The sequence below is a fragment of the Paenibacillus harenae genome (assembly GCF_030812415.1).
Taxonomy (GTDB): domain Bacteria; phylum Bacillota; class Bacilli; order Paenibacillales; family Paenibacillaceae; genus Pristimantibacillus; species Pristimantibacillus harenae_A.
In genome coordinates this window covers 230531-691903 of the sequence record NZ_JAUSST010000004.1, presented here as the reverse complement: position 1 = coordinate 691903, position 461373 = coordinate 230531, and the positions used below count along the sequence as shown (strand labels likewise).

The window sequence follows — 461373 nt, the reverse complement described above, 5'->3', positions numbered from 1 at the left end:
AAATCAAACAACGGCGGATCAAGACTTGGAAATATCAAAGTCTTAGATTGCCGCCGTTGTCATTAAATGTATTGCGTTAAACTGCCCGTTCGTATCAGGAACCAAATGAATCATAGAAAAATCCCCTCAAGTCAACAGCGTTGAATCCATGAATACCATGGACACTTATTTCACTGTCTGCCATGAGGGGAAATAACCACGGTAACGTTATTTCACGTCCTTATTCCTTATCAAAATAAACGATTTTTCCTGTATCTGCGGATATATACACCGCTTCTAATATTTGCGAAACAATCATTGCTTCCCTCGGTTTAACCAAGGGTTCGGTATCGTTCACGATACTGTGAATCCATTGTTTGGCTTCATACTCGAAATCGGTCATTTCTTCTTCCCTGAATAGTTCTCTTGCATTCGGATTCACATCGATTTTATTCAGGAACAAGCTCCCGTCCCTCTCGCCATTGATCCGCAGTTCATTTTTAGCAAAATCCGCTCCTCCCTTCGTTCCGCAAAGCAGGTTGCCGCCGCCTTCCGCAATATTAAGAGCCCAACTGGTTTCAATGATGACCGTGGCTCCATTTTTAAATTTCACATACCCGAACGCCGAATCTTCTACCTCGAATTCGTTTGGATCCCAGGCTCCCCATTCGTTCGCGGCATTTTCGGTATGCTTCAGTTTATGGAAGACGCTGCCGACTACACTCTCGGGTTCATAGTTATCCATCAACCAAAGGATCAGATCAAGGGAGTGGGTTCCAATATCGATCATGGGACCGCCCCCCTGTTTCTCTTTATCCAGAAACACGCCCCATGTAGGTACGCCTCTTCTTCGGGTAGCGACAGCTTTTGCAAAATAGATATCTCCAAGTTCCCCATCGGCGATCATCTTTTTTAAAAGTTGGCTTTTGGCGTTGGAACGATTCTGGTACCCGACGGTTAGCTTCTTGCCTGTTCGCAAGTGGGCTTCGTACATCGCTTTGGCCTCCGCACCCGTGACGGCCATTGGTTTTTCGCACATGACGTGTTTGCCGCTTTCGAGAGCATCAATTGAAATAGTCGCGTGAGAGCTGTTCGGTGTTAGCACATGTACGACCTCAATATCTTCCATGGCAAGCAGATCCTTGTAATTCGCAAACACCTTTGCGCCTTGCGTGCCGTATTTTTTGGCGGCTTCCTCGGCTTTTTCCGGCAACAAGTCGCAGAAGGCCACCATCTGTACATGATCTAACTTGGACAAACAAGGCATATGTTTGCCGTTCGCAATCATTCCGCAACCGATGATCCCTACTTTCACGGTTCTCATAGAATTCCCTCCCCCGCGTTATTTGAACTCTACCGTTCGGTTTTCCCTATGAGCGATGTATGCCGCTTCCAATAGCTCCGTCAATTTCGTCCCCTCTTCCAGTCCGAAGGGCATCGGCTTGTCATGAAGCAATGCATCTGCCCATTGGATGATCGGGAGCGGCTGCTCTTTAGGGAGTTGATTGGGGGAAATCCATCCGGAAAAAGGTAAATCGAGCTTCTTCGAAATGACTCTAACTGTATCATCTGAGATCATCAAGGTGCCCTCCGTACCGTAAATCTCAAGGGCAGAAGGTGTTTTGTACGTAACAAGGCTTGTTTCGACCAGTGCGACCGCGTTGTTTACGAACTCAATTGAGCACTGCGCATTATCTTCCACTGCACGATTGGTGAAATAATGAAACATGGATGTGATTCTTTTGGGCTTACCGAGCAGCCAACTGGCGATGTACATCGGATGACAGCCCAAATCCATCATGGCTCCGCCCCCTGTTTGCTTCTCATCATACCAGTACTCTGGGAGCCAATTATTCAAAGCACCGTCGTGGCCGTTACGAATGCGCAGAACCGTAATGTCCCCTAATACTTGGTCGTCTATCAGTTGCTTAGCGAACAATTGGTGCGGCCTTGTGCGAGCGGGAAATGAAATGCAGAACTTGACGCCTGCTTTCCGTACCGCAGCAGAAATCCGGTCGCATTCTTGGGCGGTAAGAGCCATGGCTTTCTCGGTAAAGATGTGTTTTCCGGCCTCAGCGGCAGCTACCATTATATCTGCGTGCATGCTTGTAGGGGCATCAACCACGACTCCATCGATGTCTTCCCGTTGTAAAAGAGTTTCCAAATCCGCTTCAAAATCCGTTCCCAATTGGGCAGCCCATTCTCTTCCGCGTTCAGGCTGTTCGTCCCAGACTGCCGTGAGCTTAACGCTACCATGAAATTGTAACCTTCTTGCGTAATCATCTGCATGAACATGCCATTTACTTAACATCGCAACGTTCAACATGCGATTCCCCTCCGTAATCATTTATTTTTACTATGATTCAGTTTTCTTCAAAGGGAGGTGGCGTATCATTTGCTCCGAATGGCGCATCAGGCCTAAAGTAACCCCACGATTCGAAAATAAACTTATCGAGTTCAGTGAATGCGCCTGCCGAAACGATCGGGTTTAACATGCGTTGTCCCCTACCTTATAAAGTTATTTGGGATGGCTGTGACACCATCCCATGAGGATTAACTTCCTGCATTAGAACCCTACATCATCTCTTTCTGCAGCTTTTTGAGCCACGAACTCTGACATTTCTTCCACGCCGGCAGCTCTAAATTTTTCTTGAACACTATGAAGAATATTTAGAGCTTCTTCATCTGACGCCGCAAAAAATGCTTTCTTAAATTCCTCATCGAAATTCAAACTGCTGGTTTTATCTCTAAATCCCTGATATTGAGGCCAATCTCTTGCAAGGTAGCTGGCGCTTACTTTGTCTATGATTTTGATAGGCATTTTTGCCGAGAAACTCTCCTCCAATTTTTGCCACTCCGTTTTTTGATCTTCGGGCGTAGGCCAAGTAACTTCAGAGGAGAATGCCCCTATGAACCTTCCTGGAAGATAATTGAGCCCTGCGTCTCTTTTCAGATCCGGGTTTTCATCGAATTGTTTTTTCACATCAGGATTCCATTGGGGTAGCCCGTTTTCCATGGTGTAGTGCGTTCCTTCGATCCCGAAATACGCAAGCAATCGGCCTTCTTCGCTGTTGACATAATCAATGTACCGCAATGCCGCATCGGGATCTTTGATGTCAGCGCTTAAGAAAAGGGCAGGGAAACCGGAACGGCCGGGTTTTTCCACTTGCGTTCGAATGTCTCCGCTCTTATTCTTCATCGGTCCCAGTAGTTCATATTGCATTTCCGGATTCGTCTTATAAAGCGTTTTTTGCAAATCAGCTAACATAGGTTGGGCTCCGAATACGGCAAGCTTGCCGGTAGTAAGCTTTTCATTCGCTGTCGTACTCGTATTGTTGAAGGCTTCAAGATCAAACAATCCTTCCGTTAACAACTTTCTCATGTATAACAACCTGGCTTCATGATCCTTGGATTGCGTCCAGTGGATCAGTTTTCCATCCACTTCACGGAAGTCCGAAATCGTGTAATCCGTCCACCCGGCAAGGAATTGGCCGTAATCCCATCCATTCCACATGGTTCCGGCCGGGATGACCGGCTTCCCGCCAATATCCTTGAAACCGCCATTTTTTATTTTGACCAATAGATCATATAGTTCTTCTTGCGTATCGATATCCTCCGCTTTTACATTTAAAGCTTTCAGGATATCTCCCCTGGCAAAAAGGCCGTAATTCCAATTATGAATGCTTTCAGGGGTTCCATCCGGTGTCTCCGTAGGAATGAGATAAGCTTTGCCTTCAAATTCGGGACTATTGAGATCGAACTCGGCAAAATCCTTCGCAATCCCGGTAGTCACAAGTCTTTTAATATTCGGGTATTTATCGAGATAAGGGGTTAAATCCAGAAGCTGTCCTTCCATCGCCGCCTTCTTGATGACTTGACCTTCTCCTCCTGTAGTAGACCAGAAAGGCGCGTTAACAATATCCGGAACCGTACCGGAAGCAAATATGGTATTTAGTTTTTCTACTTCGCTTGTCGTGATGGATTCCAGGTTTAACGTTACCCCGGTTTTCTCCCTAATTTTTTGGGCTACGGGATTATTCTTCTGGTCCTGCGGGAAACTGGCTCCGCCACCGTTCCAAGCACTTAGAAAAGTCAAGGTTACCGGCTTCATTTCTTCAGTGCCTGACTCATTCGGATCCGTGTCAACCGTGCCTGCATTCTCTTCTTTGCCTGATCCCATGCATGCCGTCATTGTCACTAAAAGCAGTAAAGCGATTAGTGTCATGCCAAAAACACCCCTACGCCTGTTCTTCCTCATACTGCAATCCCCTTCCATTGGAAGTTTTTATATAAAAGACATAGCCTTTTATACCAACTACTCCTTAAGAGAACCTACCAATACGCCTTTTACAAAATATTTCTGAAGAAATGGATACACGCAGATGATCGGGGTCGTTATAATAATGACGAAAGTCATCCTCAAGGCTTCCGGAGTTACTCCTCGCAGCTCCATCTGAGTCTCGGTCATGTTTTGAATAGCAGATCCGCTATTTCCCGACGACGATGTCATCGACTGGAAAGACGCTTCGCTGATCATCTTGTTAAGGAACGTAGCTGCAGGCTGCAGGTTTTCATTCTGTATGAAAAACTGACCTGTAAACCAGTCATTCCACACTCCCACCCCGACAAACAAAGCGATGGTAGCAAGCACCGGCATCGAAAGAGGCAGTATGATTCTTGCAAATACCGACAACTCGCTTGCTCCGTCTATTCGGGCCGATTCCGACAGACCATCAGGAATCCCGTCAAAGAACGTTTTCATAATAATTGCATTGAAAAAACTATATAGGGAAGGCAACACCAACACCCAAAACGTATCCAGGATGTGTAATTGCCGGAACAGGATAAACGTCGGAATAAGTCCTCCGCTGAACAAAGTGGTAAAGAAAAAGAAGAAGACGATATATTTTCTTCCGGGCAAACCTTTCCGCGAAAGTGCGTAGGCTAATAAGGCCGTCAAAAATACGGAGGCAACCGTTACCACAAGGGTTCGGGCAATGGAAATATAAAACGAATTTAGGATCAATTCGTTGCTAAATGCTTTATCATAGTTTTCTAATGTAAACACTCTAGGAAAATAATAGATTCCACCCTTCATCGCATCGTAGCCGTCATTGAAAGAAAGGGCTAGAAAATAGATAAAGGGATATAGTGCCGTAGCGCAGAATAAAAGCAGCACCGAATAGTTAAGCGTCATATACATTTTATCTGCTGGCGTCAGCCTTCTTACACCCATACACTCACCTCCTCATCCTCAGTGCTGGCTTATTACCATAACGATACGTCGCTCACGCGTTTGGATATATGATTGACAGCAACAATGAGAAGCAGCGAGATCGCAGACTTGAATAAACCAATTGCCGTGGAATAGGCCAATTGCCCCTGTTGGAGGCCTGTTTTTAAGACATAAGTGTCCAATATCTCCGAGACGCTTAATGTTGCCGGGGACTGCATCAGCCAGATTTGGTCAAAACCCGCGTTCAGTATTCCGCTGAGGGAGAATATAAGCAATATGCCTATCGTTGGAATAAGGCATGGAAGCGTGATCTTAAATAGTTTGCTCCAGCGGCCTGCCCCGTCGATTTCCGCAGCTTCATACAAGTGCGGATCGATATTAGTTAACGCGGCTAAATAAATGATCGAACCCCAGCCTATACCTTTCCAGATGTCGGAAATGATTACCAATGGATAGAATAATTCCGGCTTTCCCATAAAAAAGATAGGATCCAAACCCATTTGGTACCGAATGTCATTGATAAGTCCTACGTTCGGAGACAGGATTTTTTGAAGTAAGGTAACGACGACGACCCACGAAACGAAGTGCGGCAGATAGGAAATCGTTTGAAACACTCTTTTCATTTTTTTGTGCATGACAGCATTGAGCATTAAGGCTAGGATCAATGGAGCTGGAAATCCGAAAATAAGTTTAAGGGCACTAATGGATAACGTATTTCGGAGTACATCGTAAAAACTGGAATCGTTTAAAAACTGCTCGAAATATTTAAAGCCTTCCCACGGACTCCCCAATATCCCCAGATTGAATTTGAAATCTTTGAACGCTATTATAATGCCGTACATCGGATAGTAAGCAAAAACCAGAAACCATATGATGGCAGGAAGCAAAAATAAATAGATATGCCTGAAATTCCATATTTTATTTAGTTTCCTGTTCTTTTTTAATTGCTCAAATCCAGGGATAACAACACCTTTTGGTACCACTCTCCGAACACCTCCTACGTCTTCTAGCTGTTGGATACGCCCTTCCAATAAATCCGCAAGCCATGCTTCAGACATCTGAAAGATTCCCGATAGCCTAGGAAAAGAGCCAATGCCGATCGTTTTCGATGTTTCGACGGTACGAAGCGGAACATTTAATTCATACCCGCGCTTATTCACTTCTGCTTCTCACAATTGGCGTGATCCGAACGGACATTCACCGGGAAGGATGTTCGGAGCATCTTACTCGATTCCTTCCAATCTAATTCCGTTACGAAATCAATTCTTCTGCTTCCTGCGGTAAGAACGACTTTCTGCAACAGTCTGGATTGGCCAAACCTGTAATGCATCAACAAACCCGCAGTCGGACCATCGACAGTCCCATAGTTCCCCCCAACGATCTCCGGCAAGAAGTTCTAATTTTTCCCCTGAATACCTCAGTATTGAACCGGCTCTGGCGTTACCCAGACTGTAACGTTTAAATCCGAAAGCGGAACATAGATGGACTTCTCCATGCGCCTTAACATTGATTTCAAAGATTCCGGTCTTACTTTTTCGTAAGGCATAAAGCGACTGTCTCCCCCCTCCTTAATTGCAAGCGGTTACATTCTCTGGTTTAAATATATTCAATATGGTGTGGGAATAATTCCTTAATTTTTATTTCCTCATATGGATAAAAAGCAACCTTCAGATCGAAGAAAGAGTTCTGGTGGTTTCATTAAATAACTAATTGGGGGTTAAATGAGAAAGAAAGCGGCTGTTGACCAGGAGGAAGGGAGGCTCCCGGTATTTCCATTATATTCAATATATACATACGGAATTGTTTGAAGACTTCTGCTGGATTTGATTTGGGGGGCTTATTATGGGGGGATTTCATGAGAGAAAATTGAAGTTGACCTAGTAGAAGAGTCCGACAGCTCCCTTTCATTGTCAGGTTCGAATAGAAAGCGCGTCGGACTCGTTATTAGGTTACATATAGGGAGAAGCGGGTGTTGATATCATGAAGTGGAGAAAACGTTTTTTCCCGTCGTCTCGCCAATCACCAATTCCGGCTCCACTAGAGTTTTAAAGTATTTTCCTTGTTGCCCGTCATCACTGTTAATGACCTCAAGCAGCGTGTAAGCCGCGCGGTAGCCCATATCGTGTTCAAACTGTTTAACATGTGTGAAAGTGCTGTATCCCTCGATTATTGAAGTCGGATCGTCAAAGCTGATGATGGATATGTCTTCAGGCACCTTCAATCCGGCTTGACGCGCAATTTGATAGATTTTCACTCCAAGACTTCCATTAAGCGTAATATAGGCCGTTGCCATACGATTTTGGATATAGCGGTACAGTGGATGTGTTTCAGCTTGCTCAAGACTTCCGATTTCAAAACCGGTTACGATGTGGGCAGGGTTAATCAGTGATCCCTTTTCCTTGAAGGCATTCATGTATCCATCGATCCGCTCTTGAACGGTAACGGTTTGTATGGGCGAATCGGAGCATATGGCGATTTCACGATGCCCCAGCTCCCACAGGTAATTTACAGCCATGTTAACGCCGAGCCTGCCGTCTGATGCTATATAATGTGTTTCCACCCCTGGAAGGTAACGGTCGATGAGAACGAACGGAAACCCGGCAAACTTCATGCTTAATATTTCTTCGTTGAATAATTCCTCGTCAACCGGGAAAATCAGTAACCCTTCCACTCCGATTTTACTACATGTCTTGATAGCCTCTTTTTCCTTATCAATGTTGCCCTCCGATAAATAGATAACGCAGCGGTAATCGTTCTCATTTAGTGCTTGCTGAATACCTTGTATAAGTCTAATGGTAAAATAGTCATAAATGCTGGGCATAATGAGGCCTATCATCCGCGTCCGCATTTCTTCGCTAGTATTATTGATATGCTTTACGGCACTTTTGGGAGATGTCGTCGGAATTTCATATTCAGAAACGCTTACGAAAGTCCCCTTTCCGGGCACCCTGGTTATGATTCTTTCGTTAACCAAACCGGACAGGGCATTAACGACAGTAATCTTGCTTACTCCGAAACGCTCCATGAGTTCCTTTTCCGTAGGTATACGGTCTCCAACCTTCAATGCTTGCGATGATATCAAGTCGCGTAAATACTCTTGAACCATCTGATACAAAGGTATTCTTTCCGATGAGTTCATCCGAATCACCACATTTCAATCAATATATTCAATATATAATTTACGAAAGACGCAATCGTTTTATTCCTTGTCACTACACAAATTATATGGCAACTGAGCTTAAAATCTCAATATCTCCGCAGCGACTAATATGTCACTGGCGAATACCTTGTCTCTCGTAAATGGCCGCTTATCCCTGCCTCGGTAGGTATATTTAATGAGTCTGCTCTTTTTCGGTTAAATTGTAACGAGTATCATCTTCCTTCATCCAAAAGCAGTTTAGCTTGCAAAGCATAAAAAAAAGCGCCACCTTCTTCAAGGTGACGCTTCGCTGTCACTTCTTCGCCTTATAAAACTCATGATACAGCTTCATCAGAGCCCGCTTCTCAAAGCGTGACACATAGCTTCGCGAGATGCCCAGCTCCTTCGCGATCTCCCGCTGCGTCCGCTCGTCGCCGCCGTGGATGAGGCCGAAGCGGCCGATGACGACTTCTTTTTCCCTATCATCCAAATGGGTGGAGTACGAGATATTCCTTGCTTCACTCGGCGCCAATCTCCTCGCGCTCTATAACCTTTTCCCGTCGGAAAAGGCCGCGAGCTGCGCGAGCTTGAGGAACGACGAGCTGATTGTTGTTTCCGCGAGCCAACATAATCACCTCCTTGTTCGAAGTAGTTTGTAGACGCATAGGAGCGAATATAGACGCGGACCCTCATTTACCGGGTAATCACCGTGGCGAGCGATGATACAATCGGGAATGAGGAAGTGAGAATAATGTTTATTGAGCCTATGCAGCATGAAGGACTATCTCCCGATCCGATTGGATTCGGAAGATAGCCCTTTCGACTACCGACCCGTTATAAGGAGTGCATCCCGAAGTAAATAGTCTGCCGCTTCTTCGGCGATATGCTTCCCGCGCTGCGCTTTCACTTCGTTGATAAACGCCTCAAGCTGGCCAGCCTCCAGCTTCTTCAGCAAGCTGTTGGAAATGCCGTCCGAATCGATCGACCCGTTTTCCGCAAAAACCGTCACTAGCTCCTTGAGGGTTTCCTGATCGACTTCAATCGTGAAAGTCAACGTTACTGTGGCAGTATTCCCCGCCAAATCGGTTGAAGTCACGGCTAGCACGTGTGAACCCGGCGCCAGCGTATATAGCGGCACTGGCGAACCCGGCACATAAGGATTCGCATCCAGCGTGACCGTCGTCTTGCTGCCGTCAACTCCTGACAGATTGTCGGTTAGGGCAACCTGTACCGAGAACTCGCCGGCATTGCCGAGCGTACTTCCGTCTGTGAGTCCGATTACGGTGATCGTCGGCGCGGCGGAATCAATCATCACCACGCTAGTGCCGGTCACCCCGGACCCGTCGCCTGCGGAGGCCGTTACTCGGACGGTACCATCGGTGACTGCCGTAAGCAGGCCGGTGCCGTCGATCGTCGCAGCGCCGGCCGCCGTGCCGCCAAGTTCGGAGACCGTCCATGTGACGCTTCGATCGGTCGCGTTGTCCGGTTTCACGGCTGCGGTCATCTGCAGCGTGCCGCCGAGCTGATTGATGACGGACGCGCCGTTCTCCCCGCTGACGTTAATTTCCGTTACGGGAACGAACTGAACCACAACACGAGCGTGCGACTGACTTAGTACTTCGCCGTCTTCCGCCAGTACATAAATAATGTATGGACCGGGCAACATGGGCGCGGTCATCTCGAGCGCGTCGCCGGAGGCCACTGTTTCATCGTCGCCTCCATCAAAATGTCCGCCGCTCGACGAGGAAATCCATATCTTTTTTGTCGCGTCGTCCAAATCGTACGCAAACCTGACTGTCCCGCCGGGGGCTACTGACACGTCAGCCGGGAGCAACTTATTTGCCACCGATACTGTGGTGGTAAAGTTGAAGGTTATTTCAGGCATCGAAGTGCTGCCTACCAAGGTCCAGCTTCCTGCGGTGCTGATTTCGTGCCCATCCGCCACGGGCTTGCCGTTAAGCGTAAAGGTGTAATCATCACTCAAAGTCAGTTTAAGAGGCTGTACCGCTGAAACTTCGTAGCTTTTCCCATCTTCCACATTGGTTGCTGGCTTGCTCGCGTCGACGTATGCCGTATACTTGGAAGTGGCCGTTTCTCTGTCGTCCCCATATACGATATATAGTTTGTATTGTCCTGCGGCAGATGGAGTGTTGATTGTCTTTGCGTTGCCGGCAGCTTTTGTCATAGTAACGCCTTCTTTAAAGACAGTTGTGTTCGCGGGCGCGAGCCAAACAGTGTCTTCAGCTTTTAGCAGACCCCTGCGGCTCAGTTTTTCACCGCCTACAGCCACGATGACGTTGGAAGCCAACTCAAACTCGGTATCGGCAATGAGGCTTCTTGGGATCATATGAGTGTATTCGTTGGCAAGACCCGAATTCAAAACGATTTCGTTGCCCTTAACCGGCCAAATGCGGGCTTCGCTTTTGTAATTGTCGTGAGTAATCCTAGGGGCGCCATTCTGGTTGTTATTCCCGTCCACGTAACCTTCGACGGCAATCATATCGCTTTTGCGCTTCCAGTTGTTAAACTCAAAAAGACGGCTCTGTCCGGGGGCATGGGAGAGCTTTGACTGCACGACGTTGCCTATCATCTTTATGAACGTACTGCCTTCGTCGGGATGGAACCCGTTCGTCCAGTTGTTGGAGGTCGTGGGTTTGCCAGTTGGATTCGGGTTAAGGAAGTTGTAGTTCATCTCGGTGTAATTCGTCCAGTTGTCAGGATGCCAGTTACTATTCTTGTCGGTGACGGGGTTGTTTGTCAAATTGTTGATGGTGTCCCATGTCCCTCCGCCCGGCAAATTACCCGGATCGCCCTGCCGTCCCAGTGAGTAAATGGCTCCGGAGTCGTTAACTACCGTGCAAATTTCCTCTATCCGGTTATAGTTTATTTTGTTATTCCTGGAGGTCGTAGTGATTACTGGAGACCTTGCGATACTCGTTTCATGCGTACCATGGTAAGGGCCGCCGGTCTTGTTGGTACCTTGGGCGGTAAAACCGAATCCATCGTATTCGTCCCAGCCCCAGCCGATGCTCATGGCGCCGTAAGTGGTGTCATAAATGTAGTTATGCAGTACCTGCATGTTAGTTGTGTAGAAAGAGGCTAGTGCGTTGGCGCCCGGGAATCCGTAGCACGTCCTGTACAAAAAGTTATTTGTAATATAAATATTCTCCGGCACGGCTTCCGTACCCGCCGTAAATTTTTCCTTATTAACGCCGGCCCAGTTCCTTATTGGCGTGCCAGAGACCGAAACACTAGATTCATGCTTAATCGGCTCATCGTTTTCATAGATATGCTGCGGATGTCCGATATTAATGCCGGAAGCGAGCGTATCTACGATATAGTTGCCCGTGACTTCGATATCCTTGACATCGTTTTCCACATGGATGCCATTAAATCCGGTAAGCCCGATCTCGCCGTTCAGCACTTTGATGTTCCTCGCTGCGTTGATCATTACCGCTGCCGGCGGTATGTCATACCCTCGGTAGAAAGTCTCATGCCAGTTTATGCTGCTGGGGAAGTAAACTGTGTTCACGATAGAGCCCTGAACGGACGCGAAGCCGCGGGAACTGGTCGTTACCGGACCGGATCCGTCGCTAAGTGTATATGTGCCCGTCAGTTCATACAGTTTGTAGTCGGTATGGGCAAACTTCAGCCCGTTAAAGGTTATGTTTTTGACACGTCCATCATCCGAGCCCTCAACAGGGTTCAACCGATCTCCTACAGGGATTCCTCTTATGTCAAGGACCGTCTCAAGCCTGGGAATGACCACGTCGGCGGTATTGATATCCTCGCCTTCAAGCGGGATGTAATAAAGCGTGCTTTCCGCCTGGTCGAAATAGAAATCTCCGCGTTTGTTGAAGAACTCGAAAGCGTTGCGGATTACTTGATTGTTACCTGGATTGTATTGCGTGTTATTACTCAAAGACTGTGAAATCGCCCCATACGGCATCTGGAACCGGAGCATGACACCGCCGGGCTTGTTGCTGGCTGCCGGCGCCTGTTCGATCGACGCGAAGGTGACGAAAGGCCTCGCCCATCTGGCGGTGGAGCCGCCCATGCTTTCGGCTTCGATGTTTTGGGGGTTTTTCGTTTCCGCCGTCAGACCTACGCTGGCATCGAATACGATACCCGCCCGGATGTTGCTGCCGTTCTGCCACGCCCAAGGGTTACCGGCAGCGGTAAAGCTGACTGTGGGGGTGCCGGTGACGGTTCTGTTGGCCGAAACTATTTGCGGGCTCAGCGTCATGTTGGCGCGCTTATCGTTTACATAGATCGCGCGCAACTTTTCGCTCCGGTTAAGGGTCGTTTTATACGCCGTTAAGCCGCCAGTCTGGGTAAGGCCAACAGCTTCTGTCCATACGCCTTTTTCCAGCATTTCACCGGCGCTGATTACCGGCTTCGCACCCGGCGCCGCCTCATAGCGAATCGTGCTACTTGCACTTCCGGAATCATCCTTGTTGAAAACCAGGGTTTCATCAAGCGAATAAAATCCATCCGCAATTTGAACGACGATATCACCGCCGGTCTTAGGCAGAGTCCTTACTACTGCTTTTGCCTTGGCAAGCGTTTTGTACGGCTTTTCTTGTGTTCCGTCACCTGTGTTATCATTGCCATTTGTAGCAACATAGATAGTTGCACTTGGTGCACTGTCAGCCGCGACTACCGCCCCTGAAAATGGTAGCATGGAAAATACCATTACCAAAGTCATAATCCAAATTAATGCTCTTTTTCTCACTTCCATAAAACCTCCTTGGATGTAAGTAAAATTTTATACACATTACCGCCTAAGCGGTATTAGTGCCGGTTTCTCTGCTATATTTGTCAATAATAAATACAGGCCGTTTTTTAAACGGTGTCCCCTCCTCTTTCTTCGAATTCACTTCAAAATGGCCCCGGCTGTCAATGCGTTTTCGATCTTTTCGTTGCCTATTAAATAAACGATGATCATAGGCAAACTGGACAGCAGCATACTCGCGCCAATCAGCCCCCAATCCGTAACTCCCACATTGATAAAGAAACCAAGCAACCCGACAGTAAGCGGCCGGAATTGATCCTTGGAAGCAATAATAAAAGCAAGCGGAAATTCGTTCCAGATTCGAATGAATATAAGAACGCATTGCGTCACGAGCGCCGGCATCACGATTGGAAATATGATTTTAATATACGTTTGATAGACATTCGCTCCGTCTATGCATGCCGCTTCTTCCAGCTCCTTGGGCAAAGAACGGAGAAAGGCATACAGCATCAGTACGCAGGAAGCGATTGCGAAGCCGGAATACGGCAAGATAAGACCCAAATAACTATTTTTGATATGCATCCATTTAACCAGCTGGAATAAAGGAATAACGACTACTTCGATTGGGACAATTAAACCCATAGATACATAAAACAGCATCGCCGAATTGAATTTCCATTGCATGCGGCTGAGGCAATAAGCAAGCATGCTGCCCGATGTCAACGTAATGGCAATTGTGCCTGCGGTATAAATCAAGCTGTTCTCGAAATACGTATAAAAATGATATTTGGACAGCGCTTCGCTGAAGTTCAGCCAGTCCCAGGAAGACGGTACGCCAAAAGGATTGTCGTAAGCTTCGCTTTTTGACTTCAACGACATCGTTACCATCCAGTACAAGGGAAACAGAAACGTGCACCCGACGGCTGCCCAAAACACTCGACTTAATACTTTCAGAAAGCTCCCCCCTAGCTTAAAACTCCAGTTTTTCCCTGGCAACGTACCTTTGAATGATAAAGGAGATCAAAAGGCATTCCAGAATAAAGATAACGGCGATCGCAGTACCTTTACCAAATTCGGAAGTATCAAATGCCGTATAATACATCTGGTAGATGACCGTCCTGGATAGGTCTCCCGGGCCTCCTGCCGTCATGACTCGTACATGCGAATAAAATGCCATTGAGCCTAATGTAGACAGAATGAGTACGTATTTGATTACATTCTGCAGCAAGGGGATCGTAATTCGTAAGCAAACTTGAACAAAATTGGCGCCGTCGATCAAAGCCGCTTCATAGTAGCTCTTGGGTATGGTCTTGATTCCTGTATAGAACAGCATCGCGTTCAGTCCAATATATTGCCACAGGAATGTCAGCCCGATGCTGGGCATTACCGTTTTCTTCTCCGTCAACCACGAATGCGTCCAGGCGCTCAACCCTAACGAATTGAGAATGTCGTTAAATAAACCCCAATTCGGTTCGTAGAACGCCAGCCAAATCTGGGCAACAACCGTGACCGACAAGATAGCGGGGAACATCGCCGCCATCTTGAAGAATCGACGAAACTTCGGTGTTTGAACATCCATAAAAAGCGCAAGCATCATGGATAGGGGCAGCCCCAGCAATAATGAGATGGCTACAATGAGATACGTATTCTTATGAGCGGTCCAAAAGGATGGGGAAGCCATCACTTCTTTGTAATTATCTAAACCAACAAAACCCAAATTTCTAAATCCGTCATGCTTATGCAAGCTCATCCAGATCTCCGGCAGCAAGGGGTATACGCAGAATACGGTAAACAGCAGCAATGCCGGGGAAGCAAACACAAATATGGACATTTTGGTGCTAAAGTACTTGTTCATCGCTCTCTCCACCATTTAATTTGTGTCTAAACCCCCTCGGGTCTAACCGAAGGGGATTTAGCTGTTATCGCATCTTTTACTTGTCAAACCACGTATTTTCGCCCCAGATCTTGTTCATCGCCACATTAAAATCTTCGGCTGCGTACTCGCCCGTCAATAAGTTCGCTCCTTGCGTGGACATTTCGGCTGACGTCCTCGCATCTAGCGAATTAAGAGCCAAGGACGCGATTTTATTAGGGATCGGATTGTACCAGTCAACGAACTTCTGCATAAGCGGGCTCCTGTCCATTGCCTGGTTGCCGGTCTGCAAGGATATCGGGGCGCCGGTCGATTCGAAGTATAACGCGTCCGCCATGGCTAGAAATTCGGCAAGCTTGACTGCCTCTTCCGGGTGCTCGGTTTTGCCGTTGACCGCATAACCGTTAACCGGAGAACCCCAGAACTGTACGGTCTCTGCAGGGTCATACTTATCGCTGGCGCTTGGGAATGGGAAAAAATCAACCGTTTCGTCTTTTGCGAGATTCGGAAGCTCCCAAGTAAACATCCATAACATAGCCGCCTTTTTGGACGTAAACATCTCCATCGCCGGACCGTAATCCAAATTGGCAATGCCGTCTGGAAACACGCCTTCCTTGACCAGCGTTTCGATGCGAGCCGCTCCTTCCTTGACGGATGGATTGGCGAAGTCCGTATTGTTGCTGACGAGGTCCGCCATCGCCTGCGGGTCCCCGATTTGAATCATTTGCTGCAGCATGAAGAGCTTTGGCCCCCACCCGTCCTTGCCGGGAGTTACGGCCGGAACCATGCCCTTGCTCTTGAGCGTCTTCGAGATTTGAATCAGCTCATCGAAAGTGGTCGGCACTTTAACCCCGGCTTCCTCGAACATATCTTTATGATAGAAGATGACGGGGGTGAAATACGTGTCCGCTCCGGAAGACAGGCTGTAGATCCCGTTATCGACATGCTTTAACGCATCCGGCACCGCGTATTTGTCCAAGAAGCCGTCTTTGGAAATATAGGATGTCAGATCCAGAATGCTGCCTGTGCTCTTCAACGGCGTAAAGTAGCCCGCATCATTCCAGAATACGTCCGGCATATCCCCAGATGCGTTCAACGTCTTCAATTTGTTTGCCATATCCTCGCCGCCGCCGCCGGGCTCAAACTCGACTTCAATATTGGGAAGCGCTGCGGCAATGTTCGGTTTGATGAATTTTTCCATGATGTTGTTACGATTCTCGTCCGTCGTAAGCGTTATGACTCTCATCTTGATTTTTTTGCCGTCCGTCTCCGCAGCATTCTTGTTATCTTCCGTGCTTGATGCTGAGGGCGACGGATTGTCGGACGGCTGGTTGGACTTTGTTTCATTCCCGCTGCTGCATGCCGATGAAACCAGAAGAATACTTGCCATAAGGAACATAGCTGCTGCCTTTGACTTCGTTTTCATTGTTTACCTCCCCTATTTGTCAAAGCGGATATCGGGTTGACTTTAGCTATTGAAAGCGGTATCAACCTTGAGCTAATTTTACGAATCTTCCCAAATTTAGTACAGAGATTATTCTCGGGTCAGCAGTAAAATTAACGGCAAAAAAATAGACGATAGAGGTAAAGTTTTCACTTTCACCCTAACGTCTGTATTGAAGTATAGGCTATCGGATTTGATTCACATATTTGCTAGGCGTGATTCCCATATGTTTTTTGAAGCATTTGCTGAAATAGTTGGCGTCCGCATAGCCCACCCGATTCGCTACGTTTTGGATAACCTTCTCTCCCTGATCAAAAAGCTCTTTTGCTTTAATGATCCGTATTTCGGTCAGGTAGTCATTGATCGTGAAGGTCGATTCTTTTTTGAACACGAAGCAAAGATGATTGTAATTCATATGAACGCTTTTTGCGATATCTTCGATTCGCAATTCTTCGTTGCCGTAGTGCCTCGAAATATACGATTTGACCTCCTCTATGACTTTGACGGCTCTATTGGGTTTGCGGCTATGCACATGATTCATGGCCTCTAGAATCAAAGCACGTATCCATTCCTCCAGCTCGTTGAAGGTTTTCATCCGCTGAACGTGTTGTATCATATCGGGTTGGGTCGTATTTCGGAAGACATCTTCAAAGCTTTGCGACGATTCGGCCAAAAATTCCAGGCATGTGGATACGATTTCGATTCCGGCGAGAAGCAGCATTTCCATAGAAGCTTTTTGGACGCGAGCATCATGAAAAAAACTTGAGAGCCACTCTTCCGTCTCGGACAAGTTCCCGATTCGCATGAACATCAGCAAGCCGCTTCTTTTTTCCACCGAGAACAATCCGACCTTCATCCCGGTTTCCGCAATCAAGGAATGTGCGAACACCTTGTTGCCACCCCATACAAACCGATGCTTCAAGGCGATTAACGCTTCCTTGTATGAAACCGAAATCGACTCAAACGTTTCGTAGCCATTCCCTAAGCCGATCGTTACCGTACAGGCCAAATCGTTCTGTACGTTCAATCGAATTCGTTCGCAAATCGTTTCCAGCTTGTTGAAGGAGCCGTCAGGCGAACCTATGATCAGAACCAGACGAGCATCATGATCGTGACAGCCGATACACTGAAAGGCGTTTTGCATATCATTTTGAGCGATTTCTTGAACCTTGGCTTTACGAATCGGCATACCCTCCTCAAGATTCCTCTCATCGCTTGAATCCAGATCGACGACAATCGCCCGATAATGCAACCCTTCCAACTTTATTCCCAAATCATTTAATCGATCCCGTTCGGATCGCGATCTAGAGATACCGTTGCCCTGCAGCCAATCATTCAGCACTTGCTCCTTCATGACAGACAAGCCTTCGCTCGCCTGCTTTCTTAAATCGTCCAACTCAAGCTTGCCCAGACGCTCCATTCGTATCAGCTCCTTCATATCCAGTAAGGAACTTTGGAGTTCTTCTTCGTTAATGGGTTTCAGCACGTAATTAAAAACGCCCAATTGCACGGCCTGTCTGGCATACTCGAATTCGCTGTGACCTGACAACACCAAATATTTTGTTTTCCGGTCGCGCTCCTTGGCTTTGTGTATAAACTCCAATCCATCCATGATCGGCATATTCATATCGACCAACACGACATCAGGCTCTACCTCGCGCATCAGCTCCAGCGCTTCCGCTCCGTTTTTTGCTTCCCCCGCGATTTGAAAGCCCAGCTCACTCCATGGCAGCGAAATCTTCAAAGCTTGCCTGAAGTAATATTCATCATCGACGATAAGCACTTTGTACATGGTCTTTCCTCCTGTTCTATTCAATCCTTATCTTGCGGATAATAGAAATGCCAGCCTCATGGATGCGGGCAGGAGCTACTGATGACGAAGAGGCAGTACGATTATAATTTTCGTATAAACGCCGTATTCGCTTTCAACTTGCAGTCCGTATCTATCCCCGTACAGCATTCGGATTCGTTTGGATACGCTTCTGATCCCAAATCCGCCAGTTTCATCGGGAACGCCGGAACCTGTCATTATCGCCTTGATTTGATTCTTGTGCATCCCAGCCCCGTTATCGTATATTTCGATTTCCACGTTGTTGCCGCAGCGCCTTCCTGTAATGCGTATGATTCCTTTTTCCTTTTTGAGCTTCAACCCGTGATAGATGGCATTTTCCACAATTGGCTGCAAGGTTAGCTTCGGTATCGAATATGTCATAATTTCGTTGTCGATTTCCATCGTATATGCCATATATTCCACATAACGCAGCTGCTGAATTTCCAAATAGCTCTCCGTTAAACGCATCTCTTCACCTATCGATATGATATCGTTGCCTTTGCTTAACGAGATCTTATAGAAATTTGCCATGTATTGGGCCGCCGTTATGGCTTGCTTCCCAAAGCCCAGCTTAATGAGCGAGATAATCGTTTCAACCGTATTGTATAAAAAATGAGGCTTCACTTGCGATTGCAGCAATTTAAATTCTATCTCGGCCTTTGTCCTTTGTTTCTCGACGTTCTCGGCCATAAGCGCCTCAATGCGATCCATTAAATTATTAAAGCCCTCGCTTAAATATCCGATCTCGTCTGTTGATTGGTAGGAGCTTCTGACTTGCATCTTTCCCGTTCGGATTTCTCTCATTGTCTTGGCAAGCTGAAAGATGGGTCGCGTGATCGATCGGGACAATAGGAAGGACACCATTAATGCCAGCAGCAAGCATGCTGCGCCGATCCCGATAATCAATTGATTGATTTCCTTCCGCTCCGAAGTAATAACATCCATAGGGACAGCGCTTACAATCGTCCATTTCAACTTTTCGAAGCGATGGGTGAATATCAACATTTCTTGACTTCCGCTACCCTGGGTAAAGCTTGCGTCTTTACCATTGTCGGGAATGCTTATGGAGACGGCTTCCTTGAAATCCCGGTATAACATGGCTTTATTCTGTGCGGAGATAATTCGGCCTGCGGAATCGACGATATAAAATTCCCCACCCTTATTTTTCCCTTCCTCGTAAATCGAGGCAATAGTCGTTTCTTTCACGTACAAAAAAATTCTGCCTATCGTTTTACCGGTATCTTTGTGAATGACCGTTTTGTAAACCGCAAATACGTTGTCTTCACCTTCATACAAGAATCTGAATTTGATCAAATCTGTCCAAGTGGGTAAATAGAAACGATCATCCGCTCCATAACCGTCACCGAATATGCGGGATGCGTATGCGTTATCGGCAAACCCGACGTCCACCCAGTGATGATTCGAGGTGAGGATGCTTACCGCTTTGATTTTTGTGTTAGGCTCCACAATATTGCTGATCGTCTCTGAAAGGGTTTTGTTCATCGAGAGGTTATTTAAACCTTCAACCGGCTTGCTCGCATAGAACTCATTATTCAATAATAAATCGTTATAAAGCACGTTTTGCAATCGATAATCGCTAGCCAGAATTTTTGAATAATCTTCAATTGTAGATACCAAGGTTTGAAGGTTGTTTTTGATGAGCACAAGCTCCCGGGATGAATTATTGATCTCTTTCTCAATTATGGCCTTCTGTGAAATCGTGTTGGCAAAGATCGACTGGGTGGAAATAAATACGAAAATGATTAATATATTCGCTATGAATATTTTATTTTTAATGGAAATCCCGCGTATATACTTCGAGAACCCTTTCATAGCGCGATTACTTCCTTTCTCTTCCATACGACAAGAATTATACTGGAAACAACAATTATGTAAGAAGGTTGATCTGAAGTGCGTGGAGAGAGCGCCTTTACATATAAGATATTTATGTGGGGGATTACTTTTTAAGGATAGCACAGGTTTAATAAGTGTCAAATTGAAACGTTCTGAAGCGGTTGATCCATTTCCGTTCCGTCACCGCATCCTTTACGCTTACCATGGGCGGCTGTACCGCACCGTCTCTCTGAACGTCGCGGTTATAACGAATCATGCCCAGTTCAGAAGGCGTGCCTCCAACCTCTCTTGCAGATATCGTGAAAATAAGTTGTTTCATGGTAATCTACAGTTGGATCATTTCATGTACCGCCGAAAAACCAATAAAAAGTACCCAATCTTGCAATGAAGCAAAGTTGGGCACTTTCGGTTTTCTATATTTAGAATCAAGCTCTATATTTGCTAGTGGCTATCTAATCATTGTTCAGAGTGCAATAAAGTTATTCAGAATCTCATTTTTATCATGAATAATAAATAGTATATAACTGGTAATCCTACGATAGCAGATAATATGGTGATTGCAGTTTGTACTTTCTTCTCATCTCTTAATAAAAATAGTAAAGACTTATACCCTACAATACCAATCCATCCACCTAAACCATTTAGAATTATATCATCAATATCTGCTGCTCCAATGCCTAAAAGCCCCTGAATGATTTCAACAAATAAACTCACCATAAATATAAACAACAGATTGATTATTACTTTTTTATTGTTCTTAAATAATGACACATATACACCAAGGGGAATAAAAATAAGTATATTGCCAACCACATTACCAAAAGCGAATTTTTTTAAATTAGCAGAGCTGCCAGATATATATTCACTTATGCTATAAAAAGGAATAAGATTAATTGATCTAACTAAAGTCCTTTGGCTATTAAATAACTCCGAAATTGATACTCTCGATAAGAATAATATTTTAATTAACAAAAATATGTAACAGATGAAAACACCATATAAAAAGACTGTTTTTATTCGTTCACGTTTACTCATAATATCTCCTTTTTCACCCCTTCGCAACAAAAGATATGCTCGTAAGCATACCTTGTCGGTCAAAGTTACAGCTATGATTGATTACATCTTCTTGTAAGTTCATCCTTAGAGTTTAGACGCTCAAAATTGTAACTTAGTTGTGGTAAACTGTCCAATAATTCAATGAAAGACAGCTGCGGATTGTTTGTCTACAGCTGTCTTGTTGTTGAGCTAAAGTTCCTCGTTTAGCATTCAATACATAGGTGTTTGCCATGTTGATACTGCTGTAAAAGAATAAAAAAGCGATACCGCTGTGACCGGTATCGCTATTCTGCTATATTTCGTAACTTTGAATTTCCTGCTTCATGGCAATAATAATTGACAATTGATTCTTAGGGTAACCTAAAACCTTGGTTTTGGTCGTGCACATACCGCACCCGCAATGTGTTTTTCCTTTAGAAAGGCTGCCTTCTTTTCCAGGAGCAACATACCAATGTCCCAATTTAACTCGCTTCATTTTCTTATCGATCACGCGTTTCCGATGGTGACGATAATAAGCCCTGTCTCTCACACATATCACACTCGCTCTGAGTTATTCACTCAGCCTGAAAATCACCTCAGAGAAGGTTTTAGATGACTTTCAGGCTGAGTGTTGCGATATGTGTGTTTTGAATAAGCATGATGATCATCCTTTAGCTGTGTTGTAGAAACAGATTTATTATAGCATACCGACGAAGATTGATAAAAACTCCAATTTGTCTCCAGCTATACGCTTAATAAAATGGGCAGGCCCTGCTCATCCATGAGTGTTATTCAACTATTCATCAGTCTCATCGTTTGTATTGCAATACTTCTGACTGGCTTCAGCTGCCAGTAATTAAAGCGGATGAACCATAAAACTATAAATCCACTAACGTCGCTTGTTAATTCATACCAATCAAACACAACATCAATACATGGCGACCAATCCGTCTTCATCCGAGACTACAAATGACATGTAGTCCGTTACTATTTGAAATAGTTTGGTCTACTGTTGTATAAATTAAAAAAACGCCACCTTCAATTAAGGTGACGTCCTATTATTACTTCTTCGCCTTATAAAACTCATGATACAGCTAGCTTCATCAACGCCCGCTTCTCTATCCGCGAAACATAGCTCCGCGAGATCCCCAGCTCCTTCGCGATCTCCCGCTGCGTCCGCTCGTCTCCGCCGTGGATGAGGCCGAAGCGGCCGATGACGACTTCCTTCTCGCGTTCATCCAATATATCGAGATTCTTGTATATTTTCGATTTCTCGATCTTCAATTGCACTTTATCCGCCACATCGTCGGCTTCCGTGCCGAGGATGTCGATCAACGTAATCTCGTTGCCTTCCTTGTCCGTACCAATCGGATCGTGAAGGGACACGTCCTTGCTCGTCTTCTTCAAACTTCGCAAATGCATCAGGATTTCATTCTCGATACAGCGTGCCGCGAACGTCGCCAGCTTCGTTCCTTTGCCGGTCTGGAAGCTCTAGATCGCTTTAATGAGGCCGATCGTGCCGATCGAGATTAGATCCTCGAGGTCCTCGCCTGTGTTATCGAATTTTTTGACGTTGTGGACACAACCCGATGTCAATCCCAAATGACCTTAATCCAGGCGAATTGATGATCAAATCTTATTCACCTAGGAATGCAACGATCTCCGGATACAGCATGTCTGCATGCGTAAGATTTAACATATGGTCTCCGCCTTCAATCGCGACGAAGCGAGTGTTTTCCAGCTTACGAAAATGCTTTTCGATCTTCACATTGTCTTCATGGTCTCGCGTGCCGCGGACGAATAACGTCTTCGCACGCAGCTCGTGTAATCTCTCGATTGCGGGAGGGGTTGGCCATACCACGTTAAAGCTTGGTCGTCCAAACAGTATCCTTATGTTATGATCCGTCATCGCGTGCAGCAATTCACGCAGGGGACTATCTTTTATGACGGAGTAGGAAGAAGAGGTAACGACTAACTCAGTCATTTTGGCAATATCGGGAGCGGCTTCTTGTATGGCTTGGAATGATGCAAGAACGTCCGGTGACTGGACGAATCCCCCTAAGGTAGGCGCAATCAATACGAGTTCTTGAACGCGCTCGGGATAGGCTAACGCGAATTCCGTCGCGATCTGTCCGCCGAGCGAATGGCCGATCAATACGGCTTTGTCGATGGATAAGTTGTCCAGGAAACAAGCAACGTCAGTCACATAGTTGACTGTCTCAGTTGGGGGAGGCGATTGTCCGCAGCCCCGAGCGTCGAATGTGATCACTTGATATTTGTTAGCCAGTTGCGGAGCCAAATAGGACCAATCCCTGCTATCGCATCCCCCGCCGTGGATCATCACTATCGGCTTGCCTTGACCTTGTACTGCGTAATGCCAATCCATTCAAACCCCTCCAATTCACAATAAGTGTACATTGCAAATTTACCATTGAATAACCATTCAGTCAATATAAATTGACGAAGCAGCTCATGTCGATTATGATAGAGTGAGAAATCATGTGAGGTGCGTCATCATGCCAAGAACCCCAGAAGACAACGAAAGAATCCGTAACGCCGCCAAAGTAAAAATACGAGCCGCCGCAATCGAAGTCTTTATTGCAAAAGGATTCCACGGCTCCTCCATTGAGGATGTCGCGAAAAAAGCAGGCATCTCAAAAGGGTTGCTGTATAACTACTTCAAGGGAAAATCAGACCTTCTTGCGGAACTGATTCAAACTCGCGTAGAAGAAATTACACAAGTGATGGAAGAGGCAGCTCGTCTCACTTCACCTAAAGAACGACTCCTGTATATCGCGCGGCACGCCATTCTGAACGTTGAGGAACAACCGAGGGCATACCGTTTCTATTTACACCTGCAGACCCATCCTGAAGAGGATTCCATTATATCCACTTATACCCGGCCACTAAAAGACGAAATGATCCGCCAGTCCCGAGTTCAAGTCGAGATATTCCGGAAATTGAATTCACCTAATCCGGAGATGGATTCGGTTCACTTTTCAACTGCGTTGCACGGGATCATGTTAATGTATTCCATGTATCCGAACGGTACACCATTAGAAGCATTAAATCGCGAGATGGTTGCCGCCTTCATAGAACGATTTAATTGACGACATATAGAAAGGACCGCACCAATAGAGCGGTCCCAATCATCTCACTTCTTCGCCTTATAAAACTCATGATACAGCTTCATCAGAGCCCGCTTCTCAATGCGTGACACATAGCTTCGCGAGATCCCCAATTCCTTCGCGATCTCCCGCTGCGTACGCTCGTCACCGCCGTGGATGAGGCCGAAGCGGCCGATGACGACCTCCTTCTCGCGTTCATCCAATATATCGAGATTCTTGTATATTTTCGATTTCTCGATCTTCAATTGCACTTTATCCGCCACATCGTCGGCTTCCGTGCCGAGGATGTCGATCAACGTAATTTCGTTGCCTTCCTTGTCCGTACCGATCGGATCGTGAAGAGACACGTCCTTGCGCGTCTTCTTCAAACTTCGCAAATGCATCAGGATTTCGTTCTCGATACAGCGTGCCGCGAACGTCGCAAGCTTCGTGCCTTTGCCGGTCTGGAAGCTCTCGATCGCTTTAATGAGGCCGATCGTGCCGATCGAGATTAGATCCTCGAGGTCCTCGCCTGTGTTATCGAATTTTTTTACTATGTGGGCTACAAGTCGTAGGTTGTGCTCGATAAGCAAGTTACGCGACCGTGCATTTCCTTCAGCCATCAGTTGCAAATGCTTTGTTTCTTCTTCCTCTTGAAGCGGTTGTGGAAAAGCGTTGTTTTTCACATAAGACACTAGCAGCGACAACTGCTTAATGAACAACGCAATAGCAGCGAACAAACCCATATTACGTACACCCCCATGCTGTATTGGCAAGGTCGAGGCTGCTGCCTCCCCTGGCAAGAACGTCAGTTGTACATTGTATGTGGGCGAAGGCCTATACGTGCATGTACAGTATAGGCTAATTATTTTAACTGCTCATCTTTCTCTTCACGAATTATAAAAAATTGACGTTGATGACTGTCTGTTTCCGCTCCATTTATGAAAACAATTCACGCGAAACTAAACCAGCCAATCCCTTACAAGCGGATGACTGGTTTAGTTGTTAAATCTTTGATGTTTCGTCGTAGACCATGTGCACTCTTCTTTGCCCGTCGCCTTTACTTTTATTCCTTGGACGCGCCAGCTACCAAGCCGGAAAAAATATATTTCTGGAATACAAAGTAGATCACCAGCGCCGGCAGGATCACCCAGATTACTCCGGCACTTAAACTCCCCCAATCCAAAGTCCGGTCACCCTGAAATACCATCAATGTGGTGCTTAAAGTCCTAAATTTGTCCGAGGGAATATAGAGATACGGAACATACATGTCATTGCTGATTTCCACAAATTTGATGATCGCCACGGTAAGCGCTGCGGGGATGATCAAAGGAAATATGATTTTTCTAAATATGGTGAAATACGATGCTCCGTCCAACATAGCGCTTTCGTCTAAAGATTCGGGAATTTTATCAATAAACTGCTTGTAAACAAAAATTTGCATGAGATCGGCACCCACATAGATGAGAATAGGAGCCCAAAGCGTGTTGTATAAGCCTAGGTTTTTGACGATAGAAAAACGCGCGACCTCAATCGTTGTAAACGGGACGATCATCGCCACCATAAATATGCTCATGACCAGTTTTTTTGCCTTGAAGTCGAATCTCGCAATAATATAAGAAACCATAGCGCCGATTATAACATTCAGCAGAACGCTCGTTACCGTAATTAATAACGTATTTTTGAGCGCGAGCAGAACTTTGGCCTGCTTAAAGGAATCGGTAAAGTTGTTTAAATTCAAGGACTTGGGCAATGCAAATACCGTACCTTGAACCATTTCCGGCGGCGTTTTGAACGCGGATAATAAAATGACCGATAACGGGATGAAGACAATTGCAACAATGGCGATCAAAACCGCATATTTAATGACTGTAGTCAGAGAAAGCCTGCGCAGCCGACGAACTTGTTTAGACTCTTCCATTAAATCACCCACTGATCCTGATAATCTTCTTCTGCAGTATATAGACGACAACGGTTATAAACATTAACATAATGCCCAGTGCTGAAGCCAGTCCCACATGACTGAATTGGAAGGCTTCCTTGACGGTGTACACCACGAAGGTGGAGCTCTCGTAACCTGGTCCTCCGTTAGTCATCAGGAAAGGAATCTCGAAGGCAGCAAGCACTCCCCGGACATTCAGGAAGAGAACAAGTTCAATAATCGTTTTGATCCCTGGTACCGTAATATGCCGAAACATTTGGAATTTGTTCGCGCCATCGATTTCTGCCGCCTCGTAGTATTCTTTGGGAATCGACATGATCCCCGCAATAAAAAAGACGACATGCTGTCCGCAATACCTCCACAAAGATACAAATACTAAGGTGAAATTAATAACTCGGTAATCCCCCAACCAGTCCTGCTTCAGGCTGCTCAGATGCAGGGCGTCTAATATGGCGTTGAACCCTCCGCTTGGCGAAAAGAAGAACGAGAAAGCAAGCGCTACCGCCACACCATTAATTATATAGGGCATAAACACAATGGATTTGAAAAATCGGCTCCCAATGACCGCGCCGCACAACATGGAAGCGACGGCAATTTCAAAAGGAATTGCAGCAAGGTGGCCGATGAAGTAGTACCCGTTGTTTCTTAAGGAAAGCCAAACATCTCCCGAATCCAGAAATATAGTCTTGAAGTTATCGAGCCCGATATACTGGAAAGACTTTGAATACCCGTCCCAATCCGTCAAGCTGAACTGAAACAGCTTGAATGTCGGCAAAAGCATAAACACGCCGAGCAAAGCGAGCGGAATAAACAAAAAGGAGAAAATGATCAATTTTCTTTGAAGACTATAATTCATCCAGCCGCACTCCTTTTATGAAAGAAGATTGCTGCGTCCATAGCGCAGCAATCTTCTCCCGAAGCTTCTATTCACTATTGAATGCCAAGTTTTTTTCTTGCCGATGTCCATTTTTTATTCAAGTCTTCAAAGATCGGTCTGAAATCTTTCCCGGCCAGCATCTGTTGGCCGATGGCGTTGCCATCCCATTTCGTTTCGTTAGAAAGCTTCACGGCGTCTTCGTTGCCATCCTTTATAAAGAAAGGAGTCACGTTAAGCGTTTTCGCCGTAGTTGTAAATATATTGTCCGCTTCAATTCCATTAATGGTTGAACTCATCGTTCTTTCCGTCAGGTACTCCTTGTAGATTTCCTGGCTGAAATACCATTCGAGCACTTTCTTCGCCTCTTCGATATGCTTGCTGCTTTTCGAGATTCCGAATGGCAGATCCACCACGGTTACTTGCCTGTTAGTTTCGCTTTTGTCGTTTACGACCGGAAGCGGGAAGAGTCCTACGTCGTCGATATCTCCACCATACTTGACATAATCCGGATAATAATACTGTCCGATAACGATCATTCCCGCTTTTTTGCTGGCGAACAATTGACCTGCTTCCGAATAGCCGATGCCGAGGGCTTTACCGGTCGCTCCTGTCTTGTATAGCTTCTCAACCATTTCAAATGCTTTGTAGTAATTGCCATCGGGACTGAAAGGCGTATCCGTCTTCGCTGCTTCGGAAGCGGTGTTGTCGTCGTTGAAGAATGTGTTCGGGCCAAAACCTATAAACGGATATTGTGTCCAGGCATCTTTCGCTCCCAGCGCCACGCCTTGGTATTTGCCGCTGTCTTGAATTGCTTTGGCGACGCTGACAAATTCGTCCCAAGTTTGCGGCACCTGCAGCCCCAGTTCCGAAAATACCGATTTCCGATAATAGACCCATTCTGAAAATTGTTTCATCGGCAAACCATAATATTTACCTTCGCCAGCCTTGTTGACTTCAAGCTTGTCCACGGCTTTATTCATTTTTACGAGCGGATCGTCAGCATTCCAAAGGTACAAAGAATCTTTCAACTGTAGCACATGATCCGGTTTCATATAGAACAGGTCAGGCAATTCGTTTGCAGCTTGTCGAATCTTTAAAGTTTTTAACAACTCATTCGAATCCTTGACGGACTGAATGTCCAGCGTGACGTTTGGCAGCGCTTTTTTGAAGGCATCTTCTTGGCTCTTCTTCTGCCAGTAATCCAAATCTTCCGCGAAGATCTCTACGGTTAGTGTAATGTGTTCTTTGCTGGGCGAAGCCGATTCCACCTGATTGCCTGATCCTTGCGAACCTTGCGCTTCTTGTGCGTCCTGGTTGGTACCGCATCCCGCCAATGCCGTTGCCGTGATTGTAAGCGAAGCCAGCGCGATGCAAATTCCTTTAAACTTTTTAGCAATTCCCATGGTGTATCCCCCTATTATCAATTATGAGCAGTGTTGTCGCCGCCTTGATCTAAATTATAAGTATACGGCGTTTGAGCAGCCATGATTTATCTTGTCTCTTTTTGATGCTTCTTTACCTGCTTACAAAAGATCACTCTTGAAACATTCTTGATTTTATATTGCTTAGTTTTTGAAAAACTCAACATCATCGAAATTTATCCATTGATTGGCACTGGCATCAGACCAAAAACCAACTGTAATTTGACCATTCGTTACGTTAATGTTAGGGATTGTTATTTGAGTATAATAACTAGAAGTCGGTATGTTAGCTGTAAGTTCGGCAGAACCAAAATCTTTAGCACTCATCCATGCTTGATTCTGACCACCGCTTCCTTTTACATATGCTCGAAGCGTATAAGTCCCATTAGCCAAACCTGTAAAACTCTGGTATGTGTAAGCCTTGTATGAAGTGTTTTTCCAATGTGTACCATGCCAATTGCCAGAATGGGCACCACCAACGGTTTCAACATATGAAGCATTGGTACTATTTGTCCATGTCGTCCATGACGCTGGCGAGGCCGTCCATGCTTGATCCGCTTCGAAGCTTGGGTTTTGAATTTTATTAAGAATAGTATTGGAAGGCAAAACATCTGTGAATTGGATTTGCCACTCTTGAGAGGCAGATTCATTATTCGCTAACTGCCCGATTTGTGCCCCATTGGCAATCGAGCCTTGATTTACGTTCAGATATCTTCCGCTGTTTTTATTTTTAATTTTATAGAAGCCGTTTGTTTGAAGCTCTAGCGTCCATAACTGCTCGTCCCCTGAGTAATACGGCCACTGAATGGCATTTCCGCCATCTCCAGTCCAACCACTGCCCATGGATAGTGCCTGATTGCTTTTTGTATTAATAATTCCATAATAACCATTCCCCGCGTTTATCAAATACCAATTCTGATCCGTGCCGTATGTGTCAGGCCATTGAATGACATCCGTTCCATTTTCCATGGATCCGCCACTAACTGCCATAGGCTTTATACTGTTTTTATTCACTAGTTTATAGGAATAACCTGGCCCAACTTGAAGTGTCGTTTTTTCAAAAGTGATCCTGCTCTTATTCGTGCCCGGAAGATCAATATTGTTAATATGATAAATGGATTGTCCATCAGGCGATAAGGCCATGCTGTGACTGTATCCCGTCATATTGTTTGATGTATAGGTAAGCGGTCCTTGCATCCTGTACCAAGGCCCTATTCCGTAATTATAATTCACAAAGTAATCGCTGCCACGGGAAGAAAGCGGAACTTGGAATTTGCCTGAAACAATTAATGTACCCTTCGGTCCTCCTACAGGTGACCAGACGACATAGGGACTCGAGCCAGGAGTAACGCCATCAACCGATGTAAGCTTTGTTCCTACATTTAACGGATCTCCCCAGTTGACTCCGTCGTTTGAAAATCTAAAATGAATAGGATTTGCATTCATGCCGACAACTTCATACACCATCATATATTGACCATTTCCCATCTTAGTTACGACAGGCATCCCAGGTCGCAGAGATGAATCTGCCAAAGCTACATCTTCAACAACTGGCCCCCAAGTGTATCCTCCATCCGTCGAAACCTGGTGAACAAGCTTTTGGCTGTGCAATTCATGCTGCCGTTCATCCGAATAATAACATACTAAATTACCGTAATTATCAATTGCAAAAAACGGTTCCCATATCGGGTGATCATAGTCGCCGGCTTGTGCAATGTTACTCATAAATTGCCATGTAAGCCCATGATCATCGCTTCGATATAGATCTATTTTTCCATATCGGTGCGCCCAATTGCTACCAAATTGAACACTGTACCCTGCAGCCAATATGGTCCCCGCAGGAACATTGCCAATCGTCTGCGGCATCTCGAACAATTGCGGCTGCCAAACCATTCCCCAATTGTTTTGCGTATCCACGATATCAGATAGGTGGGTCCAAGTTTTCCCGTCATCCGTGCTTCTATAGATTGGAAATACCGGTTTATTGCCCGTGTTGCCAGGGGATTGCTCAAAAGTGGCTAGTAAGGTGCCATTCGCTGAACCGCTATGGTTAAGTCGAATAAGTCTAGGATAGTTTGCTCCAGCATCGTTACTATCAACGACTATATTAGGATCCGGTATAAAAATATCAACTTGATTGCTAGCCGCAAAAATTGAACTTGTAAACAATAAGCAAAAACATACAACCATCATGGAAATTGAAACTAGTTTTTTTGACCTCATTTTTTTTATCCATCCTTTTCAATAAGATAGCCTGATTTTATGATAACGCTTCCATTTTGGACATGATCTATTTTGCTGCTTTTTGATCTATTTATACTCCCAACGTTTCCCTATTCATTTTTATTATAAACATAGCTGTAATATAGCGATGTGTGTGATAGCATATGTCTTATAAAATTTACGATCGTGGCAGGTGACTAGCTATATTCAAACTCATTAAACGCAGAGTGCTTGTGAAGTTTATCGTCATCTTTCTGCTCTTTATCCCCGCTCCACTGATCCTTGCCGGAGAAATGTTATATTTGACTTTTGTAGATACGTTGATCAGTAATAATACGAATAAAAATCTTCAGCTCACGGAGCTAATCGCGAAAAAAATCGATGAAAATGTACTTCGTTATATATATTCCGCTTCCAGTATCATTTCAGAGAACAATGTCATGAATGCCTCGCCTGGCATCATCGAAAACATTAACAAGTGGCGCGCGGCAACCGGCGATTACCAGAAACTAATTCTTTCGCGTCAAATCAACAGCCAGCTCAGCTATTTTTTTAATTACACGACTGATTTGACTGGCATCACTTTTATCTTCAAAGATAACGAGTACTATACCTATAACGCGCCGATCCCCGTCGAACCCGCTTTGCTGAAAAGCGCCTCCTGGTATTCGAATATGAAGGATAACAATGAAAGCATCCGCGTTCTGGGGAGACTCAAAAATTCGTTGTATACCGGAAGCCGAGATAACGGCGAATACTCCATCGCGATTGCATCTTTCGTCAATAACGCAGCATACGTAAACCCTTCGGAAGTCGAATTGATTTACATCACGTTCAAGGAGAACACTTTCGAAAAGGTATACTCCGGCATCCAATTAAGCAAAGTGGGCAGGATAGATATACTGACGCCGGAAGGCGAACCCGTCTCTTCGAAAGACGACAAAATCACAAGCATTCAGAGGCAACAGCATCTTTTCTCCAAAGACTACGGATCATTGAATTATCATCTGGATAACGATAAATTATTAATGACTTATTACACCGTCCCGTCAACCCATTGGAAGGTCGTCAATACCATCTCGTATAACGAGCTGACCCAAGACGTTAATCGAGTCATGCTTATCATTATCGGAGTGTTTGCGTTTATCATATTGTTGTTTGTAACCGTATTCTTTACTTCGATTACCAGGACGGTTGTCAATCCGGTTAAAAAGCTTATACGCCAAATGTCCCTTGTCGAGAAGGGCGACCTGAACTCCATCGTCCCTGTACACGGACAAGATGAACTGGCCCTTTTGAATAAGACCTTTAACCGGATGGTCGGAGAAATAAACAATCTGATCACCAACATTGAAATAGAGAAAACGGAGAGATTACAACTTGAAATCAAATCGTTGCAATATCAGATAAATCCGCATTTTTTGCTCAATACGCTCAACTCCATCACGATGATGGCCGATATCCACGGAGTGGACAATATCAAAATGATGACAGAAGCCTTATCCAAACTGATGATCAACACCTTGTCTCGGGACGGTGTATATACAACGATCGCCGGGGAGTATGAAACGCTTCAGAGTTACGCCTATTTCATGAAATTCAGATACGGAGATCGGTTTGATATTACCTTCCACGTATTACCCGAAATAAGGCAGTGTTACATGCTGAAACTGCTGCTGCAGCCGATTGTAGAGAACTCCATTCTGCATGGCATGGTCGATGTGTTCGAGAAACTGGAAATCGGAATCTTTGCTCGGAAAGTGGGCCAATCATTAGAGATCCGTGTGGTTGATAACGGAATCGGCATGACTCCTATTCAAGCGGCAGGACTAGTGCAAAATAGAAGGGAAACCAACTCCAATCACGGTTTTAACAAAATAGGGGTAAACAATGTCCATCAACGAATAAAGTTGAACTTCGGAGAAGCATATGGACTGACGATTCAAAGTGAGCAGGGCAAAGGCACTACTGTTATACTAACGCTTCCGTTGATTAATGATGATTCCCTACCTACAAGGAGTGCGGCATATGCATAGAGTCCTACTCATCGATGACGAACCGCTAGTCAGAATGACGATCAAATCATTAGGTCCGTGGGAGAAATATGGCTTCGAAATGGCAGGCGAGGCACATGACGGTGTAGATGCATTGGACAAGCTCAAATCCGAAAAGAGCTTCGACATTATCCTGACGGATATCAGCATGCCGAAAATGAACGGGATTGAGGTTATCCGGCAAATCCGAAAGTGGGACGATCAGATCCCTATTCTTGTCTTGAGCGCCTTCAACGACTACCCGTTTGTTCGACAGGCCTTCATGCTGGGCATTCAGGACTATATTCTGAAATCCGAGTTGAACTTCGAATCGTTGCTTAAGCTGATGCGGAAATCGTCCGATCTGATCTCGGCCTCGAAGCAAAACCACGAGGAACAACGGAGTAACAATGTGTATTTAAAGCAAAAATTTCTAGAGAATTTGTTGAATGGATTGATCCCAAGTGACATCGACAATAAAATCGCTGCCTATCAGATTCAGCTAACAAAGGCGAATTTGAACGTTAGCATCGTATCGGTCGATAATTATAAAGTCATGGAAGACAAATACGACAGTGTCGTGCTTACAAACATCAACCTCTCCATATTGAACGTGTTCAATCAAAAGACTTCGGAATTCAAAATGGGCGAGTTAATCGTGATTGGAAAAGGTAAATACGCATTAATCAGCAGTATTAATGATGAGAATAGCATGGCCGTTGTGCATCGGAAGCTAAGCTACTTCCTTAACAACGTGAAGCAGGCACTGTTCATGTTCCTGAATATATCCGTAACCATCGGCGTCAGCAGCACTCATAATGGTTATCTGCACATCCCTTCTTTGTATGTGCAGGCTCTGGCTGCTAACGAACTAAAACTGCTATATGGGAAAGGGCAAATTATCTACGAACACGATCTCTCCCAGATCGAAAATACTTCGCACGGAAGTCTGGCAGACAAAAAAAGAGAGATCATCCAAGCTTTGTTTAGCCAAGACCGGCATCAGTTGAAAGCCGAGATTCAAAATATGGTCCAATACACGAAAAGCCTGAACCCCGTGAATATCAATACGGCCCATAGCCTGTATTTGGAGTTTATATATATTATTATGGGTCATTTATATCAAAAAGATATTTTTGCCGAGGATATTTTTAAGAAGGACATTAATTTTATGGAACATATTACTAAGTATGAAACACTTGATGAAATGAACGGGTATCTTGAACATATTTTATTATCGATATTTGATGAAATTAGCCATAGAAATGAACATGTCTCCTCTAAAATCAGGAAAGCAAAAGAATATATGAAGCAGCTTTACCGCGAGGACATCACGTTGAAGTCGGTTAGCGAGCAAATTCAAGTCAGTGAAACCTATCTGAGCCGATTATTCTCGTCAGAAACAGGAGAAAGCTTTATCGGCTATTTAACCCGCCTGCGAATCGAATCGGCTATGGATCTGCTCAAAAACAGCCAACTTTCGATTCAGCAAATTAGCGAGCAGATCGGCTATGCCAACCCCGAGCATTTTAGCCGGATTTTTAAGAAGAACGTAGGATGCAGCCCGAATAAGTTTAGAAATGAGATGTTTTCGAAAAATGAATGAACGGCCTCTCATGATAAAAGCCCCATGGCGGCAGAACCCTTGTTCATTATCGAATAGGGGTTCTTCACGTAAATCAATAGGAGCAGCAATGAATTTGTTATCCGTACAAATCACGGAACTGCTGGGGGGTCATTCCGATCATCCGATGAAATATGCTGATAAAATAGCTGCTTTGGCTAAATCCCGTCTCATATGCGATCTGTTTAATGGCGAGCGGAGTAGATACCAGCAAGTTCTTGGCCAGCAAGATGCGGCATTCTGTCAAGTAATGCGCGGGTGACTTTCCTACGGCCTCTTGAAAAATACGGGTAAAATGGTACGTACTGTACCCTGCTTTGTCGGCAATCGACGTCAAATTCAACTTCCCGGTACAGTTGGCCCGGATATAGTCGGCGACTTCGAACATCTTCTCGCGGGTGCCGTTTCCCGCCGTGCGGCGATGATGTCCGGCATCATGCATGAGTGCGGAAAGCGCCTCGTACAGAGCCGCTGATGGAGCTATCGATTTTTTACTTTCATTCTATTCGTCACGAGAATTTACACTATCATTTCCCTGTCGAAACAGAATTGCAATTAATTAATTGCATCCGAAGCGGTGATCGGGAGCAAGTCATCCAGCTACTTACGGGATTGTTTGATAAGAATTTTCGCAACGAATCCATAGCTCCCGAATTGGGAAGATGTTTGCTATTCAGTCTCTCCGGAACTTTGTTGCGTATATTGAATTCAGATACTCCTACCCTTCAGGGATTTGCTGAGGGCGAAATAGATCCGGTTCGTCAGTTACTTTCCAGTAAAACAACCGACGAGATGTTTGTGAAGACCAAAGAGTTGTATTTATTGGTCACCGAATCTTTTAAACTAGAGCGGCGTGATCACGATGAACAACTCCTCCAACAAATCCAAACCTATATTGATGCAAACTTTGCTGATCCTAACATGAGCTTAAATTTGTTATCCGAACATCTGCAGATTACGCCACAATACATCTCGCAATTTTTCAAAAAGATGAGCGGTTGGAATTTTAGCGATTATTTGACAAGAGTTCGGTTAAATCACGCCAAAAAACTTATGGCAGATTCTGAGCTGACCAATGCTCAAATTGCAAGGATGGTCGGATATACAAGTGATACCGTGTTTATTCGAGTTTTCAAAAAGGTAGAAGGCCTTACCCCGGGAAAATATAGAGAAACGAAACCATTTTGACGAGCACGGACGGGACCGTTACCAGGGATCCGGAGGAAGTTCTCATACGGCTGGTATGAAAATCCAACTCGAATACGAGCTGAAAACCGGACAATTCTTACAAGTGGATGTTGGCCTTGGCCTCGGAAAAATCAAAGACGGTTTATATGGTTTAAAACGAGCGATAACGGTGGAAATGAACGACCTCGTCAGCAACTAGTCATAAATATCTCTGAGTTAAAAAGATAGGGCACCCTGCCGGGCGCCCTAAGCTGTTTTATTCGCAATTGCATTTTATTTCTGGACTTTCACCGTCGTTTCACCGATTATCAGAATGCCGTTGACATACCCTCTAAAATGCAGTGTAACCTCGGAAGCCGTCCAATTGAAATCGGAACGTTCGAATTTGAATTGTCCGAGCTTCGCCTGATTGTAGTAACCATTATTGCTGTTAAGTGCCTTCACGCCATTTAGAGTTGCGGTATTTAGATTGAAGCCTTCAGAACTGTACCCGTCCGGCAAGTCTACCCTGACCGTAAACACGCCTTTATTGCCTTTAATGACATTAGGAGTCACCGCAATGGTGGCCTGAATGTATACAACAAATTGCTTTTCCAACGTAGTGCTCAGTCCCGCAGCGTTAGTAACGGTCACGGTTACGGTATAGACACCCGGCTTGTCCAATACAATCCCGCCGTTTTGCTCTACATCCTCCGCTGTTCCGTCCGGACGGGTGACGGTCAACTTATTGGATGCGATTCCCGAGAGCGTATCAACTGCCGAGTACGTCAACTGCAGCGTCGTCCCTGCCTGGTACTCTTCTTTAAGATTCATTGTGACGAGCGGTGCGGTCTTGTCGATTTTCACCAAAGCCGTATTCACAGCCTCGATGTTGCCGGCCGTATCAACCGAGTAGAAAGCAATTTTATGAACGCCTTCGTCTCTGACAGTAAAGGAACTGCCTTCTGCATATACTGAACCGTCGATCGAGTAGAACGTTTGGGCTATGTCGCTTTGCGTATCTGTTGCGGTTAATTTAACGTTCACTTCTTCTTTCGACCAGTCTGCAGGAGCGTCCGAATTCGTAACAGGAGACGTTCGGTCGATCTTCACTTCGACGGCTTGAGCCGCTTCCTTATTGCCCGCTTGGTCAACCGAGTAGAAGCTGACTTCGTTAACACCCTCGGTTTCTACCGTAAACGAGGTGCCTTCCCGATAATCGGAGCCGTTTATCGAATAATATGTTTTCGATACGCCGCTATGTGCGTCCATCGCGGTTAATCGGACTGCCGCTTCTTTCACCCATAACGCAGGAGCATCCGAAACCGTCACCGGCGCCGTGCGGTCGATTTTCACTGCGATGGTTTTAGCAGCTTCCTTATTGCCCGCCTGGTCAACTGAGTAGAAGCTGACTTCGTTGACACCATCGGTTTCTACCGTAAACGAGGTGCCTTCCTGATAATCGGAGCCGTTTATTGAAAAGTATGTTTTCGATACGCCGCTTCCAGCGTCTGCTACGAGCAGGCTTACCTCCGCTTTATCTTTGATCCAAGCATCGCTTGCGCTCGCAGATGTCTCAGGCGCTGTCCGGTCGATTTTCACTTCGATGCCTTGAGGCGTTTCGGTGTTGCCGACTTTATCCACTGAGTAATAAGAAACCTTGTTTATGCCTTCTTCGATCACCGTAACAGAAGTTCCTGCCGAATATTCACCACCGTTCAGGGAATAGAACGTGTTCGCGACTCCCGTTTCGTTATCGGTGGCCGATAAGGCAACGACGACCTGGCTTTGATTCGTCCAGCCGGCAAGGACATCCGCTTTCGTCACCGGCGCTTCTGTATCAATAATCAGCTTGGCGAGGACGGTGTTCGATGGCTCCGACCCTCCGAACGAGTTGCTGTACGATGTCACAAAGTATTCGTGGTCCCTATATGATAAATCCGATACCGTGTAAGACAGATTATTCAGCTTCTCTATCAGCAAAACCGGTTCTCCGTCTATGAGTTCATATACGTTGTATCCGTTCGCGTAGGTAACGAAACTCCAGGATATCCGAGCTTCTGTGCCGCTTAACAGCTTCAAAGAGGCAACCGGAGGCTGCATGACCGGGAAAACGATCGTTTCGGTCACACGGTTCGAAGATGCCGATTCACCGAAACGAGTGCTATAAGCGGTCACTTCATACTGATGGGTATCCTCTGACAGATTGAATACTTTATAACTTAGATCCTTACCCTTATAAATTAACTTCCGGGTACCTCCTGTCAAATCATAAACGCGATATTCGTTTGCCCATGCAACAGCAGGCCAAGATAACGTAATATTGTTCGCGTTAAAAACACTCCCTGTCAGCACGGGTGGAACAACAACCGGCCATACAAGCGCAAAATCGGAGATGCTGCCGATCGGTGATTCACCATAGCGTTCGCTGTAAGAATGCACCACGTAGCTGTAATCGCCAGCAGGCAAATTGACATACGTAGCGGTCGTGCCGGTTAACGTGCTTTTCAATACTTTTTGCCCATCGACTACTTGGTATACCCTATAAGCCGTCGCATAAGCTGACGCATTCCATTTCAAGGCAATGTCGTTCCCGTTTGAAACGGTTTTCGTTAAATTGCCCGGCGCTTGCATCACCGGCCAAATTAAGTTGAACTTAAGTTCGCTGCCTTCCGGCGAATCGCCGAAACGGCTGCTGTAGGAGCGTACCGCATAGGTAATCTCACCCTCCGGATGGTTCGCGAATGCAATTGTCGTTCCGGTTTGGGTTTTCTTTAACACTTCTTGTCCGTCGATTATTTGATAAATCTTATAGCCCGACGCAAAGGGAACGGCATTCCATTTCAAGGTGACGTCGTTGCCGTTTGTAACGCTTTGCGTAAAACCTCCAGGTGCTTGCATGGTTGGCCAGACCAACGCGAATTCGAGCCTGCTGCCTTCCGGCGATTCGCCGAAACGGTCGCTGTAGGAGCGCAGCACGTAAGTGTAGTCGCCCTCAGGCTGGTTCGTCAACGTTATATTTGTAGCGGTCTGAGATTTCACCAGCACCTCTTGCCCATCGACAAGCCGATACAGGTTGTATGCCGATGCATAGGTAACCGCGCCCCACTTTAAGGCGATGTCGTTGCCGTTTGCAGTGCTTTGAGTAAAATTACCCGGAGCCTGCATGTTTGGAATATGAAGCGTAAAAGTCACTTGGCTGCCTTCCGGCGATTCGCCGAAGCGGTTGCTGACGGCATGAACGATATAGGTGTGGTCGCCGCCTGTTATATTCGATTGCGTCGAAGTCAAGGTTGTAACCGAATTCTTCAGAATCTTTTGACCGTCAACAAGTTCATAAACTTTATAGGAGTTCGCATAAGTGACGGCCCCCCAAGTTAATACGGCGTCATTTCCATTCACAATTTTATAGGCAAAACCATTCGGAGCAGCCACCGTGGGATGTTCCAGTATGAACGTAATTTCCGCACCTTCCGGAGATTCGCCCAAAATGGCCGAAACAGAGTGGATCTCATAGTTTAACAAGCCCTCAGGCTGGTTCGTATAGGTGACGGTTGTGCCGGTTGTTGTGCTTTTCAGAATCTTTTGTCCCTCTACCACTTGATAAATCTTGTAGCTGGTAGCGTAAGATGCGGCCGTCCATTTCAGAGTGACGTTATTGCCGTTAGCGATACTATAAGTCGGATTCACCGGTGCTTGCATGACTTGTCCGTTCAGCGCCATCGTCAGCTTGGTTCCTTCCGGCGATTCTCCTAAACGGGTTGAAACCGAATGGACTTCATACGTATATTCGCCCGGCGACATGCCGGTATACGTGACGCTTAGGCCCGTTACCGTGTTTTTAAGCACCTTTTGCCCATTTACGATCTGGTAAACCTTATAGCTTGACGCATACGCTGAAGCTTCCCATGTCAGGGTGAAGTCCGTCGCGTTTTTAATCGTTTGTATCAAATTGGCCGGCGGCTCCATCGTCGGGAAAACCAGCGGAAAAGAGACTTGGCTGCCTTCTTGCGATTGACCGTAACGAGTCGAGAAGGAATGTACCTCGTAGACGTAATTACCGGCCGGCTGGTTGGTATAAGTAACCGTGGTGCCTGTTACTGTGCTTTTCAGTACTTTTTGCCCATCGATAACTTGATAGACTTTGTAGCTGTTCGCGTTTGCCGCGGTCGTCCAAGTTAAGACAATATCATTAATGTTCTGCAGCTTGTAGGTTAAGCTACCCGGCGGCTCCAATGTCACGGCACCTAGCGTGAAGGATACTTTATTGCCTTCCGCCGATTCACCGAAACGGTCGCTGTAGGAGTGAACCTCGTAGGCGTAATCGCCGGCCGGCTGATTCGCAAGCGTAACCGTTGTGCCGGTTACCGTGCTTTTCAGTTCTTTTTGGTCATCGATGACTTGATAGATTTTATAGCTTGTGGCATAAGTCGCAGCAGTCCAAGTTAGGACAACATCATTGATGTTTTGCAGCTTATACGCCAAATTGTTAGGTGCAGCCATAGCAACGGAGCCAACGGTCACGGTTACCCGGCTGCCTTCCGCAGATTCTCCGAAACGATCGCTGTACGAATAGACCTCGTAAACATAATCGCCGGCCGGTTGTTTCGTAAACGCCGCCGTTGTACCGGTCACCGTAGTTTTTAAAACCTTTTGACCGTCAATAATTTGATAAACTTTATAATCCGTGGCGTAACTGACACCGTTCCATTTTAGGTTGACGTCGTTGATGTTCGCAATGGTAAAAGTGAAATTTCCGGGTGCCGTCATAGCCGGATAAACAATGGCAACTTCAACCGGAGCGGAAAGCGGCGATTCACCAAAAACGGAATTCGATGCGGTAACCGCGTACTTGTAAGTTCCCGCCGGTGTATTAGTTATCGTATATGTACGTGCCGTCTGCGTTTTGACCAGAGTCGTTTGGCCGTCGGCTTGGACTTGGTAAAGATTATAGCTTTGGGCATTAGGGGAAGCATCCCAGCTAAGAGAAATGTCGTTTCCGTTCTGAATGGTAGAGATCAAGGTCGGGGCATTCATATCCGGGTATGTGATATCCACCGTGATCGGCGCGCATGGACCGGACTCGCCATCCGGGCTTAAGGTTGATACCACATAAGTATACGACCCTTCCGGCAGGCTGTTAACCGTGAAGGAGGTTGTTGTCGATGTACCGCGTGAGACGAGTTGGCCATCCGTAATTTCATAAACCTTGTAGCCGGTAGCTCCAAATACGGCGCTCCATGTCAGCTTGATGTTTGACGGCGTCAAAAGCTGATAAGTCAAATTGCTGGGAGGCAGCATGTTGTTGTTTGTCTCGGCCGCAAATACGTTTGCAGCGGGAAACAAAACCTGAATCAAAAGAAGCAGCGATACCAGGAAGGAAAACTTGTTAGCAGCTTGACGTTTTTTCATGATTGTCCTACCTTTCTTTGTTTAAACGGGATATAGGGCAAAAAAAATAAACCTTTGACAAGGTTCATAGTAAACTGCCTATGATTCCTTGTGGCAACCGGCTGCCTTCCACTAAAGCGTGGTTCAGGTCCTTGGCTTTGCGTCTCATGATTTCTCATGATTTGCCTTTTTCACTTGGTTGTTGCAACTGAGACTTTAACTCTATAATACGGTGTTGAATCTAGTAGTGTGAATAGGTACAAAGAACTAGAATAGGTTATATTGACTATATTTCCGTGAATAGAGGCTTATATTAGTCGGCCCGAAGCCTTTCATACGATCATGCAACCTAATGCAGCAAGCAGCCGTTATGTAAAAGAGATACAAAAATGACGGGGGCGATTGAATTGAAGGTTTTTATTCCGATCATGGCGTTTGTTCTGCTTGTCGCTTGCTCCGGTCGCAACGAATTGCCGATTGAGCGTTCTACTGCCATTGCATACATCGAAGAAAAAGGGTACAAGGTCATCTCGTACGAAGGACAATCATCAAGCTATGAGCTGACTAAAGAGAAGTTAATCCGTCTTCCCTATATGATGTATTGGGGGCTGATGCCCTTTGATCCCGCTGACTATATTGGCAAGACTGTCAATATCGAAAAGTTTATCGTGACGAACCACCCGCTCGCTAAAGGGAAAGTGGACGTATATGTCTACGAGGTCAATTCCGTGCCCATCGGCGGAACGTCCTTTCCGCACGGCGATAAGTCGGATGGAGGTTACTGGTCGCTGGAAGGCAAGACGCTGGAAGAGCTGCAACCGAAGTCTTTCCAGGACTGGCGGGAAGAATGGGTAAACAAATATTCAGAATAAATAGCGAGTCACGTACGAAAAAAGACCATTCGAGCACAGGCAGCTCTAATGGTCTTTTCGCTAACTTAACGATTGCGCAAGCTCTTCAAAGCTCCGCTCCACGCGACAACCTGGTCCAACATGGCATTCATATTTTTCAACTGCGCGTCGGACGGTTTAAACGTTTTGTACTGTTCGAAATCCGTGAAGAGGGAAAAGGTTGGATTGGCGCGGACATCGGCTACCGATAATTCGCCCAATATCCCCCGCAAATGCTCTGCGGCGCGGGCGCCTCCCGCGGAGCCGTAGCTAATGATTCCGGCTGCCTTGTTGTTCCATTCTTTGTACGCGGAGTCGAGCGCATTCTTCAAGGCACCCGTTATGCTATGGTTGTACTCCTGAACGATGAAGACATACCCGTCGAGCCGATCAATAGCCTGCTGCCATGCCTTGGGGCCCGGCTCATCGCCGCTTCCTTCCCCGTAAAACGGCAACTGATACTCGCGAATATCGACGATCTCGTATTCCGCATCCGCCCGTTTGTCCGCTATTCCTTTCACCCATTCGCCTACTTGCGGACTAAGCCGGCCTTGCCTCGTGCTGCCAAGAATAATGCCGATTAACAATTTCCCCTCATTCATTGACGATCCCCTCCTTGTTCCTTAATCCATAGTAAGAACGATTTTACCTCTGCCGTGCCTGGTCTCGATCAACCGATGCGCCGCTTCGGCCTGTTCAAGAGGGAACGTCTGGCGTATCGTCGTGCGCAGCTTTCCATCGGCGTGAAGCTCGGCAAGCTCGGCGAGTCTGGCCGCAGAGCGAACGCCGCGGACAGCGGGGATGCCAAGCTCCTCGATGATGTCGTAAGCCACGAATGTGCAGATTCGGTTTCTGTCCGCCACCAATTGGACCGATGCCCGAACGCCTTCGGCGCCGGCCGTGTCGAAGGCTGCATCCACACCGCCCGGAGCGAGCGCGCGTACCCGCTCGACCAACCCTTCTCCGTACGTTACAGGAATCGCGCCCAAGGAACGAACGTAATCGTGGTTGCTTTCGCTTGCCGTACCGATGACCGTCTTCGCGCCCCACAGCTTCGCAAGCTGCACGGCATAAGAACCGAGCGAGCCGGCGGCGCCATGTATCAATACGGTATCTCCTTCCCCGACGCCGATAGCCCGAAGAGCGATATAGGCGCCTTGACCGTTACCCGTCAAACCGCCTGCTACCTCCCAAGACATGCTCGCAGGTTTCTTTACGATCTGGTCAACGCCGACTACAACATATTCGGCATAACCATTCAACAACGTAAAACCGAGCACTTCGGTGCCAACCGCGAACCCGTCCACGTCCTCCCCAACTTGATCGATGATGCCGGCGAATTCATTTCCCGGAATTTTCGGCAATTGGTCGCTCACCCCTGGCGGCATCCACCCGCTCCGTATACTGCAATCGTAATGCTGCACCCCCGCCGTTTTGACGCGAACCCTTACTTGTCCCGGACCCGCCTGAGGATCCGGAAACTCCATTACTTCCATCACTTCCGGCCCGCCGTAAGAACGAAACGCTGCTGCTCTCATCTCAATCTCCTCCACGAAAATAAATATTAGAATATTCAAACTTTCATCGTCATGCGATCCCTCGCCGATCTGCCGAACTTATACCAATAGAACAACAGAATGCAAATATGCAGCATCCCAAGAACGAAATAAAGATTGCTGTATACGAATGCCTTCGGTTCCATGATCATCGGATTCCAACTCATGCCGGACCCTTGATCCACGATCTTTCCGTATATGCTTGCCGAGACGGCACCGGCCATGAAATTAGACATGGCCAGCAGTCCCATTCCGACCCCGATCCGCTCCTTCGCCAGCGTCCGTGAAATTTGGTTGGACAAAGCCATGTACAGGAACGACTGCCCAACAACACCGAAGATCAGGAAACCCGCAATCGCTATCGGCGATTGTTCCGCGAATGAAGACATTAAGGCAAAGCAGAGCAACAACATGGCGGACGCAGAGAAAAAAAGAAACGGTATTCCCTTCACATCCGCCAGCTTGCCGCCCCTCCTTCCCAATATCGCCGCCGCAGCGGCCGCCGGCACCATCACGAAACCCGTCATTCCCGTATCCAAATGATGGACCTGATTCAATAGCTGCGGGGTCAGAAAATAAAGCGAATACCCGATGCCCGTTGCAAGGAAGGCCAGCGTTAACCCAAACGCATATCCTTTATTGCGAAGCAATCCCAAGGGAACAAAAGGCTCCGACGCGTACCGGATTCGCTTGACGAACGAGACGAACAAGACTGCACAGCCAATAACCGCTAACCAAGCTTCATACGTAATGGCAAGAAGCAGCAATGCAGCCGCTCCCACGAGCAACCCGCCTCCGAGCCAATCGATGCGACCGGCTTTCACGGTCTCATCTTTCAGAAATTTTCGATAATAAGGCAGCGCGATTAAGGTCAGGACCGGCATGAAGAACAGCCATCGCCAATGAAGAGAACTGACCACGAGCGCGGCAACCACCGGGCCAAGCGCACTGCCGATCGACATTCCGGTCATCGCGATTCCCAATGCCCGCCCGCGATGTTCTTCCGGATAATAGCGTACGGGAATGATGCTTGCCGCAGCCGGAATGACTGCCGCTCCCGCAGCTTGTATAACCCTGCCGAGGAGAACCATCCAATAAGCCCCAGCGAACAAACCGAATAGAGAGCCAAGCGCCAACAAAGCGAAACCAAACGTCAGCACGTTTTTCAGTCCGTACGTATCCGCCAGCTTGCCATAGATAACGGTCCCGACCGCGTAGACCAGCAAATAACCTGACGTTACCCAACTGACCTGGGCGATGGAAAGCTGAAATTGTTCGGCGATATCGGGCAATACGATGTTGAACATCGTTGCGCTCATGACGGAGATGAGCAGTGTGGATGCGAGAATGTAGATGATCCGTTCCTCTTGTTGCTGCTTGACTCGTATTTCCACTTCTCCTAACCCTCTTTCTCTTGCATAAGCCTATTTCCCGGGAAAGTATGACGTATTCTCGCTTGCGTAATGTTATTTTATAGCCGATAATCAATAAATAAAAATACATCTTTGAACATATAACTTATTCCATTCAGTATATAAGAGGAGGATAAGACATTGGAAATGTTGCAATTGCGGTATTTTCAGAAAGTAGCCCGAATGGAGCATATGACGAAAGCCGCCGAAGAGCTGCGAATCGCTCAGCCCGCTCTGAGCAAAACGATTGCCAGGCTGGAGGAAGACCTGGGCGTTCCTCTATTCGATCGTATCGGCAAGCAAATAAGGCTGAATGCGCTTGGCAGAACCTTTCTGGAAAAGGTGGATGCGGCGCTTGAGCTGCTTGAAGAAGGCCGTCGCGAGGTGTCCGACCTGGGAGGCCTGCAGTACGGCAGCATTCGACTGGCCATGACGACGCTGGATCGCTTATCGGATCCGCTCGGCGCTTTTCTTGCGCATTTTCCCGACGTCAATATCCAAATCACGCAAGCGGCGACGGGGGAAATGGCTCGAATGCTGGGGGCCGGAAGCATCGATATCGGCTTTACGGCATTGCCTATCGAACAAGCGGGATTGACCTCCGCAATCGTCCTTAAGGAAGATGTATATCTCGCCGTCCCGCGCGACCACCGCTTCGCCAATCGCGGTTCGATCCATCTCAGCGAGGTTGGCGACGAGCCGTTTATCGGTTACAAGGAAGGGTTTGTCATGCAAAAAATGAACGAAACCTTTTTCCGTAAAGCCGGCATATCGCCGAAGTTCGTCTGCCAAGTCGATGAACCCGCGGCTATCGTCAGCCTCGTTCGCGCCGGTCTGGGCGTAGCTATGTTCGGTTGTAAGAGCGGCGAAGCAGCCGGCATTACGCTGCTGCGCGTCGAGTCCCCCGTATGCCATCGCAGCTATCGAGTTTACTGGTCGGAGAACCGCTATTTGTCCCTGGCAGCCCGCAAGTTTCTTGCCTTTATCGAAGATTATTTTCGTGAAGACGCTACCATGCAGCATTCACCGTTGGCAAAATAAAAAAGACCGCATGGAGCTGAGCTCCCTGCGGTCTTATCGTATGCCTATTCCTCTATCGGCTTCATCGTACGCAATATCCCATAGATGCCGTTCGTCTGCTCTTCCGGCACGAACTTGATCTCTACTTGGCTCTTGCCTCCGATAAGCTCGGCCGGGATCGGGTAATGCTTCGTATCGAATTCGCGCCGCCACCATTCGGGACCGGATCTCTCGCTGACAAACAATTGATCATCCACATAAATATTCATGACGCGGTCGCGATTGTGGCCGAAGTACATCACTTGCAGCACATTGTCGCCCGCCGGATCGACGTTCAGCTTGTAGCTGAACCAGCCGCCGCCATGCGCCAGCCTGCCGTTCTGACCGTCCCATGCGCCGCTGAACGTCTCCTCCCCCTTGATTTCATGCTGGAGCTCGTATTGATCGTTGCCGACTTGGACGCTGTCGATCGTAGCATCCTTCACGAGCTGCTCCCATCTGCCCCGCTTCAAATGCCGCTTCAGCTCATCGGAACCCGCCTCGACGATGTTCCAGTAGATGCCGTAACGTTCATGGTGCTGCTTGTAATGAGGGGTGAAGATCAGTCGATCGTCCTCATCGGTATTCCGAAGTCTGAACGTCAAGGAATCCGCATCTTTGACGACATGCTGCCCGGCGCCTTCCAGCCACTCTTCAGGCGTCATGTCCGTCGGGATAATAAAGTCTTTGACGAGCATCCTGCGCGTCGGGACGCGAACCATAATGCCTGTCGAAGCTTGCGTCATATCCTCCGTTCCAAGCGCTGCGCTCAGTACAACCGGACCGTATTGGAAGCCTACGACGTTCCGGTTATCCGGCAAGCGAGAGACGATCAGCTTCATCGGAAGCGTCAGCTCCAGCGTGTCGCCGTGGCTCCATGTCCTGTCCACAACGATGAAGCCATCAACGGCTTCGGCTGCTGCCGAAGCGCCATTCAGCTTCACGACAATGTCGCCTCTAACCCAATAGGGTACGCGGAGACTCAGTTTGAGCGGCTTCGCTTGTCCGTCTTCGATTTCCACTGTAAACGTCGTTTGATCGCTCTCCGGTATGCCCGAATATTGCGTAATCCGCACGCCCTGCTCGCTCCATTGCAGCGTCGAGCTCACATATTGATTCACGAACAGCTCGTTTCCTTTATGGAAGTAGATGCTGTCGTTCAGCTTCGTGAAACTTTCCATCCCCGTGCCCGTGCAGCACCAGAAATGCTCGAACGGCGAGCTGTATATTTTGAAATAACCCGTCGCCATCGGCTGGAAGTACATCGTCATGCCCGTCTCCGGATTTTGCGAGGAGAGGATCGCGTTCACGTAGTTCGTCTCGTAGAAATCGGCATACTTCCGATCCTTCGTCAGCTTGAACAGCTCGCGGGTCAGCTTGAGCATATTGTAGCTGTTGCAGGTTTCGCACGTAACATCCGTTCGCTTGCCGTTCAGTATATTCGGCTCGCCGAAGTGCTCCGACTCGCTATTGCCGCCCGTCATATAGCTATGGTTGTAAACGACGATATCCCAGAACTGCTTCGCCGCCTCCAGATAAAAGACTTCGCTCTCGCCAAGCGCCAGATAACGGTTCAATGCGCCAAGAAACTTCGGAATCGTCGTATTGGCGTGTTTGCCTTTCAGAATATCCCGGCCTTGCGCGGTCGCTTCGAACAAGGGCAGTTCGTCGAACTTATGCGCTGCGTCCAGATGCTTCGCGTCGCCCGTTATTTTGTACAGGTCATATAAGCAATCATTCATTCCGCCGTATTCCACCGCAAGCACCGTTGCCTGCAGCTCATCCGACCAACGCGACGTGCGCGAGGCCACCCAATCGCCTAACCGGACGACGGTATCTAAGGCAACCTTGGACCCCGTAGCCCGATAGACGGAGATCAGACCCGCGATGATCTTGTGCATCGTATACCATGGCACCCAGGCCGGCTGCCTGTTCTCGACATTGTCGATCAGCTTCTCGGGGAACGCCGACAAGTATCCGTCATCGAATTGGCATTGTGCCAGCTCGGATGACAAATAGGCAAGCTTCTCCAGCAGTACGGGATCTTTCGTATTCGCATAGGCTTGCGACAGCGCCGTCAAGTAATGTCCAAGCGTATGCCCGCGAATCTCCGTATTTTCCCATCCCGGATAAATCTCGGCTTTAGGCTCAAGCCCCCGATTCGAACGAAAACCGGCCAACAGGCGGTCGATGTTATAGCTCTTCAAATAATCGAGCTCTTTCGCAAAGGCATTGACGTGATAAGCTCCCGTCAGCACCACCCTCTCGAGCCCGAAGTCCAGCAAATCGTCCCGTTGCAGCGCCGCTTCTTGTATGTTCATAACAAATCCACCTTCCGTATACCGTTAATATAGCGCTCTCATTGCTATCTACAGAATAGCGTTATACGGCGTGCAAGATAAGTGGCGAAACGTTCGAATTAGTGTAAAAAAGTCAGATCTTTATGTGCGCCTCTCTCAGACAAAAACATTAAACTATAGGGTTGTTATAGCTCATAACGCCTGTTATCCTATTAATGACACGTTTAATAAAGTGTGAAAAGGTTAGATAAGGAAGGTGAAGCGTCGAATGCTCGGATATAAGCTTAACGTGGAAAAACCGCTAGCCTTGAAGATGACGGGCAAGTTCGTCTCTCCGTCTTCCGATTGGATTCATATGAGCAGGATCCTTACGGATTACGAGCTGTTCGTGCAGACGAAGGGGCAATTATATATTGCGGACGAAGAGGAGCAGCATGTGCTTCAGGAAGGCGATTTTCTTCTCATGCCGCCCCGCACCAAGCAATTTGGCTACCGGAAGTCGGATTGCAGCTTTTATTGGATGCATTTCACGGTGGATGACTCCCTTACGGGTTGCTGCGATGTCGAGTCCTATGCTCCCGAGATGGGAAGTATTATCATCCCTCGCCAAGGCACGCTCAATAACGACAAAATCGTCGTTCTGATGAAGCAGCTGCAGGATTCCGTGCGAAGCTATCAGGATCAGACATTGAACAATTATATGGCAACAAGCATCCTGTGCGAGCTCTATAACCAAGCCTACTTGTCCAAAAACGCGCCGAACAAGAAGCTGAAGCAACTTCAGCTATACAATGATATCGTCGATTATATGACGTGGAATCGGTTCGAACAGCTGAAGGTCTCGCAGATCGCCGATCATTTCGGTTACAATTCCAAATACTTGTCCCATCTGTTCTCGACAATCGCCGGCGTGTCGCTCAAGCAATATATCATGCAGCAGAAGATCGAAGCCGCCTCCTTCCTGCTGACGGACACGAACCGCACGATCAATGAAATCGCGCTGCAGCTCGGCTACCACGACAGCCAGCATTTCATGAAGTCGTTCAAGCAAATGACGAACCTGACCCCGACGGAATTCCGCAATTCTTCGGCCAACCGGCTGCTGTTCTATGTCTAGCCCGTTTGAAAATGAGGCTATACATTTCGCTGCCGATCACGAAACCGCCAATGGATAGCTCTCGAATTGGCGGCTGAACGAAATGAGCGCGCCGGCAGCCGCATGCAACTCGATCTTGCTTCGAAGGACTATCGGACCGGTCAACCAAATCCCGGCCGGTATAAGAACGCGTCCGCCTTCCGCCGCAGAGCAAGCTTCGATAGCCCGCTCGATGGCGTCCGTGTTATCCGTTAATCCGTCCCCTATTGCACCGTATAACGTAATATCGAAGATCCGACCGGGGATGTTCGGCAGCATAACCGCCGGAAATTCCGCCTCATCGTTATTAGCCGCTCCCTTATAAGCAAGTTCTTCCCGGCTCATGCCTGCCGCCCCCCTGCTTCCAAGCTGACCTTCTCGACTTGCTTCGGCTCCGTTACGCGAAACCAATCGAAGTCCGCATAACCTCCCCGCTCCTCCCGGCCTTCATGAATGGCGAAGATTCCAACTTTCGCCCCTACCCAGCGACTTTCCGTCGCGGCGAACGGCCTCTCGCCGATCGGCTGGAAGCTCTCCCCGTTCACGCTATAGCTAAATTCGCACATAGCCCCGGAACGAATGGATACGCTCAGCCACACTTCTCCTTCTTCCAAGCCGATCCGATTGTGCCATAATACCGATTCCGCACTTTCGTCCCCTTCGGAGTATCCAAGCGCCAGCTCGCCTTGCTCATCGCGAGTGACATAGAAGCTTGCATGCTTGAAGCCGAAAATAACGAGGCCCGCTTTGTCCCGAGCAGAAAGGCTGCAGCAAGAAAGCTTCACGCTCGCATCGAACGCCTCGGCGGGAAACTTCTGCATCAGCAATTGAGGCACCGCATACAGCGACTTGCCGCTTTCCGGCGGAACAGGCCACGCATGCAACCGCAGATGACTGGCCCGCATGCCCGGCGTATACCAGCTCTCAACCGGATTAGCCTGCCACTGCCACTGCAGTCCAAGCGCCATCCCGTCGAACTCATCGGTCGTCTCAGGACATGCCGGCGATGCTCCGCCAACTTCTACATTCGGCTTCCGATACCGGTTAACGGGTTCGCCGATGCCGTCCCCGTTGCGATCCTCGCCCATCATCGGCCAATCCTCCACCCACGAAACGGGCTGCAAATGGACGATGCGGCCGTAAGCTTCTTTATCCTGAAAATGCAGAAACCATGATTCGCCTGATTCCAGCTCTACCCATCCGCCCTGATGCGGGCCGTTAACGTCGCTGTCGCCTTGGTGCAGCACAACCTTATCCTCATAAGGTCCGTACGGGGAGCTTGACCGAAGCACCGTTTGCCAGCCTGTCCTAACGCCCCCCGCCGGAGCGAAAATATAATAATAGCCGTTCCGTTTGTACATCTTCGGCCCTTCCATCGTCGGGTGGTTCTCCGTGCCGTCGAAGACGATTCGCCCTTCGCCAAGCAAGCGGCTGCCGTCCGCCGCCATCTCGCATAATCGCAATACATGCTTTATTCCGCTGCGGCTGTTCGCGAACGCATGAACCAGATAGGCTTTGCCATCCTCATCCCATAATGGGCACGGATCAATTAAACCTTTCCCTTCCTGCATGAGAAGCGGTTTCGTCCATTCCTCGCCAGGATGCTTGGCCGTCGTCATGAAGATGCCGACGTCGGGGTCGCCGTAGAAGATCCAGTACTTGCCCGCATGGCACCTTATGCTCGGCGCCCATATGCCATTGCCGTGCTGCGGCCGGTCGAAGCCGGGCAAATCCATCTTTTGAACGGCATGATTGATAAGCGTCCAATTGACAAGATCCCGCGAATGCAGGATCGGCAGTCCCGGAAAATGGCTGAAGCTGGAGGCCGTCATATAGAAATCGTCTCCGACGCGTATGACGTCGGGATCCGAGTAATCGGCATGGAGCACCGGATTGCGGTAGGTTCCGTCCCCTTGATCGGATACCCATGGGCTCTGCTTTTGCTTCCCGGCTGCGTTCATACTTCTTCCCCCTTATATTCGAACCAATCAAAGTCGGCATATCGATCTGCACTCGAACGCTCGCCGCACGACGTCGCGTAGAGACCGATATACGCGCCGACGAAGCCGCCGGCAACATCCGAGCTTAACAGCCTGCCGTCTACATCCGCCGCGAGTATCTCCCACTGCTCCGCCTGCTTTGCATAGTCGAAACGATAGAGCTGTCCGTCTGCTTCTACTTTCAAATAAAGCTTGCCAGCTTCGCAAGCCCGCTCGGCTATGAATCTCTCGATTCCGTCCCGCCGCTCGATAAGTCTTACAGCGGTCATTCCGTCCACCATGCCGTATTCGGCACGCAGCTGAAAATCATGGTTTTGCAGCAGGACAAGCCCCGCAGCCTCTCCATTAGCGGCAGGAGCGAATTCCATAACCGTTCGTGCCGCGAATCGCATATGCTGCTGACGACGTCCGATGAAGCTCGGATTTTCCGCCCTCGCAATGGACTCCGGCTTCAGCCGAAGCCGCAAATAGCCCTGCCGCTCCGTCAAGCTTAGAAACTCTCCTCTAGGCGTCCTGATGTAATTCCATCTGTCGTCCAGCACCTCGCGGTCGAAGTGGTCGCATGCCGGCAAGCTTGGGTAGCGATGCTCCGGCAGAGCAGGCCGCCGCGACTCCATCTCGACGATCCCCTTGCCGGGGTTGACGACCGGCCAGCCATCCTCCCAAGCGACCGGCACGAGAAACGTTTCCCGGCCTAGATTGCGGTAGGGGCCGCCGAATGGTCGTGATGCAAGGCATACCATCCACCATTCGCCTGCCTGCGTTTCCACAAGATCGGCATGGCCGACGTTGACGATGCCGCTGCTTTGCCCCAGATGGCGATGCGTCAAGATCGGATTCGCTTTGCAGCCCTCGTACGGTCCGGTTAAACGTTCGCTTCTGGCTACGGTCACCGCATGGGTAAAGCCGGTCCCGCCTTCGGAGATGAGCAAATAATAATAGCCGTCCCGCTTGTAAATATGCGGTCCCTCCTGCGCGTGCGCATACTTAAGCGCGCCGTCCCAGAGGCTGAACTTGTCGCCGATCATCGTCCTGCGTTCCAGATCGTATTGCTGCAGCCATATTTCCATATGCTTCGGATATTGCTGCCCTTCGGGCGGAACGCGGTTGGCGGTCACATACGCTTTGCCGTCGTCGTCGAAGAAGAACGAGCTGTCGATGCCCGGCGCGTCCGGCATCCAGACCGGATCCGACCAATCGCCGGCCGGGTCCGCGGACGTCACGTAGAAGTTGCGACGCGCACCCGTTTGACTGACGACGAACGTCGTAATCATATAGAACATGCCTGCATGGTAGCGGATGGTCGCCGCATAGATCCCTTTCGAGCATGGCGTGCCGTCCAGATCGAGCTGGGAAGGACGGTCGAGCACATGGCCCAGCTGCCGCCAGTGGACGAGATCCTTGCTATGAAACAACGGTACGCCCGGATAATACTCGAAGCTGGACGTCACCATGTAATAATCGTCGCCTGCCCGGCATATGGAAGGATCGGGGTAAAAGCCCGTCAATATCGGATTGCGGAACGCATCTTTCGTTTCCATTTAGAGCCGCTCCTCCCCGCCGCGCATGCCTAATTCGTCCATCCCCGCGCAAGCCAAGACGAATGCTCCGACGCCATGCAAGTCGTTCTCGCTTACCGGCCGGGCAACGTAGTAATCGTATTCACCCGCGGATGTGCCGATACAAATATCCGGAACGATTATGCCTCGTTCGTCGTGTTTCAATCTCTCTATCAATCCTTTATAGCCTCTTCTTGCCGCGGCGATCTCGGCTTCCGCGAGACAGCCGTGTTTCGCCGCTTTGGCTATCGCGTAGACGAATAAACTCGTGCATGACGTTTCCAGCCAATTGTCCGCCCGGTCCCCCTTATCCACGATCTGGAACCATAGTCCGCTAGTCTCGTCTTGAAAAGGCAGCAGCGCCCGAACGAATCGACCGAGCGTCTCTCGCCATTGGGCAGCCGCCGGGTGCTCGGCGGGCAAGCAGTCCAGAAAGTCGGCAAGCGCCATGCCGTACCAGCCGAGCGACCGTCCCCATAGCTCCGGCGAGCAGCCCGTCTCCGGGTTCGCCCAAGGAAAGCTGCGGATTTCATCCCATGCATGGAACAGCAAGCCCGTCTTCTCGTCGGTCATATGCTTCCGCATAAGGCGCTCCCACTTTACGACCATATCGACCAGCCCGCCGTCGTTCTCGTACCGCTTCGCATATTCAAGGGCGAAGACGCCTCCCATATATAAGCCGTCCAACCACATTTGGCGAGGGTACTTGTCTTTATGCCAGAATGCTCCTTCGGACGTTCGGTTAAGCGACCCGAATAGACCGCGCAATCTGTTCGCCGCCTGGCGATACCGCGCATCGCCGCTTTTCTCTTCCAAAGGAAACAGCAGCAGCCCCGGCATAATGGCATCCAGCTCGTCTCTTGCAAACAGCAAATTGCCGCAATCGTCGATTAAACCGTCGGCATAACGTTTTGCATAATCGTAGTAAGCATCATTGCCGCCTTTGCTCCACACCTGAAGCATGCCATGCAAAAAAATACCCTGATGATAGTGCCATCTGCCCGCCGGCGGCAGTTGCTCCGGCGAATAGCGGGCGACGATCGAATCGCAGGCCGCCTGCGCCCATTCCAGCGGCGCCGTCGACTCCTTGTCCGTGATGGACATTATCCGGTTCATACGCTTTCCAGCTCCTTTTTTTATGCGATTTCAGCTTATCCTTTGATCGACCCGATCAGCGCGCCCTTGGCGAAATGTTTCTGCAGAAACGGGTAGACGATCAAGATCGGCACGGTCGCGACGACGATGACCGCCATCTTGATCGTTTGCGCCGGAGGCGCGACATAGTCGTTTCCGAAGTCCGAAGTGTCGCCCGCAAGGCCGCTGGCCAATACGACGATTTGCCGCAAAATGACCTGTACCGGCCACTTGGCCGCATCATCCAAATAAAGAATGGCCGGGAGATACGTGTTCCAATACGTAACCGCATAAAACAACGAAATCGTTGCGACGGCCGGGATGGACAGCGGAATGACGATTTTCGTAAATATGCCCCAATAGCCCGCGCCGTCGATTTTGGCCGATTCCTCCAGCCCGTCGGGCAGGTTCTGAAAGAAATTGCGCATAATGATCAAATTAAACGCATTAATAGCGGTCGGTACGACGAGTGCCGCGTAGCTGTCGATTAACCCCATCTCCTTGACGACGAGGAAGCTCGGAATAAGGCCGCCGTTGAACAGCATCGTGAACACGACGATGAACATTATCGCGCTTCTTCCAAGTAAATGCGGCTTCGATAAGCCGTATGCCATTAGCGCGGTCAACAGCATGCTGAACAGCGTGCCGAATAAAGTGACGCCAACCGAAACGCTCAGCGCCTTGAAGATGACATCCGTCGAAAATATGAACTTATAGGCTTCGAGCGACCATACGGTAGGAATAATGACGAATTGCTTGCGGGCAAGCTCGCCTACCGTCGTGAAGGAGCCCGCGATGACATGAATGAAAGGCAATATCGTAATGGCTGATAGAATGAACAGCAGTGTGTAATTGACGGCGTCGAACAGCCGTCCTCCGATCGATTTATCCTGCAGCATAGGCTGCGCACCCCCTTTCGATTAATAAACCCCGTCTTCTCCGGCTTTCTTCGCGATCCAGTTCGCGCCCATAATGAGGACGAGGCCAACGATCGATTTGAAAAATCCGACAGCCGTGCTGAAGCTGTATTCCCCTTGCTTCAAGCCTGCCGTATACACATACGTATCGAAAATTTCCGCCACTTCCTGATTCATCGAATTAAGCAGAAGGAAAATATGTTCGAAGCCAAGCTCCAGAACGTCGCCGATTTTCAAGATGAGCAGCACGATGATAACGCTTCGGATCGACGGGAGCGTGATATGCCAAATTTGGCGCAGGCGGTTCGCGCCGTCCATGCGCGCAGCTTCGTAAAGCTGCGGATCGATCGCGGCCATCGCCGCCAAATAAATAATCGTACCCCATCCGGCCTCGCGCCAAATGATCTGAAGCACGTACATCGGCCGAAACCATTCATTGCTCATCAGAAAATTGATCTTCTCGAAGCCCATCCAGGCGAGCAGCTCATTAATAAGGCCCCTGTCCATGGACAGCATAATGAAAGAAATCGATACGATGATTACCCACGACATGAAGTGCGGGATATAAACGACGGTCTGAACGAACCTTTTGAAGAACGAATGCCTCACTTCATTAAGCATTAAGGCAAGAATAATCGGTATAGGAAAGAAAAACAGCAAATTCATGGCGAATAAAATGAGCGTATTGCTAAGAATGATCAAAAAATCGGGCTCGCTGAACAGCCGCTCGAAATGCTCGAAGCCGACCCATTCGCTCTTCATAAGCCCTTCGTAAGGCTTGTAATCCTGAAAGGCGATAACAATGCCGCCCATCGGCAAGTACTTGAATATAACGAAAAACAAGAGACCCGGAATAATCATCAGGTAAAGCGTCCGATCCTTCCACATCCGTCCCCACTTGCCCGTTGTTCGTTTTTCGGCCGCAGCCGTAATCGAAGCGGTCTTGACTGTTGCAGCCTTCATCCTTATTCCATCCTTTCTTTGCCAAAGATTGAGACGGCTGCGCGATCTGGAGCCGGCGCATCCTGCCGGACGACGTCCGGTTTGCCCTGATCGGCAGCCTGCCTCACTCGGATCTCATTACGCGTTGTACTCGTCGATAATCGCCTGTCCGCCGTCCTTCAGCCATTTGTCTACCGCTTTCTGGAAGCCAGCCTCGTCGATATCGCCCATCATGTACTTGTAAGTCGCGTCCTTAACGATTTCTTGCAGTCTTTCGCCTTTCTCGATATTCGTCTTCGACTCCAGCGAGAGCGTCGGATCGTCGATCAAAATGTTTTCGTTATCTTTAATAAGCTCCTCGGATTTGGCTTTGACCGGCATCGGGAACTTCGGATCGAGCAGTTCCTCGATCGTGCCTTGTCCGCCGATTTGCAGAGACAGGTAAGGCTTTACTTCGCGGTTGGTCAGATCGGTATCTTCCGTCGGAATAGCGCTTCCGCCATCGATCTTATGATGCTCGCCCTCGATACCCCACTGGATGAGGTTCGCCGCTACCGGCGACATCATATGATCGAAGAAGCTAAGCACCTGCTTCAGTTCGTCTTCCGATTTGATCGCGCTTTTCGGGAACAGGAATACCGAGCCGTATCCTCCGGTCGACCATATTCCGGTACCTTTTGGTCCCTCGATGCGGTTTTGGATGTCCAGCTCTCCGCTTGCGTTCACTTCCTTTACCTTATCCGTCAAGCTTTGCACGTCACCCATCGCGCCGATGTAGACGCCGGCTTTGCCGCTGGCGAACAAGCTTTGCTGGTCGTTCTTGGACGTTACCGGGAAATCCTGATTGATAAGACCTTCCTGGTGCAGCTTTTTGAAAAAATTCATCGTTTCGATATATTCGGGGAACATGAATTCGGGAGCCAGCTTGCCATCCTTCTCGCCCCAGTTGTTCGGCGTGCCGAAGTACGAGCTGACCGTCTTGAACGCTCCGTAGATCAGATCGCTGCGGTCCGTTAAGCCGAACGTATCATCCTTGCCGTTACCGTCCGGATCTTGTTCCTTGAATGCTTTCATTAAGTTGTAAAGCTCATCGATCGTTGTCGGAGCGGCAAGCCCCACTTTATCGGCCCAATCCTTGCGGAAAATAACGCCTTGGCGCGAAAGCGCGTTTTCACGGTATAACGCGTAAATTTTGCCGCCGACCGACGTGTTGTTCAGTACATCCTTATTAAGCTTGGACAAATTCGGATAAGACTCGAGCAGCGGTCCGATTTCCCAGAACTGGCCGTCCTTGATCGCATCGCGGAACAAGTTCAGGGAAGCCGCGTTTTTTAATTGAACCGCTTGCGGCAGAGACCCCGTTGCGAAAGAAGCGTTCATCTTATCGTCGTAGCTTCCGTCCGGCACCCACTGAATATCGAGCTCCGTATTCGAAATATCCTCCAGCATTTTTTCGATTTTATCCGACGGAACCTCCGGCTCGTGCAGATCCAGCATGATGGATAGCTTGAACGGCTCTGCCGGCTTCTCTGTCTGTTTGTCCGTTGCTTGCGCGCCGTCAGTCGGCTTCGCGCCCTGATCGTTCTTATCGTTGCCCGCATTGTTGTTGCCGCAGCCTGCCGCAAGCGTCATCGATAGCGCCGCAGCCAAAATAACGCCTTTCCGTTTCATAACCGTATTCATCGTTCGACCTCCAATTTTTGTTTGTGCTGGCCTTGCAATCCGAGCATAGACCATGACCCTCCATTCCGAATATAATCCCGGGATTTGACGGTGCAATCCGGCATGCCATGCGGCTTTCGGACGACTGCGGAAGCACTGAAGCAAATCCAAAGATTATGCTGATCATCCAAAAAAAAGCCCTGCCATGAGCTGGCTAAGCTCTGGCAGGACTTCCCATTCGTTCATCTATGAACCGGCAGCTTGCTTCCGTTTGTAAGCTTGCGTAAACTCCTCGATCATTTGATCTCCGCCCTCTTGCCGCCACTTGCCGACTGCCGAGTCAAACCCGGCAGCGTCGATATCGCCCAAAATATAATGGTAGGTAGCGTCGGCGATAAATTCGAGCAGCCTCTCGCCCTTATCGTTATAGGTGGCGGAATCGAGCGATACGGTCGGATCGTGGATAAGGATGTTTTCGTTATCCTTCACGAGCTTTTCGGCCTTTGCCCTCACCGGCAAAGACATGCCGACGTCCAGCATTTCGGGAATGGAACGATCTCCGCCGACCAGCAGCGCCAAATACGGCCTAACCTCATTGTTCAGCTTCACGTAATCGGTGATTGGCTCGGCTTTGCCTTCCGCCAGTTCATAATGCTCGCCTTCGATGCCCCAATAAACCAAATTGGCTAAATCGGGCTCCATCAAACGATCGAAGAAAGCCAACACCTCTCTCAGCTTCTCTTCCGTATCGATAGCCGATTTCGGAAACAGAACGACCGAGCCGTACCCGGGCGTAGACCATACGCCATAACCTTTGGGCCCTCGAACACGGTTCTGGGCGTCAAGCTCCGCCAAAGGCTCTAGTTCCGACAACTTCGCATGCAGGCTGACCGCATCACCAAGCGCTCCGATATATACGCCCGCCTTTCCTTGAATAAATAGCTCCTGCTGATCGGTCTTGCCGGTAACCGGAAACGCCGCATTCATCAAGCCTTCCCGATGCAGCCTGCGTAAAAAATCCATCGTGTCCTTATACTCCGGAAACATGAATTCGGGAAGCACCCTTCCATCCTTCTCTCCCCAGCCGTTAGGCGTGCCGAAATAGGAGCTTATCGTCTTGAAGGCGCCGTATATGAGATCGTTGCGGTCCGTTAACCCTATCGTATCCTGAATCCCATTGCCATCGGGATCCCCATTCGTGAATCTCTCGATCATCGTATACAGTTCTTCTACCGAAGCAGGAGCTGCGAGACCCAGCCTGTCCGCCCAATCCTTGCGATAAATGATTCCCTGCCTCGACAGCGGCCGTTCCTGGTACAAGCCGTATATTTTGCCGTCTACCGACGTATTGTCCAGCACCTCTTGTTTAAGCCTGCTTAAATTCGGATAATCGCTCAGCAGCGGGCCTATCTCCCAAAACTGCCCGTTGCGGATCGCGCTTCGGAACGTTAACAACGATGCCCCGTTCTTTAAAAAAACCGCCTGCGGCAACGTTTCCGTCGCAAGAGCGGCGTTGACCTTCTCTTCATAGCTTCCATCCGGTACCCATTGAATAATTAACTGGGACCCCGTTCGTTCCTCGATCATCGTCTCGATTCGATCGGAAGGGACAATGGTTGTATGCAAATTAGCAAGAATCGTAATCGCTTTGCCTCCGCTTTCGAAGGTATTGCGCTCCTGCGTGATATTGCTGCCTCCAGCCGTAGCGCAGCCGGATACGAACAAGGCGAAAAGGAGTGGAATAAGAAGCGTTCTAATCACTATTTTCATATTTTCAGCCTCCCAATGCCGAAATATAACGAATATGTTAAAATGGTAGAATCTATGAGCGGAAAGGCTGGAAATGTCGATGAAGCATAGCCTCTATACGAAATTGCTCCTGTTCGGATGCTTAATCAGCATTGTCCCTTTGACGGCTTTAGGATTTTTCTCTTCCATGAAATCCTCCGACGCTATCCAGCGCCATGTGAATGAAAGCAGCATTCAAATCATGAACCAGCTGAACGGCAACATGGAGCAGGTGCTTCGTACGATCGATTATACGCTTAACTATGTCATCAATACGAATCAACTGCAAGAAGCGTTATACCGTCCGATTACCTATAAGGACTTTCAGCTGTATAACCAGTTGAAAGAGGAGCTAAGCCTGCTGCAATCGCCCGATACGCGGGTAACGGATGTCATCATCGCCAATTCGGCATCCAATTGGGTGATTAATAATCGGGGTCTCTACCCGTTCGATGAATACGCTTCCAACAATCATATTACTACATTAATCGACCAGCCGGGCAAGAGCTCATACTGGACGATGCTCGCGACCGGCGACTTCGGCTCAAGCGATACCCAAAGCTACGGCTGTCCGCATACGCTCGCGCTCGTGAAGAAAATGCCGCTCCATACGTCCGACAAGCGCGGTGCTGCCATCGCTACCATTCCAAGCTGCAATCTCTCAGCCATGATCGACAAACCAAACGATTCGCGCGAGGTCATGGTGATGGACGAGAATTATCGGATTATCGTGCATAACGACCGTTCCAAGATTGGCACTTTACTGACGGCGAGCGGTTATGTAGAAGAGTCCGAGTTAACGAAGTTTTCCGGACGCGCCGGCCAATTCCAGAACGAAATGACGTCCATCACTTACGTTCGCTCCGATTTTAACGGGTGGACCTATGCTTCGTTCACCGATCTAACCGAATTCAACAAGGAAGCGCGGTCGATCGGCTGGTTTACGTTTTATGTTTGCCTATTCATTATTTTGATTGCCGTTCTACTTGTATGGCAAGGCAGCCGCAAGGTTTACTCGCCTATTCGTTCCATTTTCGAGAATGTCGCCGGTCGGTTGCCCGATATTCGCGCGCAAAATAAAAACGAGCTTCAAGTCATCGACGAGCATATTCGCGAGCTGTTTCACTCGAACGCCAATTTGCGCCATGAGGTTAACCAGAACAGCCGGCAGGTCCGAACCTATTTCTTGCTTAAAATGTTCCAAGGACAGCTCCAACCGGCGGAAATCGAAGAGAAAATCAAGCTTTTCGGCTATGAGGAGCAAACATCCTCTTGGGAGCATATGGCGGTATTGACGCTCCAGATCGATATTTTGAACGATACCCGTTATGAGCAAAAAGATTTGGATCTGCTGCTGTTCGCCATTACGAATATAATTGAAGATACCGTTCCGCCAGCCAACCGCCTGCACCCTGTCATTATCGATCAGACTCAGGCAACGCTTATCGGCAGCGGCCAAATGACTATAGATGAATTCCATAACTATATTTATAATTTGACCGAACAGATCAAAGAGAGCATGAAGCTCTACTTGCAGCTCGACGTCAGCATCGGAATAAGCCTGCCGTTCCGTAACCCGAGGCAAACCGCGCGCGCTTATCGGGAAGGTCTGGAAGCGCTGAAGCATCGGCTCAAGCTCGGCAAAGGAGTTATTATTCCCTACTCAAGCTTGAACGAAGGCAATCATACGCGCGTTTATTTCTATCCCTCTCAGCTGCATAACGAGTTGATCGACGCCATCAAGCTTACGGAAGAGACCCGTGCCCGCGAGCTGCTCAAGGAATGGCTGAGTGAGGTGTTATTGAAGGACCGTTCGCCGCAAGAATATCAAATATCGCTCATTAGGCTGCTTAACGACCTGATGGTCGTCATGCAAGAAGGAGGCGTTCAGCTGGACAAGCTGAATGCCAGGGAAGCGTCGCTCTACGAAGAGCTGATGCAATTATATGTTCCTTCGGAAATCGAGGATTGGTTCCAGAGACGCATTATCGGGCCGTTGATCGCCGTCTTCCGCGATCGCCAGCAATCCCAATACCAAAATATTTCGGAGCAAATCATCGAAATTATCCATCGCGAGTACGATACGGCCATCACGCTTGAGGAATGCGCATCCCGGCTCCATTACAACGTTTTCTACTTAAGCAGCGTCTTCAAGAAAGAGACGGACATGACCTTCAGCGATTACTTGTCGCAATACCGCCTCAAGCTGGCGACCAAATGGCTAATCGAGACGGACATGTCCGTCAAGGATATCGCCGAGCGGCTGAATTTCACCAATTCCCAAAATTTCATACGGGCGTTCCGCAAGCAAGAGGACATAACGCCGGGCCAATACCGCAGCAAATACGCCCGCCCCGACGCCTAACGTCCATCCGCATGCACAGGAGGATATCCCATCAAGAAACTTATGGGATATCCTCTTCACTTTTTAAACGTGCAGCCTCTTCAAATATCAATACTGCTCTGATTACTGCCCTTGCTTATTTCCGCTTTATCACACTCTCCCCTTTGCTCAGAAAATAGATTAAGAAGCCCCTTAGTTGTTGGAAATAGTGAGATAAAAAAGAAAGATATGTTGAAAGCTCAGCCTGAACGGATGGGAGAGTGCGATAACCTACCGCATTATTTCTTTCATGAAAAGACGAACAGCTGCCATCATTCAGAAATTCACTTTATCGGATGATTCGCTTCTGTTTTGCTTCCTTCAGCCAGGAAGGAAATTCATTCAGCAGCCGATCGTAGAGCTCTTCGTCCGACACCTTCTCGATCGCGTCCAAATGGATGAAGTTGGCGTTATCTACGACCCGCCCCTCCATCGTGTCCAGCTTCTTCAGCACCTCGAAATCCGACTGACCGATGCCGACGAACTGCCAGAAGATCGGCAATACGGAAGCGGAGGTGATAACCTTCTTAATCTGCTTTACGACGCCGCCGTCATTTATGAATATCAGGAATACGGGGTTCTGGGAGTCTTCTTCCTCCGTATACTTGCGAATTACATCCTCCATGACGGGCGGCTCGTTGTTCCGTCCGAACTTATGAATCGCATTATTATTCAATATATGCGTCTCCACATAGCGGCCTAGCTCCCGCTCTGTTACCGAAGGAAGCCGGCTGAATTCCGTATCGTATACCCACACGTCAAGCGACTTATTGTCGTCGAATTGGGTCGCAACCGCTAGAATCCGTTCGACGACCTCCTGAACAGTGCCGTTTCGGTACAAAGGCTGCATCGACCCGGTAATATCGAGGACGATCCCTACTCTGGCTACGACGCCGGTCAGCTTCTTTTTCTCGAGCGTGAATTGAACCGCTTTTTTGCGCAAATCGATAGTGGACGGAATCGCCGTCTCAACGGCTGCCGCTGCTTCCAGCGTGTCAGCTGGTGCCTCCACCTCTAAGCCGAAGCTTCTACATAAAGCGGCGAGCCCGCCATAGAAGCCGCTTCCGATAGCGCTGAACTTCCACTCTCCATTATGCCTGTATAGCTCGCCAATCACGATAGCCGTCTCTTTCGTCAGATCTCCGCCGTATTCGTATCTAAATATCTCTTCACCGGTAACCGAGTTCGTCAGCTGAACATATAACCCAGATACGTCCTGCATGTAGTGGCCGGACCGTTCGCCTTCGTGTATTGTCAAGGTAAAAGAGATCTTCGACACTTGCCCGGACACTCGGTTTAAAACAATCTTAATGGCTTCCTTCGCTCCCTTGTCTGTTGATTCGGCATGCATCAAAGCCCCGTCGCGCGTTAGCGGATTGCCATAAAAAATAAAATCCTCGTCACGCTCGCAGCGACCGCGGTCCGATAATAGAAACGCGGCTGCATCTATGCCCATGGCGGCATTCGCCGTTGTCCACCCAAAGTGCAGAACCAGTTCAGCCACGTTTCTTCCCTTGGTTACGTCCGTTTTTTGCCCTTTTAGCAGTATCATCGCTTTGTCTCCCTCTGCCGCATCGATTATCGAAACCACTCTGCTATCTGTCTGGCGAGCTTATCCTTATTTGCCTCGAACTGTATCCATCGATGTCCGTTCGCACCCGATGGATGCGGAAAATCAAACAAACACCGCTCGCGAGCCAACAAGCCCTTCGCTGCGAAAGACTCTATCACCTCGGCGACCGCCTTGCCAAGCGGGATGACGAGCGCATCCTTCACTGCTTGAAGCTCCGCCAGGCAGATTCGTTCCGCATACGGATAAAGCGTCTCCGACTTCAAAATCGACGGACTATGTCCGGTATAGTTATTGGCGTTCACGAAGACCGGGTAACGGATAGCCGAAGTCGTATGGAGCAGATCCCTGTCCTCTTCGAACAATACGACGCTGCTTGGAACGTCCAGCGCCTTATTCAGCTCCAGCTTGTCCAGCATCTCGATGAGATTCCGGCGCATCGTACCCGCGAAGCTGGCTTGTTTCTTCGCCTCGCGGTCAATTTGATCGAGCGGCACGCCCGCTTTCAAGCAATCCCGCGCGGTCTGAAAGGCGATTTGCATTTGCGTAAAGCCCGGTGTAATGCCGATAATGAACACTTTGGCGTTCTCATTAACGTATTCGTAGGGAATATAATAGAGCTTCATTCCATGAGAAGGATTCGCGTCTATCAGCAGGTCTTGCACAAGGAGCTGCCCCTTCGACAGCGGGCCGTTCGGCAGCGCACGAATGAAATCCGAATAGTGGTCCAGCAGTTTCTTCTCCATGTTGACTATCTCCCTCTTGCCTTGTCTGTCGCATCCAATACTTCTCCGGCCTTGCCATGCAGGCACATATATTGCTATTTTACCATATTCCAGGCAGCCTGGCTCTGAGGCGATACTGCCCAATCGTTCACCGCGCTGCTCACATAAAGTGAATGAATAATAGAACGGAGAAGAAAGGAATATGAACGATGAAGCTGTTTCTCGACGATAGAAGGCCTTGCCCCGCAGGCTACCGGTTGGCCCGTACGGCTGACGAGTGCATCTCGCTTATCAAAGAAAACGAGATCACCGTGCTTTCGCTCGATTACAACCTGGGCATCGGCCAGCCCAAAGGATACGCCGTTGCCAAATATATCGCCGCCAACGCCTCTTATCCTCCCAAAATCATTATTCATAGCAATGATCGGATTGGGAGAATACGGATGTACCGCCTGCTTCGCAAGCATATGCCTAGCCATGCGAGCATATCGATCACGATTCGCCCCGGCAAATGACTCTTTGAAAATTAGAAAAAAAAAGGTACAGCCCCCTCATTTTTAGTGAGTGACTGTACCTTTCCCTCGTCAACAGGGCTTTATCAGCGGCCTCGTCAACAGCTCCTCGTACATGCGAAGCAAGTCTCTATATTTGCTTGTTCTGAACAATCGAATCATTCAATCGTGATAAGAATAGCCGGGTCCGTTCATGAGTCGGCCTTTCAATGACTTGTTCCGGAGTCCCTTGCTCAACGATCACTCCGTTGTCCATAAATACGACTTGATCTGCCACGTCTCTCGCAAATTTCATTTCGTGCGTCACGATGACCATTGTCATCCCTTCGCCCGCCAGTTCCTTTATAACCTTTAGCACTTCTCCGACCAATTCCGGATCTAACGCCGATGTCGGTTCATCAAATAGCAGCAGCGCAGGATCAGTACCCATTGCACGGGCAATCCCAACCCGCTGCTGCTGTCCACCGGAAAGCTGATGGGGGAATGAATCGGCTTTTTTTTCTAAACCAACCTTCCTCAGAAGCTCCATCGATTTAATGCGTGCCTCTGTTTTCGGCTTTTTCTGCACAATAACCTGCGCCTCCATCACGTTCTGCAATGCAGTCCTGTGCGGAAAAAGGTTATAGGATTGGAATACCATGCCGGTCTGTCTGCGAAAAGCAAGTACGTCCGCAGCATTCGGTTTGGTCTGAGGGGAAAAATCAAGTCGGGAACTTCCGATGCTAAGCATCCCCTCGGTGGGATGCTCCAGCAAATTTACGCTTCGCAGCAGGGTCGTTTTCCCTGAACCGGAAGGTCCGATGATAACCATGACTTGACCTTTTTCAATAGTAAGATCTATGCCCCGAAGCACTTCATGATCCCCAAAGCTTAATTTCAGATTTTCTATTTTAATCATGGGTTTCTCCTTAGGATTTTGCACGTTAGCAAGATCCGTCATCGTAAGCATTCACTATCCTTTACCTGGCGGAAAATCGTTCAAACCGCTTCTCTAAACGGCGCTGCAAATAGGAAAGCACTGTGCTGAATAACAAATAGATCAAACCGGCTTCGCTATACAGCAATAATGGTTCATAGTAAAATGCCGTGATTTGCTGGGATTTCGAGAACAGCTCCGACATCGTAATGACCGCCGCCAGCGATGTGTCCTTTAATAGACTGATAAAGGAATTCCCCAGCGGAGGCACGGAAACACGGGCCGCTTGCGGCAAAATAACCCGGCGCAGCGCCTGTGAGCGCGTCATCCCAACGGAATAAGCCGCCTCCCATTGCCCTTTGCCTATGGATAGAATCGCGGCGCGAATAATTTCGGAGCCGTACGCTCCTACGCTGATTGAAAATCCTATAACGGCCGACGGAAAAGCATCAATGACAATACCGATGCTCGGCAGACCATAAAAGATAACAAATAATTGCACCAGCAATGGCGTACCCCGAATGATCCAAACATAAAACTTGGCGATAAGAACAAGAACCTTCCAATTGGAGAGCCGGGCGAGCGCCGTTAGAAATGCCAACGCAAAACCAATCGCGAAGGAAATCAACGTAAGCGGAATTGTAAAAGCTACCCCTGCTTTCAGCAGAGGTAGGAATGAATCAATAAAAATTTGAATGAGTTTTTCTGTTCTCTCGCTCATAAGTGTTTACCTTCGCCTGCTTATTTCGATACGTCTGCACCGAAATACTTTTGTGAGATTTCTAAGTAAGTTCCATCCGCCTTCATGTCTGCCAACGCTTTATTGATTGCTTCTACCAATTCCTCATTGCCCTTGTTTACCAAGACAGCGCTTGGAGTAGCTTCATCCGTCTCGGCAACAACCTTGATTTTTGCGTCCGGTCTTTGTTTCTTGAAATCCAGGAACGAAAGTCCGTCGTTGATCGTCGCATCAATCCGGTTAGAGAGAAGCAGGTCGATAGCTTGGTTAAAACCATCGATTTGTACGATAGTTGCGCCATTTGCCTCGGCGATATCCTTCAAATTGCTAGTTAAAGATTGTCCTGCCTTTTTACCCTCGAGATCCGCCAGCTGTTTAATGTCCTCGTTAGCTTCGTTTACGATGAGAACGGCTTTAGAAACGATATAAGGGTCGGAGAAATCATATTTCACTTTCCGATCTTCCTTGATGGACACTTGATTGACTACAACATCGAAGCGGTTAGCATCGAGTCCGGCAAACATGCCATCCCATTTGGTTTCGATAAATTCCGGCTCTACGCCGAGACGTTTCGAAATTTCTTGCGCGATTTCCACGTCGAAGCCGGTAAGCGTACCGTCTTCATCATGGAAAGTAAACGGTGCATACGTTCCTTCTGTTCCAATGCGGATTTTACCGTTTGCTTTTATCGTTTCAAGCAGGTTGTTAGCTGCCGGTTCCGTAGCATTCTGATTGTTTTTCTCATCCGATTCGGTACCGCAAGCTGTAAATATGAGCGTTATGACCATAATAAGTGAGGCTATTGTAATCCATGATTTTTTCATTTCCGTTCCCCTATCTGTTTTTTGTTTATTTTGCCCTCATTCGAGAATCATAACCACTTATGATTTGGGCGCTGCTATTTCGGTAAAACGTAATTCCGATCTTATCATTTGTTGCTTTAGCTCGTCAATAGTTATTTCCGACATATTAAGTAGGAATTAAAGGTTATTGAATAAATGATTAATAATCAGCCCTTGAAACAAAAAAAACCTTGCTGCCCCAAGGTTTTTTGACAGAAATCGCAAAAAGGTTCCCTTCAAGAATCGTTTTAGGATCGATTGGAATAAACGACCGGCGACGCCAGCATGGGTATGCAGGTTATAACGGACCCGGTAATACGCTCACCATCTGAAAATATCCCGGCACCGGCTTGTAACCAAGCTTTCGGTTAATCGCCAGCATCGGTCCGTTCAACGAATCGTTATTGGTCCGAATATATCGGAAACCGCGTTTGCGAGCGATATCGATAGACAGCTTCTTAAGCGCCATCGCGATTCCACGACCGCGGTAAACAGGGGCGACGCAGGTAAACTCGTTATATACGCTTTGAGTCGTTTCGAACGTCCGAAGTTCCACTGCGCCAACGATCGTCTCCCCGACCATAGCAACTAGAAGCAATGACCGGTCGAAATCGTCCCGGTCCACGGTCCGCTTGCGCCATTCGCTGTACCACATGAACTCGCCCTCGAAGCCGGGGATATCCGCATGAGTAGCAAAATAGAGATTGTAAATCTCACGCTCCGTTTCCTCTCCCGACAGATCGGCAAGCGACAGCATACGGATCTCGCCCAATTGCGCGTCTGCGAGACCGAAGTCGACTTGCGTGCCCTGGTCAACGTCTCGATCGGATTCCAGCTCGATAACCGACTCGAACAAATGCCGCCCTTCAGCAAAACCTCTCGCGCATGCAAATCGCACCGATTCGGGATCGTCGTCCCGCACATCGGCTACGATTTTCCCCGCTCCGACCTCGTGGGAATAGCTCATCAACGCCTCATAGATCGCGCCGCCGACACCGCTGCGGCGCTTCTTCCGATCGACAATGATTTGGTCATACAAGACGCCCGGCGTCGACCAAGGCGCTCGCCAAGCGTGGCCGTAACCGACAAGCCGGCCCTCGTCGCTAATCGCGACCAGCCGCAGGCGATCATGACCGGTGAGACATCCTTGCTCGTCACGGTCAAGCGACCCTGTCAGCGGGATGAGCGCATCCTCGTCTCTCATCTTCTCTACCGTTACTTCCTCCGAATAATGCCCGGTCATGATAGCGGCTACCGCTACATAATCATCCGGAACCGTCATCTTCCTGACAACAATCGTCATGGATCAATCCCCTTCCTTCCTGTTACTTACAACTGTAACTGACCGGAATGAGCCTCTCAAGGGATTTGTTGTTTTAAAATGGATTGGTGCCGGTCCCTAAACAGGATTCGTGGCTCTGCGGCCAGTCCAAACCTGACAAAGGCGTAACGGTCTTGATAAACTTGTGTATCCGAAGCCAAATCGCGATCCGTCCATCCGACCTTATTCGTGAAGCTGTCCGGTCCGATCTTAAGCGGCTCGCCTTTGATATGATGATGAGGACCGAGCAGATTCCGGCAGCTCCCCGCCAGCTCCAGCTCAATCCGATTGTCTCCCGGCACAAGGAAAGAACCGATCTCCGCTTCGAATGGCTCCCATAGAAAACTCTTAACCTCGCTGTCGTTGACCCGAAGATTCGTCACAATGGCATCCGGCGCTGCATGGAACGACCAGATGACGTCGGAATCGGACGGCATTTCCCTTTCCCCAACGTGCACCGTCTGTTCAAGCGTCAATCGCCCCGCAAAGAAAGGAAAGCCTTGCCGTATGAAGTCACCGCCATCAAGCAGCGTTGGTCTGTCCGTCAATAAGAACGGACCATCGGCAACAACGGTTCCGCCCTCTCCTTCAACGAACGGCATCAGCGGTTGCACGCCGAAATCGCCCACCAAATAGACGCTCTCCAGCTCCGTATCGAACGTAAGCTTATTGCCCTCCGATTCGAACTCCTTCGCGCGCACCATCGCTTCGTACGTTTCCGGAGCATTATAAAACTCCGATTCGATAACGAGCCTGTTCTCCCCCGCTTGCACCTTGCCGCCAACATCGATCTTCCTGAACGCGGTATCGATCCACCAACCGCAATCTTCATTGGGGATCGCAATACCGTTCAGCGTGATGCTCGCCTTGTTAAGCCGTTCCATAACCAGATACAGCTCCCGTTTACGATCGGTATCGGACGCGACGTAGAAACCGAATTCGCAAGCGATTCGCATGGAGAGGCCCGACTGCAGCAGCTTTTCCTGCAAAAAGATAACCGGCTGCGGCTCGCTCCACTCGCCGCCCTCGACGCTTAAGCGGCATGTATCCAGCGTCAAGCTATTGAGATCGGCATGCTTCACCTGCCACACCGCATCTAGTCGCACTTCCCTTTGCGATGAGGAAATTCCATCCCCGCCGGAGGACTGCTCACTACCATCCGCGGAGGAGCTCGCTTGCTTCAACATGTAGGACTGGGCTGCTGCCAACGGCAACCTGATGGAAACGAATCCATCCGCTTGCTCCTGCGCCAGCTCCTCTTCTGCGCCCGTTTCCAGATCGAGCAGAGTTACGCGGCCTTCTCGGCACAGCTCGATGACCGCATCGCCGCAGCCCGACTCGCCCGAGTTCACGATATAATACAGCCATGAATCGCCGAGCTTCATCGTCTGAACGTTCACCGTGTCGGAAGCAATAACCTCTCCAGACACTCCCTTCATGCGCACGAACGGAGCAACTACTCGAGTTACGACATCGCCAATCGCTGCCGCATCATCCGAAGAAACCTTATTCGCTATAGCCAACAACCGATCCAGCAGTTCATCATGCTTGCCCTCCAGCATAGTCGGATATGGCGCGACCATCGTAACGCTGCCGCCTTGCTCCAGCAAATCGATCAGCAGCTCCGCCGTCGACCTGCTCCATGTCACGCTTGGCGGAATAATGACCGCCGAGTAACTCGCCTCACCGACGATAAGCCGCCCGCCTTCGATCCTGCCATGCCGCTCAAGCACGCTTTCGCTGCCGTAATCATGCTCCAAAAACGAGCGGCATAGCTGCCGTGAAAGTCCCGCGAAAGCTTCGTGGTAAGGACGAATGGCCGTGCTGTCGAAGCCCTGCTGCTCCACCCAAGCCGTTCGTATCGGATGCAGAAGCAATATGCCGGCCTGTCTCTCTCCTTCCGCAAGGAGCATGGACAGCCTGGCGAAATAGTCGTTGTATTGCCGATACTCCGGCCACCACGGCTGCTGGTAAAACAAGGACGGCGGATAATCCCTCTTGCGCAGTCCACGGAGGCTGTAGCTCTGCAAATGCTGGCACATCAAATTAATGCCGTGCACGAACTGCCACTCGCCGATCCGCTTCAAGTCTTGCAGGCTGACGTTCCAGCCGGAGCAGCCATAGCTCTCCGTAATCGTCCGTTTCTTGCCAAGCTGGCGCGCGATCGAGCCCACCTGCTTAGGAACGAGCGGCTCCTCGCCAACGAAGCGACCCAGCCAGTCGCAGCCCGGAATTTGCATATATTCGTAGAAGGACATCAGGTCGCCGACCGACGTCGCTTGCCCCATAAGCGTCTGCTCGTCTACCACATGTCCCGTAAGAGACCAGCCTTTTTCCCCGCACCAATCGCCGATTTGCTTCGCGTAGCTTGCAGTGAACAGCTCGGTTACGCAGGACCAGAACCGATAACGATGCTCCTTCGCATCGGCGGCATCCAAGAACAAGCTGGGAAGAATATCGAGCACGCTGCTGCCGTTTCGCTTGCGGTACGCCTCTTCCAAGTTGAACGACCAAGGAATTTCTCCCCTACCGAACTGCGGCTCGTCTGTGAACACGCCCTTCAGCACATGCTTGAACTCCTCGCCGAAGGCAGCCCAATAAGCTTCGTATGTGCTATCGATGAAAGCGCGGACCGCTTGCCCGTTTAAAGTGTCGATATAATAAGGGTTCACTTTCCAATAGATTCGAACCTCGGCTTCCGCGATTCTCTCCTCGGGCACTCGCACGTTGCCTTGCTCTGTCAAAGTGTAATAGCCGAGATCGCTCGACCTGTCCTCCCCGCTGAAAGGCGCCCTTTCCATAGCCAGCCTCTTCTGCTGATAAGCAAGGCCAAGAGCCGGTACGCTCCCCCCGCCGAAGCCGCTTGGCCAGCCGTTCTCGTCATAGAACCACGGCTCCATGCCCAGCGATTCCGCTTTCTTGATGCATGCGCGGACGGCGTTCATCCACTCCTCGCCCATGTAAGGCGTTTGAAGTCCGCCTCTCGCATGCATGAAAAAGCCGCCGATCCCGGCGCGATTCATCTCCTCGATCTGGCGTTCCAGCTCATCAATCTCCAGCTTGTCGTTCCATGACCAAAGCGGAACGGATCTATAGCCGTTATCCGGCTCGCGCAGCTTATCCCAATCCCACTCTTCATCAGCCCTCTTCATTGCCCGTTTCCTCCTCTACTCTTTCTTTTACCCTTTCAAAGACCCTGCGGTCATCTGCATAAACGATTTGTTAGCGAATACATATACGACGAGGATCGGCACGATGGACAAGCATGCCCCGGCCATCATGTAATGCGTTTGCGCAGCCGCCGATACGCCGTATTTCAGGTTCGCCAGTCCGACGGTAAGCGTCTGCAGCTCGGGCTTGCTCAGCGTGAAGACGAAAGGCAGCAAATATTCGTTCCATGCCCCGCGGAATGCGAAAAGGCCGGCAACGCCGAGGCCGGGCGCCAGAAGCGGAAGAACGATACGCGCATAGACCGAAGCCGGCGAGCAGCCGTCGATTCGTGCAGCCTCGTCAAGCTCGCGCGGGATGCCGCTCATGAAGCTCAGCAAAATAAAAAAGGCCGAGGCGTGCGCGCTGATCAGAATAAGAATCACCCCCCACAACGTGTTATGAAGCTTCAGATCGATCATCAGCTCGAATTGCGGACGAAGAACGACCGCGCCGATCGATACGAACATCGTGAAGGCTTGAATGCCGATATATATTTTTTTGCCGAAAAAGCTCATACGGTTAACGACGTAAGCAGCCATTGACGCAACGATCAGCGTACCCGCCGTCGCCATCGCCGCGACGAACAGACTATTGAATGAATACGTCCCGAACCCGGCCGTGCTCCAAGCTTCCTTGTAATTGCCGAACTGCCAGCTCAAGGGCAGCAGCGTCGCGCCGGCCGTCAGCTCGGCATTCGTCTTGAGCGAGCCAAGCAGCGTAATGACGATCGGGAACAGAGTAAGGAAAAGCACGACCAGCAGAAAAGCCCAAGTGATCCATCTCCATCCGTATCTCATGATGCCCTCCTCCTTAGTCGTTCCGGCTCATGCGCCGCGAACCGTAGAAATAGACGATCGTAATGGCCCCTACGATAAGCGCCGTCACGAACGCTACCGCGCTGCCGTAGCCCATCTCCTGGACCTGGGTGGCTGCAGAGCCGCTGGCCGTAGGGAAAAACAGCTTAAACACATACAAGAACATGACGTTCGTCTTGCCGATCGGACCGCCGTCCGTCATAACCATAATGCTCTCATAACCCTTAAGCGCGTTGATGATCGCCAGCATGACAATCATCTGCATGACGGGTCCGAGCATCGGAATCGTAATATACCTGAACTGCTGCCACCTGCCCGCCCCGTCCAACGACGAGCTCTCGTATACGTCCTGCGGAATGTTTTGAAGTCCCGCCAGAAAGAGCAGCATGTAGTTGCCGAGCGCTCCCCATACCGCGACCAGGATGACGCTAAGCATCGCGTGATCGACGCCCAGCCAATCGACCGGCGAACCGATCAAGTTGTATTTCATTAGAAACTGATTCAGAATGCCGTTGTAAGAATTGAATATCGCGAAAAATACGACAGCCATGACGGCCGTGCTTATAATCGTCGGCATGAACAGCAGCGCCCTTATTACGCCGCGCCCTCTGAGCCCGCGATTCAAAATAACGGCCAGCAGCAGCGCGAGCGGCAGCGAAAGAGCCAGCTTGCCTCCGGCATAGATGAACGTGTTCAGGACGGAGTCCCAATATTCGTGATCGGTCCATATTCTGGCGAAGTTATCCAAGCCGATGAACCGTTCTTCGCCATAGCCCTTGTAGTCAAAGAACATATACCTCATCGCCCAGACGATCGGATAGATGCCGAGGACGACGGTCAGAATAGAGCTCGGCAACAGGAAACTGTAAGAGAACACAACATTCTTGGCTTTATTCATATCCGGTTCCACTCCTTAATCGGGGTATAGAAAAGGACGGGAAGACACGCTCCCGTCCCTTTGCCAGTCTCCGTCTTTATTTGGCGAATTTGCCTGCCAGCGCCTTCGGATCGAAGTTTGGATCAGGCTCGGCTTTCACTTCGCCGTTCTTCACCGCTTGAGCCAGCGCCGCATTATAACGCTCGTTCAAGTCTTTAATAATCGCGTCGAGATCTCCGCCGCTGACCATGTATTTGAAGAAGGCGTCATCAGACTTCGTGCCTTGCACAGCTACCACAGGATAGACCGGCCACACGCCGTCGTATGGGTTCGGGAGGAATCCCTCGATGCCCTTCACCTGTGGCGTTGCCGCAACTTCGCTGACCGAAGGCACCATGGAAATGCCGAAGCCCTTCTCCTGATACTGCTGCAACAACGATTCCGAGTACATGTAAGACATGAACTTCCAAGCGGCTTCCTTCTTCGTCGTCTTTGAGCTCAAGGCCAGCCATTGTCCGCCCAAGAAGCCCGACGCCCCGTTAAAGCTGCCGTCGATCGACGGAGCAGGCGCCGCGGCCCACTCGATCTTCGCCGGGAATTGCGACGTGTAGACGCCCGCTTCCGCGGAGAAGCTCAGGTACATGCCGATCTTGCCTTCCGCGAACTGCGCGCGAAGCGGATCGATGTCGAGCGATTCGACGCCCGGCAGCATGCTGCCGTCATCTTTGATCTGCTTGAACGCCTCGATAATCGGCTTGAAGTGGCTGAAGTCGTATTGCGCCGTTTTGAAATCGTAGCCGAAGCCGCCGAAGCCGCTTACCTCTGCGATCACGCGCGACGAACGGCCGAACGCGCTGCCCGGATTTTTGAAGTTTTGCGCGAATCCGTACGCGCCGCTCTCCTTGCCTGCCGCCGTCAGCTTCTTGGCAACGTCGACCAGCTCGGCTAACGTCGTCGGCGGCGCCGTGACGCCCGCCTTCGCGAACAGCTCCTTATTGTAGATGAGACGCATCGTCGTTCCGTAGTTCGGAAGGCTGTAGCGTTTGCCTTCGAAGCTGTTCAGATCCGGCATTTCCGGAAAAGCCGCCTTGTGCTCTTCCTTCAGAAACTCGTCGATCGGCGCCAGGTAACCTTTCTTATAAAACGTTTGAATCGTATTTTCCTTCACGCGGATGACATCCGGCGGCTCCGACGTCTGGAACGACATATCGAGCGCCTGGTCGAAATCATCCCCTTTTATGACCAGGTCAACCTCGATATTATCTTTGTTCGTCGCATTGTACTCATCGACGACTTCCTTAATAAATTCCGAATCATGGCGGTCGCCCGTCCAGTAGCTGATTACCGTTTTTTCGCCCGAGTCGCTTCCGCCGCTTTCGGCTCCGCCGTTCTCTTCCGTTTTTTTGCCGCTGCAGGCTGCCAGGCTGCCCGCCATGACGACAGCCGCCAACGTCATCGTTAGCCATCTCTTTTTCATGCTTGTTTTGCCTCCCTTTTTGGTTCTGCCAGTTACCCGGTTAGATGTTGGACACTTCTTATTATAGAAGCGCAGGTCCGGCGGCATAATGCGGTAAACCGCACATGAAGGGCAGAAATCTTCATCTCTTTGCATCCTTACACGAGGCTCCAGTCACTTTTTGCAAAAAACAGCTCCATTCCGGCCGTAGCCGGAAGAAGCTGCATTGCGGTCTTTCCTCCCCGCCGCTACCCTTTGCCCTGCTCGAGTTCAAGCGGCGCGTCGGCGATGCCCGTACTGTATATTTTGAATTCGGAAGGCGTCATGTTCGTATGCTTCTTGAACGCGTCGCTGAAGTAACGCCTGTGCTCGTAACCGATAAGCAAGGCGATCTCCTGCACCTGATAGCCGCCAATGAGCAAATCCTTTGCCCGTTCCATCCGCTGGTGAATGACGAATTGCTGGTAGGAGATGCCCAGCACCTTCTTGAACAGGTTCGAGAAGTAGCCTTGGCTGATGTTGAACCGCTTGGCGCAATGCTCCAGCGACAAATCCACATGCAGGTTATCGCAAATATAGTCCTTTGCCTCGTAAATCAGCTTGCTAGATTCGTCTAAACGCTCTTGCCGCGTCCAGCCGCATGCCTCCTCGCATAACCCTTGAACCATCTCCCTCATCTCCATGAAGGTCGAGCTAGTCCCGGCCGTCCCGGCCAGCCACCGCTTCTCCAGTTCATGCACCCTTGCTTGCGGGAACAGCTCCTGCATCGTTCGGCAAATCTTCGCGGACAGCTCGAAGCACAGGCTTTCCACATGCTGGGGAGCCGGCAGCGGCTCGCTCTGAAGCATATCGTTGAAGATCCGCTCCAATAAAAGCCGGCATTTGCCGCTGTTGCCGGACTTCAGCGCGAACAGGAATTCCTGTTCCGCCGCAAGCGAATAGTTCGGAAGCAGGCTGAGCGCTTCGCCTTCGCCCTTAACGACCGTGTAACTTGTCACCCCGTTGCCGTCGGTATAGAAATGATAGGACAAAGCGCTGACAGCCTGCTGGTACGCATCCGGCAGCTCTTGAATCGACCCGACGCACAGCCCGACCCCGATGGAAACCGTTGAATGGGTATACTGCTGCGTATTCCGTCTGCAAGCCTCCGAAATGCTCTCCGCTTCCTTAATGTCGCTGCAGTTCATGATGCAGACGAACCGGTTCGACGCTTCCCGGAAGACGACGCCTTTCGTTCGCTGCGATACCGTCTCCTCCAACACGTTCTTCAAGCTGAAGCGCATAAGCTCGATCTCGCGCGCGGGCCTTGCCTTATACTTCTCCATAAAATGATCGAATTCCACGACGAACACGTTGAAATGAGCGGTCTCCAGCCCGATGCCGAGCTGTTTCCACTGCTGGGCCGCCTTCTCGGCGCCGAACGGATGGTGGATCAACAGCGATAGATGCTCCTGCTGCAGCATCGGCAAGCCCAATCGGCGCTCCCGCTCCATTTCCCGGCGCCGCTCGTTTTCCTCCCGCTCGTCCAGCAAAGCTTTCTTCGCATTCAATACCGTCTTCACGATTTCATCGATGGAGAACGGCTTCTTCAAAAAATCGAATGCGCCCAGCCGGATCGCCTGCTGTGCGTAGGCGAAATCGGTGTATGCGCTCAGGATGACGACTTTGGTGGCGGGAGCTACGGACAAAATGGCCTTCGTCATGGCAAGGCCGTCCATCTTCGGCATGCGGATGTCGGTCAGCACGATGTCGGGCTTCGTCTCCTCGATCAGCCTGATCCCTTCTTCCCCGTCGAGCGCCGTTCCAGCGACCCCAATGCCATGCTCCTGCCAAGGAGGCTTGCGCGACACCATCTCGACTACGCTGCGAATATCGTCGATGACGACGAGTTTAATCTCGTTTCCGGTTTCGTTAGCCATGCCACTGAATCTCTCCTCTTCTCATCGGAATCCACAAGTCCGTCCTCGTCCCGCCCGCTGCGGGACTGCAAAGCTCCATCCGTGCTTCGTCCCCGTAATAAAGACTCAGACGATTCGTTATGTTATACAGCGCGAACCCTTTGCCAGACGGCGATCCGCCAGGCGTCTTCATGCTTTCGGCCACGAGCTGCGGGTCTGTCCCCGATCCGTTATCCCGGATGACGATATGCAGCAGCTTGCCGCCTTCCTGGCAAACGTCCAGATGAATCCGGCCTCCGGCCCGTCTGTCGCGGAAGCCGTGCTGGATGCTGTTTTCCACGATCGGCTGCAATATGATCTTCGGCACATAGTAGGCGAGCAGCTCCGGGTCTGCGACATGGACTTCGTAACGGAATAGATCCTCGTAGCACATCCCTTGAATCGCGCAATATTGCTCCACATGGGTCAGCTCGTCCTCCAGCGTATTCCAATCCTTGCCGCCGCTAAGGCCAAGCTGGAACATCGTCGACAGGGCCATAATCATTTTGTTGACTTCCTCGTTCTCCCCCATCTCCGATTTGCAGTAAATCGTATTCAGCGTGTTATACAGAAAATGCGGCTCCATCTGGGCGGTCAACGCCCGCATCTCCGCTTCCCGCTTGCCTGCTTCGCTCGCCCGCACGTCTCGAAGCAGACGGTTGATTTCATCCAGCATTCGGTTGAATTGAAAGCCTACCTGCGCGACCTCGTCCCTCGACTTGCTCTCGAATCTGACGGTCAGCCTGTTGTCCTCGACCTCGCGCATAAGACGCTGCAGCCTGTAAAGCGGTCGAACCAGCAAGCCGGTCAGCTTGCTCGATACAAACCATGCCGCCAGCAGGAACAGGAGCATCAGATAAATCGTCGCTTGCTGGACGTCCTTCATCTGCGCGAGCAGCTTGTCCCTCGACTGGATGCCGAACAGCAGCCAATCGTTCACCGTCGAGGAGCGCGAATAATTGACCAAATATTCCGTCTCGCCGAACGAATGGAAGAACGAGCCCTGCCCCTCCACCGTTACGTTGCGAAGGAACGGCTCGTCCCTGCGCATATTATGCTGAGCGGACCACGAGGTTCGCATAACCTCGTTGCCCGTAGAATCCACAATGAAATAGCTTCCTTCCTTTTGCGAGGAGCCTTTATTCATCATGCCGATCAGCCCGCTTTCGCTGATGTTAACGATGAAATACACGTTTGTATTGGAAAAATAATCTTGAGTGCCTTTCGTTACGAAGCTAAGCACGCGGCTCTCGCCCGTGAAAAACAAGTCCGTATGGCCTCTTAGCCATAGGCCCGCATTATTGTCTTTGGCCAAATAATACAAATTGGATTCATAAAAGGATAGATTCGGAGAGCGCCGTTGGGATAGAGGATAAAAATCGCCGATCGGCGTCGCGACTAGAATGCTCTCGATGAGCGGCTCATTGAACATTGCCTGCGAGAATTGGTATTGCATTTCGGAGAGATGAACGTAATAGTTGGATATATGATTGCCCTGCACGTCTTGCATCAACAGATTGAACGAGTCGCTCAGCATAATGGAGCGAACCGATTTGGATACGCTGTACAGCTTGTCATCGAGCAGCTGCGTCGTCTTGCTGACCGATTCGCGGCTGGAAGCGAAGGCGTTGCGCTGCAGCTCCTTCGATGCGATCAAGTAGGAGGCCGTTCCTACGATTCCGATTGCAAGCGCAATTAACAGCAGGAACGCTATGCCGATCCGCTGCCTGAATGAAAGTCCGTAATAGACGTCCGATACCGCTGCCTTAACCCGCTTAACCCACGAAATCGTCAACTTCCGCACACCTCCCGCTTGCGAACCATTGTACATGATCGAATGCTGTTTCGTAAATTTATTCGTGAAAGTCATCGAAATAGAAATAGACAGGGAAGCATCCGCCTCCCCGCCTATTCCCCTGTCCATTCGATCCGGTTTCCGCTTAATTCATTTTCGTAAGCATGAATGCATCGTGAGCAAGCGTATAGGAGATACTGCCCGGGTCTTTGCCGGTGATCTGGAATCGGAAAGTCTTGTTGCCTGACGTGCTGAAGGTTACCGTGCCAAGCCCCACTGTATCGTAGCCTTGCGGGCTTCCGTAATGGTCGACCGGGACGCCTACGGCCGCCCCGTCGATATACAATTGTGCCGTGCCTCTCTCGGGATGCTTCTTGATTCTCGCGCTGACCGCGTACGTTCCCGCTGCCGGCACAGGCACCGTATATTCAACCCACTGGCCTACGCCGCCGAAGCCGTTATAGCTCAACGAGCCGCCGCTTGCAGCCGAATCGGATCCGGTCGTCACCGTTGCCCCTGCCGATAGGTTCGTAGCCAAGCTCTCGCTTTCGAAGGTGAGCGGCTTCTTCGTTAAGGCGATATAATCCGTCGCTAACGTGTAGGCGCCGCTGCTTGCGTTCTTGCCCGTAGACTGGAAGCGGAACGCCTTCGTACCTGCGGTGCTGAACGTTACGTCTCCCAGATCGACCGATACATACCCCTGCGCGCTTTGATACTGGTCAACCGGCGCTCCTTGAGCGGCCCCGTCGATGTAAAGCTGCGCGATTCCGCGATCCGGATGCTTCTTCACTTGAATCTTCACGTTATATGTCCCTGCAGCCGGCACATTAAGCGCGTATTGCACCCAGCCGCCGACGCTGACCGGATTGGCATAGTTCAATGCGCCGCCGCTTGCGGACGTATCGGTGCCGTCCGTATTCGTTCCTCCCGAAGACACCGTCGTCGTTGCGCTTTCCGCCTCATATTTGACCGGCTCGTAGATTTGCGGCGGAAGCTGCATATCCGGCGACCGGTACGTCAACCGGATCGTATCCGTCGCAATCGTATACTGCGAGCTGGCCGGATTTTTGCCCGTAAGCTGGAAGCGGAAATTTTTGTCTCCCGCAGAGGTGAATGCGTAATCCCCCAGATTTACTTCGACATAGCCTTGCGTGCTGGCGTATTGGTCGATCGGCGTGCCTACCGCCACCCCGTCGATATACAGCTGCGCAATGCCGCGATCCGGATGTTTCTTCACCCTTACCTTCACGTTGTACGTGCCGGAGCTTGGCACGTTGACCGTATAGTCGGCATAGCCGCCCACGGCGTTGGTATTGGCGTAGCTGAGCGATCCTCCGCTTGCCGCCGCGTCGCTTCCGTTCGAGGAAGTGCCGCCGCTGGAAAGCGTCAAAGGCAGGCCTTCCGCCTCATGCTTGAAGCCGGATTCTACCGTTACGCTGCCGCTGCCGCCGGAGCCGATCGCGACATCGGCGATAATTGTTTTGTTCGCCGTACGATCATACACAACTGCTTTCCCCGTCTTGCCCACCGGTCCTGTCGCGTTAATCGTAAGGCTGGAAGTACCTGCAGACGTGGTAAAAGAAGTTATATACTCGTCGGCATACAGTACCTGCATGTCGGAGCCGTTGTCCTCTTGAATCCAGAACGCCTTGCCTCTGGACGTGTTTTCCTTGAAGTTGACGGTCAGACCAGGCGACTTCAACTCGGCCCCCGTGAATCTGCCCTTGTATTTGTAATGGATAGCGCCGCTGTCGTTCATCGTGACGTCTTCCACCAAATACGTCTTGTTGTCGTCGAGCCAGCGCAGGTCAAGCGTGAACTCGTCCGGCGCCGCGGCCTCGTTGCCGGCGGTTGCGATGACAAGCGCTTTGCTCATATCGTCCGGGGCGTACATCCAGGCGTAAGGACCCGACGTATCGTAGTTCGGTCCGGCGTACAGCGGCCGGATGATGCCGTCCGTAAGTTCTTTGATGCGCGGGTTTTTCCGCCAATCGTTGAACTTCTTCAGCGTGCTGATGCCGGCCGCGCTCCACGTTCCCGGATCCTTCGCGAACTTGATGACGCGGGCGGGCATATACGAATAATAATCTTCTACCTTGCCGGTCGTAAGCCCGCCGTAATAAACGGAGTTAAGCGGCAAATACCCGAAGCTGTTCGTTGCGATCAGCATGCTCTTATCAACGTTGCCTTTCGATGATACGAAGCCGTTGTCGCCGATATGCAGCAAGCCGACATTACGGTCTCCTTGCGTCGGATAAATATCGACCTCGCTTGTCAACTTCGTCAAGAAGTCGGGATGACGCGAGACGATATCGTTGTTGTAATCTCGGACAAGCACGTTTTTGCGGTATACGCTATCGCTTGGATGTGACGTTGACGTTGCTGCCGTGTTCGGCCAGAATTCGGTCAGATCGATCATCTGATGAGACAGATGGTAGTTCGGAATCATGTAGTCTTCGACTTGGCTGCGCTTGAATTCGATATTGGCCGGGTCGGCCAAATCCCGGCCCGCATTATGATTGTCTCCGGTCATGCTGAACCAGATGCCGAAACGCATCCCTGCGTCAACGATCGTGTCTGTCAGCGCGGCAAGATTCGTCGTGAAGGAGCTCGCGGCTGTCGTCGTATCTCTCGTCGTGTTCCAGAAGTCGTCGACCATGACCATGTCCATGCCGGCCTGCGTCGCCTTCGGAATAACGGTGTTGCGATAATAAGCTTCGTTCCGGTTGTTCAGCCATTCCCAATCGTTGGTCGTGAAGACGGACGTCGTATGATGGTATTTGAACCTTTTGCGGAAATGCTCCTCGACGGCCATCCTGCCGTCCATGCTATCGCCCTTGAAAGCGGTCATGTTGACGGAAATATATTCGAATTGCTCGTTCGGGAACAACACGAGCTGCAGAGATCCGGGATTCGTCGAAACCTTGACGCCGGATATGCCGCTCCATGCGTTAATGCCCGCGAACGGGAAGTTGTCCGGCGCGCCTTGGGTCTTCCAGTTCATCTCCGGCTGAAGCGTCCAGCCATCGCCGGTGTTGTATCTCGTGATGGCGTTTTTCCCCGCGTTCATCGGCAGCGCGCCCGTTGTGCTGCTCCAGGTCATGTTCGGAACGTAATGCAGCGTGTGGGGATCGTTCGGAAAGTTAAGCGCGATAATGTCCGAAGCCGTAATCGTTTTATTCGACGTGCTGTTGTTTTTGATCAGGTTGGAGTATTTGAGACCCGCACGATCGTTATACATTTCGAATCGCAGCGTTACCGTTACGTTCTGGGGCGAAGTTCTTGTTATCGGGATTTCAAGCCTTTTGCCCCAAGTTGTGCTGAATAAAGAGATGTTGCTGATCGTATCCGCCCCTAGCGTCCATCCGCCGTCGTTGGAATACAGATCGCTTCCGCCGTAGTTGTAATAAAATAAATAATTGCTGCCGCTTCCGGTTAAGTATTCCTTGCCCGCTTCCTTGTTGTAGAAGCTTGTCATCTGTGCGCTGCCGCTTGCGAAGGAGAGCACGACCCTTAGCACGTCGTTTTCCAGCGTCCATGTATTGCCGCTCTTGGTGATCGTCGAACCGGCTGCTTCTGCCGTCTGAACCGATCCATTCGGTACAAACGGAATACTCGACATGCTTAACACGACTGCGAGAATGAGACAGAACAAACTGCGGATACCATTCTTTAACACAATTGCAACCCCTTTCGATAGTCGAATGAATAAACCCGCAAACCACAGCGCAATTGGGTTCCCATTGATGAGAGTCTTCGCTGTAATTTGCGGGTATGAAGCCGTTGTTTTTAGATGTTGTTTCTGCAGCCTAGCCTTACTCGCCGAGCGAGGTCATGAAGGTCACGTATTCCGCTTCGGCATCCGCTGTAGCCGGGTACCATTCCTTCTCCAGGAACTCCTTGAACTGTTGCTCGTTGATTGCGCCCGTAATAAACTTAATTTCGTTATCGTCCTTCTCCTTTACGAGATCCGGAATCGTGCTGTTCAAGTTCGCGATTTTCGGCGCTCTGACGGCAGGCACGTTCACGACAGTCATTTGGCCGAGTGCCGCGTCCAGCTGCGTTTTGTACAGATTAATGCGTTCCGGCGTCGTTGCGTTGACGATCGATGCGCCTTCCCCGTTGATCGCATTGGCCGGTGTCATATAGCTGCTCGTAAGCGTCGACAGCAAAGTCGTTTGCTCGTCGGTACGCGTTATCGCTTTCGTAGCCGGATCATAGCTGTCATACGTAACGCCCTTCACGCCCAATTGGAACAGCGCGTTCGCTTCGGCTGTATTGCCCCAATCCAGAAAAGCGAGAACGTCATCGACGTTTTTCGATCCTTTCGGGATCATCCAGCCGCCCCACATCGCAGGCGTAACCCAGTCGGCGGCAACGCCGTTCGCATCCTTCAATACGCCATGGTACGTATACTTTTTGTCGGATTCAGGGTCTTTGCTAATGTTGCCGAGAACGGTGCTTTGATGCGCATAAATGATGCCTATTCGGTTCTGGTTCAGCTTCTCTTGGTCGACGTAAATTTTGTTGATCAGGAATTCGGGATCGATCAGCTTCTCGTCGTTCAGCTTCTTCAAGTACGTCAAGTAAGGAAGGTAACCCGACATTTTCTCTCTGATCTTGTACGTTCCGTCTGCGTCCTTCACGCCGTCCACCACCGGAAGACCGAAGGCTGCAGTCAGGAAGTTCGATGCATTCCAAATCGTATTGCGGCCGAGGTCCGGTCCGGAGAAACTTAGGCAATAGGTGTCCTTCTGGCCGTTGCCGTCCGGATCCTGTTCCGTGAACGCCTTGCACACGCTGGTCAGCTCGTCGAGCGTCGTCGGCGCTTGCAGACTCACTTTATCGAGCCATTGCCGGTTGATCATGTAGCCCCAGTGGTTGACGGCATTCGTTCTCGGAATGATGTACGTTTTGCCGTCGTTAACCGATTTGACCGCGTTCCACATGTCCGGCGAAATGTTTTTCATCAAGTTCGGATAATTCGCGATTTTGTCGTCGAGCGGCTCGAGCAAGCCGTTCTGCGCCCATTTCTCCATATTCGCGTCGGCGCCGTTGCCCGCTGTACCCCAGTTGTAGATCACGTCTGGAAGATCGCCGGACGCCATCAGCACCTGCAGCTTGTCGACGTAGTTGTTGATCGGCGGCGCTTCGATTTCCAGCTTCACGTTCGCGATTTTCTCGACCTCGGCTATAACCGGGTTATCTTTGAGAACGATCTCCGCGTTAACCCTGTTGAACATTTTGATCGTAACCGGCTTATCATCCGCTGGCTGCTCACTTGCTTCATTGGACGATTTCGGCGCGTTCGTGCTGCCTTCATTCGAATTGCCGCCGTTGTCGCCCGAGCTGCAGGCTGCCAACGCCATAGCCAGAATCAACAAGGAAATGAGCGTTTTAGCGGTACGGTGCTTTTTTGTAACCATGTCCTTCTCCCCTTTAGTCATCGTATTATATTAAACCGCGGCGCTAACCGCAGATTTAACCGGTAGAATCGGAAAAACGCCCGCTTTTACCCTTTAATAGAACCGACGAGTATGCCCTTCATGAAGTACTTCTGCATGAACGGGTACACCAGAATGATCGGCAGCGTGGAGAAAATAATGATCGCCATCTTGATCGTAAACTCGGTTACGCCGGACGTTCCCGCGTCCATCACGTCCTTGGCGACGCCGCCGCTGTCGACGACCATGTCCCTGACGATGAGCATCAGCGGCCACAGGTCTCTCTTGGACGTATAGATGATGGCGTTGAAGAACGTGTTCCATTGCGTTACCGCATGAAAAATAACGAATGTGGCGATGGCCGGCTTCGACAGCGGCACGATGATGCGGAACAAGATCCGCAGCTCGTTCGCGCCGTCAATGGAGGCTGACTCTTCCAGGCTTGGCGGAATGTTGCCGATAAAGTTTTTCATCAGCAGCAGGTTATAGGCACCGAGCGCGTTTGGCAGCACAAGGCTCCACAGCGTGTTATACATGTCAAGCGATTTGATCAAGTAGAAGTTCGGAATTAGACCGCCGTTGAAAAACATCGTGAACGTAATGAGAACGAGCGCGAAGCTCCGGCCCTTCAAGTCCCGCTTCGAGAGCGGATAGGCCGTAATGATCATAAGGAAAATGTTGATGCACACGCCGAGCACCGTAATGATGATCGTATTGCGATATCCGGTCCACAGCTGATCCATCTTGAAAATTTGGGTATACGCGCTGAACTCCAGCTTATTAGGGATCAGCTTTAGCGGATTGGCCAAATATTCGTTATAAGGCGTAACCGAGAAAGCGGCTACATAAAAGAAAGGAAAGAGACAGGCAAGCGCGAACAACGTGAGGCATGTGTAATTGACGATGTCGAACAGCTTATCCCCTCTGGATCTGATATTCATGAGATATTACCTCCTGTCGATATGCCGCAGGCAACGGATGTCCGCATCACCATATCCCGTCTTCCTTCATAAACTTCGCAATCCTGTTGCTGGCGAGCAGGAAGATCAGGCCGATGACGGAGGTGAACAAGCCGACCGTGGCGCCGAAGGAGAACCTTCCGCCGAGTATGCCTACCCGGTACGCGTACGTTTCGAACACTTCGGAGACGCCTAGATTCATCGGATTCTGAAGCACGAATATTTGCTCGAAGCCGTTGTTCATGATGTGGCCAAGCCGAAGTATAAGCAAAATGATGATCGTCGATTTGATGCTAGGTATGGTCACGTACCATAGTCTCTGCAGACGGCTGGCGCCGTCGATGCCTGCCGCCTCGTACAATTCCGAATTGATGGAGACGATCGCGGCCAGGTAGATGATGCTTTCCCAGCCGGAGTCCTTCCAAACGCTGCTGAGCACGACGAGCGGGCGGAAGTAGTCATTGTCGGCTAGGAAGAAGATCGGCTCGATTCCGAGCTGCTTCAGAAACAGATTGAGCACGCCCCAGGATGGCGACAGGAAGTTGACCAAGATGCCGCCGATGACGACCCAGGAGATGAAGTGCGGAAGATAAATGATCGTTTGCGTTATTTTCTGATAAGTCCGGTTTCTCATTTCGTTCAGGAATAAAGCTAGAAGGATCGGAAACGGGAATCCGATGGCCAGCTTCAGGAAACTTAAATACAGCGAGTTCCAAAAAACGGTATAGAAATCGCTCAGCCCGAACATGTACCGGAAGTTCTCGAAGCCGATCCAAGCGCTGTTCCAAATGCCCTTGGCAAAGTTGAAATCTTTGAAAGCGATAATGACCCCGTACATCGGCACATAGTTGAAGACGAGAAAATAAATAATGCCGGGCATCAGCAGCAGGTACAAATATTTCTTTTTGTTCAAATAACGGAATGACTTCTTCATGCTTGTCGCAAACAAATTGCACACCTCCATCCTTTAAGCGAAATAACTATTTCAGGACCAGGCTGAGCAGATCGTCCACATGCGCGCTTGCCAAGCATTCGTACGTGTCTCCCGCCCCGTAGTAGATCTTCACCTCGCCCGAATCTTCCAGGATCATGCCGCCCGGGAAAACGACGTGATTACGGAATCCCCCGTCCTTCTCGTAAGAAGCATCCGGCGCGATCAGCGGCTCTTCGTACAGCCCGACGATTTTCTTCGGATTATCGAGGTCAAGCAGCATAAGTCCTGCCGAATACCGCTTCTTCCAACTATCCTCCCAGCCGTTCTTGCCGCGGGACGGGTCGATGTCGACCGCATGGAACGTCGTCAGCCAGCCCTTCTTCGTCTTGATCGGCGGCGCTGCCGGTCCAAGCTTCGTATTCGCGAACGGCACCCGTTCGACGGGGAGCAGCAGGTCGGAATTGCCCCAATCCTTCAAATCGGCCGAATCCGAGATCCAGATGTCGAACCGTTCCTTGCCTTCGCGGCTGTAGATCGTGAACGGTCTCTCCAGTCTTACATAGCGGCCGCCGATCTTCTCGGGGAACAACACCATGTTCCGGTTATCCGGCGCGCTCATGCTCAGCACTTCGAAATGCTCGAAATCGTCGGTCACCGCGATGCCGCCGCGTATGCCGTGCAGCGTATCGACCGCGAAGCACATGTAGCAACGCCCATCGATGACGGTTAACCTCGGATCGTAAGTACGTATGATCTCCTCGTCCCTTAGATCGAAGATCGGATCGGGTCTCACATCCCATCGGGTGCCGTCGCGGCTGAACGCCAGGCCGAGGTTCGTCGTTCCGTAGTGGGAGAGCGTTTGCTTGTCCGGTTGACCGTAATCGTTACGGAACACCATGACGTATTGGCCCTGGAATTTGGTTACGCCTGCGTTGAATACGAGCGCGGGATTGTAAGGAACATCCTCTCTCGTGAGAATGGGATTGTTCGGGTGACGCAGGATGACCGGGCTTGATGCTAGCTCTCCGATCAAGCCGATTGGCGGTAATGACATGGATAAATCCTCCTTGATGTTCTGCAAAATGTTTAGCGCTTACAAACACAGTTTATGGTATAATCACACCGTGAATGGTGCAAAAATTGTTGTCAACACACTAATTTTTACTCGAATTTTAGGAGGGTTCATCATGACGATTTTTCCGATGAACAAAGACTTATCCGATTATGAAATGATTGCTGCGGATTTCCCCTTCTATGTGTCTATCAACGAGGTCCGCCACTCCTTCCCCGCGCATCGTCATGACTTTCTGGAATGCTCGCTCGTGATCGAGGGCGAAGGCCATGAAACGATCAACGGCATCCGTCATCCGATGAGGCGAGGCACCTTCACCTTTTTGCTCCCCTATCAGGTTCATGACATCGTTACGTATTCCCAGGCTCCGATCCGGCTGTTCAACTGCATGTTCGCCATGGAGCTGCTCGTCTCATCGGTTAAGACCGGCTCCCCGTACTTGCAATCGCTGCTAACGGAAAATCAACAGCCGTTCTTGCATCTGGAGAACGACGAATTGGTGCAGTTCGAGAAGCTGATGCTGAGCCTTTATAACGAATACAACCAGACCCATCACTTCCGCAACGAGCTGCTCGCCTTGAAGCTTCATGAAATCCTAATGCTGTTCCAGCGGATTCGGGTGTCGCGGCAAGGCACGGACTCGCAGGAGCGGGCTTACCTTGCGGGCAACGGCTCGATCTGGCCCGTTATCGAATACATTCACTATCACTACCGCGAAGATCTGTCGTTATCCGGCTTGTCCGAGCACTTCCGCATTCCTCCATCCAGACTTAGCGTCGATATCAAGAAGCATGCAGGCATCAACTTTCTCCATTTGCTTCACAAAATCCGAATTCGCCATGCCTGCGCCTTGCTCAGCGCAACCGACATGAGCATTCTCGATATCGCGCTCGAAGTCGGCTTCAGCTCGTACAACGTGTTCGGCCGTCTATTCCGCGAATACAAAGGGATTACCCCTACCGAATATCGCCAATCCAAGCTCAACGCTTAACAACAAAAAAGCTCGTCTGCTAATAAGCAAGACGAGCTTAAACGTTGTCCCCATGTTCGTTGCGGTGCGTGGTTGCCGTCGTGACGATCGGCTATATTGGATAATTGCATTAACTTTTGCCGATGTAGGGGGCATATCGAGTCTATGTTGGATATCGGCATTAACTTGGTTTCGGAAGGCTCCAATCGAGCCGTTCTAGAGCGAAGTTAATGCAAACACTGAAAAGCTTATCCCCTCACGCCAACCAATCCAATAACGGACGATATACGCCGTGAAGGAAAACGAATAGTCCCGCTCCCACCAATGAGCCGATAAGCGCGCCATTGAGCCTGATTCGCTGCAGATCGATCTCCACCTTGCTCTCGATGAACGTAACGAGCTTCTCCTCGGTGTAATCCTCAAGCGTCCTGCGCACGATAATCCCGACTAAAGCATGCTGTGTCTCGATCAGCTTGCCTACGAACTGCTGAACGTAGCCCTCCAGCCAATCCATCGAAGATTGGCTGCTCTTGAACCAGTCCCAATAGCCCTGAACGAACTCGCCGACCCATCGCTTAATATCTTCATGATTGACGGAGCGTTGATCCAACACGATATATTTCAGTTCCGCATCCTCGGTCAGCATTTGCTTGAAAGAGCCGAGCAGCGATTGAATGGACGGTAGAAGTGAAATCTTATCCAGCACATCGTTCTTCCAGCTGTTTACGGTGTCGGACAGATCCTGGCTATGCTGAAGATCCTCAGCCAGCTTATGCACCATATCCGATACCAGAACGCGAAGCTCATGCTCTGGACTGCGAAGCTGCTCGATGAAAGTCAGCATATCGCGGTACATCGCTTCCGCCGCATCGTCTATATTGAGAGAGTCTGTCGATTCCGCGACGATGACGGCCATTCTCTTGAACCATTTCGACACGGTGCCGCCCGTATTCTCGAACTTGTCCTTCTCTTTATGCATCATATTCCTGATGGCCCGCTTTGTCTCTTCGACCGCTATCCGCTGTGCCGCGAAATCGACGATCTGCCCGATCCAGCCTTGGAGATCGCCCTTCTCAAGCACCCACTTGAGCGCCGTTCCGGCATATGGGGAGACGTTCGCCTTCCGCAGTCCTTTGCGCGCCTGCTCGTCCAGCATAACCGATACGCCTTCCAAGTCGATCTTGGACAGTAGCGTTGCAATAATGCCCCATCCTTGTTCCGATACGAAACCGTCTGGCCTGCGATCTACCCATCCGACCAACGCCTCAACGATGTGGAATTGCTTTATTTTGTCCTTGAGCGACTCCTTGCTAAGCAGTTGCTCTTCAACCATGCGAACAACGCTGTCCACCAGCTTATCGCGATTCCTCGGTATGATCGCCGTATGCGGAAATTTCTTCATGCCAAACGGATGCCGGAACAGCACGGTCACCGCGAACAAGTCTGCCAAAGCGCCAACGAGACCTGCCTCGAACGTGTACAGCAGCATGCGCGCCCACCACGACTCAGGGTAAGCAACGACGCAGCATAACGCTGCAATGAACAGAACGGACAACAATACGAGACTCCCATTCGCCCACTTCCTCATGGTCATTGTATCCTACCCCCCAAGCGATGATGTAACCCGTTCGACTACGTAGGTCAACAAATACAGTACCGCACCGATAAAAGCGCCGACAAGCGTGCCGTTGATCCGGACATATTGCAAATCACGTCCTGCATGCTCCTTGACCTGCTTTATGAGTTCTTCCTCCGAATAGGTGCCGAGTTTATCCTTGACCAGCTTGCCGATGTAATCATGTTTCTGTTCAATAATGGCATACAGCTTCGTCTTAATCGTCTGATCAATACGGTCCAGCATCTCCGGCTTATTCTCCATATGGTCGACAGTTTGCCGCAGCTTGTTCGTGATCCACGGGAAAGCGCCGCTTACGCCAGTTGTGCCTGATGCGGCAGCTTGCCTGAACGACTCGAGATTTTCCGATATATAGGCATCGACGTGAATATGGCCCTTCAAGCTGTCCACCAGCTTCATCTTGCCTGCTTCGATCCGATCGCGCAAATGTTGATCCGTACGAAGACGGTGCACATATTGTTCAATCATCTGCTTCAATTGGATCCGGTGCGGATTATCGGCATCCGACATCTCTTCCAAATAGCCCGTCAGCCAGCTCTGAAGCTTGGCGCTGATCGCCGGCGCGCTCAAGCCTGCTGCCGAATTGACCCACTTCCGGCGCGACATCCCTTTCTCGTACGATTGGAGAGCCGAATCGATCAGCCGCTCTGCAATCAACCGGAACGAGGGAGATCTAACAAGCTTAACCAGTTCCGCCGCAAAAAACTCCACGATTCGGTCGTCATAGCGGTTGCGAAGCGTCCATTCTCCAACATCCGCTATAATCTCCGACACTTGAACGGCATCGGCGTGATCGAGCAAGTAGTTCTGAACGACGCTTGCCAAATCCTTCAGATCGGCTTTGGCCAATACATCGCCGGCCAGCCTTTGGAGGATGTCGTTAACGGCCTTCTCTCCATGATGCTCCGTCAAGTAGTTCAGCAATACAGCGCCGATATTATGCTCATCCAATCTTGCTCGTATGTTCGGGATTGATAGCAGCTCTGTCTGCACCATATGGACAAGCTCGTTAATGAGCCGCTCCCGATTCCGCGAAATAATGTTCGTCCCCATCCAATCGGGCCACTTCACGCGAAGCGGCTGCCCGAACAGCGCGGTAACGGCAAACCAGTCCGCCAGTCCGCCGATCGCCGCCGCGCTGGACATGGCGAAGAGAAATCCGCCCACGAACGTATGCTGAAAAGGAAAAGCGGCCAGCATGCCGACAAAAGCGCCAGTCAGCAGCATACCCGCCCATTTGTTCACGCTCAACTTTGTTACCCGCGTTCCCGATTTCATGCAAGCTTCACTCCAGAAGTTATTTTAAATATAGGAAAGTATAAGTTTCACTTCTCTACTCACGCCTATATTTTTCACGAAACCCCTAGTCCTTTATCTAGGACTGCGAGGCCGTTTCATCTCATTCCATTGTAATACTTTACGGGAAGCATTGCCATTGGTCGCGCGAAGAGCCAATATCGGTAAAAAATAAATAAAAGGCTGTTCCGCACGAACTTTCATTCGGCAGAACAGCCTTGGTCTTAATGGTTATTATCTCGCACCCGGTGCAGGTGCGTTCTCTTGCACTCGGTTCGGTGCAATGTTGTTGCCATTGCCGCCTTGTCCGGCACCGGATCCTGCTCCATTGCCGTTGCCGCTTTGGCCCGCACCGGAACCAGTGCCACTACCGTTGCCGGTTCCGCCATGAGGACGGTTGTTCTCCGGACGTTGTTTTGGCATTGGTCTGTTTTCGCCGCCAGGAGCAGGCCGTTTCTCGATACCTTGACCGCCGCCGATACCGCCTTTGCCTCCGCCTGTACCACTGCCAGCTCCGTTGCCTGCGCCGCCACCAGCTCCGCCGCCTGCGCCATTGCCAGCTCCGCCGCCTGCGCCGCCACCAGCTCCGCCGCCTGCGCCATTACCAGCACCGGCGCCTGCGCCATTACCAGCTCCGCCGCCTGCGCCATTACCGGCTCCGGCGCCTGCGCCATTACCAGCTCCGCCGCCTGCGCCATTACCGGCTCCGCCGCCTGCGCCATTACCGGCTCCGCCGCCTGCGCCATTACCAGCTCCGCCGCCTGCGCCATTACCAGCTCCGCCGCCTGCACCGCCACCAGCTCCGCCACCAGCTCCGCCGCCTGCGCCATTACCAGCTCCGCCGCCTGCGCCATCACCAGCTCCGCCGCCTGCACCGCCACCTGCGCCGCCACCAGCTCCGCCGCCTACGCCGCTGCCGTTGCCGATCGAATTCGCCTTGCTCTGCGATTTGCCCTTTGCCTTGCTCGGCGATTTCAACGCCGTATACGAATACATGATCGAGTCTAGCGTCGTAGCGTCAACCGAGCCCGTTATAGGCAAGCCGTGCTTCTTCTGAAAATACTTAACGCCTCGAACCGTGTCTGCATTATAGTAGCCATTAATTTTGCCGCTGTAGCTGCCCAAAGACTTCAGCATCCCTTGGATGACGTATACTTCCGGTCCTTGCGCGTTTTTGCCAACCGCAAGACCCGTATGCGGCATGCTGAACGTCAATGCGACCGCCAGAAGCGCCGCCCCCAAGCATTTACCTACGATCCGGCCGAGACTTGTACCTTTTTTGCGCGGACGGGCCGCTTCCTTATGATGTTGCATCCAACTAGACACCTTCCTTTGTGTAAGGTTTATTCTCGTGATCCCCAAATTACTATCCCCAATAATTCAAAATGCTTGCATTGATGGATAACTATTTTTAAAAAACAAAATTGCTACTGACCAATAGACGAACAATCGCTATGTTATAAAAAGAAAAAAACGGGAGGCATCTGCCTTCCCGTTTTCCTTAACTCTATATTTAAATTAGTCCGCTTGTACGATCTTGATTAAGTTCGTTGCGCCCGTTTTGCCGATCGGCACGCCAGCTGCAATCACCGCATAATCGCCCGATTCAAGCAATCCGCCTTGGCGACCCTTCGCTAACGACGACTGGAACAGTTCGTCCGTAGAAGCCGGACGGTCGCCCTTCACCGGAATAACGCCCCATACAAGCGAAAGTTTATGCAGTGTTTTCTCATCAGTCGCAATGGCCATAATAGGCGCTTCAGGACGATACTTCGACACCATGCGGGCCGTGAAGCCGCTCTCCGTAGGCGCGATGATCGCTTTCGCCCCAAGCTCGCGGGAGGAGCTGACAGCCGCTTGCGAGATCACCTCGGTAATCGATGTCGCTTGGCGCTCGGCTTGCTTCTGGAAGTGGCTGGCATAGTCGAAAATACTTTCGGCGCGCTCTGCGATCGACGCCATCTTAAGCACCGATTCAATCGGATATTTGCCGGCAGCCGTCTCGCCAGACAGCATGATCGCGTCCGTTCCTTGCAATACGGCACTTGCCACGTCGCTTACTTCAGCGCGCGTAGGACGCGGATTCACCTGCATGGAATCGAGCATTTGCGTCGCGACGATTACCGGCTTGCCTGCGCGATTGCTCTTTTCGATCATTTCGCGCTGGATAAGCGGCACGTCTTCGACAGGAATTTCTACGCCGAGGTCGCCGCGGGCAACCATAATGCCGTCGGATGCTTCGATAATCGCGTCGAGGTTGATGACGCCCTCTTCGTTCTCGATTTTCGAGAGCACCTGAATGTGGCTTGCGTTCGACTCTTCCAGAATTTTTTTGATTTCATAGATATCCTCGGCTTTGCGAACGAATGAAGCGGCGATCATATCGACGCCTTGCTCGATGCCGAAATTAATGTGCACGATGTCGCGTTCCGTTACGCCTGGAAGCGTCGTGTGAACGCCTGGCAGGTTCACGCCTTTTCTTGGCTTAATGACGCCGCCGTTAATGATCGTGCAGACGATTTCCGTTCCTTCCACCGATGCGATCTCGAGTTCGATCAAGCCGTCATCGAGGAGGATTTTGCCGCCAATGCTTACGACTAAAGGCAGTTCCGAGTAGTTAACCGAGATACGCTCAGCCGTTCCCAAAATCTCTTCCGTGGTCAGCGTCAGCATATTGCCTTTGACGAGCTCGTAAGAGTCGCCTTGCAGCTTGCCGATACGAACCTCAGGTCCTTTGATATCCATCATCACGGATACGACGCTGCCTGTTTCCTCCGCTGCCGCGCGAATCGTTTTAATTCGTTGACTGTGATCCTCAAGCTCGCCATGCGCCATATTGAGGCGCGCAACATTCATGCCCGCTTTGATCATTTCTTTCATCACTTCGCCGGATTGGCAGGATGGTCCCATTGTGCATACAATTTTCGTTTTTCTCATCTGTCTATCCTTTCAAGAACACGTTAGTTTTTTCATTAATTATAAAAGGATAGGTATTCCTTTGAAATAAACTATAGTACACTACATGTAATATAGTACTTTATTCGAAAGAAGGTTTACGTGCCGATGCTGGAGCTTAAGACCGTACGTCGGGACCAAGGCATGGACTGGTATGAGGAAAATAACGGCATGGAGGATTCGTTTTCCCTTGTGCTCGTCACCTATGGCAAATGCGTCTATTGGATCGAAGACGAGAAGGTTATTGTCGAGAAGGGCGAGCTGCTTCTCCTGCCTGCCCGAACCCGTTACTACGGCAAAACAATCCCGACCGTCTTCCACGAAAAATATGCCGTCCGATTCGACACGCTCGTAGGCGAGGAAACGAAGCTTCCTATTCTGACTAGCAGACGGTGGCTGAAATCCAAGATAGGCTATTACGAGCTTATCCTCGATTTGCTCAAGGCGGCCTATACGGAGTGGGAGGAAGGACTGCCTTACGCCTCGATGAGAGGCCAAGCTAAGGTGACCGAACTGCTCGTCTTGTGGAGCAGGGAACTCGAGCAAAGCGCCTATTCGCTAGGCGCCCAGGCCAATGTCGAGCGCATGAAGAGCTACATCGGCGAACACTATCGCGAGAAAATAACAAAGGAGCAGCTAGGCGCCTGCATCCGCGTAACGCCTAACTACGCCGCTACCCTTTTCAGCAAAATGACCGGCCAGACGATCAGCGAATACGTCCATGCGGTGCGCATCCGCACGGCGATCTATATGCTGAACGAATCGTTGCTTACCGTAAGCGAGGTCGCGGCATATTTGGGCTACAACGACGTCTCTTATTTTCATAAATTGTTCAAAAAAACGACGGGCTGCACACCCGCTCAATTCGCGCATAACCGTCCGAGCGGAACACGCTTATAACGGGAGAGCGACGCTTAAAGTTTGCTGAACCCGCGCCGAAATGGTGCAATACGGCTCCACATCCGATAATGAGGTTAGGTGCTGAGAGGGGAAATGAACGATGCCTGCAACGAACAGGAAAGGAATTCGACTGCTGCTCGTAGATGACGAGCCTCATATACTGGAGTTTTTGGAGCTCGGGCTCATAAACGAGGGGTTTGAAATATACACCGCGGCCGATGGTGAAAGCGCGCTTGCGCAATACCGGGAGAATCAGCCGCATATTGTCATTTTGGACGTCATGATGCCCGGCATGAACGGCTTCGAGGTATGCGACGCGATCAAGCGGTCGGGCAATCAAGTAGCCGTTATTATGCTTACGGCCAAGGATGAGGTCGAGGATCGCGTGAAGGGGCTGACGCTCGGCGCCGACGATTACTTGGTGAAGCCATTCAGCTTCAGCGAGCTGCTCGCCCGAACAGGGGCAAGGCTTCGCAACCAATTTCCGAATTTGCTGAGCGAAGTCGCTTACGGTCCGTTCCGGATCGACGACCGCCGCAAGGAGCTTATTTATAGAGACAACGTGCTCGAATTATCGCCTACGGAATACGAGCTGCTTACGTATATCGTCATGAACAATGGCGTCGTGCTGAGCAAATCGCTTATTTTGGACAAAGTATGGGGCTACGACTTCGGCGGCGAAGAGAATATCGTCGAGGTTTACATCCGTTCGCTTAGAGACAAGCTCGGCGACAAGGAACACCGGCTTATTCGCACGCTGCGCGGGGCTGGCTACCGATTGGACCTGCCATGAAGCAGCCGTGGATGCGCCGAATACGGCGTATTGTTGCCCCAAAATCCCTTCGTTACCAGCTATTAAGCAGAACGCTTCTGTTGCTGGCGGCGCTGTTGCTGTTGATCGGCGTCTTGCAGTATGTGCTGATGAAGGATTTTGTCTATGAAAATAAAGCAAACACGATCAATGCCCAGCTCATGTCTATGCCAATGGATTGGTTCGGCGCTAGCGTCAGCAAGCAGGATAACAGGGACGGCAAAGGGAATGTTTTGCGAAATGATTCGCCCAGGCAACGGCCTCAAGCGCCGGTTTTCTATCAGCCGGGCATGTCGTTCGCTTTTGTCGACAACGACGGAGACGTGGAAGACTTAACCGAGGATAGCGAGCTTGCATCGCCGCAACTGTCCAAGCAGCAATATACTGATATTATGGCAGAACTCGTTAATAGCGATTCGATTAGCTACCGGATCGTGAGCGATGACAGCGGCCATGAGCAGCTTGTCGTATTCAGACTGGTTGGATCGTCTAAAAGGATGGCTGGCCTTATTCAGGGAGGAGCGGAGACAGCCTCGCTCCAGAAGCTGCTGCTGACGCAGCTTGCGATCTTCATTTCGCTTGCCGTTCTGGCACTGGCAGCCGGATTATCGCTCTATTTGCCGCTCCTTCGCAAGACATTGACGCCGTTGTCGCGAGTGGTACGAGCGGCCTCGGATACGGATGCCGGCAATCTGAACATCCGTCTGCCTGTGCAGCAGGGACAGTTGGAGATCGACCGGCTGTCCGAAGCGTTTAACGGCATGCTCGCGAGGCTGGAGTCGTCGTTTGAGGCCGAACGTCGAACGACGGAACGGATGCGGCGTTTCATTGCCGACGCATCCCACGAGCTGCGCACGCCGCTTACCTCGATCCACGGCTTCATCGAGGTGCTGCAGCGCGGCGCGGCAGCCAACCCCGAGCAGTTGAACCGCGCGCTTGCAAGCATGGGGCTCGAATCGCAGCGGATCAATAAGCTCGTGGCTGATCTGCTCACGCTCGCGAAGCTCGATCAAGCACCCGAGCTCGTCCTCTCGCCCGTACGGCTCGATGAGGTTCTTCGCGAGATGGAGCCGCAGCTTCATCTGCTTGCCGGCAACCGAAGCGTGCAGATTGAACTGACTGCAGAGGTCACAGGTCACTTTCATGCCGACAAGCTCAAGCAGGTCGTACTGAACCTGTTCCTGAATGCCGTCCAGCATACCGGCCCCGAGAGTGGCAGCATTACACTCACCCTAGGCGTAAGCGGCAATAAGGCGCTGCTTAATGTTACAGATAACGGCACCGGCATCGCTGCCGAGCATATTCCGCACCTGTTCGAGCGATTCTACCGCAACGAATCGTCACGTACGCGCAAGAGCGGCGGCGCCGGCCTCGGACTTGCGATTACGAAGTCGCTCGTCGAGGCTCATAACGGCTCGATCGACGTATCGAGCGAGCCGGGCGTCGGCTCGCAATTCCGCGTGCTGCTGCCGCTCGGGTAAACAAAACGTGAAGGGCTATGTCGCACAAACTTACGCTTGCGACATAGCCCTTTTCTATCTCCGTCTCGTTGCATTTCTTGCAACAGAATGGGTCCAACTAAATTCCGCTAAGACTTCCGAACGATTTTTTCATCCTCGATTTCATAAACCACATCAGCTACGTTCTCTAATAGACGGAAATCGTGCGAAATAAAAATAATTGTACCTGCGTAGTTCTTCATCAAACGCTCTAGTGCTTCAACTGCAGGAAGATCGAGAAAATTGCTTGGTTCATCCATGAGCAAAATGTTATATCGCCCCAGTAGCATTTTAGCCAGCTGCAATTTAATGATTTCTCCGCCGCTTAACATAGATAACTCTTTGCGCACATCATTTTGAGAGAATCCCATAGATGCCAGTACCGCGCGAATTTCCGATACCTGATAGTCGCAGTTTTCCAGCATGAACTCCATAATACCTTGATTACGGTTAAACTTGTAGCCATTTTGAGCAAAATAGCCAATTTCCGCTTTAGGCGACAAGGAAATGCCGTCTTCTCGATCAAGTATCATTTTGAAAAGCGTTGTTTTACCTGTTCCATTCGCGCCCGTTAACGCTATCTTAGCGCCCAACGGAAATTGGAAAGACGCTTTTTCAAATATAACCTTGTCCCCGAGCCGTTTGCTGATCTCTTTCCCCGTGATCGGAAACGGATTGTGAAGCTCCAGAGCTTGGCTCAGTCTGAAATGGACGGCACGCGTCGCTTCGGGCGGTTTCACGTCACCAAGCGATTCGATTCTACGCTCCATATTTTTAGCGGCATTATGAAGCTTCTTTTGTTTGCCGCCAACCGTTTTTTGATGACCAAGACGTCCTCCGCTTTCAGAGCTGCTTTTCCTAGAAGTCCCCTTTGCCTTTTGATCCATCTTCCGAGCCTGATTTTGTTTTTCGGTGATTGCTCTCTCTAGCCTGTCTCGCTCAGCGGTAAACTGCTTATATTGTGCTGCCTCGCTTTGCCGCTCTTCTTCCTTCTGGGCAAGGTATTCGGAATATCCGCCCCAATACTCGGTAATTTTCCCGTCTTTCAACTCCCAAACCTTATCAACAACTTGATCTAGGAAATAACGGTCATGGCTTATTAAGAGTAATGCACCGGAATAATATTTAAGCTGATCGATCAAAAAGTCTATTCCGTCACGATCTAGGTGAGACGTCGGCTCATCCGCAAAAATACCATGCACTCCTCCTGAAAGAGCCTGTGCAATTTTTAGCCGCGATTCTTCGCCACCGCTCATATGCTCTACTTCTAATGCGTCGACTCCCAGCTTACCCATTAAAGTGTAATCCTTTACCTCTTGCACGACTACATCATCCATCTGCGGGATATAAGAAAAATGACCTTCCCGGATGATTTTTCCATGCGGTAAAGGAGCTTCGCCCAGCAGTAGTTTTAACAATGTGCTTTTCCCTGCTCCGTTCGCACCAACCAGTCCGATGCGATCATAATCATAAAGTTCCAAATCATCGATTTCTAAGATATCGCGCCCCATATATTCAACATGAATGTCTTTTGCTTTTATCAATAACATCATATAAGCCTCCTTCTTAAATCGCAGTTTTTAATTCGCAGGATATCCTGCGATTTAATTAGCGAGGGCTATATAAAGAAGAACCAATGCATCCTTCGCATAGTGTCAGCTCCTTATCAGGTTCATTCTCTCCGTATCTTTTATGGTCTGATTGTTTTTTGGCAATAAAAAATACAGATCCAAGTCCACGATGCGGGAATAGATCTGCATTTATCACGTGAGAGAACACGGCGATATATAGCTTAGCAAAAAAAAGCTAACCCAATCGCAATCTATGTTTCCATACGTAAAAATAAGCAGCTCAAAAAAAGCCCACAATTGTGGATAAAAATTCCGCTTTTTTATTGCCAGCTTATCTTAAACGCATTGAATGTAACATAGATAACGAGCCTCCTCTTCATTTATACGGTGAATACTAACATTGACTGCTCAAACTGTCAATTGAGTATTATAACCAAGTTCAGCTTATAGTCTTGTACCGTTCAGCGCGCCATCGGCGCGATATTCGCTGGGCAGCCTGCCGACGAGCTCTCGGAACAGCTTGCTGAAGTACTTGTCGTCCTCGAAGCCGATAGCGAACGCGATCTCGTATACCGGCGTATCCGTCTCGAGCAGCAGCGTCTTCGCGCGCTCAATCCGCATCCGCCGGATCATGACGCCGAACGGCTCTCCTGCGAATTTCGCGAAGCATTGGCTGAAATAGCTGCGGCTCATCTTCACGTAGTCGGCGACATCGGCTTGGCTCAGCTTGCCGCTCGAATGCTGACGCATATAGACGATCGCCCGAATCAAGCAGAGCATGACCTCCTTCGAGAAGCCCAGCTCCATCATGCGCCGCTGCGCATGGTCGGAGAAACGTCTCAACCACAACCGCCAATCCGCCCAAGTCTGATTGCGTCGAATATCGCTTCGCATCGCCAAGCTCTCGATCTCCTTCAACAGCAAGCCGCGCCATTCCGCGCATAACCTTTCTCCGAAGGCCGCGACGCATCCCGACGACGGACGCAGCTGCTCAATCTTTCCTGTGAAGTTTTCCCAGTCTCGCGCATTTAGCATCCATTTCAAGTCAAGCAGCTCGCTCGCCTCGAGTACGCCGGCTCCCTGTCCCTTCAGACGGCGAGCACCCACAGCCTGCAGATCGTCATAACGAAGCTCCAGCGGTTCGTCGGCCGAACGCAGCTTATAGAACAGCTCATCCTCTACCGACTCAGCCAGCACCAGCTTCACCTCTTCAAGCGGTTGGCCACACAACCCGGCTATCCACACAGGCTGCCAACGATTGCTTAAGCTATGCGCCAGCTCCCGATTCGCTTCTGCTCGAGACATTGCATGCATAATCGGAACGAGCCACATCTGCTTAACCGCAAGCAAAGGATTGCGCTTTACGATAGTCAGCCGCAACAATTCATTGCTGCTCTCCTCTCGCAATCGAGGATAGAACAGAAGCGCATCCAACGACTGCAGCTTTTCCTCCTCTGCTCCAAGCAGCCGTTCGCCCAAGCTGCCGATCTCCCATTCCAAACGGGCGACGATCCGGCTCATTACCTCATCCGCGCTCTCCGGCTCGAGCAGCGTCTTCACTATATAATCAATAGCGCCTTGTCTTAGCGCCTCTTGGACATAATCGAATTCATGATGGCAAGTGAGCACGACCGAACGCACTCGCGGATAACGCTGCCTAACCTGGCTAATGAGCTCGAAGCCCGACAGCCTTGGCATCGTAATATCGGTGAACAGCAGATCAACCTCGGTCTGCTCCAGCAGTTCCAGCGCCGCCTTCCCGTCAGCCGCTTCGCCAACGATGACAATTCCGAACGAGGCCCAGTCGAATAACGCAATAAAACCTTTGCGAACCAGTCTTTCATCGTCGACGACGATCGCTCTAATCATCCAAGCCCTCCTTCGTAATGCGCTTACAGTTCCATTTTCGTCCAATAGCAAGTCAAGGTCAATATGCGATTATGCCCAAGAAAAACAAGAGCGAGGAAAGCCTGCTTTCCAGCAAACTCTCCTCTCTCTATCCCTGCTATATGCTAGCTCTAGCTGTATAAAACCTACTCTTGCTTGCGGTATTCAAACACTTTTTTGTTCTGCTCCACGCCCCATGCGAGTACTTCTTCATAGCCGAGGCCTTTCGCTTTGTCGATCATTTCCGTGCGAAGCTTCGTGAACTCGGCATCGTTTTTCGCGAATACCATTTTCCACGAATATTGCTTGATAACGTCGGCGACTTGGCCGCGTTTTTGCTCCAGCTCATCGCTTCTAACAGCCGGCGCGGTACCCGTGAAGATTGGTTTCAATACGGCGATTTTATTGTTCTTGATCAAATAATCCTTCGCCGTCAGAGCGCCGCCGTTCGCTGCGCGCCAGTTCTGATCCAGCTTCGTCGGCGACTTCTCGAGCACCGAGGTCCACAGGTTGTAGTCGTACGGCTCGCCCGTGTTCGGATTAATATTCGTGTTCTTGAACGATGTATTGTTGATTTGGCTTTTGCCGTCCTTGAACGAGCCGCCGCCGAACTCGTCTGGCACGACGGTATCGTTGGCCGGAAGCGCTTCGACGCCGAAGTCCGTCAATACAGGCTTGCCGTCCTTCATTTCCCAAGTCAGCCCTTCCGGACCGTTGTTGCTGACCATCATTCCCTCAGGGCTGTACAGCCAATCAAGGAATTCAAGGATACGCTCCGGATGCTTCGCTTTCGAACCGATAGCCCATACGCGGTTGCCGCCGTATGGATCATATCCATAAGAGAATGTGCGTTCTTCGTCGAATGGCACAAGCGCGAAGCCTTTGCCTTCGTTCAGATGCTCTTGCGTGTTGTACGTATCGTCAAGCCATGGGAACCAAGTGAAGAGCAGCTGTCCGTCCTTCATTTTGTTCACGACGTCCTCGAACTTCTGCGTTACTGAATCCGAGTCCAACAGACCCATTTGGTTCGCGTTATAATACAGCTTTAGTGCGCGGAGGTAATAGCCGTCCTCGTCCAGTACGCCCTGATATTCGCCCGAATCGGCCGAAACGAGCGAGAAGCCGCCCGGGTTGAAGCCGTCGCCCTCGTCGAAGCCGTGCAGACCTGCCCAAGCCTTCGCGTTCATCATCATGTTGCCGTCCCAATCCGCCCATAAGGAGAAGGCGTATGTCGGACGACCGGAATCGCTCTTGGGCTGAAGCTCTTGCATCTGCTTAAGCACCGGCAAGTAGTCTTCCATCGTCTTGATCTGCGGGCGGCCAAGCTGGTCGTACAGATCCCAGCGCAGATTCGGGTGATAGGTCAAGTCCAGTCCTTCGGACGGGCCGTCTTTGTCGTCGCCTACGTCGAAGCCGATACCGTAGACGCTCGATCCGCCGCCGAAGTTCGCTTTATTCTTCTCGATCGCTTTAGGCGCATATTGCAAAATATTTTTGCCGTACGTTTCGAGCAATTTGTCCTTCGTCCAGTCCACAAGCATGCCGGCCTTGATCGCATCCAGATACTTTTGGCCGTCGTCGCCGAATACGACGAGATCGCCAAGATCGCCCGACGCCATCATCGTCGCGAACTTCGTATCGCCGCCGCCCTCCAGGTTGGAAGCGATAATGTTCAGCTTAATGTTGAACTTATCCTTGATCAGCTTTGCATACCACCCGGATTGCTCGCCAGCGAAGTTCGAAAGCATCGAGAAGACGTCGATCGTAATCTCCTCGCGCTCTTCCTTGGGCGGTGTCGTTTCTCCCGCATTGTTCGTGCCCGCCGGCTTGTCGGTTGCCGTATTGCCATTATTGCCGTTGTTCGAGGAACAAGCTGCCGCCGTGCTTACGATTAGAATAAACGCCAGAAATACTGCCAGTGTTTTACGAATGGGTTTCAATGCGATGAGCCTCCCTTTTTTTATTCCAAAACGATTGGTTCTTCCCGCGTGTGTCTCCCATGCTGCATCGCCAGCTGCCGCGCTCACCTCCCTTCGGCATCTCCGCCTCCAAGTCTGCGCCTATCCCTTAACCGCCCCGATCATAATCCCCTTAACGAAGAAACGTTGGAAGAACGGATACACGAACAAAATCGGCAGGACGACAATCATCGATACCGTCGTGCGGACGGAAGTAGCCGTCTGCATATTCGTCAAGTCGATGTTGGTGCCAGACCCTTGCGAATTGCGGATAATGGCCGCGAGCGAAGTCGACTCGTTCAAATATTTGTACAGAACGAATTGCAGCGTGTAATATTTGCTGTCGGTCATGAGGAACAGCGTGTCGACGAATGAATTCCACTGGCTGACGGCCGAGAATATCGCGATCGTTGCGGCAATCGGCGTAATGAGCGGCATGATGATCCGGCTAAAAATCGTCAAGTATCCCGCACCGTCCATCTCCGCCGACTCTTGCAGCACCTCGGGTATCGATTCGACGAACGTCTTGACAAGAATGACGTAGAAAGGCGATACGATGGCCGGAAGAATGTAGGCCAGGTAGTTGTTCGTGAGGTTCAAATTCATCATGATGATGTACCATGGAATGATGCCCGCATTGAAATACATCGTTACGATGACGAATCTGTACCAGAATTGTCTGCCCCACATCTTCCGCTTCGTGAACAGGAAGCCGAGGAACGCCGATGCCGCCACCGTCAGAAGCGTTCCAACGACCGTCCGGCCTACCGATACGAGGGCCGCCTGCGACAGCCCTTTCACCTGCAGCACCTCGATATAGTTGGTCAGATGGACCATTTTCGGATAGAAGGTAACGAGTCCCCTAGAGCTTAAGTCATTGCTGCTGATCGTATTGATAAACAAGTAGTAGAACGGGAATATGCAAATAATCGTGAAAGCCGCGAAAAAAGTATAGTTAAGCACGTTGAACAACAGATCTCCGTACTTGCGCTGCGTATGCATAAACTGCCTCCTCCCGGTTAGATGATCGACTCTCCGCGTACCATTTTGGACAGACGATTGGCTATGAATAGTAAAACGATGCTAATAATCGACTTCAGCATGCTGACCGCCGTCGCGAACGAGAAGTTGAAGCCGAGCAGCCCCGTATTGTACACGTACAAGTCGAGCACCTCGATCGTATCCCGGTTGAGCGCGTTCTGGAACACGAAGTATTGCTCCATCCCGTTGTTGATCAGATTTGCGATCGATAGCAGCAGCAGGACGAAGTAGGTCGGCATAATCCCCGGCACCGTAATATGCCAGATCATGCGGAAACGCCCCGCGCCATCGACCTTCGCAGCATCGTACAGCTCCTGATCGATCGATGCGATCGCCGCTATGTACATGATCGCGCCCCAGCCGAGCCCTTTCCAGAGCCCCCAAAGCGTCATTTTGAGCCATATCCATTCCGAGGAGGCCAGGTAATTTACCGGCGCTTCCTGCAAGCCGATCGCCATCATGAACTTGTTGATGACGCCGTTGTCGACGGAGAACATCATGAACGCGATCGCATAGACGAGCACCCAACTGATGAAGTTCGGCAGCGTCGTGAAGATTTGCACCGTCTTCTTATACCAGGTCGTCTTGATCTCCGTCAGGAAGATCGCGAACAGCACCGGAAAGACCGAAGTGATAATGCCGAGTCCGCTCATCGCCAGCGTGTTGCGCATGACGCGCAGCACTTCCTGCGTCTGGGTCGGATTGGATACGATCGATCTGAACCACTGCAGACCGACGAACTGCGTATCGAATAGCGAGAAGCCCGGTCGATAATTATAGAACGCGTAAAGCCAGCCGTATAACGGAAAATAGCTGAATACGAGTATGAGCAACAGAAACGGCAGCGCGAACAGAAATAACCGGAATCGGTCGGATATGATGCTGCCGCTGCTTCGCGACAACGAGCTCTGCCTTCGGATGGCCGTCTTCATGCAATCCCTCCTCCTTAAGTGTGACAACCCGCAGCCCTATCCTTCGGCAGAAAGCTCTTACCGCGAGTTGGCTTAGGGCTTCATCTTGTGCTTGCCTTCTTTAAGTATATAGGCTCGCAGCTCCACGACGGGAGTGACAGCGGTTTCAAGATTGATGTTTCCTGTTGTCTTCTAGCAAACAGGATTCACACCCGAGTAAACCATTTTCTTACGGACTTATCGTTTGATGGATTGACAACATTATCCTATTGATACAGAATAATTTGAACTCTACTCATAGGAAGGTGCGTACTCGAAGATGTTTATTTTGCAATTATTGCGCGTCATCGGTTATTTGGGAGCCTTTATGTTCAGCGCTGTGTCTATCGGGTTATTGGATGACAACAATATCTCGGCTCTCGTTGTAGGATTGCTAATTACGTTCGTTTTCGTGGCGGTCATTATCGTTACATCAAGGAAAATAAAAGGCATTCGCAAAGCCCGTCAAGCTGAAATCGAGCGCAAACAACCAAAGCAGTTTTGGCTTATCTTTATTATGAAAGACGAGGATGACGAATGCGACGATGAGCTGCTTGATTCGTTTTTCGAATATGACAATGTCCGAGATTACTTCGTGCTATCGATCAACGAAGCGCGAGAAGCCTCATGGAGCTTCAGCGTGGCGGCCTATCCGACTTATTTGATCGCGAATATCGACCCGAACGACCGGTTCGGAGACAAAACCGCGGACATGCTGAACGCCCCCCTTCTCAAAACAAGCGATGCCTCGGCTATTAGACGCTATCTAGAGGAGGAACGTAGAAGACATGAGGAATGGCTCCGATTAAACCCTTAATCGAACGAGGACAAAAAAGAAAAAGAATCGACAGTCATGGACGAGTGATCATCCCCTGACTGCCGATTCTTTTTTTGATCTACTCAAGCGAAAACGTTGCTTAACCGGTATTTATTATACCACTTTGTTTTTTAGTTGTTTTCGCATCTATATCCTCCGTTAGATAATATGTCTCCTCAATAAACGGATTTTGCGGGATTAGCTGGAAGCGAGACAGGTATTGTCACAGTTGGCCGGCGGATTTAGCGCCTTGACTACGAAGCCATTCAATCAAATTAGCTGCGGAACTACGTTGCGCTGCGTCCAGTGGGGTCAATCCATCCCAAACCGAAATCCAGTTCAATTCGGCACCACGTTCGAGAAGGTATTCCGCAGAGCGTTGCTGTCCACCGTGACAAGCACACCAGAAGGCGACGGTGATCTTGTCCGGAGGTGAAGGGCACCTTGCTCCCCAAGGGTATTTTTCCGAAAATGCGGCACCGGCGAAGTAGGCCTCAATGGCATCCATCAGTCCTAGCGCAGCCGCATGCCAGATTGCGATCTGAGCTCCACGTTTAACCAATCTATCCGCTGCACGCCACTGTGCGAATGCCACTGCATCGTCGAGTGGGGTGCCACCGGCAATCACTGCACCAGGCGCTTCGATGTCGGCGCCAGCATCAAGAAGAGCGTCAATCACTTCAATGTCATCGCAGCTCGAAGCCCAATGAAGCGGTGTCTCAGTATGCGTCCCCGTGAACCGTGCGTTCACGTCGGCTCCGAACTCGACTAACGTACTCACTGTTTCCGCACCGTTAGGAAAGTGCCCGGGCCAGTCGGTCACTACGTGCAACAGCGTCCGAGACATTCCGCAACTTTCGTCTTCATTCTTATTGTCTCTTGCGATAATTCTTGCCGTTGCCAAGCCCGGATTCTCGGCAAGTAGCCGCTTCAAAGATGGGATATCGCCCGTGTGGATCATATTTATAACGGTTACTGCAATCGTTTCATTCTCGTAAATTAGGTCCATGTCCAGATCACCTCATATACATTTGATCGACTTTGTCCGGAAACGAATGAGTGGTTTTACACTTTTATAGCGAACCACACCGTCCGTAAGTCTTTTTCAATGATCGGAAGACGGGTTTCGCCCATTTTACTTTCAATATAAAACAAGAGATCTTCAAGCTCGTTATCCTTCTATCTTGAACGATTAAGTCTACGCCGATAACGTGCGATGCACCATACTTACAAAGGATTCAGTGTAAATGCCTCCGGCGCAATCATCAGCAGCTCTAGTGGTATAGGTCATTCTGTTTCTTTCTTCGTGGAAGTTAATAGGCATTTTAACTCTCCATTTGTTTCATTTGTCGAAACTATGTTTCAATATAACGTAGATTAACCATACCATAAAATCCCTGTTAAAGTATAAAAAATAAAATCGAATAACGGAAACTAAATGCAAAAACAGCCCTCCATATTGAATATAGAGGGCTGTTATTTTTCTTATCAGCTGAAATGCTTAGATAATCAAGCTTCGGTGTTTTTGTCGATGATAATGGCGCTGGAGGTTTCTGCATCCCATGTTACATCGGTGTTCAGTGCTTCGCTCAGAAACCGCAGCGGTACAAAAACTCTGTTGTTTTTAATTTTACCGGCAACGTCAAGCGTAACGGTTTTCCCATTAATCGTAGCGATTTTACTGCCTAACGTCATTTTGACCTCGACACCGTCACGCGTAACGGTCACCGTTTTCGAAACATTGTCATAAGTAACTACGGCGTTCAGCGACTCGGAGATCGCCCGGAACGGAACAAGCGCGCGTCCGCTCTCCACAACGGGAGATAATTCGGTACCAAGCGTTTTGCCATTTACATAGACCTTCACACTTTTGTCGCCGAGCTTCACTTTTATTTTACTGAGTTTCTTATATTCTTCAATATTTGCAGGATCCTGCGAGACAACCTCCGCTTGCACTTCTTCCGCAGCTTTTAGTTCTCCATCTTCCTCCAATGTTTCGACCAATATAGCTAAACTAGTATCAGCATTCACATCAATGTTATATTTTGTTTTAAGCAGTTCGGCAATTCGAACGCCTGCGGGTTTATCCTTGACGTTTTCATACGCATTTTCAAGACCTTTCGAGCCATCGTTCTTTCCTTCGTCATAAACGGAATCGGTTACAGTAGTCGTTTTTGCTTCTACTTTAACCGTTTCTTCATTTTTGCCTTGATTTCCAGGTGCGGCAAAAGCAGTGGTAGCCATCAGGCTAAGGGAGACTACACCAGCCAAAATTACAGATTTTTTCATTTTTTATTACCTCCGTGAGTATGTATTGTTTGCAACACCTACAACTATTCGAAGGCATCAAGCTTTTTGAGGGTACAATGAAAATATTTAAGTGATCTATGAATAAAAGCTTGGAATTCGCCCGTATCGATCGAAATATGACCCCAACGCAATCGAACGGATATAGACTATAGCTTGAGAACTGAATGGTTTAAGATCTTGAAATATATTTTCAAACCTCTTTTGCTAAATATTTGATGAGGTCCCAGAGGAGCCGTCATTGTTATGTTATAAGGGCTTCGTCTTCCAGTCTCGATATTATTTCATCAACCGTTTCTTCGGGGGTCAAATGAGACGAATCCAACCACATTCCGATTCTAGGCGTTTCATCTCGCAACAGCGTATCCAACCCTTCAACAGTCCAAGCACCATAACCTTTTTTTAAACGGGAAGATTCTCTTAGTGTTACAACCGCCGGGTCTGGACAAAGAACCACCACGTACATCGGGCGACTTTGCATATAGGATATAAAATCATTCAACATCGATCCGATTACGACATCTTGAACGACCACTGTAAATCCGGCTTGAACATATAAATCCGCGGATTGTGCAGCCAGCCGATATCGTAGCCGTAGTTGATCCAATTCATCACTCCCGGCATCTGGCTGAACCTCTTTGCGATTATTAACAATCATTCTCCGGAAAACATCTCCGCGCAAATGCACCGACTTCTTGAAGCGTTCGGAAAGCAACTGCGCTACTGTCGATTTTCCACTCGCCATTACCCCGGTTATTAAAATAACGCCATGAGCTTCTCTCGCCATAGAGCTATATCTCCTTTCTCTTTGTCCATAACGTACGATCAAATCCTGGCATGGAATCATTGTGATATCCATTATCTTATATTTCAAGCAAATCGCGTGCAAGTCAAAGTCTTGTTATAACTGATCTCGTTTCATCCGCGCATATTTTCCAGTGGAATTGGTATTCTAACTATGTTCGACCAACATCTTGAAGGAGGAATGACCTTGGCAGCGCATTTAGGGGCTCACGAAACGGTTGAAGCCCATGAGATTTTGACGTCCACTATCAATGCCATCAATACGATGCAGCTTTACCGTCCTTTTGCAAAGGATCCTAGACTCGCTCAAATGATGGACAAGCAAATGCAATTCGCGATTACCGAATACAATCATGCCGTCCAAACGCTACAAAACTTGAACGGACAACGACAAATGACATCCCCCTCGGCTGCTTACCGCGGAGATCAAAATTTCACGCCGGTGTACGGGCTTGACAATCCAGCCGTACAAAGTCCGAATATGTCCACGGCACAGATGGACGACAGGGACGTAGCCAGCTGTCTGCTTGGACTTCATAAGGCATCGGCAACCATGAAAATCATTGCCGCGTTGGAATGCGCGAATCCGCAATTAAGGGCTATGATGCAACAAGGAGCGATGAACTGCTCGGAGCAAGCTTATGAAGTATGGCAATATATGAACCAATCAGGGTACTATCAAGTACCTACGATGAAGGAAATGACGACGAATACCGTACTTAGCGGCTATGAAACGGCTAATCCGACGGCAACGGGGTTTTATCAAAACCAGCCGATGACGAGGACGCAATAATCCACAAAAATAAGCTTCCGATTGGGACAATGGGGGGGTTCCCCCGTCCTTATCGGAAGCTATTTTAATGCCATTCAAACTATCTGCTACTGTTCTATATCTATTTCGTTTCCTTCACGAGCTTCAAGGTGCGAATCGTCTTCAAAAAACGCGGCACGGCCGTTGAGGCGTCGTCCTTTCCGTAGCGGAAGCGGATTCCGTATCGTGTCCCCCAAAAAGGTGCAAGCGCATCATTCGTTTTCTTCAGATCGGCTTCTCCTCTTGGGCTTACCGGGATGATCGTCACCACGATTGACCCGCGCAAATCTTAAACGAGAATTTTAAGAGCGCTTTTCCCGAAGCGGCCTTTGACCATTTATCCCATTTCCTAGGATCATTCCAAGGAAATTTCTTAAGATTGTCCATATGCTTATCAACGGACTTATTGTCCATTTCCTGCGCTGCTTTCCAATCGAATGAAAAACCCTCCTCATCGTCATAAGTAAGAGGTCCTATGTTTCCTTGACCAATGAAATCGGAGTTGGAGCAAATACTTCCTCCGTTGCCTAATCCATTGAGATCGAACGATTCACCTAGTTTTATGTTTGCTAAAGGTCCTATTCCGAATTCGCCGCTGGCTTCGAAAGTCGCGGTTCCGTTAGCAGGAAGCTCCGAATAAGGATTAATGTCTGACATCTCGCTTCCTCCTACTCCAAAGCCAAGTTCTGCACAAATTCGCCAGCCTTCCAGGTTACCATAGTATTCCAACCCGCCGCCAGGGCCCATAAAGAAATTCCCTCCCCAAGCAAAAGTACCGCTTGGATCGCGCTTATTGATCGGATCGTTATTTACATAAGAATACAGGTTTGCTTGGCCGCCTTCATAGAGAACCGGATCTCTTGAATTCCAACGTCCCGATGCCGGGTCATAATCACGAAGACCGAAACGAACGAGTCCCGTTTTCTTGTCCTCAATGCCACCGCCATACCCAAGCGCAAGTTCAAACTCAGGGTTTGAATCGGACAGCAACATCCCGTAGCTGTCATAGCGAAGCTTCTTCACCAAGCTGCCCGCTTCATCGTAAATACGCTCTGGGGTACCCACTTGGTCCGTTATGACATAGTAACGTTGGTCGTTACGCTCTATGGCCATGATTTGACCGCCCGGGCCGTACAAATACGCTGTAACAACCCCGCCAGGATCGACGGAATGCGTAACTTGGTTCTGATCCTTCGGATTGCCGTACAAATATTGGATTGTTCCTTCGGCACTGACACGGGACGTTCTTCTGCCCAGAGCGTCATACCCGTAGCGAATCACTTTGCCGTCGATCGCAGCCTCTAACAGCTCGCCCTTCACGGTGTAATAGAAGGTATCGTTTCCTCTTTGCGAAAGCTGGCCGTCTGCATCATACTGATAGGACACGTTGCCTACTTTCTCAAGCTGGTCAAAATCACCGATGACATGATTGGTTGCCGCAGAGCCTGTAATCTCGCGGCTCGTAAGGTTTTTATTGAGATCATAATTGTACTTTTCTACCGTAGTGCCCTCTACGCTGCTAGTGCGAGTAACGGTCTTCAGTTGTCCATCCCCGTCATAAATATACGAATACGCAATGGTTTCATCCGGCAGCGTAACCGTCTTGGATTCCATCAATCCGCGGTTGTTATACACGCCGCTCAATCGATAAACCTCTTTTCCGTTCTGCGTGTTAACAAAGCCGTTTACTCTTCCCATTGAATCGTAGCTGACGGAGACATTCATCTTTTCATCCTCTACAGAGCTGAAACGTTTGCCGACTTCCTCATACTTATAATGGAATGGTCCATATTGGGAAATCGTATTATTCGCATTCCAATGGATAGGCATATCGAAGGAGACCGGACCTGTCGATGAATGGAAAGCGGCATGAATGTTTGAGAGATTCGCAAGATTGTCATAGCTGTATCCGAATTTCCCCTGGGCAATGCCCTTCCATTCCATATCCTTTAAAGCCGTGCTTCCAGCTTCATACGTATAAATAAATTGCTGCCTATCCATTCCAATGATACTCTCCGTTTTCTCCAAGCGGCCTTGAGGATCGTAACCGAATGTTCGCTGGATATCAGGGTCGTTCGTTTCAAGCAGATAGTTATTGCCTGGATCCCGGATATATTCAATTTCCCGTTTACTGTTCAAGACAGATCGATCCTTCAGACCAGCAGCTGAATAGTAAGTGGAACCCGCTAGCGTGTCGCCTAGCCACAATCCTTCAAAGAGGCCGTTACCGTTAAAGCTTCTGCCGTATTCTGCGCCATCAGGCATGATAAGCTTCGTAACGTTGCCATTCTTGTCATATTGGTTCCGATATACTTTACCCTCTGGCGTTGTAATGCTCTCCACCCGATTCAAAGCATCGAACCCGAAGGTCCTCGTATACCCGGAAGCATCGGTTACGGACTCTATACGGTTCTTGGCATCATACGTATACTCTTCAAATTGCGAGCCTTGCGTAGTCCTCTTCAATCGGCCTTGCTCATCATAAGAGTACTCAACAGGCGCAATCTTGCCATTGCCCTCTTCCTCTCTTACAAGACGGTTTTCCTCGTCGAAAGTATACACGTACAGCTCGCCGTTCGCCCCCGTATAAGTGTTCTTGCGTGCTGCAGAATCATAATGCGACGAGCTGACAACGCCATCCGTATTTACCGTCGTTTTTGTCGTAACTACACTCAGCGGATCAAGAGGATTCGACAATGTTACCTCTTTTGACATGGTTGTAGTCGATGTTTTCCCATTCGCTGCTACGAGCTTCATTTCTTGAGGGTAACGGACAGCCATCCCCCACTGCGGATCAACCGCCATTTTCGTCGTACTCGTAGATCCGTCCGGATACGTCGTGACAACCGTTCCATCGTTATTCGTTGCGGTAACGATCGAATGACCCGTAGGATCCGTCGCTATAAACGACATCTCGTTATCGCTGTACTTCACCTGGTATTTGCTGACCCGGTTATCCGGATCGGTAAACGTGACGATATGGCCGTCATCAAGCTCCTTACGCTCTAAGATTTTTTCCCCAAACTCAGGAGTAACGGCCTTCACCAAGAAGCCTTTATCATCGTACGCATAGCTCTTCTTATTGTTCTCGGGATCCGTGAACGATTCCATCAGCCCGCGTGAATCATACGTCATGGAGTAGGTGTCTCCCAATGAGTTCGTCACTTCCCGCAATTGCCCCTGGGCGATATGGAGCTCCGTACGTTGTCCGTTAGGGGCCACAATGGCTTGAGGCACACCTGAAGCGTCTCTCTCCAATATAATCTCGCTGCCATCCGAATCCTTCAATCCTATTAGACGCCCTTCCGCATCGTAACTATAGTCTACGAGCACCTCTCCGTTTAAGCCAAGCACGGTTTGAAGGTGGCGGCCTGTTGAGCTGTCGAATTTGTATCCGACAGAACCGGTTGAATCCGGAACAACGACCGCGCTAGACGTCGATTTGGCCTTAGAAACCTTCAACCATTTAGATCCGGTCCAGAAGTAGATGGTCCCGTCCGGCTGTACCGACATTCTCAGGTCGGCGTCGACGTTCAGGGCATTCGGTCCTGCGATCGATTTAATCTTCTCTACCGTCTCCGGATCCCATGGGTGGATGATCCCCTCCGGGGTGATCATATAGATTCGGTTAAGCTCCATCTCCATGACATAAATATTCCCGCTGTCATCCAGTTGGAATTCCCGTCTAGGTTTCAACACGGCCTCCTTGGCATCCATGCCGTTCGTTATACTGGATACAAGCCCTGTGGAGGCATGGAAGTACCATTCCCAGTATGGGATGCTTGCATAATTGAACGGTCTTACTTTTCCGGCAATGTGTTTGATCTCACCGGATGGAGAGACGGAGCGAAAAAGAGATCGAGTGTCCCACAAATCTTGTTCTTTACAGCCATCGGTGTCTGTTGCGCAGACCAAAGTCCCAATGGTCGTGTAAATCGTTCCATCATTTCCGATTCTAAAATCGCCTATATTCCCGAAATTCCTTTTGGTAACGTTCCCTTTAAATGCCGGGATATTGCTAAGCAATTCCGCACGTTGATTAAGGACATAAGTCTTATAAGCGAACAGGGAGTATATTCGGCCATTAGGATCGATTCGATTAAGTTTATGGCCATTATTATAGTTCTTGAAATATAAGCTCCCGTCCGGTCCGACCTCCGGGTCACTTTCTCCGTTCATGCTTTTAATCGTTACTTCGGTTGCTGACATGCCATCCTCGTAATCATTCAGTCCGACTTCCCCGCCCCCCGCGAAATAAACAAGATTCGCTTCATGAGGCAGCTTACGGAAAATTCCGAAGCTTGAAATCGTAAACATGGTCCCATCGCTGCCTACTGCAATAACCTCATGCTCCATGGCGCTTTCATGCACTTTTTCTTTAATGCCGTTGGAGGTAATTCGGTAAATCGCATGTTTTATATTATTGTAAGGTCCTTCTGCGATGGTATAGTACATGTCCCCGTCCTTGCCATACACCATATGCTGAGCAAACGCGCCGACTGGCAGCGTATACGTGCTAGGCAGCAAGGCCGTCCAGTCCTCTACAACAAACGTGTCGTACTCTTTCAGAAACTGGTGGTCGCTAAGCTTCCAGCCGGCGATGCCCATGTCTTGAAAAACATCCGTCGGACTTTCGATATATCCGTTCCATTCTTGCTTGACGGCAATTTCGTCCCTGCCGTTTACGTACTCCGTATCAAGCGTGTTCGATACCCCTCCGCCGGCATCCGCAACGTTACCGCCGGGAATTCTGCCGAACACAGAGCTTTTCTTATCTGGATCATTGTAATCTTTTCTTGCCGCTTCAATATCGTTCTTGTAGATATACCTGAGCTCGGAGAAGTAAGGATGCTTACCGATAAGCGGTCTACCGAACGCATCCGTTCCATCCCATACCAGCTCGAATTTCTGATTCTTCTCCAATCCGAAAGTCTTAGAAATTTTGTTGCCTGCAATGTAAAAATCGAGTTCGACCCGAATAAGCCCCTGCGGCAGCTCTCGGCTATCCGTGATCGGTATTTTTATTTTGTTCTTATCTTGATAACCAACGGAACGCTTGCTGTCATACGAAAGCTTGAAAGGAGTTCCCGCGATATCGATCACTTGGCCTAAAGACTGCTGCTCGCAGCCAATGATCGACCCTTCCTTGCATTCGATGGGCTCATCTTTCTTGTCCGGCGTCTTAGGCGAAAGCTTATCTTCCAGATGCTTAAACCAATTTTCTTTAAGCTCTGGCGAAACATAAGGCGGTTTAATAACATCCTCAGGCAAAGCTGCTCGAACCTGATTAAAGTCGAATGGCGAGAAATGGTTAACGGGAACTCGCCAGAAGCTTTCTCCTGCCGAAAACATAGCAGCTAAACGCACTCTCTCCGCTTCGGGTAAATCCAGCTGCGAGAGCTTATCTTCTCCATCGATGACATTGTCGCCATCCACGTCGAGATGCGCGATTCCATTCTCAATCTTTATGACCTTTATAACTACGCCGTCCTCCTGCGCTTCCCATGCCCCGTTAGAACGGTTGTAGTATCCATTAGGCACAATGATTCCAGCTGGATGGTTCAAGAAATTATCCACGTATACATAAACAGGCTTGTTAAAGGCAACCTCCTTCGCGCCCGCTGCGATAGCCTCGTCTACCGAGAGCTCAACCGCATAAGTGTAAGCAACCATATTGGTTAACTCTCCAGGCATCGCCTCTTGGCCCAATTCGCCTACCGTATATTCCGTGGCACGAACGCTCAAGGAAGCAAGCTCCTTAACCGTCCCGTCTTCGAGCTTCATCGTGGCCGTCGTTCCTGGCGCGAAGAGCAGACTCGCTTGTCTTGTTCCGTCCTGGTCCGTTACCGGATTCGCTTTAGCGATCTGATAGTCCGTTCCATTCGCTTCGATTTCCGTAACCTTCGTATCGAGGGCTGTCATGACGGCTTCCGGCAGGAAAGAGAATGCAAGAGGCGATGTTTCCGCTTTGCGTTGAATCGTCATGTACCCTGGTTTTTCGTATTGTACCGTTACCGTAGAACGGCTGTCAGCCGCAATGTCGAACTGTCCATCCGCACGGCTGTACGTACGCCCAACCTCCGATTGCGCATGAACGGTAATCTTAACACCGGATAACGGCTCTCCCTGCGTGCCTTGAACCTTGCCTCTAATAATCGTAACTCGGTCCTCGTCAATCGCTCCCGCTTGGACTCCTGCTTGAGTCGCTTGCGCTCCTTCATATAGGAACGAAACCCGGTCGGCAAAAGAAGTTCTGCCCGTTTGCGATAACGGAGGAGCAACCGCTATCGGATCGGCAGGCATAAATACATCTTCCGCTAGCTTGCCGATCGCCGTATCCGACTTCACCGATTCCTTCCCGTTTGCGCTTATTGCAGCGACTGCAAAGGTATAGGTATCTCCATTCGTCAGCCCTTCAACCATGTACTGATTCGTTGTACCAGCGTCGAGGGGAGGGCTCCAATTCACGCCGTTATCGCTGGATACATACACGCGGTAGCCCGCCAAACGATCATTTACTATGGGGTCCCATGTCAATAAGGCTTGGCCCACTCCCGGCTGTACCTTAAGGCGCTCGGGCACAACAAATGCGGAATAACTTACACTCACAGCTTCCGATTTCAGCGATTCGTTGTTCACTAGGTCAACGGAAGTTAATGCAAATACATAGGTTTTACCGCTAGCCAGTGTTGTAACGGTATAGTTCGTTGCTTTACCTACGGAGATTGCAGGCTGCCACGCAACTCCGTCGTTGTCTGAAATGTATAATTGATAATGGCTCAGGTCTTGATCCGCAACTGCGCTCCAAGAAAGGATAATATCCCCGTTAACGTCTACTGCTTCCAAATCTGCGGGAACGGCCGGCGGCGTTTCGTCCGGGCCTGAGGGCGTAGTAGCCTCTACCGCTTCCGAAGGCGCCGACTCGTTGCCCGACGTGTCGTATGCGGTCACCTTAAAGGCATAGGTAGTATCGTCTTCGAGATTAAGTACGATATGATGGTTATAGCTGCTCTGTTCCACATACGGTTCAGCTCCATCCCTGAACACATAGACTTTAAATCCGGCAAAATCCGTTTCATTCGCATATATGCTTCCATCCCAAGACAGATCTACCTTCTTGTTGCCTGCAACGGCTTTAACGCCTATAGGTATAGGCGGCGGAATCGTATCTTCTTCATGCACAGGCGTAGCCTCCACAGGAGAAGAAAATACGGACTCATTGCCAAACATGTCCTGTGCGGTTACATAGAACGTATATTTCACGCCGTTTTCAAGATTGGCCTGGATAAACGTCGTTTTCTCTTGTATAGATGAAATTCGCGCAGGGGGGCTTCCGTCGTTTCCCTTCATGTAAAGGTTATAAGTCCGTAAATCCCCTTCCAAAGATTCATTCCACGCAAGAGTAACTTTAGCGTCCCCGGGAACCGCTTGTAATCCAACAGGGGCCTCAGGAGCCGTTCGATCCATGTCAAGCGTAGGAATCGTTGTTTTTCGATTGGATTTAACCGATTCTTTCCCTTCCGTATCCACGGAGGTTAAGGCAATTGTATAGTGTTGATCTGGGGTAAGGCCTTCCAATGGGAAGAATGCCGCCATGCCGAGAGCAGGAATCGGTTCATTCCAGGTTACGCCTCGGTCTTTGGATACATAAAGCTTATGACCGGCAAGGGCGGCGTCATTAACCGGCTCCCAGATAACGATTACTCTTCCTCCGTCTTGAGGAATAATTTGTTTTAATGTCGGAGGCGCGATCGTTTCCGTCGGGATGGAAGAAACGGGCGTACTTGCGACTGCCGAGGATTTGGCGGATTCATTGCCTGTATAATCGACGGCTGATACGGCGAAGGTATACTCTCTCCCGTTCTCTAATCCAAGAATCGTATAGGATGCGGAAAGACCGACATTAAACATGGAGGTCCAGGTTGCGCCTTTGTCCAAAGAAACATGTACATTGTAATGGGACAGATCAAGTTCGGGGACGTCGGTCCAATCCAGCGAAATTTGGCCGTCGCCAGGAGTTGCTTCCAGGTTGCTTGGAACGCTAGGCGGGGTCGTATCCTCAGGCTGCGTTTCTTCCGATACAACGAAGGAACCTGCCTCGGAGTTCCAGCTATACTGCTCGCCCCAACCCGGTTTGAAAATCCCCATTCGAATGACATACGTGCCTAGTTCCGCATCGGCTGGAACTTTCCATAATAACGGATAAGTCGAAACAAATTCATCGTCAAGAAATTGCTCATCGAAGAACATCTGATGCACCTTCGCTCCGGAAGGGTTGAAAATCTCTACATCTACCAAAGCAAGCGAATCCGAGGAAGGCTTCACCTTCGATCTGATATCAAGAAGGCCGCCTGCCGTTAATTGCTCCGGTATGGCAAGGGCGGCTGTTTCATACGCGTCTGCTCTGCCGGGAGTCGGCCCCGATTGCAAAGAAACGACTTGGAGCAAGGTCAAGTTGGTTTCTTTGCAATACGAAACATTACGGTCGTGACTAAGGACCTCGGCTCCAACGCGGTATTCGCCTGCTTGAATCCCTCGCGGCACCGTCCAAAGAAGGGCAAATGACTTTTCCTCATTAGCATTGAACGCTACATCCGTATAACGTTGCTGCGATACAACAAACTGAGCGGCATTATATACCGTAATCTCTACAACGGAGTCCGTAAGCTCGGTCGAGCTCTTGGCGTGAACATTAACTTGCGCGGCCTCTCCGGTTGCAACGGGATTCGGTGTCGCGTTCGCCGATAACGAAACGACTTTGGCGGGGGTGTCCGACACCTCTATAGCAGCAGCGCCGGCATGCCAGGTTAGCTGTTCCTCCCACCCCGGCTTCATAATGCCCAGGCTTACCAGGTACGTTCCATGTGCTTGTGCGGCAGGAACCTCCCAATTGAACGGGAATGATCTGGATACGCCTGCCGTTACTTCTTGGTCGTCAAGAAACTGTTGATGGACCTTGTTCCCGGAGGAGTCGAAGATTTCCAAATCCACTAAGACTCGCCCGGTACTCGGTGCGGTTACAATAGCGTTTAACGTGACGGTTTGTCCGGGTTGTACCGAACTCGATGAAGTGATAACCGAGGTGATAAATGTTGCGGCCGCTTGGCTTGCCGCCAATGCGCCTATTGGCATAATGCTCGTGACAAGTACAACTAACGTTGTTAGCGCACAAATCCATCTGGAGTACCTATGAAATATTGCAAACATCTTTCTCCCTACTTTCTTAATCGTTTTTGCATAAATTACCGTCCTGCAGCAAGCGATTCCCGCTGTGACCGGGGCGTCAATCTTCCGGTCCAAATGCAAAAGCCCATTCCGACGTAAGCGAGTCCCCAGAAGAAAGCGAAGTATACGTTGTCCTCCACCGGAAGGAATGCGCCGAGGAGCATGAGCATGTATAAGCCCGCCACCCAACGGGGGAATACCTTGGCGCGGAACGTCATGATGGCGAATAGCAGCGTGCCTCCGGTTAGACCGATCATGCTGCCCATGCCGGTAATCGCCATAACCAAACTGTCGGTTTTCGGGGCGGATGGCCCCAGGATGAACACGGCAAACAACAAAGCCGTTGTCAAAACGTTGCCGATCGTAATGCCGAGTACGCTAATAAATCCAAGCAAGCCGGTTTCCTTCGATTGCACGAGATAACCGGCGATCGAGCCGACCGCCATAAGAATGCATGCCGCATACCCGAAGGAAAGCTCCTGCATACTGTCCGTTCCCCAGATGATCGCCGTAGGCGTCATGCCGATTCTCGCGATCCCCGCCAGCAAGCAGATCAGGCCCAGCCACCTTAATGCCCGTAACTCATTCATTTTTCATTCTCCTCGTCTTCGATTGATTTGCTTGCCTTAATCCTATACGCGCGGGAATCACGGGCAACAGGGCATTGAATACCCCATTTTACGGGAAACTGCCGATTCCCGAATTCGGGAAATTCGGGAATGCGGACGGGAATTCGCAACCCTCTCATATTCAAAACAACCTTCGACCGCTATAATAAAAACATGAAAAAAATTAGAGCCTATCAAGTCTTTGTCGGACTGTTTTTTATCGTTACAGCAACCTTATATGCAAGCTGCATTCCTATCTATTACGAAGCGCTGCTGTCGCAATGCATCTCGAACGGATGCGGAGCGTCGATTCCTGCCTTGACCTTGGAACCCGGGGGCCTCACCATAACGGAGATTGCATTCCTCCAAGTAGCGATCGACTGTTCCTACACGCTGGTGTTCTATTCGTCAGCCCTGATTCTTCTGTGGAAAAGCGCACGGGAACCGATGGGTTTACTCGCCGCGCTGGCGATGATCGCCTTCGGCACTTCTTTTCCGTCGCTCGTCGTGGTCGGATCGGCGGAAGCGGCATTCACTCATTACTGGTTCCTTGGGGTAGCTGCCGCAGGTTGGATCGCGATATCGTTGTTCTGCCTGCTTTTCCCGAACGGTTCATTCGTTCCTTCATGGTCGAGGTTCGTCATGGCGCTCATAGCGTTCGTGGATATCGCGAACATCTTCTTCGAAGGGAGCTTGTGGCAAAAACTTCATTTCCCTATGTACATTCAGTTCATCTGGTATTTGTCGACGACGTTTCTCCTGATCTATGCCCAGGTGCACCGTTTCAGGCGAATCTCTTCGCCCGAGCAGCGTCAGCAGACCAAGTGGGTTGTCTACGGCGTTGCGGTCTGCTTCATAGGATTTGCGGTGATCAGCATGCTGTTCAACCCCGCTTTCTATAACGGCAATGCCGCTTACTTCCTCTATTTAAATGCGGCGCTTCACCTTTGTCTGTCGGCTCTGCCCGTTACCCTTACGCTCGCCGTTCTCAGGCGGAGGCTATGGGACATTAATCCCCTCGTTAACCGGACGATCGTCTATGGCGCGCTGACCGTATGCATTGTCCTGCTCTATACCGCCGTTGTGCTTTATCTCGGGAAGCAGTTTGTATCATTGAACCATTATGTCGTCTCTATGATTGCAACGGCGCTTGTCGCGGTAGCGTTCGCGCCCCTTAAGGAATGGCTTCAACGACAGGTGAATCGGCTGATGAAAGGCCGTCATGATGATCCGTACGCCGTTCTGTTAGAGCTAGGCAGCCAGATGATGCAGCCGCTCGCGCCCGATGCGATGCTTACGGCGATTGCCCGTCAGGTTCAAGGCGCGCTTCGTTTGCCTTATGCCGGCATTGCGATAGACATCGAAGGGCAAGAGGCCATAATAGCCGAAGCGGGCGAGCGCAAAGAAGGGCTTGAACTGCATGCCTATCCGATCGTCTATCGGGGTAAATCGATTGGCACGTTGTATGCGGCGAATCGCTCGGCGGGGGAAAACTTTTCACCGGAGGACCATATTTTCCTTGAAGTACTGCTTCGGCAAGCCGGGCCGCTTGTGAACAATGCGGATATGCTGCAGGGGATGAGGCGGCTGGCGGAGGATCTTCAGGATTCCCGCGAAAAGCTGGTGCTCGCCCGGGAAGAGGAACGCCGACGAATCCGCAACAATTTGCACGACGATCTAGCGCCGAGATTGGCGGCACTGGCGCTTAACGTGGCGATAGCGCGCAAATACATCGACAAGGATCCTGCCGTTGCGGTCGCTAAGATGGATGAGCTCAGCCAAGTCATTCGAGCGACGGTCCAAGATATTCGCTCCCTGGTGAACGATTTACGGCCCCCTGCGCTCGATGAACTCGGTCTTGTCGGCGCGATCCGCGCACGGATGGACGAGATGGCGAAGCCTTCCCGGCTAAGCCCGGACGGTTCGTGGGCAAAGCGGCTGCATATGCAGATCAAAGCTCCGTCGGTCCTGCCATCATTGCGTGCCGCGGTCGAAGTTGCCGTCTACCGGATTGTGACGGAGTCGATGGTAAATGCGGTGAAGCATGCGGATGCGACCGTCTGCCAAGTCGTGCTGGCCGTAACGGAGGACGGTCGACTGCTGGTGGAAGTGACAGACGACGGTATAGGCATCGGCTCGACGGGGCGTCCGCCTTTGACGGGGACGACCGGCGGTATCGGGCTCATATCCATGCGCGAGCGGGCTGCGGAGATCGGCGGAGAATGCGTGATTGAACCGCTGGACACGGGAGGAACGAGGGTACGCGCGATGCTGCCTTTGCAATAGAGAAGGAGGATGGGACTGATGAGAATCATTATAGCCGAGGATCACCCGATGTTTCGGGGCGGCGTTCGCAGCTTGCTGGCGACGACGGACGATTTGGAAGTTGTCGGGGAAGCGTCCGAAGGCGACGAAGCGGTGAAGCTGGCAGGCGAGCTGCAGCCCGACCTTATTCTGATGGATATCCGCATGCCCGGAATGAATGGCATCGAGGCGACCGAACGGATTAGAGAACAATATCCGGGTACCGAAGTATTGATCCTTACGATGTTTCAGGATGATCAGTCGGTCTTCACCGCCATGAGAGTTGGCGCCAAGGGTTACGTGTTGAAGGATGCGGATGAGGAGGAACTGCTTCAGGCGATTCGTATGGTGGGAAGCGGACGCGCCGTATTCAGTACGGGAATCGCGGAGAGGATGATGCATTATTTTGCCACGCAGGACCCGCAAGCAGCGACGGCTTCCCATGGCGAAGAGGCGGGGGAACAAGGAATCGGAAGGCATGGACTGCTGCGAGATCCGGCCTTTGCCGAATTAACCCGCCGCGAAGCGGAAATTTTGGCCAGAATCGCACTCGGAGACACTAATGCCCAGATTGCCGACCGCCTCCACATCAGTGCCAAGACCGTTGCCAACAACGTGTCGAACATTCTGAATAAGCTCCAAGTCATGACCCGGCACGAAGCAAGGAAGCTGGTCGAGCAGTCACGGCATATCTAGCCATTTTAACGTAGCGGATTTCATTGACTCGAATAAGGCCAGAGCTCTCGATCGAGATATCCTGGCCTTCATTATGGGAACATAATTATTTCAGGAACTCGTCGACTTTGGCCTTCATTGAGGTTATTGTCGTTTTTTTATATTGCAGTCCTAATCGGAGAACTTTTATTTTTTGAGACCGAGATAAGTTTTTGAAACGCGGATCTTGTTTGAGGAATCTTTTTATAATGGACCAACTGCTTCCGACTAGCCGTTCAGGATTGGCATAGGGAACATGATTAGCCAGTTTTTGCTTCCTGAAATGGTGAATAAGCGAAGATAGCTTAGAGGAAACCTTGCTTTCATCGACCAGACATGCAACGTTTTTTTTATTAGTATGCTTTTTGAGGTAATCAAAATGACTGTGCCCGCTTATTACAAGGTAACCACCCTCTTTTTTGCTCTTGCGAACAATGAGCATGTGCATGCAATCCTGGGCCGTTTTACGCAATTCCTTGATCCGTTGAGTAATTTTGGCGGACATGTCGCCGGGTTTAATTCTGTTAAGGGGTAAATACCTTACTGTATAGCGCATAGGGTAAACTCGCCCTCCTTTTTGCATTTATGTAGTTTATGCCGATCCTTAGCTCTCGAACACTCTACCTTATAACCAAATGGATCGTTAAGTCGCTATCGTTCTGCATAGCCGTCATTCAAGTCTGATCCAACGGCCGGGGATTCGAAGACTACCGATGGCGCCCCGCTCTTCATTCGCATACCTAATAATGATGTCGCTGCAGTCATAGAACCGAATATTGTTAGATAGGATGGTTACGCCGTCTCCCGGCGCAGTCTGCCCCGCTATGGTGATGTTGGACTTGTTTTTCAATATAATCTGGGGGGTGGTGATTTCTCCAGATATATCGAATACGATGGTACGAGGCGTGTCCCCCGCTGTCGTAAGCGCGTCATAGAATGTTCCCGGACCCGTAAGCTCATAAATTATTGTTCGATTATCCATCCCATTCCCTTTTCCGATACGTCTAAATCAATACTCCCGCCCCCTCTTCTTATAGTCACGGTCATCATAACCCTGGTGAAGAGGCGGCTCAATTGATACATCCTCCACCGGATGCACAATTCCGATAATTCATTGGAATTGAAGAAATTGTATATTCCGGCGGCGATCGGTTGGTCGGAAACGATAACTGGCTCACTGTCCAAATGAGAAAAAAGGTTGATCTCCCGAACGGGATGATCAACCTTTTTCTCATTCTAATCCGTTTCATACGGATTAGGGATTATTTCTTAGAAAGCTTCAGCTTACGGCTTGCGAATGCAAAAGCCGCCAGTGCAGCCGCCGCAATGACAACGATCCAGCCCGTCATCGAGCCCGATGCAGCGTTTTGAACGTTTGCTTCCGCCGCCGAAGTGCCCGTATCCGCTGCCGTTGAAACGGCCATTTCCGATGAATCCGCAGCCGGGGCATCAACGCTAGTCGTGCTCATTTCATTATCGGTCGCCATTTGCAGCGTATTGTTCAGCGTCACTGCTTGAACACCCTCGACAACCTTGACAAGCTCCGAGTCGAACGCCGCATTAAGATAGGCTGCTTTCTCTTCCGTGAAGTCCTGAATGCCGATTTCAATGAAATCGCCAACCGGACCGGTATTCGTCACTTGGATCCCTTTCTCGGCCAGCTCATCGGCATGGTCGACGAACACATAAGCATCGACCTTCGCATGCATTTCTTTCAGCTCGCTGCTTGCATAACCATCCGAATTTTGCTCGGCTGCATATACGGATCCAACTGCCGGTCCTGCAGCAATCGGCACGAGGGCGATACTGGCGGCGATCATTAATTTAGCTGCCCATTTTACTTTTACATGGTTTACCATCATTTTCATATTGTATTCCTCCTAGTATTGGTCAATTGGTTTTTGTTGCGGAGCCTGCGACGCTAAGCGCTTCCCCGCGGGTCAGATCTCCCATAATGGAATAAAGCCTGCCTTCCATCACCCAGTAGAGCACGGTATAGTCCTCCTTCAAGGAGTCGATATAACCGACCAGGTCGCCGATCTGGACCGTTTCTAAACCTGCGGTCGCGTCGGTTGCTTCTGTTTTTTCTACGGTGAATAAAAAAGCGCCGTTGCTGCCCGTGTAAGTGAAAATAAGCCTGTCGATAATCCCGTCCTTATCTCCAAATGCGCCAATCTCTTTCTGCAGCTGATACGATTGAGGGACTTCGGCCGGCATATACAGCTTCTCTCCGAACAGCGCTTCGGCTTCCGCGACGCTTTGCGGCGCAGGGGCCTCTATGATCTCTGGAGCAACCAAAAGATTAGTCGTATCCTCGGGAATCATATTCATTAATTGTTGCGAAGCCAGAACGAAGAGAATTGCCGCAGCCGCCGTCATGAATCCGATCGTCCAACGTTTGCTTCGGCGAACCCGTTTTGGAGTATCCGGCAAATCTTGCTTTTGTTCGGAATGAATGCTGTTTCGCACTCGTTCCTTCAGCCTCTCGTCAAACTCCATGCCGGCAAATAACGTTTCATCGGCTTCTGTCTTGTATGTTTCTCTAAGCCCCGGCTTCTCCTGATTCATGAATCCAGTCCCTCCTTTCGCAAGTAATCCTCTAGCTGCTGTCTGGCCCGATGCAGCCTGCCTCGAATTGTTCCCTCCGATGCGGCTGTGGCTTCTGCAATTTCTCTCGTGTTCATGTCCAAATAATAATACAAATAAAGAACCTCTTGATTTTGCTCCGACAGCTTCAGGACGTGCTTGAAAATCAAACTGTTGCTCATTCGCTTCAAAACTTCTTCCTCGACGCTAACCGTTTGGCCCCTTTCCATCAAGCCCGGATCGGTCGGCTGCTCGGCGTACATTTTTAAACCTGTCTTGTCGCGGCATAGATTTACGGTTATTCGGGTCAACCACGTCTTCACGCTGCTCTCTCCCCGAAATGTCGACCAGTTCCGGTAGGCCCGGATAAATACTTCCTGACTTATATCTTCCGCCATATGTGTATCTTTCATATAAAAATAAGCGGTTCGGAGCACGGTGTTCCCGTACGCGGACATCAGTTGCTCCAATGCTGCTGAAGGTTCCATGGAGAAGCCTTCTCTGTCGATTCGGCCGGCCAGCTTCACCGTTTCACTCACCTCCACCCTATTAGACGGGTTCAGAATCAATTCCGCTGCACGTTGCCGCAAAAAAATTTTGAAATATAATTTACGATGTATAAATAACCAATCACTCCACATAATAAATGCAATTCCAATATAGGGGTGAGCATACATGAGCAGAAGAAGTTCAAATCAATTAGTTGTTCCGCAAGCTAAAGCAGCACTTGACCGAATGAAATTTGAAGTAGCACAACAGTTTGGAATTCAATTAACGGAAGGTTACAACGGAAATATAACTACTCGCGAGGCAGGTACGATTGGCGGTAATATTACAAGAACTTTAGTTCAGCTGGCAGAACAACAATTAGGAGCAAGAAGGTAGTAAATGAAAAAAAAGAGCCCTCCGGAAATTTGGAGGGCTTTAGACTGTCGAGAAAATCTCGGCAGTCTATTTTTTGTCCGTTTATTTCATTACGCCTTATCAACCTGATCCTCAATTAGATGATGAACTCGTGCATTAATTGTTCCGTTGTACTACAATGCGCTTGCGAAGGCCGATTGCAGTGATGGCTGCACCAAGTACAGCAGCGGCTACCGGAACCCATAGAGCCGTTCGAAAGCCTTCCAACGTTGCCCGGGGTGATCCATCGGCTCCAGCAGCGATGATGCTGACGGCGGTGACTACTGAAAGACCGAGCGCTGCGCCGAACTGAATCGACGTGCTAAGAAGACCGCCGGCAAGTCCTTGTTCTCCTTCCGCGATACCATCCGTAGCTGCGATGGTGAGCGGCCCATAGGTCAGGGCAAAAGCGATGCCGGTAAGAATCATGGTCGGAAACATGGCCGCATAGCTCCAGTCGAGTCGAACCGGTAAGAACAGCGCATAGGACACTGCAGCAAGACTTAGCCCCGCCAATATGACCCTCGCGTTGCCGAATCTGCTCACAAGCCGTGGCGTGACCGTTGGTGCCAATATAGCATCGACACCTACAGCTAAAAGCGCAAGACCGGTCTCGAGCGCCGACCAGCCGCGGAGCTCCTGCAGGTAAAGGACTACGACGAACTGGAAGCCGAAGAAGGAGCCGGCTAACAGAACCGCGCCAAGATTGGCACGTACTAGCGCGCCCGAACGGAGGATGCCGAGCCGCATCAGCGGCGATGCAGAACGCCGCTCGATTACGAGAAAGGCTGCCAGAAACGCAAGACCCGCGATGAACGTTCCGACTGTCCATCCCCATTCCACTTCGGGCGCATTAACCGCCGTTGACACAAGGAAAAGCATCGCCGCCGTAATGGTAATCGCTCCGCCGAAATCGAAGCCGTGAGGCGAGCGTTCCGGGCTTTCCGAACGCGGGATGAGACGGATGGCGGCAAGCAGAATGATTAACGCCAGGATGACAGGCGCATAGAACACCCACCGCCAGTCGACCACTGTCAACAGGCCCCCGACGACAAGACCGAGCGAGAATCCGGCAGCCGCCGTCCCTGCATAGACCAAGAGCGCCTTGTTGCGCTTCGGGCCTTCAGGAAAGCTCGTCGTGATGATCGAGAGCCCTGCAGGAGTCATGAATGCAGCTGCCACGCCTGTCACGAACCGGGCGACTATGAGCATCCACCCCTCGGTGGCGAATCCTCCTATGCCGGAGAAAACAAGGAATATGCCGAGCCAGGCGAGGAACATCCGCCGTCTGCCAAGCAAATCTGCGGCCCTCCCTCCCAGCAGCATGAAGCCGCCGTAACCAAGCACGTAAGCACTCACTACCCAACTAAGTGCGCTAGTAGACATGCCTAGTTCGGTGCGGATCGACGGTAGAGCTACGTTTATCATCGATACGTCGATTCCTTCAAGGAAAATGGCGCCGCACAGAACGAAGAGCAACCCCCAAGATACTTTACCGCTCGTATTTCCATCCAGACTCGATTCTGTTTTCTTCATTTCGAAACTTCCCCTTTCAGATCGGCTTGCATCAAGTCATAATCGTGCCTCGACAGCCATTCATGACTTCCGATCCATTCGTAATGGTATAAGGGGATTATGTAGCATATAATGTAAATAAGGAAGAACGCACTTTATTGTGCTATAAACACCGAAAAGTAATATAGGTACCGAAAAGTACCTTTGAATTCACGTTTATAAACAGGAGGAAACCATTCATGGAACCGCAACCGAAGCGAAGATACATTATCCCGGCGGAAGCAACGATCGAAGTTATAGGAGGCAAGTGGAAGACGCTGATTTTATGCCACTTGTCATACGGACCTAAACGATCGAGCGAGCTTAAAAAGGCAATGCCGGACATTACGCAAAAAATGTTAACGCAGCAACTGCGGGAGCTGGAGGATGATGGAATCATCTTCAGGACGGTCTTCAATCAAGTACCGCCGAAAGTGGTCTATGAAATGACTGAAATAGGAGAGTCGCTGCAACCGATCCTGGATCAAATGTGCGAATGGGGAGAAAAATTTATTCAGGGGAAATTTTACCAAAACTCCTGACTCAGCGATGAGTGAATAACATAACAATGAGCCGGCCCACTACGTGAACCGCGCTCATTTTTTCGTTCTAGTTTTTAGCGAAATTCAATCCCAAATTATAGGCTTGCGCAAGCAGCGCTTCCGTATGCCCGGGCCTATCCTCTAATGTTTCATATAAAAATTCGACCTTTGAATTCGGAATCCCCGCATAGTTAGCCAAACCAACGTTGAGATAATGAGTGATCATTTTGTCATAACCCCTTTTCTCCAGATGTCCGGCAGAAGCAGCCGCCAGGCTTAGCCACAAAACATGTTGATGATGAAGTTTGCTTGAACCATACGCGAATCCGTTGTTCCATACGCGGTCAATATACCCCTTTAACATGGCAGGCATGTTATACCACCATAGCGGGAAAATATAAGCCAGCGCATCGTGCTTCTTCATTCGTTCGATCTCCGTCTCCACCTCGGGGGAGTACCGCTTATGGTTACCTGTCCAATCGGGCTCATCTGCTTCCCACAGTACAGGATCGAAGCCGCTGCGATGCAAATCCAATACCTCCGTCTCATGACCTGCTTCTTTAAGGCCTTGCGCGAACCGATCCGCAGCTGCGAAGGTCAGCGAATTTATTCTAGGATGCGCGACAACCGTCAGTACTTTCATTTAGGATACCTTCCTTCCTTAAAGTAAGAGTTTCAGGTTTCATTATGGAAGAGAAACGGTTATTAGAACAGTACGCACTTTTTAGTTCCGCAGGCACCAATCGGTGCCTATATAACCATTTGGTGTTATTATCACAAAAAAGTGCGTACTTTCCAATTCGCGGGTCTTCACCTAAACTTTGTTCGAAGTCATAACCAAACCTTTCAAGGAGGATTCATTATGAACAAGTTCACGGGAAAGAAAGCCGTCGTTACAGGCGGTACCCATGGGATGGGATTAGCGATATTGTTGCTTCCTCTCTTTCCGCAATCTGCGAATCCTATGATTTCTTCCTCATTGTTTAATGCGACAAATACAGTTATTTAAAAACTCATCAGAAATAATGTGTTTATGAGTAGATTTCCTGCTATCAACGTGAACCTTTGCAATACCTTTTGCATCCTCTAAACTAGCTTTTCTTATATACATTGAATCCCCTCATCCGCATAACGAAAATGAAAAACGCCCAGTACCAACACAGACGGATTGTCGCTCATGCTCACCATCCCTCCTGGTTTCGTATACCTAACACAAAGTGCTCGGACTTCTTCGTCATCCATACAAGAAAGAGACAGGTTAGCAATATGCCAACTGCCTCATCAAATACATATTGAACAAGTCCCCGAACCCGATTGGATTGGGAATAAAGTCCAATTTTCATTAAACTCTTCTTATTCATGATTCAATAACCGGATTATCGAGTATGATTTGGAAAGAGGATTTGCCGGCTTTAACGGGGAAAGTCTGGTAAGGAGGGATTGAGACGGATACGATATGGCGGATCCGAAACGGACTCAGAGACTACGCGGAAGCTATTTGCCAATTCGCACGAGAAATACCGAAGCGTTATCCGTGGCTCAAAACCGTCTATGCGATATGGTGCTGGCTGTCGCTGCTTCTGTTCATCGCGGGCTTGTTCTTTTTTCGCGATTCGCGGACGATGCTGGTGCAGTACCTGTGGTCGTTCTATGCAATGCTTCAGTTCTGGCTATTATGCCGGAGTAAAACCTTTACTTGGAAAAAGACCGCCATGTTCATGCTGCTCGGTGTCGTTCTCGTGATCCCGATTACGGCATGGACGCTTATGACCGCACACGGCTTGATCGGCGGCAAGACGTCGGACACCTGGTCGATCGCGGTGGTCACCCCCATCGTGGAGGAGGTATGGAAGCTGCTTCCTCTGGGTCTGTATCTTTTCTTCTCGCGACGGGCCTCATCGATGAGCCTGGGCGACTATACGCTGGCGGGAGCTGCTGCAGGCGTCGGCTTCCAGCTCATGGAGGAGCTGGGCCGCAGGTGGCTCAACTCCGGGATCATTGGTCGGACCTACGGTTACAGCACGACGATGCTGGGAGGAGAGACGATCCACTGGGATTTCTGGGCACTATTTCCCGGTCGGTTCGAAGAAAGCTTTTTCCCGAGCCTCATGACGGTCAGCCATCCCGTTCACACAGCGATGGTCGCTCTCGGCATCGGGATGGCCGTGCGCTTCCGAAAGCGGCTGACGAATGCGATCTATTCCCTGCCTGCGCTGCTGCTCGCCTGGTCGATCCTCGACCATGCCGCTTATAATGGTCAGTACTCTTTGCCGGACTGGTTTATGAAGATCCACGATTGGACCGGGAGCGGCTATCAAACGAAGGACTTTTTTCTGCTGATGCTAGTACTGGGGTTGATTCTGGATTACATCGCGCTCAACCGGGTAAGGAGCCTGCTCCCGATGATGGCGGGCGAACGGTTCATTGACCCGTTCACCGAGCTGCGGCATATGTCGGCGGCCTTCTTCCGGAGGAGGGAAAGATTCGCCAGCGTCATGGCCTGGACGAGGGAACGCCGGGAAATGGGATTTTCTTTGCAGTACGGCAATACCGAGGCCGTTTCCGTCCAAGAAGATTTGCGCGGCCGGATGCAGCATCATTACCGGATGGCGGCAGGGCTAAGTCTGATCGCGCTATTGATCGGTACAGGCCTGTTTGCGGGTTTCGCGGCCTATTGGCAGGCACCTGTGCAACCTGACGACAACGCTTGCTTCTCCTGCATGTTCGACTCGCTGCAAAACTGGTGGGACCGCCTCAGCTTCCGGGAAAAGGGAGCCATCGTGCTTGGGGCATTCGTCCTCTCCCTGCTGTTCGTCGGCTTCTGGCCGGCGCTCGGCATCGCGCTGACCGCGGCGAGCATCCCGGGAAGCGGCCATGAGATCGCGAAGAACATCCGCGATCCGAAGCGGCTGCTCACGCCCGAGAATGCCGCCGCGGCTTTGCTCGCACTCGCGCTCAGCCGCGTGCCTTTTGGCCGCTTGGCCAAAAAAGGCGAGGAGCGGCTCAAGGAATGGCTGGAGAAGCTGCTCGGGCGCCGGATCAAGCCTGAACCGGACGTTCCCCGCAAGACGGATGGGGATAAACCTGAAGAGAAACCCGATCCCGACGAGCAAGAGCAGGCTCCGCCGAAAGACTCTGACGATTACGTGCACTGGAGTAAAGCGAAGTACAAAGGCGTCGAACTGTACGACAGCCGAAATGGCGCGCTAGGAGAGTTCGACGGCATTGACATCGAGAACGGCATTTTCTATGAAGCCAAGTCGGCCGAAGGATTGAATCGCATTCATCCCAAAACCGGCAAGCCGCAGCAGACGCCGCAGCAGTTTACGGATAAACAGCTCTACCAGAAAACGCGAACGCGGATCAACAACTTGATCGAAAAGGCGGTCGGTACGCGGACAACGCCGGACGGAACATCCGACATTCCGACCTTGGAGGAAATCAAGGGAATCCGCAACTTCCAGTTCCAGCTTGACGGAGACACGCCGGAGCTGCGCGCCGCGGCAGAGAACAGCCTGAACCGTCTGCGTCAGGAATTCCCGGATTACACATTTACGATAAGATTTGGAGTGAAGTAACGATGTCGATTAGCGCTTTTATCATCGATCCCGAGGACGAATTCGAACGCTCGTTCATGCTGCCGGTTGCGACGGAGGCCTTTTATAAAATGTACTGGGAGCCGGCGGCCGAGGAGCTGGGACTCCAGTGGACCGCATTGTTCCAAGGCGGAACGGATGTGGAAAGCGAGGATGTGCAATCGATTCTGAAAGAAATATCCTTGTTGAAGGACTGGGTAGCTTCTAAAATGAGCGGCGACGCCCAGGAGCATATGCTTCGCAGGCTTGAGCTGCTGGAGAGAGAGCTGCCGGGTGCGTTTCGACGCGGGGACGCGGTTGTATATATCGGGTAACGCATGGCCGCGATCGGTTTTAACCGCAAATAAAAAAACAGTTCAACTTGTCTAGTTGGACTGTTTTTTTCGCTGCTGCTTTATATGTATTATTTGTGCAGCTTAATGCGGTGGTGTCATTCGGTTAAAATAATCCTCGACGAATGAGATTAGCCGTTACGGGGGCTTTGCCAACTTCCCTCGACCATACGGATAATTGGCCGATATGGTGGATTTCATGGGCGATGACATGCCGCATGACTTCCCCATATTTGAAGTTAACGGTCTCCCCAGCAGATGTTATTTCCGATAACTCTATCGATTCCATTTCATTGGTCCATGACATGACGAAAGGACGAACTTCCTCATGAAACCTGGCTGATAAATCCGTCACTTTCTGCAAGCTTGCATAGTCTTCGAACGGCTCAGTGAACTCCGGCTTCCCTTGCAGACCGGATATCCAGCTGAATTCCACATCCGCAATATGAAACAACGTGTGCAAAATGCCTCCAACCCCGCCGGTCCGCTTCTTGAGCAGATCTTCTTCGGAAACGTCTTGGCACCAAGCAAGCCAATCTTTTCGAACTTGCCAGTTATACTCGAATAACTTTAACATTTGTTTTGCCTCCTATTAAATCCCTGCATTTTGCACATATAACAATGTAAGGCTCTGATTTGTGACATCGGAAACGAACGACTTACCAACCAAGGTTTATTAAGGTGTACACGATCAAGCCGAATGAAATAATTAACGATATAACAGTCATCCGTTTCATCCAGATCGGCATACGCTTATGTCTCAACAACCGGTAAACGGAATAGAAAGACGTAATCACCGTTACAAGGATCATCGTTCTTCTCAGCCAGACAATCCCGGACATGGTGGCCATCATATTCGTTGAACCACCCATAATTAACAGAATCCCTGTGTGAAGCCAGTGATGGGAAGAAGCTAGAAACGATAGCAAAATCGAGGAAATAGAGGTTGCTACTGCCGATGCAGCATCATTCTTATGTGCGTGGCGATGATTCATATTGCTCTCCCCTCACTCTCATTAGTGAATCCGTAAATCGCTGTATTCCTTCATAAAACATCATTTGCTCGGTTTCAGAAAGGTTTTCAAGAATCTCGTTATAAAATTGTACCGACTGGTCACGCACTCTTCGAATTGTATTCGTTCCTTTTTCAGTAAGCTCAACAATAACTTCACGGCGATTATTCTCATTTAATTCCCTTGATACAAATCCGCCTTTAACAAGCCCATCAACCAATCGGCTGACTGAACTTCTCTCGAGTCGCAGCTTTTCGGCTAGTTCCGTAATCGTTAAACTTTGTTTCTCCAGTTCCTGAATTGCAAACACCTGGGATAAGGACATCGAAAAGCCGCAAGGCGTTGTTGTTTGTTCCAGCAGCCCGAACGATCTGATAAATTGTTGGACGGTATCTCTTAATAGCAAAACTTGTTCCTTCTGCACATGGCTCCACCTCCAATGGTGTATTGATCAATTGTTGTATTATACACGTAATATATATAAAGAAGTTCATTCTTGTCAATTAAAATCTTTCATCATCATCCCATTTCCATTTCCCGTCAATTTTCCAGCTGATGATAGCATCTACCATTTCGGTTTTGTCTGGCAAAGATAATCTTATTAAATCTTTTTTATGCAATATGCAATATAATCGTTTATAAATGGAATGGATGCAACTGATAAAAAAAGAGCAACCACTGCAATTGCTAAAATAATTTTGAATGTTTTTTTCAAGTTAACACCTCTCTCAGAATCCCCACCGAACCAAACATAAGCACTCATCAATTACGATTTTCTTTACTTCCTTCGTGAATAGTTTCATTAAGAGATGAATGAACCATTTTGTTCATACAGAAAAAAGCCACCGTTGCTTGCCGGCAGCCTCGTCCTAATGTTCATTGAGTCTAAGTTACCCGTTGCGTAATGGATGTTTATGTTTCTGGAACGCTTTTTACGGGTTAGGTCGATTTGGCGATAATATACCTGAAATTTTCGATATACGAATCCTTTTTTGCCTCTACACGCCGTAAGTGGTCGTAAAAACTATCAGCGAATTTAAAAACGTGGCCGTAATCCCACTCTTGATCACTATAATCTTTAGTCCAAAACGCGATCTCTGTCGGAAGCACCTCTGCGCGCGCCGCTCGTTGCAGAGGCATATGATCAACCGGGGAAACCAGCCTTATCGAATCTTCCGGTTTCACATGCTTGCTGCTGCGCAAAGCTTTAATCAGCTTCAAAACAGGTTGCACGCCTCTCTTGAAAAATGAAACATGGCCAAGGTCAAACAAAAGGTTCAACGCATGGGAGAAAGTCAGCATGTGCCCGATCAAGTCATGATGCGATTCGGCACGATAGATAATCAAGAATTCGGCTAATTCGTTCAGCACTAAAGTGGAAAGCTCTTTCGGATTCGATAGCGTTGGAAATCCGTCTTCGTCTGCAATCGGCATCCTCTTCACATCGGAAGCGGAAAACCCGATCCATGAGCGCCCCGGAATCGTCCTTTCAAAATTGTTAATAAGTCCGGTTATTCCGGCTATGTCGTCGGCGCTTCCCCAACCGTTAAGTTCCCGAATAGCCCTTAAACTTGCCGCGCTATAAATGACATTGTGGCCAACCCAATGGAGCTGATCGATCGTTTTATCCAACGCCCCAAGAATGGCTGCAGTCGCTTTCTCCGCATCGCACGCAGAGACGGAGCGCTCCTGCCGCGTGCCAATAACCTTGTCGACCATCCCTTTGGCTTGCATATTAATGAGTCGGGCCATATCGTGATTAAAGTCGTTGTCTTTAACAAAAAAATAGCTGGCAATAGCAGCCGCGCCCAAATGTGCCTGCCAAATATCGCCGGTTTCTTTTTTGCATGACGAAATAATCGATAACCCGTCCTTCAAAATGGTTGGATTCAACATCGTTTCAGCTCCTCGAGTTTTTTATGGTTAATACTACCAAAAAATTTCAAGGGAGACATCGGTAATTCAGGGTAGAAATCGCTACATCTTTTGTCGTAGGTCCTGTCGCTTGCCATACGTATAGGACATACCAGAATGATCTGACCGGATTAGTTAAGAGACCTCAAGTGGCTGGAACAAGAACGGCGCCCCGTCCACATAGGCTTTCAGTATCGCTTGTGCATAGGGCTGCTCTTCAATCAACCCTTCTGTCTCAAGCGGATTCTCTGCATGGAAGCTGTATGCCTCGATGATCGCCACGATGAAGAAGCACTCCAGCTTCGGAATGGCTTCGTCGTCCAGTTGTCTGATTCTTTCATATCCTTCGATGAAATAAGCTCTTTGCGATGGAAGCAGCCCCATGATCGACTGAGCTATGTCATAGAGATGATAGCCGAAGCCGCACCTGCCGAAATCGATGGGATACGGTTCGTCATCCCGAAAAACGACGTTGCCAATATGTAAGTCTGCATGGATCATCCCGTAGTTCCGTTCATGACTTGTGAACGTGCCGAGACGATCTGCCGCTTTATTGGCGGCCTTGGAGTACAACTCAAACGCTTCTTCCGAAATGAAATGTCTGTGATGCAGACTCAGATGCGCCCAGTCCCGATCAAAACTTTGGCTGCCCCAAGAAGGGCGCGCAAAGCCGGAGGATGGGCTAAAATCAGTGCTTGCCTCGTGAAGATTCGCCATCATCGCCCCCATTTTCCGGATTGCCTCCTCTGTTAATGCCCCTTTCTCCAAGCGTTCTCCCTCGATCCATCTCAACAAGGTCGAATAGAACCGCAGTCCGTCGCTTGTCGCCGCATCCGTCACGAAAGCTCCTTGCCGATTCGGCACGGCTGCGGGCAATATAAGACCCTTGCTCTTCATCTCCGACAACCATTCCAGTTCGGAGATGGTTTCCTCGCGCGGTTTGCCCGGTGGGTGAATGCGGAGCAAGAACTGTTCTCCCTCGTCGGTCACTATGCGGAAGGTGACATGTTCGGATACTTGAATGAAATGAATGGAACTCCAGTCTACTTCGTATTCCTGTAAGGCAATAAGCGCTGCTTGCTTTGTTTGCTTCAGCGTTTGGCACCTATTTGTCTCGGTATCGATCCGAAAGCCGGTATTCATCGAAAATCCCCTTTATTGACCGTTTTTCATCATTGTAACAGTCAAGAAGGCTGTTATCGCGGTAAATTTTCTATTAAACTGTATTTTCTCTGCCGGTGTTTGCTGCAGCTAAGACCTGTAATTTGTCGTACGTTTCCTTAGCTATAGATTTCATTTCCGTTCATTTACCTGATCGTTCTTTTTGTCTGGCGTAAAAATCCGCCGCCTTCTGGCGATTGCCGCAAAGGTCCATGCTGCACCAACGACGTTTACCGCTTTTGGACGTGTCAACGAAATGGAGGATGCAGGATTCATGCTCGCACTTCCGGATCCGTTCCGGAGGATATTGGGCAACCGTTTCGACCAGAGATTTCAATACCGCATAACTGATCCGGTCCTCTGAACTGCGACCTTCGTGGATTAGATAAGGTACGTCGTTCGACCGTTCCGTCCGAACGTCCACAATGAGCTCGCTTGACTTCTTCGCGAGTCTGGCAAATGTTTGATCAGACAAGCGACCTTCCCCGTGGAGATCGGTGATTGCTTCCAGGCAAATGTTTCGGAGCAATATTAGTGCGTAGTGAATTGATGCCTTGCCCGATTCGACTGTGAGTTCTCCTTCAAGCAATCCGTTCCCCTCAAGCCATTGCAGCATGTTACTCGGATCTTCAAGAACATCTACACTTTGATTGTCTTGCATAACGATCGTATTGGCCAAATTGATCCATACTGCACCTCCGAGTGTAATGGCCTTTTGTTCCATAAACCATTCTCCTCCACATTCAGTCATCTGTGATGCAGCCATGGCTCTACAGAGTTACGGTCTCCGTAGCCTTTATCATGCTGATGTTCACTTTTCCTTCCGAAGCTGCCGCAAGTCGGTCCGCAATGTCAGGGGTCTCATTATAGATAGGCGGATTTTGCATAGTTCCATAATGAATGGGCACAAGCCTAACGGCGCCGAGAATAGCGGCTGCAGCAACGGCCTGCTCGGGTGTCAGGCAAATGGGCTGACCGCTAGGCATCATTCCCGGCAGTCTAAGCACTGCACCGTTGACCGGTAAAAAAGCCGCATCGAACGGTCCGTAATTTTTGGCAAATCCCCACCAAAAGCCGTGCCACAGCGTATCCCCGCAATGAATAACCTTGCGTCCGCCCCCCTCAACGACCCAAGCAGACTGGACGTCTCCGAGACCATCAACGGAAGGAAGTGCAGTCACCTTCACATCGCCCCCGATCTCGAAAGACGTACCGACCGCCACGCCGTTTACGTTCGTCAGGCCTGCAGCCCGGGCGGTCTCCGCCACTTCATTTGGCACATAAACAGGGATCGCAGCACCATAAGCTTTGATAATCGCATCCGGGTCGAAATGATCTTCATGCAAATGAGTTATCAATACAGCATCCGCATTGCCGAAAAAGCTAAGCGGATACATGGGCTCATGAGCGCCGCCGAACTCCTCGAGAATTCGGGAAATCGGATCGATGACAATTACAATGTCGCCTTCTGAGATGCGGATACCGGCCCAAGGCAATCTTTGAATGATCATATACAAACATCCCCCTATTATTATAACTTGTATAATTTGTTTTTACCGGTTTTACGATGCAATCATATCACATGACCTATAACCTGTAAACACATTGTTTAAAGGTTATATACTATCATAAGGATTTACTATTAGCTGAACAGGCTCATCTGACCAATCTTCTGCCTATCCGCCATATGGCCAGACCGGTTGCCCACAGGATCAGAGCGGAGCCAAAGCCTGTTATGAACATATATGAAGCGACCTTGTGCTCCCCTAATGTGAACTCCGCAGGCACGAACAGCCACGTAACGATAGCGAGCAAACAAAGGAGCGCGCCTGTCCAATAATAAAGTCTGACTTGAAACAGAGGTGCCAACGGGAAGAAATGAACGCCGACAATAATGGCTTACGAGTAAATCGCGTGATCTTTCTCATCCCTTGTTAGTTGAGCTTTCCGTTAATATCTTTATTCGGTGCTGCCCATACCAATTGAACCGTATCAAGCAGATAATGCTCCACTTTGTTCATTCGAATATTGGACTGTTGGAAAATTCGGGTCAAGTTTCGGTTCAGATGACAGCCGGAAACCTTAATAGAAACCGGATCGATCGCCGACTGTAAATAACCGACGAATCGATTTGAACTAATTCCGTGTTCCATCAGAAGAATCAGCCCGTCACGTTTGCACCATTTATTGAATGACGTCAATACCTTTACAGGATCCTCGTATCCGCATAGAGTCAATGTGGAAACAACGGTGTCATATGAGTCGTCCGGAAACGAAAGCGATTCAACGTCAGAATGAATGAATTCCGCCCGAATACCGCTTTCGGCAGCGGCTTCCTTTGCTTTGTTTAACATTTCCTTGCTGAAATCGACTGCCGTTACCACGACGTCTTCGGTATAAAATTGAAAGTTGGCTCCTGCACCGACCCCGATTTCCAGAACCGTTCCTTTTGCGCAACGGATCAATTTTTCACGCCACTTTTTTTCCGTCTGCTTTCTCCTTCTCATTTCGTACACATTTGCTTGCTTATTGAACTTTTGAATTAATTTCTCATTGCTCATGCAATCTCCCCAGGAATACAGCAAACGAAAAAGGAGTTGCCGCCAAGCAAGCTCCTCGCTATCGTTATCCGTTATTCAATTTTTCAATGCATCAGAGCCTTTCATGCACGACTTCCGTCCCCGCGATCAAATCATGAAGCGACCGTTTGTCCTCGCGGGCTCCCACCATCGTCGCGCTCACAATAGCAGCAATGCCGAATGTAATGGCATATAGTAAGCCGGCCACCACATTTCGCAGCAGCATCGTTCCAAGACCCGGCGGCAGTCCGTCGCTGACTTTCACGATTCGAATACCGCAGATCCGTTTGCCAATCGTATAGCCATTCCAGAAAATTGGAGTAAGCAATGTATATAGGAAAGATAAAATATCCGTGACATACTCATCTCCTGGTCTTCCAGTGATAGCAAGCGCAATAATGGTCATTGGCACTCCAATGATAAGCGCGTCAAGAATTATTGCTCCGAATCGAATCCAGAAACCAGCAGGGTCATTTGTGTTCAAATCAGTGCCCCTCTCCATGGAATCCATTGCAAATAAGCTGCCCTAGTCGGTATTCCGAGCGCTTCGCCTAACTCTCGCTTAAGTATATTTCACGAATCGAATTATCATTCTCATCTCTGTTTAGAAATCTGTACTTCCGCTAACCAGAACGGTATGACGCTTACCTTTACGACAGTACCTGTACTAAAAGTGCATACTTACATATTTGCAGTGCACTCTTTATACTCAAACAAAGGAAGATATAAGTAGAATTAAGGAGGACAAATCTTTGAAAACTCTCGTTGTCGTAACACACCCAAGCATGGAATCATCCGTCATCAACAAGCGGTGGGTAGAAGAACTCAAAAAACATCCGGAAAAGTATACGGTTCACGAATTGCATAAGGTTTATCCTGATGGAAACTTAGACGTGGGATATGAACAAAAACTAGTTGAATCGCATGGTAACCTTGTTTTACAGTTCCCTATATTTTGGTTTAATTGTCCGCCTCTCCTAAAAAAATGGCTTGACGATGTATTAACTTATGGGTGGGCTTATGGTTCACAAGGAGGCGATAAATTAAAGAATCGGAACGTTGCATTAGCTGTATCTGCCGGAATTAAAAAAGAAGATTATAGCGAAAAGGGAAGATATGGCTACACGCTTGAACATTTATTATCTCCTTTTGAAACTACTTTCCTGTACTGCAATGCAAATTATCGTTCGTTCTTTGCGTTTTATGGTACGGAAAGTGCGCCAGGTGAAAATGTGCCAGGTACAGAAAATGAGTCTCCCGCAAGCGAATTGGAAAAAAGCGCACTAAACTATTTGAATTTTGTCGATAACTTGCAATTGATAGAGGAAAACTAAGCCTCCATGGCTGGTGAGGGTAAGCTGTTTTTCTCTCCCCACTCGCACATCATATTTAACAATGGAATAAGGGAAAGTCCGCGTTCAGACAATGAATATTCAACTTTTGGAGGCACTTGGGGAAACTCCTTGCGTATGATTAGGCCATCTGCCTCCAGCTCTTTTAACATGATGCTTAGCGTTTTGAAGGAAATGCTGCCGATACATCGCTTCAGCTCATTAAACCGCATTGTCTGATTTTCGGATAGCCAATACATAATGACCATTTTATATTTACCGCCTATTAAGGACAACGTGTATCCAAAGCCGGTATCTTTTACTTTCACGCCAGTCGGAACACAGGTCTCGCGCATAAGTTACACTCCTTTTGATAGTTTTGGAGAAGGATTTAAACCACCTTAGCTCCATGAGAAATAGAAAACAATACCGGTTGCTCTCTGTCTATCCTCATCCCCGCAACGGAATCATTCATTAGTAGTTTCCCTCCGTTTAACGAGCTGCTCGCAGCAGCCGGAACAGCTGGCGAACGGTTTGCTCCAGCAACTCCTCCGCCTGCTCCATGCAAACTTCCAAAGCAACGGGCGCTTTGACGATGGAGAAACAGCCGTCGAACCTCTCTTCCAGCTCGCCAAGCTCATCGCCCAGACTGCCGGACAGAAGCATGCACTTCGTTCCCGTCTCTGACGCCGCAGCCGCTACTTGAACCGGAAGCTTGCCATATATTGTCTGGTTATCGCTGCGTCCCTCGCCCGTTATGACCCAATCGGCATCCCGAATGCGTTCTCTGAGCGATACGGCATCGATCAACCACCATGCGCCGGAGACAACTTCCCCGCCCAGGGCCAGCAACGCAAAGCCCAGTCCGCCTGCGGCTCCCGCGCCGGGAGCTAGCCGCCAGGATGATCCGGCTGCGCCTTCTATGCGATCGGCGTAAGTCGTCATTGCTCGTTCAAGGCTCGCCTGCTGCTCCGGCGAAGCTCCCTTTTGCTTGCCATAGACCATCGTCGCCCCGGTAGGACCGCATAGAGGGTTGCTCACATCGGTCGCGATCTTGATCGTACTCTCCTTTAGACGGGAATCGATCCCGCTCCATTCGATGGATGCAATAGACGCCAGATCGCCCCCGTTCCCGAGAAGCCGGTTGCCTGCGCGGTCCGTAAACGAGGCTCCGAGTGCAGCCAGCATGCCCATCCCGCCGTCATTCGTCGCGCTGCCCCCGAGACCTACGACGAAGCTTCGAATCCCCCGGTCAAGCAGCTGGATAATCGCTTCACCGACTCCTTTGCTGCTTGTACGACATGGATCTCGCTCGCTTTCCGGCACCATCGTAAGGCCGCATATCGAAGCAACCTCCAGTACGGCTGTTGATCCTTCGGCTTTCTCTGCATGAATGAGTCCGATCGTAGCAGCCGTCTCCATCCCCAGCGGACCTGTTACTTGTAGCGCGGCATACGAACCGTCACCCGCCTCGACCACTGCGGCAACCGTGCCTTCCCCTCCGTCGGCGAGCGGAATAACGTCGCACGCGGCATCCGGAAAGACCGAACATACCGCTCTGGACGCCGCCCTGCCGGCTGCCTCCGAGCTAAGGCTCCCCTTGAACGAATCGAATGCCAATACAACCTTCATATCGCAAACCTCCTTTGCCTTTACGCCTCCTGCTTCTCTCTTATGAGCAGCACGAGCGCATATTGCAACGCCGCCATGACGAACAGCACGATCGGCATCCAGACCGATTCCAGATCGGCGGCTAGCCAGATTAGCAGCGTGATCGAGACGACGCGGCCGACGTTCAGGAACAGCTCGCGCATGACGACCGATTCGACGCGAAGCTGGCCCTTGAGCGGCAGCGTGCCGATCAACCGGTAGTAATAAGAAGTCAGCGTGTTGATAGCTAGCGGATTGCATATGGAGAAGAGAATCATGAACACCGCAACCGACCAGAACTCCATTCTTATGAGCAGGAGAGCCGAACCGATAACAACCCCTGTCGTCGACAGCATCACGTATTTGCGTACATGCTCCTTCTGAGCAAGTCTCGATATGACGTAACCGGTTGCTACCGTAAGCGAAGAGAAGAACACGCCGAGATAGCCGACCCAATCCTCGCGGCCTACCGTCTGGAACAGCATAATATTGGGTAGAAACAGCATGATGCCTTGGAACAATCCGAGCACGAAGAAGCTGTACAGAGCCTTAAGCCAACGTCTGTTTTTGCTCATGACGAGTCCCATGAACTTCAAATAATACGCCTTGTGATGAGATCGCACCATCGGAATTCGGAAGCTGACGATAGCGGCGATCACGAACATAATGAACGCGAGCATGAAGATCACGATATATCCTTGCAGCCCTTCGCTCCTCTGAATGATGAAGCCCGCCAACGCAGGACCGGCTAATCCGGCCGAATTAAACACGACCATGTTGATCGCAAGGAAACGAATCCGGTTCGCGTCCGTCGATACATCATATTGAATGACCAGGTAACCGGCCCAATACAGACCTGCGGCTATGCCGTTGAAAATCGCGAACGCTATGTAATATTGTGCCACCTGCTCCTGGGCAATAACCACCATTAAGTAGAACAAGGCAATCAGAACGATGCCGAGCCGATAAGTGACCATTCGGTCGCGGCGCTTCGCAAGCCAGCCTCCAAGCGCGAACGTAGGCGGCGTCAGCAAAAAAACGACGATGTTGTATATGCCGTTGACCGTCAAATCCTGCGTTAGACGCCAAAGGTATAAGTTGAGAAACAACCCCGACATCGATGCGCCGAACTGGAAGCAGCTATGGATGATCAATGCTGTGACGGCATCCTTGCTCAACCTTCGTTCGGGCGGAAGCGGTTCTCTCTTCGAAAACCCCCATTTTGACCTTAACCCGGTACTCATGCTCGTGCTCGTCCTTCCCATATGCCGCATCCCCCGATTGACCATCTCATTAGCAACTATTGTCTTTGCGTCCATTCTATCATAGGACTGCCGATCGGCATCGCCCCCCGAAAGCGCTCTCTTCTCGAAAAAGCGGGATGTCGTCGCATAAGCGAAACTCTGCTCCCTGTTTACTCCTTCTTAATCAATCGTTCGGCTTATTAAACGCCCATTTCCTGCTTGAAAACCGCAAATATAGATAAATCCGGCCAATGAGGAAGAATAGTCTGCCGCAAGCGAATCGCATACTAGTTTGATCCCGCCCGAAAGGAGGTATGCAGACGTGTCCAAACAGCAAGGCCATGGCGCCAAGAACACGACGACGAAATCGTCCGACAAAAAAGGCAACGCATCCGGCAACAATCACTAGCACGACGTTCTCTTCTCCGGCAGCATAACAAAGCGAATTGAGAAACGCCCCATTTTCATGCTCTCAGCAAGAGCAAAATGGGGCGTTTTTTTATGCGCTTTGAAAGGGATCGAGCGAACGTTGTCGAATATTTTATCGTAATGAGATAGAAGCATGAACTTATTATATGATGAGAATGTGGTGATTCTTTTTATGAACGGTCTGAACTATACGGTTATCGACTTTGAAACAAGCGGACTCGATCCGGCTAAGGATCGCGTTATCGAGATTGCGGCCATCCGCTGCGTAGGCGGCGAGATCGCCAGCGAATTCAGCACGCTCGTTGCTTTCGACGGCAAGCTGTCGCCGAAGATTACCGAGTTGACAGGCATTACAGACAGAATGACGGCCGGCGGCATGGATGAGGATACGGCGTTCCGCATTCTGAACCGAATGATCGGCGACAATGTCCTCATCGCGCATAACGCCCTGTTCGACCTTGGCTTCCTGCACCATTCTCTCATGCGCATCGCCGGTCGATCGTTCCGCAATTCGTTCATCGATACGCTGACGATGAGCCGTTTCCGTCATCTCTATCCGCATACGCTGAAGGATATGTGCGACAAATACGGCATTCCGCTCATCGGCGGACACCGCGCCTTGAACGACGTCATCGCTTGCTGGGAGCTGTTCCGCGAGATGGACAGAGAGCAATCCGCGGCAAGCGATCTGAATAAGCTTGGTTATATTAAGAAATACGGCCCCCCGGCCTGGAGCCCGGACAATGCCACGCTCGTACCCGTCGAGCTGCAATACGCCCCTCGTTTGGGCTAGAGCGTCAGCTTGGGCGCGCTACACGTTGGCGCGCTCTTTGCCTTTATCGGATTCGCCGGCATTTTTGTTCGCCGCATCGCGATCCTGCTGCATTTCCTCTACCGTCTTCACTTTCAATCGAGCCGCTCCCGCATAATCCCTCGTCGGCAGCAGCGGACCTTCCTCCAAACGTTTCTTCGCGGCGGCAATGGCTTCCGTATACTGCGGCAGCCATTGCTCTTGCGCTACCAGCATTTCATCGACCATTTGCCAAATTTCCTTCGGATTGCAGACGGCGCCGACGAGCGGATCCATCATGAAAGCTTGGCGCAGCAGCTTATCGTCGCCATGAACGGCTGCTTCAACCGCCAGACGCTGTACCGAAATGCTCACATTGCATACGGCTGCCGGACCGAGCGGCAGATCGCCCACCGTCGGCATCGAGATGCCGTTGCGATCCACATATCCTGGAGCTTCAATGATTGCATCATTAGGCAAATTCGCAATGACGCCTTTATTCTCGACGTTGAAGTGACCGCGGTAGACGCGTCCCGTCTCCAGTCCCTCGATAATGTAAGAGCCATGCTCATGGCTCCGCAGCTCGCTCTTAAATTCATTGGCCGGGTCTTTCATCCAGTTCGGGAAGTCTGTCTCGAACCAATTGCGCCCTTCCGTACATACGCGCAGGTAACCGCCCGTCTCGCCGTTAATCCAATAGCCGAGGTCGATCCAGTCCATAATTTCCTCCGGGCGCTTCCGGTACCATGGCACGTACTCGCTCAGATGCCCGTTCGACTCCGTGCTGTAATAGCCGAAGCGGCGCAGCATATCGATACGAACCTTCTCCGTACGGCTAAAGTCCGGATGCGATTCGAACGATTCAAGCAGCTTGCCGGTCAGATCCTCGCCGTTATGCTTGATCTGGATGTACCACGTCTGGTGGTTGATGCCCGCGCATATAATATCGACTTCTTCCTGCTTAAGGCCGAAAGCTTCGGCGATTTGCCAGTGGCCGCCCTGTACGCCATGGCATAGGCCGACCGTACGAACGCCGCCATATTTATTGCATGCCCATGTCATCATCGCCATCGGGTTCGCGTAATTAAGCAGCAGCGCATCGGATGCCGCAACCTCGCGAATATCTTGGCAAATGTTAAGCATTTCGGCAATGCCGCGTTGACCGTACATGATGCCGCCCGCGCTCAGCGTATCGCCCACGCACTGATCGACGCCATACTTAAGCGGAATGTCGACATCGGTTGCGAACGCTTCAAGTCCTCCGACGCGAATCGTACAAATTATATACTTGGCATCCTTCAGCGCTTCCCTGCGGTCGGTCGTCGACTGAATCCGAATCGATAAGCCGTTCTCGTTAATGTCGCGCTGGCACAGCTCCGTTACCATGCTTAGATTATGTGCGTTAATATCGGTAAAAGCGACGTCAATGCTCTGAAACTCAGGTACTGCAAGCAGGTCGCGCAGCAAACCTCGCGTAAAGCCGATGCTGCCCGCTCCGATAAAAGCGATTTTGAATGATGACATACATTCACCCTCCGATTCATGTTTACGTATTGTAGTTCAAGCTCAACTACATTGTAGCAACGATATATCGGAAGCGTTATCAATATTGTGACCACCTCAGCGGCAACCTGTCAGAAATCGTCACTTTCCAATTCCTTCGGGGTTGCTCCAGCCGTCCATATTATGCGTATGGAACGAATTGCGGTAAGCGATCGGCGTCTGGTTCGTATACTTCTTGAACATCGCATGAAAGTACTGCCGGCTCTGCGCTCCCACATAATCGCATATATCGGCAATCGCGATATCGGTCTGACGCAGCAGCATCTTCGCCTTCTCCATCCGCAGCTCCGTCAGGTACACGGTAATCGTCTTACCCGTATTGGCCGTGAACAAGCGGTGGAGGTAGCCGGGATGCAGATTGACGGCAGCGGCAATATCCTTCACCTGTATATCCTGATCGTAATGATGATGCATGTATTCTGTAGCTTGCTTCACGTAGAGATCGGCGGCGTTCGCGCCTTGCTTCAGATCGTCGCTGTAAATACGCGCAATCGTCATGATCAATTGGGCAAAAAGAAGCTGCGTCCGCACCCGGCTGGACTTCTCCCGGTTGTCCAGCTCAAGCACGAGATTTTTCAACACCGGATAGAGATCATTCGTGTCCCGCAGCACCAAATAAGACGACGGCTGAGCAACCAAAACCTTCACATCCTCGTCCTCGGAAGCCAGCTGCCGTATCGAAGGAAACGCCGTTTCCTTCTCGCGCATATCGAATTCGACGTTCAGCATCCGGCAGGGACCGCGCTCGTCCACGATAAGGCGATGCGGCTCGTTCGCGTCCAGGATGATGAATTCGTTTTTCTTTAGCGAGATGGAGCGCTCCGAACGCCGCGCCGTGGCCGCGAGCTCGATCCGGCACTCGCCCGTAATCACATACATAATTTCGATCGAATCATGCCGATGATCGCTCATCGAATAGTTGGACCATTGCTTGAAATAGTAGGCGTATACATGCGGATGTACATTTTGATCCAGCCACTCCGGCTTGAACAGTGCGCCGCTCACAACCGATTCCCCCTGTCTTCCTCGTCCTCATCAGCATAGCAAACCTATCGAAAGAATGACATACCGCCAAAGCACATCTCCGACAGTAACCGCAACGTAAGCAATAACGGGAAATACGCCCGTTAATTCCAGCTGGCCTATCTTTATTGCCCGAAGCAGAAGTTTACTAGCCCATAGTCTCACCTTCACAGTAACTGTGACACAAACAATAACGGGAACCACTCCCGTTAATTTCAGCCAGTCGAGCAGCATTTCGAAAATAACTGGAAAATCCCTTTAATCCCCGAATATCCACCCGAACTGAGCCACTATAGCAAAAATAACTGGAGAAATTCCAGCAATTCCTTCGAATGCTGCTCATTCGTCGAAAATAGTGGGAGTTTTTCCAGTTATTCAGTGCTGTGTTCGGTGTTCGGTGTTCGGTGTTCGGTGTTCGGAGTTATATTTTGCTTGTGTTGCTTAATGTGCGTCCTGTTTGTTGCTACCCATGCCCAGCGTATAGTCTACCGTCTGCTCCCATCAGAAGCCAGCTTCACGATCGCCTTGAGCGCCGTATCGATCTCGCGTTCGACTGCCTTCGCGACGACATCGGTGTGCGGATCGTATTCGCCCGCAAGATCGGAGTCGGCGTAGCCGTCCAGCGCGAGGATCGCGCCCGCTCTAACGCCGCGCAAAGAAGCGACTACATATAACGCCGCAATCTCCATCTCCACCGCTAGCACGCCTGCCGCTTTGTACTGTTTATGCGGAATGTCCACGACGCCGGAGAAGAACACATCCAGCGTAACCGTAATGCCTTTCTTCACGATGCCTTCGCTCTCCAGCGCGGATTCGTACAGCGCGGCGACGATGTCGCTGTCGGCAACGGCCGGGAAGCCGGCCGGCGCGAGCTGATGCGTCAGTCCTTCCGCGCGAACGGCAGCCGTGCTCACGATAAGGCTTCCGGCCGGATGGTCGGCCGAGTACGACCCCGCTGTTCCAACGCGGATCAACGTGTTCACGCCGCCGCGGATCAGCTCCTCGAAGCAGACGGCAGCGCCCGGCGAGCCGACGCCATGACTGACGACGGCCAGGGCAACGCCTTCGTATTCGCCCACGAACGTACGATACTCGCGCGCGAACGCCAGCTCCTTCGCATTCGTCAGCTTGCGGGATATAAGCTCCGCACGCCGAGGGTCGCCGCATACGATCGCGTATGCCGGCAAATCTTCCGGGTTCACTTGCAATATAGGCAACATCGACATGCGTTAATCAAACTCCTTCTTCATCCATTCATCCTCGGGCATCTCGTCCTCTTCGCTCGTGAACCGCTGCTCAAGGAACGGATCGGCATAGTTATGGAAGCCGTTACGCTCCCAGAAGCCCGGCCGGTCTTCTTTCATGAACTCGATGCCGCGAATCCACTTGGCGCTCTTCCAGAAATACAAGTGCGGTACGAGCAGGCGCATCGGCCATCCATGCTTGTCGGTAAGCGGCCCGCCGTCGAATCGATGCGCCAGCAGCACCTCCTCGCGAAGCATATCCTCAAGCGGCAAGTTCGTATCATAGTCCTCGTCCGCATGGATCATCACATACTTAGCCTCCGGCTTCACGCCAAGCAGCGGCAGCAGGTCGATGAAGCGTACGCCTACCCACTCCGTATCGAGCTTTGACCAGCGCGTCACGCAGTGTATATCGCATATGGAGGTCGTCTGAGGCAAAGCAAGCAGCTCATCGAAGCTGAAGCTGCGCTCCTCTTCCACCTCGCCGAATATGCGAAGCGACCATGTGCTCAGATCGTATTCCGGCACATCGCCTTCATGCAAAATCGGAAATCGCTCCGTAACGGTCTGGCCCGGCGGCACGCGATGAGCAATCTCGGGCGCAACGGCCGCCTGCTTGACCGCCTTCACCTTCTTCAGTCGTTCTGCTTTATTATGCATACTCCGTACCTCCTCTGTCTTGCAGGCAAGCCGGCCTTATCGCGAGCTTTCGTTCGCCTTGCGCGCTTCCTGCATATAGCTTTTGTTTTTGAATATAAGCATAGCCACGATCGTCACCACATAAGGCAGCATCATTGTAAAATGGGTCGGCAGCGAGAAGCCCTGCAATCTTAGGCTTAGCGCGTCCATAAGACCGAACAGCAAGCTGGACGCCGCAACGCCAAGCGGATTGGACTGTCCGAGCATCGTCGCAACGAGGGCGATGAAGCCCCTGCCAGCCGTCATGCCTTCCGTGAACATCGTCACGTTGCCGAGCGACAACTGAGCGCCGGCAAGTCCGCAGAGCACTCCGCACAGCAGCACCGCTCCGTATTGAATGCGCGTGACCTTGATGCCAAGGCTTCTCGCCGCGGTCGGGTTCTCCCCGGACGCCAGCAAACGGAAGCCGGTAACCGTCTTGAAGAAGAACAGCTGCAGCCCAATGGCCAGGACGATCGCTAAGTAAACGAGCGGCGTATGGCCGGAGAGCACATCGCCGAGCCATGGAATATCGCGCAGCAGCGGGATATCCCACTTGGGCAAGCCAACCATGTCCTTGTTATAATAAGCGCCCTTCACATCGAATATAACACGCAGCATAAACGTCGTTAATCCCGCTGCCAGGAAGTTAAGCGATATGCCGACAACGATGACATTCGCTTTCAGATGGATGCTCATATACGCGAACAGCATCGAGAAGATGACCGTGCACAGCACCGCGAAGATGACGGCAAGCCACACATTGCCCGTATAGTAGTTGCCGACGATTGCCGAGAATGCTCCGGTCAGCATTAGTCCCTCGAGGCCGACATTGAACAGACCGACACGGGCGCAGATTGCGCCGCCGAGCGCCGCGAGCAGAATCGGCGTCACCAGCCGGAGCATGGAAGCAAAGAGCGAGACATCAAACAGTTCCATTGTCACCCCTCGCTTTCTTGCGTTTTATGAAGGAATACGTAATCTTCGCCGAAACGAACAAGATCAACACCGCTTGAATGATGCTCGATACCTCCAGGGGCACTTCGGTATTCCGCTCCATGCCCATGCCGCCCGTCTGAAGTCCGGCCAACAGGATCGCGGCCACTGCCGTTCCCAGCGGATTGGAGCCCGCGAGCAGCGTCGCCATAATCCCCGACCATGCATAGCCCGGCGTCGTCAATGCACCGTCGATATACCGGTACTGCGTGCCCAGCACCTCGATAGAGCCGGCAAGTCCCGCGAAGCCGCCGCTCACGAACATGCTCAACATCATCATCCTGCCCCGCTGGACGCCGCCGTAGCCTGCGAACAACGGATTGCCGCCAAGCATGCGGATCTCGTAGCCCTTCACCGTATACTTCATGAAGAAAAACAAGAGCAGCGCTCCGGCGAAGGCGATCAGGAAACCGGCATGAAGGCTCATGCCGCTGAACAGCTTCGGCAGCCAAGCGCTATTGTCGATCATGACAGTCTGCGCCATAGCCGCAGATCCCGTCTTGTCTTTCAATGGATAAGATACGATATAACCGGCGAATAAGGTCGCAATATAGTTAAGCAGCAGTGTCGTAATAAGCAAATTCATCCGGAACCTGGCGTCCAGCCAGCCTGCGAACGCAGACCATATTCCCCCGGAAATAATGCCTGCCATAAGAGCGGCAATCAGCTTCAGCCAGCCCGGACCGGGCAAATAAATGGCGGTAAGCGCGGCGCTCAGCGCACCTAGCACCATCTGACCCTCCGAGCCCATATTGAAAAATCCAGCCCGGAAAGCGAGCGCTACGCCAAGACCGATGAGTATGATCGGCGTTGCCCTCGATAGCGTATTCGTCACGAAGAAGAAGCTGCCGAAAGCCCCATTCCACATCTCTCCATACGTCTCCAGCACGTTGCCGCCGACGACGGCAATCGCAATCGCGCCGGCGGCCAAGCCGACGATTATCGCAAGGAGCGGCTGGATGAGCGAGCTACTAAGTTGTTTCAGCTTTTCCATGCCGTTTCCCTCCCGCCATTAATATACTGATCTGCTCCTCAGTAGCCGATTGCGATGCAAGCTCTCCTACGATGCGCCCTTCGTACATAACGAGGATCCGATCGGAAAGCTTCAATATTTCAGTCAGCTCCGAGGAGACGAGCAGGATGGCGCCGCCCTCGTCGCGTTTCTTCAATAACTCGCCATGAATGATCTCCATCGCGCCGACATCTACGCCTCTAGTCGGTTCTGCTGCGATTAAGAACGGCGTAAGCTGCGCCAGCTCTCTCGCGACGATCAGCTTCTGCAGATTGCCGCCGGATAAATATTGCGCTTTCGTCGATAACGATCCCGTCTTAATGCCGAATCGCTTCACCCACTCGGCGACCATCTCGCGTATCGATGCGCCGCGCAGCAAACCGTACTTCTGCTGCTTGTTCGCATGCCCCATCAGGCCGTTCTCGGTTACGGTCGCATCCTTCGCGACGCCCCATTGGTAACGGTCTTCCGGAATATGGGCGAGACCTCGCTCACGGATCGTACGCACCGACGCCCCCGCCGTCTCTTGTCCCAGCAGCTTGATCGAGCCGCTGTCAATCTTCGCAAGTCCCGCGATTGCTCCGATAAGCTCCGATTGCCCATTGCCGGATATACCGGCAATGCCGACAATCTCGCCTTCCTTCACGTGCAAGCTGATCCCGTCAAGCGTCGGCTTTGTCCGGTTACCGCGAATCGAAATGTCCGCTACCTCCAAAACCGGCTTGCCGGGAGCAGCCGTCTTGCGCGTCAACTGGACCAATTCGCGGCCGACCATCAACCGCGACAGCTCGTCCTCGTTCGTATCCGCCGCGTTCATCGAGCCCGTAACCTTACCGTCGCGGAGAACGGTAATGCGGTCGGCTACTTCGATAATCTCTTGCAGCTTATGGCTAATAATAATGAAGCTCTTGCCTTGCCGAGCCAGCTCCTTAATGGCAATGAGCAGCTCCTTCACCTCAAGCGGAGTAAGTACGCCGGTCGGCTCGTCCAAAATAATGATTTCCGCGCCTTGATGCAGCACCTTCAATATTTCGACGCGCTGCTGAACGCCTAAGGAGCACTCCTCCACCTTCTGCGCAGGATCAACAGGCATGCCGTACCGCTTGCTTAACGCATCGACATCGGCAATCGCCTTCTTGCGGTCGAAGCCGACGGTCTTGGACGGCTCTCGTCCGATTACGATGTTCTCCGCTATAGTGAATGAAGGGAACAGCATGAAATGCTGATGAACCATGCCAATCTTATTCGCGATTGCGGCCGCGGGGCTGTCGAACGAGACCGCTTGTCCGTTCAGTCTGATTTCACCGCTCGTCGGGCTCTCCATCCCGTACAAAATACGCATCAGCGTCGTTTTGCCGGCACCGTTCTCGCCGATCAAAGCATGGATCTCGCCCTTCTGGAGGTTGAAGCTTACGCCGCTATTGGCCGCGACGCTTCCATACGATTTTGTAATATTGTCCATTTGCAGCAGCATTAAGGCGTTCAGCTCCTTTCCTCTCTAATCACAACAAAAGAACCGCCTCTACTTAAAGCAGAGGTAGGTTCTATTGAAGGAGATAACTAGTCGGCTGCGGGTCGGCAGCCAGAATTCGCATTATTTCGCAAGCGGGTTCTCCACTACGAGTTTGCCGGAGATGATGTCTTCAGCGATTGCTTTCACTTTGTCGACATTTTCTTGGCTGATGAAGCTGTTAAGCGGAGTTGCCGTTTCTTTCGTCACGTAAGTGAGACCTACGCCGCCTTCTTTCAAGCCGTAATCGGCAGCGCCATAGCTGAAGTTGCCTTCTACGAATGCTTTAACCGTCTCGTAAGCAACCGCGTCCGTTCCTTTCAGTTGGGACAGAACGACATGCCCAGGATCTTCGTCCGTACGGTCTGTATCTTGGCCGGAAGTGAAGAAGCCTTTTTCCTTCGCCGCTTCGAAGACGCCGTTGTCGCCTACAGCAGCCATACCTGCGATGTAGTCAGCGCCTTTGTCGAATTGCAGCAAAGCAAGCTCTTTCGCTTTCGCTGGGTCAGCGAAGTTGCCAACGTAGTTCACAAGGAACTGCGCTTCAGGGTTCGTGCTCTTAAGACCTTGCTCGAAGCCCGAAGTGTATTTGCTAAGCAATGGGGCATCCATCGCTACAATCGCGCCTACCGTGTTTGTTTTCGTGGAAAGACCCGCCAGCGCGCCCATCAAGTAAGCCGCCTCGTGCTCGCGGAAGTTAACGCTGCGAACGTTCGGAAGATCTACGACCGTATCGATAATCGCGAAAGGCTTGTCCGGATTTTCGGCAGCTACTTTTTTCAAAGCGTCTTCCGCTTGGAACGTAGCCGTGATGATCAAATCATAATCTTCCGCTACTGTTGCGCGAAGGTTTTGTTCGAATCCGGCAGGGTCGGTCGACTCGATCGTTTTCACTTCCGCGCCGAATTCCTCGCCCGCTTTTTTGAAGCCTTCATCCATCAACACGAAAAACTTGTTAACGCCGATTTTCTCAGGCAATACAAGCGCGATTTTTTTAACTTCCTTGTCGTCGCCAGCCTCGTTGCCCGAAGCCGTGCCATTATTGGGCGTGTTGCCTGCATTATTGTTTTTGTCAGCACCGCAAGCCGCGACAAGGCCTACCATCAGAATCAATGCCAGAGCCAGTACGATAGTTTTCTTCATCCTAATCTCCCCTAAGTAATTGATGTCTAATTCCTTTTAATCCTAGTTGTATTATCGGAATTTGTCAATCCTAATGATTCGACAAATTTCATTTCTATTCTACATCATTATCGGGACTAATGGGTGATAAAAGTCGAATAATACATCGATTTGTAACAAAATCATACGCTTTCGCCGGTATAAAGAACTTCATGCAGCAAGCCTACAGCACTACCCATTACTCCTGCCTCGTCTTCTCCAAGTTCTTGCTCATCATATGGAACAGATTCAAGCTTTGCTGCATCTCTTCCACGGTCATGCCGTCGAATAGTCGAATCATCATTTTATTGCGCACCTTCTCGATGAGCTCCACCATCTTCTTGCCCTCTTCCGTCAGATGAAGCATAACGACGCGCCGATCTTGCTCGCCCCGCCTGCGCTCGATGTAGCCTAACTCGATAAGCCGATCGGCTATTCCGGTAACGCCCCCGCTCGTAATCATCAGTTGCTCGGCGAGCGCAGATGCCTTAAGCGATCCGCATTGCCCCAAAATAACGAGCATTCTGCCATGCGTAATGCCTAGTCCATGTACGTTATAGCTGTTCCACTCCGAATTGATTTGTCTCCGAACTTGACGGAACGACTCGTCGAGCTGTTTCATCAATTCCAATTTGCCGTTATTATTTTCGCCCAAACCCGCCATCTCCTCTAATTGTCGTAAATGGCTTACTTTTTAAAGAAGTATAAGTTTAGATGGCAGGCGGCGTCAATCTTGGATACTTGCGACGCGATCAAAAAAATGCCGTCCTTAAGTTTTCCTTAGAGGACGGCATTCCTCACGCTGCATAATCCGTTCGTATATTACTCTGCTTGCATGAACCGTAACGGCGACTTCCCGAGCAACCCGTCTCTGCAAGCATGCCACACTTCGCGCATGAGCCGCTGCAACGGCCAAGCTGCCGTAGACGCGGCGGTAACGGCAATCCCGTGCCGATGCGTTCGCGATACTCCTGCGATTACCGTGTGACCGACGGATAACTCGCCAACGCTGAATTCATCAAGCGTATGCCGCAGGAGCTCCAGATGAGCTGAAGTGACGCGGTCCGAGAACAAATAAAACGTTGCCAGATGCGTCATTTCCCCCATGCAGCCTGCATCCTCGAGCCGTTGCAGCCGCGGCTCTATGCGCTGACGCTGCGCGAATAGGAGTTCCTCCCCGTAATAGACCGACAACGAATTGCGGTACCCCATATAATCGAAGCGCTCGCCCCGCAGCGTCCGTCCTGGACAGAGGACATCCGCTTGCATCCATATGGCGCCGGGACGAAGCCGCACGATTGTCTCATTCGCGAACGACGCATTTTTGAACAGCATAATTGGCTCGGGCATATTCTCGACAACGGCGTTCTCGGCAAGCTCGAAAGTCTGGCGCATCGAGGAACCGCAGCCGGGCATGCTCGGATGGACTTTCATGTATGACTGATTGGTCAGCATCACATGCGCGTCAGCTTCGCAAGTCCAATCCAACTCGTAACGATCTCCGCTAAGCAGACCGGGCGATACATCCATCACGATGACTGCAAGCTGCCCGTCGACCGGAAACGCCTTAGCGATCTTGATCGGGGCCGTATGATATTTGCCTGCCACATACGTCTGTTCTCCGGCTACAGCGAATGAGGCGCGAAGTTCCGACACCCTTACCGGCTGTCCGTTCCCGGATATGCCGAGCAGCCCTATGCTTGACTCGTCAGCCGCATGACGTTCCGGCTCCATTAGGAAGCGGAGTGACGATGGCTTGAAGGTGTGCTGTCCAGTTGAATCGTATGCGTATGAGCGCGGCCGCGCGCGTGTGCGATCTCATGCTCCAGCCAACTAACGATTTTATCTACGCCGTCGCCGCCGTGCATATTGGAAAATACGAACGGGCGATTGCCCCTCATCCGCAGCGAATCGGCTTCCATCACTTCAAGGCTTGCGCCGACATAAGGCGCCAAGTCGATCTTGTTAATGACGAGCAGGTCGGAGCGCATAATGCCGGGGCCCCCTTTGCGCGGAATTTTCTCGCCTTGCGCCACGTCGATAATGTAGATGAAGCGGTCGACGAGCTCCGGGCTGAAAGCTGCCGCCAGATTGTCGCCGCCGCTCTCGATGAAGATAAGCTCAAGCGGCTGGAAGCGGCGCTCCAGCTCCTCGATGGCCTCGAAGTTCATCGAAGCGTCCTCGCGAATAGCCGTATGCGGGCAGCCGCCCGTCTCTACGCCAATAATCCGATCTTCCGGGAGGACGCCCGTATCGAACAGAATCCGCGCATCCTCCTTCGTATAAATATCGTTCGTAATAACGGCCAAGCTATATTTTTCATGAAGCTCTCTTGTCAGTCGTTCCACCAGTGCCGTCTTCCCTGAGCCTACCGGTCCGCCAATGCCGATCCGAATCGGTCTTGAAGCGTCAATAACCGGGCTTTCCCATTCTTGATGCGTATGTCCTTGTCCTTGGCACATTGTCATTCCTCCGTTTTCTTTTTGATCGTTTATTGATATATAGCCGGTGGTTTGCTGGTCAATGGTCGATGGTTTGCTGTCAGGGCTGCTATGTTGGATTTCTGCAGGATAGAGCACACTTAGGAAGCCCGACTTGCCGCTATACTGGTTTTTCGCATTAACTTGGCTCTTGATAGGTTGGAATAAAGTTTTACGAAGAAAAGTTAGTGCAAAAATCAATCATAGGCTCAGAATGCCCCTAAAATCGGCAAAAGTTAATGCAATTATCCAACATAGACGCTAATGCAGCGGTTACGCCTGACCATTCTACTTTTATACTCCTTTAAGACATAAATAATCGCGAGTACAGACGTTCATGCCGCATCATGGCAAGCTCAGCCATCGGCATATTCGAGTAGGCCTCTTCGGGCTGCAACCGATCGGCGATGGCGAGCGCGTCCTCCGTTAGCGGGATCAGTCTCGCGATGAGCGATTGTCCCTCCGTCTGCCCCATCGACATAAGCCGAAGAGCGCTATTGACGCATGTGACGATGCAGGTGTAGAAGTAGCCTTGAATCGCACGCTCCAGGGATACACCAAGCTGCCAGCATGCATATCCGTGTACAAGCGGATGCGTTGCGAAGCAGCCGCCTTCCTTAAGCGCAGCTTGCAGCGGACTCCAATCGAGCTGGGGATGTATCGCGCCGGCAAGCTGCAGCAGCCGTCGCCCCATTTTCTCCACGCCGCCGCGCGTCTCCGACGAGACTCGCTGAACATGCACAAGCCGCTCGATTGCCCATAACGACTCCCAATTGCCGGTTGATCCGTCTCGGTATACCGCTTTGATAATCATCGCGTCGGATGTCGCCCAGCTTTGGAGCAGCATTGTCTTCGCATAGTCGAACAGCCCAGAGGATGTCGTCAGCCTGCCGTCCTGCACGAGCGTCTCCAGACCGAAGGAGTGCGAGAATGCGCCGATCGGCAGCGCCGAATCAAGCAATTGCTGCATGGCCAGCCAACGTACATTGTCGTTCAAGTGGCTCCCATCCCTTCTCGATTAGAACAAGAAGTAACGCTGCGCCATCGGCAGCACTTCGGCCGGTTCGCAGGTCGCATGCTCCCCGTCGACCGTCACATGGTACGTCTCCGGATCGACCTTAAGCGCAGGCGTAGCGTCATTGTGAATCATGTCTTTCTTCGTTACCGTACGGCAGCCTTTCACCGGCTCGATCCGCTTCTGTAGACCTAACTTCTCGGCGATGCCGCGATCATACGCCGCTTGCGACACGAACGTAATCGAGCTGCTCTGCACGGCCTTGCCGAAGCTGCCGAACATCGGCCTGCCGAATACCGGCTGCGGCGTCGGGATCGAAGCGTTAGGATCGCCCATCTGCGCGTAAGCGATCATGCCGCCCTTCAGAACCAAGTCGGGCTTGACACCGAAGAACATCGGCTGCCAGATAGCGAGATCGGCGAACTTGCCCGGCTCGATCGAACCGACAATATGCGAGATGCCATGCGTAATGGCCGGATTGATCGTATACTTCGCGATGTACCGCTTGATACGGAAGTTGTCGCTGCTCTCGGAATCCGGGGCAAGCGGTCCGCGCTGCTGCTTCATTTTATCGGCTGTCTGCCACGTCCGGATAACGACCTCGCCCACACGGCCCATCGCCTGCGAATCGGAGCTGATCATGCTGAATACGCCCATATCATGCAAAATATCTTCCGCGGCAATCGTCTCCGGCCTAATCCGCGAATCGGCAAAAGCGACATCCTCCGGAATGCTGCTGTCCAGATGATGGCAGACCATCAACATATCGAGATGCTCTTCTATCGTATTGATCGTGAACGGCCGAGTCGGATTCGTGGAAGACGGCAATACGTTGAGCTCGCCTGCAGCGACGATTATATCCGGCGCATGCCCCCCGCCCGCTCCCTCCGTATGGTACGTATGTATCGTTCTGCCGCCGATGGCCGCCAGCGTATCTTCGACGAAGCCCGCTTCGTTAAGCGTATCGGTATGAATCGCGACTTGCACATCGTATTGATCGGCTGTCTGCAAGCAGGCATCGATCGCCGCCGGCGTCGTTCCCCAGTCCTCATGCAGCTTCAGACCGATTGCGCCCGCTTCGATCTGCTCGATAAGCGGCGCGGTGAACGAGGCGTTGCCTTTGCCCGTGAACCCGATGTTCATCGCGAATTGCTCGGCTGCCTCCAGCATGCGGCTCATATGCCATGCGCCCGGCGTAACGGTCGTCGCATTCGTTCCGGTTGCCGGTCCTGTCCCGCCGCCGATCATCGTCGTCACGCCGGACGACAATGCCGTCTCGATCTGCTGCGGGCATATGAAGTGAATATGCGAATCGATGCCGCCCGCCGTAATAATCTTGCCTTCACCGGCAATTACCTCGGTGCTTGCGCCAACGATCATATTCGGCGTCACGCCGTCCATTATATCCGGATTGCCCGCTTTGCCGACGCCGACGATGAACCCGTCCTTAATGCCGATATCCGCCTTCACGATTCCCCAATGATCAATAATGACGGCGTTCGTAATGAGCGTATCGAGGACGCCCTCGTCTCTTAATGCGCCGCTGGACTGCCCCATGCCGTCGCGAATGACTTTGCCTCCGCCGAACTTGCACTCGTCGCCGTAAACGGTGTAATCCTTCTCGATCTCCGCCCACAGCTCGGTATCGGCCAGTCTTACCGCATCCCCCGTCGTCGGGCCGAACATGGCCGCATAGCTTTGCCGGTCCATTCTGCTCATGTCCGCTCTCCTTCCCATGCGGCCAGCCTCTCCCGCACTTCGTCCGGCATCCGGCCCATCTCCGCCTTCCCGCGGCTGAGGCCGTTCAGCCCATAAGCGAGCTTGAAGCCGCCAAGCTCCACAAGCGTAATCGGCTTCTCCTCGCCGGGCTCGAAGCGTACCGCCGTACCTGCTGCAATGTCGAGCCGCATCCCGAACGCTTCTTCCCGATTAAACGTCAATGCGCGATTCACTTCGAAGAAATGATAATGAGATCCAACCTGCACGGGCCGATCGCCTGTATTCACGACGATGAGCTGCATTCTTCTACGTCCTGCGTTAAGCTCGATCTCTCCCGCAGCCGTCCGATATTGTCCTGGTATCAAGGCCATGCCTCCTTCGCTCTGATTCCGTCCGCTAAATCGTGCGGCTAACCGCTTATCGGATGATGAATAGTCACTAGCTTCGTACCGTCCGGAAACGTCGCCTCTACCTGCACCTCATGGATCATCTCCGGAATGCCCGTCATCACCTGATCCGGCTTAAGCACCTTCGTTCCATATTCCATAAGCTGCGCTACCGTCATTCCGTCCCGGGCGCCCTCCATGATTTCGGAGGTAATGAGAGCGACGCTTTCGGGATAATTCAGCTTCACGCCGCGGTTCATTCTGCGTCTAGCCAGATCTGCCGCAACCGTTATGAGCAGTTTTTCTTTTTCGCGTTCGGTTAACTGCATCGTGTCACCTCTTCTTTTTCTCTAATGTTTCCATTATAGTCACCGCAACTTGGGAAGTAAATAATCTGTGTTATATTTCATGACATGAGTATACATGATTTTCCACTTCAAGCTATTTTACACTTGCAAAAAACGACATGAATTAGACCCAAAAACCAGTTGCTTCTATTTATTGCGACCTTGACGGGCGAAAATCTAACACCGTTCATCTCTAGCATGCAAAAAAAAACAGCTGCCGCATAATGCCAGCAACTGGACTGCAATTCATTCTATGTGATAAGATCCCGCATTCGCTTAACGGCCAATGCTGATGATCGTCTCTCCCATTAGCCCGAGACTATTCTGCACGGTAGCGAGCAGTCCCCCGCTCTTATCGTGGAAGCCAAACTTGAACAGCTTCTGCGTTTCCTCGAAACGCGACTCCGATGTTGCCGAGCCCATGACGACGGTAATCAGCCTGCGTCCGTCTTGCTTAGCCGTCCCCGTGAAGCAGTAACCGGCCTCGGGCGTATAACCCGTCTTCAGTCCATCGTTGCCCGGATAGGCGAAGGGCATATCTTCGAGCATCAGATTCGTTGACGCCAGCCGGTGCCCTGAGCTGGCAAGCTTGATGCTGCTCCGGCTCGACACCTCAAGCACCTCCGGGTATTTGTTCAACAGATGCCCGGCGAGCAGCGCTACATCGGATGCGGTCAGCATCGTATCTCCGTCCGACGCCGATTCGGCGAAGGCTGTAAGATCGTTACGGTTCAGACCTGTCGCATTCGCAAACAACGCTTGCTCGGACATGCCGATCCGATCCGCTCGGCTATTCATCAGCTTTACAAATTCCGGCTCGCTGCCCGCCGCATGTTCAGCGATCGCTACGGCTGCATCGTTGGCGGAATGAACGGTCAACGCTTCGAACAATTCCCGCACGGTGAAGCTCTCTCCCGCGTTGAACCCCACCTGCGAGCCGGGCACGCCCGCGGCGTACCGGCTTGTCGTCACAGGTTCGTTCCATTCCAGCTTGCCTTCGTTCACGAGCTCGAGCACGATAAGCTCCGTCATCATTTTCGACATGCTGGCCGGAGGCAGCGCCACGTCCGCGTTTTTCTCGAACAGCACCTCGCCGGTGCCCGCGTCCATCATAATGGCGGCCGTTGCCCCTACATGAAGCGCAGCAGCTCCTGTCTTTCCATGCCAAACGGTCATCATATAAAAACACGCTATAGCGACGGCAGCGATTCCCATTGCTTTAAAGGCGCCCCCATTACGGCCCCGGTAGGCTGGTCCCGATTGTTGTCTCATCATGATTGATACCCCTCTCCAACATGCATGGCTTCATTATAGAAGCGGCAGTTTAAGGAGAACGTAAATAAATCATAAGAAAACCTTAAAATCGTCCCACTATTCCTTTAAAATCGGCAGCGTCACCCGGAATGCCGTTCGGATCGTATCGCTCACCGCATCGATATGACCGCCATGCTTCTCGACAATGCTCTTGGATATGGCAAGGCCGAGGCCCGAGCCTCCCGCCCACTCGGTTCGCGACTTATCCGCGCGGTAGAATCGCTCGAAAATATGCGGCAGGTCAAGCGCCGAGATCGGCTCGCCGTAGTTGATGACTTCAACGGTGGCTTGCGACTTAGACTCATCGCGCTGGACACGCAGCTCCACCAGCTTGCCCTCCTTGCCGTAAGCCATCGCATTGGCAATTAAATTTTCGAAAACACGAACGAGCATCACCGGATCGCCGCCCACGATCATCGAATTTTCAACCGTATGCAGTCGTCCTTCCATTCCCGCCTCTTGCAGCGGCATGTGATACTGGACAAGCAGTTGACCGAGCACTTCGATCAGATTGAAGCTAATATGCTGCATCGCGACGGTGTCATGCCTCATGCGCGTATAATCAAATAGATCATTGATGAGTACATTAAGCCGCTGCGACTTGTCGTATGCGATCTGTACATAATGGCGAAGCTCTACCTCATCCCGATAGCGATCCTGTTCGATCAAACCCAAGTAGCCGAGAATGGAAGTAAGCGGAGTGCGAAGGTCATGCGATACATTCGTAATCAATTCATTTTTCGCCTGCTCCGCTCGCCGCTCTTCCAAGAGCGCTTGGTCGAGCCGTCCTGCCATACGGTTCAAATTGCCGGCCATTGGACCAAAGGGCGACCGCGAGTCTACTTCCATTTGGTAATCGAAATCAAGTTGACCGCTTGCGATACGATTGACCGTTTCATTGATCCTGCCTAGATAGCGAAACTGCAGCCATTGAAAAATGAGAAAATAAATCAAAAAAAACATGATGCCCGCTGCATATGTCAACAAGTCCATCCCGAAGAAATAGACAATATCTTTTAATATCGATCGAAATACAGTTCCCGAGACAAGTATCTCCACGACGATCCTGGCTGCGGCAACCGTAATCAAGCTCAAAAAAACGCTCAGTGCCATATGCCATGTCAAGCGCCACATAAGACGCAAAATAATATTACCCTTCAATTTTGTAGCCGACCCCCCATACCGTAATAATGAGCTTCTCGCCAAGCTCCTTTTCGAGCTTATCCCTTAGTTTGCTGATATGCACCATGACGGTATTGTTCGAATCGTAATATTTCTCCTTCCATACCTGTTGGAAAATGTCCTCCGCGCTGTAGACGCGGCCCGGGTTGCCGGCAAGCAAATAAAGGATGCCGAACTCGGTGGACGTGAGGTGGAGCGCCTTACCGTTCACTTCCGCCGTATGGCTAAGCCTGTCGATCCGGAGCGGACCTAATCGCAGCTCGCGATCCTCGCGGGCTGACGCGGCCGCTTCAGCCGGCGGCGTGTTGTACTGGTACGAACGGCGCAGCAGTGATCGTACCCGCGCCAGCAGCTCAAGCGGATTGAACGGCTTGATCATATAATCGTCCGCGCCGGTCATTAGCCCCATTATTTTGTCCATATCCTGCGTCTTTGCGCTTAGCATTAGAATCGGGACGGCTTGATCCTGCCGAAGCCTTCTGCATACTTCAAGACCGTCCATCTTGGGCATCATAATATCAAGAATGACGAGATCGAACGAGTGCTTCCCGAATAGATCCAGCGCTTGCTCGCCGTCATAAGCTTTCACCGTCTCGAACCCTTCGTTTTTCAAATAAATTTCGATCAGATCGGCAATTTCCCGTTCATCGTCTACAACCAATATGCGTCGATCCACTTTTAACCACCCTTTCGCCTCCGGCAGATTCTGATGAGCCAACTATACAGGATTCAATTCGACATGTCGTGCCGTACAGCGCAATTTCACAATGTTTAAGCGTTTCTTAATGTTTTCTTTAACTTTAAAATAGTTTCCATTCGTTGCCTTGCGCTTCATTAATGGGCGCTCGCCTCTGTAGCCAACGCTTGTCCGATATGCTAAACTGGTGAGTATCGATGTTTTTATAACGTCATGCTTGCATGATGAAATTTAATTATTCCACAATGATCCAATTATGTTAAGGGGGCTTTATAATGGCGGCCAAGAGAATGCGTTCAGACATGATCAAAAAAGGATTCGACCGCGCGCCGCATCGCAGCTTGCTGCGTGCCGCAGGCGTTAAAGAGGAAGATTTCGACAAGCCTTTTATCGCAGTTTGCAACTCCTATATCGATATTATTCCCGGTCATGTGCATCTTCAAGAATTCGGCAAGCTCGTTAAGGAAGCGATCCGCGAAGCTGGCGGCGTACCTTTTGAATTCAATACGATCGGCGTTGACGACGGTATCGCGATGGGCCACATCGGCATGCGCTATTCGCTAGCCAGCCGCGAGATTATCGCAGATTCGATCGAGACGGTCGTTAATGCGCACTGGTTCGACGGCATGGTCTGTATCCCGAACTGCGACAAAATCACGCCGGGGATGATCATGGGCGCTCTTCGCGTCAACATCCCGACGATGCTTGTCAGCGGCGGACCGATGAAAGCCGGCAAAACGTCCGATGGCCGTTCGATCTCGCTATCCAGCGTATTCGAAGGCGTTGGCGCTCACCAAGCAGGCAAGATCAACGATGAGCAATTGTTTGAGCTCGAGGCATTCGGCTGTCCGACTTGCGGATCCTGCTCCGGTATGTTCACGGCGAACTCGATGAACTGCTTGGCTGAAGGGCTTGGCCTTGCATTGCCGGGCAACGGCACGATTCTTGCCGTATCGCCTGAACGCAAAGAATTCGTTAAAGAAGCTGCTCGTCAGCTTATGAAAATTATCGATCTCGGCATTAAGCCGCGCGATATCGTAACGAAAGACGCGATCGACAACGCATTTGCGCTTGATATGGCTATGGGCGGTTCGACGAACACGGTTCTTCACACGCTTGCGATCGCACACGAAGCAGGCATCGAATACCCGATCGAACGCATTAACGAAGTAGCAGAGCGCGTTCCGCATTTGGCTAAAATCGCTCCTGCATCCGATTGGCATATCGAAGACGTTCATGAAGCAGGCGGCGTCAGTGCCGTGCTGAATGAGCTATTCAAGAAGGAAGGCGCGCTGGTCGGCACGACATTGACAGTAACCGGCAAGACGCTTCGCGAGAACGTTGAAGGCTGCGAGATTCAGAATACGGAAGTCATCCACACGATCGACAATCCGCATACCGCTCGCGGCGGCTTGGCCGTATTGTTCGGCAACCTTGCTCCTAACGGCGCAATCATTAAGACAGGCGCAGTCGACAAGTCGGTCGGCGGCTACCATAAAGGCCCTGCGATCTGCTTCGATTCCCAAGACGATGCGCTTCACGGTATCGCCAACGGCAAGATCAAAGAAGGCCACGTTGTTGTCATCCGTTACGAAGGACCTCGCGGCGGCCCTGGCATGCCCGAGATGCTGGCTCCTACGTCGCAAATCGTCGGCATGGGACTTGGCGCGAAGGTCGCCCTTATCACGGACGGTCGTTTCTCCGGCGCATCCCGCGGCATTAGTATCGGCCACGTATCGCCGGAAGCGGCTGAAGGCGGACCAATCGCATTCGTACAAGACGGCGACATCATCGAGATCGACATGAACAACCGTACGATGGACCTGCTCATCAGCGACGAGGAGTTCGAGAAACGCCGTGCCGCATGGCCGGGCTTCGAGCTGAAGATCAAACGCGGATACCTTGCGCGTTACGCTCACCTTGTTACATCCGCAAGTACGGGCGGCGTTATGAAGATGTAGTTTGCTTTACTCATAAGAAGGCGGTACATGGTTATCCATGTACCGCTTTTTTTATGTACGGAGCCTGTCGGGACCATTCCAAAGGAAAGTTAGCGCAGATATCCAACATAGGTTCAGAGAGTGACTATAGTAGGCAAAAGTTAATGCAATTATCCTACATACCCTCGTCCCATAAAGCTACATCAAATAAAAAAGCCGGCATTTCGAGGCGGTAACCTCGACATGCCGGCAGCAATTAAAATAATGCCATTCCGATCCTATATGGCTGTTGTCTTCGTACCTAATTGTGCAGCATCGTCGGTTGCTGCGCCAATCGTTCGTTCCACGGCGTTGCTGAGACGCTCCGTATCCTCTTGCAGCATCGTAAGCTTCGATGTTGCATAACGCCTGATCGTCGAAGCAGGCATGAGCAGCATTCGCGGAGAGAAAGCTTCCCTGTTCTGGCTCTGCTTCTTCTTGAGCGTTCTTGGCTTGTTCGTTAACACACTCATTAGAATCTTCAAGTACACCCTTGTGGAACGGGCAAACCATCCCTCAGGCAGATGGAATATTTCGAAGCCCAGCCGATCAGCGCCTCTGTGAATCATCGTTACGCCGTATACGGCCTTAATATCCTTCGCTTCGAAGTCCTCCGCGAGTTGATCCGCGAGCTGGGGCAAGGCATGCTCGATCTCACGCAGCATTTTGATTCCTGCCGCAAGCGGCGTCTTGGCTTGCATCGCGATGCCTGACAGCATTTTGTTGTCGAGATGCAGCTCGGCAACGTGATCGCCCTTCACGACTCGGCTTCCTTCTTCCAGGTCGATAGGCTCGCCGTTATACTTTGTTACACGGTAATAAAATGTCGGAGCCGACTCGCCAACCTGCTTCAAGCGGAACATCACGTGATAAGCCTTCTCCCACATAAGCCATAGGGAAATGAGGCTTTTTTTCCAAATCGACGTATGCAATACGCGGGCTGTTTCCGTCAGCTTAATCATCTCATCGATGCCCACGAAGCGATAGCCCAGCTTCGATCCTTCCTCTAAGTACGACTCAAGCGCGATCAGCATGTTCTCCGGAGCTTCGGGGTCCGCCCCGAACGTCCGGCCGCAATCATGCAGCAGCAGCACTTCGCCCGGCTTCAACCGCTTCATCATCCGCTTCTTCAGCTTCTCGGACCCGACGCTCTGCTTCCAATCGCTGAACATGGCCGACCACAAAATAATGTGCAAGTACCCTGCTTTCGCAAAGTCGAATACGTTTACGATCCCCCATGGCGGACGATAATAAATCGAGCGTTTGCCGGTCGCCTTCTCGATAATATCGTTTGTCGCCTCGATCTGGCGCTGGACCGCGCGCGGCCTCATGAGCCAGTTCGACTTATGCACGTAATTATGAATACCGATAACATGCCCTTCCGCTTTCATGCGTACCAGAATGTCCTCTTGCCCCAGGGCATGCGATCCAACGACAAAAAAAGTCGCCTTCGCCTTGTGGCGTGCGAGCAAATCGAGCAACAGCGGCGTGTATACGGAATCCGGGCCATCGTCGAACGTCAATGCGATTTCCTTGTCCACGCGCCCGCGCTTGAACACGCGATAACCGAAAGTACGGCTAATAAGTCCGGGTAGAAACGCATATAGCGTCGCAAGATATAAAATCCATAAGAACAAATTCACCATTTGTTTTCCCCACCGTTATATATATGATTTAGTCGACGAATGGATAGCGGTACAAAACAACAACGATAACTTTAATTGTAGCATAACGCAATAAAAAATAGGCATCTTTTTAAAAACTATAGTACAATCTTATTGGAAATATGAATATGGAAGAAGGAGCCTCGTCATGCTGCCATTTTACAAAAAATATTGGAGAACGGCGTTCGACATCGCGTTGATCGCGCTCACCGTCTATCTCATTATGTACTCGTTCAGCTATTTGTATCGGATCGCAACGCCGATTTTTTTCTCCTTCCTTATCTTCATGTGCATTGAACCCCTGGCACGCCGATTGAACAAGCTCGGCATTAAGAAATCGATCGCTTCCGGCATTTCGATACTGGTATTCATCATTCTTATTCTTGGCATTTTCTCGGGGGCGGCTTACCTTATTACGAAACAAGGCTCGGAGCTGATCGATAACTTTCCGAAGTACCAGTTGATGCTCGAGAAACAGGTGGCCAAGAGCACGGCCCAAATTCAGGAGCAGCTTGCGACGCTGCCGCCGAACTTCAATCTGGTCGAGCGTTCGACCGAGCTCATTAGCGGCATTACGGACTATTTGGGCAAACTCGGCCAATCGTTCCTGCGTAACCTGATCAATTACGTCTCCTCGTTCTCGGCATTTGTCGTTAACGTCGTAATCGGCACGATCCTCGCCTACTTCTTAAGCATCGAAATCAAGTCATGGAAGAACACGGCCGAAGAGAAGACGCCTAGAACGTTCAAGAAGGTATTCTTTTTCCTGCGAGATAACGTATTCAAAGGAATCGCCCTGTACATAAAGGCGCAAGCCAAAATGATAAGCATTACGTTCGTCGTCATCTTGATTGCGCTTGTGCTGCTAGGCGTCGAGAATGCTTTCGTCATCGCGGTCGTATCGGCTATTTTCGATATTTTGCCGTTGCTCGGCGTCGGAACGGTGTTCATTCCTTGGATTATTTATTTGATCATCGTCGGCAAAATATCGCTGGCGATCTGGCTGTCGGCGTTGTTCCTCGTCGTCGTCATTACCCGCCAAATTCTAGAGCCTAAGATTACGGGCGATTCGCTGGGCGTATCGGCATTCACGATGCTTGCGTTCATGATTGTATCGCTAAAGCTATTCGGCATTTCGGGCGTTATTTTGTCGCCGATCTTGATGATTCTTATTAAGTCGCTGTACGATCAAGGTTACTTCCACCGCTGGATTCGCGAGCCGCTTGGCGAGTTCGACAACGGCACTCCGGGAGCCGAGCCGGTGACGGCCGCGGGAGCTACCGAGCCGAGTCCAGGGAATGCAACGGCACCGGTTACCGCCGAGACTGCAACGGGATTGAAGCGTTTGGAGAAAAAAGATCAATAAGCAGCGGTGGCACAGGGATAAATCCTGTGCCACCTTTTTTTTTGGTTCATGCGGCGGTGTTATCGGCGCGCTGCATGCGTGCTTTCGTTGCGCGCTGCGATGTCCATGACGCCGCGGAACAGCTTGGTCGCCTGATGCGGACTGCCAGGCGTACGGTTCGCCGCGAGCACGGAAACGGCGTAGCGCGGCGACTTGACCGGGCCATAGCCTGCGAACCACTGGTGGTTCAGGGCTATGCCCGCACGCTCGGTCTGGGCGGTGCCGGATTTGCCGGCAACCGTCCAGACCCCAAGGCGGATCGATCGACCGGTTCCGTGGTCGACGACCGCCCGCATGCCGCGCAGCAGCGCATGGGCCGTGCCCGCATGAATGCGGGCACGGATCCCCCGCGCGCGCTGCACGGGCAGCTTCACCATCCGCTGGCCGTCGGCATATCGGATTTCACTGACGAGGCGCGGCTCCATCAAGCGCCCCTCGTTCAGCAGCGTGACGATCAGGTTCGCCGCCTGAAGCGGCGACATACTCACATCCCGCTGCCCGATGCCGCTTTGCGCCATAACGCCGCCGTCCACGGCGGCCAGCGCCTGCTGCGACGCTATTCCCGTCGCCCCTTCGCCGCTGCTTGCGAACAACTGCCCCGGTTCTTCCTCCTCAAGCAGCCTTAGCGGCTTATGGAACGGTCCGAACGGCTTGTCCCGGTGCCAGCCTGCCTTGCGCCCAATTCCAAGCGACGCCGCGGTATGCTGCAGCTCCGCCGCTCTCATGCGCTCGGCAATCGTAGCGAATACGATATTGCACGACTGCGCAAGGCCCTCCTGCAGCGTAAGCGTGCCATGCCCGCCATCCTTCCAACAGCTTAACCCGTATTTGCCGTATTCGCCATTGCAGTGGAACTTCTCCTTCTTGTTCACGACTCCAGCCTCAAGCGCCGCCGCTGCCGTTACGAGCTTGAAGATCGAACCCGGCGCGACCGCCGTTAGCGCATGGTTCGTCCATTCGCTACCGTCCGAAGACTCGAATTGTCCCGGCTTCAGCTTCGGCCTGGACACCATCGCAACGACGTCGGCATTGTTCGCATCCAATACGACGATAGCGCCTTCCTTAAGTCCCTGCTTGTCCGCATAAGCCTCCAACTCATTTTGCAGCTTCAGATCGATGGTCGTTTGCACCTTCAGCGGATAATAATGATTGCCAGGCTGCGTAATGCGCAGATCAAGTCCATGAACGGGTGCATTCCGCCCGTCGATGAAATAAGACACCGACGTTGCGCCAATGCCGTGAAGCAGCTTGTCCAGCGACTTCTCAAGGCCGGAGCCGCCAACCTGCTCCGACAGCCTGCGTTTCCCGCTCGCAACCTCCTTCGGATGGTTCGCCGCCAACCACTCGGGATGCTGGCTCGTGAAGCCGATCGCATGCTTCGCCTCGAAGCCGCTTACGTACCGATTCCGGTACGGGAGCACGCTTACCCCGTTCAGACCAAGCCGCTCGATCTCATCGGCCTGTTCTTTGTTCAAGCGCATCGGCAGCTTTCCCCCTCGATTCAGCCAAAATACGGGCTCGCGGACCTCATCCCAATATTGATTAAGCTGCTCTCGGGACACATTCAGCAGCGCTGCAAGCTTCGCAATGGCGTCCTTATCCCCCCTTACATCGGGGCGTACAGGAAAGAAAGCAGCCGCCGAATAAGTCTCTCCGGTAATCGCTTGTCCGTAACGATCGAGGAAATCTCCTCTGCCGCTGTCAAGCACAAGGTTGCGCTGCCGCTGGATAACGGATAAGCGCTGCCAGCCGCCCCGGTTCGCGGCGGCAGATGTATGTACGGCAGCATGCGAGCTCCACGGCAATAGCTGCAGCCAAGCGAGCCGTACAATGAATACGATCATAATACAAACAACTACGAGCGACGCCGCCCACACTCGCCTTGCTAGTCTTCCTGCCATAATGCCAATCTCCCTTGCTTGCTCCTTACTTGCCTATTAGTTACAGTATCCCCCCGATTCCCTAGCGGGCAAACATCCTATCCCCCTCTTATCAACCTTTCAGAATAAAAAACAAGCCGCCGATCCTGAGATCGGCGGCTTGTTTTCCTTATTGGGGCTCCTGTCCGCTCGCCTTGCGAAGCTCATTCGCCAGTCGATTGAACTCTTTACGAGCCTCTTTGTCCGTCGTTGCCATATAGGCAGCAGATAAAAACGGAATGATTTTGTTGGCATCCTCCACGCTGAGCACTGCAGTCCCCTCCTCTGGCTGATCAGGATCCGTGTCAGGGTCAGGATCGGGTATTGGATCGGGAACAACGGAGACCGGAATATAAGGGACGCCGAACACCTGACAGATGCCCTTCGCCAATTCTTCGGCGCATTCCGCACGGTATGCGCCCGACCGCAGCAGCTCCGCGTCCTCGCGATTCGTCATAAAGCCAAGCTCGACAAGAACGGCAGGCATTGTCGACTCGCGAAGCACATGGAAGTTCGCTTCCTTGACGCCCCGGTTCGGCATAGGCGTTCCTTTGACAAGCTGGGCATGAATAATGTCAGCCGCTTGCTTACCTGCCGTACTGCCGGGGTAATAGTACGTTTCAATACCGCGGGCCCCGTTCCAACCTGCGCCATACGCATTCGCATGAATGGATATATAGAAATCGGCCATCGCGTTGTTCGCTGCCGTCGTACGATTGTTGAGCGGAATATCCGTGTCTCCCGGAGCAACGAGCAGCGTCCGGAATCCGCAGCGTTTCAGATGCGCGTCCAGATAAGCGGCAACCACCCGATTGAATTCATTTTCCTTCATTACCATGCCATCGGGAAAAGACGGTGTTCGCTTGCCCGGCGTTTCCAGTCCATGACCGTCATCCACAGCTATTAGTTTAACCATCTTCATCCTCCCCTCGCCCTATATCATATTAAAATGAATGTTAACCCGTGATCGACAGTTACCAAAAATAGTCATTTCACTCGCATCATTCCTATAAATAAAAAAAGCCCGTCCAACAGATATCAATCCGTTGAACGGGCAGCACTTGCTGTTTATTCAATTTTGAAAGCGGACAACGATTCCTTCAACTCGCGCGATACGGCATCCAGCTTCCCGGACAGCTGCACGAGGCTCTCGCTGACGCTGAGCTGCTCGCTGCTGAGCGATGCGACTTCCTCGGACGTTGCCGACGATTCCTCGGCCACTGCGCTTACGTTCGTCATCGCTTCCGCCATAACCGTTTGCGCTTCGTCCAGCTTGCTGATCGATTCGGTCGCAAGCTCCAGCTTCTGTACGAATTGCCCCATTTGACCCTGGACCGTCAAGAAGATTTGGTTCGCTTCCTTAACCGATCCGATCTGCTCTTGGAACAAAGGGTACGCATCGGACAGCACGCTTACCGTCTCATCGATTTCTTTACGGATTTTCTCCGTAATCTTGGCTACGACATCGATGGATTGACGGGATTGGTCCGCCAGCTTACGAATTTCGTCGGCGACAACCATAAAGCCTTTGCCGGCCGCCCCCGCTCTTGCTGCTTCTATCGTCGCATTCAGGGACAAAATATTCGTTTGCTTCGTTAAGTTGTTGAGCACATCCAGAATCTTGACGATGGAGCCGGTACTTTCTTTAAGCGCATCGACCTTCTCTACCATGGAGCGCGTCATTTCCTCTGTCATGCCTGTCTTCTGTATAAGTACGCCCATGTAGTTTGTTCCTTGCTGACTTGCATGGTCGACCTCTCCAGCCGATTTTGCCATCAGTTCGTTGGCTTCGATTACCTGCTTCATTTGCTCGTTAATATTGCTCGTTAAATCCGTGCCTCTTTCGGCTTCCATTGCTAGGCTGGTTGCACCGCCTGCGATCTCTTCCGTTGCGACCGCGATCTCCCTCGCCGATAACGACGTCTTGCGGGAAGCCTCGCTAAGGTCGGTTGCCGTATTGAGCACATCCTCCGCCGAACGCGTCGTTTGCTGAGCCAACGCCGTAATTTGCGTCATCATCTGATTGAAGCTGCTTCCAAGCTCGCCAATCTCATCCTGGCGATTCTTCATCCGTGAACGAACGGTCAGATTCCCCCTGGCCCCTTCATTCATCAGGTTGCGCATTTTTACGAGCGGCTGAGCGATCGTGGTATTGACGAGCGCGCCAATCGCAATAGCGATTAATACGGCAACCGCTGCCGTAATCCATGTCATATTGCGAATAACCTTCGCGTCCTTCACAAGCTCTTGAACAGGAATCGTTCCGATCAGCTTCCAATCCATCGTATTGAAAGTCTTGTAGGCCGCGAGCACGTCTTCACCGTTCTGACCGGACGTCTTAATCGAGCCTTCCCATGCTTTATCGCCTTCCGTAGGCAACGCGATGCTTGCAGGCTTGCCGATCAGCGACTCGTCCTCGTTCGCAACGTAATTGCCCGTTTCGTTGACGATCGATATCTTGCTTCCTTCTCCCAGCTGAACATCGCTGAATCGTTCGGTGAGGCTGTTCAATCCGATATCCATCAGAAGCACATAGGAAGATTCATTCGAAGTGCTATCCTTGATCAAGCGGCTTACGCCAAGGGACGCTTGGCCAGCCGTAGTAGTCAAGCCATCCGTCTGTGGAGAGATCCATACCGTCTTCCCCGAGCCATCGATTGCCTTCTGGTACCATTCGCTCTTCATTAGTGCTTCGGCTTTGGTCGTCGTCGCGCTGCCTACCGTTACGATATCCAGCTCGGGAACGATCGGCAACAGCACCATGCCGATGATCGAATTATTGCCCATTACGTAGCTTTGCATCTTTTCGCCAAGCTTGCGCGTCGCTTCGAACTTCGTATAATCGTCTTCTCCTTCCAGAATCGACCGTACAATGGTGTGGAAGTCTTTGTCGATGAGGATTTGAAGCGACAGGTCCTCGTATGTTTTATAGATAACGTCCAAATTGCTTGCCACTTGATTAACCGTTTGGAAGCTTGCATCCGATACTTTGCGTTCCACGATCGATTTCGCTTGCGAGTATGCCATTAGCCCTACTGTCAATACGCAGGCAATAATAGAGCAAAAAATGATTGTAAACAGCTTCGTTCCGACCGATTTGACCGGATTGGATATTTTCGTATCTTTCAGTGCGCCGCCTGCCGCTTGCAGCACGCTGGCTGCTTTTTTCATTCCTGATTGCGCTTTCAAGACGACTGCTGACTGATTTTCATTAACGCCCTTTGGTTGCTTTTCTTTTTTCTCTTTTTTGGGCTTTTGTTCTTTTGGTTCTTTGCTCTTCATTAGGAAAGACACCGCCTTTTTCAATTGTTAGCCTAAAAATGATTCGTCTGATGCTAGCGAATCTTGCCGATATTTGGTATGCCTATTTACAGTCTATTATTTTATATCGGAAGATTGATGTCAATTAGAAATAATAGAATAGAAAAAAGCCCTATTTTCTGTCGAAAATAAGGCTTTAGTCCTAATATTGATAACATATTTATTTGTGCTTTCTCCAGTTCGGATCGCTGTTCTCCAGCAAATAAGCAAAATCGCTCTCTTTGCGCTTCTGCTCCTGCGCCTTGCGTTCCTCTTCAGCCTGGCGCGCCTGCAGCTTCTTCGCAGCTTCCTGCTGCTTGAGCTCATCCGCTTGCCCTTTCAACTTCCTTAGCGTATCCGCATTCAGCAAGTCGCCAAGCAGCAGCTGGTTGTCTTTCTCTTCCTTCGTCTGCATGCTCTTGAATGGCGCCGCTTGCTTCTTTTTGTTCTTCGCCATGTTGCTCTCCCCGTTTGGCTGCTCTTCGTTATTTTTTGCCAATTTTCTTGCGCATCATATCCATCGGCTTCACCGGTTCATTCGTGCGAATGCGGATATGCTGCAGCGGGTGGCGCGCAGCGTCTAGCGGCTGTCCCTCGGCATCGAAAAGCTCCGTTATCGTCTGCTTGAAGAATCTGCCTCCCGGTCCGACAAATTCTACTTCTTGCCCCGGTTTGAAGTGGTTGCGCTGTTGAATGGTCGCATAACCTGACTGTTCATCGTAAGCTACGACTATGCCTGCAAAATCATACGGCGCGGCTTTCTCTTCCGGCTCGTAAATATGATCCTCCGCACCCGGCGTGTCGAGGAAGAAGCCCGTATTTAGCGGACGGTTCGCCGCTTTATTGATCTCTTCCACCCATTCCTGCTTCAGCTCGAAATGTTCAGGATCGGCGAAATACGCATCGATCGCTTGACGATACGCGTTGACGACCGTCGCGACGTAATGGATGCTCTTCATCCTGCCTTCGATCTTGAAGCTATCTACGCCGACCTCGATGAGCTCAGGCAAATACTCGATCATGCATAAGTCCTTGGAGCCCATCGTGAATTGATCCTCGCCCTCGCCATAGAGCGGCGCATCGTCTACGAACAGATCGTATTTCCAGCGGCAGGATTGGCAACAGCCGCCGCGATTCGAGTCGCGATCCGTGAAATGGTTCGACAATACGCAGCGGCCGGAGTAGGAAGAGCACATGGCGCCATGGATAAAAGCTTCGATTTCGATATCGACATGTTTCTTGATCTCTTCGATTTCCGCGAAGCTCGTTTCGCGTCCGAGCACGACGCGCGGCAGCCCCTCTTCCTTCCAGAATTGCACCGCTTGCCAGTTAAGCGTCGATTGCTGCGTGCTTAGATGCACCTCCAGCTTCGGCGCTACGCGCTGCGCCGTCTCGATAATAATCGGATCGGCCGCGATGATCGCGGAGATCCCAGCCTCCTGCAGGCCTTTCAAATAGTCCTCAAGCCCATCTATATCTTCGTTGTGGGCATAAATATTCGTCGCGACGAACACTTTCGCTCCATACCGATTGGCGAATTCAACGCCTTCCTTCATTTCCTCGAAACTGAAGTTGTCAGCGTTCGAACGAAGACCGTATTTCTGTCCACCGATATAAACCGCATCCGCGCCATAGTGAACGGCGAATTTTAACTTTTCCAAGTTTCCCGCAGGCGCAAGCAGCTCGGGTTTGTCGAGCCGATGGCGTTTCCCTTGATAGTGCGGGGTCGCCTTTGTCGTTGCTGTCATTGTTTTTCCCACCTTTCGATCAATACACTTGTTCTTTGAAGAAGAAGCCGTAATTCAGTTCCCGCTTTGGATCCTGTACCGCACGTATTTCATCGAGCCATTCTTCCTGGAATTCATAACCTTCCGGGTCCGCCGTATAAGCGTCAATGACTTTGCGGTAGGCGCGCACGACCGTTTCATTATATTCGATAGGCTTCATTAAGCCTTCGATCTTCAAGCTTTCCACGCCGATCTCGAGCAGTTCCTGCAGCGTATCCAGTATGCAAATATCGCCCGAGCTCATAATATGCGTGCCGCCCTCGTCCTCGTAGATCGGGAACCGTTCATCCGGCCGCTCGGCCTCCATTACGTACAAGCCGCGCTCTAATCCGGAATCCGCAAGCTTCTCGGGCTCTTCCTGATGCTCCATATAGCTGTTCACAAGCGAACGCTTGGAATGGTAGATGTTCGTCATGCCATGCACTTGAACCTCGATCTCCAGCTTCGTATTGGCTTTAATATCGACGATCTGCTCCATGTTAAGCTCGCGGGCCAGCACGAAGCGCGTCGCCCCTCTGCGACCCCAGTATTCGGCCGTCGCGTAATTGGTCGACGTCATCTCGGCATTCCAGTGCAGCGGCATGCCCGGCGCGTTCGCACGGGCAGCCATGAGCACGGCGGGATCGCCGAACACAATGGCATCTACACTGGCGGCCGCTAGGCCGGACACGTAAGCTGGCAACGACTCGATCACCGCGTTATCGATCAGATTGTTGATTGCTGCATATATTTTGACGCCGCGCGGTTTCGCAAGCTTGACCGCATCGGCTATCATTTCCAAAGTGAATTGTCCCGCGAGCCTTGCGCCGTAACGCGACTCCCCTATGACGAACGCATCCGCGCCCGCTTCCATTAGCCGCTCCAGCTCTTCCATCGATGCGGCCGTCGTTAATAATTCCGGCTTGTAAGCCATCGTTGATTCCTCCCCTAAAAAGCTTTGCGCAGCAAGCCGATAGGGTTATTATATAACGCCTAATTGCTTGCCGCGCTAGCTGGCCTTGCATGAATTATCCCGCTGTCTCGTTGCTCTTATCGATATTTCTCAAATGCTCATTATAGGTCTTCGCGAACAGATGCGACATCGTACCGTCTTTCTTCGTTACATAATAGAAATATTCGGATGGCTCCGGATTTAATGCCGCTTCGATCGAAGCTATGCTCGGACTTGCAATCGGCCCCGGCGGCAGTCCGTTAATCTTGTACGTATTATAAGGACTTTCAATCTGCAAATCCTTCTCCATCAGCCGCTCCTTAGGCTTATCCAGCAAGTACTGGACGGTTGCGTCGATCTGAAGCGGCATCCCTTCGGCTATGCGGTTATAGATGACGCCGGCGACAAGCGCGCGTTCTTCGTCCACGACAACCTCGCGTTCAACGAGCGAAGCGATCGTGAGCAGCTCGTGAAGCGACAGCTTCTTCTCTTCCAACTGCGCCGTCCAATCCTCGGAAAGCTCGCCTAGCTTGCGGTCCAGCTCGCTCGTCATGCGCTTAATAATGTCTTCTTCCGTACTGCCGACCTTCATCTCGTAAGTTTCCGGGAACATATAGCCTTCAAGGCGCTGGTGCAATTCGGCGTTATCCGGAATTTGGCGAACTGCCTCCGCATCGCCCCAAGTCTTCTGACTCGACACGAGATCCAGAAACTTCGTTTTGTCGATCAGGTCCTGCTCGGCGAGCTTATCGGCGATCTGGAGCACGGTGAAGCCTTCCGGAATCGTGAAGCGAATCGTCTCTGCCTGTACCGTATCGCCGGCATTCAGCTTCGCTATAATAGCGTCATGCTCCATCCCTGGATTCAGATCGTATTGTCCCGCTTGGAATTTAGCCCCTTGATCGTTCAGCTTCAAATAATATTTGAAAATAAATGAGTTGCGAATAATGCCTTGCTCTTCAAGCAGATCGGATACTTTAATCGCCGACATCCCTTTGGCGATCTCGATCCGCTTCGTTTCCCCCGCAGCCGTCGGCTGCAAGCCGTTCCAAATATAGAAGGCTACACTGCCCGCACCGACAATAATAACGGCTAGCAAGCTTAGTACTACCCACATCGTGATACGGCCGCGTTTCGGTCCGGAACGAGCATTTCCTTGGCTCTGTCCCTGCCGATCAATGGACTTGTCCAACCTTTAAACCCTCCTTAGGCTCTTATAACAAGCGTTTACGGATGAATGCTTAGCTGCTTAGAACTCAAGAAAAAGAGCGGTATAGACCGCCCTTCTCCTTGCCCCGCGTATCCGCCGGTTGCTGCCTAAGGCATTTGATCGTCCGCAAAGAGCAGATCGTCATAGGCCTCCGAAGCCGCTTCCCATTCTTCATCGTCCTCGATCGTTTCAAGCTCCGGCTCTTCGCCGTCTTGAACGACGCGGAACAGCTCGACTTCGTCTTCGCCGATCATAGCTTCAGACTGAAGCGCTGCGTAAACCGTATCGCCCAGCTGGAATTCAGCCTTAATTACGTATAGCTCCAAACCGCCGTCCTCGGCGATAAGCTCGATTTCCTTGCCGAATGCCTCTTTAAGAACGGACAGACGTTTTGGCGCTCCGCCTTCATTCGTCGACATTAATCCTGCTCCTCTATTTCGCCGAGAAGCGTATTGAATGTCTCCTCGACCATATTCCACTCTTCCTCGTCCTCGATCGTGTAGAGCTTCAGATCGTCGCCTTCTTCTTCGTAACGGAAAGCGTAAACTTCGTCCTCTTCTTCGTTGTCGCTGGCCAGCGGAACAACCATCATATATTTCTGATCCGAACCGTCAACTTCGAACTTCATGATGACTTCGAATTCTTCCTCATTGCCGTCCTCATCCGGAATATAAATAATTTCCGGCTCTTCAAACTGCATATCGTCCTTTGTCATCGTTACCCTCACCTTTTCGTTTTAGAATCGAGATAATTTTGCAAAATAAGCGTCGCCGCCATTTTGTCCACGACTAGCTTGCGCTTCTTCCGGCTGACATCAGCTTCGATAAGCATCCTTTCGGCCGCTACCGTCGTCAGCCGTTCATCCCAAAGGTGAACTGGTATGTTTAGTTTCTGCTGGATCTGATCTGCAAATGCGATGCAAATTTCGCCACGCGGTCCGATCGTGCCGTTCATGTTCTTCGGCAGACCGACAACGATTTGACTAACCTCATGCTCCTTCGCCAGCTCGGCAATGCGGTCGAATTCTCCCCCGTCCCGCCTGCGCTCGATGACGCCCGTTCCTTGCGCCGTCCAACCGAACGCATCGCTTATGGCGACGCCGATGTTCCGATCTCCGTAATCCAATCCCATCAATCTCATCTCTTGCCCTGCTCCTAAGCGTAATCGTATTGTTTCTTATGGTTCAAGTTCAAGCGCGAGACCTATGATTTCTTTGAATTCAAGTAGAAGCGGACAAGCTCTTCAATCAGTTCATCGCGTTCCTTCTTGCGGATTAAACTTCTGGCGTTGTTGTGCCGCGGAATATACGCAGGATCTCCGGACAACAAATACCCAACGATTTGGTTGATCGGGTTGTATTCCTTCTCTAGAAGCGCTTCGTGAACTGCAAGCAAGATGTCTCCAGAAGAAGATTCGACTCCCTCTGCTTTCACGTTAAACTTCATCGTTTGGTCCATTGAACTCATCGCCAGCACCTCGCTTTCCAAAACTGCATTTCACAAGCGCCCAAGGAGGCATAAAAGCTCGTTACCTTGCTTTTGCCCCCTTATTCGGCTAAATATACATACCTATCATATCACATTTGCCGCGTTTACAACTAGTTCTTCCGCAAGTTTCAACGCTTCATCCAGCTTGGATGCGTCTTTGCCGCCTGCTTGGGCCATATCCGGACGTCCTCCGCCGCTGCCGCCGCAATGGACGGCCGCCTCCTTCACGATCTTGCCTGCGTGGAAGCCCTTCTTCACGAGATCCGCGGAGACGGCAGCCGCCAGGTTCACCTTGTCGTCCTGGACCGCTCCCAGCACGATAACGCTCGATGGCAGCTTGGCTTTCAGTTCGTCAACGATACCGCGCAGCGCATCCATCGATGGCGCGTTCACTTTGGCGCTGAGCACCGCGATGCCATTTACGATCTTCGCTTGCGATTCAAGCGAACCAGCTTCAATGCGGCTAAGCTTAGCCTGCAGCGACTCGTTCTCGCGCGACAACTCCTTCACTTGGCCGAACAGCGACTCGATGCGCTTAGGCACGTCCGCCGTATTCGACTTGAGCAGCGCCCCCGACTGCTTGAGCAGATCGAGCTGGCCTTCCAAGTAGTTGTACGCATGCTTGCCGGTAACCGCTTCGATCCGACGGACGCCGGAGCCGATTCCGCTCTCGCCCAGCAGCTTGAACAGTCCGATCTGCGACGTATTCGTGACATGGCAGCCGCCGCATAGCTCAAGGCTGTAGCTTCCGACTTGAACGACGCGCACGACGTCGCCGTACTTCTCGCCGAAGAGCGCCATCGCTCCCATCGCTTTCGCTTCGTCAAGCGATTTGTTCTCGATCGTAACGGCCGTGCTGAGCCAAATCTGCTCGTTTACGCGGCGCTCGATATCGACCAGTTCCTCTGCCGTAATGCTGCCGAAGTGAGAGAAGTCGAAACGCAGACGCTCTGCTTCGACAAGCGATCCTGCTTGGTTAACGTGATCGCCAAGCACTTCCTTAAGCGCTTTGTGCAGCAAATGCGTTGCCGTATGATTTTTGATGATATCCTCGCGGATCTGCTTTGCGACGACAGCCAGCGCCGTTTCTCCCGTGCGAACCGTTCCGGACGCCACAACCGCATGATGGACGGTTTGTCCGTGAGGCGCTTTCGTTACATTCTCTACTTGAAGAGTGAAGCCATTCCCCGATAACGTTCCTCGGTCGCCGATCTGTCCGCCGCTCTCCGCGTAGAAAGGAGTACGGTCAAGAATAACGAGCACCTGGCTGCCTTCGCCGGCCGCATCAGCCATTTCGTCCCCGGACACGATAGCCGTTATCCGGGACTCTGTTACCAGTTCATTATAGCCAACAAATTCGCTTTTAACCGTGAAATCGGATAGCGGGCCGCCTTGCACCTTCATGCTGCCCGTCTCGCGACGGCCGCCGCGGCCGCGCTCGCGCTGCTGCTCCATTGCCTCGTCGAAGCCGGGGCGGTCAACCGTCATGCCGTTCTCCGCCGCGAAATCTTCCGTCAAGTCGAACGGGAAACCGTACGTATCGTACAAGCGGAACGCATCGTCGCCGCTAATCTCTTTGCTTCCTGCTTTCGTCGCCGAAGACACAAGCTCGGCCAGCATGGCCAGACCTTCGGAAAGCGTCTCGTGGAAACGTTCTTCCTCCGTGCGGATGACGCGCTCGATGAAATCGCGCTTATCTACCACCTCGGGATAGTAAACGCCCATGACCTCGCCTACGGTTCCGGTGAGTCCATGGAGGAACGGACGGTCGATGCCGATGGTCTTACCGTAACGCACAGCGCGCCGCAGCAAGCGGCGGATAATGTAGCCGCGTCCTTCGTTCGACGGCATAACGCCGTCGCCTACCGCGAATACAACCGTACGGATATGGTCGGCAATCACTTTAAGCGCAACGTCGTGGTCTTCGTTGACATGATACGCAACATTCGCAAGGGAACAGGTGCGGTCGATGATCGGCATGAACAAGTCGGTATCGAAGTTCGAATCCACGTCTTGAAGAATCGAAGAAAACCGCTCAAGACCAGCGCCCGTATCGATGTTCTTATTCGGAAGCGGCGTGTAGCTGCCGTCCTTGTTATGGTTGAATTCCGAGAATACGATGTTCCATACTTCGAGGAAGCGCTCGTTCTCTCCGCCCGGCCAGCATTCCGGATCGGACAGATCCCCGTATTTGTCGCCGCGGTCGTAGAAAATTTCGGTACAGGGTCCGCAAGGGCCTTCGCCGATATCCCAGAAGTTTTCGTCCAGCTTGTAGATGCGTTCCTCGGGCAGGCCGATTTTCTTGTTCCACAGGGCGAATGCTTCTTCATCCTCCGGATAGACCGTTACGGACAGACGCTCAGGATCGAAGCCGATCCATTGCGGGCTTGTCAGGAACTCCCAGCCCCATGTAATCGCATCCTCCTTGAAGTAGTCCCCAATGGAGAAATTGCCGAGCATTTCGAAGAACGTATGGTGGCGGCGCGTCTTGCCGACATTCTCGATGTCGTTCGTGCGGATGCACTTTTGCGAGTTCGTAATGCGCGGGTTCTCCGGCACGACGCGGCCGTCGAAGTAAGGCTTAAGCGGCGCCATGCCCGCATTGATCCACAGCAGCGACGGATCGTTGTGCGGCACGAGCGATGCGCTCGGTTCGATTTTATGGCCTTTGCTTTCGAAGAAAGCAAGCCATTTGGCACGTATTTCACTAGCTTTCATAATAAGTACGCCTCCTCTATTGTGGGAAAAACAAACAAAAAACGCCCCTGTCAAAGACAGGGACGAATGTATTCGCGGTACCACCCTGGTTATTGCCGCGCCGAACTTCCACGCACAAGCAATCGCCTTAGCAGACGGTAACGGGTCCAACCGGCGAAGTTCGTTCGCGCTCCGAAATCAGCTTTCGGCCACTCTTCGTCATCAAGCCTTCTCAACCGACGCTGGCTTCCGTCGCAAGGACAGGCAGCGAAGAGGCTTTCTCTCTGGCTAACGGGCAATGGCTTACTTCATTTCATCAAAGCTTTCCTAATATAACACTATTCTAGTATCAAATTATAGCTACGCCGTCAGCGGCTGTCAAATGATCTTTCTTCGCACGTAGTAAGCGAATATGTGCTGCACAATGACCTTGCATGCGGCGAAAATCGGTACGGCCAGTATCATGCCGACGATGCCCGCTATCTCTCCCCCGACAAGCAAGGCGAATATGATGAGCAGCGGATGCAAATGAAGCGTTCTGCCGACGACCTGCGGCGAGATCACGTTGCCTTCGAGAATTTGGCAAGCCGTATTTACGATGGCGACGAGCAGCACCATTTTAAAAGACACGGTTGAAGCGATTAAGAGCGCGGGCGCAGCGCCGAAGAATGGACCCATATACGGGATGACGTTCGTAATCGCCACGATGCTTGCAAGGAGAAGCGCGTAAGGCATCCCGATAAAGAGATAACCGAGATAAGCCAACACGCCGACGATCAGGCATACGAGAAACTGCCCTCGAATGTAGCTGCCAAGCGCCGAATCGATGTCCTTGAGCAACCTGACCGTGTTTTTGCGATGCGATTTCGGCACGTAAGTAATGACCGTCCTCTCGAACACGTCGAAATCCTTCAATATATAGAAGGCGAGGAATGGGATAATGAAAGCGATGAAAACGGCGTTCAGCATCGAGCCGATATTGTTGATGAAGCTAAGCAAGCTCTCCGACACCTTCTTCTCCATCTGCAGAAGCGACTTGTTGATGCCTCCGCGGAAACTCTCCGGCAGGAAGGATGTGTTGTTGATGTCCGACACGATATTTTGCGCGCGCATCGATAATTCGGGCACATGACGGTTGAACTCCTGCACCTGTTCGATGAACATCGGAATCAGATTGACAAGCAGTACCGTAATAGCGGCGCAGAACACCGCATAAATCAAAAGCACGGCGATCGTCCGCGGCACTTTGCGCTCATGCAGCATCGAGACGATCGGGTTAAGCACATACGATATAATCATGGCGATAATAAAAGGGGCTAACACCGCTCTCAGAAACACATATACGTTCAACAGCAACGGCTTAATGAGCAACAGCAGATAGATTGCGATCAAGCCCAATATGAGATAAACCAGCCAGACAAACAGACGGCTGTTCGTGAAACGCTCCACCGTCCACACCCCCGTACGATCTTCTAACGCTTCCGAGCGTTCATGCCGGATCTGGTAAAGTATATGTACAAGCGGTGCAAATCATCCTTGGACGGCAAAAAAAAAGGCGGCCCCGGATAGGGCCGCTCTTTGACGTTCATATCGTATGGCACAGGCCGATCAATTAATCTGGACCTGCGACTCCGCAATTTCATCTTCGAAGAACAGATCGTCAAGCGAACTTAACGTACCGTCCTCTTCCACTTGGTAAACCGACATTTTGTCGCCGTTAACCGTCAGTTCAATAAAGCAGCCCCAACAGTAGAACTGGTGGGAACCGATCTTGCCTATATCTTTGGAATTGCAATTCGGACATCTCATCATCTTACATTTCTCCCTATCCTTTGAAATTGGAAGCTGCGACAGGCTCCAATTCCGCTTCACTGACAGCAGGAACGATAATCGCGTCTTCCCCGAGTAATACGGTATCTGGATCACTCGGCGCCTTCAGCCATTTACGCCCTTCCATCAGATCCGAAACAAAACCGTCCGTAAGCTCGTAGCCTACTATTTGTGTACCCTGAAACGGATAAAAATAAACATCCGATACGCGGCCAAGTTGAATCCCTTGCACCGTTACGACGGGCAAATCCTTCAGCTTGACGATCCCGGTATAAAAGGATCGAAGCACTTCCTTCGGCTTGAGCCTCGCTACCGCGCCCTCGCTGCTAATAATAACTGTATCCTCGCCGCATGTCAGCACGTCAGGCCAGCGAACGATCTTGAGCGATGTGGCGAACCATCTCGGACTCTCCAATACAAGCCCTTGAAGCTGCCAATGCTCGTCGAAGTAAGCATCCTTAACCGTTCCAACCAGCTTACCCGAATGAATAACGATAACGGGAAGTCCAATAAGCCGTTGAAGTTTAATCACGCCTTGATTCGAGGCCTCCTAGTGGTTATTACGAATACGCCGCACGATTGTCGCAATTTTGTGTGAGGCTTCTTCTAATTCCTCCATAGTATTCCCCAAACCGAAGCTAAATCTTACCGCCGACAGAAGCCGCTCCTGCGGTATGTCCATCGCTCTTAGCACATGGGATCGCTCCAGTGCGCCCGAGGTGCATGCCGATCCGCTTGACGCGGCAATGCCTTCCAGATCGAGATTCATAAGCATCGTCTCGGTATCGATACCGACAAAGCTAATATTAACGATATGAGGCAGGGTATGCTCCTCGCTCCCGTTCACGACGATTGATATGTCCGGCAAAGCGTTTCTAAGCAGTTCTACCCATCTATTACGAAGCTTGTCCATAAAAGGTTGCTTCTTCTCGCGTTCGTTCACACAAATGTCAACAGCGGCGGAAAAACCGACAATGCCGGGCACGTTTTCCGTGCCTGCCCGGCGCTTGCGTTCCTGCGAGCCGCCATGCTGGATCGGTTCATATGGCGTGCCATTCGCTATATATAAGGCGCCTACCCCTTGAGGGCCATTGATCTTATGAGCAGAGAAGCTCATGAGATCGACCGGCAGCTCGTTCAAGCGATAAGGCACGCTGCCTAAGGTTTGTACGGCGTCGACATGGAGCAAGGCTCCGCCCGCTCTTGCGATCCGGCCAATCTCTTCGATCGGCTGTATCGTTCCGACTTCATTGTTGCCATGCATGATACTGACGAGCCCCGTCTCCGGTGTCATTGCCGCCGCAACCGCTTCCGGCGCGATGCGTCCTTCCTGATCAACGGAAAGGTATGTCACGGAGAAGCCCTCCGTTTTGCTAAGCCACTCGCAAGTGTGAAGGACGGCGTGATGCTCGGTTGCCGACGTCAGAATATGGTTCTTGCCGAGCCGTCGCATGGCTCGCGCCGCCCCGATTAACGCCGCATTGTCGCTCTCCGTTCCGCCGGAGGTGAACAGCAGCTCTGCGGGACGGCAGCCGATCGCCGCCGCGATGAGATCGCGAGCGCGGTTCACCCGCTGCTTCGCTGCTCTTCCGAACGCGTGCATGCTGGAAGGATTGCCTCCCGGTCCTTGCATCACCTCGAGCATCGTCTTCGCAACCTCGGGATGCATCGGCGTCGTCGCCGCATGGTCAAAGTAATATCGATTCATCATGGCCGTCTCATCCTTACTTAGATATAGAACATGTAGCTGTCCGCTTCGCCGGCATCCTGGAACGAGATCATATCGGCAAGCGTCGTTGAATCGAGCACCTCTGCGATGCTGTCGCGAATGCGAAGCCATAAATCGCGCTTAGCCGGGTCGTCCTCTTCCGTGAAGTCAACCGGCGATATCGGTCCTTCGAGAATACGAATAATGTCTCCGGACGTAATCTGTTCCGGATCCTTCGATAGAATATAACCGCCGTATGCGCCGCGAATACTTTTAACGAGCCCTGCATTGCGAAGCGGAGCGACAAGCTGCTCCAAGTAGTGCTCGGATAAATGATTGCGTTCCGCGATGCTTTTCAGCGAGATCGGCCCTTCGCCGAACTTAGCTGCGAGCTCCATCATAATGGTTAAGCCGTAACGGCCCTTCGTTGAAATTTTCAAAGTAGGCACCCCTTTTAATCGATTATATTTGGATGTTGCATTCATCGTTGTTCTTATTGCCCTTTAATCCACTGTATTCCCATATCACTTCTATGTTAACATATCCCCTGCTGGACATGTGCAAAAAGGTTGTCATCTTCATGAAAAACTTTTGCACGTATGATACAATAGACGTGATTTTCACGAAATCACAAGCAAGGCGGTGTTACACCTATGACAAAACCAATCAGCTCCACAAGAGTTGTCGTCGGCATGTCCGGAGGCGTCGATTCCTCCGTTGCGGCGCTGCTGCTCAAGCAAGCAGGCTATGACGTTGTCGGCATATTCATGAAGAACTGGGACGATACCGACGAGTTCGGCCATTGCACGGCCGAAGAAGACTCCGAGGACGTACGCCGCGTCTGCGATCAGATCGGCATCCCTTATTATACCGTTAACTTCGAGAAGCAATATTTTGATAAGGTGTTCACTTACTTCTTGGATGAATACAAACGGGGGCGCACGCCTAATCCGGACGTCATGTGCAATCGCGAGATTAAGTTCGGCGATTTCCTGCAGCGGGCGCTCGAGCTTGGCGCAGACTACTTGGCGACCGGCCATTATGCCCGCGTGGAGCGCGATGCTGACGGCGTAACGAAGCTTCTTCGCGGTGTCGATTCGAACAAGGATCAGACGTACTTCCTCAGCTCGCTCAATCAGCGTCAGCTGGAGAAGGCCATGTTCCCGATCGGCCATCTGCCGAAGCCCGAAGTTCGCCGCATCGCGGAAGAGGCTGGACTGCATACGGCGAAGAAGAAGGACAGCACCGGCGTATGCTTCATCGGCGAACGCAACTTCAAGGAATTTCTAAGCGGCTACTTGCCTGCCCGCTCCGGCGATATGATCGATATTCGCAGCGGCGAGAAGAAGGGCCGCCATGACGGCCTGATGTATTACACGCTGGGCCAGCGCCAAGGCCTAGGCATCGGCGGCTCCGGCACTGGCGAGCCTTGGTTCGTTGCCGAGAAGGATTTGGAGAGCAATGTTCTATACGTCGTGCAAGGCGAGCAGCATGCCAGCCTCTACTCGGAGGGCTTGTCCGCCAGCGGCTTCAACTGGATCGCGCCGTCGCTGCCGGAAGAGCCGTTCCACTGCACGGCCAAGTTCCGCTATCGCCAGCAGGATCAAGGCGTAACGGTCACGATGCGTCCGGACGGCACGGCAAATATCGTATTCGACAAGCCGCAGAAAGCGGTCACGCCGGGCCAAGCCGTCGTCCTGTATGATGGCGACGTTTGCCTCGGCGGCGGTACGATCGACGTCGTTCACAAAGTAGACCCGGCGGCATTCGAAGCTAAAGTTCAAGTTCAAGCTTAAGCACCCCCTCCTATGTTGGATAGTTGCAGTAACTTCGACCCGTTGCACCGCTATCCAAACCTGTGTTGGATATATGCATTAACTTTACCGTGAAACGCTTCAAGAAGCCCTTTCATGAGCGAAGTTGATGCAAAAATCCATTATAGCTAACCATCCGCCCGCATTAACAGAAAACAAAGGCTGTCTCTTAAGGTCATCGAATATGACCTCGGAGGCAGCCTTGTTTTTTCTAGCCTAATTGGCTGGAGCTGGAGCTGGAACTTCCGCTATCCCCCCCGTCCGAGTGCCCGTCATCCTTGCGAACGATGATGCGGGAGACGCGCAAATGATCGGTTTCCTCGATGATGAAGGTGTAGCCGCCGGGATAAGTGACGCGCTGATCTCTTTTCGGCGGAATATCGATTTGCGAATAGATCCATCCCCCGATCGTATCGAAATCATCGGTTTCAATATCGAGTCCGAAGTAGCTGTTGACCGCCTCAATCAGCATCAGCCCGTTAATCGAATAAGTGGCGTCGTCCTTCCTCTCAATATCGGCCCGCTCCTCGTCGAATTCATCCTGAATTTCGCCGACGATCTCCTCCATAATGTCTTCCAGGGTCACAAGCCCCGACGTACCGCCGTATTCGTCGATCAATATCGCGATCTGCGTCTTTCTCTTCTGCATAAGCTTAAGCAGCGTGCTGATCTGCATCGACTCCGGCACGGACGTAATCGGCCGCGTAATCTGTGCAATGTCGCTAATGCTATGCGCCGTGTCTTTCAGTAGATCCTTAATGTGAATGAAACCGATAATATTGTCCTTATCGTTCTCGCACACCGGGTAACGCGTCAGCATCTGCTCCAGCGCGATCCGTTTATTGTCTTCTATCGTCAATGCCGTGTTCAGGCAGATCATTTCGGTGCGGGGGATCATAATCTCGCGCGCGTTCGTTTCCGTAAAATCGAATATATTATCAACAAGCGTCAGCTCCGTATTGTCGATGAGCCCGTTTTTGTGGCTTTCCTTCATGAGAATACGTATTTCTTCTTCCGTGTGCGCCGCGTCCTTTTCCGTTGCCGGCTCGATGCCGACCGCTTTAAGCAATTGATTAGCCGTGCCGTTCAACAGCCATATTAAGGGATACATCAGCTTGTGAAAAAAAACGAGCGGCGTCGCCGTCAGCAGCGTAACCGTCTCGGACTTCCGGATGGCGATCGTCTTAGGGGCCAGCTCGCCGAGCACGATATGAAGCACCGTGATGAAGCTGAATGCGATAATGAACGAAATCGTATGGATGAACACATCGTTCCGAAAGCCGATACGGGCAAACCAAGGCTCAAGCAAGCTCGCCACGGCCGGCTCGCCGATCCATCCAAGCCCCAGCGAAGCAAGCGTAATGCCAAGCTGGCAAGCCGATAGATACGCATCCAAATTGCCCGTTATGCGGGATGCCAGCTTCGCGCGCGAATGTCCTTCGGAGATGAGCGCGTCGATGCGGCTTCCCCGGACCTTCACCATCGCAAATTCGGCAGCGACAAAAAAACCGTTCATGAATACCAAAACGACAATAAGCGCTAACGACAATCCGAGCGGTAAAGGGTCACCCAACGAATTCCTGCCACTCGCTTAGGCACAGCCTGCGGCGATGACAGGCGCACCTCCTTTGTTAGACAAAGATTCGGCAATCTTTGTGTAATGTGTAATGATGTATATTCGCCGTACGCCCGCCAACATGCATACCTGAGAGCCGTACGGACATAAATTTGTCAAATGCTAAGACGAATAAGCCATTATTTTTTAAGCTAACGCAAACCGTAATCTGATATAATGCAATCAGCTTCTGTATGCGGCCCGTCTATACAAGTCTATCTTTCAGGAGGTTTACCGTGAAAAAAATACTACTATTGTTGCTCGCAGCACTCTGGCTCGTACCGGGGGTTGCATCCGCCCACTCCAAACTTGAAACGGCAGTACCCGAGAAGGATTCAACCGTTGCCGTGTCTCCGCAGAGCATCGTGCTCTCCTATAATACAAAGATCGAGGACCTTAGCAATCTGAAGCTGTTCAACGCAGCCGGTGAGCAGATCGCCACGGATAAAGCGGTCGTTGACGACAAGTCGATGAGCGCCGCCGTCCAGTCTGAATTGCCAAGCGGCATCTACACCGTCAAATGGACGATTATCGGCGCCGACGGCCACGCCGTGGAAGGCGAATACGCATTTACCGTACAAGCAGCCGAACCGACGGTCGCGCCTGTCGCAACGGATACGCCTGCGGCAACGTCAGCTCCTACGACAGCTCCAACTACGGAGCCTTCAGCCACGAATAGCCCCTCAGAGACTGCAGCGCCGGATACGGGTGCCGGCTATGAGGATGATTCCGGCAATAACGGCGGCAACGGCATGACTACCGCCGTTATCGTCATTGGCGCAATCATCGTGATCGCCGCCATCGTATTGCTCGCTCGGAGGCGCAAATAATGACCTACATAAGCGAAGCCTTTCTTTATATCTGCTTTGCGCTATTGACGGGCGGTCTCCTGCTCCGGATTGTACCGGAGCAGCGAAGGCCCGATGTCCGTGTACCCGATTGGTTGCTGATTGCGTGTACCATTGCCATTACCCTGCTCTCTTACGTGCCCATACATAATAATGCCGTCATTTATGTCGAAGATTTCGATATGCCGTACGGCTCTATATTAAAAAGTATTTTGCTCGACTTTAACATCGGCAAAGCATGGATTTGGACGGTCGTCGGCTCAGCCGGCCTTCTCTGCCTGCTCGGGATCAAAGCATTCAACACGGACAAGCATATGCCGAAGGTCGCGTTGTTCATTACGATGCTCTTGATCGTCTGGCTCGGTTACGCCGGACACGCTTCGTCGCTGTACGGTTTCAAAGGGCTGGTCGTCCATTCGGCGCACTTCCTGGCGGTCAGCGTGTGGATCGGCATCTTGCTTGTCATCAGCTGGTTCTCCGTTAATGATGACAACTGGAAAGCCTTCCTCGGCTGGTTCTCGCCTGTCGCTATCGTTGCCGTCATTGTCGCCATTGGCGCGGGCATTATGCTGATGTCGTTCACGACGCCGGAGTACGTCAACTCTTGGATGTTGCCTTACGGTCAGATGCTTCTTATTAAGCACTTATTAATCGTGCCGCTGCTTCTATTCGCCTTTACGAACGGGTTCGTCTATAAGAAGGTCGCCGCACGCGATGCCGGCTTCAACCCTAGACGGTGGCTGAAGGCAGAGAGCATCGTAGCCGTTCTCGTATTAGCAACAACCGCTGTGCTAGGCCAACAAGCGCCCCCGCATACGGTCAAGGAAACGCTGCAGTCCGTATCGCCGTCGCCGCTGTTCACCGGCATTTACAAAGGCAGCTTCAGCCCTGACATTACGATTAGGTTCTCGCCAGGAATCGAGAGCATCCTTATGTTTGCCGCAGCGGTGCTTATGGCGTTCGGATTAATATGGATGTACCGTACGAACCGATTGATGCCTGCTTTTCTCATGGGGCTTCTCGTCGCGGTGTTCGGCTACTTCGGCCTGATGTTTTCGATTGCGTAGTAAATAGGAAGAACCCTGACGTTTCTGCGTAAACGTCAGGGTTCTTTTTGTTATATGCCAGAAAAGCTCGAAAGCTTCGTTATTTGCGGTGCTCCTGATTTTTGCGTATTTTGTCCTCTGTCCCTTGATCCGAAGCTCTATAGAACGTAGCGCCACTAAGCGCGTCGGGCAAATACTGCTGCTTCACATAATGGTTCGGGTAATCATGCGGATATTTGTAACCTTCATGTCCGAGCTGCTGCGCGCCTTTATAGTGCGCATCGCGCAGATGCAGCGGAACTTCCGCATTGCCGGCCCTCTCAATGGCTGCCGTCACATTGCCGATGGCGATCGCGGTCGCATTGGACTTCGGACTCTCAACGGCAAATAGAATCGCTTGCGAGATATTGTATTTCGCCTCCGGCCAGCCGATCTTATGATAGGCATCCATCGCCGTCACCGCCTGGATCATCGCCTGCGGGTTGGCGAGTCCGATGTCCTCGCTGCATGCGACGATGAGCCGGCGAAGGAACGTCATCGGGTCCATGCCCAGCTTCTCGACCGCGTATAAGAACCAGAACAGCGCCGCGTCGCTAGAGCCGCGTACGCTCTTGTGGAACGCCGACAGCACGTCATACTGCGTGGACATGTCGGCTCTTATGGAAGGTTTGCGCACCGATTCCTGCGCTACCTCCAGCGTAATGCGCACCGAGCCGTCCGGCTCGGACGGCGTCGTCACCGCCGCAAGCTCAAGGGCATTAAGCGCCCGGCGTATATCGCCGCCGGCCATCGAAGCGATATGCTGCAGCGCATCCTCATCGGCATGCAGCGTCATGAATCCAAGTCCGCGCTCGCGATCCGCGAGCGCCCGGCGCATCGCTTCGTACGCATGCTCCTCGCCGAGCGGCTCCAATTGGAATAGCGTCGAGCGCGATAGTAAAGCGCCGTTCACATGGTGGAACGGATTCTCCGTCGTCGCTCCGATGAAGATGATAATACCTTGCTCCACAGCCGGCAGGAGGGCATCTTGACGCGACGTATTGAACCGGTGCACCTCGTCGAGAAACAAGATCGTTTTCTTGCCGTACATCGATTTGCTCATGCGAGCGCGGTCGATAACTTCACGCACATCCTTGACCGACGCATCGACCGCGTTCAGCTTGACGAAATCGCCCGCCGTCTTCAGCGATATAATATGAGCCAGCGTCGTTTTGCCGCATCCCGGCGGCCCATATAATAGAATCGACGACACTTGGTCGCCCTCGATCGCCCTGCGCAGAAGTTTGCCCTCTCCCACAATTTGCTCTTGCCCGATATATTCATCCAGCGTCTGCGGACGCATCCGATCGGCCAGCAGCCTTGCCCTTGGCGCTTCTTCCTCTTGGTATGAAAATAAGTCCATGCTGTCCCTCTACCTTCTCCACCTGTTAATCTGTTAACCAAATCATAGCATACAAGCACATTTGTTCGCCAGCATCGCGCAGTCGGGTGATAGTTAGCAGCGCTGCAATACACATGCATAGACTGGGTTACGGAGCTGATATCGAAGTTCGAGCCCGCATGCTCATTCGCGTAAGGGCTTATTTGATCTTACGGAGAGAAACTGCGTTCGTGGTCGCGACTGTAAGTGCGCATTGGCTCTAACGGAGCGTGTATAGAATTTCAGCTCCCTATCGCTTCCCGTGTAAGAGCGTAATTGATCTTACTGAGCGAGTCTGCTTTTGTGATCGCGTGGTGTCCACTTTGATACAATACTAGTCCGTTATTGCTTTGTTCTATCATGAAAAAAGGACCATCACTAAGGCGACGCAAGCCGCTCAAGCAATGATCCTTTTTCATATTAAAGCTTGTCCGTCGGCCGCTTCAGGCCTTGCTCCAGCTTCCCGACCATAGACGCGAGCCGTTTCGCGCGAGTATCCTCGCGCTTCGCCTCCGTTACCCAGTTAACGTAATCGCGGCGCATAGCTGCGGTCAGCGTCCCAAAGAATTGCTCCGCTGCCGGCGATGCGACGAACGCTGCGGCTACATCCTCCGGTATATCAACCTCAGCCGCGCCGGCCCGAGCTTGCACCGCTGCCACGGAAGCCGCAGCAGGTTTCTTAGCCCGAGACGGCTTCTTGACATAAGATGCTGAGCGATAGCGCATGACCGACCACGTATCGTCCAACGAGATCATCGCCACGCCTTCCATCCCCATCGTCTGAAGAAGCTTCCAGCCCGTATCGCGATTCAGATCGGTCTTGATCTTGGACGTTCCCTTCGGATAAGCGATCCAAAGCATGCCGTCTTCCTTAAGCGCGCGAATGGCTTCCGGACCTCTCGCTTCAAGATCGGCAAGCGAGGTGGCGAACAGCAGCACGTAATCGTAATTGCCTTCCCCTTCGACAGCTATGGCTTTCGTATTTGCCTCGGATAGTCCTAGCTCCGTCAAATAGCCGCTATTAGGCGGTTGAATAACGAGCACAGCCATCTCGGGACTCAGGCGGAGTTTTTTGACGAGCTCCGCATTCATACTTTAATACCTCCGGTCTCCAACAGATCCTTTACGACGACGCTGACCATAATAAGACCGGCAACCGGCGGAACGAATGCGTTGCTGGCCGGCGGCTGCTGCGCTTTGCGTATCTCCGGCGCGTTCTCCGGCACGATGCGCTGCGTGACATCCTCGCGAGGCTTATTCGGCAGCTCGGACGAGAATACGACCTTAACGCCCTTCTTAATGCCGTCCTTGCGCAGCTTCGTGCGGACGACGCGCGCAATCGGGTCGGTATGCGTCTTCGAGATGTCGACGACTTGGAACTTCGTCGGGTCCATTTTGTTAGCCGCGCCCATGCTGGAGATGATCGGAATCTTGCGCTCGAGGCATTGTTTGATCAAGTGGATTTTGTACGAAATCGTATCCGATGCGTCCACGACGTAATCGAGCGGATAAGCAAACAGCTGCTCATGCGTCTCTTCCGTATAGAACATCCGAAGCGATATCGCCTCGCAATCCGGATTAATAAGCTTTATGCGGTCGCGCATCAGATCGGCCTTCGGCTGTCCGACCGTCGTCGTCAGCGCGTGAATCTGCCGATTGACGTTCGTAATATCGACAACGTCCTTGTCGATCAGAATAATGCGGCCGACGCCGGTACGAGCCAGCGCCTCCGCCGCGATCGAACCGACGCCGCCGATGCCGAGCACGGCAACCGTGCTCCCCTTCATCAGCTCGAGCCCTTCAGGCCCTATAGCGAGCTCCGTACGTGAAAATTGATGAAGCATTCAGCTGCCGCCTCCTTGGCTATTCTGTGTCTATTATTCGGTTTGTTCCTTTGCCGCACCGGCAGCTGCCGCTACTGGCTTAGGCTTAAGCACCGTACGGATATGAAGCTGCTCAAGCTGCGACAATTCGACCTCGGAAGGAGCGTCGCAGAGCAGATCCGTTGCGCTTGCCGTCTTAGGGAAGGCGATTGTCTCACGCAGGTTCGTGCGTCCGGCAAGCAGCATGACGAGTCGGTCGAAGCCGAAGGCGATGCCGCCATGCGGAGGCGTTCCGAATTCGAATGCATCAAGCAAGAAGCCGAATTTCTCTTGCGCTTCTTCCATCGAGAAGCCAAGCGCCTTGAACATTTGCTCTTGCACGTCGCGTTTGTAGATACGCATCGAACCGCCGCCCACTTCGTAGCCGTTCAGTACAAGGTCATACGCTTGCGCGCGAATTTGTCCAGGATCGGTATCGAAGAAGTGAATATCGTCCTCGTTCGGACGCGTGAACGGATGATGTTCCGCTACGTAACGTTTTGCTTCCTCGTCATAGCCAAGCAGCGGGAAGTCAACGACCCATGCGAATTTGAATTGCGATTCGTCGATCAGACCAAGGTCGCGGCCAAGCTTCAGGCGCAGGTTGCCAAGCACGTCGGCAACGACCTTCTTCTTATCGGCGGAGAACGTAAGCAAGTCTCCTTCTTCGACTTCAAGACGCTCTGTCAATGCCGCGATCTCTTCGGGCTTCAAGAACTTCACGATCGGACCGCGCCATTCGCCGTCCTTCACCGTAATCCATGCAAGGCCTTTGCCGCCGTAGCGTGCCGCGAACGGCTGCAGATCGTCAAGCTCCTTGCGGCTCCAGCTCGCGCAGCCTTTAGCGTTCAACGCTTTGACAACGCCGCCGCCGGCCGCAACGCTTGCGAATACTTTCACGTCGCTCGTCGATACGATGTCGGTAATATCCTTCATCTCTAGGCCGAAACGAAGATCAGGCTTGTCGGAACCGTATTTGTTCATCGCGTCGGCGTAGGTGATACGTTGGAACGGCAGCGCCAGTTCTACGCCAATCGTCTCGCGAAGCAGCTTAGCCGCCAATTTCTCCATCATTTCAAGCAATTGATCCTGCGACAAGAACGACGTCTCGATGTCGACTTGCGTGAATTCCGGCTGGCGGTCTGCGCGAAGATCCTCGTCTCGGAAGCAGCGTGCGATTTGGTAGTAGCGCTCGATGCCGCCGACCATAAGCAATTGCTTGAAAATTTGCGGCGACTGCGGAAGCGCGAAAAATTCGCCTTCGTGAACGCGGCTTGGTACCAAGTAGTCGCGCGCGCCTTCCGGCGTGCTCTTCGTCAGGATTGGCGTTTCGACGTCGATGAAGCCTTCGCCGTCAAGGTAATCGCGGAAAATCTTCGCCGCTTTCGAGCGGAGCAGCAACGTCTTCTGCATTTCAGGGCGACGAAGGTCCAGGTAGCGGTATTTAAGACGAAGCGATTCGTCGACTTCAACGCCGTCTTCGATTGGGAAAGGAGGCGTCTTCGCCGCGTTCAAAACTTCGATTTTTGTTACGCGGATTTCAATTTCTCCCGTTGCCAGGTTCGCGTTGTACGTTTCCGGATCGCGTTCTACGACTTTGCCTTGCACGGCAAGCACAAATTCGTTGCGTGCGCGGTCGGCAATCGCCAGCGCGTCGCCGGAGAAGTCCGGGTTGAATACGGTTTGGACGATGCCGGTACGGTCGCGCAGATCGATAAACAATACGCCGCCAAGGTCGCGACGACGTTGCACCCAGCCGTTCAAGGTTACGGTTTGGCCTACATCGGCTTTCGTTAGGCTGCCGCAGTTATGCGTTTTTAACATCATAGTCATAATGTTCATGCTCCTCTTTTGTGGGGGATAAATTCAATCGTATATTTAGCTGTCGCTTGAACCCAATATTTCGTCGGCCAGCTTACCCAGCGCCACCTGACGCTGCTCGCCTTTGGCCATATCCTTCAGCGCAATCTCGCCGCGAGCAAGTTCATCGTCGCCGAGAATGGCCGTAAACTTCGCTTGCAGACGGTCGGCCGACTTCATCTGAGCCTTCATCTTACGGCCAAGATAGTCGCGCTCCGCGCGTATGCCGCGCTGACGCAATTGATAGACGAGCTTCGTCACCTCGCGCTCGGACGCTTCGCCAAGCGCAACGAGATACACATCCACCTCATTCAGCGCAGGAAGCTCCGTCGCTTGATGCTCCAGCAGCATGATCGTCCGCTCAAGGCCAAGTCCAAGTCCGACCCCCGGCTGATCCGGACCGCCGATCTCCGCGACGAGACCGTTGTAGCGGCCGCCGCCGCCGATCGTATCGATCGCGCCGATGCCTTCCGCTTTGTATTCGAAAGCGGTATGCGTGTAATAATCGAGGCCGCGCACGAGCCTGTGATTAATCTCGAACGGGATGCCCATGTCGCTAAGATACGTCTTGACCTTGTCAAAATGGATGCTGCATTCCTCGTCCAAGCTATCCAGAATCGATGGCGCGTCCGTGAAATGCTGCTGATCCACCTTGCAATCAAGCACGCGCAGCGGATTGCGGTCCATACGCGATTGGCAGTCCTTGCACAGCAGCTCCCGCTTCGGCTCAAGGAAAGCAAGCAGACGTTCACGGAACACGGCTCTGACAGCCGGCGTACCGACCGAATTGATCTCCACGCGAACGCCTTTCAGACCCACTTCGGTATAGAACGTGTAGCCTAGCGCAATAACCTCCGCATCAAGCGCCGGTTCTAAGGAACCGAGCGCCTCGATGCCGAACTGGTGGAACTGGCGGTAACGGCCCGCTTGCTGACGCTCGTAACGGAACATCGGCCCTACATAATAAAGCTTCGTTACGTCCGGCTCTCCATACAGCTTATTCTCCACGTAGGAGCGGACAACGCCCGCCGTTCCTTCGGGCCGAAGCGTAATGCTTCGGTCGCCGCGATCGGTGAACGTGTACATCTCCTTCTCCACGATATCGGTCGTCTCGCCAACGCCACGCTTAAACAACTCCGTCGATTCGAAGATCGGCGTTCTTATCTCGCGGTAATTATACCTGCGGCAAATATCGCGGGCCTTCTGCTCCGCGTACTGCCATTTCTCCACCGCGCCCGGCAAAATATCCTGCGTTCCCGGAGATTTCTGGAATGCCATCGTATAGCCCCCTGCCGTTATTTGTCATTGAACACAAAAAAACTCTCGCCCTAACGGCTTGCGCCGAAAGGGACGAGAGTGTAGCTCCCGTGGTACCACCCACATTCCGAGCCGCTTCCTGCTAGGAAGATGACTCGCTCCAAAACGGTTAACGTCCGTTAGCCGCAGCCAGCTAGTTCATCGCACGGGCAAGCTTGATTGCTTGCGCGCCAGCGAGGTTCACTGCCTGTTCTCCGGGAGGTCTGTTCATTCAACCGTTATAAGGACGCTTGCAGCCAAGTGGCGTCCCTCTCTGGGTATACGCGAAGAATTACTTTTTCCCATCAGCAAATCCAATTTAGTTATACTGAGGATTTATTTTACCTGCCGCCACGCGTAAAGTCAAGCGGCTCCTGTCATAAGTGTCCGTAAAAAGAAAAAGACCTACAAAACGAGTTGTAGGTCCAAAAGTAAAATATATTTTAAAAAAGGGGGTCGAGTTCTATTATAGGACAGCTGTATTAAAAGAAAGTTAGAGATTGATTACAGTAATGTTACAAATTCGAAAGCGTTTTTACAGTCTTCCTTTGCCCCTGTATTCTATGCCCCATCTGAACAGCCTGGAAGTGAGGCAAATCTCAATATTTCTGATGCTACCCTCATCGAACTCGACCGCCAACAGTGTTCTCCGCATAATTAGTAAGGCAAACCTCATTTCCCGTGAAATTAGGTTCACGGGCAATGAGATTCGCCTCACTATTTCGATCGAACACTCATAAATTGCGCGATATCGTGAGATTACCTTCATACAATTGTGAGCCAGCCTCACTGATTAACAAAAGCTAAGGATTGTCTCGCCGAGGATGCGAGGGAAATCCTGCCCACTCTTCGGCGGCCTCGACATCCTCTTCAAGCTCGGCCATGACTCTCGCTTCCCGGCGGTCCGGGTGAAGCAGCATTCTCGTAGCGCGCTCGATGCCTTGCTCCTTGCGTGATTGATGCATAAGCGGTATCTTCCTCCAATGAACATGCTTCAGCCGCTCGCCCTGCGGCAAGCCGCCGTGTCATGATTATTGTTGCCCGCTCCTCCGCCGTTTAAGCGCCGCTTTCCAAAATAAGCGTCACCGGTCCGGAATTGACCAGTTCCACATCCATCATCGCGCCGAAACGTCCGGTCTCAACCGTAAGCCCCCGCTCGCGGAGCGCGGCGTTGAAAGCATCATACAGCGGCTCCGCCTGCTCCGGCCTGGCTGCTGCCATGAAGTTCGGACGCCTGCCTTTGCGGCAATCCCCATACAGCGTGAACTGCGATACCGACAGCAGCCCGCCGCCGACGTCCGCCACGGAATGATTCATTTTACCCGACTCATCCTCGAAAATGCGCAGCCCCGCCACTTTATCAGCCATCCGCTTTACATCGTCAATCGTATCCTCATGCGTAATGCCTACCAGCAGCACGAGGCCGAAGTCGATCGCTCCTGCAATCTCGCCATCAATGATGACCTTCGCTTCCTTGCTGCGTTGAACGACAACTCTCACTTCAATTATCCCCCAATATGCAAAGAGCCAGCACACAAGCCTGCATGCTGACGCTCTTACGTTTATTGCATCGTCCGTTGTACGGAATAGATGTCTTGCACTCGTTTAATGCGCTCGACGACCGATGACAGATGATCGATGTTGCGGATGAGCACCGTTATATGGATGAGCGACATTTTGTTTTTGACCGAACGGCCCGTTACGGCGGAAATATTCGTCTTGCTCTCGGATACCGCTTGCAGCACCTCGTTCAGCAAGCCTCTGCGGTCGTGGCCGGTAATCTCGATATCGACGCTGTAATTCGCGTCCGTCGAGTCTTCCCACTCGACCTCGATTACGCGTTCCGCCTCTTCGCCGTCCATGCCGAACGGGATGTTCTGACAGTCCATGCGATGGACCGACACGCCGCGGCCGCGCGTAATGTAGCCGACAATCGCATCGCCCGGAACAGGATTGCAGCAGCGCGCGTAACGCACTAGCAGGTTGTCGATGCCTTTCACCGTAACCCCATGGTTCGGACGAGGCTTCTTCGTCCCCGGAGACTTGAGCTCCTTCGGCTCGCTTGTGAGCTCGATCAGATTCGCCTCTTCGGCTTCCTTGCGCATCTTCTCCGTCAGCTTCGTGCAAATTTGCGCTGCCGTTATGCCCCCGAAGCCTATCGCCGACATCATATCCTCAATATCGTTGAACGCGAACTTGCCCGCAGCCTCCTGCAGCTTATCCTCGCTCAGCCACGCGGACGGATCAAGACCTAGACGCTTCAGCTCGCGCTCGAGCAGATCGCGGCCTTTGGCGACGTTCTCCTCGCGCTTCTCCTTCTTGAACCATTGACGGATCTTGCTTCTCGCATGCGACGATTGCGCAATCTTCACCCAATCCTGGCTCGGTCCGTAAGAATGCTTAGACGTTAGAATCTCGACAATGTCGCCCGTCTTCAGCTTATGGTCCAGCGGGACGATCCGGCCGTTCACCTTCGCGCCGATCGTTCGGTTTCCGACTTCCGTATGGATACGGTAGGCGAAGTCAAGCGGCACAGAGCCCGCGGGCAGCTCAATGACTTCTCCGCTTGGCGTGAAGACGAATAATAGATCCGCGAAAAAGTCCATCTTCAGCGATTCCATAAATTCCGACGCATCGCGAGCCTCATGCTGAAGCTCCAAAATCTCGCGGAACCACGTCATCTTATCCTCGAAGCTTCCGCCTGGTACAATCGACCCTTCTTTGTACGCCCAATGCGCCGCGATACCGTATTCGCTTGTCCGATGCATTTCCCACGTACGAATCTGAACTTCGGTCGGCTCGCCGTTAGGACCGATCACTGTCGTGTGAAGCGACTGGTACATATTCGCCTTCGGCATAGCAATATAATCCTTGAAGCGGCCCGGCATTGGCTTCCAGAGCGTATGAATGATGCCCAGCGTCGCATAGCAGTCCTTGATGTTATCGACGATGATCCGAATGGCCATCAGATCGTATATCTCGTTGAACTGCTTGTTGCGGCTGGTCATCTTCTTGTAAATGCTGTACAGATGCTTCGGTCTGCCTGAAATATCGCCTTCGATGCCCATTTCATCGAGCTTCTCGGTAATTCTTGAGATAACATCCTCAATGAATTGCTCGCGTTCCGCCCGTTTCTTCTTCATCAAATTGGCGATGCGATAATATTGCTGCGGATTCAGATAACGGAGAGCGATATCTTCCATTTCCCATTTGATCGCCGAAATACCGAGCCTGTGAGCGATTGGGCAGAAGATTTCGAGCGTCTCGTAAGCAATCCGCCGCTGCGCCTCCTCGGACTGGTATTTGAGCGTCCGCATATTATGAAGACGATCCGCCAATTTAATCAAGATGACGCGAATATCCTGCGCCATAGCGACAAACATTTTACGATAATTCTCGTTCTGCTGCTCTTCCTTCGACTGGAAACGGATTTTTTCCAGCTTCGTCAGACCATCGACGAGCATCGCACAGGTTTCGCCAAATTTCGCGCGTACGGTCTGCAAATCAACCGTTGTATCTTCTACAACGTCATGAAGCAGCGCTGTGATAATCGACAGCACGTCCATCTGCATATCCACGAGTATATCAGCAACCGTAACCGGATGAAGGATATAGGGCTCTCCCGATTTTCGAACTTGTCCGTGATGGGCTTGTTCCGCGAAATCATAGGCTTCCTGAATGCGTATGAGGTCTTGTTCTTTCATATAGGCGGATGCCTTCTCAAGTAATTGCTCAATGCCCATGAAACTTCCCTTTCCAAGCGTAAACGGCTGAAGCCATATTGTGGCAGCGCAAGCTCGTTTCGCGATGAAATTTATGCCATGAAAAAAGATGCCGATGGTCCATTCATTAATAACTCCGTATTTTATCGAAAGCGCTGCAAATGATGCCCGCTCATACGTTTTCCGAGTTTTCTAATATTATGCCTGCAATTACGGCATTGCGTCAACTATTCGGGCGTAAACGGCGCTCGAAATCCTCTGGCGGCAAAAGCTGAGCAGCCAAGACCGCTAAATCCCTCCAATAGTGGCAAAAACCGCCTTGCCCGTAGCCAAGCGGCTGCGAGAGAGGCGGTTGATCCCGCTGCATGCAGCGGAGTTAATGTCAGCTATAAGTCATAAGCGAGAATACGTCGATACCTTCGAGCTTCTCGCGACCCGTTAAGTACGCAAGCTCGATAAGGAAAGCCGCCCCGACAACTTCCCCGCCGAGCTGGCGAACCAGGTTGATCGAAGTCGCGATCGTGCCGCCTGTCGCGAGCAGATCGTCGGCGATCAGAACGCGTTGGCCCGGCTGGATCGAATCTTTGTGCATGGCAAGTTGATCTTTGCCGTACTCCAGGTCGTAGCTTGCCGTAATCGTCTCGCCTGGCAGCTTGCCGCTCTTGCGAATAGGAGCGAAGCCTACGCCAAGCGCAAGCGCAAGCGGAGCGCCTACAACGAAGCCGCGCGCTTCGGGACCTGCTATAATGTCGATCTTCATATCGGCAACCGCTTTGCGGATCTCTTCGATCGCCGCGCGATAAGCGCCGCCATCCTTAAGCAAAGTCGTAATATCTTTGAAACGAATGCCCGGCTGAGGGAAATCATGGATGACCCTTATATAATCCTTGAAGTTGTACTCTGTATTTGACACGAACCGTCAACCCTTTCTATTCCTTTGTTTCACTTGTTCTATCCTAACATAAACTACGCTTTCTGCAACATCGCATTCTCGCGCGCTTCTATATAACGCTTCGAAGTAGATAAGTCCCGCTTGCTTGGAGATAACGTTGCGTTCATCATGCCGTCTTTCCGTTCGATGAAAGCTAGCTCCTCGAATACATCCAGCATCAGCTCCACCGTCTCTCGGGGCATTCTATGCTGTCCGGCCAGCTTGCCGATTAAGCCGTCAAGCGGTACGCTGCCAAGCTTCTTAAGCTGTTGGTAAATAATGATAAAATGCTCTCGTTCCGGGAACTGCCGCGGCTTATCGTCAGCCTGGTAATGAAGATCCTGAAGCTGCAGCTGCGGTTTGCGCCTGCCGTTCCATTCATTAATGGACAGCTCGCCTATGACATCGATAGAATACCCGGCCTGCAGTCCTTCCGATAACGACCCCATGCTGAATCCGATGGCGTCCAGCAGCTTTCTGCCGCTTCCAAGCTGCAGCTTCAGATGCTTCGACTCTTTGCCGATCGTCCGCTTCTCTGCAAGCTCCACCGACTGGAACAACAGCCGTGGCGATAGATTGCCCATTCCGAACGGCTCGAGCTGGGCCAGCTGTGTCACCGTCTCCAACGATGCGTCATCCAGCTTGCACACGATATCGACAGCCGTCTTCGGAATCCAGTCGTCTTCGGTAAGCCATTCCAGCGCCAGCTCGCATAGCTTCTGCTCGAAGGCTTCCAGATTGTCGCGATGAAGGCTCATGCCTGCCGCAGCCTGATGTCCGCCGTAATGATCCAGCCATTGCCCGCATTCCGTAAGAGCGGCATGCAGATCGTACCCGTCTATCGATCTGGCCGAACCTTTGCACATGCCTGTCTGTTCATCTATGCCAAGAATAATAACCGGCTTATAATTACGCTCCAGCAGCTTCGACGCCACAATGCCGATAACGCCGACATTCCAGCCTTCGCCCGCAAGTACAATGACCGGCGGGGGAGACGTTCCCGCCTCTTCAGCCGCCGCGCACTTCGCGAGCCACTGCAGCTCGGCATCCTTGACCATCGACTCAACGATGCGCTGGCGCTCCTTGTTCAAGCTGTCTAGTCCCGATGCGGCCAATATGGCCGTATCGTAATCCGCTGTCGTCAGCAGTTCGACAGCCCGCTTCGCGTGATCGAGGCGCCCTGCCGCGTTGATGCGCGGCGCGATTCCGAAGGCGACAGACGTGGACGTCATGACATCCAGCTCGATGCCGCAAGCTTCGGACAACGCCCGGAAGCCTACACCCGCGTCGCTCCGCATTCTCTCCAAGCCGTACTTGACGAAGATACGATTCTCGTCCACGAGCGGCATCAAATCGGCAATCGTCCCTAAACTGACAATATCGGTCCACTCAAGCGGCGGGCGCTCCAAGAGCGCGGTAGCAAGCTTGAACGCAACGCCGACACCGGCAAGCCCCTTGAACGGATAACCGCAATTGTCCTGCTTCGGATTAACGACCGCATAAGCATCCGGGATAACTTCCGGCGGCTCGTGATGGTCAGTCACAACGACGTCGATGCCTAGCTCCTTCGCATATTCGATCTCGTCATACGCGCTAATGCCCGTGTCGACCGTTACGATCAGCTTGACGCCCTCTTCGGACGCAAGCGCGATCGCTGCGCGGTTCATGCCGTAACCCTCCAAAGCCCGATGCGGAATATAATAATCAAAATGATAGCCTAATTGACGAAATAAGTAGATGAGCAGCGATGTGCTCGAAACGCCATCGGCATCGTAATCGCCGTATATGCGTATTTTGTCGCCTGCAGTACCCGCAGCGCGTATGCGCTCGACCGCCTTATCCATGCCAAGCAACAAGTACGGATCGTGAAGATGTTCTTCCCCGCCGTGGATGAAGCGCGATGCCGCGTCCGGGCTGTTATGACCCCGTTGGACAAGCAACTTTGCGACGAGTGCAGGCACACCCAGCGCCTCTGCTATAAGCCCTGCTTGGCGTTCGTCTTGTTCGTTCCATGGCGCGATCTCCCACCGTGTCTTCCTTTGGACCATTCAGCTTCCTCCTCCTACGCTATCTGCTCTGGCCATTATTGCAGCAGCGTCGGCACCTGCTCCTGATTCGGATCGTGATTCGATTTGTACGGATACCCGGGATCGTACGGTTCTACGTAAATAGATACATCGGTCAGGTGCAAAAATCGTTTCATCAGCAGTTGCTTTACCCGTTTCGCTATTTCCTGTCCTTCAAGCACGGTAATGCGCGGATTTACGCTAATGACTACGTCCGCGACAACGTAATGTCCATGCTCCCTGGCGCGCAGCGATTCGACCGTCACGACACCTTCCACACGTTGTATGAGCTGCATGAGCTCGTTCGGGTCTTCTTCCTGAGCTTCTTGTCTTGCATCCTTGCGCGCTATCGCTTGGACTAATTGAAAACCGTTGTATACGACAATAACGGCAATGACAAGCGCTGCAGCCGGGTCAAAATAATAGAGAGCAGGAATCGCCAGCGCTTTTCCGATTATTGCTGCCCCAGCGCCAATAAAGGCTGCAAGCGTGCAATATAAACCCGAATGCCGCTCCTTCCTCGCGGAGAAAAGCTCTTTGAACAACCAGCCTGCGGCAATCGCCGCGAGCGCGCTCCAATGCGGTGCTCCAGCAACGCCCTCTACAAGTTCGCGAATCGCCGAAATACCGACTTCCAGGCCGATAATGAGCAGCAGAACAGACATTAAGATGCGCGCGCCTGTGCCCTTGCCGGAGTCTTGCGCATGTGACGGCTTCGACTTCTTGCTTTCCCTAAGCATACGATTATCGCGCAAACCCGTCAGCACGGCAAAAGCCCCCGCCGCCTCGGCAGCCGAACGGAACGCGTCGGCAAGCAATGCTTTGCTGCCCGTCAGCCAGCCCATAATGCCTTTCACGACTGTTAGCAGCATGTTTCCCCATAAGCCGGACCAGCCTTCGGCCTCTGCTTGTGCATATCGCTGTGCGGTTGACATGGTACCCTCCTAAAAAGTTTTGCGAATGCAAAACTTACTTCGTAAGCATCAACTTAAAGTTTTGCGAATGCGAAACTTACTTCGTAAGCATCAACTTAAAGTTTTGCGAATGCAAAACTTACTTCGTAACTTCTCTCGCAGCCTTGTAAGCGAGGCGAGCGGCTAGGCTCGCTTGCGCAAACCTAACCGCTGCTTCGTATCCTTATTATGGCATTGCGGAAACATTGACTGCTTTCTTCGGCTTCTGTTTTCCTTTTAACAACAGCCACAATGGGCTCGCGATACAAATCGAAGAGTAAGCGCCGCTAGTCAGACCGATAATCTTCGCAAGGGCGAACAGCTTAATCGATTCGCTGCCGAAGATGAACAAGCTTAGAGCAACAACCAATACGGCGAGTACCGTATAAATGTTCCGCGCCATCGTCTGCCAAATACTCGCATTAACCATGTCGGCAAGCTGTTCGCGGTTTTTGAATTGGCCGAAACGAAGGTTTTCCCTGATCCGGTCGAAAATAACGATTTTATCGTTGATCGAGTAGCCGATTGTCGTCAGAACGGCCGCGATAAACGGCAGATCGACTTCCAGCCGGAAGATCGAGAAGAGCGCGATAACGACGAAAGCGTCATACAGAATCGCAATATTCGCCGCAACCGCAAAGCGCCATTCGAAACGAATCATCACATAAATCATAATCGCGACGCTGGCGATCAGAATCGCCCAGATTGTCTTGATGCCCAGCTCTTGCGCCATGTCTGGCGATACGACGTTGACTTCCGCCGATGCTTGCTCGCCGTATTTGTCCGTGAACAGCTTCTTGATTTCCGTAATTTTGTCTTGCGGAAGCACCTCATCGAATCTGGCAGACACGCGATCATTGCCCGTTCCGCCGACTGTCGGCGTAATGTCCTTTATGCCAGCCTGCTCGATGACCGCTTTCGCTTCCGCTTGCGTCGTGCTCTTGCCAACGGAAATATCCATGTTCGTGCCGGCTTTGAAATCAACCCCGAAGTTCAAGTTGAAAATTAACAACGATAAAATACCTATAACCGTAAGAGCGATCGAGAATATAAAAAACTTATTCCGATGCTTGATAAAATCGAACCGGATCTTCGTATTATAGTTCACGAATCTCAGCCTCCTTCACACCATAGTAGCTTGGTTTCGTAAACATATTGCTCTTAATAAGCAGCATGATAAGGAAACGCGACAAGAAAATATTCGTCAGCATACTTACGAGAATACTGAAGATCATCGTAAGGGCGAAGCCTCGAATGGCTCCGTTGCCGATGTAATACAGAACGGCGCTTGCGATAATGTTCGTAATGTTCGCGTCCATTATGGTACGGAAGGAGTTCTTCGAACCGGCTTTAAGCGACGAAAGCAAGCTCTTGCCGCTGCGAATCTCCTCTTTGATCCGCTCGTACATAATGATATTCGCATCGACGGCCATCCCTATGCCGAGAACGAAGGCGGCTATACCAGGCAAGGTTAGCGTCGCATTCATTAAGTTAAACACGACAACGAGCAGCCACGTATACGTTATAACCGTAATCCCCGCAACGACGCCAGGAATTCGGAACAAAATAACGAGGAACACGAGAATAATAGCCGTACCGATAAGTCCTGCCGTAACCGTATCCTGAAGCGACTCTTGACCAAGCTTGGCGCCTACGGATTGCGTATATTTTTCGTTAAGCTGGAGCGGCAATGCGCCCAGATTGATTTTGTCGCGCAAGTCTTTGGCTTCGTCCGTCGTATAATCTCCGGTAATCGTTGCAGACCCGCCGGGGATTGCGCTGCTGACCATTGGCCTCGACAACTCTTCCTCGTCCAGCCAGATCGCCAGATATTGTCCGATCAATTCTCTTGTGATGTCTTCGAACTTCTTCCCGTCCTTCAGCTTGATCGTTACGAACGGCTTGTTCAACTCGTCATAGCCGATGCCTGCGCCGTCCGGCACGAAGTCGCGTCCGTCCAGCCTGATTTTGCCGTCCGGATCGCGAAAGGTAAGGTTAATGGGCTTTGCAAGCACCTGTTTAACTTCTTCCTCCGTCGTAACGCCCGCAATCTTAACGCGGATACGGTTCGCGCCTTCGGTCGTAATCTCCGGCTCGGCGATGCCGAGCGCGTCGGCACGCTCTTCCAGGTTCCGCGCCGTTTCCTTCAACGATTCCGGTGTAACCGCTTCCCCGCCTTCAAGCGGAACCGCTTCGTACAGAACCTCGAAGCCGCCTTTCAAATCAAGGCCTAGCCGAACATTTTTCACGAGCGAAGGGCTTGTCCAAGCGATTACGCCAAACATAATGACCACGATCGCAAGGAAGGCAATTAATCTCTTCCCAAACATACGTCTGAATCCTCCTTATGATCTCAATATTCCTATTATACAGACGCCGCAAAATCGAGTCAAAAAGAAAAGAACCCCTTTTCGTTAGAATGGAGTTCCTTTGAACGCGCTGAGCGTCATATAGTTCATGAACTGCGTCACCTTGAGCGATAGGATGTCGTTGACGAGTTGATGCAATTCAGGCTGCCCTTTTTTGACATACTTCGCATTTACGCATGCCCACACTTCCTTGCCCGTAACATGCTCGTAGCCGATCAATCTGAACTCCTCCGCCTTGCTGTTGCACAACTCTTCGATCATTTCGCTGAGTTCTTCGCCTTCGATAGTCATGACGCACCTCCCGAAATCTTCCTCTATAAGCGGACTACGTCTTATTATTCGCTACGACTTGTTCATATTCCTGCCCTGCAAAAGCGATTTCGCAAAAATGACTGACATTGAACCGGACATGCTCCGCATAAAGATGATACTACCAGATTCGAAAGAGAAGAGGCAATTACCTATGACGAAGCAAACGTTTATCAAAGGAGCGATGATTCTGCTGGCGGCGGGCATCATCAATCGCTTGCTCGGATTTGTACCCCGGATCGCATTGCCTCGCATTATCGGGGCTGAGGGCGTCGGCTTATATCAGTTAAGCTATCCGTTCTTAACGGTCATGCTCACCATCATAACAGGCGGCATTCCGCTTGCCGTCGCCAAGTGGATCGCAGAAGCCGAGACGCAAGGCGACTCCGCCCGCGTCAAGCAAATATTCAAAGCCGCAATGGGGCTGGTTACGACGCTCGGCATCGTCATGACAGCCCTCCTATTGCTGTTCGCACCCTGGATTACGAGTCATGTACTGCCCGACGAGCGCGTATACCGTACCTTCATCGCGATGACGCCGATGCTGCTTATTATTGCGGTTTCATCGGTATACCGCGGGTATTTTCAAGGGAAACAAAACATGCTGCCGAGCGCAATCTCGCAAATTACGGAAACCGTTATCCGCATTATCGCTTCGCTTACTCTAGCGTACCTGCTGCTTCCGCGAGGTCTGGAATGGGCGGCGGCCGGGGCGATGCTTGGCGCAGTCGCCGGCGAGATCGGCGGCTTCGCCGTGCTGCTGTGGAAGTACAAGCGGGACAAAAGAGAGGCTGAGCCGTCTTCGGATGCGGGTTCGGTTTCGACCGGGAACGGGAAAGAGAACGGGAAAGCATCGCCAGTGCTGAGGCGGCTCCTTAGCCTTTCGATTCCGGTTACGGGCAGCCGTCTCGTCGGCTCGTTGTCGTATTTGCTGGAGTCCATTTTCACGGCGAGAAGCTTGGCGGCAGCAGGCATTGCGACAGGGGTGGCGACCGCTCAATACGGTGCGCTGCAGGGGATGATTATCCCTCTTCTGCTCCTGCCCACCGCTCTGACCTACTCGCTTTCCGTCTCCCTCGTCCCTTCGCTTTCGGAGGCGGCGGCCAAGGGCGACCGCGCTTTGATCCACAAGAGGCTTCACCAATCGATGCGGCTCTCGCTCGTCTTCGGTGCTCCGTTCATCGTCGTCATGTTCTTATTTGCCGAGCCGATCTGCCGTATTCTTTACAACCATTCCGATATTGCGCCGATGCTGCAGCTTATCGCCCCCATCGGTCTGTTCATTTATTTGCAAGCACCGCTGCAGGCGGCGCTTCAAGCGCTTGATAAGCCTGGCACGGCGCTCATCAATACATTCTTCGGCGCAGCCGTTAAGCTTATACTGATCGTGCAATTGGCTTCCGACCCAAAGCTCGGTATTTACGGCGCGCTTATCGCGATCAATGTCAATATTGTGCTCGTCACTGTTCTGCATGGCATTAGCGTCCTTCGATTTATCGGCTTCCGAATGAAGTTTCTCGATTTCGTCAAAGTCATTGCAGCGATGGTCATCATGGGGGCTGCCGCACGTTTCACGATGAATCAAGAGCCGCTTCCGGCTGAATGGATCAATCTGCTTCTTGCATGCGCAGCGAGCGCAATTGTGTACTTGCTGCTGATGATCTGGATGAAATTCATCGACCGTTACGATGTAATCCGAATACCAATCCTGAGGCGATGGTTTAAATAGTCAAGCACGCAAAAAAAAACAGCGCATAAACCTTTTTACGCTGCTTTTTTCCGTTAATTCGGCCTTCTCTTATTCATATCGACGAACAATTTGCCGCGATGGTCAATCGTGCAAAAAAATACATCCTTGAAGTCGGTGACGCCTTCCTCCTGCAGCACGTTTTTGAGCCAAAATCTCGTTTTTTCGATTTTGCTTAAATTTTCATCCTGCACCTTGCCGTCCATAATCAGCGGTATCGGCAATATCTCGAACCGAAAATTCGGAGGAATGATATTTTTTCTCCACTCCGCCTTTAGCTTTGGCTGCTCCGTCTCCGTGGGAGAAGACAGGTTCTCCTCATTAAAGCCATTCTCGTTACCGTCGTTCGACTCGTCGGCAGCGGCCGTGTTATCCCGAGGAATGACAGACAGCTTGCCGGTTGTCTCCAGAATGGCAAATTCAACGTCGGCTACGGAGCTGATTTTATTTTCACGTAATTGAAGCAAAAGATCGTCCAGGTTATAGCGTTGCTTGCGCATAGTGTCTTTGTTTATTTTGCCTTTTTCGATAATGACATTCGGCTTGCCGTCAAGCAGTAGCCTCAGCCTCCGGCTTTTCATCGAAACAATCGCGCTGGCCAATTGAATAAGCATGAGCACAACCATCGGCAGTATGCCGTCCCACATCGGCCGTTCTACATCCTCGATGACGATAACCGCGATCTCGGCGATCATGACCGAAATAACAAGGTCAAGCACCGACAACTTGCCTATTTCGCGTTTTCCCATGAACCTCATGATGAGGAACACCACGAAATAAATAATAACCGTCCGGACCAACAGGCTCCAAAACTCCACTGGAATCCGCCTCCTCGACATGTCATGCCAACCGTGTTTTTGTCCGTAAAGCTATTCTAGCCTTCGTCCCCGGACATCATACGAGCGGCGACAGACGAATAATTGGCAATGGCGGGTTGTCCCTACACCCTGAATAAATCATACAAGCCGTAATATTCCGGCAAGCTTGACCATAAGGTTTAGTAATACGTACGAAAAGTCGGGAGGAATCTAATGATGAATTCGCTTAAGCAAGGTCCTAAAGCTATGCTCATTTCATCACCGTTTACCGCGGGAATTGTATTTTCTATTTTGTGGCTGGCGGCGGGCGCATTGCTGTTGTCCATACTGCTCCATTTCACCAGCATGAAGGAAGCGAACCTGCCGTCAAACGCTCTTATTGTCCACGCCGTATCCGCTTTGGCGGGCGGCTTCGCGACAGGGAAGCGCACAGAGAAGAGAGGTTGGTACTACGGTGCTTTATTAGGGGTAATCTACGGCATAATCGTATTAATGATAAGCTTTTTGGCATCTGATGCATCCCTTACGCTTCGGAGCGCTCTCGTTGTGGGCGCAGCGGCGCTTGCAGGCGCATTCGGCGGGATGATCGGCGTAAATATGAGAAAATAAGCACATACTAACACGCGGCATGCATGAGCAAAAAGGGAGCTGGCCTACCAGGTCTAATTGCAACCTTGCAGGACAACTCCCTTGCGTGTATAAGCTTTATTTCTCCAAATCAACCGCTGCTGTCGGAGCTGCGCTCACGATCGTATTAACCGCGCTGCGTTCGAAAGTCATCTTCGTCGTATCGTTAACGCGAATAACGACCGTATCGTCAGCCAACTCCACTACCGTACCGTGCAATCCGCCAATCGTAGTGATTTTGTCACCCTTCTTGATCTGGTTAAGCATGGACGTGCGTTGCTTTTGTTTCTTCTGCTGCGGACGAATAAGCAAAAAATAAAATACCGCAAACATGAGAACAAACGGCCAAATCATTTGGATAATGTTTCCTCCGCCTGCTGCATCTGCTGCTAGCCACATCGTAATCCCCCCTTTCAAAACCCTTTCTCATTATCGAACAGGCCGTACCGCGTAAAGAAGTCCTCCCGGAAATCAAGCAACCGGTCTTCCGTTATCGCTTGGCGAACGTCCCTCATGAGCTGCAGTAAAAAGTGCAAATTGTGATACGTTGTCAGCCTCATGCCAAACGTCTCGTCCGCTTTCAGCAAATGCCGTATGTAAGCCCGCGAATAGTTCTTGCATGTGTAGCATGAGCAATTCGGGTCTAACGGACCAAAGTCCTCCGCGTACTGCGCATTCCGAACGACGAGTCTTCCCGTGCTTGTCATCGTTGTCCCATTCCGGGCAATACGGGTCGGCAGTACGCAGTCGAACATATCGATACCGCGAATGGACCCGTCAATCAAAGCATCCGGCGAACCAACGCCCATTAAATATCGGGGCTTGTCGGCAGGCAGGATAGGAACGGTATGTTCGAGCATATCATTCATGAGATGCTTAGGCTCGCCCACACTCAGTCCACCAATAGCATACCCCGGGAAATCCATGGAAGTCAAATCCTTAGCGCTCTGAATGCGCAAATCTTTGTACATGCCGCCTTGAACGATCGCGAACAGCGCCTGGTCATGCGGCCTTGCATGCGACTTCAAGCAACGCTCAGCCCAGCGGGTCGTCCGCTCCAGCGACTGCTTCACATAATCGTGTTCCGCCGGATATGGCGCGCACTCGTCGAATGCCATCATAATGTCCGGTCCGAGCGCATTCTGAATTTCCATTGCCACCTCCGGAGACAGGAATAGCTTATCTCCATTCAGATGGGAACGGAAATGGACGCCCTCTTCGGTAATCTTTCTCATTTCGCTCAGACTGAACACTTGAAAGCCGCCGCTGTCCGTCAGGATTGGACGATCCCAGTTCATGAACTTATGAAGCCCGCCTGCGCGCCTCACAATATCATGGCCGGGGCGAAGGAACAAATGGTACGTGTTGCTCAGAATAATCTGGGCATCCATCGACTTAAGCTCTTCCGGACTCATCGTCTTCACCGTCGCTTGCGTGCCTACCGGCATGAAGGCCGGCGTTTCAATAACGCCATGTGGCGTATGAACGCGGCCAAGACGTGCTCCGGATTGCTTGCATTGTTTAATAAATTCGTATTTGACTGCCACTGGTCATGCACCCTATTTCTATAGTTAGTAAATAAACATCGCGTCGCCAAAGCTGAAAAATCGATATTCCTCGGCAATCGCCGCTTGATACGCAGCCATAATGCGATCGCGTCCAGCCAGCGCGCTCACGAGCATGACGAGCGTCGACTTTGGCAGGTGGAAATTCGTTAATAACGCATCTACCAGCTTGAACGCGTATCCCGGGAAAATAAAAATGGATGTCCACCCCGTGCAAGCTTGTATCGGCTTGTCGCCGAAACGCTGGGCTACCGTCTCCAGCGTTCTAGAGGAGGTTGTCCCGACCGCGATAATGCGAGCCCCTTCCGCCTTAGCCTCACGGATCAGCTTCGCGTTTGTTTCGTCCAGCTCGTAATATTCGGCATGCATCTCATGATCCTCGACCTTCTCCGCCGACATCGGACGGAATGTGCCGAGTCCGACATGGAGCGTTACATAGGCAATCTTGACGCCCTTATTCTGCAACCTCTCCAGAAAAGCCTTCGTAAAGTGAAGACCTGCGGTAGGCGCGGCAGCCGATCCCTCATGCTTCGAGTAGACCGTCTGGTAACGTTCCTTCTCTTCCAGCCGCTCCTTAATATAAGGTGGCAATGGCATTTCCCCTAGACGATCCAGCAGCTCCGGGAATATGCCTTCATACTCGAACCGAATGACTCTAGCGCCCATGTCGCCTTCTTCTTCAATGCTGGCCCTCAGCAGCGGATTGCCGTTGCCGTCATCCCCGAAGGAAAGAGCCGTACCGACCTTCAGTCGCTTGGCTGGCCTCGCTAGCGTCTCCCAGCGGTCTCCTTCGAGCTGCTTCAGGAGAAGCAGCTCGACCTTAGCGCCCGTATCGCTCTTCATGCCCATAAGCCTTGCCGGCATGACTCTCGTATCGTTCAAAACAAGCACATCGCCCGCTTGGACATATTGCTCCAGGTCGGTAAAGGTGCGATGCTCAATCTCGCCTGTCCGCTTGTTAAGCGCCAGCAGCCTTGAAGCGGTACGCTCCAGCAGAGGCGTCTGAGCAATAAGCCTCTCCGGCAATTCAAAGTCGAACCAATCTACGTCCATAATGTTTCAATCATTCCTTAGCGATAGTTACATCTTTATAGTAGTATTTCAAAATATATTGATAGTCATACCCTTGCTGTGCAAGGCTGAGCGCTCCGTACTGCGACATGCCTACGCCATGGCCGTTGCCCGTACCGACGAATCGGAACGTCGGCTCCTTCGTAGCGGCTCTTAAGTGCCCATCCCCGCTTAGTATGAACAGGTTCGCTTCCTTCGCTTCTGTCACTTTGCCGCCGGCGCCGACGATATATACGGGATTGCTGTCCTCAGGTTTCGTTCTTTGCTGCGAACCCGCTCCCATCATCGCTACCTTGGCCGTTTCGTCGATTTGGAACTTGGTGCTTGGCAACGACCCCTGCACGCCTAGCGTCGCTCTTAACACATCGGGATTCGCGACTTCGAGCTTCGTTCCGTTAGCCATGATTTGCGTCGCCCTGCCGGATGGACCGCGCTCGCTAACCTCAAGCGTCCGGATCGGACCGGTTATTTTCGTCTTCACCCTCGCATTTATGACCGTCAGCAGCTCTGCGGGCTTATAAGGACCTCTAACCCAATTCATCGAGTTGGATTCGATCGTCTTCTCCAGCACCGTTACTTTCGTTCCCGAGTCAACGGTTGCGATAAGGGCTACAGCATCCTGAATAATGGGATGCTGACGTACTTTCGTGCCATTCGTGTTCACCTGCATGATCATGCTTCCCGCCGCCGTCTTCGAGCCTGTATCGTCAAGCAGATCCTCCCGGATATAACCGATCGCACCGCTTGAAAGCACGACCCGATACCAGCTATGCAAACCAGTCTCCGACGACCCGTCAGGACTCTTCACAGCTTGCAAATATGGGATCGAATTGTTCCATACTTCTGTCGCGTCCGAAGTCATGCCGCCGGCATTCGCCGAATACAACGCCTCGATCGGCTTGCCGTTATGCAATAACACTTCGCCGCGCGTCGCTTCTACGGCATCGATCGTGGATGGTCGCTCGGACCCGACGCCGTTATAGGCTTGGCTGAGCACCGTATCGACAACATGGGCAATCTGGAAGCCGAAGCCCTTATACAATCCGTAGGTGCGTGCCGTAACGGCCTGCGACTTGAGCGCTTCCGCTGGCCAAGACGAGTACATCTCGCCGCCGACCACCGAATATAAGTAATGCTCGAATGGAAGCTCGTTGACGACGGCCATAGCCCCGTTAAGCGCGCTTACCTCGAATTGTCCGCGGTAAGTACGGCTGCTTCTCTCCGTCAGCTTAATCGGATCGGCCGTTAGCGACTCCACCCATACTTTCATGTCGGCTGCCGGGAAGCCGTAAAGCTCAAGGCTGATGTCCGCTTTGCCGGTAACGGCATGATCGTTCTTAAGGAGCAAATAGGGGGCTGCCGTATCGGCCTGTTTAAGCGAGCCCGCCCCCGCAACGTCTGCCGCAGCGGTCTTAACGATCTGCAGCTCTGCGGCATCGGCAGCGGAGCCTACCATAACCGAATATGCAGCCGCCCCAGCGGCCGCTACGCGAACGGCTACATAAGCATCCAAACCCGCTGCTGCGTAGCCGTTCATTGCGGTTACGGCTGCAGCCTTGCTTGCAAGCGCCGGTGTCTCGAGTCGGAACGGACCCTGCACCATTGGCTTGAAGCCAGCCGTTAGCTTGGCCAGCTCCGCATCGCCCGCCCAACGCGTCACCGCTGCCTTAGCATCGGCAATAGCCGCATAAGTACCTTCCGCGACTTGGTAGACGATCGATCCCTTCTTCGTTAGAGAGGTCAGATAGCCAGCCCCTTTAGCCGCGATTATACGCTTGTAAGCCGCTTGTGCCGAAGCGAAATTCGACGATTCGAACACCTTCACCTTAAAGCTGTCCAGCGCGAATCTGGTTTGCGAGCCCGCTGCGGCCTTGAACCAATTCTGTATGCCGCTTGGCGTTCTCGTGCCGATCGACAGTCCACCGGCAGCCGAGAACGTGACGGCAGCCGTCGTATCGGTATATTTCTTCTCAGGCAACTGCAAATACATGGCGACCCGAATCGTATCGAGTTTAGGAACGGCTGCCTGCGCGGGTAAAGCCGCGCATAGCGATATGAACAACAGGGCGGATAACGCCGTAAGCGAGAGCCGCTTGATACTCATGGACATTGTCGTACACCTCTCCCATTGTGGTAGTGTCCTGCGTTGTTTCCCGGTTGCCTATCTGTCCGGATAAGCAATTCCTAGATGACGATATGCATGCTCTGTTGCGATCCTTCCGCGAGGCGTACGCTGCAGAAATCCGATCTGCATCAAATACGGTTCGTACACATCCTCGATCGTCTGGCTCTCTTCGCCTATCGTCGCCGCGATCGTATCTAGCCCGACTGGGCGGCCGGAGAACGTGGTCATCATCGCATGAAGCATCTTGTGGTCGATGCTGTCGAGCCCCATCGGGTCGACTTGGAGCAATTCAAGGGCCAGATTGGCAATCTCCTGCGTGATGATGCCGTCGCCGCGAACTTGCGCAAAGTCCCGCACTCTCTTCAACAAGCGATTCGCAATTCTAGGAGTCCCTCGTGAACGAAGCGCGATCTCGATCGCCGCTTCGCCAACGATGCCCGCATTCAATATATCGGAAGTACGGGATACGATGAAGGCGAGCTCGTCTACCGTATAGAACTCCAATCGGCTAACGACGCCGAACCTGTCGCGAAGCGGAGCCGATAACAAGCCTGCGCGCGTCGTCGCACCGATCAGCGTGAAGGGGGGCAAATCAAGACGCACGGAACGGGCGCTCGGTCCTTTGCCGATCATAATATCGAGGGCGAAGTCTTCCATCGCCGGATACAGCACTTCCTCGACCGTTCGGTGCAAGCGGTGAATCTCGTCAATGAACAAGACGTCGCCTTCCTGCAGATTGGTTAACAGCGCCGCAAGGTCGCCCGGCCTCTCGATGGCAGGACCGGACGTCGTCCGCAGATTAACGCCAAGCTCATTGGCGATAATATTCGAGAGCGTCGTCTTGCCAAGGCCCGGCGGCCCGTATAGCAGGACATGATCGAGTGCTTCCTTGCGCATTTTGGCAGCTTCGATATAGATCGTTAAGTTCTCTTTCACTTTCGTCTGCCCGATGTATTCGCCCAAATAGCGCGGACGAAGACTAAGCTCGGCAGCCTGGTCTTCCATCATCAGGTTAGCGGATATGATTCTATCATCCATGCAAGCATACTCTCCTTCCGTCAACCTTTGAACAATTGCTGCAACGCGCGTTTCATCAATACTTCGACGCTTTCTTCCGCCGTAACCGATTGCTCAAGCCCGCTCCAAGCGCGGTCAAGCTCCGCAGCCGTATAACCGAGTGCGATCAACGCTTCGCGCGCTTCCTGCCACGCCGTACCCGCGCCTTGCTTCGAGCCGCCGCCTGGCAACATATCGGCCGACAGTCCTGCAGCCGCAAACAACCCCGTATCGAAACCCGAGCTTGCAAGCTTGTCCTTCAAGTCCAATATAATACGTTGCGCGGTCTTCTTGCCGATGCCCGGAAGCTTCGTCAAGAAAGCGATATTCTCGTTATGTACAGCCGCCACGATCGCATCCGGCTTGCCGGCCGACAGAATGCCCAGCGCAACCCGCGGACCGATGCCCGATACTTCAAGCAGCTTGCGGAAAAGCGTCTGCTCCTCCCTCGTCTCGAACCCGAACAGCAGAATCGCATCCTCGCGGACATGATGATGGATATAGACCGTAATCGGTTCTTCCTTCTTCGCGAAAGCATACGGGTTAGGCGTAAATACGCGGTAGCCTGTATCTCGTACGTCCATGACGATGTACTCGGTATCCATATGTACGACAAGTCCTCTTAAAAAATCGATCACGAACGGTTCACCTCGTTTATTTTCTGTGTAAGCACAGCCGAATGGGCATGACAAATCGCTATGGCGAGCGCATCGGCCACATCGTCCGGCTTCGGAATGGCGGACAGCTTCAAGAACATTTTGACCATTTCCTGAACCTGGCGCTTCTCCGCCTTGCCATAGCCTACGACTGCTTGCTTCACCTGCAACGGCGTATACTCGGCTACCGGCAGCTTGCGCTGCGCAGCGGCGAGAATAATAACGCCTCTTGCTTGTCCGACGGCAAATGCGGTCGTTACGTTGCGATTAAAGAAGAGCTTCTCTACCGCAACGGAATCCGGCTTGTATTTATCCATGAGCGCGCCTGCGGATTCATAGATTTGGAGCAGCCGCTCCTCGGGAGGCGTCTGCGCCTCGGTCTGAATGCAGCCATATTGTACAGGGGTCAGCTTATGTCCCGTCTTATCGATAAATCCAAATCCCGCTATCGCAATACCGGGGTCAATTCCTAGTACTCGCAACCCGCCAACTCCTCAGTGAATGCTAATCATCCATCCATTATAGCAAAAGTTGCCGAGAATGAGAACGCGCGTTTGATATTTCGGGCCTTTCGGGCCTAAAGCCTCTCGTACAGTCTCGGTTCGTACGTGCTGACTCGCCGTCCAAATCCAATAAAAAGAGCGACCTGATCATTCAGGCCGCTCTCTTACGATTATAGGGGGAAAGGTTAATACGTTGGTTTCATCACTTTCTCGTTATCCGACCGCGCAAAATCGCTGTACGTCGATAATACGCTGTTATACTCGTCGATATCGCTGATCCGAATGCCTCTTGTCAGCTGATCCAGCTTGTCCTGCGGCAAGCTGCTCTCCATGTAACGGACGTCGAGTTGAAAAAAAGTGCGTACGACTTTTTCCTTCTTCGGCTCACCGTCGTACAAAGTTAGATTGCCGTCTTTGTCGATTCCGATATAAGCATGGTTCTTGCAGTAATCAGACAAGTCGTCAACGTGGTGCTCGATCAGTAGACTGCTGTTGCTCTGATCGAAAGCAGCCGCTTCCCATTCAGGATGGGAAGCGAGCAGTTGTACAAGCTGCTTGGAATCGATGCGGCCCAGCGGCATGGTCTCTTCTCCGCATACGTACAGCCGGTGAATGTTGACCGTGACCGGACCTTCCTGGCTGCGTAGCGCTTGGATGACTGTCGCACGGTTATCTTGCACGGAGTAGGCCGCGTAAGCCTGTTGCGGAATCGATATAGCGATCATCAGCAGAGGCAGAAGGCCTCCTAACATCCATAACGGCCTTCGTTTGCGGCGCAAACGTCGTCTAAGCTGCTTCCAAAGGCTGAATTCCATCATAAGGAAGACCCCTTCATTCTATTTTTGCTGTTAGTGTGCGCCTCCGCTTCCTAATTATTCAATAAGCGCCAAAAAAGATGAGCAGGCCGGAGATCATCTCCCGCCTGCCCACCGTCACGCTATCGTATTATCGATTAATCCATGGGCGGCTGAACCCGCTTTTCGGTTTGCTTGAACGAGCGGAGATGGTGCGAATCACTGCCTTCTTGGCAGACTTTTTCGCAATAACTGGCTTGCTTCCGCTCGGTGTGTCGATTATTTCAGATACGTTTGCACCCGCTTGCTGCTCGCGTTCTCCGCCGCAGCCGCAATCGTTGCCCGGTCCTGTACCGGCTCCGGCTGTTTGCGGCCATGCGGGATATGGCGAATAATAGCCATTGCCGCCGGCAAACGGAGACACGGTGCCGTAACCGTAGTCCGGCTGCTGCATGGAGGCAGGCGATGCCGCGCCATGGCCATAGTAGCCATACTCGGGCTGCATAGACGCTGGCGACACTCCCCCTTGACCATAGTAGCCATGCTCAGGCTGTATGGATGCCGGCGATACCATGCCTTGACCATAGTAGCCATGCTCAGGCTGTACGGCTGCCGGCGATACCATGCCTTGACCATAGTGGCCATACTCGGGTTGAGCGGAAGCTGGAGAAACCGCACCTTGACCATAATAGCCATATTCGGGCTGTACGGACGCCGGCGATACCATACCATGGCCATAGTGGCCATACTCCGGCATTGTGCTCGCGCCAGCCACCAACGGACCGTTATTTTCGCCAAGCCCTTGAGCGAAAGGACTAACCATTGGCGCACCATATCCCCAGCCCGGACCTTCGCTTAGCGGAGATACGTGAGGCATCCCGTAACCTCCCGTCGACATAACCATTCCCGGCGGGCAATCCTCAACGTTTGCAGCATAAATGACATTCGCAGCGTTCGCTGCATGGGCCGTATTCGCGGCATGAGTGAATGGCGATACATTGGCCGCGTTGGCGAAAGGAGCTATGTTTGCTGCGTTCGACATAGGCGATATGTTCGCTGCATTACCCATAGGCGATACGTTCGCCGCATTACCCATTGGCGATACGTTCGCTGCATTACCCATTGGCGATACGTTCGCTGCATTACCCATTGGCGATACGTTCGCTGCATTACCCATAGGCGATACATTCGCCGCATTGGCCCCAAGGGCATTGTTCATGGCATTCATGGCAATGGCGGCATTCTCGGCAGCCGGACTCGCCATTGGGCTGAACGGCGCCTGCTGCTGCCAATTGCCATAACCCGTTCCCGTGTGAGCAGGAAGCGTCATCGGCTGGCCGTAACCATATCCATAGCCGCTGTTGTAAGGCTGTTGCATAGCCGGCGATACGGCTTCAGGCGCTTTCGGCAAGTCGTACAACGACATCGCTTCCGTTGCAGGAATACCGTATTGCTTGAACAGATCGACATTCGGTTGGTATTCCGAATGGATTGGCGACGATTTTTTCTCGACCGGCTTCTCGATCGGAAGCGTCTTCTCGGCCGCTGCCTTCGTCTTCTCGGCAGGCTTGGTTTTCTCGGCCGGCTTCGTCTTCTCCGGCGCTGGCTTCACGGCTGCCGGCGGAGGAGCAGGCAACGGCGCCGGCGGCGTCGGTGCGACGATTGGGGCAGTCGGCGTCTTCGCAGCGGCAGGAGCAGTAGGCGTCTTGCCGGGAGCCGTCGTAGCCGGACCTGTTGGCGTCTTCCCAATGATAGGTGCAGTAGACAGCTTGCCGACCCAGCCTTGGACGTTCTGCATAAGCGACTTCGGGTTGCCGGCGCTTTGCGCAACGGTCGTTCCCGGAAGTCCCGTCACATCCGGCGGCGCCTGGTTCACCTTAGGAATGTTGACGATTTCGCCAGTCAGGAGCACGTTCGGATTCTTCAGTTGCGAATTCGCTTTGATCATATCCGCAAGCGGCACTCCCCAAGACTTGGACAGCTTCCAAAGCGTATCGCCTTGCTTCACGACATGCTGATGCATAATTTCCATTCCGCCGCTGCCCGGCTGTCCGGATGGAATCTTCACCTTCATGCCGATCTCGATTGCATCCGGATTCGTAATCCCCGGATTCAGCTTCAAAACTTCTTCCAGCGACACATTATACTTTTGGCCGATTAAGTATAACGACTCGCCTTTTTTTACGATATGAATTTTCACGCGCCAATAACCTCCTGTCACGTTCTGAATAACGAGGCACGGCTAATGCCTGCTATCGATCCTTACATCCTATGCAGAATATGGGCAGGTGTCTCCTCTTTCACAAAAAAAATAGTGAAGCTCGGCCGCTTTTTTGTCATAAGGGCTTGGCTTCACTACTATACGTCCGCCGGTGCGGACGCTCTAACCTATTTCGTTGCCGCTAACTGCTCATAAGTAAAGCTTGGGTAGCTCCCCAATATGCGAACCTGACAGCCGAGCGCTTCGATCTCTTCCAAGGCGGAAGGAAGAAGCACGGACTCAAGCGACATATCGATATCGATAAAAAAGTAATAGTTCCCGAGCTTCTTCTTCGTCGGACGCGACTCGATGCGCGTCAGGTTGATTTTGCGCCATGCGAACGCGGCCAGCACCTGATGCAGCGCGCCCGGAAAGTCTTCCGGAAGCGTAATAAGAATGCTTGTTTTCACCGTGTCGGATTGACGCTCCGCGTACGCCTCTGGACCAACGAGCAGAAAGCGCGTGTAGTTGTTGTCGTGATCCGTCACGCCGCTGGCCAGAACATCGAGCCCGTTGTTCGACGCGGCCGTCGTCGTGCCGATCGCCACGATGCCTTGTCCGGGATTATCGCGAACGATTCGTACGGCTTCCGCCGTGCTGCTCACATGCTCCGTGGCCGCCTGCGGCATCTTGCTGCGAAGGAACTGCAAGCATTGCGCCATTGCCACGGGATGGCTAATGACCTTCTGGATGCGGGTGAAGTCGAGCTCTCCGTCTTCGCCAATCAGCTCGTTATTCCTGCCGATCAAGTTCTGGATGGACGGATAGACCCACTCCGCGCGAATCGGCAAGTCTACCTCATGCACGAGCCAATCCATATGCAGGCTGACCGAGCCTTCGATCGTATTCTCGATCGGAATGACGCTATAGTTGCTGACGCCATTCACCGTGGACAGGAAAACGTCGGAAATGAGCCGATGATGATCCCAGGTTACGTTTTCCGTTCCGATAAAATGTTTCGCCGCTTCGTCCGATACCGAGCCTGCGGGTAATAGTGCGATTGTCTTCATACCTTGACTTCTCCTTTAATCCGATCCGGCAGCGGCATAGGGGCAGTCGCCGATATGTCCTCTACCGTTATTTGCGGGCCGTCCGCACATGGCGCAAGCCAGAGCGTCTCCGCTTCGATGCCCTCCTGCTTCAGCGTATCGAGCAGAAACTGCTCGATTGCCCCCTTATCCGGGCAATCGGTCGCTACGAACGCGATCAGCGTCGGTCCCGCTCCGCTGAGCGCCGCGCCCAGCGCGCCATAGTCGGCGGCGCGCTCCAGTATGGTCGTCATGCCGGGGATAAGCGCTGCACGGTAAGGCTGGTGCAGCCGATCCTTCATCGCATGACGGATCAGTCCGAGCTCGCCGCTGGCCAGCGCCGCGACGAGCAGCGAGCTGCGGCCGACGTTGAACACCGCGTCGGCCATGCTGATCTGCGAAGGCAGCGCATGCCGCGCCTTCTCCGTCGAGAGCTGGAACGCCGGAATCGCAACGAGCGTCTCCAGCTTCTCGTTCGGGGCCAGCCGTACGAAATCCGCGCGCTGGCCGTCCCATGCCGACACGACGATGCCTCCGAACAGCGAGGCGCCGACGTTGTCGGGATGCCCTTCAAGCGCTGTCGCCATCTGGAACAGCTTGTCGTCCGTCAGCGGACTGCCGATTAGCGCATTCGCCGCCGCAAGCGCGCCGACAATCGCCGATGCGCTGCTGCCGAGACCGCGCGTAAGCGGGATGTCGCTGTACATCCCGATCGACAATTCAGGTATGGATACGTCCGCCTCACTGAACACGAGCTGGGCGACTTTATAGATTAAGTTCGTTTTGTCCCGGGGCAAGCCCTGCATCTGGTCGCCATAGAAATGAAATTCCGTTCGATCGGAGACGCTCATCTCGATCCATGCATACAATGAGAGGGCCATGCCCAGCGTATCGAAGCCGGGACCAAGGTTAGCCGTGCTGGCCGGCACCTTTACGATAACTCGACGATTGTTCATGATGCTTTCCCCTTATCCTTCGACGCGGTATACGCTCTTCACTTTGTGTACGACGTCGAGCGATTCGAAGCTCGCAAGCACCTTCTGAATAGCCGCTTTGTTCGCATCATGCGTAATGACAATGATTTCCGCTTGGGCAATGCTCGGGTTCGGCTGTTGCAGCACCGACTCCAGGCTGACTTCGAAGTCCGCGAATACTTGCGTAATGCGCGCCAACACGCCAGCGCGGTCAGCCACTTGCAACAGCAAGAAGTATTTCGACGAGATTTGTTCATCGGTCTTCAGCTTCTTCTCCTTGTAGGCAACGCCGCTTTGCTTGCCGTTAACGCCAAGCTTAATATTTTTCACGACTGCCACAAGATCGGCAACGATCGACGTGGCAGTCGGCAGCTCGCCTGCTCCCGCTCCGTAGAACATCGTCTCGCCTACCGCTTCCCCATGCACGTACACGGCATTGAATACGCCGTTAACCGACGCGATCGGATGCGATTGCTTCACCATCGTAGGCTGAACGCTGACGCTGATCAGATCGTCCTGGCGCTCCGCGATACCGAGCAGCTTCACTTCATAGCCAAGACGTTTCGCGTAAGTGATATCTTCCTTCGTAACCGAAGAGATGCCTTGGGCCGATACATCCTCCAGCGCTACGTTCGCATGGAAACCAAGCGTTGCGAGAATCGTCATTTTGCGGGCCGCGTCGAGCCCTTCGACGTCGGATGTCGGATCAGACTCCGCATAACCGAGGTCTTGGGCTTCCTTCAGAACGTCGGCGTACGATGCGCCTTCTTGGCTCATCTTCGTCAGGATATAGTTCGTAGTTCCGTTCACGATGCCCATGATCTTCGTAATGCGGTCCGAAGAGAAACCTTCTACAAGCGTCCGAAGAATCGGAATGCCGCCCGCTACCGAGGCTTCATACAGGATGTCGCATTGGTGACGCTTCGCCTTCTCCAGAATTTCCGTTCCGTGCATCGCCATCAAGTCTTTGTTGGCCGTTACGACATGCTTGCCGCGCTCCAGAGCCTCTAGGATGTATTCCTTCGTTTGCGCAACGCCGCCCATCACCTCAACGATGACGTCGATTTCCGGATGACGAATAATTTCCCATGGATCCTCCGTCATCTTGTCGGCATCGATCGGGATGCTGCGCGATTTGTTTTTGTTCTGAACGAGCACTTTCTCAATAACAATCGGAGAGCCGACTTGGCTTTGCAGATCGTCCTGATGCCCTTCCACGATACGGACAACGCCCGTTCCTACCGTTCCTAATCCCAATAAACCTACCTTAATCGGCTTCATATAATACCCTCCAATATGTGTCAAGCTGCTGCTTGCTGTTAGCCTTGCCCGATAACCGATGCTTTTCGAACGCCCGCCTGATTGCGGAGCGTCTCGACAAGCGACGACAGTTCCCCGGAAAGCTGCGAGATATCGACCGAAATGACGACGTTGGCGAACCCTTGCAGCGGAATGCTCTGATTCATCGTAAGCACATTGCCTTCCAAGCCGGCGACGAGGCCGAGCACCGTGGACAACACGCCGGAGCGATGCTCCAGATCCATCGATATCGTTGCAATGCGCTCACGTTCGAGCTGGTTGAGCGCGTAGACGCCGTCTTTATACTTATAAAAGGCGCTGCGGCTAAGCCCGACTCGCTCCACGGCCTCATGCACGGTTAGTGAATCGCCGCGCGCGAGCATCTCTTTCACTTGTATCGTCTTTATGATCGCTTCCGGTAAAATGTCCTCTCGAACGACATAATAGCGCTCTGTCACTATACGTCCTCCTCAAAAAGACAATTGTTCTCCTATAGTGGACATTATATCGGATTACCGCGCTCGGGGCAATAGTTAAATCGCGGGGAGAATATGCAGTTCAAAACACGATTTATGCAATAATTGACGAATAATTTGATTTTGAGACGTAACGAATCGGATTTAGCGATTATTTGGAAAAGGGACAATTTAGTTCGTCGAAATGGCGTTACAGGGAACGAATTAGCAGGGTAGGGCGAAATAGTTTGACGAAATACATATACCGTAAAATGCCTCTATGTGAAGCATTCAAATATACACCGATCATATATCGATAAAAAAAGACGGCTTTCGCCGTCTCTCTTTCTAATCATTGCTATTACCGGCTCGGATCGTAATCGTTGCCCTCGAAGAACTCGAAAGCGAAGTCGCCGATTCTTACCATATCGCCGTCCTTGGCGCCTTGCTTACGGAGAGCCGCATCGACGCCCATCTTCCGCATCACGCGGGCGAAGCGCATTACGGCGTCGTAAGAGTTCAGGTTCGTACGCTTCATGAAGCGCTCGATGCCTTCGCTGACGACGACGAACACCTCGTCCTCCTTGTGGATCGTGAACGTCGTCTCCTCGCGCTTCTCGTACGTATATACTTTACGCTCATCGATATCCTTGACTTCTTCGATCGGAGCTTGCTCGACGACCGTATCAAGCACGTCAGCCGCCTTATAGAGGAGCTCCTGAATGCCTTGCTTCGTCAAAGAGGATATCGGCATGATCTCATACGACCGCTCGCCGCGCATCTCGTCAAGCTGCTGCTTGAACAGCTCAAGATTGTCAGCCGACTCCGGCATGTCCATCTTATTGGCCGCGATGATTTGCGGACGATCCGCAAGCTTCTCGTTGTATAGCGAGAGCTCGGCGTTGATCTTCACCCAATCGTCGAACGGATCTCGTCCTTCGGACGCCGACATATCGATGACGTGAATAATGACCCTCGTACGCTCGACATGGCGCAGGAACTCGTGTCCAAGGCCGACGCCTTCATGCGCCCCTTCGATCAATCCCGGCAAGTCGGCCATGACGAAGCTGCGTCCGTCCCCGACATCGACAACGCCGAGATTCGGCGTAATCGTCGTGAAGTGGTAAGCGCCAATCTTCGGCTTAGCTCCGGACACGACGGACAGGAGCGTAGACTTGCCTACGCTGGGGAAGCCGACAAGTCCGATATCCGCCATCACTTTCAGCTCCAGCACGACCCAGCGCTCCTGCCCTTCCTCCCCGTTCTCCGAAATGTAAGGAGCCGGATTGTTGGCCGTCGCGAACCGGATATTGCCGCGTCCTCCGCGTCCGCCCTTCGCAATGACGATCTTCTGGCCATGACGGGTCATATCGGCGATCACTTCCTGCGTATCATCGTCGATGATCACCGTTCCCGGCGGGATGCGGACGATCGTGTCCTCGGCGCCCGCGCCGTGCATGCTCTTCACTTTGCCGCGCTCGCCGCGCTGCGCTTTAAAGTGCTTCTGATAGCGGAAGTCCATGAGCGTACGAAGTCCCTCGTCCACTTGGAAGACCAGGTCGCCGCCGCGGCCTCCGTCCCCGCCGGCAGGACCTCCGTTCTCAACGTATTTCTCGCGGCGGAACGAAATGATGCCGTCGCCGCCGTCGCCGCCTTTTACAAATATTTTCGCTTTATCGACAAACATGGTGTACCCCCGTTTAAGCGCGCAATTCCGCCTTCAGCAGCACCTTGGAATAAGGCTGCTCGAAGTTGATCGGCTGCATAGGCGCGCCCTCCAACTGCCGCTGTATTTTTTGCTTCCATTGCTGCTCGTTTATAAGCTCGCCCTCATAATAAAATGCCGCATATAGCGCTTCGCTATCCTTCGACAGCTCCACGCGAAGCGACGCAACAGCTCCATGCCCAGGCTTCGTTGCAAACCGATAAGCATTGATTGTATGTATAAGAGTGTCGGCAATCTTGTCGCAGTCGCCCGCGAATTCATTCAAACGAATATCGCCATGAATGACGACTTCAAGCTCGAGTGCATTCGTCATCGTCCGAAACGATTGGATGAAGCTGACCAGCGAAGGACTGCCTAGCCTTCCGATGCTGCTCTCGTTGCCCATCTTCTCTCTTATTTTCTCCATATAATCGACCGTTTTATCCAGCTTCTTAAGCCGAATATAACCATACAAGACCTGCAAATCATTCATCCAATCATGACGATGATGATTGAGCGTCCGAATGGCCGATGCTTGCAAGGATTGAATCGTTCTTTCGCTGCGTTCCTCGTATTCCTTCCGTTCGAACCGAATCCAGAAACCGGCCGCAGCAATAATCCAAAGAAGAAACACAGCAGTTAACCACACTTTAGAAGGCCAAATAAGCACAGCAGCGCAAGGCAGCAATACGGATGCCGCTGCATAATACTTGGGCGTTGTTAAGCGTTCCATTTGATTAAACCCACTTTCACGCGTGTTTCCTAGCTTATCCAGTATACCATGCATGAGGACTCGCGGTCACTTCCCGACACAAAAAAAAGCCCGGCCTAGCGCGATGCAGGCCGGGGCTTGTTGCAAATAACACAAAAATTTAAGCTTCTACTGCTGCGGCTACCGGAGCCAGATCAACCGGGTATACGCTCACTTTTTTGCGGTCGCGTCCCCAACGTTCGAACTTCACTACGCCTTCAACCTTAGCGTAAAGAGTGTCGTCCTTGCCGATGCCTACGTTCGTTCCTGGGTGGATCTTCGTTCCGCGTTGACGGAACAAAATGCTTCCTGCCGATACGAGTTGACCGTCAGCACGTTTAGCGCCAAGACGCTTCGACTGCGAGTCACGACCGTTCTTCGTGGAGCCTACACCTTTCTTCGAAGCGAATAGCTGAAGATTCAGTTTCAACATAGTAATTTCCCTCCTTGTTTAAGGAATTTAATGATCGAATTCGTCCGCGCGCCCGCTATACAAGCGACTCGCGCATGACGACATGTTTGCCGTATGATTTGGAAATCGTCTCGAGCATAACAGCCATCGATTCAAGCAGAAGCTGCATTCTTCCGTCGGCTTCGGCGTCCTGGAGCACCGGAATATCCGATGACAGCCAGCCGTCCTTCATCCGCGCGGGAAGCTCTATGCCTGCTAATGTTTCAATCGAATTGACTGTACCGACCGTAACGGCCGATACGCCAGCGCACACGATATCTTTACCGAGCTTCGCATACTTAGCATGTCCGACGACTGCGAAGGATACGATGCGCCTGTCAGCGGCTCGCCTAACAAAAGTAATGTCAATCATCGCGAAATCCCTCTTACGCTTGGATTTTCTCGATTGTTACTTTTGTGTACGGTTGACGATGACCTTGCTTGCGGCGGTAGTTCTTCTTGGCTTTGTATTTGTAAACGATGATTTTTTGGCCTCTGCCTTGTTTCTCGACTTTAGCGGAAACCGTCGCACCGGAAACAACCGGAGTTCCAGTCACAAGACCTTCACCTTTGGATACGGCCAAAACACGGTCAAATGTTACGTTCTCGCCTGCGTTAACGTCCAGTTTCTCGATGTAGATCACATCGCCCTCTTGGACTTTGTATTGCTTGCCACCAGTTTCAATAATTGCGAACATAGTTAGTGCACCTCCTTATTTTCGAAGACTCGCCTAATCCAGGTGGCTTGCGACGAATGCTATGCCGCATGCGCTTGCGTACCCGATCGGAGCGGTATCTATATGCCTGAAACACGTATGTGTCAGACATACACCAAAACAGTTTATCATATAATATGGCCTAGATCAACCTATTCTCTTATATTGGCATAAGAATTCTCTCGTGCCTTCTTGCGCGTCAGCTCTACAAGACCTAGCCTTGTCCAACCTACGACCGTACACTTCGTATGGTCGGGACGTATGCCCTCCGTAAGTTGATGTAGAACCCGCTCCCGGTTATGCTCCAGCTCCATATCGATAAAATCGATAATAACGATGCCGCCTACGTCTCTCACTCTCAGCAATCTGGCAATCTCGGCCGCCGCCTCCATGTTCGTCTGGAAGACGGTATCTTCCAGACCCGATGTCCCGATGAACTTTCCCGTATTGACGTCGATTACCGTAAGCGCCTCGGTCTTGTCCCATACGAGATAACCGCCGCTCGGCAACGATATTTTCCTCTCGAACGCGGAATCGATCTGCTCGCCGACCCGATAGGCGTCGAATAACGCTTTGGACGCAGGCAGCTTGTACAGACGAAGCCGCTCGCTTAATGACGGCGCCATCTCCTTCAGCAGAGCAACGGCCTCGGCATGCGTAGCGGCGTCATCGATCCATACCTCGTCGATATCCGGCTTCATATTGTCCCGTATGACGCGCCGCAGCAACCCCGCTTCATAATGGAGCACCGCTGGCGCTTTCGAATGCACGCCCTTAACCGCGATAGCCCCCCACAGCTCGCGCTGCTCGGATACATCGGCCTCAATGGATCGCTCGTTCTCGCCTTCCGCCGCGGTGCGGATAATGAAGCCTTCCTCGTTTTTGCGCAGCCGCTCGCCAATATCGCGCAGCCGTATTCGCTCCTGCTCGCTTGCGATTTTCTTCGATACGCCGATATAATCGGCGATCGGCATATAGACAAGCCAGCGGCCCGGCAATGAGAAATGGGTCGTCACTCTTGCCCCTTTGCCGCCGAGCGGCTCTTTCATCACTTGTACGATCAGCTCTTGTCCCGCTTTCACAATATCCTGTATCGACGGCTTATGCTCGGGCTGCTTCTCCAGATGGGGATGCAGCAGGTCATCGATATACAGAAAGGCGTTTTTACCGATTCCTATATCAACGAAGGCCGCTTGCATGCCCGGCAATACGTTGACGACACGGCCCTTGTATATGTTTCCTACCAATCCGCTTCCTTTGGCGCGCTCCACGAAATAGTCGAAAAGCCGGCCGTCGTGCAGCACGGCGGTTTGCAGCATTTCGCCGCTCGCATGCATGATCATTTGCTTCATTCCGGGCATCACCATCCTGTCGCTTTTCGTTTATTTTACCTGAAAAGCTCCAATACTGCACGATTTGGATTATTTTCCGATAAACAACCTTCGACAATGGTTTGCTCGGGCAATACCTTCACCTGCTTGCCATGCGGCTCTACCATGTATATCAAATGGTATCTTTCCCTCCGGAATAAGCGCGCGACCGAAAGAATCGATTGCCCGCCGCTCACGATGAGCGGACTCGCCTGCTCGCCTCTCGTTAGAGCGCGGGTAGCCGTACGGCCGCGATGCATAAGAAACCGATAGAAAAGAAACGGACGATTGCGAGCGTACGTCCAATTGGTCATAAACAAAAATAAGCCCACGACGAGCAAGTTCAGTTGAAGGCCGTTCTTATAAACCAGCCAAGGCAACAACGAACCGACGATCATGCAGGCGCTGAACAATAGGCTGATGCGCGCTGACCAAATGAGCATGGAATAGTAATTCATCATATAGCTGAGCGCGGCCTGCATCAGCTTGCCTCCGTCCAGCGGGTGAATCGGCAGCAAATTGAACATGCCGATCATCAGGTTCGCCTTCCATACATAAGCCGCCCAGTCCGCATCCCATAGACCTAGCTGCCCGAAGCCCCAGGCGGCTAGTCCCATCCAAAGATTTTGCAAAGGTCCGGCAATGGCGACCATCGCTTCCTCGGCCGCGGATACGCCCCCGGCTTCCTCGACCTCCACGACCCCTCCGAACGGCAGCAGCTTCACTTCGCGAATCGTCCAGCCGAAGCTGCGGGCCATCAGCACATGACCCATCTCATGAACGATCACTAACAAAAACAGCGTTAACAGCTCGGCGATATATCCTGTAAATACCGAGGCGAGCATAATCATGATGAATAACGGGTGGACCGACCAGACGATCCCTTTCCATTTAATCAAACGGAATCACGTCCAGCGGATCGACATACTCATCGTTCTCCATTACGGCAAAATAGAGCAGGCTCGGCTCCGTGCCGTTCGACTTCAGCAGCTTGCCGATCGGGTCGCCCGCCTCCACCCAATCATCCGCCTTGACTGTCGTCTCTCCCAGCTTCCCGTACACGCTTACGCGTTTGTTCGCGTGCTGAATAACGATCGACGCTCCTTTGTCGTCCCCGTCCGTCAGCAAGATAACCTGCCCGGTCTCGACGGCTACGACCGTCTCCTCCGATGCGCCAGCCAGCTCAACGCCGTTCAGCAGCTCGGCGAACGTACGGACGAGCGCGCCGTCCTGCAGCGGCGCAACGACGGGCAGCCTGACCATTCCGTCGGCGCCGATCGCCTCATCCGGATTGTCCTCGAAAATCGGGATGAACGACGGCGCCCCGGCGAACGTCTCCTTGTACCATGCGGCTGCTGCCGCGAAATCAATCTCCTCGGTCAGCGCGTTTTTCACGATCGCCTGTCCCTGCAGCGACCATTCCGAGTCGTTATTAAACATCGCCCATACGCCTCCGAATAGTAGCACGGCAATTGCGACCTTCCACATGAACTCGCGGCGGAACGGGTTCTTTCTTGGCGATTTCGCATGCCTTGTTGGGTCATAGGAGCTCTTGATGAATGTTTTATGCTCGCCGAACCGGGCATCCTCGCGCCAGCTTGCCCAAGGATTCGGATTCGTCTTCCAGGCGACTTCCGGATCAAGCTCGTCCGCTCTTTCACGATCGATCGGTTCGTAGTAGAGTGGCGAATCGGTCGGGCCTCCGCCGTAGAACGGCACCTCGTTCTCCTGGCCAACCGGCTGTTGCTCCAGAAGCTGCTTTATTTTTTGCTGCCGACGCAGCTTAACGCTATCCTTCGTATTCATCTTGTTCTTCCTCCCCTGTCCTAGAGAGCTTGTATCACTTAGTTCATCCTATGAACGGGAGCAGACAAGTATGCGGAAGGGCATGCAAAAAAACCGTTCACGCTTCGGCGTGAACGGTTTGATTCCGTGGCTGGCGGACTAGTCCGCCAGCTCGTATACCTCTTGATGAGACTTGATGCTAAGCACAAGCCCGATGGACAGCATGTTAAGCAGAAGCGACGTGCCGCCATAGCTGATGAATGGAAGCGTAATGCCGGTAATCGGCATAAGACCGATCATCATCCCGATGTTCTGGAACACCTGGAACACGTACATCGACACGATGCCGATCACGATAAACGATGCCTTCATATCATAGCATTTGAAAGCGACTATGATCATTCGGTAAATAAGCAGGAAATAAAGAAGCAGCAAGATCGCCGCACCCTGGAAGCCGAATTCCTCGCCGATGACGACGAAGATCGAGTCGGAATACGGATAAGGAACGAAGCCGCCGTTCTTCATGTCTCCGTTCAAGTACCCATCGCCGCTCATACCGCCCGAACCGATCGCGATCTTCGCATTCAGCGACTGATGCTTCGCGTCGGAGCTCGCCTCGTCCGGGTTAATGAACGTATTGATACGTTCATACCAGTGCGTCAGGTCCTGATCCTTCATAAATTCCTTAATCTCGTTATTGAACATCGTGAACAGGCTGACGAACAACACGATGCCGGCTACGACAGTACCCAGACCAATCAACACATGCGTATATTTCACGTTGCCGATCCACAGCATACCGAGGACGATAACCAGATATATAATCGCATTGCCGAGATCCGGCTGGATCATAACGAGCATGAAGGGCAACGCCGCGAAAGCGCCGATCGGCAGCAAGTCCCTCATGAGAGTCAGCTTGTCGCCTTGCCGTCGTCCCATTAGATAGGCAATGCCGATGACGAGTATAATCTTCACGATTTCCGCAGGCTGGAACGTCAAGGATTCCGTGATCTTGAACCAGCCCCGAGCTCCGTTAATCTTCGCTCCAAAAAAGTAAACGAGAATAAGAAGCGACACGCCTATGCCATATAATACATGCCAGCTTTTGAGCACAATCCGGTAATCGAACAATGAGGCTGCTATCGCTACAAAAAAACCGAGGCCATAAAAAATAATTTGTTTCGTATCCGAGCTCGCGTATCTCGGATCATTGATCGTCGCGCTATGGAGGACCACGGAGCTAATGATCATGAACAAAAGCAGTATGCCTAATATTCCCCAGTCAAGCTTCTTTAATTTGTTAAGCACGGGGCAATCATCCTATTCCAAGAAACTTGCGGAAACGCTTGAACGCGCCTGCCTTCTCATCGAGCAGCATAAGCGGCACCATATCTCCCAGAATGCGACGCGCGATATTGCGGTAAGCGATAGCTGCGCGCGAAGCCGGATTCATAACGGTCGGCTCGCCGCTGTTCGCCGCGGAGATCACTTTCTCATCGTCCGGGACGATGCCTACCAAATCGATGGCAAGCACCTGGCAAATCTCGTCTATATCAAGCATTTCCCCGGTTTTCATCATATTTTGGCGAATACGGTTAATTACGAGCTTCGCTGGAATTTTCGTTTGTTCCAGCAATCCGATGACACGATCGGCGTCGCGTACGGCCGCATTTTCCGGTGTCGTGACGACGATAGCCCGATCCGCTCCCGCGATCGCGTTGCGAAAGCCTTGCTCGATGCCCGCCGGGCAGTCGATAATGACATAATCGTGATCCTTCTTCAATTCCAATACGATATCGCGCACTTGCTCCGGCGTGACGGAGTCTTTATCCTTCGTCTGAGCGGCAGGAAGCATGTACAGCTCGTCGAAACGCTTGTCCTTCACGAGTGCTTGGCTCAGCCTGCAGCGCCCCTCCGCTACGTCTACCAAATCATATATAATACGGTTTTCGAGCCCCATCACGACATCCAAATTACGAAGCCCGATATCCGTGTCGACCATGCATACTTTTTTACCAAGCAACGCCAGCGCCGTACCTACATTTGCGGATGTCGTCGTCTTGCCGACGCCGCCCTTGCCCGATGTTACAACAATTGCTTCTCCCATGTTCTACACTCCTTTAAACATAATAGGATTATGCCTGATGCGGAATAAATGCGTAATTTTATCTATTTGCATGCGGCCTTCGTTCAGAAAAGCAAACTCCATCGCCGCATCCCCGGTCATCCATTCCTCAGGCGGCCTGCTGATGACATCAGCGATCCGCAGCTGCGTCGGCCTCATGAGCGAAGCGGCGATAATCACATCGCTTCTTCCCCCCGTACCCGCATGCGCTACGCCGCGCAAAGCGCCTAGCACATAAATGTCGCCGGTGCATAGCAGCGTTCCTCCCGGATTCACATCGCCGATCAGGAGCAAATCGCCGTCATGCTCGACCGTCTGTCCCGATCTAACGATCGTTGTCAGAGCGTGAAGCTGCTGCGCGTTCTCCTGCTGCTCCCCTTCCGCCTTGGCATCGGATTCAATCGACTGAACCATCAGGTTGCCCTGCGACCGAATGACCGTCTTAATCCGCTCTTTGTCATCATCGGACAATTGCCGTGCGCCCAGCTTCACATGCACATGCACGAGCGGTCCCGTCAGCAATTGTTGGTGGGTCTTCTCCAGCTTATATTGCAACTCATCCAATAGTGTAGCGAATTCGCACTGATCGTTGAGAAGGAACACGAGACCTTCCTTAACGCCTTTTATCATTATATGTTGCCTCTCGGTCACGTTAGCCCCTCCCCAACCTATTGGATTCTTGATGCATGCGGCAAAATCCTGCTTTCTACTCGTAATTTACCGCATTGCTGCAAATCTCATTGCTCCTCTTCATCCGTCTTAAGCTTCGTCAGCGACTCGAACATGCGCCTCGCAGGAACATAAACCGCCAGAGCGAACGCAAGCTGGATGAACAGGCTGGGCAAAATATGGTCAAGTACGGCCCAGGCATAGGTCTCGTTCGTAATTCGAAATGCTTTGTAAATGAAGAAAATCATCGTATCGTACAACAAGCAAGCGATGCCGACCATAGACAATGCCATCATAATCGTAGCGCGCTTCCGCTCAAGCAGCACTCCCGTAAAATACCCGATAAGGCCCATCGCGAAGGTGTGAGCCCCGATCAGATGCCCGAAATAGACAATGTCCTGCAGCAGCCCGAATCCTATTCCGAACAACAGGGCATGATGCCTTCCGCTGTACATCGCGGAATAGACAACCATTACGAATGAAAAATGGGTAATAATGCGTTCGCCGTAACCAGCGGGAATTATCCACGGCATAATAGCGCCTTCCACGATAAATAAAAGAATCATCAACCCGATCATTCGGTTAATCGTCATTACTCGGCGTCCTCCAGTGCAGGAACCTCTACGACGAATACCTCGGTCAGATGATCAAAGCTAGCAGCGAGCTTGACGGTTGCCGTATACGTCAGACCGAAGTCGCCGACCTGCTTGGTCTCTACCGTACCGATGACAAGACCTCTTGGATACACATTGCCTAGACCGGACGTAATTACCGTATCGCCGACGGTCATCGTATCTGTCTCGGCGATCTTCGTCATAAGCAGCCGCTGCGTCTCCGTGTTAAAGCTACTCAGAATGCCGAAGGAGGTATCCTCCCGTCCCATCACCGTAACGGCGATCGAATTGAAAGTAGGCGATGATTCGTCGAGCTCCGTAATCGGAGTAACCGTTGCCGTATAAGGCGTTACCGAGTCTACCAGACCTATAAGTCCCTTAACCGTCGTTACGGCCATATTCGGCTTAATGCCGTTCTTCGAGCCGAGATTAATATTCATAGAGCGGTTGTTGGCATCGTTGCTCACCGATACAACCTGTGCAATGAGATAATTATAGTTGTACATCTGCTTCTGACGTTCCGTGAAGGAAAGTGCCTCTTTCAGCCGCTCGTTTTCCTTCTGCACGAAGTTATAATTCACCTTGTCTCTAGCGTATGCCGCCGCCGTTATACGTAATTGCTCGTTCTCTTCATAGAGAAGGCGAAGCTCGCTCAAGTCCTCAAAGAAGCCCGCTATAGAACCAGCGGGCTTGTAGAACCATTGCTGAACGTATGCGGACGTATCCTTGATGAATTTTTCCGGCCAAGTCAATTCCTTGCGATCGCTTAACGAGAAGCCGATCACCGCAATGAACAGAATAAACCCGATCATAAGCATGAACATACGCTTATTTCGCATTAGCTTAAACAGCTCGATCACCTGCCCGTTTCATATCCATTCCCCTATGGACGCTTCTTATCGCTTCGAGCGCGACGACGAACCGCCTCTGCTCTTGAACAGATGAATATTGTCCAGCGAACGGCCGGTTCCGATTGCTACGCAGTCAAGCGGATTGTCGGCTACGATAACCGGCATGCCTGTCTCGCGCTGCAGAAGCTTGTCCAAATTGCGAAGCAGAGCTCCGCCGCCCGTAAGCACGATGCCGCGGTCCATGATGTCGGCCGAAAGCTCGGGCGGACATTTCTCAAGCGTAATCTTAACGGCATCCACAATCGAATTTATCGTATCCGTAAGCGCCTCGGTAACCTCGTCCGATGTGATCGCAAGCGTCTTCGGCAAGCCGGATACGAGATCGCGACCGCGGATTTCGATTTTCTCGGGCATGTCGAGAGGCAATGCCGAGCCAAGCTCCATCTTCAATTGCTCCGACGTTCTCTCGCCGATCATTAAGTTGTAAGCACGCTTAATATATTGAATAATCGCTTCGTCCATTTCATCTCCGGCAACACGAATCGAGCGGCTCGTTACGATGCCGCCAAGCGAGATTACCGCAACCTCCGTCGTACCGCCGCCAATATCGACAACCATACTGCCTGTCGGCTCCCATACGGGAAGGTCGGCTCCGATTGCCGCCGCGAACGGCTCTTCGATCGTATACGCCTCGCGTGCGCCTGCTTGCTTCGCCGCATCCTCGACAGCGCGCTTCTCAACGGCCGTAATGCCCGATGGCACGCAGACCATCACGTTCGGATGACGCGGGAATAACGAGCGCTGCTTCTGCGCTTGGCGAATGAAGTATTTGATCATCGTAGCCGTCGTCTCGAAGTCGGCAATAACGCCGTCCTTCATCGGACGAACCGCGCGAATGTTGCCAGGCGTTCTGCCGATCATTTTCTTAGCGTCCTCGCCTACGGCCTCTATTGTTTTCGTATCGGTACGCAGGGCTACCACGGACGGTTCCCTTACGACAATTCCTTTGCCTTTAACGAATACGAGCGTGTTCGCAGTACCCAAATCAATCCCTAAATCTTTCGAAAAACCACCAAACATGTTGTTGCTCCCTTCTAATTGCACAATCCTTTTTATTATATTACATATATCCTTGTTCCTTCAAACTTACGAAACGCCCGTCGCCGATCACAAGGTGATCCAACACCTCGATTCCGACAAGCTCTCCCGCCTCTACCAGCCGTTTCGTAAGCGCAATGTCCTCTGGACTTGGCGCCGGATCGCCGCTAGGATGATTGTGGACGCATATAATCGACGCGCTGCTGCGCTGTATAGCTGCACGAAACACTTCGCGAGGATGCACCAACGAAGCGTTGAGCGTCCCGACAGACAACGTTTCCCGGGCAATAATATGATTTTTGGTATTCAGAAACAAACAGAGGAAATGCTCCTTCTTCAAATAACGAAGCTCCTCCATCACGAAGTCGGCGGCATCCTGCGGCTTGCGAACGGTGACCGTGTCTCCAAGCCTGCTTCTAGTAATGCGCCTGCCAAGCTCAATGCCGGCTCGCAATTGCAGCGCCTTGGCCGGTCCGATGCCGCGGATGGCGGTCAATTGCTCCATGCTCATATCCATCAAATTGCGCAAGCTGCCGCACTGCTGCAAGATCGATCCCGCTAGATGAACCGCGGATTGCCGCTGCGTGCCGGTCCGTAATAAGATAGCCAGCAGCTCCGCATGGCTAAGTGCTTCTGCCCCATATCGCATCATGCGCTCTCTTGGACGTTCTTCATGGGGGACATCACGCAAAACGGAGTATTGCGGCTCCATGTCCCGATCCCGCCTTTGCTTTATTAGATTTCTCTCATATCCTGCCTAATTTTTGAAAAAAAATGCTTTCAAGGCCATTCTATATTGTATGACCGCCTGCAGCGGTATCAAATCGGCGACTTTAAGCGTAGACGGCTAATCGCCGTCCCTAAGCGGTGTGAGTTCCTTACGCAAGCTGCGTACCCGTCCGGTGTTCCCTGCCATTCATGCCTTACATTCGTTACGTTGATTTCATTTTCATTAAAATACGGCAATGTCATAGCGCGCCAGCATATCCGAGAGCAGCGACAGCGGCAATCCGACAACGTTGAAGTAACAGCCGTCGATTCGTTCCACTATCGTTGCGCCGAGCCCCTGAATGCCGTAGGAGCCCGCCTTGTCCATCGGCTCACCCGATGCGACATAATTCTCGATCTGCCCTTCGCTTAGCGGCTTCATCCACACTCTCGTCATTCGGTGCAAGACAACCGTCTCGCCATTCAAGGAAGGTACGCAGGCTACGCCCGTATAGACCTCATGGGATCGCCCTTGTAGACGCTGAAGCATTTGCTTCGCATCCGCCTCGTCCTTCGGCTTCCCGAGCACATCGCCATCCAGCACGACGATCGTGTCTGCGCCAATAACGAGCGACGGCTGGTTATCGGAATCATTTTGCAGCATGTGGACAGCAGCGGAGGCTTTCCGCAAGCTGAGCTGCTCGACGATATAATCCGGTTTCCAGCCGAGTTCAATCGATTCATCCGTATCGGTAGACAAAATATAAACCGGCAAGGAAAGGCCCAGCGATGCGACCAGTTCCTTCCGGCGCGGTGACGAAGAAGCCAGTACAATACGGCTTATCGGTTCATTGCCTAGTTGTGTATGTCCCATTAATGACGACTATGCTCCTTCATTGCTACCAACGCGGCTCGACCAAGCGATCGGCAGCTTATATTTTGCGATAAAGCCAGATTGCAATAACAGCACCTATAATGCTTAGCATGCTTACTTGCAGATGAATCGACAGATTGAAGCTGAGTACATATAAATCGATTGCAGGCGACCATTTTGCCTCAAGCGGATTCGTCAGGAACGATATTCCAGGAACCGGAGTGAGCCATCTGGCAACCAACGCGCCGGCCAATAAGCCCAGTATGATAAAAATGAGAAGGATCCAGCCGTTTTTCTTCATCTTTCAACGCCTCTCGCCACGAAATGACACCTGAATCTATTATACGCAGAACCCTATGCGTTTACAATGCGCTGATGGACTCAAACCAGCCTTTTTGTGTAATGACAGCTTCCATAAGCGAGGATTGAGCAGACCATAGATGTGCCGCGGAAGGTTTCTTGTCATATTGCAGCAATGCTTTGGCGGCATTATCGACAGATACGATGATATTGTCCAGAAAAGCTTTATATTCCGCGGATTTCGTGCCTTCCTGCATGGCTGGAGCACTCTGCTTCCACTGCTGATACGCCTTCTCCCAAGCTTCGGATGCGGCATCGCTAAGCGGTGACAGACTAGGCAGTTCCAACTGGGCAAGTGCCAGATCATCCAGCATTTGGACGACTTCTCTTGTACGCTCGAAAAACTGCTGCGCTGCTGCCGCATCGCCTTCGAACGGAATTTTGCTTGGCGCGGCGATCGCGATCTCCTTAACGAAGAGATCCGTGTCCGGCATCGTGGAACGGAGCGCGGTCGCTTGATCCTTGTTCCCGGCCAGCCCGGCGTATACGCGGTAATCGTCCTTTGTCGTCAGCGCCGCAGCGGCAAGTCCCTTGCCTCTAAGCTGCTCGAGGGCGGCATCTCTGCCTTCCGTGTTGCTGAACACGCCGAACTGCAGAAGATAGTAGGTTTGGTCGAGTCCGGTCAAGGCAGCCGTCGGTCCTTCCGTTACCGTTCCTCGTCCGTCAGACGCCGTCGCATCCGGATCTGGCTGGACCGTGCCTTCTCCGCCTGTTGCCGGGCCGTCGACAGCCGTATCTATTGCGGAGGGCTTATTGTCTTCCGATGGCTTCTCTCCCCCGGGAAGCACAGGCTCCCCTGTAAATAACGACAATAGCAAATAACCGAACAGCGCTCCAGTCGCGAGCGCTCCAGCGACAGATAAAAAAACGTTCAACCAGGATGGCGGCGTTGATGGTCTTTTGTAACGGACAGCTTTGTATTCCCCTTTGGTTATGTCGTCCGATTCATCATAAAACAGTTCGTCCGCGTCGCTGTAATTCAGTCCGTTATCGATTCCCCCTCCCGCTTCCAATGGTTTCCTCTCCTCTTCTCTATCATCGATAGGGAGAAGTACCGATTCGAACGGATCTCTCTCATAAGGCGCAAGCGAAGCATCCGATTTATTTAGTAGAATCGGCGCTGGCGACTCATTCTTTGCAAGAGCGAAAGGCTTCAGCTTGCCCGAAACGGCCTCCGGCTTCGGGTCGGTGTCGCGAATTAATTGCTCCAAGGCAACGATGTCCTCTTGGAACGGACTGTTCCATGGACTAAGCTCGCTCATAACGGGCGATTCATGCGGCGGATATAGAGGCACGACATTCGACTTTGCCGGGCTTGCCGAAGCCTCGGCGGGAGCGCCGGAGCTTTGCGCCTCCTTCTTAGGCTTATCAGTCACGTTGCGACCTGCATGGTCAAAACGGTAAGTAATCCGATTTTTCGAGTTCATACTAATCTCTCCTTGTCCCATAGCTTCTGCTAGTATTCTATGAGACAAGTAAAAGATTTATGACAGACCAACCAAACCTTCAAAGGCTTCTACCAAACCTTCATAGGCTTTTCGAACTCACCCGAACTTTATGCAACTGATTGAGGGAAATGGTAGGTTGGCGGGAGTTTCTGATGCGCTTTTTGCAATGAATGAGGAAGGAACCTAGGAGTATGAGATATATTTGATAGATTCTATTGCATTTTATGCAATGAGGGCATCAGGAAGGGCTTTGATTTAGCGAATCAGTTGCACTTTCTGCAATTTCAGCCTTTTCGTGCGATGTGTCGCAACAAAAAAAGTGCCACCCGATTCTCTTGGGTGGCACTTTTCATTGTTAGTTGGCTGCCTTCAGCGACTTGGCGAGCTGGTCGGCCACCTTCCATATGTCGCCTGCGCCCATCGTAATGACAAGATCGCCGGGAGCAACGCGCTCCTGCAAATACGAGAGGACTTCTTCTTTGGTCGGCAGGTAGACGGTATTCGCATTGCTATTGCTTTTAATAAGCTCGACTAGCTTATGGGAATGCACGCCTTCGATCTGCAGCTCGCCCGCAGGCGAGTAGATATCGGTAATAATAACCTCGTCCGCCTCCGTGAACGCGCGGCTGAACTGGTCGAACAAGAAGAACGTCCGCGTATATCGCTGAGGCTGGAACACCGCTATGATCCGCTTGCCGGTTGCTTTGGCCGCGCTGATCGTCGCTTGAATCTCTGTAGGATGATGCGCGTAATCGTCAATGACCAAAATGTCATTGACCTCGCCCAGCACCTGGAATCGGCGCTTCGCACCCCTAAACTCGCGAATCGCTTCGGCTATTGCGCCGAAGGATAAACCGGATTCCAAACAAGTAATCACCGTTGCCATCGCATTGTATACGTTATGGCGGCCTGGCACGGACAATTCGATCGTTCCAAGCAGTGCGCCCTTATTCGTCACATCGAACGATACTTTGCGGTCGCCGAGAGTAATATTGCTCGCTGTATAATCCGCTTCACTGTCAATGGCGTACGTCACAAGCTGCGATTCGCCTTCTGCACCCGTATATACAAGCGGAAGAAGCTCCTTCACGTTTTCGTCGTCGGCGCATACGATAGCTTTGCCGCCGGATTTCACCTGCTGCAGAAACTGCACATAGGCTGCCTTCAGCTTGCCGAAATCGCCGTCGTAATTTTCCAAATGATCCGGTTCAATGTTTGTCACGATTGCAAGCGTAGGATGATAATGTAAGAAAGAACCGTCGCTTTCATCCGCTTCCGCGACGACATACTCGCCTTTGCCCGCCTTGGCGTTCGTGCCGACGTTAACGATTTCTCCGCCAATAATATAAGTCGGATCCGCATCGCAATTTTCCATGACCAGTGCAATCATGGAGGAGGTTGTCGTCTTGCCGTGCGCTCCGGCGACGGCGATGCCTTTGCCTGCGTTCATCAATCTTGCAAGCATTTGCGAGCGATGCAGCACGGGAATGTTCAGTTCCTCGGCAGCTCTTCTCTCTACGTTGTCTTTCGAGAGCGCCGTCGAATAAACGACCAAGTCCGCCCCATTCACATGCTCAGGCTGATGGCCGATATAAATATCGGCCCCTTTCGCCGCGAGCTTCTCCGTAAGCTCCTGACGCGCGACATCGGAACCGGTAACCTTGTAACCCATTTCCAGCATGACTCGGGCTATGGCACTCATTCCGTAACCGCCGATTCCGATGAAATGAACGTGTTCTGCCGTATTCAAAGACGGTTCACCAACCTTTTTCAGAATCCGAGTTGTACAATAAGCGGGAGCGAACGTCAGCAATCAAATAAAGCGTGCCTGTGACGACCCCAAGGTCTGTTTCCCCGGTTAACTGTTGTAATTTTTGAAGCGCAGCGCGGTAATCCGGCTCAACGATCAGCTCGAACGAGCTTGCCTCGGACTGCTGAATTCTCATATCGCTAACTAAATCAGCTAACGCCGAAGCATCCTTTTTCATACGAAAATCAGGCTCGGTCAATATAAGCGTATCCACTATTGGTAGTATATGCTTTAGTACATCCTGATGATTCTTATTCTCCAGCATCCCCATCATAAGATGAAGACGTTCGTAGCTGTAGGTATTCCGAAGCGCATCCGCGAGCGTTTCCGCGCCTTCAGGATTATGGGCGCCATCCAGCAAAATACGCGGCGAGCGCGACGCCATCTCAAGTCTGCCTGCCCAAGCCGCCGAACGAAGCCCTTCCTCAAGCGCCTCGTCTTCTACGACTAACGCATTATACTGCCGAAGCACCTCAAGCGTCATAACGGCTACTGCCGCATTCGTTCGTTGATGCGCACCGTTCATTGTAATCGTCAGCGGTTCGATCGAGCGGAACAAGCCGTCGAAGCGGAATATTTGCTCGTCTTCCTGAACGGAAATCGCCGTCTCGCCGAATTGCTCGCCAAGCAGATAGAGCGTGCTTTGCTTGTCTGCTGCGGTCTGCTTAATGACAGCCACCGCCTCCGGCTGGGAAACGGCGCTAACGACCGGAATGCCTGCCTTAATAATGCCCGCCTTCTCGCTGGCCACAGCGGCAAGCGTATCGCCAAGCCGATCCATATGGTCATGTCCGATGTTCGTAATGACAGACACCACGGGATGGACGATATTCGTTACATCCAATCTGCCGCCGAGCCCAGTCTCCCAAACGACGTAGTCCGGGTAAGTCACTTTGGCATAGAATAGAATAGCAAGTGCCGTCGATACTTCGAACATCGTAGGCGAGCCGAGCTCCGTCTCGGCAATTGCCTCAACATGCGGCTTCAGATCGTTCGCAAGCTTAAGCAGCGTCTCTTCTTCAATATCAATGCCGTTGTATTGAAAACGGTTCGTGAACTTCGTGATGTATGGCGAAGTGAACATACCAACGTCGTAACCGCTCTTTAGCAGGACGTTCGTCAAATACGAGCAAGTCGAGCCTTTGCCGTTCGTGCCGGCAACATGAATGAATTTCAATCTGCGATGAGGGTTGTCCAGAAGCTCCATTAGCTTCTCGATCCGGTCGAGGCCCGGACGGATGCCGAATGGGATAAGTCCCGTAATCCACTCCACCGCATCAGTATAGGAATGCAGCGGCCCTGCCGGCCGCTGCTCGTTGAACTGCTCCGTCATACGTATCGATCCTTCTTCCCTTTTTCTCAACCGCGCAATTCCGCGATACGTGCCGTTACCTTCTCACGTTTATCCGCATAATCAGCCATCTTCGCTTTTTCCTCTTCGATGACTTTAGCCGGCGCCTTCGCTACGAAGCCTTCATTGCCCAGCTTCTTCTCCACGCGCTCTACCTCGGCCGTCAGATGCTGACGCTCCTTCTCAAGCCGGGCGATCTCCTGCTCGATATCGATCAGGCCTGCAAGCGGCAAGTAAAGCTCTGCTCCGGTAATAACGGCCGACATCGCTTTGTCCGGCGCGCTGATATGCGTTCCCGTCTCCAGCATCGATGTGCCGCAGAAGCGTTTGATGAACTCCTCGTTACGAGCAAGGATCGCCGCTTCCGCTTCGCTCGAGGGCTTAATAAGAAGCTCGATCTTCTTGCTCATCGGCACGTTTACTTCCGCACGGATATTACGAACGGAACGAATGAGATCCATGAGCAGCTCCATCTCTTTCACTGCTTCGGGCGCTTCAAGCGATGCATCATACACCGGCCACTCTGCAAGAGTAATCGTCTCGCCGACATGCGGCAAGTGCTGCCATATTTCCTCGCTGATAAACGGCATGAACGGGTGGATCAGACGCTGCGTGCGGTCAAGCACGTAGGCAAGAACCGATTGCGTCGCTTTCTTCGCCGCTTCGTCCGTCGAATACAGGCTAAGCTTCGCGAACTCGATATACCAGTCGCAAAGATCGTCCCAGATGAAGTTGTTGAGCAAACGTCCCGTTTCGCCGAACTCATAGCTGTCGATCAAGCGGGTAACGTCGCGAACCGTTTCGTTCAAGCGATGCAAAATCCAACGGTCGGACGTACCAAGATTAACCGTAATATCGATATCGGCAGCCGTGAACCCTTCCAAGTTCATGAGCGCGAAGCGAGATGCGTTCCATATTTTGTTGGCAAAGTTGCGGGCCTGCTCGACACGCTCGTTGCGGTAGCGCAAATCTTGGCCCGGCGTGCTGCTCGTCGAGAGCATGTAACGCATAGCGTCCGCGCCGTACTTCTCTATGACATCGAGCGGATCAACGCCGTTGCCAAGCGACTTGGACATCTTCTGCCCGTTCTCGTCGCGGACAAGGCCATGGATCAGCACGTCCTTGAACGGAATTTCGTCTGTGAATTCAAGTGCCGTAAAGATCATCCGAGCAACCCAGAAATAAATAATGTCGTAGCCCGTTACGAGCACGTCCGTCGGGTAGTAGCGCTTGAAGTCCTCTGTTTCCTCCGGCCAGCCAAGCGTCGAGAACGGCCACAAAGCAGAGCTGAACCAAGTGTCCAGCACGTCGTTATCCTGCGTAAACGTAGCGCCGTCCGTATTCTGAACGTCGTCGCGCGAAACCGTAATCTCGCCGGTAGCATCGTCGTACCAAGCCGGAATGCGGTGTCCCCACCACAATTGGCGGGAAATGCACCAGTCGCGGACATTTTCGATCCAATTCATATAAATCTTCTCGAACCGCTCAGGTATAAAGTTCGTGCCCTTGCCCGATTTTTGGGCCGCAATAGCCGCTTCGGCGAGAGGTTTCATCGCAACGAACCATTGCGTCGACAAATAAGGCTCCACAACGGCGCCGCTGCGCTCGCTGTGGCCGACCTGATGCACATGCTCTTCGATGCGAATGCAGATGCCTTGCTCCTGCAAATCCTTCACGAGCTTCTTCCGGCAATCCGCGCGATCAAGGCCTTCATAAGGGCCGGCTTGATCGTTCATTGTGCCCGTCTCGTCCATGACGATGATTTGCGGCAGGTTATGACGCTGTCCCACCTCGAAGTCGTTCGGGTCATGGGCAGGCGTAATTTTAACCGCACCCGATCCGAAGTCCTTCTCGACATACTCGTCGGCAATAATCGGAATCTCGCGTCCGACAATCGGCAGCACGATCATTTGACCGATCAAGTGCTTATAGCGATCATCTTCCGGATGTACGGCTACGGCCGTATCGCCGAGCATCGTCTCCGGACGAGTCGTTGCAACGGTAATGAAGCCTGAGCCGTTCTTGAGCGGATATTGGAGATGGTATAGGTTGCCGTTAACCTCTTTGTATTCGACTTCGATATCGGAGAGAGCCGTGCGAGCTGCCGGATCCCAGTTGATGATTTTTTTGCCCCGATAGATCAAGTCCTTCTCGTACAAGCGGACGAAAACTTCGCGAACCGCTTTGGAGAGGCCCCCATCAAGCGTGAACCGTTCTCTGGAGTAGTCGAGCGAAAGCCCCATCTTGCCCCACTGATCGCGGATCGTATTCGCGTACTGATCTTTCCACTCCCATACTTTCTCAAGGAAGGCTTCGCGTCCGAGGTCGTAGCGGGTAATGCCCTGCTCGCGCAGTTTGCTCTCAACCCGCGTTTGCGTCGCAATGCCCGCATGGTCTGTTCCCGGCAGCCAAAGCGCATCGTAGCCCTGCATCCTCTTCGTACGAATCAATATGTCCTGCAATGTAAAATCGAGCGCATGCCCGATATGCAGCATGCCGGTTACGTTCGGCGGCGGAATGACGATCGTATATGGCTTCGCATCCGGACGTTTGCCCGCTTCGAAAAATTTGCCCTGCTGCCAATAGTCATACCATTTCTGCTCGGCTGCCTTCGGATCGTAAGTCGTCGGCATTTCCGTAGTCGTAGTCGTCGTTTGATTTTCTGACATTCATTCCATCCTCCATACATCGATATAAATACAAAAAAACCTCTCGCCCTCAAATAAAGGACGAAAGGTTTAGCTTCCGTGGTACCACCTTTGTTTCACGCAAAAACAAGCATTCGCGCGACACTCGAACAGATAACGGCTGTGGCCGGCCCGACTTAGGCGACGAGAGCTAGCGCTATCCACTCTCCGCTTGATCCAGGCAACTCCGGGGCGACCCGTAGCAGTCACTTCCTGCAGAACCTCTCAGCGTAACGGTTCCGCTCTCTGAAGGCTTCGCTGCGTACTATTCCCCTTCAACGTCATTATGATACATATATGTATACATAATACCGTTGTTGCGTGCTAGAGTCAACTTGAACGGGTGAAAAACTAACTGCGCGCTCATGCAGAAAATGTCCCCTCACTCTTTTCATTCAAAGAGTGAAGGGACAGGCTCAGGCTTCTATTCCATATAGGTTGAGAATTACTTGCTGCTATATGGATTTCTACATGATCATGCAAATAGTCGTAGATGCGAACAAACGCCGACTGCTTCACGGAATATACAGCAACTGTCCTTCCGTCACCGACGATTCATTCAGGTTGTTGCGCACTAATATTTCTCTTGGATTAATGTTGTAGCGAAGCGCAATCGCATCGAGCGTCTCGTCTCGCTGGACGATACACATGCGGATCTTGCGGAATTCATTCTCCTCGGCATTGCGTCCAAGGAACAGGTTCTTCCACTCGATCTCGTCTCCCGATGAAAGCGCGCGCGCATCTTCGGCCGCTTGCTGAGAGGCGATAACTTCCTCGGCGGCCTGACGCGCAGCCTGCTCGCGCCGGCTCGTCTGGAGCAGCGTCATAATGCCTACGTTAGCGGGCTGCTCTTTTTGCTCCTCAGGCGGTTTGCTCGCGAAAGCAACGCGCGGCTCTTGCTTCTCGGGAAGCTGCTGTGCGGCCAGCTGCGCGGCTTGTTGCACGGCTTGTTGCGCGGCTTGCTGCGCCTCCAGCTCCGCGTCAAGCTCGCGCTGCGCTTGTTCTTCAAGCGCAAGCAGCGCATACGCCTCGGCGAAAGCCGCCTCTTCCTCGGCCTGCTCCTGCTCCTGCTCCTGCTCCTGCTCCCGCTCCTGCTCCTCCGAACGTTCCTGCTCGCTAGACTTATTCGGTTCGTCAACGAATTGGGAGGAGGAAACAAGCCAGGGGTCTTCGCCAGCTTGTTGTGAAGCAAACTTATTTTCTCGCTGCTCCTCCTGCGGTTGACTGCCCTTTACCGCGAACAGCTGTGCCGACGACCAGCCTGAATCGTTAGGCGAGGAGGAGATGGACACGGTAGCCTCTCGATCCAATTCCTGCTCCCGCTCCAGTGCCTGTGCCTGCGCTTCGGCAATTCGCTGCTCGAGGTCATCCGTTTCCGCTGCCGCATAGGAGGTCTCGTCCTCTGCTATGTACGACTGCTCCTCTTGCTGTATCGAACTCTCCAGCTCCAGCTCTTGTTCCTGCTCCAGTGCCTGCGGAGAGTCAATAAAGCTCCGTTCGTGAACGACCGTAATCGGCTCTTCTCTCCATGCTTCCTCAGGCTCCTCGACCGGGTCTACGGAAATGCCGCGCAACGACAATACGCCAGTAACGTTCAGCGTTCTGGCCGACAGCAGATCTACATCGAAGTTGTCGATATCGATGGAAATATCGTCCAGCCGGGAAATGCGATTCATAGGCAGCGTGATTTCGACCGGAATCCAGTGCTCCAGCACCAGCGGCGCTTCCGCCGGATTTTGCCCGCGATATACGCCGCTTAGTAGCAGTTGGCCTTTGAGCACCGCCTGATCCCCCTGATCGATTACTTGGATGCGCGGGACCAGCTCGATTTCCTCCAACTCGTCGATAGCCGCTACGTCGTCCGGCAGATGAACGCGCTCATACACATCAAAGCGTAACCCACTCGTTTGTTCCGACACGCCTAAGTCCTCCCTTCTCGTACTGAATGCTTGGTCCAAGCGTAAACGGCTTCAGCTGGCCTCCGACGGCAGAAGCTCGGTTCGCGTGAAATTCTAATCGGATTATAGGTGAAATCCTATAAATCCTTAGAATTCAAGCGTACACGGCTTACGCCTTCCTTTGGCGGCTATTAAGCCCGTTTCGCAAGCCATATAAGATGAGCATAAGAACAAAGCTTATCCTCACTTATATTTAAAGTTACATTCACTACTTATCTATATGGTTGGATAGGCTAGAGCATGACTTTTATTTACATGCCGCGGACGGAGGATACAAGCTTCTCCAGCCATGACGGCCACGGAGCTGCGACCTCTACGGTCTCTCCCGACCATGGATGAGGGAACAACAGACGTTCGCCATGAAGCGCTTGGTGGGTTAACAGTCGCGTACTTCCGCCATACAGCTCGTCGCCGACGATCGGGTGGCCGATATAGCTCAAATGCACGCGAATTTGGTGCGTTCTCCCCGTCTCCAACCGTACGCGGACGATCGATGCATTCGCATAGACCTCTACCTTCTCATAATGGGTGACGGCATGCTCGCCGGATGACGTTACCATCCTTCTGGCTCTGTGATGCCGGTCTTTGCCGATCGGCTCGTCAACAGTTCCTGCCCGCTTCGCAAGCTTGCCCTGCACGACCGCGATGTACTGCCTGTCGATCGCTTTATCCCGCATCGCCTCATCGAGATTCCACTGCGCGAGATCGCACTTGGCATAGAGCACGGGCCCTGACGTATAATCGTCGAGGCGATGAATATGGCGCAGCGGCAAAGGATCCTTCGCCTTCAGCGCGTGTCTGGCGGCCGCTTCATCGAGCGTTCCCCGCTCCCCTGCATACGACTCGTGAACTTTCATGCCTGCCGGCTTGTGGAACACGATGCAGAAATCATCCTCGTACAACACGGGAGGTATGTCGATCGTCGGTCCGGATATCGCTTGGCGATAGAACGGATGATTCTTCGGATCGACAGCCGGGAACGTCAGCAAGCGCAGCTTCTCGTTCTCCCACCGGATGCCGCCCACCGAGAAAAGCCGATTCACCCATTTTTCCGAAAAAAGTCCCCGCGCCAGCAGCCACTTCCGCACTTCATGCGGATGGCTTCCGGCTTTAGGCTGCGCCTGTTCCGCCGCTTCCGCTTCAGCACCGGCTAACGATTCCCAATCGAGCTCCAGCCATTCTCCATTGCGAACTGCTTGTTCTATTCTCATTGCCGCCTCCTGTTTCATCTCATTCCGCAACAAACCCTCCCAATGCCTGCCGCTATGCAACGCAATTAAGAGGGTGTGTGCCGAGCTATCTAAAAATGTATGCGTTACAGTCTGCCGAATGCTATATCATGCATCGCAATCGTCGCATCGATGTCTTCGTCCGTATGAACAGCCGACACGAACATGCCTTCGAACTGCGATGGAGCAATATTGATGCCGAGGTCGAGCATGGAGGCAAAGTATGCCTTGAACCGAGCAATATCCGACGTTTTCGCCGTTTCAAAGTTAATGACGAACGTTTCCGTGAAGAACGGGCATACCATCGAGCCGACGCGATTAATCGTATTCGCAACGCCATGCTTGCGGGCGTTAGCCTCGAAGCCGAGCTGCAGCCTCACAGCCTGGCGTTCCAGCCCCTCATACACTTCCGGCGTAAGCAGCTTAAGCGTCGTATAGCCGGCTGCCATCGCCAGCGGATTGCCCGACAGCGTACCCGCTTGGTAGATCGGGCCGCTTGGCGCGATCTGCTCCATCAGTTCGCGCTTGCCGCCGTATGCGCCGACCGGCAAGCCGCCGCCGATTACTTTGCCGAAGCACGTAAGATCCGGCGTTACGCCGTAAAGCCCTTGCGCGCAGTTGTAACCGACACGGAAACCAGTCATGACTTCATCGAAAATAAGCACCGTGCCGTATTTCTCCGTCACCTCGCGCAGTCCTTGCAGAAAGCCCGGAAGAGGAGGAACGACGCCCATATTGCCGGCAATCGGTTCGACGATGATGCAGGCGATCTCCTCCCCGAACTTCTCGAACGCCAGCTTCACCGACTCCAAATCGTTGTACGGTACGGTAATCGTATGAGACGCGACATGCTCCGGCACGCCAGGACTGTCAGGCAGGCCAAGCGTTGCAACGCCAGAGCCCGCTTTAATAAGCAAACTGTCGGCATGACCGTGGTAAGAGCCTTCGAATTTCAGAATCTTGCTCCGCTTCGTATAACCGCGAGCAAGACGAAGCGCGCTCATCGTCGCTTCCGTTCCCGAGTTTACCATGCGGACGATATCGACCGATGGCACGCGCTCTACGACAAGCTCGGCCATTAACGTCTCCAGCTCGGTCGGGGCGCCGAAGCTCGTCCCTTTCTCGGCTGTACGCTTGATCGCTTCGATAACCTCCGGATGCGCATGGCCCATAATAAGCGGTCCCCATGAGCCAACGTAATCAATATAGCTGTTGCCGTCAATATCGTAGACGCGGCTTCCTTCTCCGCGTTCCATATAGACCGGATTAAGATCAACCGACTTGAATGCGCGAACCGGACTGTTGACGCCGCCAGGAATAACTTTCTTCGCCCTTGCGAACGCTTCAACGGATCGCGAATTGTTAGCGATACGGGATTGGTTGCTCATACGGGTTACGCCTCCTCTTTCAGCCATCGCGCAGCATTCTTCGCGTGGTACGTAATGATAATGTCGGCTCCGGCGCGCTTCATGCCCGTGAGCGTCTCCAGCACGATCGCCTTTTCGTTGATCCAGCCGTTCGCCGCCGCTGCCTTCACCATCGAGTATTCCGCGCTTACGTTATAAGCGACAACAGGCACATCATAATTTTCTTTCAATAAACGTACGACGTCCAGGTAGGCAAGCGCCGGCTTAACCATCAGCATATCCGCGCCTTCCGCTACGTCGGATTCCGCTTCTCGCAGAGCTTCGCGCACGTTAGCCGGGTCCATTTGATACGTCTTGCGATCGCCGAATTGCGGTGCGGAGTGCGCCGCATCGCGGAATGGACCGTAGAAAGCAGATGCGTACTTCACCGAGTAAGAAAGAATCGGAATATCGCTGTATCCCGCTTCGTCAAGCCCACCGCGAATCGCGTGAACGAAGCCGTCCATCATATTCGATGGCGCGATAATGTCGGCTCCAGCCTCCGCTTGCGATATCGCCGTACGAACGAGCAGTTCCAAGGACGCATCGTTATCTACCGTAGCGCATAAATGCTCATCGACATGAACGACGCCGCAATGGCCGTGATCGGTGAATCCGCAAAGACAAGTATCGGCAATGACGACAAGCTCAGGCGCCCATCCCTTGATCGCGCGAATAGCCTGCTGCATAATGCCGTTAGAATCGTAAGCCGACGTACCGACCGCATCCTTATGCTCGGGAACCCCGAACATAAGCACCGACTGGATGCCGCTCGCGACAACGTCGCGAATTTCTTCCTCAAGACGATCCATCGAGAAATGGTATACGCCCGGCATCGAAGGAATTTCTTCCTTTACGTTCTCGCCATACGTTACAAAAAGCGGATATATAAAGTCGTTTGCGCTAAGCGCCGTCTCGCGCACCAGGCTGCGAAGACCGGCAGAGCGGCGCAATCTGCGATTTCTCACAATAGGAAAGCTCATCTGAATATTTCCTCCTCTACACGTTCGCTTTGGCCGCGCGATAGGCGGCAATAGCGTCGATCAAGCTGTCAATGGTGGAATGGGCAGGCTCGACCGTAACCGTAAGTCCCGCATCCGTTACCGTCTTCGATGTAATCGGACCAATGCTGGCGATTGGTATGCCGGCGAGATGCTCGGCCGGATTATCGATACCTTTGCGTTTAAGCAATTCAAGCAGATTCGTTACCGTAGACGAGCTGGTGAACGTGATCATATGGATCTGTTTTTCGCGCAGCCACTCCAGCGCAAGCTCGTCCTGCGTATCCGCCAGCACCGTCTCATAGACGTCAAGCTGTACGGCTTCGAGTCCCTTAGCCGCCAGTTCTCTTGGCAGCACCTCGCGCGCGAGATCGCCTCTCGGCAGCAATACGCGCTCTCCGGCTTTCAAGAGCGTATCGAGCTGCTCCAGCAGTCCTTCCGCTTGGAACTTGACGGGCAGCTCCTCGAACGTCAAGCCGCGCATACGCAGCGCCTCCGCCGTCTTCGGACCGACCGCCGCAAAACGCGCGCCGTGAAACCGCCGAATGTCGATATTGAACTTCTGCAGCCAGCGGAAGAAATAATCGACGCCGTTCACGCTCGTGAACATGACCCAGCCGTAGCTCTCCGCTTGGTCCAGATGGGTTCTGAGCGTTTCAATCGCATCGGCTTCCGAAGGCTCTTGCGTCTCGATAACCGGGAACTCGCAGGGCTCGCCGCCCATGCTCTCGATCTGGTCGGCAAGCTCGCTTGCCTGCGCCCGCGCACGGGTGACGAGTATTCGCATGCCGAACAGCGGCTTGTTCTCATACCATCTCAGCTTCTCCCGCTGCAGTACGACTTCGCCGACAACGATGACAGCCGGCGGCTGGAAGTTCGCCTCGCAAACGATGGCTTCGATCGTCTCAAGCGTGCCGACGATTGTCTGCTGCTCCACTCTCGTTCCCCAACGGACGAGCGCAACCGGCGTTCGAGGCGGCTTGCCATGCTTCATCAACTGCTCGGCAATGTAACCGATCTTCGCAACGCCCATCAGGAAGATAAGCGTTCCCGTCGCATTCGTCACCTTGTCCCAGTGAATCGAGCGGTCGAGCTTGTCCGGGCTCTCATGCCCGGTAATGATCGACAACGACGAAGCAAGATCGCGATGCGTAACCGGTATCCCTGCATAGGCCGGGACGGCAATAGCCGATGTAATACCCGGCACGATCTCGAACTCGACTCCGTTATCGTACAATAATTCGGCCTCTTCTCCCACGCGGCCGAATATCGTTGGGTCGCCGCCCTTCAGGCGGGTAACGGTCTTCCCTTGCAACGCCAGATCCACGAGCAATTGGTTAATTTCCTCTTGCTTCATCGTATGGCGATCCGGCAGCTTGCCGACGTATATTTTCTCCGTGCCCGGCTTCACATGACGCAGCAGCCTAGGGCTGGCAAGCCGATCGTAGACGACGACATCGCATTGCTCCAAGCATTCGCGGCCGCGAACGGTAATGAGCTTCGGATCGCCGGGACCAGCTCCGACCAAATAAACTTTCCCCTTATTCACCGGTCATCCCCCAATTTCCGCTAAAATACGATCAGCGCCGCGCTCTACAAGCGCTGCCGCCACATCCCGTCCGAGCTGTTCGGGATTCGTCCCCCTTAATTGCTCCTTAAGCAGAATTTCCCCGTCCGGCGAGCCAACCATGCCGGTTAGCTCAAGTACCGGCTCTCGGCCCGCTTCGGCCTCTACCAATACGGCATAAGCGCCAATCGGCACTTGGCAGCCGCCATTCAGCGCGCCAAGGAAGCCCCGCTCCGCCCGAACGGCCAACTCGCTTTCCCTATCGTTCAGGAGAGCAAGCAGCTCTCTGATCTGCAGATCGTCCGTCCGGCATTCGATCCCTAGCGCCCCTTGGCCTACAGCCGGAATACAGACATCGACCGGCACAATCGCCGATATACGGTCCTGCCAGCCCATTCTGGTCAGCCCCGCTGTCGCCAACACGACTGCATCGAAGCCTTCCGTCTCCAGCTTGCGGATACGGGAATCGATGTTGCCCCTGATCGACTCCAGCCTCAAGTCGGGTCTAGCGTGCTTAAGCTGGCAAGAACGACGCAAGCTGCTCGTCCCTACGCGCGCACCCTCAGGCAGGTCTTCGATGCTTTGCAGTCCTTCCTTCATAACCAAACAATCGCGCGGATCGACGCGCAGCGGAATGGCGCCGTTCATCAAGCCTTCAGGCAACTCATAAGGCATGTCCTTCATGCTATGAACCGCCAAGTCGATATCGCCATCGATAAGAGCCTGCTCGATTTCCTTGACGAACAACCCTTTTCCGCCCACCTTGGACAGCGTAACGTCAAGGATCCGATCGCCCTTGGTTACAATCTTCTTCACCTCGAACGTGTAAGAGAAGCCATGCTCGTCGCTTAGCTTCTGCAATTGGTCGATCACTTGTCCTGTCTGCGTAAGCGCAAGCGCGCTTTGCCTCGTTCCTACGACGATAACTCTATTCGCTGTTTCTTTCATTATGTACGCCTCCTGTCAATCCGACGCGATGCAGCAAGCCGTTCAGCCAGACCTCGTCGCTTTCTTCTTTTCCATTGCCTTCTTCGGTCCATACACCTGTCCGAGCCGCTTCGACAGCCTCTTCTGCCGCAAGCTTCAGTACAGCTTGTTTGTCCACCCGGTCTAACTTGCTCTTCATGGTAAGAGCTCGAAGACGCCGCAGGCGGCTGGCAGCTTTACCGTAAGCCTCCCCGTATTGGGCTTCCAGCTCCTTCTTAATCGCCGCCGCAAGCGACGGGCTTGCGCCGGTTGCCGTCACCGACAGCAGCAGATCGCCACGGCGGATGACGGAAGGAACGAGGAAGTCGCCATCCTCGTACGAATCCGCTGCATTCACGAATGCTCCATAACGCTCGCCATCGGCCGCGACTGCGGCGTTGACGACCTCATTGCCCGTCGCAGCGAACAATAGCCGCGCCCCGCAAGCATCGCTCTCCTTATAGCTTCTTAACTCAAGCCGCAGCTTGCCTTCCTCGGCAAGCGCCGCTATCCGCTCCGTAACGATCGGGCTGACGACCTTTACATCGTCCGCCCCGGCCTCCAGCAAGCCGTTCACCTTCCGCTCGGCAACGGCTCCGCCGCCGACAACGACTATTTTTTTGCCGCGCAATTGGAGCACGATCGGGTAATAGCCATTCATGCTTAATCCCCCATAGGATTGACCGAAATGATCATCATTAATGAAACCTTGATACGTAATTGGAGAGCAAATTTATTAAAAGCATCATGAATGAAGCGATATAAAGCCATGCCATTTGCGGACCCGGACGCCCCTGCGCCGCCCGTTGATAGACGAACGCAATGAACATGGCGAGCGTTGCGACCGAGGTCAGCACCTTCAGATCGAGCAGCAGTGCGGCGCGTCCTTCTACTATGAGCGATACGGCGGCAATCGCGACCGACATCGCCAGGAGCGGTACGCCGACAATGACGGCACGATCCATATATCTCTCCATCATTTCCAGGCTTGGCAGCCGCCGTACCGACTTTGTCCACTGTTTGCTCTTCAAGCGACTGTGCAGGAACAAATACATGCCGGCGAACAGCGCCCCGATTGTCAACACCGCATATGCGCATAATACGAGGCTGATATGAACGTAGAGCAGTTCTCTTGTCGTCTTCCACAGCTCCGGAGACTGCCCGCTGTTGGTACTGCTGTACAGATTAAGCGCGAGCACGGCGAACCCGATGACGTTAACGAAGAAGACGATATAGTCGATTTTGAAAAACCGGCTAATGACCAGCGACACGGTGACGAGCAGCCAGGAAAACCAGAGCCAATATTCGAAAGTAGATACCGGAGTCAGCTGAAAATGCGATACGGTTCTTACCGTGACATATGTAGTCTGCAAAACCCAAACAAAAATAAGCAGCCCTGCACCTATCCGCTTCGCTTTCCGGCTCGCATTAATGAAGTCGGAGAAGTAAAACAGAAGGCTCAGGGCGTAAACATAAAGTATCGCATCGTATAGCAAAGTTTGCGTGAACATAGCGCCTCCACATTGCGGCCCTTAAATGAATTTCGCGGGCATCCCTTTACTGAACAGCAGGTGCCAGCGCCGCGGCAGGTGCATGGTCTTGTACGTTTTTGTGTTGTGTTGCAGTCACAGGCTCGGATGCCGCTTGAAGCTCTGCTTGCCGCGTTTTTGCCATTTCTTCCTCAAGCGCGAACAGCTTGACGAACATGTCCATTGCTTCGTCGGCCCGTTTCTCGCCTGCCATTTCCTTAATGCGCAGAATCGGATCCTGCATCATCTGATTGACGATGCTTTTCGTCAGCTTGCGAATTACTTTTAGCTCATGCTCATCGAGACCGGGCAGCTTGTTCTCCAAGCTGGTCATCGTCTCTTCGTGAATGTCGGCCGCCTTCGTCTGCAAAGCACGGATTAGCGGCACGACGCCGAGCGTCTTGTACCATTGCTCGAATAGCCCGATTTCTTCGGCGATCATCGTTTCGATCTTGGCTGCTTCAATGCGGCGCTGCTCCAAATTACTCTCCACGATGCCCTCCAAATCGTCAATGTCATACAGAAATACGTTGTCAACCGCCGCGATCGACGGCTCAAGATCCCGCGGAACGGCAATGTCGATCATGAACAGCGGCTTCGACTTCCTGCGCTTCATCGCTTCAGCCACCTGGCCCCGGGTAAGCACATAGTTCTCCGCGCCTGTCGAGCTGATGACGATATCCGCTTCATGCAGCCGCTGCGCCGCTTCCTCCATAGAGTAGGCGATGCCGTTGAACTTGTCTGCCAATTGAACGGCCCGTTCATACGTCCGGTTAACGACAATGACGCGCTCCGCTCCGTTCGCGTACAGATGCTTCGCCGTCAGCTCGCCCGTCTCGCCCGCGCCAAGCACCATGACCGTCTTCTTATGGAATTGGCCGAAAATCCGCTTGCCAAGCTCCACCGCTGCATAACTGACGGAAACGGCCGATTCGCCGATCGTCGTCTCCGTATGTGCCCGCTTCGCCATCGTAAGTGCTTGCTTGAACAGGTTGTTGAACAGCGTTCCCGTCGTTTTAAGCTGCTGCGCTAGCAGGAAGGCGTTCTTCACTTGACCCAGGATTTGCGTCTCGCCGATAATCATCGAATCGAGCCCGCTCGTCACTCGGAACAAATGCTCGATCGCTTTGTCGTCCTCGTACATATATAAATGGTTCGTGAACTGCTGTCTCGGCAGATTGAACCATTTCTCCATAAAGCTGCGAATATAATGACCGCATAGATGATGCCTGTCAACGACTGCATACATTTCCGTACGATTGCAGGTTGCTACAATGACACACTCCATGATGCTCTTCGTTTGAATGAGCTGTTTAAGCGCGCCCGGCAATTCCCGTTCCGCGAATGCGAATCTCTCTCTCACTTCAACTGGAGCCGTTCGATAATTGAGTCCTACTGCTATAATGTGCATGCGCGATCACCTGCCTCCTTCACTTGTCCGTCATAACCATGATGTTAACGTTTATTATAGCATAGTTCGACTTTCAGAAAATGTTCATTTATGAATAATGTTTGAAAAACTCATACCCATTATTCCCTTTTCATGCAAAGAAATAACCATGGATGTGATCCATGGTTATCTCGATATGCCGATCGGCCCAAAGCTCTTAGACAAGCTCGATTTGTTTCATTTTTGGTTCTTCGACTTGCAACTCGCCCATACCGCGCACAAGCTTCTTAGCGTAAGCGGACTTCGGCTTAAGCACTGCGAGCATGTAGTCGATCGCAAGCTGTGGGTCAACAGTTTCACCGCAGGTATAGCAGTCCAGCGCGGCAAATCCTCTCTCAGGATACGTATGAATCGAGAGATGACTCTCCGACAGCAACACGAGTACGGTTGCGCCTTGAGGATCGAATTGTTTCGCTTGCACCGATAATACAGTAGCACCACAAGCTTCGGCAGCCTCCACCATGTGGTTTTGCAAAAATTCAGCGCTGTTTAGCAGATCGAAGTCTACACCCCAAGTATCAACAGCAACGTGTCTTCCGAAAGTTGAATATTCCATCTTTCGGTTCCCCCTTCCTAGGAATAAAATGTTTGAAAAATTTCATCCGCTAGGACCTACGTCATTCACTTCTCGAGGGATTAATCTCTCGCAACATAACCATGTCCTGAGTGAATCCTGGTTCCTATTATTTAACTGCAACAATGTTTTCAACGAAACTAAAAATAACATCTATCGGGGATAAATGCAACAGTTTTTTTCAAGCTGTCTATCTCCGCCAGCCCCGTTTTCAATGTATGACTGTCAGGCTTGTCGCGAAACAGGACTGCTTGTCAGCCAGCCATATTATTTTTTGCATCCTGCGGACTGAACACAGAGATATGATCGACGGTCCCGGACGTTTCTGCAATTACGAATTTAAGCCGGAACTGATCGTTTACTTCGTACGTGTAGATGCCGTCCGAATTGTTTTTCGTTTCTTCGTCGGCTTTGCCGAGAGCTTTCTCGATATCCTTCAAGGTGATCGCATTCAGCTCGGGTGCATAAGACCTGACATCGAATACCAGCATTCCTTTGTTGTATCCGGAGGCGATGCCTTTATCCTTGTACTCTGCATAAATCCCTTTACCCGCCGAAATCTGGCTGTCCGCTTCGCCCCACTTCTTCTCGATTTCATCAAAAAGCGCCTTATGGGCGGCATATTCGCAATCCGGCACTTTGCCCTCCTTGGCCAACTGGACGAGCGAGCCGACCGTTACCGCTGCCGCCTCGTCGTCTGACGGCTTATCGCCTTCGTCCCGACCGTTTGCTCCGTTCGGCGTCTCGGATGGCTCTATGCTCGGCACCGGGCTCGTCAAGCCGTCTGGGCTCGTCTGCCCGTCCGTTGAAGGGGCATTCGTTGCGATAGGATCAAGCCGATCGCCGTTTGCTCCGTTATTGCTGCAAGCCGATAACGCCAAAGCGACTGAAAAGGTGATGCCTGCCGCAAATTTCTTGAAATTTTTCGATGGGTTCATTTTAGGTTCCAACTCCTTGCGTGTAATCTTGCGTTGCACGGACAACAAGTCATCCGAGCTTGATATCCCCATCCGTCTGAAAACGGAGATATTAATGGGATTAGTTCCATCTATTTGATATACGTGGACGGAGAAAGCAGTAATAACGGGAGAAGTTCCAGTTATTCGCTCAATGCGTTTTGACGTAAATGGATTGGTCAGTCGTAGAAAAAAAAAGAAGCCGCGGAAGCGGCCTCCTACTCTTTTCTTATTTAAACATTAAGCTTCTAAAATAAACAGCTTCCTTGTCATTTCGGTCAAACGCTCGTCGATTCTGCCGATCTCGTCGGCATCCGTCGCTTGGTTGCGAAGGTCGAGCAACTCGTTAACCGCACCATGAATCAAGCTAATCTCACGCTCGATCAAGCGGCTGCGGAATACGCGTTCAAGCTGCTGAGCCGTATCCTTATATTCGAATACGACCCGCTCACCTGCAGCGGTCTGTTCCACAATGGTAATGACGGAACCATTCCTATAATGATAGATCATCGTATAATGACTGTAAATTCGGTTGACGATCGCGTTACCCCGGAAAGCGGAAACCGCTTTGCGCATGGCATTGGTCAGCCTTGGTCCAACAAGTCGGCAAGAAAGAACGCATACGTAATAGTCTTGATGACGCTCAAAGGTCAGTCGGACTTCTTCCCTCCCTGCTACGTCTTCGAGAACGAGCTCCTGATTGCCGCCTTCGAGCACACGCACCTGAAGGTGAATTTGCTGATCTTCGAACAATCGGATGAATCCCGCCATCTCCGTGGCCGTTAACTGCAGATTGGCATTTACATACTCTGTGGCTAGCCGCTTAGCCATAAAAATCTCCTCAATTCTTTGACTTGCCCGAATCGATCGACGCGTCACTCCGCGCGATTCATCGTTCACGTCGGTTCGTTTTGCTTAAGTATATTATACGTGATCCGATCATTTTATTCCTGCCGCCCGCACGCGATATTCTTGCATATTTCTGAAAAAAACGCAGGAATTCACGAGGAAAGCCGTATTTCTCCCTGTATCCTCTGCTTTAGAGGAGAAGTTGCTGCACTTGCTACCTTAAGTAGCAATCGTCCCCATAATAATGTCCCAGAGCTGCTCGCGGCCAAGCCCTGTTTCCGACGAAAATAATACGATGGAATCCCGTGGATCGACGCCAAGCGTTGTTTTAACAATTTTGATATGCTTGTCCCACTTCGACCTTGGAATCTTGTCCGCTTTCGTGCAGACGATGCAAGTCGGTATTTCATAATGCTTAAGCCAATCGTACATGAGCTGATCGTCCTTGGACGGCTCGTGGCGAATGTCGATAACGAGCAACTGCAGCTTAAGCTGCTTGCGGTCTCTAATATACGTCTCGATCATCGTGCCGAACTTCTCTCGCTGCGTCTTGGACACTTTCGCATAGCCATAACCCGGATAATCGACAAAATAAACCATATCATTCACGCGATAATAGTTAAGCTGCTGCGTCTTTCCCGGCTGCGAGCTCGTTCTTGCCAAGTTTTTGCGCATGATCAGCTTGTTGATGAGAGATGATTTCCCGACATTGGAACGCCCTGCCAGAGCAATCTCTGGCAAGGCGTCCTCCGGGTATTGGTGAGGCTGAACCGCGCTGATAATAAATTGTGCATCCATAATCTTCATAAAATCGATGTACCTGCTTTCTGTTCCGTTAGAACTGGAAGGAGCGCATGCTGCAGAACCTCATCCATATGAGCGACAGGAATAAATTGCAGATCATTGCGCACGCTATCGGGAATATCCCGCAAGTCCCGTTCATTGTCTTTTGGCAGCAGCACGGTTTTTATGCCCGCACGATGCGCCGCCAACGATTTTTCTTTCAAGCCGCCAATCGGCAGCACGCGTCCGCGGAGCGTAATCTCCCCCGTCATCGCCACTTCCTTGTTCACATAACGATTCGTGAGCGCCGAGATAAGCGCCGTCGCGATCGTAATGCCTGCTGATGGACCATCCTTCGGTATAGCTCCCTCCGGAATATGAATATGAATGTCGTTCTTCTCATGGAAGCCCGGATCGATGCCAAGCTCGATCGCTTTGGAGCGCGTATAGCTGAACGCCGCTTGTGCCGATTCCTTCATCACGTCGCCAAGCTTGCCTGTAAGCGTCAGCTTGCCGCTGCCCGGCATTACGGTAACCTCGATGACTAGCGTATCGCCTCCGACCTCCGTCCAAGCAAGTCCCGTCACCGCTCCGATCTGATTCTCGCTCTCCGCAAGACCGTATCGGAACTTCGAAGGTCCAAGCCACTCCTTTAGCTTCTCGCTTGTCACTTCAAGCGTCGCCGCATCCTCGTTCGAGACAAAGTACTTCGCTGCTTTGCGGCATACGGAGGCAATCTGCTGCTCCAGATTACGCACGCCGGATTCGCGGGTATAGTCGCGAACGAGCTGCAAAAGCGTATCCTCGGACACGATGAGCTGCTCTTCCGAGAGGCCATGCTCCCTCTTTTGCTTAGGCAGCAAGTACCGCGTTGCGATCTGAAGCTTCTCAAGCTCGGTGTAGCCCGGAATATAGAGCACCTCCATCCGGTCTAGCAATGGCCTTGGAATGTTGTGCATCGCATTCGCGGTCGTCACGAACATGACATTCGACAGGTCGAACGGCACCTCGATGAAGTGATCGCTGAAGTTGCTGTTCTGCTCCGGATCAAGCACCTCGAGAAGGGCAGAAGCCGGGTCGCCGCGGAAATCCATCGCCATCTTGTCGATTTCATCCAGCAGAAATACCGGATTCAGCGAGCCCGCCGTCTTCATCCCTTGAATAATACGTCCCGGCATTGCGCCTACATACGTCCGTCTGTGCCCGCGAATCTCGGCTTCGTCGCGTACGCCGCCGAGCGAGATACGAACGAACTTGCGTCCGAGCGACTTCGCGATCGATCTCGCAAGCGATGTTTTGCCGACGCCAGGCGGCCCTACGAGACATAGAATAGGTCCTTTGAGCTTCTTCACGAGCTGCTGTACGGCTAAGTACTCCAGCACCCGCTCCTTCGGTTTCTCAAGGCCGTAGTGGTCCTCGTTCAGCACTTCCTCGGCTTTGCTGATGCTGAGATCGTCGTCCGTCTGCTTATTCCAAGGCAACGACAACAGCCAATCGATATAATTGCGGATAACGCCGCCTTCGGCTGACGATGCAGGCATCTTCTCGAGCCGATCGATTTCCTTCTCGATCTTCTCCTTCACGGACTCGGGCACGCCCGAATCGGCAAGCTGGCTGCGCAAATCCTCGATTTCGCCGGCGCGGCCTTCCTTCTCGCCAAGCTCCTTCTGGATCGCCTTCATCTGCTCGCGCAAATAATATTCCTTCTGCGTCTTCTCCATTTGCTTCTTGACGCGCTGGTTAATCTTGCGCTCCAGCTCCAGTACCTCGCGCTCGTTGTTCAAAATATCGAGCAGCTTCTCCAGCCGCTCGCGTGCGTCGATGGTTTCCAGGATGTCCTGCTTATCCTTGATCTTAAGCGATAGATGGCTCGTGATTACATCCGCCAATCGTCCCGGCTCGTCAATATCGGACACTGCCGCATGCGTCTCCGGCGTTATCTTCTTCGACAACGAGATATAATGCTCGAATTGGCTAAGCACCGTACGCATAAGCGCGTCGACCTCCGGATCGTCCGTCTCCTGCTCCGGCAGCTCCTTCGCCGATACTTCGTAAAATTCGTCATTCGGCAAGTAATCCACAATTTCCGCACGGACAACGCCTTCGACCAGCACCCGGATCGTTCCGTTCGGCAGCTTCATCATTTGCCTTACTTTCGCAATCGTTCCGACCTTATATATATCTTCCTCCGTCGGCTCCTCAATGTTCACTTCGGATTGCGAGCAAAGCAAGATCATATTTTCCTCGACCATTGCCCTCTCCAGTGCCCGAACCGATTTGTCCCTGCCCACATCTAGGTGGAGAACCATGCTGGGGTAAACGAGTAGCCCCCGCAGCGGAAGCAGGGGCAGCCGACGACGACCTTTCGATTTATTAGGTCCCATTCCAGCACCTCCAATTGTTTACGTCTACCCTATATTACCACATCGCAAAGTAAAATCTAAATCAAATCGGTGTATCCTTGCCAGATGGCGTAAACCTTGTTATTCAGCGGAATCGGCTTGCAAATAAGGGACGCCGGACGCAATGAAGAGCTCTGTGCCGATCGGCGCATCCACGCTTTTCTCCGAAATCTTCGTCTCTGGAAATACGTAGCTGAATACTTCTTCGACGCGGTCGACGGGTATGACCTTCAGCCCATTCAGGTCTGCGAAGATCGCCTGCCAATTCTCGCGAGGAATAATCACCTTCTCGGCGCCTGCTTGGAAAGCTGCCTCGACCTTCGCCAGAACGCCGCCGACCGGCTTTACATTGCCGTGGATGCCAACCTCGCCAGTCATTGCCAGCTTGTTGTCGATCGGCAAGCCTTTGATGGCGGACGTAATTGCCGTAGCCATCGCGATGCCCGCAGACGGACCGTCAATCGGCGTTCCGCCCGGGAAGTTGATATGAAGGTCGAAGTCTTGCGGGTTAAGCCCAATACGGCGCAGTACGGTCAGCACGTTCTCGACCGAACCCTTCGCCATGCTCTTGCGGCGCAGCGTCCTGGAGCCGCCTCCGAGCTCCTCTTCTTCCACGACACCCGTTATCGTGAATTGGCCGCGTCCTGCGGCCGCCGGAATCGCGCTGACCTCGATTTCAAGCAGCGTCCCCATATTCGGGCCGTATACGGCAAGGCCGTTCACGAAGCCGATCTGCGGCGCAGCAGGCACTTTGCGGTCTGGGCGCGGAGGAATTTGGCTGCTGTTCACAACCCATTCGATATCGCCCGCGGCGATGCTGTCCCGTTTCTCCGATAACGCAACTCCCGCTGCAAGCTGAATAACGTTGACCGCTTCGCGGCCGTTTGTCGCATAACGCTTCACGACCTCAATCGCTTCCGGACAAGGAGCGAAACCGATCTTCTTAACCGCATTCTCTGCGACTAAAGCAATCTCGTCCGCCAACAGCGGACGGAAGAACACCTCCATGCAGCGCGAACGAATGGCAGGGGGAATTTCTTGCGGCGAACGCGTCGTCGCTCCGACCAGACGGAAGTCTGCCGGCAGCCCATTCTGGAATATATCGTGAATATAGACGGGAATGTTCGCATCCTCTGAATTGTAATAGGCGCTTTCGAGGAACACCTTGCGATCCTCTAGTACCTTTAACAGTTTATTCATTTGGATCGGGTGCAATTCGCCGATCTCGTCGATGAACAGAATACCCCCGTGCGCTTTCGTTACTGCGCCGGGCTTCGGCTGCGGAATACCGGCTACTCCCATCGCACCGGCGCCTTGATAGATCGGATCGTGAACCGAGCCTATCAACGGGTCGGCAATGCCTCGTTCGTCGAAGCGCGCCGTCGTTGCATCGATCTCGGTGAACTTCGCCTCCGGCAGGAAAGGCGAGCTCGGATTTTTTTTCGCTTCCTCCAACACGACGCGCGCGGCAGCCGTCTTCCCGACGCCCGGCGGTCCGTAGATAATGACATGCTGCGGGTTCGCGCTGCATAGCGCAGCCTTAAGAGCCCTTAATCCATCTCGCTGGCCAACGATATCCTGCATCGACTGCGGGCGCGTCTTCTCCGCGAGCGGCTTCGTAAGCGAAACCGACCGCAGCTTGCGCAGCTTATCCATTTCTTTGCGCGATTCCCGATCGACCGCAGAGCGGTTCGTCTTCTGATTGCGCAGCAAATTCCAAAAATACAAGCCGATAACGACGGCAAAAAACACTTGAATCAACATTAACACGACACTTAAACTCATTTATTCCCGCTCCTCTCATACCGCCTGTATCTCGCAGGCATCCGTATTATGTCAGTATTGCCTCTTGGCAAAAGGAATAATCGCATTCTCCAAAACTTCGGCACAAGTATTTCCGCTTGTCCGCATCATCATGTGATCCAGCCGGCACGCTGCAGCCATATGCCGAGCGGCTTAAATGCCGCGCTTATGATCGTAATTGGCGATATGACGTTCCATTTGTAGTTCTCCGCCGCGAACAGGTAGCCCGTCCAAATAACGCATGACGCATACACCATGTACTCGCGGACTAAACCTCGTTTGAGCAGCTTCCTTACTCCCATCCCTAACGCCACGATCAGCAGCGCCGCGCTTGCGGCTTCTTTCAACCCCATATTGGACCCGCTCCTTTTTATCTATTCGTATCCTCTTATTTCTTGCCCTCGCGCAGCTTGTCAACATTAAGCGACTGATTGCTAAGCCCAACATTGGAAAGCGTAACGCTGACTGCGGGTTCGATCTGAATACGAGCAAATTCCGCGTCCCAGTCCTTCTGCCAGTTCCGCCATTCCTTTCGGTATGTTCGATGCGCGAGGCCGGCGAACCCTACTGCATCCGCTTTAAGCTTCTGCAACGATTGCCACCCCGAAAGGATGCAGGACGCGATCTCTTTCTCGGCAGCTTTCTCTATCTGCTGGATCACATCCGTCTTGTACAAATCAAGCGACTTGCAATCGGATTGAACGAGCGTACCTTCGGCTTTTACCTCCAGCTTCACTTTCAAGTTGCCGTCGATCAATGACGGCCTCTGGTTCGTCGACGAACTTCCGATACTGATCGACGAATTGTTGCCGCTCCCGTCCGGGCAAGCTACCGTAACGAGGGACTTATTGATGGCATCCCTCATATATGCGACGCCGAGAGCATCCTTACGGGAGAGCCATCCGACCATTTTGTCCTTCTTAATAACGGCAGCCCTGCCGAGTCGCAGCTTGGATGGAAGCGTCGTATTCTCGAAGGCCGACAACGAAGAAGTTTCCTTGGTCCCCGACAAATAGATTTCGGGAAGCAAGGCGCTCGCTGAGTCGCTTGCTAGATTCATTGCCAGCTCGTACATCTTCACTTCCGGCAGCGCCGACGAATTTTCAGCCTCAATCGTATTGATCTCCCGTATGCCGTCGCCCGGAATTCTCTGAATTTGCATCATCTGCTCCAGTATTTTACGGGATTTGCCCGCCGTAACGAGGACATCGACTGTCTCCCTCGCATCCGGATTACGCAAGTACACCTCAAGTACAGGGTTCAAACCCCGACGTGCCGTTTCTTCGCTGATGACAATAACCCGGTTATGAGCAAAATAAAGCCTGCGCGGGCTCTCGTATACGCTATGCATATTTGCTTCCCGAATCGTTTTCCCCTTAGTCGAGTAGACGATGACGGGCGAACCCCCGCCGCCGCCCGTTATCCCGATACCGGAAGATATCGTGGATGGAATAACGACTTGGAACGAGACGATCCAATCATCGCCATCGCGGTCGATCGACGTCGCGGAAGTGATGGCAAGCTCGTTCAACTCTACCCTGCTCCAACAGCCCGTAAGCATGGTTCCGCTTAGGAGGAGGAACAATACGATTGATGTTGTCCGCCTTACTATCATGTAGCCGCCCCTCCTTGCACATCGTCCGATTTCTTCTTAAACAAGCGAAGTCCCCCCCATATAAGCAGAAATAACGCATAATTGTTCACCAGAAGGTAAGCGGACAGCGACGTGAATATGTATTCGATGAAATTGCTGTTTCTTGGCCATGAATAGATCGAAGAGGCACTTATGAATGCGGATACCGCGAGTGCGGTCAACGGACTTGTTTTTTTTCGAATACCAAAGATAAAGCTCAGCAGTTGAAAGAAGATGAACAAAAAAATGGAAACTTTCGCGAACATCGATGCCATCCATGCGGTCAGCAAGAAGACGTCTATCCGCTCCATGAACTTTCCGACCTCCACTATGCCAAGAGCCGCGAAGCTCGGATAGGAAAGAGCATTAACGATTTTCACGCCGAATACGGCAATAATCATAACGACCGTAACGAGAATCATTGAACCCGAGAGCAGCGTTGCCCACAAAGCTGCCCTCGCTGCTTGTATGTTCTTCTTGAAATAAGGCAGCAAGAACAATACCGCCGATATTTCCGATAACCAGCCGGCAGGTATAAGCACGGCAGACAAATGGCGCTCAGGGGGCATCTCGAAGATCGGCAGGAAGTTAGACCAATCGTAATAGGACCATAATAATAAAAAATTGAGTCCCATAAGCACGCAACCGAATAGCAGCACGATAAAGTGCATTCTCCCCATGGCCTCTATTCCTTGCCAAACGGCATAGACGGATACAAGGACGATGACGAGCGCGATTGCGAGTATAGGTGTAGTATTAAGCAACTGCTCATGCACGTAGTTCGTGAATTGCCTGACTACGCTGGTTGCCACCATGAAATAGTAACCGCACAGCATGATGGCGATAACCAACGCGACAGCCTTGCCGAATCTGGACTCCAGCCATTCCATCAAGGGCTTGCCATTGCTCAGCAGGCAGATTCTGCCGACGACATAAGCATATACGAGGCCTACAACCATGGAGAAGAGGACCGTCAACCAAGCATCCTGCTTCGTAACAGAGACGATATGGGCGGGCATTTGCAGCACGGCGCTTGGTGCGATTGTATTGACAAGAATTGCAAAGCCTTGAATCGTTGTAATACGCTGCTTCATTGGCCTTCTTCCTCCTCTCCCGACTTTCCTGATTGGCTCGATATCGCTTTCTTTTCCTGCTTGCCTTGCCTGCTGGTGCCCGGCTTGCCGAACAAAGCAGGCCGCTTGTTCATCGCCCACCAAGGCGCACGAACGAACACATCCTTTAGATTATTCTTTACGAGCGGGGAGATCGGCGTCAGGTACGGAACTCCGAAGGAGCGAAGCCCCGACAGATGGGTCAGCAAAACCATCAAACCGGCCATAATGCCGAATACGCCGAATGAGCCGGCCAATATCATCATCGCGAAGCGTATAAGTCTCGCCGATGTCCCCATATTGACTGCAGGAATAACGAAGCTTGCAATAGCCGTGAACGACACGACAATGACCATCGCCGCCGAGATAAGGCCCGCTTGCACGGCAGCCTGCCCGAGCACGAGCGCGCCTACGATCGATATCGCCGAACCGATGATGCGCGGCATTCGCACCCCCGCCTCGCGCAAGATTTCAAACGTTAGTTCCATAATCATCGCCTCGATAATAGCAGGGAAGGGAACGCCCTCTCTCTGTGCTGCGATACTAATGAGAAGCGGTGTTGGCAGCATTTCTTGATGGAACGTCGTAATCGCGATATAGAGCGACGGAAGCAGCATCGATGCGAAGAACGACACGAATCGGATCACTCTTAGGAAAGTCGCGATATCATAGCTTTGGTAATAATCTTCGCTCGATTGGAAGAACTTGAAGAATGTAACCGGCGCAAGCAAGGCGAAAGGAGACCCGTCCACAATGATCGCTACCTGTCCTTCCAGCAGCCCGGCGGCGATTGCATCGGGCCTTTCTGTATTCTGGAGAAGCGGAAACGGCGAATACTTCTTCTCATGAATGAACTCTTCGATATAACCGCTATCCAATATACTGTCAGTCTCGATTGCGTCAAGCCTGCGATGAACCTCATTAACCACTTTATCTTCGGAGATTCCTTTCATATATGCGACTGCAACCGTTGTCCGCGTCTGCTGGCCGATAATCTTGTATTCAATCCGCAGGTTAGGTGATTTAATTTTTGTCCGGAGAAGCGATATATTCGTCAGGATGCTCTCGGCGAAGCCTTCCTTCGGCCCTCTGACGACGGTTTGCGTGCTGGGCTCTTCTACGCCGCGCCTCTCGCCTCCGCCCGTATTTACCGCAAGCGCCCGGTCATAGCCGTCAAGCAAAACGACGGACAAGCCCTCCAGCATCGCAACATCGAGATCATACAACGTCTCCAGACTGCGTATGCCTCCCACGGCAAGCATGCGGTACAGCAGCGCTTGGAACGGATCCCCCTCTCTCGCCAAGCCGCTTTGCTCTCTGTACTCCGATAGCATGCTGTCCACGAGCAGGTTGACGCTTGCCTTATCCGTTATGCCTGCAATCGACAATACGGCGGCCTTGCTCTCTTGGAATAGGTGAAGTCGTCTTATAAGAATATCCGGCCCTGTGCCTAGCGTATCCTGAGCGTAGCGGATATTGTCCTCGATATCGCTCGATAGGCGATTCGCTTGCTCAGAACCTTGAGAGTCCGCTCCGTTATTCTGTTTCTTCATTGGCATGCACCTTTTCATTCCATCTTTTTTTGAAGAGCACGACGATCAACAGCAACAAAGGAAAGGCGATTTGAAAGATTGGAAAATGGTATTTCAGGTTTAGAGTAAAGCCAATCCTCACCTGCTCCATGTAGCTTTTGAATATATACGACGACCCAAAATAAATTCCGCCTCCGACGATCAGCACTGCATATTTCTGCCGAAGCTTAGTCATATAACGCAATGCGAGTACCGCGCCCATATAATACGCTGTCAGCTTGAAGTAAACGCCCGTGAACAGCAACAGCGCGACGAAGGGATCGATACGCTCCAATATTTTCGCGATTTCAATAAATGTCGTCAGTTGCATAAGCGGGATCGTAATAACCGGAGCCAGTTTCCCTAGTCCGGCCAATATGAGCAGATTCGTTGTTGTAATGAACAAGCCCGAGAACAGATAACATTTGATCGTTACGCGAATGATGTCATTGCCTTCTTGCTCTACGTATTTCCAGAACATCAGAAACAGGATCAGCTCTCCGAATGGGAACGAAATAAGCCCCGGGAATGCGGCCTTGAGGACCGACATCATCCCTTTATCCAGCACCGGAAGCAAGTTGTCGAACTGAAGCAAGTCCGCGAATGCAATAATGAGAAACAACATAACGTAGATCGCAATAACGATCGGCAATATGAATTCGGCCATGCGAAAAAAAACGTCAACCCCGCTCATGACGGTATAAGCCGCCATCGCACATATGATGAGCATGATCGCACTGACCGGCGTGTTCGGCAGCAGCAGTATGGACGTCAAGTCTCCGAACTCTCTGACGTTCCTTATCGATTTGTAACAGAAATAGATAACGTAACCCATCGACAGCAAGAAACCGGCCCATTTGCCAAAATGATCATTGATCAATTCGATCAAGTTGCTATTCGGCGCAATGCGGTAGATCATCAGATTCACGCCCCACAGCAGCGCAAGTCCGCCTAACATGCCGACGAACACGGCTAGCCAAGCGTCCTTGCCGGCATCGCTTGCCAGAAGAAACAATGACGAGCTGCCGATAAGAAATAATATGATCATCGATCCTAGCTGATTAAGGCTAATTCGCTCCAACTTGTTCCCGCCTTCTGCCACTGTCGTCGCTGCAACCCTTATTTTGCCACCACGTCTGGATATTATTCGCATAACGGATAAGCGCTACAAACAAAAAAAGCTCACCCACACGGCCAACGAGGCAGTGGGGTGAGCTTTATCTTCTATTTAGGCATGCGTATGATGCTTGCGTCCCGGAATTTCGCCGGTTGCTTCGAATACGCGTACGATTTCGTCGATTTCCTTCTTCAGCTCGTTCAGGAGCTCCGCTTCCGGTACTTTGCGTATCATTTCGCCGTAGCGGAACAGCATGCCTTCGCCGCGAGCGCCGGCGATGCCGATATCGGCTTCGCGAGCTTCGCCCGGGCCGTTAACCGCGCAGCCGAGCACCGATACTTTGATCGGTACTTTGATCTTCGCGATATAGTCCTCGACCTCGTTCGCGATCGAGAACAGGTCGATATCGAGACGTCCGCAGGTCGGACAGGAGACAAGCGTCGCCGCGTTCGTGATCAAGCCGAATGTCTTAAGCAGCTCGCGAGCAACCTTGACCTCTTCGACCGGATCGGCGCTCAAGCTGATCCGTACCGTGTTGCCGATGCCAAGTGCCAACAATGCGCCAATGCCAGCCGAGCTCTTGATCGTGCCCGTATGAAGCGTCCCAGCCTCGGTAATACCGAGATGCAGCGGATACTTGATCTTCTCTGCCGCCATCGTGTAGGCCGCAATGGCCATCGGCACATCCGATGCCTTAAGCGACACGATAATATCATGGAAGTCCAGCTCTTCCAGAATGCCGATATGGAACAATGCGCTCTCGACCATCGCTTCCGGCGTCGGGTAGCCGTACTTCTCTAGCAGATGGTTCTCAAGCGAGCCTGCGTTAACGCCGATCCGAATCGGTATACCGCGTTCCTTGCAGGCTTTAACAACCGCTTCTACTTTCTCGCGGCGGCCGATGTTGCCGGGATTAATGCGTACCTTGTCGACGCCGTTCTCGATCGCCGCAAGCGCCAAGCGGTAATCGAAGTGAATGTCAGCAACAAGCGGAATATGAATGCGCTTCTTGATCTCCTTGATCGCTTCAGCCGCTTCCTTATTATTGACGGTTACCCGGACAACCTGGCAGCCCGCTTCCTCCAGGCGCAGTATTTCAGCTACTGTCGCTTCCACATCGGCGGTCTTCGTCGTGCACATGCTTTGAATGATGACTTCGTTGCTGCCGCCGATCGTAAGATCGCCGACTTTCACCGCTACCGTATCTTGACGTTTGTACATCGTTTCAATCTCTCCCATGAACGTCAAAGTCCACCCCGCGGGCATGTGGCTGAAAAAAAAACCTCTGCTGCAGGGTGGAGACAATGACGGTAATCTATCTACTCTATATACGCATTGCTATCTCTAGAGAGCTTATGCGCTTTCTTCCTTCTTCTTGCCCTTCTTCGCCGTGAGTTCAGGCATCATCTTCTCTTGCACGGATTGCTCCGTAATCAGGCAGTTCTGCACGTCGTCGCGGGAAGGAACTTCATACATCACTTCGAGCATAATGCCCTCGATGATCGCACGCAAACCGCGGGCGCCGGTGTTGCGCTTAATCGCTTCCTTCGCGATTGCTTCAAGCGCGGCCGGTTCGAAGTCCAGCTTCACATTGTCCATCTCAAGCAGTTTCTGGTACTGCTTCACAAGCGCGTTCTTCGGTTCGGACAGAATCCGAACGAGTGCCGGCTCATCAAGCGGCTCCAAAGTCGAGATGACCGGCAGACGTCCTACAAACTCAGGAATAAGCCCGAATTTGAGCAAGTCTTCAGGCAATACCATCGACAGGTATTCGCCTGGTTTCAAATCCTTCGTCAATTCGCCGGAGGAGTTGAAGCCGATCACTTTCTTGCCGATACGGCGTTTGATCAATTGCTCCAAGCCGTCGAACGCGCCGCCGCAAATGAACAGAATGTTCGTCGTATCGATCTGAATGAACTCTTGATGAGGATGTTTGCGTCCGCCTTGAGGCGGAACGGATGCAACCGTACCTTCAAGAATCTTAAGCAAAGCTTGCTGCACGCCTTCGCCGGATACGTCGCGCGTAATGGACGGGTTCTCCGACTTGCGGGCTACTTTGTCAATTTCGTCGATATAGATAATGCCGCGTTCCGCTTTCTCAACGTCATAGTCGGCGGCTTGAATAAGCTTGAGCAAAATGTTCTCTACGTCCTCGCCTACATAACCAGCCTCCGTAAGCGAAGTCGCGTCCGCAATCGCGAACGGAACATTCAAAATTTTTGCCATCGTCTGTGCAAGAAGAGTCTTGCCTGAGCCAGTTGGGCCGAGAAGCAGGATATTGCTCTTCTGAAGCTCGACATCTTCGATCTTGCTGCCGGAGTTGATCCGCTTGTAGTGGTTGTATACCGCTACGGACAACGACTTCTTGGCGAACTCTTGACCGATAACATACGAATCAAGAATAGCGCGAATGTCTTTCGGCTTCGGAATGTCTTTCAAATCAAGTTCTTCCTCGTTGCCGAGCTCCTCTTCTACGATTTCCGTGCATAGCTCGATGCACTCGTCACATATATATACGCCGGGACCGGCTACCAGCTTGCGCACTTGATCCTGCGATTTGCCGCAGAAAGAACATTTCAACTGGCCTTTTTCGTCGTTGAATTTGAACATGGAATCACCCCTTCAATTAAATCGTTACAATACAGGCGAAGTAATGACTTTGTCAATCAGACCGTAAGCGAGTGCATCTTCCGCGCTCATGAAGTTATCGCGGTCGGTATCGCGGTCGATCTTGTCATAAGGCTGACCCGTACGTTCAACGTAAATTTGGTTAAGCTTCTGTTTCGTCTTCAGGATCCAGTCCGCGTGAATCTTAATATCGGACGCTTGACCGCGAACGCCGCCGAGCGGCTGATGAATCATGACTTCGGCATTAGGAAGCGCGAAGCGCTTGCCCTTCGCTCCCGCAGTAAGGAGCAGCGAGCCCATGCTGGCCGCCATGCCCATGCAGATTGTAGAAACTTCAGGCTTAATGTATTGCATCGTATCGTAAATACCCATGCCCGCGGTTACAGATCCGCCAGGAGAGTTAATGTACAGATGAATGTCTTTCTCCGGATCGTCGGCCGCCAGAAACAGCAGTTGTGCGATAACGGAGTTTGCAACGTCATCATCGATTGCGCTCCCAAGGAAAATGATGCGGTCCTTCAGCAAACGGGAGTAAATATCGTAAGAACGCTCCCCGCGATTTGTTTGTTCGACTACGACAGGTACCAGATTCATGCGACCAACCTCTTTTCGTTTATGGCTTTAAGTACTTCCTTATTGTATCACGTCATCGTAGTGATGTCATTTTTCCAATAATACAGTATACGATGGCGGCCTTTCGATATGTACGGAGATTAGCCTCCGAGTCAAGCACATTTTCATATGTAGGGTCAAAATAAGGCACGTATATTACGCGCCTTATCCTGAGTGATGCTTATGTTGTTATTACTTGAGTATGCGTATTAAACCGTTTTGCTGTTGTCGAGCAAGAACTTGATCGTTTTGCGAAGCAATACGTCCTCTTGCAGGTTCGCAATGTTGCCGTTGCGAGTGAAGATATCGCGCAGCTCTTCCGCCGGGCGGTTGTACGATTTGGACAATGTCTCAAGTTCGGCTGTCAGATCTTCTTCCGTAGCGGTGAAGCCTTCGGCTTTCGCGATAGCGTCAAGCACCAAGTTGTTGCGAACGCGTTTCTCGGCGTCGGAACGCATTTGCTCGCGCAGCGCGGATTCGTTCTGGCCGGAGAACTGGAAGTACAGATCCATGTTCATGCCTTGCATTTGAAGACGGTTTTCGAAGTCTTTGATCATGTAGTCCGTCTCGGTTACGATCATCGCTTCAGGAATTTCCACTTCCGCAGCAGCGGTAGCTTTGTCAACGACAGCTACTTCGCGAGCTTGCTCGGCTTCCTTCTCCTTGCGCTCCTTCAGTTTGCTGGATAGATCCGCTTTGTACTCGTCAAGCGTGTCGAACTCGCTGACGTCCTTCGCGAACTCATCGTCAAGCGCTGGAAGCGACTTGCGTTTGATCTCATGCAGCTTCACGGCGAATACCGCTGCTTTGCCTGCAAGGTTCTCAGCATGGTAGCTCTCAGGGAACGTTACGTTTACGTCCTTGTAATCGCCGATTTGCATGCCGACAACTTGTTCCTCGAAGCCAGGGATGAACGAGTTCGATCCAAGCTCAAGGGAATAGCGCTCTGCTTTGCCGCCTTCGAATGGAACGCCGTCAACGGAGCCGTCGAAGTCGATAACGGTAATATCGCCGTTCTCGGCAGCGCCTTCTTCGATAACCGACAGCTCGGCGTGGCGTTGTTGCAAACGCTCAAGCTCAGCCGCAATCTCTTCTTCCGTTACTTCGGCCGATGCCGCTTCGATTTCAAGGCCTTTGTATTCGCCAAGCGTTACTTCCGGCTTAACGATAACTTTCGCTTTGAATTTGAACGTTTGGCCTTTGGCGAATTGCTCAACATCAATCTCAGGACGGTCGACCGGCTGAAGATTGTTCTCGTTCACTGCAGCTGTGTAAGCGTCAGGAAGAAGAATGTCGATCGCATCCTGGTACAGGCTCTCCACGCCGAAACGGGATTCGAAAATGCCGCGCGGCACTTTGCCTTTACGGAATCCAGGTACGTTAACCTTTTGAACGACTTTCTTAAACGCTTGATCCAGCGCCGTTGCGACTTGCTCCGCTTCAACCTCAACGTCGATAGACACGATGTTCTTGTCTATTTTTTCCCAAGTTGCTTTCATTTTATGCCTTCCCCTCCAAAATTGCACGTACTTCGCTTATTTTCACGTTCCATAAACCATTCCATTATAAACAAGATGGACGAGCTTTTCAAGGCTGAGGTTCATCCTGCCCCGGCGGCTGTAATACAGCGACCTGCCTGAGCGCTCTGCAAGCTTGCTCATATTGGAATCTCAATGATTCGGTAATGCCGTATGTATCGCGTATATCGTCGTCATTCGCGGAACCGTATACAGTCAACAGCAGCGTAAGATGCAGCGCCGCGGCGAAGCAATCGACGGTTCCTTCATCATCCCTGAGCATCCACTTGTAAGCCGTCGTCCCGTACAGGAACTGAAGACTTTCCTTCCAGAGTTCTCTGGCAAAATGCGGCAGCGTCGGGTCATCCACCTCGGCTATCCGCTCGACACGCTCCAAAATTTGGATAACCTGACTCGGGAAGTCGTCCAGCGAGAGCGGCGTTTCCTCCATCTCAAGCTGTACTTGCTCGTCGAGCCTTTCCATTGTCAAAGACCCGGTCGCCCCCCGCTTCCGCAAGCATTGCAGCGCCTTGAATTGTACGACGGGATGCACTTGCTTCGTTACGAGCCAGTTTACAATCGTCGCGTCTACTTCTTCAGCCTCTATGTATGCCGCCCGCTCGAGCGCAAGCATTTGCTGGTCGATCATTGGATGATTCTGCATGATGTACAGCACTTGATTAATGTAAGTCTCATCCTGTTCGGGTGGACTCAACAGCTCTGCGCGAATCGTTTCCTCGCTTGGCTCCCGCTCGGGTGCCGATAGCGCATATCCCGTCCCGCCGTCCGCGCTTCCTCCTTCGGGAAAAGCCATATCGAGCCATGTGAGAAGACTGTTCCACTCCTCGTAATGGCGCTCATCCTCCCCTTGGCATTGCAGCAGGAAACGCAACAGTTCCTTGGCCTCCCCGTATTGCTCCGACTCAAGCATCCGGGTTAGATGAATTTGATAATGATCCAGCATGCTGGGGAACAAGTATACGTTGTCCTTGTTGTCGCCTTGTGGGTCAATGGGAGTTGTAATGCTAACACCGCCTTCGTTTACGCCGTCTCCTGCTACTCGCAAGCTTGCGTAAGATTATACCACGGTCTGCGGAAAGAAAAAAATAAAAGCTGCTTAAAGACCGTTCGAAAGGCGAAAACGACTGTTTTTTGATAAAATCCATAAAATGACTTGCAAAGATAATAGTGATTATGTTATATTATCTCTTGCGTGTCCCAGTAGCTCAGCTGGATAGAGCAACGCCCTTCTAAGGCGTCGGTCGGGAGTTCGAATCTCTTCTGGGACGCCATTCAAATTAACTATATATATGTTGCATTCAAAGCCTTTCCGCTGCATGCGGAGGGTTTTTTCTTGTTGTCATATGCCGCAATTGAAGTCGTTAAGAGCCTCATCCAGCTCTTGGCTTGCCTTAACGACCTGTGCCGAGGTCAGCGAGCCTGATTGCATGTAAAGCTCTACCATTCGCTTGCGCAAGCTTTCAATACGAACTTTGGCATCCGTTCTTTGTATCCTCATATGAACACTTCCTCCTACCTTATGAATAGATTACTGCTTCTCTATTCCCTATACTAAAGGAGAGTTGTTAGAAAAATTCCATGGAAGTTATTTGAAAAACAATCATTTTGGCGTTGTGCCGGCAAAAGTTTTTGGAAAGTGTTAGATGAATGCTTGAATTGAATCCCATCCATGGAAAAAAGGCCTGCCAGACCGTCTGCCGCAGCAGCTTGTCTAGCGAGCCCTATTCGACTTACCATAATTGCATCGATTCGATGTGACGCTTCGTCGTATCCGTTCCGCAATCGTACAATTGCTTATACACTCGCTGCAGCAAGCTGTCATATTCCGAATTGCGCTGCTCATCGCTTATCGCGTTGTACGGATTCGCCGCAAGCTCTCTCACGCCCCAGTTGTCCGCAGCCGCAAGCTCCTTGAACAGCTCATGCAGTCTGCTTATTTCCGCATCGTTCGCATTTATGACAAGCTCATAAGCCGCCGCTTCCGGGTCGGCTAATATTTGACCAGCTTGAACGGATACATAATACGGCTTTCGCCCCTCTTCATTGCGATCCTCATTCCGCATTTCGCATAGCCTCCTTCCTCGTTCCTCGCTTTGCTCAAGCTTTCGCAGCCACCTCTAGCTTCCCCTCATGGACAGACATTTTATGCCTATTTTCAGCATATAACTGTTATTATCGCTACTGGAGTCCAGCAATAGAGAGGAATGAGACGGATGTGTGGAATTACCGGCTGGATCGATTGGACCAGTGACCTGACCAAGGAAAGCATAAGCCTGGAGAAGATGACCGACACGTTAGCTCCCCGCGGCCCCGATGCATCGGGCACCTGGATCTCGGCGCATTGCGCTTTGGGACATCGGCGTCTGTCCGTCATCGATCCCGAGAACGGAGCTCAACCCATGATCCGCCATACCGGCGACGACAAATTCGTCGTCGTCTATAATGGCGAGTTGTACAATGCGCTTGAATTGCGCAAGGAACTGGAGAGCAGAGGAAGATCATTCACTACGCATTGCGATACCGAGGTTCTGCTCGTCGCTTATATGGAATGGGGAAAGGCGTGCTTGGAACGTTTCAACGGCATTTTCGCGTTTGCCATATGGGATGTAGCGCAGCAGGAGTTGTTTCTCGCGCGGGATAGACTCGGCGTGAAGCCGTTGTTCTATAGTACGCGTGACGGCTTGTTCATCTTCGGCTCGGAGCAGAAATGCATTCTCGCCCATCCGGCGGTGAAACCGGAGGTCGGCGCGGAAGGTTTGGCCGAAATCTTCATTCTAGGACCGGCACGAACCCCGGGCCATGGCGTATACAAGCAAATTAGCGAGCTGAAGCCCGGACATTGTATGGCTGTTACCCGCTCCGGCGTGAAGACGATCACGTATTGGAAGCTGGAAAGCAGCCCTCATCCGCAAAATGTCGACGAAACCGCGGAGCATGTCCGCGATTTGCTGAAAGACACAGTGGAACGACAGCTCGTTTCGGACGTGCCCGTCTGCACGCTATTGTCCGGCGGGCTCGATTCCAGCGCCCTCACGACGCTGGCCGTCCGCTACTACGACGCGAACGGGCAAGGCAACGTTCATACGTATTCGGTCGATTATACCGATAACGACAAGCACTTTCAGGCGCATGCGTTCCAGCCGAACTCCGATGCGCCATGGATCGCCAGAATGACGTCCCATCTCGGCACGATCCATCATCCGATTCAGTTCGATACGCCGGAGCTGATCGGCGCCTTGCAGGATGCGACCTTCGCCCGCGACCTTCCCGGCATGGCGGACGTCGACGCTTCGCTGCTCCTCTTCTGCCATGAGATCAAGAAAGGCGCTACCGTTGCCATTTCCGGCGAAGCGGCCGATGAAATATTCGGCGGCTACCCGTGGTTTCACCGCGAGGAGGCGCTTAGCTCGGGTACGTTCCCATGGTCGCTCGCTTCGGCGATGCGCGCCGATCTGCTAGCGCCCGATGTAGCGGCTTGGATGAAGCCGCTGGATTACATCGGCGACCGGTATGCGCAAGCTATCGCCGAAGTACCTCGCCTGGACGGCGAAGATGAGCAGACGCAGAAAATGCGAAGAATGTCCTACTTGAACATTACGCGCTTCATGCCGACGCTGCTCGACCGCAAAGACCGGATGAGCATGGCTGCGGGACTGGAAGTACGCGTTCCGTTCTGCGATCATCGTCTCGTCGAATACGTATGGAACATTCCTTGGGAGATTAAGACGTCGGGGGACAGGGAGAAGGGAATTTTGCGCAAGGCGCTGAAGGGCATATTGCCGGATGACGTGCTGACGCGCAAGAAGAGCCCTTATCCGAAGACGCATAACCCGAACTATCTAGCCGCGGTCAAGGGCTTGCTGCTTGATGTGCTCAATGATCCGTCGTCTCCGCTGCTCCCGCTCATCAATGTGAAGAAGGTTAGAGAATTAGCGGAGTCCGATGCCGCGAGTTCCAATATTCCATGGTTCGGCCAGCTGATGTCCGGCCCGCAATTGTTCGCTTATTTGTATCAAGTGAATTTATGGCTGAAGCAATATAAGGTTGTCATAGGCTGATAGAAAATGAAAAACCCCGATCGCATGCCTTGCTTCATCGCGAAGCCGGGCGTCCGACGGGGTTTTTCTTCTTCTCTTTTGCTCGCTGTTCGGTTATTGCTCCAATAAGGCGATAAGCTTCTTCAGAGCATCGCCGCGATGGCTGATCCGCTGTTTCTCTTCGGTCGACAGCTCGGCCATGCCGCGGCCAAGGCTTGTCAGCCAGAACAGCGGATCATAGCCAAAGCCGCCGCTGCCATGCGCCTTGTCCGTAATCCAGCCGTCAACGGTTCCTTCCGTCTCCAGAAACCCTCCGGTAGCCGGATCGTACAGAGCTAGCGCACAGACGAATTGCGCTCCGCTCAGCAGCTTCGAACCATCCGCCAGCGTTTCATTCGCCTGAATAGCGCCTTCGGTCTCCAGGCGAGACAGCTCGCGAAGCAGCTTCGCATTATTGTCGGCATCCTTCGCGCATTCGCCCGCATACCTCGCCGAATAGACGCCCGGCTCGCCGCCAAGCGCATGGACGCGCAAGCCCGAATCGTCGGCAAGCACGGGTACGCCGAGCGCATCCCCTGCTGTCTTCGCCTTAATGCGCGCATTGGACGCGAACGTCTCGCCATCCTCGATAATATCGGGGAAGTCCGCATGATCGAGCAGACTTGACGTTTGCTTGCCGAGCTTGCTCAGCGCATGCGCGAATTCTTTCACCTTGCCCGCGTTCTTGGTTGCCACGACGACAACATCGCTCGCAGCCAAAAAAGAATTGGCCATATGTAATTAACCTCCGATGCGTGCGGCGATGGGTCCGAGCACTTCCTTCTGCTTAACGATCAACTCGCCGATGCCCTCTTCTCCAAGCGCCAGAAGTTGATTAAGCTCCTCGCGGGTGAACGGGGATTCTTCGCCCGTGCCTTGCACCTCTACGAACTTGCCGCTTCCGGTCATCACGACGTTCATGTCGACCTTCGCCTTCGAGTCCTCTTCGTAATTCAGATCGAGCAGCGCACGCTCTTGAATGACGCCAACGCTGACCGATCCGAGAAAATCGGTAATCGGATACTTGTCGAACTTGGCGTTATCGGCCAGCTTATGGACTGCAATCGCGAGCGCAATGAATGCACCGGTAATGGATGTCGTCCTCGTCCCGCCATCCGCTTGAATAACGTCGCAATCGAGCGTAATCGTACGCTCGCCGAGCGCCTTCAAATCGACGACCGAACGCAAAGCGCGCCCAATAAGCCGTTGAATCTCCATCGTTCTGCCCGTCAGCTTGCCTTTTGCCGCTTCGCGCTGGTTGCGGGAATGCGTTGCGCGCGGAAGCATCGCGTATTCCGCCGTAATCCACCCCTTGCCTTGCCCCTTCATGAACGGAGGAACGCGTTCCTCGACGCTCGCCGTGCAAATAACTTTCGTGTCGCCGACCTCGATGAGCACCGAGCCCTCTGCGTGTTTGTTAATGCCTGTCGTTATCGTTACCGGCCGAAGCTGGTTTGTCTGACGTCCGTCTACTCTCATGCGTGTCTTCCTCCTGAACTACTCTCGAATTTCAACTCATTGGATACTTGCTGCAATCCTTCCTATTTTACCAAAGTGAAAGGTGAAAAGCACTCTTCCTTTTTCGCCCGGCTTTGCGGATATCGCTTCACGTACCGGAACAAACGGCTCCGAGGCCCTCCTTTAACCTGTCGTCAATGTCATTTGAGTGGAGTTCGTACATCCGAACCGCTTCAAAGGGCAAAGAAAAATCACGTTTGAATGGAAATCGTACAACCTTATAAGTCTGCAAGAAATCCAATCAAAACGCTTATTCTGAGCAATTTTGCCCATTTGGTTGGAAGAAATTCATTTAACTACATAGGAGATGAGGAAGGTCGGTAAACGCAAAGGGCTGTTTCCATCCTTCTGGCGGCGTGAAGCAATTGCTTCGATGTCCTGGAAATGCGTAACAGAGCCTATATACAAAAAAGGGGCTGTCCTAAAAGCCAATGGCTTAGGGACGACCCCTTTGTGCGTATAAAGCTTACCTCTGACTACTATGTTGGATTTTTGCAGTAACTTTGGGCGGAATGAGTGGTGACGGGGAGCTATGTTGGATTTTTCGCAGTAACTTTGAGCGTTTGACGGCATTTTGAGTACAAAACAGAGGTATATGTTGCGAATATCCAATATAGCACTCGATATAGCGGCGAGACAGCCTAAAGTTACTGCAATGATCCAGTATAGCCACTTCGCACATTCCACGCCATGAACGAACCCTTCGTTCAACAGTTTTGAGACAGCATCGTTGCAATCAAGATATCTCTGCCTGCAGCGCCATCGAAGACTGCCGGATGGACAGCTCTGGACGCAGCACAATTCGCTCGGGTCGCTCGCCCGGCCGCCCGATCTTGCGGACGAGAAGCTGTACGGCTATCTGCCCCATCTGTTCGATCGGCTGGGCTATGGTCGTAAGCGGCGGATCCGTAACCGAAGCGAGCACCGTATCGTCGAACCCGATAATCGAGCAGTCATGCGGAATACGAATCCCCATTTCTTTGGCCGCCTGGAGAGCGCCTATCGCAAGCAAGTCGTTGCAGCAAAATATCCCCGTCGGAGGATGTTCCCCTCGCATCAGCGCCAGCGCGCTTGCCTTGCTTTCTTTAATAGCGCTGCTCAGCACAAGCGCAGGGTCGAGCGTTATACCGACAGCTTCGAGCGCCTGCTTGAACCCGCGCACTCGTTCCCTGCTGCTGCTGATCGAATCCTGCTCGGCCAATACGGCGAGACGGCGGTGGCCGAGCGCGATGAGATGCTCCGCCGCCGCGGCACCGCCCGCATAGTCGTCCACGACAACGGACGGAACCTCGACGGAACGAAACTCCCTTGCAAGGAACGCGATCGGAATGCCGCCGTGCAACAGCGGATCCAGCACCGACAGTTCCCTGATGCCTGTGCCGATAATGACTCCGTCCACGTTTTTCTGCTGCAGCAACGCGGCGTAGTGCCCTACCTTCTCGTCCTTGTTATCGGTGCTGCATATAAAGACGCTGTAGCCGTGCCGCTGCCCCTCATCCTCGACCGCCCTGGCGATTTCGGCAAAGAAGGGATTCGAAATGTCCGGCACGAGCAAGCCCAGCGCGTAGGTCTTCTTGCCCGTAAGAGCAGAAGCGATCATGCTCGGCTTATAGCCCATGCGCATCATAATGCCCCTAATTTCTTCACGGCGTTCTTTGCTGATCTTGCCCTTGCCGTTAATCACGAGGGATACGGTAGCAATGGACACGCCGGCTTCCTTGGCAACATCGTAAATAGTCGCTTTCATGGTTCCGTTCCCCATTCGCTTGTAAGCAGTATTATTTCCATTATGCGCGCTTTGGAGACCGCTTTCAATGGCTATCTCGGCGCCGTCGGGGTTGGCATCAGCCATGCATGCGCAGGGTCGTTGTAAAACTTCCATATTCGTTTCGGTCCGGCCATCACATTCAAATAATAGACATCGTAGCCGGGCGGCGCCGAAACGGGATGGTACCCTCTCGGCACGAGCACCGCCTCGCCGTCGTTCACGGCAAGCGTCTCATCCAACGAGCGATCATCGGTGTATACGCGCTGAACCGCGAAACCCTGCCCCGGATTCGTATGATAATAATACGTTTCCTCCAGCAGCGATTCCTCCGGCAGGAAGTCCCGCTCATGCTTATGGGGCGGATAGCTCGACCAATGACCGCCGGGCGTGAACACCTCGACGACGAGCAGGCTGTCCGCAGGCTGGCTTTCCGGCAATATATTATGGACCAGCCGCGCCATATTGCCGCTGCCCCGATGTTCTACGCCTACATGCGCAGGCGCGATGAGACGGGCTTCGTGCCCGCCTTTGCCTGGCGCGAGGCATACGGCAAGCTCCAGATCGGTCAGCGCAGTCAAGTTATAGCTATCGTTACTTGGCACGTAAACCGAATAAGGCGGAATTTGCTCGAATACGCTCATACGCTCGCCGATGCCGCTCCAGCGCTGTGCGTTCGTCGATACGTCCGCCTTGCCGCTCAGAAGCACCAAGCAGACTTCTTGTTCTCCCGTTGCACGGCGAAGCGTTTGCCCCGTGACCAGTTTGAACACTTCAAAGCCGACGTATTCCCAGCCCGCCGACTGCGGCGTAATCGATAGGACGCAGCCGTCCGGGCCGGGATCCGGCCTTGCCGGTACGATTAGATCAACCATCTTCTTAAGCCTCCTCGCTATCGCTCTCTTATTTGACAAGCTTGCGTTGTTATCGGATTATGCCAGCCCGCTTAGCTTGACCGGTCTGCCCAGCTTGACGGACTGCTTGGCAGCCATCGCAATGAGCTCGGCTTGCAGACCGTCGAAGCCTTCGACTGGAAGCGGCCGGTTATGAAGGACGCTGTCGATGAACATTCTCGTCTCCTCGACATATGCCTCGTTGTAGCGCTCCAGGAAGAAATGCAGCGGCTTGTCGCGAACGACGCCCGCTTCGTCGCTGACGACGACCGTATTCGGGTAATCGTTGTCGGCGGATGCGGCGCCCTTGGAGCCGAATACTTCGACGCGCTGATCGTAGCCGTACGCGGCGCGGCGGCTGTTGTCGATGACGGCGAATGCGCCGTTTGCGAACGTCAGCGTCGTAATCGCCGTATCAAGGTCGTCATATTCGGCGAATACCGGATCGACCAGCACTCCGCCTTGTGCGAACACGCTCTCAACCTCGCTGCCAGCCATGAACCTAGCCATATCGAAGTCATGGATCGCCATGTCCATGAAGATGCCGCCGGATACTTTAATGTATTCCGGACTAGGCGGGTTCGGGTCGCGCGACGTGATTTTGACCAAATGCGTCTCGCCGATGCGGCCCTGACCGACAAGCTCGCGCAAGCGCTTGAAGTTATGGTCGAATCGCCGGTTGAAGCCGATCTGCAGCTTCACGCCCGCTTTCTCGACGGCATGAAGCGCCTCTCTCGTACGATTAACGTCCATGCTGACCGGCTTCTCGCAAAAAATATGCTTTCCCGCTTCCGCAGCCTGCACGATAAGCGGCACATGCGTATCCGTCGACGAGCATATAAAGATTGCGTCGATATCCGGATTTCCGATCAATTCGGTGCTGTCCGTCGTTACGATGCCGATGCCGCGTGCGCTTGCCCATGCCATCAGCTCCTCGCTGGCGAAAAGATCGCTGATCGCGACGACTTCCGCCTCCGCCATGCGGAGCAAATTATCGGCATGAATTTTGCCGATGCGCCCCGCGCCGATAATGCCTACTCTAACCTTGCTCATGCTGCCGCTCCTCTCCCATTGGGACGGGAAGCCATTCGGCTTCGCGCCCTTCCATCGCTATATGCTTGCTTTGCTAAGCTGTAACCTTCTTCTATACCTCTCGGCTCGCCTACCAGCGGGCCGTCACCATTTTTTTGCGCGTGTAGAACTCGACGCCGTCCGTGCCGTTGGCATGGAGATCCCCGTAGAACGATTCCTTCCAGCCGGAGAACGGGAAGAACGCCATCGGCGCCGGAACTCCGAGGTTGATGCCGAGCATGCCTGCGTCGATCGTCTCGCGGAATTGGCGGACGTTACTGCCGTCCTTCGTGAACAAGCAGGCGCCGTTCGCGAACGTGGAGCGGTTGGCAATTTCGATCGCTTCTTCGAGCGAGGAAGCTCGCATAACGGACAGCACCGGCGCAAAAATCTCGTCGCGCCAAATTTTCATCTCGCTGCTTACGTGGTCGAAAATCGTCGGACCGACGAAATACCCGCTTCCGCTCGCAGCGGCGTCCTTGCGGCCGTCACGCAGCAGCGTCGCGCCTTCCTGCTCGCCCGCCTCGATGTAGCCGAGCGTCCGATCCTTGTGCGAACCGCGAATGACCGGTCCTAGGAAAACGCCATCCGCAAGGCCGTTGCCGATCGTAATCGCGTCTGCTGCCTGCTGCAGCTTACTGACGAGCGCGTCGGCAACGTCGCCGACTGCAATGACGACCGCGCAAGCCATGCAGCGCTCTCCGGCCGACCCGAAGGCCGCGTTTACGATTTGGTTAACGGCACCGTCAAGATCCGCATCCGGCATGACGATCGAGTGGTTTTTCGCGCCGGCCAGCGCTTGTACTCGTTTGCCGTTAGCCGTTCCCGTTTTGTAGACGTACTCGGCTACCGGCTGCGAACCGACGAAGGAAACCGCGGCGACGTCGCGATTTTCCAAAATACCGTTGACCACGTCATACGCGCCATGAACAATGCTTAGCACGCCCGCCGGAAGCCCCGCTTCCGCGAACAGCTCGGCGAGCCGGACCGCAAGCAGCGGCGTCCGCTCCGACGGCTTCAGCACGAACGCATTGCCGCATGCGATGGCGAGCGGAAACATCCAGCACGGCACCATCATCGGGAAGTTGAACGGCGTAATGCCGCCTACGACGCCGATTGGGTAGCGGTACATGCCGGATTCCAGATTGGAAGCGATATCCGGCAGCTGCTTGCCCATCATCAGCGTCGGCGCTCCCGCCGCGAATTCTACGCATTCGATGCCGCGCTGCACTTCCCCGTAAGCTTCCGTGTAGCTTTTGCCGTTCTCCAGCGTAATAAGCCGCGCCAGCTCCTCCCAATGTTCGACGAGCAGTTGCTGGTACTTGAACAGCACGCGCGCACGGCGCGGCACAGGCGTCCGGCTCCAGCTCTGGAACGCCTTTTTGGCCGCGGCTACCGCTTCGTCCAGCTCCTCTCTCGACGAGATCGGCACATGGGCCAACACCTCTTCCGTTGCCGGATTGTAGACCGGCTCCGTCCTGCCGGAACGGGATGGCACCCATTGCCCTCCAATGAAATTATTCAACGTTACGACGTTTCCGTTCGTCATTGATCGTTCCCCGCTTTCGTATAAGTTCGGTTGTCTAAGTTGCTCGTTTATATCGTGATCTCGCCTCTGAGGCAGCGTTCGATGTAGTCGTGAACCTCCGGCGCCTTCGGCATCGCATCCGAGCAGCTATGGCTGGAAATCACGATGCAGGCCGCTGAGCTGCCGAACTCCATGCTGGCACTGATGTCCCAGCCCTGCATCAGTCCGTAGAGGAAACCGGCGGCATAGGAGTCGCCCGCTCCGAACGTCTTGACGACCTTGGCCGGGAAGCTTCTTGCCCGGTGCGAGGCGCCGTCCTTCGTATAGGCAATCGAGCCGTCCTTGCCGTGTTTGATTATGACGATACCGGCGGAATGGCGGAACCACTTGGCTGCCGTCACATGATCGTCCCGCTCCGGATTGTTCCCGAGGCGCTCCATCATGTCGAACTCTTCCCGCGTGCCGATAATGATGTCGCACTTCTCGGCTGCCAGGTTGTAATAAACGGCCGTCTCCTCGTCGGAAGTCCATGTATAAGGACGGTAATCAAGGTCGAAGGCGATAACGACCCCATGCTGCTTCGCATAGTCCAGCGCTTGGAACACCGCTTCGCGCGACGGACTCTTGGCTAGCGCCGTGCCGGAGATAAGCAGCATTTTGGCGTCTGCAATAAGCGCCTCCCGCACTTCTCCCGCCTCCAGCTTCAAATCCGCAACATTGTCCCGATACATCAAAATGCTGCAATCCGTCGGGCTTTTAATTTCCGTAAACGCAAGCCCCGTAACGGCCCCCGTCCGGTCTACGGTCACGCTGGAGGAATCAATGCCTTCCTTATTCAGGTAGCCGGTAATGAAACGGCCCATCTGGTCATCGGCGACTTTGCCGATAAACGCGGTTTTGAGTCCCAGCCGGGACATGCCGATCGTAATGTTCGCCGGCGAACCGCCTACGTATTTGGTGAAGGTAACCGTTTCCTCCATGGGCCGGTTAATTTCATTGGCGTTCAGATCGATGCACAGACGGCCTATAGCCACGAAATCCAGCGGCTTCGCCGCATCAAACACGACTGCATTATTTATCATCGTCTACTCCTTCCCGCGCTCTGCTTCCAGCAGGGCGCCGATATATTGCAGCGCGTTCCGCGCATAATCGTAAGGCGGGTGAAGCGCAGGATCCTGCTCGCCTTCGAGCATCGCCCAACCGTCATAACCTCTGCCAACCAGTTCCGCGATAATCGGCGCAAAGTCGATGCAGCCGTCGCCCGGCAGCGTGAAGACGCTCTTCCGAATGCAAGTCACGAAGTCTGCTCCTTCCGCCCGCGCCTCGTCCAAAACCGCCGGACGGACATCCTTCAAATGGATATAGGCGATGCGGTCGTAATGCTTGCGAAGCACCTGCAGCGGATCGGCTCCGCCATAGAAGGCATGCCCCGTATCGTAAAGCAGCCAGACGAGCGACGGATCGGTCAGCTCCATGAGACGATCGATTTCCTCCGGCGATTCCACGACCGTCCCGCCGTGGTGATGATAAGCGAGCTTCATGCCGTATTCGCGGGCAATGCTTCCCGCGGCGTTCAGCCCTTCCGCCAAGCAGCGCCAGCCGTATTCGTCGAGGCGAAGCACCTCCTTCTCGTTCGGCGTGCGGCGCGGATCGAAATGAAGCGAGCCGCCGACCTCCGCCGTACTGATGACGGTGCTGCCCATCCCGCTCAGAAACCGGACATGCTCGCGATAAGCCGCCAGCTCTTGTTCCCTATATGCCGGATCGGACAGCAGCACGGACTTCCATTGCGATACGAGCTTAATGCCGCGGGCATCCAGCTCCGACTTCAGAACAGCCCGGTCTTGCGGATATTTGCGTCCCATTTCCGTGCCTGTTAATCCCAGTCTTTGTATATCGTCCAAAATCGTCTCGTACGTTGTATCCGCCCCATGTTCGCGGACATCCTCCCCAACCCAGTTGATGGGATGTATGCCGATTTGGAATGTTTCTTTTCCCCGCATGCCGATCTCCTCCTCGCTATGCTGACCCGTCTCTTTCACTTTTGTTTACAGCTCTCTAGCCTTGCCGATTTCCTCTGCCATGGCGCGATGCGCCGCCTCTACCTTCGGACTAACGGATACGGCCGGAACCTCGACGCGCCACCACGATTCGTACCCGGACGTGTTCGTGCCGGGCAGCACCTTGATTTCGATCAGCGTCGATACCGTTTCCATCCTTGCTTGCAGCAGCGCTTCATGGAGCTGCTCGGCCGTATGAACCGTGTAGGCGCGTGCGCCCAAACTGCGTGCATGCGCCGCAAAATCCATCGGCATATAGCCTCCGCTCAGCTGGCCGGCAGCAGAATCGCGGAAGCGGAATTCATTGCCGAAACCGTCGCTGCCCTGCCCTCTTTGCAGGTTGTGAATGCATTGAAAGCCGCTGTTGTCGAATAGAAGCACCGTCATCTTCATCCCTTCCTGCAGGCTGGTCACGAGCTCGGAATGCAGCATCAAATAACTTCCGTCCCCGACGATCGCATAAACGTCTCTGTCGGGCTCCGCCAATGCCGCGCCGAACGCGCCGCTGACTTCATAGCCCATGCACGAGAATCCGTATTCCATGTGGTACGTTTTCGGTTCAGCCGGACGCCACAGTCGATGCAGGTCGCCGGGAAGGCTGCCTGCCGCCGCAACGATAACATCGGACGACTGCAGCGTTTCATTAATGACGCCGAGCGCTCTCGTCTGGGATAATCCCGCTTCGTGCTCGGATGTATATAGCCGGTCAACCTCGCGGTCCCATTCGGCCTTAAGTCCGGCAAGCTCGCCGGCGCCGTAGCCGCTCATGTAGTTCATCTCGGAAAGCGCGCCATGCAGCGCGACGAGCGCTTCTCTCGCATCGGCCGTAACCGCCGTGCCGCTCAGCTTCGCCGAGTCGAACGCGCTGACGTTGATGTTGATGAACTGCACGTCCGGGTTGTCGAACGCGGATTTGGACGATGTCGTAAAATCCGAATAACGGGTGCCGACGCCGATAATGACGTCGGCTTCCTTAGCCAACCGGTTGGCAGCCAGCGTACCCGTTACGCCTACGCCGCCCATGTTCAGCGGATGATCCCAAGGCAGTACGCTTTTGCCCGCCTGCGTCTCCGCAACCGGTATGCCGAATGAAGATGCGAACGTCTCAAGCTCCGCCGTCGCTCCGCTGTAATGAACGCCTCCGCCCGCGATCAGCAGCGGCTTGCGCTTGCCGGCCAGAAGGCCCGCTGCCCGCCGGATCGCATCCGGGGCAGGAGGGCGCCGGTCAATCAGATGTACTCTTTTGTCGAAGAAAGCTTCCGGATAATCGTAAGTCTCGGCCTGCACGTCCTGCGGCAGCGCCAGCGTCACGGCGCCCGTCTCCGCCGGATCGGTCAATACGCGCATCGCTTGAAGCGCCGCAGTCATTAATTGCTCCGGGCGGACGATCCGGTCCCAGTACCGGCTTACCGGCCGGAAAGCATCGACTGCCGATATCGTATAATCGCTTGGATTCTCAAGCTGCTGGAGCACCGGATCGGGCTGCCGGCAGGCAAAGTTATCCCCCGGAAGCAGCAGCAGCGGAATCCGGTTCACGGTTGCCGTACCGGCCGCCGTCACCATGTTCAGCGCTCCCGGTCCGATCGAGGACGTGCATGCGTATATTTGCTTGCGGTCGCTTTGCTTGGCGAACGCCGTTGCCGCATGAGCCATGCCTTGTTCGTTTTTGCCTTGAATGAACGTCAGACTCCCCGGACTCCGCTCTAAAGCTTCGCCAATGCCCGTCACGTTGCCGTGACCGAATATGCCCATAACGCCTCTCACGAATTTCGTTTCTATTCCGTCGACCGATACGTACTGGTTGTCGAGAAACCGAAGCAATGCTTGAGCCATCGACAATTTGACCGTCCCCATCGAACTCCCACCTTTACTTTTGGATTAAGCGCTTTACCTTCTAAAAAAATATATATGCTCTAACGAGCTGATGTTTTCCACCTCGACGGAAACGACGTTTTTGAGTCGCCGCATCTCCTCGTATACCGAGTTCAGGCCTGAGATAACGTCGTTATTCCCCCTCAGGATAACGCCTGCGCCGCCAGGCGCATCGGGTCCATGTTGGTCATGCCGGGATGGGCAGCGCGGTCGCCGCTTCGATCGATACCATCGTGATCAGAGAGCTTGCGACCGAGATGACCATGCTCGTCTAGATGCCGAGCGGTGTATGCCTAAGCTGCCGGTCGACCCCGCTCAACAGTCCAAGCACCAAATCGGCGCCTAGTTTTAGTGCGAACAATGATTATTACCCCTCCCGGGGAGCATTCTCCTTAAGTTGCATGCACCCCTTGGCCTGCGCTTCTAGAGCCTGCGCTAAGCGCTTCCTTGAGGTTGTTGATTTCTACCCCCGCCAGCATCATGATGCCGATGCCGTGATTGTCGTTCACGACCGTGCGCAAGTCGTACATATAGTAATCCGGCGAGAAGGAGTACCGGGATCCGCTGCATACGCCGTGCACGTTGCCCGAACGGTCTATAGCGCCGCCCGTCAAGCCGCGCCATGCCTTCAGCGCCGCATCGGCATAACGGCGTTCGCCGTCAAGCCAGCCGTAACGGACGCCGCGGGCGAAGGCGTAAGCGAACATCGCGGTGCAAGACGCTTCCTCGTATGCCTCCGGCTCGTTCAGCACCTGCCTCCACAATCCCGACCCGCTCTGCAGGTCGGCGACTCCCGCGCACATCGTCCGGTAGAAGTCCAGCAACGCGTTGCGGTTCTGATGATCCACCGGCAGATGCTGCAGCAACTCCGTCAAGGAGAACAGCACCCAGCCGTTGCCCCGGCCCCAAGGCACTCTTGTCGCCTGACCGTACTTGAAATCGTACACATGCGACATGATCCGCTCGTCCTCCATGAAGAGGTAGCTCCGGAACAGAAGAAACTGCCGCGCCGCCTCGTCCATCGCTTCCGGCTTCCCGCAAGCCACGGCATAACGAATCAGGAACGGCGCGCTCATGTAAAGATCATCCGCCCAGAGCGTATTGTCGAAATATTCGCCTTCGCTCAGTCGATAGAAGGCATGATCCTCTCTCCGTTCCAGCTTCTTCAGCATGAAATCCGCGATTCTTTCGGCAATGCGCAGGAAAACATCGTCTCCCTCTTGCAAATACGCTTCAAGCATCGCGGAGCCGAACGAACCGCAGTTGTCCAGCATCCGCATCATGACGAGCTGATGATTGACACTCGGGAAGCCGTACTGGATGCGGTCCCATAAGGAGTAATCGTACATATCGGTACAGCTCCGAATATGCGCCAGCGCATAGTCCGACAGCTCGCTTCGATTCAAAACCTTTGCGGTTCGCAGCACGCCATACATCGTAACGCCAAGCGGATAGTCCCAACGACCGAAGTTGGTGGCCGTTCCGGTCGTCCATTTGTTGCTCAGCATCGCGTTCTCGTAGAACGGACGGACACGGGTTTGCGGAGCGTCCAGCTCCCAATAAGCGAAGCCGCTCGGACGGCCGCCAAGATCGACGGAAGGCAGCAGCGCTGACATCCGGCATATTGAAGACGGAGCCAGCCCCTCATCTGCGCCTATCGGTCCTGCATACAGCCAGGAACCGCCGTTGCCATGCACTTGTACCGGCTGCTCGAACGCGAGCGGCTTGCCGTCCGCCAAAGCGTCCGCTACGAAGCCCCAGCCTTGCCCGCTGCTAACGGTACGAATCAACAAATTCCCGCTAGCTTGATCAGGTCTCAGATTTGCGCGGAACGGACCTGCTTCGGCAATGTCCAGCACGAGCTCTCCGTCGATCCAGACCGAAGTCGGCCCATATGCCCGCCCTTCGAGCACGAGTGACCCGGCTCCCGTAATCGGCAGCTTCGTCCAACCGTAACCGGCGAGCGTTGTCTCCGGCCGACCAAACAGTCGCTCCATGTTCGGCAACGCCGTCTCCTCTGCCGTCCACCGCACGCGAGGCAGCCAGCTCAGGCCGGTCTCCTCCTCCGTTCCCAGCTCGCGCGGGAATGCCTCTTCTCCATAACAAGGCGTCTTCACCGGCGCCGAATACACCCACCCTGCGCTTCCCGCTCGCTCCGCGAAAGGAGCAAGCACGTTCAGAATGCGAACCTTCGCCTCGTCGGCGCCGAAGCGGCAGCCGAAGCCAGCAGGCGTCCGCCGCGCTTCGATCAGAACGGTGTTCCAGCCCTTCGAGAACAGCATCGGGATGACAACGCGCGCATCCGGCTTCATTTCTTCCACGGCGGACGTCCGGAACAGCAGTTCTCCGTTCATGTACACTTTGATGGGGCCAAGCGGCTCCAATACGCTATCGATGGAACGCTCATTATCGCTCCATACGAGTCCGTAGACGTAAGCGTAATCGCCGTTCGCCGCTTGCGGCAGCCGGGAGGCAAGCTCCATATCGTACAGTCCTTCTTCGTTTTGCAGAATACCCTGACGCGAAAAGGAGCGAAAGGCGAAAGGGATCTGCGGATTGGCACCCACATACCGGCCTGCGAGCAGCTCCAGAATGCGGCGCTCGTCCTCGCCGAAGACGTATCTGGCGCTTTCTCGCGCTTCTATATATACGGTCATTGTCCGCCCCCCCTTTTACCGTCCGCCGGGGAAAGCCGAATATGAAAAGTTCGGTCATACGGCGTCAGCACGTTGACGACGAGCGTCTGGCAATCCGCCGGGAATGCGGCTCCGCGAATCGAACGAGCTCTGTGCTCATGCGCGCCGCCATCCACCTCGATCCACTCGTTGCCTGCCGTATACCGTACAGTGCCTTCCTTCCAGTATTGCGTGCCCGTCTCCGCAGGAGCCAGTTCGCCCCCGGCAAACGCCCCTTCCTTCCCGAATACGAAGGAAACTTGAGTCAAGAGCACGTCCGGCAGATCGCATCGAACGCGCAGCCGCCAGCCATCCAGCGTTTCGGTCAGCTCGATATGCACATGATGCTCCTGCAAATGGGTGACCTCGCGCAGCTGATGCGGCAGCAAATACCAAGGGCTGACGGAATCGCCGGCGGTCACGGGCAGCCGTTCGCCCGCAATCGGACCATAGTAGCCTTTCGTTTCGGTCCCGGACAACAAGTAGCCGGTTGGAAGCTGCGCCAATTCGTTCATCTTGATGAAGCCTGGCTCGAACGAGCTGCTGACCTGCACGCCAAGCAGACGCGCATCACCATGCCGAATCGCGAAAAACGAATTGGTTTCCGTCATGACCGTAACGCTCGTCTTGCCTTCCCGCTGCCGCGCGACAGGAGCGCCGAACTCGGGGTGAAGGCGGCTATGAAAAATTTTGCCGCCGTGACCCGCGGCTCCCATCCCGCTTAAATAACGAGCCCGTGGAAATTGTCCGTTAATAACGACGCGGTATTGGTCTGGCAGGCTGCCCCGTTCGACGGTGGACGCTTGGAGCTCCGGATACAGCAAATATCCGATAAAACCGTTGTTTGAACTCGCGTCCGGGCGATCCAGCGCTTCTCCTCCAAGCGCTGCCATGGCGGCAAACAACGGATCCCGGTCGCGATGCGCCATTATGCTGGATACTTGAAAATAACTCGACATATCGAACTTGTGCCCAAAGTCCTGCCGCCCGGAATAGTCGGTGACGACTTCGCCGTCAGGATGAATCAGGTAAGCCATCATCCGCAAGTTGCGTCGAACCGGCTCCAGCAATTCCGGCCGGCCCAGCAGCTCGGCCGTATGGAACAGCATGATGTCGCTTACGCCGTTATAGATGCCGTTGCTCCGCTCCGTCCATTCTCCGTCCTCCGTGCAATCGATCCCTTCCGCCAGCCATTGATCGGCGCGGGCGATCAGCTTCTCATTGCCGGTCAGCCTATGCACGAAAGCGAGAGCGGCTGTTAACACCCACCGATGATTCGGCGTATGGCAGCCGCCGGTCAGGAGCGCCGGCGTCGAGCGCTCCAGGAACGTCCGAAGTTTTGCGCGAATGCCCTCAAGCGCCGACCACTCATGCCTCTCTAACAGTTCAAGCTGCTGGGCGATCCCGACGACCGCGAAGGCGGTATCCGGCGGCGAGTGCATATTCGTCCAGCCCGGCGATATGCTGCCGTCCCCGTGCTGCATGCGAACGATAAAGGCCGCCGCCAGCTCCAGTCGCTCCCGAAGCAGCTCGTCATGATAATAGCGGGAGTCTTCGCATACGAGGGCGCATGCCCATATCGTCATCACCGCCGTCGTTCCCGTATGGGTCGGCCAAGCGATGCCGTTATCCTGGTCGGCCACGCCGCCATAGAAGCGGCTGCCGCTGTCCATTATTTGATTGTCGATTCCTTGCGTCACCCAGCCATCGTTGACGGCAACCAGCTTCTTATACATCGTCATCTTCCTTCCAATGATTCCTTTGAGTCGGCAAGCGCTCGTCTGATGACGGTCAGCTCCGCTTCGATTCGCTCCGGAATTTCTTCGTACAGCTCTGCCCATGGGACGAACAATGGCTCACGCCCCGCAAGCTCGTAGGGAACGAACTGGAACGAAGGAGTGAACCGGTGATGAGCCTGTTGATAGGCCCTGACCAACGCGTTCGTCTCCTCGTCGTAGCGTCCCCGTGCCTTATACCAATTCGGCAGCGTCAAGCCGTCCAGACCTGCGTCCCTGTCCGTAGCGCTGAGCGCGTTTGGCAGCAGCTGAAAAAGGATCGGAAGCGGCGAGAACGCGTGCTTGCCCGGCTGCGAGTAGAGGCTCACCGTTCTTCCTTCCAGATTCGAACGGTCGGGGAGCAGCGCCTTCAAGTACTTGCCGTGAAAGCTTGCCTCCGCATCCAGAACGGAGCCGTCCTTGCCCACATGCACCCACACATGCTCCAGCTCATACAAATGCTGAATATCGTAGTCCCAATAAATAGCGAATTCGATCGCATAATCGATTGCCTCGTTCTGCCAATCCATTTGGCGCCGAAACGACGCCGACCGCTCGCCGCGATGCAGGACGGATACGCCGACCCGCACCGGATAGAACGGTTCTTCCTTATCGAAGTAGATTCGGGGAGCATAAGCTGTCAGCCGCTTCATATCCATTGGCGCTATACCTCGAGCGACGCCAGTTTAGCCAGCAGCATATCGTGGCTCTGCTCGATTTCGTCCGGCTTGCAAGCCGCTTTCAACTCGTACACCTTCACGGGAGCCGCCGCAATGATTGGCAGGAAGCGGTCGAAGTAGTCCATGTCGCCGCTGTGCACATAAGGGCACCAGTGATCCGACAAGCCTACCGTTTCGTGAATATGAATACCTACGACGTCGTCCTTGATGTCTTCCATATCCCGCGCGTTATCGTACAGCCCCATTCGCTCCATCATCATGCCGTGGCCAAAATCGTACCATAGCCCGACCGGAGCGCCCTTCAACCGGTCGAACACCGATTTCGCTTCGCGAAGGGTCGGCATTTGGTAGCAGCGCGAACGCGTTTCGATGCCGATCGATACGTCCCAGCCTTTGGCCGCGATCCGCTCGCAAATGTCCTCCAGGCTGTCTCCGATTCTCTGCAAATAGCGTTCAGCGAGCGATTCCCTGCGTTCCAGCATTTCCGACCACAGCTTTACATAAGCGGGAGATTCCGGACCTTGCTCGTGGTATATTTTTTTGAGCGCCTGATCGATGTTATAGTCGAAAGGTACTTCGCCCGGATGGACGACAACCGCCTTCGCTCCATACCGGTTCGCGTATTCCGCCGAACCGATCAACAACTCGATCGCCCGCTGCCGCTTTACCTCGTCTTCGAAGCCTAGCAATACGGAATCGGTTCCGTAGTCGGGATCCGGATCGTGCGGGAACGTATTATGAACGCTCGATACGCCTATTTCTCCCCGTTCGATCATCGGCTCGATCGTCGACAGCAGCTCCTGCGTCACGTTATAGTTCAGCTCGACGTTACGGAAGCCGAGCTCCCGGATTTCATCGATCATCCCGCTTCCTGCGCTGTGTCGTTTAATATTCCAGCATGTCGAGAACGAATAAATTCCTTTGTCCTTCCCCATTAGAACCTCCCGCGCGTAAACGGCCGTTGCCGTTCATTCGTGCAAAACTAACGTTTCGCGTTTTCACGTTAACCTTTGACCGCTCCGAGCATCACGCCGCTGACGAAATACCGCTGCAGCCACGGGTAGACGAGCATAATCGGCACGGTCGCGAAAATAACGCTCGCCGCTTTCAAGCTTTCCGGCTGGAGCATGGACTGTCCGGTCGCGCCTTCCATTTGCATCAATTCGCTGACCATATTGTTTTGCACGAGCTGGTAGAGCTTCAATTGAAGCGGATACATTTCGGGACTTGTAATGTACATCAGCGTATCGGTAAAGCCGTTCCAGCGGCCGACGCCGTAGAATAGGCTTAGCGTGGCGATAACAGGCAGCGACAGCGGCACGATGATGCTGATCAAGGTGCGGAAGTGCGAGCTGCCGTCGATCTCCGCCGATTCTTCCAGCGAATCGGGGATGTTTTGCAAGAATGTAATAAGGATGATCAAGTAGAACGGACTAATCAGTCCGGGCAGCACCAGCGCCCATATCGAGTCAAGCAAGTTCAAATTGCGCACGAGCATATATTCGGGAATAATCCCGCCGCTGAAAAACATCGTAATGACGATAATGAACATCACAATCTTGCGGCCCTTCAATTTGGTCTTGGCAAGCGGATAAGCCGCCGCAATCGTCATCAGCATGCACAGTACGGTGAACAGGACAGTCATCATAACCGTAAATCCGAGCGAACGGATCATCGACATGTCGGAGAACACCTGCTTGTAGGCGTTCCAATTAAGTTCTACTGGAATAAGGCTAACCTCGCCCGACATAATGGAACGCGACGAGCTTAACGAGATAGCAATTATATGAAGAAACGGAGCCAGACATAGCAGCACGAAAAATAATATAGCGATCGCATTGATTACATCGAATGATCGGCCGGCCTGTCGATCTCTCATGTCTTATCGCTCCTTTCTGATTTTCGAGAACAGTAGTATGTTTTCATTTATAGGATGCTTTGGTCGGCCAGCTTCTTGGAGAAATAGTTGGCGCCTAGCACGAACACTAGCCCGACTACGGCTTGGAACAAGCCGACAACCGTGGCAAGCGTATATTGGCCCGATTCAATGCCGATTCGGTATACAAAGGTGCTGAGCACATCCGAATAATCCCGAACGGCGGTATTGCCTATGATATAAGGCCGCTCGAATCCGATCGCGATCATGTGGCCCACGTTAATAATAAGCAGGGTAACGATCGTCGGCTTCAGGGAAGGCAATGTGATACTCCAAATTTTTCTCAACCGGCCCGCGCCATCGACCTCGGCCGCTTCGAATAATTCTCTATTGATACCGGTAAGAGCCGCCAAATAAATGATCGTCCCCCAACCTGCGCTTTGCCACACGCCGACAACCAAATACGTAATCAACCAATCGCTCTTATCTGTCAGAAACGGTATGGATTCGAATCCGAGCGATGTCACGATATTGTTGATCATACCGGACTGCGTACCGAACACTTGGTAGACGATACCGCCGATAATGACCCACGAAATGAAATGCGGAATGTACAAAATCGTTTGCGACAGCTTCTTGAACCAGACGATATTCAACTCATAGAGCATAATAGCCAGAATCAGAGGTGCCGGGAAAGATACGAGCAAGTCCAAGCCATTGAGCATCAGCGTATTGCGGAGCGTCTTGTAGAAGTCCGACATCGCGAACACTTCCCTGAAAGCGTCGAACCCGATCCATTCGCTGCCGTTAATGCCCTGAAAAAAGTTAAAGTCTTTAAACGCGATAATAATGCCGTACATCGGGCCGTATTTAAAAATAATGAAATAACTGACCGGTAAAATAAGCAACGCATACAATTGCCAATATCTGCGTAAATACGCGATCGCGTTCAATGAAATCCACCCCTATCCGCTTACAGTATTGCCCGGAGACGGGACTTTGGAGGGTCCGTCGTCTCCGAGCTGCTTGATGTCGGCGTTTTTTTTATTTCATAGCTTCATAAGCTTTGGTGCGTTCATCCAAAATCGCCTGACCGCCGTTTGCCATGTAGTCCTTCATCATCGATTCAAACGTGCCGTCGAACTGATCTGGCTTAACCATCGTCGTTTTGACGATGATTTCGTGGAACTTATCGCGCAGCGATGTGCCGTATTTGCTCTGCGCCTCAATCGGGCGGTCGAATAAGACCGGCTTGATCGTATCGGATCTCGAGACCGAAAGCGCTTTGCGCGTCTCTTCACGGAATTGCTCCGGCATGCCGAATACATAAGCCTCAACGTTTTTCTCCGTGTCGCCAAGCTGCTTGCCGTTCGAGATAATAGCCATGTCGCCCCAGTTGTAAATACGGTTTTTCACTTCATCGGATGCGTCGGCCTTCGTGACCGGAATGCCGTCCTGAAGCGTATAGTTCTCGCCCTCTACCCCGTTTTGCATGTTAAGCAGGTTGTCGCCCGAAGCCATCCAATCCAAATATTTGATCGCCTCTACCGCGTTCTTGCTGCTTTTCGGAATCATGAGATACAGGCCGACCGGCGCGTATTCCGGTTTCGGATGTTTGCCTTCCGAATTCGTGTACACATCGACAGCAGAGAGTTTCGCGTCCGGAATGTTCTTCTGGAGCGTAGCGTAAAGGGCGTCCGCATAGAACGGGTTCATATCGTCTTCGCTGAAGAAACCGACCAGACCTTTGGCTGCGTCTTCGCCCAGCTTTTTCTTGTCCTCGTCAAGACTGAAGTCGGTGCTCATCAGACCTTCGTTGTAGAGCCTGTTCATGAATTGCAAAGCATCCTTGAAACCCGGCAGCAACGTCGGATAATCGTTTGAGCCAAGCTGCTGGGTCAATGTGTAACGCTGCTCCTCTGTAACCGGTTGAATAAACGACCAAATGAGCGGCTCGTATTGTGCCGAAGCAAGCGCCATGCCGAGCGGGATGACTTTGCCGCCCGTTTGTCCTGGGTCTTTTTCTTTGAATGCTTTCAATGTGTTATAAAGTTCGTCCGTCGTTTGCGGTACCGGAAGATTCAGCTTGTCGAGCCAGTCCTGACGGATGAACGATGAATATTTGCCAAGATGCGCCCGTTTTGCCGGGAGAGCATACTGTTTGCCTTCATATTGACCGTAAGCGAGCGTGTCTTCACCCAGGAATTTCTTAAGGTTAGGACCGTACTGATCGAGAAGCTCGCCGAGTTCGGTCAGACCGCCCTGCTGCGCGTATCGATAAAATGTTGGCGAATCATACGTGAATACGATATCCGGCACGTCGCTTCCGCTCGCCATCAGCACGTTAAGCTTCTGAATTTCTTCCGACCGCGGAATCGGTACGTATTGTAGATTGATATTGTTCGGAGTGCCGAAGTTATCCTGTGCGTATGACGTTAAATAGTTCTTCGTAATGGTCGAGCCGGAAGGTGAATTGCCCCGGTCGAACACTTCAACCTTAAGCGTTACCGGTTTGCCGGAGGCGCCTTCTCCCCCTGTTGATTCGCTCCCTTTGTTTTCGTTGTTGCTTCCGCATGCGCTGAGAACCATTGTTGATGCGAGCGTGAGAGCTAGGAGCATGCTGGCTTTCTTTTTAACGTTTGCAACTTTTACCATTTGATTCCAACCCCTCTTTCTTCTCGACAATTTGCTTCCTGTACTCGGGATTTGATCACGCTTTCAATCGTAGCTAGCTGCCCTTGTTCGGGAAGTGGCCTCAGTATGACACGGCTTGCAAAGCGATGACAATAAACCAGTTTCGGCGCGGCAAACCGTTCCTCCAAACCCTTGCCGTATCAGGCTTTTTACGATTAGGATAGATCATTTTCCTGACATAAACCGTTTTCTATCGGAGCCGAAAAAGCCCGTAATAAAGCCGATTCCGACGATAAACTATAATCCTATGAAACGAATGCAGCGGCGTCCGAATGTATCGCCTTATCCGGACTGCCGCTGCCAAACACACATAAACTTTATAAAATGCGACTGGAAAGATCTCGCTTTTTTTTTGCTTTTATTCCTCAAAGAATGGCTAGGTCAGAGCGGAGGGCCGCATTTTGAGCTTTCGGAATTCGCCCGGCGTAACGCCAGTCGTGCGTTTGAATACCCGTCCGAACGTGATCGAATTGGCGTAACCGACCTGAAGCGCAATGCTTTGCACCGTCTCGTCCGTCTCCGCCAGCAGACGCTCGGCCTGCTGCATCCGTAGCTGAACCAGAAAATCGACAAACTTCATATCGTATTCCAGCTTGAACAGGTAGCTTGCGTACTTGCCCGATATTTGAAACCGGTCGCTCAAATGCTTGAGAGACAGGTCCGGATCGGCGAAGTTTTCCTGAATATAAGCTCTCATCTCGGTCATCATCGTTTTGTAGCTTTTCGTCTCGCTCATCGCCACATACGTTTCGTATAAATTCACCAGATAATCAAGCAATTGCTCTTTCATATCCGTCAGAGACGACGCCGTCTTTAGTTTGGCAAGCAGCGCGGACGTCTTATCGTCTTCCAAGCATTCGTTCAACGTATCCGACAAATCCTTAAGTTCGCGGTTCAGCATTTGCAGGAATAGCTGCATCAGCGAATGAATATCTTCATCCCTCAGCGTATCCGACTCCAACTGCTTGAATAATTGCTCGAACGTATGTTGCCAGCTTTCGTTCGTCTGCCTGATTTCCTGCACGCAGTCGGTACACTGCTGCATGTAATTAAACATCCCGCGCGGGTTGCTCCGCGGCATATCTCCGCTGAACGTGATCGCGTCCTGACCGATGGATAACCGATATTCCATACCCGACAAGGCGTCACGGTACGATTGTCCGATTCGGCCCCAATCGTCTGCAATCGAACCGATACCAATCGACAGCACGAAGCGCAAATGCTCCCCTACCCATTGCCGCGCGACGGAGGCCGTTGCGCGAAGCTGCTCCAGAATGCGGCCATCGGCGTCCGGAACGGCAAATACGAAAGCGATCCGGTCCGGTGCCAACCACTCTCCCCACCCCTGCAATCCTTCTCCCACCGCCAATTCCTGCATGACATTGCCAAGCGCGAATTTCAACACATTTTGTTCGTTGAGCGTGTTTTCGGCCAGAAAATCGTCATACCGGTTCAGCTTGACGACCATAACGGCATATCGTCCGGCAATTGGCAGAAGATCGAGCTTACGCATCCGCTCTTTCATCTGCCCGTTTTGCTCTCCGCTAATGAGGTCGTTAAACAGCTGCCTGCGCTGAAGCATGACGCTTTCGCGCTGCTCCTTCTCATAATCCAGCGACTGATCGATCAAGTTTTCGAGCGCGCGGTCGATCACCGTCAAATCGTCCATCCTGACCGCTCCCCCGTCGCTGCCCCGCAGCTGGAGCGCTTCAATCCGGTTCATCATGAGCCGGATCGGCTTATAGTTGCGGCGCGTCACCCAAATAATATAAATGATTGCGACCGCAAATGTCAGAACCGCAATGATTACCCATACATACGAAACGACCGATACCCAGCCCAGCAACTGTCCGGCTAGAATACCGCTCTCGAACGTCCAGCCAAGCGAATTCGAAGTGATTGTTGTCAGTACGTTTCCGCCGCCTGCGCCATCTGCGCCATTGCCCGCAGGATAAATCCGCTGCTTGGCCGCATCGGTTATTCGCATGAACGAAACCTGATGATTCGTCATGCTGCCGATGATTTGTTCGACCGCATACAAATCGACGTTTATGACAAGAATGCCGTCTTTCCCGAATGGAAGCGGCGTCTGCTTATACATGGTGATGACCCTTACCGGCTCGAGCCGATCAAATTCCCGATACTCCCGGCTGGCCGACCATCCCTGGTAATCGCGGTTTTCCTTCGCATAGGCAATGAATTCCCGGTCGCCGAAATCCGAGAGCTCGGTCTGCCCGTTGGCCGTCAGCACCATGTCGCCCGACTGCCTGTACAAATAAATCGATTCGATCAAGTCGCTGTCCTCCACAAGCGATCGCAGACTTTGGACGACGCTGTATCTGTCGTTCGTTACGGTCGAGCCGTTCAAATACGCGGCATAACTCGCATTTTTCACGGCTTCGTTCATCGCATTAAACTCTATTTCACGAATGGCGCGCTCGACGCTGTCCACCACATAGCCAGTCGTTATGCTGTCTGCTTTGGCCGTCTCGGACCGCGATATTTCATTAACCGCGATGAACGACAAAAAGATGATCATCGACACGGTCAGCACCAAGATCGGAAAATAAGATACGAGCAACCGGAAATACCAGTTGTTAAGCTTAAGCATGTTCAACCTCCTGCTACGATCCGACTCACAATGTAAGCGTTATCAAATAAAATAGTCATATTAGGTTAAGCGGTTTACCTTACACATTCATTGTAGCACGGCTCGGCTTTAATCGAAAACCTTTTTCATAACCGGAATCTGGGATTATACCGTTCTTAAGCAAACAAATACCTTCAGCCCGAAATAGAAGAAGGCGCCACAGGAATGGCATCCTGTGCCGCCTTCTTCTATTTTATTTCCCCTCTCATGCGCTGCGTATTAAGATTTGAGGGCGTTCACGTAATTCGGACGGCTTACCGGCGCGGTGTAGGATTTGTCCTCATCGTCGACGACGTTCGCTTCGCCGTTGATCAGAATTTGGACGCTTGCTGCGCCCGTGTTTTCCGTGATGGACAGCACGACCGCTTCCAGCATTTCCGAAGGCATTTGTTGGCCGGCTTCGTACGTTTCGTCCTCCAGATCGACCGTAACGACGTCTTCATTCGTCTCGATGCTCTTCACCTTCACATCAGGCAAAATAATGCTTGTCAGCTCCTTCTTATCCAGCGGCCCGGCGATCAGCTCTTCCATTGCCGCTTCGGCTGTCGGTTTATCGGTTGCGATCAGCCTTGTAACCGGCACATAGTATTGGTCTTCACTAAGCGTCTTGGCGGAGAAGTATAGCGTAACCGGCGTGGACTGCATGTAATTGACGCCGTCTGCTGCTTCGATATTGATGCCGATGTCGCGGTTAAGCGCAAGATCAAGCGGGAACGCGTCTTCGGGCATCTCCGACAGCTTCTCGCCTTCGAGCGAGAGCTGGACGTTCTCGATTCCCGGAATCGCCGTAAGCGTCCAAGTGATCGCCTCGACGATCGCCCGCTCATCCTGCGCATTGTAGCTGGCGAACGGCTCGGAGAAGTCGACAAGCGCAAGCTTGTTTTCCTTGTCCACCGAGAACGACTTGATTTGGGTACCTTGCGGAATTAAGGCGCGGAATTCTTCCGGCAGCAAGCTGGCGTAAGCGCCGCCTTCAACCATCATCTCCAGCGCTCTCTGCCCGGCCGCTTCGTTCGCGCCAAGCGTCGTATCGAACGATACCGGTGCCAAGTAACCATTGCGGTCCTGAAGATAAACGGTCATATGCGTGCCTTGTCCTTGCGGATCAGCCTGTCCAGTCTGCTCATTGTCTGTGCCGTTCGTTGTGTCTTCTACCTGCGGGGGATCAATCGACTTCCCCGTCTCCTGCGAGAACAGCCCGCAGCCCGCCGTGAGTATGGGCAGCACCAGTACACCCGTAAGCGCTGTGCGGCGAATCCAACCTTTTTGAACCATATTAACCTTTCCTCCCCAATCATTTTTTTGCCTGTCGGCTTTGTACAACTCCTCATTTATAGTACTATGTATACGAGCCCTTCCCTGTTTTAGACCAGTTTTGTCCCACAATTTCATGAGGGGGTATACGAAAATGAGCAATACGGAGAAATACAGCCTGAACAGCGCCAAGGTGGCAGAAGCAACGAATGAATGGCTATTGAAGCGCGGCGTGGAGAAGAAAGCGATCGCCGAACTCGTTCATTTTCTGCAAAAAGACTACTTCCCGGACTTGACGCCACAGGACTGCATGATTCACGTTGACGCCGTCCTATCGAAGCGCGAGGTGCAGAATGCCGTGCTGACGGGCATCCAGCTTGATATCCTTGCCGAAGAAGGCAAGCTGATGGCGCCGCTGCAGGATATGATCAAGCATGACGAAAGCTTATACGGCTGCGATGAAATATTGGCGTTGTCGATCGTCAACGTATACGGCAGCATCGGCTTCACGAACTTCGGATATATCGACAAGCTGAAGCCGGGTATTCTCGTAAGGCTGAACGACAAATCGGACGGCGAGTGCCATACGTTCCTCGACGACATCGTCGGCGCCATCGCCGCTTCGGCCGCAAGCCGCATCGCGCACCGCAAACAAGCAGAACGCGAAGGCGTAACGACGCCTCCGCTCGATTAACGAAACGTATTAAGAGAGCCTCCCGCTTGTGCGAAAGGCTCTCTTAATTTGTCTTCTTGGCTGCTCATTGAGCAATTTTTCCAGCTTTATCAATTACTCCAGCTTCTGAAGGAAGATGTTGATGACCTGCGCTGACTCCGCTCTTGTAGCAGTTGCTGCCGGGTCAAAGCGATTATGGCTTTTGCCGTTCATAATTCCCAGGTCAGTCAACTTAACTACAGCTTGCTTCGCCCATTGGGAAATGCTGTCGGCATCTGCATAGTCAGGTGCTGTCTGGCTGACGGGCCGTATGGAATCGCTCATCATCGTCCATGCCTTTGCAATTATAACCGCCATTTGTTCCCTTGATAGAGCATCATTTGGAGCAAATGTCTTGCTGTCCACGCCTTGAATAAGACCGGCGACTGCCGCTGCGCCCACTTCATCATAAAACCAGTCGTCAGGTGAAACGTCCTCGAAACTCTGCTCTGCAACCGCCTCTCCTGCTGCACGAACATCCAGTTTAAGCGCCCGCACGAGCATCGCGGTAAATTCAGCTCTTGTCGTCGTTTTTTGCGGGGCAAACCGCTCACCAGGCAGCCCGAACACAACATGCTTCGCCGTCAGGGTACGAACAGCATCATAGGCCCAGTGCGAGGAGGGCACATCGCTGAAAGCAGCGTGATACGACAACACAGCGTATTTGCTAAAATGATCTACCGAGGTGATGATTTGCTTGGCAGCTTTGTCGATTTTGCCGCCGACATACTCCCACTTTTGCTCGCCTTCATTGTACCAATAAATGCCCAGCAGCTTTTCATCGTCGGAACTGGCATTATAGCGAAGCTGAATGCTTACAGGCGCGGAGAAAGCAGGCAGTTTCTTTTCCGCTCCGTCTGCCATGCGAATGCTCAAACTAAACGCATAGGCTTCCCCGGATGACGTTAAGCCGCCGGATTGAACATTGTCCTCCAGCCTATCGAGCGACAATATAATTTGCGATGCCGCAACCTCGCTTGCCCCCACAAGCTTTGCCAGATCCACCATCACGCTTGCCGGAATTTCCAGCGCAACCTCTTCATTCTCTACGCGCAGGGCAGAATTTCCCAGCAAGGTGCCGGCATTGGCGGGCAGCACTAGTTTGATTTTGCCTTCGGCAAGCTGAATCTTCACAGGCTTGCTGCCGTTGCCAGTCAATTGGTCGCTTGCAACGACCTGATTCTCAGCCGGTAGCGGAGTCGGAGTCGGTGTCGGTGTTGGCGTCGCTGGCGTATCCGTCGGAGCAGGTGTCGGCCTTGGTGTTGGTGTTGGTGTTGGTGTTGGTGTTGGTGTTGGTGTTGGTGTTGGTGTTGGTGTTGGTGTTGGTGTTGGTGTTGGTGTTGGTGTTGGCGTCGGTGTAGGCGTCGCTGCCGTCACCGTCACTACCGCTTCCGCGCGCAAGGCGGTTCCGTCCACTGTCCCTGAAACGGTAAAGCTTCCTACCGCTGCGTATTGCTCAGCGCTTATAGCATCCCATACGACAAAAGCGGTGCCCCTCGTCTCATTCTCGTACGTCACTTGCACGCTGGCAGGAAGGCTCGGCGCCGTTCCCACGGTCGTAGCTGCTGCTGCCTGTTCCAAGCTTTTGATATCTTTGCCTTCATACAGGCCCCTCGCTTGCGCGGCAGTCATTGCCCCGTCATAAATCCGGAAATCGTCAAGCGCCGCATGCAGCTGCGCCCCGTTGCCGTAACCGGATACGCCGATCTTTTTGACATCCGCGGTAGCGGTTATGGATTCCGGCGTGCCGTCTGTGCCGAGCGTCTGCGGCTCCCCGTTTTTGTATATCGCCCGTTCCCCCGTCGCAGAATCGAATGTAATAACGACATTCGTCCACTCGTCCAGCGGCAGAAAATCGTTCGGCGATTGCCTCACATAAAAGCCATTGGCTCCATCGACATAAAAAATGCTCGAATTGCCGTTGTAGGTCAAGAAAAAGCCATTGCCCGCATAATTGCTTTCCGGCTTGAACCAGAGCAGCACATTTTCACGGTCGTTCATATTTTCCGTTCGTTTAATCCAATAAGACAACGTCAAGCTTTCAGGCATCAGTGCCCTACTACTGCCCGCGTCTACATAATTGCCCGAAACGCCGTTAAACTGCAAGGCTCCTCCCGTATGGCCATCGTTTATCCAGCCCAATTCCCCCTTAATCGTGCCATGCAGGGCCGAAGGGGACGTATCTTGAACGGCTGTTCCTTCCGTTTCATCGAAATTGTAACGCACGATGAGCGAAGGATAATCCTGAATGACGCGATCCAGCACCGTAACCGTCGCCGTCGCTTCCAAATCCGTGCCAATGACGAGGCCTTTCACCATGAAAATGCTGCCCGCTTCGGCATACTGCCCCGGCTGGATGTCGTTCCATCTTACCGATGCCTCCATTTCGCTTCCATCCTTCAAATAAACCTTTACCGATGCTGGCAGCTTTGGAGCGACCTCCACCGGCGTGGAAAGCTGAACCTCCTCGATCCGTTCAATCTGATCCGCTGGAGGAGCAACCATCGCCGCAATTTCCGCAGCAGTTAGAGCACGGCTGAAAATCTGGAAATCATCGACGCCGGCATTCAAATACGGGTCGCTATACTGCGATTTGCCGATATAGTTATTTTTCGTTTTGCCCAAGCTTCTCGGCGTTAACGTCATTTGGTCATTTCGTCCAACCTCCACGCCGTCCACGTACAAAATGCCCAGCGGACCATCCAGCGTTACCGCTAAATGCCTCCACTCGCCCGTGCTTAGCGCGGGTCCCGTAATCGACTGCTCGGCTCCCGGCTGGTTTCCTCCCGTCGTTATGCTGAATTGCATAGAGGAGCCTACCTTCGGCGCCAAAAACATATACGACTGCGTACCTGTGCCAAAATCGAACAGTCTGGCGTAATCATTCAACTGGTCCGCCTTCACCCAGGCAGCAACCGTTATTTTCTCCGTAAGCCCCAGCACATTGTCCGGCAGCTTCACATAACCGTCAGTGCCGCCTACTTTGACGGCATTGCCCGATCGACCGTTCGTCCATGACGAAGTGCCTTTCAGCGAGGCATCCTGGCCGCTTCCGGAAGAATCTGCGGCAACCGTACCTTCCGTCTCATTGAAGCTATAGCTCGCGATTACCTCGGGAAGGGATGCCGGCGGATTAACCGTAATGCTTACTGTATCGCTTGCCGCCAGCTCCGAATCATTTGCAGTCAGCTTCAGCACATAATCGCCCGGCACATTGAACTGGGCTTTCGTTACAGCCGAGCCCGCATATCCGAAGTCCACCGCACCGTCCGCCGGTCCGGATTCCATGCTCCATTGCACGATCAGCTTGCCGGCAGGAAGCCCGTCATCCTCCACCTTGCCTTTCAGCACCAAATCATCATACAGATTAATGGTCTGGTCGTCGCCGGCGTGGGCGATTGGCGCCGCATTCGGGTCTGGCGTTGTCTCGCTCAGCTCGATCGTATAATTGGCGGTTTCTGGCGCATTTATCTCGAGAACCGCTTTTGCGCCGAAGACATTCAGCTTGCCCGCAGGCTGCCCGTCTAGGGTAATCGCGTAAGCCGCTGGCTTCAAGCCCTCTAACGTCAAACTCACTTGATGCGCCGTGCCCGGCGTTAAATTTTTAATATCCAGCCGTGCCGCGTCTTTGCTCTTGGATAAAACCGCATGCGTGAACTGGTCCCGCTCAAGCGTCAAATACAGCTTTTCGGAAATCAGGTTTATTTTCTTGTAAAGTCCATCAATCGGCTCGATCGAATACGAATCGTTACCCTCGGTCACATTCGCCCCATAACCTGTCAGTCCGAAAATCGGATCAACCGCTACGTCGGCGCTTAGAATTTGCAAGGCTCCGAACAATCCGAGGTCGGATTCCCCCGTCATGCCTCTCCATCCGTTCAGAAGCGGCAGCGATGCGCCGCCGCCATGACCAAGCGTGCCGAGATTGCCCTTCTCCGCTTGGTACGTCCACGCCGAAGCACCGTAATTGGCCGGATCGTCGCTGATTTGTCCCGTGTTTATCGAGCCGATGTTCGCGATTTTCGCTGCATATGACAGGCGCTGCTCCACTTCCCGGTTGCTGCCGGATTGATAGCGAATCCAGTCATCCATGGCATAACCCGCGAGCGACACCGTGTACTGAAAGTTCCACCAGTTCTCGCCTGTAATCGTGACCGGGTCCGTGTAGTAGTACCAGACCGGCATATGACCGCGCGATGCTCGCGTTTTTGCGTTGATTTTGCCCATCATTTCCTGGGCTTTGAGTCGTTCGTCCTCGTTCCCGCTTTGCATTTTGGCAAGGGTGTAGACGGCTTCCTCGCCCGTGTTGTCGTAGCTGTATTCCGAGCCGTACGGATACGTCGTATTTTTGAAATTGTTGTATTTCGCGGCCATTTTCCCGACGATGTCATCGGCTTCCACGACATAGCCTTCATCCTGCAGCGCTTGAATGATCTCAGGCGTCGTAAGCTCGCCCATCAACCCCGTGTTCCAGTTGTAGGCAACCGGCCCTTCGTAAAGCGCCTTCATAATATTGTAGGCCCGCAGCAAATACGTATTCGCATCATGCTCGTATTCAATGAGCTCCGGATATTCCTTGGCAATTTTATACATGCTGAAAAAGGTGTTGTAAATGTGCGGATAGGCATAACCGCGATAGGTCGGCGTCGTATTCGGCTCCGGCATCAAAAAGTCGTGAATCAAATAATCCTCATGATGGCCGTTCATCAAATTTGTCCAAATCGCCGTTTCCAAATATTCGTCGACCGCCTTGACCTCTTTCGCTACCGGTGCAAGGGCGTTTTTCTCCGCGAGAAACTGTCCGTGCGTCAGCCCCCAATCGTCGCCCCAGCCCCAATAGCCGTTAAAATTGCCCACCTTTCGCTTCGTATTCATCATCCAGTCATCAAACACTTTGTCATAAATTTGGCCTGGCGCCTGCCACTGCATGGACTCCACCATAAATTCGGAGTGTGCCGCCAAAGCTTCGTCAATCGGAGAAATCGCATAAAATTGCAAAACCGTGCTTAAGCCGTCGCCGTAGCCGACCGTAATATCGTTCGGTCCAAGCTTCGTCATTTGCAGCTCGTAAATGTGGTGGTCCCCGTCTTTGGTCTCCACCAACGGAATTTCGTTGCCGTCTTCATCTTTAACCGAGTTAATCGTCTGCTTGGAACGCAGATCGAACTTCGCTTTCTGATTCGTCGGAACGATCATGCCGGGAACGACGCTGACGTCAATCAGCCCCTCCTCATACAGCTTCTCCTTCATCTGGTGCTCATCGGCTACAGCAAAGAAGTTAAAGCCGTACTGATTGTCGTCCCCCGCCTCCAGGACAAGGCTCGTATTCGGCAAATAGCCGCGATTCGTTTTCTTGATCACGTTGGAGTGGATGTAATAGACATTCAGCCCTTCTATCCACTTGCCGCTTTCTCCCGTCCATTTGCTGTTCGGACGTTCTTCCTGCCGCCACCGGTCCTGATATTCGAATCCGGACCTCGTCTGCGAATCCGGCGTCATCAGCAGATAAGAGCCGAGTCCGCTCGGGCGGCTTGCGGTCATATAGGAGCTGTTATTACCGACAAAGGAGTGGCTCACGACCCGTGTTTCATAGATCGCATCCCCGTAGGTCCACTGCTCATTGAAAGGAAGCGGCACGCCGTAATCGCCGATCTCCAGCTTCTGCCCGCTGGTGTTCGTCAGATGGATGTTCCAGTTCAGCGAACCGTCCTCCTCCAGCGTATAGGTTTCCACCAAGGTGAAATCCCGAATGCCTCCGGCATTTTGCGATCCCGCATAAGTAACGGTTGTCACATCGCCGGATCTATCAATTTGCCTTACATCGCCCGACTTGTTCGTGGAAGCCTCCTTCCATTCGCCGTCATCGCCCAAGCGATATGTAAACATTAATTCTCCCATCCATTGGTGATCGTCCGTGTCCTGCTCCGGCGCTGCCGTCTTGTTCATGACGTATTCGGTCGGGAATAGATCGCCTACGATTTTAAGCGAACTGATTTCGCCGTATTCCCCGATTTCCACCTGCAATCCGCCGTCCGCGGCCCACGCTTTACCCGCTAATGGACTGAACAGCCCCGCTATTAGCGCTAAAGAAGAAAATAAAGCTACAGTGCGTTTAGCCGATAACATTCCCCATATTTTGTTTAGCATAAAATTCCTCCTCTTGTTAATCGTTTAGATTTCAAATGAGAAGCCGCTACATCAAAAGCGAGAATCCGCAGTCCCTCCTTTCCGCTTACTTTAACAAGGCATTGTAAGCGCTTTTTCACTATCATAGCACGGTATTTTTAATTAGAATTCATTGATCTCAACCAAAACTATCATATTCACAACCTGATTTTTACAATCTAAACGTATAACTCGACTCGTTCGATCGGGTTAGAAAGCCGCCTTAAATATCATAGAAAATGCCCGTTTCGCAGAGTAAAGAAAAAGCAGCGGAAACCGTCATGAACGGCGTCCGCTGCTTGCTTTGACGATAAGCACTTGGCGCATAATCGTCATTATCTGTAGTACATCCCCCTAAAACTTGTTTCCCGCCCCGAAGCGGCTTGCCTATTCCTTACTTCCGCTTACTGCCATCTCCAGCCCGCTGCTCAACATCGTTTTGTTCGGCAGGTAGTGAAGCGTACGAATGAACCGAATGGTCTTCGTCTTGGCGCGCATGACGATCGAATGCGTCTCTGCCCGTTGGTCCGACAAGTATCGTACGCCTCCGAGAAACTCGCCCGGCGTGACGCCTGTCGCGGCGAATATAACGTCGCCCGTTCCGATCATATCGTCCATCGTCAGCACGCGGTACGGATCCTCGATGCCCATCTCGACGCAGCGGTTGTATTCGTTGCCGTCCGCAGGCATGAGCCGTGCTTGCAGCTCTCCGTCCAAGCATTTGAGAGCGGCTGCGGCCAGTACGCCCTCAGGCGCTCCGCCCGAGCCAACGTACAGATCGATGCCCGCTTCGGGAAATGCTGGCGCCATCGCGCCGGCAACGTCGCCGTCCGACAGAAACTTGATGCGTACGCCGACCTTGCGAAGCACCTTCACCAGCGCCTCGTGCCGCGCGCGATCGAGGATCATTACCGTCAGGTCCGATACTTTCTTGTTCAAAGCATCCGCAGCTTTCTTCAGCGTTACCTCCATCGGATCCGTGATGCTAAGCTTTCCAACGAGTGCCGGACCGAAAGCCAGCTTCTCCATATACATATCCGGCGCGTGAAGCAATTGGCCTTTTCCGGCTACCGCGATGACGGACATCGCATTGTTCAGCCCTTTCGCAACGATCTCCGTCCCCTCCAACGGATCGACGGCTACGTCGACCTCCGGTCCGTTCAAGCTCCCGACCTCTTCTCCGATATAAAGCATCGGCGCTTCGTCCATTTCCCCTTCGCCGATCACGACCGTTCCGCGAATCGATACCGAGTCGAACATCGCGCGCATGGCCGAAGTCGCAGCGCCGTCTGCGCTATTCTTATCCCCTCTGCCCATCCAAGGCGCGGATGCCAATGCTGCCAATTCCGTTACGCGTACGATTTCAAGCGCTAATTCTCTCTCCATTGTCGACTCTTCTCCCCTGCTCTGATGTGACGGAATAGTTCGTTGCATCCTATATGTCTCATTTCCGTTATTTAATATGTAACATAAATTTATATATGACGCAATATATATTCGAAAACTTTCATTAGAACATCATTAAATGAAGCTTATATCGCTAATACATGATTCTCATTCTAGTTCTGACGCCGGATTCCGAACATAAACTGATGTGATGAACTTGATGAGAGGGGTTACTGGCATGGATGAACAAGCATGGTTTGAACATCGTTTTTGGCTGCAAATATTAGGCGATCACTCGAGATTCATCAATAATGCTTTGCCGCCCAAAGAAATGAAGGATATACAAACATCCGCGCTGTTTATTCAACTTTTTGACCGGCTGCTAACCGAAGCGCGGACGCAGGGCTCTTCGTTACCGGAGCTCAACCAAAAAGCTTATGATGCAACTATATCTCTGCGCACCTTTAAGCTTGACTTGTTGGACCAGCTTCTGCTCGGAAAGGTATCGATCGGGTTGACGCCTACCTTTATCAATCATATGGTCAACGAATTGGAGGAGTACGTTAAAATATTGACCGCTTTGCTGGATGGCAAGCCCGTGCCCCATTTCCCCTCCCTTCATCATGACTTGCTTTGGCTTCCGGACGCGGCGGGCCACGCCGCTGCTATCGTAATGGATCTGGATTCCGTCGAGAAACGCCTCATTCGAAAAAGCCAAAAGTTCGAAAAACATTTTAATGAATTTTATTTGAAAGCGATCGAGCTGACCGGCTACTTCCGAACCATGCGCGAGCATTATCCGGCATTATCGAAGTTTCATGAGGACGTTAATATGGAAATGAACGTATTTATGGCATTTCTAAATGAGCTTGAAGAGATGGAATTAAGCGAGGAGCTGCTGAGCCGCCTTAACCCGTTAATTCCCGATCATATGTACCGCGAGGAGTGCTACTACTTATTAAAGCTTTCGAATTGCGGCGCAGTTGCTCCTCCGAACTGCGATCCCGCTAAGCCCAGATTGGAATAACCGTCCGCCAATAGGAAAGCTTATAAAAGGAGAGTGATCATGCAGGAGGTTGAAGCAGCTTGGAAAGCTCGTTTGAAAATACGTTCATGCCGTTAACCTCCGTCGCGAACGGAGAAGGACTCGCTTATCGTCCGGACGTTTTTTGTTATCCCGTTCAAATCGTGAATGTATGCTTTATCGGAGATCCAAAGCAGAAGGATAAGGGATGGGTGCTCGTTGACGCCGGTATGCCTAGATCGGCTAAAAAAATAATAAAAGCGGCCGATGAGCGGTTTGACTTCCCGCCGACGGCGATTATTTTGACGCATGGGCATTTCGACCATGTCGGCGCGATTATCGAGCTGATCGAGCATTGGAACGTACCGGTGTACGCTCATGAGCTGGAGATGCCTTATTTAACCGGATTATCCGATTATCCGCCCGCCGACCCTACCGTTAACGGAGGTCTCGTGACGGAAATGTCGCCGTTCTTTCCCCATGACGGCATCAATTTGGACGATCGGGTCATCGCTTTGCCTGCGGACGGCACCATCCCGGTGCTCCCGGAATGGGAATATATTCATACGCCCGGACACACGCGGGGACACATTTCGTTATTCCGCAAGGATGACGGAACGCTTATTGCGGGCGATGCGTTCGTTACGGTAAAGCAGGAATCGCTATACAAAGTCATGATGCAAGAGCAGGAAATAAGCGGGCCGCCTAAATATTTTACGACCGATTGGGTATTGGCGGAAAGGTCGGTCAAAAAACTAGCGTCACTACAGCCAACTTTGGCGATTACCGGACATGGCGAGCCGATGTTCGGCGAATCTCTAAAGTCTAATTTAAAATTACTGTGCAAAAAATTCCATGAAATAGCTGTACCCGAGCAAGGACGCTACGTACCGCATTGAACTGAAAAAGAGGCGTCTGCAAGCGAAACAAGCTTGCGGACGCCTCTTGCTTTATTCGTATCAAGCTCTAGGTGCGGGTTCCAGGAGGCCGTATTACTTAACGCTGTTGTACCAGTCGTTAACCTCTTTCGTAATTTGCTCCCCGCCGGATTTCTTCCAGTTTTCGACCATTTCGTCGAACGTATCGACTGGTTGCTGGCCGTAGACGATTTTGCTATACGTTTCGTTCAGAAGCTTGTTCAGAAGCTCGTTTTTGCTTTGCATCGTTTCCGTCAATGGACCCATGTAGTAGTTTTTCTTGCGAATCTCTACTTGGTCCATGACCACCTTCATCGCATCCGTGTTTTCTTTCAGACGCGTATTGAATTCTTGCTTCTCGTAAGGCGTCGTCGGCTCGGCGCCGCCTGCAAGCTTAATATGCGTATCGGCGTACAAGGTAGGAATACGCGCGCCTTCATAGGTCAGCGTGTAGTAAAGCGGCGGCGCCGTTTGGTCCTTCAGGCCAGGGAACAAATCGGGATACTTCGCGGCATCCGCCGTGATCGATCCGTCCGGAAGCGTCGCATAGTCGTACCCTTCGGCGAAGCCTTTCTCGAACTCGCTGCCCGGCTGTGGGTTGGCAATGTTATCGAAGAACCAGTTGTAGTAGTGAAGAATCGCTTCCGGGTTTTTCGAATCCTTGTTAACGAAGATGTATCCGTTGGACGGCGGGTTGCCGCCTTGCGAACCGATCGTGCCGTCTGGGCCTGCAGGCACGGGGTATGCTTTGTACGTTGCTCCCGGAACGTTGTTTTTCAGGTCCGGGAAAGGCCATGCCGGCAGCCAGTTCGGTCCGAAAACGATACCCGCTTCGCCCTTCGTGAACAGCTCGGAGCCTTTGACCTCGTCAAACAATGCCGAGTCCTGCGAGATATAGCCTTTGTTCAGCCATTCGTTCAGCTTCGTTAAAGCCTTCTTAGCGGCATGGTTTATCGAACCGTGCTCCAGCGTGCCGTCGGCAGCGAGGTTCCATTGACCTGGAATCGTGCCGTAAGCTCCGAACAGGAAGCCGATGTCCGTCATCCAGTTCGCGAAGCCGTTCTTGAACCCCGTCGCAAGACCGATCGTGTTTTTCTTGCCGTCGCCGTCCGGATCTTGGTTCGTGAACGCGTCCATGACCGTTTCCATCTCGGCGATCGTCGTAGGCGCTTTCAACTGCAGCTTATCGAGCCAGTCTTGACGGATCCACATCACATGGTCGCCGTTGTAGGCGTAATCGAGAACCGGCAATGCCATTTTCTCGCCGCCGCGGCTGATCGGCAGCCAGATCGTCGGATCGAGATCGAGGCCCGCTTTGTATGTTTCGTTCGCGTATTTGTCAACCAGATCGCCTACCGGCATGAACTGGCCGGAATCGATCAGCATGTTGACCGTCTCAAGGTCGCCGCGGAATACGACGATGTCAGGCATCTTCTCGCCGGAGGAGAGCATGAGGCGCAGCTTCGTTTTGTAAGCGTCGTTCGTGTTCGTTATAACCCAATCGTACTTGATGTCGATGCCAAGGCGTTCTTTGATAAGGCGCGTATGAACGTTGTCCTCGATCGTTTCGCCTACTTTGAATACCGAGCTTTGGTTAAGTCCCCAAACCGTCGAAAGCGTAATCGGCGTCGTATATTTGCCGTCTTTAAAGTTTTCCTCTGCCGCCGCTTCCGTTTCTTTCGGCGTGTTGCTGGCGTTACCGCCGGTCGTGCCGGCGTTATTGTTGCCGTTGTTGTTGCCCGAGCATGCCGCAATCGCCAGCATGAATGTAAGAATTAATAATAAAGACAACCACTTCTTCATTGCGCTACCCCCACTAAGTCATATTATGTTATTAATAACGATACTTACCATCGTTAAAACTAACTATAATACCGTTTTTTTTCGTTCGAAAGACCATTATTTTGTTATCGATGCCATTTTGTCGCTTATTCTTTAACCGCTCCCAAAATGATCCCTTTCACGAAGTAACGCTGCAGGAACGGATATACAAGCAAAATCGGGAGCGTTCCGATGAAGATCTGGGCCGACTTCACCGTCCGCTGCGAAATGTTCTTCAGCTCATTGACGTCCGGATTGATTTTATTGAAATCTTGCTGAACAATAATCGTTTGCAGGAATGTCGATAATGGATATTTTCTATAATCTGTAATATATAACAAGCCGTCAAACCAAGAGTTCCAATGCGTGACCATCGTAAACAACGAGATCGTCGCCAGCGCGGGCATCGAGATCGGAAGGAAAACGCTCCACAGCGTTCGGAACTGGCCTGCCCCGTCGATCGTGGCCGCCTCTTCGAGCTCCCTCGGCACGGCGCGGAAGAAGTTCATTAAGAGTACCATATTGAACACGTTGATGGCGCCCGGCAATACAAGCGCCCAGATCGAGTTCATCAGATCCAAATTGCGGATCAGCATGTAGCCCGGCACGATACCGCCGCTGAACAGCATCGTGAACAAGAAAAACCACGTATAGAACGAGCGGCTGCGGAAATCGCGGTTGTCCTTGGACAAGGCGTAGCCGGCAAGAATCATAAGACTCATCCCTACGACCGTGCCTAGCGCCGTTCGCCAGACGCCAACCTTAAGCGCATTGAAGAAGTTCGCATTGTTCAGCGTCTTCGCGTAAGCGTCGAAGTTGAAGCCGATCGGCCATAACTTAACCAGATTCGCGTTCGCCGGCGAGCTTGCGCTGAAGCTGACGGCCAGAATATGAACGAGCGGTATGACGCATGTAATGCATATGAATGCGAGCAGCGCGTAATTGAACACCGAGAACGTTTTGTAGCCTGCTGTTTTATGATACATGAAATCTCATCCTTTGTTTGATTGATACACTCCCTAATAACCGATAAATGAATTAGAAAATGCGATAACCGGCAAATTTGTATGCCACCCGGTATGAAAATACGATCATGATCAAGCCGATGATCGATTTGAAAAAGCCGACTGCCGTACCGAAGCTGTATTGACCGTTAAGGATTGCCGTACGGTATACGAACGTATCGATAATGTCGCCTTTGTCGTAAACGAGCGAATTGTAAAGGTTGAAAATTTGATCGAAGCCGCCGTTCAGAATGTTGCCCAGCGACAGCGTGCCGACGACGACCCCGATTGGAATCATCGACGGAATCGTAATATGAAGCGTCTGCTTCCAGCGCGTCGCGCCATCGACTTCCGCCGCCTCGTACAAGGAAGGGTTAACGCCGGACAGCGCAGCCAGGAAGACGATCGTGTTGAAACCGAAGTTCTGCCAAATGTCGCTGACGACTACGGTAAAGCGGAACCAGTCCCCGTCGCCGAGCCAGAATACGTTCGACATGCCGAGCGCGCTCAGCGTCTGGTTCACGATGCCTTTGTTGCCGAGCATGTCGGTCAGAATCGCGCCGAGAATAACCCACGAGATAAAGTGAGGCAGGTAGACAAGCGTCTGCACGACGCGCTTGAACAGCATTTTGCGAACCTCGTTAAGCAAGATGGCGAAGGTGAATGGAACGATAAGGCCGAATACGATTTTCAATCCCGAAATGATGAGCGTGTTCCATATGACCTGCTTGCTGTCCGGATACTCGAACATGAATCTGAAATGCTCCAGCCCCACGAACTTGGAACCGGAGATGCCGTCGTATGGTTTAAAATCCTGAAACGCCATAATGAGACCGCTCATCGGCACGTAAGCGAAGATGAACGTTACGATGGCTGCCGGCAGCAGCATCAAGTGCAAAGGCCATGTGCGGCTTAGCTTCTCTCTTGGCTTGGCTTCCCGCTTCTGCGGCTGTTCCTCTGCTTGCGGCAGCGGTTTGTTTAATGCGCTATCCACTCCTGTTGCCCCTTTCCGAACAAAAATTGATTTGTGTTTTATCAGCTCTCCTGTATGATTAATTTTATCAGCAGTATCTCCTGTGCTATAGACCACGTTCTTTGGAAGCATGCCACTTTGTTGACTTATCTATCGTTATTTTCATAAAAAAGAGAGGTTCGGTCATGCGTTTACGAGAAAATACGTTCACCAAAATCATGACGTTAATCGTCCTATTGCTTATTCCGATCATTGTTTTGTATACGCTTTCGATTCGGACGAGCATGGACGTCATCAAAGAAGAGATGAAGTCGTTGAAGCAGAAGGACGTCGCCTTCCTGGCCAGCGAAATCGACCGTAGCGTGACGACGCTGTCGACGCTCGGTTACCTGCTCACCGAAGATATCCATATCCAGCAGCTGCAAAATTTGCATTTGATCGAAAGCGCCTACATACGCAATGACGAGAAGCTGCGCATCATCGAGCGGCTCCGCCTGCTGAACGTATCCCAGCGCTGGGATACGCAATATTCGGTGCTCGCGCCCGCCAGCAAACAGCTCGTCTCGACCAATCCTTATCTTTCTTACGATCTCGATTCCGTCCAAGAAATCTATACGCCAAGCTGGAAGTACGAGGAAATGATCATTCAGAACATTAAGCATAAGCGTTTCGTCCGCCATATCGTCAAGCCGAACAGCAAAGTGAACGATCTGGAGAAAGCCGGCATCATCGTTGAAATCTCGTTTCCCGAGGAGCATCTTATCAGGGACCTCGATACGTTCAAGCTGGCGGGCAAGGGCGACCCCTTCCTCGTCCATAAGGACGGTTCTGTCATTCGGAACCGGACTTCGGACAAGACGATGACCGATTCCATTCAACAATTTCTCCCAGGCATGACCACGGAGAGCGTAACCGACGGCATTATAAAGGTGCACGGCGACGACTTCCTTGTTACGACCGCACATCTGGAAACGCTCGATTGGTATCTTGTCGACTATGTGCCTCTTGCCGATATCCTGAAGCCGATCGTCAAAAGCCAAATCTTATTTTACGGCTCGGTAACGCTGCTTCTTGTCATGAGCCTGCTCGCAGGCTACTTGCTGTACCGCAACGTACAGCGTCCGATCGGCCTGCTTATCCGCAGCGTGAAGCGGCTGCAGGACGGCAACTATTCGGCGCGGATTACGGCCAATCCGAAAAACGAATTCACGTACCTGTTCCATCGCTTCAACGACATGGCGGCCAATACGGAGCAGTTGATCCAGAAGCTGTACATGGAAGAAATCCGTACCCGCGAAGCCAACGTAAAGCAGCTGCAGTCGCAGATCAACCCGCATTTCCTATATAATTGCTTCGCGCTTATTCGAAGTCTGGCAAGGCTGGACAAGAAAGAATCGGTCATGAAGCTTGCTATGCATCTGTCCAAATATTACCGTTATACGACAAGGGTAGAGAAGCCGAGCGCGACGCTTAAGGACGAGCTGGAGTTAATCGAAAGCTACTTGGAGATCCAGAAATTCCATATTCGGCACTTGTCTTATGAAATCGATGTGCCGGAATCGATGCTTGCCTTGGAAATTCCAAGGCTGCTGCTTCAGCCGCTCGCGGAGAACGCCGTTATTCATGGCATTGAACGATTCGCCGGAGACGGCATCATTACGATCTCCGGCGATAGCAATGACCGTTACCATACGATTACGATAGCGGATAACGGAGTAGGCGTAACCGAGGAAGGGATGAGGAAGCTGGAGATGAGCGTCATGAATCCGCCGAACGACGGTACCGGCTGCGCGCTCTGGAACATCCGTCAGCGAATCGTTTACCAATTCGGCTCGGAAGCTTCGCTTACGTTCCGCGTTCGGCCGGAAGGCGGACTTGCCGTATCGGTCACATGGCCGCATAACAGCTAGAGGAACGAACATGAATCCTATTACCGGAGGTGCAGTACAGCCTTGTACAAATTACTCATCGTTGACGACCAGCCCGATCTGGTCGAAGATTTGGTCCATAACTTGCCGTGGGACACGATAGGTATCGATAACGTGTATCAAGCCTATTCCGGACCAGAAGCGCTCGCCGTCATGAACGAGACGACGATCGATATCGTCATTACCGACATTCACATGCCCGGCCTGTCCGGTCTTGAGCTTATCGAGCAAATACGCGGCTCTTGGACAGATGTCAGATGCATACTGCTGACAGGCTACAACGACTTCGAATATGCGAAGCGGGCGCTGCAGCAGCAAGCGACCGATTATTTGCTTAAGCCTGCCGAGGACGAGGAGCTGCTTCAAGCGGTGAAGAAGGCGGTCGCCGAGCTGGAGCAGCATTGGAGCGCCGTCACTTCGCAGCAGAAGACGCTTACGTCGCTGAAACAAAATTTGCCCGTATTACGGAAGCATCTGCTTGCCTCCCTGCTGCAAGGCAAGAGCTTCCCTGCTCCCGGCGAGCTGGAACAGAAGCTTGATATGTTTCAACTACCGCACACGGTCGGCTCGCCGTTTTGCATTATTCTGCTTCGCATGGAGGATTATTTCGACGAACAGACGGAGCAAGACAGCTCCTTGCTCGAATTCGCAGTCTGTAACATTGCCGAGGAGATATTCGCAGACGAGTATACGCTGTGGCACTTGAAGGATGACCACGGCTATCTCGTCTTCCTCCTTATGCGCAAGGCTGGCAGCAAGAACGCTGCCGTTAAGGAACAGCTTGCCCTGCAGCAGGTCGAGTCGAAAGTCGCCCAGCTGCAGCATTACGTGAGCCTTTACTTGAAAGGCACGATTTCGCTCGTACTAAGCAAGCCGGCTGCCTTTCCTGCCGATGTCCGCGATACGTACGAACGTTGTCTCGTCAGCTTCCGGCAGCGCATCGGGGGCGAGCGGGGTTTTATGTTCACGCTGGCCGAAGAGATCGATACGGGCGAAGCGAATTCGCTTACGCATCTTTACAATCCGCCGCTGCTCATCCATCTGCTTGAAGCTGGGCAATGGGACGCCATCGACGAGAAGCTATCGAACGCATTTGATGAATTGGAGCATAAGTGGGGCGACTCGCATGAGCATATTTTGGAGACGTATTTCATGATAGCCAGCTCGCTCAGCTACTCGATTCATAAGAATAAGCTATGGATGGCCGATATTATGAAGGAAAACTTCAACCAGCTGCTCGGCGGTCCGCAGTTCCATACGATCAAGCAGCTTCGCTCGTGGACGACGGATGTGCTCCAGTCATTCAAGAGCCATATGAGCTTTAGAGAACAGGATTCGAGATCGGGCATCGTACAGAGGGTGCAGGAATACGTAGCGAACCGCCTGGATGACGCTTCACTTCAAACGATCGCCGCACATGTCTATTTGAATCCTTCTTACTTGTCCAAGGTGTACAAGCTGGAGACCGGGGAAGGCATCAGCGATTATTTATCGAGGCTTAAGATGGAAAAGGCGGCGCATCTGCTTCGCTCCTCCAACGAGAAGATCTACGAGATCGCCGCCAAAATCGGTTACTTGAAAACAAGCTATTTCATCAAGGTGTTCAAAGATCGTTACGGCATTACGCCGCAGGAATTCCGCGACCGCTAATTTCACTATCGCGTGGGGGAAATAGCATAGTAAACGCCGCTCGTACAGCTGTTTGCCGGACTGTAGATTGCTCTTCCCTGCCGGACGAGCTCGTACAAGTGGGCAAGCGTCTCCGCCATCGCAAAGCGCAAATTATGCGGATTGCTTCGCAACCGGCTGCCGAATAGAGCCTCGCACAGGTCGAAAGCCGTGCGGGGCTCTTCTTCGAGCAATTCAGCCATCCGAACGAGCCTGCGGCCATGATGCGAGATAAGCTCCTCTATTCGGCCCGAGAAATCATCGAACGGATCGCGATGACCGGGGAATGCCAGCTCTACCTCATATTCCGCAAGCTCCTCCAGACTGGCAAGAAACAAAGCTAGCGGTCTCTCGTCCTCGCCGGGCACGACGCTCACATTGGGCGTAATATGCGGCAATACTTGATCGCCGCATATCATCCATCTGCGCTCCGGCTGATAGAAGCATAGCCCGCCGGAGGCATGCCCGGGAGCGTCGATAAGCTGCCAATCCAATCCCCCTATGGCAAGCGTCCCGCCCGCCTCCAAATAAGCGACTTTCGGCTGCGGCGATACCATCTCCACGAAGCTGGCCAGGTTTTCACCGATGGCATCTACAAGCTCCAGCGGCATGCCATGCTCTACGAATAAGGACTTTAGTTGTTCGGCGAAACGACTGCCCTCTCCCCATAGCCGAAGCGCATAGGCATGAGAAGCTCTGGATATGTATACCGGCGCTCCGCTCTTCTCCTGCACATAGCCGGAAAGCCCATAATGATCGGGATGCTGATGTGTTACTATAATGCGCGCGATGTCCGTCCACTTCAACTGATTCAGCGCCAGTGCCGCCTCCCATGCTTCAATGGCCTCGTCGGTACGCAAGCCCGGATCGATGAGCGTATAACCGTTCTCTTCCGGTATTACGTAGCTGTTGACCCATTTCAACGAGAAAGGCAGCGGCACCTTCACCTGCAGCCAGCCGTTCGCGAGCTTCGTTGTATGTAATTCCTGCATCATATCGCCCTTCCTACCCTATTCTCTCTATCTCCTTCATGATCGCCTGCAGCCAAACGCGAAAACATTATGTTTACTCATTGTACTTGAATTTCTAGCTCCTCGCAAAAGGTTCGTCGTCGGCATTGCTAGCATAATATACGCCTCCTTGCACAAACTATGGAAGCTTATCCATTCTAACCGGAGGAGGAAAAAAATCATGAACGAACGTATAAGACTGATGTTCGCCGAAGCGGTCGACATGAAGCTTGAAGAGCTAAGCAATGGCGAGATGACGATCCAAGTCGCTTACATCGCTCCGATGTGCGAGGAAAAAATGATCGCCGACTTTATATTCGTACCGTTCGCGAAGCGGGAGCAGCCTTACCGCGAGCAGCTTCGCACCATTGTCGAGTATAAGGTCGCGGATGACGTAGCCAAATGGCGAGACCTGCTGCTGCGGGGCAATGCGCTGATTGAAGCGGATGGCATCGTCTATTCCTTATACGCTGCAAGGATCATATGCAACGAGAGTCCGCAGACTCAGGTCGAAAGCGCCATTCAAGGTCCGCAGCTTGCATTAAGCGAAGACTTGACCAAATCCTTGAACCTTATTCGCAGCATGTACCAGTCGGCAGACTTGTCCGTTGAGGAGCATACGATCGGATCGGTATCCAAAACGCCGATCATGGTCGTCTTCGACCAGCGCCGCGTCGATCCGACCATCCTTGACAATGTCAGGACCAAAATCACGACCATACACGTCGAGATGGTTAACGCTGCCGGGGAGCTGGACAAGCTGCTGATCGGAAAGAGGAAGCATCTTTTTCCGACGGTGCTCATTACGGAGCGGCCCGATCGAATTTCGAAAGCGATTGCCAAAGGCAAAGTCGTTATTTTGATGAAAAGCAGTATGTTCGCCATTATATTGCCTGCTACCTTTTTTGACTTCATGCATGCGGTCGAAGATCATTACGAAGCATTCTGGATGACGAGATTTCTCATTTTCCTCCGGTATACGTCTATCTTGCTTACGATCACCCTGCCTGCGCTCTATATTTCTATCGTCTCTTACAATCCGGAGCTGTTCCGGGTTCAGCTTGCGTTCTCCATTGCGGGAAGCCGATCGGCCGTTCCCTATCCTTCCTTTATCGAAGTGTTCATCATGCTGTTCATGATTGAGACGCTGATCGAGGCAAGTATCCGGCTGCCCCGCTATATCGGCTCTACGGCGACGACCGTCGGCGGCCTTATTCTCGGACAAGCCGCGCAGCAAGCAGGTCTCGTCAGCAGCATAATGATTATCGTAACCTCCGTCGTCGCGATTGCCAACTTCGTCATTCCGGTCAGTTCCCTATCGTTCGCTGTCCGGTTCTTGAAGTATCCGTTAATCATTATAGCGATTTTCTTTGGCATTTCGGGCGTTGCGGTAGGCGTGTTCGTTTACATCACCTACCTATGCAATCTAAGAAGCTTCGGCAAGCCGTACTTCCGAATATTCGGCAGGCTGCAGCCGACCGAAGGCGATATTGGGCAGGTGAAGCTGAAGTGAACCGTTATTTCTTCTATAACTTCATTCTCGTAAGCTTTATCAATCTGATGCTGTATGTGCCGCATATTCTCATGGCCGACCGCTACAGAGGCGCTGTCCAGTCGCTCATTATCGGCGCTGTTATCGGCACGATCCTTCTGTATCTGTACACTGGCGCACTCGCCCGGTATCCCGGCAAAGGACTGCCCGAGATATTGAAGATGCATCTTCCAAAGTGGATCTCGAATAGTCTTATCTCGTTTTTCACATTTATGTGGCTCTATGCAACGTCGCTAGCCATTATTGCCTTCGCCATCATGATCAATCGGTTTTTCAACCCCGACGTTCATGTTAGTCTTATCTTGGCCATGCTGGTCCTTGCATGCGGCTATGCGGCCACGCGTTCCTCTTTGACGGTTATGTTCGTGATCGAGATTGGTCTCATCGTTAACGCGCCGATCATTTTATTTGTTTTGTTCAAGGCAGGCAGCAACCCGCACTTGAACTGGGATGCGATCCGGGTAATCGCCAACTATGTAACGAAAGCGCCAACGCTCGCGTCTACCGCCGCGGCTTCGTTTATATTCACCGGATACATCAATATGTCGTTGTTCAATCGTTTGATGCCGCCCAACTCCCGCTTCCGGCATCGCTGGATCTACCCGTTGATGGGCTTCGTTATTTTGCTCATTACTTTTTTTGTTCCGATTGGCATTCATGGCACGGAGACGGTCGGCAATTACATCTATATCTGGAGCATTACCGCCGACTCCCTGCTCATGCAGTACGGGTTCATCGAACGCGTCTTGTTCCTGTTCCTCATCGTGTACTTGAACTTAACGCTCGTGTTTACGATGTCGGGATGGCATCAAGCGATGGAATTCGTCAAGAGCATGATTTCGAACCATAAACCCGAGATAGACAGCGAGAAAACGCCTTTATCCAATTATGTCATCGTAGGCGTGTTCATAGCGCTCACTTTCGTATACTTGCTGCTGACGAACGAGAAGCTGAATATGCTTATATCGACCTATTGGCTCATATTCCGCATGTTCGTGGAGATCCTTCTTGTCATTGGCATCTTTATTTTGAGCCGAAGGAGGCCCAGGTCCGCATGAGAAACGTTTTTTGCTGCGTCATTCTACTGGTCACCGTCTGCTTCTTAGGCGGTTGCGGGTTCAAAGACATCGACAAACGTTTTTTTGTTGTTGCGACGGGCATCGATAAGACGGATAACGAGCAAAAGCCCTACCGCATTACGCTGCAGCTTGCCCTTCCGTCGCCTAAGATCGAGCCTGGCGCATCCAAAGCGCAGCTCGAAACCATTGATGCCAGCAGTATTGCCGAAGGCGTTCGAATGCTCAAGTCTCACGTCGACAAGGAGCTGGATTTCGGCCACTGCAAAATATTTCTAGTCGGAGAAGAGCTGGCACGCAGCGATTATAGCGGGATGTTGCAATGGATGCGGAGAAGAAGAGACATTCAGAGCGTTGCCGACATCGCGGTCGCCAAGCCCGATGCGCAAGCGCTGCTCGGCGTTAAACCGGTCTCCGAACGATATCCGGGCAATACGCTCTTTCTTAGCTTCGGAGCCGACGGTACCGATTCTCCGTATACGTATGTCCAGCCGCTGTCCGAATTTTCGAAACGCGCTTTCGAGAAAGGATTGGATCCGCTGCTGCCGATAATCATCCCCGATTCCAAGGAAAGCTATATCATCAATCGGACGGCTCTGCTCAATAAAAACAAAATCATTATGGTGCTATCTCCCGAGGAGACCCAGCTTTTCGCTCAACTTGCAGAAAGCTATCCCAAATCGTCGGTACGCGGCACTTACGAAGACACCCAGGTCGTAGCCGCTGTTAGCGATATTCGTTCAAAGTATCGCATGACGACGCAAGGCGCGAAAACTGTCATTGCCTTCAAAGTCAAAATGAGTGTCGTGCTTGAGGATGCACCGGAAAATTTGTATAAGCAGGAGTGGGCATCCATCGAGAAGAAGCTAAGCGAGGATTACTCGCGGCAAGCCGAAGAGCTGCTTCGCAAAATTCAGCAGGCCGGCGTGGATCCGTTCGGTTTCGGGCTCCGGTATCGGGCGAACCATCACTCCAATAACCCTAATGAAGCGTATGAGAAATGGCTACCCATCTATCCCGGCGCCGATTTCAAAGTCAATGCGAAGGTAAACATCGAAGGTACGGGCTTAATTCAATAAATAAAGCACGGCGCAGATAGCAGCGAGCGGGATCCTTCGCCTATCTAGCCGTGCTTATCGGTGTTACAAAAACTGATTTGATCGTTAGATATGGATTAACCGGTTCGTGTTGCGCAGCGCCTCGATTGTGCCTGCTCCAATCCCGAACATAGCTGTGCGAAGCTCGAACTCAATTCGCTCGAACTGCTCCAGCAGACCTCGTACCGAGACATCGCTGCTGCCGCCGGCTGCCTTCGGAAGCAGCACCCGTCCGAAGCCTGCGATATTCGCGCCGAGCGCCAGCGACTTCGCCGCATCGACGCCATGCCGCAAGCCGCCGCTTGCGACAAGCTTCATGGATGGTAATGCGCTTCGGATATCGGCAATGCTCTGCGCTGTTGGAATGCCCCAATCGGCAAACGCCTCGGCGGCCTCGCGCCGCATGACATCCTTCGAGCGGAATTTCTCGACCTGGCTCCAAGACGTGCCGCCTGCGCCTGCGGCATCGATGAAAGCGACGCCGACGTTAGCAAGCGCCGTCGCCGTCTCGCTGTCGATCCCCCAACCGACTTCCTTGACGCCGACCGGGACGGTGACCGATTTGCACACCTGTTCAATCCGGGCGTAAAGTCCTCTGAAGTCCGTATCCCCCTCCGGCTGGAACACTTCCTGCATGCTGTTCAGATGAAGGACGAGCGCATCGGCCTCCGATAAATCAACCGCCCGTTGACAAGCCTCCGGACCAAAGCCGTAATTGAGCTGCACAGCGCCGATATTGGCAATCACCGGTACGGTAGGCGCCTCTTTGCGTATCGCGAACGATGCCGCAAGCTTCTCCTGCTCGATCGCCGCGCGCATGGAGCCTAGTCCGATCGCCCAGCCCCGCTCTTGGGCGGCAATGGCGAGGCGGCGATTAATCGCTCCCGCTTCGTCCGTGCCGCCCGTCATGGAGCTAACGAGCAATGGCGCTCCGAGCTTCTTGCCAAGCCATTCCGTTTCGAGGCTAACGCTCTGGAACGAAAGCTCAGGCATGGCATTATGCTTGAAGCGCAGACGCTCGAAGCCGGTTTCGATGCCGACGCCGTTCACCTTCTCCTGCAAACAAATTCGTATATGCTCGCCTTTGCGCTTTGCTGTAGTATCCTGCTGCTCTACTGCCATACGACTTCCTCCCACGCCTTAACTTCATCTATGTATGCTATTGCCGCCCGTTACCATCGGCAGCTTTCATAACCTTTTATGGTCATATAGAACTAGCATAGCATACATTTTCGTTTCGCGCTCACGCACGGATGATTTTGTGTCCCATAAGCTTGCTCTTGTGTTTATTGACATTAATGATCATAATTTTGATTTTTTCAATCATTATTATGTTGTTTATCCATCGAAAATGTTTTACACTAAAAGCATCGGAAAAGCTCAACCTACGATCAAGGAGGCTATGCTATGGAAATCATTCAATTCGACACGCAGCAGGAGCTGGACGCTTACGCCGCGCGATATATTACCGATTTGGTCAAAGCGAAACCGCAAGCGGTGTTAGGGCTCGCAACAGGATCGACACCGATCGGAATTTATGACAAAATAGTACAAATACACAAAAACGAGCACGTTAGCTTCGAGCAAGTGACGACGTACAACCTCGACGAATATGTCGGTCTGCAGCCGAAGAACGATCAGAGCTACGCATATTATATGAACAGCCATTTATTTTCCCATATCGATATTCCGGCTGAGCAAACGCATTTGCCGAACGGCATGGCGGCCGACATCGAAGCCGAATGCGTCCGTTACGACGCGATGCTGGCAGCGCAGCCCGTCGATATTCAACTGCTCGGGCTTGGCCATAACGGACATATCGGCTTTAACGAGCCCGATCACGGCCTCTCCGGCGGCACGCATGTCGTGAAGCTTAAGCCGGAGACCCGCGAGGCTAACGCCCGCTTCTTCGACTCCATGGATGAGGTGCCCGAATTTGCGGTGACAATGGGCGTTGGCTCGATTTTGAAAGCCAATACGATAATTCTAGCTGTACGCGGTGCCGACAAGGCGCAGATCGTCAAGGAAGCATTGACGGGTCCCATTACGACGAACGTTCCCGCTTCGCTGCTCCAGACGCATCCGCGCGTCATTGTTCTGCTCGACCGAGAGGCAGGAAGGATGTTGGATTAAATGAAAGAAAATGAGTATACGAACCGCTTCACCCTATGCAATGTCCGCATCGTCTTGGAGGATCGCATCGAGGAAGGCAGCGTCGTTATCGCTAACGGCCTTATCGAACGTATCGATGTAGGAAGCAAGGCCGAGAGCGGCGCTGATCGTTCCGTGATTGACGGCGAGGGCGGTTACGTTCTCCCGGGCTTCATTGACATGCATGTGCACGGCGGCTTCGGAGCTGACTTCATGGACGCGAGCCGCGACAGCTACGACAAAATCACGGGCTTTCACGCCGCGAACGGCACGACGACGATGCTCGCCACGACGATGACCGCTCCCAAGTCATCCATCGAAGCCGTGCTTGAAGCGGCAGCCGAATATCGATCGGCGGGAATGCCGTATGCAGCGTTGCACGGCGTTCACTTGGAAGGGCCGTTCATTAGCGAGAAATGGCCCGGTGCGCAGAATCCAGCCTATATTCTTAACCCGCAGCTTAGCTGGATGCAAGAATGGGCGGAAAGATGGCCGGGGCTTATTAGCCAGCTTACGCTAGCACCGGAGAAAGAAGGCTCTGCGGAGACGATTGCGTGGACATCGCAGAACGGTATCGTGACCGCTTGCGGCCATACGGATGCTCTATATACGGAGATTGAGGCTGCCGCCGATGCTGGCTTGTCCCAAGCGGTGCACACGTATAATGCGATGCGCGGCCTTCACCACCGCGAGCCGGGAACGCTAGGCGCCGTGCTGACAGATAACCGCATCCATGCGGAGCTGATCGCCGACGGACATCATGTGCATCCCGTCGCCATACGCTTGCTTGTCGCAGCCAAGCCTGCGGACAAGGTCATCCTGATTACGGACGCCATGTCCGCCGCAGGCATGCCGGATGGCCAGTACGAGCTGGGTGCTTTGCCAGTCATCGTCAAGGACGGCGTTGCCCGTCTAGCCGAAGGCAAAGCGCTTGCCGGCAGCAGCCTGACGATGATCGGCGCGTTCCGCTATATGCTCGCCAATACGAGCCTATCGATCCCGCAGATCAGCATCATGGCCAGCGGCAACGCCGCAAGACAGCTTCGCATCGACGACCGCACAGGCTCGATCGCCGTCGGCAAGCAAGCCGACCTCATCCTGACCGATGCTGATCTGAACGTGCGACGTACGTGGGTGCAGGGAAGAACGGTCTATACTTCGCATGCGAGTTGAATCGAATAACATGAAAAACGGAATCTGCTGATTTTCATACAAAGTTAACGCCATCTACCTGGTCTTGCGACCGGATAGATGGCGTTTTTTCGATGTTGGACATTTTTTCAGTAGTGGATACTCGTGATTCTATACTCGTGATTCTAATACTCCGTGATATCTTGTTTGAAAGTTTTACAGTTCTCGATCATATACGAATCTCTCGTATCTTCCTTCATAGCATGGAACTTCAAGCCGTCGAGTGAAAGCCGCTCAACATTTCTGATATCCATGAACGTCGTCCGGCTCCAAGTTGGATAATAATTCTCGGAAACCTTCTCCGGATGCTCGTACCTCATATCCCAGACTTTTGGGTATTCTGCAGGAATGTCCTCTTTTTTCACTCCGCCAACAAAGGTATAGGTAATATCCTTCATTGTTAAATCGCGAATCGGATAGCTGTCGCAGGCATCTACCCGAATTCCGTTAAAAGAAGGACAACCCATGATATCGTCCGTAAAACGGTAATGGGTATTGTACATCTCATCGTTGTCCGTCGCTATAATACCAGTAAGCGTGATCCGCTCCATCGTGCCGATCTCCGGCATTTCATCAAGCCCGATCGATGATCCGATCATATCCAGGCGATTGTTCAGGAGAATAAAGATTGGACGCGTTACATTCCTCATGACTAGACCATGAGCTACGATGTCGGTTATACTGCCGCCTTCTGTACATTCGATTTTGATCCCTTCACGCCAAACATTCTCGAACGTGCAGTTGTGAATCGTTACATTCGAAATATCGCCCACAGATTTAAGCCCGATACGAATGCCTGCGCAGATGGAGGTAAAGTGGCAGTTGGAAATGTGTACATTACTCATCGGATAGTCTTTGCTGCTTGCCTGTATGCAAAGGTTGTCATCGGTTCCTACTATTTTGCAGTTGGAAACAAAAACGTTCTTACATCCGTCATAATCCAAGCCATCCCCGTTGTACCTTCTATCATTACGGATGTCCAAGTCCTCGCACCAAATATTCTCGCTGTCTAGAAAGGCCGTTGTCCACGCGGTCGAATTATAGAGTCGCAATCCCTTAACATGAATATTTTTGCATCGCAAAAACCGCATCATCATCGGTCGATAAATGCTGCCTTCGTTGGGAAAGCTTTCGGCGTTGCCGTTAATTTCGCCCTGGCCGATTACGCCAATGTTCATGGCGTCTTCAGCGTAAATAAAACATTTATCCATGTCCTTCTCATTAATATAACGGTTATAATGCGTCCCGTCCGGGTAATCGCCAATATCCGGATTGGCCAACAACACAGCCGACGGATTGACCTGCAAATAGACGTTGGATTTCAAAAAAATCGTTCCCGAAACAAACGTGCCGCCTGCCAAAATAACATATCCGCCGCCTGCTTCAAAGCAATCGTCAATCGATTTTTGAATGGCTATCGTGTCAATAGTGACGCCATCACCCTTGGCGCCATATTTTTTCACGTCAAATACATCCAGCATACTTCATTTCCTCCGTCGTCATCTTAAGTTCATATTCCCTTCATGGGATTATAAGATTAGAAACATTCTATTGCATCCCGTCCGTCATTGGTATGAAGTTTTTATAGACGTATATAACCTTTTTTAAGTTCTTTGAAGAACAGACTGTTTACATTTCTTATTCCGCCAAAGCTTTCAGCTGCCTTGCCAGCCAATCGTACGCGATTCGGCCGCTGACCTCATGGACGCCCGGGAATACGTCCGACGCGAAGCTGCTCTCGGCTTCGCCATCGCGGTACGTCTTCTCGAGGCGGCGAATCGCCTCCTGCGCCGATGCAACCGGAAAGATCGGATCGCCGCTTCCCGACTCCACGAACAGCGGACGCGGAGCAATCAGTCCGATCCATTCCGGCAGCTCCGCCTCGGCCAGCAGGCCCGGCGTATAATTATCCACGCAATGAAACACCTCCATGATCGTACCTTTGAACGTGCCGGGAAAACCCGTCAGTAAGACGGAGCGCAGCCGTTCATCCAGCGCGGCGCATACCCAAGCCAGCAACGCTCCGCCAGAGAAACCCATCGTTCCGATGCGATCAGCATCGACATCGCTGCGCGAAACCAAATAATCCAGCGCTCCAAGAAGCTCCGCGGTTCGGAATCCGGTTAGCGTCTTGCCATACATGAGAAGACTCAAGCACGAATCTCGAAGGGACAAGCTTAGCAATAAGCGATTCCCAGCCTTTGAACAGCTGCTTCCCCGTTACATGCTGTCTGGCATCCGTGCAATTATAAATGCTCATTGCATAGTTGACTTCCTCGCCCGTATCGCCGGACTTGCCAGCTATGCCAATCGACGCGAATATTTTGTCGCCGCGCACAAGCATAGCCGAGGACAGAGCCGCATTTCCTTGCAGCTCGATGGCTTGCAGGAAACGCCATATATTGTTTTTGGCAGCTTCAATTTCGAAATCCGATAGCCTTACGATAACCTCATGCTCGCCAGCGCCGGCGATATAGGCGGAAGCAAGCACGGCGCGGCCGTCCGCGAAACTCGCTTTAACGGTCAGCTCCGTCTCCTCCGCGTAAGCTTGAATGCCAAGCTTGAAGCCGAACCACCCCATCGCGTCCAGCGCCGTATCGTTGCCTCGCTCGAAACCGATCGGATACCAGCCTACGGACTCGGCCGGTGCTGGATACGCAAGCTTGAACGGCTGCTTCAAATCATAGCCGTTATCGATTGGTTCACCCGTCCGATTCCAATTCTCCAACAAATTGATTCGCACTTCCACATTCTCACCTCGCACCATTGTTGTTAAGGTTAATGCAGCGCTCAAAGTGCGCGCATCTTGGGCCTAGCCGGCACCTTTCTTTTCAACCTTACCACCGCGGGGATTTTGTTAGAATGCTATTTTTTAAGAAACAATTGCGGTTATTAAAGGTTTGATCCGAGTCGTTGTCAGGAAGTCCAAAGCCCCAACGAATCGAACGGACGGGAGGCCCAACATCGAGCAAAAGGACCTCATCTCCTACTACCAAGTAGAGGATGAGGTCCTTTCTTTAAACGAATCCCGGATTTCATAAAACTATCCCGTTACATGCACAGCGATATGCATTGCTTCCAGCAGCTCGGCCAGATCGCCTTCAAGCGGAACATCGGTGATAACGCCACCGAGGTCGGCGATCGGAGCAATAGAGAACAAGGATGTGCGATCCATCTTCGTGTGGTCAAAAACCGCATAGGTGGATTGGGATCGCTTTATGAGTGCTTTCGCGATTTGCGCTTCCTGCTCGGAATACGTCGTAATGCCGCCTTCGGCCGAAATGCCGTCGACGCCGATGAACATTTTGCCGATATGCAAATGTCCGACCATGCCTTCGCCAAGCGGTCCGCATAGCTCGAAGCTATTGTGGCGCATAATGCCGCCGGTCACGACGACTTGAATCTGGCTGCCGGCAAGCTCCATCGCGATATTGACCGCATTCGTAACGACCGTGATGCCTTTGCGCGACTTCAGCAGCTTCGCCATGAGGAAGTTCGTCGTGCCGCCGGAGAGTCCGATGACGTCTCCTTCGACGATGAGCGACGTCGCCAGCTCGGCAATCCGTTCCTTCTCCAAGATCGACAAGCCTTCCTTCTCGGCAAAAGGAAGCTCGCGAACGGTGTGCATGCCGTCGTACATAGCGCCGCCAATGGTGCGGATAACCGGATACTCTCCTTCCATCTGCTCAAGATCGCGCCTAGCGGTCGCTTCCGAGCAGCCGAATCGCTCAACCAGCTCTTGAATCGTGATTCGACCCTGCTGTTTAAGAAGCTGCAAAATCGCCTCTCTTCGGCGTTGTCCTTTGGAGCCGCCCGAATCCGCCATTGTTAACGTTCCACCCAGGCTTTCGCCGATAGACGCTGCTCCACGACGTCCCACTCCGGCAACGCTTCCCAGTCGCCGCGCATTTGAACGACAAGGGACCCGTTAATGCTCGCAAGCCGCACGGCTTCTACCGGCGTCATGCCTTTCATGATGCCGGCAAGGAAGCCGGCGCAGAAGCCGTCTCCCGCTCCAACCGTATCTACGACCTGCTCGGCCGGATAGAATGGCAAACTATCCTCTTGATCGCCGTCCAAGACGACGGTCGTATCGCCCTTGCCTTTAATGATGCTTATCGCTTTCAACTGCCTAAGCTTATCCTTAACGAAATCATAATCGTCCGTATCGTAAAGCAGCTTCAGCTCGTCCCATCCCGGCAGGAAATAATCCGCATACTCCGCAATCGGAAGCAGCGTCTCTCGCGCCTCCTCGATCGACCATAATTTAAGACGCAAATTCGGGTCGAAGCTGATTTTCACGCCTGATTCCTTCGCCACGGCAACCGCACGCTTAAGCGTATTTCTGCTTTCTTCGCTTATTGCAGCCGTTATGCCTGTCACGTGAAGCAGCTTCGCTCCGCGTATGTATTCTTCGTCGAGCTTGTCCGATGTCATCTTGCTCGCTGCGGAATGCTTGCGGAAGTAGTGAACGGCAAGTTTGCCGGCCACATGCTCACGGAACATCATGCCGGTCGGAGCGCTCGCATCGAGCTTCGCGCGCGATATATCGACGCCTTCGCCGCGCAGCGTCTTCAAGATGAGCTTGCCGAACGGATCGTCGCCAAGCGCGCCGAACCAGCCTACGGACGAGCCGAGTCTAGCAAGTCCGATTGCGACATTGCTCTCAGCTCCTCCGAAGCTTTGCTCCAGCGAAGAAGCTCTTTCAATCGATTTATGTTCACCTGGCATGAATAGCGCCATGGATTCGCCAAACGTAACAATTTGCGGTGATGATTCATGCATATTGCAATCCCCCTACAGCTTATTCACGTTTCTTCGCGTTACACTTCAGGATAAATTGGATATTTCATGAAGTAAATAATTACGATATATAGGACGAGCACGATTAAACTAAGCATACGTGCCTTCTTAATATGCGCCGTTGCGCTCTTGCCCTCTTGGATCGAAGCAACAATCAGCTTGAGCGGTTTCGTTACGATGCCGCCGACAGCGGCGATACCGAGGAACAGCAGCGTGATAATGATCATCCAGATCACCTCATATTCGCTTTGGGACATCATGTAACCGCCCGTCAACAGCTGGATGACAAGAAAGTATTGCGCGATTCGGTTGGCCGACAGCAATCCGTCCGCGAGACCTTCTTGCCCCGCCCCGGCCAGCTTGGATGCTCTTCCAAGCATAATCGGAAGCACGATATAGAAGCCCATTCCGATAGCACCTAACAAATGGATAAACCACATAACATCAGACATTCTTCTTCCTCCTCTAAAATTGTTCGCGAAGCATCCGCTTCTTACGAAACTATACCTAACATGTAGTTTATCAGATACGAGATTTTTTTCAAATGAATACGCTATCTTTCTAGTCGTTTTGCAGCTTTTATGACTCCATTTGTGAAACCTTAACGAACTTTCGTCTCTTTCTGTCACCGATAGAGCTTACTCTTTGAAGCCGTACTTGCTCATGACGCCATGGATAGCGAAATAGGAAATCTCCTCAGGCAATGCATCCTTGATCGGACGAAGCTTCTCCGTTCCAATCTCCCCGATCACATCCACGATCTGCTGCTCGTAGGCTTCCGGTATGATGCGACTCCAGTCGACCTCAAGCCCCTCGTCGGCGCAGCGGATAATATGTCCTTCGACGGTTACCTTGCTGAGTCCTCTCCCCTTCGCAATCTCGCCTAGCTCATGGCCCGCTTGGAACATGGCTAACGTTGCGATATGGCTAGGCTGCTCGTCATCGCTTTGCGGCGCCCGCCTTTCTACTGGAGAAGCAGATAACTTGACACCGGCTGACGCCTGACCATCGCCTCCCCCTTCGAAACTCTGAAGAATAGCAATAAGATCGGCTCCATACTTGTCCGCCTTGGCTGCGCCGATTCCTTTGACGTTCAGCAATTCGTCAACGCTTAGCGGATGAGCGACTGATATCTCCTTCAGCGTTGCGTCGAAGAACAGCATGAACGGCGGTACGCCTTCAGCCGACGCTCGCTCCTTGCGCCATTGTTTGAGCGCATCGAATAATGGCGATGCGGCGAAGCTGTCCGAGGAAGCGGCCTGACGAACCGTCGTCCGCATCCGCTGCATAATCATCTCGCGCCCTTCAAGCACCGGGAGGGCGCTCGCCGTAAGCGAGACGGTCGGATATTGACCGTCGCTAAGCCGCAAATATCCTTCGGCTACGAGCCAGTATAGCCAATCGGCGATCTCCTTCTCCGGCATATTGCGCATAAGGCCGTACGTAGACAACCGATCGAGCCCGAATTCCAGAAGCCGCTTATCGCGCGAGCCCTTAAGTACTTTGGCTGCCATCGTAACGCCGAAGCGTCCTTTCATTCGGCCAACGCAGGAGAGCGCCATCTTCGCTTCCTCCGTACGGTTGACAGGCTCGCTCTTATCGAGGCAGCTGCTGCACTTGCCGCATGCCTCTACCCCCGTCTCGCCGAAGTAATCGACGATAAACTGCTGCAAGCAACGCTGCGTCCGGCTGTAGTTCATCATCGTATTGAGCTTCGACAGCTGAATCGACTTGCGGTCCGTATCGCCCGTTCCCTGCTCGATCAGGAAGCGCTGAACCTGCATATCGGCAGGTTCGAACAGCAGGATGCATTCGCTCTCCTCGCCGTCGCGTCCAGCTCTGCCGGCTTCCTGATAGTATGACTCCAGATCGCCCGGCATCTGCCAGTGCAGCACGTATCTAACGTTAGGTTTGTCGATTCCCATGCCGAATGCGTTCGTTGCCACCATGACTCGAAGTTCGTCGAACCGGAACTTCTCCTGCGTATCGGCCCTTTCCGTATCGGACAGTCCGCCGTGATACTTGCCGGCCGCGATGCCGCTGCGGATCAAGGACGAGCATACGTCCTCCGCTTCCTTGCGGGTAGCCGTATAAATGATGCCGGACTGCTCCTTGCGTCCCGCGATGAACTTCTCAAGAAACTTCTTCTTATCGACGCCCGTCACGACTGACAGCGAAAGGTTCGGCCTTGCGAAGCCCGTTACGAAGACGTTCGGGTCGCGCAGCTTCAGCATCGCGGAGATGTCTTCCGCCACTTCCGTCGTTGCGGTAGCGGTGAACGCCGCTACGAGCGGCCTGTTCGCCATCCTGGCGATCCAGCCCGCAAGCTGGCGGTAGCTCGGACGGAAGTCATGCCCCCATTGCGAGACGCAGTGCGCCTCGTCAATGGCGATAAGCGGTATGGCAAGCTGCTCCGATAACGATTGGAACATCGGCGCGTCGAGCCGCTCAGGCGCTACGTAGAGCAGCTTGTATTCGCCTTGCATCGCGCTGCGCATAACGTCCCTATATTCGGACGCGCTAAGCGAGCTGTTCAAGTAAGCCGCGGATACCCCCACGCGGCGAAGCGCGTCAACCTGGTCCTTCATCAGCGATATTAACGGCGATATGACGAGCGATGTACCCGGCAGCAGCATAGACGGGATTTGGTAGCAGATCGACTTCCCTCCGCCGGTCGGCAAAATGGCTAGCGTGTCTCTCCCATTCATAATGCCTGCAATAATATCTTCCTGCCCCTTGCGGAACGAATCATACCCGTATACTCGTTTCAACGCTTGTCTGGCTTGTTCGATCAATCCGATTCCCTCCCCCGGTTCGATGCAAAGAAGGACCCTGGCAGCTGTCTGTCAGGGTCCTCCCAAACGAAATGCTATAATGCTGGCCGTATTAGCCTGCTGTAACGATTTGAATAACGTTGCGAACGGACTGTGCCGATTTATCAAGCGCCGCTTTCTCTTCGGCGGTCAGGTCAAGCTCAAGCACTTTCTCGATGCCGTCGCCGCCGATGATCGTCGGTACGCCCATGAACAGGTTGTCATAGCCGTATTCGCCTTCAAGCAATGCGATGACGGGAATAATGCGTCTTTTGTCTTTCAAAATCGCTTCCGTCATTTGAACAAGCGATGCCGCAGGCGCATAATACGCGCTGCCGTTGCCAAGCAGGTTAACGATCTCGCCGCCGCCTACGCGAGCGCGTTGCACGATCGCTTCGATGCGGTCAGCAGGGATAAGCTTTTCGATTGGAATCCCGCCAACGTTCGAGTAACGAACGAGCGGCACCATGTCGTCGCCATGGCCGCCAAGCACGAAGCCGCGAACGTCTTCAACGGATACGTTAAGCTCTTGCGCGATGAACGTGCAGTAACGAGCCGTATCCAGTACGCCCGATTGACCGATAACGCGGTTTTTGGGAAAACCAAGCGTTTGGAATGCAACATAGGTCATTGCGTCAACCGGGTTGCTAAGGATGATCACGTATGCGTTAGGGCTAGTCGCCTTCACGTTCTCGCATACGGACTTCACGATGCCGGCGTTTGTGTTGACGAGGTCGTCGCGGCTCATGCCTGGTTTGCGGGCTATACCAGCAGTAATGATTACAACGTCCGAATCTTTCGTATCTTCATAGTTGGAAGTACCGATGATGTTAGCATCAACGCCGAGTACAGGAGTCGCTTCGAGCATGTCGAGCGCTTTGCCTTTCGTCGGGTTCTCGAGCGGCGCGATGTCGACAAGAACAACGTCGCCAAGTTCTTTCTGAGCAAGCATAAGCGCTGTCGTAGCACCCGTGAAGCCTGCGCCTACCACTGTAATCTTATTGCGTTTGATAGCCATTGAATCACTCCTCCCGATTGACAGCAAGCCGAAAGGGGACTTAACGTCCCCTCTCAATCAAGCTATATATTTATTTGTTCCCATACATGCAAGCACACATTCCAATGTATACCATTAAAAATCGCTGCGCGCTCCAGTGTATAACAGAAAGGGTTGGATTACATGTTTTTAATGATTTCGTCAGCAAACGCCGAGCACTTCACTTCCGTCGCGCCTTCCATCAGGCGTGCGAAGTCATACGTTACCGTTTTATTGTTAATGGACGTTTCCATGCCTTTATAGATAAGGTCAGCCGCTTCTTGCCAGCCAAGGTGCTCAAGCATCATAACGCCGGACAAGATAACCGAGCCTGGGTTTACAACGTCTTTGTCCGCATATTTCGGAGCTGTGCCGTGAGTAGCTTCGAAGATCGCGTGGCCGGTCAAGTAGTTGATGTTCGCGCCTGGAGCGATACCGATACCGCCAACTTGCGCAGCCAAAGCGTCGGACAAGTAGTCGCCGTTCAGGTTAAGCGTAGCGATAACGTCAAAGTCAGTCGGACGTGTCAATACTTGTTGAAGGGCGATGTCGGCGATCGCGTCTTTTACGACGATTTTGCCGGCTGCTTCCGCTTCTGCTTGTGCTTTGTTTGCAGCTTCAGCGCCTTCAGCTTCTTTGATGCGGTCGTATTGGCCCCATGTGAAAGTTTGCTCGGCGAATTCTTGCTCAGCCACTTCATAGCCCCAGTTTTTGAACGCGCCTTCCGTGTATTTCATGATGTTGCCTTTGTGTACGAGTGTAACGGTTTTCTTGCCATGCTTGATCGCATATTCGATCGCGGCGCGGGCAAGACGCTGAGAACCTTCTTTGGATACTGGCTTAATGCCGATACCGGAAGTTTCAGGGAAGCGGATTTTGTTAACGCCCATTTCTTTTTGCAGGAACTCGATGACTTTCTTCACTTCCGCGGAACCTTCTTGGTACTCGATACCCGCGTAGATGTCCTCTGTGTTTTCACGGAAGATGACCATGTCAACCAGCTCAGGGCGTTTTACCGGGGACGGAACGCCGGCGAAGTAACGAACAGGACGAAGGCATGTGTATAGGTCAAGCTCTTGGCGAAGCGCAACGTTCAGGGAACGGATGCCGCCGCCGATTGGCGTAGTCAAAGGTCCTTTGATCGCCACGATGTATTCGCGAATCGCTGTCAGCGTGTCGGCAGGAAGCCACTCGCCGTATGTGTTAAATGCTTTTTCGCCGGCGAAAACTTCGTACCAAGCGATTTGTTTGCTGCCGCTGTATGCTTTCTCGACTGCTGCATCAAGTACGCGTTTCGAAGCGCGCCAAATGTCGCGGCCTGTGCCGTCGCCTTCGATGAAAGGAATGATAGGGTTGTTAGGCACTTTAAGCACGCCGTTGTCAATCGTAATTTGGTCGCCCTCTGTTGGAAGCGCGTATTTTTCGAATTGAGCCATGAATGAAATCCTCCTCAAAATGTTGCTTGCATAGCAAGCCTATTAGATGTTGCATATTCCGCAAAAAGGAGAACGAACGCAAAGCCCGTCCTCGCTCATTCATTGCCGAGGCGGGCGATTAACGCTCGTCGATCGGAATGTATTTCGCATTTACCGGACCTACATAGTCCGCACGCGGACGAATGAGGCGGTTGTCTTGGTATTGCTCAAGAATGTGCGCGCACCAGCCGGATACGCGGCTGATCGCGAAGATCGGCGTGAACAGGTCGCGTGGAATCTGAAGCGTCGTGTACACCGAAGCGGAGTAAAAATCGACGTTAGGCTTAAGGCCTTTTTGACCGGTAACCAGCTCTTCGATCTTAACGGACATTTCGTACAATTCCATGTTGCCTGTCAGCTTGCCGAGTTCACGGGACATCTTTTGCAAATGTTTCGCGCGCGGGTCGCCGTTTTTGTAAACGCGGTGTCCGAAGCCCATAATTTTTTGCTTGTTCGCAAGCGCGTTGTTGATGTAGCCTTCCACATTAGCGAAAGAGCCGATCTCCTCAAGCATCACCATTACGGCTTCGTTCGCGCCGCCGTGGAGAGGGCCTTTCAAAGCGCCGATAGCGGAAGTGACGCCGGAGTATATGTCGGAAAGCGTTGCAACCGTTACGCGCGCTGCGAATGTGGAAGCGTTAAGCTCATGATCGGCGTGGAGCACGAGCGCTTGGTCCAAAGCTTTGATCGCGACTTCGGCGGGCTCGCTGCCTGTAAGCATGTACAAGAAATTATAGGCGATGGATACGCCTTTTTTAGGAGCTACCGGCTCTTTGCCATCGCGAATGCGGGCAAAAGCAGCAATAAGGGTAGGAAGCTGAGCTTGAAGCTTGATCGCTTTCAAGAGATTGGCTTCCGCGGACATCTCGTTAGCAGCGCTGTCATACAACGCAAGGCTGGATACGGCTGTGCGGAGAGCGGCCATCGAATTCGTATCCTTCGGATACAGCTTGATTTGATCAAGAACGGCTGCAGGCACGGCTGCGTATTCGTCCAATTGCTTCTGCAAGGCGTCAAGCTCGGAACGATTAGGAAGTTTACCGTACCAAAGCAGATAAGCGACCTCTTCAAAAGTTGCGTTTGCTGCTAGATCGTCGATATCGATACCGCGATACGTCAATACTCCGTCAATGATTGAGCTGATGGAAGACGCCGCGGCGACGATTCCTTCTAGACCTTTAGTTGCTGTCATCGTTCTCTCTCCTTTAACCAGAAATTTGATTTCGAGAAATAAATTAGGGTTCGTTTCTTTACCGTCGCTCTTAATCATAAATGATTTTACGGGTGAAGTGAACAAAATCGGACATAAAAATGCTTTATCGGCATCATTAATTATTTTTCGCAGGACGTTTTCGCGTTAGCTCCTGCTGCATTTTTCCCCATTTGCTCCCATTTTAGCCGTGACCGAAAACTATTTTTAATCAGTCGTATATAGTGGTAAAATGTCCAAAAGAGAAACGGCATGCAAAACTTGCCGGAACGGAGGCTCATCATGACAGGACAACGCATCGGAATCATCGACATCGGCTCGAACTCCGTCCGGCTCGTCGTCTACGAAAGGACTGCGAACGGCGCGCATCGCGTCTCCGACGGGAGCAAACGAGCTGCAAGGCTCAGCGAAAGAATCGATGAGAACGGCAGACTGAACGACGCAGCGCTCGATGAGCTTATCGTCACGCTGCGCCATTTCACGATGATCTGCGCGCATCATCATACCGGCCATATACGCGCCGTTGCTACGGCTGCCGTGCGCAATGCGAGCAACTGCTCCGAAATATTGACCCGCATCAAGAGTGAGACGGGGCTCGACATCGAGCTGCTTTCCGGTGAAGAAGAAGCGTCTTACGGCTTCCTCGGCATGATTAATTCGCTTAGCATCCGAGACGGCTTCCTCATCGATATCGGCGGCGGCAGCACGGAGCTAAGCTTGTTCCGCAACCGCACCCTCGTTAGATCGGTATCCTTTCCTTTCGGCTGCGTCAGCTTGAACAAACAGTTCGGACCGAAGGGCATGATCTCCGACGAGGCATTGAGATCGCTAGAGGCCTTCGTTAACGAAGCGGTCAAGCGCGAACCTTGGATCGGCGCATCGCCCGGCTTGCCGCTCGTTGGAGTCGGCGGTACCGTTCGGGCGCTCGGCAAAATGCATCAGGCTGCCTATAAATATCCGTTTCCGCATACGCATAACTACACCATAAAGAGCGAAGAGACGGACCTGCTCTTCGATCAGATGCGCAAGCTGCCGCTCGACAAGCGCCGCAAGCTCCCCGGCTTATCCAAGGACCGGGCAGACGTCGTCGTGCCGGGCATTGCCATCTTGCGTATCCTGTACCGTGCCGTCAAAGCGACGCATTATCAAATTTGCGGTGCGGGGTTGCGCGACGGCCTGTTCCATGCGACGCGCTTCCCGAACCATTCGAGGCAAGACGATGTGCTTGCGTTCAGCTTAAACAATCTTAGCGCGCTCCATCCCGAAGCGCCCCGTCAGCATGTGATGCAGGTCGGACGCCTTGCTTTGGAACTTTATGATTCGCTTCAATTTCTGCACCAGTTGTCTGGCAATGCCCGCGTGTTGCTCGATTCGGCCGCGAAGCTGTTCCGAATCGGCGCTTCGATCGACTATTACGAATATGCCAGACATTCTTTCTACTTGATTGTCAACTCGCATCTAAACGGCATGTCCCATCGCGAGATCATCATGACGGCCGCCATCGCCTCTTACAAGAGCAAGAGCCGTGCAAGGCAGCAAATGTCCGAATACCGGGAACTGCTGCAAGATACCGACCTCGAGCTCGTCTACAAGCTTGGAGCGCTGCTTCAGCTATCCATTGCGCTGGATCGGAGCGAAACGCAGGCGATCGGCCAGCTGTTCATCCAAGCATCGGGCTCGTCGCTTCAGCTTCGCCCGATTCAACCGAGAGGTACGCTGGCGGTCGAGCAGCGCGAGATCGAAGAGCTTGCATCCGAATTCAAGAAGCTATGGGGCTTATCGCCGTTGCTCTCGCTGCCCAGTGCATTCGAATGACTATACACGACTTATGTATACATGATAGAGGCCGCGCTATGCGCGGCCTTTCCATTTCTCTATATGCCTCGCTTCGAACTGGCTGCGGAACGGCTCTTGTCCCTCTTCCGTTATCGTCTCATATAGGCCAGTCGGCTTCAGTTCTCTTGCCTTTACGTTGTCGTCTAAATTCAACTTTAGCATATTAATCAATATTTGTCGCAACGATTCGTCGAACACCGGACACATAAGCTCGATCCGCCGCGTCAAGTTCCGCGTCATCCAATCGGCGCTGGACAAGTAGATTTCTTCCTCGCCGCCGTTGCTGAAATACATAATCCGAGCATGCTCCAGGAAGCGGTCAACGATGCTGATGACCCGTATATTGTCGCTGCGCCCGAGGACGCCAGGACGCAGACAGCATACGCCGCGTACGATCAGCTCAATCTTCACGCCCGCCTGCGAGGCTTCGTACAGCTTGTCGATCATCTCTTGATTGGACAGCGAGTTCATCTTCGCAATGATGCGCGCCGGATTGCCTGCAAGCGCATTATCGCGTTCGCGGTCGATCAGGCGGTACAGCTTCTCCTTCAGGTCGGAAGGAGCAACGCCGAACGCTTTCCATTCGTAAGGCGACGAATAACCCGTCACCTCGTTGAACAATGCCGAAGCGTCGCCCCCGATAACCGGATGGGAAGTGAAGAGGCCGATATCGGTGTACGACGTTGCGGTATTGTCGTTATAATTGCCCGTTCCGACATGAACGTAACGCCGGAGCGTTCTCTGCTCTCGGCGCACGACGAGCAGGATTTTCGCGTGCGTCTTAAGTCCGACGAGACCATAGACGACATGGCAGCCGGCCTTCTCCAGCTGGCGCGCCCAAGCAATGTTCCGCTCCTCGTCGAACCTTGCCTTCAGCTCGACGACGACCGTTACTTGCTTGCCTGATTCTGCTGCCTTGGCTAGCGCCTGCACGAGCGCCGACTGGCCGCTGACGCGATACAGCGTCATCTTAATCGCCATCACATCGGGATCATAAGCCGCCTGCATGACGAAGTCGTTGACGGCTTCGAACGACTCGTAAGGGTGGTACATCAGAACGTCGCGCTGCCTGATGACCTCGAACATATCGTCCGTATCATCGAATTCGCGCGGATAGACAGGCTCCATTTTCTCATACCTGAGGTTATCGTGTCCCGGCAGCGAGTTCACGAACTTCATCAGGAAGCTTAAATCCAGCGGACCGTCGATTTCGAATAAATTGTCCTCGATCTCAAGCTCCTCGCGCAGCGTTTCGAGCGCATAGGGATGCATTCCTTTGCCGATCTCCAGGCGTACCGGAATGCCCCAGCGGCGGCGGCGCAGTTCCTTCTCGATTTCCTCGAGCAAATCTTCCGCGCCCTCTTCATCCAACGTCAGATCGGCATTCCGCGTCAGGCGGAACGGATGAACGGAGAACGGAACATAGCCGTTGAATAACGTATTGATGAATTGCTCGATCAGATCCTCCAGCAGAACGAACTCCGATTTCTTGCTGTTCGTTCTCCCGGGTACGGACACGAGCCGCGACAAGATGGACGGTACTTGCACAATGGCGAATAGAGGTTCTTCTTCCGTCGAATCTCCTTCTCTTTGCAGAAGCACGGCCAAATATAATTCCTTCGTATGAACAAGCGGGAACGGCCTGCTCTGGTCAACGGCCATTGGCGTCAGCACCGGAAATACTATCTCGTGAAAATATTCCGATACCGCCTTCGTCTGCGTCGCATTCAGCTCGTCGAACGAACGGATAAAGATGCCTTCCTTGCTTAGTCCGCGAAACACTTCGCGATATGTACGGTATTGCTCGTTCACCATCTGTGTGGCGCGTTTAATCAGCCGCTTCCACAAGCCGCCAGGCGTATAGCCGGTGAAGTCGGTCTTCGTCAGCCCTGCACGCATCTGATCCTGAATGCCGGCTACGCGCACGCTCATAAATTCATCTAAATTGCTGGTTACGATGGCCAAAAATTTCGCCCGCTCCAGCAGCGGGTTTCTCACGTCCTGGGCTTCCTGCAGCACGCGGCGATTGAACTCAATCCAGCTTAAATCCCGGTTGACATATTGCGATACGTTTTTGGTCAAGGTGATCCTCCTACATGGCTAACTGCCTGATGTCGGCATTTCATTCATTAACGGTTTAGCTTAACCGTTGCACAAGCGTCTATGTTGGATAATTGCATGAACTTATGCCGATTCCGGGAGCTTTCAAAACCTATGTTGGATATGTGCAATAACTTTCACTCAAACGGCCTTATAAAGACCGTTCAAGCACAAAGTTAATGCAAAAATCCACTATAGCAGCTAGTCGGTCCACTTAAAACGCTCTATCCTGCAAAAATCCAACATAGCTGCTCGTCCGTGACTCACGAATGGCATTAGCATTACTACTATTGTAATGGACGACTATTATTCCCATGTTAGCCAATTGTAAAGGTAACGTAAATGTTGCTTAGTCTAGAAACGTCCTATCTTGAAATTGCCGCTGCGCATTCTCTTCTCGATCCAGCCCAGCATGTACATTCGATAGAACGGGCGGGTTAACGGAAAGAGCAGCGTGATCCCGACAATGTCGGAGAAAAATCCCGGCATCAGCAGCAGCAATCCGCCGACAAGGACGCATATGCCGTCCAGCATCGTTTGGCCCGGTATTTGACCCGCTTGCATCTGTCGCTGCGCCTCAGCCCAGACTTTACGGCCTTCGGCGCGAGCCAAGTAAGAGCCGACCAGTCCCATAAGGATGAGAACAAGAAACGTCGTCCAGCCGCCGATTAGATCACCTATTTGCAAAATCCCCCATAGCTCGACGATCGGTATGACTACGAACGCCGCTAAAAGCCATTTGTTCATCAGCTATTCCTCCCAGCTTATTCTCGTTATGCGCCAGCCCCCGCGCGAATGAGCTCGTACAGCTCCGGCATCACTTTATTCAGTCGTGCCGGCTGCCACTCCGGATTGACCCATACATGCTTCGTTCCGCCCTCCACGAGCAGCTCCCCCGGCAGTTCCTTGCCAGAAGGCACTGATCCTGATACGAACTGTTCTACGACTACCCTTCTCACTTGCGATTCGAAGGAAACACGCAGCGGCGTGCATTCCGCGATTCTCGTGCATACCACAACGGTGTCGTCATAACGGGCAGGCATTATATAACGGCATTGCAGATCGATAACGGGAAGCAGCAAACCTCTTGCTTCAATCGTTTTATAATCATACCCGGCATTCCTTATCCATTCCGTACGTCCAATTTCGAACCAGGTTACATAATTGCCGTGAAAAACGACTCCCATCTGATCCGTTTCCTGGTAACGAACGCGCAGCGGATGCAAATACCATCCCGATGTTGTGTCCATGGCGTTTCCTGCTCCTTCGCTTATAGCTTATCATGTCTTATATTTGCAAAAAAGCGACGGCAAATTCACCGTCGCTTCACTATCGCTATATCCTGCCTCGCGAGAAGCAGCTTTTATCATTAAAGGACTTTCGATTGTCCGGAGTAGATTACGCCGGTCTCGCCGTATACCGTTACTTCCATGCCGTCTTCGAGTTGCTCAGTCGCTCCAGCTACGCCAAGAATGACCGGGATACCCACATTCAGGCCGACTACCGCCGCATGGCTCGTAATGCCGCCTTGCTCGGTTATAACCGCGCCGGCAAGTTCGATCGCAGGCATATACTCTTTGTCTGTCGATATTGCGACAAGAATAGAGCCTTTTGTCGTTTTCGCAATCGCTTCTTGCGGCGTGCGCGCGATTACGATTTTGCCAGTAGCCGTTTGGCTGCCGATCCCTTGTCCTTGAGCAAGAAGCTCGCCGATGTGGTGGATCTTGATCAGGTTCGTTGTGCCTGCGCGGCCTACCGGTACGCCAGCTGTGATAATAACCGTATCGCCAAGGCTAAGAAGGCCTGTGCTCATGCCGCCTTTTACCGCATTTTCGAACATGGCGTCCGTTGTATCCGCATCTTCGCCTTTAACCGGCAAGACACCCCAGATCAGCGCAAGGCGACGCATGACACGCTCGTCCGTCGTAACCGCAACGATAGGCGATTTTGGACGGTACTTCGATACCATACGAGCCGTGAAGCCGCTTTGCGTCGAAGTGATGATCGCTTTGGCGCTAAGGTCGAGAGCGGAGTTCGCTACCGCTTGGCTCACCGCTTCCGTTACGGAAGTTTGCTGAGCGTTCGCTTGTTTCGTGAAGATCTCGCGGTATTCCAAAGCGGCTTCAGCGCGCTCTGCAATACGGGACATCGTTTGAACCGATTCAACCGGGTATTTGCCGGCAGCCGTCTCGCCGGACAACATGATGGCGTCCGTGCCGTCGAAGATCGCGTTCGCTACGTCGCTCGCTTCTGCGCGAGTCGGACGCGGGTTGCGCTGCATCGAGTCCAGCATTTGCGTAGCCGTAATGACAGGCTTGCCTACGCGGTTGCATTTTTTGATCATATTTTTTTGAACGAGCGGTACTTCTTCGGCTGGAATCTCAACGCCGAGGTCGCCGCGAGCAACCATAAGACCGTCGGATACTTCAAGAATTTCGTCGAGGTTGTCTACGCCCTCTTGGTTCTCGATTTTGGAGATGATTTGAATGTGGCCTGCGTTATGACGCTCAAGCAGCTCGCGAATCTCAAGGACGTCGCTTGCTTTGCGCACGAAGGAAGCCGCTACGAAATCGATGCCTTGCTCGATGCCGAAAATAATATCGTTCGCATCCTTCTCCGTAATGCCCGGCAACGAGATTTTCACGCCTGGAACGTTAACGCCCTTTTTGCTCTTGATTGGGCCGCTGTTCACGATACGGCAATGAATCTCAGTGCCTTCAACCGATTCAACCGTCAGTCCGATCAGACCGTCGTCGATAAGAACCGTGGAACCGACCGTTACGTCGTTCGGAAGGTTGCCGTACGTAATCGGAATACGAGTACGATCGCCGAGGATTTCTTCCGTCGTCAGCGTAATCGCGTCGCCTTGAATGAGCTCGATCGGCTCTTCCTTCAGCTTGCCCAGACGAATTTCCGGTCCTTTCGTGTCAAGCAGAACGGCTACTGTCGTTCCAAGCTCGGCGTTGGCAAGACGGATGTTCTTGATACGGTTGCCGTGCTCTTCGAAGTCGCCGTGCGAGAAGTTAAGACGAGCGACGTTCATGCCGGCTTTGATCAATTTTTTTGTGTTTTCCAACGATTCGCTGGACGGTCCGATAGTACAAACGATTTTAGTTTTACGCATGTTCATTTTCCTCCGATTAACGCCTAGTATTCGATATTCATACAAATGCGGCCGCTTCGGCAACCAGTCCGGGCGAAGCAAGCCGATTCTAACAAGCGTAAACGGCTGTAGCCGCTATTGACGGCGCCAGCTAACGTTCCGCAATCATTTCTAAGCATGCACGCTTGGAAATGGGCAAAAATGAACAACGTATAAGCTTGGCTTATACATTGTTATAATCCTCATTAATAATGACATGATTAACTGCTGCTTGTACAGAGCAAAATCATGTATTTACAGCCTCTTATTGTACGGTTGGCGCTTCCTGCATCGCCAGCTGCTCCGAATCATCCGATTCGCTCGCCGCCGCTTCCGCAGAAGGCTCTTGTCCACCGACATCATTCGGCTCATGATCGGCTGGCTGCTCGCTTATGCGAAACTGGCCGACTTTTCTAAATTTATTGTAACGGTCCTCTACAAGCTGGTCCGGGCTAAGTGCAAGAAGCTCTTGCAGATGCGTCCACAGCTTATCCTTAATTTGCTCAGCTTGGAAGGCCAAGTCGCGGTGAGCGCCGCCCTGCGGTTCGGCAACAATATCTTCGATAATGCCGAGCTCCAGTAAATCGCCGGCCGTTATTTTCATAGCGGCCGCCGCTTCATCCGCTCTCGAGGCATCCTTCCAGAGGATCGATGCCGCACCGTTCGGAGAAATGGCCGAGTAAATCGCATTTTCCAGCATGAGCACACGGTTGCCGACGCCGAGCGCTAGCGCGCCGCCGCTTCCGCCTTCGCCAATAACGATACAAATAATCGGTACGCCGAACCTGGCCATCTCGCGAAGATTGCGCGCAATCGCCTCGGATTGTCCGCGTTCTTCTGCCGTATTGCCCGGATAAGCGCCCTTCGTATCGATAAACGTGATGATCGGTCGCTTGAACTTGTTGGCCTGCTCCATAAAACGCAAAGCTTTGCGGAAGCCCTCGGGATGCGGACTGCCGAAAAACCGAGCGATGTTATCGCGCGTATCCTTGCCCCGCTGATGTCCGATAACCGTTACCGGAATGCCATTCAGCTTCGCAAGGCCGCCGACGATCGCAAGATCGTCCGCGTACAGCCGGTCGCCGTGCAGTTCCATGAAATCGGTGAACACCGCGTTGATGAAATCAAGCGAGGTTGGACGCTGATGATGCCGCGCCATATGCATACGTTGAGCCGGTGTCAGCTCGCTGTACAGTTCTTGCTCCATCCGTTTGCACTTTTCCTCCAGAATGAGGATCTCGTCGGTGAAGTCAATCCCTTTCTCCTCGCTAAGCGCCTTCAGTTCAGTAACCTTCTGGCGTAAATCGTTGATCGGTTTCTCAAAAGGCAACTCACCCGCCATGGGATGCTCCCTCCCTTACGCAATGCATGTCGAGCAGCTTCGTTAACGTCGCTTTCATATCCTTGCGGTGTACAACCTTGTCGAGTTGTCCGTGCTGCAGATTGAATTCCGCCGTTTGGAAGTTGTCAGGAAGCTTCTGGCGAATCGTTTGTTCGATGACGACGCGTCCGGCGAAGCCGACGCGAGCGCCAGGCTCGGCCAATATATAATCGCCCAAGCTTGCGAAGCTGGCAGAAACGCCGCCCATTGTCGGATCCGTGAATATCGAAATGTACAAGCCTCCCGCTCCCTGGAATCGGGACAAAGCTGCGCTTGTCTTAGCCATCTGCATGAGGCTTAGTATGCTCTCCTGCATCCGAGCGCCGCTTGAGGTCGAGAATATAAGAAGCGGCAACTGCTTCGCATGAGCCGCTTCGATCGCGCGCGTTATTCTTTCCCCGACGACCGAGCCCATGCTTCCCGTGAAGAAATCGAAGCTCATGACACAAATAACGACGGGAAACCCTCCGATCATGCCTTCGCCGGTAATGACGCCGTCGCGCAGATTCGTCTTGCTCTTCTGCTGCTCCAGCTTGCCCGCATAACCCGGGAAGTTCAGCGGGTCTACGGATTCCATGCCGGCGTCATACTCGGTTAGATGCCCGTCATCAAGCGTCATAGCGATTCGCTCCCAAGCGCTGAGCATGTTATGATGCCCGCAGGAAGAGCAAACCTTTAAGTTTTTCTCGAGTTCCTTACTATACTGAATATTGCCGCATTTCGAACACTTATTCATTAATCCTTCGGGTATATCGCGTTTTGAAGGTCGTTCCGAGGGAACGGTTGCATACTTCTTCTTCGTAAATAAGTCTTTAATTTGCACGTGTGACACCTCTCAAGGCGCAATAGTATAGAGCAATCCGTTACAGACGCATAATGGAATTGAGCACTTCCTGCACTTCTTCCAATTCGCCGGACGGAACCAATATCTCGTATTGCTGTTTGGACAGATTAACAGAGCGAATTTTCACAAGGAAACCTTCCTCCGTCAGCCGCTTCTTGATGTTATCTGCGATTTTTGCTGTTTGTGCGATATAGATGACCGTCCACATCATGGTACCTCCTGAAAACTTTGCAGCCCGCAAAGTTCACTTCGTAAGCTTAGCTGATTCCCGGTAACAGGCCATATGATGTCACAATGATACCATAGTCATGGCGAATCCGGCAAATCATATCGAAGCGCCTTCGGGTCCTGATGGGCAATTCTGGCAGAAGCCGCGGCGGCCAATCCGGCAACCAGATCATCCAGGAACACATGAATTTTCTCGCCTTTCACGTTCAACTGACGAATAATGCCGGGTTTTACTTTATCTAAATATCCGAAGCTCGTCAACCCAATCATGCCGTAAACATTAGTAATGCCAAGCGCCAACGTCTCGTCTACGCCGAATAACGATTCATCCGTTTCCATAATGGCTTGAAGCGGCTCTGGCAGCAGTTTTTTCTCCGCAAGCTCATCGAGCGCGATGCCCGTATAAAGCACATATTGCACCTCGCGCTTCTCCAGAACCGCTCTGACGCTTTCCTCGCAATCTTCCATCGTCAAATCGGAATTGTACGGAAGCTGCAGCATATAGACGATTTCCGTTACATCGGCAACCGACACGCCCCGCTTCAGAAGCCATTTCTCTATTCCGGTCATACGGCTATCCCTCCCGCTGATGCTTGTACGTAACCCTGCTAATCCGAGCAGCCCGGCCGCTCCCAATCGGTTCTGGTTAGCAGGCCATATCCGCTTGTATCTCTAAACATATGCGGGTACAAGCCGTTACGTGCATACCGGCGTCAGGAAAGTTTGGCAAAAAGTGCGACAAGCCCCCCTTGAGCCCTTAACGTACTTCACCGACGGCACTGTCACCTCGAGCGTTTCTTCGCCGAAAAAAGCGAAAAATAGCGCAATTTGCTTACGCCATTTCCGCTGAACGCATTAATTCGACACGATAGCGGAAATTTCTTTTTTCGCTATCGTACCATTGAGGTTACTCCGTATTGCCAGCTACCTTACAACGATTGCCCCTTCGCCGAGCAATCCTTCAATTTCGCTGAAAAGCTTCGGAGAAGGTTTCACGCTGTAAGCTTCGCTGAGCGCGCGCGACTTCTGGTCGCGTTCATAGAAGAGCACCGTTTCGAGCGAGCCGTGATGTGCGGTCAGCATCACTTTCAGCTTATCGAGCGTCTCCGGTTGATCGTTGGCTTCGGTTAATTTAATATAAACGCGCTGCTTCTTGCGCTCTTGGGATGCGGGCTTGCGAGGAGCACTCTCTACGCTTGCCCTCGGCATTCCTTTCGCTGCCGCGATAGGGGTCCGGTCTACCGCTGCCGAATGCCGCTCTCCATCGGTTGCCATCGCTGGAGCAATTCGCCGAACGACATCCGCCCGTGAGTCGGGCTTCGTATAAGCTGAAGCACTGCTGCCAGGCGTGACCTCCTGGACTGCCGGTTTCGCCTGCCCGGATCCATACGGCCGTGCCGCTCGTCTTGCCGCCTGCCCTTGAAGCTTACGCACCTCATAGGCCAAATTCAGCTCGGGACGGCCAATAGGCACGACGTCTTCGACAATAAGCTTGAAGTCGTCATCCTGCTGCTGTACGGTTGCATGCAGAATGACGAGCCCGCCCTTCTCGAGCTTACTCCCGCATCGCTTCCACACGGCAGGGAATACGACGGCCTCCACGCGCAATATGCGATCCTCGACCTCAAGAAAGCCCATCGCGTTGCCTTTCTTATTCGTGAACGGCTTCAAGGATACGATCATAACGCTTATGATCGCGCCAGCGCCGTCCTTCGCTTCGCCGAGATCGACGAGGCGATCCAGCCCGAGCGGAGCCAGCTGCGCCTCCGCCGCGTCGAGCGGGTGGCCCGATAAATACAGGCCTAGCAGATCACGCTCAAGATCGAGCTGCTGGCTTGTTGTATAAGGCGGGACGTCCGGCATCTCGACATCCCAGTTCTGCACCTCGTCGAAGCCGAAGCTGAACATGTCGATCTGGAGCTCTTCCCGCTCCTTGCGCCATTTCTGCGCGGCTTCCACCGTCTCCTCGAGCGCGCTTAACTGCTGCGACCGATGTCCGGGCAGCGAGTCGCATGCTCCCGATTGGATAAGCGACTCCAGCACGCGCTTATTCACGACGCGCAGATCGACGCGGCGGCATAAATCGAGCAAGCTGTCGAAAGGCCGCTCCTCGCGAACCTTCGATAACGCTTCAATCGCTTGCGTGCCTACGTTCTTAATCGAAGCCAGGCCGAAGCGCACAGACTGGCCGACCGGCGTGAAGGAAACGCCGCTTTCGTTCACGTCCGGCGGCATCACCTCGATGCCCATGCGCCGGCATTCGTCTACGTACTCCGCCGTTTTCCATTGATTTCCTGTGACCGAAGCGAGCATAGAAGCCATGAACGGAACCGGATAATGCGCCTTGAGCCATGCCGTCTGGAAAGCCAGCACGCCATAAGCAGCAGCATGCGCGCGCGGGAAGCCGTAGTCGGCGAAACGAACGATCATATCGTATACGAGGTTCGCTTCCGACTCCGAATAGCCTTGCGACAAGCTTCCCTTAACGAAGTGGGCGCGCTCCTCGTCCAGCACCTCGCGCTTCTTCTTCGATACCGCGCGGCGGAGCAGATCGGCTTCGCCAAGCGAGAAACCCGCCATGAGCGAAGCGATCTGCATAATCTGCTCCTGGTAGACGATAATGCCATACGTATCGGCCAATATCGGTTCAAGAGACGGATGCGGATATTCAACCCGCGCGAGTCCGTGCTTGCCTTGAATATATTTCGGGATGAATTCCATCGGCCCCGGGCGATAAAGCGCCAGCACCGATACGATATCTTCGAATTCGGACGGCTTCAACTCGCGCAGCACGCGCCTCATGCCCGTCGACTCAAGCTGGAAGATGCCCGTCGTATCGCCTTTTCCGAGCATCGCATACGTAAGCTCATCGCTATCGCTCACATTCCGGAAGTCGATCTCCTTGCCATGCTGCTCCTTGATCCAGACTAAGGTCCTCTCCAAAATCGACAGCGTGCGAAGTCCTAGAAAATCCATCTTGAGCAAGCCGATCGCTTCCAGATGCTCCATCGAATATTGCGTGAGCGGAATTTGCTCGCTGCCTTCCTGCAGGGGCGCATAATGGGTCAGAGGCTCACGCGATATGACTACGCCCGCGGCATGCGTTGAAGCATGCCGGGGCATGCCTTCGACCTTCATCGCCATCTTCAGCAGCGCATCCGTCTTCGGTTGCCTTGCGCACGCTTCTTGCAGCTCCGTGCTCGTCCGAAGCGCCTCCTCCAGCGTGATGCCGAGCTGGTTCGGAATAAGCTTGGCAGCCCGGTCCACCTCATGCAACGGAACGTTCATCGCCCTGCCAACGTCGCGCACCGCGGCCTTCGCCGCCATCGTGCCGAACGTAATGATCTGCGCGACATGCTCCTCGCCGTACTTGGCGGCTACGTAGGCAATAACCTCGTCGCGCCGCTCATCGTTGAAATCGATGTCGATATCCGGCATCGTAATCCGCTCGGGATTAAGAAACCGTTCGAACAACAGCTTATATTTGATCGGATCGACATCGGTAATACGAAGCGTGTAAGCGACCAGACTGCCCGCCGATGATCCCCGGCCGGGTCCGGTTCGAATGCCGCGCTCATGCGAGAACCGAATGAAGTCCCATACGATCAAGAAGTAATCGCTGAAGCCCATATTCTCGATGACGGACAGCTCATAGGCGAGACGGCGCTCCACGTTCGTGCGGTATTCCGCATCGTTCGCCCATTCAGGCAAGCCTGCATAACGCGCCTGCAATCCGTCGCTGCACAGCGCGGCCAAGTAGGCGGACGAGCTCATCCCTGCCGGCACCGGCCGGAATACCGGCAGCGGCGCACGGCCAAGCGTCAGCTCAAGCGAGCATTTGTCGGCAATCTCGAGCGTGTGGGCGATGGCTTGCGGCGCATGGCGATACATCGTCTCCATTTCCTCGGCGCTCTTCATATAAAGCTGATTCGTCAGCATCCGCATGCGGTCCGTATCCTCTACGGTCTTGCCCGTGCCAATGCACAGCAAGACGTCCTGCACTTCGGCATCCTCCGGACGCAAATAATGGACGTCATTCGTCGCCACGAGCTTAATGCCCGTCTCCTTCGACAAGGCAATCATTGCGGCCGCTACCTTCTTCTGTTCGAGCATGCCGTGGTCTTGAAGCTCCAGATAGAAATCCTCGCCGAAAATATCGCGATAACGGAGCGCCGCCGCCTTCGCTTCCTCCGGCCGATCGTGCAGCAGATGCTGCGATATTTCGCCATGCAAGCATGAGCTTAAGCATACGAGTCCTTCCGCATGGGTGCGCAACGACTCCAAATCGACTCTAGGCTTGTAATGGAAGCCTTCCAAATGGGCAATCGAGCTAAGCTTCATGAGATTGCGGTAGCCGGTCTCGTTCTTCGCCAGCACAATCAAATGGTAGTTTGGATTTTCCTTGCGCGTCCCCTTGTCCTGCCGATGTCCCGCCGTAAAATAGAGCTCGCAGCCGATAATCGGCTTAATGCCTTGCGCGCGGCATGCGCGATAGAACGGAATCGCACCGTACATGACGCCGTGATCCGTTAACGCAAGTGCCTTCATGCCGAGCTCTGCAGCTCGCGCGACCAAATCGCGAATGCGCGCGGCCCCGTCCAGCAAACTATATTCGCTGTGCACGTGCAAGTGCACGTAAGATGCGGAACACACCTCGTTCATCGCGCACGCCCCCTCTCGTCCAAATCGAAATCAATAGCTCTATTTTATCATAATAGACATACAGACGCCCATAGAATGGTAGCAAGGGCCGGACAGGCCGCTTGTGAAGGATGAATGAAGAGGAAGGTGTAGGTGCGCATGAGTTATTTTTTGTCCAAAGCGGGGTTAGACTTCTTTATTGCGTTCGGCGTTGTAATCGGAGGCTCGATGCTGGCGGGGCTCGGTTCGGTGTTCATGCTGCTGCCTCCCGCCGTAACGATGCTGGATACGGCGGCGCGGCTGAAAATATGGGCGATCGTCGCCGCGATCGGCGGCTCTATCGATCCGGTTCGCGTCATCGAGAGCAACATCGCGCAAGGCCAATTATCCCCTGCCGCCCAACAAATCTGCTTCATTATTATCGCTTTTCTCGGAGCTCATCTGGCTACGGAGCTCGTGCGTTTAATATGCAGGGGGCCGGCATAGATGAGATTGCCTCCATTCTATCGATTCGTTAGAGGACTTCAATTGGCGGGAGTGCTGATGCTGGGCATGCTGATCGGGGCTATCGTGTACAATTCGATCTATATCGCGCAATTCGAGAGGATTGTCAGTCTGAAGAGCGAGCTAGAGGTGCAATTGGAGCAATACGAGCAAGATATTAAGCACTTGAAAGAATTCAAAAACCAGCATACCGTCATCAAAGGCATTATTCCGAGAATCGAGACCGAGGCAGGGCAAAATTCATCAAAGCCGAATCTCGACAAAGTAGCCGAGGCCGAGCTCATTAAGCGCATCAAGGAGGATTTGACCCCCTATATCGGCAAAAGCATTTATGAGATCGACTCGGACGCCCAATTCGCGCGCATATTGCTTGGGCGAATTGTCTATAACGATGTGTATGGGAAGGATTATGCGGTCGAGGTCAAGACGATGCTTGTCGCCGATAACGTCCTGCATCTGTGGGTCAAAGTGCGCTACTCGGTTAAATCCCCGTCATAGGCATTGATCGGCCATTCGTGGTACAATCGTAGATAGCTTATAACGAACTTGATTGAAGGAGTTGCTCGCAAAATGGATCAATTGCTGCAATGGCTGTTATTGCCTTGCATTATCATTACGCTTGTGCTGTCCGTCGTATTCAGCTTCAAGTCGCGGCGGGGTACGGACGCCAAGCTTCGCGGCGTTAATGCCGCCAAGATGAATATTAGCATGGGCTTCATGTTGATGTTCATCGCGCTTGTTCAATTATTCCTGTCGAACGAATCGACCGCGCGCATCGTAATCGGCTCATTATTCCTCGTGCTCGGCGTATTCAATCTATTCGCAGGCTTGCGCAACCTGAGCGTATATCGAACCATGAAGGGCTAATGAGCAGCGTTAATACGGATCAATCATCTGCGCCGTCATCATTGCTTTGGCGGCCAGCCCTTGATTGTCGTTCACCTCGATCTCCAGCTTCGTAAACTTGCGGCTCATCTCGAGCGCCCTCGGAATAATCGTAATTTCGCTATCGATCTGCACGGGTCTTACATAATAGGTCGTCATGCTCTCCAGCGAGTAATCCCGCTTGATCGTCTCCCTAATCATCTTCCTGGCCGCTTGCGTCATTAGCGTCGCCAGCACCCCTTCCGAAACCATGCCAAGCGCACCCGACATCTGAGGCGTGATCGCGCCTTTATAAGCAATGCCGAGCTCATGCTGTCCTTGCATGGCCGAGGCCATGAAGCCCGTCCACATCAAGTCCTCGAACGTCTCGCCGGACTCGGGCTGCTTGCCGGCGAATCGCATGGCATCGAGCACCTCTTGTCTCGTAACGACGCCAAGCAGCTTGCGATGCCGATCAACGATCGGCAGCAGATCAATGCCTTCGGCAGCCATCGTATGCGCGGCGGACGGAACCGTGATGTTCGGCGCGGCCGTTATCGGATGTTTCGTCATCAACCGTTCGACTTCGCCTTCTTCCGGAGCGCCGACCGCATCCTTGGCCGTCATCATGCCGACAACCTTGCCGCGCTCGTCCACAACCGGAAACCGGGAGTAGCCGCACTCGCGCGACAGCCGATGATAATCGAATACGGTAGCGCCTACCTTCAGCACGTCGGCTGGGCGGCTGAACGTAACGATATCCTCGATCAGCATAATTTTGCGCTTGATAAGCCGGTCATACATCGCCCGATTAATCATGGAAGCGACAGTGAACGTATCGTGTCGCGACGAAATAATCGGCAACGCGCGTTCATTCGCGAGGGCGATCACTTCCTCGCTTGGCTCGAAGCCGCCCGTAATAAGCACGCCCGCCCCTTCCTCCAGCGCGCACCTGTGAGCGCCTACGCGGTTGCCGACGATAAGCAAGCTGCCTTCGTCGATATAACGAAGCATCGCATCCAGCTCCATCGCGCCGATAACGAACTTATGAAGCGTCTTCTCAAGGCCTGCCGCTCCGCCGTACAGTCGCCCCTCGACGATCTCCGCCACTTCTCCGAATGTCAGCTGATCAAGCGCCTCCCGGCGCTTTCGGTCGATCCGAACCGTTCCTATCCGTTCCTTCGTGCTGACAATGCCTGAAGCCTCCGCTTCCTTGAACGCCTTATATGCCGTGCCTTCGCTCACGCCGAGCGCCTTCGCAATCGGTCGAACCGACAATTTCGTCCCGATCTTCAAGTTCTGAATGTATTGCAGCACCTGCTCGTGCTTCGTGCTATTCTCATGGTTCGATCCGCTTGAAGCCATCGTTACTCCCCCGTCCAACCTTTCTTCGTCTTCCTCCATTATAAGAGATGCGACTATGAAAAGTCATGTCTGGCGAAGGCGGCTTAATGATACCACTCGATCTCGACGCGCTCGACCTTGATATCCGCGTTCACCTGTTGACCATCCGCGCCAAGCAGCTTCCATTTCTTGAAAAGCTGCTGCATCGATTGGACGCTGACTGCTTCCTCGGCGCCGTTCATCACGAATTTCTGCCAATCATATTCAATCGGTATCGGGTAACGGGCCGAATGAATGAGGTGATTATCTATTCGAATCGCCTGCGGCGGGATTTCCTCGTAAACGCTTGAGAACAAAAACGAGCTTTGCTCGCTGTGCGGTCTTGCAATGATATCGGAATTCAACTTTATGACGTATTCGACAATTTGCGTATGGGGATTGACGCGGCAACTGAAGGAGCCCGACGCCGTCGCCGCCTTCTCGACCTTGTGCGACATTTTATATTTAAAGCGGACAAGGAAGGGAACTTTACAATAATAGGCTCGTACCTTTCTAAAAAACTCGAATTCGTCAACCATCATAAGCCTCCCTCCGCCTAACAGCCCTGTATTGTAATCCTACCACTTTTAACTCAAATGGTAAATTACCCCTTAAGAGGCAATCATAATAATAGAATGATACTTTTTTACACAATTATAATAAAGTGTCCACCGTTTCGTCAATGACTATAGTCGCTTTTTAAAGTCCATTCTATAGTATGTTGTTGTGCTTCCATGAAAGAACTATCGTTAGGCTGGGGTGACGTATATGAGTGGAATTTCGAAGCTTATAGGAGAAAATATTCGATCTCATCGCAAAAGAAGAGGACTGAGCCAGGAGCAGCTTGCGCTTCGCGCCGAAATCAACGCTTCCTATATGGGGCAAGTGGAGCGCGGCGAGAAAAACCCGACCATCGACGTGCTTGCCAAGATATCGGCCGCGCTCCAGACGCCGCTCGAACATATCGTCAATGTCGATTCCATGCCTCTCTCGGCGGACGACAACGGCGGGTATGCGGACAAGATCGCCCATCAATTGAACGGCCTGACCGCCCGCGAGCAGGAGGCAGTCTATAAATTCGTGAAGCAGCTCGTTCAATTCAAAGATACGAAATGATAGTTGGAAGCCATAACCCTATTTCATTTCATCCGGCAACGAAAAGAAGACCTGCAGCGGATATAAGCCGTCAGATCTTCTTCTTCGCCAGCGGGGCGAACGCTTCGCAGTCATGTATACAAATGCAAACGCAAACGTAAGCTGTCTTATCCGTTAACGCGACTGTTTCGCGACCGATTTCCGTTGCATCATCTTCCGCTCCATAAGCACGTACTTCGCCTTCTTGATTCTCGCCAGCTCCTTGCGCTTCTCCTCGTCCATCAGCAGCAGCTCATTCATGTTCGCCGTTACGATCAGCAGCGCAAGCGCTACCCAGATGTATCCGAAGACGGCGGGTACGCTAAGCGGGTCGCCGAGCTCAAGGCGCGGAAGCGCATAGACGAGCATCGCAAGCGCAAGCAGCAAATAAAGCAAATGACGGGCTCTCCCCGAAAACATAGCCTTCAACTCCTTCATCCTCATATGCGGCTTGTCATCTTGTCCGCATTATTAGATTATGAACGAGCCCAGCCGGATATGACTCTAGCCCGCGACCGACTTCAGGACATCGTTCAGCAATCGGTTGATATCCTCGAACACGACCGCAAGCTGCCGTTCTGCCTCAAGAACGCGAGCAATCAGCGGATTGACCGCAATGTCCTCGTACTGCTTCGTTATCGCCGCCATCTCCGCTTCGGTCGGCTCTTCGCCGCCCATCATCTTCTGCTGCAGCTCCATCTGGCGGGCACGGAAGCCGTCCATTATCCTCGATGCATCCGGATCAGCATCCATTGCTTGCCTTGCTTCCTTCAATTGCTGCGCTTCCGTACTATCCTTGAGCGCCTTCGCTAAATCATAAGCTTTGTCGTATACATTCATCGGATCGTCTCCCCGTTCGTTTTTTTTCGATTCACAAAGGCTAGATGTCCTCATATGATAAATTAATTCGTGCAAAACACCTATTTTCGTTCCCATCCAATCGTCATCCTCCTGTTTGGAAGGAGCTTTATGATGCTCAAATCGAAAGTAGCCGTACAGGTGATAAGCTCTGGCATGCTGCCGGAGGATACGCTCATGCTGGGCGAAGCTCAGATGAAGCAGCTCCGGATTCCGCAGGGCCAGCATATTACGCTCCGATTCGGTTCGTTCAGCCGTAACGTCAAGGCGATCCCGATCGCCAAGTTCGAAGGGATGCGAGTGAGCCAAAGCCTTGCCAAGAAGATGGGCATCGATCAGAACGCTACATTGGGCGTGCGCTACAAGGAGGATACGTCCTCCGTCGTGCTTGGCCCGTTGATCGGCGTGCTGGTCAGCCGCGATTATCCGAACATGCCGGATAAGCCGTTCGGCTCGATTTCGATGTTTTGCCGGGAGCTCGCCCAGGCTTGCGCGGAGCAAGGCGCGTACGTCTACTTCTTCACCCCGAACCAGCTTGGCGACATGACCTCCGTAAGCGGCTGGGTATTCGCGGGTGGGTGGAAGAAGACCTCCATGCCTATGCCCGATGTCGTCAACAACCGCATTACATCGAGAAAAATGGAGAGCAGACCCAGCGTACAACATTTCCTTAAGGAAGTAAAACTTCAGCATACGACCGTCGTCTTCAACGAGAAGTTTCTCGATAAGGCGGAAGTGTTCGATGCGCTAAAGAAAGACGAGACCGTTGCCCGCTACTTGCCGGAATCTCATCTGCTTCGCAATTACACGATGCTGAATGCGATGTGCTCCCGGTATAACAGCGTCTTCCTTAAGCCGATTCGCGGAAGCTTGGGCAAAGGCATAATCCGCATTACGCGCGCGGAATCGAATAACGGCTATTTGGCGATGTTCGCGACGGCAAGCGGCAGCCGCAAACAAATGTTCAATACCTTGGAGAAGCTTTTCTCTACGATCTCTACCAAGATGAAGACGATCCGTTATCAGATTCAGCAAGGTTTGCAGCTCATCGAAATTCAGAAGCGGCCCGTCGACTTCCGCGCGCTCGTGCAGAAGAACGCAAAGGGCAAATGGGCGATTACCTCCATCGTCGCCCGTACGGCGGGCGATCAGCACTTCGTATCCAATCTAGCCCGTGGCGGAACGCTTAGCACGGCGGCTGAGGCGATCGGCAAATCCAACCTGCAGAACGGGATTAACAAGCATGAAGCCTCTGTGAGGCTGCGGCAAGCGGCGCTCCATATTGCCAAAGGCGTCGATGCGCAAATTCCCGCCCATTTCGGCGAGCTCGGCATCGATCTGGCGATGGATACGAATGGCCGCGTTTGGCTGCTCGAGGTCAACTCCAAGCCGTCCAAAAACGACAATACCCCTCTTAACGATAACAAAATACGCCCTTCCGTGCTTGCGCTTATCCAATATTCCCGTTTTTTGTCGGGCTTCTGACGGAGGCTGCCATGAACATGAACATGAATATGAACATGAATATGAATTTGAATAATAAATTGACCATGAGCCTGCCGATTATCGTTATCGGAATCTATGTCGCATCGATCATCTCCGCCGACGAACAAGAGCCTCGCTTGCCTGAATCGTCCTTCTATCGTCAGCTTGGCTTAGCCGCCAAGCGTCTACGTATGATCCTTTATGTATTCACGGCAGAGAGCTGGCAGCCCCGCACTCGTGAGTTGTTCGGGTATCAATGGCAAGGCGGCAGATGGCTTCGGCGGCCATGCCCGCTTCCCGATGTCGTCTATGACCGGCGATTCTTCACCGATTCGAACAAGCGGCGAAACAGTCGCGATGTTTTAACCCAAATAAAAGAAGAAAAGCCGCATATCCTTCTTAACAGCAGCTTGCCCGCCAAGCTGAATGTCTATGATGCGCTTAAGCAAGACGAGAGGCTGACGGCTTATCTCCCCGCTACGCTGCCCTATAGATCCGCCTCCCAGCTGGAGCCGCTGCTTGAATCCTATCCCGCGGGCCTTGTGCTTAAGCCGGAGGCCGGCATGCACGGGCTTGGCGTCATTCATATGAAAGTGAATTCAGAAGACAATCGGGTGCATATACATGGACGAACGCGGAGCAATATGATTTTTACCAAAGCGTTCTCCCCTGGTCTTAACTGGAAGCAATGGGTGGAGCGCGCCATTAACCGCATACCTTATATCGTGCAGCCCTACTTGCCGCTAAGCGACAAGGAAGGCATGCCCTTCGACATTAGAGCCCTGCTGCAGAAGAACGAGCAAGGCCTTTGGCGTTTGTCCGGCATAGCCGCACGCCGGGGCGCCCAAGGCGGGCTAACATCCAATTTGCATGGCGGAGGCGGCGCATTGCCGCCGCTAAGCTTGCTTGAAGCCAACTATGGCAAGCCGCACGCCGAACGTTTGCTAGAACACATCCATATGATAAGTGAGCAGGCAGCAGAGCAGCTCGAAAGCCGCTTCGGCAGATTCGCGGAGCTTGGCTTTGATTTTGGCATTGAGCCAGATGGCCGGTTATGGCTGCTTGAAGCGAATTCGAAGCCGGGCCGCGCCTCGTTCCGTTTAATCGGCGACGATGACGCCGGGCGACATTCCATTGAACGTCCCCTCTTATACGCTAGGTTTATCGCGAGACGATTATATGCTACAGCGGCAGTCCATGAATCCGCAAACGGCCGACAAGCGCGGGATGATAAGCGGCAACGGCCTTTCAACGTTCAGGAGGTTCATCGATGAGTTTGACAACGTGTAATGTTCACTTTTCCCCGCAGTCCGATAAAGTCATTTATTTGTCCAGCCCGTTGCTCAAGCAGCTTAAGCTGGCCGGCAAAAAATCGATCCATCTCAAACTAGGCAACGAAGTCATTACGACCGAGCTCCGATCGCTCAAGCGCTCGGGCAACCATCTCTACCTGTCCGCTGGCGTAAGGCAATTGATTAAAGTGCCGAAGTCCGGCAACGTTTACGTTCTGAACAGCGGCGAGAACGAAGTACAGATCGGGCCGCTCGTCGGCATATTAAGCGACTCGGGCCTCCGTTCCGAGAGCAATCCGTTCGGCGGGCGCACGAATTTCATTAAACAAATTATTCGCATGGGCGAGCATAAAGCATATTTATTCGGCTTCACGCCAAGCGACATCAATTGGCAGCTCGAGACCGTCAACGGCTATTTCCTGAGCCCGCAAGGGGGCTGGTATCGCAAGGTCGTTCCGCTTCCCGATGTCGTCTATAACCGTTTGCCGAACCGCAAGGCGGAGTTCTCAACGTCGATCAGCTCGCTTCGGGAGAAGTTCGTAAGACGGAAAATCCCTTTCTTTAACTGGAGCTTCTTCAATAAATCCGATGTGTATAAGCTGCTCGAAAACGATCCCGAAGCTCTGCACCATTTGCCTGAATCGGTATCGAATCCGACGTCGGAGAAGATGAAGGAGATGCTCGAGAAGCATCAGTTTCTCTATTTCAAGCCGACGGCGGGCAGTCTCGGGGTTGGCATCTATCGGCTGACCTACCATCCTAAGCGGGGTTATTTCGTTCGTTACCGCAAGGGCAGGGAGAACGTCCTGCTGCGCTTCCCGAACTTCACCGGCCTAATGCGCATGCTGCAAGCCCGGCATGGCAACACGCTTAATCAGTATGTCGTTCAACAAGGAATCCGGCTCGTAGAGATCGACAGCTGCCCGCTCGACTTCCGCTTCCACATGCACAAGAACGGCAAGAACGAATGGGTCCCCGCAGGTATCGGGGCGAAGAAGGCCGGCCGGGGCAGCGTTACGACCCATGTGAAGAACGGCGGACAACTTATGACGCCGGAACAAGCGCTTAGCCGAACGTTCGGCGGGCAAGCCGATGCCGTGCTGGACAAAGCAAAGAGCGTCGCGATCAAACTGTCTGAAGCCATCGAACGCAATTACCCTCATCGTCTAGGCGAACTCGGACTCGACCTTGGCATCGACAAGGACGGTGAAGTATGGATGTTCGAGGCGAACGCTAAGCCGGGCCGGTCCATCTATAAGCATCCGGCGCTTCGGTCGGAAGGCCGCGCTTCGGTATCGTTCATTTTGGAGCATTGTATGTATCTTAGCCGCTTCCAAGGAGGTAATGGCTAATGGAGAGCTTGCTTCCGGATGAGACGGACATCAGAGAGCTTCGCGCCGGCAGAACGGTACTCGCCATACTGACCATCGATGACGACACTCAGATCTTCCGGGGCAATCGCCATAACTTCATCGATATTATTCGCATGGGTCAAGGAATGGGGTTCATCGTCTACGTCGTGACAGTGAAAAACTTGCTGTTAACCCGGAGCAACCTGAACGGTTATGTGTACAACGAGGAATCGGAGAGCTGGCTGCCGCGGCTGCTGCCGTTCCCCGATATTATCTACAATCGCATTCCGCATCGCGAGGACGAGATGATTCCGGCCGTCAAGCAGAAGATCGCAGCCTGTCAGAAGCACCCTCGCGTCAAGCTGTTCAATCCTTCGTTCTTCAACAAATGGGAGATGTTCGAATGGCTTCGCGACTCCAAGTTCACCAAGCCCTTCATCCCCACGACCCGCAAGCTGATGTCGCTCTCGAGCTTAGGCCGCATGATGGAGAAGTATTCCTATATTTACTTGAAACCTGAGAGCGGCAAAGCCGGCAAAGGCATTATGACGATCACGTTCCAAGCCGCGAAGGGGCTTCCGTATCGGTTGAAAATACAAGAGAGCAAGAAAAGCTCCACTTACAACTGCAGCTCGATTACGAAGCTATGGAGCCGGATTCAGAAGGAAAGCGGCGGAGAAGCCTACATTGCCCAGCAAGGCATCAAGCTCGCCTCCTTCAACGATCGCCAATACGATCTGCGTGTTCTCGTGCAGAAGAATAGCCGCGGCCAATGGGACATTACCGGCATCGGCGCCCGTATCGCGGGCAGCTCGAGCATCACGACGCATGTGCCGCGCGGTGGCATGATCGAAGATCCGGAGAAGCTTCTCGTATATACATTTAATGAGGATAACGCGCGTAAGCTGTTAATAAAAGCGAGAAACACCGCCATCCTCATCGCCAAGCAGATCGAGCGGGCATCGAAATATTTGCTCGGGGAGATGTCGATGGATCTGGGTATCGATAGCGAAGGAAGCATTTGGTTCTTCGAAGCGAACTCGAAACCTATGAAGTTCGACGAGCCGCATATCAGGCAGAAGTCATTGGAGCGCATATTTCATTACAGCTCCTATCTGGCTAGGAAAAAATCGAGCAAGGCGGGAGGCATGTAACGATGGACCTAGAGCTGCTTACGCAGGGCAGATGGCGTTCCGAGAAGAAGAGACTGATCGGCTTCGCCCTTCGCTTCGGCGATAAGCGGCTTGCCGTTGCGACAATGCATGCGCTGCGCACGTTGGACGATCGTTTCCTCGCTGCGGACGCGCACGGCGTCTTCGGAGCGGTCATCGTCGTTGCGACGCACGGGAACCGCATCGTCGGCTTCGGCTTCGCTGCCGATCGCGGCGAAGGAGGCAGCCTGGTCGTCGTGCATCCCGATGCGCGAGGACTGGGCATCGGCGCCAAAATCGTAGAAGCGATGATTGGACGGCTCGGTTCGATGACATGCAACGTCGCAGCCGACAACACCGCCAGCATGGCGATTTGCTTCAAGCTCGGCATGAAGGCCGTATCTATGCACCGAGGACCGACAGGCAAGCCGACGCTGCGCTTCGAGAAAACGTCCTCCGCGGAAGCGCCGGTCAGCGTCTGAAAGAAAGCTTCATTCACAGATTTAAAGGACACTGCTCTACGCTAAATAACGGCCGTCCCGGCTGCGTTATTACGCAGCCGGGACGGCCGTTATTTGTCTTGTATCCGATTAGCTTATGGATGCCTGATCATACCGATCGATCAATTCGCGAAAATCCGATAGAAGAACGTCCGCGTCCTCCAACTCGTTCCGCTTGCCGTAGCTCGCATAGGCGCAGCCGATCGTCGTCAAGCCGTTGCCCTTGCCAGCCTCCACATCCGAGGAGCGATCCCCGACCATCCAGGCCGGCCCAACGCCATGATCGCTCAGCAGCTTGGCAACAAGGTCCACCTTGCTGGATGTGCCGTATTCACCGGCGCTGTACAGGCCATCGAATAATGCCGCGATTCCTTTATGCAGCGCGACGCCCTTCACATACGCCTCGAGCCCATTGCTTGCGACGAACAGCTTGACGCCGCGCTCCTTCAGCGCTGCAAGCGTCTGCTCCACGTACGGGTAAAGCTCACCCTCCCCCGCCTCCAGCCCTTCCAGTTCGTACTGAAGCATAAGCACGTCAGCCCGCCTTCTCGCAGCCTCGGAGCTATCCGGCATAATCTGACGCCAGATGTCTTCCAGCAGCATGCCTAGACAGCTAAGCAGCTTATCGACAGGCGGCGTTTCGTTTAAATACAGCTTCTCCTCGCGGAGCGTCTCGAACAACCGCTGATGGACCCGTACAAGCAGCGTTTCGGTCTCGAATAAAGTGCCATCCATATCGAAAATAATCGCTTCCGGCTTTGTTAATTTATCCTCGCTCATGATGCGTTGGTCGCCTCCGTTCCGTTACTTACCTTATCATACCGAAGCGAAGGAGCGCCCCGCAACCCGGTCACTATGATTTCACCCATAAGCGGCTTGCGAGCTTCGAGAGCGTATAAGGACCAATATAAGCGCCGCTTGCCAGAAAGGCGGGATTAATGAGCACAAGGTGCACCTCCGTCATGAACACGGTGCCTCTCATAATCGTGCTTGCCGCTGCCGACGATGCAATGACGAAGAACAGGAAGAAAGCAACAACCGCCAGCCCATCGCATAGGCGTCTCCAGCTGGCGCTTTTTCCGCAAAGCCATCCAAGCAGGACAGTCCCTGCCGCAAGACCGATACCGCTCCAAACCATCATAATAATCACCTCTTCCAGACAAGCATTGGCGATAAGGCAATGGAATAAACGCCTATGCAAATAATGAACCTATCGTATTGTAAATTGGATTCGGATATGTCACACTGTTTGGGGGCAAGCGCTTTGAAAGACTAAGAAGCCCTGTAGGAAAGGACGTGAAGTTAAAAGCATGATGATATGGCTGCTTCGTTCCATGACAGAGTTAAGCTCGCGCAAATGGATTTCCCGGCTGACCGGAGGATTCGCCCAGTCGGCTGCCAGCCGCCATTTAATCGCCCGGTTTGCATCCATGTACGGCATTAAGGTCGAGGAAGCCGAGAAGCCCCTCACTGAATATAGAACGTTGAATGAATTTTTCACCCGGAGACTGAAAGCCGGCATGAGACAAATCGATAGCAACCCGGATCAGGTAGCCAGTCCCGTCGATGCTCTCGTCACCGGAGCGGGCACCATCCGCGAAGGGACGATCCTGGACGTCAAAGGACAAAATTATACCGTCGAGGAGCTGCTCAACCGCTCGCCGCGCGCAGCCTCCTATCTGGGCGGCTATTACATGGTCTTGTATTTAAGTCCTACCGATTATCATCGCATCCATACGCCGGTAACGGGCACGGTCGTCGAGCGGGAGCATGTAGCAGGCAAAGTCTATCCGGTGAACGACTTCGGACTTCGCCATATGCGCAGAGTGCTAAGCCGCAATGAACGACTCATTACTTACATACGAAACGGGTTCTGCGAGACGGCGGTCGTAAAGGTCGGCGCAATGAACGTCAGCAGCATCAAATACGTCGAGCCGCAGCTCGACGAGGTCGTCAAGGGCGATGAGCTCGCCTACTTCGCCTTCGGCTCGACCGTCGTGCTGCTAATGGAGGATGACAGCTTCATCCCTCGCGACGATATGCAAGTTGGCCTCAAGGTTAAGATGGGCGAGCGTCTTGGGCGTTTGTTACCGAAGCCATAGCAAAGAAAAAAAGACTTCTTCCCTTGCCGTCCAGTGCCGACGCGGAAGAAGTCTTCGTTATTTTATCGCTAATGTAACTATCGGCTTGTCCGGCCTCTTTAACGGATCTCCGAGGGACTTCTGCCCGTATACTGCTTGAACTGGCGGCTGAAGAAGAAAATATCGCGGTAGCCGAGCGCGTCGGCCACCTCGGTGACGTTCATGCCCGCGTGCATAAGCAAATGCTGAGCGCGCTCGATTCGGGTTCGAATCATATACGTCTGGACGGACATCCCGATCATTTCCTTGAATTTCATCGAAAAATATCTAGGCGACAGCTGAGCGCGCATCGCCAAATCTTCGACGCGGTGCGCGATGCTCGGATTTTGGCGGACGTAGTTGGCGATTTCGTGAATGGCTTCCGTCAACTGATTGCTCGCTTTCTTCTCCACCGGCGCCTCATTGTCCTCGCGCAGAAGATGGATAATAAGCTGTTTAAGCACCAGCTTCGCTTCCTCTTCCGCCGCATACGTTTGTACGAGAAATAATCGAACGTATCGCGAGAGCATATATTCGAAATCGACCGTATCCGTAAGCACCCGATGACGCTCCGGCACATGATCGACAACCTCGTCCACTTTGAAATGGATATAGGTCAATACGAGAGGCTTCTGTGGATTATGGGTCGCGCTCGTGTAATCGCCGGGCCGGAACAAGAAGCAGCTTCCTTTGCTCACTTCGTAGATCGTACCGTTAATTTCCACTTCCCCTTCGCCGCTCCATACATAGAATAGATCGTAATTAGGTATCGGCTTCTCGCGTCTTGCCCAGCGCCATCCAGGCTCGCAGACGATCTTGGCAAAGGCAGGCTGCAAAACTAAAGAATCGGGCGATACGTGCAGCATAAAAAATCCTCCCCCGCCTGCGAAACGAACCGCTGTCCATCCCGTTTCGGAACAGCAATTGTTGCGCGGGCCCGTTATAGGCAGCTAAAGCTTAAAGCGCAGCAACCGTTGTTGCATGGCTAAACATATGACGTCATCATACAACAGCGATAAAGTTTTGCGCAAGCTGTACGGCGATGCAGCGAAAATTCGCAAAAAATTTGATATGAGAATGGTTTGCAGCTTAGAAAAAATGTTATAATAGCACCCGATAAGTAGATTTGGGCTGTAACGCGTCGCAGACCGGCAGTCCAATCCGATATAAACCTATACGAATCATCTCGGAAGGATGGAATGAAGTCTAATGAACCCACTTGCAAAGCAGTTAAATGAGACGTTGCAAACGGAAAATCCGAACGTCTACGCCATGTTGTCGGCTTTAGGCAAAGCGATTTATTTTCCGAAGGAGGGCATCCTCAGCCAATCCGCTGAAGCAAAGACGAAAGCTAAGAAATTCAACGCTACGATCGGAATTGCGACAGAGGGCGGAGTGCCTATGCATCTCAAAGTGATTCAAGAGACGCTGACCGCTTATCATCCGAAGGATCTATACGAATATGCACCTCCTGGCGGCAAGCCGGAGCTTCGCTCTGCTTGGCGCACGAAGATGATTAAAGATAATCCGTCTCTTGAAGCGAAGAGTTTCGGGACGCCCGTTGTTACAAATGCGTTGACGCACGGCCTTAGCATCGTTGCCGACCTGTTCGCCGATGCCGGAGACGCCGTAGTCATTCCAAATAAAAACTGGGAAAACTACGAGCTCACGTTCGGCGTACGCCGCGGCGCGGAGATCGTCGAATACCCGCTATACAACGATGAAATGAAGTTCAACAGCCAAGGCCTTCGCGAAGCGCTGCTCGCGCAGAAGGACAAAGGCAAAGCGATCGTTGTGCTTAACTTCCCGAACAACCCGACAGGCTACACGCCGGGGCCTCAGGAAGGCGATGAGATCGTAGCTGCAATCCGCGATGCGGCGGAAGCCGGCATTCATGTCGTGGCCGTTACGGACGACGCTTATTTCGGACTGTTTTTCGAAGATTCCTTGCATGAGTCGTTATTCTCCAAGCTTGCCGAGCTTCACCCGCGCGTGCTTGCGATCAAGGTTGACGGCGCTACGAAGGAAGAGTATGTATGGGGCTTCCGCGTAGGCTTTATTACGTACGCTTCTTCCTCGGCATCCTTGCTTGCCGCGCTGGAGCAGAAGACGCTGGGCATTATTCGCGCTACGATCTCCAGCGGACCGCATCCGTCGCAGACGTTCGTGCTTCGCGCTTTGCAAGCGCCAGAGTTCGAGCAGCAGCGGGCCGAGAAATACGAGATTATGAAAGGCCGCGCCAATACCGTTAAGAGCTTGCTCGACAGCGGTCGCTACGGCGACGTGCTCAGCTACTATCCGTTCAACTCCGGCTACTTCATGTGCCTCAAGCTAAGCGGCGTAACGGCCGAGGCGGTTCGCAACCGCCTGCTGGACGAATACGACATCGGTACGATCGCTCTTGGCGAGACCGATCTGCGCGTGGCGTTCTCCTGCATCGAGGAAGAGAATTTGGAAGAACTGTACGACACGATCTTCAAAGCGGTTCAAGAGCTGCTTGCGTAATAATCGAATTTGATTCATAAAAACTTAATCCCCCTGTATAGCGGAACGCTTGGGTTAGCCCAAGGTACTGTTCGCTGTCAGGGGGATTTCTTTTGCCGTCTAATCGTCGTCTTCCTCTTTGCGCAGCTTCTTCCTTATCCGGCTAGGTCTTATCGCAATATAGGCTAGCACGCAAGCAGCCGTAGCGACAACAGGCGTATAATAGCCTTGCATGAGCAACGGCAAAGCCAGGGGCAATGCTAGCCATGCGGCAACAACGATAAGCGCCATCCGGTCGACCTTCGTATAGTGCTGAATGCGCTGACTATCCGGCAGCGGATATACATGCTTCCATACGGAATGGCGATGGACTTGTCTAAGAGCTCCCAGTTGGACGGACAAGACAAGCAGGAACAAGGCATACACAAGGGATGCTCCCCATCCGGACAAGGAAGCGTCCTCGGCAATCCAATAGGTAACGAGTCCGCCGAGCAGCAGCAGTCGGATAAGAATGCCGCCCATTTCCGTTCTAAGGAGCGAAGCTAAATATAAGTAAACGAAGGTGTTGCGTCTGGAATACGGAACTAACCGGAGCACCCAGGCGATGTACGATCGCCGCGCGATCGGCGAGGGCAGTGTCGGAACGTCGATGAACATGCCGAAGAACGTATAATAGCGTTTATGCGTCGTCTTCTCTTCCTCGATCAGCCGCTCCCAAGGAAAGCGATGACTGCTTGGCAGACGATAAACAATAGCGAAGAGCGCGGCAACCAATAACGTGAATATTGCCGACTGCCATGGAACGAACGTCAGCCACGCATAAAGCACGATTACAGTCGCGAGCCAGCGTGCCGTTCGAAGCAGACGTCGCATACCCGGCCATGCGATCTTGCGCTCCTTCCAGCCTCCCCATAGATTAGCTCCCCGTATAGCCGCCACTCCCAATATAAGTACCAGCCAGTGCGCAGGAGCGGCCCCTTGTCTATAGATGGGCACATACAATAGCAGCATGACCGCGCTAAATAGGGCCGTCATGATCGTCGAACGCCGGTAGGATGCCGCAATATAGCTCCCCATCTCCCCTTCGCGCGGCATAAGAAACACCGTATCCGCAGGAGCAAGCCATGTGCGAAGCGGCGTCCAGCAAGAGGCGAGCACTAGAGCGATAACGCCTACTGCCGTGATCGGGAAATGCGGCGGCAAGTCTCTTATCAGCTTGAAATAGCCTAATGTTCCGGATATGGCAATGAGCGACAGAAAGGCCGGGAATCCGCTCATCGACATATAACGGAAGTAAGGCGTCGTTTCCTTTCGGAAAGCATGCGAGCGCCTCTTCCAAAGCGATTCAAGCGATCTGCCGTCACCCATCACGGACGGCCTCCCGTTACGAGCTTGTAGAACGCATCCTCAAGCGTTCCGCTTCTGCGATCGATTCCGGCAGCCCGCCTTACATCCTCAAGCGTGCCTTGCGCGGCGATATGTCCGTGATGCATAACGATGAATCGGTCGCAATACGTCTCCACCGTCGATAAAATATGCGAGCTCATCAGAATCGCCGCTCCGTTCTGCTTCACTTCAACCAGTCGTTCAAGCAAGGAACGAATCGCCAGCGGGTCGAGTCCAAGAAACGGCTCGTCTATAATGTAAAGCGGCGGCTGCGCGAGCAGCGCGTTCATAATCATCACCTTTTGGCGCATGCCCTTGGAGAGATGACTTGCGAACGCTTTGCGCTTAGGCAGCATTTGGAATTGTTCCAACAGCTCCTCCTGCCTGGCGGCAAAGTCGGTTTCCGCCACATCGTAAGCCATGCCCGTCATATGAAGATGCTCTTCAACCGTCAACTCCGGAAACAACTCAGGAGCCTCCGGCACGTAAGCGAATGCGGAGCGATATCGCTCCGGCTGCTCGGCAAGCGTCGTGCCCGCAACCTTCACCTCTCCCTGCTGCGGATTCATAAGCCCAAGAATATGCTTAATCGTCGTGCTCTTGCCCGCGCCGTTAAGGCCGATCAAACCGACCATTTCGCCTGCATTCACCTCAAAATCGAGACCGTGCAGCACCGGCCTGCGCGGACTATATCCGCCAATCAGCTGCTTTACCTGCAATATTGCATCCACTCGCGTCACCTTCACTATTACATATTGGCATCATGACTATCATCTATATCAGCATACCGAATTATGGGCGCAATATCAAAAAAAGCCGTCCCTATGCCCGCGCGAGCGGGATAGGGACGACTTTTGTCTTTCACTTGCTTCTATTTAATTTCAATCGATTCTACGATAGCGTTTTTGCCGGTAACCTTTACAGACTGTCCTTCTTTAAGCAGGGAAGCATTGCCTACGATCTTAACATCAGGGGATACGCTATAGATAAGAACGTTCGTTTCGGAATCTTCCACTTGCGTAACTGTAATAGCGGACAGCTTCGCCGACGCATTGAATGTCAGCGAGTGTACGGTGCCCGTCTCCGAGAAGCTGATCACTTCCGGCTCGGAATCCGTTACTTCGATGAATACGACTTTGTTCTGGTATGTGCGTACCAGCACTTCGTCGCCTGCGCGAAGCGCGCTTACGGCAACTTTTTTATCATCGCGGAAAATAAAGACGTTAGCGTCGAGCGTAAGCTCAACTTCCGTTTTGTCAGCCTTTACAACCGTGATCTTGCCGCCGCTTGCAGCTGCTTTCAATGAACCCGCAATCGCCGTAGCGTCGTGATCCGGCATTTCCTCATCCGTACGGTCAAGCAGCACAGCAAGCTCGGCGCGGCTGATCGGCTGGTTAGGGCGGAACGTCTTGCCGTTGCCCTCGTTGTAGCCCGAAATAATACCTTTCTCCAATGCCAAGGCTACGTATCCGACGGAACCGGCCGGAATTTCCTTCGCATCCTTAAAGTCGAGCTTCGTATTGTTAAGAGCCTTTGCTTCGTCTTCCAGCTTAAGCGCTTTTATAAGCAGGATCGTGGACCACAGTCTTGTCGCTTGCTTTTCCGGCTTCACCTCGGTCTCGTTTTCGAAGAACAGGTCGTTTTCAAGAGCCACGGAGACGTAACCGACCGCCCACGGGTATTTTTTCTCGATTTTGTCCGCGTCCTTGAACTGAAGCTCCGTGCTCATCTCTGCTTCCGACTCGGCTTGGTCTCTAAGACCCATCAAGCGGACAGCGGCCGAAATCGCCTCGATGCGCGTAATTTTATTCGCAGGCTTGAAAGTACCGTCCTCATATCCCGTAAAAATACCTTTGGAAGCAAGGCGCATGATGTACTCGGTAGCCCATTTCAAATCTTCTTCGTCTTCAAACTTCCATACAATCTTATATTTATCGTCGTCTTCCTCATCATCATCGTCATTGTCATTCCGGCTATCTTCGTTCTGATGTTTTTTGTCGTCATCGCGATCTCCGCCATTTCTTCCATTATCGGCGAATGCCGCTGTCGCGCCGCCTGTAAGCATCATAAGTGCCAATGAAGTAATTGCCGTCTTCTTCCACATACTTTGTTTAGTCAAGAAAGCCACTCTCCTTGTTTTCGTTTGCGGAAATTTCCGCTTTTTACCTTCGCCCATAACGTTCGGGGGAGGGTGTCCGATTTAGGAGGGTGGCTTGAAAAAAAATATTATTTGTCGTTTTTATCGGCTTCGCGCTTCGCTTTAAGCCATTTTGGAGCGCCCTTATTTTTCCCGACGCGCTTGCGTTCTTCCTTGGCCTTCGCCTTCGTAATCGGCTTAGGCGCCGCCTTCGCGGCCGGCATCTCCGAGCCGGCTACCGCCCTGCCGACTGCCGGCTTAGCCGTTTGCGGCTTAGGCGTCTTCTCGCCCGCTCCGGCGATACGGACCGGCTTCGTCTCAACAGCGGCATTGCGGCCAACCGGCGTTCCCCGCTTCGCGCCAGCATTCGTTTCGCCTTCCCTGCTTGCGAACGGCTTCGTCGCCTCGCGCAGCTGCTCGTTCGTCAGCAGTTTGCCTTTGAACATAACACGTTCCTCTAAAGCTATTCCAAGCTGCTTGCGGAACTTGTCCATAATGAACAGCTCCTGAGGCGTCACGATCGTCACGACCGTACCGGGTCTGCCCATCCGCCCCGTCCGACCTGCCCGATGGACGTAATGATCGGCGTCAATGGCTGGATCAAGCTGAATCACAAGCGGCAATCCTTCAATATCAAGTCCGCGCGCGGCAACGTCTGTTGCCAGAAGGAGCTGGCAGCGTCCTTCGCGGAACCGTGCGAGCGTGGCTGCCCGGCGCTGCTTATCGGCATCGCCGTAGATCGCCTCCACGGTGAAGCCTTCATAAGCAAGCTTCGACTCCCAATTGGAAATATTGTCCGTATCGTTCAGGAATAGCAGCGCGGAAGACGGCTTCAGCAAACGTACCAAACGGCGCGCGGTATCCGTTTTGTCCCTCTTGTCGCTAAGCATATAGTAATTCTCGATCGTCTCCGACACCCGCTGCTCCGGCGTAATCTGGATACGCGCCGGATCTCTCATCCAGCGGCCCTCGAATCTGGCCATGACCTCGGGGTACGTTGCGGAGAAAAACGTAATTTGACGTTCCTTTCCCGTCGCATGCAATAACGTCTCAACCTCTGAGGTGGATCCGAGGTGGAACACCTGATCCGCCTCGTCTACGACGACGAAACGAACGTCATGCAGCTTCAGCTTGCGCAGCTTCAGCAGCTCATGAATACGCCCCGGCGTGCCGATGACGAGCTGCGGATGAAGCTTCAGCTTCTCGACTTGCCGCTTCAGCGCCGCTCCCCCGATCAATTGCTGAACGCGAACGCCAAGCGGCGCCGCATACGACTCTGCTACTCTTACGATTTGCATGGCGAGCTCCTGCGTCGGCGACAAAATAATCGCTTGAATCGCATTCGATCCCGTATTTACTTGCTGCAGAAGCGGAAGCAAATAAGCGATCGTCTTGCCCGTTCCCGTCTGCGACCTTGCCGAGACGTCGCGTCCAGCCAGCAGCAGCGGAATCGTCTCGGCCTGAATGCTTGTCGGCTGCATGATGCCGTTCTCCTCCAGCTTGGCGCCAAGCGTCTCGTTAATACCTAATTCCATCCAATTTTGCTTGCTCATACGCGTTGTTGTTCCTCTCTCGTGCTATCTTATTTTCGATTAAAAATACCGCCCACCAGCCGGTCCGCCAGCCTCGGGAATAGTCCGTAGAACCATATGCCCACCGACGCCGCCCTAGGCAGATTAAGCTCCTCCTTGCGTCTTTCCATGACGCGTACGATCATCTTCGCCACGTATGTCGGCTTCATCATGAACCAGCCGACGTTTTTCACATAGCTGCCCGTTGGATCAGCCATTGCGAAAAACTCCGTATCGATCGGCCCAGGATTAACCGACGATACTCTAATGCCTTGCGGCTTAAGCTCCATGCGAAGCGAATTCGTGAATCCGAGCACCGCATGCTTGGTCGCTGAATAGCCAGTCGACTTGGACGACCCGATCTTCCCCGCCATCGAGGCAACGTTAACGATATGGCCGCTGCCCTGCTTGAGCATGTGCGGGAGCACTGCTTTCGTACACCGGACGATGCCCATGTAATTCGTATCCATCATATCCATGAAGCTTTCCACGGGAGCATCAATGAAATACTCAAACTTTCCGAAGCCCGCATTGTTAAGCAAAATATCGATCCTGCCGTATTTTCGAATGGCTTCGTCAACCGCTTGCTGTACATCGGCCTGATCGGTTACGTCCATCCGAAGAATCGAATGCGTGCCTTTGATTGTCGCCGATAGTCGTTCCAGCTTGGCATAATTGCGCCCAGTCAGCACCGGTATCGCGCCGCGTTCCGCCAGCAGCGCCGCGGTCAAAGCTCCTATGCCGCTAGACGCTCCCGTTATGAATACGATCTTCCCGTTTATCATCCAACATCACCCATTATGAAGTCTTATCTTTCAAGTTTACTTGATCGACATCCAAGACGCAAAAAAAGCTCCCGAAGGAGCCATTTCTGTGCTACGATGCGATTAAAACTTGAATGTCCAGTTCTCCGATTCCTTCCATAATGAGAGGAATCGTTAGCGCTTGTTTTGCAGTAAATCCGGCTGAATTAGCCGATTGAATAACTTTCGGCGGCGTTATGTCGACTCTCACGCCTTGGTTAAACAGCATCGTACTGGCATTTCCGCTAATCATGTTGCCCAGCTCAGAAATAGCACTCCGAACGATCTCGTCGATCTCGGAGATTACGAATCCGCCCATCATGGCGGACACCATCTTTAGCGCGACCTGTTCACTAAGTCCGAATACAATGTCACCGTTCATCTGTCCGTTGAGGCCGATTTGAATCCAAATATGATTCTCAACAAACTTAATATCCTTTAGGCCAAGCTGACCGGTAGCAGGACGTATCTGTATAACCTGCTCAATAACGATTTTTGCAGATTCAAGAAACGGGTTTATATATTCTGCCTTCATAAAAAGGTTACGCTCCTTCTCGACAAAATTCGCGATTTGTCTTGTTTGATTTTCATTATACTTAAAAAACTAGGACAAGTATACTACAAACAATGCAGTTGCGCCTTTAGTCCTATGAAACGAAAGAGCTTGTCGGACTACACGGATATTCGATTCGGGCTGGCTGCTGGACACGGTAACTTTGGGAGTTGAAAAGCGGAATACGCCTGTCCGGCGCTATATCGATACGGACGGTCGTTTCCCTGAACCTATCTTTGATGCCACCGAATCTATCGAGGGAAAGTTATAACCGGAACTGTCTTCATTCTTTAGGCCCAAAGAATGGCATGAAGCGAATCGCGATCTTGCGACATTCGAAGAACGCTTACCTTCATCTTGACAATGAATGGACGCTATGGGGGTGAGCGATGGATGACGCTTTGGAGGTTAATAGTCAAGGACCATAATCGGGATGATAGCCGAGAAGGCGCGCTGTTTCCGCGCGCCTTTCTCGGCTATCCGTTTGCTAGACCGCTTTGTCCGTACTGCTTCTGCGGAAGCGAAGACGGATGAGCCTCAGCTTCTCGTACAGCGTATCGACGGGCTTTCCTAATTCGGAGGCCTCGCTTGACCCGTATACTTGCTGAAGTACCGGCTTTAAGTAACGGTCGCCCACGCTCGTCAACGCATGCCAGACAAGCTGTTGCTCCTCCTCCGGCATCTCGGACAGCTCGCGATTGATGAGCGGCTCCAGGTCATACCCCTCCTGCTCCAACTGCTCGATACGATCAATCAGCTCGCGTCGTGAAAGCTCCAGCTTCTCCTCGAGCAACCCGATCGTCCCCCCCTGCTGGGCTGCGAGTAAAATTTGTTTTTTGGCGCTATGGCGGTCCATCTGGTTCTTATACTTCGTCTCCTTCTGCTTGAACAACCAGCCCGTATAGGCGGAGGTGTCCAGCTTCTCCGCGACCCATTGCAAAGGGAATGCCGTTTCGCGTGCGAAGCGGTTCGTTACGGCAATGACTTCTTCAGCGTACGCGGCAAGCTTGGCATTTCCCCAGCCCGGAATTTGCGCAAGCTCCTCCTCGGAATGAGGCACAAAGGCGCTAATCATCCAGAGCATCCGATTCGTCGATACGAGATAGGCCGACTTTTTCTCGGAGGCTGCCTTCGCCCTCCTCCATTCGCGCAGCGACTGGAATAACTCTTGATTAGCGTGCAGCTCGCCATAGCATTGCAGCATCGTCAAGAAGCTGCCTGCGGATGTTCGGCGTTCCTCCAGCATACCGTCGATAATCGGCGTATAACCTTCGCCCATCTTCCTAGCAATGCCATGGCGGAATGCAATCATCATCTCTTCCCATGACGTTCCTTCGAACCATGTTTCCGGGTTGCCTTCGGACTGCTCGCCCTCCATCCACAATACAGACCAAACCCCTTGCCGCTCGCAGATCGACAACTGCGAGCTGATGACCCGATGATCGGCCTCCGTTTTCTCGAATGTGTTCAAAAATACGATTTGCATACCCGCTACACTCCTTCATCGAATATAATGATAGATACGAATCGCAGATCGGCAGAGCAACGCCCGGCGCACAAAAAAAAGCACCTCTCCTGCCTAAGCAGAAGAGGTGCTCCCTCACGATCGATGATTCGATTGCTTACAGACTACCATATGGAAAGGTTTATGACAAGCGTTTTGTTAGTGTATACTTAACCGTAATGCCGCTGCGGTCTCTAAGAAGGTTTTGCAGCTTACTAATGCGAGTGGAGGCTATACCCGATGCTACTTCCCGATTATGATTTTATGTCCGATACGACCGAGGATACCTCGACTAGATTCGTTACGTTCATTACGCCGAGCTTAAAGCGGTTCGATCTCGCGATCACGGCAACGCATCGCTTTTATGGAAAGAAGCTCGTCACCGAGCTGCAATCCGGCAAGACAGCCATTATTGGTCCGGATGACCTCGAGGAGGAAGGTTATCTGGCGTTTACGTTCAAGCTCAATGAGGAAGAGGCTGGCGAGCTTGCTCAATTTTTGTATTTTGTTGTTGGAACGGTGAATTTTACCGATTGATCGGGGAACACTGAGAGGGTATCCAATAACTATTTCGGAGGCGACTCTCAATGACTCGTTACAAGGACGAAGATCGTCAAGCGTACACGGACGTATCGACTGTGGAATCGCAGCCCAACGACCTTATTCCGGATCTATTTCCGGAAGGGCCGTACAGCACGGATCTGCTGGAGGAATCGCCGGGCAAGAACAAGCCGTGGCGAATCGACCAGAGCGCTTCCGAGCGCTTCGACTATGAGAATCGGTCGCTGCATGAAGATTTCGACCGTGACTACCCTGGAGACGAGGGTTACGCCTTAATCATTCCCGAAGTACTGGACGAACCATAACCGACTACAAGGCCCCTTTTTCCTCATTACGCCTATTATTGCGTTTGCGGAAAGGGGCTTTTTTCCTAAGCAGGCCGTTTAACGCAATATTAGGTATGTTTCCTCTCTAGACAACCGTTTCTATCAGATAAACCACAAATGCCCTATAAGCAGGACACTATATTCAATAGTGTCCTGCTTATAGGGCATATTAATTAACTAATCAAAGCGACCAAGCTTTTAAATTCGAGCTCCTCGAATTTGCGAAGCACGATTTCACGCTCGTAAGCCCAGCAGCAAGCTTCCAGCTCGGCCGAGACCGGCGCATCGCATCGAATCGTTGCAAGATCGCGGGACAGATGCAGCATGTCCAGATCCGCTTCGATCTTTGCCCGAATCGTCTTCGATACCGCCTCGAGATTGGCAAGCAGACCATCGATAGAGCCATGCTCCTGGATAAGCTTGTGCGCCGTCTTCTCGCCAATACCTTTGACACCCGGATAGTTATCGCTCGTATCTCCCATTAAACCTTTAATATCAATAATTTGGGCGGGCGTAAGCTGGCGCTCTTCCATAAGGCTGAGCGGAGTATATACCATGTAGTTGCCGATGCCCTTCTTCATAATAGCTACGGATACACTCTCGTCCACGAGCTGCAGCATGTCATGATCTCCTGTTACGACGACAACCTCAGCCTGATCCTTAAACGCACGCGCTAACGTACCGATGCAATCGTCAGCTTCATAACCTTCAATGCCGATGTTCGGCACGTTGAAGCTAGCGACGACCTCTTTCACCAGATCGAATTGCGGAACCAAATCTTCCGGGGCGCTCGGACGATTCGATTTGTAACCGTCATATTGCTCCGTACGAAACGTCGTGCTGCCCATATCCCAGCAGCAAATAATATGCGTAGGCTCGAAAGTCTTGACCGCATCCATGAAATAACGAACAAAACCATGAACGGCATTAACCGGCAAGCCGGAGCTCGTCCGGCGAATACTGCTGCTGCTTCCGAACGTCGTAGCAAAATAAGCTCTAAACAAAATTGCCATCCCGTCGACAAGCAACAATTTTTGATTGGCCATTACTATAATCCCTCTCCTCTAACGGTTGTTTTATAAACTATTTATTCCCCGCGAATGAACCTTCCAATCCGCTTGGCGGCTTCTATCAATCTTTCCTCTTCTTCGACAAGCGCGATGCGCACATACCCTTCCCCTTCCGTGCCAAAAGCTTCGCCAGGTACGACAACGACACCTGTCCGCTTCAGCATTTCCTGGGAAATCGTCCGCGACGTCCATCGTTCGGAAAGCGTCCATTGCATCGGCGGAAGCGGCGCCCATACGAACATCGTCGCCTTCGGCGCCGGTACATGCCATCCCTCTGCATACAAAGCATCGATAAACCGATTTCTTCTGTGCTCGTACAGCTTACCGGCCTTCGGCACATTCGCAGTAACGTCCATCGCTTCCCGCAACGCTGCTATACCGGCTTCTTGAACCGGATCGAACACCCCATAATCGATATTCGCTTTCAATTCACGCAGCGCGCCGACAGCTTCCCTATTGCCGGCCAAGTAGCCAATCCGACAGCCTGCCATATTGAAGCTCTTCGACAAGGAATGAAATTCAACCGCTTGTTCAAGCGCTTCCGGCACTTGCAAAATGCTCGGCGGCTCGCAGCCGTCGAAGCCCATCTCCGAGTAGGCCAAATCATGAACGACCAATACGTTGTGCTTGCGCGCCTTCGCAATTAAACGCTCAAAGAAAGCGAGGTCTGCGACTGCCGAGATCGGATTGTTCGGATAGTTAAGCAATATAAACGTCGCTTTGTCCCACTGCTCATCGGCAATCCCATCAAGATCAGGCATGTAACGGTTCTCTTCTCGCAGCGGCATGAGCACGGCTTCCACACCGGCAAGCGCAAGCGAAGCCGTATAGATCGGATAACCAGGATCGGGCAGCAGCGCCGTATCGCCGGGATCGCACAACGCCATCGCGAGATGAGCCAAGCCGTCCTGCGAACCAAGCAGCGTTACGATCTCATGGACCGGATCAAGCTCGACCCCGAATCGGTGCTTCATCCACGCGGCCGCATGCTCCTTAAAGGGCAATCCGCTTCGCGTTGCCGGATACGCGTACATATCAGAGCGCAGCGCGGCATCGCTAAGTACTTGCCTGACGGCTGGCGTCGGAGGCTTGTCCGGGCTGCCGATGCCCAAATCAATGATGTCTTGCCCGCTCGCTGCGGCAGCCGTCTTCCACGCCGCCACTTCGGCGAAGATTGACGATCCAAGCAGCGAGAGACGCTCCGACCTCCATTTCCGTTTGTCCTTGCTCATCGCTTCGATCACCCGTTCCTCTTCCATACTTGCTCGTACGTCTCTTCCTTGTAGCCAACCGTAACGGTCGTGCCATCGGTCACGATCGGCCGCTTGATAAGCATGCCGTGCTGAGCAAGCAGCTCATACTTCTCGTCTTCGGACATGGACGCCAGCTTGTCCTTCAAGCCTAGCTCCTTATATACTTCACCCGACGTGTTAAAAAACTTTTTCAATTCCAGTCCGCTTTGACGAACAAGCTCCTTCAGTTCCTGCGCGCTTGGCGTCTCTTCGACGATACTGCGCGACTTCACCTCATTGCCCTTCGCTTGCAGCGACTTAAACGCTGCCTTGCAAGTGCTGCATTTCGGATATTGAATTATCGTAAGTTCGTTCTGCTTTGTCATCGCTGGTTCCTCCTCATCGCTGTCGCCATTCCCTTGCGGCATAGCTTCTCTCTATCGTTCTTTATACGTTGCGGACACCCGATCCCTTATTGCCTTCAAATCCCTCACCATCGATTCATAACGGACACCAGATCCCTTTATTCACTCAAAACATGCCGTCATTTAACGGTTTGGGTGCATGTAAGGTACCTCATGTCCGTAACAACCCCAAACAGGCTTATTTGTCACAAATAAGGTATTTCATGTCCGCAAGCGTTGTGAAGTTATGAACGGACTATGTAGTTTGCCGTCAGGGAGTCAGTCTGAGTGGGAGCTAAATAGGCTAGGGAGTTAAATTCCCTTCAACGTCTGCTCCAGCGAGGCGAGCTCCGGCGGCAGCGCAGCATGCCAGACCATACGCTCGCCTGTCAGCGGATGCGTTAAGCCAAGCGTCTCCGCATGGAGCGCCTGGCGCCCTGCCGCTTCTTCCCATGCGGAGACAGCAGCCTCCTTAGGGCCGTAAAGCTTGTCCCCGATAAGGGGACAGCCGATGTGCCGCATATGAACGCGAATCTGATGCGTCCTGCCCGTCTCCAGCTTCAGCTTTACGGCGGCGGCGGCATTGCCGAAGCTCGCTGCCGTCTCATAGTGAGTCACCGACGCATAACCGTCCGGCGTTACGATCCGAAGGTGCGGTTCAAGCGGATCGCGGTCGATCGGCGCGTCAACCGTGCCGGCATGCGGCTTCGGGCAGCCATACACATAAGCGCGATACAGCTTCGTAACCGTTCCTGCTTGCAATTGCTCGGATAGCTGCTGATGCACATAGGACGTCTTCGCGATGGCGACAAGACCGGAAGTGTCCTCGTCCAGCCGATGCACCGGCCTGAACCGGACGCGTTCCCCCTTCTCCCTCCAATGATAGACGACGCCGTTCGCCAGCGTTCCCGTATAATGGCCATGGGTCGGATGCACGACAATGCCGGCCTGTTTATTGACGATCATCAGATCATCGTCCTCGAAGACGATCTCCAGCGGCATCGGCTCCGGCAATATATCGTCGGATTGCTCGCGCAGCATGCGGACGCGAATAACGTCGCCCTCCGCCACGGTTGCCGTCGTATAGACGCGCTGCTCGTTCACGGTCAGTCCATGCTCGGTCAGCTTCACCTGAGACAGCAGCTTGCGGGATACGCCAAGCTTGCGCTCCAGTACGGTGCGGACTTGCTTGCCGTCATCATTCTTATCTACCCGCACGATGAGCGGCTTGTAATATAAACGCTCCAGTTCAAGCTCATTCTCTAGCATCATTGCTTACCCGAACCCTTGCTCTTGCCCGTGCGGAACACTTCCGCGCTCCGCTCATATTCCGTATCGGCAACGCCGAGTCTCGCATTCGCCACGCGTGCCGCAGCGAAGAAGAAATCCGACAACCGGTTCAAGTAGGCTTGGACATCCTCGCTTACCGGATGCGAAGCCGCGAGCGCGAGCGACACCACGCGCCGCTCGGCTCTGCGGCATACCGTTCTGCACGCATGCAAGGCCGAGGACAACGCGGTTCCTCCAGGCAAAATAAACTTAAGCAGCTCAGGCGCTTCCTCCGTATACTCGTCAATCCACTCTTCCAATCGCGAAGCCGGCTCCGCATCCAGCTTAAGCGGCGCTCCCTCCTTCGCATAAGCAAGATCGGAGCCGCAATCGAACAGCTCATGCTGGATGACGATCAAGCGATCAACCAGCTCTGCAAGTCCCTCATGCTTAGCCGCTTCCGCCGCCGCGACGCCGACGAAGCTGTTCAGCTCATCAATCGTACCGTACGCTTCGACTCGCGCGTCGTCCTTCCGGACACGTCCCCCGATCAAGGATGTCTGGCCCTTGTCGCCCGTTCTCGTGTACAACTTCATGTTATCGCACCCTTCCAAGCCTCTCTATCTTCTGTTCCCACTATACCATAAAAAGCCCCCTTGAGGCGCTCGAGGCAGTATGTTCCTGCACATACACGCACGAAAGCAGCAGGCCGGATGTCACTCCTTCCTGCTGCTTCATACAAACATTCGGATTCGATCAGCGCTGCTGATTCACCTTATAAACGAATTGTCCGATCCGATCAAGCGCCTCGGTCAAGTTCGCAACGGAGGTCGCGTAGGAGCAGCGAAGATGACCTTCGCCGCCGAGCCCGAATACGTCGCCGGGCACGGCTGCCACTCCCGCTTCCTCCAGCAGACGCTGAGCGAACTCTTCGCTCGATAAGCCTGTGGATACAACCGATGGGAACGCGTAGAACGCGCCCTGCGGCTCATGGCATTGAAGGCCGATATCGCGGAAGCCCTTGACGACCAGTCTACGGCGCTGGTTGTACGCCTCGACCATCCGGTCCTTCTCCTCCAGGCCGTGCTGCAACGCTTCAAGCGCTGCGTATTGAGCCATGATCGGCGCGCACATAACCGTATATTGATGAATCTTCAGCATCGCGGACAAAATATCGGAGTGCCCGCAAGCGTAGCCCATCCGCCAACCAGTCATAGCGAACGCTTTGGAGAAGCCGCTAACGAGAATCGTACGATCCTTCATGCCCGGCATAGCAGCAAAGCTCACATGCTTCTCTCCGTACGTCAGCTCGGCATAGATTTCGTCGGAAATTACGATCAAATCCTTCTCCTCGACGAGCTTCGCAATAGGAAGCCAATCCTCATAAGTCATGATGCCGCCGGTCGGGTTGCTTGGATAACAGAGTATAAGTACTTTGGAACGCGGCGTTAGCGCTGCCCGAAGCGTCTCCGCCTTGAGCTTGAATTGATCCTCCGCGAACGTCTCGACGCCTACTGCAACTCCTCCGCTAAGCGTCGTAATCGGAGAGTACGATATATAACAAGGCTCCGGAATAAGAATTTCGTCGCCTGGAGCAATCAATGCGCGCAACGCAAGGTCAATCGCCTCGCTGCCTCCAACGGTCACGAGAATCTCGCTCGCCGGATTGTATTCCACGGCGAACTGGTCGTTCAAATATTGTCCGATCGCTTCGCGAAGCTCCGGCATGCCGGCATTGGACGTATATTGCGTCTTGCCGATTTCCAGCGCGTACACGGCTGCCTCGCGGACATGCCAAGGCGTTACAAAATCGGGCTCGCCAACCCCGAGCGTAATGACATCCTTGCGCGTGCTGACTAAATCAAAAAACCGACGGATACCCGACGGTTTAATGTCTCTCACAAGGGGAGACAAATAATCAGCCATCGTATGACGCTGCACGGGGGTAGATGTTAACTGTTCTTCACCTTTTATCATTACCATCACCCTTTGTTTTGTTACGGCGAAACCATCAACCGATGGTCACCTTCGTGCTCCTCGAAGATAATGCCGTCCTGTTTATATTTTTTCAAAATAAAAAATGTTTTGGTCGATAACACCGCATCAATCGGCGATAATTTATTGGATACAAAAGAGGCGACCTCTTTTAAATTTTTGCCTTCTACCTCGACGCATAAATCATAAGCTCCGCTCATGAGGTATACCGATTTCACTTCCGGATATAAGTATATCCGCTCCGCTATGCCTTCGAACCCGCGCCCGCGTTCCGGCGTAATCTGAACCTCGATGAGCGCCGTTACTTTCTCGTCATCCACTTTACTCCAGTTCACGACTGTCGCATACTTTACGATCACATGCTCTTTCTCGAGATAAGCGATCGCTTCCTTCACTTCCTCTACTGGCGCGGCCAACATCGTGGCGATCAATTCGGCATCTCTGCGCGCGTCTTCTTTAAGCAGCTCGAGCACTTTCAACTGTAATTCGTTCATCGTTAACTCCTTCCAGCACGCGTGCGGTTATATAAAAAATATTTTACAACGAATCGGGGCTTCCTGCAAAGAAAAAAACGAAAGACCCCGAAGGGTCTTTGCAAAATGCGACATATTGCCGCCGTTTATTGATAATTCGGTTGCTGGAATTGGTTCGATTGGCTTTGATGAACGGATGGCGTGTACATCGATTGCGACATTTGACCGCCCGTCTTTTGCTGCAGGAACTGCTGCGTCTTTTGCTTCGTCTGCTGGTATTGCTTCATCTGCTTATCCAACTCCTGGCGAAGAGCCGGCGAAGCCGTATTGTACATATTAGCCTGCTGCATAGCTTGGAACAACTGGCCTTGCATCGTTAACGTGCTGTTCGTCAGCTTCGTGAACAGCTCCCGAATGTCCGGGCAAGACGCTTCCGTCGCTGCCGTCGCATACTCGCGCACAACCCGCTTCAGATCGCATAATACCGTATAAGCCAAGTCTTCGTCTGAAAGAAACGGTTGATTTTGCTGTTGATACATAGTCTCTAGTCCTCCTAAAAGTTTTTGTAGCGTAATAATGAATTATTGTTGCGGCTGCGTCGGAGCGGTTTGCTGATGATGCGAGATCGCATGCAATAGCGAATCGTAGTGCTGCTGATGCGTCTGAATCATTTGCGAGCATAGGCTGCGCAGCGCTTGATTGGTTGCCATTGCAGCAACCTGGGCATTTTGCTTCATGAGCAAATCCTCGTTCGACATCGAATCCGCAACGTATTCAAGCTCTTTGGCGGTCATTGGTTGAATCATGATCCCACTCCTTCTTAGATCCTCTGAATTGGACTTTCCATAGTTCCAAACGTATTATGGGCAGCAGCCACTTCCTTTATGTACCTTCCCCGAGATCAAATTTCCCGGAATGGATCAATTTGAATTTCACGTCGATCTTCAACTGATCCAGCCGCGGAACCCAGTCTCCCCCAGCCATCTTCTTCTTCCATTCGGCATTATGATAACGGTACATGTGATGCTCGAGCTGATACAGATCCATCCCTTTTTCCCGTCCGGTCGCATACGTTCGCTCCAGATCCTCCTTGATCGAGGCAGCGATAGAATTAACGATTTCCTCCTTGTTGATCGGCTGATCCTGCTCGACGACACTGCCGTTCAATTGAACCGAAAGCTTAAAGACAGGGTCCCCGCTGCCTTGGCCATGCGTCGCCGTTAGCTTGTGGCTCGCCCCTCGTATGGCAATGGTCGCCTTGCCTCGCGCTCCCTTCGCCTCCACCATAAATAAACTAAAATTCGGATTGAGCCAGCGCAGACCGGACGCTTCCTTCTCGGTAAGAAATCCGATATACTTGCTTTTCTTTAATACGAAAATTCCGTCTATCTCTTGCACCTGAAGCGCTTTCTTCCCCTTCAGCCAGTCCGAGCCGTTCATACCGATAACCGGGACCGGCGTCGTCATGCCCGGTTCCTTGAGCATCTGCACGGCTTGTTTCATCGGAAAAGGCCCTATGAAGCTCCGCTGAATCTCCTGCACCTTGGGCAAAAACAGCATCGTGTTCAAGGGCGATTGTTCGAACAGCGCTTCCGCCGTAAATATTTCCACGATATCTGACTTCGTTCCGAACACAAGCGATGTATATCGCGATGCACGCAGTCTATTCAAACCGTCCATTATATCTGACAAACGGCTCATTGCGCTCTCGTGCACGACGATCGACTTCAAATGCTCAAGGTTGATTTCGGACTGCGAACCTTTTTTCAAATGGTTAATCGCCAGAAGCACCGTGCTGCCCGTCCCTTTGCCGATCCAAACTTGGTTCCCGACCGGCGATGAGCTTCCCTCTACTTTGGCAACGCCGGCGAACTTAATCATCTGCGCGTAAAGCTGGAACTTACCGTCCTTCAGCTCCACGCCAAGCGATGAAACATAGGTCTGGTCCTGCAGGTTCACTTCATCCCAACAGCCCTGCAGCAGCATGGCGGATAACAGCAAGCAGCACGCCAAAACGGTCCTGGCAGATCTGCTAACGGAATGGTTCTTCATCGCCTATCCCTCCTCTCGCTGCTCCTCACTTTCCACGGCAGCTGGAAGAGCGCCGTAAACCATTTTCTGAACTGCGGAGGCGCGATTGGCGCTAGGTAGGACATGCCGAACGACTCTAGCGAGCAGAGATAGATAATGACGGCTAATGTTCCTACCATGAAGCCGAACATTCCTAGGGTCGACGCAAGGATAAGTATCAAATACCGGATGAGGCTCACCGTACCTCCAAGCGATTGGTTAACGAGAGTAAACGTCGATACCGCCGTTACCGCAGCCACGACGAGCATCGTTGGCGACGTCAAGCCTGCCCGGATTGCGGCGTCCCCGACGATCAGTCCGCCGACGACGGATACCGTCTGGCCGACCGGCCTCGGCAGCCTTACGCCTGCCTCGCGGAACAGTTCGAACATCGTAAGCATGAGAAACATTTCCATTGTCGAGGACAGCGGCAGGCCCATGCGAGAGATCGTAACCGTGGCAAGCAGCTGGAACGGAATCTGATCGGTGTTGAACGAGCAAAGCGCAATCCAGAATCCGGGCAAGCACATGGAGAGCGCAAGCCCGACCAGGCGCAGCAGCCGCTCAAGCATTACGAAATAATACGGAAGATGCATATCCTCGGGCGATTTGATGAGCAGCAGGAAGTTGCCCGGCGCAATAACGGCCGAAGGCGAACCGTCGACAAGCACCGCCACTCTCCCGTTCATTATCGATTGCACGACATAATCGGGCCGACCGATATAATCGACCAACGGGAAGAAGGAGAACGGGCGGTCCGAGATCAGCTCTTCCAGATGCCCTCCGCCGTTCAGCGACGGAATCCGGATGTTCTCAAGCCTCGCGATCGTCTCGTCGATCAGCATCGGTTTTGCCTTGTCCGCCATATAGACGATGGCCACCTCGGTTTGCGACTCCGTCCCGATTCGCATATATTGCACATGCATATGGGGGGTCCGCAATCGCTTGCGGACGAGCGCCACGTTCGTGGACAATTGCTCGACGAAGCCGTCGCGCGGCCCTTTGAGCGACAGTTCCATCGTGGACTCCTCCGGCGTCCTGCCTGGCTGGCTTCCGATGTTGTATTCGTAGAATTCATGCAACCCATCGAACAACAGAATAACGCTGCCGGAGAACAGAAAAGCGTACAAATCTTCCGTACCTTCGTCCGTATCGATTTTGCTGAACAAAGCGCTTTTCTTGTCGATTGGATGCTCATGCACTACCGCCCGCGAGAAAATATATTTCGCCCAGTTGTCTAACTGCGGAAGAAGCCCAAGCTGCATTTGCTGATGATCGATCATGCCGTCGCAATAGAACAGCGTGACATAACGCGAATCGCTGTCGCTTATCATCACGCTATGCTCTACGATATCGTTGCATTTCCCGATGCTTTCCCGGAATTGCTCATGCGTGATGGACGGCTTGCTTTCTCGGCCGTGCGATTCTCCCGATTCCCTCTCGTTTTCATTCATCCTAGCCGCTCCTCCTTCGCAGCCGGCTCCCTTTTATTGCCCCTGGGCTTCAAGAAAGACATGAACCATAGAAGCAGAACGACAAGAGCAATACCGACGCCAGCGAACAAGAAATAATTTTGCAAGACGACATTGAATTCCAACATATCTCTTAACGAAAAATGCGCCGCTACCATGAAAACAGATCCGGTGACGACCGGAGCGATCCACTTATGCTTCAATCGCCTGAACGGGCCGAATTCAACGAATATGTACAGCGTTAGCGATATCCGGATCAGCGCGCCTGACAACCATTGGAAGATCGCGAAGAAGTCGACATGCTCGAAATAGCGGCCGACCGATACGATTCTCCATTGCGCGAATGCGGGAAACCGCATCTTGGCCGCTTCCACAGGACCGAACTCTGAGAGAGCGGCCGTGAGCGGTCCGAACGTAAGCAGAGCGAGCCCAAGCGCTAGAACGACGAGATGCCATCGTCTCAGATTCCCCTTGATATGATGCTGAATGAACAATAGCGCAAAAAGCTCGCATGTTGCCGTAAACGAATAGAAGGCTCCCTTCAGAACGGGCGAAAATCCGTTTTCCAGTATCGGCAGCATGTAATGGTAATCCTTGTGGGGCATATTGGCCGACATGACGAAATCGCCTAATAAGACGACAAGCGGCAGCAGCACGCAACTGACATAAGCGATCGTCCGAAGGTTCGACGATGCGGCATAGATGCCTAACACCAACAACACGCCGCATACGACCATCGGCGGAGTCCTCGGCAAGTAGGTCGTTGCCGTCCACGAGGCCGTAATAATGAGCGTCTCATAGCAGGTAATCACGAGCAAGAGCAAAAATAACCCGATAAGCGTGTTGGCAAGGAGAGCAGGCATCCTCCGCTTCAGCCAATCGTCTATCGGCTCTTTGTTCATTTTTTTGAGCAAGCCGTACAAAGGAAACGCTATCCATGGCAACGAAGCGATAAGGGCTATCAGTACGCACATCCATGCGTCGCGTTTTGCCGCATTTAGCAGGAAAGGAATGATCAGCACATGATTTGCGAGACCTACCGATAAACAGAATATAAATATAGCCGGCCATACGCCGAATGTTTTTGTCGTCATTTGTCATTCACTTCCTTACAAGCAAATGATTCCCCAAAAAGTCGTTTCAATGCATCGCTGTCGTCAACTCGTCATACGCATAAAAAATAGACTGTCGCCAAGCTGCCGCGGCAGCTATCAACGCAGTCTCATCCGTTACGGAAGATGGATAGATTTCACATGGTCAAAATGCAGAAACATCGCGTCACCGTTTGCCGTTGCCAGCTCGATCATGTTTTGCTCCATGTTTTTTAGAATGCCGGTTTTATTCGGATTGTCTCCTAAGTCAAGCACGACGAACTCGCCTATCAGCTTGCGAAGCTGCTGATCGAAGGTGCGGGCAAGTGTGAGCGGGGAAGGCTTAAGCGGGAATTGTGCAGGCGTCAGCGAGTATGGCGTCACATGCGGCTCATAAGGAATCAAATATTTAAGATGCTGGAGCGAGACGATTACCGTATGGTAGACCGGCGTATAAAATACGAAAAAATCATTCATGACGGTTGTCACATATCCGTGAATCGATTGGTTGCCCGTTATATAGATTTCCGAGAACATACCCTTCGAATTCATCAATATTTTACGATAGGATATCGGCTCGTTATACGGCTCGAACGGCAAATCCGGAATGATCGCACGATCATTGTCCATTTGGAAGACTCGCATTTGTTCCATATGAATGAGAGGGATGTACATAAATTGCGTTCCCGTATACAGCGCTAAAATATCTTGTCCAAGCTCCACTACTTTCCCTCGAATGAGCTCCGGTTTTCCTGAAATTACTAGCTCGACGTTTTGGCCTAGCAGCGGTTGACGGTTTTTCAAGCGAACAACCTCCTTTATTGCCCGAAATTACAGGTTACTATAGTTATATGATTTACGATTGCGAGAGGTACTAGATTGCTATCTATTTATTGAATTCATTCATAGATTCGGGACCTGGCTTCCGAACGCAGTGACCTGACCGTACGCCGCTGAATATGGTAATACGTACAGATGCCTAGCCGATATCCGGAAGCGGCATCATTCTTGGTCCGGGGGCTGATTGCGTGCTCACAGAAACAATGCCTGTCCGTTCAATCACGATGAACGAATCCGATCTTCACGAGCTGCGGCGTGACGGATGGAGCAAGTCGTTCAAGCATGCCAAGCTGAAGATCGGCGATAAGTTCCATACTGCATTAATCGGAATCAGAGGCGGCCACACGCGCAATTATCCGAAAAAATCGTTCGAAATTCGTCTGGATAACGGCATGACTTATCACTGGAACGCCGAGTACGACGATCCGTCAATGATGCGCAATGCGCTGTCATTCGCTTTTTTCAACCAAATTCATGTACCGGCTCCGATAACGAATCCGATTTGGCTAAGCATAAATGGAGTTCAAGAAGGCGTCTATTTGGAGATTGAGGCGGTTAATGATCATTTTTTCCGTAAAAGGGGAATTGGTTATCGCTCGCTAATCTATGCCGTGCACGACAACGCGGACTTCAGTCTTATTGATCCGGACAGCAAAGCGAGCAAAACGTCGCTGTTTAACGGCTACGAGCTCGTTATTGATAAAGGGGATACGAAGAAGCGGCTTGTCTCGTTCATACGCCATTTGAATGGGTTGTCGGGAAAAGAGTTATCCTCCTTCATTGCGCACCGCCTGGACATCAAGCAATACTTGCTCTGGCTGGCGGGGGCTGTATTAACGGGCAATTTCGACGGGTTCGATCAAAATTATGCCCTTTACGAACGTGCTGCGAGCAAGCGGTATCGGATTATTCCGTGGGATTACGAGGGAACCTGGGGGAGAAATTGCTATGGCCGTGTATGCGGCAACAATCTTGTACGGCTGGAAGGCTATAATACGCTGACCGAGAAATTATTTACAATCAACAGCTGCCGCAGCAGCTATGCAGCCATTATGAAAAGGTTGATCGCCGAAGAGTTTACGCACGAGAAGCTAGATCCTCTTATCGACCGCATGCATCGGCGCCTGACGCCTGCTATCCGAAACGATTATACGCGCAAGGCGAGCTACGACAGTTTCCTGGCGGAGCCTGCATTCATACGCACCTACATCGATGACCGCCGGGAAATGCTTCGGGAGGCGCTGCTGCAGTGGAAGTGACGATATAACGATACAAGATAACGATACAAGATCTATTTTAGAAAATGCCCATGCTCAAATATCTCTCGCCCGTATCCGGCGCAATGCACAGCACGCGCTTGCCAGGTCCAAGCGTCTTGGCTACCTGCATGGCCGCCCATACGGAAGCGCCTGCGGACGGACCAACAAGCAAGCCCTCGCTCGCGGCAAGCTTGCGTATCGTAGATAACGCATCGTCATCGGATACTTGGATAATCTCATCATAGACGGACGTGTTAAGGATACTAGGCACGAAGCCAGGACTTGTGCCCACCAGCTTATGCGGGCCGGGCATGCCGCCGGAGAGCACCGGAGAGCCTTGCGGCTCAACGACGGCGACATGCAGATTCGGCAGAAGCGCCTTCAGCGTCTCGCCCGTTCCCGTTATCGTGCCGCCCGTTCCGGCCGTGGCGACGAAGGCGTCGAGCCGTCCTTCGGTCTGCTCCATAATCTCGATCGCCGTCGATCGACGGTGGGCATCCGGATTCGCTTTGTTCTCGAATTGATTCGGTATGTAGCTGCCCGGCAATCCGGCATGCAACTCCTCCGCCTTGCGAATCGCGCCAGGCATCCGCTCCGCTGCGGGTGTCAGCACGACCTGCGCCCCATAAGCCTGGAGCATCTTTATTCTCTCCACGCTCATATTGTCCGGCATAACCAGGATGAGCTTGTATCCCCGCGCGGCTGCGATCATGGCGAGTCCAATACCGGTATTGCCGCTAGTCGGCTCGATGATCGTATTGCCCGGCTTAATCAGCTTGCGATGCTCCGCATCCTCGACTAACGAGAAGGCTGCCCGATCCTTCACGCTGCCGCTCGGATTGAACCGCTCCAGCTTCACGCATACTTCCGCGCTTCCTTCCAAGGCCAATCTCCGCAGCGCTACGACAGGCGTATTTCCGATTAATTCCGTAATATTCGATACGACTCTTGGCATTCGTTTGCTCCTCCCCCGCAGATGGCCTATCATGATTGTTGAACGCAAAGGTTGATTGATTAAGTTGTTTTCCCGCTTTTCAGGAACGGCCGCATAAACCACCAGCCTGCAATCGGCACGACGCCGACCCCGAACATCAGCCATGTAATCGCTCTTGGGGAATCGTTAAACGGCAGTACGATCAAATACATCGACAATCCGATCAAGCGGCCGATAACAAGCCCTGCTTCCCTCAGCACAACAAATTCCTCGCGCTCGCGCGCGCTCTCTTCGGATTGACCGATCAAGTCGTAGACGCGCGTCGTCATCGGTATAATGTACAGCGGCATAAACAACGACGTACCGATCCCGAACAAGAGCAGCGTCATAAAGGACACTTTCCAGAATAGAGGCAATATGACTGCAGCAATCATAACCGCACCGATGAGCATCGCTACCTTGTGGTTTTTCTTGCCTAGCTTCTTGCCGATAATCCAGAAGCTGATCAACGCAACCAAGGATGTAATAAGGGAATACGTTCCGAGCTTGCTCTCGGTATTCGTAGCGATATAGACCGTAAGACCCACGAGAAACATGAATACGCCCTCGCGGACGCCTTGCGCCGCAATCGCGGGGAGCATCCGCCGCCATGGATTCCCTTTGATCATTAGTTGCTGAATGCCATGCTTCCAGTTGTACGTGCCTTGCCCGTGTCTCTTCTTCAGCCAGAAGCTTAGAACGACGCCAATTGCGAATATGACTAAGGAAATGGTGAAAATAAGCCGGTAGCCCTGCTCATCCTTCATCCTCGTAATCAAAAAACCCGACACCCAAGGGGCGAAAATGCCCGCCGCTGAGCCAAGAAGCCCCGCCCAGCCGTTGAATCGGTCGCGATTATCGGGATCCGTTACTTCGAAGTAGACGACGTTGAAGGCAACCCAGAACAGGCCGAGCGCCATGCCGCTTAACATGCCGAGTGGAACGATATAGGATTTGGCCTCCGTGCCAAGCAATAGAACAGCGCTATAGAAGATGCCCGACATGAAGATGCCGAGCCTTAAGCTGTTCATTTTGTTATGCTCCTTGACCCACTTTCCCGCTACCCAGAACGTTAACCAGCTGACCACGTATTGTCCTAAAGCGAACCAGCCGATCATCATATACGATCCGGTTGCCTTCCATAGATAGACGGGCACGAACGTTCCCGACAGTGCGTTAGCGATGCCAAACAGCGCCTGCACGATTAAGAGCAGCGCGGCTTGACGATCCAATGATTTGGCCAAAACGATTCCTCCCGCATATCGGCGTCAGAATTACGTTTTGTAACATTCCCTTAATGCGCTGGCCGCATGCCCGTCCATATTTGCCATTGTTTATTCCGGCTTAGCGAGCCGCTTAAGAAGCAGCTGTCGATTGGACGGGCTAAGCGTCGATGACGTATGGAAGCATGAAGGGCACACATACCAAACGAGCTCAAGCGGAGCAGGCAACGCAGGCTGTCCAAGCACCGGAGAAACCGTCGGTTTGTATTGCTCCCCGCCGATTGATTGGGTGCCGGCCTCAAGCATAAATTCCCTGCATGCCGGACATTCCGGTACTTCATCCTGTTCATCGGTAATGCGTTGAAGCGTATTCTCCAGCGCAAGCGATGAGCGGTCCGCGTTCCTGTAGCCTTCGCCTTCAGCCAACCAGCGCTTGTGGCCAAGATCATGTCCATCCGATTCGTAATCCTCTTCTTCATCTTCCTGCCATTGGCCGGGATTGCCCTGCTCCTCTTCGTCCGTCTCTTCTCCTGCGTCACCGCCAAGCTCAACCGTACGGTAGCTGCTCAGCTCGTTGCCGCAATGCGGACAATGCTTTTCCGGACCGAATTCCGGATCCCATGTAATCTCGGTTAAACACCACGGACAAATAACTTCCTCGCTCATTGTTAGCTCTCCTTAATTGTTCATTAAATAAATAACCCCGAATACGAAAAATAAAATAGCCACAACGAGTAAAATACCCCACAAATACTTCATGAACAATGCCTCCAGCCGCTATATAACCGTTGCCCCGATCACATAGGATAGTGAAATCGAGATGACCATCGCAAACATGCCGACTGCGCGGTTATCCTTTTGAATTTCATCGTCGATGCGAAAGACCGGCGTCAGAAACTCGAATAAGAAATAGGCTGCCAGCAAAATAATAAATCCGAACGTGCCCCAAATGAGACTTTGGTACACAGAATCGTTCGCCTCGATGGAGAAGCGGAAAATATTGCAAATTCCGAATATTTTGCCGCCCGTCGCCATTGCCACTGCCACATTGCCTTTCTTGATTTCGTCCCAGCACCTGTACTTCGTCACGAGCTCGAACACGGACAAAAAGACAATGAGCGAGAGAACGGTAACCGAAACATAAACGAGCGATGCGGCAAATTCATTGCTTAGCAGCTTGTCGACCTCATGTTCCATTCTTAAATCCCTCCACCTGATGGCTAATTGGCTTCATAGCGGAGAACGAAACGGTTTATTTCAATTCAGCCACCGTAACGCCAGCGCCGCCCTCGCCATAATTGCCTAACCGGAAAGCCTTCACATGGCTATGCTTGCGCAAATATTGCTGAATGCCCGTTCGCAGCACGCCTGTTCCTTTTCCGTGAATAATATAGACTTGACCCAGACCCGATAAGAAAGATTCATCCAGGAAGCGGTCGACCTCCATGATCGCTTCCTCTAGACTCTCCCCGCGAAGGTCCAGCTCCATTCTTACGTTTTCGTCGCGCGAACGTTTCAAGCTCGCTGCTTGTTTCGGCTGTTGCTGCTTGGCTGCTGTTGCCGTAGACTTCAACAGCTCCATATCGTCCAGCGATACCTTCATCTTCAATATACCAAGCTGAACGGTTGCCTCCGAGCCGTGCAGCTCCGCCACGATGCCCTTCTGGTTCAAGCTGTACACCATCACTTCGTCGCCGGCTTCGATCTTGGCAGGCTTGCTGCCAACGCCTGCGCCTGCTCCGCCGCGTTTCGGCTTAAGCTGCTCCGGCGTCGCGTCATCAAGCTTGCGCCGAGCCTCGATCAGCTTATGTTCTTTAACCGATGCGCCCTCTTCGAGTGCCAGCTTGCGAAGGTCGGCTATAATTTGTTCCGCCTCGCGTTTCGCCTTGGCTACCGCTTCGCGAGCTTCTTCATGCGCTTTCTGCAGCAGCTTCTCCTTTTGCTCCTCGAACTTCAGCCGCTCCGCCTCGTGTCTTGCTTGCAGCGCCTCTACTTGCCTGCGCAGCGACTCCGCCGTTTGGCGCTCCGATTCTGCGCTTAGACGGTTCTCCTCCAGCGATGCGATCATGCTTTCCACCCGCTGGTCCTCTTCGCTCACCTCGCCCCGCGCGCGGTCGATGATCTCGGTCCGCAAGCCGAGCCGCTCGGCAATCGCGAACGCGTTGCTTCGTCCCGGTACGCCAACCAGCAGCCGGTAAGTAGGACTAAGCGTAGCGACATCAAACTCCATGCTGGCATTTATGATCCCTTTGCGATTGAATGCGTACGCCTTTAGCTCGCTATAGTGCGTCGTCGCAACAATGCGGCTTTCCTTCGCATGAATATGCTCCAGTATCGCAATGGCAAGAGCCGAGCCTTCCGCTGGATCCGTACCCGCGCCAAGCTCGTCGAGCAGCACGAGGCTCTTCGACGTCATCGACTTCAGAATGCGGATGATGTTCGTCAGATGGCTTGAGAACGTGCTTAAGCTCTGCTCAATGCTTTGCTCGTCGCCAATATCGGCGTAGATTGCGTCGAATACGCATAACTGGCTGCCTTCCTCTGCAGGAACGAACAACCCGGACATCGCCATAAGGCTAAGCAGTCCGATCGTCTTAAGGGAGACGGTCTTGCCGCCCGTATTCGGACCCGTTACGATAATCGCCGAATATTGATTGCCTAGCTCGACATCGATCGGAACGACTTTGTCGCTCGCGAGCAGCGGATGGCGGCCGCGCTTCAGCTTCAAGAAGCCCCGGTCATTCATGCGAGGCTGCGTCGCTTTCATCTCATGCGCCAGTCTTGCTTTCGCAAAGGCAAAGTCGAGCTGTGCAAGCAGATCCTGATTAATGAGCAGATCCTTTACATGATCGGAGGTGAGCGCCGTAAGCTTCTGCAATATTTTCTCGATCTCGCGCATTTCGCCCGCTTTGAGTTCGCGAAGCTTGTTGTTCATCGCTACAATCGCTTCAGGCTCGATGAACAGGGTAGCGCCGGACCCCGATTGGTCGTGTACGATGCCTCCGAAGTTGGAACGGTATTCCTGCTTAACGGGAATCACATATCGGTCGTTGCGAAGCGTTACGATGGCGTCCTGCAGCATCTTCTGTACCGAAGAGGAACGGACCATCTGCTCCATCTTCTCGCGAATGCGCGATTCTCCCGAGCGGAGCTCGCGGCGAATCGACGCAAGCTCCGGGCTTGCGCTGTCCATCACTTCCGCCTGATCGTCGATGCAATCGAATATCGCGTCCTCAAGCGGCTTGTTTTCCGTAATCTGTTCCGCCTGGAATTGCAGCAGCGGAATCGGATGATCCTCGTGAATAACGCCGATATGCTTCTTCACGCGGCGTCCGCCGCGCGAGGTCGATGCGATGTTCAGCAGCTCCTCGGGATTAAGCGTGCCGCCGATTCTTGCCCGGTGAAGCGGCGCCGTAATATCGGTTATGCCGCCGAACGGCGCGCTTCCCTTTAAACGGTCCGCCGTATAAGCCTCGTCCGTCGCTTGCAGCAGCGGCTTGACGGCTTCCAGATCGGATACCGGCTGAAGCTGCTCCGCGGCAGCTTTGCCAAGCGAAGTTGCCGCATGATGCGTCAATTTATGTATGATTTTAGGATATTCTAAAGTCGATAAAATTTTGGTGTCCAACAATTAACACTCCTCTCGCCCTACTATTATAGCCGAACGGCGCGTTCGTTGCACGATATGATGCCCTTCCCGTACATAAAAAACAAGCAACGGGCCACAATAGAAACGAACATACTTAACCAAACCAGCTTCTGCTCCAAAAGCAGCTCATACGAAGCAAGTTTTTTTTGCTTCACAAGCGTAAACGGCTGGTGCCGTCCATTGGCGGCAAAAGCTTACGTTTCGCGAAGAAATATAAGAAATGTTAGAAGTGACAACTTATGACGTCTTATATTTCAAAAAAACGAAGCGATTGCTTACGAAGCAAGTTTTTTTGCTTCACAAAAAACCGAAGCGATTGCTTACGAAGCAAGTTTTTTTTGCTTCACAAAAAAACTTTGTAGGAGGATTCAAATATGAGTTTTATCGGTCATGTCGTGCGGTTTATCGTGTCCGCTCTAGTATTGATGGTGGTCGGGTTCATTGTCCCGCAATTCAGCGTTGGCGGCTTCTGGAGCGCCTTGTTTCTCGCGCTTGTCATCGCGGCGCTCGGTTGGATTGTTGAAGGCATATTCGGCAAGCGGGTTACGCCTTTCGGCCGCGGCATCGTCGGGTTCATCGCCAGCGCAGTCGTCATCTGGATTGCTCAGTTCATCGTAGGCGGCGTGACGGTTACTTGGCTAGGGGCAATCCTTGCCGCGCTCGTAATCGGCATTATCGACCTCTTCATTCCGGTCAGCACGCCATATGAGGCCGGCCGCCGTAGAGATCGCGTTTAGCAGTTGCCTTTCGGACAAGAAATGCGAAGCCCTTGAGAGCCGATTGCGGCGATCAAGGGTTTTTTCATGCTTAAAAAAATCACATGAAATTCATAAGTTTGTCAAACAGATGTCACAGCAAATGCATCGAATATAAGCTAAAATAAAGTGTACAAACATTTTCCATTTTGAAAGGGGAACTATGATAATGAAAAAATGGCTGCTTTTTGCTTCTGCATTGTGCCTTGTCGCTGTACTTGCTGCTTGCGGGGCCAAATCGGATAATCAAGAGAGCAATAATGCCGGCAACGGCGAAGCGGTTGCCGCCGATTCCGGCGCTACTGGCGAAGCGGTTGTCATCACGGCTTCGAACTGGGAGTTTGACCAAAAGGAATACAAAATAAAAGCCGGCGAAGCAACCAACATTACGCTCAAGTCGACGGACGGCGTGCACGGAGTCAAAATCGACAAAGTCGACAACATCGCGAACGGCCAAACCAAAACGGTAACGGTTGCCGAGCCTGGCACCTATGAAATGATCTGCAGCGTGCCTTGCGGCAACGGCCACAGACAAATGAAGGCTACTCTGGTTGTTGAATAACCGTTCGTTGCTATTGCGTTTCAACAATCGCAGATAGACTGTGCATCGTTCAGTCTGCTGCTTGGTCAAGACCTGCCGGCAGGCAGGTCTTGATTGCATTTACGGGCATAAACTAGGTTTATGAGCAGCTTCGTATTAACCTTAACCAACCGCACTTCACTTGGGAGGCTATGCGCACCGGGGTAGAGCGCTATATCATTTTTACTTTGCTTTTGCGTAAAAATTTCTAATGGCTTATCCTCTTCCCCTGCTGCGCCGCCTCTGATAAGATGGTCACAACATAAATGATGAATGGAGGAATGGTGATGGGAGTATTGCAAAATCGAGTCGCCATTATAAGCGGAGCAGGTTCCGGACTTGGACGCGCAGCATCTATTTCGTTCGCCGCTGAAGGCGCTGACGTCGTCCTCCTTGGACGCAGAGCGTCGAAGCTCGAAGAGACGGCGCAGCTCGTCAAGTACCGTACCGGCAAGGTCCCTTTGCTGCTTCAGACGGATGTCTCCGTCGATCTCCAAGTTGAGCAGGCTATCGAAACGGCTTACGAGCAGCTCGGACGCATCGATATTCTTTTAAATAACGCCGCCATCATGGAGCCGGGCACCGTGCACGAGATAACCTCGGAGAATTGGCATAATCAAATTTCCGTCAATCTAACGGGCCCTTTCCTGCTATCCAAAGCGGTTCTGCCTTTCATGCGCAAAGCTAAATATGGAAGGATTATAAATATTACATCCGGCCTTTCGTGGAACGGCTCAGGCGGCTACGGCGCTTATAGCGCTGCTAAGGCGGGACTGGAGTCGCTAACGCGCACCCTTGCCGATGAAGAGCATGAACACGGCATACTCGTCAACCTGTACAACCCGGGCACGCTGCGCACGGAGATGCACGCCACCGGCAAAGACCCGGCCATCGTGACGCCCGATCTGATCCGTTTGGCAAGCTTGCCGCAAGGCGGACCTACAGGAACGATTCTATCTTACGGTTAAATGTGAATGGCCAAGTAGCCAAGTAGATGCCTCCCTATGCACGTACGCAATAGTCTCGTTTCGTGAAGATAATCGATCTATATTATTGATAAACGCCTCGTTAGTTCCATCTAAGGACACTAATAAGGCGTTTTTTGTATCTTGTCCGAATAATGCCGGATTAGTTCGACAAAATGCCGTTAAAACCGCATGTCTGACGCAATGGCTCGAATTAGTTCGTCAAATTGACGCTTAAAGCGACTAATAAACAAGCAGCATGCTGAATCCAAACCTGCACGTTGAAACACGCCCCCACATAACAAAAGGAATTTCTACAGTTAATATTTGAATTTTTGTCATTCCAAGCGAAATTACTGGAATTTCTCCTGCTATTTTCTCGTTTCTGCAGCGAATTGTCACATTCCCCCAGAAATAATAGGAGTTTTTCCTGTTAAACCGCATTCAACGCCTTCTACCCGAAAATAACGGGACTTTTTCCCGATAATACTTATACAAATACAAGCTCACATCCCTCCACCAGTCCCTTAGTCCCTTAGTCCCTTAGTTCCTTAGTTCCTTAGTTCCTTAGTTCCTTAGCCTCGAACGCACTACTAGACAAGCAATCTATCGTTTCGCATGAAATTCAAAAAAATCCCCGAGCTCGAAGCAGACGGAAACTACCGCCAGTTCGAATCGGGGATTGCTTTCATTTGTAATGAGAAAGAGAACAGCTAGCTATGCTCGATAAGCTCGATCCATTCATTGTATTCCGTCTGCAGCTTCGAATACTCCAGCTTCAGCTTCTGATGCTCTTCGACCAGACGCTCATGCTCCTGCGACAGCTGCTCAGCGGCACGAGCTGCCTCGTCGCGCTCCGTCGCTAGCTGAACCGAATGTCCGTTCAGCTCTTCCTTGCGCTCGGATGCGGAGGCTACCTCCAGCATCGCGCGGGCAAGCTCATCGCGCAGCGATTCCTCTTCGGCTTCCTGCGCCAGCTTCTCGCGTACCAGTCTCTCCGCTTCCGATGCAGCACGTTCGGCTTGCTCCCGCTGCTCGCGCAACTGCTCGCTTAGCTCGCGTTCACGCGCCTCGGCCGCTTCGAGCTGCTGCGAAGCGATACGCTCGCGAGCCGCGGTCACTTCAAGCTGCTCGACAAGTTCTAGCTCGCGGCTGCCGATCTCGTCAAGCTCCTTGCGTATCGCCGCTTCGTTCGCGGCCGCCTGATCGGCACGCTCCTGCAGCGACTCCAGCTCGCTTTCGAGACGTTCAAGCCTTGCCTCCAGCTCGCGCGTCTGCTTCTCGTAGTCATGGCGCTGCTGATACAGCTGCTCCTCCGACATGGCTTGCAGCTGTTCGACCTTCTCGCTGCTGTCCGCTTGGAGCTGCAAATAGCGTTCGCTTGCCTCTACGCTTAGCTGCTTCAACCGCTGTTCGTAATCCAGCTTCATCGCGCTTTCGCGAGTCAGTAGCTCCTCTTGCAACGCTTGAAGGCCAGCCGCATGCTGCGCCTTCAAGCGCTCCATGCTCTCCTCAAGTTCGATCTGGGAGGCAAGCTGCTGCTCTTCCAATTGCTCCTTGCTTCTTGCCTTCAGCTCTTCAAGCGTCTTCTCGAAGCTTCTTCGCTCACCCTCAAGCTCCGATTGCCACGCATGACGCTGCTCCTCAAGCTCTGCCTGCGCACGAAGCCTGAGCTCCTCTGCCTCGTCACGCGCAGCTTGTACTGCCTGCTCGAGCTCAATCCGCAGATTAAGGTGCTTCTCTTCCTGCTCGCGAACAGTTGCTTCCAGCTTCTCCTTATATTCCGCTTCAGCAGCGGCCAATCCGGCGTTTAATGCCTGTTGCGCATCCCGCTGCTGCTGCTCTAGCGCCGCAGCATGACGCTGCGCGAGCTCTTCGTTCTCAAGCTGCTGTTCCAGCAGTTCCTCTTCCAACTGCGATCGTTGCTCCTCCAACTGGTTCACCTTGCCCGTTACCTGCTGATGCTGCTCGCTTAACGAAGCCAGCTGTCCCGCCGCAGCCTCAGTCTGCTTTTGCGCTTCGGCTAGCGCAATACGCTGTTCCTCCAGCTCGCTCTCCGTCTGCCGAAGCTGCGCAACCGCATTTTCGCTCTTCGCTTGAAGCTCGGCAAGCTCTGCTCGAGCCTCCTCCAATTGGCCGTCACGATCCGCGCTTTCCTGTTCCAGCTTCGCGTACGATGCGCGGAATGCCTCTTCCTGCTCCATCGCCTGGCCGATCTGCTCGTCGGCTAATGCGATCCGTCGCTCCATCGCTTGCTTGTCCGCATCCCAGCCCTGCTGCAGCTCGGCAACTTGCGCTTGAAGCCTTGCGCGCTCTTCAAGCCAGCCGTTCCTGCGGCGCTCCAGATCGGAGCGGAACGTTTGCTCCGCCTTCGCAGCCTCGTCCTTCCAAGCCTGCTCCTGCTCGGCCGCCAGCCGCTCGCGTTCGGCCGAAGCAGCAGCCGATTCGGCCAGCCAGTTCTGTTCGCGCTCAACCCACTTGCTCTGCCACTGCTCCGCCAGCGCAACAAGCTCGGCCGACTTCTCATTCACAATCGCGCTAATCTGCTCTTCCTTGACTAGTTCAAGCTCCAGCAGCGCTTCTTCCTTCGCTTGAACAAGATCGGTCAGCTCCTCTTCCTTGATTCGCCGAAGCTCAGCAAGCTCTTCATCCTTTACCCGTTTAAGCTCGGCTCGCTCCTCGTCCTTGGAGCGAGCCAGCGCCGACAGCTGCTCTTCTTTCTCGAATCCAAGCGCGGCCAGCTTTGCTTCAACCTCCGACTGCAGCGCCGCGAGGCTTGCTTCCTTCTCGTTCAACAGCTCGGACCAATGACCGTCCTTAGCAGCAGCTAATGCGGCCAGCTGCTCCTCCTTCTCCAGCAGGAGGGAGGCAAGCTGCTCTGCCTGCTCCTCCTTCAACCTGGCCAGCTCCGCGCGCTGCGCCTCGCTTGCTTCCTTCATCGATTGCTCATGCGCTTTCGCTTGCTCCGCGGCAAGCTCCAGCATGCTTGCCATCTCCGCATCGGCTGCAGCCTTCGCTGCCTGAAGCTGCTCCCGCGCCTGCTGCTTCAACTCGACCAGCTCGGTTTGCAGTTTACCTGCTTGCACCATCGACTGCTCCAATTGCTGCGTGACGAGAACCAGCTTCGCTTCCTCCTCCACCAGTCGAGCGTTATCGCGGCGGAGACGGAACACCTCCTCCGTGATCTGCACCGCGGACAGAACGGCCAGCTTCGGCATATCAAGGCGCGGGTAACCCTTCGCAAGCTTCTTCATGCTATCGTCGATCGCACTCGCGACGCGCTTCATGTACTCAACGTTCGTATGTCCTTTGAGCTTGTATTGGACTCCATATATATCAACTGTAACTACGGTTTGTTCAACATCCATCTTGGCGAATCCTCCCATTGTCCAAGTCGCTTCGCATGAGGTTATTCATACCCGTTTCGACTCCGCCTAATAAACGGCTGGCATACGGATACCGGGTGCACGATAAGCGCCATATAAAGATGGAAAATCCTTCTTCATACAAGCCAATATGTGCATAATAAAGCCGCATCGAAGCTCACTAGGAACTATTTCGATGCGGCTTTAAAGGTTTCCTGCCTACTTGCGCAATTCCGCTGCAAAAGATTGTTCTAATTTCGCGACAACCTGTTCATGCAGCGCCGTTACCTCTTCATCGGTCAATGTCCGCTCGCCGTGGCGGTACACAAGCGACAGCGCAATGCTCTTCTTGCCCGCGCCAACCTTCTCGCCGGTGAACACGTCGAACACCTTCACCGACTCCAGCAATTGCCCTGCCGTGCTCCGCGCCGTCTCCGTCAGATCGCCTGCGGCTACATCCTGAGATACGACAACGGCGATGTCGCGTCCGATTGCCGGATATCGGGGTAGCGACTTGTATTCGATGTCGGAGCTCGCCAGATCATAGAGCGTATCCAGACCGATCTCCAGCACATACGTATCGGCAAGATCGGCTTCCAACTGAAGCGCAGGATGCAATTGGCCGACGTAGCCGATAATTTCCGAGCCTTTAGAAGTTGCGATGCGCACAGCGGCCGTGCGGCCCGGGTGGAAGTGCTCCGGCTGAGCCGCTTCGTACGTTACGCTTCCCGATACGCCGAGCACAGAGAATATCGTCTCAAGAATGCCTTTCGCATCGTAAAAATCAACCACGGCCGCTTTCTGATTCCATTGCGATTCCGTGCGGTTTCCGGTCAGCAGCGCAGCGAAGCGATGCTTCTCTTGCGGCAGGCGGGTCAATTGCTCTTCGTCGGTGTGGTAAACGCTGCCGATCTCGAACAACGATGCCGATTCGTTCTTGCGGTTGCGGTTATAAGCCGCCGTCTCCAATAATTGCGCGATCAGCGTCGTCCGCAGCACGCTGCGATCCTCGCTCATCGGCATCGATAGGCGAACAGCCTTCGATCCGCCAACTAGGCTCGGGAACAGCTTCGTACGCTCGGGACCCGTGAACGAGTAGCTCACGACTTCATGCAAGCCCGCGTCCGTCAACCGCTTGCGCAGCTCGCGGCGGATCGCTTGCGGCTTCGTTAGCGCTCCCGGAGTGACATCGCCGTGAATAGGCGTCGTCGGAATATTATCGTACCCGTGCAAACGGGCTACTTCTTCGATCAGATCGACGGAGCGCGTAATATCGCCGCGGCGCGTAGGCACTTGAACCGTGAAAACGCCGGCCTCGGAATACGTGTATGCGAAGTGAAGACGGCCGAATATCGTTTTCACCTCGAGATCCGACAGCTCCGTTCCGAGGTAGCCGTTGATTTTGTCCAGAGACACTTCAACGGAAGCAGGCTCGGCTGCCTTCACTTGCGCTTGAACGATGCCTTCCAGCACCAATCCGGCGCCAAGCTCCGCCATTAATGCCGCAGCGCGGTCGAGCGCCGGAATAACGCGAGCCGGATCGACTTCCTTCTCGAAGCGAATGCTCGATTCCGAGCGAAGGCCAAGCTGGCGCGAAGTCTTGCGAATCGTTCCGCCGTCGAACTTAGCCGACTCCAGCAAAATATTAACCGTCTTCTCCGTTACCTCCGTGCTTGCCCCGCCCATGACGCCGGCAAGCGCAATCGGCTGCTTGCCGTCGGTTATGACGAGCATATGCGGCTCCAAGCGGCGCTCTTGGTCATCAAGCGTAACGAGCGTCTCGCCTTCACGGGCAAGGCGCACGTCGATGCGTCCGCCAGGAATGAGGTCGGCGTCGAATGCATGCAGCGGCTGACCGTACTCCAGCATCACGAAGTTCGTTACGTCAACGATATTGTTGATCGGTCGCACGCCTGCGGCGATCAATCGATTTTGCAGCCATAGCGGGGACGGTCCGATCTTAACGCCTTTAATATATCTAGCCGAATAATGCGAGCATAGATCGGCTTCGCTTATGCTGACCGTAACATGATTGGCCGTAGTATCCGTTGTATGGTTGACTGTCGTATTCGGCAAGCGGACCTCGCGGCCGGTCAAAGCTCCGATCTCGTACGCTACGCCCAGCATGCTGAGGCAATCCGAACGGTTCGGCGTCAGGTCAAGCTCCAGCACCTCGTCGTTGATGCCGAGCACATCGGCGATAGGAGCGCCGATGTGCGTCGATTCCGGCAATACGAGTATGCCTTCCTGCTGATCCTTCGGTAGCAGCTTGTCGTTCAGACCCAGCTCCTTCGCCGAGCAGATCATGCCTTGCGACTCAACGCCGCGCAGCTTCGCGCGCTTGATTTTGAAATCGTCCGGAAGCACCGCGCCGACAACGGCCACAGGCACGCGTTGACCGGCATCGACGTTTTTGGCGCCGCATACGATCTGAAGCTCCTCGCCAGTGCCGACATCGACCTTGCACACGTTCAGCTTATCCGCGTCCGGGTGCTTCTCCTTCGACTTGACGTAACCGACGACAACGCCGGTAACTCCCTTGTTGCGCGACTCCACGCCATCGATTTCGATGCCGCCGCGCGTCATTTTCTCCGCAAGCTCTTCGGCCTTCAGGCCTGTAAGCTCGATATATTCATTCAACCATTGATAAGAAACTTTCATATTGGTCCCGCTCCTCTCTCTTCGTCACATTCTCGCAAATTGGCCTAGGAAACGCAGATCGTTCGTATAGAAATGACGAATGTCGTCAATGCCGTACTTCAGCAGCGCGATACGCTCTACGCCCATGCCGAATGCGAAGCCGCTAACCTCTTCCGGATCGTAGCCGCCCATCTCGAGCACGCGCGGATGAACCATGCCGCAGCCGAGAATTTCGAGCCAACCCGTCTGCTTGCACATCCGGCAGCCGTTGCCTCCGCATTGAACGCAAGTAACGTCAACCTCGGCGCTTGGCTCCGTGAACGGGAAGAAGCTCGGACGAAGCCGAATTTGCGCTTGCTCGCCGAACATTTGCTGCACGAATTGAAGCAGCGTGCCCTTCAAGTCGCTCATTCGAATGTTGCGGCCGATAACAAGCCCTTCGATCTGATTGAATTGGAACGAGTGGGTCGCGTCGTCGTCGTCGCGGCGATACACCTTGCCAGGGCAAATGACTTTTATCGGCGCGCCTTTGCTTTCTTTCATCGTCCGGACTTGAACAGGCGATGTGTGCGTACGCATCAAGATGTCGTCCGTGATATAGAACGAATCCTGCATGTCGCGCGCGGGGTGATTTTTCGGCAAGTTAAGCGCCTCGAAGTTGTAATAATCCGTCTCGACCTCTGGACCTTCTGCAATCGAATAACCAAGGCCGATGAATACGTCCTCGATTTCTTGAGCTACCTTGTTAAGCGGATGCACCGAGCCTGTCGGCAGCGCTTTGCCCGGCAAAGTCACGTCGATCGTCTCCGCACGAAGACGGTTATTCGTCTCCTCCTGCTGGAACGTCTCTTGCTTCTGTTCGATTACCGCTTCAATCGCGGCGCGGACGTCGTTCGCCACTTGACCGATAATCGGACGTTCTTCGGCGCTTAGGCCGCCCATTCCGCGCAAAATTTCCGTCAATGCGCCCTTCTTGCCCAAATACTTGACGCGCAAGTCGTTCAGCGTTTGCGGGTTTTGAACTTGCTCAAGCTCCGCAAGCGCTTCTATGCGCAGTCCTTCCAATCTTTCCTTCATCGTAATCGCCTCCGTTTGTGTACTACCATCCAGCCGCTTTGCGGGCATAAAAAAAGGCCCTCTCTCCCCGAAGGGACGAAAGAACCGTGGTACCACCCTAATTCGGACTACCGCCAAATAACCGGCATGCAATCCCTTATCCCATAACGGCGGGAACCGGACACTCCCTACTCGCGCGCTCTCCGGGCACAACCGACGAGGCGTTTCAGGCGTCTGCTCAAGAGTGAACTTCGGCAGCCTAATTTCACGTAGACGCTCTCAATCCATGACGTCTACTCCCTGTGCGAAAGCACTGCTTACTTTTCTCCATCATCGCTTTCATGCGATATAAAATATTAATCTTTATTATATGCAATAAGCCGAGCGGTTGCAACTGGATTGTCATGCACGATACAATAGCGCAGCTGGCTTATCCTAACTGTCTATCCGCATCATCATCTCTTCGAGCAGCCTAATGCGGGCGAATGAAGCGCGAAGCAATCCGATCCCGATCTCCGGATACAACCGAATGAGCCGCTCTACTTGATCGCCGAGCAGCTTCAGCACGCGAACGTCGCCGAGCAGCGATTGCGCCGTAACCGACGAAGCCGTGCCGTCGAGCGCGGATGTGACGCCGCACACGTCGCCCGTTCCAAGCACGCCGATCGTCCCTTCCCAGCCTGCAGCAGAGACGCTAGTAAGCTCGACATTGCCGTCGACGATGACATACATCGCCGGATTCGGTTCGCCGCGCTGCAAGAGCGGCGAATCGTCCGGGAATTGCTGCTCGACGGAAATATTGGCGATAAGTCCGAGCTCCTCCAACGACAAGTCCGCAAAATAAGGAACCTGCCGCAAAAACACGACTTTACTCAACCGGCTCATCGTTTGTTGGTCGCTCATGATCTCTTGTTCCCCCTCGGCCGCCCGTGTCGAAATCGACTCATGATCGGACGTTCCGACATTTAACGCGCCGGCAGCGATTTCCCGCCACCAGTCGTCCCGCGAAGCGAGCGCCCGCTTAAGCAGCGCAATAGCGGCTTCGCCGTCATTCACTTCGTTGGCTTCGTCGCTCTCTTCATGCGTTGACACCATGAGCTGCGACAGCCTTCTGTCTCCTATGCCTTCCGCAAGCACTTCCCAAGCATTGCTTCGGATTTCTTCGTCGGCATTGTCTACCGCCCGCTTGATCGTATCTACGACCTGTTCGTCGGCAAGCGTTGAAAGCACGCTCCACGCACCGTCGTAGACGAATGCGCGAACCTCGCTGTAACGCAGCTCCGCAAGCGCGGCCAGCTTATTGTTCCCTAGGTGCTTAAGCGCCGGCGAGAAGTTGGCCGCAATATGCAATTGGCTGATCCGGACAAGAACGTCCTCGATCAATATGGAGCGCACCTGCTCCTCGGGCAGCAGAACAGCCAATGCCGATACGGTCGCCTTCCATCGCTTCGAAGAAGCATCAGGCAAACTTGCCATCAGCGGCTCTATCGCCCCGCCGCCCATATGAATAAAGCTCTGCGTCGTTGCCTTAAGCATCTCTTGGTCCATAAGCGGCAGCTTCTCCAACAGCTTAGGGATGATAGGGGTATAACCAAGCTCTCCAAGGCATTCGATGGCCGCTACACGGGACGCCGGATGCCCTTCCTCTACAAGTCTCTCCACCTTCGGAATGAACGAATGCAGCCCCAGCTCCGCGATGACCGGGCATATATACACGGACGTTTCGTCGCCTTGATCCAATATCCGGTCGATCACCTCGGCGCAAGCCTCGACGCTTGGCTCGTTATTGAAGGTGTACATGGCCCTGACCGCTTCGGCGACGACGCTCGGATGACGATCCAATAGCTTTTGCCTTAGAAAATAAAACGCTTGATGCTCCAGATGCTTCATTCTCGCAATCTGGCGCACTCCCTCCGCCCTCATCTCGTCGTCGGGATCTTCAAGGAAAGCGGCGACCTTCGCCATCGCGCCGAGATCCGCCTTCTCCAGGTTCATCGCTCTAACCGCGGCAACGCGAATCCTTGGACTCGGATCATCCATCATTCCAAGCAGCTCATCGGCATCGCGAGGATCTTGCATCCGGCCAATGATTTGAAGCGCGATTTCTCTTGCCGAGTCGTCCTTATGACGAAGCATGCGCCTTACTTCCGACATCGCTGCGGGATTACCGACGAACTCCTCGAAGGATTCGGCAAAATCCTGTTCGCCGATCGACTGAACGCTGCTCACAAGCTCATTCATATAATGGCGTCTTCCAAGCCACGCCAGCACGAACAGCAGCACCGCTACGGCAAATCCGACAATCGATAATGCCGTCCATGACAGATGCAAGCCCGAATGAAGGAACAGCAATCCCGCTCCGGTCAGGATACCGGCCGAAGCCGCGATGCCCTGCGCCGCATATCTGTAGCTGTCCCTTTGCGTAAGCGGCAGCGTTTTGAAAAACAACTGATAGGAAGGCTCGGCCCAGTAATAATAGAGCAGATAGATTAGTATGTAACCTAACGAAACGAAAGGCAGCGCTGCTGCCCCGCCGATAAAGATCGAAGCCGCACCGAATGAAATAACGTTGACGGCGGCAATCGCCGTCAGCATTTTGCTGGCGCCGAATCTCGCCATCAGCTTGCCCGACACGATCTGCAGCAGGAAAGCGAGCATATACAGCACCATCGTAATCATGCCGAAGTAACGGCTGAACGCTTGCTCGTCCGGATAAGCGTGTTTGGTTACGATCAGAAGCTCGTACTCGATCAAGAAATACAATGCCGGCATAAGCGACATGATGAAGATGACGATTAATAAGAACGGCGAACGCAGCGCATGCTTGAACACCGTTCCGGTCGAGACCGTCTCTTCCTCTTCCCGGTCCGACTCGATCTTAAGCGATAAAGGAACGAGATATTGCGTAATGACTTTGTTGTAATTGCCCCATGATGCAAGCAGAAACGCGGCTCCTGCCGCATAAATAACGGCAGGACCGAACGCAAGGCTGATCAATTGAGCAAGCAGTCCGGCGGCAATGCCGCCAAGCGTTGTCGCTCCGATGAATACCGGCATAAGCCGCTTGGCCTGCTGGGTTGAACATAAATCGACGGCAAGGCCCCATAACAGAATCGTCTGCTGCCTCACGACAAAGTTGGACAATATGAACATCGCGGGATAAAACCATTTGAATTCTACGCCAAGGCTCTCAAAGCTCATTAAAATGATAGAATTGACAACGACGATGCCAATCATCGTCCCGAACATGACCCGCATCAGCTTCGGCTTCGACAGCTTACCGGCAAGCCAAGACAGCAGCCATGCCTCCAAGGGCAATAGAATCGCTTCTGCTACGTACACATAAGTTAAATAGTCGCTGCCGAACCGCTGATTGAACAGAGCCATAAATCCGTTGTAATTCAGCGTCTCCGCTATTCCGCAAATGAAGAACACGGGCGCCATCATGAACAGCTTCCGGTAATCTTCAGGCCGTGAACCAACGGCTCGCAACAGTTGAACGGCTCTCATAGAGATTAAACCGTCTTCCGGCTGTGGTTCACACGGAGATCCTCTTCTGCATCATTCTCCTGGTCTCTGCCGATTCTATTAACGATCCATACTATTTTTGCGATATTTTCATTGTAGGTTAGTCTATCGGTTCGCAAATGCTCTACCGCCATTATAGTTGTTCCTCTCCTCCACTGTCTGATTATACCGCTAGTGTGCCATTCCAGCCTTCGACAGCGCCTCTTTGGTAATATTCATCGCACAAATAGAAGTAGAGCTTCGCCGCTTTGTCGAAGCGGTTCACCTTAATGACTTCGATAAAAGTTTCCCTCGCATCAAAGAAGCGCCCCTCTTGGCAGAGCGTAATGCCTCTCTCGAACATCGCTTTCGTCCGCTCCTTCAGCGCGCGAACCGAGTCCGAATCCCCCTCGAATACATCCACCAGCTCAAGAGGCTCATCCTTGCCGTCGATTCTGACCCGGCCAAGCATGCGGTGACGGAACCGTTCAGGCGATCTCAATTGGTCAAAAAAAGTTCGGGTAACGAGTATCGATGCGCCTATCGTATCGGACATCCTCTCAAGCGTCGCCGTAATGTTCACGTCATCGGAGATGACATTCCCCTCCATCCGCTGCTCCTCGCCCACTATCCCCAGCATAAGCGGCCCCTTGTGGATAGCCATTCCCATATCCACAGGCGAGTGTCCCGCCGCTTGCAAGCTGTCATTGAACGAAGACAATTCTCTGCGAATCGCTACGGCCGCGCGCAGCGCATCGTCCGAACGCGCAGGGAACAGCGCCATGAAGCCTGCTCCCAAATATTTGCTTATGAGCCCTTCCTCCTTGCGAACGAACGGGCTAAACCGTTTCAAAAACGAGTTCATAAAATCGAAATTTTGCTTGGGCGTCAATTGTTTGGACAATTGATTGAAGGAGCGAATATTCGCGACCATGACCGCCATATTTTGCTGAACCTGATCCCCGAGATGAATATCGGTAATGCCTTTTTTGCCTAAGTATTTAAAAAACTGCTGCGGAACGAATCGATGCGACGCTTCGCTGAACGATGTAATGTCTTTGATATAAGTACGGATATGATGCGCCATCCGATTGAACTGCTCTCCCAGATCGCCCACCTCATCCTGCGCGCGTATATGGACCTTAACGTCCCAATTGCCGTTAGCCATTTCCATTACGCTCCTGCGGAGCTTGCGAAGCGACGAGAGCAAATAATAAGTAACAGCCAGTACAAGCACGATAACGCCGATGCTGATATAGCCAATATTGCGCATGACGCTGTTATAGATCGTTTGGTTCGCCTGATAAAGGACGTTCATGTCCCTGCCTGTCTCGTATATGCCTACAAGCTTGCCTGTTGAATCGTAGATCGGTCCGATTGCGTAAAGCCATTTTCCCGTGCCGTCTTCCCATCTGCCCGATACGATCGCGCCCGTCTTGACGACCTGCTGGTCCGCCTCCTCGAGCTGGAACGGCTTATACATATTGACGCCGTCATCGTCGTCCATCATGATGAACATTTCACCGTTCTCGTATTTGTACAGCGTGCTGTATAAACCTTTGCGAGTCGCCGCATCCTCGCTTTCAAAGAGAAAGTTCATCTTCTTGCTGACCGCCTGATAGTCCTCGTTCATGTAGTCTCTTGGCGATGTCAGCCGGTTCAACTGGTCGCCGTTAATGATGTTCTGACCATTGCGTGCCAAGAGCGAAAGCTGCCGCCGCATCTCTTCCTCCATGCGGGAAGAGAAGCTGTCATAGATGAAATTGGAAAGCAGCACCATCGCAATTACGAGAATCGGAACGATAGCGAATATTTGCTTAAAAAACAATGAAATTCGGCGATTAAGCCAGTATATGTATATCAAGCGCACTATTAGTGCCATAGCAATGATAAATAAGGCCGCAGCCGACCAGGTAAGCCAGCCCATCCAGATCGACGAGCGATTATAGATCAAACTCGTTATAGCTTCGGTATTGGTTTTGTCTGCGCTTATGCTCAATATCCGGTCATCGAGCGCCATTTTCAAACCGCCGCCGGCATCTATCGCAACATCCATGATTTCGAGATTTTCGGCATCCGGCGCCAACTCTGCGAGGACAGTCTCGTCAATTTCCGTGCGCAAATTGCTGGAATCCGCAGCTTTCATGCTCGTCACCGCGTTTAAGAGTCTATCGACAAAATAAAGTCTTCCGTTCTCGTGCAGCAGCAGCCTCTCGGGAAAGTTTTTGCGCGTACGGTCCATCGTTTCGAGTGGATAGACTAGCTTGCTTCCGCCGTCCTTCTCCACTTTGAAAATAGCGCCGCGCTTGGACGAATAGTAGATTTCACCCGGCTCGTACCCGACGATCTCGGACATATATCGATCCTTCGGCATATCGAAATTCAATAGCTGTTCCGGCCCGCCGCCAGCTGCCGGTATGCGTTGAAGCGTAATTCGGCTCTCCTCGTCAACATAAAAGTAGACGGAATCTCCGCTCACCTGAAGACCTTTAATCTGCCCGACGCGCTTATTCGTCCCGTTGCCCTTGAACGTGTATAGCGTCTTACCGGTCGAACCGCCGGGCAAATATTGAATAATCCGCTCTTCCTGCACGTACAGACCATAACCGTCCAGCACCGTATCAAGGACATACATCGTGCCGTCGGCAGCTGTCGCTATATCGGTGTAATCATGCCTTGCGCCGCTGTCCAGACTTTGGAGAAGCTGCTCCTTCATCTCGCCTTTGTCGCCGATCCGAATAATTTCCTGCCTGGAATCGCCGATCACGTCCAAGCTTCCATCGGGCCCTGCAGACGCGCGCGACAAATAGGATAGAGACGTTTCCTTCGTATATGGCAAAGCCTTGAGCTGGTCTATATTCGGATAGATCCAGAACCCAAGCCCTACGGCTATTAAGAGCAACAACAGAATCCCCAAACCGGACTTTCGCATGCGCACCATCGCTTTCGACCTGCATATTTTTTCTATTTCTATAGTACTACATGATACGTATTTTTACATCCCTTTCCTTCCGCGCAACGAATCGAATATTCCCGAATTTCGCAGGTTTATGTTGATGGGCTTGGGCGGCGTATAGTACTATTATAATAGTATAAAATGGGAGAAGCGATTTACTGAATCGATAGATTCGCTCCTCGCGGAAAGGAACGTTATGGGACAACTCGTATGCGGCGGAGCCATGCTGAAATGCTCTTTCGGAGCCGCTCCAGGCATGTTGACCGTCTTGCCTCAGAACATGGTTACGACGTCAATGCCTATTGCCAACATTATGGACAACAAGCCTATGGTTAATATTACCCCCTTCGGCATGTGTTCATCGATGGCCAATCCCATGGTTGCCTCGGCAACGGCGGCTGCATTCGGCGCCTTGACCCCTATGCCATGCATTCCGGTAACAGCCGCCCCATGGGCGCCCGGTTCGCCTACGGTACTGGTTGCGAATATGCCCGCGCTGAACAATTCATCCAAATGCATGTGCAATTGGGGTGGAATTATTGAAGTCGTTAATCCTGGCCAAGTAACGATACAGGTGCCTTAGCCATGATTGAATCCATTCTTAAGCCGATTTTCAAACCGATTAAGAAGTTTGTCATGAAGCCGATCAAGCAAGCCCGCATGCTGCCGAAGCTGTTGCTTAAATGGCTTCGCAAGTTTCTCGTTACAGCCATATTCGGCCCGCTTCGTTCGCTCAACAACTACGTCAAGCTTGGAAGCTATTATATTGCGAAGAAACTGATAGCGCTTTTTATCGTCATAACGCTCATCATCGTTTACTTTGGTTTCATTAGTCCTCCGCCCCTGTTCAACAAATGGTTCGGCAAGACGCCGCAGCTATCGGCGACGGCGGCCGCCGACAAAGGGTTTACCGGCACTGCCGACATCCTCGATCCCGGGGGCCGTTTGCTGTTCGAAGGACAATTGGCGGACGGCCTGTATACGGGAACCGGCAAGCTGTATTATCCTAACGGCAATCTGAAGTATAGCGGCGACTTCGACAAAGGCATGATGATGGGCCAAGGCGAGCTTTATAATGAAGAAGGCATTCTTCTCTATAAGGGACTATTCGCTGCCGACCAGTACGCGGGTGCCGGTACGGCTTTCTATCCAAGTGGCGCGCCGTCCTATGTCGGTTTGTTCGCTGCAGGTCTTTACGAGGGCGCAGGAACGACTTATAAGGAAGACGGCACGATCGTCTATGCCGGCAACTTCATGAAAGGCGTCTATCAAGGAGATGGCAAGCTATACAGCGGTCCCGAGAAACTTCTGTATGAAGGGCTGTTCAACAACGGCGTCTACGAAGGAGCAGGCAAGCTTTATGACAGCAACGGTGTGCTGGCATACGAAGGCAACTTTGTTGCAGGCGAGCTGACAGGACCGGGAACACACTACTTTGCATCGGGCTTCGTCAAGTACGAAGGCGAATTCGTGAAGGGCGCCTATCACGGCGCAGGCAGTTCCTTTAACGAAGTCGGCTCGCTCGTCTACACGGGCGGCTTCGCTGGCGGGCTGCCGAATGGAATCGGCCAAGCCTACAACGCAGGCGGAGGCATTGTCTACGACGGCAAGTTCGTCAATGGCAAATATGAAGGTGTCGGTTCATTATTTGACGCCGACGGCGCTCCGCTCTATAAAGGCTTCTTCCGCGCCGGAGGAGTATATGCGGAAGGCTTCATGAACCTATCGCTCGTGAAGCTGCAAGAGACGCTTGGAGCGGCTGACCCGCCGCCTCCTTCCGAAACGACGCCGCCAGCGGAAGAAACGCCCGCAGTAACGGATGCGCCAACGGATGGAACGGCGGAAGGCGGAGAAGGTGGGACAGCGGCGGACCCGAATGCCGGAGCGGATAGCGGCACTAGCGGGGATGAAACGTCGAGTGGCTCTGGAACTAGTAGCGGTGGAGAGTCGTCATCAGAAGGCTCTTCAACCCAGGATGCTAGTCCGGCGGATGAAGTTCAAACGCTCAGCGAAAGCTCGAACAGCATGATAGAAGAAGCGACTTCAGCTGACTCGGTTGTCGCAACTGGCGACACCGAAGGGCTGGAGGAAGAAGTCCTTCCGATGACGCTCACCTTCAGCACCGCTCAGCTCTCATTCGTGCTTGAAGTTGATCCTGACAATCCGGAAGCTTATTACGTTCGCAAGCTAACGACTTGGAACAGCATCGTGATGGAACAGACTTACCAGCGGCTGCTGACTGCCAAAGCCGTCTCCTCGAAGGAAATACTGCCGAACGGACGGACAAGCATCATATTCAAATCCGGCAACGCCTTCCTGACGTTCCTGCTGAACAAGGACAAGCCCGCCAGACTCGAGATTAGCTACTATAACCCTGATGAAGCGGAATAACCGCTCCAGGGCATAACAAAACCCTCGCCGTATCCTGGGCGGGGGCTTTTCATTTAATGTTTAGAGCTGAAATCGCGCAGGCGCTCTTACAGACCGCTGACACTTTCCCCGCCAGTCGTTTGCTGTTAGCTCATATATGCTCTTACGCGAAACCGTCATTATTCCCCGGTCTTTACTTCCCGCTTTGTAAGAGCCTATTACAGAAACAAAGCCGCAGCCTAACGCTCATTAGAAGCATTAAGCAGCGGCTTAAAGACCGTCTATTCCTCCGAAGCTGCCGCTTCACCTAATACATCCTCCAACTGCTCGTTGTCAACCTCGCCTTGCTGCGGGGCTGTGCCCAAGGTCTTGAACGCCCACCAGCGGACGGCAATGACCGACGCGGTCGACTCCATTTCACCTTGCAGCTTCATGCCTATGCGGAACGTGCCTTTCTCCGGATAAACGACCGTACCAAGCGATACGTTCGGAATGTCCGGCTCGAACTCCGTACCCTTGAAGACATCGCTCTGACCGTAATAAACGCGCTTCTGCACAGCGTTCAAATCTCCCTCTACGGAACGCTCCACTTCCTCTAGGCCTACAACAACCGATACTTGGCCTTCGCCAAGTCCGTGGTTGATTTCATCGGAAACGTAGTTCTTCTTGCCTCGCGAGAAGAAGAAGCCGCCCGTCTTGCCGATCGACTCCAGCAACACTTCCATCGTGCCGGTCGCGATCTCGTCATACAAATGCTGAGGACGAGGGATGCCGAGCTTAAAGTCGAATTCATTGCGTTCCGGGTGATACTGTACGTCGAGTGAAGGCTTCGCGCCATACTCCAAGTCTTCCGTTTCCGCGCTTGCATAGAATTTGTGCAGCGACGAAGCGCGCGACGTCTGGGCAAGCCGTTGCAGGAGCGAAGTGCTCTCTATATATTCGCCATAAGGAACGCGGTCGACTTTCTCGATCATATAAGTCGGTCCCAACTGAAGCAGGCTGATCTTCGCCAAGCAAATGCTCTGGTCAGCCGATCCCTCGACCGCCTCCTCCAAGCTGCGTTCATGCCAGTCCTTCAGAATCCGCTCCGCTACCGGTTCCTCCAGCACTTCGATCACATGCTTCGCATTCGAATCGAGCGGAATGACCGCGTCGCCGATCGTCAGCTTCGCAGCCGAATTAGGGACGGTCAGAGTGGCAAGACTGCCCGCTTCAAGCGGCGCTTTCACATGGAAGCTGACCGTATATTCCGTCTCCTGGGCGTCGCCCGGCTCTGCGAACGATACGTTTTGTCCGTCATGGCCAACCGTTGTAAAGCCAACCGCATCATACTCGTACTGGAAAGCGATTCGCGGCGTTTGAAGCGTCTTCTCGACAACGAGCTTAATCTCGACTACCTCGCCCGGATTAACGTACTTCGGCATGCGCTGCGTGATACGAACACCTACATCTTCGTAGATCGTCGCTACATTTTCGAGCAAGCGAACGAATTCGAAGGAGGATGGCGCCGGCGCCTCCTCTACGATAAATAGGCGGTACGATTCAAGAACGCGATTATATTCGCTTACTTCATCGGAACGAATGGCCGAGTTGCCGACGGAATGAACCGGCTCTTTGCCCTTCTCGTCGTAAGCCACGCATAGATATACGTTTTTCTTATACTCATTGTTCGTGAAGCCTTCAATCATCGAAAGCTTCAAAGTTACCGGAGAAGGAATAACGAGCTCGCGGCCAATATAATCGATCGCAACACCCATTTCAACCGATATCGTCTTGTCGTCAACCGCAACGACCTGCATGCCCGACAAAACGCCGCTTCCGTATAGCAGCCGATTCAACAATCTTCTTTTGTCGTTAAAATATTTTTGCTCCGATTCAAAGTCGCGCACCGTCAGCAGCTTGCCGTAAAAATACCGATTTCTCTCAAATGGATACAATCGCGATTTTTTCATCAATTCCCACTCCTTCACGAACTTCATCTATTATTCAAGCTCTGAATCCATTTCAAGGCGAGTATGTATGTCCATTCGCTTCTCCATGCCGACATCGACGATCAGCGTATCGTTGGGCATCGTGCGATTAGGGTTCAACGTCATAAGCGACGGCTCCGTAAGCACGGTATTGATGCCGAGGTACGTATGAAGGTCCAAATACATCCACGGCTGGAGCATGACAAGCTTCGCTTCCGTATAGGCGGGCTTCTGTTCCTCAATCAACTGCTCGATGACAACGCGCTGCTTCTCGCTCGGCGCTTGCTCCGGCCTTAGCAGGACGGTGAATGTGTAGGGATCTCCGTCGTACAGTTTATCCGTAAGCTCCCTTAGCTCGGCATTGTCGCGCATGCCCTTCGTCTGAAAATATTCAATGATAAGCGGCGACTGGCCCGTGTAGATTTCGATCGTCTTCATAAGCCCCTGCCGCGTGCCGCGGTAACGATATAGCTCCGGCGCGGCCTTGATGAATGCCTCAACCTGCTCGTCGGTCCAATAATCGTCGGTCTCCAGACCGAGCCAGGATGACAGCCACCTTAGATGCTCGCCTGTCGCTAGCTGAGGATCGAGATAATCCGACAAGCCGACAATCTCGTTCTCTACTTCGGAGAACAGCGTGCCGAACAACGATAAGTAACGCTCCAGGAAGTCACGGCTCGCGGGATCCTCCTGGTACACCGACGGCAAGTACGATAAAAACGTCTCGCGGGGAAAATAAAGCCGCACCGTCTGAAGCAAAGGCGAATGCCTCTCCGTCCCGATCCACTCGATCTTCAGCCATAAATACCGTCCCTTCGCGCCAAAAAACAGCGAATCCTTCGGATTGATGACGGGCGGAGACCAGTAGGATGCGAGCGCGTTCAGCTTATCGCGATATGGCAGCGACGTATCGACCAGCCAATCGTCAACCTTGCGATACGTCCCGTTAATGAAGCAGCTCTCCTCGTTCAAGGTGAAGTAGGACACTCTTAGCTGCGTACCGTCGGGGATGAAAGCGTCGAGCGTCATTTTATGCCATACCGTATCGGCTTCCGAGCTGTCGTAAGCACGGGATAACCAGATGCCCTCCGGCACTCCCGTCTCTTCCATGACCAGCGTCTGAGGCTGCAAATTAAGCATTGTCACGATGCCCTCGTCGCCGTTCAAGATGAACATTCGACCTTTGCCATCGATGAGCAATTGATCGGCCTTCCCCCGAAAGCTTGTAATCTTGCCGATGGAATGGCCAGCTTCGTCCAACATGACGATGAACCGGTCGTCCTCGCTCAACTGATCCATCTGCCTCGAATCGCCGATATAGAGCATGCCGGAGCTATCGATGCACAATCCCGCATACGGGAGCGACGGGAGCTCTTTCCTCGCAGCCAGCTTGCCGCTGCTATGGAAGGAGAAGAGCTTCGCAAACAGCGTATCGAATATGTAGAGCTTCCCGCTCGGGGACAGCGACATAAAGTAAGTTCGGTTCAAATGCTTCAACTTCGCCCGTACATGCTGAGTGAAGCTAAGATCGCTCCAGACGCCCGTTAATGCGCCGCTTAGCGTGAATTGCATAATGCCAAGCTTGCCGCCTTCAGGCACGGCAGGCTCATCTCCGCCGTCATCGATTTCAAGCGGCGTCAGCACGTAGACGTAACGGTTATCGGCTGCAATCGCTATCGGGTAGAGCGGCATGCCGTCGGCCTGTTGCCCCGATCTCGACCACAAAGTCTGGCCGGTATCCGTATGATAAGCCGCTAGCGTCCTGTCACCCGAGCGGTCGGCAACTAACAGCAGGTCGCCGGAGGCTGCAAGCCTCGCATCGGCGCTGAACAAGCCATGTCCTTGGGTGAACAACCGCTTATGGTCGGCATTTCGGCGATCGTAAATCCAAAGATCGGCCCGTTCATCAAGCAAATACATTCTGTCATGCTCGCCGATTGCGATTTCCCGCGTCGTACCCGTTCCATCAAGCTCGCTTAGCTGGAGCGTGCCGGCAATCCCATACTTGTTATCTCTTCGTACGCCGAAGCCTGCCGTTCGCGATTCCAAATTGTATACGGTACCTCGCCGCCAATCTTCCTCGCGGTTAATCGAGAAATAACGCTCTAGTCCGTTCAGGCTTATCCCCTCCTTTGCTGCCGTCCGCCGCATAACATCATAGACGCGTGCTGCTTATCAGCTCAATTTCATGCTTGCCTGAGAAAACAAGGCCATGGGGCGGCAAGATCAGATCGCCCCCGGCGCTTTTCTTCACATGAGCGCCTTCCGCATCCAGCCACAGATCCTGGATGAACAGCACGCCGTTGCTTCCGCTAAGCACATTATAAATATCGCCCTTATATACCGCCCTGCCAAACGCCCACCCTGGAGAGCCGTCCTCTCCGTCTAGCGGTCGCAGCAGCCTTCTTAGCTGCTCGACAAGCCGCTCGCCTTCGTCGATGAATTGCGGTTCAACGACAACAACGGCATGAACGGTCACTTTAATATAGACGGGAGGTATGACATGCACCTCCGTCGTAATCAGTCTGCGCGAATCGATATGCTTCCGCACCGTCTGCAAGAATCCGGTGCTTGGCGTTGGCGTCTCGCTTAAACTATACGGCACGACGACAACCGATACTTGTCCGGCTGCCCGCTCCCTCGGATAATCGGAAAGCCCGGGCTTGTACAGCGGGATAGCCTGCACCCTTGCGACTGCCGCACCCGGCGTCTCTCTGGCGATTGTCTCGTAATCCTCGTCGGTTACGGCACGGAACGTGCGCTTCAGTTCCGCTTGCGCGCGCTGCAGCGTCTCCGCTAACGTCTCGGCCTCCGAGCCGCCCGCAGCATAAAAAGGATTATCTACCTTAATCCCATATTGGGCTTGCACGTCGTTTACCCATTCCGTAATGAGCCCCGGCTTCACATTACCGCGCTCGCCGCCGCCAAGCAAGCAGCCAATCAAGCAAATGTTCTCTTCCCGGCACGATGCCGGAATAGCGCCCCGTTCGCCGTTGCCGAAGTAGATTCGCCTTCCGATCGGGTCATACACATAATGCCGATCTCCGGGACCTGAATGATCGAAATCGTCAACGCGCGTCCAGTCGAACCACCTCAGTTCGCCGCTTGCGTCGCTCTCGCCGACTTGAAGCTTGATCGCATCCTTCTTCTTGCACGGGACGTCATACACGTCGAACGACTGGCCGGGAAGGCCGTTGCTTCGACCGACCATCCGAAGCTGATCGAATTTCGGCGTGCTTGCGATAATTCGTATCATCTGACCGGGCTCCGGCATTACGCCGCCTTCGCTGCCGCCGAAGCGAACTTCCAAGTAATCCCGTCCAGCGCTTCGCTTGACCGTATATAACTTCGAATCCTGTTGAAATCCGCCAGCCTTCGACACCAGCGGGTCTTCTTCCTTCCAATAGGTCCATGAAAAATCGATATTTTGCACTTGCACACGGGTTTTTCCGTATACCGACAAGTATGTATCGCTAACGATCGACGTCTGATCCCCGCCATTGTAGGGCAGATCAATGACCTCGCACAGCGTATCGCGTTGAACCGCCATCGTTGTATGAAGCATCATTTGGCGAATTCGCGGAGGCATCTCGTAGCCTGATTCCTCAAGCGTGCAGCATATCCAATAACGCGCGCGGTCGCTTGCCGGATGAACCGTTACCGTACGCATCGGCGCACCGGCTCGAAACGTGATTTTGCCGCTAAGCGTCAAATGCAAGGTTTCGTCTTGAACGATGTCCAGCGGAAGCCATGCCTCAGCCTCCGATTGCTCGTCATATCCGTATACTTTCCAAGATAAGCGAGAGGAAGGTGTAATGGCCGCAGCCGCAAGAAGGGGATCAAGCAGCTCTGTCGCATGTCTTTCCTGCGTATCCTTGCCTGGCTGCATAAGCTCGATATTAAGGGTCACTAGCTCGCCTGGCGCGAGCTCGCGGTCGAACGATACATATAATTTTGACGATTGCTTCGCATCGGCGCCGAATGCGTAATAGACGACATCCGCGTGGACATTGGACGCTGTTACATCGTTCGCTTCCCGCTCCGTTCTTGTTACGATCCGGTCGAGCGACAACGGGACAAGCTTAACGGTAGCGTCCGTCTCGAACATTTGGTCTTCCGCCATCAGCTTCGTTCCTCGCGGCAATATCGTCGGCGCAGTCACGTTCGTGAATTGAATGACCGCTTCGGCCGATTGCGTATCTGCCGGCGCGACGCCCAGCAAATCCAGAAACTTGCGGCGGTTTTTGTCCGGCACGCGGCTTATGAAGTACCGCTGCATCTCGGTCAACCATGCGAATAATTCGATAAAGGTCATTCCCGGATCATGCGCGTTCTCATCCGTCCATTCCGGAACGCGCTTCGGTATAAGTCTTCTGGAATGCTGGACGATCTCTGCAAAGCTGCGATCGTCTAGCGGCAATCTAGGCAGCATTGGATGCCTCCTTTCTTAAAGCAATATGTCCAATGGACATCAATGAGGGGCAGGGACAGCGGTAATCTGATGATGTCCGTTAACGACAATTCCATGAATAACCTCGCCCATGCGAGCGGGATCCCACTCCGCGCGCACCCCGTTCTCTATCCTAACGACATGTAAATATAACCGTTCTATGTAGAGCAGAGACCTTACCGAATGAAGCAGCGAATGCAGCACCGATACATGAAGCGCTTCGCCGATATTCCAGCCTTGGCCATCCGCATTGCCGGTAATGGAATCAAGAAACGCGTCAAGCTTGGCCGCAGCCGCCAGCTCCAGCGGAAGCAGCTCATCCACCGACTCCGCCGCCACTGTGGCATGCACCGATATTTCCAGATAAGCAGGCTCGATGACGCGGATCGCCCCGCCAAGAGAGACCAGGTTCGACGCTTTGCGGATAAGCTCGCGCTCCACCGTCCGCTTAAGCTCCGGAAACTGTGCCGTACCGGCAAGTCCGCCCGCCGGGAAAGCGACAATCGTCATAGCGCCGGGCGTTCGCTTAAGCAAGGCGTCTCGATTGCTTAAGCACTTCACTTTCGCAATTTGCGGATAAGCCTCGCGGGCAATCCATTCCACGTCCTTGGCGGTTACCGCCCGGCCGCGATGCTTAAGCTGCTGAGGTCCGCGTACGACCACCTGCTCGATTCGCTCCGCATCGCCGCCGCCAATCGAAGGCGCAGGATTAGTGACGCTACGAATGAAAGCCATCGGAAGCTGCATTCCCGTAATCTGACCCGCTGCAACATGGCCGCCCGCTCCGGCTGTCGTCTTAAAGCGGATTTTCACCGTCTCCGACTCCTGCGGGGAAGGCAGACGCCCATGCACGCCGTTGCCGAACTGCAAGATGCCTCCTGCATGGTTCGTTACATAATGTCTATCATCCGGCCCCGATTCAGCAAGTGATGTAACAGCCTGCCAACGTACCCAGAAGCGCTGAATTTCACCTTCTCCGTCCCGTTGCGCGGCATATGCAGATGATTCCGACCCCAGCAATCTCTCCTGTTCGAGCTTTGTGAACCTTTCGATCTCATCGACCCACACCTCTTCGTCTATGAAAGCAGTCTGTGTGAGCTGCACAAATCCATCCGGCGGAATGGCCATTTCTCTCTCCAGACTGACCTGTTGCCTAGCCGTCACCGCATTCATATCAATGCGGCTCGCAATCGGCAATTGAGGGTAAATCCCATTCATGCAGCCGTCGCGATTGACCGCGCGCAGCCAATAGCGCTCGCGTCCGAACAAGCTTGCTTGCACCATCGTCTGCGGACCGACCCATTGCAGCTCGCCGCTCGAGGTGAAGCCGTCCGTGCCGTCCATCGTCTTCACGGGCAGCCAGACGAGCCTGCCGTTCTGCGCGCATAACGCTTCCCATTCGATCCATGGAGGCTGATTGCGCCCGGCAAACGGACGTTCAAGCTCAAATCGCGTCCGCAGCGGGCCCTTCACCGGCGCAAGGTCGAAAGAAGCATATACGGTAGGCTGCGTCGTCGCCGGCGGCTCGAACAGCTTATATGCCGCGCCGCCCGCTCTCGCTTCCTGCGTCCGGTCTCTTTCCTCTGCGTTGCTTCTCGTGTACAAGCTCTCCGGCATAAATAACGCCTGAGTAGGCTGTGCATATGTAAATGTCGGTGCCGACAACCATGGCGACATATATTCAACCACCGGCGCTATAATCGGGTCGGTCTGGAGCACCCTTGCGCGCAGCCAATAATCGTACGAGCCGTTAACGAACGTCTGCCCCATATCTTCCGGACAAGCGAATTCAAGCGTGAAGCTTCTCTCCTCCTGCTCTGGCAGTTCTTCGAACAATGTGCCGAATTGCTCGCTGCCCGGCAAGCGTGCCCAGTTCTCGCCGTCCCAATATTCCCATTGCACTTTGCGAATGTGAACTCTCGGCGGATCTTTTTCTTCAAAATCATACGTTCTCATGACCATCTTCCACTTGACTTCGGGATCTTGCGCCATGCGAAGCCGATTAGCCGAAGCTTTGGCGTTGAAACTCAGCTTCACCTTGCTCTGGCGTTTCGTGAACGCCTCTTCGCATGACAAGTAGAACACCGAATAGGGAACGAAATGCTCCCCGAACGGATAGAAGCCATCCGCCGGCAATTCGGTATCGTTGAAGAAGAGCGCGGCTGGTTTGATGCCTTCCGTATCGCGGTTCGCGTCATGAACGGCGCGAATACGAAGCTTGTCCATCTCCAGATGCTTCTCCAGCAGTGGCGAGGCCGCGTTCGGTTGTTGCTTCACCGTACAACGTATCCAGCGGCCCTGAATGCCTTGATGCTCCGTCACTTCGAGCTTGCCTGCCTGCTTTTTGTACAAAATAATCGTATTGCCGGCAGCAGTAGCTTCGTCGAACTTCACCCATCCGCCATTGCAGGGATACGTCCATTCGACAAGTTCGGAAGCAAGGGAAGCCGCCAGCTCCGGCTCCGAATAACGTTTCTCCGAATGATGCACATTCAGATAGAAGCGATTCGGGCGATCGACCAGAAACAGATCGTCATGGCGGATAAACATGGAATGCTCCTGCTCGTTCGCCTTATAGTCGGTATCGAACAGGCGCACCTCCGGAACGGTACCCGCATCTACGCTCTCGCTATAACGCTGCGCCGCCGTCACGATCCGATCCTTCGCCGGGTGGACGTTGATCCATTCCTGCAGCTTGGCCGGCGTCGCCAGCAGCGTCCTCTCCGTCTCGAACACTAGCGGCTCGCCGCCTTCCGGATGCGGCGCGGTAAGCGCTAGTCCAGCCGGCAGGTAAACCGGGTTCACTGCGCCCTCGCTCAGCCCGAATACGATGCTCGCTACCGCCGGACGGGGAGGCTGCAGCTTCACTTGAATAAGATCAAGGAAAGCGAGAAAATGGTTCAGGGGCGCTTGATTAAGCCGCTCCACCGTATCCTGCAGCATCTCTGCCGTCAAATAGGCAAGACCTGTGCCTGCGTCCGGGTCTTCAGGCGAGAACCGCCATTCCGGCGTATAATGAGGAGCCATCTCTTTCAATCTAGCCATGAAAGAGGTCACATTGTTAGCATTAATGCTTGGCGGACGAATGCCGCCGCCCGTTCTTCCTCCATGCTTCATCGCGTCGCTTCGCTCCCGTTATTTCGTGCCTTCCTCCAGATAGAAAGGATAGACCTGATTAAACAAATTGTTCGTTGACCGCACCGCATACGATACCGTCAGCAGCACGCGCCCGGTATGCTGAGGATCAAGCTGCGCCTTCACCTCGATATCCTTCACTCTGGGCTCCCATATCCGAATCGCATCGGTAACTTCGCTGGATATGAGCCGCAATGACGTTTCGTCTGTCGTGCCGAAAACGAACTCCCGCAGGCCGCAGCCGAAATCCGGCCGCATGAGCCGTTCCCCCTTCGAGGTTCGAATAATGATCCGAATCGCTTCCGCTATGTCCTCCTCGGCATCCGCCATCAAGATGCGGCCTGTCGTTGCATCCACCTGCACAGGAAACTTCCAACCTTTTCCTAAAAAAGAAGCCGACATTACAGCACTCTCCCTCTTCCCTTCGAACCAACCCGCTAATTGATTTTGACCATCGAGCCTTTAAGCGTCAGAATGCCGTTCGTCTTCACTTCCAGCATGCCGTTCGATTGCAGCGTCAGCGAGGCATCGGCCTCCACCTTTACCTGCGCTCCCTTAAGCGTCAGCGACTTCGCGCCGGTCATCGTCACGTCGCCTTGGGAAGTCATCTCCAGCTTCGCCGTATCGCCGCTCTTGACCGTGACTTTGTTCGCGCCGCTGTCTAACACAACGGATTGCTGCGCGTTCTGCATCGTGATCGATACCTTCTTGCCCTTATCGTCCATTTCAATGCTATGGCCCTTGCTCGTCTTGATCGTAATACTGCCGTCCGTACTGTTATCGTCGAAAATAATTTCATGTCCGCTTCGCGTCTTAATCTTGCGTACATCGTTTTTCTCTTTGCCGGCAGGCGGCGGGTTCTTCTTGTTCCAAAGCATGCCGATCACGATCGGCTGATCGAGACGGCCCATCAAAAAAGCAACCAGCACCTCGTCGTTCACTTCCGGAATGAACAGAGAGCCCATATCCTTGCCGCCCATCAACGTTGCGATACGAATCCAATCGGTCTGCAGGTCTCCCTCGCGAAGCGGAAATTTCACCTTTACACGACCCAAATTCTCAGGGTCCTTGTTGTCGCTAACGATCGCGTTCAAGACGCCAGACAATTGCTCGGTTTGCATAGAGCGCTGATGTGAATCGAAGAACCCAGTAAACCGCGAGCTCATATGGCATTCCCCTCCGTCTCGAAATAAACGACATAACCGTTTTCCGCATCAAGCTTGTGCGATACTTTCGTCAATCGCGCCGTATGATTAAGCTTCGTTCCGCCAAGGCCGTCGAAAATGATCAGTTCCCCCGGCATAAGCTCCGGAAAGCCTATACAGCTGCCATGTCCGCTAACAAGCTCGCGCGACAGCCTCTCCAGCATAGCCTTCGCCAGCGCCGTAGCCTCATCAACCGAAGTCGCTTGCGTGTAGACGATCTCGACCTTCTTCGCCGAGAGCTGCGCCGCAACGCTTGGACCTGCCTTTTCCAAGCTGCCGATCTTCGTAACCGACTTGGCGGACGCCTCTATCGGTTCCATCTTGTCAACGTCGTACCCTCTCACCTTCACCTCGGCCACCTGACTGGATGCATCCACCTGAAGCGTAAAATCTCGCAAGTTTTTGCCGTATTGCAGCGAAACGATAGGTTCCCCGGACGTCTTTGGATTCTTGAAATAAAGCTTGGACGCCGTCACATAGAAATGCCGGTCGTTATCTATGGCAAGCGAGCGAATAAAATGATAGTCGCTCACGCCGATCTGCTCAATGGTCTTCTTCGTGACGGTCGTCGCGTCGATATCGGCGGATAACCCATACTCGCCGGCAATCTGCCGAACGACATCGCTGTCCTTTGTTTCCGTCCACACTTTGGAATGCGAAGACTTCATCATAAGAAAAGAGCGGTCCATCGCGATCACGATGACTTTCGGATTCATGCTTGCCCCGTACTCGACGTTATAGCCCGTAATAATGCCGTCGAACACGAGCCCTTTCTTATCTGCGTAACCGAGCTTCACCTGCAGCAGCTTGCCCACGGCAATCTTCGTGCCGACCCAACTCATCGCATTGTCCTGCCAATTAAAGGCATTCGCGATACAGAACCTGGCAATATCCGCCTGCGAGTCGGTCGTCTGCTCTACTTCGACCCATTCCAAAGCCATATCAAGAAGTCTAATCAATTGTCCGTCGATGAGGATGTCGGCTTCCGGCGCATTAAAGTCGCCGTATTTGGTTTCTAGCGAATCAACGGTGTTTTTTGCCGGCATACGCTCACTCCAGTCTTGGAATTGTTAGGCTCTTGCCTGCGGCAAGCAAGCGGGGATTGTCGATCCCGTTAGCCTCGGCAATATGCCGCCATGCGCCGGGATCCTCGTATTCGTCGGCCGCGATCGACCATAGCTGGTCGCCCAGCTTGATCGTCTTCAGCTTCGTCCGGTCAGCCGATTGGCGCGGAATTTCCTGATACTGCTCTTTCATTGTCTGGCTGCTCTTCAATGACATACCGAGCGTAGCCCTTACCGGAACGCCGGACTCCAGGAACATCGTGTACTTTTGCGATATCGAGGTGACGACGCCCTTGAAATCAAGCGACCCCCATACGAACCGGCAAGTCGGCGGTGCATGCAGGTCGGAATCGACATCCATCATGCCTACGATCGCGGAAGTAATCTCCCGCACGTCCGTGCCGAGCTCGTAAGTATCGAAGAACAGGCTTAGGTTTAAGGTTGAAGCGTCGCCTCCGACAAATTGCGAGATTGGCCTTTGAAGACCGGGCACTTCGTTCTCCGCATACTGATTGCCTACTTCAAGCTCGTATTCCGTCGGGTTGAACATGACGTCTATCGTTTGCGTTCTCTCATGCCAATAGATCCAAAACTGCGCTTTGCTTAAGGCCATAATCCGCTTCCTCCCCTTCTATTTAATAGCCGCGCCTGCGCTGCTCCAGCTTCATTTTGCGCTCCAGCGCTTTGTAGACTTGATCCGCAATCGCTTCGGGACGTAGCTGCGGAATCTTCATAATCATCTTCTGCAGCTTATCGGGGTCGAGCTCCTTGGGCGCTTCCACCTGTACATGCCGCTCCGGCTCCTTCTGCGCTGCTTGCTTGCGCTGATGATGAGCGAGCTGCGGCATTGCAGATGCCGCCGAATAAGGGCCCTGAGATGCTGCTGCCCCTTTAGTAAGGCTGCTCGTCGCAGCATCGCTTCTCGCAGGACGAGCGGCGAAGCGAAGCCGGAGCGGGCTTGGCGAAGATGCCGGCGTCGATTCATGCTTTTGGGCAGCTTGATGCAATGGTTTGCCCGCTTTCAGTCCAGCGGGCTGCTCCGCTGAACGTTTGCTCGCCGCCTGCAACGATAATGGAACGATTTTGCTGCCGACACGCTGGCTAGTATGACCAGCTCTATTCGCGGACGTTATGCCGCGGCTCGTTTGCGGAGTCGTTCTTTGCTGTATGCTGCGAATAAGCCGATGCGTTGTGCTTGCTCGAACTGCAGCTATTGCTCCGGTGGTAGTAGGCTGCAGAGCAGGCGAACCAGATTTTGTTTGTCCGATCTGTCCTTGCTTGGAGGCTGCATGCGCTTCATTGTCGTTCATGGTCTGCGCGCTTCGCCGTCCGACCAGCTCCGCAGCCGGTGACGCTAGCACAGAGGAAATGTAGCTGCCCGCTTGGACGCTTGTTCGCTGCGCCACAGCGGCGGACACGCCGGGCGTAACGTTTCCTTGCGGCTTCTTCTCCGTGGCGGCGCTATATTTCCGCTGTGCGTTAATAGGTAGACTTGCCTGAGCGGGCTGTGAACCGGCTAGCCTTCTATGAATCGTTGCCGCCAACGACGGCGACGCTTTCGGAGATTGATGGATCCGTTCGGCTTGTTGCTGCGCCTGCTTGCGACCGGATATCCCTGCTGCCGTTGCTCTCCGTTGCACGGCTTCATTTGTTGCATTCGCAGCAGTCTGCTGCGCACTGCTGGTATTCTGCACTCCCTGGCTCGTCAGAGTATTACCTTCTGCTTGCCTATATGTACCTGTAGGAACCGTTTGTCTTCCCAGCGAATGTCGAAGGACTAAACGAACATTCCCTTGTAACGCAGCTCCGTCCTTCATGACCGTCCCCTTCGCTCTGCTTGGGGATGGAAATTGTTCAGTCGAATGTCGCCTCGCACGGGCGCTAATAAGCTGTGTCAAAGAGTTAGTGGGTTTAGTCGTTTTCCTACGCTGCCTTACATTCGAATCGATGTTGCCCGCTCCAATCGGGAGACCCGAGGTTGGCTTGGCAGTTGATGCCTGCTTGCTCGTCATAACTGTAATCTGCTGCTCGTTAGCTCCGTGAACAGGACGACGGCGCTCCGACTCCTTGGCAGAACCTTTCTTTAATTCTGCTCGCTCGCCGGCAACGCTCTTTAAGTCGCCCTCGCGATGCACAAGCCGCTTCGCAGCAATAGCTTGACCAATTGGCAGACCCGGCTTTAACTGTGCCGCGATCGCTTGAGGCTTGGCTTCGAACCAGGTCGCATGCTGCTTAAGCAATCGCAATTGACCCGGAAGCTGGTTATACGTCACCGACATTTCTCCGCGGCTCGTCATCAATGTAAGCTGTCCGCTTGCTCTCTCGGACCTTGGCTCTGGTGCTATAGCCTTGCTAGCCGACCTTATAGCTTCGGAGTCTATACCGGGCATCGCACTCGTTGGCTTAGTCGCAGGTCCACTTGCTTGCCCCACTTCGTCTGCACCGCTCTTCGGGGACAAATGCTCCAGCCTTGCCGCCGGGACGGGCTTGCCCTTCAGAGACAGCTTTCCTTTAACTGCAGAAGCTGAAGCAGATGACTTTACTTCATCCACCTCCGCCTGCTCTTTTTGCTTCGCACGCTCGGCCGTCTTCGCCTCCGCCTGCTGCGCTTGTTTCACACGCTCGGCTGTCTTCGCCTCCGCCTGCTCCGCTTGCTTCACACGTTCGGCCGTCTTCGCCTCCGCCTGCTCCGCTTGCTTCGCACGCTCGGCCGAATTCGCCTCCGCCCGCTGGGCTTGCTTCACACGTTCGGCCGTCTTCGCCTCCGCCTGCTCCGCTTGCTTCGCACGCTCGACCGTCTTCGCCTCCGCCTGCTCCGCTTGCTTCGCACGCTCGGCCGAATTCGCCTCCGCCCGCTGGGCTTGCTTCGCACGCTCGGCCGTCTTCGCCTCCGCCTGCTCCGCTTGCTTCGCACGCTCGGCCGTCTTCGCCTCCGCCTGCTGCGCTTGCTTCGCCCTTACCGAGGTTGCGGCTTTCATTGCCTGCTCCGTATTTACAACGCCACGGGTGCTACGGCCACCTTCGGCAGCGCTTTGTCTAATGTCCAGGCTACGAAGCCGTCCGCTCCTCGCGTTCGTCAACTGCAACGGAGGCGCTTGTCTGCGTTCTCTATAGTTCAGGGTCGAGCTCTTAAGCTTGAGCCTCTCTCTTGCGAGCGGCTTTTGCAAGCTGTCCAACCGGCGCGCCGATTGGATCGTAATCGAATCATTGCTTCTGGCTTGAAGCCATTTATGAAAATCCGTTCCTGCCTGCGGCCTACGCTCATGCGCTGCGACTTCGGGCGGTTCGGCTATCTTTCCCAGTTGGGTAAAAGGTACCGTTTCCGTCTTATTACTTGTTGTTGTCATGCTCTTCGCTCTGCCGGAGCTGCCTGCATAGGTTGCAGCGGTATCTGCCTTGTTGTGACCCATTCTCTCTTGCCCTTGCTGTATAACAGCCGGCTGCGTGACCGCAATCTCCCTGACCGTCCGATGCTCCTTAATGATGCGCTGAACGTCGCGATAGACGACCGTCTGCTTCTCTATCATCACTTTCTCTCGTTCGATAACCCGTTCGATAATAGGCTTGGCGTTTGACGCTTCATCTTTCTTGGCCTTCGGCTGCTTCAATGTATCCTTCGGCGCAATAACCTGCACATGCACCCTTTGCTGCACGACCGATGGCTCGCCCAAGCTATTCTTCTTGTGCGATAGTGATAATCCGCCGAACTGCCCCTTGCCTTGCTTCGGTTTGTACTTGTTTAAGATGCCGCCGGCAAAAGACTGAACCGATGTCGGTTGCTGCTTCGTGACGTTGTCCCGGTTCGTCGTCCTTTTCACTTCTGGCATCCTCCTTCTTTATTCTGCTTGTTCGATTCGCTACGTCTGGTTAAATCCGCCATATAGTCCTGTATGCGCAATTTCGATGGACTCGAATGCAACGTCGCTCGTACTCGCATTAAGCTGAGGACCCGACCATTTGACCGGATATCCGTCAAAAAAGCTCCACCGTCCAAACTCTTTCCCGTCGGCGTTCTGGAGTACGATCGATCCCGTCTTGCGAGTGATCGGTCCGTCAATCGAGCTCTCATACCAATTCCATAGCACAGGCGACTTCGTAACGCCGCGACGCAAAACGATATTCGGATACCGTATGCCCTTAGGCAGCTTATGAACATATCCGTTCACGCCGCCCTCGCGGTATTCCTCAATCTCCGTTTCGGCTTCGAGCCCCGAGACTTCCGTGAACCCGGCTACGAATACGCCGTCCAGCTCCACCCAGAAGTTAAAAGTACCCGCTACCGTAAACAACCGTTCGTTTTCCTTGCCTTCCATCACTGCCATAGACCGAACGTCACCTCTTTCCGAAGACGTCGAACACGTTTGGCTTGTCCGTATCTTCGTTCATTTTCCGGTTAATTCTCGAAATTTCATCGCACCAACGGCGACGCTCCGCATGCTCCATATTCATAATCTCGTCATGCGTCCAATGGAAATAATAAGCGACGAAGCCTACCTCTTCGTATAGCCGGTCGACCGGGTAACTTAGGAGAGGGCCTCCGTTAAGGACAAAAAATCGACAGCCACCTCGAACTCGTGATCGCACTTCGGACATGCTGCCGCCGCTTTCGGTGCTTCCAGATCGTTGATTTGGCGATACAGGTTTTGCAAATAAGCAAGATCGGCCGTAAATAACTTCTCTACGAGCCTCGTATCGATATGTCTAAGATCGCCCAGTTTCGTCACTACTCTAGCCATCAAAATAACGGTCAAGTAGCTCGGATTGGATTGTACGCGGGGATCCTTCATCGGCAATATTTCATCGGCTGCGGTTGCCAGCCTCATTACGCCGCGGCGGTGCAGGTTGCCGTGCTCGTCGACATAGCCGCGCGGAAGCTCAAATTCGTATTCGGTTTGGAACGCCATACTTCTATCACTCCAATTCTATCTATTGATGTATGCCTCCGGGCTTACTCTAAAAATCCCGTTGCATAATCTGCAACGGATTCGTCATCCTGCTCACCCAAAGACGAATGCCATTGCACATTTTGCAACTGATTGACCACTCACTGCTCCTTATCGGCCGCTTACTCATTCATCGTTGCATAATCCGCAACCAAGACAGACAAAAGCGCGCTTTAAGTCGAATTCTATTGCAATTCCTGCAACTAGAACCTCACTTAAGGTCACCCTACAAAGTTTGACAGTTGCAAAAATAAAGCGGAAAACAAGAGAGGAGCAAGCGGATATCCGCCTACTGCCGCCTCTTGTTCCTTTACATTACGCGTTTATTAAGCCGTGCGCGTCAAGCCTTCATGCGCGAACTCCAACAGTTCGATCGCCACTTCGTTGCCGAGACCGTTGAAGGTAGGCGCGGTGTACTTGACCGGCCAAGCTTCGATGACATTCCAGCTAGCCGTTTCCTCGCCTTCCTCGTCAACCGCCGTGATCGTAATCGTCTTGCGTTCAACCGTGCCTTCGATGCATTCTTGAATCCAGTCATACAGCTCCATCGATTCCGTTGCGCCCCATTTGAGCGTAATGTTGCCGTACTTCACCAAGCCCGGAAGCTTGCGCGGGGTAATGACTTCGTTGCCCTCGCGGTATTCAATAACGTCGAAAGTCGCTTCAAATCCGGAAACCTCGCTGAAACCAGCCTCTTCCAGACCTTCGATTTCCACTATAAATCTATAATTGCGATATGGATCAATACGATCTCCTGCCATGGTTATCCCCTTCCGTTATTCGATATGGAAGCTAAATGCTATTCCGAGCCTGTTCTTTGGGTAATGCGGAATACGACGAATTCTGCCGGTTTGACAGGGGCAACGCCGATTACGCAAATCAATCTGCCGTTGTCGATGTCGTCTTGCGTCATCGTCGTGCGGCCGATATTAATGTAAAACGCTTCACCCGGACTAGTGCCCGAAAGTGCCCCGTCGCGCCATACACGAGTCAAGAAAGCTTCAATCGTCCGTTGCACGCGTGCCCATAGCTGCTCCGTATTCGGTTCGAATACGACCCAGTTGGAGCCGTTCTTAATCGAACTTTCAAGGAAGATGAACAAGCGCCGAACGTTGATGTATTTCCAGAGCGTATTCGACGAGCAAGTTCTTGCCCCCCATACGCGGATGCCTTGTCCCGTGAACGAACGAATCAGGTTGACGCCGGCAGGGTTAAGAATATCCTGCTCTCCGTTGTTGTATTGAACGTCAATGCCGACTACGCCGCGAAGCGTTTCGTTGGCCGGAGCTTTCTGCACGCCGCGAGTCGAATCGGAACGGGAGTATACCCCGGCGATCGTACCGGATGGAGGAATGAAAATATTGCGTTTGTCGAGCGGATCGAACACTTGAAGCCAAGGATTGTACAGTGCGCAATAGCTTGAATCGAATAGATCGCGATGAGCCAGAACGTCCTGCACCTTCGTCACTTCGCGCGGAAGATCAAGAATCGCGAACCGGCTGCCCAGCGACTCGCAATGCGCAACGAGCGACAATTGCACGTTCGGGTCGGTTACGCCTGGAATCGCCATAATGCTGACAACGTCATTGTCGATGAAAGCTTGAATACCGGTTCTCTTGCCCGGACCGAAGTCTTCGCCGATAAAGTCGCCTGCGGACAAGCTTGCAGCCGTGCCGTCGCTGCCGCCGGCAAGCGTGATCTCGTAAGAATCGGCACCCGCGCCCGCCAGTTGCTCGAACGGCGATACGCTGCCCTCGGAAACCGATTGGACAGCGATGTTGGCCAGAACGGAGCGGCCTGCCGCTTTCTCGACATAGTTGGGAGCTTCAGGGTTAAGCGATACTTTCTCATACGTCTCGACTTCGCTACCATAGCTTACCGAAAGGGTGAACTCTGCCGTGCTCAGCCATTTGGACGGCACAAGCGCGGTATCTACCACTTCGCCGGAAAGCGCCTCGGCGAGCTCGATCACTTGATCGTGAACGGAAACGATGCGGCTGTATTGCTTCTCCGAACCGTTCGAGAATACGACCACATCGCCCGCATAGAATCCGGATGCGTTTTTCACGCGGTAACGATTGCCTTCCGCCGCCTCGAAGATAGGCGTCTTGGCTTTGCTTGCCGGAACAGCGACAAGACGGAGTTGATTGCCCCATGCCCCCGGGTTTTTTGCTGTTACGGACAGTACGGCGCTTTGCTGCCCGCTATTGGAAGCCGCAGCCGCATCCGACGGAGCGACGCGCGCGATAAAGCAGCGGGAGCCTCCGTTAGTGAAAAACTGGTTAACCGCATAAGCCAGGTAACGATAAGAACCAAATACGTTCTCGGACAAATAAGAGCCGTATACGCGCCCGAAATCAGCCGGGCTCGTAATAAGTTGCGGCAACCCCTCGACAGGTCCGCGCGACGCAAGACCGATAAAGCCCGCCGTGCTTGTGCTCACTCCTTCGAGCGGCTTGGAGCCACTTTCAAATTCCTCCACGTAAACGCCTGGCGATAAGTACTCAGCCATGAATGATCTCCTCTCTGAATCTATTTATGTATTAGGTGACAATCGGCTCCTATAGCTGCAGCCATTGTCAGCCCCAAGACCAATTTCATTCGGGAAAGGTGCAACTACAGCACGATCGTGCGCAGCTTCGCAACTTCCCCGGCCTTTGCCTGCAGCTCGGCAATAACGGCCTTCCCCCCGGCTTTCACCTTTGCCTTAACGGCAAACTGCGGCGGCAGCGAGCCGCGAAACGGAAGCAATGCCGTCCCGTCCAGCCCGCTTCGCGTAACGATGGCCGGCATGAATAACGCGCCTCGCCGGAAGCTATATGCGATCGGACGTTCCAGCCTAAGCGCATCGCCCGGAAGCATCTCTGCAACGCTAAGCAGTTGTTCATTCTCCGCATCGCGCAGAAGCAAGCATTCCCCGGCGAACGTTTTGCCTTTGAACGTGCCCGCCGCGATGATGCTGTCGCCCGCCTTCAGCCCATCTTGGGCAACCCTGGCCCTGGCGGCAGCGTCCTCCGTTGCATACGCTTCGATATCAGCGCCTGCGATCGGCGTGCCTGCCTCGTCTACGATCCTTACTAATGCGGCCGTTGCCGCTGCAGGATAGGCATACCCCGGCCCTGGCAGCAACGGAACCGTTACCACGGGTGCAAGCGGCGATAGCGCCGACAAATCTATCTGTTCCGTGTACGGCATGAACATCGGAGACTTGACGGATAGCGTATAGACGCCGGCAGGTACGTCCAGAAACAAATAGGTTCCGTCTGATTTGCGAACGGGCTTGCGAGCGATGTCCTCAAGCAATACGGAAAGACCGGATGGCATTCTCCTCGTCCATACGTCAACCGGCGAAACAACAAGCGAGCAGCGAGTAACGAGCTTATCCCTGAGCTGCGACATGCCGCTAGCCACCGCCCTTCTCTTCGAGCACGATTTGGCGCTCGACAACGCGCGATACGGACTTCGTACGAGTGGAATCCAGCATGACCGGACCGACGCGATAGACAACGGACAGCTTATAAGGCAAGTCGCCGAATTGCCACAGCTTAAGCAGCTCTTCGCCCTCCATGCTCACAAGCGACAGCCGAATCGTCTCGGCGCTCTCGGCAAGCGTCCCTTCGAGATAGGGACTTCGGAGCACGGAATTGTCGTAGAGCACTTGCATCGCTCGTCCTAATATACGATGCTCGTCAAGCGACTTGGTCAAACGATCCGCATTCGAATGCGCTGTCATCAGAAAATAGAAATCCAGAGATTGCGGCGGATATTGCAGGGTGCTCCCCCGATCCTGCATGCCGGTGCGACGCGCCTCGCCGTTTTCCTTCACGTTGAACAGAAATAACGACAAGGCCAGATCGCCGGCATCCCGCGGAGATGCAATGCCGATCAGATCGGTGCGCGGCACGGGGTCCGGCGTTAGATTGTCGCGCAGCAAACGAAGCATGCTGGCGCCCAAATCAGCGATAACTGTATAACCCCCCACTGCCATTCCCCTCTCTCAATTTACCCATTGCTGACATAGGAATTTGAACCTATTCCATACAAAATCCATTATAGCTTTTCTCCCATTAATTGACTACGAAAAACTACTCATTTTTTGGCAAAAAACCATCAAAAGAGTCTATCTATCGCGGATCGTTTCCTATATTCACTAGAATTGGCGAAATTTCAGACATAAGGATCGAATAAACCCTTCACGACGATCTTGCCCATCTTGTGAAACTCCTGTCTAGAAGCCCTAATCATATGCCGCATCGCTATCGCGCTGTCTTCCGCGGCCGCCATGTAGGCGGCCGCAAGCACGATGTTCTTGATATGGCCGCCCGCGACGTCTACGCTCGAAGCGAGAAACGGAAAGTCGAGATCCGTATCGAGCGGCGCCTCGGCCGGCAGCATGGAGCGGAACAGCCTCTCGCGCTCGGCGCTGTCCGGGAACGGAAACTTCACGATAACCTGCATCCTTCGAAGGAAAGCTTCGTCCATGTTCTGCAGCAGGTTCGTCGCCAGAATCGTCACGCCATCGAAAGTCTCGATCCGCTGAAGCAGGAAAGCGGCCTCCATATTCGCATAACGGTCATTGGAGTCCTTGACTTCCGTCCTCTTGCCGAACAAGGAATCTCCCTCGTCGAAAAATAGAATAGACCCGCTGTTCTCGGCTTCTTCGAACAGCTCCCGCAAGTTTTTTTCCGTCTCGCCTATATATTTGCTTACAACTCGCGAAAGATCGACACGGTAGAGTTCGAGTCCGAGCTCCCGTGCGACAACTTCCGCGGCCATCGTCTTGCCCGTGCCTGGCGGACCAGTAAACAGCAAGGCAAGCCCGCGTCCGTAAGGAAGCTTAGTTCCGAAGCCCCAGCGATTAAGTACCGTCTCGTTGAACTTAAAGCGGTTGCAAGCCTCGGAGAGCAGAGCCAGCGGCTCCTCCGGCAGTACGAGATCCTTCCATGTACGGCTAGGTACACGCTTCTCGGCAAGCTCGCTTAACCGATGCTGCACCTGCGATCTTGATGCCGCAGCATAATCGTTCATATCGGCGCCGCTTCGCCCATGCAGCGAGGCGAGCAGTGCGGCCTGCCTCCTCGTCCCCTCGATTTGTCCGGCCGTGAATGCGTATTTGTCCGCAAGCTGCGCGTAGAGCGCGGGATCGTCCCGATCCGAGCCCCCCATCTCCCAGAGCGTCAACCGACGCGCGGCGTCAGGCACGGTAATGGCGAACGACAGCAGCGAGGCCTCCTCCGGCAGAGGAAGCCGTGCGCCGCGTCGCTCGCGCCGAGCGAGCCAGAATACGACGGGAATCGTCGAAACGGCGGCGTATTCGGCAATTGCCGCGCTTAAGCCGCTCTTATACGACTCAAGCAGCGAATCGCCGCCAACCCCTTCAGCCATCGCAAGCATAGCGCCGGATATGAGCGCTTCGCGAACAATATGGCGAAGCTGCTCGCCCCGCTTCTCCGCATCGCTTTCCAGCTTGTCCAGCGATACTACGAGCAGAGGCTGCCCGAACGCTTCCGCCACATGCCTCGCATGCAGCTTCTTTCCTGCGCCGGACGGCCCGGTCAATTGAAGAAACGGCAGTCTGCCGCTGTTGCCGGTCCGCTCCTGGCTTACCGCGAGCTGCAAGCTGATCTGCAGCCGCTCATCGAACAGCAGCCCCGGCGCCGCCGCCTCCTCGCTATACTTCGCAACGGCAGCGGCGATCCGGCTGTCCACCGATTCCGTATGCAGCAAGAAGCTGACCGCGCGCGGATCGAGACGCAATGGCATTTTCAAGGAGCTTCGTTCTAAGGCCGTCTCGTTTCTAAGCAGAAAACGTTTTAACGGCGAATAGCCCGCCAAGTAAGCGCGGGCGGAATCGCGCTCCTTCTCCGAATCGCACAGCAAGCGCAGCGCAAGCAAAGCCGTCGGTACGCGAAGCGTCACGTCGTCGTTCAAATAGCCGAACCAGCTCTCGTATCTGATGTCCAGCTCCGCGGCCAGGCACAGGACGACGCAGCGCCGCTCCCACACGGATAAGCCGAGCTCGCGCGACATACGGGCAAGCGGCGAGTCGTCCCTCAGACCCTCATCTTCCTCGGCATCGCGCCGCGCTTCCCACTGCAATCTATCCGCCCTGAACGCAGCAAGAGCATCGTCCTCCGGACGATGCTCCGTCTCCTCCAGCGTACGTTCGATATCGGAAGGCGTAATCATTAATCCGCGCATCGAATAAGGGGCTTGACCATCTACTTCCTTGCTCTCGAACTCGGCCAGCAATAGCCGCATGCCTTGCTCGAGCAAATGAAGCTCATCATATATATCATTCGAAACGACTGCCACATTAGTCATATCCATTCTCCGAGTTTCAAAATAATCGCGCTATCTGCGCATGAGGCACAGCACGGCAATATCGTCAGACTGCGGAGCGCCGTCCGCGAACATGAATACGTCCATTAGCAGCGCATCGATAATCTCCGCGCTCGAATAACCGGAGGTTTGCGACAAAAACTGCTGCAACCGATGAACCGTATATTGCTCTTGAAGCGCATTTTCCGCCTCCGTAATTCCGTCGGTGTATACAATAAGGCGATCTCCCCGATCCAAGCGGATCGTCTGGTCGTAATAGACGAACTCCGGGAACGAGCCGAGCGGAATGCCTTTGCGCAGCTTGATTGGAAGTACCGCACCGTCAGCCTTCACCACGTATGGCGTGCAATGTCCGCCGTCGCTGAGCACGACGTCGCCGGTCGATATTTGCAAGACGCCGCATACGATCGTTGCGAACAATTGCGCATTGTCCGTGCATAGCTCGTCGTTCACTTTCTCGAGCAGCTCGCCCGGCGACAGCTTCGGGTTCATCTTCCCTTTCAGCAGGGACAGCGTCATGGCCATGAACAGCGCAGCCGGAATGCCTTTGTCCGATACGTCCCCAAGGGTGAAGAACAAATGGTCGTCGTCGATCTTGAAGAAGTTATAGAAGTCGCCGCCGACCTCCTTCGCCGACTTAAGCAGCGCGCATACGTCAAACGGCTCGTTGGCCGATGGCATTGTCGTCGGCAAGAAGCTGAGCTGAATGCTGCCGGCGATCTGCAGCTCGCTCTCGAGCCGCTCCTTAAGCGCCGTCGCGTGCTGCAGCTCGCTTACCGACTCCTCCAGCGCTTCGTACAGCATGGCGTTGTCCAGCGCCAGAGCCAGCGGGCCCGCCAGCTTCGCGAGCGCCTCGCGGTCGTCGCGGCTGAAGGCTGTGCCGCCGCTTTTGCCGGCCGCCTGCAGAACGCCAAGCTTCCGTCCCCGCGAGGTCATCGGGATCGTGACGACGTTCGCAGAGGAGGCTCTGCCCATCAGCCCATCTACTCCTTGCACGGCTTCGTCCTCCTCGAAACCAACGGCAGCTTCTTCGGCGAATACGAGCCGTCTTGCCGCCTCGTTCACCGTACTCAGCAGCTCCGGCTTGTTCAGCGACGCATGAAACTCGGCGCTTAGGTCAAGAAGCGTTTCCGCCCTCTTCAGCTTCGCGGCGAGACGGCGGTTGCGAACCAGCGTATAAGCTGCCGCGCCAATGCCTGCCGCGCCGATTATCCATTCGAGTTGAGACATTTTCGTTACCGCCCTTCAAACTCTCGCCAGCTAGCCATTATGCGCCTGCCCCGATTTTTTCAAGCGCTTCCTCGCGCGTTGCCGCGATTTCCAAAATCGTCGTGAAGCCCGACATTTCGAACACATCGTATACTTGCTCGCCCAAGCAAGCACATACCATTTTCCCCTTCGACGCCCGAAGCTTCTTGGCCGCTACCAGGACCACGCGCAGACCTGCGCTGCTTATGTATAGAAGATCGCTGAAATCGAATATGAAGCTCTGCTTGCCTTCGGCCAGCAATTGCAAGAACGCTTGCTCCGCCGCCGTCGCGTTGTTGCCGTCCAGTCTTCCTTCGAAAGGAAGAATCGTAACGCCATTCCATTCCGTTGCCACTAAATTCATTATTCGTTACCCCCCGCTTGCAATTGTTCGTCGTGACTTTCATTAGGTCGAAATTGCTTGCGCATCCGAAACCTATTTAATCCCCCGGTATATTCATAGTGAATATCGTCCATTAACCGCTTAACGAAAAAGATGCCAAGGCCGCCGATCGGGCGATCCTCCAGCTCCAGCGCAAGCAAGGCGTCCGCATCCGAATCCAGAAGCGGATTGAACGGTATTCCGCCGTCCTCAATCTTCACTTCTACGGAACTTGGCGAGGCGTGGATAGTGACATCGATGCAATGCTCCCCGCCTGAAGGGAAACCGTAGTTGACGATATTGACTACAAGCTCCTCGCATGCCAGAGACAAGTCAAGCACGGCGCGAGCCGTCCACCCAACATCAGATCCGATCTCTTCCAAACGCTCATTCAATCGCTCAAGCTCATCCATTCGGTTAAAGAGCTTGATCTCGCGATCGATAGGATATTGCCGATCCTTCAACATCCATTCCCCCCCACACTTATATGTAGTCATACGCCAAAAGCACTATGCCGGAATTCGCCGATATTGTTGTCCGTTATATCATTCTACGGATCTATCGCGAATCCTGCCGATAGAGTCGAATAATGGAACGCGGAACTGTCGACCCTTTTCGTCAATTATCGACAAAACCTTGCTGAAGGGCGTAAATTGTCAATTGAACCCGATTGGCGAGGTGAAGTTTCTGCAAAATGTTTTTGAGGTGGTTTTTGACGGTGTGCTCCGATAGGGAAAGCGCTTCGGCAATTTCGCGGTTGGATGCGCCGGTAGCGACGTGTTCAAGAACTTCCTTCTCGCGCTCGGTAAGCGGCGTCGTCATATCCGGCAGAGGCTTGGACGCGGCAGCCGGTTTGCGCGATAAAACGGTCGCGGCAACCGGGGGAGAAGGCTTGTCCGGCTGCGTGAATTCCTGCAGCAGACGGAACGCGAGCTCCTTGGACATCGGCGCTTCATCGACGGAGACGGCCCGCAAATATTCCAGCCAGGAGGAAGGAGCGATATTTTTGAGCAGATAGCCTTGCGCGCCCCGCTTGATCGCTTCGAACAGATGGGTAATGTCGTCGGACACCGTGACCATTATTATTTTCAGAGAGGGATGAAGCTGCTTAAGACGGTATGTCGCCTCCAGACCGCCCATGCCCGGCATATTGATATCCATAAGTACAAGGTCCGGATTCAGAGCCGCTGCCCGAGCCAGCGCCTCCTCGCCGCTTGACGCTTCGCCAACGACCGTAAACGCCGAGTCGCTTGTTACGATTTCCCGCATTCCTTCAAGACCGTGCGGATGGTCGTCGACCAGCATAACCCGGATCGCATTCGTAATGTCCGTCATTTCGCAGTTCCCCTCCCCCGTATCGTTACGATCGTACCCTGCGGGCTCGCTTGCGACACGTCCAACGACCAACGCATCGCTTCCGCTCTGGCCTGCATCATCTTCAAGCCGTATGTCCCTTGCTTGTTCAATTGGGCGCTTGACGCACCGATCCCGTCATCCTCAATCTCGCAGTAAAAGGCTGCTTCGATGCTATCCTCGAACCCGCTCTGCCGCAGTTGGCCGCCTCTTACGATGACCCGCCCGGCTCTCGCATGCTTCTGCACGTTCATCAGCGCTTCGCGCATAATGGCCAGCAGCTCCACCTTCTGCTTCGGAGTGAACACATCTTCCTTCACGTTCCATTCCACGGTCGTCCGGATGCCGCTTGTCTGTTCCATCTCGGCGGTCAGATGATGGATGCTCTGCAGCCAAGGCTGCTTGGAAGGCAAGGGCGTATGATGCAAGCTCTCGACCTGCTGCCTGACGTCGTCATGCACGCGCCGGACTGTAGACTTTATTACCTGCGTCGCGGCCTGCGCCTTCGGATCGCTTGTCTCCCGCTCCAGCCGATCCAGCTTGACGGAGAGCATGAAAAGCGACTGCGAGATGCCGTCATGCAGCTCGCGCGCAAGCTGTTCGCGTTCCTCGAAGGCAGCTTTGGCGACGCGCTCCTGTTGGAGCGACTCCTGCGTCTGCTCCAGCTTCGCGAACAGTCCGCGCAGCAGAGTCAGCGTTACGACGAACACGAGCACTGGAGCAAGGACATTGCCCAGCTCCATCGATACATACGGCAGCAGAATCGCATGGCGCACATACTCCCACGAGCCTATCGTGACGGTCGGTATCCATAAAATCAGCCGCTTGAGCCATTTATAAGACAACCTGCTCTCCTCCTGCCTTAATCGTTGCGGAAATTTATCGCCTCCGCCGTTATAAGTCCATCGCTATCGGTAATGACAAGTTCCGCCTGCCATGCGCCCGGATAAGGAAGCTCGACCTTGCCTGCCATATACTCCGTCAGCTTAAAGCCCGGGAAGGAAGTATCGTTATTCGTCTCCTTCATTTGCAGGCTTACGACAATCGGGGCTTTGTCCGGGCGGTCCTGCGGCAAGATCGCCAGGCTGATTTCTTCCGGCTCGCCCAGCTCCTCCGGCAGCCACACCTTCAGCGATACATCGTTAGGACCAGGCCCGTTCGGCGAGATGTCCAGCGTGTAATGAAGCTCCTCGCCCATTTTGTGATAATTAAGCGGCTCTGTACTCGGTGCAGGGCTAATGTAAGTAAGCACGCCTACGATCAAGAGGACTGCGAGCATCAGCGCGCCGTCCAGCTTAAGCAGAGTGCCGCGCGGCATTTCCTTGCGCTTCGCGCGCAGTCGAAGGAACGCTCCGACCACGACGACGGCAAGGACGAGGAACGCTTTAGCAATCAAGAGCCACCCCCAAGCGCTGTAGATCAAATAAAGCCACGACGGCAATAGCGACACTGTCATTAAGATACCCGTGACCCCCAGAAGCACGATCGTCATCCATGCGACCGTCGTGAACCTTGCGGCGAATCGTCCGGCTTCCTTTCGGTCCGCATACCAATAAAGCATGAGCAGCATGACGCCGCCTGCCCATATCGCCGAACAGATCAGATGCAGGAAGTTCATAATGATGGCTAGCGCCGGATTATCGAGCGCGAGCGTATGCCCGCCGAGGCTTTCCACCCCAAGCAGAAGTAAAGCCCATATTGCTTTTACGATCTCATTTTGCTTCAATAAGGCCAATCCGAGCACGGCCAGTACGAGCAGCGCGATCCATGAGCGGCCGGCGTTGGTCTCCGTTAACACGCCGATTGCGTCCGCGCTCGTTCCTAGGCTTTTCATAAGCGCGTTGAAATGAGCGAATATGTAGACGATGGCGACGAGCAGCAGCGTTCTGACAGCCAGCAGACTCCACTTGGCATGCATACGCTGCGGATCGGTGCCTTGCGCAAAAGGAAGCGCGGCGGACCATATCATCATACCTGCAGCCGCCATCAAAGCGATATAATAGAACGCTCTTACGATATATAGCATCGTTTGTCCCGTTGTCGCTCCGCCGGTATAACCGGACTCGGCATGGTGATGGGCGGCATCTGCCGACGCCGCGGCAGCTTGACCTGCCGGGACGAAGAGAATAGAAGCCGTTAATGCCAGGAGAACGAGCAACAGTGCCAGGCATGCGGCGTTCGAGCTTCTTATAGGTTTTGTGGATTGTATATTGTCGCAGATTCGAATCATAGTGTCGTAATGTCCCTTCCTTCAAATACGCTTGTTGTCAGCTACAGTGTACTAAACGGCAATGAAAAGAACAATGAAAGCGCGCCCGCGACACACAATGCTCATCTTTTGTTTGGCGCCTGCGCTTTGAAGTATAAAGGGAGCTCGAATAACAGAAGCTGCATAATGAAACATGCCAACATAACCGTATTTCGGCTTTTATTGCTAATTTCGAAAGGGATGTGGAATTCAATGTCAAGTAAGCCTTATGAAGTCGCGCGCATTGGGGAACAGGGAGATGCGCTCGACGCTATTCGCCAGCTGGAGCAAAAGCTTAGCGAGGAGTACGGATCGACGGTCGCGTTAGTGGCATACGCCGAGGCAAAGCACGAAGAAGACAAGCCGCAGGCTCGGGAGTAATAGGGACAATGAAACCGGCAAACGAGGGGTGATCTTCGTTTGCCGGTTTTTATTTTGCCTATTATGCCGGATTTGTTGAGCGTCAGCGCACATCCTCGGTAGCCGGGAGCTTCAGCCATATTCATTCATGTAGCGGAACCTATATATTCGATAATCAGTTAGAGATCGTTTTTAGCACTATTTGCTCGATTGAAGCCGGTCGTGGTGGAATAGTGCTAGTTGGAGCGAGCGTCTGCATAAGTATCTCTATCACTATTTCATTGGTTGAAGTTAGCATAAGAAGTATTAGTGTCCGTTTCTATATCTAATTGTCGCACGGACTCGCGAGGGGCTTGTGAAGATATAAGGGAAACGTGCGTGGACTGGAGGCAGCGGATTTATGATACGGCAGAACAGTCGACCGTACTTAGCGTTAATGACTATGTTCCCTCTTTTTCCGAACGATAATCCGGCCAGTACTGCGCCTCTATTCTTGGACAACCTCTGTCTTCGCTCCAGACATACGCCCATCCCGCTAGTTCCGACTTACAAGCATCTCTCACCCACACGCGCTCATAATCGTTATTTTCCTCGATCCCGTAAAATTCCTCGAGCTTATCCATCGACGACAGCCCCGCTCTATCGACGACGATCCACTGACCGCGTATAATACTATTGCGCTGCTTCGATTCGGCATCCCGAATGGCTGCCGGATACGAACCGCAATCGACCAAACGGCCGATTATTTGTCCCGGTCTCGAAGTTTGCGCGAAGCTCGCGACGACATGATGATTGCTTTCGCCGGGAAGCAGTGTGCCGTATATAAATACTCGCATCATCGTCTATTCACCCGTCTCTACATGTTTATTGTATAATTGCTCTCATCATATAGGTCTGTGAACGATACGACAAGTTGCAATCAGCGGCAAATATACAGACAAGGAGGCTGTTCCGTAGTGGCTCATTCGCAAACATTCGGGGCGTACGGCTATCGATTCCAAGACGCGCCGCAGCTCCCGATCTATCAGTTGTTCGCAGTCGGACATCAGCAGGTTACCGATCCCGATTATTATTGGGACGGTATGAAGCGTATTGACGGACCGCTCTATTTGCTCCAATATACGATATCCGGTTTCGGCCATTACCGGCTTGGCGATACGACGTATGAGATTGGCCCCGGGACGGCCTTTTTGGCAGAAATACCGGGGGATCACCATTACTGCCTGCCGCCTGATAGCGAGAGCTGGACATTCTATTTCGCGCTCATCCGGCAAGCCAATCTGCATCCATTATGGCAAGAGCTCATCGATTCGATTGGCGTAACGCCGCATTTGGATCCTGGCAGCTCTGCGGTCCGGGCGTTGCAAAGGCTCTATTCGGAAGCGCGCATGAACGGCATTCAGAACAGCTACCAGGCATCGTCGTTCGTATATACGCTAATGATGGAGCTGCTTCAGACGAAGAATATGCTGCAAAACGAACGCGCTTCTTGGCCGAGCAGTATCCGCGATGCCGTCAAACACATGGAATTATCGTTCGCTCAACCGGAAAGCTTGGAGGAAATCGCCACCGTTGCCGGTCTGTCCAAGTATTATTTCGCCCGGCTATTCGTACAGACAACCGGTATGTCGCCGATGGATTATATTACGAAGCTGCGCATCGAGAAGGCGGTCCAATTGCTTCGCGGTTCCAAGCTGACGGTCGATGAAATCGCCAAAGCGGTCGGCTATGCGAACGGCAGCTACTTCAGTAAAGTGTTCCGCGGCAAAGTCGGTTTTCCGCCGGGCGATTTTCGTCTGGCTAAGGAGCTGCCATCGATCGATCGGCTGCGATTTGATTGAGCAATATTTTACATGGAAACGCAATATAATGGGCTAGCCACGGGCTGGTCATTCGTTCTACGATAATTGCATAGAGCAATATTACGATAGAGAGGATGATCATTGTGGTGAAAAGCGCGAAGAAGCATCATCAGTATGCGGCAACGCCGCCGCTCGGCTGGAACAGCTGGGACTGCTACGGGGCCGCGGTAAGAGAAGAAGAAATTAGAGGCAATGCGGAGTATATGGCCGAGTATTTGAAGCCGTTCGGTTGGGAATATGTCGTCGTAGATATTCAGTGGTACGAGCCTGGAGCTGTGTCATCCCACTATCGCCAATTTGTACCTCTGGAGATGGATGAATATTCGCGGCTTATGCCGTCGGTCGAACGATTCCCTTCTGCTGCAGGCGGACAAGGCTTCAAGCCGCTTGCCGATTACGTGCACGGTCTTGGCCTCAAATTCGGCATTCATATCATGCGAGGCATTCCGCGCCAAGCGGCACATGCCGATACGCCGGTACTCGGAACGACGGCTACCGCCCGCCAGATCGCGCACCCGAACTCGATCTGCCCATGGAACACCGATATGTACGGCGTTGATGCGTCGAGAGAGGGCGCGCAAGCGTATTATAATTCGTTGTTCGAGCTATACGCTTCGTGGGGAGTTGATTTTGTTAAAGTCGACGACATCGCCGCATCGCGGCTGTACGGCATCCACTTGCCGGAGATCGAGCTGATCCGCTCGGCGATCGAGCATTGCGTACGGCCGATGGTGCTCAGTCTCTCGCCGGGACCTGCGCCGCTGGAGCACGCGGAAGCGCTTGCCGCGAACGCTAATATGTGGCGGATGACCGACGACTATTGGGACATTTGGCATCTGCTGCACGATATGTTCGAGCGCTGCGAGAAGTGGGCGCCGCATGTGGCTGAGGGCAGCTGGCCGGACTGCGATATGCTTCCGCTCGGACATCTCGGCATACGCTCGGTCGATGGCGGCGGCAGCGACCGCTGGACGAGATTCACGCCCGACGAGCAAGTCACGATGATGTCGCTCTGGTCCATTTTCCGTTCGCCGCTCATGTTCGGCGGGGAACTGCGCGATAATGACGACTGGACGCTGTCGCTCATCACGAACGAAGAAGTGCTTGAGCTGCATCGCAATAGCAGAGGCGCGCGGCAAGTATCGCGCGACGGGGATCGCATCGTTTGGACCTCGCAAGGCGAAAACGATGTGACGTATGTTGCATTGTTCAACGCGGGCGAGGCTGCAGACACGGTTGAAGTCAGCTTGGAGCAGCTTGGACTTACGGCTCCTGCGCAAGCGCGCGATCTGTGGAAGCGCGAGAATCTCGGAGCGCTGGACTCGCTTTCGTTCACTCTGCCGCCTCATAGTTCTCTGCTGTTGAAGCTGAATTAGAGGACAGCGCCAGGCGCGCGGAGAGAGATATTGGCCGCAAGCAAGGCGCTGCTAATGCTATGGGCGAAGGCTGCCGCATGCGGGCCGTCGCCATGCAGGCAGATCGTATCGGCCTTGATGGCGATGATATCGCCGCTTGCCGTATAGGCTTTGCCTTCAGCGGCCATGGAGACGGCCTGTTGAACGGCCGCCTCCGTGCCGGCAAGCAGTGCGCCGGGCTCGCTGCGCGGCGTTAATGTACCGTCCGCCCGGTAGGTGCGGTCGGCGAATACTTCGGAGACGGCGCCAAGTCCTTGGCGCCGTGCTTCGTTTAGGAGCAGGCTGCCGGAGCCGCCAAAAACGAGCAGCCGCTTGTCGACATCGGCCGCGGCCTTCACGACGGCTGCGGCAATCTCTTGATCGCGCCCGGCCATATGGTAGAGCGCGCCGTGCGGTTTCACATGACGAAGCCGTCCTCCCATCGCTTGCACGAAAGCGGACAATGCCCCGACTTGATAAACCACGTAATCATAAGCCTCGCTCGCTGTTATCTTCATTTCTCGACGCCCGAACCCGAGCCGGTCCGGCAAGCCTGGATGCGCTCCGACGGCAACGCCTGCCGCCAGAGACTTCCGGGCGGCGGTTCGCATCGTATGCGGATCGCCTGCATGGAAGCCGCAAGCGATGTTGACGCTTGTGACATATTGAAGCAGCTCGTCGTCCTGCCCGAACGTATACGCGCCGAACCCTTCTCCGAAGTCGCAGTTGAGATCGACGGCTTTGGCGGCGTCTGATTGAGGCGTCAACTGATCTAATCGATCGTTCATTATTCGATTCATCTCCTGTTCTTATGGCAATCGGCAGCGCATCGCGAGCGCAAGCCGCCGCAGCTCCCGCTCGCGGGCAAGCTCCAGCCGCTGCGCCTCCTCCAGCGATACATGGCGGAAGCGGATCGTATCGCCGGGTTTCGCCTGCGCGAGCAGCGGCAGATCGACGCCGGCGACATGCGCGATCTTGGGGTAGCCGCCGGTCGTCTGGCAATCGGCGGCAAGCACGATCGGCCCGCCGCCGGGGGGCACCTGGACGGCGCCGGCCGTTACCCCATGCGAGAGCAGCTCCGCATGGGTCGTTCTTGTTAGCGGGCTGCCGTCCAGGCGGCAGCCCATGCGGTCCGAATCGGGAGCGACGCGATAGCGCTCCCGGTAAAAGGCTGTTCGGGCAGCTTGGCTGAACTGCCCGAATTCGCTTCCCGGCATCGCGCGGAGCCAAATGCCGTGCTCGTCGCTGCCGCCGCCATAGGCAAGCGGCTGCGCGAACCACGGCGCGGCCGCCCAGCTGCCGGGGCGGGCGGCGAGCGCCGCCATCCATGCGGCTGCCCATCGCGAAGCGGCAGCCGCACCGGCCGCGCCGCACGGCACGACGTCGCCGGCGGCAAGCAGCCGCCCGCCGAGGCCGCCGAGCGCGGCGCGCGTGTACGTGCTGCGGCTGCCCATCACCGCGGGCACGCCAATGCCTCCGGCAACCGCGATATAGGCGCGGCAGCCGCTAAGCGCAGAGCCGAAGCGCAGCACAGCGCCGCTTCGCACCCATACGGGCCGCCACATCGGCAGCTCCTCGCCGTCGATTGTCGGCGCCATATAGGCGCCGCATACGGCGATAAGCATATCGTCCTGCGCCGCCAGCTCAGGCCCAACGAGCGTCAGCTCAAGCGCCGCCGCCGCTTCCTCATTGCCTACGAGCAAATTCGCAACCCGCAGCGCATAGCTGTCCATCGCTCCGCCTGCCGGCAAGCCAATGGATCGATATCCTGCTCTGCCCATATCTTGTATCGTCGTATGCAAGCCGGGCTTCCTTACACGGAAACCCGCCTCATCATCGGACGCTCCCGCCGCAGTCGCACGCAATTGCCTGCCGCCACTCTCTCCGTCGTTCGGAACAGCAACTACTTGCTCATCCCCTATCGGCGGTTTCTCTACCGGCACGAACCGAACCGCATCGCCTGACCGCAGCAAAGACGGCTCGCCGCGCTCCGCATCGAACAGCTTGATCGGCGTTCGTCCGATCAACTGCCAGCCTCCCGGCGACGCTAGCGGGTAAACGCCCGTCTGCCCGCCGGCTATGCCGACCGCCCCCGCCTCGACTCTTAAGCGAGGCACCGCTTTGCGCGGCTGCGCAATCGACTCCGGCAGTCCGATCAAATACGGGAACCCCGGCATAAAGCCAATCATTGCGACCTGATAATCAGCCTCGGCATGCCTCCTGCATAGCTCGACCTCCGTCAGACCCGCATAGGCGGCCGCCTCCGCCAAATCCGGCCCGTCTTCGCCGCCGTAGCAGACCGGGATCTCGACGACCCTTACACTTTCTGTACGACCGCTCCGCTCCCGGTTAATAACGTCTAGCAGCCTCTGCTCGGCAAGCTCATACGGCACATTCCCCGTCAGCGGCATACTCCATCCGGAAGCATCCGTTTCGCTTTCTTCTCGCCACAGTAAAACGGGATCGTACACAATCGTTACGTTCGTATAAGCAGGGACAATATCTATCATCCATCGCTCCCGGTTCGCTTCAACATGATTGGCGAGCTGCGCCATCGCCGACCAATCAGCAGCGCCTCCCGACTCGGAACACTCTATAACAATTGCTCTGTCTCCAAGCGGGTAGAAGCGAAACCTCTCAGCGCCTCCCCTGGGTAACGGACTTGCATCGTCATTTTCGAACATTTTCTCCATCTCCCGCCAGCCGTACTAATTCCGTCACTTCGATTTTGACATACCTTTTCGCCGCATAGCAACTCTTTTGCCCAACAATAATAACAAGTGCCCGGCTTTCCGCTTTTGGTTTTACGATTCCAAGTATGGTACACTCAGATGGAGTATTTTTCCTTATATTGTGACTTTAGCCGAGCAAATGCTTACGAAGTGTGTTTGCTACACAAACACTGAAGGAGGTCGTCTGCCAATGGCAAGCCAAACAGGAGCCATCGTACAGCAATCTTTGAATGTTTTAATGGGAGATCAGTCGTTTCTGCCGGATTTACAGGAGCAGGCGCGCGAAAAAGCTTTCAAATCGCTAGCCGCTATCCTATCTACTCCGAACAAGGTTCATAAAGCGTTTCTAAGAATAACCGTAGAGGACGGCAGCGTCGTCCGCATTCCGGCTTACCGCATCCAGCATAACGACTCGCTTGGCCCTTATAAGGGCGGCATCCGCTTTCATGAGTCGGTGAACGAGGATGAAGTAACGAATCTCGCGGCTTTGATGACGCTTAAGAACGCGCTTCACGAAGTTCCGTTCGGAGGCGGCAAAGGCGGCGTAGTCATTAATCCGCGTCAATATTCGGCCAAAGAACTTTATCTTATTTGCAAAAAATACGTCCAATACTTCAGCGATGTGCTCGGGCCAGACAAAGACATTCCCGCTCCCGATATGGGCACGGGCGAGCGCGAGATGGACTGGATGATGGCCGAGTACAAAAGCATTCATCCCGGCCAGCCTTACCTCGGGAGCTTCACGGGCAAAAGCATCGTAAGCGGCGGCTCGCTTGGTCGCAGGGAAGCGACGGGCAAAGGCGTCTACTTCACTTTCCGTTACATGCTGCACGATTTCTTGAAGGAGCAGAGCGATTGGCTCGCCGGAAGCAACAATCCGTTCGTACGCACGGCGCTTGCCCATACGAACCGGCCGCTTTCGATTGCGGTACAGGGCTTCGGCAATGTCGGCTCGGTTGCCGCGCTTGAAGCTTACAAATGCACGCATTTGCACAACAAGGTCGTTGCCGTCAGCGACCGGAACGTAACGTTATACAATCCGGAAGGCTTGCCCATTCCGGTATTGATCGAATATGCGGTTCATCATCAAGGCGATCTGCCTTCCTCGCCGGAGAGCTTGAAGGAGCTCGGCATCAGCGCCGACATTCTCGAGCGCGAGGCCGTTCTCTACTTGGACGTGGACGTCCTTATGCTCGCCGCTCTGGAAGAGCAGATTCGCGCCGACAACGTCTCCAAGGTGAAAGCCAGCATTATCGTGGAAGGCGCCAACGCTCCCGTTACAGGCGAGGCGGACGATGTGTTGAACGCGAAAGGCACGATTGTCATCCCCGACATTCTCGCCAATGCGGGCGGCGTAATCGTATCTTATTTCGAATGGCTGCAGGGCCGCGAGACGCAGTTCTACACCGAGGAGGAAGTATACAAGCTGCTTTATGCCAAAATGCAAAAAACATTAACCGGCATATTGCCCGCCTACTTCGGCGAGCCTGCTCCGCTCCGCCAAAGCTGTTACAACCATGCCGTAACGAAGCTGTCTTCCTCCCTCTACCGTCAAGGCAAGCTCTACTAAGAGGCCGAGGCAACCATCAACAAGGGCTATTCCAGGGCAGCAAACCGCTGCCGAAGAATAGCCCTCTTTTTCACCCTATTACTGCTGTACGTAGCGATTAATGACCTCTACAAGCAGATCGTTCAGCAGCTTCACTTCATATTCGCCGATCGCTGGCTCGAGGTGATCCCCGCCTATGCCGCTATCGTCCGTCAGGAACAAGTAGGTTCCTCCGGTAGAGACGCCCATGAATCGCAGCAAATATTCCGTATCGACATCCACACCGCTCGATGCAACGGGAATGATCCGAATCCCTTGCTTCGCTGCGTCCTGGATGAGCTTCTGCACCTCATCGATGATCTGCGGATCGCTATGCGGAGGAGCGTCCAGCACGAGGAACAACAGCCTCGCCCTCGCCTCCTTGCTCCATTCATGCTCATGAATCGCATCCCGAAGCGCCTGATCGACCGCTTCCGGGAAGTCGCCTCCTCCGCGTGCATTCTCCTTCGTAATCCATCCGGTTACCGTATCGACATTCGTAACGAACGGATGAGGCTTCACAACGTAATCATCGTGTTTATCCCGGTAAAAGTTAGCGCTTAAACGAATGTCCAGCTGGTTCGCGTGCTCCTCGGACACTCTTTGAATAACGTCCTTCAGCTCGGCTCCCAAGTAATTAAGCTCATCCTCCATCGAACCCGTCGTATCGACGACGAACATGACATCGACTTGATCGGACAACGACGAGCCGCTTTCGCTGCCAAGGTCGACCTTGACGACGCCTTGCTTCGTTATATCGATATTTTCTAACCGTTTGGTCTGTTGCCCGGCTCTCGCCTCGATGACATAATCGCTCTGGCGTTGATTCTCTTGCCTATCGAACAATCCGGCGAAAACAAAGGCTCTGCCTTCTGTGTTCGTCCGCGCCTCCCATACCGATTGGCCGCCTTGCGTTACGATTACCTCGGCATCGGCTACTGCCTTGCCGCCCGCGGTCACGATGACCTCGACACGATTAAACGCTGCAAAAGACCACGCCCGCAAGCTGCTGTCGCCCTCCTGGCTGTTCAATAGATTGCCGAATCGCTCCCATGCAGCCAGATCATCCCATTCCCCTGCGGTCAGTTGGCCTGCCTGCACCTCTTTGTCTTGCGAGCCATAACCGCGTTTGCCTTTGTTCTCTTTACGGTCGGGCCTCGACTCCTCCGATTTCGAATCACCGGAGCTTGGCTCCGACGAATCGCCGACTCCTCCGTTCACGGACTCCCCTGCATCATTCGTACTTTCGCTATTGCTTTGATTTCCGCTGCCCGCCGTATCGGAATTATTCGCTGAACAGCCGTTCAGCAGCCAGACCAATATGGCGGCGCCAACAAACATCGCAACCGTTTTCCAAATAGACCTTCTGAACGAATGAGACATTTCCATTCCTTCAACCCCTTTTTATCTATTTGATAATCAAACGGCGCGAGGCTTACAAATGTTGCATATTTGAGCCGATCGTTTTACAATCGGTAACAGACATGAGGAGAGTCCGCGATCGACTGCATAAGCTTCATATTCTAGGAGGACGGCCATTATGGAAACATTCGAGCTCATTGCAATCGAAATTGCATACCAACAGCAAACCAGACATTTATCTTTCACTTCGGCAGGTCTCGTTCTCGTCAGCGATTACGGAGATCGGCTGTGGTATATCGACGTCGTCGGCATCGGCGAGACCGGTCTTCTTGCCTGGTTCGGGCAATCGGAGGATATCGGCGTTGAAGTAACGGCTGTCGCAGTCAACGGAACGACATTCCGCGGCAAAGGCTATCTGCACCCGAACGAGCGGCATCAAGCGGCTGCTATCCGTGGAGACGGCGAGTTATTCTCGCATTAACTTACGGCATTCGTAAGTAGGAGTATGTTCGCTTCTAACTATGTTTGGACGGATTCTTCAACTTATTTTCGACGTATCAACCTATTAGCCCGGTAAAAGTTGAATGTTGCATCCTATTTCCTTGACTATGCGTCTAAAATGGCTCCCTTCGTAAATACTCCGGCAAATAGGATGCATTTTCCATCCTAAGATCCCACTTTTCGCCGTGTTGTTTTCAATAAGATGGATTTCCCATCCTATCTATCGGTGCATAGCATCTAACCAAAAAAACCGTTCAACCAGCGCAAGCACTGGTCGAACGGTTTTTCTCTTGCAACGGATTATTTGCCGTGAGCGATTTCCGGTGTCGTCAGGCGATCATAGAAATCAACGCCATTGTCCTTGTCGGCCGAATCGCGAAGCGCCATCGCCGAGCGCGGGTGCTCGTCAAGGATGCCCGTGATCATGTAAGGGATAATATAGCCCCACTCTTCCTTCTCGCGAAGAGGAATCATGTATTTCTCGATCATGTCGAGAACAGGTCGGATATTGTATTTCGTATTTTGCAGCTCAGCTACAAGCAGCTCCGTGTTGCAGTTGCCTGCAGCGCGGCCCATGCCGTATACGGAGGAGTCAAGCAGCTCAACGCCCTTCTCGGCAGCAAGCAGCGTGTTCGCATAAGCGAGCTGCAAGTTGTTGTGCGCATGAACGCCCAGACGTTTGTTCGGCAGGTGCTGCTGGAACTTCTGTACGAGATACGTCATGTCGTTAGGCTTCAGGCTTCCGTATGAGTCCACGATGTATACAACGTCGACAACGCTTTCGTCGATCAGCTTGAAAGCTTCAACAAGCTGGTTCTCCATAACGTTGGAGAGCGCCATAATGTTAAGCGTCGTTTCGTATCCGCGGTCGTGGAACACTTTCACAAGCTCAAGCGCTTTGTCTACGTCTTGGATATAGCAAGCGACGCGAATCAGGTCAAGCAAGCTCTCGCTGCGCGGCAGGATATCGTTCTCGTCTACGCGGCCGATATCGACAAGCGCGGACAACTTCGTATTTCCTTTGTTCGGAATTACTTTTTTAAGAAAATCGTCGTTCAGAAAACGCCATGGTCCTGCGCTCTCAGCGCCTTTAAGCAGCTTAGGCGAGTTTTTGTAGCCGATCTCCATATAATCCACGCCAGCTTCGTTCAAGCTTTGGTACAAATATTGAACGAATTCCACGCTGAAATCCCAGTTATTCACGAGTCCGCCGTCGCGGATCGTGCAGTCGACAATTTTGCAATGGCTTGTTTTCGAATGCATGCGTTGTTGCTCCTTTGATTGTGAACATGAGTTCTTTTTTTCTTATCATCATACTTGAAATGAACACCGAACGCAAAATAATTTTGTCGATTTATAGTTGATTTATGAGCCTTTCCGCCTCTGACTTCAGACCCTCATGAAATTGCATAACAGCCGGCGTTTTCGTCTTCTCCCCGGTACTCTTCCTATATACGCGGTCATCCTCGGAGGCAAGCACGTCCATGAAACGTTTCGTTAGCTGCCCAGTAACCGATTCCTCCGCTTCTGCAATCGTACGCCCATAGCTTTCCTTTACTTCCTCCAACAACTTAAAGCTCCTCATCGTGGATCGGCGTGTTAGCCAGCCCGTTCACCGCTTCGCAATGTTACATAAAAAAAGAAAAATGACGGAGCAAGGATTAACCTTACTCCGCCATCTATCGCTGCAGCCTGCTATGTTGGATTTCTGCAGGATAGAACGCCTCTCAGAAGCTGAATTATGAGCTATATTGGATTTTTGCATTAACTCCGTAAACATCCTTTAACCGGCAAAAGTTACTGCAATGATCCAACATAGGCGTTACCGCAGTATTTTTCAAAGGGATGCCACTACCTCGCCACCGTCTCCGACCCCGACTCTTGGCCGAAGTGACCCGAGCGGTTCACCTTCGTCTGCAAATACTTCTCGTTATAGACGGAGGGGTTGCCCCATAGAGGCACTCTGCGGGCAATGTTCATGCCGGCTTTGCGCAGCGCCTCGACCTTGCGCGGGTTGTTCGTAATAATCGCTACGCTCGCCGAGCGTAGCAGCTTCAGAACGGCGATCGCCTCGCCGTAATCGCGCGAATCGTCGGCGAAGCCGAGCTCCGTATTGGCATCAACCGTATCGAGGCCATCCTCCTGCAGCAAATACGCGATCGCTTTGCTGAACAGGCCGATACCGCGTCCCTCATGATTGGCCAAATAAAATAACGCGCCTGTGCCATGCTCCGTAATCATGCGCATAGATTGCTTCAGTTGATAGCCGCAATCGCAGCGCTCGCTGCCGAATATATCGCCTGTGTGGCAGATGCTGTGCATGCGAATGACCGCATCGCTTTCATGCTCGAAGTCGCCGTACACAAGCACGCTGGATTGCTGCATTTCCGCATAAGAGAATCGGTTTAAATCCTCTACAAGCTGGGCGGCCGATTTCGCTTCGCCCGCTTCCTTGCGAAGCCACGAGTACCACTGAAACATCTTCGTCTCCCCGTCGAGATTGACGGGCAGGTTGATCGGGCCGACAACGTAGATATCGTTAGCGCCGTTCTCGATACGTCTTATTTTGTCCTTGATGCGGTCTGCAATATGGGATTGAATCATTAGGCCGTTCACCTTCTCTACGTGAATATAGGATTGGAATGAATTAGAATTGCAACGATAAGTAGCTCAAAGTGCCAAATTCGTAACTGCGAAACACGATTGTAGGCGTAGAAGCAGGATCGCCGCCTCCAAGCGCAATATATAACGGCACAAGATGCTCTGCGCGGGGAACGGCCATTCGTGCATGAGGCGCAAGACTATCGTATTGGAACAGCGCCTCTGTATCATGCTCGTTCATTTTCTCGATGAGCCAATCGTCGAATTCGACCGCCCAGCTCTCGGGTTCCTTCCGTCCCCAATTAACCGCTCTTAGATTATGAACCGTAACGCCGCTTCCGATCAACAAAATATTTTGTGAACCCAAGCTGCGGAGCGCTTCGCCGATTCGGTATTGCTCCTCGGCCGGCCGATACGGATTGACCGACACCTGTACGACAGGTATATCGGCTTTCGGGAACATATGCTTTAGCATCGTCCATGAGCCATGGTCAAGTCCGCGTGTTTCATCGTATGCGACCGGGATGCCTTTATCGCTAAGCAACTTGCCTACTAATGCCGCAACCTTGGTAGAGCCTTTGGCAGGGTACTTCACTTGATAAAGCTCGTCGGGAAAACCATAGAAGTCATAAATCGTCTCGTATTTATCGTCTTTCGACGAGATCGTCACCGCCTCGGTTTCCCAATGCGCGGTAAAAATAACGATGGCATCCGGCTTCAAGCTTGCCCCTGTATGTTGAAGAAAACGGCTATATTCATTTTGCTCGACGGCCAGCATAGGTGAGCCATGGGCCAAAAACAATGGTTTCATATTGAACGCCCCTTCGTTTCGATTCACTTACTATTCGTAACTAATTATAGTTTCACAACTAAAGATAGTCAAGTAATTAACAGTCAAGAAGTGCGCTTGTATAAAAACTATATTGGGGGTATACTGTGAAGAAGACAAAAGAGGTGATACGAATGGAACAACAGACTCTTTGTCCCCGTTTCGAGAAGGGGATGGATATGTTCAGCAGGCGTTGGACCGGCCTGATCATTTATCAACTGTTAGAGGGGACGCAACGTTTCTGCACGATACAGGGTGCCTTGCCGATCAGCGGCAGGTTGCTGTCAGAACGGCTGAAGGAGCTGGAGGCAGAAGGCGTCGTCGTTCGTCACGTCTATCCGGACATCCCTGTTCGCATAGAATACTCATTAACCGATAAAGGCAGAGCTTTAGAGCCCGTCATTCGTGAGATACAGAAATGGTCGGCGGACTGGATTGAACCGAACCTGCAGGCAGATCAACAATAGGAATAATACATGTACTCATGCGCGAATGCCGCATGTTCCAGCATAACCCAACTTAACATTTACCATGTAAATGACTGAGGTTAATGCGTCGTAATTGTCTGAATATTAAGGTAAAACAGTTTACAAATACAACGATTAGCTTTATAATATACGGCATACTAACGCTGAATTTTTCGTGCGAAAAAACGGGGGAACCAACGCGAGCCACTACCTGGATCGATCGATCCGCTCGCAAGGGGTGAATCCAAGGACTTGTAACCTTGGTAGGGAATCTCTCTGACCCGAATCCGACAGCTAACCTCGTAAGCGGAATAAGGAGAGGTTATTTATGTTGTCGCAATCAGACAGCCACTTGTCGTTTTTGTCCGATCTTGATTCTCCGGACCGTCTTTCCATTACTCGCATCGAACTGTTTGTTATTCCTGCCCTCGCCGTCGATTCTTCCGGTTTTCGCGTATGTCTTCGATTAGTAAGCAACAAAGGCGTTGGCTGGGGCGAATTTTTCGCACCCGAGTCCGACAGCCAGATCGATCTGAAACAATGGAGCGAGCCGCTTCGAGGGTTTATCGGAGCGTTTACCGATCCCGACTCGCTGTACGATTCGCTTCTGCCCGGCCATGTGGATGGACGGCTGAACGAACTGTTCAGCACTGCGATCGACGATCTACTCGCCCATATCGACAACCCTACGTTCATCGAAGGCAATGCCGAAGAGACGGTGCTCAAGAACCGTTCCGTCGCCTATGTATCCATCATCTAGAGCTGTAGAATGAAGCAAGCCCGCTCCTGCTGCGCGAAGGAGCGGGCTTGTTTAGTTAGGCGGGCTCAGGAGCCCGTCGAGCGATAATGTCGGACGCCGATATGCCATATCGCTAGACAAGGCAGCAGGAACAATATACCCGCTAACGGCAGCAGCATATAGAACCATTCGTTGCCGTCCTGCTTGCCGAGTATATAGAGAAGCGGCAAATAGTTAACGCACCCGAACGGAATGACGTACGTAAAGAAAATTTTGACCCATCTCTCGTATATATTAAGCGGGTATTGCGCCATCTCCCGCCCTCCGTCCGTCAATATGTTCGCAATCTCCAGCCCTTGAATCGTCCAGAAGCACAGGGTCGCCATCAAAATATAGATGCCGGCGAAGATGAAGACGCCGCCAACGATCATCAAGATCAGCGTCGTTACCTTCGCCGTATTCCATTCCACCGGCAGACTGTACAGCGCCCAGCCTAACACAATCGCGCTTTGCAGCATTCGCCCGACTCTCGTAAACTCGAATTGCGATCCAAGCACCTGCAGCACCGTGCTACGGGGACGAACAAGTAGGCGATCGAATTCCCCTCTTCTGACGAGACCCGAGAACGCATCGAAACCGCGCGCGAAGCATTCGCTAAGCGAGAACGCCATATGAATGATGCCGAAGCACAGAGCCGCCTCGAAGAAGGTCCACCCTTGCAATTGTCCAAACCGCTCGAACATAAAGTACAATCCGGCGAACACCGTGAACGGAACCAAAAACTGTCCGAAGCTGAGCAGCCAGAAGGAAGCGCGGTATTGCAGCTGGGACTTGAACAGGATCGATACATATTTGAAATATAGTCGCATCGCTATCATCCTCCCTGTATGACGACTTGGCGCAGCGCTCTTCGCAAGCTGGCATAACCAAACCCAATAAGTAAGCATAACCAACAGATCTGAATGATCATGCCCCATAACGCCTCCGTCTGCGGAATATGACCCGAGTACACGCGGAACGGAAAATCGACCGTCCAGCGAAACGGCAATGCATACGTAAACTTCTGCAGCCAATCCGGCATAAGCGGCACGGGAACGATCATTCCTGCAAAAAATTCGCCGGCGACCGAAATCATAAGCGTGGATCCGGTCGGTGACAACGTCCAGAATACCGATATATAGATCAACATCGATACCGCTACAATGACGAGCAAGCCAAGCAGAAGAGAAGCAACGAACAGAAAAAGCGTTGGCAAGTCCGGAGGCCATGCCATTCGATAAGGCTCAGGCAAGAAGAAGACGACAATTAGTATGGGTATGCTGCGAAGTACGGCGCTTGTTACGCGCTGAGCGAGCAGCTTGGCGAACCAAAGCGGGTATACGCCGATCGGCCGGCATAACTCATAAGCGATGTTGCCGCTCGTTATTAGATCGAAGATTTCATTGTCGCGAAACCATAACATGATGAAGGAAAGAAAGATTTGCTGCAGCCAGACGTAGGTTATGACCTCCTTCAACGACATAGGCGGCTGCCCGCTGCTGTGGCTATAGAAGGCCATGTAGATCATAATGAAGACGAATCCGAAAAACAATTGCGTCAATGCGCCTGCAATCGCGGCTGCGCGATACTGCATCCCATTGATGAATCTCAGCTTCCACACCGAGACATAGGCTCTCATATTTGATGCTCCTTATAGAGCTGAACGATCATCTCATCCAAGGACTCTTTCTCCTGCACGCCGAATCGGCCGCGGAGCTGCTCCAGGCTCCCGTCGTATAACAAAGTGCCTTTGCCGATCATAAGAATTCGGTCCGCCAGCGCTTCGATATCGGCCATATCATGCGTTGTCAGAATGACCGTTACGCCCTGTTCCTTATTAATCGTCTTAATAAACTGCCGCACGGCTAGCTTGCTTACCGCGTCCAGCCCGATCGTCGGTTCGTCAAGGAACAATAGGCTCGGGCTATGCAGCAGCGAAGCCGCAATCTCGCAGCGCATTCTTTGGCCTAGGCTAAGCTGACGCACGGGTGTACGTATGAATTCCGCGAGATCCAGCGTCTCGCTCAGCATGCGGAGATTGTCCTCGTACATTTGCCGGGGTATCTTATAAATATCTTTCAACAGTTCGTAGGAATCGATGACCGGCACGTCCCACCACAGCTGAGATCGCTGGCCGAACACGACGCCGATATTTTTCACATAGGTAACGCGATCCGTCCAAGGCGTATAACCCATAATCTGGCAGCTTCCTTCGTCCGGCACGAGTATGCCGCTCATGACTTTGATGGTCGTCGACTTGCCCGCTCCGTTCGGACCGATGTAACCGACAATCTCGCCTTTGCCAATCGAGAAGGAAATATCCTTCAGCGCCTCGACAACGTTGTAGTCTCTGACGAGCAACGCTTTCGCCGCCTGCACCAAACCAGCCGAACGCTTCGCTACTTTGAACGACTTCCCGATCCCTTCCAATTGTATAATAGTGTCCTGCATTGCAAACAACCTCCTGCTATTTGTATGTATAACCTACTTCCAAACAAGTCCGATGACACTTCGCAAACGCCGCTCAAAAAATATATCCAAATTAGCAAAAAAAGTATAGACTTATAATTTCGTCCCAGCTATACTATTATTATAGAGATCGAGGACGGACCCCCTAGCTTAAGATTTGTCAAAAATAGGTTTACGGCGTATATAAAGGCCGAGCGAGTAGCTATTAACTCCCGCTCGGCCTTTTCTTATTCAACGTAAAGTCATCAGTAGCGATGCGATCGGAATGGCTGCTTTGAAGGGAGACAAAGACATGGACTACCGCATTGAAGAGAAAGAAGCTTTTACGGTTATTGGCAAATCGATCGAGGTTACATGCCGGGATGGGCAAAACTTGCGCGATATCCCGAAATTCTGGGCAGAATGCCATGGCAACGGAAGCGTCCAGCAAGTTGAGGAGGCCGGGAACGGCGGTAATTTGCTCGGAATCTGTCTCGATATGAAGCCGGAGCAAGGTGATTTCACATATATGATCGCAGCGGAAACAAAGCAAGACCCTACGGATGGATTGACGCTGCGGACGATTCCGGCATGCACTTGGGCGATATTCGCTTCTGTCGGTTCTCTCCCTGATGCCATACAAACCGTATTCGGCCGCATTTATCAGGAATGGTTTCCCGCTACGGGCTACGAGCATGCCGATGGACCGGAAATCGAGGTTTATCCGATGGGTGACACGACGGCCGACGATTATCGCTGCGAGGTATGGATACCGATCGTGAAGAAGCAATGATAGAAATAGGGCTGCCCTAGGTTTGAAATGGGACAGCCCTGTTTTTTTATGATTTCGAGGTTTCGATTAAAATCCGCTTCGTGGCGACGTCCCATGTAACGCTGAACATTAGCTGGGATGCCAAGTTACTAGCTTAAAGTTATTGTTCCAGTCGATTCGCCGTTCAAGTAAGGGAAGGGCGATAATATTGTGTTTTTTTCGCTAAACCTTGGATATCCTGTCGACCGTTTCTCGTCGCCCGCTGGTTTGTATTATAATGATGTATATGACCTTTTGGATTGGAGGCTGACTATTAACGATGAAAACCGATATCATTAATCGCTTCATCGCCTATGCGAAGGTGGATACGCAATCGAATGAAAGCTTTACAAGCTGCCCCTCTACGCCGGGACAGCTGACGCTGGCGCGCATGCTCGTGGAAGAACTGAAGGCGATCGGCATGCAGGAGGTTACGCTTGACGAGAATGGTTATGTAATGGCCACCCTTCCGGCCAATACGGATAAACCGATACCGACGATTGGCTTCCTAGCCCATGTCGATACGGCGACCGAGCTGTCGGGCGCAGACGTCAAGCCGCAAATCGTTGAATCGTATGACGGTGGAGACATAGCGCTGAACGAGAAGCTTCAAGTTATTTTGTCGCCGCGCGACTTCCCGGAGCTGGCTGGTTATAAGGGCCACACGCTCATTACAACCGACGGCACAACGCTGCTTGGAGCGGATGATAAAGCCGGTATTGCCGAGATTATGACCGCGATGAATTACCTCATGCAGCATCCCGAGGTGAAACACGGAAGAATAAGGGTCGCATTCACGCCTGACGAGGAAATCGGAAGAGGTCCGCATAAGTTCGATGTGGCGGCGTTCGATGCTTCGTATGCTTATACGCTGGATGGCGGGCCGTTGGGAGAGCTGCAGTATGAGAGCTTCAATGCCGCAGCAGCCGTAATAACGATCAAGGGAAAGAACGTTCACCCCGGCACGGCCAAAGGCAAGATGGTTAATGCGGTGAAAATCTCCGTGGAGCTTCAAAGCAAGCTGCCTGCAGATGAAGCACCCGAACATACCGAGGGTTACGAAGGTTTCTTCCACCTGTCTTCGATACAAGGCGATGTCGAGCAAGCGCAGCTTCGCTATTTGATTCGCGACCACGATCGCGAGAGGTTCAATGGGCGCAAAGCCGAGCTAACCGGCATCGTCGAGGATCTAAAGGCGAAGTACGGAGAAGATCGAATCGTACTGGAGCTTCGGGATCAATACTACAATATGGGCGAGAAAATCGAGCCCGTCAGAGAGATTGTCGACATCGCGAAGCAAGCAATGGAACGCCTCGGCATTAAACCGATCATTCAGCCGATCCGCGGCGGTACGGACGGCTCCCAGCTTTCCTACATGGGTCTACCGACGCCGAACATCTTCACCGGCGGCGAGAATTACCATGGCCGATACGAGTACGTGTCGGTAGACAATATGCTCCATGCCGTGAATACGATCGTCGAGATCGTCAAGCTGTACGAAGAACTAGCCTAATAAAGAAGAGCAAGACGCTAAGCTGCGGCTTGCTCTCCCTTATGGCCAACCGACTTCGTCGAAGATATCGATCGCCGCTTGCCGGTAATGTTCCAGAGCGCCAAAGTCCAACTGCTGCGCCTTGAAGGTCCCCCATGATCGGATCGGTTCTCCGACTTCCGCTTCCTCGTTGACCGGAAACTCA

General features: G+C 52.4%; 386 protein-coding genes, 1 tRNA gene, 6 pseudogenes, 2 riboswitches and 1 other annotated feature (1 of these 396 running past the window's edge). Of the genes and pseudogenes, 72 read left to right on the top strand and 321 right to left on the bottom strand.

Translation table 11 applies throughout. From position 1 onward, the window contains the following. Positions 1–220: 220 nt before the first annotated feature. The 18 genes and pseudogenes from J2T14_RS17945 to J2T14_RS17860 all read right to left on the bottom strand — a co-directional run bounded on the left by J2T14_RS17945 (position 221) and on the right by J2T14_RS17860 (position 23512). Positions 221–1303 carry a Gfo/Idh/MocA family protein gene (locus tag J2T14_RS17945; RefSeq protein ID WP_307472884.1) on the bottom strand — a complete coding sequence of 361 codons (1083 nt, stop codon included), beginning with the start codon at positions 1301–1303 and terminating at the stop codon, positions 221–223. 18 nt (positions 1304–1321) lie between these two features. Next, positions 1322–2305: a Gfo/Idh/MocA family protein gene (locus tag J2T14_RS17940; protein WP_307199861.1), complete on the bottom strand. Its 984-nt coding sequence runs from the start codon at positions 2303–2305 to the stop codon at positions 1322–1324. 240 nt (positions 2306–2545) lie between these two features. Next, the gene (locus tag J2T14_RS17935) at positions 2546–4204 is read right to left on the bottom strand and encodes an extracellular solute-binding protein (protein WP_307472881.1); all 1659 of its coding nucleotides are present in this window, start codon (positions 4202–4204) and stop codon (positions 2546–2548) included. Between the two features lie 90 nt (positions 4205–4294). Beyond that, a complete protein-coding gene (locus J2T14_RS17930) occupies positions 4295–5215 on the bottom strand; it encodes a carbohydrate ABC transporter permease (protein WP_307472880.1) in 921 nt (306 codons plus the stop codon). A 32-nt stretch (positions 5216–5247) separates the two neighbouring features. Continuing rightward, entirely contained in the window at positions 5248–6375 is a 1128-nt protein-coding gene (locus J2T14_RS17925; protein WP_307472878.1) for an ABC transporter permease, read from the bottom strand. Beyond that, on the bottom strand, positions 6372–6605 hold the full coding sequence (locus J2T14_RS17920) for a glycoside hydrolase family 38 C-terminal domain-containing protein (RefSeq protein ID WP_373458165.1): 234 nt from the start codon (positions 6603–6605) through the stop codon (positions 6372–6374). The genes J2T14_RS17925 and J2T14_RS17920 overlap by 4 nt, the downstream gene beginning before the upstream one ends. 588 nt (positions 6606–7193) lie before the next feature. Then, positions 7194–8354, bottom strand: coding sequence for a GntR family transcriptional regulator (locus tag J2T14_RS17915; protein ID WP_307199871.1), 1161 nt, complete (start codon positions 8352–8354; stop codon positions 7194–7196). A gap of 313 nt (positions 8355–8667) precedes the next feature. After that, positions 8668–8844, bottom strand: a pseudogene (locus J2T14_RS17910) (sigma factor-like helix-turn-helix DNA-binding protein); the annotation flags it as partial. Between the two features lie 333 nt (positions 8845–9177). Further along, the gene (locus J2T14_RS17905) at positions 9178–12729 is read right to left on the bottom strand and encodes an Ig-like domain-containing protein (protein WP_307472876.1); all 3552 of its coding nucleotides are present in this window, start codon (positions 12727–12729) and stop codon (positions 9178–9180) included. A 501-nt stretch (positions 12730–13230) separates the two neighbouring features. Next, positions 13231–13968, bottom strand: a complete 738-nt coding sequence (locus tag J2T14_RS17900; protein ID WP_307199874.1) for a carbohydrate ABC transporter permease — start codon at positions 13966–13968, stop codon at positions 13231–13233. A 91-nt stretch (positions 13969–14059) separates the two neighbouring features. After that, on the bottom strand, positions 14060–14944 hold the full coding sequence (locus J2T14_RS17895) for a carbohydrate ABC transporter permease (protein ID WP_307199876.1): 885 nt from the start codon (positions 14942–14944) through the stop codon (positions 14060–14062). Positions 14945–15020: 76 nt separating this feature from the next. Further along, complete coding sequence (locus tag J2T14_RS17890) at positions 15021–16388, bottom strand: ABC transporter substrate-binding protein (protein ID WP_307472874.1); 1368 nt, start codon at positions 16386–16388, stop codon at positions 15021–15023. Between the two features lie 202 nt (positions 16389–16590). After that, positions 16591–18198 carry a response regulator gene (locus tag J2T14_RS17885; protein WP_307472872.1) on the bottom strand — a complete coding sequence of 536 codons (1608 nt, stop codon included), beginning with the start codon at positions 18196–18198 and terminating at the stop codon, positions 16591–16593. A gap of 75 nt (positions 18199–18273) precedes the next feature. Continuing rightward, positions 18274–20070, bottom strand: coding sequence for a cache domain-containing sensor histidine kinase (locus J2T14_RS17880; protein WP_307472870.1), 1797 nt, complete (start codon positions 20068–20070; stop codon positions 18274–18276). A 148-nt stretch (positions 20071–20218) separates the two neighbouring features. Beyond that, on the bottom strand, positions 20219–20410 hold the full coding sequence (locus J2T14_RS17875; protein ID WP_307199884.1) for a hypothetical protein: 192 nt from the start codon (positions 20408–20410) through the stop codon (positions 20219–20221). 164 nt (positions 20411–20574) lie between these two features. Next, on the bottom strand, positions 20575–21126 hold the full coding sequence (locus J2T14_RS17870; protein ID WP_307472867.1) for a VanZ family protein: 552 nt from the start codon (positions 21124–21126) through the stop codon (positions 20575–20577). Between the two features lie 1061 nt (positions 21127–22187). Beyond that, positions 22188–22728 (bottom strand): annotated as a pseudogene (gene sigK, locus J2T14_RS17865) (RNA polymerase sporulation sigma factor SigK). Between the two features lie 34 nt (positions 22729–22762). Further along, positions 22763–23512: an alpha/beta fold hydrolase gene (locus J2T14_RS17860; protein ID WP_307472865.1), complete on the bottom strand. Its 750-nt coding sequence runs from the start codon at positions 23510–23512 to the stop codon at positions 22763–22765. 130 nt (positions 23513–23642) lie between these two features. Between J2T14_RS17860 and J2T14_RS17855 the strand changes: the two genes are divergently transcribed. Further along, positions 23643–24236, top strand: coding sequence for a TetR/AcrR family transcriptional regulator (locus J2T14_RS17855; protein WP_307472863.1), 594 nt, complete (start codon positions 23643–23645; stop codon positions 24234–24236). A 44-nt stretch (positions 24237–24280) separates the two neighbouring features. On the opposite strand, the gene sigK (J2T14_RS17850) is transcribed toward J2T14_RS17855, so the two are convergent. The 5 genes from sigK (J2T14_RS17850) to J2T14_RS17830 form a co-directional block, all read right to left on the bottom strand. Further along, on the bottom strand, positions 24281–24979 hold the full coding sequence (sigK, locus tag J2T14_RS17850) for an RNA polymerase sporulation sigma factor SigK (protein ID WP_307472861.1): 699 nt from the start codon (positions 24977–24979) through the stop codon (positions 24281–24283). Between the two features lie 320 nt (positions 24980–25299). Continuing rightward, on the bottom strand, positions 25300–26166 hold the full coding sequence (locus J2T14_RS17845) for a carbohydrate ABC transporter permease (RefSeq protein WP_307472859.1): 867 nt from the start codon (positions 26164–26166) through the stop codon (positions 25300–25302). Beyond that, on the bottom strand, positions 26159–27031 hold the full coding sequence (locus tag J2T14_RS17840) for a carbohydrate ABC transporter permease (protein ID WP_307472857.1): 873 nt from the start codon (positions 27029–27031) through the stop codon (positions 26159–26161). The genes J2T14_RS17845 and J2T14_RS17840 overlap by 8 nt, the downstream gene beginning before the upstream one ends. A gap of 74 nt (positions 27032–27105) precedes the next feature. Then, positions 27106–28455, bottom strand: coding sequence for an ABC transporter substrate-binding protein (locus J2T14_RS17835; protein ID WP_307472854.1), 1350 nt, complete (start codon positions 28453–28455; stop codon positions 27106–27108). 162 nt (positions 28456–28617) lie between these two features. Then, positions 28618–30696, bottom strand: coding sequence for an RICIN domain-containing protein (locus tag J2T14_RS17830; protein WP_307472852.1), 2079 nt, complete (start codon positions 30694–30696; stop codon positions 28618–28620). Positions 30697–30998: 302 nt separating this feature from the next. Here J2T14_RS17830 and J2T14_RS17825 point away from each other — a divergent pair, with 302 nt between their 5' ends. Next, positions 30999–32732 carry a sensor histidine kinase gene (locus J2T14_RS17825; RefSeq protein WP_307472850.1) on the top strand — a complete coding sequence of 578 codons (1734 nt, stop codon included), beginning with the start codon at positions 30999–31001 and terminating at the stop codon, positions 32730–32732. Next, a complete protein-coding gene (locus J2T14_RS17820; RefSeq protein ID WP_307472849.1) occupies positions 32725–34335 on the top strand; it encodes a response regulator in 1611 nt (536 codons plus the stop codon). The genes J2T14_RS17825 and J2T14_RS17820 overlap by 8 nt, the downstream gene beginning before the upstream one ends. Before the next feature lie 97 nt (positions 34336–34432). Here the strand turns inward: J2T14_RS17820 and J2T14_RS17815 are convergent, their stop codons facing one another. After that, positions 34433–34795: a helix-turn-helix transcriptional regulator gene (locus J2T14_RS17815; protein ID WP_307472847.1), complete on the bottom strand. Its 363-nt coding sequence runs from the start codon at positions 34793–34795 to the stop codon at positions 34433–34435. A gap of 32 nt (positions 34796–34827) precedes the next feature. On the opposite strand from J2T14_RS17815, the gene J2T14_RS17810 reads away from it, so the two are divergent. Further along, a complete protein-coding gene (locus J2T14_RS17810) occupies positions 34828–35541 on the top strand; it encodes a helix-turn-helix transcriptional regulator (RefSeq protein ID WP_307472844.1) in 714 nt (237 codons plus the stop codon). A 273-nt stretch (positions 35542–35814) separates the two neighbouring features. Here J2T14_RS17810 and J2T14_RS17805 read toward each other — a convergent pair whose 3' ends face one another. Then, on the bottom strand, positions 35815–40932 hold the full coding sequence (locus tag J2T14_RS17805; protein WP_307472842.1) for an OmpL47-type beta-barrel domain-containing protein: 5118 nt from the start codon (positions 40930–40932) through the stop codon (positions 35815–35817). Between the two features lie 89 nt (positions 40933–41021). Continuing rightward, positions 41022–41108: riboswitch (cyclic di-GMP riboswitch) on the bottom strand. Positions 41109–41300: 192 nt separating this feature from the next. Here J2T14_RS17805 and J2T14_RS17800 point away from each other — a divergent pair. Further along, complete coding sequence (locus J2T14_RS17800) at positions 41301–41783, top strand: hypothetical protein (RefSeq protein ID WP_307472840.1); 483 nt, start codon at positions 41301–41303, stop codon at positions 41781–41783. Between the two features lie 65 nt (positions 41784–41848). Here the strand turns inward: J2T14_RS17800 and J2T14_RS17795 are convergent, their stop codons facing one another. From J2T14_RS17795 to J2T14_RS17785, 3 genes are read right to left on the bottom strand one after another with little or no spacing between them, the layout of a single operon-like run. Further along, entirely contained in the window at positions 41849–42403 is a 555-nt protein-coding gene (locus J2T14_RS17795; RefSeq protein WP_307472838.1) for an NADPH-dependent FMN reductase, read from the bottom strand. Between the two features lie 21 nt (positions 42404–42424). After that, positions 42425–43339 (bottom strand): NADP-dependent oxidoreductase, encoded by a 915-nt coding sequence (locus J2T14_RS17790; RefSeq protein ID WP_307472836.1) that lies wholly within the window; start codon positions 43337–43339, stop codon positions 42425–42427. 35 nt (positions 43340–43374) lie between these two features. Beyond that, positions 43375–44751, bottom strand: coding sequence for an MFS transporter (locus tag J2T14_RS17785; RefSeq protein ID WP_307472833.1), 1377 nt, complete (start codon positions 44749–44751; stop codon positions 43375–43377). A 159-nt stretch (positions 44752–44910) separates the two neighbouring features. On the opposite strand from J2T14_RS17785, the gene J2T14_RS17780 reads away from it, so the two are divergent. Next, a complete protein-coding gene (locus J2T14_RS17780) occupies positions 44911–45810 on the top strand; it encodes a LysR family transcriptional regulator (protein ID WP_307199990.1) in 900 nt (299 codons plus the stop codon). Positions 45811–45854: 44 nt separating this feature from the next. On the opposite strand, the gene J2T14_RS17775 is transcribed toward J2T14_RS17780, so the two are convergent. Next, a complete protein-coding gene (locus tag J2T14_RS17775) occupies positions 45855–48149 on the bottom strand; it encodes a glycoside hydrolase family 127 protein (RefSeq protein WP_307472832.1) in 2295 nt (764 codons plus the stop codon). Positions 48150–48396: 247 nt separating this feature from the next. Here J2T14_RS17775 and J2T14_RS17770 point away from each other — a divergent pair, with 247 nt between their 5' ends. Then, positions 48397–49245 (top strand): AraC family transcriptional regulator, encoded by an 849-nt coding sequence (locus J2T14_RS17770; RefSeq protein ID WP_307472829.1) that lies wholly within the window; start codon positions 48397–48399, stop codon positions 49243–49245. Between the two features lie 36 nt (positions 49246–49281). Here J2T14_RS17770 and J2T14_RS17765 read toward each other — a convergent pair whose 3' ends face one another. The 8 genes from J2T14_RS17765 to J2T14_RS17730 all read right to left on the bottom strand — a co-directional run bounded on the left by J2T14_RS17765 (position 49282) and on the right by J2T14_RS17730 (position 59247). Then, positions 49282–49608 carry a glycosyl hydrolase family 28-related protein gene (locus J2T14_RS17765; protein WP_373458164.1) on the bottom strand — a complete coding sequence of 109 codons (327 nt, stop codon included), beginning with the start codon at positions 49606–49608 and terminating at the stop codon, positions 49282–49284. Then, positions 49605–51224, bottom strand: coding sequence for a glycoside hydrolase family 43 protein (locus tag J2T14_RS17760; protein ID WP_307472828.1), 1620 nt, complete (start codon positions 51222–51224; stop codon positions 49605–49607). The genes J2T14_RS17765 and J2T14_RS17760 overlap by 4 nt, the downstream gene beginning before the upstream one ends. Further along, complete coding sequence (locus tag J2T14_RS17755) at positions 51221–52804, bottom strand: glycoside hydrolase family 43 protein (RefSeq protein WP_307472826.1); 1584 nt, start codon at positions 52802–52804, stop codon at positions 51221–51223. Before J2T14_RS17755 ends, J2T14_RS17760 begins: the two co-directional genes overlap by 4 nt. Continuing rightward, positions 52805–53938, bottom strand: a complete 1134-nt coding sequence (locus J2T14_RS17750; protein ID WP_307472823.1) for a glycoside hydrolase family 88/105 protein — start codon at positions 53936–53938, stop codon at positions 52805–52807. It abuts the gene before it with no gap. Positions 53939–53973: 35 nt separating this feature from the next. Continuing rightward, entirely contained in the window at positions 53974–54855 is an 882-nt protein-coding gene (locus tag J2T14_RS17745) for a carbohydrate ABC transporter permease (RefSeq protein WP_307472820.1), read from the bottom strand. A gap of 21 nt (positions 54856–54876) precedes the next feature. Then, on the bottom strand, positions 54877–55836 hold the full coding sequence (locus J2T14_RS17740) for an ABC transporter permease (protein ID WP_373458163.1): 960 nt from the start codon (positions 55834–55836) through the stop codon (positions 54877–54879). A 117-nt stretch (positions 55837–55953) separates the two neighbouring features. Next, a complete protein-coding gene (locus J2T14_RS17735) occupies positions 55954–57486 on the bottom strand; it encodes an extracellular solute-binding protein (RefSeq protein WP_373458170.1) in 1533 nt (510 codons plus the stop codon). 237 nt (positions 57487–57723) lie between these two features. After that, on the bottom strand, positions 57724–59247 hold the full coding sequence (locus J2T14_RS17730) for an extracellular solute-binding protein (RefSeq protein WP_307472817.1): 1524 nt from the start codon (positions 59245–59247) through the stop codon (positions 57724–57726). Positions 59248–59413: 166 nt separating this feature from the next. Here J2T14_RS17730 and J2T14_RS17725 point away from each other — a divergent pair, with 166 nt between their 5' ends. Beyond that, positions 59414–61630, top strand: a complete 2217-nt coding sequence (locus J2T14_RS17725) for an AraC family transcriptional regulator (RefSeq protein WP_307472816.1) — start codon at positions 59414–59416, stop codon at positions 61628–61630. Between the two features lie 307 nt (positions 61631–61937). Here J2T14_RS17725 and J2T14_RS17720 read toward each other — a convergent pair whose 3' ends face one another. From J2T14_RS17720 to J2T14_RS17710, 3 genes and pseudogenes are all read right to left on the bottom strand, one after another. Continuing rightward, positions 61938–62639 (bottom strand): vWA domain-containing protein, encoded by a 702-nt coding sequence (locus J2T14_RS17720; protein WP_307472950.1) that lies wholly within the window; start codon positions 62637–62639, stop codon positions 61938–61940. Positions 62640–62681: 42 nt separating this feature from the next. Beyond that, positions 62682–63200 (bottom strand): annotated as a pseudogene (locus J2T14_RS17715) (TerD family protein); the annotation flags it as partial. Between the two features lie 26 nt (positions 63201–63226). Then, entirely contained in the window at positions 63227–63964 is a 738-nt protein-coding gene (locus J2T14_RS17710; RefSeq protein WP_307472815.1) for a hypothetical protein, read from the bottom strand. A gap of 188 nt (positions 63965–64152) precedes the next feature. Here J2T14_RS17710 and J2T14_RS17705 point away from each other — a divergent pair, with 188 nt between their 5' ends. Next, the gene (locus J2T14_RS17705; RefSeq protein ID WP_307200014.1) at positions 64153–64458 is read left to right on the top strand and encodes a cyclic-phosphate processing receiver domain-containing protein; all 306 of its coding nucleotides are present in this window, start codon (positions 64153–64155) and stop codon (positions 64456–64458) included. Positions 64459–64585: 127 nt separating this feature from the next. Here J2T14_RS17705 and J2T14_RS17700 read toward each other — a convergent pair whose 3' ends face one another. The 15 genes from J2T14_RS17700 to J2T14_RS17630 form a co-directional block, all read right to left on the bottom strand. Further along, entirely contained in the window at positions 64586–65353 is a 768-nt protein-coding gene (locus J2T14_RS17700; protein ID WP_307472813.1) for an amino acid ABC transporter ATP-binding protein, read from the bottom strand. A gap of 61 nt (positions 65354–65414) precedes the next feature. After that, a complete protein-coding gene (locus J2T14_RS17695) occupies positions 65415–66092 on the bottom strand; it encodes an amino acid ABC transporter permease (RefSeq protein WP_307472811.1) in 678 nt (225 codons plus the stop codon). A 20-nt stretch (positions 66093–66112) separates the two neighbouring features. Next, positions 66113–66934: an amino acid ABC transporter substrate-binding protein gene (locus tag J2T14_RS17690; protein WP_307472809.1), complete on the bottom strand. Its 822-nt coding sequence runs from the start codon at positions 66932–66934 to the stop codon at positions 66113–66115. A gap of 316 nt (positions 66935–67250) precedes the next feature. Then, the gene (locus J2T14_RS17685) at positions 67251–68255 is read right to left on the bottom strand and encodes a GNAT family N-acetyltransferase (RefSeq protein WP_307472807.1); all 1005 of its coding nucleotides are present in this window, start codon (positions 68253–68255) and stop codon (positions 67251–67253) included. Between the two features lie 56 nt (positions 68256–68311). Then, entirely contained in the window at positions 68312–71425 is a 3114-nt protein-coding gene (locus J2T14_RS17680; RefSeq protein ID WP_307472805.1) for a glycosyl hydrolase, read from the bottom strand. A gap of 27 nt (positions 71426–71452) precedes the next feature. Beyond that, positions 71453–72280 carry a carbohydrate ABC transporter permease gene (locus tag J2T14_RS17675; RefSeq protein WP_307472803.1) on the bottom strand — a complete coding sequence of 276 codons (828 nt, stop codon included), beginning with the start codon at positions 72278–72280 and terminating at the stop codon, positions 71453–71455. Between the two features lie 13 nt (positions 72281–72293). Further along, positions 72294–73196 (bottom strand): carbohydrate ABC transporter permease, encoded by a 903-nt coding sequence (locus J2T14_RS17670; RefSeq protein ID WP_307472801.1) that lies wholly within the window; start codon positions 73194–73196, stop codon positions 72294–72296. A gap of 76 nt (positions 73197–73272) precedes the next feature. Continuing rightward, positions 73273–74652 (bottom strand): ABC transporter substrate-binding protein, encoded by a 1380-nt coding sequence (locus J2T14_RS17665; protein ID WP_307472798.1) that lies wholly within the window; start codon positions 74650–74652, stop codon positions 73273–73275. A gap of 227 nt (positions 74653–74879) precedes the next feature. Further along, entirely contained in the window at positions 74880–76550 is a 1671-nt protein-coding gene (locus J2T14_RS17660; RefSeq protein ID WP_307472796.1) for a response regulator, read from the bottom strand. After that, positions 76543–78492, bottom strand: a complete 1950-nt coding sequence (locus tag J2T14_RS17655; RefSeq protein WP_307472794.1) for a sensor histidine kinase — start codon at positions 78490–78492, stop codon at positions 76543–76545. The genes J2T14_RS17660 and J2T14_RS17655 overlap by 8 nt, the downstream gene beginning before the upstream one ends. Before the next feature lie 16 nt (positions 78493–78508). Then, positions 78509–82042, bottom strand: coding sequence for a carbohydrate-binding protein (locus tag J2T14_RS17650; protein WP_307472792.1), 3534 nt, complete (start codon positions 82040–82042; stop codon positions 78509–78511). A 136-nt stretch (positions 82043–82178) separates the two neighbouring features. Continuing rightward, on the bottom strand, positions 82179–83789 hold the full coding sequence (locus J2T14_RS17645; RefSeq protein WP_307472790.1) for an extracellular solute-binding protein: 1611 nt from the start codon (positions 83787–83789) through the stop codon (positions 82179–82181). A gap of 86 nt (positions 83790–83875) precedes the next feature. Continuing rightward, on the bottom strand, positions 83876–84748 hold the full coding sequence (locus tag J2T14_RS17640; protein ID WP_307472788.1) for a carbohydrate ABC transporter permease: 873 nt from the start codon (positions 84746–84748) through the stop codon (positions 83876–83878). A 46-nt stretch (positions 84749–84794) separates the two neighbouring features. Beyond that, positions 84795–85715, bottom strand: a complete 921-nt coding sequence (locus J2T14_RS17635; RefSeq protein ID WP_307472786.1) for an ABC transporter permease — start codon at positions 85713–85715, stop codon at positions 84795–84797. Between the two features lie 31 nt (positions 85716–85746). Next, positions 85747–86754: a glycoside hydrolase family 130 protein gene (locus J2T14_RS17630; protein WP_307472784.1), complete on the bottom strand. Its 1008-nt coding sequence runs from the start codon at positions 86752–86754 to the stop codon at positions 85747–85749. Positions 86755–86887: 133 nt separating this feature from the next. Here J2T14_RS17630 and J2T14_RS17625 point away from each other — a divergent pair, with 133 nt between their 5' ends. Further along, a complete protein-coding gene (locus J2T14_RS17625) occupies positions 86888–87763 on the top strand; it encodes an AraC family transcriptional regulator (protein WP_307472782.1) in 876 nt (291 codons plus the stop codon). Positions 87764–87998: 235 nt separating this feature from the next. Here the strand turns inward: J2T14_RS17625 and J2T14_RS17620 are convergent, their stop codons facing one another. From J2T14_RS17620 to pyk (J2T14_RS17605), 4 genes are all read right to left on the bottom strand, one after another. Beyond that, positions 87999–89336: a DUF445 domain-containing protein gene (locus J2T14_RS17620; protein ID WP_307472780.1), complete on the bottom strand. Its 1338-nt coding sequence runs from the start codon at positions 89334–89336 to the stop codon at positions 87999–88001. Between the two features lie 6 nt (positions 89337–89342). Beyond that, the gene (locus J2T14_RS17615; protein WP_307472779.1) at positions 89343–90656 is read right to left on the bottom strand and encodes a DUF445 domain-containing protein; all 1314 of its coding nucleotides are present in this window, start codon (positions 90654–90656) and stop codon (positions 89343–89345) included. 252 nt (positions 90657–90908) lie between these two features. Then, positions 90909–91988 carry a peptidoglycan-binding domain-containing protein gene (locus J2T14_RS17610; RefSeq protein WP_307472777.1) on the bottom strand — a complete coding sequence of 360 codons (1080 nt, stop codon included), beginning with the start codon at positions 91986–91988 and terminating at the stop codon, positions 90909–90911. Between the two features lie 204 nt (positions 91989–92192). After that, entirely contained in the window at positions 92193–93611 is a 1419-nt protein-coding gene (pyk, locus tag J2T14_RS17605; RefSeq protein WP_307200031.1) for a pyruvate kinase, read from the bottom strand. A 126-nt stretch (positions 93612–93737) separates the two neighbouring features. On the opposite strand from pyk (J2T14_RS17605), the gene J2T14_RS17600 reads away from it, so the two are divergent. From J2T14_RS17600 to J2T14_RS17590, 3 genes are all read left to right on the top strand, one after another. Continuing rightward, positions 93738–94529: an AraC family transcriptional regulator gene (locus tag J2T14_RS17600; protein ID WP_307472774.1), complete on the top strand. Its 792-nt coding sequence runs from the start codon at positions 93738–93740 to the stop codon at positions 94527–94529. Positions 94530–94629: 100 nt separating this feature from the next. Next, positions 94630–95322, top strand: coding sequence for a response regulator transcription factor (locus J2T14_RS17595; protein WP_307472772.1), 693 nt, complete (start codon positions 94630–94632; stop codon positions 95320–95322). Positions 95323–95333: 11 nt separating this feature from the next. After that, on the top strand, positions 95334–96821 hold the full coding sequence (locus J2T14_RS17590; protein WP_307472770.1) for a sensor histidine kinase: 1488 nt from the start codon (positions 95334–95336) through the stop codon (positions 96819–96821). A 107-nt stretch (positions 96822–96928) separates the two neighbouring features. Here J2T14_RS17590 and J2T14_RS17585 read toward each other — a convergent pair whose 3' ends face one another. The 5 genes from J2T14_RS17585 to J2T14_RS17565 form a co-directional block, all read right to left on the bottom strand. Next, on the bottom strand, positions 96929–98392 hold the full coding sequence (locus J2T14_RS17585) for an Msr family ABC-F type ribosomal protection protein (RefSeq protein WP_307472768.1): 1464 nt from the start codon (positions 98390–98392) through the stop codon (positions 96929–96931). A 462-nt stretch (positions 98393–98854) separates the two neighbouring features. Beyond that, on the bottom strand, positions 98855–100279 hold the full coding sequence (locus J2T14_RS17580) for a response regulator transcription factor (protein WP_307472766.1): 1425 nt from the start codon (positions 100277–100279) through the stop codon (positions 98855–98857). Positions 100280–100443: 164 nt separating this feature from the next. Next, positions 100444–102237: an extracellular solute-binding protein gene (locus J2T14_RS17575; protein WP_307472763.1), complete on the bottom strand. Its 1794-nt coding sequence runs from the start codon at positions 102235–102237 to the stop codon at positions 100444–100446. Between the two features lie 120 nt (positions 102238–102357). Beyond that, positions 102358–103257 carry a carbohydrate ABC transporter permease gene (locus tag J2T14_RS17570; protein WP_307472761.1) on the bottom strand — a complete coding sequence of 300 codons (900 nt, stop codon included), beginning with the start codon at positions 103255–103257 and terminating at the stop codon, positions 102358–102360. 17 nt (positions 103258–103274) lie between these two features. Then, a complete protein-coding gene (locus J2T14_RS17565; RefSeq protein WP_307472758.1) occupies positions 103275–104228 on the bottom strand; it encodes an ABC transporter permease in 954 nt (317 codons plus the stop codon). A 298-nt stretch (positions 104229–104526) separates the two neighbouring features. On the opposite strand from J2T14_RS17565, the gene J2T14_RS17560 reads away from it, so the two are divergent. Continuing rightward, a complete protein-coding gene (locus J2T14_RS17560) occupies positions 104527–105063 on the top strand; it encodes a hypothetical protein (protein ID WP_307472756.1) in 537 nt (178 codons plus the stop codon). 223 nt (positions 105064–105286) lie between these two features. Here the strand turns inward: J2T14_RS17560 and J2T14_RS17555 are convergent, their stop codons facing one another. From J2T14_RS17555 to J2T14_RS17545, 3 genes are all read right to left on the bottom strand, one after another. Further along, positions 105287–106072 (bottom strand): ankyrin repeat domain-containing protein, encoded by a 786-nt coding sequence (locus tag J2T14_RS17555; RefSeq protein ID WP_307472754.1) that lies wholly within the window; start codon positions 106070–106072, stop codon positions 105287–105289. Between the two features lie 500 nt (positions 106073–106572). Then, entirely contained in the window at positions 106573–107352 is a 780-nt protein-coding gene (locus J2T14_RS17550) for a stalk domain-containing protein (RefSeq protein ID WP_307200053.1), read from the bottom strand. Between the two features lie 262 nt (positions 107353–107614). Further along, on the bottom strand, positions 107615–108157 hold the full coding sequence (locus J2T14_RS17545; RefSeq protein WP_307472753.1) for an AAA family ATPase: 543 nt from the start codon (positions 108155–108157) through the stop codon (positions 107615–107617). A 204-nt stretch (positions 108158–108361) separates the two neighbouring features. On the opposite strand from J2T14_RS17545, the gene J2T14_RS17540 reads away from it, so the two are divergent. Further along, the gene (locus J2T14_RS17540) at positions 108362–108967 is read left to right on the top strand and encodes a spore coat protein (RefSeq protein ID WP_307472751.1); all 606 of its coding nucleotides are present in this window, start codon (positions 108362–108364) and stop codon (positions 108965–108967) included. A gap of 100 nt (positions 108968–109067) precedes the next feature. On the opposite strand, the gene J2T14_RS17535 is transcribed toward J2T14_RS17540, so the two are convergent. The 3 genes from J2T14_RS17535 to J2T14_RS17525 are packed head-to-tail and all read right to left on the bottom strand — an operon-like array spanning position 109068 to position 118800. Continuing rightward, positions 109068–109256, bottom strand: coding sequence for a hypothetical protein (locus tag J2T14_RS17535; protein WP_307472749.1), 189 nt, complete (start codon positions 109254–109256; stop codon positions 109068–109070). Continuing rightward, entirely contained in the window at positions 109250–118192 is an 8943-nt protein-coding gene (locus J2T14_RS17530) for a fibronectin type III domain-containing protein (protein ID WP_307472746.1), read from the bottom strand. Before J2T14_RS17530 ends, J2T14_RS17535 begins: the two co-directional genes overlap by 7 nt. Positions 118193–118227: 35 nt before the next feature. Then, the gene (locus J2T14_RS17525) at positions 118228–118800 is read right to left on the bottom strand and encodes a hypothetical protein (RefSeq protein ID WP_307472744.1); all 573 of its coding nucleotides are present in this window, start codon (positions 118798–118800) and stop codon (positions 118228–118230) included. A 129-nt stretch (positions 118801–118929) separates the two neighbouring features. Between J2T14_RS17525 and J2T14_RS17520 the strand changes: the two genes are divergently transcribed. Together J2T14_RS17520 and J2T14_RS17515 are read left to right on the top strand one after the other, a co-directional pair. After that, entirely contained in the window at positions 118930–121104 is a 2175-nt protein-coding gene (locus tag J2T14_RS17520) for a GAF domain-containing sensor histidine kinase (protein WP_307472742.1), read from the top strand. 18 nt (positions 121105–121122) lie between these two features. Beyond that, entirely contained in the window at positions 121123–121818 is a 696-nt protein-coding gene (locus J2T14_RS17515; RefSeq protein WP_307472740.1) for a response regulator transcription factor, read from the top strand. An 85-nt stretch (positions 121819–121903) separates the two neighbouring features. Here the strand turns inward: J2T14_RS17515 and J2T14_RS17510 are convergent, their stop codons facing one another. From J2T14_RS17510 to J2T14_RS17490, 5 genes are all read right to left on the bottom strand, one after another. Beyond that, positions 121904–122392, bottom strand: coding sequence for a hypothetical protein (locus J2T14_RS17510; protein WP_307472738.1), 489 nt, complete (start codon positions 122390–122392; stop codon positions 121904–121906). 114 nt (positions 122393–122506) lie between these two features. Then, positions 122507–122818, bottom strand: coding sequence for a hypothetical protein (locus J2T14_RS17505; protein ID WP_307472735.1), 312 nt, complete (start codon positions 122816–122818; stop codon positions 122507–122509). Between the two features lie 280 nt (positions 122819–123098). Then, positions 123099–123704, bottom strand: a complete 606-nt coding sequence (locus tag J2T14_RS17500) for a hypothetical protein (RefSeq protein ID WP_307472732.1) — start codon at positions 123702–123704, stop codon at positions 123099–123101. Positions 123705–123726: 22 nt separating this feature from the next. Next, positions 123727–124404, bottom strand: coding sequence for a hypothetical protein (locus tag J2T14_RS17495; protein ID WP_307472730.1), 678 nt, complete (start codon positions 124402–124404; stop codon positions 123727–123729). Continuing rightward, entirely contained in the window at positions 124401–124949 is a 549-nt protein-coding gene (locus tag J2T14_RS17490; protein WP_307472727.1) for a sigma-70 family RNA polymerase sigma factor, read from the bottom strand. Before J2T14_RS17490 ends, J2T14_RS17495 begins: the two co-directional genes overlap by 4 nt. A 148-nt stretch (positions 124950–125097) precedes the next feature. Here J2T14_RS17490 and J2T14_RS17485 point away from each other — a divergent pair, with 148 nt between their 5' ends. Next, positions 125098–125307 carry an alpha/beta-type small acid-soluble spore protein gene (locus J2T14_RS17485; RefSeq protein WP_307200073.1) on the top strand — a complete coding sequence of 70 codons (210 nt, stop codon included), beginning with the start codon at positions 125098–125100 and terminating at the stop codon, positions 125305–125307. Between the two features lie 135 nt (positions 125308–125442). Here the strand turns inward: J2T14_RS17485 and J2T14_RS17480 are convergent, their stop codons facing one another. Continuing rightward, complete coding sequence (locus tag J2T14_RS17480) at positions 125443–126861, bottom strand: MFS transporter (protein ID WP_307472725.1); 1419 nt, start codon at positions 126859–126861, stop codon at positions 125443–125445. Between the two features lie 218 nt (positions 126862–127079). Here J2T14_RS17480 and J2T14_RS17475 point away from each other — a divergent pair, with 218 nt between their 5' ends. Beyond that, positions 127080–127421 carry a winged helix-turn-helix transcriptional regulator gene (locus tag J2T14_RS17475; protein WP_307472723.1) on the top strand — a complete coding sequence of 114 codons (342 nt, stop codon included), beginning with the start codon at positions 127080–127082 and terminating at the stop codon, positions 127419–127421. Between the two features lie 67 nt (positions 127422–127488). On the opposite strand, the gene J2T14_RS17470 is transcribed toward J2T14_RS17475, so the two are convergent. After that, positions 127489–128064: an NAD(P)H oxidoreductase gene (locus J2T14_RS17470; protein ID WP_307472721.1), complete on the bottom strand. Its 576-nt coding sequence runs from the start codon at positions 128062–128064 to the stop codon at positions 127489–127491. Between the two features lie 219 nt (positions 128065–128283). Here J2T14_RS17470 and J2T14_RS17465 point away from each other — a divergent pair, with 219 nt between their 5' ends. From J2T14_RS17465 to J2T14_RS17455, 3 genes are all read left to right on the top strand, one after another. After that, complete coding sequence (locus J2T14_RS17465) at positions 128284–128430, top strand: hypothetical protein (RefSeq protein WP_307472719.1); 147 nt, start codon at positions 128284–128286, stop codon at positions 128428–128430. Between the two features lie 613 nt (positions 128431–129043). Then, positions 129044–130999: a PrsW family intramembrane metalloprotease gene (locus J2T14_RS17460; RefSeq protein ID WP_307472717.1), complete on the top strand. Its 1956-nt coding sequence runs from the start codon at positions 129044–129046 to the stop codon at positions 130997–130999. A gap of 2 nt (positions 131000–131001) precedes the next feature. After that, a complete protein-coding gene (locus J2T14_RS17455; protein ID WP_307472715.1) occupies positions 131002–131331 on the top strand; it encodes a hypothetical protein in 330 nt (109 codons plus the stop codon). A gap of 124 nt (positions 131332–131455) precedes the next feature. On the opposite strand, the gene J2T14_RS17450 is transcribed toward J2T14_RS17455, so the two are convergent. The 9 genes from J2T14_RS17450 to J2T14_RS17410 all read right to left on the bottom strand — a co-directional run bounded on the left by J2T14_RS17450 (position 131456) and on the right by J2T14_RS17410 (position 138500). Next, positions 131456–131926: a DinB family protein gene (locus J2T14_RS17450; protein ID WP_307472714.1), complete on the bottom strand. Its 471-nt coding sequence runs from the start codon at positions 131924–131926 to the stop codon at positions 131456–131458. Positions 131927–132008: 82 nt separating this feature from the next. Next, a complete protein-coding gene (locus J2T14_RS17445) occupies positions 132009–132344 on the bottom strand; it encodes a hypothetical protein (RefSeq protein ID WP_307472712.1) in 336 nt (111 codons plus the stop codon). Beyond that, positions 132322–132786 carry a MarR family winged helix-turn-helix transcriptional regulator gene (locus tag J2T14_RS17440; protein WP_307205264.1) on the bottom strand — a complete coding sequence of 155 codons (465 nt, stop codon included), beginning with the start codon at positions 132784–132786 and terminating at the stop codon, positions 132322–132324. Before J2T14_RS17440 ends, J2T14_RS17445 begins: the two co-directional genes overlap by 23 nt. Positions 132787–133301: 515 nt before the next feature. Continuing rightward, the gene (locus J2T14_RS17435; protein WP_307472710.1) at positions 133302–134258 is read right to left on the bottom strand and encodes a hypothetical protein; all 957 of its coding nucleotides are present in this window, start codon (positions 134256–134258) and stop codon (positions 133302–133304) included. A 153-nt stretch (positions 134259–134411) separates the two neighbouring features. Beyond that, positions 134412–135419 carry a phosphotransferase enzyme family protein gene (locus J2T14_RS17430; protein ID WP_307472709.1) on the bottom strand — a complete coding sequence of 336 codons (1008 nt, stop codon included), beginning with the start codon at positions 135417–135419 and terminating at the stop codon, positions 134412–134414. Positions 135420–135579: 160 nt separating this feature from the next. Then, positions 135580–136161 (bottom strand): CGNR zinc finger domain-containing protein, encoded by a 582-nt coding sequence (locus tag J2T14_RS17425; RefSeq protein ID WP_307472707.1) that lies wholly within the window; start codon positions 136159–136161, stop codon positions 135580–135582. 46 nt (positions 136162–136207) lie between these two features. Continuing rightward, on the bottom strand, positions 136208–136948 hold the full coding sequence (locus J2T14_RS17420; protein WP_307472705.1) for an MBL fold metallo-hydrolase: 741 nt from the start codon (positions 136946–136948) through the stop codon (positions 136208–136210). A gap of 423 nt (positions 136949–137371) precedes the next feature. Next, the gene (locus J2T14_RS17415) at positions 137372–137998 is read right to left on the bottom strand and encodes a class I SAM-dependent methyltransferase (protein ID WP_307472703.1); all 627 of its coding nucleotides are present in this window, start codon (positions 137996–137998) and stop codon (positions 137372–137374) included. Between the two features lie 91 nt (positions 137999–138089). After that, a complete protein-coding gene (locus tag J2T14_RS17410) occupies positions 138090–138500 on the bottom strand; it encodes an RDD family protein (protein ID WP_373458162.1) in 411 nt (136 codons plus the stop codon). A gap of 268 nt (positions 138501–138768) precedes the next feature. Between J2T14_RS17410 and J2T14_RS17405 the strand changes: the two genes are divergently transcribed. Further along, positions 138769–139350: an NAD(P)H-dependent oxidoreductase gene (locus tag J2T14_RS17405; RefSeq protein ID WP_307472701.1), complete on the top strand. Its 582-nt coding sequence runs from the start codon at positions 138769–138771 to the stop codon at positions 139348–139350. On the opposite strand, the gene J2T14_RS17400 is transcribed toward J2T14_RS17405, so the two are convergent. The 3 genes from J2T14_RS17400 to J2T14_RS17390 form a co-directional block, all read right to left on the bottom strand. After that, positions 139347–139703, bottom strand: a complete 357-nt coding sequence (locus J2T14_RS17400) for a winged helix-turn-helix transcriptional regulator (RefSeq protein ID WP_307472699.1) — start codon at positions 139701–139703, stop codon at positions 139347–139349. The genes J2T14_RS17405 and J2T14_RS17400 overlap by 4 nt on opposite strands. Positions 139704–139839: 136 nt before the next feature. Next, positions 139840–140979 carry a glycerate kinase gene (locus J2T14_RS17395; protein WP_307472697.1) on the bottom strand — a complete coding sequence of 380 codons (1140 nt, stop codon included), beginning with the start codon at positions 140977–140979 and terminating at the stop codon, positions 139840–139842. Positions 140980–140999: 20 nt separating this feature from the next. Then, entirely contained in the window at positions 141000–142262 is a 1263-nt protein-coding gene (locus tag J2T14_RS17390; RefSeq protein ID WP_307472695.1) for an MFS transporter, read from the bottom strand. Between the two features lie 541 nt (positions 142263–142803). On the opposite strand from J2T14_RS17390, the gene J2T14_RS17385 reads away from it, so the two are divergent. After that, positions 142804–143463: a 3'-5' exonuclease gene (locus J2T14_RS17385; protein ID WP_307472692.1), complete on the top strand. Its 660-nt coding sequence runs from the start codon at positions 142804–142806 to the stop codon at positions 143461–143463. Between the two features lie 18 nt (positions 143464–143481). Here J2T14_RS17385 and J2T14_RS17380 read toward each other — a convergent pair whose 3' ends face one another. The 18 genes from J2T14_RS17380 to J2T14_RS17295 form a co-directional block, all read right to left on the bottom strand. Then, entirely contained in the window at positions 143482–144984 is a 1503-nt protein-coding gene (locus J2T14_RS17380) for an alpha-glucosidase/alpha-galactosidase (protein ID WP_307472690.1), read from the bottom strand. A gap of 120 nt (positions 144985–145104) precedes the next feature. Beyond that, a complete protein-coding gene (locus tag J2T14_RS17375) occupies positions 145105–146028 on the bottom strand; it encodes an AraC family transcriptional regulator (protein WP_307472687.1) in 924 nt (307 codons plus the stop codon). A gap of 503 nt (positions 146029–146531) precedes the next feature. Beyond that, positions 146532–147272, bottom strand: a complete 741-nt coding sequence (locus J2T14_RS17370; RefSeq protein WP_307472685.1) for a nucleoside phosphorylase — start codon at positions 147270–147272, stop codon at positions 146532–146534. Between the two features lie 3 nt (positions 147273–147275). Then, on the bottom strand, positions 147276–147950 hold the full coding sequence (locus J2T14_RS17365) for a sulfite oxidase-like oxidoreductase (protein ID WP_307472683.1): 675 nt from the start codon (positions 147948–147950) through the stop codon (positions 147276–147278). Positions 147951–147986: 36 nt separating this feature from the next. Next, the gene (locus J2T14_RS17360; protein WP_307200132.1) at positions 147987–148907 is read right to left on the bottom strand and encodes an ABC transporter permease; all 921 of its coding nucleotides are present in this window, start codon (positions 148905–148907) and stop codon (positions 147987–147989) included. Further along, positions 148894–149958, bottom strand: a complete 1065-nt coding sequence (locus J2T14_RS17355) for an ABC transporter permease (protein ID WP_307472682.1) — start codon at positions 149956–149958, stop codon at positions 148894–148896. The genes J2T14_RS17360 and J2T14_RS17355 overlap by 14 nt, the downstream gene beginning before the upstream one ends. Further along, positions 149936–151450: an ABC transporter ATP-binding protein gene (locus J2T14_RS17350; RefSeq protein ID WP_307200136.1), complete on the bottom strand. Its 1515-nt coding sequence runs from the start codon at positions 151448–151450 to the stop codon at positions 149936–149938. Before J2T14_RS17350 ends, J2T14_RS17355 begins: the two co-directional genes overlap by 23 nt. Before the next feature lie 120 nt (positions 151451–151570). Then, positions 151571–152629: a BMP family lipoprotein gene (locus J2T14_RS17345; RefSeq protein WP_307472680.1), complete on the bottom strand. Its 1059-nt coding sequence runs from the start codon at positions 152627–152629 to the stop codon at positions 151571–151573. 217 nt (positions 152630–152846) lie between these two features. Next, positions 152847–153302, bottom strand: coding sequence for a MarR family winged helix-turn-helix transcriptional regulator (locus J2T14_RS17340; RefSeq protein WP_307472677.1), 456 nt, complete (start codon positions 153300–153302; stop codon positions 152847–152849). Positions 153303–153469: 167 nt separating this feature from the next. Continuing rightward, positions 153470–154381 (bottom strand): urease accessory protein UreD, encoded by a 912-nt coding sequence (locus J2T14_RS17335; protein ID WP_307472674.1) that lies wholly within the window; start codon positions 154379–154381, stop codon positions 153470–153472. Beyond that, positions 154381–155109, bottom strand: a complete 729-nt coding sequence (gene ureG, locus J2T14_RS17330) for an urease accessory protein UreG (protein ID WP_307200144.1) — start codon at positions 155107–155109, stop codon at positions 154381–154383. Before ureG ends, J2T14_RS17335 begins: the two co-directional genes overlap by 1 nt. Before the next feature lie 322 nt (positions 155110–155431). Next, positions 155432–156124 (bottom strand): urease accessory protein UreF, encoded by a 693-nt coding sequence (locus J2T14_RS17325; RefSeq protein WP_307472672.1) that lies wholly within the window; start codon positions 156122–156124, stop codon positions 155432–155434. A 21-nt stretch (positions 156125–156145) separates the two neighbouring features. Further along, on the bottom strand, positions 156146–157861 hold the full coding sequence (gene ureC, locus J2T14_RS17320) for an urease subunit alpha (RefSeq protein ID WP_307472670.1): 1716 nt from the start codon (positions 157859–157861) through the stop codon (positions 156146–156148). Further along, a complete protein-coding gene (locus J2T14_RS17315; protein ID WP_307472667.1) occupies positions 157858–158226 on the bottom strand; it encodes an urease subunit beta in 369 nt (122 codons plus the stop codon). Before J2T14_RS17315 ends, ureC begins: the two co-directional genes overlap by 4 nt. 44 nt (positions 158227–158270) lie before the next feature. Next, on the bottom strand, positions 158271–158576 hold the full coding sequence (locus tag J2T14_RS17310; protein ID WP_307200153.1) for an urease subunit gamma: 306 nt from the start codon (positions 158574–158576) through the stop codon (positions 158271–158273). A 294-nt stretch (positions 158577–158870) separates the two neighbouring features. Next, on the bottom strand, positions 158871–159869 hold the full coding sequence (locus J2T14_RS17305) for a D-alanyl-D-alanine carboxypeptidase family protein (protein WP_307472665.1): 999 nt from the start codon (positions 159867–159869) through the stop codon (positions 158871–158873). A gap of 96 nt (positions 159870–159965) precedes the next feature. After that, a complete protein-coding gene (locus tag J2T14_RS17300) occupies positions 159966–161069 on the bottom strand; it encodes a sensor histidine kinase (protein WP_307472663.1) in 1104 nt (367 codons plus the stop codon). Next, positions 161059–161766, bottom strand: a complete 708-nt coding sequence (locus tag J2T14_RS17295; protein ID WP_307472661.1) for a response regulator transcription factor — start codon at positions 161764–161766, stop codon at positions 161059–161061. Before J2T14_RS17295 ends, J2T14_RS17300 begins: the two co-directional genes overlap by 11 nt. 296 nt (positions 161767–162062) lie before the next feature. Between J2T14_RS17295 and ilvD the strand changes: the two genes are divergently transcribed. After that, on the top strand, positions 162063–163748 hold the full coding sequence (ilvD, locus tag J2T14_RS17290; RefSeq protein ID WP_307200160.1) for a dihydroxy-acid dehydratase: 1686 nt from the start codon (positions 162063–162065) through the stop codon (positions 163746–163748). A gap of 257 nt (positions 163749–164005) precedes the next feature. Here the strand turns inward: ilvD and J2T14_RS17285 are convergent, their stop codons facing one another. Next, entirely contained in the window at positions 164006–165412 is a 1407-nt protein-coding gene (locus J2T14_RS17285; protein WP_307472659.1) for a polysaccharide deacetylase family protein, read from the bottom strand. A 166-nt stretch (positions 165413–165578) separates the two neighbouring features. Between J2T14_RS17285 and ytvI the strand changes: the two genes are divergently transcribed. Next, a complete protein-coding gene (gene ytvI / locus J2T14_RS17280; RefSeq protein WP_307472657.1) occupies positions 165579–166796 on the top strand; it encodes a sporulation integral membrane protein YtvI in 1218 nt (405 codons plus the stop codon). Positions 166797–166855: 59 nt separating this feature from the next. Here the strand turns inward: ytvI and J2T14_RS17275 are convergent, their stop codons facing one another. The 17 genes from J2T14_RS17275 to cymR all read right to left on the bottom strand — a co-directional run bounded on the left by J2T14_RS17275 (position 166856) and on the right by cymR (position 184144). After that, a complete protein-coding gene (locus tag J2T14_RS17275; protein ID WP_307472655.1) occupies positions 166856–168736 on the bottom strand; it encodes a peptidoglycan D,D-transpeptidase FtsI family protein in 1881 nt (626 codons plus the stop codon). Positions 168737–168884: 148 nt separating this feature from the next. Then, on the bottom strand, positions 168885–169670 hold the full coding sequence (locus tag J2T14_RS17270; RefSeq protein ID WP_307472653.1) for an N-acetylmuramoyl-L-alanine amidase family protein: 786 nt from the start codon (positions 169668–169670) through the stop codon (positions 168885–168887). A 152-nt stretch (positions 169671–169822) separates the two neighbouring features. Continuing rightward, complete coding sequence (locus J2T14_RS17265) at positions 169823–172036, bottom strand: methyl-accepting chemotaxis protein (RefSeq protein ID WP_307472651.1); 2214 nt, start codon at positions 172034–172036, stop codon at positions 169823–169825. A gap of 199 nt (positions 172037–172235) precedes the next feature. After that, entirely contained in the window at positions 172236–172511 is a 276-nt protein-coding gene (locus J2T14_RS17260) for a DUF3886 domain-containing protein (RefSeq protein ID WP_307200171.1), read from the bottom strand. Between the two features lie 28 nt (positions 172512–172539). After that, entirely contained in the window at positions 172540–173802 is a 1263-nt protein-coding gene (locus J2T14_RS17255) for a peptidase U32 family protein (protein ID WP_307472649.1), read from the bottom strand. Between the two features lie 19 nt (positions 173803–173821). Then, positions 173822–174754, bottom strand: coding sequence for a peptidase U32 family protein (locus tag J2T14_RS17250; RefSeq protein WP_307472647.1), 933 nt, complete (start codon positions 174752–174754; stop codon positions 173822–173824). Between the two features lie 94 nt (positions 174755–174848). Next, entirely contained in the window at positions 174849–175889 is a 1041-nt protein-coding gene (gene mltG, locus J2T14_RS17245; RefSeq protein ID WP_307201019.1) for an endolytic transglycosylase MltG, read from the bottom strand. A 200-nt stretch (positions 175890–176089) separates the two neighbouring features. Further along, entirely contained in the window at positions 176090–176401 is a 312-nt protein-coding gene (locus J2T14_RS17240; RefSeq protein WP_307200177.1) for a DUF1292 domain-containing protein, read from the bottom strand. Further along, entirely contained in the window at positions 176401–176697 is a 297-nt protein-coding gene (locus tag J2T14_RS17235; RefSeq protein ID WP_307200178.1) for a DUF1292 domain-containing protein, read from the bottom strand. Before J2T14_RS17235 ends, J2T14_RS17240 begins: the two co-directional genes overlap by 1 nt. Positions 176698–176705: 8 nt before the next feature. Then, on the bottom strand, positions 176706–177122 hold the full coding sequence (gene ruvX / locus J2T14_RS17230; RefSeq protein ID WP_307200179.1) for a Holliday junction resolvase RuvX: 417 nt from the start codon (positions 177120–177122) through the stop codon (positions 176706–176708). A 62-nt stretch (positions 177123–177184) separates the two neighbouring features. Further along, on the bottom strand, positions 177185–177448 hold the full coding sequence (locus J2T14_RS17225) for an IreB family regulatory phosphoprotein (protein WP_307200181.1): 264 nt from the start codon (positions 177446–177448) through the stop codon (positions 177185–177187). A 105-nt stretch (positions 177449–177553) separates the two neighbouring features. Then, entirely contained in the window at positions 177554–180187 is a 2634-nt protein-coding gene (gene alaS, locus J2T14_RS17220; RefSeq protein ID WP_307472645.1) for an alanine--tRNA ligase, read from the bottom strand. Positions 180188–180544: 357 nt separating this feature from the next. Then, positions 180545–181615 (bottom strand): AI-2E family transporter, encoded by a 1071-nt coding sequence (locus J2T14_RS17215; RefSeq protein ID WP_307200185.1) that lies wholly within the window; start codon positions 181613–181615, stop codon positions 180545–180547. A 159-nt stretch (positions 181616–181774) separates the two neighbouring features. Continuing rightward, positions 181775–181978: a hypothetical protein gene (locus J2T14_RS17210; RefSeq protein WP_307200186.1), complete on the bottom strand. Its 204-nt coding sequence runs from the start codon at positions 181976–181978 to the stop codon at positions 181775–181777. Between the two features lie 13 nt (positions 181979–181991). Beyond that, positions 181992–182528: a PRC-barrel domain-containing protein gene (locus tag J2T14_RS17205; RefSeq protein ID WP_307200187.1), complete on the bottom strand. Its 537-nt coding sequence runs from the start codon at positions 182526–182528 to the stop codon at positions 181992–181994. Between the two features lie 18 nt (positions 182529–182546). Beyond that, positions 182547–183704 (bottom strand): cysteine desulfurase family protein, encoded by a 1158-nt coding sequence (locus J2T14_RS17200; RefSeq protein WP_307472947.1) that lies wholly within the window; start codon positions 183702–183704, stop codon positions 182547–182549. A 20-nt stretch (positions 183705–183724) separates the two neighbouring features. Then, the gene (cymR, locus tag J2T14_RS17195; protein WP_307200188.1) at positions 183725–184144 is read right to left on the bottom strand and encodes a cysteine metabolism transcriptional regulator CymR; all 420 of its coding nucleotides are present in this window, start codon (positions 184142–184144) and stop codon (positions 183725–183727) included. Positions 184145–184357: 213 nt separating this feature from the next. On the opposite strand from cymR, the gene mnmA reads away from it, so the two are divergent. After that, positions 184358–185500, top strand: a complete 1143-nt coding sequence (gene mnmA, locus J2T14_RS17190) for a tRNA 2-thiouridine(34) synthase MnmA (RefSeq protein ID WP_307472643.1) — start codon at positions 184358–184360, stop codon at positions 185498–185500. Between the two features lie 229 nt (positions 185501–185729). Here the strand turns inward: mnmA and J2T14_RS17185 are convergent, their stop codons facing one another. After that, positions 185730–187091, bottom strand: coding sequence for a hemolysin family protein (locus J2T14_RS17185; RefSeq protein WP_307200190.1), 1362 nt, complete (start codon positions 187089–187091; stop codon positions 185730–185732). Between the two features lie 278 nt (positions 187092–187369). Here J2T14_RS17185 and J2T14_RS17180 point away from each other — a divergent pair, with 278 nt between their 5' ends. Both J2T14_RS17180 and J2T14_RS17175 read left to right on the top strand, forming a co-directional pair. Further along, on the top strand, positions 187370–187963 hold the full coding sequence (locus tag J2T14_RS17180; protein WP_307472641.1) for a copper resistance CopC family protein: 594 nt from the start codon (positions 187370–187372) through the stop codon (positions 187961–187963). Beyond that, the gene (locus J2T14_RS17175; protein ID WP_307472639.1) at positions 187963–189048 is read left to right on the top strand and encodes a copper resistance D family protein; all 1086 of its coding nucleotides are present in this window, start codon (positions 187963–187965) and stop codon (positions 189046–189048) included. Before J2T14_RS17180 ends, J2T14_RS17175 begins: the two co-directional genes overlap by 1 nt. A gap of 79 nt (positions 189049–189127) precedes the next feature. On the opposite strand, the gene J2T14_RS17170 is transcribed toward J2T14_RS17175, so the two are convergent. The 14 genes from J2T14_RS17170 to J2T14_RS17105 all read right to left on the bottom strand — a co-directional run bounded on the left by J2T14_RS17170 (position 189128) and on the right by J2T14_RS17105 (position 205797). After that, on the bottom strand, positions 189128–190429 hold the full coding sequence (locus tag J2T14_RS17170; RefSeq protein ID WP_307472637.1) for a replication-associated recombination protein A: 1302 nt from the start codon (positions 190427–190429) through the stop codon (positions 189128–189130). Positions 190430–190867: 438 nt separating this feature from the next. Further along, positions 190868–191539: a YdeI/OmpD-associated family protein gene (locus J2T14_RS17165; protein ID WP_307472635.1), complete on the bottom strand. Its 672-nt coding sequence runs from the start codon at positions 191537–191539 to the stop codon at positions 190868–190870. Continuing rightward, the gene (locus J2T14_RS17160) at positions 191536–192291 is read right to left on the bottom strand and encodes a tRNA threonylcarbamoyladenosine dehydratase (protein ID WP_307200197.1); all 756 of its coding nucleotides are present in this window, start codon (positions 192289–192291) and stop codon (positions 191536–191538) included. Before J2T14_RS17160 ends, J2T14_RS17165 begins: the two co-directional genes overlap by 4 nt. Positions 192292–192324: 33 nt before the next feature. After that, entirely contained in the window at positions 192325–194136 is a 1812-nt protein-coding gene (aspS, locus tag J2T14_RS17155; RefSeq protein WP_307472946.1) for an aspartate--tRNA ligase, read from the bottom strand. Positions 194137–194187: 51 nt separating this feature from the next. Next, entirely contained in the window at positions 194188–195447 is a 1260-nt protein-coding gene (gene hisS, locus J2T14_RS17150) for a histidine--tRNA ligase (RefSeq protein ID WP_307472633.1), read from the bottom strand. Positions 195448–196268: 821 nt separating this feature from the next. Further along, positions 196269–196430, bottom strand: a complete 162-nt coding sequence (locus J2T14_RS17145; RefSeq protein ID WP_307472631.1) for a hypothetical protein — start codon at positions 196428–196430, stop codon at positions 196269–196271. Positions 196431–196521: 91 nt separating this feature from the next. Further along, entirely contained in the window at positions 196522–196965 is a 444-nt protein-coding gene (gene dtd, locus J2T14_RS17140; RefSeq protein ID WP_307472628.1) for a D-aminoacyl-tRNA deacylase, read from the bottom strand. 62 nt (positions 196966–197027) lie between these two features. Further along, positions 197028–199208, bottom strand: coding sequence for a RelA/SpoT family protein (locus tag J2T14_RS17135; protein WP_307200201.1), 2181 nt, complete (start codon positions 199206–199208; stop codon positions 197028–197030). Between the two features lie 361 nt (positions 199209–199569). Beyond that, positions 199570–200100, bottom strand: a complete 531-nt coding sequence (locus J2T14_RS17130) for an adenine phosphoribosyltransferase (protein WP_307200202.1) — start codon at positions 200098–200100, stop codon at positions 199570–199572. 53 nt (positions 200101–200153) lie between these two features. Beyond that, the gene (recJ, locus tag J2T14_RS17125; RefSeq protein WP_307472626.1) at positions 200154–202166 is read right to left on the bottom strand and encodes a single-stranded-DNA-specific exonuclease RecJ; all 2013 of its coding nucleotides are present in this window, start codon (positions 202164–202166) and stop codon (positions 200154–200156) included. Between the two features lie 35 nt (positions 202167–202201). Next, positions 202202–203119 (bottom strand): cation diffusion facilitator family transporter, encoded by a 918-nt coding sequence (locus tag J2T14_RS17120; RefSeq protein ID WP_307472624.1) that lies wholly within the window; start codon positions 203117–203119, stop codon positions 202202–202204. A 205-nt stretch (positions 203120–203324) separates the two neighbouring features. After that, complete coding sequence (gene secF, locus J2T14_RS17115) at positions 203325–204245, bottom strand: protein translocase subunit SecF (RefSeq protein ID WP_307472622.1); 921 nt, start codon at positions 204243–204245, stop codon at positions 203325–203327. Further along, on the bottom strand, positions 204235–205467 hold the full coding sequence (gene secD / locus J2T14_RS17110; protein WP_307472619.1) for a protein translocase subunit SecD: 1233 nt from the start codon (positions 205465–205467) through the stop codon (positions 204235–204237). The genes secF and secD overlap by 11 nt, the downstream gene beginning before the upstream one ends. Before the next feature lie 84 nt (positions 205468–205551). Beyond that, positions 205552–205797: a post-transcriptional regulator gene (locus J2T14_RS17105; RefSeq protein ID WP_307472616.1), complete on the bottom strand. Its 246-nt coding sequence runs from the start codon at positions 205795–205797 to the stop codon at positions 205552–205554. 172 nt (positions 205798–205969) lie between these two features. Here J2T14_RS17105 and spoVB point away from each other — a divergent pair, with 172 nt between their 5' ends. Then, complete coding sequence (spoVB, locus tag J2T14_RS17100; protein ID WP_307472613.1) at positions 205970–207544, top strand: stage V sporulation protein B; 1575 nt, start codon at positions 205970–205972, stop codon at positions 207542–207544. A gap of 53 nt (positions 207545–207597) precedes the next feature. On the opposite strand, the gene J2T14_RS17095 is transcribed toward spoVB, so the two are convergent. Continuing rightward, entirely contained in the window at positions 207598–208380 is a 783-nt protein-coding gene (locus tag J2T14_RS17095; RefSeq protein ID WP_307472612.1) for a DUF421 domain-containing protein, read from the bottom strand. A gap of 213 nt (positions 208381–208593) precedes the next feature. Here J2T14_RS17095 and J2T14_RS17090 point away from each other — a divergent pair, with 213 nt between their 5' ends. After that, the gene (locus J2T14_RS17090; protein ID WP_307472610.1) at positions 208594–208989 is read left to right on the top strand and encodes a TIGR04086 family membrane protein; all 396 of its coding nucleotides are present in this window, start codon (positions 208594–208596) and stop codon (positions 208987–208989) included. A 96-nt stretch (positions 208990–209085) separates the two neighbouring features. Here the strand turns inward: J2T14_RS17090 and yajC are convergent, their stop codons facing one another. The 59 genes from yajC to J2T14_RS16795 form a co-directional block, all read right to left on the bottom strand. Then, positions 209086–209406, bottom strand: coding sequence for a preprotein translocase subunit YajC (gene yajC / locus J2T14_RS17085; protein ID WP_307200214.1), 321 nt, complete (start codon positions 209404–209406; stop codon positions 209086–209088). Positions 209407–209420: 14 nt separating this feature from the next. Continuing rightward, complete coding sequence (gene tgt / locus J2T14_RS17080) at positions 209421–210554, bottom strand: tRNA guanosine(34) transglycosylase Tgt (protein WP_307200215.1); 1134 nt, start codon at positions 210552–210554, stop codon at positions 209421–209423. Between the two features lie 24 nt (positions 210555–210578). Further along, positions 210579–211625, bottom strand: a complete 1047-nt coding sequence (gene queA / locus J2T14_RS17075; protein WP_307200217.1) for a tRNA preQ1(34) S-adenosylmethionine ribosyltransferase-isomerase QueA — start codon at positions 211623–211625, stop codon at positions 210579–210581. A gap of 10 nt (positions 211626–211635) precedes the next feature. Continuing rightward, on the bottom strand, positions 211636–213753 hold the full coding sequence (locus J2T14_RS17070; protein ID WP_307472608.1) for a SpoIID/LytB domain-containing protein: 2118 nt from the start codon (positions 213751–213753) through the stop codon (positions 211636–211638). Positions 213754–213804: 51 nt separating this feature from the next. Then, positions 213805–214806, bottom strand: a complete 1002-nt coding sequence (gene ruvB, locus J2T14_RS17065; protein ID WP_307472606.1) for a Holliday junction branch migration DNA helicase RuvB — start codon at positions 214804–214806, stop codon at positions 213805–213807. A 20-nt stretch (positions 214807–214826) separates the two neighbouring features. Then, positions 214827–215462, bottom strand: a complete 636-nt coding sequence (ruvA, locus tag J2T14_RS17060) for a Holliday junction branch migration protein RuvA (protein WP_307472605.1) — start codon at positions 215460–215462, stop codon at positions 214827–214829. Further along, entirely contained in the window at positions 215459–215962 is a 504-nt protein-coding gene (gene ruvC, locus J2T14_RS17055; protein ID WP_307200225.1) for a crossover junction endodeoxyribonuclease RuvC, read from the bottom strand. The genes ruvA and ruvC overlap by 4 nt, the downstream gene beginning before the upstream one ends. Before the next feature lie 206 nt (positions 215963–216168). Then, the gene (locus tag J2T14_RS17050; RefSeq protein WP_307472603.1) at positions 216169–216801 is read right to left on the bottom strand and encodes a BofC C-terminal domain-containing protein; all 633 of its coding nucleotides are present in this window, start codon (positions 216799–216801) and stop codon (positions 216169–216171) included. 127 nt (positions 216802–216928) lie between these two features. Continuing rightward, complete coding sequence (locus J2T14_RS17045) at positions 216929–218977, bottom strand: LysM peptidoglycan-binding domain-containing protein (protein WP_307472600.1); 2049 nt, start codon at positions 218975–218977, stop codon at positions 216929–216931. A gap of 188 nt (positions 218978–219165) precedes the next feature. Continuing rightward, a complete protein-coding gene (pheA, locus tag J2T14_RS17040; protein ID WP_307472598.1) occupies positions 219166–220047 on the bottom strand; it encodes a prephenate dehydratase in 882 nt (293 codons plus the stop codon). Further along, positions 220044–221021, bottom strand: a complete 978-nt coding sequence (gene thrB, locus J2T14_RS17035; protein ID WP_307472596.1) for a homoserine kinase — start codon at positions 221019–221021, stop codon at positions 220044–220046. Before thrB ends, pheA begins: the two co-directional genes overlap by 4 nt. Positions 221022–221033: 12 nt before the next feature. Further along, entirely contained in the window at positions 221034–222320 is a 1287-nt protein-coding gene (locus tag J2T14_RS17030) for a homoserine dehydrogenase (protein WP_307472594.1), read from the bottom strand. A gap of 38 nt (positions 222321–222358) precedes the next feature. After that, positions 222359–222796 carry an ACT domain-containing protein gene (locus J2T14_RS17025; protein WP_307200237.1) on the bottom strand — a complete coding sequence of 146 codons (438 nt, stop codon included), beginning with the start codon at positions 222794–222796 and terminating at the stop codon, positions 222359–222361. Positions 222797–223154: 358 nt separating this feature from the next. After that, on the bottom strand, positions 223155–224480 hold the full coding sequence (gene obgE / locus J2T14_RS17020) for a GTPase ObgE (RefSeq protein ID WP_307472592.1): 1326 nt from the start codon (positions 224478–224480) through the stop codon (positions 223155–223157). 13 nt (positions 224481–224493) lie between these two features. Beyond that, on the bottom strand, positions 224494–225231 hold the full coding sequence (locus J2T14_RS17015; RefSeq protein ID WP_307200241.1) for a Spo0B domain-containing protein: 738 nt from the start codon (positions 225229–225231) through the stop codon (positions 224494–224496). 139 nt (positions 225232–225370) lie between these two features. Continuing rightward, entirely contained in the window at positions 225371–225682 is a 312-nt protein-coding gene (gene rpmA, locus J2T14_RS17010; RefSeq protein WP_307200243.1) for a 50S ribosomal protein L27, read from the bottom strand. A gap of 55 nt (positions 225683–225737) precedes the next feature. Next, positions 225738–226073: a ribosomal-processing cysteine protease Prp gene (locus J2T14_RS17005; RefSeq protein WP_307472590.1), complete on the bottom strand. Its 336-nt coding sequence runs from the start codon at positions 226071–226073 to the stop codon at positions 225738–225740. Between the two features lie 13 nt (positions 226074–226086). Further along, positions 226087–226398: a 50S ribosomal protein L21 gene (rplU, locus tag J2T14_RS17000; protein WP_307200247.1), complete on the bottom strand. Its 312-nt coding sequence runs from the start codon at positions 226396–226398 to the stop codon at positions 226087–226089. A gap of 170 nt (positions 226399–226568) precedes the next feature. Continuing rightward, positions 226569–227768 carry an Rne/Rng family ribonuclease gene (locus J2T14_RS16995; protein WP_307472588.1) on the bottom strand — a complete coding sequence of 400 codons (1200 nt, stop codon included), beginning with the start codon at positions 227766–227768 and terminating at the stop codon, positions 226569–226571. A gap of 35 nt (positions 227769–227803) precedes the next feature. Further along, positions 227804–228685, bottom strand: coding sequence for a M50 family metallopeptidase (locus J2T14_RS16990; protein ID WP_307472587.1), 882 nt, complete (start codon positions 228683–228685; stop codon positions 227804–227806). After that, positions 228678–229592, bottom strand: a complete 915-nt coding sequence (locus J2T14_RS16985; protein ID WP_307472585.1) for a M23 family metallopeptidase — start codon at positions 229590–229592, stop codon at positions 228678–228680. Before J2T14_RS16985 ends, J2T14_RS16990 begins: the two co-directional genes overlap by 8 nt. A 138-nt stretch (positions 229593–229730) precedes the next feature. After that, positions 229731–230879, bottom strand: a complete 1149-nt coding sequence (locus J2T14_RS16980) for an FtsW/RodA/SpoVE family cell cycle protein (protein ID WP_307472583.1) — start codon at positions 230877–230879, stop codon at positions 229731–229733. A 7-nt stretch (positions 230880–230886) separates the two neighbouring features. Next, positions 230887–231678, bottom strand: a complete 792-nt coding sequence (gene minD, locus J2T14_RS16975) for a septum site-determining protein MinD (protein WP_307200255.1) — start codon at positions 231676–231678, stop codon at positions 230887–230889. Positions 231679–231681: 3 nt separating this feature from the next. After that, positions 231682–232347: a septum site-determining protein MinC gene (gene minC, locus J2T14_RS16970; protein ID WP_307472582.1), complete on the bottom strand. Its 666-nt coding sequence runs from the start codon at positions 232345–232347 to the stop codon at positions 231682–231684. A gap of 86 nt (positions 232348–232433) precedes the next feature. Further along, positions 232434–232958: a rod shape-determining protein MreD gene (gene mreD, locus J2T14_RS16965; protein ID WP_307472581.1), complete on the bottom strand. Its 525-nt coding sequence runs from the start codon at positions 232956–232958 to the stop codon at positions 232434–232436. Further along, entirely contained in the window at positions 232958–233818 is an 861-nt protein-coding gene (gene mreC, locus J2T14_RS16960) for a rod shape-determining protein MreC (RefSeq protein ID WP_307472579.1), read from the bottom strand. The genes mreD and mreC overlap by 1 nt, the downstream gene beginning before the upstream one ends. A 57-nt stretch (positions 233819–233875) precedes the next feature. Continuing rightward, a complete protein-coding gene (locus J2T14_RS16955) occupies positions 233876–234910 on the bottom strand; it encodes a rod shape-determining protein (protein ID WP_307200263.1) in 1035 nt (344 codons plus the stop codon). 40 nt (positions 234911–234950) lie between these two features. Then, a complete protein-coding gene (gene radC, locus J2T14_RS16950) occupies positions 234951–235640 on the bottom strand; it encodes a RadC family protein (protein WP_307200265.1) in 690 nt (229 codons plus the stop codon). A gap of 240 nt (positions 235641–235880) precedes the next feature. After that, the gene (locus J2T14_RS16945; protein ID WP_307200267.1) at positions 235881–236510 is read right to left on the bottom strand and encodes a Maf family protein; all 630 of its coding nucleotides are present in this window, start codon (positions 236508–236510) and stop codon (positions 235881–235883) included. Positions 236511–236568: 58 nt separating this feature from the next. Next, a complete protein-coding gene (locus tag J2T14_RS16940) occupies positions 236569–236811 on the bottom strand; it encodes a DUF4321 domain-containing protein (RefSeq protein WP_307200269.1) in 243 nt (80 codons plus the stop codon). Positions 236812–236872: 61 nt separating this feature from the next. Then, the gene (locus J2T14_RS16935) at positions 236873–238297 is read right to left on the bottom strand and encodes an SPOR domain-containing protein (RefSeq protein ID WP_307472576.1); all 1425 of its coding nucleotides are present in this window, start codon (positions 238295–238297) and stop codon (positions 236873–236875) included. Between the two features lie 376 nt (positions 238298–238673). Continuing rightward, positions 238674–240068 carry a UDP-N-acetylmuramate--L-alanine ligase gene (gene murC / locus J2T14_RS16930; RefSeq protein ID WP_307472574.1) on the bottom strand — a complete coding sequence of 465 codons (1395 nt, stop codon included), beginning with the start codon at positions 240066–240068 and terminating at the stop codon, positions 238674–238676. A 7-nt stretch (positions 240069–240075) separates the two neighbouring features. Next, complete coding sequence (locus tag J2T14_RS16925; RefSeq protein ID WP_307200276.1) at positions 240076–241461, bottom strand: bifunctional folylpolyglutamate synthase/dihydrofolate synthase; 1386 nt, start codon at positions 241459–241461, stop codon at positions 240076–240078. 26 nt (positions 241462–241487) lie between these two features. Further along, positions 241488–244148: a valine--tRNA ligase gene (locus J2T14_RS16920; RefSeq protein ID WP_307472572.1), complete on the bottom strand. Its 2661-nt coding sequence runs from the start codon at positions 244146–244148 to the stop codon at positions 241488–241490. A gap of 53 nt (positions 244149–244201) precedes the next feature. Beyond that, positions 244202–244454, bottom strand: a binding site (T-box leader). Positions 244455–244681: 227 nt separating this feature from the next. Then, the gene (locus J2T14_RS16915) at positions 244682–246085 is read right to left on the bottom strand and encodes a LysM peptidoglycan-binding domain-containing protein (protein WP_307472570.1); all 1404 of its coding nucleotides are present in this window, start codon (positions 246083–246085) and stop codon (positions 244682–244684) included. A 290-nt stretch (positions 246086–246375) separates the two neighbouring features. Continuing rightward, a complete protein-coding gene (locus J2T14_RS16910; RefSeq protein ID WP_307472567.1) occupies positions 246376–247335 on the bottom strand; it encodes an RluA family pseudouridine synthase in 960 nt (319 codons plus the stop codon). A gap of 104 nt (positions 247336–247439) precedes the next feature. Continuing rightward, a complete protein-coding gene (gene hemL / locus J2T14_RS16905) occupies positions 247440–248741 on the bottom strand; it encodes a glutamate-1-semialdehyde 2,1-aminomutase (RefSeq protein ID WP_307472565.1) in 1302 nt (433 codons plus the stop codon). Positions 248742–248746: 5 nt separating this feature from the next. Beyond that, positions 248747–249742: a porphobilinogen synthase gene (gene hemB / locus J2T14_RS16900; protein ID WP_307472564.1), complete on the bottom strand. Its 996-nt coding sequence runs from the start codon at positions 249740–249742 to the stop codon at positions 248747–248749. Between the two features lie 16 nt (positions 249743–249758). Further along, on the bottom strand, positions 249759–251309 hold the full coding sequence (cobA, locus tag J2T14_RS16895) for a uroporphyrinogen-III C-methyltransferase (RefSeq protein ID WP_307472562.1): 1551 nt from the start codon (positions 251307–251309) through the stop codon (positions 249759–249761). Between the two features lie 3 nt (positions 251310–251312). Then, positions 251313–252275, bottom strand: coding sequence for a hydroxymethylbilane synthase (gene hemC, locus J2T14_RS16890; protein WP_307472560.1), 963 nt, complete (start codon positions 252273–252275; stop codon positions 251313–251315). Further along, complete coding sequence (locus J2T14_RS16885) at positions 252256–252954, bottom strand: precorrin-2 dehydrogenase/sirohydrochlorin ferrochelatase family protein (protein WP_307472558.1); 699 nt, start codon at positions 252952–252954, stop codon at positions 252256–252258. Before J2T14_RS16885 ends, hemC begins: the two co-directional genes overlap by 20 nt. A 37-nt stretch (positions 252955–252991) precedes the next feature. Then, positions 252992–253804, bottom strand: a complete 813-nt coding sequence (locus tag J2T14_RS16880) for a cytochrome C assembly family protein (RefSeq protein WP_307472556.1) — start codon at positions 253802–253804, stop codon at positions 252992–252994. Between the two features lie 46 nt (positions 253805–253850). Further along, positions 253851–255233, bottom strand: coding sequence for a glutamyl-tRNA reductase (hemA, locus tag J2T14_RS16875; RefSeq protein ID WP_307200294.1), 1383 nt, complete (start codon positions 255231–255233; stop codon positions 253851–253853). Between the two features lie 196 nt (positions 255234–255429). After that, complete coding sequence (speD, locus tag J2T14_RS16870; protein WP_307200296.1) at positions 255430–255828, bottom strand: adenosylmethionine decarboxylase; 399 nt, start codon at positions 255826–255828, stop codon at positions 255430–255432. A gap of 272 nt (positions 255829–256100) precedes the next feature. After that, the gene (locus J2T14_RS16865; RefSeq protein WP_307472554.1) at positions 256101–256784 is read right to left on the bottom strand and encodes a YjgB family protein; all 684 of its coding nucleotides are present in this window, start codon (positions 256782–256784) and stop codon (positions 256101–256103) included. 258 nt (positions 256785–257042) lie between these two features. Continuing rightward, positions 257043–257633: a non-ribosomal peptide synthetase module gene (locus J2T14_RS16860; protein WP_307200300.1), complete on the bottom strand. Its 591-nt coding sequence runs from the start codon at positions 257631–257633 to the stop codon at positions 257043–257045. A 237-nt stretch (positions 257634–257870) separates the two neighbouring features. Next, positions 257871–258458 carry a ribosome biogenesis GTP-binding protein YihA/YsxC gene (gene yihA, locus J2T14_RS16855; RefSeq protein WP_307200302.1) on the bottom strand — a complete coding sequence of 196 codons (588 nt, stop codon included), beginning with the start codon at positions 258456–258458 and terminating at the stop codon, positions 257871–257873. Then, the gene (lon, locus tag J2T14_RS16850) at positions 258455–260818 is read right to left on the bottom strand and encodes an endopeptidase La (protein WP_307472552.1); all 2364 of its coding nucleotides are present in this window, start codon (positions 260816–260818) and stop codon (positions 258455–258457) included. The genes yihA and lon overlap by 4 nt, the downstream gene beginning before the upstream one ends. Positions 260819–260917: 99 nt before the next feature. Next, entirely contained in the window at positions 260918–262621 is a 1704-nt protein-coding gene (lonB, locus tag J2T14_RS16845) for an ATP-dependent protease LonB (RefSeq protein WP_307472550.1), read from the bottom strand. Positions 262622–262749: 128 nt separating this feature from the next. Next, positions 262750–262992, bottom strand: a complete 243-nt coding sequence (locus J2T14_RS16840) for a hypothetical protein (RefSeq protein ID WP_307472548.1) — start codon at positions 262990–262992, stop codon at positions 262750–262752. Between the two features lie 35 nt (positions 262993–263027). Then, positions 263028–264254, bottom strand: a complete 1227-nt coding sequence (locus tag J2T14_RS16835; protein ID WP_307472546.1) for a Ger(x)C family spore germination protein — start codon at positions 264252–264254, stop codon at positions 263028–263030. Further along, entirely contained in the window at positions 264251–265366 is a 1116-nt protein-coding gene (locus tag J2T14_RS16830) for a GerAB/ArcD/ProY family transporter (RefSeq protein WP_307472544.1), read from the bottom strand. Before J2T14_RS16830 ends, J2T14_RS16835 begins: the two co-directional genes overlap by 4 nt. Further along, entirely contained in the window at positions 265363–266943 is a 1581-nt protein-coding gene (locus J2T14_RS16825; protein ID WP_373458161.1) for a spore germination protein, read from the bottom strand. The genes J2T14_RS16830 and J2T14_RS16825 overlap by 4 nt, the downstream gene beginning before the upstream one ends. Next, on the bottom strand, positions 266921–268036 hold the full coding sequence (locus J2T14_RS16820) for a GerAB/ArcD/ProY family transporter (protein WP_307472539.1): 1116 nt from the start codon (positions 268034–268036) through the stop codon (positions 266921–266923). Before J2T14_RS16820 ends, J2T14_RS16825 begins: the two co-directional genes overlap by 23 nt. 147 nt (positions 268037–268183) lie before the next feature. Next, a complete protein-coding gene (gene ispG / locus J2T14_RS16815; protein WP_307200319.1) occupies positions 268184–269293 on the bottom strand; it encodes a flavodoxin-dependent (E)-4-hydroxy-3-methylbut-2-enyl-diphosphate synthase in 1110 nt (369 codons plus the stop codon). Between the two features lie 132 nt (positions 269294–269425). Next, on the bottom strand, positions 269426–270682 hold the full coding sequence (gene clpX, locus J2T14_RS16810) for an ATP-dependent protease ATP-binding subunit ClpX (RefSeq protein WP_307200321.1): 1257 nt from the start codon (positions 270680–270682) through the stop codon (positions 269426–269428). A gap of 24 nt (positions 270683–270706) precedes the next feature. Next, entirely contained in the window at positions 270707–271294 is a 588-nt protein-coding gene (gene clpP / locus J2T14_RS16805; protein ID WP_307200323.1) for an ATP-dependent Clp endopeptidase proteolytic subunit ClpP, read from the bottom strand. Between the two features lie 227 nt (positions 271295–271521). Continuing rightward, complete coding sequence (gene tig / locus J2T14_RS16800; RefSeq protein WP_307472536.1) at positions 271522–272811, bottom strand: trigger factor; 1290 nt, start codon at positions 272809–272811, stop codon at positions 271522–271524. Between the two features lie 88 nt (positions 272812–272899). Next, complete coding sequence (locus J2T14_RS16795) at positions 272900–273895, bottom strand: hypothetical protein (protein WP_307472534.1); 996 nt, start codon at positions 273893–273895, stop codon at positions 272900–272902. Positions 273896–274044: 149 nt separating this feature from the next. On the opposite strand from J2T14_RS16795, the gene J2T14_RS16790 reads away from it, so the two are divergent. Next, positions 274045–274121 (top strand) — tRNA-Arg (locus tag J2T14_RS16790). Positions 274122–274189: 68 nt separating this feature from the next. Here J2T14_RS16790 and J2T14_RS16785 read toward each other — a convergent pair. Both J2T14_RS16785 and J2T14_RS16780 read right to left on the bottom strand, forming a co-directional pair. Further along, complete coding sequence (locus J2T14_RS16785) at positions 274190–274348, bottom strand: aspartyl-phosphate phosphatase Spo0E family protein (protein ID WP_307472532.1); 159 nt, start codon at positions 274346–274348, stop codon at positions 274190–274192. Positions 274349–274580: 232 nt separating this feature from the next. Beyond that, positions 274581–274913 (bottom strand): hypothetical protein, encoded by a 333-nt coding sequence (locus J2T14_RS16780; protein WP_307472530.1) that lies wholly within the window; start codon positions 274911–274913, stop codon positions 274581–274583. Between the two features lie 150 nt (positions 274914–275063). Here J2T14_RS16780 and asnB point away from each other — a divergent pair, with 150 nt between their 5' ends. After that, entirely contained in the window at positions 275064–276908 is a 1845-nt protein-coding gene (gene asnB, locus J2T14_RS16775; protein WP_307472528.1) for an asparagine synthase (glutamine-hydrolyzing), read from the top strand. A 93-nt stretch (positions 276909–277001) separates the two neighbouring features. Here asnB and rdgB read toward each other — a convergent pair whose 3' ends face one another. The 19 genes and pseudogenes from rdgB to J2T14_RS16680 all read right to left on the bottom strand — a co-directional run bounded on the left by rdgB (position 277002) and on the right by J2T14_RS16680 (position 301258). Next, a complete protein-coding gene (gene rdgB, locus J2T14_RS16770; RefSeq protein ID WP_307472526.1) occupies positions 277002–277661 on the bottom strand; it encodes an RdgB/HAM1 family non-canonical purine NTP pyrophosphatase in 660 nt (219 codons plus the stop codon). Positions 277662–277667: 6 nt separating this feature from the next. After that, entirely contained in the window at positions 277668–278405 is a 738-nt protein-coding gene (gene rph, locus J2T14_RS16765) for a ribonuclease PH (protein WP_307200338.1), read from the bottom strand. 775 nt (positions 278406–279180) lie between these two features. Further along, on the bottom strand, positions 279181–280191 hold the full coding sequence (locus J2T14_RS16760; protein WP_307472524.1) for a LacI family DNA-binding transcriptional regulator: 1011 nt from the start codon (positions 280189–280191) through the stop codon (positions 279181–279183). Positions 280192–280262: 71 nt separating this feature from the next. Then, a complete protein-coding gene (gene iolB, locus J2T14_RS16755; protein WP_307472521.1) occupies positions 280263–281084 on the bottom strand; it encodes a 5-deoxy-glucuronate isomerase in 822 nt (273 codons plus the stop codon). 57 nt (positions 281085–281141) lie between these two features. Then, positions 281142–282155 (bottom strand): inositol 2-dehydrogenase, encoded by a 1014-nt coding sequence (gene iolG / locus J2T14_RS16750; protein ID WP_307472519.1) that lies wholly within the window; start codon positions 282153–282155, stop codon positions 281142–281144. 109 nt (positions 282156–282264) lie between these two features. Beyond that, positions 282265–283722 carry a CoA-acylating methylmalonate-semialdehyde dehydrogenase gene (locus J2T14_RS16745; RefSeq protein WP_307472517.1) on the bottom strand — a complete coding sequence of 486 codons (1458 nt, stop codon included), beginning with the start codon at positions 283720–283722 and terminating at the stop codon, positions 282265–282267. A 47-nt stretch (positions 283723–283769) separates the two neighbouring features. After that, entirely contained in the window at positions 283770–284783 is a 1014-nt protein-coding gene (iolC, locus tag J2T14_RS16740) for a 5-dehydro-2-deoxygluconokinase (protein WP_307472515.1), read from the bottom strand. 3 nt (positions 284784–284786) lie between these two features. Further along, positions 284787–285704, bottom strand: coding sequence for a myo-inosose-2 dehydratase (gene iolE, locus J2T14_RS16735; protein WP_307472513.1), 918 nt, complete (start codon positions 285702–285704; stop codon positions 284787–284789). Positions 285705–285749: 45 nt separating this feature from the next. Further along, positions 285750–287615 (bottom strand): 3D-(3,5/4)-trihydroxycyclohexane-1,2-dione acylhydrolase (decyclizing), encoded by a 1866-nt coding sequence (iolD, locus tag J2T14_RS16730; protein ID WP_307472511.1) that lies wholly within the window; start codon positions 287613–287615, stop codon positions 285750–285752. Between the two features lie 126 nt (positions 287616–287741). After that, a pseudogene (locus J2T14_RS16725) lies at positions 287742–287994 on the bottom strand (MgtC/SapB family protein); the annotation flags it as partial. A gap of 31 nt (positions 287995–288025) precedes the next feature. Continuing rightward, a complete protein-coding gene (locus tag J2T14_RS16720; protein WP_307472509.1) occupies positions 288026–290290 on the bottom strand; it encodes a glycoside hydrolase family 88/105 protein in 2265 nt (754 codons plus the stop codon). After that, positions 290287–292044, bottom strand: coding sequence for a hypothetical protein (locus J2T14_RS16715; RefSeq protein ID WP_307472507.1), 1758 nt, complete (start codon positions 292042–292044; stop codon positions 290287–290289). Before J2T14_RS16715 ends, J2T14_RS16720 begins: the two co-directional genes overlap by 4 nt. A gap of 2 nt (positions 292045–292046) precedes the next feature. Continuing rightward, positions 292047–292742 (bottom strand): hypothetical protein, encoded by a 696-nt coding sequence (locus tag J2T14_RS16710; protein WP_307472505.1) that lies wholly within the window; start codon positions 292740–292742, stop codon positions 292047–292049. 5 nt (positions 292743–292747) lie between these two features. Beyond that, the gene (locus tag J2T14_RS16705) at positions 292748–293698 is read right to left on the bottom strand and encodes a sugar phosphate isomerase/epimerase family protein (RefSeq protein WP_307472503.1); all 951 of its coding nucleotides are present in this window, start codon (positions 293696–293698) and stop codon (positions 292748–292750) included. Positions 293699–293766: 68 nt separating this feature from the next. Then, positions 293767–294642, bottom strand: a complete 876-nt coding sequence (locus J2T14_RS16700; RefSeq protein ID WP_307200364.1) for a carbohydrate ABC transporter permease — start codon at positions 294640–294642, stop codon at positions 293767–293769. Positions 294643–294689: 47 nt separating this feature from the next. Next, positions 294690–295583, bottom strand: coding sequence for an ABC transporter permease (locus tag J2T14_RS16695; RefSeq protein ID WP_373458169.1), 894 nt, complete (start codon positions 295581–295583; stop codon positions 294690–294692). A 100-nt stretch (positions 295584–295683) separates the two neighbouring features. Continuing rightward, positions 295684–297294, bottom strand: coding sequence for an extracellular solute-binding protein (locus tag J2T14_RS16690; protein WP_307200368.1), 1611 nt, complete (start codon positions 297292–297294; stop codon positions 295684–295686). Between the two features lie 415 nt (positions 297295–297709). Beyond that, a complete protein-coding gene (locus J2T14_RS16685; protein WP_307472500.1) occupies positions 297710–299944 on the bottom strand; it encodes a helix-turn-helix domain-containing protein in 2235 nt (744 codons plus the stop codon). 258 nt (positions 299945–300202) lie between these two features. After that, a complete protein-coding gene (locus J2T14_RS16680; RefSeq protein ID WP_307472498.1) occupies positions 300203–301258 on the bottom strand; it encodes a GerMN domain-containing protein in 1056 nt (351 codons plus the stop codon). A gap of 133 nt (positions 301259–301391) precedes the next feature. Between J2T14_RS16680 and J2T14_RS16675 the strand changes: the two genes are divergently transcribed. Continuing rightward, complete coding sequence (locus J2T14_RS16675; RefSeq protein WP_307200374.1) at positions 301392–301931, top strand: phosphatidylglycerophosphatase A family protein; 540 nt, start codon at positions 301392–301394, stop codon at positions 301929–301931. 93 nt (positions 301932–302024) lie between these two features. Here J2T14_RS16675 and J2T14_RS30925 read toward each other — a convergent pair whose 3' ends face one another. The 4 genes and pseudogenes from J2T14_RS30925 to glpX form a co-directional block, all read right to left on the bottom strand. Beyond that, a complete protein-coding gene (locus J2T14_RS30925) occupies positions 302025–302813 on the bottom strand; it encodes an S-layer homology domain-containing protein (RefSeq protein ID WP_373458168.1) in 789 nt (262 codons plus the stop codon). A 552-nt stretch (positions 302814–303365) separates the two neighbouring features. Next, a pseudogene (locus J2T14_RS30920) lies at positions 303366–304022 on the bottom strand (LamG-like jellyroll fold domain-containing protein); the annotation flags it as partial. Between the two features lie 183 nt (positions 304023–304205). After that, positions 304206–308096 (bottom strand): annotated as a pseudogene (locus J2T14_RS16665) (DUF5695 domain-containing protein); the annotation flags it as partial. Positions 308097–308501: 405 nt separating this feature from the next. Continuing rightward, positions 308502–309500, bottom strand: coding sequence for a class II fructose-bisphosphatase (gene glpX / locus J2T14_RS16660; RefSeq protein WP_307200377.1), 999 nt, complete (start codon positions 309498–309500; stop codon positions 308502–308504). A gap of 238 nt (positions 309501–309738) precedes the next feature. Between glpX and J2T14_RS16655 the strand changes: the two genes are divergently transcribed. Continuing rightward, positions 309739–310527, top strand: a complete 789-nt coding sequence (locus J2T14_RS16655) for a DUF2935 domain-containing protein (RefSeq protein ID WP_307472497.1) — start codon at positions 309739–309741, stop codon at positions 310525–310527. A gap of 86 nt (positions 310528–310613) precedes the next feature. Then, complete coding sequence (locus tag J2T14_RS16650; RefSeq protein WP_307201026.1) at positions 310614–311423, top strand: MBL fold metallo-hydrolase; 810 nt, start codon at positions 310614–310616, stop codon at positions 311421–311423. Between the two features lie 93 nt (positions 311424–311516). Here J2T14_RS16650 and J2T14_RS16645 read toward each other — a convergent pair whose 3' ends face one another. From J2T14_RS16645 to J2T14_RS16635, 3 genes are all read right to left on the bottom strand, one after another. Further along, positions 311517–313244, bottom strand: a complete 1728-nt coding sequence (locus tag J2T14_RS16645) for an extracellular solute-binding protein (RefSeq protein ID WP_307472495.1) — start codon at positions 313242–313244, stop codon at positions 311517–311519. Between the two features lie 125 nt (positions 313245–313369). After that, entirely contained in the window at positions 313370–314248 is an 879-nt protein-coding gene (locus J2T14_RS16640) for a carbohydrate ABC transporter permease (RefSeq protein ID WP_307472492.1), read from the bottom strand. Between the two features lie 52 nt (positions 314249–314300). Then, the gene (locus tag J2T14_RS16635) at positions 314301–315155 is read right to left on the bottom strand and encodes an ABC transporter permease (RefSeq protein WP_307201028.1); all 855 of its coding nucleotides are present in this window, start codon (positions 315153–315155) and stop codon (positions 314301–314303) included. A 269-nt stretch (positions 315156–315424) separates the two neighbouring features. Here J2T14_RS16635 and J2T14_RS16630 point away from each other — a divergent pair, with 269 nt between their 5' ends. Beyond that, positions 315425–317149 carry a sensor histidine kinase gene (locus tag J2T14_RS16630; RefSeq protein WP_307472490.1) on the top strand — a complete coding sequence of 575 codons (1725 nt, stop codon included), beginning with the start codon at positions 315425–315427 and terminating at the stop codon, positions 317147–317149. A gap of 42 nt (positions 317150–317191) precedes the next feature. Then, on the top strand, positions 317192–318817 hold the full coding sequence (locus J2T14_RS16625) for a response regulator (RefSeq protein ID WP_307472488.1): 1626 nt from the start codon (positions 317192–317194) through the stop codon (positions 318815–318817). A 5-nt stretch (positions 318818–318822) separates the two neighbouring features. Here J2T14_RS16625 and J2T14_RS16620 read toward each other — a convergent pair whose 3' ends face one another. Beyond that, positions 318823–319830: an MBL fold metallo-hydrolase gene (locus J2T14_RS16620; RefSeq protein WP_307472487.1), complete on the bottom strand. Its 1008-nt coding sequence runs from the start codon at positions 319828–319830 to the stop codon at positions 318823–318825. 196 nt (positions 319831–320026) lie between these two features. Between J2T14_RS16620 and J2T14_RS16615 the strand changes: the two genes are divergently transcribed. From J2T14_RS16615 to J2T14_RS16605, 3 genes are read left to right on the top strand one after another with little or no spacing between them, the layout of a single operon-like run. After that, a complete protein-coding gene (locus J2T14_RS16615) occupies positions 320027–321358 on the top strand; it encodes a spore germination protein (RefSeq protein ID WP_307472485.1) in 1332 nt (443 codons plus the stop codon). Then, on the top strand, positions 321355–322455 hold the full coding sequence (locus J2T14_RS16610; RefSeq protein ID WP_307472483.1) for a GerAB/ArcD/ProY family transporter: 1101 nt from the start codon (positions 321355–321357) through the stop codon (positions 322453–322455). Before J2T14_RS16615 ends, J2T14_RS16610 begins: the two co-directional genes overlap by 4 nt. Then, positions 322452–323552, top strand: coding sequence for a Ger(x)C family spore germination protein (locus J2T14_RS16605; RefSeq protein WP_307472481.1), 1101 nt, complete (start codon positions 322452–322454; stop codon positions 323550–323552). Before J2T14_RS16610 ends, J2T14_RS16605 begins: the two co-directional genes overlap by 4 nt. 84 nt (positions 323553–323636) lie before the next feature. Here the strand turns inward: J2T14_RS16605 and fni are convergent, their stop codons facing one another. Beyond that, positions 323637–324692: a type 2 isopentenyl-diphosphate Delta-isomerase gene (fni, locus tag J2T14_RS16600; RefSeq protein ID WP_307472479.1), complete on the bottom strand. Its 1056-nt coding sequence runs from the start codon at positions 324690–324692 to the stop codon at positions 323637–323639. A gap of 285 nt (positions 324693–324977) precedes the next feature. Between fni and nagB the strand changes: the two genes are divergently transcribed. Together nagB and nagA are read left to right on the top strand one after the other, a co-directional pair. Further along, the gene (nagB, locus tag J2T14_RS16595) at positions 324978–325703 is read left to right on the top strand and encodes a glucosamine-6-phosphate deaminase (protein WP_307472477.1); all 726 of its coding nucleotides are present in this window, start codon (positions 324978–324980) and stop codon (positions 325701–325703) included. Continuing rightward, positions 325704–326894 (top strand): N-acetylglucosamine-6-phosphate deacetylase, encoded by a 1191-nt coding sequence (gene nagA / locus J2T14_RS16590; protein WP_307472475.1) that lies wholly within the window; start codon positions 325704–325706, stop codon positions 326892–326894. It begins immediately after the preceding gene. Between the two features lie 143 nt (positions 326895–327037). Here nagA and J2T14_RS16585 read toward each other — a convergent pair whose 3' ends face one another. From J2T14_RS16585 to citZ, 10 genes are all read right to left on the bottom strand, one after another. Next, positions 327038–328393 (bottom strand): glycoside hydrolase family 28 protein, encoded by a 1356-nt coding sequence (locus J2T14_RS16585; protein ID WP_307472473.1) that lies wholly within the window; start codon positions 328391–328393, stop codon positions 327038–327040. A 157-nt stretch (positions 328394–328550) separates the two neighbouring features. Continuing rightward, the gene (locus J2T14_RS16580; protein ID WP_307472471.1) at positions 328551–328994 is read right to left on the bottom strand and encodes a hypothetical protein; all 444 of its coding nucleotides are present in this window, start codon (positions 328992–328994) and stop codon (positions 328551–328553) included. Then, on the bottom strand, positions 328966–329661 hold the full coding sequence (locus J2T14_RS16575) for a hypothetical protein (RefSeq protein ID WP_307472468.1): 696 nt from the start codon (positions 329659–329661) through the stop codon (positions 328966–328968). The genes J2T14_RS16580 and J2T14_RS16575 overlap by 29 nt, the downstream gene beginning before the upstream one ends. A gap of 294 nt (positions 329662–329955) precedes the next feature. Further along, entirely contained in the window at positions 329956–330738 is a 783-nt protein-coding gene (locus tag J2T14_RS16570; protein ID WP_307472466.1) for a DeoR/GlpR family DNA-binding transcription regulator, read from the bottom strand. 2 nt (positions 330739–330740) lie between these two features. Then, positions 330741–331697 carry a sugar kinase gene (locus J2T14_RS16565; RefSeq protein ID WP_307472465.1) on the bottom strand — a complete coding sequence of 319 codons (957 nt, stop codon included), beginning with the start codon at positions 331695–331697 and terminating at the stop codon, positions 330741–330743. Between the two features lie 38 nt (positions 331698–331735). Beyond that, positions 331736–332167 carry a hypothetical protein gene (locus J2T14_RS16560; protein WP_307472464.1) on the bottom strand — a complete coding sequence of 144 codons (432 nt, stop codon included), beginning with the start codon at positions 332165–332167 and terminating at the stop codon, positions 331736–331738. Positions 332168–332353: 186 nt separating this feature from the next. Continuing rightward, on the bottom strand, positions 332354–334510 hold the full coding sequence (gene recQ, locus J2T14_RS16555) for a DNA helicase RecQ (RefSeq protein ID WP_307472462.1): 2157 nt from the start codon (positions 334508–334510) through the stop codon (positions 332354–332356). Positions 334511–334601: 91 nt separating this feature from the next. After that, positions 334602–335546 (bottom strand): malate dehydrogenase, encoded by a 945-nt coding sequence (mdh, locus tag J2T14_RS16550; protein ID WP_307200407.1) that lies wholly within the window; start codon positions 335544–335546, stop codon positions 334602–334604. A gap of 158 nt (positions 335547–335704) precedes the next feature. Further along, positions 335705–337000: an NADP-dependent isocitrate dehydrogenase gene (gene icd, locus J2T14_RS16545; RefSeq protein ID WP_307200410.1), complete on the bottom strand. Its 1296-nt coding sequence runs from the start codon at positions 336998–337000 to the stop codon at positions 335705–335707. Positions 337001–337118: 118 nt separating this feature from the next. Continuing rightward, positions 337119–338231 carry a citrate synthase gene (gene citZ, locus J2T14_RS16540; RefSeq protein ID WP_307200412.1) on the bottom strand — a complete coding sequence of 371 codons (1113 nt, stop codon included), beginning with the start codon at positions 338229–338231 and terminating at the stop codon, positions 337119–337121. Between the two features lie 300 nt (positions 338232–338531). Here citZ and J2T14_RS16535 point away from each other — a divergent pair, with 300 nt between their 5' ends. Further along, positions 338532–340064: a Ppx/GppA phosphatase family protein gene (locus J2T14_RS16535; RefSeq protein ID WP_307472460.1), complete on the top strand. Its 1533-nt coding sequence runs from the start codon at positions 338532–338534 to the stop codon at positions 340062–340064. A gap of 36 nt (positions 340065–340100) precedes the next feature. Here the strand turns inward: J2T14_RS16535 and ppk1 are convergent, their stop codons facing one another. From ppk1 to J2T14_RS16490, 9 genes are all read right to left on the bottom strand, one after another. Beyond that, complete coding sequence (ppk1, locus tag J2T14_RS16530) at positions 340101–342167, bottom strand: polyphosphate kinase 1 (protein WP_307200416.1); 2067 nt, start codon at positions 342165–342167, stop codon at positions 340101–340103. 372 nt (positions 342168–342539) lie between these two features. Then, positions 342540–342932 (bottom strand): FxsA family protein, encoded by a 393-nt coding sequence (locus J2T14_RS16525; RefSeq protein ID WP_307472456.1) that lies wholly within the window; start codon positions 342930–342932, stop codon positions 342540–342542. A 26-nt stretch (positions 342933–342958) separates the two neighbouring features. Beyond that, positions 342959–343435: an acyl-CoA thioesterase gene (locus tag J2T14_RS16520; RefSeq protein ID WP_307472454.1), complete on the bottom strand. Its 477-nt coding sequence runs from the start codon at positions 343433–343435 to the stop codon at positions 342959–342961. Positions 343436–343554: 119 nt separating this feature from the next. Next, positions 343555–345309, bottom strand: coding sequence for a pyruvate kinase (gene pyk, locus J2T14_RS16515; RefSeq protein WP_307200422.1), 1755 nt, complete (start codon positions 345307–345309; stop codon positions 343555–343557). A gap of 283 nt (positions 345310–345592) precedes the next feature. Beyond that, entirely contained in the window at positions 345593–346669 is a 1077-nt protein-coding gene (locus tag J2T14_RS16510; protein ID WP_307200424.1) for an acetyl-CoA carboxylase carboxyltransferase subunit alpha, read from the bottom strand. Further along, a complete protein-coding gene (gene accD / locus J2T14_RS16505) occupies positions 346659–347531 on the bottom strand; it encodes an acetyl-CoA carboxylase, carboxyltransferase subunit beta (protein ID WP_307472452.1) in 873 nt (290 codons plus the stop codon). The genes J2T14_RS16510 and accD overlap by 11 nt, the downstream gene beginning before the upstream one ends. A gap of 40 nt (positions 347532–347571) precedes the next feature. Continuing rightward, the gene (locus J2T14_RS16500) at positions 347572–347760 is read right to left on the bottom strand and encodes a glutamate decarboxylase (RefSeq protein WP_307200428.1); all 189 of its coding nucleotides are present in this window, start codon (positions 347758–347760) and stop codon (positions 347572–347574) included. A 98-nt stretch (positions 347761–347858) separates the two neighbouring features. Next, positions 347859–348350, bottom strand: a complete 492-nt coding sequence (locus J2T14_RS16495; protein ID WP_307200429.1) for a phosphatidylglycerophosphatase A family protein — start codon at positions 348348–348350, stop codon at positions 347859–347861. A 354-nt stretch (positions 348351–348704) separates the two neighbouring features. Further along, a complete protein-coding gene (locus tag J2T14_RS16490; protein WP_307472450.1) occupies positions 348705–352442 on the bottom strand; it encodes a DNA polymerase III subunit alpha in 3738 nt (1245 codons plus the stop codon). A gap of 138 nt (positions 352443–352580) precedes the next feature. On the opposite strand from J2T14_RS16490, the gene J2T14_RS16485 reads away from it, so the two are divergent. The 3 genes from J2T14_RS16485 (at position 352581) to J2T14_RS16475 (ending at position 353792) form a co-directional block, all read left to right on the top strand. Further along, complete coding sequence (locus tag J2T14_RS16485) at positions 352581–352907, top strand: YtrH family sporulation protein (protein ID WP_307200433.1); 327 nt, start codon at positions 352581–352583, stop codon at positions 352905–352907. After that, positions 352908–353423 (top strand): hypothetical protein, encoded by a 516-nt coding sequence (locus tag J2T14_RS16480; RefSeq protein WP_307200435.1) that lies wholly within the window; start codon positions 352908–352910, stop codon positions 353421–353423. Positions 353424–353495: 72 nt separating this feature from the next. Then, the gene (locus J2T14_RS16475; RefSeq protein ID WP_307200437.1) at positions 353496–353792 is read left to right on the top strand and encodes a YtpI family protein; all 297 of its coding nucleotides are present in this window, start codon (positions 353496–353498) and stop codon (positions 353790–353792) included. Between the two features lie 9 nt (positions 353793–353801). Here the strand turns inward: J2T14_RS16475 and J2T14_RS16470 are convergent, their stop codons facing one another. Continuing rightward, the gene (locus tag J2T14_RS16470) at positions 353802–355154 is read right to left on the bottom strand and encodes a DRTGG domain-containing protein (protein ID WP_307472448.1); all 1353 of its coding nucleotides are present in this window, start codon (positions 355152–355154) and stop codon (positions 353802–353804) included. Positions 355155–355237: 83 nt separating this feature from the next. Beyond that, complete coding sequence (locus J2T14_RS16465; protein WP_307472446.1) at positions 355238–355714, bottom strand: hypothetical protein; 477 nt, start codon at positions 355712–355714, stop codon at positions 355238–355240. 226 nt (positions 355715–355940) lie between these two features. Here J2T14_RS16465 and J2T14_RS16460 point away from each other — a divergent pair, with 226 nt between their 5' ends. Further along, complete coding sequence (locus tag J2T14_RS16460) at positions 355941–356288, top strand: helix-turn-helix domain-containing protein (protein WP_307472444.1); 348 nt, start codon at positions 355941–355943, stop codon at positions 356286–356288. Between the two features lie 153 nt (positions 356289–356441). Here the strand turns inward: J2T14_RS16460 and J2T14_RS16455 are convergent, their stop codons facing one another. Next, positions 356442–356726: a hypothetical protein gene (locus J2T14_RS16455; RefSeq protein WP_307472442.1), complete on the bottom strand. Its 285-nt coding sequence runs from the start codon at positions 356724–356726 to the stop codon at positions 356442–356444. Between the two features lie 84 nt (positions 356727–356810). Next, a complete protein-coding gene (locus J2T14_RS16450) occupies positions 356811–357146 on the bottom strand; it encodes a YlbF family regulator (RefSeq protein ID WP_307472440.1) in 336 nt (111 codons plus the stop codon). 132 nt (positions 357147–357278) lie between these two features. Between J2T14_RS16450 and J2T14_RS16445 the strand changes: the two genes are divergently transcribed. The 5 genes from J2T14_RS16445 to J2T14_RS16425 are packed head-to-tail and all read left to right on the top strand — an operon-like array spanning position 357279 to position 362926. Further along, on the top strand, positions 357279–358649 hold the full coding sequence (locus J2T14_RS16445; protein ID WP_307472942.1) for a YheC/YheD family endospore coat-associated protein: 1371 nt from the start codon (positions 357279–357281) through the stop codon (positions 358647–358649). Positions 358650–358666: 17 nt separating this feature from the next. Next, the gene (locus J2T14_RS16440) at positions 358667–359923 is read left to right on the top strand and encodes a YheC/YheD family endospore coat-associated protein (protein WP_307472438.1); all 1257 of its coding nucleotides are present in this window, start codon (positions 358667–358669) and stop codon (positions 359921–359923) included. Further along, the gene (locus J2T14_RS16435; protein ID WP_307472436.1) at positions 359920–361293 is read left to right on the top strand and encodes a YheC/YheD family endospore coat-associated protein; all 1374 of its coding nucleotides are present in this window, start codon (positions 359920–359922) and stop codon (positions 361291–361293) included. Before J2T14_RS16440 ends, J2T14_RS16435 begins: the two co-directional genes overlap by 4 nt. After that, the gene (locus tag J2T14_RS16430; protein ID WP_307472435.1) at positions 361293–362447 is read left to right on the top strand and encodes a YheC/YheD family endospore coat-associated protein; all 1155 of its coding nucleotides are present in this window, start codon (positions 361293–361295) and stop codon (positions 362445–362447) included. Before J2T14_RS16435 ends, J2T14_RS16430 begins: the two co-directional genes overlap by 1 nt. Before the next feature lie 2 nt (positions 362448–362449). Beyond that, complete coding sequence (locus J2T14_RS16425; RefSeq protein WP_307472434.1) at positions 362450–362926, top strand: GNAT family N-acetyltransferase; 477 nt, start codon at positions 362450–362452, stop codon at positions 362924–362926. A 108-nt stretch (positions 362927–363034) separates the two neighbouring features. On the opposite strand, the gene J2T14_RS16420 is transcribed toward J2T14_RS16425, so the two are convergent. Continuing rightward, positions 363035–363724: an HAD family hydrolase gene (locus J2T14_RS16420; RefSeq protein WP_307472432.1), complete on the bottom strand. Its 690-nt coding sequence runs from the start codon at positions 363722–363724 to the stop codon at positions 363035–363037. A gap of 73 nt (positions 363725–363797) precedes the next feature. Continuing rightward, on the bottom strand, positions 363798–364085 hold the full coding sequence (locus tag J2T14_RS16415; RefSeq protein ID WP_307472430.1) for a hypothetical protein: 288 nt from the start codon (positions 364083–364085) through the stop codon (positions 363798–363800). A gap of 169 nt (positions 364086–364254) precedes the next feature. On the opposite strand from J2T14_RS16415, the gene asd reads away from it, so the two are divergent. Then, positions 364255–365046 (top strand): archaetidylserine decarboxylase, encoded by a 792-nt coding sequence (gene asd / locus J2T14_RS16410; protein ID WP_307200462.1) that lies wholly within the window; start codon positions 364255–364257, stop codon positions 365044–365046. 98 nt (positions 365047–365144) lie between these two features. On the opposite strand, the gene J2T14_RS16405 is transcribed toward asd, so the two are convergent. Next, positions 365145–365930 carry a helix-turn-helix domain-containing protein gene (locus tag J2T14_RS16405; protein WP_307472428.1) on the bottom strand — a complete coding sequence of 262 codons (786 nt, stop codon included), beginning with the start codon at positions 365928–365930 and terminating at the stop codon, positions 365145–365147. Positions 365931–366273: 343 nt separating this feature from the next. Between J2T14_RS16405 and J2T14_RS16400 the strand changes: the two genes are divergently transcribed. Next, positions 366274–367569: an aminotransferase class I/II-fold pyridoxal phosphate-dependent enzyme gene (locus tag J2T14_RS16400; RefSeq protein WP_307472426.1), complete on the top strand. Its 1296-nt coding sequence runs from the start codon at positions 366274–366276 to the stop codon at positions 367567–367569. A 99-nt stretch (positions 367570–367668) separates the two neighbouring features. Here J2T14_RS16400 and J2T14_RS16395 read toward each other — a convergent pair whose 3' ends face one another. The 7 genes from J2T14_RS16395 to J2T14_RS16365 all read right to left on the bottom strand — a co-directional run bounded on the left by J2T14_RS16395 (position 367669) and on the right by J2T14_RS16365 (position 375484). Beyond that, on the bottom strand, positions 367669–368916 hold the full coding sequence (locus J2T14_RS16395; RefSeq protein ID WP_307472423.1) for an ABC transporter permease: 1248 nt from the start codon (positions 368914–368916) through the stop codon (positions 367669–367671). Further along, on the bottom strand, positions 368916–369665 hold the full coding sequence (locus tag J2T14_RS16390) for an ABC transporter ATP-binding protein (protein ID WP_307472421.1): 750 nt from the start codon (positions 369663–369665) through the stop codon (positions 368916–368918). Before J2T14_RS16390 ends, J2T14_RS16395 begins: the two co-directional genes overlap by 1 nt. 140 nt (positions 369666–369805) lie before the next feature. After that, entirely contained in the window at positions 369806–371053 is a 1248-nt protein-coding gene (locus tag J2T14_RS16385) for an S-layer homology domain-containing protein (protein ID WP_307472419.1), read from the bottom strand. A 107-nt stretch (positions 371054–371160) separates the two neighbouring features. Beyond that, positions 371161–372624 carry a DEAD/DEAH box helicase gene (locus J2T14_RS16380; protein ID WP_307472417.1) on the bottom strand — a complete coding sequence of 488 codons (1464 nt, stop codon included), beginning with the start codon at positions 372622–372624 and terminating at the stop codon, positions 371161–371163. Positions 372625–372653: 29 nt separating this feature from the next. Further along, positions 372654–373427, bottom strand: a complete 774-nt coding sequence (locus J2T14_RS16375) for an SDR family NAD(P)-dependent oxidoreductase (RefSeq protein WP_307472415.1) — start codon at positions 373425–373427, stop codon at positions 372654–372656. 91 nt (positions 373428–373518) lie between these two features. Beyond that, the gene (locus tag J2T14_RS16370) at positions 373519–373980 is read right to left on the bottom strand and encodes a chemotaxis protein CheX (protein WP_307200478.1); all 462 of its coding nucleotides are present in this window, start codon (positions 373978–373980) and stop codon (positions 373519–373521) included. A 505-nt stretch (positions 373981–374485) separates the two neighbouring features. Beyond that, positions 374486–375484 (bottom strand): HRDC domain-containing protein, encoded by a 999-nt coding sequence (locus J2T14_RS16365; RefSeq protein WP_307472413.1) that lies wholly within the window; start codon positions 375482–375484, stop codon positions 374486–374488. Between the two features lie 258 nt (positions 375485–375742). On the opposite strand from J2T14_RS16365, the gene J2T14_RS16360 reads away from it, so the two are divergent. Both J2T14_RS16360 and J2T14_RS16355 read left to right on the top strand, forming a co-directional pair. Beyond that, the gene (locus tag J2T14_RS16360) at positions 375743–376039 is read left to right on the top strand and encodes a DUF3055 domain-containing protein (RefSeq protein WP_307200482.1); all 297 of its coding nucleotides are present in this window, start codon (positions 375743–375745) and stop codon (positions 376037–376039) included. Between the two features lie 50 nt (positions 376040–376089). Next, complete coding sequence (locus tag J2T14_RS16355) at positions 376090–376368, top strand: hypothetical protein (RefSeq protein ID WP_307200484.1); 279 nt, start codon at positions 376090–376092, stop codon at positions 376366–376368. A 194-nt stretch (positions 376369–376562) separates the two neighbouring features. On the opposite strand, the gene J2T14_RS16350 is transcribed toward J2T14_RS16355, so the two are convergent. The 13 genes from J2T14_RS16350 to J2T14_RS16290 form a co-directional block, all read right to left on the bottom strand. Then, positions 376563–377435, bottom strand: coding sequence for a 5'-3' exonuclease (locus J2T14_RS16350; protein WP_307200486.1), 873 nt, complete (start codon positions 377433–377435; stop codon positions 376563–376565). 41 nt (positions 377436–377476) lie between these two features. Continuing rightward, complete coding sequence (locus J2T14_RS16345; protein WP_307472411.1) at positions 377477–378718, bottom strand: aminotransferase class I/II-fold pyridoxal phosphate-dependent enzyme; 1242 nt, start codon at positions 378716–378718, stop codon at positions 377477–377479. After that, a complete protein-coding gene (locus J2T14_RS16340; RefSeq protein ID WP_307472409.1) occupies positions 378700–379077 on the bottom strand; it encodes an arsenate reductase family protein in 378 nt (125 codons plus the stop codon). The genes J2T14_RS16345 and J2T14_RS16340 overlap by 19 nt, the downstream gene beginning before the upstream one ends. 330 nt (positions 379078–379407) lie before the next feature. Continuing rightward, complete coding sequence (locus tag J2T14_RS16335) at positions 379408–380367, bottom strand: RluA family pseudouridine synthase (protein ID WP_307472407.1); 960 nt, start codon at positions 380365–380367, stop codon at positions 379408–379410. After that, the gene (locus J2T14_RS16330) at positions 380364–380960 is read right to left on the bottom strand and encodes a cob(I)yrinic acid a,c-diamide adenosyltransferase (RefSeq protein WP_307200492.1); all 597 of its coding nucleotides are present in this window, start codon (positions 380958–380960) and stop codon (positions 380364–380366) included. The genes J2T14_RS16335 and J2T14_RS16330 overlap by 4 nt, the downstream gene beginning before the upstream one ends. A gap of 160 nt (positions 380961–381120) precedes the next feature. Next, entirely contained in the window at positions 381121–382341 is a 1221-nt protein-coding gene (locus J2T14_RS16325) for an aminotransferase class I/II-fold pyridoxal phosphate-dependent enzyme (protein WP_307200494.1), read from the bottom strand. Between the two features lie 20 nt (positions 382342–382361). Then, a complete protein-coding gene (locus J2T14_RS16320) occupies positions 382362–382853 on the bottom strand; it encodes an Lrp/AsnC family transcriptional regulator (RefSeq protein WP_307200495.1) in 492 nt (163 codons plus the stop codon). A 125-nt stretch (positions 382854–382978) separates the two neighbouring features. Then, positions 382979–383371: a spore coat protein gene (locus tag J2T14_RS16315; protein WP_307200497.1), complete on the bottom strand. Its 393-nt coding sequence runs from the start codon at positions 383369–383371 to the stop codon at positions 382979–382981. 42 nt (positions 383372–383413) lie between these two features. Then, a complete protein-coding gene (locus J2T14_RS16310; protein WP_307200499.1) occupies positions 383414–383638 on the bottom strand; it encodes a hypothetical protein in 225 nt (74 codons plus the stop codon). A gap of 76 nt (positions 383639–383714) precedes the next feature. Then, positions 383715–384884: a Ger(x)C family spore germination protein gene (locus J2T14_RS16305; protein WP_307472405.1), complete on the bottom strand. Its 1170-nt coding sequence runs from the start codon at positions 384882–384884 to the stop codon at positions 383715–383717. Continuing rightward, positions 384881–386356 carry a spore germination protein gene (locus tag J2T14_RS16300; RefSeq protein WP_307200503.1) on the bottom strand — a complete coding sequence of 492 codons (1476 nt, stop codon included), beginning with the start codon at positions 386354–386356 and terminating at the stop codon, positions 384881–384883. Before J2T14_RS16300 ends, J2T14_RS16305 begins: the two co-directional genes overlap by 4 nt. Then, a complete protein-coding gene (locus tag J2T14_RS16295) occupies positions 386353–387468 on the bottom strand; it encodes a GerAB/ArcD/ProY family transporter (RefSeq protein ID WP_307472403.1) in 1116 nt (371 codons plus the stop codon). Before J2T14_RS16295 ends, J2T14_RS16300 begins: the two co-directional genes overlap by 4 nt. A 135-nt stretch (positions 387469–387603) precedes the next feature. Continuing rightward, positions 387604–388269, bottom strand: coding sequence for a DUF2642 domain-containing protein (locus J2T14_RS16290; protein ID WP_307472401.1), 666 nt, complete (start codon positions 388267–388269; stop codon positions 387604–387606). 224 nt (positions 388270–388493) lie between these two features. Between J2T14_RS16290 and J2T14_RS16285 the strand changes: the two genes are divergently transcribed. After that, on the top strand, positions 388494–389564 hold the full coding sequence (locus J2T14_RS16285) for a CotH kinase family protein (RefSeq protein WP_307472399.1): 1071 nt from the start codon (positions 388494–388496) through the stop codon (positions 389562–389564). Between the two features lie 37 nt (positions 389565–389601). Here J2T14_RS16285 and cysK read toward each other — a convergent pair whose 3' ends face one another. The 5 genes from cysK to J2T14_RS16260 all read right to left on the bottom strand — a co-directional run bounded on the left by cysK (position 389602) and on the right by J2T14_RS16260 (position 395388). Continuing rightward, positions 389602–390519 (bottom strand): cysteine synthase A, encoded by a 918-nt coding sequence (cysK, locus tag J2T14_RS16280; protein WP_307472391.1) that lies wholly within the window; start codon positions 390517–390519, stop codon positions 389602–389604. Between the two features lie 59 nt (positions 390520–390578). Beyond that, positions 390579–391781, bottom strand: a complete 1203-nt coding sequence (locus J2T14_RS16275; RefSeq protein WP_307472389.1) for an MFS transporter — start codon at positions 391779–391781, stop codon at positions 390579–390581. A 90-nt stretch (positions 391782–391871) separates the two neighbouring features. Beyond that, the gene (locus tag J2T14_RS16270; protein ID WP_307472387.1) at positions 391872–392426 is read right to left on the bottom strand and encodes a hypothetical protein; all 555 of its coding nucleotides are present in this window, start codon (positions 392424–392426) and stop codon (positions 391872–391874) included. Positions 392427–392537: 111 nt separating this feature from the next. Beyond that, positions 392538–392957, bottom strand: a complete 420-nt coding sequence (locus J2T14_RS16265) for a DUF350 domain-containing protein (RefSeq protein WP_307472385.1) — start codon at positions 392955–392957, stop codon at positions 392538–392540. Between the two features lie 55 nt (positions 392958–393012). Next, positions 393013–395388 (bottom strand): endonuclease MutS2, encoded by a 2376-nt coding sequence (locus J2T14_RS16260; RefSeq protein ID WP_307472384.1) that lies wholly within the window; start codon positions 395386–395388, stop codon positions 393013–393015. 395 nt (positions 395389–395783) lie between these two features. Between J2T14_RS16260 and J2T14_RS16255 the strand changes: the two genes are divergently transcribed. From J2T14_RS16255 to J2T14_RS16245, 3 genes are all read left to right on the top strand, one after another. After that, positions 395784–396146, top strand: a complete 363-nt coding sequence (locus J2T14_RS16255) for a phage holin family protein (protein WP_307200520.1) — start codon at positions 395784–395786, stop codon at positions 396144–396146. 187 nt (positions 396147–396333) lie between these two features. Further along, positions 396334–396726, top strand: a complete 393-nt coding sequence (locus J2T14_RS16250; protein ID WP_307472382.1) for a cupredoxin domain-containing protein — start codon at positions 396334–396336, stop codon at positions 396724–396726. A 305-nt stretch (positions 396727–397031) separates the two neighbouring features. Further along, a complete protein-coding gene (locus J2T14_RS16245) occupies positions 397032–397712 on the top strand; it encodes an SDR family NAD(P)-dependent oxidoreductase (protein ID WP_307200524.1) in 681 nt (226 codons plus the stop codon). A 710-nt stretch (positions 397713–398422) separates the two neighbouring features. Here the strand turns inward: J2T14_RS16245 and J2T14_RS16240 are convergent. The 5 genes from J2T14_RS16240 to J2T14_RS16220 form a co-directional block, all read right to left on the bottom strand. Beyond that, the gene (locus J2T14_RS16240) at positions 398423–401077 is read right to left on the bottom strand and encodes a cell division protein ZapA (protein ID WP_307472380.1); all 2655 of its coding nucleotides are present in this window, start codon (positions 401075–401077) and stop codon (positions 398423–398425) included. A gap of 216 nt (positions 401078–401293) precedes the next feature. Next, positions 401294–403735 carry a phenylalanine--tRNA ligase subunit beta gene (gene pheT / locus J2T14_RS16235; RefSeq protein WP_307472378.1) on the bottom strand — a complete coding sequence of 814 codons (2442 nt, stop codon included), beginning with the start codon at positions 403733–403735 and terminating at the stop codon, positions 401294–401296. A gap of 24 nt (positions 403736–403759) precedes the next feature. Continuing rightward, a complete protein-coding gene (pheS, locus tag J2T14_RS16230) occupies positions 403760–404791 on the bottom strand; it encodes a phenylalanine--tRNA ligase subunit alpha (protein ID WP_307472376.1) in 1032 nt (343 codons plus the stop codon). Positions 404792–405205: 414 nt separating this feature from the next. After that, the gene (locus J2T14_RS16225; protein WP_307472373.1) at positions 405206–408280 is read right to left on the bottom strand and encodes a HEAT repeat domain-containing protein; all 3075 of its coding nucleotides are present in this window, start codon (positions 408278–408280) and stop codon (positions 405206–405208) included. 181 nt (positions 408281–408461) lie between these two features. Next, positions 408462–411218 carry an adenylate/guanylate cyclase domain-containing protein gene (locus tag J2T14_RS16220; RefSeq protein ID WP_307472371.1) on the bottom strand — a complete coding sequence of 919 codons (2757 nt, stop codon included), beginning with the start codon at positions 411216–411218 and terminating at the stop codon, positions 408462–408464. Positions 411219–411429: 211 nt separating this feature from the next. Between J2T14_RS16220 and J2T14_RS16215 the strand changes: the two genes are divergently transcribed. Both J2T14_RS16215 and J2T14_RS16210 read left to right on the top strand, forming a co-directional pair. Continuing rightward, on the top strand, positions 411430–411816 hold the full coding sequence (locus J2T14_RS16215; protein ID WP_307200536.1) for a DUF4280 domain-containing protein: 387 nt from the start codon (positions 411430–411432) through the stop codon (positions 411814–411816). Between the two features lie 2 nt (positions 411817–411818). Beyond that, the gene (locus J2T14_RS16210) at positions 411819–413624 is read left to right on the top strand and encodes an MORN repeat-containing protein (protein WP_307472370.1); all 1806 of its coding nucleotides are present in this window, start codon (positions 411819–411821) and stop codon (positions 413622–413624) included. A 260-nt stretch (positions 413625–413884) separates the two neighbouring features. Here J2T14_RS16210 and J2T14_RS16205 read toward each other — a convergent pair whose 3' ends face one another. The 23 genes from J2T14_RS16205 to J2T14_RS16095 all read right to left on the bottom strand — a co-directional run bounded on the left by J2T14_RS16205 (position 413885) and on the right by J2T14_RS16095 (position 441925). Then, positions 413885–415555 (bottom strand): hypothetical protein, encoded by a 1671-nt coding sequence (locus J2T14_RS16205; RefSeq protein ID WP_307472368.1) that lies wholly within the window; start codon positions 415553–415555, stop codon positions 413885–413887. Positions 415556–415585: 30 nt separating this feature from the next. Next, the gene (locus J2T14_RS16200) at positions 415586–417724 is read right to left on the bottom strand and encodes a phage tail protein (protein ID WP_307472366.1); all 2139 of its coding nucleotides are present in this window, start codon (positions 417722–417724) and stop codon (positions 415586–415588) included. Between the two features lie 4 nt (positions 417725–417728). Further along, a complete protein-coding gene (locus tag J2T14_RS16195) occupies positions 417729–420005 on the bottom strand; it encodes a putative baseplate assembly protein (RefSeq protein WP_307472364.1) in 2277 nt (758 codons plus the stop codon). 39 nt (positions 420006–420044) lie between these two features. Then, positions 420045–423140, bottom strand: a complete 3096-nt coding sequence (locus J2T14_RS16190; RefSeq protein ID WP_307472362.1) for a baseplate J/gp47 family protein — start codon at positions 423138–423140, stop codon at positions 420045–420047. A gap of 18 nt (positions 423141–423158) precedes the next feature. Further along, complete coding sequence (locus J2T14_RS16185) at positions 423159–423560, bottom strand: GPW/gp25 family protein (RefSeq protein ID WP_307200548.1); 402 nt, start codon at positions 423558–423560, stop codon at positions 423159–423161. A 35-nt stretch (positions 423561–423595) separates the two neighbouring features. Beyond that, positions 423596–424324: a phage baseplate assembly protein V gene (locus J2T14_RS16180; protein ID WP_307200550.1), complete on the bottom strand. Its 729-nt coding sequence runs from the start codon at positions 424322–424324 to the stop codon at positions 423596–423598. Then, entirely contained in the window at positions 424321–425409 is a 1089-nt protein-coding gene (locus tag J2T14_RS16175; RefSeq protein ID WP_307472360.1) for a phage late control D family protein, read from the bottom strand. Before J2T14_RS16175 ends, J2T14_RS16180 begins: the two co-directional genes overlap by 4 nt. Before the next feature lie 4 nt (positions 425410–425413). Continuing rightward, positions 425414–426040 (bottom strand): CIS tube protein, encoded by a 627-nt coding sequence (locus J2T14_RS16170; protein WP_307200553.1) that lies wholly within the window; start codon positions 426038–426040, stop codon positions 425414–425416. Positions 426041–426062: 22 nt separating this feature from the next. After that, the gene (locus J2T14_RS16165) at positions 426063–429245 is read right to left on the bottom strand and encodes a cell envelope integrity protein TolA (protein ID WP_307472358.1); all 3183 of its coding nucleotides are present in this window, start codon (positions 429243–429245) and stop codon (positions 426063–426065) included. A 39-nt stretch (positions 429246–429284) separates the two neighbouring features. Next, a complete protein-coding gene (locus J2T14_RS16160; RefSeq protein ID WP_307200556.1) occupies positions 429285–429749 on the bottom strand; it encodes a phage tail protein in 465 nt (154 codons plus the stop codon). Between the two features lie 10 nt (positions 429750–429759). Beyond that, positions 429760–430020, bottom strand: a complete 261-nt coding sequence (locus J2T14_RS16155) for a DUF6760 family protein (RefSeq protein WP_307200558.1) — start codon at positions 430018–430020, stop codon at positions 429760–429762. Then, positions 429951–430331 (bottom strand): phage tail assembly protein, encoded by a 381-nt coding sequence (locus J2T14_RS16150; protein WP_307200560.1) that lies wholly within the window; start codon positions 430329–430331, stop codon positions 429951–429953. The genes J2T14_RS16155 and J2T14_RS16150 overlap by 70 nt, the downstream gene beginning before the upstream one ends. A 365-nt stretch (positions 430332–430696) precedes the next feature. After that, positions 430697–431131, bottom strand: coding sequence for a phage tail protein (locus J2T14_RS16145; RefSeq protein ID WP_307200561.1), 435 nt, complete (start codon positions 431129–431131; stop codon positions 430697–430699). A 38-nt stretch (positions 431132–431169) separates the two neighbouring features. Then, the gene (locus tag J2T14_RS16140) at positions 431170–432882 is read right to left on the bottom strand and encodes a phage tail sheath family protein (protein ID WP_307472355.1); all 1713 of its coding nucleotides are present in this window, start codon (positions 432880–432882) and stop codon (positions 431170–431172) included. A gap of 104 nt (positions 432883–432986) precedes the next feature. Further along, positions 432987–433769, bottom strand: coding sequence for a hypothetical protein (locus tag J2T14_RS16135; protein WP_307472354.1), 783 nt, complete (start codon positions 433767–433769; stop codon positions 432987–432989). Positions 433770–433773: 4 nt separating this feature from the next. After that, the gene (locus J2T14_RS16130) at positions 433774–434352 is read right to left on the bottom strand and encodes a DUF4255 domain-containing protein (protein WP_307200567.1); all 579 of its coding nucleotides are present in this window, start codon (positions 434350–434352) and stop codon (positions 433774–433776) included. Between the two features lie 185 nt (positions 434353–434537). Continuing rightward, positions 434538–436694 carry an AAA family ATPase gene (locus J2T14_RS16125; protein ID WP_307472352.1) on the bottom strand — a complete coding sequence of 719 codons (2157 nt, stop codon included), beginning with the start codon at positions 436692–436694 and terminating at the stop codon, positions 434538–434540. Between the two features lie 30 nt (positions 436695–436724). Further along, positions 436725–437942, bottom strand: a complete 1218-nt coding sequence (locus J2T14_RS16120) for a PP2C family protein-serine/threonine phosphatase (protein WP_307472350.1) — start codon at positions 437940–437942, stop codon at positions 436725–436727. 37 nt (positions 437943–437979) lie between these two features. Next, positions 437980–438324 (bottom strand): STAS domain-containing protein, encoded by a 345-nt coding sequence (locus tag J2T14_RS16115; RefSeq protein ID WP_307200573.1) that lies wholly within the window; start codon positions 438322–438324, stop codon positions 437980–437982. After that, complete coding sequence (locus J2T14_RS16110; RefSeq protein ID WP_307472348.1) at positions 438324–438809, bottom strand: ATP-binding protein; 486 nt, start codon at positions 438807–438809, stop codon at positions 438324–438326. Before J2T14_RS16110 ends, J2T14_RS16115 begins: the two co-directional genes overlap by 1 nt. 151 nt (positions 438810–438960) lie before the next feature. Continuing rightward, positions 438961–439677 (bottom strand): response regulator, encoded by a 717-nt coding sequence (locus J2T14_RS16105; RefSeq protein ID WP_307200578.1) that lies wholly within the window; start codon positions 439675–439677, stop codon positions 438961–438963. After that, positions 439674–440540 carry a sensor histidine kinase gene (locus J2T14_RS16100; protein WP_307472346.1) on the bottom strand — a complete coding sequence of 289 codons (867 nt, stop codon included), beginning with the start codon at positions 440538–440540 and terminating at the stop codon, positions 439674–439676. The genes J2T14_RS16105 and J2T14_RS16100 overlap by 4 nt, the downstream gene beginning before the upstream one ends. 17 nt (positions 440541–440557) lie before the next feature. Next, a complete protein-coding gene (locus J2T14_RS16095) occupies positions 440558–441925 on the bottom strand; it encodes a copper resistance protein CopC (RefSeq protein ID WP_307472344.1) in 1368 nt (455 codons plus the stop codon). Between the two features lie 231 nt (positions 441926–442156). Here J2T14_RS16095 and J2T14_RS16090 point away from each other — a divergent pair, with 231 nt between their 5' ends. Further along, positions 442157–442324: a hypothetical protein gene (locus J2T14_RS16090; RefSeq protein WP_307200585.1), complete on the top strand. Its 168-nt coding sequence runs from the start codon at positions 442157–442159 to the stop codon at positions 442322–442324. Between the two features lie 419 nt (positions 442325–442743). On the opposite strand, the gene J2T14_RS16085 is transcribed toward J2T14_RS16090, so the two are convergent. Beyond that, complete coding sequence (locus tag J2T14_RS16085; RefSeq protein WP_307200587.1) at positions 442744–443142, bottom strand: gamma-glutamylcyclotransferase family protein; 399 nt, start codon at positions 443140–443142, stop codon at positions 442744–442746. Positions 443143–443259: 117 nt separating this feature from the next. Here J2T14_RS16085 and J2T14_RS16080 point away from each other — a divergent pair, with 117 nt between their 5' ends. Both J2T14_RS16080 and J2T14_RS16075 read left to right on the top strand, forming a co-directional pair. Further along, positions 443260–444144, top strand: a complete 885-nt coding sequence (locus J2T14_RS16080; protein WP_307472342.1) for an AraC family transcriptional regulator — start codon at positions 443260–443262, stop codon at positions 444142–444144. A gap of 104 nt (positions 444145–444248) precedes the next feature. After that, the gene (locus J2T14_RS16075) at positions 444249–445541 is read left to right on the top strand and encodes an alpha-galactosidase (RefSeq protein WP_307472340.1); all 1293 of its coding nucleotides are present in this window, start codon (positions 444249–444251) and stop codon (positions 445539–445541) included. On the opposite strand, the gene J2T14_RS16070 is transcribed toward J2T14_RS16075, so the two are convergent. Next, positions 445538–446347: a LamB/YcsF family protein gene (locus J2T14_RS16070; protein WP_307472338.1), complete on the bottom strand. Its 810-nt coding sequence runs from the start codon at positions 446345–446347 to the stop codon at positions 445538–445540. The two genes, J2T14_RS16075 and J2T14_RS16070, sit on opposite strands and share 4 nt — an antisense overlap. A gap of 21 nt (positions 446348–446368) precedes the next feature. Beyond that, positions 446369–448243, bottom strand: coding sequence for a 5-oxoprolinase subunit PxpB (gene pxpB / locus J2T14_RS16065; protein ID WP_307472336.1), 1875 nt, complete (start codon positions 448241–448243; stop codon positions 446369–446371). A 238-nt stretch (positions 448244–448481) separates the two neighbouring features. Here pxpB and J2T14_RS16060 point away from each other — a divergent pair, with 238 nt between their 5' ends. Further along, positions 448482–449861 (top strand): Glu/Leu/Phe/Val family dehydrogenase, encoded by a 1380-nt coding sequence (locus J2T14_RS16060; RefSeq protein ID WP_307472333.1) that lies wholly within the window; start codon positions 448482–448484, stop codon positions 449859–449861. A 78-nt stretch (positions 449862–449939) separates the two neighbouring features. Here the strand turns inward: J2T14_RS16060 and J2T14_RS16055 are convergent, their stop codons facing one another. Continuing rightward, complete coding sequence (locus J2T14_RS16055; RefSeq protein ID WP_307472330.1) at positions 449940–451268, bottom strand: VWA domain-containing protein; 1329 nt, start codon at positions 451266–451268, stop codon at positions 449940–449942. A 151-nt stretch (positions 451269–451419) separates the two neighbouring features. Here J2T14_RS16055 and J2T14_RS16050 point away from each other — a divergent pair, with 151 nt between their 5' ends. After that, on the top strand, positions 451420–451722 hold the full coding sequence (locus J2T14_RS16050) for a hypothetical protein (RefSeq protein ID WP_307200602.1): 303 nt from the start codon (positions 451420–451422) through the stop codon (positions 451720–451722). A gap of 320 nt (positions 451723–452042) precedes the next feature. Here J2T14_RS16050 and J2T14_RS16045 read toward each other — a convergent pair whose 3' ends face one another. The 4 genes from J2T14_RS16045 to J2T14_RS16030 form a co-directional block, all read right to left on the bottom strand. Then, complete coding sequence (locus J2T14_RS16045) at positions 452043–453005, bottom strand: aldolase catalytic domain-containing protein (protein ID WP_307472327.1); 963 nt, start codon at positions 453003–453005, stop codon at positions 452043–452045. Between the two features lie 91 nt (positions 453006–453096). Beyond that, positions 453097–453312: a hypothetical protein gene (locus J2T14_RS16040; protein ID WP_307472325.1), complete on the bottom strand. Its 216-nt coding sequence runs from the start codon at positions 453310–453312 to the stop codon at positions 453097–453099. A gap of 281 nt (positions 453313–453593) precedes the next feature. After that, on the bottom strand, positions 453594–454346 hold the full coding sequence (locus J2T14_RS16035; RefSeq protein ID WP_307472323.1) for a GTP cyclohydrolase II: 753 nt from the start codon (positions 454344–454346) through the stop codon (positions 453594–453596). A 43-nt stretch (positions 454347–454389) separates the two neighbouring features. Next, the gene (locus J2T14_RS16030) at positions 454390–455154 is read right to left on the bottom strand and encodes a DODA-type extradiol aromatic ring-opening family dioxygenase (protein WP_307472321.1); all 765 of its coding nucleotides are present in this window, start codon (positions 455152–455154) and stop codon (positions 454390–454392) included. A 152-nt stretch (positions 455155–455306) separates the two neighbouring features. Between J2T14_RS16030 and J2T14_RS16025 the strand changes: the two genes are divergently transcribed. Both J2T14_RS16025 and J2T14_RS16020 read left to right on the top strand, forming a co-directional pair. Further along, positions 455307–455639 (top strand): winged helix-turn-helix transcriptional regulator, encoded by a 333-nt coding sequence (locus J2T14_RS16025; RefSeq protein WP_307200612.1) that lies wholly within the window; start codon positions 455307–455309, stop codon positions 455637–455639. Between the two features lie 152 nt (positions 455640–455791). Beyond that, positions 455792–455963: riboswitch (cyclic di-AMP (ydaO/yuaA leader) on the top strand. 4 nt (positions 455964–455967) lie between these two features. Further along, entirely contained in the window at positions 455968–456399 is a 432-nt protein-coding gene (locus J2T14_RS16020; RefSeq protein WP_307200615.1) for a hypothetical protein, read from the top strand. 65 nt (positions 456400–456464) lie between these two features. On the opposite strand, the gene J2T14_RS16015 is transcribed toward J2T14_RS16020, so the two are convergent. Genes J2T14_RS16015 through J2T14_RS16005 form a run of 3 tightly spaced genes read right to left on the bottom strand, consistent with a single transcriptional unit; the run spans position 456465 to position 458868 of the window. Further along, positions 456465–457247: an ABC transporter permease gene (locus tag J2T14_RS16015; protein ID WP_307472320.1), complete on the bottom strand. Its 783-nt coding sequence runs from the start codon at positions 457245–457247 to the stop codon at positions 456465–456467. 5 nt (positions 457248–457252) lie between these two features. Next, positions 457253–458056, bottom strand: coding sequence for an ABC transporter permease (locus J2T14_RS16010; protein ID WP_307472317.1), 804 nt, complete (start codon positions 458054–458056; stop codon positions 457253–457255). Further along, positions 458053–458868: an ABC transporter ATP-binding protein gene (locus tag J2T14_RS16005; protein ID WP_307472314.1), complete on the bottom strand. Its 816-nt coding sequence runs from the start codon at positions 458866–458868 to the stop codon at positions 458053–458055. Before J2T14_RS16005 ends, J2T14_RS16010 begins: the two co-directional genes overlap by 4 nt. A 310-nt stretch (positions 458869–459178) precedes the next feature. On the opposite strand from J2T14_RS16005, the gene J2T14_RS16000 reads away from it, so the two are divergent. Beyond that, the gene (locus J2T14_RS16000; RefSeq protein ID WP_307472313.1) at positions 459179–459658 is read left to right on the top strand and encodes a GyrI-like domain-containing protein; all 480 of its coding nucleotides are present in this window, start codon (positions 459179–459181) and stop codon (positions 459656–459658) included. 298 nt (positions 459659–459956) lie between these two features. Then, positions 459957–461189, top strand: a complete 1233-nt coding sequence (gene pepT, locus J2T14_RS15995) for a peptidase T (protein ID WP_307472311.1) — start codon at positions 459957–459959, stop codon at positions 461187–461189. Positions 461190–461228: 39 nt separating this feature from the next. Here pepT and J2T14_RS15990 read toward each other — a convergent pair whose 3' ends face one another. Further along, positions 461229–461373: the 3' end of an extracellular solute-binding protein gene (locus tag J2T14_RS15990; RefSeq protein WP_307200628.1), read on the bottom strand. Its footprint extends 941 nt past the window's final position; the window shows 145 of its 1086 coding nt (coding positions 942–1086); the start codon falls outside the window, past its right edge; it ends in the stop codon at positions 461229–461231.

Bases quoted from the DNA above. Each gene is read 5' to 3' on its own strand.
- J2T14_RS17030 (WP_307472594.1), bottom strand. From the start codon at position 222,320: ATGAAGCCGATTAAGGTAGGTTTATTGGGATTAGGAACGGTAGGAACG.
- J2T14_RS16320 (WP_307200495.1), bottom strand. From the start codon at position 382,853: ATGAACGAATTACAGTTGAAAGTGCTCGAGCTGCTTAAAGAAGACGCG.
- J2T14_RS16300 (WP_307200503.1), bottom strand. From the start codon at position 386,356: ATGAATGAAAACGAGAGGGAATCGGGAGAATCGCACGGCCGAGAAAGC.
- J2T14_RS17525 (WP_307472744.1), bottom strand. From the start codon at position 118,800: ATGAATGAGTTACGGGCATTAAGGTGGCTGGGCCTGATCTGCTTGCTG.
- J2T14_RS17510 (WP_307472738.1), bottom strand. From the start codon at position 122,392: ATGCGCTATACAGTAAGGTATTTACCCCTTAACAGAATTAAACCCGGC.
- J2T14_RS16200 (WP_307472366.1), bottom strand. From the start codon at position 417,724: ATGCGGCGGACGGCAGCAAAGGAGGGGATAAGCCTGAACGGACTAGAG.
- J2T14_RS17385 (WP_307472692.1), top strand. From the start codon at position 142,804: ATGAACTTATTATATGATGAGAATGTGGTGATTCTTTTTATGAACGGT.
- iolG (WP_307472519.1), bottom strand. From the start codon at position 282,155: ATGAGCAAGGTTAGAGTAGGCATTATCGGCGCGGGGCGCATCGGCAAA.
- J2T14_RS16355 (WP_307200484.1), top strand. From the start codon at position 376,090: ATGACTCGTTACAAGGACGAAGATCGTCAAGCGTACACGGACGTATCG.
- yajC (WP_307200214.1), bottom strand. From the start codon at position 209,406: ATGTGGCTAGCAGCAGATGCAGCAGGCGGAGGAAACATTATCCAAATG.
- J2T14_RS16140 (WP_307472355.1), bottom strand. From the start codon at position 432,882: ATGGCTGAGTACTTATCGCCAGGCGTTTACGTGGAGGAATTTGAAAGT.
- J2T14_RS17795 (WP_307472838.1), bottom strand. From the start codon at position 42,403: ATGAATGAGGGGAAATTGTTAATCGGCATTATTCTTGGCAGCACGAGG.
- J2T14_RS17050 (WP_307472603.1), bottom strand. From the start codon at position 216,801: ATGATGGAATTCAGCCTTTGGAAGCAGCTTAGACGACGTTTGCGCCGC.
- J2T14_RS17435 (WP_307472710.1), bottom strand. From the start codon at position 134,258: ATGTTGAATCCAACCATTTTGAAGGACGGGTTATCGATTATTTCGTCA.
- J2T14_RS17585 (WP_307472768.1), bottom strand. From the start codon at position 98,392: ATGATGTTATTGATAAAAGCAAAAGACATTCATGTTGAATATATGGGG.
- J2T14_RS17620 (WP_307472780.1), bottom strand. From the start codon at position 89,336: ATGACCATGAGGAAGTGGGCGAATGGGAGTCTCGTATTGTTGTCCGTT.
- J2T14_RS16085 (WP_307200587.1), bottom strand. From the start codon at position 443,142: ATGATGCGAGTATTTATATACGGCACACTGCTTCCCGGCGAAAGCAAT.
- J2T14_RS16435 (WP_307472436.1), top strand. From the start codon at position 359,920: ATGAGTTTGACAACGTGTAATGTTCACTTTTCCCCGCAGTCCGATAAA.
- J2T14_RS17480 (WP_307472725.1), bottom strand. From the start codon at position 126,861: ATGAAGAAAACAGAATCGAGTCTGGATGGAAATACGAGCGGTAAAGTA.
- J2T14_RS17365 (WP_307472683.1), bottom strand. From the start codon at position 147,950: ATGCATAATAAAGCAGAACGACTGAAGAAGGTGAAGGCGGTCAAGCAG.
- J2T14_RS16160 (WP_307200556.1), bottom strand. From the start codon at position 429,749: ATGGCAGTGATGGAAGGCAAGGAAAACGAACGGTTGTTTACGGTAGCG.
- J2T14_RS17360 (WP_307200132.1), bottom strand. From the start codon at position 148,907: ATGGAACTGTTTGATGTCTCGCTCTTTGCTTCCATGCTCCGGCTGGTG.
- lonB (WP_307472550.1), bottom strand. From the start codon at position 262,621: ATGAGTTTAAGTGTCGTGTTAATGTTGATTCAAGTGTTTTTTGCCGTC.
- J2T14_RS16690 (WP_307200368.1), bottom strand. From the start codon at position 297,294: ATGGTAAAAGTTGCAAACGTTAAAAAGAAAGCCAGCATGCTCCTAGCT.
- J2T14_RS17380 (WP_307472690.1), bottom strand. From the start codon at position 144,984: ATGTCATCATTCAAAATCGCTTTTATCGGAGCGGGCAGCATCGGCTTT.
- J2T14_RS16305 (WP_307472405.1), bottom strand. From the start codon at position 384,884: ATGAAGAACCATTCCGTTAGCAGATCTGCCAGGACCGTTTTGGCGTGC.
- J2T14_RS17735 (WP_373458170.1), bottom strand. From the start codon at position 57,486: ATGAAACGGAAAGGCGTTATTTTGGCTGCGGCGCTATCGATGACGCTT.
- J2T14_RS17660 (WP_307472796.1), bottom strand. From the start codon at position 76,550: ATGGCTAACGAAACCGGAAACGAGATTAAACTCGTCGTCATCGACGAT.
- J2T14_RS16560 (WP_307472464.1), bottom strand. From the start codon at position 332,167: ATGTCTGATGTTATGTGGTTTATCCATTTGTTAGGTGCTATCGGAATG.
- J2T14_RS16310 (WP_307200499.1), bottom strand. From the start codon at position 383,638: ATGATTCAACCAATGACCGCCAAAGAGCTTGAATACGTTGCGGATTCG.
- J2T14_RS16400 (WP_307472426.1), top strand. From the start codon at position 366,274: ATGAACCCACTTGCAAAGCAGTTAAATGAGACGTTGCAAACGGAAAAT.
- J2T14_RS17265 (WP_307472651.1), bottom strand. From the start codon at position 172,036: ATGAAGAGCAAAGAACCAAAAGAACAAAAGCCCAAAAAAGAGAAAAAA.
- J2T14_RS16500 (WP_307200428.1), bottom strand. From the start codon at position 347,760: ATGTGGACGGTCATCTATATCGCACAAACAGCAAAAATCGCAGATAAC.
- J2T14_RS16475 (WP_307200437.1), top strand. From the start codon at position 353,496: ATGGATCAATTGCTGCAATGGCTGTTATTGCCTTGCATTATCATTACG.
- J2T14_RS17475 (WP_307472723.1), top strand. From the start codon at position 127,080: ATGGAACCGCAACCGAAGCGAAGATACATTATCCCGGCGGAAGCAACG.
- J2T14_RS16425 (WP_307472434.1), top strand. From the start codon at position 362,450: ATGGACCTAGAGCTGCTTACGCAGGGCAGATGGCGTTCCGAGAAGAAG.
- J2T14_RS17600 (WP_307472774.1), top strand. From the start codon at position 93,738: ATGCTGGAGCTTAAGACCGTACGTCGGGACCAAGGCATGGACTGGTAT.
- iolB (WP_307472521.1), bottom strand. From the start codon at position 281,084: ATGGTTGATCTAATCGTACCGGCAAGGCCGGATCCCGGCCCGGACGGC.
- J2T14_RS16450 (WP_307472440.1), bottom strand. From the start codon at position 357,146: ATGAATGTATACGACAAAGCTTATGATTTAGCGAAGGCGCTCAAGGAT.
- J2T14_RS16090 (WP_307200585.1), top strand. From the start codon at position 442,157: ATGTCAAGTAAGCCTTATGAAGTCGCGCGCATTGGGGAACAGGGAGAT.
- J2T14_RS16925 (WP_307200276.1), bottom strand. From the start codon at position 241,461: ATGACGGAGCAGTTCAACGAGCAGCGGCCGGCAGGGCCGCTGCATTCC.
- J2T14_RS17680 (WP_307472805.1), bottom strand. From the start codon at position 71,425: ATGAAGAGGGCTGATGAAGAGTGGGATTGGGATAAGCTGCGCGAGCCG.
- J2T14_RS16120 (WP_307472350.1), bottom strand. From the start codon at position 437,942: ATGTCTCAACTCGAATGGATAATCGGCGCGGCAGGCATTGGCGCGGCA.
- ureC (WP_307472670.1), bottom strand. From the start codon at position 157,861: ATGAGCAGAATGGACCGGCAAAGCTATGCGGCCATGTTCGGCCCGACG.
- hemA (WP_307200294.1), bottom strand. From the start codon at position 255,233: ATGCACATTATAGCAGTAGGACTCAATTATCGAACGGCTCCAGTTGAA.
- ruvB (WP_307472606.1), bottom strand. From the start codon at position 214,806: ATGGATGATAGAATCATATCCGCTAACCTGATGATGGAAGACCAGGCT.
- J2T14_RS16420 (WP_307472432.1), bottom strand. From the start codon at position 363,724: ATGAGCGAGGATAAATTAACAAAGCCGGAAGCGATTATTTTCGATATG.
- yihA (WP_307200302.1), bottom strand. From the start codon at position 258,458: ATGAAGATTATGGATGCACAATTTATTATCAGCGCGGTTCAGCCTCAC.
- J2T14_RS16645 (WP_307472495.1), bottom strand. From the start codon at position 313,244: ATGAAGAAGTGGTTGTCTTTATTATTAATTCTTACATTCATGCTGGCG.
- J2T14_RS16025 (WP_307200612.1), top strand. From the start codon at position 455,307: ATGGAACAACAGACTCTTTGTCCCCGTTTCGAGAAGGGGATGGATATG.
- J2T14_RS17710 (WP_307472815.1), bottom strand. From the start codon at position 63,964: ATGGAGAAGAAACTGCTGGACCACTATTCGGATTTCATTCGTGCGCTG.
- J2T14_RS16365 (WP_307472413.1), bottom strand. From the start codon at position 375,484: ATGCAAATCGTATTTTTGAACACATTCGAGAAAACGGAGGCCGATCAT.
- ureG (WP_307200144.1), bottom strand. From the start codon at position 155,109: ATGTGCCAAGGACAAGGACATACGCATCAAGAATGGGAAAGCCCGGTT.
- J2T14_RS17235 (WP_307200178.1), bottom strand. From the start codon at position 176,697: ATGACAAAGGACGATATGCAGTTTGAAGAGCCGGAAATTATTTATATT.
- hisS (WP_307472633.1), bottom strand. From the start codon at position 195,447: ATGGCATTCCAGAAATCTCCGGGAACGCAGGATATTTTGCCGGGCGCG.
- J2T14_RS16760 (WP_307472524.1), bottom strand. From the start codon at position 280,191: ATGAAAGCGACTATTTACGATGTTGCCAAGGAAGCCGGCGTGTCCATT.
- J2T14_RS16405 (WP_307472428.1), bottom strand. From the start codon at position 365,930: ATGCTGCACGTATCGCCCGATTCTTTAGTTTTGCAGCCTGCCTTTGCC.
- J2T14_RS17890 (WP_307472874.1), bottom strand. From the start codon at position 16,388: ATGAAAACGAAGTCAAAGGCAGCAGCTATGTTCCTTATGGCAAGTATT.
- J2T14_RS17705 (WP_307200014.1), top strand. From the start codon at position 64,153: ATGAAGCTGTTTCTCGACGATAGAAGGCCTTGCCCCGCAGGCTACCGG.
- J2T14_RS17400 (WP_307472699.1), bottom strand. From the start codon at position 139,703: ATGCGCGAGACCTGTGTTCCGACTGGCGTGAAAGTAAAAGATACCGGC.
- J2T14_RS16340 (WP_307472409.1), bottom strand. From the start codon at position 379,077: ATGACAAAGCAGAACGAACTTACGATAATTCAATATCCGAAATGCAGC.
- J2T14_RS17120 (WP_307472624.1), bottom strand. From the start codon at position 203,119: ATGTCAACCGCACAGCGATATGCACAAGCAGAGGCCGAAGGCTGGTCC.
- J2T14_RS17530 (WP_307472746.1), bottom strand. From the start codon at position 118,192: ATGTTTGCAATATTTCATAGGTACTCCAGATGGATTTGTGCGCTAACA.
- J2T14_RS16840 (WP_307472548.1), bottom strand. From the start codon at position 262,992: ATGGGGTTGAAAGAAGCCGCAAGCGCGGCGCTGCTGATCGTGGCGTTA.
- J2T14_RS16010 (WP_307472317.1), bottom strand. From the start codon at position 458,056: ATGAGAGCCTATGTCTCGGTGTGGAAGCTGAGATTCATCAATGGGATG.
- pheT (WP_307472378.1), bottom strand. From the start codon at position 403,735: ATGAAAGTTTCTTATCAATGGTTGAATGAATATATCGAGCTTACAGGC.
- J2T14_RS17810 (WP_307472844.1), top strand. From the start codon at position 34,828: ATGGAGCTATCGATTTTTTACTTTCATTCTATTCGTCACGAGAATTTA.
- J2T14_RS30925 (WP_373458168.1), bottom strand. From the start codon at position 302,813: ATGGCAGACGGAGCGGAAAAGAAACTGCCTGCTTTCTCCGCGCCTGTA.
- J2T14_RS17805 (WP_307472842.1), bottom strand. From the start codon at position 40,932: ATGAAAAAACGTCAAGCTGCTAACAAGTTTTCCTTCCTGGTATCGCTG.
- J2T14_RS17415 (WP_307472703.1), bottom strand. From the start codon at position 137,998: ATGAGCAATGAGAAATTAATTCAAAAGTTCAATAAGCAAGCAAATGTG.
- J2T14_RS16125 (WP_307472352.1), bottom strand. From the start codon at position 436,694: ATGACTAATGTGGCAGTCGTTTCGAATGATATATATGATGAGCTTCAT.
- J2T14_RS16225 (WP_307472373.1), bottom strand. From the start codon at position 408,280: ATGAGAGCCGTTCAACTGTTGCGAGCCGTTGGTTCACGGCCTGAAGAT.
- clpP (WP_307200323.1), bottom strand. From the start codon at position 271,294: ATGAATCTGGTACCTGTCGTAGTCGAACAAACAAATCGCGGGGAGCGT.
- alaS (WP_307472645.1), bottom strand. From the start codon at position 180,187: ATGAAAGCTAGTGAAATACGTGCCAAATGGCTTGCTTTCTTCGAAAGC.
- J2T14_RS17420 (WP_307472705.1), bottom strand. From the start codon at position 136,948: ATGATCATTCAAAGATTGCCTTGGGCCGGTATCCGCATCTCAGAAGGC.
- J2T14_RS17225 (WP_307200181.1), bottom strand. From the start codon at position 177,448: ATGAGTTCAATGGACCAAACGATGAAGTTTAACGTGAAAGCAGAGGGA.
- J2T14_RS17665 (WP_307472798.1), bottom strand. From the start codon at position 74,652: ATGAAAAAGAGATGGCTAACGATGACGTTGGCGGCTGTCGTCATGGCG.
- J2T14_RS17875 (WP_307199884.1), bottom strand. From the start codon at position 20,410: ATGAAACAACTTATTTTCACGATATCTGCAAGAGAGGTTGGAGGCACG.
- J2T14_RS16135 (WP_307472354.1), bottom strand. From the start codon at position 433,769: ATGTCGCAGCTCAGGGATAAGCTCGTTACTCGCTGCTCGCTTGTTGTT.
- J2T14_RS16070 (WP_307472338.1), bottom strand. From the start codon at position 446,347: ATGAACGATCGATTAGATCAGTTGACGCCTCAATCAGACGCCGCCAAA.
- J2T14_RS17885 (WP_307472872.1), bottom strand. From the start codon at position 18,198: ATGTACAAAGTGCTTATCGTCGATGATGAATATTACTTCAGGCAAGCT.
- J2T14_RS17465 (WP_307472719.1), top strand. From the start codon at position 128,284: ATGAACAAGTTCACGGGAAAGAAAGCCGTCGTTACAGGCGGTACCCAT.
- secD (WP_307472619.1), bottom strand. From the start codon at position 205,467: ATGTTTGGGAAGAGATTAATTGCCTTCCTTGCGATCGTGGTCATTATG.
- J2T14_RS16880 (WP_307472556.1), bottom strand. From the start codon at position 253,804: ATGTTCACGCAAACTTTGCTATACGATGCGATACTTTATGTTTACGCC.
- J2T14_RS16180 (WP_307200550.1), bottom strand. From the start codon at position 424,324: ATGAGCTCGCGGTTTACTGGGTTCTTCGATTCACATCAGCGCTCTATG.
- J2T14_RS17930 (WP_307472880.1), bottom strand. From the start codon at position 5,215: ATGGGTGTAAGAAGGCTGACGCCAGCAGATAAAATGTATATGACGCTT.
- J2T14_RS16445 (WP_307472942.1), top strand. From the start codon at position 357,279: ATGCTCAAATCGAAAGTAGCCGTACAGGTGATAAGCTCTGGCATGCTG.
- J2T14_RS17790 (WP_307472836.1), bottom strand. From the start codon at position 43,339: ATGAGAGCAGCAGCGTTTCGTTCTTACGGCGGGCCGGAAGTGATGGAA.
- J2T14_RS17740 (WP_373458163.1), bottom strand. From the start codon at position 55,836: ATGAAGGCTGCAACAGTCAAGACCGCTTCGATTACGGCTGCGGCCGAA.
- J2T14_RS16525 (WP_307472456.1), bottom strand. From the start codon at position 342,932: ATGAACAAATGGCTTTTAGCGGCGTTCGTAGTCATACCGATCGTCGAG.
- J2T14_RS16535 (WP_307472460.1), top strand. From the start codon at position 338,532: ATGACAGGACAACGCATCGGAATCATCGACATCGGCTCGAACTCCGTC.
- J2T14_RS17210 (WP_307200186.1), bottom strand. From the start codon at position 181,978: ATGATGAGATGTCCGAATTGCAATTCCAAAGATATAGGCAAGATCGGT.
- J2T14_RS16510 (WP_307200424.1), bottom strand. From the start codon at position 346,669: ATGGCGGGTGAGTTGCCTTTTGAGAAACCGATCAACGATTTACGCCAG.
- J2T14_RS16995 (WP_307472588.1), bottom strand. From the start codon at position 227,768: ATGAAGCAAATGATCATGCATGCGAGCGGCGAAATGCTGCAAACCGCC.
- J2T14_RS17270 (WP_307472653.1), bottom strand. From the start codon at position 169,670: ATGGTTAAACTAATAGCTGTGGATGACGGTCATGGACTGGAAACGCCG.
- J2T14_RS17005 (WP_307472590.1), bottom strand. From the start codon at position 226,073: ATGATTGACATTACTTTTGTTAGGCGAGCCGCTGACAGGCGCATCGTA.
- J2T14_RS16700 (WP_307200364.1), bottom strand. From the start codon at position 294,642: ATGAGAGATCGACAGGCCGGCCGATCATTCGATGTAATCAATGCGATC.
- J2T14_RS17630 (WP_307472784.1), bottom strand. From the start codon at position 86,754: ATGTCATTACCGCCAATCGGCTTGATCGGAGAGCTAGCATCAAGCCCG.
- J2T14_RS17945 (WP_307472884.1), bottom strand. From the start codon at position 1,303: ATGAGAACCGTGAAAGTAGGGATCATCGGTTGCGGAATGATTGCGAAC.
- J2T14_RS16565 (WP_307472465.1), bottom strand. From the start codon at position 331,697: ATGCATGAATCATCACCGCAAATTGTTACGTTTGGCGAATCCATGGCG.
- J2T14_RS16460 (WP_307472444.1), top strand. From the start codon at position 355,941: ATGAGTGGAATTTCGAAGCTTATAGGAGAAAATATTCGATCTCATCGC.
- nagB (WP_307472477.1), top strand. From the start codon at position 324,978: ATGGAAATCATTCAATTCGACACGCAGCAGGAGCTGGACGCTTACGCC.
- J2T14_RS16050 (WP_307200602.1), top strand. From the start codon at position 451,420: ATGGAAACATTCGAGCTCATTGCAATCGAAATTGCATACCAACAGCAA.
- J2T14_RS16220 (WP_307472371.1), bottom strand. From the start codon at position 411,218: ATGGTGCGCATGCGAAAGTCCGGTTTGGGGATTCTGTTGTTGCTCTTA.
- J2T14_RS16430 (WP_307472435.1), top strand. From the start codon at position 361,293: ATGGAGAGCTTGCTTCCGGATGAGACGGACATCAGAGAGCTTCGCGCC.
- J2T14_RS17915 (WP_307199871.1), bottom strand. From the start codon at position 8,354: ATGAACTCATCGGAAAGAATACCTTTGTATCAGATGGTTCAAGAGTAT.
- J2T14_RS16270 (WP_307472387.1), bottom strand. From the start codon at position 392,426: ATGAGCGAGGAAGTTATTTGTCCGTGGTGTTTAACCGAGATTACATGG.
- J2T14_RS17695 (WP_307472811.1), bottom strand. From the start codon at position 66,092: ATGAGCGAGAGAACAGAAAAACTCATTCAAATTTTTATTGATTCATTC.
- J2T14_RS16825 (WP_373458161.1), bottom strand. From the start codon at position 266,943: ATGCCAATGAAGAAACAGAATAACGGAGCGGACTCTCAAGGTTCTGAG.
- ytvI (WP_307472657.1), top strand. From the start codon at position 165,579: ATGCTGCCATTTTACAAAAAATATTGGAGAACGGCGTTCGACATCGCG.
- sigK (WP_307472861.1), bottom strand. From the start codon at position 24,979: ATGGGTTTGTTCGCTGCTATTGCGTTGTTCATTAAGCAGTTGTCGCTG.
- J2T14_RS16335 (WP_307472407.1), bottom strand. From the start codon at position 380,367: ATGATGCTAGAGAATGAGCTTGAACTGGAGCGTTTATATTACAAGCCG.
- recJ (WP_307472626.1), bottom strand. From the start codon at position 202,166: ATGGTCCAAAGGAAGACACGGTGGGAGATCGCGCCATGGAACGAACAA.
- J2T14_RS17900 (WP_307199874.1), bottom strand. From the start codon at position 13,968: ATGTCGTTGAAGTCAAAAAGCGAAGCTTACGACAATCCTTTTGGCGTA.
- ispG (WP_307200319.1), bottom strand. From the start codon at position 269,293: ATGTACAAACGTCAAGATACGGTAGCGGTGAAAGTCGGCGATCTTACG.
- J2T14_RS17305 (WP_307472665.1), bottom strand. From the start codon at position 159,869: ATGATGAGACAACAATCGGGACCAGCCTACCGGGGCCGTAATGGGGGC.
- hemB (WP_307472564.1), bottom strand. From the start codon at position 249,742: ATGAGCTTTCCTATTGTGAGAAATCGCAGATTGCGCCGCTCTGCCGGT.
- J2T14_RS17350 (WP_307200136.1), bottom strand. From the start codon at position 151,450: ATGCTGCTGCAAATGGACAATATTACAAAATCGTATGGAAGCGTCGCG.
- J2T14_RS16185 (WP_307200548.1), bottom strand. From the start codon at position 423,560: ATGTCGGCTTCTTTTTTAGGAAAAGGTTGGAAGTTTCCTGTGCAGGTG.
- J2T14_RS17840 (WP_307472857.1), bottom strand. From the start codon at position 27,031: ATGAATTATAGTCTTCAAAGAAAATTGATCATTTTCTCCTTTTTGTTT.
- J2T14_RS16885 (WP_307472558.1), bottom strand. From the start codon at position 252,954: ATGAATGGCTATTACCCGATCGTGCTCCAATTGCGCGGCAAAAAAATA.
- J2T14_RS17370 (WP_307472685.1), bottom strand. From the start codon at position 147,272: ATGTCGATGTTGCCTATATTGCAAGTGAACCCGGAAGATTTGCCGGCA.
- J2T14_RS16520 (WP_307472454.1), bottom strand. From the start codon at position 343,435: ATGGACACAACATCGGGATGGTATTTGCATCCGCTGCGCGTTCGTTAC.
- J2T14_RS16240 (WP_307472380.1), bottom strand. From the start codon at position 401,077: ATGGATGTTGAACAAACCGTAGTTACAGTTGATATATATGGAGTCCAA.
- J2T14_RS17515 (WP_307472740.1), top strand. From the start codon at position 121,123: ATGAGAATCATTATAGCCGAGGATCACCCGATGTTTCGGGGCGGCGTT.
- J2T14_RS17260 (WP_307200171.1), bottom strand. From the start codon at position 172,511: ATGGCGAAGAACAAAAAGAAGCAAGCGGCGCCATTCAAGAGCATGCAG.
- J2T14_RS17015 (WP_307200241.1), bottom strand. From the start codon at position 225,231: ATGGAACGCTTAACAACGCCCAAGTATTATGCAGCGGCATCCGTATTG.
- J2T14_RS17760 (WP_307472828.1), bottom strand. From the start codon at position 51,224: ATGAACGCAGCCGGGAAGCAAAAGCAGAGCCCATGGGTATCCGATCAA.
- J2T14_RS17070 (WP_307472608.1), bottom strand. From the start codon at position 213,753: ATGTCCATGAGTATCAAGCGGCTCTCGCTTACGGCGTTATCCGCCCTG.
- J2T14_RS16265 (WP_307472385.1), bottom strand. From the start codon at position 392,957: ATGGAACATGAGGTCGACAAGCTGCTAAGCAATGAATTTGCCGCATCG.
- J2T14_RS17470 (WP_307472721.1), bottom strand. From the start codon at position 128,064: ATGAAAGTACTGACGGTTGTCGCGCATCCTAGAATAAATTCGCTGACC.
- J2T14_RS17550 (WP_307200053.1), bottom strand. From the start codon at position 107,352: ATGAAAAAATCTGTAATTTTGGCTGGTGTAGTCTCCCTTAGCCTGATG.
- mnmA (WP_307472643.1), top strand. From the start codon at position 184,358: ATGACAAAACCAATCAGCTCCACAAGAGTTGTCGTCGGCATGTCCGGA.
- J2T14_RS17390 (WP_307472695.1), bottom strand. From the start codon at position 142,262: ATGGGAAGGACGAGCACGAGCATGAGTACCGGGTTAAGGTCAAAATGG.
- J2T14_RS16745 (WP_307472517.1), bottom strand. From the start codon at position 283,722: ATGACGAACGGAAACGTCGTAACGTTGAATAATTTCATTGGAGGGCAA.
- rdgB (WP_307472526.1), bottom strand. From the start codon at position 277,661: ATGGCCAATTCTTTTTTGGCTGCGAGCGATGTTGTCGTCGTGGCAACC.
- J2T14_RS16105 (WP_307200578.1), bottom strand. From the start codon at position 439,677: ATGACGGACATTACGAATGCGATCCGGGTTATGCTGGTCGACGACCAT.
- J2T14_RS16495 (WP_307200429.1), bottom strand. From the start codon at position 348,350: ATGACCGGAATAGAGAAATGGCTTCTGAAGCGGGGCGTGTCGGTTGCC.
- J2T14_RS17090 (WP_307472610.1), top strand. From the start codon at position 208,594: ATGATGAATTCGCTTAAGCAAGGTCCTAAAGCTATGCTCATTTCATCA.
- speD (WP_307200296.1), bottom strand. From the start codon at position 255,828: ATGGAATATTCAACTTTCGGAAGACACGTTGCTGTTGATACTTGGGGT.
- pyk (WP_307200031.1), bottom strand. From the start codon at position 93,611: ATGAGAAAAACGAAAATTGTATGCACAATGGGACCATCCTGCCAATCC.
- J2T14_RS16015 (WP_307472320.1), bottom strand. From the start codon at position 457,247: ATGCGACTATATTTCAAATATGTATCGATCCTGTTCAAGTCCCAGCTG.
- J2T14_RS16370 (WP_307200478.1), bottom strand. From the start codon at position 373,980: ATGAAGGCAGAATATATAAACCCGTTTCTTGAATCTGCAAAAATCGTT.
- J2T14_RS17310 (WP_307200153.1), bottom strand. From the start codon at position 158,576: ATGCAGTTAACCGAACGCGAAAAAGAAAAACTGCTCATAACGGTTGCG.
- J2T14_RS17275 (WP_307472655.1), bottom strand. From the start codon at position 168,736: ATGGCAGGAAGACTAGCAAGGCGAGTGTGGGCGGCGTCGCTCGTAGTT.
- J2T14_RS17690 (WP_307472809.1), bottom strand. From the start codon at position 66,934: ATGAAAAAATCATGGATTACAATAGCCTCACTTATTATGGTCATAACG.
- J2T14_RS17880 (WP_307472870.1), bottom strand. From the start codon at position 20,070: ATGAAAGGGTTCTCGAAGTATATACGCGGGATTTCCATTAAAAATAAA.
- J2T14_RS16705 (WP_307472503.1), bottom strand. From the start codon at position 293,698: ATGGGGAAGGACAAAGGAATTTATTCGTTCTCGACATGCTGGAATATT.
- J2T14_RS17505 (WP_307472735.1), bottom strand. From the start codon at position 122,818: ATGGATAATCGAACAATAATTTATGAGCTTACGGGTCCGGGAACATTC.
- glpX (WP_307200377.1), bottom strand. From the start codon at position 309,500: ATGGAGAGAGAATTAGCGCTTGAAATCGTACGCGTAACGGAATTGGCA.
- J2T14_RS17645 (WP_307472790.1), bottom strand. From the start codon at position 83,789: ATGGTTACAAAAAAGCACCGTACCGCTAAAACGCTCATTTCCTTGTTG.
- J2T14_RS17430 (WP_307472709.1), bottom strand. From the start codon at position 135,419: ATGAATACCGGCTTTCGGATCGATACCGAGACAAATAGGTGCCAAACG.
- thrB (WP_307472596.1), bottom strand. From the start codon at position 221,021: ATGAACAATCGTCGAGTTATCGTAAAGGTGCCGGCCAGCACGGCTAAC.
- nagA (WP_307472475.1), top strand. From the start codon at position 325,704: ATGAAAGAAAATGAGTATACGAACCGCTTCACCCTATGCAATGTCCGC.
- J2T14_RS17770 (WP_307472829.1), top strand. From the start codon at position 48,397: ATGCTCGGATATAAGCTTAACGTGGAAAAACCGCTAGCCTTGAAGATG.
- pxpB (WP_307472336.1), bottom strand. From the start codon at position 448,243: ATGTTCGAAAATGACGATGCAAGTCCGTTACCCAGGGGAGGCGCTGAG.
- pheA (WP_307472598.1), bottom strand. From the start codon at position 220,047: ATGAAGACAATCGCACTATTACCCGCAGGCTCGGTATCGGACGAAGCG.
- hemC (WP_307472560.1), bottom strand. From the start codon at position 252,275: ATGAAAGAAACAGCGAATAGAGTTATCGTCGTAGGAACGAGGCAAAGC.
- J2T14_RS16345 (WP_307472411.1), bottom strand. From the start codon at position 378,718: ATGGAAGAGGAACGGGTGATCGAAGCGATGAGCAAGGACAAACGGAAA.
- J2T14_RS16955 (WP_307200263.1), bottom strand. From the start codon at position 234,910: ATGTTTGGTGGTTTTTCGAAAGATTTAGGGATTGATTTGGGTACTGCG.
- asd (WP_307200462.1), top strand. From the start codon at position 364,255: ATGATGATATGGCTGCTTCGTTCCATGACAGAGTTAAGCTCGCGCAAA.
- J2T14_RS17345 (WP_307472680.1), bottom strand. From the start codon at position 152,629: ATGAAGAAAACTATCGTACTGGCTCTGGCATTGATTCTGATGGTAGGC.
- J2T14_RS16680 (WP_307472498.1), bottom strand. From the start codon at position 301,258: ATGGTTCAAAAAGGTTGGATTCGCCGCACAGCGCTTACGGGTGTACTG.
- J2T14_RS17425 (WP_307472707.1), bottom strand. From the start codon at position 136,161: ATGGAACAAAAGGCCATTACACTCGGAGGTGCAGTATGGATCAATTTG.
- J2T14_RS16640 (WP_307472492.1), bottom strand. From the start codon at position 314,248: ATGTATCATAAAACAGCAGGCTACAAAACGTTCTCGGTGTTCAATTAC.
- J2T14_RS16685 (WP_307472500.1), bottom strand. From the start codon at position 299,944: ATGCTTAAGCTTAACAACTGGTATTTCCGGTTGCTCGTATCTTATTTT.
- J2T14_RS17730 (WP_307472817.1), bottom strand. From the start codon at position 59,247: ATGAAAATAGTGATTAGAACGCTTCTTATTCCACTCCTTTTCGCCTTG.
- J2T14_RS16835 (WP_307472546.1), bottom strand. From the start codon at position 264,254: ATGATAGTAAGGCGGACAACATCAATCGTATTGTTCCTCCTCCTAAGC.
- J2T14_RS16455 (WP_307472442.1), bottom strand. From the start codon at position 356,726: ATGTTTTCGGGGAGAGCCCGTCATTTGCTTTATTTGCTGCTTGCGCTT.
- rph (WP_307200338.1), bottom strand. From the start codon at position 278,405: ATGAGAGTAGACGGACGTCAGACAAACCAGCTTCGGCCGGTAACGATA.
- J2T14_RS16035 (WP_307472323.1), bottom strand. From the start codon at position 454,346: ATGATTCAATCCCATATTGCAGACCGCATCAAGGACAAAATAAGACGT.
- J2T14_RS16380 (WP_307472417.1), bottom strand. From the start codon at position 372,624: ATGAGCAAGCAAAATTGGATGGAATTAGGTATTAACGAGACGCTTGGC.
- J2T14_RS17870 (WP_307472867.1), bottom strand. From the start codon at position 21,126: ATGAGTAAACGTGAACGAATAAAAACAGTCTTTTTATATGGTGTTTTC.
- J2T14_RS17165 (WP_307472635.1), bottom strand. From the start codon at position 191,539: ATGAATGCGGAGCTCGTCAAAAAACTCCGCCTGAGTCCCGAGATGGCT.
- J2T14_RS17595 (WP_307472772.1), top strand. From the start codon at position 94,630: ATGCCTGCAACGAACAGGAAAGGAATTCGACTGCTGCTCGTAGATGAC.
- J2T14_RS17495 (WP_307472730.1), bottom strand. From the start codon at position 124,404: ATGAATCAGGAGAAGCCGGGGCTTAGAGAAACATACAAGACAGAAGCC.
- J2T14_RS17940 (WP_307199861.1), bottom strand. From the start codon at position 2,305: ATGTTGAACGTTGCGATGTTAAGTAAATGGCATGTTCATGCAGATGAT.
- J2T14_RS16910 (WP_307472567.1), bottom strand. From the start codon at position 247,335: ATGAGAATAGAACAAGCAGTTCGCAATGGAGAATGGCTGGAGCTCGAT.
- J2T14_RS16415 (WP_307472430.1), bottom strand. From the start codon at position 364,085: ATGATGGTTTGGAGCGGTATCGGTCTTGCGGCAGGGACTGTCCTGCTT.
- J2T14_RS16615 (WP_307472485.1), top strand. From the start codon at position 320,027: ATGAACGAACGTATAAGACTGATGTTCGCCGAAGCGGTCGACATGAAG.
- hemL (WP_307472565.1), bottom strand. From the start codon at position 248,741: ATGAGCAACCAATCCCGTATCGCTAACAATTCGCGATCCGTTGAAGCG.
- J2T14_RS16675 (WP_307200374.1), top strand. From the start codon at position 301,392: ATGAGCAATACGGAGAAATACAGCCTGAACAGCGCCAAGGTGGCAGAA.
- J2T14_RS16045 (WP_307472327.1), bottom strand. From the start codon at position 453,005: ATGCATTCGAAAACAAGCCATTGCAAAATTGTCGACTGCACGATCCGC.
- J2T14_RS16155 (WP_307200558.1), bottom strand. From the start codon at position 430,020: ATGTCCGAAGTGCGATCACGAGTTCGAGGTGGCTGTCGATTTTTTGTC.
- J2T14_RS16375 (WP_307472415.1), bottom strand. From the start codon at position 373,427: ATGATAAACGGGAAGATCGTATTCATAACGGGAGCGTCTAGCGGCATA.
- J2T14_RS17450 (WP_307472714.1), bottom strand. From the start codon at position 131,926: ATGTTAAAGTTATTCGAGTATAACTGGCAAGTTCGAAAAGATTGGCTT.
- J2T14_RS16715 (WP_307472507.1), bottom strand. From the start codon at position 292,044: ATGTATAAGAAGCTGGTTGCCGTCAACGATGGCTGGGTGACGCAAGGA.
- J2T14_RS17640 (WP_307472788.1), bottom strand. From the start codon at position 84,748: ATGAATATCAGATCCAGAGGGGATAAGCTGTTCGACATCGTCAATTAC.
- J2T14_RS16360 (WP_307200482.1), top strand. From the start codon at position 375,743: ATGCTACTTCCCGATTATGATTTTATGTCCGATACGACCGAGGATACC.
- iolC (WP_307472515.1), bottom strand. From the start codon at position 284,783: ATGATAAATAATGCAGTCGTGTTTGATGCGGCGAAGCCGCTGGATTTC.
- J2T14_RS16635 (WP_307201028.1), bottom strand. From the start codon at position 315,155: ATGCTGCTGCCGGCAGCCATCGTAACGTTCATCTTCGCTTACGTGCCG.
- J2T14_RS17285 (WP_307472659.1), bottom strand. From the start codon at position 165,412: ATGGTGAATTTGTTCTTATGGATTTTATATCTTGCGACGCTATATGCG.
- J2T14_RS17590 (WP_307472770.1), top strand. From the start codon at position 95,334: ATGCGCCGAATACGGCGTATTGTTGCCCCAAAATCCCTTCGTTACCAG.
- J2T14_RS16480 (WP_307200435.1), top strand. From the start codon at position 352,908: ATGAGATTGCCTCCATTCTATCGATTCGTTAGAGGACTTCAATTGGCG.
- J2T14_RS17655 (WP_307472794.1), bottom strand. From the start codon at position 78,492: ATGGACAGGGGAATAGGCGGGGAGGCGGATGCTTCCCTGTCTATTTCT.
- J2T14_RS17675 (WP_307472803.1), bottom strand. From the start codon at position 72,280: ATGAGATACGGATGGAGATGGATCACTTGGGCTTTTCTGCTGGTCGTG.
- J2T14_RS16570 (WP_307472466.1), bottom strand. From the start codon at position 330,738: ATGGCGGATTCGGGCGGCTCCAAAGGACAACGCCGAAGAGAGGCGATT.
- J2T14_RS16630 (WP_307472490.1), top strand. From the start codon at position 315,425: ATGCGTTTACGAGAAAATACGTTCACCAAAATCATGACGTTAATCGTC.
- J2T14_RS17830 (WP_307472852.1), bottom strand. From the start codon at position 30,696: ATGAGGTCAAAAAAACTAGTTTCAATTTCCATGATGGTTGTATGTTTT.
- J2T14_RS17835 (WP_307472854.1), bottom strand. From the start codon at position 28,455: ATGGGAATTGCTAAAAAGTTTAAAGGAATTTGCATCGCGCTGGCTTCG.
- J2T14_RS17335 (WP_307472674.1), bottom strand. From the start codon at position 154,381: ATGGAGCCGGAACGTCATGCGGCTGACGAGTCAAGCATAGGGCTGCTC.
- queA (WP_307200217.1), bottom strand. From the start codon at position 211,625: ATGGACGTAGATTGGTTCGACTTTGAATTGCCGGAGAGGCTTATTGCT.
- J2T14_RS17485 (WP_307200073.1), top strand. From the start codon at position 125,098: ATGAGCAGAAGAAGTTCAAATCAATTAGTTGTTCCGCAAGCTAAAGCA.
- J2T14_RS16710 (WP_307472505.1), bottom strand. From the start codon at position 292,742: ATGGATATGAAGCGGCTGACAGCTTATGCTCCCCGAATCTACTTCGAT.
- J2T14_RS17685 (WP_307472807.1), bottom strand. From the start codon at position 68,255: ATGACGATTGTTGTCAGGAAGATGACGGTTCCGGATGATTATGTAGCG.
- icd (WP_307200410.1), bottom strand. From the start codon at position 337,000: ATGGCTCAATTCGAAAAATACGCGCTTCCAACAGAGGGCGACCAAATT.
- J2T14_RS16215 (WP_307200536.1), top strand. From the start codon at position 411,430: ATGGGACAACTCGTATGCGGCGGAGCCATGCTGAAATGCTCTTTCGGA.
- rplU (WP_307200247.1), bottom strand. From the start codon at position 226,398: ATGTTCGCAATTATTGAAACTGGTGGCAAGCAATACAAAGTCCAAGAG.
- J2T14_RS16205 (WP_307472368.1), bottom strand. From the start codon at position 415,555: ATGAAAAAATCGCGATTGTATCCATTTGAGAGAAATCGGTATTTTTAC.
- J2T14_RS17255 (WP_307472649.1), bottom strand. From the start codon at position 173,802: ATGACAGCAACGACAAAGGCGACCCCGCACTATCAAGGGAAACGCCAT.
- mreD (WP_307472581.1), bottom strand. From the start codon at position 232,958: ATGACGATTAACCGAATGATCGGGTTGATGATTCTTTTATTTATCGTG.
- J2T14_RS17555 (WP_307472754.1), bottom strand. From the start codon at position 106,072: ATGGACCTAATTTACGAGAATGAAACGATTGCAGTAACCGTTATAAAT.
- J2T14_RS17820 (WP_307472849.1), top strand. From the start codon at position 32,725: ATGCATAGAGTCCTACTCATCGATGACGAACCGCTAGTCAGAATGACG.
- J2T14_RS17445 (WP_307472712.1), bottom strand. From the start codon at position 132,344: ATGAATCATCGCCACGCACATAAGAATGATGCTGCATCGGCAGTAGCA.
- J2T14_RS17625 (WP_307472782.1), top strand. From the start codon at position 86,888: ATGACGATTTTTCCGATGAACAAAGACTTATCCGATTATGAAATGATT.
- J2T14_RS16785 (WP_307472532.1), bottom strand. From the start codon at position 274,348: ATGAGGATACAAAGAACGGATGCCAAAGTTCGTATTGAAAGCTTGCGC.
- tig (WP_307472536.1), bottom strand. From the start codon at position 272,811: ATGAAAGCAACTTGGGAAAAAATAGACAAGAACATCGTGTCTATCGAC.
- ilvD (WP_307200160.1), top strand. From the start codon at position 162,063: ATGGCGGCCAAGAGAATGCGTTCAGACATGATCAAAAAAGGATTCGAC.
- J2T14_RS17175 (WP_307472639.1), top strand. From the start codon at position 187,963: ATGACCTACATAAGCGAAGCCTTTCTTTATATCTGCTTTGCGCTATTG.
- J2T14_RS16150 (WP_307200560.1), bottom strand. From the start codon at position 430,331: ATGGCGTTCCAAACCGAATACGAATTTGAGCTTCCGCGCGGCTATGTC.
- J2T14_RS17520 (WP_307472742.1), top strand. From the start codon at position 118,930: ATGCGGACGGGAATTCGCAACCCTCTCATATTCAAAACAACCTTCGAC.
- J2T14_RS17565 (WP_307472758.1), bottom strand. From the start codon at position 104,228: ATGAAGACGGCCATCCGAAGGCAGAGCTCGTTGTCGCGAAGCAGCGGC.
- J2T14_RS17725 (WP_307472816.1), top strand. From the start codon at position 59,414: ATGAAATCCTCCGACGCTATCCAGCGCCATGTGAATGAAAGCAGCATT.
- J2T14_RS17200 (WP_307472947.1), bottom strand. From the start codon at position 183,704: ATGAATCGATATTACTTTGACCATGCGGCGACGACGCCGATGCATCCC.
- citZ (WP_307200412.1), bottom strand. From the start codon at position 338,231: ATGACAGCAACTAAAGGTCTAGAAGGAATCGTCGCCGCGGCGTCTTCC.
- J2T14_RS16315 (WP_307200497.1), bottom strand. From the start codon at position 383,371: ATGTATCAACAGCAAAATCAACCGTTTCTTTCAGACGAAGACTTGGCT.
- J2T14_RS17905 (WP_307472876.1), bottom strand. From the start codon at position 12,729: ATGCTGGAAAAAGGCGTATGGACAGAAGCTGTTGGCCTTACCCAGACT.
- J2T14_RS17610 (WP_307472777.1), bottom strand. From the start codon at position 91,988: ATGCAACATCATAAGGAAGCGGCCCGTCCGCGCAAAAAAGGTACAAGT.
- J2T14_RS16000 (WP_307472313.1), top strand. From the start codon at position 459,179: ATGGACTACCGCATTGAAGAGAAAGAAGCTTTTACGGTTATTGGCAAA.
- clpX (WP_307200321.1), bottom strand. From the start codon at position 270,682: ATGTTCAAATTCAACGACGAAAAAGGCCAGTTGAAATGTTCTTTCTGC.
- J2T14_RS16830 (WP_307472544.1), bottom strand. From the start codon at position 265,366: ATGAAGCAGCGTATTACAACGATTCAAGGCTTTGCAATTCTTGTCAAT.
- J2T14_RS16255 (WP_307200520.1), top strand. From the start codon at position 395,784: ATGAGTTTTATCGGTCATGTCGTGCGGTTTATCGTGTCCGCTCTAGTA.
- J2T14_RS17455 (WP_307472715.1), top strand. From the start codon at position 131,002: ATGTCGATTAGCGCTTTTATCATCGATCCCGAGGACGAATTCGAACGC.
- J2T14_RS17765 (WP_373458164.1), bottom strand. From the start codon at position 49,608: ATGAGCCGGGAAGAACTTGCTTATAAGGGAGCGGCTAATAACGATGAG.
- iolE (WP_307472513.1), bottom strand. From the start codon at position 285,704: ATGCGGGGAAAAGAAACATTCCAAATCGGCATACATCCCATCAACTGG.
- J2T14_RS16325 (WP_307200494.1), bottom strand. From the start codon at position 382,341: ATGATAAAAGGTGAAGAACAGTTAACATCTACCCCCGTGCAGCGTCAT.
- ruvX (WP_307200179.1), bottom strand. From the start codon at position 177,122: ATGAGATTGATGGGATTGGATTACGGAGATCGGAACATCGGCGTCGCC.
- J2T14_RS16350 (WP_307200486.1), bottom strand. From the start codon at position 377,435: ATGGCCAATCAAAAATTGTTGCTTGTCGACGGGATGGCAATTTTGTTT.
- J2T14_RS16935 (WP_307472576.1), bottom strand. From the start codon at position 238,297: ATGAACTCGAAAAATCGGATTACTTACCGTTTTGACCATGCAGGTCGC.
- iolD (WP_307472511.1), bottom strand. From the start codon at position 287,615: ATGGGGACGGTCAAATTGTCGATGGCTCAAGCATTGCTTCGGTTTCTC.
- J2T14_RS16860 (WP_307200300.1), bottom strand. From the start codon at position 257,633: ATGGCTAAGCGGCTAGCCACAGAGTATGTAAATGCCAATCTGCAGTTA.
- J2T14_RS16020 (WP_307200615.1), top strand. From the start codon at position 455,968: ATGTTGTCGCAATCAGACAGCCACTTGTCGTTTTTGTCCGATCTTGAT.
- J2T14_RS16465 (WP_307472446.1), bottom strand. From the start codon at position 355,714: ATGATGGTTGACGAATTCGAGTTTTTTAGAAAGGTACGAGCCTATTAT.
- J2T14_RS16780 (WP_307472530.1), bottom strand. From the start codon at position 274,913: ATGCGGAATGAGGATCGCAATGAAGAGGGGCGAAAGCCGTATTATGTA.
- cysK (WP_307472391.1), bottom strand. From the start codon at position 390,519: ATGCCAAGAGTCGTATCGAATATTACGGAATTAATCGGAAATACGCCT.
- J2T14_RS17545 (WP_307472753.1), bottom strand. From the start codon at position 108,157: ATGGCGAGAGAAGCTCATGGCGTTATTTTAATAACCGGGGTAATGGCG.
- J2T14_RS16655 (WP_307472497.1), top strand. From the start codon at position 309,739: ATGGATGAACAAGCATGGTTTGAACATCGTTTTTGGCTGCAAATATTA.
- mreC (WP_307472579.1), bottom strand. From the start codon at position 233,818: ATGCGAAATAAGCGTATGTTCATGCTTATGATCGGGTTTATTCTGTTC.
- J2T14_RS17755 (WP_307472826.1), bottom strand. From the start codon at position 52,804: ATGGAAACGAAAGATGCGTTCCGCAATCCGATATTGACGGGCTTTTAC.
- J2T14_RS17500 (WP_307472732.1), bottom strand. From the start codon at position 123,704: ATGAAAATGATGGTAAACCATGTAAAAGTAAAATGGGCAGCTAAATTA.
- J2T14_RS16940 (WP_307200269.1), bottom strand. From the start codon at position 236,811: ATGAAGAAAAACGGCTGGATCCTTCTCATTTTTATCATACTGGGCTTA.
- J2T14_RS17170 (WP_307472637.1), bottom strand. From the start codon at position 190,429: ATGGACTTATTTTCATACCAAGAGGAAGAAGCGCCAAGGGCAAGGCTG.
- J2T14_RS16190 (WP_307472362.1), bottom strand. From the start codon at position 423,140: ATGAAGCATGGAGGAAGAACGGGCGGCGGCATTCGTCCGCCAAGCATT.
- J2T14_RS17615 (WP_307472779.1), bottom strand. From the start codon at position 90,656: ATGAAATCGGGAACGCGGGTAACAAAGTTGAGCGTGAACAAATGGGCG.
- J2T14_RS16920 (WP_307472572.1), bottom strand. From the start codon at position 244,148: ATGTCAGAAAATCAAACGACGACTACGACTACGGAAATGCCGACGACT.
- J2T14_RS17860 (WP_307472865.1), bottom strand. From the start codon at position 23,512: ATGGATTGGCATTACGCAGTACAAGGTCAAGGCAAGCCGATAGTGATG.
- spoVB (WP_307472613.1), top strand. From the start codon at position 205,970: ATGACGAAGCAAACGTTTATCAAAGGAGCGATGATTCTGCTGGCGGCG.
- J2T14_RS17775 (WP_307472832.1), bottom strand. From the start codon at position 48,149: ATGAACATACAAGAAGCGGCGCTGCAACGGGACGATTTGCTGGACTTC.
- J2T14_RS16865 (WP_307472554.1), bottom strand. From the start codon at position 256,784: ATGAACCCATCGAAAAATTTCAAGAAATTTGCGGCAGGCATCACCTTT.
- obgE (WP_307472592.1), bottom strand. From the start codon at position 224,480: ATGTTTGTCGATAAAGCGAAAATATTTGTAAAAGGCGGCGACGGCGGC.
- J2T14_RS17460 (WP_307472717.1), top strand. From the start codon at position 129,044: ATGCTGGTGCAGTACCTGTGGTCGTTCTATGCAATGCTTCAGTTCTGG.
- minD (WP_307200255.1), bottom strand. From the start codon at position 231,678: ATGGGAGAAGCAATTGTTGTAACATCGGGCAAGGGCGGCGTCGGCAAG.
- J2T14_RS16170 (WP_307200553.1), bottom strand. From the start codon at position 426,040: ATGGCCTTAAGCAAAGCGCAGTTTTGGATCTATTGGCATGAGAGAACG.
- J2T14_RS16145 (WP_307200561.1), bottom strand. From the start codon at position 431,131: ATGGCAGGAGATCGTATTGATCCATATCGCAATTATAGATTTATAGTG.
- J2T14_RS16585 (WP_307472473.1), bottom strand. From the start codon at position 328,393: ATGCTGGATGTATTTGACGTGAAAAAATATGGCGCCAAGGGTGATGGC.
- J2T14_RS17105 (WP_307472616.1), bottom strand. From the start codon at position 205,797: ATGACTATCGAAGGCGAAGAACTCAGCGAAATGATCGAAGAGTTGTGC.
- J2T14_RS16605 (WP_307472481.1), top strand. From the start codon at position 322,452: ATGAGAAACGTTTTTTGCTGCGTCATTCTACTGGTCACCGTCTGCTTC.
- J2T14_RS17855 (WP_307472863.1), top strand. From the start codon at position 23,643: ATGCCAAGAACCCCAGAAGACAACGAAAGAATCCGTAACGCCGCCAAA.
- J2T14_RS16055 (WP_307472330.1), bottom strand. From the start codon at position 451,268: ATGGAAATGTCTCATTCGTTCAGAAGGTCTATTTGGAAAACGGTTGCG.
- J2T14_RS17560 (WP_307472756.1), top strand. From the start codon at position 104,527: ATGTTTATTTTGCAATTATTGCGCGTCATCGGTTATTTGGGAGCCTTT.
- J2T14_RS17355 (WP_307472682.1), bottom strand. From the start codon at position 149,958: ATGGAAAAGCTGAAACAACTTAGTAGCTCGCTCATCCAGCCGCTCCTT.
- J2T14_RS17250 (WP_307472647.1), bottom strand. From the start codon at position 174,754: ATGGCTTACAAGCCGGAATTATTAACGACGGCCGCATCGATGGAAGAG.
- J2T14_RS16490 (WP_307472450.1), bottom strand. From the start codon at position 352,442: ATGAACGAGGTGTGTTCCGCATCTTACGTGCACTTGCACGTGCACAGC.
- J2T14_RS16985 (WP_307472585.1), bottom strand. From the start codon at position 229,592: ATGAATACGAAGGATAGCGTTAAGCTGCGTCGGCAGCAAAAAATAAAG.
- J2T14_RS17815 (WP_307472847.1), bottom strand. From the start codon at position 34,795: ATGCATGATGCCGGACATCATCGCCGCACGGCGGGAAACGGCACCCGC.
- mltG (WP_307201019.1), bottom strand. From the start codon at position 175,889: ATGTGGGTAGTACTAAGCTTGCTAGCCGTTATTATTGTCGGTGCGGGC.
- J2T14_RS16060 (WP_307472333.1), top strand. From the start codon at position 448,482: ATGGCAAGCCAAACAGGAGCCATCGTACAGCAATCTTTGAATGTTTTA.
- J2T14_RS17395 (WP_307472697.1), bottom strand. From the start codon at position 140,979: ATGAAGGTTGTATTGGCATTCGATTCGTTCAAGGGGAGCCTTAGCTCG.
- J2T14_RS16095 (WP_307472344.1), bottom strand. From the start codon at position 441,925: ATGATTCGAATCTGCGACAATATACAATCCACAAAACCTATAAGAAGC.
- J2T14_RS16650 (WP_307201026.1), top strand. From the start codon at position 310,614: ATGCCGTTAACCTCCGTCGCGAACGGAGAAGGACTCGCTTATCGTCCG.
- J2T14_RS16110 (WP_307472348.1), bottom strand. From the start codon at position 438,809: ATGTTGAAGGATCGGCAATATCCTATCGATCGCGAGATCAAGCTCTTT.
- J2T14_RS16295 (WP_307472403.1), bottom strand. From the start codon at position 387,468: ATGACGACAAAAACATTCGGCGTATGGCCGGCTATATTTATATTCTGT.
- J2T14_RS17745 (WP_307472820.1), bottom strand. From the start codon at position 54,855: ATGCTGCAGGATAAATCGATCGGAGGACGGCTGTTCGACGCCGTCAAT.
- mdh (WP_307200407.1), bottom strand. From the start codon at position 335,546: ATGGCTATCAAACGCAATAAGATTACAGTGGTAGGCGCAGGCTTCACG.
- J2T14_RS16245 (WP_307200524.1), top strand. From the start codon at position 397,032: ATGGGAGTATTGCAAAATCGAGTCGCCATTATAAGCGGAGCAGGTTCC.
- aspS (WP_307472946.1), bottom strand. From the start codon at position 194,136: ATGATGTTAAAAACGCATAACTGCGGCAGCCTAACGAAAGCCGATGTA.
- J2T14_RS16620 (WP_307472487.1), bottom strand. From the start codon at position 319,830: ATGATGCAGGAATTACATACAACGAAGCTCGCGAACGGCTGGCTGCAG.
- pyk (WP_307200422.1), bottom strand. From the start codon at position 345,309: ATGCGTAAAACTAAAATCGTTTGTACTATCGGACCGTCCAGCGAATCG.
- J2T14_RS17240 (WP_307200177.1), bottom strand. From the start codon at position 176,401: ATGTCGACGAATGAAGGCGGAGCGCCAAAACGTCTGTCCGTTCTTAAA.
- pheS (WP_307472376.1), bottom strand. From the start codon at position 404,791: ATGAAGGAAAGATTGGAAGGACTGCGCATAGAAGCGCTTGCGGAGCTT.
- J2T14_RS16470 (WP_307472448.1), bottom strand. From the start codon at position 355,154: ATGGCTTCAAGCGGATCGAACCATGAGAATAGCACGAAGCACGAGCAG.
- J2T14_RS17135 (WP_307200201.1), bottom strand. From the start codon at position 199,208: ATGGGCATTGAGCAATTACTTGAGAAGGCATCCGCCTATATGAAAGAA.
- J2T14_RS17580 (WP_307472766.1), bottom strand. From the start codon at position 100,279: ATGATTAGAGCGATCGTCGTCGACGATGAAAGACTGGTTCGCAAAGGT.
- J2T14_RS16250 (WP_307472382.1), top strand. From the start codon at position 396,334: ATGAAAAAATGGCTGCTTTTTGCTTCTGCATTGTGCCTTGTCGCTGTA.
- J2T14_RS16210 (WP_307472370.1), top strand. From the start codon at position 411,819: ATGATTGAATCCATTCTTAAGCCGATTTTCAAACCGATTAAGAAGTTT.
- J2T14_RS17750 (WP_307472823.1), bottom strand. From the start codon at position 53,938: ATGAACCGGATAATGTCCATCACGGACAAGGAGTCGACGGCGCCGCTG.
- J2T14_RS16485 (WP_307200433.1), top strand. From the start codon at position 352,581: ATGAGTTATTTTTTGTCCAAAGCGGGGTTAGACTTCTTTATTGCGTTC.
- J2T14_RS16720 (WP_307472509.1), bottom strand. From the start codon at position 290,290: ATGACCGTATATATAGAAGCGCGAGAAAGCGCCAGATACGTCTTCGGC.
- J2T14_RS16005 (WP_307472314.1), bottom strand. From the start codon at position 458,868: ATGCAGGACACTATTATACAATTGGAAGGGATCGGGAAGTCGTTCAAA.
- J2T14_RS17145 (WP_307472631.1), bottom strand. From the start codon at position 196,430: ATGCATCAATCACGCAAGGAGCAAGGCATCGAGCGCGCTACGAGAATG.
- asnB (WP_307472528.1), top strand. From the start codon at position 275,064: ATGTGTGGAATTACCGGCTGGATCGATTGGACCAGTGACCTGACCAAG.
- J2T14_RS16330 (WP_307200492.1), bottom strand. From the start codon at position 380,960: ATGAAGTTGTACACGAGAACGGGCGACAAGGGCCAGACATCCTTGATC.
- J2T14_RS16395 (WP_307472423.1), bottom strand. From the start codon at position 368,916: ATGGGTGACGGCAGATCGCTTGAATCGCTTTGGAAGAGGCGCTCGCAT.
- J2T14_RS16115 (WP_307200573.1), bottom strand. From the start codon at position 438,324: ATGAATTTAGTGGCAACGGAATGGAATGGCGTTACGATTCTTCCTTTC.
- lon (WP_307472552.1), bottom strand. From the start codon at position 260,818: ATGGGACCTAATAAATCGAAAGGTCGTCGTCGGCTGCCCCTGCTTCCG.
- J2T14_RS17670 (WP_307472801.1), bottom strand. From the start codon at position 73,196: ATGAATAAAGCCAAGAATGTTGTGTTCTCTTACAGTTTCCTGTTGCCG.
- J2T14_RS17700 (WP_307472813.1), bottom strand. From the start codon at position 65,353: ATGATTAAAATAGAAAATCTGAAATTAAGCTTTGGGGATCATGAAGTG.
- J2T14_RS16440 (WP_307472438.1), top strand. From the start codon at position 358,667: ATGAACATGAATATGAACATGAATATGAATTTGAATAATAAATTGACC.
- J2T14_RS16030 (WP_307472321.1), bottom strand. From the start codon at position 455,154: ATGAAACCATTGTTTTTGGCCCATGGCTCACCTATGCTGGCCGTCGAG.
- J2T14_RS17895 (WP_307199876.1), bottom strand. From the start codon at position 14,944: ATGAACAAGTACTTTAGCACCAAAATGTCCATATTTGTGTTTGCTTCC.
- J2T14_RS16195 (WP_307472364.1), bottom strand. From the start codon at position 420,005: ATGCTGCCTAGATTGCCGCTAGACGATCGCAGCTTTGCAGAGATCGTC.
- rpmA (WP_307200243.1), bottom strand. From the start codon at position 225,682: ATGTTGAAACTGAATCTTCAGCTATTCGCTTCGAAGAAAGGTGTAGGC.
- J2T14_RS16945 (WP_307200267.1), bottom strand. From the start codon at position 236,510: ATGGGACATACACAACTAGGCAATGAACCGATAAGCCGTATTGTACTG.
- J2T14_RS17935 (WP_307472881.1), bottom strand. From the start codon at position 4,204: ATGACACTAATCGCTTTACTGCTTTTAGTGACAATGACGGCATGCATG.
- J2T14_RS17800 (WP_307472840.1), top strand. From the start codon at position 41,301: ATGACGGGGGCGATTGAATTGAAGGTTTTTATTCCGATCATGGCGTTT.
- fni (WP_307472479.1), bottom strand. From the start codon at position 324,692: ATGGCAGTAGAGCAGCAGGATACTACAGCAAAGCGCAAAGGCGAGCAT.
- J2T14_RS16175 (WP_307472360.1), bottom strand. From the start codon at position 425,409: ATGCCGGCAAAAAACACCGTTGATTCGCTAGAAACCAAATACGGCGAC.
- J2T14_RS17570 (WP_307472761.1), bottom strand. From the start codon at position 103,257: ATGCATACGCAGCGCAAGTACGGAGATCTGTTGTTCAACGTGCTTAAC.
- radC (WP_307200265.1), bottom strand. From the start codon at position 235,640: ATGGAGCCGCAATACTCCGTTTTGCGTGATGTCCCCCATGAAGAACGT.
- pepT (WP_307472311.1), top strand. From the start codon at position 459,957: ATGAAAACCGATATCATTAATCGCTTCATCGCCTATGCGAAGGTGGAT.
- J2T14_RS17160 (WP_307200197.1), bottom strand. From the start codon at position 192,291: ATGCTTCATCAATTTTCACGTACGGAGCTCGCTATAGGGCCTGAAGGG.